Source organism: Streptomyces griseobrunneus (assembly GCF_046713465.1).
Lineage (GTDB): Bacteria > Actinomycetota > Actinomycetes > Streptomycetales > Streptomycetaceae > Streptomyces > Streptomyces microflavus.
Genome location: NZ_CP177080.1, coordinates 3,128,313 through 3,570,791 on the forward strand (window position 1 = coordinate 3,128,313; position 442,479 = coordinate 3,570,791).

Annotated in this window: 441 protein-coding genes, 6 tRNA genes, 12 pseudogenes and 1 riboswitch (2 of these 460 running past the window's edge); of the genes and pseudogenes, 195 read left to right on the forward strand and 264 right to left on the reverse strand. The window is 71.6% G+C overall.

Going from position 1 to position 442,479, the window contains the following annotated elements; translation table 11 throughout:
* The 19 genes from rpsE to rpsJ form a co-directional block, all read right to left on the reverse strand.
* Positions 1-332, reverse strand: the 5' portion of a protein-coding gene (rpsE, locus tag ACK8N7_RS13910; protein ID WP_003966944.1) for a 30S ribosomal protein S5. 274 nt of this gene lie to the left of the window's left edge; 332 of the gene's 606 nt are visible here — the first part of the coding sequence; its start codon is at positions 330-332; the stop codon falls past the left edge of the window.
* 47 nt (positions 333-379) lie between these two features.
* A complete protein-coding gene (rplR, locus tag ACK8N7_RS13915) occupies positions 380-763 on the reverse strand; it encodes a 50S ribosomal protein L18 (protein ID WP_015610732.1) in 384 nt (127 codons plus the stop codon).
* A gap of 2 nt (positions 764-765) precedes the next feature.
* Positions 766-1,305, reverse strand: coding sequence for a 50S ribosomal protein L6 (gene rplF / locus ACK8N7_RS13920; protein WP_015610731.1), 540 nt, complete (start codon positions 1,303-1,305; stop codon positions 766-768).
* Between the two features lie 21 nt (positions 1,306-1,326).
* Complete coding sequence (gene rpsH / locus ACK8N7_RS13925; RefSeq protein WP_007446728.1) at positions 1,327-1,725, reverse strand: 30S ribosomal protein S8; 399 nt, start codon at positions 1,723-1,725, stop codon at positions 1,327-1,329.
* A 223-nt stretch (positions 1,726-1,948) separates the two neighbouring features.
* The gene (locus ACK8N7_RS13930; protein ID WP_003948630.1) at positions 1,949-2,134 is read right to left on the reverse strand and encodes a type Z 30S ribosomal protein S14; all 186 of its coding nucleotides are present in this window, start codon (positions 2,132-2,134) and stop codon (positions 1,949-1,951) included.
* 2 nt (positions 2,135-2,136) lie between these two features.
* Positions 2,137-2,694 (reverse strand): 50S ribosomal protein L5, encoded by a 558-nt coding sequence (rplE, locus tag ACK8N7_RS13935; protein ID WP_003966948.1) that lies wholly within the window; start codon positions 2,692-2,694, stop codon positions 2,137-2,139.
* The gene (gene rplX, locus ACK8N7_RS13940; RefSeq protein ID WP_007446729.1) at positions 2,694-3,017 is read right to left on the reverse strand and encodes a 50S ribosomal protein L24; all 324 of its coding nucleotides are present in this window, start codon (positions 3,015-3,017) and stop codon (positions 2,694-2,696) included. Before rplX ends, rplE begins: the two co-directional genes overlap by 1 nt.
* A 2-nt stretch (positions 3,018-3,019) precedes the next feature.
* A complete protein-coding gene (gene rplN / locus ACK8N7_RS13945; protein ID WP_003966950.1) occupies positions 3,020-3,388 on the reverse strand; it encodes a 50S ribosomal protein L14 in 369 nt (122 codons plus the stop codon).
* A gap of 108 nt (positions 3,389-3,496) precedes the next feature.
* Positions 3,497-3,784 carry a 30S ribosomal protein S17 gene (rpsQ, locus tag ACK8N7_RS13950; protein WP_355081833.1) on the reverse strand — a complete coding sequence of 96 codons (288 nt, stop codon included), beginning with the start codon at positions 3,782-3,784 and terminating at the stop codon, positions 3,497-3,499.
* Positions 3,784-4,008, reverse strand: a complete 225-nt coding sequence (rpmC, locus tag ACK8N7_RS13955) for a 50S ribosomal protein L29 (protein ID WP_003966952.1) — start codon at positions 4,006-4,008, stop codon at positions 3,784-3,786. Before rpmC ends, rpsQ begins: the two co-directional genes overlap by 1 nt.
* Positions 4,008-4,427, reverse strand: a complete 420-nt coding sequence (rplP, locus tag ACK8N7_RS13960; protein ID WP_003966953.1) for a 50S ribosomal protein L16 — start codon at positions 4,425-4,427, stop codon at positions 4,008-4,010. The genes rpmC and rplP overlap by 1 nt, the downstream gene beginning before the upstream one ends.
* Positions 4,428-4,432: 5 nt before the next feature.
* Entirely contained in the window at positions 4,433-5,272 is an 840-nt protein-coding gene (gene rpsC / locus ACK8N7_RS13965) for a 30S ribosomal protein S3 (protein ID WP_015610728.1), read from the reverse strand.
* On the reverse strand, positions 5,272-5,619 hold the full coding sequence (rplV, locus tag ACK8N7_RS13970) for a 50S ribosomal protein L22 (protein WP_026290933.1): 348 nt from the start codon (positions 5,617-5,619) through the stop codon (positions 5,272-5,274). The genes rpsC and rplV overlap by 1 nt, the downstream gene beginning before the upstream one ends.
* Positions 5,620-5,661: 42 nt before the next feature.
* Positions 5,662-5,943, reverse strand: coding sequence for a 30S ribosomal protein S19 (gene rpsS / locus ACK8N7_RS13975; protein WP_015610726.1), 282 nt, complete (start codon positions 5,941-5,943; stop codon positions 5,662-5,664).
* Positions 5,944-5,955: 12 nt separating this feature from the next.
* Positions 5,956-6,792, reverse strand: coding sequence for a 50S ribosomal protein L2 (gene rplB / locus ACK8N7_RS13980; RefSeq protein WP_015610725.1), 837 nt, complete (start codon positions 6,790-6,792; stop codon positions 5,956-5,958).
* 39 nt (positions 6,793-6,831) lie between these two features.
* Positions 6,832-7,155: a 50S ribosomal protein L23 gene (gene rplW, locus ACK8N7_RS13985; protein WP_007446738.1), complete on the reverse strand. Its 324-nt coding sequence runs from the start codon at positions 7,153-7,155 to the stop codon at positions 6,832-6,834.
* Entirely contained in the window at positions 7,155-7,805 is a 651-nt protein-coding gene (gene rplD / locus ACK8N7_RS13990; RefSeq protein ID WP_500442560.1) for a 50S ribosomal protein L4, read from the reverse strand. The genes rplW and rplD overlap by 1 nt, the downstream gene beginning before the upstream one ends.
* 4 nt (positions 7,806-7,809) lie before the next feature.
* Positions 7,810-8,454 (reverse strand): 50S ribosomal protein L3, encoded by a 645-nt coding sequence (rplC, locus tag ACK8N7_RS13995; protein WP_015610723.1) that lies wholly within the window; start codon positions 8,452-8,454, stop codon positions 7,810-7,812.
* 14 nt (positions 8,455-8,468) lie between these two features.
* Positions 8,469-8,777, reverse strand: a complete 309-nt coding sequence (gene rpsJ, locus ACK8N7_RS14000; protein ID WP_003948644.1) for a 30S ribosomal protein S10 — start codon at positions 8,775-8,777, stop codon at positions 8,469-8,471.
* A 557-nt stretch (positions 8,778-9,334) separates the two neighbouring features.
* On the opposite strand from rpsJ, the gene ACK8N7_RS14005 reads away from it, so the two are divergent.
* The 3 genes from ACK8N7_RS14005 (at position 9,335) to ACK8N7_RS14015 (ending at position 11,616) form a co-directional block, all read left to right on the forward strand.
* Entirely contained in the window at positions 9,335-10,240 is a 906-nt protein-coding gene (locus ACK8N7_RS14005) for a hypothetical protein (protein ID WP_500442562.1), read from the forward strand.
* 26 nt (positions 10,241-10,266) lie between these two features.
* On the forward strand, positions 10,267-10,710 hold the full coding sequence (locus ACK8N7_RS14010) for a GNAT family N-acetyltransferase (RefSeq protein ID WP_500442563.1): 444 nt from the start codon (positions 10,267-10,269) through the stop codon (positions 10,708-10,710).
* A 180-nt stretch (positions 10,711-10,890) separates the two neighbouring features.
* The gene (locus ACK8N7_RS14015; RefSeq protein WP_403216538.1) at positions 10,891-11,616 is read left to right on the forward strand and encodes a S1 family peptidase; all 726 of its coding nucleotides are present in this window, start codon (positions 10,891-10,893) and stop codon (positions 11,614-11,616) included.
* Between the two features lie 122 nt (positions 11,617-11,738).
* On the opposite strand, the gene ACK8N7_RS14020 is transcribed toward ACK8N7_RS14015, so the two are convergent.
* From ACK8N7_RS14020 to ACK8N7_RS14050, 7 genes are all read right to left on the reverse strand, one after another.
* Positions 11,739-11,906, reverse strand: coding sequence for a hypothetical protein (locus ACK8N7_RS14020; RefSeq protein ID WP_403216537.1), 168 nt, complete (start codon positions 11,904-11,906; stop codon positions 11,739-11,741).
* A 224-nt stretch (positions 11,907-12,130) separates the two neighbouring features.
* Entirely contained in the window at positions 12,131-13,324 is a 1,194-nt protein-coding gene (gene tuf, locus ACK8N7_RS14025; RefSeq protein WP_355081836.1) for an elongation factor Tu, read from the reverse strand.
* Between the two features lie 157 nt (positions 13,325-13,481).
* Positions 13,482-15,611, reverse strand: a complete 2,130-nt coding sequence (gene fusA, locus ACK8N7_RS14030) for an elongation factor G (protein WP_032756451.1) — start codon at positions 15,609-15,611, stop codon at positions 13,482-13,484.
* A gap of 38 nt (positions 15,612-15,649) precedes the next feature.
* Positions 15,650-16,120: a 30S ribosomal protein S7 gene (rpsG, locus tag ACK8N7_RS14035; protein ID WP_007445917.1), complete on the reverse strand. Its 471-nt coding sequence runs from the start codon at positions 16,118-16,120 to the stop codon at positions 15,650-15,652.
* Positions 16,121-16,122: 2 nt separating this feature from the next.
* Positions 16,123-16,494: a 30S ribosomal protein S12 gene (gene rpsL, locus ACK8N7_RS14040; RefSeq protein WP_003948652.1), complete on the reverse strand. Its 372-nt coding sequence runs from the start codon at positions 16,492-16,494 to the stop codon at positions 16,123-16,125.
* Between the two features lie 322 nt (positions 16,495-16,816).
* Positions 16,817-17,551 carry a hypothetical protein gene (locus tag ACK8N7_RS14045; protein ID WP_500442567.1) on the reverse strand — a complete coding sequence of 245 codons (735 nt, stop codon included), beginning with the start codon at positions 17,549-17,551 and terminating at the stop codon, positions 16,817-16,819.
* Between the two features lie 260 nt (positions 17,552-17,811).
* The gene (locus ACK8N7_RS14050; RefSeq protein WP_403216533.1) at positions 17,812-18,258 is read right to left on the reverse strand and encodes a helix-turn-helix domain-containing protein; all 447 of its coding nucleotides are present in this window, start codon (positions 18,256-18,258) and stop codon (positions 17,812-17,814) included.
* 195 nt (positions 18,259-18,453) lie between these two features.
* Here ACK8N7_RS14050 and ACK8N7_RS14055 point away from each other — a divergent pair, with 195 nt between their 5' ends.
* Both ACK8N7_RS14055 and ACK8N7_RS14060 read left to right on the forward strand, forming a co-directional pair.
* On the forward strand, positions 18,454-19,317 hold the full coding sequence (locus tag ACK8N7_RS14055; protein ID WP_500442569.1) for a hypothetical protein: 864 nt from the start codon (positions 18,454-18,456) through the stop codon (positions 19,315-19,317).
* Positions 19,314-19,505: pseudogene (locus ACK8N7_RS14060) on the forward strand (MerR family transcriptional regulator); the annotation flags it as partial. The gene ACK8N7_RS14055 and the pseudogene ACK8N7_RS14060, both read left to right, overlap by 4 nt.
* 67 nt (positions 19,506-19,572) lie before the next feature.
* On the opposite strand, the gene ACK8N7_RS14065 reads toward ACK8N7_RS14060, so the two are convergent.
* Positions 19,573-19,833 (reverse strand): hypothetical protein, encoded by a 261-nt coding sequence (locus ACK8N7_RS14065; protein WP_403216531.1) that lies wholly within the window; start codon positions 19,831-19,833, stop codon positions 19,573-19,575.
* Between the two features lie 192 nt (positions 19,834-20,025).
* Between ACK8N7_RS14065 and ACK8N7_RS14070 the strand changes: the two genes are divergently transcribed.
* The 8 genes from ACK8N7_RS14070 (at position 20,026) to ACK8N7_RS14105 (ending at position 25,614) form a co-directional block, all read left to right on the forward strand.
* The gene (locus ACK8N7_RS14070; protein WP_326684637.1) at positions 20,026-20,436 is read left to right on the forward strand and encodes a phage tail termination protein; all 411 of its coding nucleotides are present in this window, start codon (positions 20,026-20,028) and stop codon (positions 20,434-20,436) included.
* Between the two features lie 206 nt (positions 20,437-20,642).
* Entirely contained in the window at positions 20,643-21,251 is a 609-nt protein-coding gene (locus ACK8N7_RS14075) for a phage tail tube protein (protein ID WP_500442571.1), read from the forward strand.
* Positions 21,252-21,341: 90 nt separating this feature from the next.
* The gene (locus tag ACK8N7_RS14080; protein ID WP_355081843.1) at positions 21,342-21,632 is read left to right on the forward strand and encodes a hypothetical protein; all 291 of its coding nucleotides are present in this window, start codon (positions 21,342-21,344) and stop codon (positions 21,630-21,632) included.
* A gap of 116 nt (positions 21,633-21,748) precedes the next feature.
* Positions 21,749-22,633: a hypothetical protein gene (locus tag ACK8N7_RS14085; protein WP_500442573.1), complete on the forward strand. Its 885-nt coding sequence runs from the start codon at positions 21,749-21,751 to the stop codon at positions 22,631-22,633.
* Between the two features lie 152 nt (positions 22,634-22,785).
* Positions 22,786-24,000 carry a hypothetical protein gene (locus tag ACK8N7_RS14090; protein ID WP_500442575.1) on the forward strand — a complete coding sequence of 405 codons (1,215 nt, stop codon included), beginning with the start codon at positions 22,786-22,788 and terminating at the stop codon, positions 23,998-24,000.
* A gap of 111 nt (positions 24,001-24,111) precedes the next feature.
* On the forward strand, positions 24,112-25,110 hold the full coding sequence (locus tag ACK8N7_RS14095; RefSeq protein ID WP_500442577.1) for a peptidoglycan-binding protein: 999 nt from the start codon (positions 24,112-24,114) through the stop codon (positions 25,108-25,110).
* 19 nt (positions 25,111-25,129) lie between these two features.
* Positions 25,130-25,357 carry a hypothetical protein gene (locus ACK8N7_RS14100; RefSeq protein ID WP_403216517.1) on the forward strand — a complete coding sequence of 76 codons (228 nt, stop codon included), beginning with the start codon at positions 25,130-25,132 and terminating at the stop codon, positions 25,355-25,357.
* The gene (locus ACK8N7_RS14105) at positions 25,354-25,614 is read left to right on the forward strand and encodes a hypothetical protein (RefSeq protein ID WP_003966993.1); all 261 of its coding nucleotides are present in this window, start codon (positions 25,354-25,356) and stop codon (positions 25,612-25,614) included. The genes ACK8N7_RS14100 and ACK8N7_RS14105 overlap by 4 nt, the downstream gene beginning before the upstream one ends.
* Positions 25,615-25,705: 91 nt before the next feature.
* Here the strand turns inward: ACK8N7_RS14105 and ACK8N7_RS14110 are convergent, their stop codons facing one another.
* The 10 genes from ACK8N7_RS14110 to ACK8N7_RS14155 all read right to left on the reverse strand — a co-directional run bounded on the left by ACK8N7_RS14110 (position 25,706) and on the right by ACK8N7_RS14155 (position 39,115).
* Positions 25,706-29,605, reverse strand: coding sequence for a DNA-directed RNA polymerase subunit beta' (locus ACK8N7_RS14110; RefSeq protein WP_403216515.1), 3,900 nt, complete (start codon positions 29,603-29,605; stop codon positions 25,706-25,708).
* Between the two features lie 130 nt (positions 29,606-29,735).
* Positions 29,736-33,221, reverse strand: a complete 3,486-nt coding sequence (gene rpoB / locus ACK8N7_RS14115) for a DNA-directed RNA polymerase subunit beta (RefSeq protein WP_319349386.1) — start codon at positions 33,219-33,221, stop codon at positions 29,736-29,738.
* A gap of 638 nt (positions 33,222-33,859) precedes the next feature.
* Positions 33,860-34,243: a 50S ribosomal protein L7/L12 gene (gene rplL / locus ACK8N7_RS14120; protein ID WP_032756468.1), complete on the reverse strand. Its 384-nt coding sequence runs from the start codon at positions 34,241-34,243 to the stop codon at positions 33,860-33,862.
* Positions 34,244-34,327: 84 nt separating this feature from the next.
* Positions 34,328-34,885, reverse strand: a complete 558-nt coding sequence (gene rplJ / locus ACK8N7_RS14125; protein WP_007445921.1) for a 50S ribosomal protein L10 — start codon at positions 34,883-34,885, stop codon at positions 34,328-34,330.
* Between the two features lie 286 nt (positions 34,886-35,171).
* Positions 35,172-36,074: an SCO4651 family lipoprotein gene (locus ACK8N7_RS14130; RefSeq protein ID WP_403216513.1), complete on the reverse strand. Its 903-nt coding sequence runs from the start codon at positions 36,072-36,074 to the stop codon at positions 35,172-35,174.
* A 182-nt stretch (positions 36,075-36,256) separates the two neighbouring features.
* Positions 36,257-36,979, reverse strand: coding sequence for a 50S ribosomal protein L1 (gene rplA, locus ACK8N7_RS14135; RefSeq protein WP_015610693.1), 723 nt, complete (start codon positions 36,977-36,979; stop codon positions 36,257-36,259).
* 80 nt (positions 36,980-37,059) lie between these two features.
* Entirely contained in the window at positions 37,060-37,494 is a 435-nt protein-coding gene (gene rplK, locus ACK8N7_RS14140; protein ID WP_015610692.1) for a 50S ribosomal protein L11, read from the reverse strand.
* Between the two features lie 175 nt (positions 37,495-37,669).
* A complete protein-coding gene (gene nusG / locus ACK8N7_RS14145; RefSeq protein ID WP_500442581.1) occupies positions 37,670-38,575 on the reverse strand; it encodes a transcription termination/antitermination protein NusG in 906 nt (301 codons plus the stop codon).
* A 73-nt stretch (positions 38,576-38,648) separates the two neighbouring features.
* Entirely contained in the window at positions 38,649-38,936 is a 288-nt protein-coding gene (gene secE, locus ACK8N7_RS14150) for a preprotein translocase subunit SecE (RefSeq protein ID WP_403216511.1), read from the reverse strand.
* A 106-nt stretch (positions 38,937-39,042) separates the two neighbouring features.
* Positions 39,043-39,115: transfer RNA gene (locus ACK8N7_RS14155), tRNA-Trp, on the reverse strand.
* A 214-nt stretch (positions 39,116-39,329) separates the two neighbouring features.
* Here ACK8N7_RS14155 and ACK8N7_RS14160 point away from each other — a divergent pair.
* Together ACK8N7_RS14160 and ACK8N7_RS14165 are read left to right on the forward strand one after the other, a co-directional pair.
* Positions 39,330-40,556, forward strand: coding sequence for a pyridoxal phosphate-dependent aminotransferase (locus tag ACK8N7_RS14160; RefSeq protein WP_015610689.1), 1,227 nt, complete (start codon positions 39,330-39,332; stop codon positions 40,554-40,556).
* Positions 40,557-40,671: 115 nt separating this feature from the next.
* On the forward strand, positions 40,672-41,685 hold the full coding sequence (locus ACK8N7_RS14165) for an adenosine deaminase (protein ID WP_403216509.1): 1,014 nt from the start codon (positions 40,672-40,674) through the stop codon (positions 41,683-41,685).
* On the opposite strand, the gene ACK8N7_RS14170 is transcribed toward ACK8N7_RS14165, so the two are convergent.
* Positions 41,678-42,268, reverse strand: a complete 591-nt coding sequence (locus ACK8N7_RS14170) for a TetR/AcrR family transcriptional regulator (protein WP_403216507.1) — start codon at positions 42,266-42,268, stop codon at positions 41,678-41,680. The two genes, ACK8N7_RS14165 and ACK8N7_RS14170, sit on opposite strands and share 8 nt — an antisense overlap.
* Before the next feature lie 98 nt (positions 42,269-42,366).
* On the opposite strand from ACK8N7_RS14170, the gene ACK8N7_RS14175 reads away from it, so the two are divergent.
* The gene (locus tag ACK8N7_RS14175) at positions 42,367-43,002 is read left to right on the forward strand and encodes an NAD(P)-dependent oxidoreductase (RefSeq protein ID WP_500442584.1); all 636 of its coding nucleotides are present in this window, start codon (positions 42,367-42,369) and stop codon (positions 43,000-43,002) included.
* 26 nt (positions 43,003-43,028) lie between these two features.
* Here the strand turns inward: ACK8N7_RS14175 and ACK8N7_RS14180 are convergent, their stop codons facing one another.
* The 6 genes from ACK8N7_RS14180 to ACK8N7_RS14205 form a co-directional block, all read right to left on the reverse strand.
* Positions 43,029-44,084 carry a UDP-N-acetylmuramate dehydrogenase gene (locus ACK8N7_RS14180; RefSeq protein WP_403216503.1) on the reverse strand — a complete coding sequence of 352 codons (1,056 nt, stop codon included), beginning with the start codon at positions 44,082-44,084 and terminating at the stop codon, positions 43,029-43,031.
* Positions 44,085-44,196: 112 nt separating this feature from the next.
* A complete protein-coding gene (locus tag ACK8N7_RS14185) occupies positions 44,197-44,625 on the reverse strand; it encodes a MaoC family dehydratase (protein WP_356747764.1) in 429 nt (142 codons plus the stop codon).
* Positions 44,625-45,077 (reverse strand): MaoC family dehydratase N-terminal domain-containing protein, encoded by a 453-nt coding sequence (locus ACK8N7_RS14190; protein WP_015610683.1) that lies wholly within the window; start codon positions 45,075-45,077, stop codon positions 44,625-44,627. Before ACK8N7_RS14190 ends, ACK8N7_RS14185 begins: the two co-directional genes overlap by 1 nt.
* Before the next feature lie 115 nt (positions 45,078-45,192).
* Positions 45,193-45,357, reverse strand: a complete 165-nt coding sequence (rpmG, locus tag ACK8N7_RS14195) for a 50S ribosomal protein L33 (RefSeq protein WP_003956487.1) — start codon at positions 45,355-45,357, stop codon at positions 45,193-45,195.
* 88 nt (positions 45,358-45,445) lie between these two features.
* Positions 45,446-45,518, reverse strand: a tRNA-Met gene (locus ACK8N7_RS14200).
* A gap of 45 nt (positions 45,519-45,563) precedes the next feature.
* Positions 45,564-45,636: transfer RNA gene (locus ACK8N7_RS14205), tRNA-Thr, on the reverse strand.
* 255 nt (positions 45,637-45,891) lie between these two features.
* Here ACK8N7_RS14205 and ACK8N7_RS14210 point away from each other — a divergent pair.
* Positions 45,892-47,178 carry an amidohydrolase family protein gene (locus tag ACK8N7_RS14210; RefSeq protein ID WP_500442587.1) on the forward strand — a complete coding sequence of 429 codons (1,287 nt, stop codon included), beginning with the start codon at positions 45,892-45,894 and terminating at the stop codon, positions 47,176-47,178.
* A 34-nt stretch (positions 47,179-47,212) separates the two neighbouring features.
* A complete protein-coding gene (locus ACK8N7_RS14215; protein WP_403216499.1) occupies positions 47,213-47,869 on the forward strand; it encodes an SDR family oxidoreductase in 657 nt (218 codons plus the stop codon).
* A gap of 61 nt (positions 47,870-47,930) precedes the next feature.
* Here the strand turns inward: ACK8N7_RS14215 and ACK8N7_RS14220 are convergent.
* A tRNA-Tyr gene (locus ACK8N7_RS14220) sits at positions 47,931-48,012 on the reverse strand.
* 167 nt (positions 48,013-48,179) lie between these two features.
* Here ACK8N7_RS14220 and ACK8N7_RS14225 point away from each other — a divergent pair.
* The 3 genes from ACK8N7_RS14225 (at position 48,180) to ACK8N7_RS14235 (ending at position 50,099) form a co-directional block, all read left to right on the forward strand.
* Positions 48,180-48,668 (forward strand): YajQ family cyclic di-GMP-binding protein, encoded by a 489-nt coding sequence (locus ACK8N7_RS14225; RefSeq protein WP_403216497.1) that lies wholly within the window; start codon positions 48,180-48,182, stop codon positions 48,666-48,668.
* 202 nt (positions 48,669-48,870) lie between these two features.
* On the forward strand, positions 48,871-49,401 hold the full coding sequence (locus ACK8N7_RS14230) for a methylated-DNA--[protein]-cysteine S-methyltransferase (protein WP_403216495.1): 531 nt from the start codon (positions 48,871-48,873) through the stop codon (positions 49,399-49,401).
* 14 nt (positions 49,402-49,415) lie between these two features.
* The gene (locus ACK8N7_RS14235; RefSeq protein WP_403216493.1) at positions 49,416-50,099 is read left to right on the forward strand and encodes an alpha-ketoglutarate-dependent dioxygenase AlkB family protein; all 684 of its coding nucleotides are present in this window, start codon (positions 49,416-49,418) and stop codon (positions 50,097-50,099) included.
* 13 nt (positions 50,100-50,112) lie between these two features.
* Here ACK8N7_RS14235 and ACK8N7_RS14240 read toward each other — a convergent pair whose 3' ends face one another.
* The 15 genes from ACK8N7_RS14240 to ACK8N7_RS14310 all read right to left on the reverse strand — a co-directional run bounded on the left by ACK8N7_RS14240 (position 50,113) and on the right by ACK8N7_RS14310 (position 63,192).
* Positions 50,113-50,385 (reverse strand): GlsB/YeaQ/YmgE family stress response membrane protein, encoded by a 273-nt coding sequence (locus ACK8N7_RS14240; protein WP_403216491.1) that lies wholly within the window; start codon positions 50,383-50,385, stop codon positions 50,113-50,115.
* Between the two features lie 154 nt (positions 50,386-50,539).
* A complete protein-coding gene (locus tag ACK8N7_RS14245) occupies positions 50,540-51,082 on the reverse strand; it encodes a nucleotidyltransferase domain-containing protein (protein ID WP_500442590.1) in 543 nt (180 codons plus the stop codon).
* A gap of 52 nt (positions 51,083-51,134) precedes the next feature.
* Positions 51,135-51,527 carry a YccF domain-containing protein gene (locus tag ACK8N7_RS14250; RefSeq protein ID WP_403216487.1) on the reverse strand — a complete coding sequence of 131 codons (393 nt, stop codon included), beginning with the start codon at positions 51,525-51,527 and terminating at the stop codon, positions 51,135-51,137.
* Positions 51,524-52,387: a zinc metalloprotease HtpX gene (htpX, locus tag ACK8N7_RS14255; protein ID WP_403216485.1), complete on the reverse strand. Its 864-nt coding sequence runs from the start codon at positions 52,385-52,387 to the stop codon at positions 51,524-51,526. The genes ACK8N7_RS14250 and htpX (ACK8N7_RS14255) overlap by 4 nt, the downstream gene beginning before the upstream one ends.
* Before the next feature lie 219 nt (positions 52,388-52,606).
* Positions 52,607-53,062 (reverse strand): large conductance mechanosensitive channel protein MscL, encoded by a 456-nt coding sequence (gene mscL / locus ACK8N7_RS14260; protein WP_403216617.1) that lies wholly within the window; start codon positions 53,060-53,062, stop codon positions 52,607-52,609.
* Positions 53,063-53,166: 104 nt separating this feature from the next.
* Positions 53,167-54,732, reverse strand: a complete 1,566-nt coding sequence (locus ACK8N7_RS14265) for an NADH-quinone oxidoreductase subunit N (protein ID WP_500442593.1) — start codon at positions 54,730-54,732, stop codon at positions 53,167-53,169.
* A complete protein-coding gene (locus tag ACK8N7_RS14270) occupies positions 54,729-56,369 on the reverse strand; it encodes a complex I subunit 4 family protein (protein WP_500442594.1) in 1,641 nt (546 codons plus the stop codon). The genes ACK8N7_RS14265 and ACK8N7_RS14270 overlap by 4 nt, the downstream gene beginning before the upstream one ends.
* On the reverse strand, positions 56,366-58,366 hold the full coding sequence (locus tag ACK8N7_RS14275; protein WP_500442596.1) for an NADH-quinone oxidoreductase subunit 5 family protein: 2,001 nt from the start codon (positions 58,364-58,366) through the stop codon (positions 56,366-56,368). Before ACK8N7_RS14275 ends, ACK8N7_RS14270 begins: the two co-directional genes overlap by 4 nt.
* Positions 58,363-58,719 carry an NADH-quinone oxidoreductase subunit NuoK gene (nuoK, locus tag ACK8N7_RS14280; protein WP_500442598.1) on the reverse strand — a complete coding sequence of 119 codons (357 nt, stop codon included), beginning with the start codon at positions 58,717-58,719 and terminating at the stop codon, positions 58,363-58,365. Before nuoK (ACK8N7_RS14280) ends, ACK8N7_RS14275 begins: the two co-directional genes overlap by 4 nt.
* A complete protein-coding gene (locus tag ACK8N7_RS14285; RefSeq protein ID WP_500442599.1) occupies positions 58,719-59,381 on the reverse strand; it encodes an NADH-quinone oxidoreductase subunit J family protein in 663 nt (220 codons plus the stop codon). Before ACK8N7_RS14285 ends, nuoK (ACK8N7_RS14280) begins: the two co-directional genes overlap by 1 nt.
* A complete protein-coding gene (locus tag ACK8N7_RS14290) occupies positions 59,378-59,935 on the reverse strand; it encodes a NuoI/complex I 23 kDa subunit family protein (protein ID WP_015610667.1) in 558 nt (185 codons plus the stop codon). Before ACK8N7_RS14290 ends, ACK8N7_RS14285 begins: the two co-directional genes overlap by 4 nt.
* On the reverse strand, positions 59,935-60,903 hold the full coding sequence (locus ACK8N7_RS14295) for a complex I subunit 1/NuoH family protein (RefSeq protein WP_403216473.1): 969 nt from the start codon (positions 60,901-60,903) through the stop codon (positions 59,935-59,937). The genes ACK8N7_RS14290 and ACK8N7_RS14295 overlap by 1 nt, the downstream gene beginning before the upstream one ends.
* The gene (locus ACK8N7_RS14300) at positions 60,900-62,096 is read right to left on the reverse strand and encodes an NADH-quinone oxidoreductase subunit C (protein ID WP_500442600.1); all 1,197 of its coding nucleotides are present in this window, start codon (positions 62,094-62,096) and stop codon (positions 60,900-60,902) included. The genes ACK8N7_RS14295 and ACK8N7_RS14300 overlap by 4 nt, the downstream gene beginning before the upstream one ends.
* Positions 62,093-62,785 (reverse strand): NADH-quinone oxidoreductase subunit B, encoded by a 693-nt coding sequence (locus ACK8N7_RS14305; protein ID WP_403216469.1) that lies wholly within the window; start codon positions 62,783-62,785, stop codon positions 62,093-62,095. Before ACK8N7_RS14305 ends, ACK8N7_RS14300 begins: the two co-directional genes overlap by 4 nt.
* Entirely contained in the window at positions 62,776-63,192 is a 417-nt protein-coding gene (locus tag ACK8N7_RS14310; protein ID WP_403216615.1) for an NADH-quinone oxidoreductase subunit A, read from the reverse strand. The genes ACK8N7_RS14305 and ACK8N7_RS14310 overlap by 10 nt, the downstream gene beginning before the upstream one ends.
* Positions 63,193-63,408: 216 nt before the next feature.
* Here ACK8N7_RS14310 and ACK8N7_RS14315 point away from each other — a divergent pair, with 216 nt between their 5' ends.
* From ACK8N7_RS14315 to ACK8N7_RS14335, 5 genes are all read left to right on the forward strand, one after another.
* Entirely contained in the window at positions 63,409-64,599 is a 1,191-nt protein-coding gene (locus ACK8N7_RS14315) for a sensor histidine kinase (protein WP_403216467.1), read from the forward strand.
* Between the two features lie 182 nt (positions 64,600-64,781).
* Complete coding sequence (locus ACK8N7_RS14320; RefSeq protein WP_500442602.1) at positions 64,782-66,161, forward strand: sensor histidine kinase; 1,380 nt, start codon at positions 64,782-64,784, stop codon at positions 66,159-66,161.
* A gap of 421 nt (positions 66,162-66,582) precedes the next feature.
* On the forward strand, positions 66,583-67,242 hold the full coding sequence (locus ACK8N7_RS14325; RefSeq protein WP_403216613.1) for a LuxR C-terminal-related transcriptional regulator: 660 nt from the start codon (positions 66,583-66,585) through the stop codon (positions 67,240-67,242).
* Between the two features lie 339 nt (positions 67,243-67,581).
* Complete coding sequence (locus ACK8N7_RS14330; protein WP_403216463.1) at positions 67,582-69,546, forward strand: 2-oxoacid:acceptor oxidoreductase subunit alpha; 1,965 nt, start codon at positions 67,582-67,584, stop codon at positions 69,544-69,546.
* Positions 69,539-70,612 (forward strand): 2-oxoacid:ferredoxin oxidoreductase subunit beta, encoded by a 1,074-nt coding sequence (locus tag ACK8N7_RS14335; protein ID WP_403216461.1) that lies wholly within the window; start codon positions 69,539-69,541, stop codon positions 70,610-70,612. Before ACK8N7_RS14330 ends, ACK8N7_RS14335 begins: the two co-directional genes overlap by 8 nt.
* 75 nt (positions 70,613-70,687) lie before the next feature.
* On the opposite strand, the gene ACK8N7_RS14340 is transcribed toward ACK8N7_RS14335, so the two are convergent.
* Entirely contained in the window at positions 70,688-71,131 is a 444-nt protein-coding gene (locus tag ACK8N7_RS14340) for a winged helix-turn-helix transcriptional regulator (RefSeq protein WP_500442604.1), read from the reverse strand.
* Positions 71,132-71,226: 95 nt separating this feature from the next.
* Here ACK8N7_RS14340 and ACK8N7_RS14345 point away from each other — a divergent pair, with 95 nt between their 5' ends.
* The 3 genes from ACK8N7_RS14345 to ACK8N7_RS14355 all read left to right on the forward strand — a co-directional run bounded on the left by ACK8N7_RS14345 (position 71,227) and on the right by ACK8N7_RS14355 (position 73,829).
* The gene (locus tag ACK8N7_RS14345) at positions 71,227-72,090 is read left to right on the forward strand and encodes an SDR family oxidoreductase (RefSeq protein ID WP_500442606.1); all 864 of its coding nucleotides are present in this window, start codon (positions 71,227-71,229) and stop codon (positions 72,088-72,090) included.
* Between the two features lie 127 nt (positions 72,091-72,217).
* The gene (rarD, locus tag ACK8N7_RS14350) at positions 72,218-73,249 is read left to right on the forward strand and encodes an EamA family transporter RarD (protein ID WP_500442608.1); all 1,032 of its coding nucleotides are present in this window, start codon (positions 72,218-72,220) and stop codon (positions 73,247-73,249) included.
* Between the two features lie 70 nt (positions 73,250-73,319).
* Complete coding sequence (locus ACK8N7_RS14355) at positions 73,320-73,829, forward strand: hypothetical protein (protein WP_403216453.1); 510 nt, start codon at positions 73,320-73,322, stop codon at positions 73,827-73,829.
* A 13-nt stretch (positions 73,830-73,842) separates the two neighbouring features.
* Here the strand turns inward: ACK8N7_RS14355 and ACK8N7_RS14360 are convergent, their stop codons facing one another.
* On the reverse strand, positions 73,843-74,232 hold the full coding sequence (locus ACK8N7_RS14360; RefSeq protein WP_500442610.1) for an SRPBCC family protein: 390 nt from the start codon (positions 74,230-74,232) through the stop codon (positions 73,843-73,845).
* A gap of 18 nt (positions 74,233-74,250) precedes the next feature.
* The gene (locus ACK8N7_RS14365) at positions 74,251-74,853 is read right to left on the reverse strand and encodes a CGNR zinc finger domain-containing protein (protein WP_403216612.1); all 603 of its coding nucleotides are present in this window, start codon (positions 74,851-74,853) and stop codon (positions 74,251-74,253) included.
* A gap of 136 nt (positions 74,854-74,989) precedes the next feature.
* Here ACK8N7_RS14365 and ACK8N7_RS14370 point away from each other — a divergent pair, with 136 nt between their 5' ends.
* Positions 74,990-75,445 carry a VOC family protein gene (locus ACK8N7_RS14370; RefSeq protein ID WP_500442612.1) on the forward strand — a complete coding sequence of 152 codons (456 nt, stop codon included), beginning with the start codon at positions 74,990-74,992 and terminating at the stop codon, positions 75,443-75,445.
* Positions 75,446-75,494: 49 nt separating this feature from the next.
* Positions 75,495-75,884, forward strand: a complete 390-nt coding sequence (locus tag ACK8N7_RS14375; RefSeq protein WP_403216626.1) for a VOC family protein — start codon at positions 75,495-75,497, stop codon at positions 75,882-75,884.
* A 22-nt stretch (positions 75,885-75,906) separates the two neighbouring features.
* Here ACK8N7_RS14375 and ACK8N7_RS14380 read toward each other — a convergent pair whose 3' ends face one another.
* The 4 genes and pseudogenes from ACK8N7_RS14380 to ACK8N7_RS14395 all read right to left on the reverse strand — a co-directional run bounded on the left by ACK8N7_RS14380 (position 75,907) and on the right by ACK8N7_RS14395 (position 77,703).
* Positions 75,907-76,464: a GNAT family N-acetyltransferase gene (locus ACK8N7_RS14380; protein WP_500442614.1), complete on the reverse strand. Its 558-nt coding sequence runs from the start codon at positions 76,462-76,464 to the stop codon at positions 75,907-75,909.
* 23 nt (positions 76,465-76,487) lie between these two features.
* Positions 76,488-76,949 carry a hypothetical protein gene (locus ACK8N7_RS14385; RefSeq protein WP_403216630.1) on the reverse strand — a complete coding sequence of 154 codons (462 nt, stop codon included), beginning with the start codon at positions 76,947-76,949 and terminating at the stop codon, positions 76,488-76,490.
* A 65-nt stretch (positions 76,950-77,014) separates the two neighbouring features.
* Positions 77,015-77,446, reverse strand: a pseudogene (locus ACK8N7_RS14390) (hypothetical protein); the annotation flags it as partial.
* Positions 77,443-77,703: a hypothetical protein gene (locus ACK8N7_RS14395; protein WP_403216632.1), complete on the reverse strand. Its 261-nt coding sequence runs from the start codon at positions 77,701-77,703 to the stop codon at positions 77,443-77,445. The pseudogene ACK8N7_RS14390 and the gene ACK8N7_RS14395, both read right to left, overlap by 4 nt.
* A 96-nt stretch (positions 77,704-77,799) precedes the next feature.
* On the opposite strand from ACK8N7_RS14395, the gene ACK8N7_RS14400 reads away from it, so the two are divergent.
* The 4 genes from ACK8N7_RS14400 (at position 77,800) to ACK8N7_RS14415 (ending at position 80,303) form a co-directional block, all read left to right on the forward strand.
* On the forward strand, positions 77,800-78,636 hold the full coding sequence (locus ACK8N7_RS14400) for a helix-turn-helix domain-containing protein (RefSeq protein ID WP_500445747.1): 837 nt from the start codon (positions 77,800-77,802) through the stop codon (positions 78,634-78,636).
* Entirely contained in the window at positions 78,633-78,845 is a 213-nt protein-coding gene (locus tag ACK8N7_RS14405; protein ID WP_500442616.1) for a DUF397 domain-containing protein, read from the forward strand. The genes ACK8N7_RS14400 and ACK8N7_RS14405 overlap by 4 nt, the downstream gene beginning before the upstream one ends.
* 107 nt (positions 78,846-78,952) lie before the next feature.
* Positions 78,953-79,414 carry an SRPBCC family protein gene (locus ACK8N7_RS14410; protein WP_403216636.1) on the forward strand — a complete coding sequence of 154 codons (462 nt, stop codon included), beginning with the start codon at positions 78,953-78,955 and terminating at the stop codon, positions 79,412-79,414.
* Positions 79,415-79,496: 82 nt separating this feature from the next.
* A complete protein-coding gene (locus ACK8N7_RS14415; protein WP_403216638.1) occupies positions 79,497-80,303 on the forward strand; it encodes an HAD family hydrolase in 807 nt (268 codons plus the stop codon).
* 28 nt (positions 80,304-80,331) lie between these two features.
* Here the strand turns inward: ACK8N7_RS14415 and ACK8N7_RS14420 are convergent, their stop codons facing one another.
* From ACK8N7_RS14420 to ACK8N7_RS14460, 9 genes and pseudogenes are all read right to left on the reverse strand, one after another.
* Positions 80,332-82,461 (reverse strand): ATP-binding SpoIIE family protein phosphatase, encoded by a 2,130-nt coding sequence (locus ACK8N7_RS14420; protein ID WP_403216640.1) that lies wholly within the window; start codon positions 82,459-82,461, stop codon positions 80,332-80,334.
* Positions 82,462-82,611: 150 nt separating this feature from the next.
* A pseudogene (locus ACK8N7_RS14425) lies at positions 82,612-83,033 on the reverse strand (hypothetical protein).
* Positions 83,030-83,776: a carbon-nitrogen hydrolase family protein gene (locus ACK8N7_RS14430; RefSeq protein WP_403216642.1), complete on the reverse strand. Its 747-nt coding sequence runs from the start codon at positions 83,774-83,776 to the stop codon at positions 83,030-83,032. Before ACK8N7_RS14430 ends, ACK8N7_RS14425 begins: the two are co-directional and overlap by 4 nt.
* Positions 83,773-84,132 (reverse strand): cupin domain-containing protein, encoded by a 360-nt coding sequence (locus ACK8N7_RS14435; RefSeq protein ID WP_403216644.1) that lies wholly within the window; start codon positions 84,130-84,132, stop codon positions 83,773-83,775. The genes ACK8N7_RS14430 and ACK8N7_RS14435 overlap by 4 nt, the downstream gene beginning before the upstream one ends.
* A gap of 485 nt (positions 84,133-84,617) precedes the next feature.
* On the reverse strand, positions 84,618-85,208 hold the full coding sequence (locus ACK8N7_RS14440) for a TetR/AcrR family transcriptional regulator (protein WP_391456310.1): 591 nt from the start codon (positions 85,206-85,208) through the stop codon (positions 84,618-84,620).
* 229 nt (positions 85,209-85,437) lie between these two features.
* A complete protein-coding gene (locus tag ACK8N7_RS14445; RefSeq protein ID WP_500442621.1) occupies positions 85,438-86,334 on the reverse strand; it encodes an ABC transporter permease in 897 nt (298 codons plus the stop codon).
* A 7-nt stretch (positions 86,335-86,341) separates the two neighbouring features.
* Positions 86,342-87,343, reverse strand: a complete 1,002-nt coding sequence (locus tag ACK8N7_RS14450; RefSeq protein WP_403216648.1) for an ABC transporter ATP-binding protein — start codon at positions 87,341-87,343, stop codon at positions 86,342-86,344.
* Positions 87,344-87,443: 100 nt separating this feature from the next.
* Positions 87,444-88,700: a LolA family protein gene (locus tag ACK8N7_RS14455; protein WP_403216650.1), complete on the reverse strand. Its 1,257-nt coding sequence runs from the start codon at positions 88,698-88,700 to the stop codon at positions 87,444-87,446.
* Positions 88,701-88,984: 284 nt separating this feature from the next.
* Positions 88,985-89,995 (reverse strand): polyprenyl synthetase family protein, encoded by a 1,011-nt coding sequence (locus ACK8N7_RS14460; RefSeq protein WP_015610633.1) that lies wholly within the window; start codon positions 89,993-89,995, stop codon positions 88,985-88,987.
* Between the two features lie 156 nt (positions 89,996-90,151).
* Between ACK8N7_RS14460 and ACK8N7_RS14465 the strand changes: the two genes are divergently transcribed.
* From ACK8N7_RS14465 to ACK8N7_RS14485, 5 genes are all read left to right on the forward strand, one after another.
* Positions 90,152-91,651, forward strand: a complete 1,500-nt coding sequence (locus tag ACK8N7_RS14465; protein ID WP_403216652.1) for a peptide MFS transporter — start codon at positions 90,152-90,154, stop codon at positions 91,649-91,651.
* Positions 91,652-91,718: 67 nt separating this feature from the next.
* A complete protein-coding gene (locus ACK8N7_RS14470; RefSeq protein ID WP_500442623.1) occupies positions 91,719-93,713 on the forward strand; it encodes a CocE/NonD family hydrolase in 1,995 nt (664 codons plus the stop codon).
* Positions 93,714-93,871: 158 nt separating this feature from the next.
* The gene (gene fahA / locus ACK8N7_RS14475) at positions 93,872-95,101 is read left to right on the forward strand and encodes a fumarylacetoacetase (RefSeq protein WP_403216656.1); all 1,230 of its coding nucleotides are present in this window, start codon (positions 93,872-93,874) and stop codon (positions 95,099-95,101) included.
* Positions 95,098-95,787, forward strand: a complete 690-nt coding sequence (locus tag ACK8N7_RS14480) for a GOLPH3/VPS74 family protein (RefSeq protein WP_403216658.1) — start codon at positions 95,098-95,100, stop codon at positions 95,785-95,787. Before fahA ends, ACK8N7_RS14480 begins: the two co-directional genes overlap by 4 nt.
* 122 nt (positions 95,788-95,909) lie before the next feature.
* Positions 95,910-96,518 carry a Uma2 family endonuclease gene (locus ACK8N7_RS14485; protein ID WP_500442626.1) on the forward strand — a complete coding sequence of 203 codons (609 nt, stop codon included), beginning with the start codon at positions 95,910-95,912 and terminating at the stop codon, positions 96,516-96,518.
* Positions 96,519-96,550: 32 nt separating this feature from the next.
* On the opposite strand, the gene recQ is transcribed toward ACK8N7_RS14485, so the two are convergent.
* The 15 genes from recQ to ACK8N7_RS14560 form a co-directional block, all read right to left on the reverse strand.
* The gene (recQ, locus tag ACK8N7_RS14490; RefSeq protein ID WP_500445749.1) at positions 96,551-98,602 is read right to left on the reverse strand and encodes a DNA helicase RecQ; all 2,052 of its coding nucleotides are present in this window, start codon (positions 98,600-98,602) and stop codon (positions 96,551-96,553) included.
* A gap of 194 nt (positions 98,603-98,796) precedes the next feature.
* Positions 98,797-100,461, reverse strand: coding sequence for an NADH-quinone oxidoreductase subunit NuoN (gene nuoN, locus ACK8N7_RS14495; RefSeq protein ID WP_411117247.1), 1,665 nt, complete (start codon positions 100,459-100,461; stop codon positions 98,797-98,799).
* Complete coding sequence (locus tag ACK8N7_RS14500; RefSeq protein WP_403216663.1) at positions 100,458-102,029, reverse strand: NADH-quinone oxidoreductase subunit M; 1,572 nt, start codon at positions 102,027-102,029, stop codon at positions 100,458-100,460. The genes nuoN and ACK8N7_RS14500 overlap by 4 nt, the downstream gene beginning before the upstream one ends.
* 4 nt (positions 102,030-102,033) lie before the next feature.
* A complete protein-coding gene (nuoL, locus tag ACK8N7_RS14505; RefSeq protein WP_403216664.1) occupies positions 102,034-103,929 on the reverse strand; it encodes an NADH-quinone oxidoreductase subunit L in 1,896 nt (631 codons plus the stop codon).
* 13 nt (positions 103,930-103,942) lie between these two features.
* On the reverse strand, positions 103,943-104,242 hold the full coding sequence (gene nuoK, locus ACK8N7_RS14510) for an NADH-quinone oxidoreductase subunit NuoK (RefSeq protein ID WP_015610624.1): 300 nt from the start codon (positions 104,240-104,242) through the stop codon (positions 103,943-103,945).
* The gene (locus tag ACK8N7_RS14515) at positions 104,239-105,105 is read right to left on the reverse strand and encodes an NADH-quinone oxidoreductase subunit J (RefSeq protein ID WP_015610623.1); all 867 of its coding nucleotides are present in this window, start codon (positions 105,103-105,105) and stop codon (positions 104,239-104,241) included. Before ACK8N7_RS14515 ends, nuoK (ACK8N7_RS14510) begins: the two co-directional genes overlap by 4 nt.
* On the reverse strand, positions 105,102-105,782 hold the full coding sequence (gene nuoI, locus ACK8N7_RS14520; RefSeq protein WP_078657633.1) for an NADH-quinone oxidoreductase subunit NuoI: 681 nt from the start codon (positions 105,780-105,782) through the stop codon (positions 105,102-105,104). Before nuoI ends, ACK8N7_RS14515 begins: the two co-directional genes overlap by 4 nt.
* Positions 105,775-107,175 (reverse strand): NADH-quinone oxidoreductase subunit NuoH, encoded by a 1,401-nt coding sequence (gene nuoH / locus ACK8N7_RS14525; protein ID WP_078657634.1) that lies wholly within the window; start codon positions 107,173-107,175, stop codon positions 105,775-105,777. Before nuoH ends, nuoI begins: the two co-directional genes overlap by 8 nt.
* Entirely contained in the window at positions 107,175-109,685 is a 2,511-nt protein-coding gene (locus tag ACK8N7_RS14530; protein ID WP_500442629.1) for an NADH-quinone oxidoreductase subunit G, read from the reverse strand. Before ACK8N7_RS14530 ends, nuoH begins: the two co-directional genes overlap by 1 nt.
* On the reverse strand, positions 109,682-111,061 hold the full coding sequence (gene nuoF, locus ACK8N7_RS14535) for an NADH-quinone oxidoreductase subunit NuoF (RefSeq protein WP_403216668.1): 1,380 nt from the start codon (positions 111,059-111,061) through the stop codon (positions 109,682-109,684). The genes ACK8N7_RS14530 and nuoF overlap by 4 nt, the downstream gene beginning before the upstream one ends.
* Positions 111,061-111,885 (reverse strand): NADH-quinone oxidoreductase subunit NuoE, encoded by an 825-nt coding sequence (gene nuoE / locus ACK8N7_RS14540; protein WP_500445751.1) that lies wholly within the window; start codon positions 111,883-111,885, stop codon positions 111,061-111,063. Before nuoE ends, nuoF begins: the two co-directional genes overlap by 1 nt.
* A gap of 26 nt (positions 111,886-111,911) precedes the next feature.
* The gene (locus tag ACK8N7_RS14545; protein WP_031127593.1) at positions 111,912-113,234 is read right to left on the reverse strand and encodes an NADH-quinone oxidoreductase subunit D; all 1,323 of its coding nucleotides are present in this window, start codon (positions 113,232-113,234) and stop codon (positions 111,912-111,914) included.
* Complete coding sequence (locus tag ACK8N7_RS14550; RefSeq protein WP_403216670.1) at positions 113,234-113,959, reverse strand: NADH-quinone oxidoreductase subunit C; 726 nt, start codon at positions 113,957-113,959, stop codon at positions 113,234-113,236. The genes ACK8N7_RS14545 and ACK8N7_RS14550 overlap by 1 nt, the downstream gene beginning before the upstream one ends.
* Entirely contained in the window at positions 113,956-114,510 is a 555-nt protein-coding gene (locus tag ACK8N7_RS14555; RefSeq protein ID WP_031127596.1) for a NuoB/complex I 20 kDa subunit family protein, read from the reverse strand. Before ACK8N7_RS14555 ends, ACK8N7_RS14550 begins: the two co-directional genes overlap by 4 nt.
* Before the next feature lie 17 nt (positions 114,511-114,527).
* On the reverse strand, positions 114,528-114,887 hold the full coding sequence (locus tag ACK8N7_RS14560; protein ID WP_003967084.1) for an NADH-quinone oxidoreductase subunit A: 360 nt from the start codon (positions 114,885-114,887) through the stop codon (positions 114,528-114,530).
* 787 nt (positions 114,888-115,674) lie between these two features.
* Between ACK8N7_RS14560 and ACK8N7_RS14565 the strand changes: the two genes are divergently transcribed.
* The gene (locus ACK8N7_RS14565) at positions 115,675-116,520 is read left to right on the forward strand and encodes a C40 family peptidase (RefSeq protein WP_403216672.1); all 846 of its coding nucleotides are present in this window, start codon (positions 115,675-115,677) and stop codon (positions 116,518-116,520) included.
* Positions 116,521-116,635: 115 nt separating this feature from the next.
* On the opposite strand, the gene ACK8N7_RS14570 is transcribed toward ACK8N7_RS14565, so the two are convergent.
* The 4 genes from ACK8N7_RS14570 to ACK8N7_RS14585 form a co-directional block, all read right to left on the reverse strand.
* Positions 116,636-117,859, reverse strand: coding sequence for an esterase/lipase family protein (locus tag ACK8N7_RS14570; RefSeq protein ID WP_403216674.1), 1,224 nt, complete (start codon positions 117,857-117,859; stop codon positions 116,636-116,638).
* A gap of 306 nt (positions 117,860-118,165) precedes the next feature.
* Positions 118,166-119,338: a Cmx/CmrA family chloramphenicol efflux MFS transporter gene (locus tag ACK8N7_RS14575; protein WP_500442633.1), complete on the reverse strand. Its 1,173-nt coding sequence runs from the start codon at positions 119,336-119,338 to the stop codon at positions 118,166-118,168.
* A 488-nt stretch (positions 119,339-119,826) separates the two neighbouring features.
* The gene (locus ACK8N7_RS14580) at positions 119,827-120,057 is read right to left on the reverse strand and encodes a hypothetical protein (protein WP_403216678.1); all 231 of its coding nucleotides are present in this window, start codon (positions 120,055-120,057) and stop codon (positions 119,827-119,829) included.
* 278 nt (positions 120,058-120,335) lie between these two features.
* Positions 120,336-121,073 (reverse strand): metallophosphoesterase, encoded by a 738-nt coding sequence (locus tag ACK8N7_RS14585; protein ID WP_403216680.1) that lies wholly within the window; start codon positions 121,071-121,073, stop codon positions 120,336-120,338.
* A gap of 137 nt (positions 121,074-121,210) precedes the next feature.
* Between ACK8N7_RS14585 and ACK8N7_RS14590 the strand changes: the two genes are divergently transcribed.
* Positions 121,211-121,816, forward strand: a complete 606-nt coding sequence (locus ACK8N7_RS14590) for a CGNR zinc finger domain-containing protein (protein WP_403216847.1) — start codon at positions 121,211-121,213, stop codon at positions 121,814-121,816.
* A 34-nt stretch (positions 121,817-121,850) separates the two neighbouring features.
* Here the strand turns inward: ACK8N7_RS14590 and ACK8N7_RS14595 are convergent, their stop codons facing one another.
* A complete protein-coding gene (locus ACK8N7_RS14595; protein ID WP_403216682.1) occupies positions 121,851-123,134 on the reverse strand; it encodes a geranylgeranyl reductase family protein in 1,284 nt (427 codons plus the stop codon).
* A 97-nt stretch (positions 123,135-123,231) separates the two neighbouring features.
* Between ACK8N7_RS14595 and ACK8N7_RS14600 the strand changes: the two genes are divergently transcribed.
* Positions 123,232-123,762, forward strand: a complete 531-nt coding sequence (locus tag ACK8N7_RS14600) for a GNAT family N-acetyltransferase (RefSeq protein WP_032760071.1) — start codon at positions 123,232-123,234, stop codon at positions 123,760-123,762.
* Between the two features lie 21 nt (positions 123,763-123,783).
* On the opposite strand, the gene ACK8N7_RS14605 is transcribed toward ACK8N7_RS14600, so the two are convergent.
* The 5 genes from ACK8N7_RS14605 to ACK8N7_RS14625 form a co-directional block, all read right to left on the reverse strand.
* The gene (locus ACK8N7_RS14605; protein ID WP_500442635.1) at positions 123,784-124,476 is read right to left on the reverse strand and encodes a demethylmenaquinone methyltransferase; all 693 of its coding nucleotides are present in this window, start codon (positions 124,474-124,476) and stop codon (positions 123,784-123,786) included.
* A gap of 30 nt (positions 124,477-124,506) precedes the next feature.
* A complete protein-coding gene (locus ACK8N7_RS14610; protein ID WP_500442637.1) occupies positions 124,507-125,430 on the reverse strand; it encodes a TauD/TfdA dioxygenase family protein in 924 nt (307 codons plus the stop codon).
* Between the two features lie 30 nt (positions 125,431-125,460).
* Entirely contained in the window at positions 125,461-126,303 is an 843-nt protein-coding gene (locus tag ACK8N7_RS14615) for an ABC transporter ATP-binding protein (RefSeq protein ID WP_500442639.1), read from the reverse strand.
* On the reverse strand, positions 126,287-127,339 hold the full coding sequence (locus ACK8N7_RS14620) for a taurine ABC transporter substrate-binding protein (protein ID WP_500442641.1): 1,053 nt from the start codon (positions 127,337-127,339) through the stop codon (positions 126,287-126,289). The genes ACK8N7_RS14615 and ACK8N7_RS14620 overlap by 17 nt, the downstream gene beginning before the upstream one ends.
* 71 nt (positions 127,340-127,410) lie before the next feature.
* Positions 127,411-128,262, reverse strand: a complete 852-nt coding sequence (locus ACK8N7_RS14625; RefSeq protein WP_500442643.1) for an ABC transporter permease — start codon at positions 128,260-128,262, stop codon at positions 127,411-127,413.
* Positions 128,263-128,803: 541 nt separating this feature from the next.
* Between ACK8N7_RS14625 and ACK8N7_RS14630 the strand changes: the two genes are divergently transcribed.
* From ACK8N7_RS14630 to ACK8N7_RS14640, 3 genes are read left to right on the forward strand one after another with little or no spacing between them, the layout of a single operon-like run.
* Positions 128,804-129,337 carry a SigE family RNA polymerase sigma factor gene (locus tag ACK8N7_RS14630; protein ID WP_403216694.1) on the forward strand — a complete coding sequence of 178 codons (534 nt, stop codon included), beginning with the start codon at positions 128,804-128,806 and terminating at the stop codon, positions 129,335-129,337.
* Between the two features lie 9 nt (positions 129,338-129,346).
* On the forward strand, positions 129,347-129,883 hold the full coding sequence (locus ACK8N7_RS14635) for a hypothetical protein (RefSeq protein WP_403216696.1): 537 nt from the start codon (positions 129,347-129,349) through the stop codon (positions 129,881-129,883).
* Positions 129,880-130,890 carry a DUF3152 domain-containing protein gene (locus ACK8N7_RS14640; RefSeq protein WP_500442645.1) on the forward strand — a complete coding sequence of 337 codons (1,011 nt, stop codon included), beginning with the start codon at positions 129,880-129,882 and terminating at the stop codon, positions 130,888-130,890. Before ACK8N7_RS14635 ends, ACK8N7_RS14640 begins: the two co-directional genes overlap by 4 nt.
* A gap of 22 nt (positions 130,891-130,912) precedes the next feature.
* Here ACK8N7_RS14640 and ACK8N7_RS14645 read toward each other — a convergent pair whose 3' ends face one another.
* The 4 genes from ACK8N7_RS14645 to ACK8N7_RS14660 form a co-directional block, all read right to left on the reverse strand.
* On the reverse strand, positions 130,913-131,566 hold the full coding sequence (locus ACK8N7_RS14645) for an imidazolonepropionase-like domain-containing protein (RefSeq protein WP_500442646.1): 654 nt from the start codon (positions 131,564-131,566) through the stop codon (positions 130,913-130,915).
* Positions 131,567-131,573: 7 nt separating this feature from the next.
* The gene (gene mqnC / locus ACK8N7_RS14650) at positions 131,574-132,773 is read right to left on the reverse strand and encodes a cyclic dehypoxanthinyl futalosine synthase (protein WP_015610597.1); all 1,200 of its coding nucleotides are present in this window, start codon (positions 132,771-132,773) and stop codon (positions 131,574-131,576) included.
* Positions 132,774-132,844: 71 nt separating this feature from the next.
* Positions 132,845-134,812, reverse strand: coding sequence for a serine/threonine-protein kinase (locus ACK8N7_RS14655; protein ID WP_500442648.1), 1,968 nt, complete (start codon positions 134,810-134,812; stop codon positions 132,845-132,847).
* A 269-nt stretch (positions 134,813-135,081) separates the two neighbouring features.
* A complete protein-coding gene (locus tag ACK8N7_RS14660) occupies positions 135,082-135,975 on the reverse strand; it encodes a menaquinone biosynthetic enzyme MqnA/MqnD family protein (protein ID WP_403216704.1) in 894 nt (297 codons plus the stop codon).
* Positions 135,976-136,238: 263 nt separating this feature from the next.
* On the opposite strand from ACK8N7_RS14660, the gene ACK8N7_RS14665 reads away from it, so the two are divergent.
* Both ACK8N7_RS14665 and ACK8N7_RS14670 read left to right on the forward strand, forming a co-directional pair.
* Positions 136,239-136,442 carry a cold-shock protein gene (locus ACK8N7_RS14665; RefSeq protein ID WP_015610594.1) on the forward strand — a complete coding sequence of 68 codons (204 nt, stop codon included), beginning with the start codon at positions 136,239-136,241 and terminating at the stop codon, positions 136,440-136,442.
* A gap of 160 nt (positions 136,443-136,602) precedes the next feature.
* Positions 136,603-137,430 (forward strand): MerR family transcriptional regulator, encoded by an 828-nt coding sequence (locus ACK8N7_RS14670; protein WP_403216706.1) that lies wholly within the window; start codon positions 136,603-136,605, stop codon positions 137,428-137,430.
* A gap of 51 nt (positions 137,431-137,481) precedes the next feature.
* Here ACK8N7_RS14670 and ACK8N7_RS14675 read toward each other — a convergent pair whose 3' ends face one another.
* Positions 137,482-138,711, reverse strand: a complete 1,230-nt coding sequence (locus ACK8N7_RS14675) for an amidohydrolase family protein (protein WP_403216708.1) — start codon at positions 138,709-138,711, stop codon at positions 137,482-137,484.
* Positions 138,712-139,025: 314 nt separating this feature from the next.
* Here ACK8N7_RS14675 and afsR point away from each other — a divergent pair, with 314 nt between their 5' ends.
* The 4 genes from afsR to ACK8N7_RS14695 all read left to right on the forward strand — a co-directional run bounded on the left by afsR (position 139,026) and on the right by ACK8N7_RS14695 (position 143,265).
* On the forward strand, positions 139,026-141,992 hold the full coding sequence (gene afsR / locus ACK8N7_RS14680) for an SARP-family global regulator AfsR (protein WP_403216710.1): 2,967 nt from the start codon (positions 139,026-139,028) through the stop codon (positions 141,990-141,992).
* A gap of 232 nt (positions 141,993-142,224) precedes the next feature.
* The gene (locus ACK8N7_RS14685) at positions 142,225-142,404 is read left to right on the forward strand and encodes a hypothetical protein (protein ID WP_403216712.1); all 180 of its coding nucleotides are present in this window, start codon (positions 142,225-142,227) and stop codon (positions 142,402-142,404) included.
* A 235-nt stretch (positions 142,405-142,639) separates the two neighbouring features.
* Positions 142,640-142,870, forward strand: a complete 231-nt coding sequence (locus ACK8N7_RS14690; RefSeq protein WP_403216851.1) for a hypothetical protein — start codon at positions 142,640-142,642, stop codon at positions 142,868-142,870.
* Positions 142,867-143,265, forward strand: a complete 399-nt coding sequence (locus tag ACK8N7_RS14695) for a DNA-binding protein (RefSeq protein ID WP_500442651.1) — start codon at positions 142,867-142,869, stop codon at positions 143,263-143,265. The genes ACK8N7_RS14690 and ACK8N7_RS14695 overlap by 4 nt, the downstream gene beginning before the upstream one ends.
* A gap of 24 nt (positions 143,266-143,289) precedes the next feature.
* On the opposite strand, the gene ACK8N7_RS14700 is transcribed toward ACK8N7_RS14695, so the two are convergent.
* A complete protein-coding gene (locus ACK8N7_RS14700; RefSeq protein WP_500442653.1) occupies positions 143,290-144,846 on the reverse strand; it encodes a FadD3 family acyl-CoA ligase in 1,557 nt (518 codons plus the stop codon).
* Positions 144,847-144,984: 138 nt separating this feature from the next.
* Between ACK8N7_RS14700 and ACK8N7_RS14705 the strand changes: the two genes are divergently transcribed.
* Genes ACK8N7_RS14705 through ACK8N7_RS14715 form a run of 3 tightly spaced genes read left to right on the forward strand, consistent with a single transcriptional unit; the run spans position 144,985 to position 147,378 of the window.
* On the forward strand, positions 144,985-146,133 hold the full coding sequence (locus ACK8N7_RS14705) for a lipid-transfer protein (RefSeq protein WP_403216718.1): 1,149 nt from the start codon (positions 144,985-144,987) through the stop codon (positions 146,131-146,133).
* 12 nt (positions 146,134-146,145) lie between these two features.
* The gene (locus ACK8N7_RS14710; RefSeq protein WP_500442656.1) at positions 146,146-146,598 is read left to right on the forward strand and encodes a Zn-ribbon domain-containing OB-fold protein; all 453 of its coding nucleotides are present in this window, start codon (positions 146,146-146,148) and stop codon (positions 146,596-146,598) included.
* A gap of 3 nt (positions 146,599-146,601) precedes the next feature.
* Positions 146,602-147,378, forward strand: a complete 777-nt coding sequence (locus tag ACK8N7_RS14715) for an enoyl-CoA hydratase/isomerase family protein (protein ID WP_500442658.1) — start codon at positions 146,602-146,604, stop codon at positions 147,376-147,378.
* A gap of 45 nt (positions 147,379-147,423) precedes the next feature.
* On the opposite strand, the gene ACK8N7_RS14720 is transcribed toward ACK8N7_RS14715, so the two are convergent.
* Positions 147,424-147,957 (reverse strand): FxLYD domain-containing protein, encoded by a 534-nt coding sequence (locus tag ACK8N7_RS14720; protein WP_500442660.1) that lies wholly within the window; start codon positions 147,955-147,957, stop codon positions 147,424-147,426.
* A 231-nt stretch (positions 147,958-148,188) separates the two neighbouring features.
* On the opposite strand from ACK8N7_RS14720, the gene ACK8N7_RS14725 reads away from it, so the two are divergent.
* The gene (locus tag ACK8N7_RS14725) at positions 148,189-148,875 is read left to right on the forward strand and encodes a hypothetical protein (RefSeq protein ID WP_403216726.1); all 687 of its coding nucleotides are present in this window, start codon (positions 148,189-148,191) and stop codon (positions 148,873-148,875) included.
* A 52-nt stretch (positions 148,876-148,927) separates the two neighbouring features.
* Here ACK8N7_RS14725 and afsK read toward each other — a convergent pair whose 3' ends face one another.
* Both afsK and ACK8N7_RS14735 read right to left on the reverse strand, forming a co-directional pair.
* Positions 148,928-151,324, reverse strand: coding sequence for a protein serine/threonine kinase AfsK (gene afsK / locus ACK8N7_RS14730; protein WP_403216728.1), 2,397 nt, complete (start codon positions 151,322-151,324; stop codon positions 148,928-148,930).
* A 228-nt stretch (positions 151,325-151,552) separates the two neighbouring features.
* The gene (locus ACK8N7_RS14735; RefSeq protein ID WP_500442662.1) at positions 151,553-152,362 is read right to left on the reverse strand and encodes a VOC family protein; all 810 of its coding nucleotides are present in this window, start codon (positions 152,360-152,362) and stop codon (positions 151,553-151,555) included.
* 430 nt (positions 152,363-152,792) lie between these two features.
* On the opposite strand from ACK8N7_RS14735, the gene ACK8N7_RS14740 reads away from it, so the two are divergent.
* A complete protein-coding gene (locus ACK8N7_RS14740; RefSeq protein ID WP_403216732.1) occupies positions 152,793-153,440 on the forward strand; it encodes a TetR family transcriptional regulator in 648 nt (215 codons plus the stop codon).
* A 115-nt stretch (positions 153,441-153,555) separates the two neighbouring features.
* On the opposite strand, the gene ACK8N7_RS14745 is transcribed toward ACK8N7_RS14740, so the two are convergent.
* On the reverse strand, positions 153,556-154,041 hold the full coding sequence (locus ACK8N7_RS14745; protein ID WP_403216734.1) for a nitroreductase family deazaflavin-dependent oxidoreductase: 486 nt from the start codon (positions 154,039-154,041) through the stop codon (positions 153,556-153,558).
* A complete protein-coding gene (locus tag ACK8N7_RS14750) occupies positions 154,041-155,267 on the reverse strand; it encodes an acyl-CoA dehydrogenase family protein (protein ID WP_500442664.1) in 1,227 nt (408 codons plus the stop codon). Before ACK8N7_RS14750 ends, ACK8N7_RS14745 begins: the two co-directional genes overlap by 1 nt.
* 163 nt (positions 155,268-155,430) lie before the next feature.
* On the opposite strand from ACK8N7_RS14750, the gene ACK8N7_RS14755 reads away from it, so the two are divergent.
* Positions 155,431-156,621, forward strand: coding sequence for a thiolase C-terminal domain-containing protein (locus tag ACK8N7_RS14755; RefSeq protein ID WP_403216738.1), 1,191 nt, complete (start codon positions 155,431-155,433; stop codon positions 156,619-156,621).
* Positions 156,622-156,709: 88 nt separating this feature from the next.
* On the opposite strand, the gene ACK8N7_RS14760 is transcribed toward ACK8N7_RS14755, so the two are convergent.
* Complete coding sequence (locus tag ACK8N7_RS14760) at positions 156,710-157,114, reverse strand: PIN domain-containing protein (protein WP_403216740.1); 405 nt, start codon at positions 157,112-157,114, stop codon at positions 156,710-156,712.
* Positions 157,107-157,385: a type II toxin-antitoxin system Phd/YefM family antitoxin gene (locus tag ACK8N7_RS14765; protein ID WP_094212323.1), complete on the reverse strand. Its 279-nt coding sequence runs from the start codon at positions 157,383-157,385 to the stop codon at positions 157,107-157,109. The genes ACK8N7_RS14760 and ACK8N7_RS14765 overlap by 8 nt, the downstream gene beginning before the upstream one ends.
* Before the next feature lie 73 nt (positions 157,386-157,458).
* On the opposite strand from ACK8N7_RS14765, the gene ACK8N7_RS14770 reads away from it, so the two are divergent.
* The 3 genes from ACK8N7_RS14770 to pspAB all read left to right on the forward strand — a co-directional run bounded on the left by ACK8N7_RS14770 (position 157,459) and on the right by pspAB (position 159,745).
* Positions 157,459-158,139 (forward strand): pyridoxine/pyridoxamine 5'-phosphate oxidase, encoded by a 681-nt coding sequence (locus ACK8N7_RS14770; RefSeq protein ID WP_403216742.1) that lies wholly within the window; start codon positions 157,459-157,461, stop codon positions 158,137-158,139.
* An 81-nt stretch (positions 158,140-158,220) separates the two neighbouring features.
* Positions 158,221-159,129: a zinc metalloprotease HtpX gene (htpX, locus tag ACK8N7_RS14775; RefSeq protein ID WP_403216744.1), complete on the forward strand. Its 909-nt coding sequence runs from the start codon at positions 158,221-158,223 to the stop codon at positions 159,127-159,129.
* 22 nt (positions 159,130-159,151) lie between these two features.
* A complete protein-coding gene (gene pspAB, locus ACK8N7_RS14780) occupies positions 159,152-159,745 on the forward strand; it encodes a PspA-associated protein PspAB (RefSeq protein WP_500442666.1) in 594 nt (197 codons plus the stop codon).
* On the opposite strand, the gene ACK8N7_RS14785 is transcribed toward pspAB, so the two are convergent.
* The 6 genes from ACK8N7_RS14785 to ACK8N7_RS14810 form a co-directional block, all read right to left on the reverse strand.
* Positions 159,746-160,180, reverse strand: a complete 435-nt coding sequence (locus tag ACK8N7_RS14785; protein ID WP_403216747.1) for a Zn-ribbon domain-containing OB-fold protein — start codon at positions 160,178-160,180, stop codon at positions 159,746-159,748.
* A 46-nt stretch (positions 160,181-160,226) separates the two neighbouring features.
* A complete protein-coding gene (locus ACK8N7_RS14790; RefSeq protein WP_403216749.1) occupies positions 160,227-160,679 on the reverse strand; it encodes a DoxX family protein in 453 nt (150 codons plus the stop codon).
* 107 nt (positions 160,680-160,786) lie between these two features.
* A complete protein-coding gene (locus tag ACK8N7_RS14795; RefSeq protein WP_500442669.1) occupies positions 160,787-161,821 on the reverse strand; it encodes a FecCD family ABC transporter permease in 1,035 nt (344 codons plus the stop codon).
* Between the two features lie 31 nt (positions 161,822-161,852).
* Entirely contained in the window at positions 161,853-162,905 is a 1,053-nt protein-coding gene (locus ACK8N7_RS14800; RefSeq protein WP_500442671.1) for a FecCD family ABC transporter permease, read from the reverse strand.
* A gap of 2 nt (positions 162,906-162,907) precedes the next feature.
* Complete coding sequence (fepB, locus tag ACK8N7_RS14805) at positions 162,908-163,594, reverse strand: Fe2+-enterobactin ABC transporter substrate-binding protein (RefSeq protein WP_500442673.1); 687 nt, start codon at positions 163,592-163,594, stop codon at positions 162,908-162,910.
* Entirely contained in the window at positions 163,513-164,001 is a 489-nt protein-coding gene (locus ACK8N7_RS14810; RefSeq protein WP_500442675.1) for a hypothetical protein, read from the reverse strand. The genes fepB and ACK8N7_RS14810 overlap by 82 nt, the downstream gene beginning before the upstream one ends.
* 182 nt (positions 164,002-164,183) lie before the next feature.
* Between ACK8N7_RS14810 and ACK8N7_RS14815 the strand changes: the two genes are divergently transcribed.
* Together ACK8N7_RS14815 and ACK8N7_RS14820 are read left to right on the forward strand one after the other, a co-directional pair.
* Positions 164,184-165,377 carry a flavin-containing monooxygenase gene (locus tag ACK8N7_RS14815; protein ID WP_500442677.1) on the forward strand — a complete coding sequence of 398 codons (1,194 nt, stop codon included), beginning with the start codon at positions 164,184-164,186 and terminating at the stop codon, positions 165,375-165,377.
* Between the two features lie 23 nt (positions 165,378-165,400).
* On the forward strand, positions 165,401-165,853 hold the full coding sequence (locus ACK8N7_RS14820; protein ID WP_403216761.1) for a hypothetical protein: 453 nt from the start codon (positions 165,401-165,403) through the stop codon (positions 165,851-165,853).
* 25 nt (positions 165,854-165,878) lie between these two features.
* Here ACK8N7_RS14820 and ACK8N7_RS14825 read toward each other — a convergent pair.
* A pseudogene (locus ACK8N7_RS14825) lies at positions 165,879-166,205 on the reverse strand (winged helix-turn-helix transcriptional regulator); the annotation flags it as partial.
* 178 nt (positions 166,206-166,383) lie between these two features.
* On the opposite strand from ACK8N7_RS14825, the gene ACK8N7_RS14830 reads away from it, so the two are divergent.
* Positions 166,384-167,274 carry an NAD(P)-dependent oxidoreductase gene (locus tag ACK8N7_RS14830; protein ID WP_500442678.1) on the forward strand — a complete coding sequence of 297 codons (891 nt, stop codon included), beginning with the start codon at positions 166,384-166,386 and terminating at the stop codon, positions 167,272-167,274.
* Positions 167,275-167,428: 154 nt separating this feature from the next.
* Entirely contained in the window at positions 167,429-168,988 is a 1,560-nt protein-coding gene (locus tag ACK8N7_RS14835; protein WP_500442679.1) for a M28 family peptidase, read from the forward strand.
* Between the two features lie 51 nt (positions 168,989-169,039).
* Here ACK8N7_RS14835 and ACK8N7_RS14840 read toward each other — a convergent pair whose 3' ends face one another.
* Positions 169,040-169,903: an NAD(P)H-binding protein gene (locus ACK8N7_RS14840; protein ID WP_500442681.1), complete on the reverse strand. Its 864-nt coding sequence runs from the start codon at positions 169,901-169,903 to the stop codon at positions 169,040-169,042.
* 102 nt (positions 169,904-170,005) lie between these two features.
* Here ACK8N7_RS14840 and ACK8N7_RS14845 point away from each other — a divergent pair, with 102 nt between their 5' ends.
* Entirely contained in the window at positions 170,006-170,941 is a 936-nt protein-coding gene (locus ACK8N7_RS14845) for an AraC family transcriptional regulator (protein WP_403216767.1), read from the forward strand.
* Positions 170,942-171,008: 67 nt separating this feature from the next.
* Positions 171,009-171,476: a MarR family winged helix-turn-helix transcriptional regulator gene (locus ACK8N7_RS14850; RefSeq protein ID WP_403216769.1), complete on the forward strand. Its 468-nt coding sequence runs from the start codon at positions 171,009-171,011 to the stop codon at positions 171,474-171,476.
* A 27-nt stretch (positions 171,477-171,503) separates the two neighbouring features.
* Here the strand turns inward: ACK8N7_RS14850 and ACK8N7_RS14855 are convergent, their stop codons facing one another.
* On the reverse strand, positions 171,504-172,376 hold the full coding sequence (locus ACK8N7_RS14855; protein WP_500442683.1) for an NAD(P)H-binding protein: 873 nt from the start codon (positions 172,374-172,376) through the stop codon (positions 171,504-171,506).
* A gap of 156 nt (positions 172,377-172,532) precedes the next feature.
* Positions 172,533-172,606, reverse strand: a tRNA-Met gene (locus ACK8N7_RS14860).
* 213 nt (positions 172,607-172,819) lie between these two features.
* Here ACK8N7_RS14860 and ACK8N7_RS14865 point away from each other — a divergent pair.
* Together ACK8N7_RS14865 and ACK8N7_RS14870 are read left to right on the forward strand one after the other, a co-directional pair.
* The gene (locus ACK8N7_RS14865; protein ID WP_500442685.1) at positions 172,820-175,048 is read left to right on the forward strand and encodes an acetate--CoA ligase family protein; all 2,229 of its coding nucleotides are present in this window, start codon (positions 172,820-172,822) and stop codon (positions 175,046-175,048) included.
* On the forward strand, positions 175,039-175,872 hold the full coding sequence (locus tag ACK8N7_RS14870) for an enoyl-CoA hydratase/isomerase family protein (protein ID WP_500442687.1): 834 nt from the start codon (positions 175,039-175,041) through the stop codon (positions 175,870-175,872). The genes ACK8N7_RS14865 and ACK8N7_RS14870 overlap by 10 nt, the downstream gene beginning before the upstream one ends.
* Here ACK8N7_RS14870 and ACK8N7_RS14875 read toward each other — a convergent pair.
* From ACK8N7_RS14875 to ACK8N7_RS14890, 4 genes are all read right to left on the reverse strand, one after another.
* Positions 175,869-177,077, reverse strand: coding sequence for an NAD(P)/FAD-dependent oxidoreductase (locus tag ACK8N7_RS14875; RefSeq protein WP_500442689.1), 1,209 nt, complete (start codon positions 177,075-177,077; stop codon positions 175,869-175,871). The two genes, ACK8N7_RS14870 and ACK8N7_RS14875, sit on opposite strands and share 4 nt — an antisense overlap.
* Positions 177,074-177,268 (reverse strand): ferredoxin, encoded by a 195-nt coding sequence (locus ACK8N7_RS14880; protein WP_015610556.1) that lies wholly within the window; start codon positions 177,266-177,268, stop codon positions 177,074-177,076. Before ACK8N7_RS14880 ends, ACK8N7_RS14875 begins: the two co-directional genes overlap by 4 nt.
* 61 nt (positions 177,269-177,329) lie before the next feature.
* Positions 177,330-178,283, reverse strand: a complete 954-nt coding sequence (locus ACK8N7_RS14885; protein ID WP_500442691.1) for a pyridoxamine 5'-phosphate oxidase family protein — start codon at positions 178,281-178,283, stop codon at positions 177,330-177,332.
* Positions 178,284-178,340: 57 nt separating this feature from the next.
* Positions 178,341-178,796, reverse strand: a complete 456-nt coding sequence (locus ACK8N7_RS14890; protein ID WP_403216781.1) for a VOC family protein — start codon at positions 178,794-178,796, stop codon at positions 178,341-178,343.
* A gap of 152 nt (positions 178,797-178,948) precedes the next feature.
* Between ACK8N7_RS14890 and ACK8N7_RS14895 the strand changes: the two genes are divergently transcribed.
* Positions 178,949-179,533 (forward strand): CGNR zinc finger domain-containing protein, encoded by a 585-nt coding sequence (locus ACK8N7_RS14895; protein WP_500442693.1) that lies wholly within the window; start codon positions 178,949-178,951, stop codon positions 179,531-179,533.
* A gap of 81 nt (positions 179,534-179,614) precedes the next feature.
* Complete coding sequence (locus ACK8N7_RS14900; protein ID WP_500442695.1) at positions 179,615-180,220, forward strand: flavin reductase family protein; 606 nt, start codon at positions 179,615-179,617, stop codon at positions 180,218-180,220.
* Between the two features lie 32 nt (positions 180,221-180,252).
* Here ACK8N7_RS14900 and ACK8N7_RS14905 read toward each other — a convergent pair whose 3' ends face one another.
* From ACK8N7_RS14905 to ACK8N7_RS14915, 3 genes are all read right to left on the reverse strand, one after another.
* Entirely contained in the window at positions 180,253-181,569 is a 1,317-nt protein-coding gene (locus ACK8N7_RS14905) for an MFS transporter (protein WP_403216785.1), read from the reverse strand.
* A gap of 96 nt (positions 181,570-181,665) precedes the next feature.
* Positions 181,666-182,085 carry a ribosomal maturation YjgA family protein gene (locus ACK8N7_RS14910; protein ID WP_403216787.1) on the reverse strand — a complete coding sequence of 140 codons (420 nt, stop codon included), beginning with the start codon at positions 182,083-182,085 and terminating at the stop codon, positions 181,666-181,668.
* On the reverse strand, positions 182,082-183,404 hold the full coding sequence (locus ACK8N7_RS14915; protein WP_500442698.1) for an MFS transporter: 1,323 nt from the start codon (positions 183,402-183,404) through the stop codon (positions 182,082-182,084). The genes ACK8N7_RS14910 and ACK8N7_RS14915 overlap by 4 nt, the downstream gene beginning before the upstream one ends.
* A 113-nt stretch (positions 183,405-183,517) precedes the next feature.
* On the opposite strand from ACK8N7_RS14915, the gene ACK8N7_RS14920 reads away from it, so the two are divergent.
* The gene (locus ACK8N7_RS14920; RefSeq protein ID WP_403216791.1) at positions 183,518-184,507 is read left to right on the forward strand and encodes a GlxA family transcriptional regulator; all 990 of its coding nucleotides are present in this window, start codon (positions 183,518-183,520) and stop codon (positions 184,505-184,507) included.
* Between the two features lie 19 nt (positions 184,508-184,526).
* Here ACK8N7_RS14920 and ACK8N7_RS14925 read toward each other — a convergent pair whose 3' ends face one another.
* Positions 184,527-185,186 (reverse strand): TetR/AcrR family transcriptional regulator, encoded by a 660-nt coding sequence (locus tag ACK8N7_RS14925; protein WP_500442699.1) that lies wholly within the window; start codon positions 185,184-185,186, stop codon positions 184,527-184,529.
* Positions 185,187-185,324: 138 nt separating this feature from the next.
* Between ACK8N7_RS14925 and ACK8N7_RS14930 the strand changes: the two genes are divergently transcribed.
* Positions 185,325-185,657, forward strand: coding sequence for a hypothetical protein (locus ACK8N7_RS14930; RefSeq protein WP_500442701.1), 333 nt, complete (start codon positions 185,325-185,327; stop codon positions 185,655-185,657).
* A 42-nt stretch (positions 185,658-185,699) separates the two neighbouring features.
* A complete protein-coding gene (locus tag ACK8N7_RS14935) occupies positions 185,700-186,332 on the forward strand; it encodes an SRPBCC family protein (protein WP_403216797.1) in 633 nt (210 codons plus the stop codon).
* A gap of 29 nt (positions 186,333-186,361) precedes the next feature.
* On the opposite strand, the gene ACK8N7_RS14940 is transcribed toward ACK8N7_RS14935, so the two are convergent.
* The 3 genes from ACK8N7_RS14940 to ACK8N7_RS14950 form a co-directional block, all read right to left on the reverse strand.
* Positions 186,362-187,411 (reverse strand): Zn-dependent alcohol dehydrogenase, encoded by a 1,050-nt coding sequence (locus ACK8N7_RS14940; protein ID WP_403216799.1) that lies wholly within the window; start codon positions 187,409-187,411, stop codon positions 186,362-186,364.
* Positions 187,408-188,559, reverse strand: coding sequence for an acyl-CoA dehydrogenase family protein (locus ACK8N7_RS14945; protein WP_403216801.1), 1,152 nt, complete (start codon positions 188,557-188,559; stop codon positions 187,408-187,410). The genes ACK8N7_RS14940 and ACK8N7_RS14945 overlap by 4 nt, the downstream gene beginning before the upstream one ends.
* A gap of 220 nt (positions 188,560-188,779) precedes the next feature.
* A complete protein-coding gene (locus tag ACK8N7_RS14950) occupies positions 188,780-189,718 on the reverse strand; it encodes an SDR family oxidoreductase (RefSeq protein ID WP_500442704.1) in 939 nt (312 codons plus the stop codon).
* Positions 189,719-189,802: 84 nt separating this feature from the next.
* Between ACK8N7_RS14950 and ACK8N7_RS14955 the strand changes: the two genes are divergently transcribed.
* Positions 189,803-190,729 carry a cyclase family protein gene (locus tag ACK8N7_RS14955; protein ID WP_500442705.1) on the forward strand — a complete coding sequence of 309 codons (927 nt, stop codon included), beginning with the start codon at positions 189,803-189,805 and terminating at the stop codon, positions 190,727-190,729.
* 39 nt (positions 190,730-190,768) lie between these two features.
* Here ACK8N7_RS14955 and ACK8N7_RS14960 read toward each other — a convergent pair whose 3' ends face one another.
* The 4 genes from ACK8N7_RS14960 to ACK8N7_RS14975 all read right to left on the reverse strand — a co-directional run bounded on the left by ACK8N7_RS14960 (position 190,769) and on the right by ACK8N7_RS14975 (position 195,088).
* A complete protein-coding gene (locus ACK8N7_RS14960) occupies positions 190,769-191,290 on the reverse strand; it encodes an ATP-binding protein (protein ID WP_403216807.1) in 522 nt (173 codons plus the stop codon).
* A 437-nt stretch (positions 191,291-191,727) separates the two neighbouring features.
* Positions 191,728-192,717: an acyl-CoA dehydrogenase family protein gene (locus ACK8N7_RS14965; protein WP_500442707.1), complete on the reverse strand. Its 990-nt coding sequence runs from the start codon at positions 192,715-192,717 to the stop codon at positions 191,728-191,730.
* 5 nt (positions 192,718-192,722) lie between these two features.
* Entirely contained in the window at positions 192,723-193,877 is a 1,155-nt protein-coding gene (locus ACK8N7_RS14970; RefSeq protein WP_500442709.1) for an acyl-CoA dehydrogenase, read from the reverse strand.
* Between the two features lie 11 nt (positions 193,878-193,888).
* Positions 193,889-195,088, reverse strand: coding sequence for an amidohydrolase family protein (locus ACK8N7_RS14975; protein WP_403216813.1), 1,200 nt, complete (start codon positions 195,086-195,088; stop codon positions 193,889-193,891).
* 170 nt (positions 195,089-195,258) lie between these two features.
* On the opposite strand from ACK8N7_RS14975, the gene ACK8N7_RS14980 reads away from it, so the two are divergent.
* Entirely contained in the window at positions 195,259-196,836 is a 1,578-nt protein-coding gene (locus ACK8N7_RS14980) for a class I adenylate-forming enzyme family protein (RefSeq protein WP_500442711.1), read from the forward strand.
* A 58-nt stretch (positions 196,837-196,894) separates the two neighbouring features.
* Here ACK8N7_RS14980 and ACK8N7_RS14985 read toward each other — a convergent pair whose 3' ends face one another.
* Both ACK8N7_RS14985 and ACK8N7_RS14990 read right to left on the reverse strand, forming a co-directional pair.
* On the reverse strand, positions 196,895-197,422 hold the full coding sequence (locus ACK8N7_RS14985) for an EF-hand domain-containing protein (protein ID WP_015610534.1): 528 nt from the start codon (positions 197,420-197,422) through the stop codon (positions 196,895-196,897).
* Positions 197,423-197,558: 136 nt separating this feature from the next.
* Positions 197,559-197,933, reverse strand: a complete 375-nt coding sequence (locus ACK8N7_RS14990; RefSeq protein ID WP_403216817.1) for an STAS domain-containing protein — start codon at positions 197,931-197,933, stop codon at positions 197,559-197,561.
* A 339-nt stretch (positions 197,934-198,272) separates the two neighbouring features.
* Here ACK8N7_RS14990 and ACK8N7_RS14995 point away from each other — a divergent pair, with 339 nt between their 5' ends.
* Positions 198,273-198,866 carry an RNA polymerase sigma factor gene (locus ACK8N7_RS14995; protein ID WP_500442714.1) on the forward strand — a complete coding sequence of 198 codons (594 nt, stop codon included), beginning with the start codon at positions 198,273-198,275 and terminating at the stop codon, positions 198,864-198,866.
* The gene (locus ACK8N7_RS15000) at positions 198,863-200,287 is read left to right on the forward strand and encodes a zf-HC2 domain-containing protein (protein WP_500442716.1); all 1,425 of its coding nucleotides are present in this window, start codon (positions 198,863-198,865) and stop codon (positions 200,285-200,287) included. Before ACK8N7_RS14995 ends, ACK8N7_RS15000 begins: the two co-directional genes overlap by 4 nt.
* 15 nt (positions 200,288-200,302) lie before the next feature.
* On the opposite strand, the gene purU is transcribed toward ACK8N7_RS15000, so the two are convergent.
* The gene (purU, locus tag ACK8N7_RS15005; RefSeq protein ID WP_403216823.1) at positions 200,303-201,202 is read right to left on the reverse strand and encodes a formyltetrahydrofolate deformylase; all 900 of its coding nucleotides are present in this window, start codon (positions 201,200-201,202) and stop codon (positions 200,303-200,305) included.
* A 28-nt stretch (positions 201,203-201,230) separates the two neighbouring features.
* On the reverse strand, positions 201,231-201,677 hold the full coding sequence (locus ACK8N7_RS15010; protein ID WP_500445752.1) for an SCO4402 family protein: 447 nt from the start codon (positions 201,675-201,677) through the stop codon (positions 201,231-201,233).
* A 174-nt stretch (positions 201,678-201,851) separates the two neighbouring features.
* On the opposite strand from ACK8N7_RS15010, the gene ACK8N7_RS15015 reads away from it, so the two are divergent.
* Entirely contained in the window at positions 201,852-203,132 is a 1,281-nt protein-coding gene (locus ACK8N7_RS15015) for an ABC transporter substrate-binding protein (protein WP_500442718.1), read from the forward strand.
* A gap of 57 nt (positions 203,133-203,189) precedes the next feature.
* Here the strand turns inward: ACK8N7_RS15015 and ACK8N7_RS15020 are convergent, their stop codons facing one another.
* Positions 203,190-204,755, reverse strand: a complete 1,566-nt coding sequence (locus tag ACK8N7_RS15020) for a hypothetical protein (protein WP_500442720.1) — start codon at positions 204,753-204,755, stop codon at positions 203,190-203,192.
* A 211-nt stretch (positions 204,756-204,966) separates the two neighbouring features.
* Entirely contained in the window at positions 204,967-206,349 is a 1,383-nt protein-coding gene (locus ACK8N7_RS15025) for an NsdA family TPR-like regulatory protein (RefSeq protein ID WP_500442722.1), read from the reverse strand.
* Between the two features lie 265 nt (positions 206,350-206,614).
* On the opposite strand from ACK8N7_RS15025, the gene ACK8N7_RS15030 reads away from it, so the two are divergent.
* From ACK8N7_RS15030 to ACK8N7_RS15045, 4 genes are all read left to right on the forward strand, one after another.
* Complete coding sequence (locus tag ACK8N7_RS15030; protein ID WP_403216831.1) at positions 206,615-207,301, forward strand: bifunctional DNA primase/polymerase; 687 nt, start codon at positions 206,615-206,617, stop codon at positions 207,299-207,301.
* 61 nt (positions 207,302-207,362) lie between these two features.
* The gene (locus ACK8N7_RS15035) at positions 207,363-208,193 is read left to right on the forward strand and encodes an ABC transporter ATP-binding protein (RefSeq protein ID WP_403216833.1); all 831 of its coding nucleotides are present in this window, start codon (positions 207,363-207,365) and stop codon (positions 208,191-208,193) included.
* Positions 208,190-209,830 carry a transporter gene (locus ACK8N7_RS15040; protein WP_403216835.1) on the forward strand — a complete coding sequence of 547 codons (1,641 nt, stop codon included), beginning with the start codon at positions 208,190-208,192 and terminating at the stop codon, positions 209,828-209,830. Before ACK8N7_RS15035 ends, ACK8N7_RS15040 begins: the two co-directional genes overlap by 4 nt.
* On the forward strand, positions 209,827-210,291 hold the full coding sequence (locus ACK8N7_RS15045; RefSeq protein WP_403216837.1) for a hypothetical protein: 465 nt from the start codon (positions 209,827-209,829) through the stop codon (positions 210,289-210,291). Before ACK8N7_RS15040 ends, ACK8N7_RS15045 begins: the two co-directional genes overlap by 4 nt.
* 71 nt (positions 210,292-210,362) lie before the next feature.
* Here the strand turns inward: ACK8N7_RS15045 and ACK8N7_RS15050 are convergent, their stop codons facing one another.
* Both ACK8N7_RS15050 and ACK8N7_RS15055 read right to left on the reverse strand, forming a co-directional pair.
* On the reverse strand, positions 210,363-211,271 hold the full coding sequence (locus tag ACK8N7_RS15050; RefSeq protein ID WP_403216839.1) for an alpha/beta fold hydrolase: 909 nt from the start codon (positions 211,269-211,271) through the stop codon (positions 210,363-210,365).
* A gap of 637 nt (positions 211,272-211,908) precedes the next feature.
* Positions 211,909-212,601, reverse strand: coding sequence for an iron-dependent transcriptional repressor DtxR (locus ACK8N7_RS15055; protein WP_015610520.1), 693 nt, complete (start codon positions 212,599-212,601; stop codon positions 211,909-211,911).
* Between the two features lie 230 nt (positions 212,602-212,831).
* Between ACK8N7_RS15055 and ACK8N7_RS15060 the strand changes: the two genes are divergently transcribed.
* Positions 212,832-213,587: an SIS domain-containing protein gene (locus tag ACK8N7_RS15060; protein ID WP_015610519.1), complete on the forward strand. Its 756-nt coding sequence runs from the start codon at positions 212,832-212,834 to the stop codon at positions 213,585-213,587.
* A gap of 20 nt (positions 213,588-213,607) precedes the next feature.
* Here the strand turns inward: ACK8N7_RS15060 and ACK8N7_RS15065 are convergent, their stop codons facing one another.
* A complete protein-coding gene (locus ACK8N7_RS15065) occupies positions 213,608-214,774 on the reverse strand; it encodes a sensor histidine kinase (RefSeq protein ID WP_403217082.1) in 1,167 nt (388 codons plus the stop codon).
* The gene (locus ACK8N7_RS15070; RefSeq protein WP_500442725.1) at positions 214,771-215,463 is read right to left on the reverse strand and encodes a response regulator transcription factor; all 693 of its coding nucleotides are present in this window, start codon (positions 215,461-215,463) and stop codon (positions 214,771-214,773) included. Before ACK8N7_RS15070 ends, ACK8N7_RS15065 begins: the two co-directional genes overlap by 4 nt.
* Before the next feature lie 133 nt (positions 215,464-215,596).
* Between ACK8N7_RS15070 and ACK8N7_RS15075 the strand changes: the two genes are divergently transcribed.
* Genes ACK8N7_RS15075 through ACK8N7_RS15090 form a run of 4 tightly spaced genes read left to right on the forward strand, consistent with a single transcriptional unit; the run spans position 215,597 to position 219,181 of the window.
* Entirely contained in the window at positions 215,597-216,097 is a 501-nt protein-coding gene (locus tag ACK8N7_RS15075) for a hypothetical protein (RefSeq protein ID WP_403217086.1), read from the forward strand.
* The gene (locus ACK8N7_RS15080) at positions 216,094-217,152 is read left to right on the forward strand and encodes an efflux RND transporter periplasmic adaptor subunit (protein WP_500442727.1); all 1,059 of its coding nucleotides are present in this window, start codon (positions 216,094-216,096) and stop codon (positions 217,150-217,152) included. Before ACK8N7_RS15075 ends, ACK8N7_RS15080 begins: the two co-directional genes overlap by 4 nt.
* Entirely contained in the window at positions 217,149-217,970 is an 822-nt protein-coding gene (locus tag ACK8N7_RS15085) for an ABC transporter ATP-binding protein (RefSeq protein WP_500442729.1), read from the forward strand. Before ACK8N7_RS15080 ends, ACK8N7_RS15085 begins: the two co-directional genes overlap by 4 nt.
* Positions 217,967-219,181, forward strand: coding sequence for an ABC transporter permease (locus tag ACK8N7_RS15090; RefSeq protein ID WP_015610513.1), 1,215 nt, complete (start codon positions 217,967-217,969; stop codon positions 219,179-219,181). Before ACK8N7_RS15085 ends, ACK8N7_RS15090 begins: the two co-directional genes overlap by 4 nt.
* A 26-nt stretch (positions 219,182-219,207) precedes the next feature.
* On the opposite strand, the gene ACK8N7_RS15095 is transcribed toward ACK8N7_RS15090, so the two are convergent.
* Together ACK8N7_RS15095 and pdxH are read right to left on the reverse strand one after the other, a co-directional pair.
* On the reverse strand, positions 219,208-220,722 hold the full coding sequence (locus ACK8N7_RS15095) for a PAS domain-containing protein (protein ID WP_500442731.1): 1,515 nt from the start codon (positions 220,720-220,722) through the stop codon (positions 219,208-219,210).
* A gap of 384 nt (positions 220,723-221,106) precedes the next feature.
* Positions 221,107-221,733 carry a pyridoxamine 5'-phosphate oxidase gene (gene pdxH / locus ACK8N7_RS15100; RefSeq protein ID WP_403217270.1) on the reverse strand — a complete coding sequence of 209 codons (627 nt, stop codon included), beginning with the start codon at positions 221,731-221,733 and terminating at the stop codon, positions 221,107-221,109.
* A 338-nt stretch (positions 221,734-222,071) separates the two neighbouring features.
* Between pdxH and ACK8N7_RS15105 the strand changes: the two genes are divergently transcribed.
* Both ACK8N7_RS15105 and ACK8N7_RS15110 read left to right on the forward strand, forming a co-directional pair.
* Complete coding sequence (locus ACK8N7_RS15105; RefSeq protein ID WP_403217094.1) at positions 222,072-223,172, forward strand: citrate synthase 2; 1,101 nt, start codon at positions 222,072-222,074, stop codon at positions 223,170-223,172.
* 83 nt (positions 223,173-223,255) lie between these two features.
* The gene (locus ACK8N7_RS15110) at positions 223,256-223,801 is read left to right on the forward strand and encodes a VOC family protein (protein ID WP_403217096.1); all 546 of its coding nucleotides are present in this window, start codon (positions 223,256-223,258) and stop codon (positions 223,799-223,801) included.
* A 23-nt stretch (positions 223,802-223,824) separates the two neighbouring features.
* Here the strand turns inward: ACK8N7_RS15110 and ACK8N7_RS15115 are convergent, their stop codons facing one another.
* Positions 223,825-224,514 (reverse strand): DUF4232 domain-containing protein, encoded by a 690-nt coding sequence (locus ACK8N7_RS15115; protein WP_500442733.1) that lies wholly within the window; start codon positions 224,512-224,514, stop codon positions 223,825-223,827.
* A 298-nt stretch (positions 224,515-224,812) separates the two neighbouring features.
* Positions 224,813-225,415, reverse strand: coding sequence for an SMI1/KNR4 family protein (locus ACK8N7_RS15120; protein ID WP_403217100.1), 603 nt, complete (start codon positions 225,413-225,415; stop codon positions 224,813-224,815).
* A 257-nt stretch (positions 225,416-225,672) separates the two neighbouring features.
* On the opposite strand from ACK8N7_RS15120, the gene ACK8N7_RS15125 reads away from it, so the two are divergent.
* Positions 225,673-227,061, forward strand: coding sequence for a cytochrome P450 (locus ACK8N7_RS15125; protein ID WP_500442735.1), 1,389 nt, complete (start codon positions 225,673-225,675; stop codon positions 227,059-227,061).
* 469 nt (positions 227,062-227,530) lie between these two features.
* Here ACK8N7_RS15125 and ACK8N7_RS15130 read toward each other — a convergent pair.
* Positions 227,531-228,030, reverse strand: a pseudogene (locus tag ACK8N7_RS15130) (methyltransferase domain-containing protein); the annotation flags it as partial.
* Here ACK8N7_RS15130 and ACK8N7_RS15135 point away from each other — a divergent pair.
* Positions 228,028-228,384: pseudogene (locus tag ACK8N7_RS15135) on the forward strand (transcriptional regulator); the annotation flags it as partial. The pseudogenes ACK8N7_RS15130 and ACK8N7_RS15135 sit on opposite strands and share 3 nt — an antisense overlap.
* Before the next feature lie 401 nt (positions 228,385-228,785).
* On the forward strand, positions 228,786-229,403 hold the full coding sequence (locus tag ACK8N7_RS15140) for a hypothetical protein (RefSeq protein ID WP_500442737.1): 618 nt from the start codon (positions 228,786-228,788) through the stop codon (positions 229,401-229,403).
* 49 nt (positions 229,404-229,452) lie between these two features.
* Here ACK8N7_RS15140 and ACK8N7_RS15145 read toward each other — a convergent pair whose 3' ends face one another.
* The 10 genes from ACK8N7_RS15145 to ACK8N7_RS15190 all read right to left on the reverse strand — a co-directional run bounded on the left by ACK8N7_RS15145 (position 229,453) and on the right by ACK8N7_RS15190 (position 246,009).
* Positions 229,453-234,600 carry a hypothetical protein gene (locus ACK8N7_RS15145; RefSeq protein WP_500442739.1) on the reverse strand — a complete coding sequence of 1,716 codons (5,148 nt, stop codon included), beginning with the start codon at positions 234,598-234,600 and terminating at the stop codon, positions 229,453-229,455.
* A gap of 269 nt (positions 234,601-234,869) precedes the next feature.
* Complete coding sequence (locus ACK8N7_RS15150) at positions 234,870-235,475, reverse strand: TetR/AcrR family transcriptional regulator (RefSeq protein WP_403217108.1); 606 nt, start codon at positions 235,473-235,475, stop codon at positions 234,870-234,872.
* Entirely contained in the window at positions 235,463-236,197 is a 735-nt protein-coding gene (locus ACK8N7_RS15155) for an enoyl-CoA hydratase family protein (RefSeq protein ID WP_403217110.1), read from the reverse strand. Before ACK8N7_RS15155 ends, ACK8N7_RS15150 begins: the two co-directional genes overlap by 13 nt.
* Positions 236,194-237,777: a 4-coumarate--CoA ligase family protein gene (locus ACK8N7_RS15160; protein ID WP_500442742.1), complete on the reverse strand. Its 1,584-nt coding sequence runs from the start codon at positions 237,775-237,777 to the stop codon at positions 236,194-236,196. Before ACK8N7_RS15160 ends, ACK8N7_RS15155 begins: the two co-directional genes overlap by 4 nt.
* A 142-nt stretch (positions 237,778-237,919) precedes the next feature.
* Entirely contained in the window at positions 237,920-239,080 is a 1,161-nt protein-coding gene (locus ACK8N7_RS15165) for an acyl-CoA dehydrogenase family protein (protein WP_500442744.1), read from the reverse strand.
* A complete protein-coding gene (locus ACK8N7_RS15170; protein ID WP_500442746.1) occupies positions 239,077-241,086 on the reverse strand; it encodes an acetyl/propionyl/methylcrotonyl-CoA carboxylase subunit alpha in 2,010 nt (669 codons plus the stop codon). Before ACK8N7_RS15170 ends, ACK8N7_RS15165 begins: the two co-directional genes overlap by 4 nt.
* A gap of 7 nt (positions 241,087-241,093) precedes the next feature.
* A complete protein-coding gene (locus ACK8N7_RS15175) occupies positions 241,094-242,692 on the reverse strand; it encodes an acyl-CoA carboxylase subunit beta (RefSeq protein ID WP_500442748.1) in 1,599 nt (532 codons plus the stop codon).
* Positions 242,689-244,431, reverse strand: a complete 1,743-nt coding sequence (locus ACK8N7_RS15180; protein WP_403217120.1) for an acyclic terpene utilization AtuA family protein — start codon at positions 244,429-244,431, stop codon at positions 242,689-242,691. Before ACK8N7_RS15180 ends, ACK8N7_RS15175 begins: the two co-directional genes overlap by 4 nt.
* The gene (locus ACK8N7_RS15185; protein WP_403217122.1) at positions 244,428-245,234 is read right to left on the reverse strand and encodes a TIGR03084 family metal-binding protein; all 807 of its coding nucleotides are present in this window, start codon (positions 245,232-245,234) and stop codon (positions 244,428-244,430) included. Before ACK8N7_RS15185 ends, ACK8N7_RS15180 begins: the two co-directional genes overlap by 4 nt.
* A gap of 118 nt (positions 245,235-245,352) precedes the next feature.
* Positions 245,353-246,009 carry a TetR/AcrR family transcriptional regulator gene (locus tag ACK8N7_RS15190; RefSeq protein WP_500442751.1) on the reverse strand — a complete coding sequence of 219 codons (657 nt, stop codon included), beginning with the start codon at positions 246,007-246,009 and terminating at the stop codon, positions 245,353-245,355.
* Between the two features lie 144 nt (positions 246,010-246,153).
* On the opposite strand from ACK8N7_RS15190, the gene ACK8N7_RS15195 reads away from it, so the two are divergent.
* Entirely contained in the window at positions 246,154-246,975 is an 822-nt protein-coding gene (locus ACK8N7_RS15195) for an alpha/beta fold hydrolase (RefSeq protein ID WP_500442753.1), read from the forward strand.
* Positions 246,976-246,990: 15 nt separating this feature from the next.
* On the opposite strand, the pseudogene ACK8N7_RS15200 reads toward ACK8N7_RS15195, so the two are convergent.
* A pseudogene (locus ACK8N7_RS15200) lies at positions 246,991-247,595 on the reverse strand (TetR family transcriptional regulator).
* A gap of 105 nt (positions 247,596-247,700) precedes the next feature.
* Here ACK8N7_RS15200 and ACK8N7_RS15205 point away from each other — a divergent pair.
* The 4 genes from ACK8N7_RS15205 to ACK8N7_RS15220 are packed head-to-tail and all read left to right on the forward strand — an operon-like array spanning position 247,701 to position 250,122.
* Positions 247,701-248,648, forward strand: a complete 948-nt coding sequence (locus ACK8N7_RS15205; RefSeq protein ID WP_500442755.1) for an oxidoreductase — start codon at positions 247,701-247,703, stop codon at positions 248,646-248,648.
* A gap of 28 nt (positions 248,649-248,676) precedes the next feature.
* The gene (locus ACK8N7_RS15210) at positions 248,677-249,390 is read left to right on the forward strand and encodes an NUDIX domain-containing protein (RefSeq protein ID WP_500442757.1); all 714 of its coding nucleotides are present in this window, start codon (positions 248,677-248,679) and stop codon (positions 249,388-249,390) included.
* 58 nt (positions 249,391-249,448) lie between these two features.
* A complete protein-coding gene (locus ACK8N7_RS15215) occupies positions 249,449-249,691 on the forward strand; it encodes a ribbon-helix-helix protein, CopG family (protein ID WP_500442759.1) in 243 nt (80 codons plus the stop codon).
* Positions 249,688-250,122: a PIN domain-containing protein gene (locus tag ACK8N7_RS15220; protein ID WP_403217134.1), complete on the forward strand. Its 435-nt coding sequence runs from the start codon at positions 249,688-249,690 to the stop codon at positions 250,120-250,122. Before ACK8N7_RS15215 ends, ACK8N7_RS15220 begins: the two co-directional genes overlap by 4 nt.
* Before the next feature lie 18 nt (positions 250,123-250,140).
* Here the strand turns inward: ACK8N7_RS15220 and ACK8N7_RS15225 are convergent, their stop codons facing one another.
* Positions 250,141-251,118: an EamA family transporter gene (locus ACK8N7_RS15225; protein ID WP_403217136.1), complete on the reverse strand. Its 978-nt coding sequence runs from the start codon at positions 251,116-251,118 to the stop codon at positions 250,141-250,143.
* A 152-nt stretch (positions 251,119-251,270) separates the two neighbouring features.
* Between ACK8N7_RS15225 and ACK8N7_RS15230 the strand changes: the two genes are divergently transcribed.
* Positions 251,271-252,188 (forward strand): LysR family transcriptional regulator, encoded by a 918-nt coding sequence (locus ACK8N7_RS15230; RefSeq protein WP_500442761.1) that lies wholly within the window; start codon positions 251,271-251,273, stop codon positions 252,186-252,188.
* Positions 252,189-252,255: 67 nt separating this feature from the next.
* On the opposite strand, the gene cpt is transcribed toward ACK8N7_RS15230, so the two are convergent.
* Both cpt and ACK8N7_RS15240 read right to left on the reverse strand, forming a co-directional pair.
* Complete coding sequence (gene cpt, locus ACK8N7_RS15235) at positions 252,256-252,777, reverse strand: chloramphenicol phosphotransferase CPT (protein WP_500445754.1); 522 nt, start codon at positions 252,775-252,777, stop codon at positions 252,256-252,258.
* Between the two features lie 54 nt (positions 252,778-252,831).
* Entirely contained in the window at positions 252,832-255,705 is a 2,874-nt protein-coding gene (locus ACK8N7_RS15240) for an FAD-binding and (Fe-S)-binding domain-containing protein (RefSeq protein WP_500442763.1), read from the reverse strand.
* A gap of 252 nt (positions 255,706-255,957) precedes the next feature.
* Here ACK8N7_RS15240 and ACK8N7_RS15245 point away from each other — a divergent pair, with 252 nt between their 5' ends.
* The 9 genes from ACK8N7_RS15245 to ACK8N7_RS15285 all read left to right on the forward strand — a co-directional run bounded on the left by ACK8N7_RS15245 (position 255,958) and on the right by ACK8N7_RS15285 (position 263,997).
* The gene (locus ACK8N7_RS15245) at positions 255,958-257,496 is read left to right on the forward strand and encodes a sensor histidine kinase (protein WP_500445755.1); all 1,539 of its coding nucleotides are present in this window, start codon (positions 255,958-255,960) and stop codon (positions 257,494-257,496) included.
* Positions 257,493-257,915 carry a roadblock/LC7 domain-containing protein gene (locus ACK8N7_RS15250; protein ID WP_403217142.1) on the forward strand — a complete coding sequence of 141 codons (423 nt, stop codon included), beginning with the start codon at positions 257,493-257,495 and terminating at the stop codon, positions 257,913-257,915. The genes ACK8N7_RS15245 and ACK8N7_RS15250 overlap by 4 nt, the downstream gene beginning before the upstream one ends.
* A complete protein-coding gene (locus tag ACK8N7_RS15255; RefSeq protein ID WP_403217143.1) occupies positions 257,912-258,283 on the forward strand; it encodes a DUF742 domain-containing protein in 372 nt (123 codons plus the stop codon). The genes ACK8N7_RS15250 and ACK8N7_RS15255 overlap by 4 nt, the downstream gene beginning before the upstream one ends.
* On the forward strand, positions 258,264-258,908 hold the full coding sequence (locus ACK8N7_RS15260; RefSeq protein WP_500442765.1) for a GTP-binding protein: 645 nt from the start codon (positions 258,264-258,266) through the stop codon (positions 258,906-258,908). Before ACK8N7_RS15255 ends, ACK8N7_RS15260 begins: the two co-directional genes overlap by 20 nt.
* On the forward strand, positions 258,905-260,167 hold the full coding sequence (locus ACK8N7_RS15265; RefSeq protein ID WP_403217147.1) for a cytochrome P450: 1,263 nt from the start codon (positions 258,905-258,907) through the stop codon (positions 260,165-260,167). The genes ACK8N7_RS15260 and ACK8N7_RS15265 overlap by 4 nt, the downstream gene beginning before the upstream one ends.
* The gene (locus ACK8N7_RS15270; protein WP_403217149.1) at positions 260,164-261,393 is read left to right on the forward strand and encodes a cytochrome P450 family protein; all 1,230 of its coding nucleotides are present in this window, start codon (positions 260,164-260,166) and stop codon (positions 261,391-261,393) included. The genes ACK8N7_RS15265 and ACK8N7_RS15270 overlap by 4 nt, the downstream gene beginning before the upstream one ends.
* Positions 261,394-261,524: 131 nt before the next feature.
* Positions 261,525-262,643 (forward strand): phosphoserine transaminase, encoded by a 1,119-nt coding sequence (gene serC / locus ACK8N7_RS15275; protein ID WP_500442767.1) that lies wholly within the window; start codon positions 261,525-261,527, stop codon positions 262,641-262,643.
* Positions 262,644-262,806: 163 nt separating this feature from the next.
* The gene (locus ACK8N7_RS15280; RefSeq protein WP_500442769.1) at positions 262,807-263,418 is read left to right on the forward strand and encodes a Uma2 family endonuclease; all 612 of its coding nucleotides are present in this window, start codon (positions 262,807-262,809) and stop codon (positions 263,416-263,418) included.
* A gap of 36 nt (positions 263,419-263,454) precedes the next feature.
* Positions 263,455-263,997 (forward strand): DinB family protein, encoded by a 543-nt coding sequence (locus ACK8N7_RS15285; protein WP_500442771.1) that lies wholly within the window; start codon positions 263,455-263,457, stop codon positions 263,995-263,997.
* Positions 263,998-264,011: 14 nt separating this feature from the next.
* Here the strand turns inward: ACK8N7_RS15285 and ACK8N7_RS15290 are convergent, their stop codons facing one another.
* The 4 genes from ACK8N7_RS15290 to ACK8N7_RS15305 form a co-directional block, all read right to left on the reverse strand.
* On the reverse strand, positions 264,012-264,425 hold the full coding sequence (locus ACK8N7_RS15290; protein WP_403217155.1) for a DUF4259 domain-containing protein: 414 nt from the start codon (positions 264,423-264,425) through the stop codon (positions 264,012-264,014).
* 42 nt (positions 264,426-264,467) lie between these two features.
* A complete protein-coding gene (locus ACK8N7_RS15295) occupies positions 264,468-265,178 on the reverse strand; it encodes a class I SAM-dependent methyltransferase (RefSeq protein WP_500442773.1) in 711 nt (236 codons plus the stop codon).
* Positions 265,179-265,301: 123 nt separating this feature from the next.
* A complete protein-coding gene (locus ACK8N7_RS15300) occupies positions 265,302-266,141 on the reverse strand; it encodes an ABC transporter permease (protein WP_403217159.1) in 840 nt (279 codons plus the stop codon).
* Entirely contained in the window at positions 266,138-267,190 is a 1,053-nt protein-coding gene (locus tag ACK8N7_RS15305; protein WP_500442775.1) for an ATP-binding cassette domain-containing protein, read from the reverse strand. Before ACK8N7_RS15305 ends, ACK8N7_RS15300 begins: the two co-directional genes overlap by 4 nt.
* Before the next feature lie 128 nt (positions 267,191-267,318).
* Between ACK8N7_RS15305 and ACK8N7_RS15310 the strand changes: the two genes are divergently transcribed.
* Both ACK8N7_RS15310 and ACK8N7_RS15315 read left to right on the forward strand, forming a co-directional pair.
* Positions 267,319-268,173, forward strand: a complete 855-nt coding sequence (locus tag ACK8N7_RS15310) for a TetR/AcrR family transcriptional regulator (RefSeq protein ID WP_500442777.1) — start codon at positions 267,319-267,321, stop codon at positions 268,171-268,173.
* Between the two features lie 31 nt (positions 268,174-268,204).
* Positions 268,205-268,606 (forward strand): PPOX class F420-dependent oxidoreductase, encoded by a 402-nt coding sequence (locus tag ACK8N7_RS15315; RefSeq protein ID WP_015610458.1) that lies wholly within the window; start codon positions 268,205-268,207, stop codon positions 268,604-268,606.
* A gap of 25 nt (positions 268,607-268,631) precedes the next feature.
* On the opposite strand, the gene ACK8N7_RS15320 is transcribed toward ACK8N7_RS15315, so the two are convergent.
* Positions 268,632-269,681, reverse strand: coding sequence for an SdiA-regulated/phytase-like domain-containing protein (locus ACK8N7_RS15320; RefSeq protein ID WP_500445756.1), 1,050 nt, complete (start codon positions 269,679-269,681; stop codon positions 268,632-268,634).
* 112 nt (positions 269,682-269,793) lie between these two features.
* On the opposite strand from ACK8N7_RS15320, the gene ACK8N7_RS15325 reads away from it, so the two are divergent.
* Both ACK8N7_RS15325 and ACK8N7_RS15330 read left to right on the forward strand, forming a co-directional pair.
* Complete coding sequence (locus tag ACK8N7_RS15325) at positions 269,794-270,498, forward strand: GDSL-type esterase/lipase family protein (protein ID WP_403217276.1); 705 nt, start codon at positions 269,794-269,796, stop codon at positions 270,496-270,498.
* A gap of 13 nt (positions 270,499-270,511) precedes the next feature.
* Entirely contained in the window at positions 270,512-270,640 is a 129-nt protein-coding gene (locus tag ACK8N7_RS15330) for a hypothetical protein (protein ID WP_403217167.1), read from the forward strand.
* A 270-nt stretch (positions 270,641-270,910) separates the two neighbouring features.
* Here ACK8N7_RS15330 and ACK8N7_RS15335 read toward each other — a convergent pair whose 3' ends face one another.
* Entirely contained in the window at positions 270,911-271,552 is a 642-nt protein-coding gene (locus tag ACK8N7_RS15335; protein WP_403217169.1) for a TetR/AcrR family transcriptional regulator, read from the reverse strand.
* Between the two features lie 276 nt (positions 271,553-271,828).
* On the opposite strand from ACK8N7_RS15335, the pseudogene ACK8N7_RS15340 reads away from it, so the two are divergent.
* Both ACK8N7_RS15340 and ACK8N7_RS15345 read left to right on the forward strand, forming a co-directional pair.
* Positions 271,829-272,859: pseudogene (locus tag ACK8N7_RS15340) on the forward strand (MDR family NADP-dependent oxidoreductase).
* Between the two features lie 37 nt (positions 272,860-272,896).
* On the forward strand, positions 272,897-273,295 hold the full coding sequence (locus ACK8N7_RS15345) for a MerR family transcriptional regulator (RefSeq protein WP_500445757.1): 399 nt from the start codon (positions 272,897-272,899) through the stop codon (positions 273,293-273,295).
* A 10-nt stretch (positions 273,296-273,305) separates the two neighbouring features.
* Here the strand turns inward: ACK8N7_RS15345 and ACK8N7_RS15350 are convergent, their stop codons facing one another.
* The gene (locus tag ACK8N7_RS15350; RefSeq protein WP_500445758.1) at positions 273,306-273,797 is read right to left on the reverse strand and encodes a MarR family winged helix-turn-helix transcriptional regulator; all 492 of its coding nucleotides are present in this window, start codon (positions 273,795-273,797) and stop codon (positions 273,306-273,308) included.
* A 133-nt stretch (positions 273,798-273,930) separates the two neighbouring features.
* Here ACK8N7_RS15350 and ACK8N7_RS15355 point away from each other — a divergent pair, with 133 nt between their 5' ends.
* Complete coding sequence (locus tag ACK8N7_RS15355) at positions 273,931-274,845, forward strand: DMT family transporter (protein ID WP_500442779.1); 915 nt, start codon at positions 273,931-273,933, stop codon at positions 274,843-274,845.
* Between the two features lie 61 nt (positions 274,846-274,906).
* Here ACK8N7_RS15355 and ACK8N7_RS15360 read toward each other — a convergent pair whose 3' ends face one another.
* The gene (locus ACK8N7_RS15360; protein ID WP_403217173.1) at positions 274,907-277,189 is read right to left on the reverse strand and encodes an exo-beta-d-1,3/1,6-glucosidase; all 2,283 of its coding nucleotides are present in this window, start codon (positions 277,187-277,189) and stop codon (positions 274,907-274,909) included.
* A 207-nt stretch (positions 277,190-277,396) separates the two neighbouring features.
* Between ACK8N7_RS15360 and ACK8N7_RS15365 the strand changes: the two genes are divergently transcribed.
* The gene (locus ACK8N7_RS15365) at positions 277,397-277,996 is read left to right on the forward strand and encodes a TetR/AcrR family transcriptional regulator (RefSeq protein WP_031124740.1); all 600 of its coding nucleotides are present in this window, start codon (positions 277,397-277,399) and stop codon (positions 277,994-277,996) included.
* Between the two features lie 122 nt (positions 277,997-278,118).
* Here ACK8N7_RS15365 and ACK8N7_RS15370 read toward each other — a convergent pair whose 3' ends face one another.
* Positions 278,119-279,021 (reverse strand): CPBP family intramembrane glutamic endopeptidase, encoded by a 903-nt coding sequence (locus ACK8N7_RS15370; protein ID WP_500445759.1) that lies wholly within the window; start codon positions 279,019-279,021, stop codon positions 278,119-278,121.
* A gap of 274 nt (positions 279,022-279,295) precedes the next feature.
* On the opposite strand from ACK8N7_RS15370, the pseudogene ACK8N7_RS15375 reads away from it, so the two are divergent.
* Positions 279,296-279,448: pseudogene (locus tag ACK8N7_RS15375) on the forward strand (SAM-dependent methyltransferase); the annotation flags it as partial.
* Positions 279,449-279,593: 145 nt separating this feature from the next.
* Here ACK8N7_RS15375 and ACK8N7_RS15380 read toward each other — a convergent pair.
* Positions 279,594-280,238, reverse strand: coding sequence for a dihydrofolate reductase family protein (locus tag ACK8N7_RS15380; protein WP_403217175.1), 645 nt, complete (start codon positions 280,236-280,238; stop codon positions 279,594-279,596).
* A 298-nt stretch (positions 280,239-280,536) separates the two neighbouring features.
* Between ACK8N7_RS15380 and ACK8N7_RS15385 the strand changes: the two genes are divergently transcribed.
* The 3 genes from ACK8N7_RS15385 to ACK8N7_RS15395 all read left to right on the forward strand — a co-directional run bounded on the left by ACK8N7_RS15385 (position 280,537) and on the right by ACK8N7_RS15395 (position 282,069).
* The gene (locus tag ACK8N7_RS15385) at positions 280,537-281,193 is read left to right on the forward strand and encodes a class I SAM-dependent DNA methyltransferase (RefSeq protein WP_500442782.1); all 657 of its coding nucleotides are present in this window, start codon (positions 280,537-280,539) and stop codon (positions 281,191-281,193) included.
* A gap of 19 nt (positions 281,194-281,212) precedes the next feature.
* A complete protein-coding gene (locus tag ACK8N7_RS15390; RefSeq protein WP_403217185.1) occupies positions 281,213-281,473 on the forward strand; it encodes an NUDIX hydrolase in 261 nt (86 codons plus the stop codon).
* A gap of 62 nt (positions 281,474-281,535) precedes the next feature.
* Positions 281,536-282,069, forward strand: a complete 534-nt coding sequence (locus ACK8N7_RS15395; RefSeq protein WP_500442784.1) for a GNAT family N-acetyltransferase — start codon at positions 281,536-281,538, stop codon at positions 282,067-282,069.
* On the opposite strand, the gene ACK8N7_RS15400 is transcribed toward ACK8N7_RS15395, so the two are convergent.
* Positions 282,048-282,446 carry a hypothetical protein gene (locus ACK8N7_RS15400; RefSeq protein ID WP_500442786.1) on the reverse strand — a complete coding sequence of 133 codons (399 nt, stop codon included), beginning with the start codon at positions 282,444-282,446 and terminating at the stop codon, positions 282,048-282,050. The two genes, ACK8N7_RS15395 and ACK8N7_RS15400, sit on opposite strands and share 22 nt — an antisense overlap.
* A 95-nt stretch (positions 282,447-282,541) precedes the next feature.
* Between ACK8N7_RS15400 and sigJ the strand changes: the two genes are divergently transcribed.
* On the forward strand, positions 282,542-283,453 hold the full coding sequence (gene sigJ, locus ACK8N7_RS15405) for an RNA polymerase sigma factor SigJ (protein WP_403217191.1): 912 nt from the start codon (positions 282,542-282,544) through the stop codon (positions 283,451-283,453).
* A gap of 39 nt (positions 283,454-283,492) precedes the next feature.
* Here the strand turns inward: sigJ and ACK8N7_RS15410 are convergent, their stop codons facing one another.
* Positions 283,493-283,819 carry a nuclear transport factor 2 family protein gene (locus ACK8N7_RS15410; protein WP_500442787.1) on the reverse strand — a complete coding sequence of 109 codons (327 nt, stop codon included), beginning with the start codon at positions 283,817-283,819 and terminating at the stop codon, positions 283,493-283,495.
* Positions 283,820-284,008: 189 nt separating this feature from the next.
* On the opposite strand from ACK8N7_RS15410, the gene ACK8N7_RS15415 reads away from it, so the two are divergent.
* Together ACK8N7_RS15415 and ACK8N7_RS15420 are read left to right on the forward strand one after the other, a co-directional pair.
* Positions 284,009-284,830: a GAF domain-containing protein gene (locus ACK8N7_RS15415; protein WP_403217195.1), complete on the forward strand. Its 822-nt coding sequence runs from the start codon at positions 284,009-284,011 to the stop codon at positions 284,828-284,830.
* A gap of 65 nt (positions 284,831-284,895) precedes the next feature.
* Positions 284,896-285,219, forward strand: coding sequence for a hypothetical protein (locus tag ACK8N7_RS15420; RefSeq protein ID WP_500442789.1), 324 nt, complete (start codon positions 284,896-284,898; stop codon positions 285,217-285,219).
* Positions 285,220-285,273: 54 nt separating this feature from the next.
* Here ACK8N7_RS15420 and ACK8N7_RS15425 read toward each other — a convergent pair.
* Positions 285,274-285,567 (reverse strand): annotated as a pseudogene (locus ACK8N7_RS15425) (LysR family transcriptional regulator); the annotation flags it as partial.
* A gap of 208 nt (positions 285,568-285,775) precedes the next feature.
* Between ACK8N7_RS15425 and ACK8N7_RS15430 the strand changes: the two are divergent.
* A complete protein-coding gene (locus tag ACK8N7_RS15430) occupies positions 285,776-286,618 on the forward strand; it encodes an SDR family oxidoreductase (protein ID WP_500442791.1) in 843 nt (280 codons plus the stop codon).
* Positions 286,619-286,709: 91 nt separating this feature from the next.
* Entirely contained in the window at positions 286,710-288,821 is a 2,112-nt protein-coding gene (locus tag ACK8N7_RS15435; RefSeq protein WP_500442793.1) for a serine/threonine-protein kinase, read from the forward strand.
* 77 nt (positions 288,822-288,898) lie between these two features.
* Here the strand turns inward: ACK8N7_RS15435 and ACK8N7_RS15440 are convergent, their stop codons facing one another.
* Complete coding sequence (locus tag ACK8N7_RS15440; protein ID WP_500442795.1) at positions 288,899-289,384, reverse strand: hypothetical protein; 486 nt, start codon at positions 289,382-289,384, stop codon at positions 288,899-288,901.
* A 38-nt stretch (positions 289,385-289,422) separates the two neighbouring features.
* Here ACK8N7_RS15440 and ACK8N7_RS15445 point away from each other — a divergent pair.
* Both ACK8N7_RS15445 and pip read left to right on the forward strand, forming a co-directional pair.
* Positions 289,423-289,584, forward strand: a pseudogene (locus ACK8N7_RS15445) (zinc-binding dehydrogenase); the annotation flags it as partial.
* Positions 289,585-289,640: 56 nt separating this feature from the next.
* Positions 289,641-290,615, forward strand: coding sequence for a prolyl aminopeptidase (pip, locus tag ACK8N7_RS15450; RefSeq protein ID WP_403217204.1), 975 nt, complete (start codon positions 289,641-289,643; stop codon positions 290,613-290,615).
* Positions 290,616-290,709: 94 nt separating this feature from the next.
* Here the strand turns inward: pip and ACK8N7_RS15455 are convergent, their stop codons facing one another.
* Together ACK8N7_RS15455 and ACK8N7_RS15460 are read right to left on the reverse strand one after the other, a co-directional pair.
* Positions 290,710-291,699 (reverse strand): aldo/keto reductase, encoded by a 990-nt coding sequence (locus ACK8N7_RS15455; RefSeq protein WP_500442796.1) that lies wholly within the window; start codon positions 291,697-291,699, stop codon positions 290,710-290,712.
* 76 nt (positions 291,700-291,775) lie between these two features.
* A complete protein-coding gene (locus tag ACK8N7_RS15460; protein WP_403217207.1) occupies positions 291,776-292,264 on the reverse strand; it encodes a MarR family winged helix-turn-helix transcriptional regulator in 489 nt (162 codons plus the stop codon).
* Between the two features lie 122 nt (positions 292,265-292,386).
* Here ACK8N7_RS15460 and ACK8N7_RS15465 point away from each other — a divergent pair, with 122 nt between their 5' ends.
* Together ACK8N7_RS15465 and ACK8N7_RS15470 are read left to right on the forward strand one after the other, a co-directional pair.
* Positions 292,387-293,439, forward strand: coding sequence for an EamA family transporter (locus ACK8N7_RS15465; RefSeq protein ID WP_500442798.1), 1,053 nt, complete (start codon positions 292,387-292,389; stop codon positions 293,437-293,439).
* Between the two features lie 90 nt (positions 293,440-293,529).
* A pseudogene (locus tag ACK8N7_RS15470) lies at positions 293,530-293,823 on the forward strand (Uma2 family endonuclease); the annotation flags it as partial.
* A 123-nt stretch (positions 293,824-293,946) separates the two neighbouring features.
* Here ACK8N7_RS15470 and ACK8N7_RS15475 read toward each other — a convergent pair.
* Both ACK8N7_RS15475 and ACK8N7_RS15480 read right to left on the reverse strand, forming a co-directional pair.
* The gene (locus ACK8N7_RS15475; RefSeq protein WP_403217211.1) at positions 293,947-295,281 is read right to left on the reverse strand and encodes an MFS transporter; all 1,335 of its coding nucleotides are present in this window, start codon (positions 295,279-295,281) and stop codon (positions 293,947-293,949) included.
* A gap of 175 nt (positions 295,282-295,456) precedes the next feature.
* Entirely contained in the window at positions 295,457-295,897 is a 441-nt protein-coding gene (locus ACK8N7_RS15480) for a MarR family winged helix-turn-helix transcriptional regulator (protein ID WP_015610417.1), read from the reverse strand.
* A gap of 135 nt (positions 295,898-296,032) precedes the next feature.
* On the opposite strand from ACK8N7_RS15480, the gene ACK8N7_RS15485 reads away from it, so the two are divergent.
* Positions 296,033-296,221, forward strand: coding sequence for a ribbon-helix-helix protein, CopG family (locus tag ACK8N7_RS15485; RefSeq protein ID WP_403217213.1), 189 nt, complete (start codon positions 296,033-296,035; stop codon positions 296,219-296,221).
* A gap of 28 nt (positions 296,222-296,249) precedes the next feature.
* Here the strand turns inward: ACK8N7_RS15485 and ACK8N7_RS15490 are convergent, their stop codons facing one another.
* A complete protein-coding gene (locus ACK8N7_RS15490; protein ID WP_403217215.1) occupies positions 296,250-297,704 on the reverse strand; it encodes an NCS2 family permease in 1,455 nt (484 codons plus the stop codon).
* 222 nt (positions 297,705-297,926) lie between these two features.
* On the opposite strand from ACK8N7_RS15490, the gene ACK8N7_RS15495 reads away from it, so the two are divergent.
* On the forward strand, positions 297,927-298,256 hold the full coding sequence (locus ACK8N7_RS15495) for a DUF2530 domain-containing protein (RefSeq protein ID WP_403217217.1): 330 nt from the start codon (positions 297,927-297,929) through the stop codon (positions 298,254-298,256).
* A 146-nt stretch (positions 298,257-298,402) separates the two neighbouring features.
* A complete protein-coding gene (locus ACK8N7_RS15500) occupies positions 298,403-300,874 on the forward strand; it encodes an HAD-IC family P-type ATPase (RefSeq protein WP_403217219.1) in 2,472 nt (823 codons plus the stop codon).
* 72 nt (positions 300,875-300,946) lie between these two features.
* Here the strand turns inward: ACK8N7_RS15500 and ACK8N7_RS15505 are convergent, their stop codons facing one another.
* From ACK8N7_RS15505 to ACK8N7_RS15525, 5 genes are all read right to left on the reverse strand, one after another.
* Positions 300,947-301,807, reverse strand: coding sequence for a DUF5707 domain-containing protein (locus ACK8N7_RS15505; protein ID WP_403217220.1), 861 nt, complete (start codon positions 301,805-301,807; stop codon positions 300,947-300,949).
* 229 nt (positions 301,808-302,036) lie between these two features.
* Positions 302,037-302,888, reverse strand: a complete 852-nt coding sequence (locus tag ACK8N7_RS15510) for a calcium-binding protein (RefSeq protein WP_500442801.1) — start codon at positions 302,886-302,888, stop codon at positions 302,037-302,039.
* A gap of 123 nt (positions 302,889-303,011) precedes the next feature.
* The gene (locus ACK8N7_RS15515) at positions 303,012-303,824 is read right to left on the reverse strand and encodes a calcium-binding protein (protein ID WP_403217224.1); all 813 of its coding nucleotides are present in this window, start codon (positions 303,822-303,824) and stop codon (positions 303,012-303,014) included.
* Positions 303,825-303,984: 160 nt separating this feature from the next.
* Complete coding sequence (locus tag ACK8N7_RS15520; protein ID WP_500445760.1) at positions 303,985-307,197, reverse strand: sacsin N-terminal ATP-binding-like domain-containing protein; 3,213 nt, start codon at positions 307,195-307,197, stop codon at positions 303,985-303,987.
* A gap of 296 nt (positions 307,198-307,493) precedes the next feature.
* Entirely contained in the window at positions 307,494-308,423 is a 930-nt protein-coding gene (locus ACK8N7_RS15525) for a DUF3027 domain-containing protein (RefSeq protein WP_403217226.1), read from the reverse strand.
* A 439-nt stretch (positions 308,424-308,862) separates the two neighbouring features.
* Here ACK8N7_RS15525 and ACK8N7_RS15530 point away from each other — a divergent pair, with 439 nt between their 5' ends.
* The 8 genes from ACK8N7_RS15530 to ACK8N7_RS15565 all read left to right on the forward strand — a co-directional run bounded on the left by ACK8N7_RS15530 (position 308,863) and on the right by ACK8N7_RS15565 (position 316,069).
* Positions 308,863-310,311: an MFS transporter gene (locus ACK8N7_RS15530; RefSeq protein WP_500442804.1), complete on the forward strand. Its 1,449-nt coding sequence runs from the start codon at positions 308,863-308,865 to the stop codon at positions 310,309-310,311.
* A 27-nt stretch (positions 310,312-310,338) separates the two neighbouring features.
* Positions 310,339-310,818: a DUF2771 domain-containing protein gene (locus ACK8N7_RS15535; protein WP_403217230.1), complete on the forward strand. Its 480-nt coding sequence runs from the start codon at positions 310,339-310,341 to the stop codon at positions 310,816-310,818.
* A 72-nt stretch (positions 310,819-310,890) separates the two neighbouring features.
* Positions 310,891-311,586 carry a futalosine hydrolase gene (locus ACK8N7_RS15540; RefSeq protein WP_500442805.1) on the forward strand — a complete coding sequence of 232 codons (696 nt, stop codon included), beginning with the start codon at positions 310,891-310,893 and terminating at the stop codon, positions 311,584-311,586.
* Positions 311,576-312,454 (forward strand): 1,4-dihydroxy-6-naphtoate synthase, encoded by an 879-nt coding sequence (locus ACK8N7_RS15545; RefSeq protein ID WP_403217234.1) that lies wholly within the window; start codon positions 311,576-311,578, stop codon positions 312,452-312,454. Before ACK8N7_RS15540 ends, ACK8N7_RS15545 begins: the two co-directional genes overlap by 11 nt.
* Positions 312,455-312,566: 112 nt before the next feature.
* Complete coding sequence (locus ACK8N7_RS15550) at positions 312,567-313,004, forward strand: hypothetical protein (RefSeq protein WP_500442807.1); 438 nt, start codon at positions 312,567-312,569, stop codon at positions 313,002-313,004.
* A gap of 89 nt (positions 313,005-313,093) precedes the next feature.
* Positions 313,094-314,545, forward strand: a complete 1,452-nt coding sequence (locus tag ACK8N7_RS15555; protein ID WP_403217238.1) for a hypothetical protein — start codon at positions 313,094-313,096, stop codon at positions 314,543-314,545.
* Between the two features lie 9 nt (positions 314,546-314,554).
* On the forward strand, positions 314,555-315,166 hold the full coding sequence (locus tag ACK8N7_RS15560; protein ID WP_403217240.1) for a hypothetical protein: 612 nt from the start codon (positions 314,555-314,557) through the stop codon (positions 315,164-315,166).
* Between the two features lie 51 nt (positions 315,167-315,217).
* Complete coding sequence (locus ACK8N7_RS15565; RefSeq protein WP_403217242.1) at positions 315,218-316,069, forward strand: histidine kinase; 852 nt, start codon at positions 315,218-315,220, stop codon at positions 316,067-316,069.
* Positions 316,070-316,188: 119 nt separating this feature from the next.
* Here the strand turns inward: ACK8N7_RS15565 and ACK8N7_RS15570 are convergent, their stop codons facing one another.
* On the reverse strand, positions 316,189-316,572 hold the full coding sequence (locus tag ACK8N7_RS15570) for a cold-shock protein (RefSeq protein ID WP_031124708.1): 384 nt from the start codon (positions 316,570-316,572) through the stop codon (positions 316,189-316,191).
* 190 nt (positions 316,573-316,762) lie between these two features.
* Here ACK8N7_RS15570 and ACK8N7_RS15575 point away from each other — a divergent pair, with 190 nt between their 5' ends.
* A complete protein-coding gene (locus ACK8N7_RS15575) occupies positions 316,763-317,002 on the forward strand; it encodes a hypothetical protein (protein ID WP_403217244.1) in 240 nt (79 codons plus the stop codon).
* Between the two features lie 16 nt (positions 317,003-317,018).
* Positions 317,019-317,360, forward strand: a complete 342-nt coding sequence (locus ACK8N7_RS15580) for a hypothetical protein (RefSeq protein ID WP_403217246.1) — start codon at positions 317,019-317,021, stop codon at positions 317,358-317,360.
* Positions 317,361-317,404: 44 nt separating this feature from the next.
* Here ACK8N7_RS15580 and ACK8N7_RS15585 read toward each other — a convergent pair whose 3' ends face one another.
* A complete protein-coding gene (locus ACK8N7_RS15585; RefSeq protein ID WP_403217248.1) occupies positions 317,405-318,067 on the reverse strand; it encodes an HAD family hydrolase in 663 nt (220 codons plus the stop codon).
* Positions 318,068-318,301: 234 nt separating this feature from the next.
* Between ACK8N7_RS15585 and ACK8N7_RS15590 the strand changes: the two genes are divergently transcribed.
* The 4 genes from ACK8N7_RS15590 to ACK8N7_RS15605 are packed head-to-tail and all read left to right on the forward strand — an operon-like array spanning position 318,302 to position 322,292.
* The gene (locus ACK8N7_RS15590; RefSeq protein ID WP_403217250.1) at positions 318,302-319,351 is read left to right on the forward strand and encodes a FecCD family ABC transporter permease; all 1,050 of its coding nucleotides are present in this window, start codon (positions 318,302-318,304) and stop codon (positions 319,349-319,351) included.
* Positions 319,348-320,424 carry a FecCD family ABC transporter permease gene (locus tag ACK8N7_RS15595; protein WP_403217252.1) on the forward strand — a complete coding sequence of 359 codons (1,077 nt, stop codon included), beginning with the start codon at positions 319,348-319,350 and terminating at the stop codon, positions 320,422-320,424. The genes ACK8N7_RS15590 and ACK8N7_RS15595 overlap by 4 nt, the downstream gene beginning before the upstream one ends.
* Positions 320,421-321,302 (forward strand): ABC transporter ATP-binding protein, encoded by an 882-nt coding sequence (locus ACK8N7_RS15600; RefSeq protein WP_500442811.1) that lies wholly within the window; start codon positions 320,421-320,423, stop codon positions 321,300-321,302. Before ACK8N7_RS15595 ends, ACK8N7_RS15600 begins: the two co-directional genes overlap by 4 nt.
* A gap of 3 nt (positions 321,303-321,305) precedes the next feature.
* A complete protein-coding gene (locus ACK8N7_RS15605; RefSeq protein ID WP_403217256.1) occupies positions 321,306-322,292 on the forward strand; it encodes an ABC transporter substrate-binding protein in 987 nt (328 codons plus the stop codon).
* A gap of 10 nt (positions 322,293-322,302) precedes the next feature.
* On the opposite strand, the gene ACK8N7_RS15610 is transcribed toward ACK8N7_RS15605, so the two are convergent.
* The gene (locus ACK8N7_RS15610; protein WP_500442813.1) at positions 322,303-323,541 is read right to left on the reverse strand and encodes a hypothetical protein; all 1,239 of its coding nucleotides are present in this window, start codon (positions 323,539-323,541) and stop codon (positions 322,303-322,305) included.
* Between the two features lie 54 nt (positions 323,542-323,595).
* Here ACK8N7_RS15610 and ACK8N7_RS15615 point away from each other — a divergent pair, with 54 nt between their 5' ends.
* The 4 genes from ACK8N7_RS15615 to ACK8N7_RS15630 all read left to right on the forward strand — a co-directional run bounded on the left by ACK8N7_RS15615 (position 323,596) and on the right by ACK8N7_RS15630 (position 328,946).
* The gene (locus tag ACK8N7_RS15615) at positions 323,596-326,070 is read left to right on the forward strand and encodes a helicase-associated domain-containing protein (RefSeq protein WP_500442815.1); all 2,475 of its coding nucleotides are present in this window, start codon (positions 323,596-323,598) and stop codon (positions 326,068-326,070) included.
* Positions 326,071-326,214: 144 nt separating this feature from the next.
* The gene (locus tag ACK8N7_RS15620; protein WP_403217262.1) at positions 326,215-326,340 is read left to right on the forward strand and encodes a hypothetical protein; all 126 of its coding nucleotides are present in this window, start codon (positions 326,215-326,217) and stop codon (positions 326,338-326,340) included.
* Between the two features lie 154 nt (positions 326,341-326,494).
* Positions 326,495-327,187, forward strand: a complete 693-nt coding sequence (locus tag ACK8N7_RS15625) for a YqjF family protein (RefSeq protein ID WP_403217288.1) — start codon at positions 326,495-326,497, stop codon at positions 327,185-327,187.
* 115 nt (positions 327,188-327,302) lie between these two features.
* Entirely contained in the window at positions 327,303-328,946 is a 1,644-nt protein-coding gene (locus ACK8N7_RS15630) for a DNA repair helicase XPB (protein ID WP_355123221.1), read from the forward strand.
* 33 nt (positions 328,947-328,979) lie between these two features.
* Here the strand turns inward: ACK8N7_RS15630 and ACK8N7_RS15635 are convergent, their stop codons facing one another.
* Positions 328,980-329,168: a hypothetical protein gene (locus ACK8N7_RS15635; RefSeq protein WP_500442817.1), complete on the reverse strand. Its 189-nt coding sequence runs from the start codon at positions 329,166-329,168 to the stop codon at positions 328,980-328,982.
* A gap of 385 nt (positions 329,169-329,553) precedes the next feature.
* Here ACK8N7_RS15635 and ACK8N7_RS15640 point away from each other — a divergent pair, with 385 nt between their 5' ends.
* Complete coding sequence (locus tag ACK8N7_RS15640) at positions 329,554-331,626, forward strand: HelD family protein (protein ID WP_500442819.1); 2,073 nt, start codon at positions 329,554-329,556, stop codon at positions 331,624-331,626.
* 58 nt (positions 331,627-331,684) lie between these two features.
* On the opposite strand, the gene ACK8N7_RS15645 is transcribed toward ACK8N7_RS15640, so the two are convergent.
* Complete coding sequence (locus ACK8N7_RS15645; protein ID WP_403217268.1) at positions 331,685-332,374, reverse strand: copper homeostasis protein CutC; 690 nt, start codon at positions 332,372-332,374, stop codon at positions 331,685-331,687.
* 272 nt (positions 332,375-332,646) lie between these two features.
* On the opposite strand from ACK8N7_RS15645, the gene ACK8N7_RS15650 reads away from it, so the two are divergent.
* A complete protein-coding gene (locus ACK8N7_RS15650; RefSeq protein ID WP_500442821.1) occupies positions 332,647-334,923 on the forward strand; it encodes a heavy metal translocating P-type ATPase in 2,277 nt (758 codons plus the stop codon).
* A 21-nt stretch (positions 334,924-334,944) separates the two neighbouring features.
* Here the strand turns inward: ACK8N7_RS15650 and ACK8N7_RS15655 are convergent, their stop codons facing one another.
* From ACK8N7_RS15655 to ACK8N7_RS15670, 4 genes are all read right to left on the reverse strand, one after another.
* Positions 334,945-335,823, reverse strand: coding sequence for a 5-oxoprolinase subunit C family protein (locus ACK8N7_RS15655; RefSeq protein WP_403216857.1), 879 nt, complete (start codon positions 335,821-335,823; stop codon positions 334,945-334,947).
* Complete coding sequence (locus ACK8N7_RS15660; RefSeq protein ID WP_403216859.1) at positions 335,820-336,530, reverse strand: 5-oxoprolinase subunit B family protein; 711 nt, start codon at positions 336,528-336,530, stop codon at positions 335,820-335,822. Before ACK8N7_RS15660 ends, ACK8N7_RS15655 begins: the two co-directional genes overlap by 4 nt.
* The gene (locus ACK8N7_RS15665) at positions 336,527-337,276 is read right to left on the reverse strand and encodes a LamB/YcsF family protein (RefSeq protein ID WP_403217068.1); all 750 of its coding nucleotides are present in this window, start codon (positions 337,274-337,276) and stop codon (positions 336,527-336,529) included. The genes ACK8N7_RS15660 and ACK8N7_RS15665 overlap by 4 nt, the downstream gene beginning before the upstream one ends.
* A 92-nt stretch (positions 337,277-337,368) precedes the next feature.
* Positions 337,369-338,103 (reverse strand): maleylpyruvate isomerase family mycothiol-dependent enzyme, encoded by a 735-nt coding sequence (locus ACK8N7_RS15670; protein ID WP_403216861.1) that lies wholly within the window; start codon positions 338,101-338,103, stop codon positions 337,369-337,371.
* 82 nt (positions 338,104-338,185) lie between these two features.
* Here ACK8N7_RS15670 and ACK8N7_RS15675 point away from each other — a divergent pair, with 82 nt between their 5' ends.
* From ACK8N7_RS15675 to ACK8N7_RS15690, 4 genes are all read left to right on the forward strand, one after another.
* Complete coding sequence (locus ACK8N7_RS15675; RefSeq protein WP_500442823.1) at positions 338,186-338,860, forward strand: HD domain-containing protein; 675 nt, start codon at positions 338,186-338,188, stop codon at positions 338,858-338,860.
* Between the two features lie 131 nt (positions 338,861-338,991).
* A complete protein-coding gene (locus tag ACK8N7_RS15680; RefSeq protein ID WP_403216865.1) occupies positions 338,992-340,242 on the forward strand; it encodes a PQQ-binding-like beta-propeller repeat protein in 1,251 nt (416 codons plus the stop codon).
* 93 nt (positions 340,243-340,335) lie between these two features.
* The gene (locus ACK8N7_RS15685) at positions 340,336-341,679 is read left to right on the forward strand and encodes a Cmx/CmrA family chloramphenicol efflux MFS transporter (protein ID WP_403217070.1); all 1,344 of its coding nucleotides are present in this window, start codon (positions 340,336-340,338) and stop codon (positions 341,677-341,679) included.
* Between the two features lie 221 nt (positions 341,680-341,900).
* Positions 341,901-342,572 carry an HAD family acid phosphatase gene (locus ACK8N7_RS15690; protein ID WP_403216867.1) on the forward strand — a complete coding sequence of 224 codons (672 nt, stop codon included), beginning with the start codon at positions 341,901-341,903 and terminating at the stop codon, positions 342,570-342,572.
* An 85-nt stretch (positions 342,573-342,657) separates the two neighbouring features.
* On the opposite strand, the gene ACK8N7_RS15695 is transcribed toward ACK8N7_RS15690, so the two are convergent.
* Positions 342,658-342,930 (reverse strand): DUF4031 domain-containing protein, encoded by a 273-nt coding sequence (locus tag ACK8N7_RS15695; protein ID WP_355084642.1) that lies wholly within the window; start codon positions 342,928-342,930, stop codon positions 342,658-342,660.
* Positions 342,927-343,295, reverse strand: a complete 369-nt coding sequence (locus ACK8N7_RS15700; RefSeq protein ID WP_403216869.1) for a DUF8819 family protein — start codon at positions 343,293-343,295, stop codon at positions 342,927-342,929. Before ACK8N7_RS15700 ends, ACK8N7_RS15695 begins: the two co-directional genes overlap by 4 nt.
* 105 nt (positions 343,296-343,400) lie before the next feature.
* Here ACK8N7_RS15700 and ACK8N7_RS15705 point away from each other — a divergent pair, with 105 nt between their 5' ends.
* The 4 genes from ACK8N7_RS15705 to ACK8N7_RS15720 all read left to right on the forward strand — a co-directional run bounded on the left by ACK8N7_RS15705 (position 343,401) and on the right by ACK8N7_RS15720 (position 347,659).
* Positions 343,401-344,318 carry a MurR/RpiR family transcriptional regulator gene (locus tag ACK8N7_RS15705; protein ID WP_099126770.1) on the forward strand — a complete coding sequence of 306 codons (918 nt, stop codon included), beginning with the start codon at positions 343,401-343,403 and terminating at the stop codon, positions 344,316-344,318.
* Positions 344,319-344,374: 56 nt separating this feature from the next.
* Entirely contained in the window at positions 344,375-345,334 is a 960-nt protein-coding gene (murQ, locus tag ACK8N7_RS15710; RefSeq protein WP_403216871.1) for an N-acetylmuramic acid 6-phosphate etherase, read from the forward strand.
* A gap of 51 nt (positions 345,335-345,385) precedes the next feature.
* The gene (locus tag ACK8N7_RS15715) at positions 345,386-346,903 is read left to right on the forward strand and encodes a PTS transporter subunit EIIC (RefSeq protein WP_403216873.1); all 1,518 of its coding nucleotides are present in this window, start codon (positions 345,386-345,388) and stop codon (positions 346,901-346,903) included.
* Between the two features lie 126 nt (positions 346,904-347,029).
* A complete protein-coding gene (locus tag ACK8N7_RS15720) occupies positions 347,030-347,659 on the forward strand; it encodes an NADPH-dependent F420 reductase (protein ID WP_403216875.1) in 630 nt (209 codons plus the stop codon).
* 6 nt (positions 347,660-347,665) lie between these two features.
* Here the strand turns inward: ACK8N7_RS15720 and ACK8N7_RS15725 are convergent, their stop codons facing one another.
* A complete protein-coding gene (locus ACK8N7_RS15725) occupies positions 347,666-347,950 on the reverse strand; it encodes a hypothetical protein (protein ID WP_500442828.1) in 285 nt (94 codons plus the stop codon).
* Entirely contained in the window at positions 347,947-348,099 is a 153-nt protein-coding gene (locus ACK8N7_RS15730) for a hypothetical protein (protein ID WP_500442830.1), read from the reverse strand. Before ACK8N7_RS15730 ends, ACK8N7_RS15725 begins: the two co-directional genes overlap by 4 nt.
* Between ACK8N7_RS15730 and ACK8N7_RS15735 the strand changes: the two genes are divergently transcribed.
* The 3 genes from ACK8N7_RS15735 to ACK8N7_RS15745 all read left to right on the forward strand — a co-directional run bounded on the left by ACK8N7_RS15735 (position 348,088) and on the right by ACK8N7_RS15745 (position 350,663).
* Positions 348,088-348,225, forward strand: coding sequence for a hypothetical protein (locus ACK8N7_RS15735; RefSeq protein WP_403216879.1), 138 nt, complete (start codon positions 348,088-348,090; stop codon positions 348,223-348,225). The two genes, ACK8N7_RS15730 and ACK8N7_RS15735, sit on opposite strands and share 12 nt — an antisense overlap.
* 159 nt (positions 348,226-348,384) lie before the next feature.
* Positions 348,385-350,235, forward strand: a complete 1,851-nt coding sequence (locus ACK8N7_RS15740; protein ID WP_403216881.1) for a PP2C family protein-serine/threonine phosphatase — start codon at positions 348,385-348,387, stop codon at positions 350,233-350,235.
* Positions 350,235-350,663 (forward strand): response regulator, encoded by a 429-nt coding sequence (locus tag ACK8N7_RS15745; protein ID WP_500442832.1) that lies wholly within the window; start codon positions 350,235-350,237, stop codon positions 350,661-350,663. Before ACK8N7_RS15740 ends, ACK8N7_RS15745 begins: the two co-directional genes overlap by 1 nt.
* Before the next feature lie 8 nt (positions 350,664-350,671).
* Here the strand turns inward: ACK8N7_RS15745 and ACK8N7_RS15750 are convergent, their stop codons facing one another.
* From ACK8N7_RS15750 to ACK8N7_RS15765, 4 genes are all read right to left on the reverse strand, one after another.
* Positions 350,672-353,134 carry an ATP-binding protein gene (locus ACK8N7_RS15750; protein ID WP_500442834.1) on the reverse strand — a complete coding sequence of 821 codons (2,463 nt, stop codon included), beginning with the start codon at positions 353,132-353,134 and terminating at the stop codon, positions 350,672-350,674.
* A gap of 63 nt (positions 353,135-353,197) precedes the next feature.
* Positions 353,198-353,659: an SRPBCC family protein gene (locus tag ACK8N7_RS15755; protein WP_403216887.1), complete on the reverse strand. Its 462-nt coding sequence runs from the start codon at positions 353,657-353,659 to the stop codon at positions 353,198-353,200.
* Positions 353,660-353,842: 183 nt separating this feature from the next.
* Positions 353,843-354,079, reverse strand: coding sequence for a hypothetical protein (locus tag ACK8N7_RS15760; RefSeq protein WP_403216889.1), 237 nt, complete (start codon positions 354,077-354,079; stop codon positions 353,843-353,845).
* Positions 354,069-354,311 carry a hypothetical protein gene (locus tag ACK8N7_RS15765; RefSeq protein ID WP_403216891.1) on the reverse strand — a complete coding sequence of 81 codons (243 nt, stop codon included), beginning with the start codon at positions 354,309-354,311 and terminating at the stop codon, positions 354,069-354,071. Before ACK8N7_RS15765 ends, ACK8N7_RS15760 begins: the two co-directional genes overlap by 11 nt.
* Positions 354,312-354,570: 259 nt before the next feature.
* Between ACK8N7_RS15765 and ACK8N7_RS15770 the strand changes: the two genes are divergently transcribed.
* Complete coding sequence (locus tag ACK8N7_RS15770; RefSeq protein WP_015610364.1) at positions 354,571-355,614, forward strand: LacI family DNA-binding transcriptional regulator; 1,044 nt, start codon at positions 354,571-354,573, stop codon at positions 355,612-355,614.
* A 150-nt stretch (positions 355,615-355,764) separates the two neighbouring features.
* On the opposite strand, the gene ACK8N7_RS15775 is transcribed toward ACK8N7_RS15770, so the two are convergent.
* Complete coding sequence (locus ACK8N7_RS15775) at positions 355,765-358,581, reverse strand: glycosyl hydrolase (RefSeq protein WP_403216893.1); 2,817 nt, start codon at positions 358,579-358,581, stop codon at positions 355,765-355,767.
* Between the two features lie 235 nt (positions 358,582-358,816).
* Between ACK8N7_RS15775 and ACK8N7_RS15780 the strand changes: the two genes are divergently transcribed.
* The 4 genes from ACK8N7_RS15780 (at position 358,817) to ACK8N7_RS15795 (ending at position 363,684) form a co-directional block, all read left to right on the forward strand.
* On the forward strand, positions 358,817-360,121 hold the full coding sequence (locus ACK8N7_RS15780; protein ID WP_403216895.1) for an ABC transporter substrate-binding protein: 1,305 nt from the start codon (positions 358,817-358,819) through the stop codon (positions 360,119-360,121).
* Between the two features lie 112 nt (positions 360,122-360,233).
* Positions 360,234-361,214 (forward strand): carbohydrate ABC transporter permease, encoded by a 981-nt coding sequence (locus ACK8N7_RS15785; RefSeq protein ID WP_403216897.1) that lies wholly within the window; start codon positions 360,234-360,236, stop codon positions 361,212-361,214.
* Entirely contained in the window at positions 361,211-362,122 is a 912-nt protein-coding gene (locus tag ACK8N7_RS15790; RefSeq protein ID WP_500442838.1) for a carbohydrate ABC transporter permease, read from the forward strand. Before ACK8N7_RS15785 ends, ACK8N7_RS15790 begins: the two co-directional genes overlap by 4 nt.
* Before the next feature lie 134 nt (positions 362,123-362,256).
* Entirely contained in the window at positions 362,257-363,684 is a 1,428-nt protein-coding gene (locus tag ACK8N7_RS15795; protein WP_403216900.1) for a GH1 family beta-glucosidase, read from the forward strand.
* Between the two features lie 61 nt (positions 363,685-363,745).
* Here the strand turns inward: ACK8N7_RS15795 and ACK8N7_RS15800 are convergent, their stop codons facing one another.
* From ACK8N7_RS15800 to ACK8N7_RS15830, 7 genes are all read right to left on the reverse strand, one after another.
* Positions 363,746-364,207: a hypothetical protein gene (locus ACK8N7_RS15800; RefSeq protein WP_403216902.1), complete on the reverse strand. Its 462-nt coding sequence runs from the start codon at positions 364,205-364,207 to the stop codon at positions 363,746-363,748.
* A 245-nt stretch (positions 364,208-364,452) separates the two neighbouring features.
* Positions 364,453-365,253 carry a hypothetical protein gene (locus tag ACK8N7_RS15805; protein ID WP_500442840.1) on the reverse strand — a complete coding sequence of 267 codons (801 nt, stop codon included), beginning with the start codon at positions 365,251-365,253 and terminating at the stop codon, positions 364,453-364,455.
* Positions 365,254-365,346: 93 nt separating this feature from the next.
* Positions 365,347-367,368 carry a glycosyl hydrolase family 28-related protein gene (locus ACK8N7_RS15810; RefSeq protein ID WP_403216906.1) on the reverse strand — a complete coding sequence of 674 codons (2,022 nt, stop codon included), beginning with the start codon at positions 367,366-367,368 and terminating at the stop codon, positions 365,347-365,349.
* 161 nt (positions 367,369-367,529) lie between these two features.
* Entirely contained in the window at positions 367,530-368,831 is a 1,302-nt protein-coding gene (locus ACK8N7_RS15815; RefSeq protein ID WP_500442842.1) for a mannosyltransferase family protein, read from the reverse strand.
* 98 nt (positions 368,832-368,929) lie between these two features.
* Positions 368,930-369,376, reverse strand: coding sequence for a hypothetical protein (locus ACK8N7_RS15820; RefSeq protein WP_500442844.1), 447 nt, complete (start codon positions 369,374-369,376; stop codon positions 368,930-368,932).
* The gene (locus tag ACK8N7_RS15825; protein WP_403216912.1) at positions 369,369-369,869 is read right to left on the reverse strand and encodes a SigE family RNA polymerase sigma factor; all 501 of its coding nucleotides are present in this window, start codon (positions 369,867-369,869) and stop codon (positions 369,369-369,371) included. The genes ACK8N7_RS15820 and ACK8N7_RS15825 overlap by 8 nt, the downstream gene beginning before the upstream one ends.
* A gap of 150 nt (positions 369,870-370,019) precedes the next feature.
* Positions 370,020-370,565, reverse strand: coding sequence for a GNAT family N-acetyltransferase (locus ACK8N7_RS15830; RefSeq protein ID WP_403216914.1), 546 nt, complete (start codon positions 370,563-370,565; stop codon positions 370,020-370,022).
* A gap of 372 nt (positions 370,566-370,937) precedes the next feature.
* On the opposite strand from ACK8N7_RS15830, the gene ACK8N7_RS15835 reads away from it, so the two are divergent.
* Positions 370,938-371,888, forward strand: a complete 951-nt coding sequence (locus ACK8N7_RS15835) for a Uma2 family endonuclease (RefSeq protein ID WP_500442846.1) — start codon at positions 370,938-370,940, stop codon at positions 371,886-371,888.
* A gap of 19 nt (positions 371,889-371,907) precedes the next feature.
* Here ACK8N7_RS15835 and ACK8N7_RS15840 read toward each other — a convergent pair whose 3' ends face one another.
* The 9 genes from ACK8N7_RS15840 to thrC all read right to left on the reverse strand — a co-directional run bounded on the left by ACK8N7_RS15840 (position 371,908) and on the right by thrC (position 381,826).
* Entirely contained in the window at positions 371,908-373,860 is a 1,953-nt protein-coding gene (locus ACK8N7_RS15840) for an ABC transporter ATP-binding protein (protein WP_500442848.1), read from the reverse strand.
* On the reverse strand, positions 373,805-374,284 hold the full coding sequence (locus ACK8N7_RS15845) for a lasso peptide biosynthesis B2 protein (protein WP_500442850.1): 480 nt from the start codon (positions 374,282-374,284) through the stop codon (positions 373,805-373,807). The genes ACK8N7_RS15840 and ACK8N7_RS15845 overlap by 56 nt, the downstream gene beginning before the upstream one ends.
* The gene (locus ACK8N7_RS15850) at positions 374,281-374,532 is read right to left on the reverse strand and encodes a lasso peptide biosynthesis PqqD family chaperone (RefSeq protein WP_403217072.1); all 252 of its coding nucleotides are present in this window, start codon (positions 374,530-374,532) and stop codon (positions 374,281-374,283) included. The genes ACK8N7_RS15845 and ACK8N7_RS15850 overlap by 4 nt, the downstream gene beginning before the upstream one ends.
* Entirely contained in the window at positions 374,529-376,421 is a 1,893-nt protein-coding gene (locus tag ACK8N7_RS15855; protein WP_500442853.1) for an asparagine synthase-related protein, read from the reverse strand. Before ACK8N7_RS15855 ends, ACK8N7_RS15850 begins: the two co-directional genes overlap by 4 nt.
* Before the next feature lie 47 nt (positions 376,422-376,468).
* Complete coding sequence (locus tag ACK8N7_RS15860) at positions 376,469-376,594, reverse strand: keywimysin-related RiPP (RefSeq protein WP_015610345.1); 126 nt, start codon at positions 376,592-376,594, stop codon at positions 376,469-376,471.
* Positions 376,595-377,603: 1,009 nt separating this feature from the next.
* The gene (gene groL, locus ACK8N7_RS15865; RefSeq protein ID WP_403216923.1) at positions 377,604-379,226 is read right to left on the reverse strand and encodes a chaperonin GroEL; all 1,623 of its coding nucleotides are present in this window, start codon (positions 379,224-379,226) and stop codon (positions 377,604-377,606) included.
* A 345-nt stretch (positions 379,227-379,571) separates the two neighbouring features.
* The gene (locus tag ACK8N7_RS15870; RefSeq protein ID WP_003967346.1) at positions 379,572-379,778 is read right to left on the reverse strand and encodes a cold-shock protein; all 207 of its coding nucleotides are present in this window, start codon (positions 379,776-379,778) and stop codon (positions 379,572-379,574) included.
* Between the two features lie 431 nt (positions 379,779-380,209).
* On the reverse strand, positions 380,210-380,488 hold the full coding sequence (locus tag ACK8N7_RS15875; protein ID WP_032758824.1) for a MoaD/ThiS family protein: 279 nt from the start codon (positions 380,486-380,488) through the stop codon (positions 380,210-380,212).
* Between the two features lie 45 nt (positions 380,489-380,533).
* Positions 380,534-381,826, reverse strand: a complete 1,293-nt coding sequence (thrC, locus tag ACK8N7_RS15880; RefSeq protein WP_403216924.1) for a threonine synthase — start codon at positions 381,824-381,826, stop codon at positions 380,534-380,536.
* Between the two features lie 18 nt (positions 381,827-381,844).
* Positions 381,845-381,972: riboswitch (SAM riboswitch) on the reverse strand.
* Between the two features lie 164 nt (positions 381,973-382,136).
* Here thrC and ACK8N7_RS15885 point away from each other — a divergent pair.
* On the forward strand, positions 382,137-383,087 hold the full coding sequence (locus ACK8N7_RS15885) for a glucosyl-3-phosphoglycerate synthase (protein WP_015610340.1): 951 nt from the start codon (positions 382,137-382,139) through the stop codon (positions 383,085-383,087).
* Between the two features lie 102 nt (positions 383,088-383,189).
* Complete coding sequence (locus ACK8N7_RS15890) at positions 383,190-384,581, forward strand: alpha,alpha-trehalose-phosphate synthase (UDP-forming) (protein WP_500442856.1); 1,392 nt, start codon at positions 383,190-383,192, stop codon at positions 384,579-384,581.
* 54 nt (positions 384,582-384,635) lie between these two features.
* Here the strand turns inward: ACK8N7_RS15890 and otsB are convergent, their stop codons facing one another.
* From otsB to ACK8N7_RS15905, 3 genes are all read right to left on the reverse strand, one after another.
* Complete coding sequence (gene otsB, locus ACK8N7_RS15895) at positions 384,636-385,493, reverse strand: trehalose-phosphatase (protein ID WP_403216930.1); 858 nt, start codon at positions 385,491-385,493, stop codon at positions 384,636-384,638.
* Between the two features lie 82 nt (positions 385,494-385,575).
* Positions 385,576-385,875, reverse strand: coding sequence for a DUF3263 domain-containing protein (locus ACK8N7_RS15900; protein ID WP_403216932.1), 300 nt, complete (start codon positions 385,873-385,875; stop codon positions 385,576-385,578).
* A gap of 23 nt (positions 385,876-385,898) precedes the next feature.
* The gene (locus ACK8N7_RS15905; RefSeq protein ID WP_403216934.1) at positions 385,899-387,176 is read right to left on the reverse strand and encodes an ABC transporter substrate-binding protein; all 1,278 of its coding nucleotides are present in this window, start codon (positions 387,174-387,176) and stop codon (positions 385,899-385,901) included.
* Positions 387,177-387,571: 395 nt separating this feature from the next.
* Here ACK8N7_RS15905 and ACK8N7_RS15910 point away from each other — a divergent pair, with 395 nt between their 5' ends.
* The 3 genes from ACK8N7_RS15910 to ACK8N7_RS15920 all read left to right on the forward strand — a co-directional run bounded on the left by ACK8N7_RS15910 (position 387,572) and on the right by ACK8N7_RS15920 (position 390,789).
* Positions 387,572-388,504, forward strand: coding sequence for an ROK family protein (locus ACK8N7_RS15910; protein WP_015610335.1), 933 nt, complete (start codon positions 387,572-387,574; stop codon positions 388,502-388,504).
* Complete coding sequence (gene nagA / locus ACK8N7_RS15915; protein WP_403216936.1) at positions 388,504-389,661, forward strand: N-acetylglucosamine-6-phosphate deacetylase; 1,158 nt, start codon at positions 388,504-388,506, stop codon at positions 389,659-389,661. The genes ACK8N7_RS15910 and nagA overlap by 1 nt, the downstream gene beginning before the upstream one ends.
* Positions 389,662-389,862: 201 nt before the next feature.
* Positions 389,863-390,789, forward strand: a complete 927-nt coding sequence (locus tag ACK8N7_RS15920) for a 1-phosphofructokinase family hexose kinase (RefSeq protein ID WP_500442860.1) — start codon at positions 389,863-389,865, stop codon at positions 390,787-390,789.
* A 42-nt stretch (positions 390,790-390,831) separates the two neighbouring features.
* Here ACK8N7_RS15920 and ACK8N7_RS15925 read toward each other — a convergent pair whose 3' ends face one another.
* Together ACK8N7_RS15925 and cdgB are read right to left on the reverse strand one after the other, a co-directional pair.
* Positions 390,832-391,836, reverse strand: coding sequence for a carbohydrate-binding protein (locus ACK8N7_RS15925; protein ID WP_403216940.1), 1,005 nt, complete (start codon positions 391,834-391,836; stop codon positions 390,832-390,834).
* A gap of 143 nt (positions 391,837-391,979) precedes the next feature.
* Positions 391,980-393,635, reverse strand: coding sequence for a diguanylate cyclase CdgB (gene cdgB, locus ACK8N7_RS15930; RefSeq protein ID WP_015610331.1), 1,656 nt, complete (start codon positions 393,633-393,635; stop codon positions 391,980-391,982).
* A gap of 387 nt (positions 393,636-394,022) precedes the next feature.
* On the opposite strand from cdgB, the gene ACK8N7_RS15935 reads away from it, so the two are divergent.
* The gene (locus tag ACK8N7_RS15935; protein ID WP_403217074.1) at positions 394,023-394,529 is read left to right on the forward strand and encodes a flavin reductase family protein; all 507 of its coding nucleotides are present in this window, start codon (positions 394,023-394,025) and stop codon (positions 394,527-394,529) included.
* Between the two features lie 60 nt (positions 394,530-394,589).
* Here ACK8N7_RS15935 and arfB read toward each other — a convergent pair whose 3' ends face one another.
* Positions 394,590-395,024 carry an alternative ribosome rescue aminoacyl-tRNA hydrolase ArfB gene (arfB, locus tag ACK8N7_RS15940; RefSeq protein WP_403216942.1) on the reverse strand — a complete coding sequence of 145 codons (435 nt, stop codon included), beginning with the start codon at positions 395,022-395,024 and terminating at the stop codon, positions 394,590-394,592.
* 193 nt (positions 395,025-395,217) lie between these two features.
* Between arfB and ACK8N7_RS15945 the strand changes: the two genes are divergently transcribed.
* Together ACK8N7_RS15945 and ACK8N7_RS15950 are read left to right on the forward strand one after the other, a co-directional pair.
* On the forward strand, positions 395,218-395,793 hold the full coding sequence (locus tag ACK8N7_RS15945; RefSeq protein ID WP_015610328.1) for a TerD family protein: 576 nt from the start codon (positions 395,218-395,220) through the stop codon (positions 395,791-395,793).
* 293 nt (positions 395,794-396,086) lie between these two features.
* Positions 396,087-397,706 (forward strand): M4 family metallopeptidase, encoded by a 1,620-nt coding sequence (locus ACK8N7_RS15950; protein WP_500442863.1) that lies wholly within the window; start codon positions 396,087-396,089, stop codon positions 397,704-397,706.
* 28 nt (positions 397,707-397,734) lie between these two features.
* Here the strand turns inward: ACK8N7_RS15950 and ACK8N7_RS15955 are convergent, their stop codons facing one another.
* The 4 genes from ACK8N7_RS15955 to ACK8N7_RS15970 all read right to left on the reverse strand — a co-directional run bounded on the left by ACK8N7_RS15955 (position 397,735) and on the right by ACK8N7_RS15970 (position 401,775).
* On the reverse strand, positions 397,735-399,132 hold the full coding sequence (locus ACK8N7_RS15955; RefSeq protein WP_500442865.1) for a M1 family metallopeptidase: 1,398 nt from the start codon (positions 399,130-399,132) through the stop codon (positions 397,735-397,737).
* 177 nt (positions 399,133-399,309) lie between these two features.
* The gene (locus ACK8N7_RS15960) at positions 399,310-400,578 is read right to left on the reverse strand and encodes a YncE family protein (RefSeq protein WP_500442867.1); all 1,269 of its coding nucleotides are present in this window, start codon (positions 400,576-400,578) and stop codon (positions 399,310-399,312) included.
* Positions 400,575-401,171, reverse strand: a complete 597-nt coding sequence (locus tag ACK8N7_RS15965; RefSeq protein WP_403216950.1) for an ankyrin repeat domain-containing protein — start codon at positions 401,169-401,171, stop codon at positions 400,575-400,577. The genes ACK8N7_RS15960 and ACK8N7_RS15965 overlap by 4 nt, the downstream gene beginning before the upstream one ends.
* Positions 401,172-401,217: 46 nt before the next feature.
* Positions 401,218-401,775, reverse strand: a complete 558-nt coding sequence (locus ACK8N7_RS15970) for a GlcG/HbpS family heme-binding protein (protein WP_500442869.1) — start codon at positions 401,773-401,775, stop codon at positions 401,218-401,220.
* Positions 401,776-402,035: 260 nt separating this feature from the next.
* Here ACK8N7_RS15970 and ACK8N7_RS15975 point away from each other — a divergent pair, with 260 nt between their 5' ends.
* Positions 402,036-403,394, forward strand: coding sequence for a sensor histidine kinase (locus tag ACK8N7_RS15975; RefSeq protein ID WP_500442871.1), 1,359 nt, complete (start codon positions 402,036-402,038; stop codon positions 403,392-403,394).
* The gene (locus ACK8N7_RS15980) at positions 403,391-404,035 is read left to right on the forward strand and encodes a response regulator (RefSeq protein WP_500442873.1); all 645 of its coding nucleotides are present in this window, start codon (positions 403,391-403,393) and stop codon (positions 404,033-404,035) included. Before ACK8N7_RS15975 ends, ACK8N7_RS15980 begins: the two co-directional genes overlap by 4 nt.
* Positions 404,036-404,069: 34 nt before the next feature.
* On the opposite strand, the gene ACK8N7_RS15985 is transcribed toward ACK8N7_RS15980, so the two are convergent.
* Entirely contained in the window at positions 404,070-404,369 is a 300-nt protein-coding gene (locus ACK8N7_RS15985) for a hypothetical protein (RefSeq protein WP_500442875.1), read from the reverse strand.
* A 102-nt stretch (positions 404,370-404,471) separates the two neighbouring features.
* On the opposite strand from ACK8N7_RS15985, the gene ACK8N7_RS15990 reads away from it, so the two are divergent.
* On the forward strand, positions 404,472-404,969 hold the full coding sequence (locus tag ACK8N7_RS15990; RefSeq protein WP_355084720.1) for a hypothetical protein: 498 nt from the start codon (positions 404,472-404,474) through the stop codon (positions 404,967-404,969).
* 85 nt (positions 404,970-405,054) lie between these two features.
* On the opposite strand, the gene ACK8N7_RS15995 is transcribed toward ACK8N7_RS15990, so the two are convergent.
* A complete protein-coding gene (locus ACK8N7_RS15995; protein WP_403216960.1) occupies positions 405,055-405,756 on the reverse strand; it encodes a pentapeptide repeat-containing protein in 702 nt (233 codons plus the stop codon).
* Between the two features lie 119 nt (positions 405,757-405,875).
* On the opposite strand from ACK8N7_RS15995, the gene ACK8N7_RS16000 reads away from it, so the two are divergent.
* Positions 405,876-407,069, forward strand: coding sequence for an NAD(P)-binding protein (locus ACK8N7_RS16000; protein ID WP_500442877.1), 1,194 nt, complete (start codon positions 405,876-405,878; stop codon positions 407,067-407,069).
* Positions 407,070-407,180: 111 nt separating this feature from the next.
* Positions 407,181-408,182: a zinc-binding dehydrogenase gene (locus tag ACK8N7_RS16005; protein ID WP_500442879.1), complete on the forward strand. Its 1,002-nt coding sequence runs from the start codon at positions 407,181-407,183 to the stop codon at positions 408,180-408,182.
* A gap of 104 nt (positions 408,183-408,286) precedes the next feature.
* Here ACK8N7_RS16005 and ACK8N7_RS16010 read toward each other — a convergent pair whose 3' ends face one another.
* The gene (locus tag ACK8N7_RS16010) at positions 408,287-409,297 is read right to left on the reverse strand and encodes an aminoglycoside phosphotransferase family protein (RefSeq protein WP_500442880.1); all 1,011 of its coding nucleotides are present in this window, start codon (positions 409,295-409,297) and stop codon (positions 408,287-408,289) included.
* A gap of 34 nt (positions 409,298-409,331) precedes the next feature.
* Here ACK8N7_RS16010 and ACK8N7_RS16015 point away from each other — a divergent pair, with 34 nt between their 5' ends.
* Both ACK8N7_RS16015 and ACK8N7_RS16020 read left to right on the forward strand, forming a co-directional pair.
* Positions 409,332-410,087, forward strand: coding sequence for a rhomboid-like protein (locus ACK8N7_RS16015; protein WP_500442882.1), 756 nt, complete (start codon positions 409,332-409,334; stop codon positions 410,085-410,087).
* Positions 410,088-410,196: 109 nt separating this feature from the next.
* Positions 410,197-411,597, forward strand: a complete 1,401-nt coding sequence (locus ACK8N7_RS16020) for an NAD(P)/FAD-dependent oxidoreductase (protein ID WP_500442884.1) — start codon at positions 410,197-410,199, stop codon at positions 411,595-411,597.
* Positions 411,598-411,604: 7 nt separating this feature from the next.
* On the opposite strand, the gene ACK8N7_RS16025 is transcribed toward ACK8N7_RS16020, so the two are convergent.
* Both ACK8N7_RS16025 and ACK8N7_RS16030 read right to left on the reverse strand, forming a co-directional pair.
* Entirely contained in the window at positions 411,605-412,339 is a 735-nt protein-coding gene (locus tag ACK8N7_RS16025) for a class E sortase (protein ID WP_500442886.1), read from the reverse strand.
* A 135-nt stretch (positions 412,340-412,474) separates the two neighbouring features.
* Positions 412,475-412,921 (reverse strand): MarR family winged helix-turn-helix transcriptional regulator, encoded by a 447-nt coding sequence (locus ACK8N7_RS16030; RefSeq protein WP_403216972.1) that lies wholly within the window; start codon positions 412,919-412,921, stop codon positions 412,475-412,477.
* Between the two features lie 221 nt (positions 412,922-413,142).
* On the opposite strand from ACK8N7_RS16030, the gene ACK8N7_RS16035 reads away from it, so the two are divergent.
* Positions 413,143-414,621, forward strand: coding sequence for an MFS transporter (locus tag ACK8N7_RS16035; protein WP_500442888.1), 1,479 nt, complete (start codon positions 413,143-413,145; stop codon positions 414,619-414,621).
* Here ACK8N7_RS16035 and ACK8N7_RS16040 read toward each other — a convergent pair.
* Positions 414,552-415,514, reverse strand: a complete 963-nt coding sequence (locus ACK8N7_RS16040) for an NmrA family NAD(P)-binding protein (RefSeq protein ID WP_500442890.1) — start codon at positions 415,512-415,514, stop codon at positions 414,552-414,554. The two genes, ACK8N7_RS16035 and ACK8N7_RS16040, sit on opposite strands and share 70 nt — an antisense overlap.
* A complete protein-coding gene (locus ACK8N7_RS16045; protein WP_500442892.1) occupies positions 415,511-415,936 on the reverse strand; it encodes a nuclear transport factor 2 family protein in 426 nt (141 codons plus the stop codon). The genes ACK8N7_RS16040 and ACK8N7_RS16045 overlap by 4 nt, the downstream gene beginning before the upstream one ends.
* 96 nt (positions 415,937-416,032) lie before the next feature.
* On the opposite strand from ACK8N7_RS16045, the gene ACK8N7_RS16050 reads away from it, so the two are divergent.
* Together ACK8N7_RS16050 and ACK8N7_RS16055 are read left to right on the forward strand one after the other, a co-directional pair.
* Positions 416,033-416,668, forward strand: a complete 636-nt coding sequence (locus tag ACK8N7_RS16050) for a TetR/AcrR family transcriptional regulator (RefSeq protein WP_500442894.1) — start codon at positions 416,033-416,035, stop codon at positions 416,666-416,668.
* A 104-nt stretch (positions 416,669-416,772) separates the two neighbouring features.
* The gene (locus tag ACK8N7_RS16055) at positions 416,773-417,114 is read left to right on the forward strand and encodes a hypothetical protein (protein ID WP_500442896.1); all 342 of its coding nucleotides are present in this window, start codon (positions 416,773-416,775) and stop codon (positions 417,112-417,114) included.
* Positions 417,115-417,182: 68 nt separating this feature from the next.
* Here the strand turns inward: ACK8N7_RS16055 and ACK8N7_RS16060 are convergent.
* Positions 417,183-417,256, reverse strand: a tRNA-Thr gene (locus ACK8N7_RS16060).
* Between the two features lie 177 nt (positions 417,257-417,433).
* Here ACK8N7_RS16060 and ACK8N7_RS16065 point away from each other — a divergent pair.
* From ACK8N7_RS16065 to ACK8N7_RS16075, 3 genes are all read left to right on the forward strand, one after another.
* Positions 417,434-418,570, forward strand: a complete 1,137-nt coding sequence (locus ACK8N7_RS16065; RefSeq protein ID WP_403216984.1) for an ABC transporter ATP-binding protein — start codon at positions 417,434-417,436, stop codon at positions 418,568-418,570.
* A 246-nt stretch (positions 418,571-418,816) separates the two neighbouring features.
* On the forward strand, positions 418,817-419,230 hold the full coding sequence (locus ACK8N7_RS16070; RefSeq protein ID WP_403216986.1) for a hypothetical protein: 414 nt from the start codon (positions 418,817-418,819) through the stop codon (positions 419,228-419,230).
* Positions 419,231-419,285: 55 nt separating this feature from the next.
* Complete coding sequence (locus ACK8N7_RS16075) at positions 419,286-420,005, forward strand: nucleotidyltransferase family protein (protein WP_403216988.1); 720 nt, start codon at positions 419,286-419,288, stop codon at positions 420,003-420,005.
* Positions 420,006-420,083: 78 nt separating this feature from the next.
* Here ACK8N7_RS16075 and ACK8N7_RS16080 read toward each other — a convergent pair whose 3' ends face one another.
* The 7 genes from ACK8N7_RS16080 to ACK8N7_RS16110 all read right to left on the reverse strand — a co-directional run bounded on the left by ACK8N7_RS16080 (position 420,084) and on the right by ACK8N7_RS16110 (position 427,336).
* Positions 420,084-421,661, reverse strand: coding sequence for a DoxX family membrane protein (locus ACK8N7_RS16080; protein WP_403216990.1), 1,578 nt, complete (start codon positions 421,659-421,661; stop codon positions 420,084-420,086).
* Between the two features lie 233 nt (positions 421,662-421,894).
* Entirely contained in the window at positions 421,895-422,851 is a 957-nt protein-coding gene (gene rlmB / locus ACK8N7_RS16085; protein ID WP_031124611.1) for a 23S rRNA (guanosine(2251)-2'-O)-methyltransferase RlmB, read from the reverse strand.
* A 99-nt stretch (positions 422,852-422,950) separates the two neighbouring features.
* The gene (gene cysS, locus ACK8N7_RS16090) at positions 422,951-424,351 is read right to left on the reverse strand and encodes a cysteine--tRNA ligase (RefSeq protein WP_500442899.1); all 1,401 of its coding nucleotides are present in this window, start codon (positions 424,349-424,351) and stop codon (positions 422,951-422,953) included.
* A gap of 134 nt (positions 424,352-424,485) precedes the next feature.
* Positions 424,486-424,890: a PPOX class F420-dependent oxidoreductase gene (locus ACK8N7_RS16095; RefSeq protein WP_403216993.1), complete on the reverse strand. Its 405-nt coding sequence runs from the start codon at positions 424,888-424,890 to the stop codon at positions 424,486-424,488.
* A 287-nt stretch (positions 424,891-425,177) separates the two neighbouring features.
* Positions 425,178-425,693 carry a 2-C-methyl-D-erythritol 2,4-cyclodiphosphate synthase gene (gene ispF, locus ACK8N7_RS16100; RefSeq protein ID WP_403216995.1) on the reverse strand — a complete coding sequence of 172 codons (516 nt, stop codon included), beginning with the start codon at positions 425,691-425,693 and terminating at the stop codon, positions 425,178-425,180.
* The gene (gene ispD / locus ACK8N7_RS16105; RefSeq protein WP_403216997.1) at positions 425,683-426,450 is read right to left on the reverse strand and encodes a 2-C-methyl-D-erythritol 4-phosphate cytidylyltransferase; all 768 of its coding nucleotides are present in this window, start codon (positions 426,448-426,450) and stop codon (positions 425,683-425,685) included. Before ispD ends, ispF begins: the two co-directional genes overlap by 11 nt.
* 403 nt (positions 426,451-426,853) lie before the next feature.
* On the reverse strand, positions 426,854-427,336 hold the full coding sequence (locus tag ACK8N7_RS16110) for a CarD family transcriptional regulator (RefSeq protein WP_006380568.1): 483 nt from the start codon (positions 427,334-427,336) through the stop codon (positions 426,854-426,856).
* A 712-nt stretch (positions 427,337-428,048) separates the two neighbouring features.
* Here ACK8N7_RS16110 and ACK8N7_RS16115 point away from each other — a divergent pair.
* Complete coding sequence (locus ACK8N7_RS16115) at positions 428,049-428,750, forward strand: DUF461 domain-containing protein (RefSeq protein WP_403216999.1); 702 nt, start codon at positions 428,049-428,051, stop codon at positions 428,748-428,750.
* 97 nt (positions 428,751-428,847) lie between these two features.
* Here ACK8N7_RS16115 and phoP read toward each other — a convergent pair whose 3' ends face one another.
* On the reverse strand, positions 428,848-429,519 hold the full coding sequence (phoP, locus tag ACK8N7_RS16120; RefSeq protein ID WP_007446453.1) for a two-component system response regulator PhoP: 672 nt from the start codon (positions 429,517-429,519) through the stop codon (positions 428,848-428,850).
* Positions 429,520-429,524: 5 nt separating this feature from the next.
* Complete coding sequence (gene phoR, locus ACK8N7_RS16125) at positions 429,525-430,787, reverse strand: two-component system sensor histidine kinase PhoR (RefSeq protein ID WP_403217003.1); 1,263 nt, start codon at positions 430,785-430,787, stop codon at positions 429,525-429,527.
* 199 nt (positions 430,788-430,986) lie between these two features.
* On the opposite strand from phoR, the gene phoU reads away from it, so the two are divergent.
* Together phoU and ACK8N7_RS16135 are read left to right on the forward strand one after the other, a co-directional pair.
* Positions 430,987-431,670: a phosphate signaling complex protein PhoU gene (gene phoU / locus ACK8N7_RS16130; protein WP_403217005.1), complete on the forward strand. Its 684-nt coding sequence runs from the start codon at positions 430,987-430,989 to the stop codon at positions 431,668-431,670.
* Between the two features lie 320 nt (positions 431,671-431,990).
* Complete coding sequence (locus ACK8N7_RS16135; RefSeq protein ID WP_015610292.1) at positions 431,991-432,140, forward strand: hypothetical protein; 150 nt, start codon at positions 431,991-431,993, stop codon at positions 432,138-432,140.
* 125 nt (positions 432,141-432,265) lie between these two features.
* On the opposite strand, the gene ACK8N7_RS16140 is transcribed toward ACK8N7_RS16135, so the two are convergent.
* On the reverse strand, positions 432,266-433,594 hold the full coding sequence (locus tag ACK8N7_RS16140; protein WP_500442903.1) for an MDR family MFS transporter: 1,329 nt from the start codon (positions 433,592-433,594) through the stop codon (positions 432,266-432,268).
* A gap of 241 nt (positions 433,595-433,835) precedes the next feature.
* Here ACK8N7_RS16140 and ACK8N7_RS16145 point away from each other — a divergent pair, with 241 nt between their 5' ends.
* Entirely contained in the window at positions 433,836-434,597 is a 762-nt protein-coding gene (locus ACK8N7_RS16145) for a phosphoglyceromutase (RefSeq protein WP_031124604.1), read from the forward strand.
* An 823-nt stretch (positions 434,598-435,420) separates the two neighbouring features.
* Here the strand turns inward: ACK8N7_RS16145 and ACK8N7_RS16150 are convergent.
* The 10 genes from ACK8N7_RS16150 to ACK8N7_RS16195 all read right to left on the reverse strand — a co-directional run bounded on the left by ACK8N7_RS16150 (position 435,421) and on the right by ACK8N7_RS16195 (position 442,448).
* On the reverse strand, positions 435,421-436,665 hold the full coding sequence (locus ACK8N7_RS16150; protein WP_500442905.1) for a tyrosine-type recombinase/integrase: 1,245 nt from the start codon (positions 436,663-436,665) through the stop codon (positions 435,421-435,423).
* Positions 436,665-436,865, reverse strand: a complete 201-nt coding sequence (locus ACK8N7_RS16155) for a helix-turn-helix transcriptional regulator (protein ID WP_030636111.1) — start codon at positions 436,863-436,865, stop codon at positions 436,665-436,667. The genes ACK8N7_RS16150 and ACK8N7_RS16155 overlap by 1 nt, the downstream gene beginning before the upstream one ends.
* Before the next feature lie 2 nt (positions 436,866-436,867).
* Positions 436,868-438,241, reverse strand: coding sequence for a replication initiator protein RepSA (repSA, locus tag ACK8N7_RS16160; protein WP_500442908.1), 1,374 nt, complete (start codon positions 438,239-438,241; stop codon positions 436,868-436,870).
* A gap of 128 nt (positions 438,242-438,369) precedes the next feature.
* Positions 438,370-438,672, reverse strand: coding sequence for a hypothetical protein (locus ACK8N7_RS16165; protein ID WP_030636115.1), 303 nt, complete (start codon positions 438,670-438,672; stop codon positions 438,370-438,372).
* A gap of 23 nt (positions 438,673-438,695) precedes the next feature.
* Positions 438,696-438,851 carry a hypothetical protein gene (locus ACK8N7_RS16170; protein ID WP_106972203.1) on the reverse strand — a complete coding sequence of 52 codons (156 nt, stop codon included), beginning with the start codon at positions 438,849-438,851 and terminating at the stop codon, positions 438,696-438,698.
* 12 nt (positions 438,852-438,863) lie between these two features.
* Positions 438,864-439,055, reverse strand: coding sequence for a mobile element transfer protein (locus tag ACK8N7_RS16175; protein WP_014047488.1), 192 nt, complete (start codon positions 439,053-439,055; stop codon positions 438,864-438,866).
* Positions 439,056-439,073: 18 nt separating this feature from the next.
* On the reverse strand, positions 439,074-439,739 hold the full coding sequence (locus ACK8N7_RS16180; protein WP_500442911.1) for a DUF2637 domain-containing protein: 666 nt from the start codon (positions 439,737-439,739) through the stop codon (positions 439,074-439,076).
* A 75-nt stretch (positions 439,740-439,814) separates the two neighbouring features.
* Positions 439,815-441,170: an FtsK/SpoIIIE domain-containing protein gene (locus ACK8N7_RS16185; protein ID WP_386254781.1), complete on the reverse strand. Its 1,356-nt coding sequence runs from the start codon at positions 441,168-441,170 to the stop codon at positions 439,815-439,817.
* Between the two features lie 2 nt (positions 441,171-441,172).
* The gene (locus ACK8N7_RS16190) at positions 441,173-441,529 is read right to left on the reverse strand and encodes an SCO3933 family regulatory protein (RefSeq protein ID WP_382285610.1); all 357 of its coding nucleotides are present in this window, start codon (positions 441,527-441,529) and stop codon (positions 441,173-441,175) included.
* 139 nt (positions 441,530-441,668) lie between these two features.
* Positions 441,669-442,448 (reverse strand): GntR family transcriptional regulator, encoded by a 780-nt coding sequence (locus ACK8N7_RS16195; protein WP_103511814.1) that lies wholly within the window; start codon positions 442,446-442,448, stop codon positions 441,669-441,671.
* Positions 442,449-442,466: 18 nt separating this feature from the next.
* On the opposite strand from ACK8N7_RS16195, the gene ACK8N7_RS16200 reads away from it, so the two are divergent.
* Positions 442,467-442,479 carry the 5' portion of an NUDIX hydrolase gene (locus tag ACK8N7_RS16200; RefSeq protein ID WP_500442914.1) on the forward strand. It continues 455 nt past the right edge of the window, so the window shows 13 of its 468 coding nt (coding positions 1-13); its start codon is at positions 442,467-442,469; its stop codon lies off the right edge, out of view.

Genomic DNA, 442,479 nt, shown 5'->3' on the forward strand with positions numbered 1-442,479 from the left:
TCGCCCGTGATCGGGTGAGGGATGGTGCCCTGGATGCGGGGGACCTTGAAGAAGTTCTTCTTGGCCTCTTCGACACCCTTGGCGATGGCCGCGGGAACTTCCTTGGCCTTGCCGTATCCGACACCGACGGTGCCGTCACCATCGCCCACCACGACCAGCGCGGTGAAGCTGAAGCGACGACCACCCTTCACAACCTTGGCGACGCGGTTGATCGCGACGACGCGCTCGACGTACGCGGTCTTCTCGGCGGCGCTGGCGCCACCGTCACGGCCCTTCCGGTCCCGCCGCTCGCCGCCACCGGCACCGCTTCCGCGGCGCTGGGGTCCAGCCATTGGATTTACCTCTCTCTGTTACGTCCGCTGTGCGTAGGAACCGGGGCTTAGAACTTCAGCCCGGCTTCACGGGCGGCGTCAGCCAGAGCGGCAATCCGCCCGGCGTACTGGTTACCACCGCGGTCAAACACGACGGCCTCGACGCCTGCGGCCTTGGCACGCTCGGCGACCAGGGCGCCGACCTGCTGGGCCTGAGCGCTCTTGTCACCCTCGCCACCACGGATCGAGGTGTCCAGGGTCGACGCCGACGCGAGCGTGTGGCCCGCGATGTCGTCGATGACCTGGGCCACGATGTGGCGGTTGGAACGCGTCACGACCAAGCGAGGACGCTCCGGCGAACCGGAGATGTGCTTGCGGACGCGGATGTGGCGGCGCTTGAGAGCGGCACGCTTGTACGCGTCGCCCTTGGCGATCTTCACACCGTATGCCATGGCTACTTACCAGCCTTTCCGACCTTGCGGCGGATGACCTCGCCCGCGTACTTGACGCCCTTGGCCTTGTACGGGTCGGGCTTCCGCAGCTTGCGGATGTTGGCGGCTACCTCGCCGACCTTCTGCTTGTCGATGCCCTCGACGCTGAGCTTCGTGGGCGACTCGACCTTGAAGGTGATGCCATCCGGAGCCTCGATGAGGATCGGGTGGCTGTAGCCCAGGGCGAACTCCAGGTTGGAGCCCTTCGCCTGGACGCGGTAACCGACACCGCTGATCTCGAGCGCCTTGCTGTAACCCGTGGTCACACCGGTGATCATGTTCGCCACCAGCGTGCGGGACAGGCCGTGGAGGGCCTTGTTCTGACGCTCGTCGTTCGGGCGGGAGACGTTGAGCACGCCGTCCTCACCCTTGGAGACCTCGATCGGCGCGGCAACGGTGTGCGTGAGGGAACCCTTGGGGCCCTTCACTGCGACCGTACGGCCATCGATGGTGACGTCCACACCGGCGGGAACCTGGATGGGGAGCTTGCCGATTCGCGACATGAGCTTTCCTTCCTTTCCCGACTACCAGACGTAGGCGAGGACTTCCCCACCTACGCCCTTCTTGCCTGCCTGCTGGCCGGTCAGGAGGCCGTGGGACGTGGAGATGATCGCCACGCCCAGACCGCCGAGGACCTTCGGCAGGTTGGTGGACTTTGCGTATACACGCAGACCCGGCTTCGAAATCCGCTTGATGCCGGCGATCGAGCGCTCGCGGTTCGGGCCGAACTTCAGCTCGAGGACGAGGTTCTTGCCGACCTCGGCGTCCTCGACCTTCCAGCCGGTGATGAAGCCCTCCTGCTGGAGGATCTCCGCGATGTGCGACTTGATCTTGCTGTGCGGCATCGAGACATCGTCGTGATATGCCGAGTTCGCGTTACGCAGACGCGTGAGCATGTCTGCGATGGGATCAGTCATGGTCATGAGTTGGCCTTCGGCCTCTCTCGCCGGGGTTTCCTGTATGCGCCATCCCTCTCCCCACTCAGTGGCGGGACGGGTGCGGTGCGGGGACCTACGGCGTAGTAAGTCGGTCTTGGGCGGCAGGCGCCCAACCCTTCAAGCCTACGGCATGAAAGGAGGGGCTCCTGCCGACCAGATACTTACCGAGAGTCTCCGGAACTTCCCTTTGCCCGAGGGCAGAGGGGAGTTACCAGGAGCTCTTGGTCACGCCCGGCAGCTCGCCACGGTGAGCCATCTCACGAAGGCACACGCGGCACAGGCCGAACTTGCGGTAGACGGAGTGGGGCCGGCCGCAGCGCTGGCAGCGGGTGTACCCGCGAACGCCGAACTTCGGCTTACGGGCGGCCTTAGCGATCAGAGCCTTCTTCGCCACGGTCAGTTCTCCTTGAACGGGAAGCCGAGGTGACGAAGGAGGGCACGACCCTCGTCGTCGTTGGTCGCCGTGGTGACCACGGTGATGTCCATGCCCCGGACCCGGTCGATCTTGTCCTGGTCGATCTCGTGGAACATGACCTGCTCCGTGAGACCGAAGGTGTAGTTGCCACGGCCGTCGAACTGCTTCGGCGACAGGCCACGGAAGTCACGGATACGCGGAAGCGCGAGCGACAGCGTACGGTCCAGGAACTCCCACATCCGGTCACCACGAAGGGTGACGTGGCAGCCGATCGGCTGGCCCTCACGCAGCTTGAACTGCGCGATGGACTTGCGGGCCTTGGTGACGGCCGGCTTCTGACCGGTGATCGTGGTGAGGTCCTTGACGGCCCCGTCGATCAGCTTGGAGTCGCGGGCGGCGTCGCCCACACCCATGTTGACCACGATCTTGACCAGACCGGGAACCTGCATGACGTTCTCGTACGAGAACTCCTCACGCAGCTTGCCGGCGATTTCCTCGCGGTAGCGCGTCTTGAGACGCGGCGCAGTGGTGGCAGTCATCAGATGTCCTCACCGGTCCGCTTGGCAACGCGGATCTTGTTGCCCTCGTCGTCAAAGCGGTAGCCGACGCGGGTGACAACCTTGTTGCCGTCCTTCTCCACGACCAGCTGAACGTTGCTGATGTGGATCGGGGCCTCGGTGGTGACAATGCCACCCGTCTGCGAACCGCGAGCCGTCTGACCGGCCTTGGTGTGCTTCTTGACCCGGTTGACACCCTCGACGAGGACGCGGTCCTGAGCGGGGTAGGCCACGATGACCTTGCCCTGCTTGCCCTTGTCCTTACCGGTGATGACCTGGACCAGGTCGCCCTTCTTGATCTTCATGCTTACAGCACCTCCGGCGCGAGCGAGATGATCTTCATGAACTTCTTCTCGCGCAGCTCCCGGCCCACCGGGCCGAAGATGCGGGTGCCGCGGGGGTCGCCGTCGTTCTTCAGAATGACGGCGGCGTTCTCGTCGAAGCGGATGTACGAGCCATCCTGACGACGACGCTCCTTGACGGTGCGAACGATGACGGCCTTGACGACGTCACCCTTCTTCACGTTGCCACCGGGGATCGCGTCCTTGACGGTGGCGACGATGACGTCACCGATACCCGCGTAGCGGCGACCCGAGCCACCGAGAACACGAATGGTGAGAATTTCCTTCGCACCCGTGTTGTCGGCGACGCGCAGTCGCGACTCCTGCTGGATCACGTCTATCTCCTGATCGTCTGCCGGTTCCCGGCGGGTGCCTCTCCGTTACCGGAGAGGCACCTCACCGAGCCTGGCGGAACTGACCTGATGGGGAATGCCCCTCAGGAATTACTTGGCCTTCTCGAGGATCTCGACGATGCGCCAGCGCTTCGAGGCCGACAGCGGACGCGTCTCCATGATGATGACGCGGTCGCCGACGCCCGCAGCGTTCTGCTCGTCGTGGGCCTTGAGCTTGTTCGTACGGCGGATGACCTTGCCGTACAGGGCGTGCTTCACGCGGTCCTCGACAGCGACGACGACGGTCTTGTCCATCTTGTCGCTGACGACGAGACCCTCACGGGTCTTGCGGAAGCCGCGCTCGATCTTGCTGGTCTCAGTCACAGTCTTCTCGCTCATCAGGCGCTCTCCACCGTCTCGATGCCCAGCTCGCGCTCGCGCATCAGGGTGTAGATCCGGGCGATGTCCTTACGGACGGACTTGAGCCGGCCGTGGTTCTCGAGCTGACCCGTCGCCGCCTGGAAGCGGAGATTGAACAGCTCTTCCTTGGCTTCGCGGAGCTTGTTGAGGAGCTCCTCGTCGCCCAGCTCGCGCAGCTCGGACGCCTTGGTACCGGCCGACATCACGACTCACCTGCCTCGCGCCGAACGATCCGGCACTTCATCGGAAGCTTGTGAGCAGCGCGGGTGAGCGCCTCACGAGCAATCTTCTCGTTCGGGTAGGACAGCTCGAACATCACCCGACCCGGCTTGACGTTCGCGATCCACCACTCGGGAGAACCCTTACCGGAACCCATGCGGGTCTCGGCAGGCTTCTTCGTCAGGGGACGGTCCGGGTAGATGTTGATCCAGACCTTGCCGCCACGCTTGATGTGACGGGTCATCGCGATACGAGCGGACTCGATCTGACGGTTCGTCACGTACGCCGGGGTCAGCGCCTGGATGCCGTACTCGCCGAACGCAACCTGCGTGCCACCCTTGGACATACCGCTGCGCTTCGGGTGGTGCTGCTTGCGGTGCTTGACCCTACGGGGGATCAGCATTTCGGTCAGGCCTCCGTTCCGGTGCTCTCGGCAGCCGGAGCAGCGGCGGCGGGAGCGTCGGCCTTGGGGGCCTCGGCTGCCGGCGACTGCTGCGGCTTACGGCCGCGGCCGCCACGCTCGCCACCACGGCCGCCACCACGGCCGGCCGGGCGGTCGGTGCCGCCACGAGCCGGACGGTTGCCGGCGCGGGCCGCTGCGTTCTCGGCGCGGACCTCGGCGATGTTCTTGACGTCGCCCTTGTAGATCCAGACCTTCACGCCGATGCGGCCGAAGGTCGTCTTGGCCTCGAAGAAGCCGTAGTCGACGTTCGCGCGGAGCGTGTGCAGGGGCACGCGGCCCTCGCGGTAGAACTCCGAGCGGGACATCTCGGCGCCGCCGAGGCGACCGCCGCACTGGATCTTGATGCCCTTGGCGCCGGCCTTCATCGAGCTCTGCATGCTCTTACGCATCGCACGACGGAAGGAGACGCGGGAGGAGAGCTGCTCGGCGACGGCCTGGGCCACCAGCTGAGCGTCCACCTCGGGGTTCTTGACCTCGAGGATGTTCAGCTGGACCTGCTTGCCGGTCAGCTTCTCCAGCTCGCCGCGGATGCGATCGGCCTCGGCGCCACGGCGACCGATGACGATGCCCGGACGGGCGGTGTGGATGTCGACCCGGACGCGGTCGCGGGTGCGCTCGATCTCAACCTTCGAGATGCCGGCGCGCTCCATGCCCTTCGTCATCATGCGACGAATGGCGACGTCTTCCTTGACGTAGTCCGAGTACAGCTTGTCGGCGTACCAACGGGACTTGAAGTCCGTGGTAATGCCGAGCCGGAACCCATGCGGGTTAACCTTCTGGCCCATTACCGGGTTCCTTCCTTGCTGCTGACGACCACGGTGATGTGGCTGGTCCGCTTACGGATCCGGTAGGCACGGCCCTGAGCACGCGGTCGGAACCGCTTCAGGGTCGGGCCCTCGTCCACGTACGCCTCGCTGATGACCAGCGAAGAGGCGTCAGGGTGGTCGTAGTTGTGTGCAGCGTTGGCAATGGCGCTGTCCAGCACCTTGCCAACCGGCACGCTCGCGGCCTGCGGGGCGAAACGCAGGACCGCCTGAGCCTCCGTGGCATCCATGCCACGGATGAGGTCCACCACTCGGCGGGCCTTCATGGGCGTGACGCGGATGTACCGCGCCTGGGCCCTGGCTTCCATGGTTGTCCCTTCGGTGTGAGTCATAGTCGTTTCCACCCCGCGCTAGCGGCGCTTCGACTTCCGGTCGTCCTTGACGTGGCCGCGGAAGGTGCGAGTCGGCGAGAACTCGCCGAGCTTGTGGCCGACCATCGACTCGGTGACGAACACCGGGACGTGGATCTTGCCGTTGTGCACCGCGATGGTGTGACCCAGCATGGCCGGGATGATCATCGAGCGACGGGACCAGGTCTTGATGACGTTCTTGGTGCCAGCTTCGTTCTGGACGTCCACCTTCTTGACGAGGTGGCCGTCGACGAAGGGCCCCTTCTTGAGACTGCGCGGCATCTAAACCCGCTCCTAGCGCTTCTTGTTCGTCTTGCGGCGGCGGACGATGTACTTGCTCGATGCCTTCTTCGGCGAGCGCGTACGACCTTCCTTCTGGCCCCACGGCGAGACCGGGTGACGTCCACCGGAGGTCTTGCCTTCACCACCACCGTGCGGGTGGTCAACCGGGTTCATCGCGACACCGCGGACGGAAGGACGAACGCCCTTCCAGCGCATACGGCCGGCCTTGCCCCAGTTGATGTTCGACTGCTCGGCGTTGCCGACCTCACCGATCGTGGCGCGGCAGCGGGCGTCGACCAGCCGGATCTCACCGGACGGCATACGAAGGTGGGCCATGGTGCCCTCCTTCGCCAGCAGCTGCACGGAGGCACCCGCGGAACGGGCGAACTTCGCGCCGCCGCCGGGCCGCAGCTCGATGGCGTGGATGGTCGTACCGACCGGGATGTTGCGCAGCGCCAGGTTGTTGCCCGGCTTGATGTCTGCGGCCGGACCGTTCTCGACGCGGTCACCCTGCGCCAGGCCACGCGGGGCGACGATGTAACGCTTCTCGCCGTCCGCGTAGTGGAGCAGCGCGATGCGCGCGGTGCGGTTCGGGTCGTACTCGATGTGCGCGACCTTGGCCGGCACGCCGTCCTTGTCGTGACGACGGAAGTCGATCACGCGGTAGGCGCGCTTGTGTCCGCCACCCTGGTGGCGAACGGTGATCCGGCCGGTGTTGTTACGGCCGCCCTTGCTGTGCAGGGGGCGGACCAGCGACTTCTCCGGCGTGGACCGCGTGATCTCGACAAAGTCGGCGACGCTGGAGCCACGACGGCCCGGGGTCGTCGGCTTGTACTTGCGGATACCCATTTCTCAGTCCTCGTCCGATTCCGGACGACTCGACCTCCGCTAGGAGGTCGGGCCGCCGAAGATGTCGATTCGGTCGCCCTCAGCGAGGGTCACGATGGCGCGCTTCGTGTCGGAGCGCTTGCCGAAACCGGTCTTGGTGCGCTTGCGCTTACCCTGCCGGTTGATCGTGTTGACCCCGGTGACCTTGACCGAGAAGACCGCTTCCACAGCCTGCTTGATCTGGGTCTTGTTGGAGCCGGGCGCGACGATGAACGTGTACTTGTTCTCGTCGAGCAACGCGTAGCTCTTCTCGGAGACCACGGGCTTGACGAGAACGTCACGCGGGTCCGAGTACGTCTTGCTGGTAACGGTCGCCTCGCTCATCAGGCGTCGCTCCCTTCGGTCTCAGCGGCCTGGGGGCCAGACACGAAGGACTCGAAAGCGGCCTGGGTGAAGACCACGTCGTCAGAGACGATCACGTCGTACGTGTTCAGCTGGCCCGGCTCCAGGATGTGCACCTGGGGCAGGTTGCGTGCGGACAGCCACGCGGCCTCGTCGGCGCGGTCGACGACCAGGAGCAGGTTCTGGCGCTCCGAGATCTTGCCGAGCAGCGTCTTGGCGGCCTTCGTGGAGATTCCACCCTCGACCACGCCGGTGACGACGTGGATACGGGAGTGACGCGCCCGGTCCGAGAGGGCACCGCGCAGAGCGGCGGCCTTCATCTTCTTCGGGGTCCGCTGCGAGTAGTCACGCGGCTGCGGGCCGTGGACGACGCCACCACCGGCGAACTGCGGGGCGCGGGTCGAACCCTGACGGGCGCGGCCGGTGCCCTTCTGGCGGTACGGCTTGCGGCCACCACCACGGACTTCACCGCGACGCTTGGTCTTGTGCGTGCCCTGACGGGCAGCTGCCAGCTGAGCGACAACGACCTGGTGGATCAGCGGAACGCTGGTCTTGGCGTCGAAGATCTCCGCAGGGAGGTCGACGGTACCGGCCTTGTCGCCTGCCGGCGAAAGGATGTCAATGGTGCTCATTACCTCAAGCCCCCTTGGCCGCGGTACGGACCAGGACGAGGCCGCCGTTCGGACCGGGGACCGCGCCCTTGATGAGGAGCAGACCCTTCTCCGCGTCAACCGCGTGGATGGTCAGGTTCTGGGTGGTGACGCGCTCGTTACCCATACGGCCCGCCATGCGCATGCCCTTGAAGACACGCCCAGGGGTGGCGCAGCCACCGATCGAACCGGGGGAACGGTGCTTGCGCTGGACGCCGTGGCCGGCGCCGAGGCCCTTGAAGTTGTGACGCTTCATGACACCGGCGAAGCCCTTGCCCTTGCTCTTGCCCGTGACGTCAACCTTGACGCCGGACTCGAACACCTCGGCAGTGACCTCCTGGCCCAGCGTGTACTCGCTGGCGTCAGGGGTGCGGAGCTCCACCAGGTGGCGGCGCGGGGTGACGTCGGCCTTGGCGAAGTGACCCTTGAGGGGCTTGTTCACCTTGCGCGGGTCGATCTCGCCGAAGGCGATCTGGACCGCTTCGTAGCCGTCGCTGTCGTTCGTACGAACCTGCGTCACGACGCACGGCCCGGCCTTGACGACGGTCACCGGGACAACCCGGTTGTTCTCGTCCCAGACCTGGGTCATGCCGAGCTTCTCGCCCAGGACGCCCTTGATGTTCTTGCTCATCTCGGCCCGTCCCCTCAGAGCTTGATCTCGATGTCGACGCCCGCCGGCAGGTCGAGACGCATGAGCGAGTCGACCGTCTTCGGCGTGGGGTCGAGAATGTCGATGAGGCGCTTGTGCGTGCGCATCTCGAAGTGCTCGCGAGAGTCCTTGTACTTGTGCGGCGACTTGATGACGCAGTACACGTTCTTCTCAGTGGGCAGCGGCACCGGGCCCGCGACCGACGCACCAGTGCGGGTCACCGTCTCGACGATCTTCTTCGCCGAGGAGTCGATGACCTCGTGGTCGTAGGCCTTGAGCCGGATGCGGATCTTCTGTCCCGCCATGGCTACTAGTAGTCCTGTCTCTCGTAACGCTCTGGAACCCGGAGGTTCTCTGGACTCCTCCTCCGACCCACGCGGTCGGGCGTGTCGCATCCCCTCTACGAAAATCTCCCGAAGGAAATCCCAACCAAGGGGGTGCGGACCCTGAGACCGCGGAACCGGGGGCGGAACACCCACCGGGTGCCTGGCCGGCATCCTGCATTGCTTCCCGGAAGATTCCCGTACGTCCGGCCCATACAGGGCCGACGAGTACTGTGGGACTCGCTTCCGGTCCTCCCGGCGGGAGGCGCGCAGCATTGACGCTCAACCGAGCAACCTGGTCAGTGTGCCATACGGGGCACGGGCCTGGCCAATCGGGCCAGGGATCCTACCCCGAGCGAGCGAGTGCTCAAACGCGGGCGCGCATCCGGCGGCACCGCACCGCACCGCCAGCCCCGGGATCGAGCCCTCCCCTTGATCATTCCGGCCGTCCGCGCCGATTACGCTCACCCCATCTTTCGTTCGAACGGGTGACTGACGGCACGTCATGACGCCCCCATGACGCCGAGGACACCTGCCGAATGCCCCGCACCCGAAGGCGCCGCATAGCGGTCAACACCGTCTGCGCCCTCCTCGCGGCGGCGGCCACCACGGTCGCGCTTCGGCCGGGCCTCCTCACCGACCACCTGCCGGACGGCCTCACCTTCTTCGGTACGGAGACCGTCGACACCCTCCCGCTCCCCGCCGAGCCGGAGCGAGGCCCGTCCCGGGCCGAGCCGTTCCGGGGCTCCCCGGCCCTGCGCTGGGCGGACGGCGCGGCGGGCATCGTGCTCCCCGAGGCCCGGGCGACGGGCGGGCTGAGAAAGGCCAGGGTGGAGGGGGCCCTGCGGGACACCCGGGACTTCCTGATCGTGGCCAACCTCGACCCGGCGACCCTGCGCGGGGAGCGCCCGCAGGCGGCCCTGGACCTGATCGACCCGGCCGACCGGACACTGCTCGACCGGCTGGACACCCCGCTGTCCAAGCCGTCGGAGAAGCACGACCCGCTGATGATGTTCAGCCGCTTCGACCCCGCCGAGGTGGTCCCGGCCGGGCCGGTGGTCAAGACGCGGGGCCGGACGACCTTCGAGGCGGGCGAGCGGCCCGGCTCGGTCGAGATCCACGCCGACTACAACTTCGTCCTCCCGGTGACCCGGGCCCGGGTCGACGCGGAGCAGGTGGTGCGGACCATCGCGCGGCGGGTCCTGACCGTCGAGGTGAGCGATCCGGCGACGTACGAGGTCACACCGGGGAAGATCTGGATCGCCGAGTACCGGGCGGGCATCTACAACTCCTCGTGCACGGTGTTCGACGGCTATCTGCACCCGTCGTTCCCCGGCGACGCCCCGGAGCCCGGCTCCTCCGGCCCGGGCCAGGACCCGTACGTCCGCTCCACGGCCGGGACCGAGCCCGAGCCGGGCGAGTGCGCTCCGGTCTCCCGTACCTGACGAGCGGTAAAGCCGAGGTGAGCACCGTGACCGACTGGGCCCTGCGCCCCGCTCTCCCAGAGGACGTCGGGGCCATCGCCGAGCTGCGGGCCGTCGTCATGCGCCCCGACCTGGAGCGGCTGGGCCGCTACGACGAGCGCCGGGTGCGGCAGCGGCTGCGGGAGGCCTACGCGCCCGAGCACACCTCGGTCGTGGAGGTCGGCGGCGCCTTCACGGGGTGCGTCACGCTGCGGCCGGCCGAGGACGGCTGGTGGCTGGAGAACTTCCTCCTCTCCCCCGCCCTCCAGGGGCGCGGCATCGGCTCGGCCGTCCTGCACGGGCTTCTGGCCCGTGCGGACGCCGAGCGGGTGCCCGTACGGCTGAACGTGCTACAGGGGAGCGCCGCCCGGCGGCTCTACGAGCGGCACGGGTTCGCGCTTGAGCGGGAGGACCCGATCGACGTGTTCCTGGTACGCAGCCCCGCTCCCTGACCGGTCACCCGGGGGGCTTGCCCCGTCGACCTATCGTATGGGTGGGGCTACCTAGCGTTAGCCGGGGCATAACGCGGCGTTATGGGAAAGCGTTAGTACCCGGCCGAATGGTTCTTCGACACTCTGGGGCCGTCAACCCCCACAACACGCCCCTCAGCGTGCTCCCCGAAATGAGGAACCATGCGAATAGCAAGGCTAGTTCCCGCTGCCCTCGCCGCGGCGGTCACCGTCCTCGCTCTTCTCACCCCCACCGCCACGGCCGCCCCGGCACCCCCGCTCCAGGACGCCCCGCCCCCGACCACGCAGATCATCGGCGGCGGCCAGGCGTCCAACGCCCCGTGGGCCGCGCGGCTCTTCTCCCAGGGCAGAGAGACCTGTTCGGCGACGATCATCGCGCCGACCTGGATCCTCACCGCCAAGCACTGCGTCACCGGCGGCGGCCTGTCGTTCCGCATCGGCAGCCTCGACCAGCACAGCGGCGGCGTGGTGGCCAACGGCGTCCAGACGTACAACCACAGCGCGGACATCTCCCTGGTCCGCCTGGACCGCTCCGTGCAGACGACCTACTCCCGCCTCGGATCGCCCGGTTCGGTGAGCGTCGGGCAGAGCGTCCAGGTCTGGGGCTGGGGCGCCACCTCGCAGTGCGGCTCGGAGGCCAACTGCCAGTCCCGCTACCTGAAGGTCGCCAACGTGACGGTGACCGGCGGCTGCGGTGACGCGTACGGCGGCTCGGCCATCTGCGCCCGCCGCGGCAACGGCATCACCGCCGGTGGCGACTCCGGCGGCCCCATGACGGCCAACGGCATCCAGGTCGGCGTCGCCTCCACCAGCGACCGGCAGACCACGACGGCGTACACGAACGTCACCGCGTACCGCTCCTGGATCCAGTCCATCGCGGGCGTCTGACCGAGCCGCCACCCCCCGGGGACGGCGGGCACCTGACCGACCCGCCGTCCCTCCAGAACGTAGGGCCCCCTTACCTCTCCGCCCTGAGGTACCGGGGCCCTACATCCATGTACGGGCGCACGTCATCTGCGCCGCTCCCGGATGCGGGTGCCGACGAAGGCACCGCCCCCGATACCGAAGAGGCCCAGCGCCGCCCGGCTCGGCCATCCGCCCCCGAGGAGCACGGCCAGCCCGCCGCCGACCGCCAGGAGCCCCACGAACAGCGTGATGCCGGACGGTTTGATCTTCACGCGCGGGCTCCGGCCTTCTCGGCGCCGGCTCTGATCGGTCGGTTCATGGGGTCACCTCGGGGTCGGAGGGGTACCTACGTTTCCTGCCGGTGCCATGGTCAACGGCGACAAGGCGCGTCGGCCGAGTGGCCCGGGCATGGCGAAGGGCCCCGCACCTCTTGCGAGGTGCGGGGCCCTTCGTATGGCTCAGTGAGCCACCAGGTCGAAGACGACCAAGCAGAGAACTACTTGATGATCTTGGTGACCTGGCCGGCGCCGACGGTCCGGCCACCCTCACGGATGGCGAACTTCAGGCCCTCTTCCATGGCGACCGGCTGGATCAGCGCGACGTCCATGAGGGTGTTGTCACCCGGCATGACCATCTCGGTGCCCTCGGGAAGGGTCACAACGCCCGTCACGTCCGTGGTACGGAAGTAGAACTGCGGGCGGTAGTTGTTGAAGAACGGGGTGTGACGGCCACCCTCGTCCTTCGACAGGATGTAGGACTGCGCCTGGAACTCGGTGTGCGGCGTGACCGAACCCGGCTTGATGATGACCTGGCCGCGCTCGACGTCCTCGCGCTTGATGCCACGGAGGAGCAGACCGACGTTCTCACCGGCCTGGCCCTCGTCGAGCAGCTTGCGGAACATCTCGATGCCGGTGACCGTGGTGGTGGTCTTCTCGGTCTTGATACCGACGATGTCGACGGTCTCGTTGACCTTCAGGACACCACGCTCGATGCGGCCGGTGACGACCGTACCGCGACCGGTGATCGTGAAGACGTCCTCGATCGGCATGAGGAACGGCTTCTCGACGTCACGCTCGGGCTGCGGGATGGACTCGTCGACGGCGGCCATCAGGTTCAGGACCGACTGGCCCCACTCCTTGTCGCCCTCAAGAGCCTTGAGCGCCGAGACGCGCACGACCGGGAGGTCGTCGCCCGGGAACTCGTACTCGGAGAGGAGCTCACGGACCTCGAGCTCGACGAGCTCCATGATCTCCTCGTCGTCCACCATGTCGGCCTTGTTCAGGGCGACGACGATGTACGGAACGCCGACCTGGCGGGCCAGGAGCACGTGCTCCTTGGTCTGCGGCATCGGGCCGTCGGTGGCGGCGACGACGAGGATGGCGCCGTCCATCTGCGCCGCACCCGTGATCATGTTCTTGATGTAGTCCGCGTGCCCCGGGCAGTCGACGTGCGCGTAGTGACGCGACTCCGTCTGGTACTCGACGTGCGCGATGGAGATGGTGATACCGCGCTGGCGCTCTTCGGGAGCCTTGTCGATCTGGTCGAAGGCCGAGGCCTCGTTCAGGTCGGGGAACGCGTCGTGCAGCACCTTGGTAATGGCGGCCGTGAGGGTCGTCTTACCGTGGTCGATGTGACCGATGGTGCCGATGTTGACGTGCGGCTTAGTCCGCTCGAACTTTGCCTTCGCCACTGGGGTCCTCCTGAGTGGTTCTGTACGCCTTGCTTCATCGGCGCCAGGTGATCTTTGCTGGGGTGCCGGCGCCGGGGGCATGCGGCACAGTGCTCGCGCGCTGTGCCGCATGCCCGCCCGGCTCCGGTGACAAGCCTAAAGCGTGAGCTCGGGAGAGTTACTCGCCCTTGGCCTTCGCGATGATCTCCTCGGCGACGTTCCGCGGAACCTCGGCGTAGGAGTCGAACTGCATCGAGTAGCTTGCGCGACCCGAGGTCTTGCTGCGGAGGTCTCCGACGTAGCCGAACATCTCCGAGAGGGGCACGAGGCCCTTCACGACGCGAGCGCCGCTGCGCTCCTCCATGGCCTGGATCTGGCCACGGCGGGAGTTGAGGTCGCCGATGACATCGCCCATGTAGTCCTCGGGCGTGGTGACCTCGACGGCCATCATCGGCTCGAGGAGCACGGGAGAGGCCTTGCGGGCACCCTCCTTGAACGCCTGCGAACCGGCGATCTTGAAGGCGAGCTCCGAGGAGTCGACCTCGTGGTAACCACCGTCGAGAAGGGTGACGCGGACGCCGACCATCTCGTAACCGGCCAGGATGCCGAACTGCATGGCTTCCTGGGCACCCGCGTCCACCGAGGGAATGTACTCACGGGGGATGCGGCCACCGGTGACCTTGTTGACGAACTCGTAGGAGGCGTCGCCACCCTCGATGGGCTCGAGGGCGATCTGCACCTTCGCGAACTGGCCGGTACCACCAGTCTGCTTCTTGTGCGTGTAGTCGATGCGCTCGACGGCCTTGCGGATCGTCTCGCGGTACGCGACCTGGGGCTTGCCGACGTTCGCCTCGACGCGGAACTCGCGCTTCATGCGGTCGACGAGCACCTCGAGGTGGAGCTCACCCATACCACCGATGATGGTCTGGCCGGTCTCCTCGTCGGAGTGCACCTGGAAGGAGGGGTCCTCCTCCGAGAGGCGCTGGATGGCGACACCCAGCTTCTCCTGGTCACCCTTGGACTTGGGCTCGATGGCGACCTGAATGACCGGCGCCGGGAAGTCCATGGACTCCAGGATGACCGGGTTCTTGTCGTCACACAGCGTCTCACCGGTGGTGGTCTGCTTCAGCCCCATGACGGCGATGATGTCACCGGCGCCCACCGACGCGATCTCCTCACGCTTGTTCGCGTGCATGCGGTAGATCTTGCCGATGCGCTCCTTCTTGCCCTTGACGGAGTTCAGCACCGCGGTGCCGGCCTCCAGGCGACCGGAGTAGATCCGGACGAAGGTGAGCTTGCCCAGGTGCGGGTCGCTCGCGATCTTGAACGCCAGGCCGGAGAACGGCTCGTCGTCCGAGGGGCGGCGCTTGATGACCTTCTCCGGGTCCTTCACGTCGTGGCCCTCGATGGCCTCGACGTCCAGGGGGGAAGGCAGGTAGCGGACGACCGCGTCGAGCAGGGGCTGGACGCCCTTGTTCTTGAACGCGGTGCCACAGAACACCGGGGTGACCGTGACGGAGTCCGCAGTGCCCTTCGACGCCAGGGTGATGCGGCGGATCGCCTCGTGCAGCTGGTCCTCGGTGGGCTCGACGCCCTCCAGGTACAGCTCCATCATCTGGTCGTCGTTCTCGGAGACGGCCTCAAGGAGCTTGCCGCGCCATTCCTCGGCGGCTTCCTTGTGGGTGTCCGGGATCTCGACGGTGTCGTACATCTCGCCCTTGGCGGCCTCTTCGGGCCACACGAAGGCCTTCATCGACACGAGGTCGACGACGCCCTTGAAGTCGGCCTCGGCGCCGATGGGGAGCTGCATGACGAGCGGTACCGCGCCCAGGCGTTCGACGATCATGTCGACACAGCGGTGGAACTCGGCACCCGTGCGGTCGAGCTTGTTGACGAAGCAGATACGCGGCACGCCGTACCGGTCCGCCTGACGCCAGACGGTCTCGGACTGCGGCTCGACGCCGGCCACACCGTCGAACACGGTGACAGCGCCGTCGAGGACGCGGAGCGAACGCTCCACCTCGACGGTGAAGTCGACGTGACCGGGGGTGTCGATGATGTTGATGGTGTGGTCAACATCATTGAGCGGCCAGTGACAGGTCGTCGCGGCGGACGTGATCGTGATGCCGCGCTCCTGCTCCTGCTCCATCCAGTCCATCGTGGCAGCGCCGTCGTGGACTTCACCGATCTTGTAGCTCACACCGGTGTAGAAGAGGATCCGCTCAGTGGTGGTCGTCTTCCCCGCGTCGATGTGGGCCATGATCCCAATGTTGCGGACCTTGGCCAGGTCAAGCGAAGTGGTGGCCATAAGGCTCAATCTTCTCTCGGTCTCGATGGGGGTAGCGACTACCAGCGGTAGTGCGCGAAGGCCTTGTTGGACTCGGCCATCTTGTGGGTGTCCTCACGCTTCTTGACCGCAGCGCCGAGGCCGTTGGAGGCGTCGAGCAGTTCGTTCATGAGGCGCTCGGTCATGGTCTTCTCGCGGCGGGCGCGGGAGTAACCGACGAGCCAGCGCAGAGCGAGGGTGGAGGCGCGACCGGGCTTGACCTCGATCGGCACCTGGTAGGTGGCGCCACCGACACGGCGGGACTTGACCTCGAGCGAGGGCTTGACGTTCTCAAGCGCGCGCTTCAGCGTGATGACCGGGTCGTTGCCGGTCTTCTCGCGGAGGCCTTCCATGGCGCCGTACACGATCCGCTCGGCGGTGGAACGCTTGCCGTCGAGGAGGATCTTGTTGATCAGCGAGGTGACAAGAGGAGAGCTGTAGACCGGGTCGATGATGACCGGGCGCTTCGGGGCGGGGCCCTTACGAGGCATTCTTACTTCTCCTTCTTGGCGCCGTAGCGGCTGCGGGCCTGCTTGCGGTTCTTGACACCCTGGGTGTCAAGGGAACCGCGGATGATCTTGTAACGAACACCCGGCAGGTCCTTCACACGGCCACCACGCACGAGCACGATGGAGTGCTCCTGCAGGTTGTGTCCCTCACCCGGGATGTAAGCCGTGACCTCGATGCCGGAGGTCAGACGCACACGCGCGACCTTACGGAGCGCCGAGTTCGGCTTCTTCGGGGTGGTCGTGAACACACGCGTGCAGACACCGCGACGCTGGGGCGAACCCTCGAGCGCGGGCGTCTTGTTCTTCTCGACCTTGTCCTGCCGGCCCTTCCGGACCAGCTGCTGGATCGTAGGCACTACTTCTCCGGTTTCTGTGTGCCGTTCGTGAAACTAACCTGGAACATCACCGACCCACGCGGTCGGGTGTGTCGAATACTGCAGGCTCCTGCCCTAGGGGCAGAAGGGGCGCAGATTGCGGTGGCTACTGACGGGCTCGCGATGCGGTTGAGGACACGCACCGGAGCCCAGGCACACCCCAGGCACAAGGCTTGAGCGTACCTACCTCACGGACCTGGGTCAAAACAAATGCCGTCCACCCCGACACGCCGGGGCCGGCGGCCATCGGCAGCGCGGTGGAAAGAGCGTGGATACCGGCTGCCGCCGCCCCCGCCCGCGCCCCTCAGCTGGTCCTGTCGTCCGGGGTGGCGGCCCTGCCGTCCTCCGCCGGCCGTCTGGGGGGCAGGCGCAGCCGGGGGGCCGGGAGGGTGGGGATGGTCGGGACCCGGGAGTTACGGCTCTTGGGTACGAGGGCGGGTTCGGGCCCGGTCCCGGTGCGCGCCGGACGGGGCGGCCCGGTGGGCGGCCCGGGGCGCCGGTCGGCGTGGGGGCGGTCGGCGTGGGGGCGGTCGCGGCGGGGCTCCCCCTTTTCGGGGCGGCTCTCGCCCCGGGACCCTTCGATGTGGCGGTCGGCGTCAGGCCGGCCGGCGCCATCGGGGAGGTCGTCCTCGTGGTCCGCGTCGCGGGGCTCGGCTCCCCGGTCCTCCTGCCGGAACGGGATCACCCCAGCCCGGCCCGGCGTACGCCCCACCAGCCGTAACGTGCGCAGGTTGGCGGTCCTCGCCGCCTCGACCGCGGGCTCGAAGTGGGCGGCGGCATCGCGCCAGCCGTGGGAGTACGCGCGCAGCTCCCGCCGGTCCAGCTCCGCGCGGAGGAGCACGACGACCTCATGGGGCTCGTGGGCATCAAGGAGGGCGCCCAGTTCGGCGAGGGGCGCCGCGTACGTCTCCGGCGCCGGAGCACCGGCCGGCGGGGTGCCGGAACCACCGGGTCCGGTGAGCGGGACGGCGTCGCCCGGCCCTGAGGGCGGGACGGGGTCGCCGGCCGTGGATCGGGGGCGTTCTTCCCGCTCGACCATGTGCCCCTCCCTGCCGCCCGCGCGAAACGCTCCGCACCGGGCGGACGCGCGTGCGTCCGCGACGACCGCGCGCTTCTCACTCCGCTCGGCACGCACCTGGCGGGGCGCGTCCGTGCACTGCTGCTCATGAACCTGCGCTGGGGCCGGGGGACAGGCCACGACAGCTTACGGGCCGGGTCCGGAAGCGGACTTCCCGGGCTGCCACAAGATCGACAACGTCTGCCACGCCCGACCGCCCCGAGCGGGACGGACGGCGGGCGTCAGTCGGAGGCGAGCGGCGCCCGGCGCTCCTCGGCGGCGACCGCCGGGCCGGGGAGGAACTGGCCCGCGACCCGGATGAACATCTCGCGCTGGTCCGCCGGTACGCCCAGCGCGACGGCGGCCTCTTCGAGGGTGAGCGGACGGCCGCCGGCCGAGGGCGCACCCGCCGGCGCGGACGGCAGCGGCAGGTCCTCCTCGGTGAGCCGGCCGGAACGGATGAGCATGTCGCGCACCGGGACCTGGAGCACCTGGGCGAGACGCCGGGTGGTCTCCAGGTCCGGCATGCTCTGGCGCTGGAGGAGGCGGGTGATGGCGGCCCGGTGAACCCCGGCCTCGTCGGCGAGGCGGGACTTGCCGCCGCCGCGTGGACTGTCGATGTCGAAGCCGCGCCGACGGATCAGTTCCTCGATCCAGGTCGCGAAGCTGTCGAGTTCGCCCGTGGTCATGGGGCACTCGCCTCCCTCCGAAGCGGTGACCAGACTATCGCGCTTGCGCGCAAGGAATTACCCCGCGCACGGATACCGTTTGGGCAAATTCTTTGGAGATAAAGGCCTCGGGGCGTCCGGAACTTCCTTGCGTGCGAGCGCGCAACATGCCAGTGTGCGGACTCGCAACACCTTGTGCGGGGAGAAGGGATCGCCATGACCACACCGAACGCATCCACACCGACCACGCGGGAGCCCGGCGCCGGGGCGCGCGCCACCGCCCCGAAGCCCGGCCGCGAGAGCGGCACACCGTCGGCCACAGCCCGCGCCGCAGCCACAGGCGCAGCCACAGGCGCAGCCGCCACGATCGCGGACGCCACGCTCTGGATCGAGCTCCTGCTGCGTCAGTTCCCTGAGCTGCTCGTCGAGCTCGCCCCCTCCTACCGCTCCCCCTCCGCCCCGCGGGCTACCCCGTCCGGCACCCCGTCGGCCCCGGCCGGCCCGACCCGCGCCGAGCGCGAGGAGGCCCTGCGCTCCGAGCAGGCGCACGGGCTCACCCCGTCCGGCTCCCGCACCTCCCCCGTACGGCTCCACATCTCCGACGCCGTACGCGACATCACCGATGGCGTGATCGAGCTGGACGAGGCCGTGCACGACCGGCTCCGGCTCCCCCGCCCCCGCCGCGAACAGGTCGCCGGGCGGCTGCTCCGCGTCGCGGGGCTGCTCGACCGGGCCGCCGCCGACGACGTACTCCTCGAACACGTCCGCGACAAGGCCCGCCGGATGACCCGCCGCTGCACCCGGGCCCTGGGCGGCGCCGAACCGGTGGTGCGGGTGAGCGGGCGCTGCCCCTGGTGCGGCTCGGTCTCGCTACGGGCCTTCCCCGCTCGCCGGGCGGTGCTCTGCGTCAACCCGGCCTGCCGCTGCACGGACCGCGCCTGCGACTGCCGTACGGATCCGGCGCGCCGGCACGCGTGGAGCGAGGGTGCGTGGGTGCGGCTCGCGGCGGAGTCCGGCGCAAATCTCGCCGAGCTGGCCGCCTCGACGGCGGACACCGCGCGGCAGGAGGGCGGCCGATGACGGGCGCGACCCTGGTGACGGGCGCGCTGGCCGCCCACGAGGCGGGCGTGACCCCGGCGACGATCCGCAAGTGGGTCCAGCTGGGCCACCTCAGCCCGGCCGGGAGGCAGGGCCGGGCGCACGTGTTCCGGCTGGAGGACGTGTTCGCGGCGGAACGGGCGGCCCGGCGGAAGGCTCCGGGGCCACGCCGAGGGACAGGAACGGAGAAGGAGGGGCGGCCCGTTGCGGGCCGCCCCTCCTTCTCCGTTCCCCGGGCTACTTCTCGGGCGCGGCCGCCATGCGGAACACCTGGGCCCCGCCCTCCGCACCCCCGGAAGCCAGCGCGATCGCCTCGCCCCAGCCGCTGCGGAACCCCCGCGTCTCCGCCTCGACGGCGATTCTCGCACCGACCTTGCCGACGACGGCGGTGAGTGTGCGGGCGACCTCCGCGGTGTACGTACCCGACTCCCCCGACTCCGCGGCCACCTCGACCGCGGCGGCCATGACATCGGCCAGCCGCTCCTGGGCACTGATCACCGGCTCACTCCCGCCCACCCGCTCCCCCGTTCCCTCGCTCCACACGCTCGTCAGGGCGCTTCCTTCCGCAGAACCGCCGCCTCTCGAATGCCTGTTCGATAACCGCAGACTAACGCACCGGGGGCGGGACTGCGGGAGGCGAGAACAGGCCCACCTGCGCGTCGGCGAGGCACGAACGGCCCGGGAAGCGCGATGACTTCACCTCCGAGCACCTTCCCCGACGTGGAGGCCATCGTCGTGGAGCTCCTCTCCGAGCGCGCCGATCTCGCGGACGCGGTCGTGGACGAGACTCCGCCGCCGGGCTTCGACGGCACGCAGAAGGCGGTGATCGTCTCCCGGCGCGGTGGTGCCTGGATCGACGACCTCCACCTCGACCAGCCGCTCATCGAGCTGGAGGCCTACGGGCCGGACAAGGCGACGGCGCACCGCCTGGCCAACTCCGCCCGGGCCGAACTGCTCGCCGCGGTCGGCCGGCGGTACGGGACGAACATCGTGATCAGCGATGTCGTCGAGGCGGACGGCCCGCGCTGGCTGCCCGAGTACCTCTACCCCGCGGCCAACCGCTACCTCTGCGTCCTGCGCGTCTCCCTGCGGATCGGCTGACGCCGGAACCCGACGCCGTACGCCTCCGGGGCCGTACGCCTCCGAAGCCCCGTGCATCCGAGGCCGTACGCATCCGAGGCCGTACGGGCCCGCCCCGTACGCCCCACAGACCAGGCCCTGCCGTCCGGCGGGGCCTTTGCCGTACCCGTGACGGCACGCACCACCCAGTCACCCACTCAGGGACCAACCACCCCAAGGAGCCATCCATGGCAGGCAACAACGCCTCCGAGATCCGCGTGGCCGGAACCGGCCGCATCCTCGTCGCCGAGATCGACGCCCCACTGCCGGACGCCTTCTCCGACAACCCGGCGGCCGACTGGGGGCCGGCCTGGACCGACCTCGGCTACACCTCCACCGAGGGCGTGACCTTCGCCAAGAAGGACAAGCTGGACCCGGTCGAGACGTGGCAGTCCATCAGCCCGGCCCGGTTCGTCTACGCGGACCGCGACCTGACGCTGAAGTTCGCGATGCTCCAGTTCAACGAGGACACGCTGCCGTTCTTCCTCGGCGGCAAGTCCACGGACATCCGCAAGGACGGGGACTCCTCGAACGTCTTCCAGTTCGACGTGCCGGACGGGCCGACCTTCGACGAGCGGGCCCTCGGCCTGGAGTTCACCGACGGCTCGGAGGTCACGTACCGCTTCGTCATCCCGCGTGGCCAGGTGACCGCCACCGACGACATCAAGCTCGCCCGGAAGGCGGCCGCGCAGCTCGGCGTCACCTTCACCGCCCTGTCGCCGGGCGACGGCCAGGCGCTGGCCACCTTCGTCATGAAGGACGCGGCCTACACGGTGCCGACGATCCCGGCCCCGTAACACCCGTAACACCCGCCGGGGCGGGGCCGGTTCAGCCCGGTCCCGCCCCGGCTCCTTCCCGCCCCCGAAACCTGAAACGGAGACACCCGCATGGCTTCCTTCGACGTGAACGCGGCGCGCGCCCAGCGCCTGGAGGCGCTCGGCCGCACCTGGTCCTTCGACCTGGACGACGACACCTTCGAACTGCCCACCGAGCTGACCCGCGCCACCGCCACCGCGCTGCGCTCGCTGGACGACAACGACGTGGACGGGCTGCTGCGACTCCTGCTCGGCGAGGAGCAGTTCGGCCGCTTCGCACAGCACGAGATCACCATGCAGGACATCGCCGCGCTCCTGGAGGCGTACGGCAAGGAGACCGGGCTCGGCCTGGGGGAAGGCTGAGCCTCGACGCGTTCGTCACCGAACACGCCGAGGCCCTCGAAGCCGACCTGCTGAGGCACTACGGCATCGACCTGCTGGACTGGCACCGCGGCCGGCTGACCTCACGCCGGCTCGCGGTGCTGGTCAAGCACATGCCGCGCGACAGCGCCGTCGCCCAGGAGCTCCACGGCGAGGCGTCGGAGTGGACCGTCTCCGACTATCTGCTCGCCGCGGCCGTGGACCATCTCGCCGCCGCCAACTGGATGTTCGCCTCGGTCAACACCGACGAGGACGCCGAGCCGCCGGAAGCGCCGGTTCCGGTGCCGCGGCCGGGGGGACGAGGCCGAGGAGTCGTCAGCAGTGGAGGCCGCGGCGGCGCCGAGCCGCGCCGACCTCCAGCGCTTCTTCACCTGATCCCGCCGAATCCGGTCGAACGGCCGGCTTCAGGACACGAAACCGATGAAGAGGACGGCGGCGGACAGCCCACCGGCCAGCGCCACCAGGGATTCCACCGTGAACAGGGCCCAGTGCACTTTCTCCTGACGCGTTTCGGGAACCAGCAGGCCGTTGCGCGAGCGGCGGCGCTCCGTTCCCCTGGTTCGCAGCAGCTTCCGACGTTCCCTCTTCGACTGCGGCAGGCGCTCCAGAATCTAGAAATGACCCTTGATCCATTTCTGCGGGCCGTCATCCAGGAATCCGGTGAAGAATCCCTTGACCAGTACCACGAAAACCCACAGGGGAAGAATCGCGATCAGACCGGAGAGAGCTGCCCAGATGACACTGTCCGAATCAAAGACATTCCACACGAAGGCGACACCGATGCCTCCGCTCGCGTAGATGTAGGAAAGGAAACTGAAAACCCCGACAGGCCCCGACCAGCCATCCCTCTGATCCAGGTGGCCAAGCACGAAAATGCCGGCCAGGAAGGCCGGAGCGCCGAGCCCAAGCAGCGCGGAACCTTCCGGGCAGGCAACGCCCGCCCGGGTTCCGCAAATCCCCAGGTCGCCCACCCTGCTGAATAGCTCTACGAGGAGCGTAACTCCCCAGAACTGGATAAATATCCCCAGAAAGGCCACCGCGTGACGGAACGCCAAGGGCCGAATCGGCGCGTCCCCCTGTCGCCCACGACTGATTCGCTCATTCGGCGGACTCTACCAGAAGGGCCGGGAAAGCAATGGCCAATCCCGAGGAACAGATAAAGCAACTGAAAGCGGATCTGGACGCAAGGGACACCCAACTCGCCGGTGAAATCCAGAAGAAGGTCGACAAGGAGCAGTTCTCCTTCCTGACTCAGCAGCAGAGTAAAAAGGATGCGGAATCCAAAGGAAATGACAAGGCTTTTGAGACTTCCCTCAAGAACCTGATCACCGCCGAGGTCGAGAAAGCGGGCGAGCCCCAGTGGAAGCCGGACCGCCGCTGGTACAAGACGCCTGAGTTCATGGGCCCCGGCGGCGTAGCCACCCTCGGCGCCGACGGCCTCGTCCCGGCCGCCCAACTCCCGGCCGGCGGCGGCGCCGTGGCCTCCGTCAACGGCAAGACCGGCAACGTGACCCTCGCCGCCACCGACGTCGGCGCCCTCTCCCCGGCCGCCGGAGACGCCCGCTACCTGGCCGTCGACGGCTCCCCCGTCACCTCGGTCAACGGCCGCACAGGCCCCGTCGTCCTGACCGCCGCCGATGTCTCGGCAGTGGCGAGCGGCGACGCTGTACTGCTCAGCGGCGACCAGACCGTCCAGGGCACGAAGCCCTTCGCCGCCCCGCCGCTCGCCACCGTCACCCCCACCACCCCCGACCAGCTGACCCGCCGCGGCTACGTGGACGCGGTCTCCTCGGCGGGCAGCTGGTCCCCGTCCGCCGTGGGGTTCTCCGGATGGGCCTTCGACCCGGCGTGCGGCTCCGCCACCACCCCGCAGTACTGCATCAACGGCTGGGTCTACCTGATCGGCGTCCCGCTGCACGCGCAGACGACCGTACGGAACATCGCCTTCTACGTCCCCGGCTACGTCGGCAACACCCTGGGCCCGGCCTCCTTCGCCGGCCTCTACACCAACGCCGGGGCCCGCGCCGGACTGACCGCCCCGCTGAACACCCTGCTCTCCGCCACCGAGGGCAAGACCCTGATCTGCCCGCTCACCACGGCCTACACCGCGGCCCCGGGCAACTACTGGGTGGCCCTGGTGGTCAACGGCCCCAACCCCAGCAACACCGGCCCCGCCTTCCTGCGCGGCTCCAGCGTCGGCCAGTCCCCGGGCGGCAGCGCCCGGATGCCGAACGCCTTCATCCGGCACGGCCGCCTCAACGCCACCGGCCAGACCTCCCTGCCCCTTTCCTTCAACACGGCCAACATCACCGCCGACTCCAACGCGATCTGGGCCGCTCTCGCCTCCTGACCCGCCGCACCCCGAGACCCCGAGCCCCGTACCGGACACGCCCCCTCCGGTACGGGGCTCCGCCGTGCCCGCCCCCGTACCCGTTCCCGTACACCGGAAGGACCGCCACCCGTGGCCACACCACTCACCGCCGACCGGCTGCTCGCCGCGCTGCACGCCGAAGGCGTCACCGTCGTCGAGCACCCGGGCTGGCGCACCCACCACCGCAACCACAAGGGCGCCTGGGGCCCCGTGAACGGGGTGATGATCCACCACACCGTCAGCAGCGGAAGCGCGGCCTCCGTCGCCCTCTGCCGCGACGGATACGCAGCCCTGCCCGGCCCGCTCTGCCACGGCGTGATCGACAAGGCCGGCACCGTCCACCTGATCTCGGCCGGGCGCGCCAACCACGCGGGCGGCGGCGACCCGGCCATCCTCCGCCGCGTCACCGCCAAGGACTACGGCGACCGGCCGCCCGCCCCGCGCGCCCACGACGGCAGCACCGGCGCCGTCGACGGCAACGCCCGCTTCTACGGCTTCGAGTGCGTCAACCTCGGCAACGGCCGCGATCCCTGGCCCACCGCCCAGCTCGACGCGATCGAACGCGCGTCGGCGGCGATCTGCCGGGCCCACGGCTGGAGCGCCCGCTCCGTCATCGGCCACTCCGAGTGGTCGGCCGCGAAGATCGACCCGCGCGGCTTCACCATGCCGTCGATGCGCACCCGCGTCACGACCCGCCTGGCCGCCCCGGCCAAGCCACCCACCAAGCCCACCAAGCCCACGAGGCCCACCCAGCCATCCAAACCGTCCAAGCCCGCCCAGCCCCCGAAGCCCAGCAACCCCACCGCCCCCACCAGCCCCACCACCTCCCGCTACCAGCCCTTCCCCGGCGCCTCCTTCTTCACCGCCCGCCCCAGCTCCCCCGTCATCACCGCGATGGGCCGCCGGCTGGCCGCCGAGGGCTGTGGGACGTACGCCGTCGGCCCCGGCCCCCGCTGGACCGAGGCCGACCGCCGCTCGTACGCCGCCTGGCAGCGCAAGCTCGGCTTCCGGGGCTCGGAGGCCGACGGCCGGCCGGGCCGCACGTCCTGGAACGCGCTGAAGGTCCCGTACACCGCGAAGGTGCCGTAAACCGAGTGAGGAGCCTGCCATGTCCGACGCCGCCCGGCGTACCGCCCGTACCGTCCTGCAGACGGCCCTCGCCCTTGTCGTGCTCCTGCCCGCACTCGTGGACGCGTCCGGCGTCCCCGCGACCCTGCCCCGGGTCGCCGGGGCCCTGGCCGTCGCGGGCGCGGTGACCCGGGTGATGGCCCTGCCGGGCGTCCAGGCCCTGCTGCCGCACTGGCTGCGCACCGAACCGCCGGAGGGCCGCCCATGACCGATACCGACCCGAACAACCCGGTGGCCGTCGCCCTGGAGCTGGAGCGGATGCGCGGCAGCCTGGAGGCCGGCTTCGCCCGCGCCGACGGGCAGCTGGCCCTACTGGTGCAGCGGAGCGACCAGACCGACAAACAGCTCGCCGACCACGAGGCCCGCCTGGACCTCCTGGAACGTTCCCGCTGGCCGCTGGCGAGCATCGCCGCGCTCACCGCGACGGCCGGGGTCGCCATCGCCGTATGGGAGACGCTCCGCTGAACCCGAACCGGCCCCGCACACGCCGAAGGGCGGCCACCCCCTGACGTAAATGGGGTGACCGCCCTCAGGCGTTCAAGCGACGAGCACTCGCTTACTGGTTGTACGGACCGTAGTCGTAGTCCTCCAGCGGGACGGCCTGGCCGGAGCCGGTGCCGAACGGCGAGTAGTCGATGTCGTCGTAGCCGACGGCCGAGTACATCGCGGCCTTGGCCTCCTCGGTCGGCTCGACCCGGATGTTGCGGTAGCGGGACAGACCCGTACCGGCCGGGATGAGCTTACCGATGATGACGTTCTCCTTGAGGCCGATCAGGGAGTCCGACTTGGCGTTGATCGCCGCGTCGGTCAGAACCCTGGTCGTCTCCTGGAAGGACGCCGCCGACAGCCACGACTCGGTGGCGAGCGAGGCCTTGGTGATACCCATCAGCTGCGGACGGCCGGAGGCGGGGTGACCGCCCTCGGTGACCACACGACGGTTCTCGGTCTCGAACTTCGACCGCTCGACCAGCTCGCCCGGAAGCAGCTCCGCGTCGCCGGACTCGATGATCGTCACACGGCGGAGCATCTGCCGGATGATGATCTCGATGTGCTTGTCGTGGATCGACACGCCCTGCGAGTTGTAGACCCTCTGGACTTCGCCGACCAGGTGGACCTGGACCGCACGCTGGCCGAGGATGCGCAGCACGTCGTGCGGGTTGGTGGCACCGACGGTGAGCTTCTGGCCCACCTCGACCGGGTCGCCCTCGCCCACGAGAAGACGGGCACGCTTCGAGATCGGGAACGCCGTCTCGTCGCTGCCGTCGTCCGGGGTGACGACGAGCTTCTTGGTCTTCTCGGTCTCCTCGATCCGCACGCGGCCCTTGGCCTCGGAGATCGGGGCGACACCCTTCGGCGTACGGGCTTCGAAGAGCTCGACGACTCGGGGCAGACCCTGGGTGATGTCGTCACCGGCCACACCACCGGTGTGGAAGGTACGCATCGTCAGCTGGGTACCGGGCTCACCGATGGACTGGGCGGCGATGATGCCGACCGCCTCACCGATGTCGACCAGCTTGCCGGTGGCGAGCGAGCGTCCGTAGCAGAAGGCACAGGTGCCGACCGCGGACTCACAGGTCAGGACCGAGCGGGTCTTGACCTCCTCGACGCCGGCGCCCACCAGGGCGTCGATCAGGACGTCACCGAGGTCGACGTTGGCAGGCGCGATGACCTTGCCGTCCACCACGACGTCCTCGGCGAGCATGCGGGCGTAGACCGAGGTCTCGACGTCCTCCGTCTTGCGGAGCACGCCGTCGGCGCCCTTGACCGCGATCTTCAGCTTGAGGCCGCGGTCGGTGCCGCAGTCCTCCTCGCGGATGATCACGTCCTGCGAGACGTCCACCAGACGACGGGTCAGGTAACCCGAGTCGGCGGTACGCAGGGCGGTGTCCGCCAGACCCTTACGGGCACCGTGCGTGGAGATGAAGTACTCCAGAACGGTGAGGCCCTCACGGAAGGACGCCTTGATCGGACGCGGGATGGTCTCGTTCTTCGCGTTCGACACCAGACCACGCATACCGGCGATCTGCCGCATCTGCATCATGTTTCCTCGGGCACCCGAGTCAACCATCATGAAGATGGGGTTGGTCTTGGGGAAGTTCGCGTTCATCGCCTCGGCAACCTCGTTGGTCGCCTTGGTCCAGATCGCGATGAGCTCCTGCGTGCGCTCGTCCTTGGTGATCAGACCGCGCTCGTACTGCTTCTGGACCTTCTCGTCCTGGTCCTCGTAGCCCTTGACGATGGCCTTCTTGGCCTCGGGCACGACGATGTCGGAGATGGCCACGGTGACGCCCGAACGGGTCGCCCAGTGGAAGCCCGCCGCCTTCAGGTTGTCGAGCGTCGCCGCCACGATGACCTTGGGGTAGCGCTCGGCCAGGTCGTTGACGATCTCGGAGAGCTGCTTCTTGCCCACCGAGTAGTCGACGAACGGGTAGTCCTCGGGCAGCAGCTCGTTGAAGAGCGCACGGCCCAGGCTGGTCCGCAGCCGGAAGGTGTCACCCGGCTGGTACTCGGGCTCGCCCTCCTCGGCGACCGGCGGCACCCAGCCACGCGGCGGGATGGTGCCCACCGGGAAGCGGATGTCGACGGTGGACTGGAGTGCCAGCTCGCCGGCGTCGAACGCCATGATCGCCTCGGCCGTGGAGCCGAACGCGCGGCCCTCGCCCTTGGTGTCACGGAGCTCGCCGTCGGTGGTGAGGAAGAACAGCCCCAGCACCATGTCCTGGGTCGGCATGGTGACGGGACGACCGTCGGCCGGCTTCAGGATGTTGTTCGAGGACAGCATCAGGATGCGGGCCTCGGCCTGCGCCTCCGCGGAGAGCGGCAGGTGCACGGCCATCTGGTCACCGTCGAAGTCCGCGTTGAACGCGGTGCAGACGAGCGGGTGGATCTGGATGGCCTTGCCCTCGACCAGCTGCGGCTCGAAGGCCTGGATGCCGAGGCGGTGCAGGGTGGGCGCACGGTTCAGCAGCACCGGGTGCTCGGCGATGACCTCTTCGAGGACGTCGTACACGACGGTGCGGCCACGCTCGACCATGCGCTTGGCCGACTTGATGTTCTGCGCGTGGTTCAGGTCCACCAGGCGCTTCATCACGAACGGCTTGAAGAGCTCCAGCGCCATGGCCTTCGGCAGACCGCACTGGTGCAGCTTGAGCTGCGGGCCGACGACGATGACGGAACGCGCGGAGTAGTCCACGCGCTTGCCGAGCAGGTTCTGACGGAAACGGCCCTGCTTGCCCTTGAGCATGTCGCTCAGGGACTTCAGCGGGCGGTTACCGGGACCGGTGACCGGGCGACCGCGGCGGCCGTTGTCGAACAGCGCGTCGACGGCCTCCTGCAGCATCCGCTTCTCGTTGTTCACGATGATCTCGGGGGCACCGAGGTCAAGGAGACGCTTGAGGCGGTTGTTGCGGTTGATCACACGGCGGTACAGGTCGTTCAGGTCGGAGGTCGCGAAGCGGCCACCGTCCAGCTGCACCATCGGACGCAGGTCCGGCGGGATGACCGGCACGCAGTCGAGCACCATGCCCTTGGGCTTGTTGCTGGTCTGCAGGAACGCGGAGACGACCTTGAGGCGCTTGAGCGCACGGGTCTTCTTCTGGCCCTTACCGGTACGGATGATCTCGCGGAGGCGCTCGGCCTCCTCGTTGAGGTCGAAGGACTCCAGCCGCTTCTGCAGCGCGGCGGCGCCCATGCAGCCGTCGAAGTACGTGCCGAAGCGGTCACGCAGCTCGCGGTAGAGCAGCTCGTCGCCCTCCAGGTCCTGGACCTTGAGGTTCTTGAAGCGGCTCCACACCTCGTCGAGACGGTCGATCTCGCGCTGCGCACGGTCACGCAGCTGCTTCATCTCACGCTCGGCACCTTCGCGCACCTTGCGGCGCACGTCGGCCTTGGCGCCCTCGGCCTCCAGCTCGGCCAGGTCGGTCTCGAGCTTCTTGGCGCGGGCCTCCAGGTCGGAGTCGCGGCGGTTCTCGGTCTGCTGACGCTCGACGGAGACGTGCGCCTCCAGGGACGGCAGGTCGCGGGTACGACGCTCCTCGTCCACGAACGTGATCATGTACGCGGCGAAGTAGATGACCTTTTCGAGGTCCTTCGGCGCGAGGTCCAGCAGGTATCCGAGGCGCGACGGGACGCCCTTGAAGTACCAGATGTGGGTGACGGGAGCGGCAAGCTCGATGTGGCCCATCCGCTCACGACGCACCTTGGCGCGAGTGACCTCGACGCCGCAGCGCTCACAGATGATGCCCTTGAAGCGGACACGCTTGTACTTGCCGCAGTAGCACTCCCAGTCCCGGGTCGGACCGAAGATCTTCTCGCAGAAGAGTCCGTCCTTCTCAGGCTTGAGCGTGCGGTAGTTGATGGTCTCCGGCTTCTTCACTTCGCCGTGGGACCAGGTCCGGATGTCGTCCGCGGTGGCAAGGCCGATCCGCAGCTCGTCGAAGAAGTTGACGTCGAGCACTTGTCGTCAATCCCTCTTTCGGGGGTTCGAGCCCCCTCGCTCGGAAGCGAGAAATCGGGGCACTTCAGCAATGGTCTGAACGGGTCCGGGGAGAGCCGGCCGGATCACAGGGATCCGGCCGGCGAACCCGTCAGACCTCTTCGACGCTGCTCGGCTCTCGCCGGGACAGGTCGATACCGAGCTCCTCCGCTGCGCGGAAGACGTCCTCGTCCGTGTCGCGCATCTCGATGGACATGCCGTCCGAGGAGAGCACCTCCACGTTGAGGCAGAGCGACTGCATTTCCTTGATGAGCACCTTGAAGGACTCAGGGATGCCCGGCTCGGGGATGTTCTCGCCCTTGACGATGGCCTCGTAGACCTTCACGCGGCCGGTCACGTCGTCGGACTTGATCGTCAGCAGCTCCTGAAGTGCGTACGCGGCGCCGTATGCCTCCAGCGCCCACACCTCCATCTCACCGAAGCGCTGTCCACCGAACTGAGCCTTACCACCCAGCGGCTGCTGGGTGATCATGGAGTACGGACCGGTCGAACGCGCGTGCAGCTTGTCGTCGACCAGGTGGTGGAGCTTGAGGATGTACATGAACCCGACCGAGACCGGCTCCGGGAACGGCTCGCCGGAGCGGCCGTCGTAGAGCTGGGCCTTGCCGGAGGGCTGCACCAGGCGGTCGCCGTCGCGGTTGGGGATCGTGGCCTGGAAGAGGCCGGAGATCTCGTCCTCGCGCGCACCGTCGAAGACGGGCGTGGCGACGTTGGTGCCCGGGGGGACCTGGTCGGCGCCGATGGACTGCAGGCGCTTGGCCCACTCGTCACCGAGGCCGGAGACGTCCCAGCCGCGGCTGGCGAGCCAGCCGAGGTGGATCTCCAGGACCTGTCCCGGGTTCATTCGGGACGGGACACCCAGCGGGTTGAGGATGATGTCGACCGGGGTGCCGTCCTCCAGGAACGGCATGTCCTCGATCGGCAGGATCTTCGAGATGACGCCCTTGTTGCCGTGACGGCCGGCGAGCTTGTCACCATCGGTGATCTTGCGCTTCTGCGCGACGTAGACGCGGACCAGCTGGTTCACGCCCGGCGGCAGCTCGTCGCCCTCTTCGCGGTCGAAGACGCGGACGCCGATGACCTTGCCGATCTCACCGTGCGGCACCTTCAGCGAGGTGTCGCGCACCTCGCGCGCCTTCTCACCGAAGATCGCGCGGAGCAGGCGCTCCTCGGGGGTCAGCTCGGTCTCACCCTTGGGAGTGACCTTGCCGACGAGGATGTCACCGGCGACGACCTCGGCACCGATGCGGATGATGCCGCGCTCGTCGAGGTCGGCGAGAACCTCTTCGGAGACGTTCGGGATGTCCCGGGTGATCTCCTCCGGGCCGAGCTTGGTGTCACGGGCGTCGACCTCGTGCTCCTCGATGTGGATCGAGGAGAGGACGTCGTCCTGCACGAGGCGCTGCGACAGGATGATCGCGTCCTCGTAGTTGTGACCCTCCCACGGCATGAACGCCACGAGGAGGTTCTTGCCGAGGGCCATCTCACCGTTCTCGGTGGCCGGACCGTCGGCGAGGACCTGCTCCGCGATGACCCGGTCGCCCTCGGAGACGACGACCTTCTGGTTCACCGAGGTGCCCTGGTTGGAGCGCATGAACTTGGCGATGCGGTACGTGGTGTACGTGCCGTCGTCGTTCGTGACGGTGATGTAGTCCGCGGAGACCTCCTGGACCACACCGTCCTTCTCGGCCTTGAGCACGTCACCGGCGTCGGTGGCGCAGCGGTACTCCATGCCGGTGCCCACGAGCGGGGCCTCGGACTTGATGAGCGGCACCGCCTGGCGCATCATGTTCGCGCCCATGAGGGCACGGTTGGCGTCGTCGTGCTCCAGGAACGGGATCATCGCGGTGGCGACGGACACCATCTGGCGCGGCGAGACGTCCATGTAGTCGACGTCCGTGCCGGGCACGTAGTCGACCTCTCCGCCACGACGGCGGACCAGGACGCGGGGCTCGGTGAAGCGCAGCTCGTCGGAGAGGATCGCGTTCGCCTGGGCGATGACGAAGCGGTCCTCCTCGTCGGCCGTGATGTAGTCGACGTCGTCGGTGACCTGGCCGTCGACGACCTTGCGGTACGGCGTCTCGATGAAGCCGAACGCGTTGACGCGGCCGTACGAGGCGAGCGAACCGATCAGGCCGATGTTCGGGCCTTCAGGGGTCTCGATCGGACACATGCGCCCGTAGTGGGACGGGTGCACGTCACGGACCTCGAAGCCGGCCCGCTCACGGGAGAGACCACCCGGGCCAAGCGCCGACAGACGGCGCTTGTGGGTGAGACCCGACAGCGGGTTGTTCTGGTCCATGAACTGCGACAGCTGGCTGGTGCCGAAGAACTCCTTGATGGAGGCGACGACCGGCCGGATGTTGATCAGGGTCTGCGGCGTGATCGCCTCGACGTCCTGGGTCGTCATGCGCTCACGCACGACGCGCTCCATCCGCGCCAGGCCCGTACGGACCTGGTTCTGGATGAGCTCGCCGACGTTACGCAGACGACGGTTGCCGAAGTGGTCGATGTCGTCGGTCTCGACGACGATCTCCCGGCCCGACTCACCGGTCGTCTCGGTCTCACCGGCGTGCAGCTTGACCAGGTACTTGATGGTCGCGATGACGTCGTCGCTGGTGAGGACTCCGGCGTCCAGCGGCTCATCGGCGCCGAGCTTCTTGTTCACCTTGTAGCGGCCGACCTTCGCGAGGTCGTAGCGCTTCGGGTTGAAGTAGAGGTTCTCGAGCAGCGTCTGAGCGGCTTCGCGGGTCGGCGGCTCGCCGGGGCGCAGCTTGCGGTAGATGTCGAGCAGCGCGTCGTCCTGGCCCTGGGTGTGGTCCTTCTCCAGGGTGGCGCGCATGGACTCGTACTCGCCGAACTCTTCGAGGATCTGCTCGGTCGTCCAGCCGAGAGCCTTGAGGAGGACGGTGACGGACTGCTTGCGCTTGCGGTCGATACGGACACCGACCATGTCGCGCTTGTCGATCTCCATCTCCAGCCAGGCACCCCGGGAAGGGATGATCTTGGCGGAGAAGATGTCCTTGTCGGACGTCTTGTCGATGGAGGAGTCGAAGTAGACACCCGGCGAGCGGACCAGCTGCGACACGACGACACGCTCGGTGCCGTTGATGACGAAGGTGCCCTTGTTGGTCATGAGCGGGAAATCGCCCATGAAGACCGTCTGGGACTTGATCTCGCCGGTCTCGTTGTTGGTGAACTCGGCCGTGACGAAGAGCGGCGCGGCGAACGTGAAGTCGCGCTCCTTGCACTCGTCGATCGAGTTCTTCGGGGGCTCGAAGCGGTGGTCGCGGAACGTAAGCGACATCGACCCGGAGAAGTCCTCGATCGGTGAGATCTCCTCGAAGATCTCCTCCAGGCCGGACTTGGTGGGGACGTCCTGTCCACTGTCCAGAGCAGCCTCGACGCGAGCCTTCCAGGCGGCGTTACCGAGGAGCCAGTCAAAGCTCTCGGTCTGCAGCGCGAGGAGGTTCGGAACCTCGAGGGGCTCCTTGATCTTTGCAAAGGAGATGCGCAGCGGGGCGGTGCTGGCACCGTTGTTCGTATTCGCGGTCGAGGCGTTGCGCGAGGCGGCCAAGAGGGGGTCCTTCCGAGGGCTCGGACTCACTACGCGCGTACCGGTCCCACATTGGACAAAGAGACACATCGTCCCGAGTCGACCCGAAAGGGTCGCCTCGGAGAGGATTCAGTCATCGATGCTCATAGCGTGGGTATGCCCCTGGTGACGGGCAGGAGGCAGCTAACAGGCAGCGCAAAGGGTCAGTGTAGCCAAGCGGCACACTGATGTCCAGTCGGGGTTCTCAGAGACCCACGTTGCTCTCAACAGCTGTTCTCAACTACCTATGTGTCTGGCCCTCGCGCGGGGTGCGCTCTTCTTTACTGCCCTCTTCACTCTCGATCCATGCCTCGGATACGGATCGAAGTGATGACGCGTCCTGAGAATTGCGCGCCGCGTGCCGTTCGTCAAGACCCACCGGGTCGGGACGGGCCCCAGGAGCTCTCCCCGGCCGCCCCCGCAAGGCCCGCAGGAGGCCCCTGGGCGCCCCGCGAGAGGCGCACGGCGAAGATCACCCTACTCGTCACCGGCGGAAGTTCAAGGCAGCCGCCACGGGTACGCCGAAGGGCGACCACCCGGATGGGTGATCGCCCTTCGGTGAGGTGACGTCACCGCCTTACGGCGGGGACAGCCTCGGGAGAGTCAGAGGACTCTCGAAGTCACTTGACCTCGACGGAAGCGCCGGCGGCCTTGAGGGACTCGGCAGCCTTGTCGGCGGCCTCCTTGGCGACCTTCTCGAGGACCGGCTTCGGGGTGCCGTCGACGAGGTCCTTGGCCTCCTTGAGACCCAGCGAGGTCAGCTCACGCACGACCTTGATGACCTGGATCTTCTTCTCGCCGGCACCGGTGAGGATGACGTCGAACTCGTCCTGCTCCTCCGGGGCGTCGGCAACGGCGCCCGGGCCGGCCGGACCGGCGACGGCGACGGCCGCGGCGGCGGTGACGTCGAACTTCTCCTCGAAGGCCTTGACGAACTCGGAGAGCTCGATGAGGGTCATGCCCTCGAACTGCGCGAGCAGGTCGTCCTGGGACAGCTTCGCCATGATAGGCGTCCTTCCACTATTCGGCAGGTGCCGGATGTATATGTCGGCGGGCGTACGTGGAGCCCGCTGGACCGCTGAGCGAAATTACTCGGCGGCCTCGGCGGGAGCCGGAGTACCGGCACCGCCCTGCTCTTCCTTCTTGGCGCGAAGCGCTTCCGCGGTGCGGACGAACTTCGACGGCAGTGCCTGGAAGAGCTGCGCAGCCTGAGTCTGCTTGCCCTTGAAAGCACCGGCCAGCTTGGAGAGCAGAACCTCGCGGGACTCGAGGTCCGCGAGCTTCTTGATCTCATCGGCGGACAGCGCCTTACCGTCAAGGACACCGCCCTTGATGATGAGGTTGGGGTTGTCCTTGGCGAAGTCACGAAGACCCTTCGCCGACTCCACCGGGTCACCGGTGACGAAGGCAACCGCCGTCGGACCCGAGAACAGGTCGTCCAGCGTGTCGATCCCGGCCTCGTTGGCCGCAATCTTGGTCAGCGTGTTCTTCACCACGGCGTACTGGGCGTTCTCACCGAGCGAACGGCGCAGCTCCTTGAGCTGTGCCACGGTGAGACCCCGGTACTCGGTCAGCACGGCGGCGTTCGAGCTGCGGAACTGGTCCGTCAGCTCGGCTACCGCGGCAGCCTTGTCGGGCCTTGCCATGAGCGTCGGCCTCCTTCCGGGTGATGAGGACCGCTCAGAAGGGGCCGGGAAAGACGAAACGCCCCAGCACAAGTGCCAGGGCGCGGCTCGACCGGACAGAGTCCGGGAGCAGTTCCACAGTCACCTGCGCAGGTCGTCCGATCTAGCGGAACCTTCGGTCACTGTCCCTCTTGCGAGAGCGCAGTGACGACCAGCGGTCTTTGGCTTCTTGTGGAGAGTACGCGACCGGGGGCGCGCCGGGCAAATCCGGCGCTGCCCGCCCCGGTGCGGGAGGTTTAGCCGGAGGTCAGGAGGGACCGGCGCCCTGCTGCTTCAGGATCTCCTTGAAGTCGACGGTGTCGGCGGCCGGCGGCTTCTCCACGGAGACCTCCGTGCCGTAGTCGCTGTAGAAGACCGTCGAGCTGAACGCGCCGCCCGCCGTCTCGCCGCGCTCGGTCTTCTTCACCAGCAGATCGTTCCTGTCGACCCAGATGTCGACGGTCTGGGTGGTGACACCGGCGGCGGAGAGCTGCTCCTTGAAGGCTGCGAGCTGCTCGGCGTCCAGAGCGCTGTTCCGCCCGGTCAGCTCCGCCACGTCGACCGTGCCGGAGTAGCGCGTCGCGGACACGCCCCGGACGTCCTCCCGGCCGGCCTTCTTGACGTCCCCTGCGGCCAGCAGAGCCTTCACGCCCTGCTCGGGGGTGCTGTTCTGCACCTGCTCCTCCAGGACGTCGCCCGCGGGCCCGCCGAGCTCCGCGAGGTCCTTGTAGGCGTACCGGACCCAGTGCTTGCCGCCGACGTTCGCCGCGAAGGCGTCGCCCATGTTGGCGTAGTACTCGTCCTTGAGATAGCGGGCCCGGACCGTTCCGTCGCCGCCGCCCTGCTTGAGGGCCTCGGCCATGGTGCCGCCGGTGTACGTGATGGTCAGCGAGCCCGAGAGACCGTCCGCCCAGCCGATGGTCCCCGTCTGCTTCATGGAGACGGTGTCGCCCATCTCGGTGGTGCCCTCGATCCGGGCCGAGCGCACGGTGCCGGTCTTCTCCCGGATCTGCTGCAGCGCCGCGACGGAACTCGCCTCGGCCGCTCCTCCGGTCCCGGCCGGCTTCCCCGCCGTACCGGAGCCACTGCCTCCGCCGCTGCAGGCCGCCACCGCCATCAGGGCCACCGCTGCGGCCCCCGTACCCACGCGCCGTAACGTGCTCGTCCTCATCCGACCGGTCCACCCCTCGTATCGTCCTGCCGTCCCGTCCCACACTGGCACAGGCCACCGGCAGTCACCGGTGCTCCCGGTTTCTTCCTCCGGATACGAGGACGGGCCCCGCACCTCGAAAGGTGCGGGGCCCGTTCACACAGTGCACGCGTACGACGCGGCTACCGGGTGAGCACGGTGGCTCAGACGGCGGCCGGGTCCTCCTCGACGAGGAGGTTGCGGGTGCGGTTGGCGTCCAGCGGGATGCCGGGGCCCATCGTGGTGGCCAGCGTGGCCTTCTTGATGTAGCGGCCCTTGGCGGCGGACGGCTTCAGACGGAGGATCTCGTCCAGCGCCGCTGCGTAGTTCTCCACCAGCTTGGTCTCGTCGAACGAGGTCTTGCCGATGATGAAGTGCAGGTTCGAGTGCTTGTCGACGCGGAACTCGATCTTGCCGCCCTTGATGTCGTTGACAGCCTTCACGACGTCGGGGGTGACGGTGCCGGTCTTCGGGTTCGGCATCAGACCACGCGGACCGAGCACGCGGCCCAGGCGGCCGACCTTGCCCATGAGGTCCGGGGTCGCGACGACGGCGTCGAAGTCCAGACGGCCCTTCGCCACCTCGTCGATGAGCTCGTCGGCGCCGACGATGTCGGCTCCAGCGGCTTCCGCGGCCGCAGCACGGTCACCGGTCGCGAAGACCAGGACCCGGGCGGTCTTACCGGTGCCGTGCGGGAGGTTCACGGTGCCACGGACCATCTGGTCGGCCTTGCGCGGGTCGACACCCAGGGCAAAGGCGACCTCGACGGTGCTGTCGAACTTCGTGGAGGCGGTGTCCTTGGCGATACGGACGGCCTCGAGCGGGGCGTAGTTACGCTCCCGGTCGATCTTGGCGTCCGCAGCGCGGAGGTTCTTGCTGCGCTTCACTTCTACTCCTGTGTTTTCAGAGTGTGGAGTCGTGGTACGGACCAGCGCTTGGTCCTACCACTGGGGGTTGCGGGGCTGAATCAGCCTTCGACCGTGATGCCCATGGAACGGGCGGTGCCGGCAATGATCTTCGACGCGGCGTCGAGGTCATTGGCGTTCAGGTCGGGGAGCTTCGTCGTGGCGATCTCGCGGACCTGGGCAGCCGTCAGCTTGGCGACCTTGGTCTTGTGCGGCTCGCCGGAGCCCTTGTCCACACCCGCGGCCTTGAGGATCAGCTTGGCGGCCGGCGGAGTCTTCGTGACGAAGGTGAAGGAGCGGTCGTCGTAGACCGTGATCTCCACCGGCACGACCATGCCACGCTGCGACTCGGTCGCGGCGTTGTAGGCCTTGCAGAACTCCATGATGTTGACGCCGTGCTGACCGAGCGCGGGGCCGACCGGCGGGGCCGGGTTCGCCGCACCGGCGTTGATCTGGAGCTTGATAAGCCCCGTGACCTTCTTCTTCTTGGGAGGCATTGCTCTCTCCGGGTCCTATGAGAGTGTTTCGCCGCCGATTCCGGTCATCCGGATGGAGGCATACCGCACAACGATAACGGGTATAGCTGTGCGACCAAAAACCAAGCAGGTCAGACGGGCTGCGAAGCCCCTCTGACCTGCTGGGTAGGCATGTGTCCAGAAACCGGCGGAAGCGCTAGTTCTTCTGGATCTGGTCGAAGCTGAGCTCGACCGGGGTCTCGCGGCCGAAGATCTCGACGAGGCCCTTGACCTTCTTCGAGTCGGCGTTGATCTCGTTGATCGTGGCCTGCAGCGTCGCGAACGGGCCGTCGGTGACGGTGACCGAGTCGCCCACCTCGAAGTCGAGCACCTGGACCTCGACCTTGCGGGACGGAGCCGGCTTGCCCTCGGCCTCGGCGGCCTCGCGGGCGGCCTTCTCCTCGGCCTCCGGGGCGAGCATCTTGACGATCTCGTCCAGGGTCAGCGGGTACGGGTCGTAAGCGTTGCCCACGAAGCCGGTGACGCCCGGAGTGTTCCGCACGACGCCCCAGGACTCGTTCGTCAGGTCCATGCGCACCAGCACGTAGCCGGGGAGCTTGTTCTGCCGGACGTTCTTGCGCTCGCCGTTCTTGATCTGGACGATTTCCTCTTCAGGCACCTCGGCCTGATAGACGAACTCCTCCACGTTGAGGGAGACGGCGCGCTGCTCCAGGTTGGCCTTCACGCGCTTCTCGTAACCGGCGTACGTGTGGATGACGTACCACTCGCCGGGCAGGGTGCGAAGCTCTTCGCGCAGGGCGGTGACGGGGTCGACGGGGGCGGCCGGCTCGGCCTCTTCCTCGTCCGCGCTCTCGTCGTCGTCCGTGCTCTCGTCGTCGGCCTCGGCCTCGGCCTCGTCGTCGGCCTCGACGGCTTCCGCGTCCTCGGCGACCGCGGCGTCCTCGTCCGCCTCGACCGTCTCGTCCGCGACGGCGTCAACAGCGGCCTCGGCCTGATCGGGCTTCTCGGAATCAGCAGCCTCAACGATGCCGAGCTCGTCCTTGGCGGACTCGAAGGCGCCAGCCTCGGGCTCGACGGCGTCGTTCAGGTTCGGGTCAGACACGATGGCTGCTTCTTCCTGGATACAAAGGGGTGGAACGTGCGGTGGGGGCGCCGGTCGGACGCCTTCCGCCGGCTCAGCCGAAGACGTACTTGATGACCCGCGCGAATCCCGTGTCAAGAACGGTAACAAGACCAATCATGACAACGACGAACACAATCACCACACTGGTGTATGTCGTCAGCTGGCTGCGAGTCGGCCAAACAACCTTACGGAGTTCGGCGACGATCTGGCGGTAGAACAGCGCGAGCCGGCCCAGAGGACCCTTCTTGCCGCGCTTGCCGCCCTTCCGAGTCTTCTTCTTCGACTCGGGGGATTCATCCTCAGCATCAGGCATGTCGATGGAGCCCACGGCGTCCGTCACGCTACTCACCTGATTCCGGGTCGTGGCCGTGCCGCGCCCGGTGGAGCCGCACGGCTGTGCAATGAAGTACGTACATGCGCACACATCCTGGCGAAGGAGTGTGTAGCAGGGCCGGAGGGACTTGAACCCCCAACCGCTGGTTTTGGAGACCAGTGCTCTACCAATTGAGCTACGACCCTTTGGTGGTTTCCACCAACCTACCGCATCTTTCCCGGTGCCCGGGTGCAGGAACGGTGCGGCTGGTGAAGGCCAACGACAGGTGAGTGTACGTGCTCGGCGGCTCTGCGTCGAACAGACAACTACCGACCGGTCCTGTCCGGTTCCCGTACGAGTCCTGTCCGGTCCCTGAAACCCGTGTGCCGACGGGTTTTCCGGTCTGGGAGCATGGGGCCCATGAGCGCTGCAACTTCTCCGTCCGAGCGCCGGGTTTCCGCCCGCATCGGTGCGATCTCCGAGTCCGCGACCCTCGCCGTCGACGCCAAGGCCAAGGCTCTCAAGGCCGCCGGGCGCCCGGTGATCGGCTTCGGTGCCGGCGAGCCCGACTTCCCCACCCCCGGCTACATCGTCGATGCCGCGGTCGAGGCCTGCCGCAACCCGAAGTACCACCGCTACACCCCGGCCGGCGGGCTCCCCGAGCTCAAGGCCGCCATCGCAGAGAAGACCCTGCGGGACTCCGGCTACGAGGTCGACGCAAGCCAGATCCTGGTGACCAACGGCGGCAAGCAGGCCATCTACGAGGCCTTCGCCGCGATCCTCGACCCGGGCGACGAGGTCATCGTCCCCGCCCCGTACTGGACCACCTACCCCGAGTCGATCCGTCTCGCCGGCGGTGTCCCCGTCGAGGTCGTCGCCGACGAGACCACCGGCTACCGGGTCTCCGTCGAGCAGCTGGAGGCCGCGCGCACCGAGCGGACCAAGGTCGTCCTCTTCGTCTCGCCGTCCAACCCGACCGGCGCGGTCTACAGCGAGGCCGACGCCGAGGCGATCGGCCGCTGGGCCGTCGAGCACGGCCTCTGGGTCATGACCGACGAGATCTACGAGCACCTCGTCTACGGCGACGCGAAGTTCACCTCGCTCCCGGCGATCGTGCCCGAGCTGCGCGACAAGTGCATCGTCGTCAACGGCGTCGCCAAGACGTACGCGATGACCGGCTGGCGGGTGGGGTGGATCATCGGCCCGAAGGACGTCGTCAAGGCCGCGACCAACCTCCAGTCGCACGCGACCTCCAACGTCTCCAACGTCGCCCAGGTCGCCGCGCTCGCCGCGGTCTCCGGCCCGCTGGACGCCGTCGCGGAGATGCGCACCGCCTTCGACCGCCGCCGCAACCTCATCGTGCGGATGCTCAACGAGATCGACGGCGTGCTCTGCCCGGAGCCCGAGGGCGCGTTCTACGCCTACCCGTCGGTGAAGGGCCTGCTCGGCAAGGAGATCCGCGGCAAGCGCCCGGCCGACTCGGTCGAGCTCGCCGCCCTGATCCTGGACGAGGCCGAGGTCGCCGTCGTACCGGGCGAGGCCTTCGGCACCCCCGGCTACCTCCGCCTCTCCTACGCACTGGGCGACGACGACCTCATCGAGGGCGTCTCCCGGCTCCAGAAGCTGCTGGGCGAGGCCAAGGCCTGACAGCCCGCGGAATTGTGCCCCCGGCCGAGGCGGCCGGGGGCTCTTTTCGTCCCAGCCCCACTCCAAAGAGGAAAGCGGCTTCCGCTGCGGCCCGCCCGTGCGGCAGGATCTTCCGATGGAGCGTGATGTACGTCTGTTGCCCAAGGCCCACCTGCACCTGCACTTCACCGGGTCGATGCGGCCCACCACCCTGCTCGAACTCGCCGACAAGTACGGGGTCCACCTCCCCGACGCGCTGACCGGCGGTGAGCCGCCGAAACTGCGGGCGACCGACGAGCGCGGCTGGTTCCGTTTCCAGCGGCTCTACGACATCGCCCGGTCCTGCCTGCGGTCCCCCGAGGACATCCACCGCCTGGTCCGCGAGAGCGCCCAGGAGGACGTCGCGGACGGCTCCGGGTGGCTGGAGATCCAGGTCGACCCCACCTCGTACGCCCCGCTGCTCGGCGGACTGATCCCGGCGATCGAGATCATCCTCGACGCGGTGGACAGCGCGGCCCGGGACACCGGCCTGGGGATGCGCGTGGTGATCGCCGCCAACCGGATGAAGCACCCGCTGGACGCCCGCACCCTGGCGCGGCTGGCCGTGCGGTACTCGGACCGGGGCGTCGTCGGCTTCGGGCTCTCCAACGACGAGCGGCGCGGCATGGCCCGCGACTTCGACCGGGCCTTCGCCATCGCCCGTGAGGGGGGTCTGCTGGCGGCCCCGCACGGTGGGGAGCTCGCGGGCCCCTCCAGCGTGCGCGACTGCCTCGACGACCTGGACGCCTCGCGCATCGGCCACGGGGTCCGGGCCGCCGAGGACCCCCGGCTGCTGGCACAACTGGCCGAGCGCCAGGTGACCTGTGAGGTCTGCCCGTCTTCCAATGTGGCGCTCGGCGTCTACGAGAAGGCCGCGGACGTACCCCTGCGCACCTTGTTCGACGCGGGCGTGCCGATGGCGCTGGGCGCGGACGATCCGCTGCTGTTCGGTTCACGTCTCGCCGCGCAGTACGAGCTCGTCCGCCGCCACCACGGCTTCACCGACGCGGAGCTGGCCGAGCTGGCCCGCCAGTCGGTGCGCGGATCGGCGGCGCCCGTCGACGTACGGGACAAGCTGCTGTCGGGGATCGACGACTGGCTGGCTAGCTGATCCCGCCCAGCAGGGTGCGGGCGATGGAGGCGGCGAAGTCGTCCAGGGGCTGCGGGGGCTCGCCACCCGGGAGCGCGGCGTAGGCGAAGGCCCGCTGGGCGCAGGCGCCCAGCAGCAGGGAGGCGGCGGCGTAGGTGTCCGCGCCGGCCCGGATCCGGCCCGCGCCCTGTTCGGCGCGCAGATAGGCGTCGAGTTGCCGGATCGGCAGGTGGGGCCCGGCTTCCAGTCCGCCCACGCCCTCCTCGTGGCGGCGCTTGAGCTGAGGTTCGGCGTACAGGGACGCGGCCATGGGGAAGGTCTGCTCGTAGAACAGGGCGGCCACTCGGGCGATGTCGGTGAGGTTGCCCTCGACGCTGCCCTCGCCTGCGCGCAGGTCTCCGAGGAGGTTCCCGAGCCGGGGCAGCCGCTCCGCGAGAACGGTGACGAACAGCTCCTCCTTGCCGGAGAAGTATTTGTAGAGCGCTGCCTCCGAGCAGCCGGCCGCCTTGGCGATCTCCTTGGTGGTGGTCCTGGCGAGGCCGATGGAGAGCATCAGCTCGTGCGCCGCGTCGACGATCCGGACGCGGGCGGGCTTCTGATCCATGTGTGCTCCAACAGGCCGTGACCCGGAAATCTTGACGCTCGGGTGGGAAGCCACCCATCCTAGAGGTTAGTGAACACTCACCCACCAGGGGGCGCGCTATGAGAATCACCGTGTTCGGAGCGACCGGCGGCATCGGTCAGGAGCTCGTGAGGCAGGCGCTGGCGGCGGGCCACGAGGTGTCGGCCGTGGTCCGCGACCCGGACCGGCTCCCGGAGTCGCTGGATCGCGCGGCGATGCACGCTGTCGTCCGGCTGGACGATCCGGCGGTGGCGCGGGCGGCGGTGGCGGGGCGGGACGCTGTTCTCTCGGGGCTGGGTTCGCGCGGCAGGAAGGCGAACGGCGTCGCCGAGCGGCTGACCGGGCGGATCATCGACGCGATGGAGGCCGAGGGGACGCGCCGGCTGCTGGTGGTGAGCGCGGTGCCGGTCGGTCCGGTACCGGCAGGTGAGCCCTTGGTGGACCGGTTGGCGCGCAAGGCGGTCGGGGCGGTTCTGGCGGAGCTGTACGCGGACCTGGCGCGGATGGAGGCCGCGCTGGAGCGCAGTGCCACGGACTGGACCTCCGTACGGCCTCCGAAGCTGACGGACGGGCCGCGCACGGGCACCTACCGCAAGGTGGTGGGCGGCGCGCCCGTCAGCAGCCGGGCCATCTCCCGGGCCGATGTGGCGCACGCGATGCTGGGGCTGATCGACGACCCGGCGGCCGTGAAGCAGGGCGTGGGCGTCGCCTACTGAGCCGCCTCATAGGGTCACGCGCACGCTTATAGGGAGACGCCGACCGTCACCGGCTCGTTGACCAGGGTGACGCCGAACGCCGTGTGGACCCCGGCGACGACCTCACGGGCCAGCGCGAGGAGGTCCTCCGTGGTGGCCTCGCCGCGGTTGGTGAGGGCGAGGGTGTGCTTGGTGGAGATCCTGGCCGGGCCGCTGCCGTACCCCTTGGTGAAGCCGGCCCGGTCGATCAGCCAGGCCGCCGAGGTCTTGGTGCGGCCGTCCTCGGCGGGGAACGCCGGGGGGGTCACGTCCGGGCCGAGGCGCTCGTGGACCCGGGCCACGAAGTCCTGGAACGCGGCCGCGTCGAGGATCGGGTTGGTGAAGAAGGACCCCGCGGACCAGGTGTCGTGGTCGTCCGGGTCCAGCACCATGCCCTTGCCTGCGCGCAGCCGCAGCACGGTTTCCCGGGCGGCAGAGGCGGGAACGCGCTCGCCCTGCTCGACGCCCATGGCCCTGGCGGTCTCCGGGTACCTGAGGGGCGCGGAGAGACCGGCTGCCTCTTCCAGCTCGAATCGGACACGGAGCACCACGAAGCGGTCGGGTTCGGCCTTGAAGCGACTGTGCCGGTACGAGAAGGAGCACTCCGCGTTCGGAAGGGTCACCGTCTCCCGGGTGTGCCGGTCGTAGGCGACGACCTCCGTGATGGTGGAGGACACCTCCTGGCCGTACGCCCCGACGTTCTGAATGGGTGTCGCGCCCGCGGAGCCCGGAATTCCGGCCAGGCACTCGATGCCCGCGAGACCCGCCTCCACGGTCCGGGCCACGGCGTCGGTCCAGGGCTCACCGGCCGCCAGCTCCAGCGACGTGCCGGAGAGCGTGAATCCCTTCGTGGCGATCCGCAGTGCAGTGCCGTCGAAGCCCTTGTCGCCGATGACCAGGTTGGACCCGCCGCCGATGACCAGCAGCGGGGTACCGCTCGCGTCGGCCTCGCGGACGGCTGCGACCACCTCGGCGTCGGTGGTGGCCGTCAGGAGGCGGGTGGCGGGGCCGCCGAGCCGGAAGGTGGTCAGGGGGGCGAGGGGGGCATCGTGGAGTTCCTGCACGGGGACAAGAGTACGGTCCGTGCCCCCGCCGCTCGGGCGGGGCCACGGACCGTACAGGTTGCGCGTGGGCTCCAGGCGGGGCCCGGAGGGCCGTACGGCTTCCTCGCGGGCCTCAGGCGAGCCGGACGACGGCGCGGGACATGCCCAGCACCTTCTTGCCGTCGCACACGGCCACCAGGTCCACCCGGACCAGGTTGTCGTCCAGCTTGGCCGCGACCTTGCCGCTGACCTCGATCAGCGCGCCCTTGTCGTCGTTGGGCACGACGACCGGCTTGGTGAACCGCACGCCGTAGTCGACGACCGCGCCCGGATCCCCGGCCCAGTCGGTGACCACGCGGATCGCCTCGGCCATCGTGAACATGCCGTGCGCGATCACGTCCGGCAGCCCGACCTCGAGCGCGAACTTCTCGTTCCAGTGGATCGGGTTGAAGTCGCCCGACGCGCCCGCGTACTGCACGAGCGTGGCCCGCGTCACCGGGAACGACTGTGCGGGCAGCTCCGTGCCGACCTCGACCGATCCGTAAGAGACCTTCGCCGTCATCACGCCTCCTCGGCGGCGCGTGCCACCAGCTTCGTGAGCGCCGTGACCACCAGTTCGCCGGCCTCGTCGTGCACATCCCCGCGGATGTCCACGATGTCGTTGCCCGCGAGGGACTTGATGGCCTCGATCGTGGATGTGACCGTCAGCCGGTCCCCCGCCCGCACGGGACGCACGTACGAGAACTTCTGGTCGCCGTGGACGACCCGGCTGTAGTCCAGGCCCAGCTGCGGGTCCTGCACCACCTCGCCGGCGGCCCGGTAGGTGATCGAGAAGACAAAAGTGGGCGGCGCGATCACATCGGGATGGCCGAGCGCGCGGGCCGCCTCCACATCGACGTACGCCGGATGGCTGTCACCCACCGCCTCGGCGAACTCGCGGATCTTCTCCCGGCCGACCTCGTACGCCGGGGTGGGCGGATACGTCCGCCCCACGAAGGACTGGTCGAGCGCCATGAGCTCGCTACCTCCTGATGGAAAGACGAATAAGAGGCACGCCCCTGCGGGGACGCGCCCCGTACAACGACACGAGGCCGCCCCCAGAGGGGACGGCCTCGTGTACGAGCCTGATTCAGCGCGTTTCGCGGTGCGCGGTGTGCGAGTTGCAGCGCGGGCAGTGCTTCTTCATCTCAAGACGGTCCGGGTTGTTACGCCGGTTCTTCTTGGTGATGTAGTTCCGCTCCTTGCACTCCACGCAGGCCAGCGTGATCTTCGGGCGGACGTCGGTGGCAGCCACGTGAGTGCTCCTTGGACGGACGATGGACGGATGAACGCATAAAAGAGTAGCCGATCGAAGGACCGACCCAACAATCGGCTACCGTTAGTAGCGGTGACCGGACTTGAACCGGTGACACAGCGATTATGAGCCGCTTGCTCTACCGACTGAGCTACACCGCTTTGATGATGAGTCCCCCCGCCGAAGCGGGGTTTCCCGATCACCAGAGCCCCAATGCGGAATCGAACCGCAGACCTTCTCCTTACCATGGAGACGCTCTACCGACTGAGCTATTGGGGCGAGCGAGGAAGACATTACACGGTCCCCGGCCGATCGCCCAAATCCGTTTCGGCACCCTGCTCGGGCCGTCGGTCCGGGTCCGTCCACACCCCCTGATCAGGCCTTGATCCACCCCGTGCCCTCTTCCGGACGGAGCCCCTCCCCGGGTCGGCACAGGCGCACCGGTACGACTATTGCGCTCCTCCCGGAAGCCGCCCGCGCACGCCCCTAGGCTCGACCCACTCCGTGTGATCTTGCACCCCTCCCAGGAGCGCGATGCCTGACAGCCAGCCGCGGCGGCCCGACGACAACGCGCCCGACAGCGCCGACGCGGCCACCACCGACCCCGCCCCCGCCCTCGTCCTGACAGGCGCCCGCCTCACCGACGGCCGTGCCGTCGACGTACGCCTCAGCGGCAGCCGTATCGAGGCCGTCGGCACCGCGGGCAGCCTCGCCACCCGGGGCCCCCGCATCGACCTGCGCGGCTACCTCCTGCTCCCCGCCCCGGCCGAACCCCACGCCCACAGCGACACCGCCCTGACGGCCGACAGCACCGGGCCGGACGGTCCGGGGCCCGCCTCCCACCGCGCCGAGGACATCCAGCGCCGCGCCACCGAGGCCGCCCTCCTCCAGCTCGGCCACGGGGCCACCTCCCTGCGCGCCCACGTCCGCATCGGCGACGTCCAGGGCCTCGCCGCGCTGGAGGCCGTCCTGCAGACCCGGCGGGCCCTGCGCGGCCTCGCCGACCTGACCGCCGTCGCCGTCCCCCGCCTCCTCACCGGCGTCGCCGGGGCCGACAACCTCGCCATGCTCCGCGACGCGGTGAAGATGGGCGCCGCGGTCGTCGGCGGCTGCCCCGACCTGGACCCCGACCCCACCGGCTACACCGCGGCCGTCCTGGAGGTCGCCGCCGAACACGGCTGCCCCGTCGACCTGCACACCGACGGCGACGACCCGACCCGCCTCGCCCGTCTCGCCGCCATGGCCGGCGGTCTGCGCCCCGGTGTCACCCTCGGCCCGTGCGCCGGCCTCGCCCACCTCCCCCTGGAGACCGCGACCCGCGCCGCCGACCAGCTGGCCGCCGCCGGCATCACCGTCGTCTGCCTCCCCCAGGGCGGCTGCGCCGGATCCGAGCGCCGCACGACCGCCCCCGTACGCCTCCTGCGCTCCGCGGGCGTACGCGTGGCGGCGGGAAGCGGCGCACTCCGCGACACGGCCAACCCCGTGGGCCGCGGCGACCCCCTCGAAGCCGCGTACCTCCTCGCCTCGCAGCACGGTCTGCGCGCCGAACACGCCTACGCCATGGTCTCCACCACCGCGCGCGCCGCCCTCGGCCTGCCCGACGTCCGCGTGGAGGCGGGCTTCCCCGCCGAACTCCTCGCCGTACGCGGTGATCGGCTCTCCGCCGTGCTCTCCCTCGCCTACAGCCGGATCGTCATCCACCGCGGCCGGGTCGTCGCGCGCACCAGCGCCGTACGCGAGTACTGCGACTCCGACACCGACGCCGGCCCCGATCTCCCCCGTCAGGGACGACCCGACTCCGGTGCCGGGCCCAAGAGCTGAGCACGGGGCGGCCTCCGGGCGTACGGTCGGAGGTATGCGCATTGTCATCGCAGGTGGACACGGACAGATCGCACTGCGGCTGGAGCGGCTGCTCGCCGCACGCGGGGATGAAGCCGTAGGGATCATCCGCAACCCCCAACAGAGCCAGGAACTCACCGATATCGGCGCCGAACCCGCCGTGCTGGACCTCGAATCGGCCTCCGTCGATGAGACCGCGGAGGTGCTGCGCGGTGCCGACGCGGCCGTCTTCGCGGCAGGCGCCGGACCGAACAGCGGCACCGCCCGCAAGGACTCCGTCGACCGGGGCGCCGCCGTCCTGTTCGCCGACGCGGCCCAAGCCGCGGGCGTACGCCGGTACATCGTCGTCTCCTCCATGGGCGCCGACCCCGACCACCCCGGCGACGAGGTGTTCGACGTCTACCTGAGGGCGAAGGGCGCGGCGGACGCCGACGTACGCTCCCGGTCCGCGCTCGACTGGACGATCCTGCGCCCCGGAATGCTCACCAACGACGCGGGCAACGGACAGGTCCTCCTCGCCGCCTCGACGGGCCGCGGGCCGATCCCGCGCGACGACGTGGCCGCCACGATCCTGGAGCTGCTGGACACTCCGGCGACGGCGGGCCTGACCCTCGAAGTCATCTCCGGCAATGTGCCGGTGACCGTGGCCGTGAAGGACGTCGCGGGCAACTGACGCAGTGGCTGACAACGACGAAGCCCCCGACCAGAAGGACTGGTCGGGGGCTTCGTTCGCGTGGCGGCGCCAGGGTTCGAACCTGGGTAGGCTGAGCCGGCAGATTTACAGTCTGCTCCCTTTGGCCACTCGGGCACACCGCCTCGAACGACGCGTCGGATCTCCACTGGTGAGCTCCTTGGCGACGACGTAAACAATACCTGATGGCCAGGGGTGCTCCGCCACCTCATTGATCAGCAGCCGGAGGGTGCGGCGGTGGCTAGGCTTTGCGCTGTATCCCACGCACATTCGACGCAAGGAGCCACACGTCATGGCCGACTCCAGTTTCGACATCGTCTCGAAGGTCGAGCGGCAGGAGGTCGACAACGCCCTCAACCAGGCCGCCAAGGAGATCTCCCAGCGTTACGACTTCAAGGGCACGGGTGCCTCGATCTCGTGGACCGGCGAGAAGATCCTGATGGAGGCGAACGGCGAGGAGCGGGTCAAGGCGATCCTCGACATCTTCCAGTCCAAGCTGGTCAAGCGGGGCATCTCGCTGAAGTCGCTGGACGCCGGTGAGCCGCAGCTCTCCGGCAAGGAGTACAAGATCTTCGCCACCATCGAGGAAGGCATCTCCCAGGAGAACGCCAAGAAGGTGGCGAAGATCATCCGCGATGAGGGCCCCAAGGGCGTCAAGGCGCAGGTCCAGGGTGACGAGCTGCGCGTCAGCTCGAAGAGCCGCGACGACCTGCAGACCGTGCAGGCGCTCCTGAAGGGCCAGGACTTCGACTTCGCCGTGCAGTTCGTGAACTACCGGTAGGACGATTCGTGAGCGAGAAGGGGCACGCCGTCGGGACCGATTTCGACGGGGTGCCTCTCCGCGTTCAGAGGGCGCGCCTGGCTCCATGTCCGAAATCCGCCGGTGATGGGGACGGGGTGCGGAGCAGACTGGCCGGTACCGGTCCGGATCCGCGGTGCGGTATCCGGGTCGATGTCCTCGGCGGTAAGGGAAGTGAGCGGTCGTGACGACGGTGTACACGCGGGTGGCGAGTCCGCTGGGCGAGTTGCTGCTGGTGGGCGAGTCGGACGGCACGGCCGGGGGGCTGCGGCTGGTGTCGTTGTCCGTGCCCGGGCAGAAGGGCGGCGCGGTCGTCCAGGACGGCTGGCTCCGGGCGCCCGAGCTGTTCGCGGGAGTCGTCGCGCAGGTGGAGGCGTACTTCGCGGGGCGGTCGACGCGGTTCGATGTGCCGTTCGCCGAGGGCGTGGGGACGGAGTTCCAGCGGCGCGTCTGGAAGGTGCTGGAGTCGATCCCGTACGGGCAGACGCTGTCGTACGGGGAGGTCGCCGCGCAGGTCGGGGCCTCGGGCGCGGGGGTACGGGCGGTGGGGACGGCGATCGGGCGCAACCCGTTGCTGGTCGTACGGCCGTGCCACCGGGTGATCGGCGCGGACGGGGCGTTGCGGGGGTACGCGGGTGGCCTGGAGCGCAAGCAGTTGCTGCTGGGGCTCGAAGGGGCCGCGTGTGTGGAGCGCGTTGCGAGGACCGGCGGCTGAGGGTGGTGTGACGGATGGCCTCGCGTGGGGTTCCGGCTGCTTCGGGTGGGCTGTTTCCGCGGCCCCGGCAGGTGGTCGCGCCAGGTGCCGTGCACGTCCCCGAGTGGCTCTCGGTGGAGCGGCGGCGGGAGTTGGTGACGGCGTGCCGGGAGTGGGCGCGGGGGCCGGTTCCGTTGCGGCACACAGTGCTGCCGGGCGGCGGTGTGATGTCCGTGCGGACGGTGTGCCTGGGGTGGCACTGGCAGCCGTACCGGTACACGCGTACCGCCGACGATGTGAACGGCGCCCCGGTGGCCGCCTTGCCGCAGTGGCTGGTCGCGCTGGGGCGTGCGGCGGTGGCGGAGGCGTACGAGGACGAGGGCGCGGCGGAGGCGTTCACTCCGGACACCGCGCTCATCAACTTCTATGACGACGCGGCGCGGATGGGGATGCACCAGGACAAGGAGGAGCGGTCGGGCGCTCCTGTGGTGTCTTTGAGCATCGGGGCGACGTGTGTGTTCCGCTTCGGGAACCCGGAAGGTCGCGGGCAGCCTTATAAGGACGTGGAGTTGGTGTCCGGGGATCTCTTCGTCTTCGGCGGCCCGTCGCGCTTCGCGTTCCACGGGGTGCCGAAGGTGTACGCGGGATCGGCCGACCCGGCCGCGGGTATGCGGGCGGGCCGGCTGAATGTGACGTTGCGGGAGACCGGGCTGAGTTGAGCCCCGGGAGCGGTCAGCGGCGTTCGCGGGAGTTACCGAAGAGCAGCCGGTAGAGGATCAGCAGGACCAGGGAGCCAGCGATGGCGGCGATCCAGGTCGCGGTGTCGTAGAAGTCGGTGCTGATGGGACGGTCGAGGAACTGACTGGAGAGCCAGCCTCCGACGAAGGCACCGGCGACGCCGATGATGGTGGTCCCGATGATGCCGCCCGGGTCGCGGCCCGGGAGCAGGATCTTGGCTATGACTCCGGCGAGCAGCCCAAGAATGATCCAACCGACAATGCTCATGTCGCTGCTCCTACCCTTTGCTCGGTCTTGGAACACAAGACGCAACGAGCGTGCGTTCGGTTGCGTGGGCTGCCGTCGGTGGACGAGGACGGAAAGGGCCGACGGGCAGGTCGGGGGGCAGGGCACGCACATGTCGCGGTGTGCCGCCAGGCTGCTACCGGTTCGGCCCACCACCGTCGCGTAGGGCCGTCTCCAGTACGCGGATGTCGTCGGCGTCCTTGGCCCGGCGCGGGCGGCCGGGGATCCAGACCGGCGTCATCCGCTTGATCTCGATCTGGGCGGCCGGGCTGATGACCGGACAGGTCGTCGGACCGATACGGCCGAGCGGGCCTTCGAGCATGCCGTCCGGCCACCGTTCGCCGGCCCAGGGGCCGCCCGCGACCACCGCATGGCCGCAGTCGTCCTCGCTCAGCAGGGCGAAGCTGCTCTCCTCGCCCTGTTTCCCGAAGTCGCGCTGCTGGTCGGCGGGTGGACCGGGGAGCGCCGCCCAACCCGACCGCAGCAGCTCATCGGTGAGCGGTTCGGCGTCCCGCATCCGGGCGAACCAGTCGATGTCCGTGTGGTCGCGGGTGGGTGAGCCGAGGAAGAAGTCCATGGCCCAGCCGCCGCGTAGCCAGAGGTCCACGCCGAGCGCGTCGGCGATCCGGGTCGTCTCGGCGATCACCCGGAGCTGTCGGTCCGTGCGTTGCCTGTCCACGGCGGGGAAGCGTACGCGGTCACTCCTGGCTCGTCAGCCGCGTTTCCCGGTCCTAGCGGGCGGTGAAGGGCTGGTCCGTGCGGACGATCTCCTTGCCGAAGGGCATGAGCGAGACGGGGATCAGCTTGAAGTTGGCGATGCCCAGGGGGATGCCGATGATCGTGATGCAGAGGGCGATGCCGGTGGTGATGTGGCCGAGGGCGAGCCACCATCCGGCGAGGATCAGCCAGAGGACGTTGCCGACGCAGGAGGGCGATCCGGCGTCCCTGCGGTCGACGACGGTGTAGCCGAAGGGCCAGAGCGCGTACACCCCGATCCTGAAGGCGGCCAGGCCGAAGGGGATACCGATGATGGTGATGCAGAGCAGGACACCTGCGAGGAGATAGCCGAGGAACATCCAGAAGCCGCACAGGACGAGCCAGATGATGTTCAGGATGGTTTTCATGGGCGGCGACCTGCCATCTGTTCCAGTCGGGCGATGCGCTCCGCCATCGGCGGATGGGTGGAGAACATCTTGGACATCCCCTGTCCCGGGCGGAAGGGATTCGCGATCATCATGTGGCTCGCGGTCTCGATCCGGGGCTCCGGGGGGAGCGGGAGCTGTTTCGTTCCTGCGTCGAGTTTGCGCAGGGCGCTGGCGAGGGCGAGCGGGTCCCCGGTGAGCTGCGCTCCGGAGGCGTCGGCCTCGTACTCGCGGGAGCGGCTGACGGCGAGCTGGATGACGGAGGCGGCGAGCGGGCCCAGAATCATGATCAGGAGCATGCCCAGGATGCCGGGGCCTTCGTCGTCGTTGGAGCGGCCGATGGGGATGAGCCAGGCGAAGTTGACCAGGAACATGACGACGGAGGCGAGGGCTCCGGCGACCGAGGAGATCAGGATGTCCCGGTTGTAGACGTGGCTGAGCTCATGGCCCAGGACCCCTCGCAGCTCCCGTTCGTCGAGGATCTTGAGGATGCCCTCGGTGCAGCAGACGGCCGCGTTGCGCGGATTGCGGCCGGTGGCGAAGGCGTTGGGCGCCTGGGTCGGCGAGATGTAGAGGCGGGGCATCGGCTGGCGGGCGGCGGTGGAGAGCTCGCGGACGATCCGGTAGAGCTGTGGCGCCTCGAATTCGCTGACGGGGCGGGCCCGCATGGCCCGCAGGGCCAGTTTGTCGCTGTTCCAGTAGGCGTAGGCGTTGGTGCCGACGGCCACGACGAGGGCGATGACGAGGCCTGTACGTCCGAAGAAGCTGCCGATGATGATGATGAGTGCGGACAGGCCCCCGAGGAGTACGGCGGTTTTCAGCCCGTTGTGCCGGCGGTGCACGGTACGCCCTCCAAATGGTGCAGCAGGGGAACCCTTTGCATGGTGGTGCTCCACTCCCCCAGTGGAGCCTCCCGTACTGGTCAACGCCAGGCGAGGGGAGCTAGTTCCCTTGTGCGTGTGCCCGGAGGGCGGGGCCGCTCCGGTGTGATCCGGCCGGATCGGGCCCCTGGCCCGTACGGCGCGGCACTGGGCCGTACGGGTGGCGTGGGCGTGCGTGCGTCAGCGCTGGACGGGGAGCTTGGCGAGGGAGAGCGCCTCGGGGTCGGGCTCGACCTCGCTGGTGCAGTGGCCGCAGCGGGAGGCGACGGCGGGAATCGCGCTGAAGCAGCGCGGGCAGTCGCGGAGGGCGGCCTTGATGTCGACTTCCTCCTCCTTGACGAAGCGGTTCTGCACCTTGGCCATGGGCACCACGACGCAGAAGTAGAGGACCGCGGCGGTGATGAGGAAGGCGATCGCGGCGCTGACGAAGAGGCCGTAGGGGAACTTCACTCCGTCGACCTCGTAGAAGGCCTTGCTGAAGTCTCCGGTGCCGCGGGTGGCGACGCCGATCAGCGGGGTGATGAAGGCGTTGCTGAAGCCGGTGACCACGGCGGTGAAGGCTGCTCCGACGGCGAGACCGATCGCCATCGAGATGACGTTTCCGCGCAGGATGAAGTCCTTGAACCCGTTCAGCACTGCTCTCTCCTCCATGGATTTCGTACGTCTTCGTCGTGTACGGGGACGTATGCAGCCATGACCTTGCCCTGTGGCGGCGACCACGGGCAAACCGATCTTTCGCGTCAGAAGAGGTTGACGGCGGCGAACCTCAGGACGAGCTGCGGGGCGCCGGAGAGGAGGATTCCGGCGAGGGCGGTGAGGGCGATTGCCGTGGTGAGCGGGGCGGGAGACCGGAATCGACGCGCCGATTCGGAGGCTGGTGTTCCGCTTGCCGTCTCCGGGTTTTCCGGGCTCCTGAAGAGGATCGCGGTCCACTGAAGGTAGTAGTAGAGGGCGATCACGACGTTGACGGCCATCACGACGGCGAGCCAGCCGAGACCCGCGTCGACGGCCGCCGAGAAGACGGTGACCTTCGCGAAGAGCCCGATGATGCCGGGCGGCAGTCCGGCCAGGCAGAGCAGGAAGAAGCCGAGCGTGAGGGCGGCGAGGGGCCGGGTGGCGTACAGCCCCTGGTAGTCGGCGATGCGGTTGCCGGGCTTCGTACGGGCCACCAGGGCCGCGACGGCGAAGGCGCCGAGGTTCACGACGGCGTACATGAGGGCGTACGCGACGGTGGAGCCGATCTGTTCGTCGCCGGCGTACGCGGCGGCGGCGACCGGGACGAGCAGATAGCCGGCCTGGGCCACCGAGGACCAGGCGAGGAGCCGCACGGCGCTTCGGGCGCGGCCGGTGTTCTGGCGGAGGGCCGCGACGTTGCCGACGGTCATGGTGAGGGCGGCCAGGACGGCGACGGCCGGCCCCCAGACGTCGGCATAAGAAGGGAACGCGACGACCGTGACGAGGATGAGGCCCGAGAATCCGACGGTCTTGCCGACCACGGAGAGGTAGGCGGCGATCGGGAGAGGTGCGCCCACGTAGGTGTCGGGGACCCAGAAGTGGAAGGGGGCCGCGGCGGTCTTGAAGGCGAAGCCGACGAGGGTGAGGACGACGCCGGTGGCGGCGAGGGTGTCGAGCACCGGAGGCACGTCGTCCAGGTGGGCGGCGATCTCGGTGAGGTGCAGGGTCCCCGTGGTCGCGTACACGAAGCTGACGCCGAGAAGCATGACGGCGGTGGCGACGACGGAGGAGAGGAAGAACTTGAGCGCGGCCTCGGAGGAGCGCCGGTCGCCGCGCTTGATGCCCACGAGGGCGAAGGCGGGCAGCGAGGCCACTTCCAGGGCGACGACGAGGGTGGCGAGGTCGCGGGCGGCGGGCAGGAGGGCAGCGCCCGCCGCGGAGGCGAGGAGCAGGAACCAGTACTCGCCCGCCGGGAGCTTGCGCGTGTCGTCGAGGGAGAGCAGTGCGGTGAGGAAGGCGCCGCCGAGGACGAGGGCCTGGATGACCAGGGCGAAGTGGTCGGCGGTGTAGCTGCATGCCTGGGCGCCGGTGGTGACGCAGAAGGTGGAGCGGTCTCCGGCGCGCAGCGGGATGAGGAGGGCGAGGGCCGCGGCGAGTGCGGTGAGGGTTCCGTAGCCGAGGAGCTTCTTCCGGTGCTCGGGGAGGAAGAGGTCGGCGACGAGGACGAGTAGGGCGGCCAGCGCGGTGAGGGTGGGGGGCGCTACGGCGAGCCAGTCGATGGTCTGGACGACGCTGGGGGCCGTGTCGGCCGCCGTGGTGGGGGCGCCCGGGGTGCTGAGGTCCGCGGTCACGACTTGCCTCCTGCGAGGAGCTTCTGCACGGCAGGGTCGGTGAGGCCGAGGAGGACCGCGGGCCAGAGTCCGGCGAGGACGGTGAGGGCGGCGAGCGGGGTCCAGGCGGCGGCTTCGTAGCTCTGGATGTCGGTGAGCTGCGGGGTGGTGGCCGTCGGGGACGCGTCGGCCGGCCGCTCGGGGCGGGCGCCGGGCGAGAGCTGGGAGTGGGGCGTGTGCTCGCCCATGCAGACGCGGCGGACCACGATGAGCATGTACGCGGCGGTGAGCAGGGTGCCGAACGCGCCGATGGCCATGAAGGTGCGGAACGCCGGGCGGCTGAGGCCTTCGGCGGGGCTGTAGGCGCCGAACAGGGTGAGCATCTCGCCCCAGAATCCGGCGAGTCCGGGCAGGCCGAGCGAGGCGACGGCGGCGAAGGCGAGCAGGGCGCCGAGGCGGGGGGCCCGGCCGTAGAGGGCCGCTCCGGTGGCGCCGGCGAGGGTGTCCAGGTCGGCGGTGCCGTAACGGTCCTTGATGGCGCCGACCAGGAAGAACAGCAGGCCGGTGATGAGTCCGTGGGCGATGTTGGCGAAGAGCGCGCCGTTGACTCCGGTGGGGGTCATGGTGGCGATGCCGAGGAGCACGAAGCCCATGTGGCCGACGGAGGAGTACGCGATGAGCCGCTTGAGGTCGCCCTTGGCGCCGTTACGGGCGAGAGCCAGGCAGGCGAGCGACCCGTAGACGATGCCGACGACGGCGAACGCGGCGAGGTAGGGCGCGAAGGTTCGCATGCCGTCCGGGGCGACGGGGAGCAGGATCCGGACGAATCCGTACGTTCCCATCTTCAGCAGGACTCCCGCCAGGAGCACGGAGCCGACGGTCGGGGCGGCGGTGTGGGCATCGGGGAGCCAGCTGTGCAGGGGCCACATCGGGGTCTTCACGGCGAGGCCGATGCCGATCGCGAGAACGGCGGTGACCTGCACGGATGTGGTGAGGCCGCGGCCGTTGTCAGTGGCGAGTGCCACCATGTCGAAGGTGCCGCTCGTCAGCCCGATGAGGAGCAGGCCCAGCAGCATGACGACCGAGCCGAGCAGCGTGTAGAGGATGAACTTCCAGGCGGCGGCGCGCCGTTGGTCACCGCCCCAGCGGGCGATGAGGAAGTACATCGGGATGAGGACCATCTCGAAGGCCAGGAAGAAGAGCAGCAGGTCGAGGACGGCGAAGGTGGCGAGAGTGCCGGATTCCAGGACGAGGACGAGGGCGACGAACGCCTTCGGTGAGGGGCCCGCGGGCAGCTTGAAGTAGCTGTACAGCGCGCAGAGGAAGGTCAGCAGCGCGGTCAGCAGGAGGAGGGGGAGCGAGATGCCGTCGATGCCGAGGTGGATGCGGACGTCGAGTGCCGGGATCCAGCTGATGTCGGTGATCGCCTGCATCGTGGCGGGGTGGTCGTGGTCGAAGCCGGCGGTCAGGACGATCGCGGCGATGAGGACGGCGCCGGTCACGGTCACGCCGTGGCGGAGCACGGCCTGGTCGGGGTTCTTCCCCTTGAGCCCGGGCGGGGCGGGGAGCAGGGCCGCGACGGCGCCGAGGAGCGGGACGACGACGACGAACGCGAGAAGGAACTGCATCACGGACGGGCTGATATCGATCACGGTCACGACCCCGCGTTGACGTTGGCGAAGACGACGGCGGCGATCGCCAGGACGAGGGAACCGGCGAGCAGGGCGCTGAGGTAGGTCTGCACGTTTCCGGTCTGGGCGCGGCGGACGGCGGTGCCGAGGAGGCGGGTGACGGCGCCCGATCCGTTGACGTAGGTGTCGACGACCGTGCGGTCCAGGAAGCGCACGAGGCGGGCGGCCCCTTGGACGGGCCGGACGAACAGCGCCGTGTACAGGGCGTCGAGGTGGAAGCCGGTGACCGCGTGGCGGTGGAGCGGCCCCAGCAGAAGGCGTCCGGGGTCGGCGGGGTCGGGGGCGTCCGCGATGGTGCCGTAGGCGGCGGTGTGGGACGTCATGGCCTCGGCTTCGACGAGGGCGGGTTCGGCGCCGGGGTGGGCGGCGACGGCACCGATGGGGGTGCGGGCGGCGAGCGCCGTGGTGTGGCGCCAGGCCCCGTAGGTGACGAGCCCGCCGACGAGACCGACGCCGGTGGAGAGGACGGCCGTGGTGAGGGACGGGGTGAGGGCGTGCCCGTCGAACCAGTCGCCGATCGCGCCGACGGTGAGCCCGAAGGCGATGGTGGGGACGGCCAGGATCCACAGGACGGAGGTCATGGCGAGGGGCTGCCTGCCGTGGTCGGGGAGTTCGGCGCCGCGGCCGCGGAAGGCGAGGAGCCAGAGGCGGGTGGCGTAGGCGGCGGTGAGGACGGCGGCGAGCAGCCCGGCGATCAGGATCGTCCAGCCCGCGGCGGCGGGGGCGACGGTCCGGTCCCCCAGCGCGGTGTGCTCGGCGGCGACGAGGACGGCTTCCTTGGAGAAGAAGCCGGCGAACGGCGGGATGGCGGCGAGCGCGAGGAGGGCGACGGTCATCGTCCAGTAGGCGTCGGGGATCCGGCGCGCGAGGCCGCCCATGCGGGACATGGCGGCGAGTGAGTTGGTCCCGGCTGCGTGGATGACGACGCCGGCCGCGAGGAAGAGGACGGCTTTGAACGCACCGTGCGAGATCAGGTGGAAGACGGCGGCGCCGCGGTCGGCGACGGCCAGGGCGCCGGACATGTAGCCGAGCTGGCCGATGGTCGAGTAGGCGAGGACGCGCTTGATGTCGTCCTGGGCGAGGGCGGCGAGTCCGGAGCCGATCATCGTGACGGCCGCCATCACGGCGAGGACGATGAGGGCCGCGCCGGAGGCGGCGAAGACGGGCAGCATCCGGGCCACGAAGTAGATCCCGGCGGCGACCATCGTCGCGGCGTGAATGAGCGCGGAGACGGGGGTGGGGCCGGCCATCGCGTCGGGCAGCCAGGTGTGCAGGGGGAACTGCGCGGACTTCCCGGCGACGCCCGCGAGGAGCAGCAGGGCGATGAGGGTGGGGTGGTCAAGGCCGCCGTTGGTGACGGCCGCCAGGATCTTGGTGATCCGGAAGCTGCCGGTGTCGGCGGCCAGGGCGAACAGGCCGATGAGGAAAGGGACATCGCCGAGCTTGGTGACGAGGAAGGCCTTGAGGGAGGCCGCGCGGGCCTCAGGGGTCTCCCAGTAGTGGCCGACGAGGAAGTACGAGCAGATGCCCATGATCTCCCAGCCGACCAGGAGCACCATGAGGTCGCCGGAGTAGACGACGAGCAGCATCGCGGAGGTGAAGAGGGAGACCAGGGCCGCGTAGGAGGGGTAGCGGGCGTCGCCGCGGAGGTAGGCCGTGGAGTAGAGCTGTACGCAGGTGGCGACGAGCCCGACGAGGACGGCGACCAGGACCGCGAAGCCGTCCAGGTGCAGGGCCAGGTCGATGGGGACGGACCCGGTGGGGGTGAGCTGGGTCGCGGCGTCGATGGCGCGGCCGCCGCCCTGGCGGACGGCGACGATCACGGCGAGGACGGCTGCGGTGAGCGTCGGCAGGATGGCCAGGGGGCGGACGAAGCCGGGGGCGGTGCGGCCGAGCGCGAGTCCGGCGACGGCACCGAGGAACGGGAGGAGCGGGACGAGGGCGGCGAGGGTCGTCGTGGTCACGAGGTGGCCTCTGCGTTCGTGGTGCTCCGTGCTGTTTCGGCGTCGTCGGTCTCGGCGGTGTCGCGGAGCCGGTCGATGTCGGAGGAGCCGTGGTTGCGGTAGACGGCGAGGACGATCGCGAGGCCGATGCCGATCTCGGCGGCGGCGATGGCGATGGTGAAGAGGGTGAGTGCCTGGCCGGAGTGGAGCGTGTCGCGGAGCCAGACGTCGAAGGCGACGAGGTTGAGGTTGACGGCGTTGAGCATCAGCTCGACGGACATCAGGACCAGGATCGCGTTGCGGCGGGCGAGGACGCCGTAGAGGCCGGTGCAGAAGAGGAGGGCGGCGAGTACGGCGGGATAGGCCAGGTGCATCAGCTCTGCTCCTCCTTGCCGCGTCGGACGGCCGGGTCCAGGGCGGGCCGGACCGCGGTGTCCGGCCGAGCTGCGGTGTCCCGTCGAACTGCGGTGTCCGTGTCGTGCTTGCGGGACAGGACGATGGCGCCGACGAGGGCGGCGAGCAGCAGGACGGAGAGCGCCTCGAAGGGGAGGACCCAGTTCCGGAACAGGAAGGCTCCGGTGACGGCGGTGGAGCCCTGGGCCGGTCCTTCGAGGTCGATCCAGGTGGTGCGGAAGGCGTCCATCACGACCCAGACCAGCGCGGCCGCCGAGGCGAGGGCCACCCCGAGGGCGATCCACCGGTTACCGGAGTCGGCGTCCGGGGAGCGGCCGATGGGGGCCCGGGTGAGCATCAGGCCGAAGAGGAGGAGGACGACGATGGAACCGACGTAGATCAGTACCTGCACCCAGGCGATGAACTCCGCGGTGAGCAGAAGGTATTCGACGGCCAGCCCACCGAGTGCCACGACGAGCCAGAGGGCGGCGTGCACCAGCTGCCGGGTCGTGACGGTGATGACGGCGGCGCCGAGGGTGGCGAGGCCGACGAGGACGAACGCGATCTCGACGCCGGTCGGGGAGAGGAAACCGGGGTGGTCGGCGACGGCTGCGGCCAAGGGCGATGCGATGGCGTGCGTCACGGGGTTCCTCCCTCCTCACTCTGCTGAGCTTGCTGGGCGGCGAGTTTGTCGGCCGTCTTGCGGGCGGCGGCGATCTCCTTCGGTTCCTCCGCTCCCGGGTCGAGCGCTGGCGGCTCCGGCACGGTCCACATCCACTCGCGGAGCTTGTCCCGCTCGTGGGTGAGCTCGTGGATGTCCGTCTCCGCGTACTCGAACTCGGGCGACCAGAAGAGGGCGTCGAAGGGGCAGACCTCGATGCAGATACCGCAGTACATGCAGAGGGAGAAGTCGATGGCGAAACGGTCGAGGACGTTGCGGCTGCGTTCGCGTCCGCCGGGGGCGGCGGGCGGCACCGTCTCCTTGTGGGAGTCGATGTAGATGCACCAGTCGGGGCACTCACGGGCGCAGAGCATGCAGACCGTGCAGTTCTCCTCGAACAGCCCGATGACACCGCGGGAGCGGGGCGGGAGTTCGGGCTGGGTGTCGGGGTACTGCGCGGTGACGGTCTTCTTCGTCATCGTGCGCAGGGTGACGGCCAGGCCTTTGGCCAGGCCGGATCCGGGGATCGGGGGCATCAGTTGATCGCCACCTTCACGATGCCGGTGAGCGCGATCTGCGCGAGGGCGAGGGGGACGAGGGTGGTCCAGGCGAGCTTCTGCAACTGGTCCTCACGCAGACGCGGGTAGCTGACGCGCAGCCAGATGACGACGAACGCGAGGAGGGCGGTCTTGAGGAGGGTCCAGAGCCAGCCGAGTCCGTCGGCGCCGAACGGGCCGTGCCAGCCACCGAGGAAGAGGACGGTGGTCAGGGCGCAGAGGATGACGATGCCCGCGTACTCGGCGAGGAGGAACAGGGCGAAGCGCAGCCCCGTGTACTCGGTGTACGCGCCGAAGATGATCTCGGAGTCGGCGACCGGCATGTCGAAGGGCGGGCGCTGGAGTTCGGCGAGACCGGCGACGAAGAAGACCAGGGCTCCGACGATCTGCCAGGGCAGCCACCACCATTCGAAGGCGTCGAGGATGCCCGTGAGCGAGACCGTGCCGGCCGCCATGGCCACAGAGGCGGCGGCGAGGAGCATGGGGAGTTCGTAGGAGAGGAGCTGGGCGGCGGTGCGGAGGCCGCCGAGGAGGGAGAACTTGTTGGCGGAGGCCCAGCCCGCCATGAGCGAGCCGAGGACGCCGATGCCCATCACGGCCAGTACGAAGAAGATGCCCGCGTCGATGACCTGGCCCACGGCGCCGTCGCCGGGGCCGACGGGGATGGCCACCAGGACGAGGAGGTACGGGAGGAGGGCGACGGCGGGGGCGAGCTGGAAGACGCGGCGGTCGGCGGCGGCCGGGACGACGTCCTCCTTCTGCGCGAACTTCACGCCGTCCGCGACGAGCTGGGCCCAGCCGTGGAAGCCACCTGCGTACATGGGGCCGAGGCGGCCCTGCATGTGGGCCATCACCTTGTGCTCGGTCTGGCCCACGAGCAGGGGGGCGACCAGGAACACGACGAAGACGATGGCCAGGCGGAGGGCGACGTCGAGAACGTCGTTCACTCGGTATCGCCTCCGGCGGGGTGGGGGTGGTCGGGGTCCGGCTCGGGCCGAGGCTCGCGCTTGGGCTCGGTGGGATCTGTCTTGTCCGTCGCCGCGTCGGGGTCGGGGGTGGGGCCGCTGCGCGGGGCTTCTCCCCTACCCGCCCCTTCCCGAACCGGGGGCTCTGCCCCCGGACCCCCGCTCCTCGAACGCCGGAGGGGCTGGGAGGAGGGGTCGTCGAACGCCGGTTGGGCGTCGTGCCAGGGGGCGTCCGTGGCGCGGGTGCGCCGGCTCGCCGAGCCGTCCGACGCGGAGCGGGAGCGGCGCGGGCGCGCGGCGGCCGGAGGTGCCTCGGGCGGTACGTCACCGGCCGACGCGTCCCCCGGAGGCGCGGTCGCGGGCGACGGCATCACGGCGTCGGGTGATGCCGCGTCCGGCGAGGCGGGCTCGGGAGCGCCAGGTACGGAAGCCTCAGGAGCAGCGGCCCCGGGCGGTCCCGTCTGTGGGCGTTGCGCTGCTGAGCCCTCGCTCGCCGAGCGGGTGCGGCGGGGCGGGCGGTCGGCGGTTGCCGCCGCCGGGCGGGCGGCGCGGCCCGGGCGGGCCACGGCTGCGGGGAGCTGGCCCTTGAGGGGACCCCATTCGTTCGGGTCCGGGACGCCGGGGGGAAGCATCGTGCGGCGCTTGGGGCCGCCGTGTTCGGACTCCCCGGGTTCCTTCGCCCCGGGCCAGGCCTTGGCGACCCGGGCGGCCAGGACGAAGTCCTTGCGGAGCGGGTGGCCCTCGAAGCCTTCCGGCAGCAGGAGCGGGGTGAGGTCGGGGTGGCCCTCGAAGGCGACGCCGAACATCTCGTGCGTCTCGCGCTCGTGCCAGGCCGCGCCCGCGTAGACGTCGATCGCGCTGGGCAGGACGGCCGCGTCGTGCGGGACGGTGGTGCGCAGCATGAGCCGACGGACCGTGCCGCCGCCGAGAGCCGCGACGTGGGCGCAGACTCGGAAGCCGGTGCCCGGCTCGTCCACGGCGCTGAGCCAGTCGAAATAGCTGCAGCCGAGTTCGTCGCGGGCGGCCCGCAGCGCGGTGATCCACTCCGTGGCGGGGACGTCGACGGTGAGCAGGTCGTAGGCCGACTCCGCCGTCGCCTCCTCGCCGAAGACCTCGGTGACGGCGTCCGGCAGCCGGTCGTACGTGTGGCGGGCCCGGTGTTGACGTTCGCTCACCGCTGCTCCTCCCCCGGTGCTGTGCCGGGTGTCGTCGGCGGTGCCGTCGGTGCGGTGACCAGGCCGCTGCGCAGCGCCGCCGTGGACGGGGCTCCGCCGGCGGGGCCGGTCGCGTACCGATCGGCCAGGGACTCGCGCGCGATCTTCTCCTGGAGCTTGAGAATGCCCTGGAGCAGCGCCTCGGGCCGGGGCGGGCAGCCGGGTACGTACACATCGACGGGGATGATCTGGTCGACGCCCTTGGTGACGGAGTACGAGTCCCAGTAGGGGCCGCCGCAGTTGGAGCAGGCGCCGAAGGAGATGACGTACTTCGGTTCGGGCATCTGCTCGTAGAGGCGCTTCACCGCCGGGGCCATCTTGTCCGTCACCGTGCCGGAGACGATCATCAGGTCCGCCTGGCGGGGGCCCGGGGCGAAGGGGATCACGCCGAGCCGGATGAAGTCGTGGCGCGCCATGGAGGCGGCGATGAACTCGATTGCGCAGCAGGCGAGTCCGAAGTTGAAGACCCAGAGGCTGTAGCGGCGGCCCCAGTTGAGGATCACCTTCATCGGCTCGGGTGCGAGCCGGGAGAGGATGCCGAGGCGCTGGGGGTCCGGGAGGAGCACCGGTTCAGCTGCGCCCACCGTCTGCGGATCGGCCGAGTGCTCGGGCTGCTGTCCTGCGGGGGTCGGCCGGCTCGTCAGGCCCATGCGAGGACGCCCTTCTTCCATGCGTAGAGCAGTCCGACGGCGAGGAAGCCGAGGAAGATGAACATTTCCACCAGCGTGGTCGCGCCGTATCCAGGTGCCGCGAAGACCGTGGCCCACGGGAACAGGAAGATGGAGTCGACGGCGAAGATGACGTAGAGGAAGGCGTAGACGTAATAACGGACCTGGGTGTGGGCCCAGCCCTCACCGACCGGGTCGACGCCGCACTCGTACGTCAGAAGCTTCTCCGGTGTCGGGACCACCGGCCGCAGGAGGCGTCCCGCCCCGAACGCGACGGCGACGAACAGGACGCCGACCAGCGCGAGCAGGCCGACCACCGAGTAGCTCTGGAAGTACTCCGATGCGAGGGTGGTCTGTTGGTGGACCGGCACGTACGTCACGTGCGGCACTTCCGGCACGTACGCCACGTCCCTCACGTCCACCCCTCGTTCCTCGTCATCCGGTTGTCGCCCCGTACGTATCCGAGGCCCCTCTGTACGCACGGGAGTCTAGGCCCTGATAAACGCACAGTAAGCAGCCGCGTCGCACACAGGTGGGGTTATCCCTACTTCACGCCACCCACGAGCCCCATGGCGTGCGGGGACACGGCCCGGCAGGCTGGTGCCATGACCATGAGCCCTTCCGTACCGGACCCCGACCGGCCGCCGCCCGCCCGCCTCGCCCTCGACCGGTGGACCTGGCGGGAGATCGCACACCTGCTCGTCAATCTGCCGATGGCGATCGCCGGGTTCGTCTACGCGCTTCTTGTGATCGCCGTCGGTGTCGGCCTCTCCGTCACGGTGATCGGCCTGCCGGTGCTCGTCGCCGGGCTGCGGGGCGCACGGGTGCTGGGCCGGGTGGAGCGGGGCCGGGCGCGGTCGCTGCTCGGGGTGCGGATCGAGGAGCCGAGTCCGTTGCCGCGCGGCCGCCAGGAGGGAGGGGTCTTCCCCTGGCTCTGGTCGGGGCTGAAGGATCCGGTGGGCTGGCGTTCTCTGCTGTACGCGTTCATACGGCTGCCGTGGGGGGTGCTGACCTTCGCGGTGACGCTGGTGAGCCTGATCGTCCTGTGGCCGGTGCTCCCGTTCATCGCCCGTGGGCTGACGGCGGCCGACCGGGCGATGGTGCGGGGGCTGTTGCCGCCATCGGACGAGCTGGAGCGGCGGATCGCGGAGCTGGAGTCGGACCGGGGCGTGGTCGTGGACACCGCCGCCGCCGACCTGCGCCGCATCGAGCGCGATCTCCACGACGGGGCGCAGGCCCGACTCGTCGCCCTCGCCATGGGGTTGGGGCTGGCGAAGGAGAAGCTGACGGACGATCCGGAAGCGGCCGCGCGGATGGTGGACGAGGCGCACGGCGAGATCAAGGTCGCCCTCCAGGAGTTGCGCGACCTCGCCCGGGGTATCCATCCCGCTGTCCTCACCGACCGCGGCCTCGACGCGGCTCTCTCCGCCATCGCCTCCCGCTGCACCGTGCCCGTCAGCGTGTCGGTGGATCTGCCGGGGCGTCCGGCGGAGGCGATCGAGGGGATTGCGTACTTCACCGTTTCGGAGCTCCTCCAGAACGTCAGCAAGCACAGCGGTGCCCGGTCGGCCTCCGTCGAGGTGTGGCGTGCGGCGGACCGGTTGCTGATCCAGGTCACGGACGACGGGTCGGGCGGGGCCCGGATGGACGGCGGTTCGGGGATGGCGGGGCTGGCCGAGCGGCTGGGTGCGGTGGACGGGCTGTTCGTCCTGGACTCTCCGGTGGGCGGGCCGACCGCCGTCACCGCCGAGCTGCCCTGGCGCGACCGCGCTCCGGCCGGCAGCCGGGCGTCATGAGCTTCCCGGGCGTACGGGGGTGGGGAAAACCCCCGTACGGATACGGAGACCGGCCGCATGGTGCCGGAGAGGGCGGCCCAGCACCCTTGAAGGAGCACGGTCCGCGGCGGACGAGCACGGGCGCGGAGCAGGGACGCGGAACACTTCGCAGATCGACAGAAGAGACGGAACGGACGGCACTCATGGCCACGGCATACGGAGCGGACGCCCGGGACCACAAGGGATCGGGCGCGCGGGGTCACACGGGCCAGGGCCTCGGGCCCCGGGAGCAGGCCCCGGTGAAGCACTTCCTCCCGGCGGTGCTGCGCGCGCCCCTGGAGGCGCGCAGTTGGCGCGAGCTCCTCCATGTCCTGCTGAGCCTGCCGCTGAGCACGGTGATGTTCGTCTTCGCGATCACCATGACATCGGTCAGCGCCGGCCTGCTCATCACCTTCATCGGGGTTCCGCTGCTGGCGGTCGGTCTGGCGGTCTGCCGGGGGTTCGGCGTGATGGAGCGGGCCCGGGCACGGGGGCTGCTGAAGCTGGACGTGGCGGAGCCCGTGCGGGTGCGGGGGAAGAGCGGCAGCCCGATGGCGTGGATAGGAGCTGTCCTCAAGAGCGGGGTCTCCTGGCGTCACCTTCTTTACGCGCTGCTGCACTTTCCCTGGGCCGTGTTCACGTTCTGCGTGTCGGTGACGTTCTGGACGTACGGGCTGATGGCGCTGACGTACCCGCTGTGGCAGTGGGTCTTCCCGGTGTTCGTGGGGGCCGACGGCATCCAGCTGTACGGGGACCGCACCCACGCGTACTACCTGGACTCCCCCGCCGAGCTGGCGGCGACCAGCGCGGTGGGCCTGGTGCTGGTGCTGGTGTCGCCGTGGATCGTGCGGGGGCTGGTCTCGGTGGACCGGCTGATGGTGTCCGGTCTGCTGGGCCCGTCCGCGCTGTCCGCCCGGGTGACCGAGCTGGAGTCGGACCGGGGCGTGGTCGTGGACACCGCAGCCGCCGACCTGCGCCGTATAGAAAGGGACCTCCACGACGGGGCGCAGGCCCGGCTCGTCGCCCTCGCCATGGACCTCGGTCTGGCGAAGGAGAAGCTGACGGACGACCCCGAGGCGGCCGCGCGGATGGTGGACGAGGCCCACGGCGAGGTGAAGGTCGCCCTTCAGGAGCTCCGTGACCTCGCCCGGGGCATCCATCCCGCCGTCCTCACCGACCGCGGCCTGGACGCCGCCCTCTCCGCCATCGCCTCCCGCTGCACCGTCCCCGTCACGGTCGAGGTGGACCTGGACGCGCGGCCCGCGCAGGCCATCGAGGGCATCGCCTACTTCACCGTGTCGGAGCTGCTGCAGAACGTCAGCAAGCACGCCCGGGCGACCCGTGCGTCGGTCGACGTGTGGCGGACGTCCGACCGGCTGATGCTCCAGGTCACGGACAACGGGCGGGGCGGGGCCGCCGTCTCGTCCGGCAGCGGTCTGGCCGGGCTGACGGAGCGGCTGGACGCGGTGGACGGGGTCCTGGTGGTGACGTCACCGGCCGGCGGCCCGACGACGGTCACCGCCGAGCTCCCCTGGCGCGGCTGACCGCCGCCGCCCGGCACCACCGGGCACTCCGGCGTTCCCCGCCTCTCGCGCCCCGCCCCCGCCCCCGCCCTCGCCCTCGCCCTCGCCGGACGCTCGCCTCTCGCCTCTCGCCTCTCGCCTCTCGCCTCTCGCCACACCCTCGCCCCTCGCCCCGCCCAGGAGCTCTCGCGGTCCCGTGGCCACGGCTCAGTACCGCCCCCGCGCAGCCCCGCCACCGGTCCCGTGCCGGTGACGGGGTTTCGGGCTGAGTGGCCGGATCGGGCACGTTATCCACAGGGCCCCCATCCGCGCCCCGGGCCTGGGATGCTGGGGGTGTCGGGCGCGGTGCGCAGTGGTCGGGATTGGTGCGCACCGCGAGCACAGCAATTCAGATACTCGGAACAGCGGGGGACGCAGCGTCGTGGAGCACGTGGAGAACAGAGTGCGGGTAGTCATCGCCGAGGATTCGGTCCTGCTGCGAGAAGGGCTCACCCGTCTGCTCACAGACCTCGGGCATGACGTGGTCGCGGGGGTGGGTGACGCCGAGGCCCTGCTGAAGACGGTGGCGGACCTCGGTGCTGAGCAGGCGTTGCCCGATGTGGTGGTGGCCGATGTGCGAATGCCGCCGACCCATACCGACGAGGGCGTACGGGCGGCGGTGCGGCTGCGGAAGGAGTACCCGGGGATAGGGGTGCTGGTCCTCTCGCAGTACGTGGAGGAGCAGTACGCCACCGAGCTGCTGGCGGGCAGCAGCCGGGGCGTGGGGTACCTGCTCAAGGACCGGGTCGCCGATGTCCGCGAGTTCGTCGATGCGGTTGTGCGGGTGGCGCAGGGAGGTACGGCGCTGGACCCGGAGGTGGTGGCGCAGTTGCTGGGCCGCAGCCGCAAGCAGGACGTGGTGGCGGGGCTGACACCGCGCGAGCGGGAGGTCCTGGGTCTGATGGCCGAGGGCCGGACGAACTCGGCGATCGCCCGGCAGCTCGTGGTGAGCGACGGGGCGGTCGAGAAGCACGTCAGCAACATCTTCCAGAAGCTGGGGCTCTCGCCCAGCGACGGGGACCACCGGCGCGTCCTCGCCGTACTCACCTACCTCAACTCCTAGCGATCTGACAACCTGTCAGATAGGTTCCCCGGCCATCCATGGGCGCCCGGCGAGCACCCGGCGTGCACTCGATGGATCACCGCCGGGGGTGTCCGGCGAGCTTCCGCCGGGCAGTCCTGGGCGGAAGGACCTAGCACCAAAGACCTACGAGCAGAGCACGTCCATCCGACGATCGGGGGGCTTGAGAAAGATGACAAAACGGGCTAAAAGGGTGTCTCAAAACAGCGTCCACCATATGATCGGCCCCTGGAGGGCGAACCGCACGGACGTAGGGTTGCCTCTGGGACCGCCGGCTGGCCGGACGGTTCCGAACCGCCGCCCCAAGGGAGGTCCAGTTCAGTGACGAGCCAGGTGAGTAGCGCGGCAGAGATGGCCGATGAGGCCAATGACGCCGTCCTCGGGGGTCAGCGTGCCCCCCTGTCAGGAACCACGGGAACCGACGGCGGCAACGGGAAAGAGGTCCGCCGCCTGGACCGGGTGATCATCCGTTTCGCGGGTGACTCGGGCGACGGGATGCAGCTCACGGGTGACCGGTTCACCTCGGAGACGGCATCGTTCGGGAACGATCTTTCGACCCTGCCGAACTTCCCTGCCGAGATCCGGGCCCCCGCAGGCACCCTGCCAGGGGTTTCTTCCTTCCAGCTCCACTTTGCCGATCATGACATTCTCACCCCCGGCGACGCACCCAACGTCCTGGTCGCGATGAACCCCGCCGCCCTGAAGGCGAACATCGACGACGTGCCGCGCGGCGCCGAGATCATTGTGAACACCGATGAGTTCACCAAGCGTCCGATGGCGAAGGTGGGATATGCGACCAATCCGCTGGAGGACGGGTCGCTGGAGGCGTACAACGTCCACCCGGTGCCGCTGACGACGCTGACGATCGAGGCGCTGAAGGAGTTCGGGCTCTCCCGCAAGGAGGCCGAGCGGTCCAAGAACATGTTCGCGCTCGGGCTGCTGTCCTGGATGTACCACCGGCCGACCGAGGGGACGGAGAAGTTCCTGCGGCAGAAGTTCGCGAAGAAGCCGCAGATCGCCGAGGCGAACGTGGCCGCCTTCCGGGCCGGGTGGAATTTCGGCGAGACGACCGAGGACTTCGCCGTCAGTTACGAGGTCGCCCCGGCCTCGCAGGCCTTCCCCACCGGCACCTACCGCAACATCTCCGGGAACCTCGCCCTCTCCTACGGTCTGATCGCCGCCGGCCGGCTGGCGGACCTGCCGCTCTACCTGGGCTCCTACCCGATCACCCCGGCCTCCGACATCCTGCACGAGCTGTCCCGCCACAAGAACTTCGGCGTGCGCACGTTCCAGGCCGAGGACGAGATCGCCGGAATCGGGGCGGCGCTGGGTGCGGCGTTCGGCGGGGCGCTGGGCGTGACCACGACGTCGGGTCCGGGGGTGGCGCTGAAGTCGGAGACGATCGGGCTCGCGGTCTCCCTGGAGCTGCCGCTGCTGATCATCGACATCCAGCGCGGCGGGCCCTCCACCGGCCTGCCGACCAAGACCGAGCAGGCCGACCTGCTCCAGGCGATGTACGGCAGGAACGGGGAGGCCCCGGTCCCGATCGTGGCCCCGCAGACCCCGGCCGACTGCTTCGACGCCGCGATCGACGCGGCCCGCATCGCCCTGACGTACCGCACCCCGGTGTTCCTGCTCTCCGACGGCTACCTCGCCAACGGCTCCGAGCCGTGGCGCATCCCGGAGACCGACAGCTTGCCCGACCTCACCACCCCCTTCGCCACCGGCCCGAACCACACCCTGGCCGACGGCACCGAGGTCTTCTGGCCCTACAAGCGCGACCCGCAGACCCTGGCCCGTCCCTGGGCCGTCCCCGGCACACCCGGCCTCGAACACCGCATCGGCGGCATCGAGAAGCAGGACGGCACCGGGAACATCTCCTACGACCCCGCCAACCACGACCTGATGGTCCGCACCCGCCAGGCGAAGATCGACAACATCGAGGTCCCCGACCTCGTCGTCGACGACCCCGCCGGGGCCCGCACGCTGGTGCTCGGCTGGGGTTCGACGTACGGGCCGATCACCGCCGCCGTACGCCGGCTCCGCGCCGCCGGGCAGCCCATCGCCCAGGCCCACCTCAGACACCTCAACCCCTTCCCGAGAAACCTCGGCGAGGTGCTGAAGAGTTACGACAAGGTCGTCGTCCCGGAGATGAACCTGGGCCAGCTCGCGATGCTGCTGCGGGCGAAGTATCTGGTGGACGCCCACAGCTTCAACCAGGTCAACGGAATGCCCTTCAAGGCCGAGCAGCTCGCCACAGCCCTCAAGGAGGCCATCGATGCCTGACACCGAGGAACTGCAGCACAACGAACTGCTGCAGCTGGTGCCCAAGGCCGAGGCGAAACAGTCCATGAAGGACTTCAAATCCGACCAGGAAGTGCGCTGGTGCCCCGGCTGCGGCGACTACGCCGTCCTCGCCGCAGTGCAGGGCTTCATGCCGGAGCTGGGTCTGGCGAAGGAGAACATCGCCTTCGTCTCCGGCATCGGCTGCTCCTCCCGCTTCCCGTACTACATGAACACGTACGGGATGCACTCCATCCACGGCCGCGCCCCCTCCATCGCCACCGGGCTCGCCACCTCCCGCCGTGACCTGTCGGTCTGGGTGGTCACGGGTGACGGCGACGCGCTCTCCATCGGCGGCAACCACCTCATCCACGCCCTGCGCCGCAACGTCAACCTGAAGATCCTGCTCTTCAACAACCGGATCTACGGGCTGACAAAGGGCCAGTACAGCCCCACCTCCGAGATCGGCAAGATCACCAAGTCGACGCCGATGGGTTCGCTCGACGCACCCTTCAACCCGGTGTCGCTGGCGATCGGCGCGGAGGCGTCGTTCGTGGCGCGGACGGTCGACTCCGACCGCAAGCACCTCACCAGCGTGCTGCGCGCGGCGGCCGAGCACCCGGGCACGGCACTGGTGGAGATCTACCAGAACTGCAACATCTTCAACGACGGCGCCTTCGAGGTCCTCAAGGACAAGGAGCAGGCCGCCGAGGCCGTCATCCGTCTCGAACACGGGCAGCCGATCCTCTTCGGCGCCGAGGGCACCAAGGGCGTCGTCCGCAACCAGGCCACCGGTGACCTGGAGGTTGTGGCCGTCACCGACGAGAACCGCTCGCAGGTCCTCGTCCACGACGCCCACGCCGACTCCCCCACCACAGCGTTCGCGCTGTCCCGGCTGGCCGACGCCGACACCCTGCACCACACCCCCATCGGGGTGCTGCGCAGCGTCGAGCGGCCCGTCTACGACACCCTGATGTCCGACCAGGTGGACGCAGCCGTGGAGCGCGACGGCAAGGGGGACCTCGGCGCGCTCCTCGCCGGGACCGACACCTGGACCGTCGTCGGCTGACAGGCCACGGAGTCACGGAGTCACGGAGTCACGGCAGCACCCCGGGGCCCGGGCCCGATCCCTCCACCAGGAGGATCAGGCCCGGGCCTCGTCGTACGCCTCGCGCGCCGACTGCACCGCGTCCACCTGGCGCTCGGTCCAGCGGGCGAGCGCCCACACCTGTTCGGCGGCCTCGGCGCCGAGCGGCGTCAACGAGTAGTCCACCCGCGGCGGGATCACCGGCTTGGCGTCCCGGTGGACGAAGCCGTCGCGCTCCAGTGTCTGGAGGGTCTGGGCCAGCATCTTCTCGCTGACCCCGCCGATCGTGCGGCGCAGTTCGCTGAAGCGGTAGGAGCGCTCCAGCAGGGCCGCCAGGACGAGGACACCCCAGCGGCTCGTCACATGCTCCAGCACCAGTCGTGACGGGCACATCGGCTGATTGACGTCCTGGACGGGCTTCGGCAGACCTTCCAGGCCGACCGGACCCACCACCGGACCCACGACCGGACCCGGTCCCGCACTCTTAGCACTAACTCCCATGCCAGTACCTTACTTCAAAGTGGGTACTTTCTTCTAGTTAGCGTTCGGCCTACGCTCGATGCGAAAGCACCCCATCGAAAACAGGAGCCCCCCCCATGAGCATCGTCGTCACCGGAGCCACCGGAGAACTCGGCCGCCTCGTCATCGACGAACTGCTGGCCACGGTCCCGGCCGGCGAGATCGCCGCGGTCGTCCGCAACATGGAGAAGGCCACCGCGCTCGCGGCACGGGGCGTCGAGCTCCGTATCGCCGACTACGACCGCCCCGAGACCCTCGCCGGGGCGTTCCGGGCCGGGGACCGGGTACTGCTGATCTCCGGCAGCGAGGTGGGCAAGCGGGTCGCGCAGCACACCGCGCTCATCGACGCGGCCAAGGCGGCGGGCGTGGCGCAGCTCGCGTACACGGGCGTTCTCGGCGGACCGGACGCGGACTTCCGGCTGGCCGACGAGCACAAGGTCACCGAGCAGCTGATCCTCGACTCCGGGCTGCCGTACACCTTCCTGCGCAACGGCTGGTACACGGAGAACTACACCGCCAACCTCGCCCCCGTCCTGGAGCACGGCGCGGTCGTCGCCAACGCGGGTGAGGGCAGGGTCGCCTCCGCGTCCCGGGCCGACTACGCGGCCGCGGCAGCCGTCGCGGTGACCGGCGAGGGCCACCTCGGCAAGGTCTACGAGCTGAGCGGCGACACCGCCTGGTCGTTCGCCGAGTACGCGGCCCTGCTGTCCGAGGTGACCGGCAAGGAGATCGCGTACAAGGACGTCCCGGCCGCCGTGCACCAGGAGATCCTGGTCGGCGCGGGTCTGCCCGAGGGATTCGCCGCGATCCTCACCGACGTGGACGAGGCCCTCAAGCGCGGGCTGCTCGCGGGGACGAGCGGTGACCTGGCCCGGCTGACCGGCCGCCCGACCACGCCGCTGGCCACGACGGTGCGCGCCACCCTCGAAGCGGCCGCCTGACCCCTGCCACGGTCCCTGCCACCCCTGTCATGAGTGTTTCCATGAGACGGCTATGACACGAGACCCTTCCGGCGTTACCGTCGTCCCGTCGGCAGACGCGCCGGCGCAGGTAGTCCGGGAGGGGCCCGTGAAGGGGAAGAACGAACAGCGGGCCGGCCTGCTGTACGGAGTAGGCGCGTACGGGATGTGGGGCATCGTCCCCCTCTTCTGGCCGCTGCTGAAGCCGTCCGGGGCGATCGAGATCCTCGCCCACCGGATGGTCTGGTCACTGGCCGTCGTCGGGGTCGCCCTGCTCGTGGTCCGGCGCTGGGCCTGGATCGGCGAGCTGGTCCGCGATCCGCGCAAGCTGGGCCTCATAGCGGTCGCGGCGGCGACCATCACCGTCAACTGGGGCCTCTACATCTGGTCCGTCAACAACGGCCAGGTCGTCGAGGCGTCGCTCGGCTACTTCATCAACCCGCTGGTCACCATCGCCATGGGCGTCCTCCTGCTGGGCGAGCGGCTGCGGCCGGTCCAGTGGGTCGCTGTCGCCACCGGCCTGGCCGCCGTACTCGTCCTGGCGATCGGGTACGGGCGGCCGCCGTGGATCTCGCTGATCCTGGCGTTCTCCTTCGCCACGTACGGGCTGGTGAAGAAGAAGGTCAACATGGGCGGCCTGGAGTCGCTGGCCGCCGAGACCGCCGTCCTGTTCCTGCCCGCGCTCGGCTTCCTGCTCTGGCTGGCGGCCACCGGCGCTTCGACGTTCACCGCCGGGGGCGGGGGCCACGGCGTGCTGCTCGCCGCGACGGGCATCGTCACGGCGGTGCCGCTGATCTGCTTCGGCGCGGCGGCGATCCGGGTACCGCTCTCCACGCTGGGGCTGCTCCAGTACCTGGCACCCGTCTTCCAGTTCGCGCTCGGCATCGTCTACTTCCACGAGGAGATGCCGCCCGAGCGGTGGGCCGGGTTCGCGCTTGTCTGGCTGGCCCTCTCCCTCCTGACCTGGGACGCACTGCGCAATGCGCGGCGCAACCGGACCCTGGCGGCGAAGCTGCTGGCGACAGCGGCGGCCGGAGCGGCGACGACCACCGCCAGCGCCGCCACCGCCGTGTCTTCCGCGCCCGCCGAGGCCGACGCCGACGCCGACGGGACCGAGATCAGTTCCGGCGCGACCCCGTAGCGCGGCCGGCGTTTCCTCCGGGACGACCTGCATGGTGGACGCCGTGCGGTAAGGCTGATTGAGTGCGCGGATGGGGACTGTCCTGGGCGAGATGAGAAACGTGCCGTGGCACGAGCTGCAGCATGCGTACGGCTCCGCCTCGCAGGTTCCCGGCATGCTGTCGCGGATCGCCTGGGGTGACGGCCCGACCGCCGAGGACGCCCTGAGCGACCTGGGCCAGTGGATCGCGGCCCCGGCCGTGTTCGACGCGACCGTGGCCGCGGTGCCGTTCCTGTGGGAGCTGGCGGCGACGGAGACGGTCAAGGACCGGGCGGGCGTGCTGGAGCTGCTCGCCACGATCCTCGCCTCCGGCCATGACCTGCACCCCGAGTGGACGCGCGCCGCGCACGACGCGGTGGTGGCAGGCCGCCCCACGGCAGCCCGGCTGGCCGCCGACGCCTCTTCGCCGCAGGCGCAGACACACGCCCACGTCCAGGCACAGGCACAGGCACAGAAGCAGGCCGTACGGGATGCCTCCGTGCGGTTGCTCGCCGCGATCGACGGGCACACCTGCCCGGCCTGCCCGCCGCGGACGGTTTAGGCGGCCGGTCGGCTCAGGTCAGCTCCGCCACCACCCGGTCCAGCACGCCCTTCCAGTGCGTACGCCGCTTCTCCCGCTCCTCCGCGCTCGCCAGCCGTTCCTCGTGGAAGCGGAGCACCGCCCGGTCCTCGGAGCTGCCGGACACCACGGCGACCTGGACCGTGGACGTGCCGTGGGTGAGGCGGACGCGGTCGCCGGGGCGGTAGCTGCGGATCTCGCCCTTGGTGCCGTCCGCCGTACGGTAAGGAGCGCCCTTCTCCGTCGGGAGCGGGCCCTCGGCGCCGAGCCAGAGCGCGACGCCCTCCGGTCCGGTGATGAACTCCCACACGGCCTGCGGAGGCCGGTGGATCGTCCGGGAGACACCGATCTCCCAGCCCGCGTCCTGGGTGAGTCCGGTAGGCATGGCGAAACCCCTTCGGTTTCAGCCGGCGTCGGCGTCGGCGTCGGCATGGGCAGTGGTCAGCCGGGCGCGGTGGGCCCGGACCTTGTGCCGGTTGCCGCACCGCCCCATCGAGCACCAGCGCCGCTTGCCGGGCCGTGAGGTGTCGACGAACAGCAGGCGGCAGTCGTCCGCGCCGCAGGTACGGATCCGGTGGGCGTACGCCCCGGTGAACAGCTCGACGGCGTCGCGGGCGACGGTGGAGAGCAGCCCTGTCCCGGACGCCCCGGCCCCCCACTCCCGCTCCCCCTCGGCGGTCAGCCGGGCGGTCAGGGACGGGTGCGCCGCCGCGTCGTTCACGGTGGTGAGGTCGTCCGGCCCGGGCGGCAGCGCGGCCACATGGGCCTCCGCCAGCCGCCAGAGCGCGTCCCGCAGCGCACGGGCGGCGTCCACCTCGGCCGGGCTGACGGCGAGTTCGAGCCCGCCGGGCAGCCTGCTCTCCCCGGCCCAGCGCACCAGGTCCTCGGGGCCGTGCAGCACCTCGAAGTACACGAGGGCCCCGGGCCCACCGGTCGGCAGGAGCTCCAGGCAGAGCGCGCCCGGGTCGAACCGGAACGAGCTGCCGTCCGGGTGGACCAGAAGCATCCCCGACGCCTCCGGCCGCACGGACGCCTCCCGCCGCACCGACGGCTCCGGCCGCAGCGGCCGTGCCCGCCGATCCCGCCCCGCTCCCGGCGTGTCCATTGCGCTCGCACTCATGTAACCACTATAAACGGTTTCCATGACACGCACCCTGTCCTGGAAGCTCGTCATCGACAGCGCCGACCCGCACGCCCAGGCCGGCTTCTGGGCCGAGACCCTCGGCTACCTGATCGAGGACAACAGCGCCCTGGTCGAGCAGTTGCTCGCCGCCGGAGCCGTCCCCGAGGCCATCACCACCCACGCCCACGGCCGCCGCGCCTGGCGCGACCTCGCGGCGGCACGGCACCCGGACGACCCGTACGACGGGACGAGCGGTACGGGGCTGGGGCGGCGGCTGCTGTTCCAGCGTGTGCCGGAGCCGAAGACGGTGAAGAACCGCCTCCACATCGACGTCCACACCGGTCCCGGGGAGCGCGACGCGGAGGCGGAACGGCTGGTGGCACTGGGCGCGCGCATTCTGCACGCGGTCGACGAACCGGGCGGGAGCTGGCTCGTACTCGCAGATCCTGAGGGCAACGAGTTCTGCGTCAACTAGTCAACGAGCCAACTAATAGGTTCCGCGTAAGCGTTAGAAGAGAGCCCCCATGAAGATCCATCTGACCAGCGTCTTCGTCGACGACCAGGAGAAGGCCCTGCGCTTCTACACAGACGTGCTGGGCTTCGTGATGAAGTACGACGTACCGATGGGCGGCCAGGACCGCTGGCTGACGGTGGTCTCGCCGGAGGACCCCGGCGGCACCGAACTCCTGCTGGAGCCCGACCGCCACCGCGCGGTCGGCCCGTACAAGACGGCCCTGGTCGAGGACGGCATCCCCGCCGCCGCCTTCGCCGTGGACGACGTACGGGCGGAGTTCGACCGGCTGCGCGGGCTCGGGGTGCGGTTCACGCAGGAGCCGGTGGAGATGGGCCCGGTGACGACGGCGGTCCTGGACGACACGTGCGGCAACCTGATCCAGATCGCGCAGAGCGGATAGCCGACAGTAGACGTCACCACCATCAGGGAGCGGACAGCGACTTCTGGAACCAGGCAACATCCCAGAAGCGGCCGAACTTCCGCCCCACCTCCCGGTACACCCCGACGGGCTGGAAGCCGAAGCGCAGGTGCAGACGCTCCGACGCCTCGTTGGGCAACGCCACCCCGGCCAGGGCCTGGTGCACGTCCTCCTGGGCCAGCGCCTCGAAAAGGGAGGCGTACAGGAGGCTGCCCACGCCTCGGCCGGCGTGCCTGGGCGACAGGTAGACACTGGTCTCGACGGAGGTCTCGTACGCCGGCTTGGGGCGGAAGGGGCTGCTGGTCGCGTACCCGAGGATCTCCCCGCCCGTCCCGCCCACGAGACCCGTCCCTGCCTCGGCCACAAGCAGCCGGTGCGGCCCGTGTCCGGGGTGGGCGGCCAGCCAGGGGCGGCGCTGCTCGACCGTCATGGGCTCGACGTCGAACGTGATCGGCGTCTCGGTGACGTAATGGTTGTAGATCCGCACCAGCTCCGCGAGGTCCTCCTCGCCGCCGGGCCGGACGCGTACCGCTGTGTTGCCCCCGGGGCCCTGAACGATCATCGGACGACGCTAACCCGAGCGCGTTACGCAGGTGTTTCTCCGTCCCGGTCCCGCTGCACCTCCTCCCTCATCCGTTCGGCCATCAGGTCCGCGAGGGGGTCGGTCACATCCCAGGAGTGCGCGGCGCAGTGCCGGTCGAAGAGGACGCACACCTCCCTCTCCCCGGTGGCCAGGGTGCGCATGACGGCGGGGCACGGGGGCAGTTCGGCGAACCGGAACTTGCGGCGCATACCGGTGTCGGTGGCGGCGTCGGCCCAGAACATCCACAGGTCCCGCGCGGCGTCCATCTCGCCCGCCCAGAGCTGTGCGGCGTGTTCGGTCCCGTCGTCGTGCTCGCCCAGTTCGCACAGCAGCATGTCGTCCAGTTCGGGCACCTCGGGAACGCCGGGCACGTCCGGCGTCCGGCCGGGTTCGGCGTTCATGGCGGTGAGCACGACGAGCGCGCCCATCTCGGGGACTGTCGCGAAGGCGGTGCACTGCAACACGTCGATCGATCCTCGGTGGTTGGGGGCAGCGGGCAGCCACCCTCGGGGTAAGGGTTCTCCGGCTGACGGCCCAGCGGGCGGACCACGAGCCCGTACCAGGCCAGGGCGTCACGGGCGACGAACTCGTACGGGAGACCGTCCGCGAGCCGCAGCAGCGCGTAGTCGTGCTCCCGGAAACTGTCTGCCCACGCCCGGAGTTCGGCCGGCGCGTCGGGCCGGGCGTCGACCAAGGGGTGCCGCGCGCCGGTCATGGGGTGCCGTGCACCGGCCATCAGGTCCGGACCGCCGGTGACCGAGTGCAGCGCGCGGGCCGGAACCCAAGGGGCGTACGGGTCGGGGTCGAGCGCGTCCGCGAACCGCCGGGCCTGCCGCCGCAGCCACCGGAGCGCGAGCCGCCGGGTCGGGGCGGTGATCCCACCGAGCCGGACGGACCTCGCCGCATCCCCCGCGCTGCTCTCGGCGACGTACCAACGGGCGGGCGCCTGGGCCGGGTTCACAGCACTTCTCCCCGGCTGCGGGCGTTGAGGCGGGCGGTACGGGCCCGGAGCTGCTCCATGAGGAGCGCCGGGCGTACGTAGCGGGGCTCCACCTCCCACTCGATGCCGCCGCCCACGGGGCGGAGCGACCAGTAGAAGCCGGCGATCCCTCGGAACTCCCCCACGCGGTCCCCACGGCTGGTGTCCACAAGGAGAGTTCCGGGATCAGGGACGCGCGGGCACCGCTCGTGATTCGGGCATACGTTCTCGCCGTACACCTATCGCTCCTCTCTGTAGCCATATGACTACCGGGGAGGCTCAGCGTGGCCTACCGTCGAATGGTCTTCAACATGGCCGTACGGGAGGGCACGTTCATGTATCGCAAGGAACTGAGTCCTGAGGCCAGCCCTCAGGCGGCGTACGGTGCGCGTCTGCGCAAGTTGCGGGACGCCCGGGGCTGGACCCAGGACGAGCTGGGCGATATGGCCGGCTGCAGCGGCAGACATATCTCGGCGATGGAAACCGGTCGTAAATCTGCAACCCTGCCCTTCTCGCGGAGAGCCGATCAGATCTTCGGCCTGGTCGGCGGCCCCGAGTCCTTCGAGCGCGAATGGCGGGAGATCAAGCACGGCAGCCTGCTGGCGGGCTTCCCGGAATTCCTCGGCCTGGAGCGCCGGGCGGCGGAGATCCGGCTGTATGAGGTCGGTGTCATGCCGGGCCTGCTCCAGACCCCGGAGTACGCGACGGTCCTCGCGGAAAGCGCGGTCCGGCGCGGGACCATCACCCCCGAACAGGCCCAGGAACGGGTCGCGGTCACCGCACAGCGGCAGGCGGAGGTCTTCGGCGGCCGGGAGACGATGGTCTTCGCCATGCTGGACGAGAGCTGCCTGCGCCGCCCCATCGGCGGGCCGGAGGTCATGAAGGCGCAGTTCGACCACCTCATCGACTTCGCCGAACTGCCCAACACGATCCTTCAGGTGGTCCCGTTCGAGCTGGGAGAGCGCCGTCCGTTCAGCCTGCCGGTCTACATCCTGACCATGGCTGACCGCTCGATCATGTCGTACGCCGAATCCGCCCAACAGGGCTACGTGGAACGGGAAACCACCGGTGTACTGCCCCTGCTCGCGGACTACCATCGGATGCAGGCGGTATCGCCCTCGCAGGCGGCCTCCGTTGACATCGTCAAGCAGTTGCGAAAGGGCACCCCGTGACAACCGAAACCCCCCGCTGGTTCACGTCCTCGTACAGCGAAAACGGCGGCGCGTGCGTCGAGGTCGCCACCAACCTGGCAGCCCCCCACGGAATCGTCCCCGTCCGCGACTCCAAGCACGACACCACCGGCCCGGTCCTCACCGTCCCCGCCACCGCGTTCACCACGTTCGTCGCGGGCGTCCGCGCCGGGGAGTTCGGCGCCGTCTGAACGACGGTGCGCGCGGAAGTCCCGCCGGGAAGCCTCACCGCACGTGTGCGGTGAGGCTTCCCCCAGGGCGACGACCACGTGCCGGACCGGAATCGACGGAGGCTCCGATGCAGGCCGACCCGCTGCCGTACCTGGACGAGCACAGCACGCTCATCGCCGCCTCGGCCGATGACGTCTGGCGTGGTCTCTGCGCCGAGCTGGAACGGTCCTTCTCGCGGGCCCCCGCGGCCGCCTACGCGCGGCTGGTCGGCGCGAGCGACGCCCGGGCGGCCGGGCCGCGTCCGCTCGCCGAGGGGTCGGCGTTCCCCGGCTTCCGGGTCCTCGTCGCCTCGCCGGGGGAGCAGCTGACCCTTCAGGGCAGCCATCGCTTCTCCTCGTACCTGCTGATCTTCCGGCTCGAACCCCAAGGTCCCGGCCGCACCCGCCTGCGCGCCGAGAGCCGCGCCGCCTTCCCCGGTACGGCCGGGGGCGCCTACCGGAGGTTCGTGTTCGGGTCGGGTGGTCACGCGGTCGGGATGCGGCGGCTGCTTGCGGCGATTCGCCGTACGAGCGAGTCGTCCTCTGGCTGAGTCACCAGGGGCCGCCCGCACCACCTACCGGATCCTCCCCTCGCGCGCAAGCGGCCGTCCGGGCCCTTCTAGGCTGTGGCCCATGCCCACGCCACCCGCATATGCCCTCGTCGCCACGGACCTGGACGGCACCCTGCTGCGCCCGGACGACACCGTGAGCGCCCGCTCGCGCGCCGCGCTCGCCCTCGCCGCCTCCGCAGGGGCCCGGCACCTCATCGTGACCGGGCGGCCGGTCCCCGGGATACGGGCGCTGCTCGCGGAGCTGGCGTACACCGGGCTCGTCGTGTGCGGCCAGGGCACGCAGCTGTACGACGCCGACAGCACGCGGCTGCTGCGCTCGGCCACCCTGGACCGGGAGGCCGCCGACACCGCGCTCGGGAAGATCGAGGCGGAGGTCGGGGCGGTGTTCGCGGCCGTGGACCAGGACGGGGTGGACGGCGTCACCCTGATCGAGAACGGCTACCGGATGCCGAACCCGACGCTCCCCGCGCTCCGCGTGGACTCCCGGGACGCCCTGTGGGAGCGGCCGGTCATCAAGGTGCTGGTCCGCCACCCGGAACTGGACGACGACGCGCTGGCCGCCGCCGCACGCGGGGCGGTGGGTGATCTGGCGAGCGTCACCATGGCGGGGCCCGGCACCGTCGAGCTGGCTCCGTACGGGGTCGACAAGGGCACCGGGATCGCTGCGGCCGCCGAGCTGCTGGGGATCGGACCCGAGCGGACGGTCGCCTTCGGGGACATGCCCAACGACCTGCCGATGTTCCGCCGCTCGGGCCACCGGGTGGCGATGGGCAACGCTCATCCGGAGCTGCGGGCGGCGGCGGACGAGGTGACGTCGACGAACGCGGAGGACGGGGTGGCGGCCGTCCTGGAGCGGCTGTTCGGCTGAGCCGACGGTCAGGGCGGCCGGGGCCCGGTCAGTGCGTGCCGCCCGCCGGAAGGTCCTGTTCCGTCCACAGCACCTTGCCGTCCGGGCCGTGGCGGGCTCCCCAGTGGGCGGCGAGGCGGGAGACGATGAACAGGCCTCGGCCGCCCTCGTCGACCGTGCGGGCGTGGCGCAGGTGCGGGGAGGCCGTGGAGCCGTCGTGGACCTCGCAGGTGAGGGTGGTGTCCAGGAGGAGGCGCAGCCGTAGCGGCGGAGTGCCGTAGCGGACGGCGTTGGTGACCAGTTCGCTGACGATCAGCTCGGTCGAGTCGACGGTGTCCTCGTCGAGCCCCCAGCCCTGGAGCCGGTCGCGTACGAGCAGGCGGGCGGTGGCGGGGGTCGTGCGGTCCTGGGCCAGGTCCCAGGTGGCGACCCGGTGCTCGGAGACCGTACCGGTACGGGCCAGGAGCAGGGCCGCCCCGGCGGAGCGGGTGTCGTCGGGAAGGGCGTAGACAATGTCGTCGCCCAGTTGCTGGAGGCTGCGGCCGGGGTGGGCCAGCGTCTGTGTGATGCGTTCCTCGGCGCGCTGGTCGCCGAGCAGCTCGGCCGAGCAGAACGCGAGGACGCTGCCCTCCTCCAGGGTGACGGTGGCGGGGGCGAAGAGGGCGCTGTCGGTGTCGAAGAGGCCCGGGCCCTCGGGGACGTCGAGGGGGACGGCCCGGCCGTCGGGGCCGACGATCAGGGGCGCGGGGTGCCCGGCCCGGGCGACCGTACAGGTCCGGGTGAACGGGTCGTAGACCCCGTACACGCATCCCGCCCGCAGCGGTTCGCCATGGAGGGAGTCGCTCGGGGGCAGGGCCGCGCGTTCGTGGGCGAGGCGGTCGGCGGTCTCCTTGAGGCGGGCCAGTACCTCCTCCGGCTCCAGGTCGAGACCGGCCAGCGCCTGGATGACCGTACGGAGCTGGCCCATCGCGATCGCCGACTGGAGCCCCTCCCCCGCGACGCCGCCGACGACGAGTGCCGTACGGGCCCCGGAGAGGGCGATCGTGTCGAACCAGCAGCCGCTGTCCCGGCCGGGCAGCAGCACGTGAGCGGTCTCCACGGCGGCCTGGTGGCGCTCGGCCTGCGGGAGGAGGCGGCGCTGGACGGTGGAGGCGATGACGTGCTCGCGCTCGTAGCGGCGGGCGTTGTCGATGGCCAGGGCCGCACGGGTGGCCGCCGTACCGGCGAGGGAGACGTCCTCCTCGTCGAAGGGCTCGGCCGCCCCGCAGCGGTAGAGGCTGACCAGCCCGAGGACGGCTCCTCGCAGGGTGAGGGGCACGACGATCAGGGAGTGCGCGCCGGCCTCCGCGATGGCGCGGACGCCGTCCGGGTCGGCGTCCAGCCACGGAGTTTCGGCGGTGAGCGGGACGAGCCGGGGCCGCAGATCGGCGGCGGCGAGCGCGTACGGCGTACGGGGCGGGAGGCGGCGGGTTCCGCCGACCGGGTGACCGCGGATCACCTCGTCCCTCTCGACGGCCTCGCTGCGGCCGCTCGCCGCACGGCACAGCGAGGTGTCGGGCGGCAGCGGCCCCACCGGCGGGTCTGCGCCGCGCAGGACCTCGTCCACCACCTCGATGACGGCGAGGTCGGCGAACCCCGGCACCAGCGCGTCGATGAAGGCCCGGCAGGTGGCGGCCACGTCCAGGGAACCGCCGACGGCGTCACGTACGGCGGCCAGCGCGGTCTCCCGGGCCCGCGCCCGCTCACGCTCGGTGACGTCGACCACCGCGCTCAGCAGCCCGAGGACGGTGTTCCCGGAGCCGCCTTCAGGGCTGCCTCCGGGGCCGTCCTCGGGGCCTTCGAGGCGGTAGGCGGAGACCAGGAAGATCCGGTCCCCGGGGATCCGGCGGAGCCGGCCGCGTACGAGATGGTCGCGTACGGGCCCCTCACCTGCGAGAACCCGCTTCAGGAGCTGCTCGGACCCGTCCGGGTCGTCGAGCCGGAAGGCCTCGGTGAAGCGGAGCCCGATGTACTCCTCGGTCCCGACGCCCTCGACCAGGGAGTTGGCGCGGACGAGCCTGAGCTGCGGGTCGAGCACGAGGAGGCCCACGGCGGACTGGGCGAACAGCGCCTTCAGCAGGGCCTCGTCCAGACCGCCCGGAGGGATTCCGGATCCGGCCGGGGTATCGGCGTACGACACGGCTCCACCCACCCTCAGGCTCCGGCGCACCGCTGGACCGGCACGTGCCGGTCCAGCATCACCCGCCGCGCCGGGGGCGGCCACCGGTGAGGAGCGGAGGTGTGGCGGGAACCGGCACCGGGCACGGGGTCACCCGGCGTCCGGTGGCGTTCACAGAGCCTCCGCGAAACGGGCGAGCGTACGGAAGTCGTCCTCGCGCAGACCGATCCGCGGGTTGACGCGGTGCAGCAGCCCGGGGCCGGGATGGTGGGCGGTCACGTGGGCCTGGTCCAGCCGGAACAAGGCGTCGCCGAAGTCCACGAAGGGCGGTTCGGGAAGCCCGATCACGGGGGCGATCCACCGGTTGGCGTCGCCCATCCAGGTGGAGGCCCCCCGAGCAGGGCCCGGCCGTGACCGGGGTTGAGCCAGACCCTCAGGGGGCGCCGCCGGTCGGTGAGTCCCCCGGATTCCTCCGGGGTCCCGTCGTTCCGGGGCACGCGGATCGTGGGGTAACCGGCGGGGCGCCGCTCCGGCTGGGCGGCGTACGGGTTGAGCGGGCCGTCCACGTCGAGGAGCAGCAGCGGTCGGTTCACGGCCTCCTTCCCTGTCCCTCCGGAGTCCGGCCGACCTCAGCGGTGACCACCATCGGCGTACGGTCGTCCGCCTCGGCGAGGAGTGCGCCGCCCGGGGCCCAGATCGCGGCCCGGCCGCAGCCGGTCCACGGGCCGGAGGGGCCCACGTGGTTGGCCAGGGCGACGAAGAGGTCCGTGTCGGCGGCGATGCGGGGATAGATGGCCGCCCGTTGGCCGATGCCGTCGCCCGTTCCGTACAGCGTGGAGGCGAGATAGACCTCGCAGCCGTCCGCCGCCGCCCTGGCGGGCAGGTCGGGGAAGTGACTGTCGTAGCAGGTGGCCAGGGCGAAGCGGAGACCGCCGAGTTCGAACCGCCCGTCCCGGTCGCCGGGTGCGAACACGGCGTTCTCCTGGTCGTGGAGGTGCTGCTTGAGGTAGGTGGCGAGCAGCGCGCCGTCGGGGCCGTGGACGAACGTGCCGATGGCGGGGCGTGTGCCCGGTCCGCCGGTGCTCACCGCACAGTTGAGCACCGTGGCGATGCCTGTTGACCGGAGGGCGTCGAGCCTGGGGTCGTCCGCGTCCCGTACCAGGAGGGTGGGGTCATGGGACAGCGGCTCCAGTTCGTAGCCGGTGAGGGCCAGTTCGGGGAGTACGAGCAGTTCGGCGCCCTGGTCACGGGCCTGTTCCGCGAGGGTGGCCAGTCTGCGGACGTTGGCGGGGATGTCCGCCGGGGCCGAGGTCAGCTGGGCTGCGGCTATCTTCATCGGGCGAGCTTGCCATGGGAGAGCCCGTACCCGTCTCCTGACCGGTCCGCCGCCTCCGTCTCCGCCTCCACTATGACCAGCGTGCCGCTGCTGCCCGGGCGTACCGCGTGGGCGGTGCCCGCCGCCACCACGTACATCTCGCCCGGGCCCACCGTCACCGCCCTGCCGTCCACGGCCAGTTCGAGCGTCCCGTCGAGCACCAGCAGCGCCTCGGGCTCCGCGTGCCGCTCCTCCTCGACCGGCAGTTCGTCCATGCGCAGGACCTTCACCGCAGCCGTCCCCACCCGGCCGAGCACCCGCGAACTCCACGACCGGGGCAGGGCCTTCGCCGCTTCCGACACCTTGACCACGCTCATCGCACACACCTCCCGGCGGACCTCCTCGCAGTCGGCGAAGGGGCCCGCTCATCAGGTTCAACGGATGTAGGGACGCTATCCGGGACGGGGCGGCGGGTGGTCGACCGTTCGGTAAAGGCTTGCGCCGGGCGTGGGCAGGCCGCTGCGCCATACTGAACCGCCGGAGCACAAGGGGGGCGTACAGCGCATGGAGATGGGGCGTGCCTGGCCAAGGAGCCGGACCAGCGGCCCACACCGGCGGAGCTGTTGGACCTGTTCGCACCGGACACCGTCCCGTACCCGCCCACCGTGGGGCGCGGAGGTGCAGTACACCTGGGCCGAGATCCGCACCGTCTGGTAGGCGGCCGAGGGCCCCAAGCACCTCAGGGTCGTCGTCCATCCGCACCACTGCGCGCCCTACCCCTGCCTGGAGGCGGGCCCGCCTCCAGGAGTGGCTGGAGGATCTGCCGCTGATCCTGGAGTGCTTCGCCTGGACCGAGCGCCACCTAGTACCCCGGCGCCCCCAGTGCGCGCAGCACATGGGCCACGAGGGCGGCGATCGTCTCCTCGTCCTGGACCGGTTTGCGCAGGACGTGGCGGTAGTAGACCGGGCCGTACAGCATCTCCACGGCCAGCGGGAGGTTCGCGCCCGGCGGGATCTGGCCCTGGTCCTGGGCGCTGCGCAGCCGGGCCACCGCCTCCTCCACACGCGGGTCCACCAGCTGGTCCTTCAGCGCCTGCGCGAGGACGTCGTCGTGGTGGAGCTCGGAGAGGATGCCCCCGTAAGCCGGGCCGAAGGGCGGCACGGAGAGCAGCCGCACCGCGCCGGCGACATGGGTGCGCAGGTCGGCGCCGATGTCACCGGTGTCCACGAACGGGGTGGCGTCCACCAGGGCGTCCGTGAACGCCTCCAGCAGGACCGCCCCTTTTGACGGCCACCAGCGGTAGATCGTCTTCTTGCTGACACCGGCGCGGGCCGCGATGGCCTCCACCGTGACGCGCCCGTACCCCTTCTCCGTACAGAGGTCGAGCGCGGCCTGCAGCGTCGCGCGGCGTGCTCTCTCGCTGCGGCGCAGGCCACTGGGCGGTGTGATCATCCGGTGAGCATAGGACGGTTTGAGCCATTCCTTATTGACAGGTAGTCGTCACAGGCCGAACAATACCCAAGCGGAAACGGAACGTACCGTGTCGTGTCGTTCCCACCCTCCGCACCGTTCGTGCCGTTCGTGCCGCGACGAGCCGATCGGGGGACGGCTCGCCCGGCCGACGGCATGGGCGACCGCTCGCCGATCCGATCCGGCCACGGGGCAACTCCACGGTATTGCGTCAGGCCGTGATGTCCTTCGTGGTGAACCGGGCCCAGGCCGCCGACCCGAACACCGCCACGTACAGGCCCTGGAGCTGGAAGTTCCTGACCAGCTCATCCCAGTGGACCGGCTCGCGCAGGACGTCCGCGAAGGACATCCAGTAGTGCGGGAACAGGTAGGGGTGCAGACCGCTCAACTGCGGAATGCTGTCCAGGATCTGCACCGTGATCAGCAGCCCGACCGTCGCCGCCATCGCCCCGATCCCGCTGTTGGTCAGCGTCGAGACGAAGAGCCCGAGCGCCGCGAACCCGGCCAGGGACACCGCGACGACCCCCGCCGTCAGCGCGGCCCGCACCAGGCCCTCGCCGAAGCTGATCCTGGTCCCGGAGATCGTCGTGACCTCGCCCACCGGGAAGAGCAGCGCCCCCACAGCCAGCGCCGAGGCCGCCACCACCACCGTCGCGACCAGGCAGAAGGTGAGGACCGAGGTGTATTTGGCCAGAAGCAGCCGGGTCCGGCCCGCCGGGGCGACCAGCAGATAGCGCAGGGTCCCGGCGCTCGCCTCGCCCGCGATCGTGTCGCCCGCGACCACACCGACGGCCATCGGCAGGAAGACCGGCATCGTGGCGGCGAGAGCGGCGAAGACGAGGAAGAGGCCGTTGTTGGTGACCTGCGTCAGGAACGCCGGTCCGGCTCCGCCGTCCGCCCCGCCCCCCGGTCCGCCGCCGCCCGTCTCGATGCGGACCGCGATCCCGATGAGCACGGGGACGGCGGCGAGCACCGCGAGGAGCGCGTAGGTCCGGTGGCGACGGAGGGTGGTGGTGATCTCGGAGCGGAGGATTCCGAGTGTCCAGAGCGGGTTTCGGGGGCCTCCCGGCACGGCCCCCGGGGACGGAACGGTCTCAGCCTGCGACATCGAATCCTCAGCCCGCGACATCGAATCCCTCTCCCGTCAGTGCCACGAACGCGTCCTCCAGCGACCCGCCCTCGATCCCGAACGACCGCACCCGCACCCCGCCGCCGACCAGCGCCGCGTTGAGGTCCGCGAGGTCCACGGCGGCGGGTGGGGCGTCGGCGGTCAGCCGGTCGCCGTCCACGCTCAAGCCTCCGAGGCCGTGCTCCTTGAGGACGCGGGCGGCGTCGCCGGCGTCGGGGGTGGTGACGGTGAGCCGGCCGCGGGCGCTCGCGGCGAGTTCGGCTACCGGGCCCTGGACCAGCAGCCGGCCCCGGGCCATCACCGCCGCGTGCGTACAGACCTGCTCGATCTCGTCCAGCAGGTGCGAGGAGAGGAACACCGTGGTGCCCTCGGCCGCCAGCTCCCGGACCAGGGAGCGGATCTCCCGCATGCCCTGCGGGTCGAGGCCGTTGGTCGGCTCGTCCAGGACGAGCAGGCGGCGCGGCCGGAGCAGAGCCGCGGCGAGCCCGAGGCGCTGCTTCATGCCGAGGGAGTACGCCTTCGTCCTCTTGGCCGAAGCGGCGGCGAGGCCGACCCGCTCCAGGGCTTGGGCGACGCGGGCCGCGCGGGTGCGCGGGTCGGCGGTGGGGTCGGCGCGGTCGAACCGTACGAGGTTGTCGCGGCCGCTCAGATAGCCGTACAGCGCGGGCCCCTCGATCAGCGCGCCGACCTCCGGGAGGACCGTACGGGAGGCCTGGGGCATGGGGCGGCCGAGGACCCTGGCCGTGCCGGAGGTGGGGGCGATGAGGCCCATGAGCATCCGGATGGTGGTGGTCTTGCCGGAGCCGTTGGGGCCGAGGAAGCCGAAGACGCTGCCGGCGGGGACGGTGAGGTCGAGGCCGTCGACGGCGAGCCGGCCGTCCCGGAAGCGCTTGGTGAGGCCGCGGGTCTCGATGACGGGGGCGGGGCGGCCCCCGGCCGCGTACGCCGGGGCTGTCGCCGTGTCCGCAGCCGCCGCTGTGTCCGTCATGCCGGTCGCACCTCTCAGCACGCGCTGGGGCCGGACCGCCCCGCCACGCCGCGCGGGTGCGTGGCGTGGCGGGGCGGTCCGGCCGGATGACCCGGGAGCCCTACTTGGCGCCGTCGGCCGCCCGTACCAGCGCGTCCTTCGTCACCGCTCCGACATATACCTTGCCGTCGTCCGTCAGCAGCGCGTTGACCAGGCGGGTCTTGAAGACCGTGCCCGAGCCGAACTTTCCGGTGACCTTGTCGCCGAGCGCGTCCAGGAAGCCCTGCGCCTCGGCCGGGACGTCGCCCGAGCCCGACGTGGGCAGGCCCTTGCCGCCGGGGATCTCGATGGCGGCGATCGACGTCCAGCCCTTACCGATGACGTTGACGCCCTCGGAGCCCTCCAGCCCCTCCAGGCCGGGGATCTGCCCGGAGAACTGCTCCGGAAGCGCCTTCTGCGCCTTGCCGTGCTCGTCCTTGCCGGTCGCCGGCTCGTCGGCCTCCGTCACCTTGGCGCCCTTGGGCGGGGTGAAGTCGAACGAGGAGGCGGCGGGCTTCGCGAAGTCCACCTTGGTGAAGCCGGCGTCGACCACGGCCTTGCCGCCGCTCGCCGCGGCCAGCGTGAACTTCAGCGGTACGCCGTTCTCCGCGTCCACCGCGATCCGCACCGAACCGATCGTCGAGCCGGACTGCTTGGGCTTGATGACCAGCTGGTACGCGTCCCGGCCCGCCACCTGCGCGGTGCCGTCCACGGTGACCGACGTGGTGTCGCCGACCGCCGCGAGCGCCTGCTCGGCGAAGTCCTTCGGGGTGGCCGGTACGCCCTTGGGCGTCTTCGGGGTCTCCTTCGCGCTGCCGTCCCGGCCCTCGGGCGCCTCGGCGTGGTAGACCTCGTCGGACTGGGAGTCGTACGCCCAGACCTCGCCCTTGTTGTGGACGACGCTGTACTCGGAGGCCTTGCCGAGGATGGAGAGCCGCTGCTTCTCCGGGCCGTCGACGGCCACCCGCAGCGTGTGCGTGCCGGACGTCAGCTCCATGAGCTTGTCCTGCGGTGCGGCGGCGCCCGCGCCCTTGCCCTCGTCGGAGCCCGGCAGGAACGATCCCGCGAGACCGTCGAGGGGCAGGCCCAGGTCGGTGCTGATCTTGAACGTGCCGGAGAGCTGCTCCTCGTCGGAAGCGGCGATCTTCTCGATGAGTTCCTGTGCGCTGATCTTCGGCAGGTCCGGGTCGCCGGAGTTCGCGAGTGCCGGGACGAGCCCGATGGTCGCGGCCGCCACCCCCGCGACCGCGACGGGGACGATGTAGCGCGCCGCCTTACGGCGGCCCACGACAGTGCCCGTGGCCTCGCCGGTGGTCTCTGCGCTGTCGTTCGGTGCCATGTGTGCCCTACCTCCGTGGTCGGCGGCTTCCGTGCGGTTGCTCGTCCACTCCCTGCCGCCATTCTCACCCGATGTGGTCAGGAGTGGTTGGTATCCATCTGACCAAATCGGGCGGCTCGAAGCGTCAGCCCCGGGGATCAACCTGCCTACTGCTCCGGTATGACAACCGGATGGGGTGGATCAGCCATCCCGTAGGGGTAGGGCCCCACGGAGTCCTATCGGGTGACGCGTCGTCAACCAGGGAACCCGCCGCGCGCTCTCAGCCCGCGCGGTGCACCACGGCTTCAGCCCGCGCGGTGCACCACGGCGTCGCACAGCTCTTCCAGCGCGGACTTCGCGTACCCCTCGGGCAGCGGCGCGAGCGTGGCGCGCGCCTCCTGGGCGTACCGGACGGTGTCCTGCCGGGCCTGCTCCAGGGCCGGGTGGGCGCGCAGCCGGCGCAGCGCCTCGGCGAGGGTGTCGTCGTCGCTGAGGTCGCCGTCGAGCAGCTCGACGAGCTCCAGGTCGTCGGGCTTGCCGTCCTCCGCGGCCTGGGCGCGCAGCCGCAGCACCGGGAGGGTGGGGATGCCTTCGCGCAGGTCGGTACCGGGGGTCTTGCCTGACTCGTGGGTGTCGGAGGCGATGTCGAGGACGTCGTCGGCGAGCTGGAAGGCGATGCCGAGCCGCTCCCCGTACTGCGTGAGGATGTCCACGGTCCGCTCGTCGGCCCCGGCCATCAGCGCGCCGAACCGGCCGGAGACGGCGACCAGAGAGCCGGTCTTGCCGCTGAGCACGTCCAGGTAGTGGTCGACCGGGTCGCGGCCGTCGCGCGGGCCCGCGGTCTCCAGGATCTGGCCGGTTACGAGCCGTTCGAACGCCTCGGCCTGGATGCGTACGGCGTCGGGGCCGAGGTCGGCCAGGATGTGGGAGGCGCGGGCGAACAGGAAGTCGCCGGTCAGCACGGCCACCGAGTTGCCCCAGCGGGTGTTGGCGCTCTCCACCCCGCGGCGGACGTCGGCCTCGTCCATCACGTCGTCGTGGTACAGCGTGGCCAGGTGGGTCAGCTCGACGACGACGGCCGAGGGGACGACACCCGGCGCGTCCGGATCACCGAACTGTGACGCGAGCATGACCAGCAACGGGCGGAACCGCTTGCCCCCCGCCCGCACCAGGTGCTGGGCGGCCTCCGTGATGAACGGCACGTCACTCTTGGTGGCTTCGAGCAGCCCCGCCTCGACAGCGGCCAGGCCCGTCTGGACATCGGCCTCAAGAGCCTGGTCCCGCACGTGCAGTCCGAACGGCCCGACGACGGTCACGAGGGCATCTCCTGTCTGCTGACGATCACACGCAATGTCGATGTGTCGTTGTCTCCATCCAACTCAGCGTATCCGGTCCTCTATGGATCACCGTGGGCGGCTTCCCATCACCGCCGGTATGTTCGGGATCAGCTCATACGATCAGGAGTCTCCGCTTTGTCCCACACCGCTGCCGACACCGAGCCGGACCGGCCACCGCCCGAGGACGACCGCGCCTTCTTCGGCCAGCCACGGGGTCTGATGACCCTGTCCGGCCTGGAGGTCTGGGAGCGGTTCTCGTTCCTCGGCATGCAGGCGATCCTGGTGCTGTTCTTCGCCGACAAGGTCGCCGACGGCGGCATGGGCATGGACCCGGGCACCGCCGCCTCCGTCTCGGCCGCGTACGGGACCCTCGTCTACCTGGTCTCCGTGGCCGGCGGCTGGCTGGCCGACCGGATCCTCGGCTCGTACCGGGCCGTGCTGTACGGCGGCATCCTCATCGCCTGCGGCCACTACTCCATGGCTGTGCCCACCGACGCGATGACCTGGGTGGGCCTCGGGCTGATCAGCGCCGGAACGGGCCTGCTCAAGCCCAACGTGGCCTCCATGGTCGGCAAGCTCTACCGCACCGACGACGAACGGCGCGACGCCGGCTTCGCCCTCTACTACATGGGCATCAACATCGGCGCCTTCGCCGGACCGCTGATCACCGGCTGGCTCGGGGACCACGCGAGCTGGCACTGGGGCTTCTCGGCCGCCGCGATCGGGATGACCTTCGGCCTGATCCAGTACGTGGCCGGCCGCCGTCACCTGGTCGGACGCAAGGAGGGCGCCGAGTTCGCGCTCGCCCCCGCCGCCATGCGCCGCGCGGTGCGGCTGATCATCGGCGGGGCCGTCGCGGTCGCCGTCCTCGCCACCGCCCTGGCGCTGGCGGGCTGGCTCACCATCGACCGGTTCGTGGACGTGCTGACGGTGATCTCGGTCATCGCCCCGATCACGTACTTCGTGGTGATGTTCCGGAGCCCGCGGGTCACCGCCGAGGAGCGCGGCAGGCTGCGGCCGTACGTCGTGCTCTTCCTGGGATCCGTCGTCTTCAACTTCATCCTCTTCCAGGCGTACTCCACGATGATCCTGCTGGCGTCGACCAACGCCCGCACCGAGATCCTCGGCTTCACCTTCCCGGCCAGCTGGTACGCCTCCGCGCTCGGCGCCTTCGAGGTCGCGCTCGCGCCCGTGGTGGCGGCCACCTGGGTCCGGATGGGCCGCCGCCAGCCGCACGCCTCCAACAAGATCGCCTTCGGTGTGATCCTGGGCGGCCTGTCGTTCCTGCTGATGGTCCTGCCCACCTCCGGGCACCCCGACGACACGTACCGGATGGCCGCCTGGTGGATCGTCGGCTCCTACCTGCTGCTCGGACTCGGTGACGTCCTGCTGGAGACCTCCGGCCTCTCCGCCAGCAGCAAGCTCGCCCCGAAGGCCTTCGCCAGCCAGACGATGGCCCTGTGGTTCCTGTCGCTGGCCGTCGCCAACGGCATCCAGGCGCAGGTCGTGAAGTTGTACGGCGAGGTCTCCACGCCCGCCTACTTCGGGGTCAACGGCACGATCGCCGTGGCGGCCGGCCTCGCGATGATCGCCGCCGCGCCCTGGCTGAAGCGCACGATGCACCCCGTCCACTAGCAGCCGCCGAAAGAAAGGCGTCGCGGCCCCATAAGAAGGCGTCCCCCGTCCCCCACCGAGGTGACCCATGAACATCACGACCGAGTTCCCGTACGAGACGACCCGCGAGGACGTGTACATCCCGCTGCCCGGCGGCACCCGGCTCTACGCCCGGATCTGGCGGCCCCTGACCGACGAACCGGTCCCCGCGCTGCTGGAGTACCTGCCCTACCGGCTCGGCGACTGGACCGCCCCCCGCGACTGGCAGCGCCACCCCTGGTACGCGGGCCACGGCTACGCCTCCGTACGGGTCGACGTCCGGGGCCACGGCAACAGCGAGGGGCTGCCGGGCGACGAGTACGACGCCCAGGAGCTCAGCGACGGGGTCGCCGTCATCCACTGGCTGGCCCAGCAGGAGTGGTGCTCGGGCCGGGTCGGAATGTTCGGCATCTCCTGGGGCGGCTTCAACTCGCTCCAGATCGCCGCGCTCGCCCCCGAGCCGCTGAAGGCGATCGTCACCGTCTGCTCGGCCGACGACCGCTACGACAACGACGTCCACTACATGGGCGGCTCCGTCCTCGCCGTCGACATGCACGCCTGGGCCGCCACCATGCTCGCCTTCGTCTCCCGCCCGCCGGACCCGTCGCAGGCCGGCGACGACTGGAAGGAGCTGTGGCTGAAGCGGCTGGAGGCGATCGAACCCTTCAGCCACACCTGGCTGGCCCACCAGAGCCGCGACGACTACTGGAAGCACGGCAGCGTCTGCGAGGACTACGGGGCGATCAAGGCGAACGTCCTCGCGGTGGGCGGCTGGCACGACCCGTACCGCGACACCGTCCTGCGCCTGGTCGAGCACCTCGATCCGGGGCAGGTGCGCGGGATCATCGGCCCGTGGTCGCACCAGTACCCGGACCGGGGGCTGCCGCCGGGGCCCGCGATCGGCTTCCTCCAGGAGACGCTGCGGTGGTGGGACCAGCACCTGAAGAACAAGGAGACGGGCGTGATGGGGGAGCCGCTGCTGCGGTCCTGGATCAGCGGCTCGCACCCGCCCGCCACGGTGTACGAGACGCTGCCCGGCCGCTGGGTCGGGGACGCCTCCTGGCCATCGGAGAACGTCTCCCCGGTGGCGTACGCCCTCCAGGGCGGTGAGCGGATCGTGGCCTCGCCGCAGCAGACCGGGCTGGACGCGGGCCGCTTCTTCCCGTTCGGCAACGACGCCGACCTGCCGCCGGACCAGCGGGACGAGGACGCCAAGTCGGTGTCGTTCGAGTTCCCCGTCGAGGAGGCGCCGATCGAGATCCTCGGCCGCCCCCGGGTCAAGCTCCGGATCCGGATGGACGTCCCGCGCGGCCAGGCCGTCGCCCGGCTCTGCGACGTGGCACCCGACGGCTCCTCCACCCTGGTCACCCGGGGCGTCCTCAACCTCGCCGCCCGGCACGGCCGCGACCGCACCGACGACTGGACGCCCGGCGACACCGAGGACGTCACCTTCGACCTGAACGGCATCGGGCACACCTTCCCGCCCGGCCACCGCATCCGGCTCGCGGTCTCCTCCGCGTACTGGCCCTGGATCTGGCCGCAGGCCGGATCGGCGGGCTTCACCCTCGACGCGGACGGCAGCTTCGTGGAGCTGCCGGTGCGCCGCCACACCGAGGACCCCTCGATCACCTTCGGCGAACCGGAACAGTCCGAACCGCTCGGCGTGGTCCACCCGGTCACCCTGGAGGAGCCGCGCCCCGAACGGCTCGTCGTCCGCGATGTCGCCAAGGGCGAATGGCGGCTGGAGGTCGACCCCCGCTACGGCGGTACCCGGGTCTACCCCGACGGCCTCGAATTCACCGAGGACGCCCTGGAGACGTACACGATCCAGCAGGACGACCCGCTCTCCGCGCGCACCCGCAGCGACTGGCGGATCCGGCTGCACCGGCCGGAGATGTCCTGGGACGTGGAGATCGAGACGCGCTCCGAGATCGCCGCCGACGACAACGACTTCATCACCTCCGACGAGGTGATCTGCAAGGACGGCGGCGAGGTCGTATTCCACCGCACCTGGGAGAAGCGCATCCCGCGGACGGCGGGCTGAGCGGACCGTGTTGCGTTCGCGGGTCCCCCGGATTTCCGGGGGACCCTTCGAACTTTCCGGGCAATACGTGCAGTTGGGGATAGGAGGGGCACTGCCGTGGGGTAGGACCTCCGACGTAACGTGTCCTCCACACGACCTGGAAAGCGAGGCAGCAACACATGCCCGAGCAGAGCAGCCCGCTCGACCTGGCCGAGGGCGATCCCTTCGGCCCGCACAACCTTCCCTACGGTGTGTTCTCCACCCCCGGCCACCCCGAGGACCGCCGGGTCGGCGTCCGCATCGGCAACCACGTCCTGGACGCCGGCGCCGCCGCCCACGCGCTCGGCTCCCCCTACGCCGGGCTGCTGGCACAGCCGAGCCTGACGCCGCTGCTCGCAGCGGGCCGCACCGCCTGGCGGGATGTGCGCCGCGCGCTCACCGCCTGGCTGACGGTCCCGGGCCACCGCGCGGACATCGAGCCGCTGCTGCACCCGGTGGACACGGTGACCCTGCACCTGCCGTACGAGGTCGCGGACTACGTCGACTTCTACGCCAGCGAGCACCACGCCACCAACGTCGGGCAGATCTTCCGGCCGGACGGCGACGCGCTCACCCCCAACTGGAAGCACCTCCCGATCGGCTACCACGGCCGCTCCGGCACCGTCGTGGTCTCCGGCACGGACGTGGTGCGCCCCAGCGGCCAGCGCAAGGCCCCCACCGACCCGGCGCCCGTCTTCGGGCCCTCGGTGAAGCTGGACATCGAGGCCGAGGTCGGCTTCGTCGTCGGCGTCCCCTCCGCCCACGGCACCCCGGTCCCGCTCGCCGACTTCCGCGAGCACGTCTTCGGGCTCTCGCTCCTCAACGACTGGTCGGCGCGCGACCTCCAGGCCTGGGAGTACGTGCCGCTGGGCCCGTTCCTCGGCAAGTCCTTCGCCACCTCCGTATCGGCGTGGGTCACCCCGCTGGAGGCCCTGGACGCGGCCCGCACCGCCCCGCCCACCCGGGACGTGCCGCTCCTCCCCTACCTCGACGACTCCCAGGAGGAGGAGCACGGCGGCTTCGACATCCGGATCACCGTCGAGATCAACGGCCAGGTCGTCGCCGAGCCGCCGTTCGCCTCGATGTACTGGACGGCCGCCCAGCAGCTCGCCCACATGACGGTCAACGGCGCGTCGCTGCGGACCGGGGACCTGTACGGCTCCGGCACGGTCAGCGGCCCCGGGACAACCCAGCGCGGCTCCCTCCTGGAGCTCACCTGGAACGGCCGCGACGCGCTGGAACTGCCCGAGGGCAAGCGGACGTTCCTGGAGGACGGCGACACGGTCACGCTGACCGCCTGGGCCCCCGGCCCGCACGGCACCCGCGTGGGCCTCGGCGATGTGACCGGCAGGATCGTCACGGCACCGTGAACACTCCCGCTCCCGCGCTGACACTGCCCGAGGAACTCATCCTGCTCGCCCTGGACCCGGACCGGGGCAAGCCGTTGTGCAGCGCCGCCTCCCTGGCGTTCGGGACGGCCGGGGCAGCCCTCGCGGAGCTGGAGATCCAGGGGCGGATACGGGAGGAGGGCGGCCGGATCCACGTGGTGAACCCGCTGGACCCGGCCGACCCGCGCCTCGCCGAACTGCTGCGGACCCTGCCCCAGGCCAAGGGCCGCCGCTCGGGTATGCGCGCCCGGCGCTGGGTGGACGACTTCGACCGGCACGTGCACGAGAAGTACCTGGACTCCCTGGTCGAGCGCTCCCTGCTCTCCAGGGAGACCCGCCGCTTCCTCGGCCTGTTCCCGTACCACCGCCACTTCCCGGTCGCACCGGACCTCGTACCGGGCGTCTTCGACCGGTTCTCGGCGGCCGAGGCGGCGGGCTACCCCGACCACCGGGACCGGGTGCTGGCCGCCCTGGTCTCCGCGATCGGCCTCGCCGGCGAACTGACCCGCCTCGGCCGCAACGGCCGCACGGCGATGAAGGTCATGCGCCGCTCCGAGTGGACGGCCTCAGCCGTCCACCACAACGTGAAGCAGAACGAGTCCGGCGGAGGCGGCGACGGCTGGAGCGGCGGCGACAGCGGGGGCGGGGGTGGGTGCGGCGGGGACTGAGGGGGCCGCAAGGGTGTTCCTGTCAGCGGTGCGTGATGCGGTCACACGTTCGGGGGAGCCCTATCCGGTTCCCGGCGGATACGCTGATCGGGCCCGCGAGACTCCTCCCCATGGGAGCAATGATGAGCATCGAACCCGAGGCCTCCGAGCCGCGGTGGGCGGTCCCGCCCGAGGGCGGCTGGACCGCCGATGACCTGGACACACTCCCGAATCTGCCTCCGCACACGGAGCTGATCGACGGGAGCCTCGTTTTCGTGAGTCCGCAGACCTTGTTCCACACACGGGCGGTCGACTTCTTCAACTGGCAGTTGCAGTCCCTCGCGCCGCCCGAGCTGGAGGTCGTGCGCGAGTTCACCATCGACATCGACCGCTACAACCGGCCCGAGCCCGATGTGATCGTCATCGACGGTGACATCATCCAGAACCCGAACCAGACCCGGTTCCCCGCCGAGTCCGTGCGCCTCGCCATCGAGGTCGTCTCCCCCGAGTCCCGGTCACGCGACCGGGAGACCAAGCCCGTGAAATACGCCCGCGCGACGATCCCCCACTACTGGCGGGTGGAGAACCACGACGGGCGGGCCGTGGTGTACGTCTTCGAGCGGGAGCCGGCCACCGGGGCGTACACCTCGACGGGGATCTTCCATGACCGGATGAAGGTGTCGGTGCCCTTCCCCGTGGACCTGGACCTCACCGCGATCACGCCCCGCCGCCGGGCGGCGGGCCTGGGCTAGGTCCCGCCACCCTGCTCCTCACCGCCCGGTACTCACTCGTACTCGGGCGGTTCCTCGTCCCAGGCGAACTCGGGGTCGCCGGCCGGCTGGGCGGCGGGGGCTACCGGGGCTGAGGGGGCCTTCGTACGGGCCGGGGTCGGTGCCGGGCGGGGTGCGGGAGCTTCGGCTGCCGGGGCCTCCGGAGCGGCAGCGCCCGGGGACGTCTCCGCCAGGACCTCCAGCACGCCCTCCCCGTACGTCGCCAGCTTCTTCTCGCCCAGGCCGCTGATGCCCCCCAGCTCCGCGAGCGAGGACGGGTGCAGGGCCGCGATCTCCCGCAGCGTCGCGTCGTGGAAGATCACGTACGCCGGGACGCCCTGCTCCTTGGCCGTCGCGCCGCGCCAGGCGCGCAGCGCCTCGAAGACCGGGACCGCGGAGGCGGGGAGGTCGGCCGCGGCCGCCTTGCCCTTGGCGCCCTTGCCACCGGCCGAGGACGACGAGCGGGACGTGGGCTTCTTCGGCTCCTTGCGGAGCAGGACCTCCCGCTCCCGGCCGAGGACCGTGGCGCTCTCCTCGGTGAGGACCAGCGTGCCGTACTCCCCCTCCACCGCGAGCAGGCCCTGTGCCAGCAGCTGGCGCACGACGCCGCGCCACTCCGCCTCGGCCAGCTCCTCGCCGATACCGAAGACGGAGAGCTGGTCGTGGTCGAACTGGATGACCTTGGCGGTCTTGCGGCCCAGCAGGATGTCGATGATCTGGCCCGCGCCGAACTTCTGGTTCCGCTCGCGCTTGAGGCGGACCACCGTGGAGAGCAGCTTCTGCGAGACGACCGTGCCGTCCCAGGTCTCCGGCGGGATCAGACAGGTGTCGCAGTTGCCGCAGTTCGCGGCGGTGGGCTCCTGGCCGAAGTAGGTGAGGAGCTGGGCCCGGCGGCACTGGACCGTCTCGCAGAGCGCCAGCATCGAGTCCAGGTGGGCGGCGGCCCGGCGGCGGTGGGCCTCGTCGCCCTCGCCGCCCTGGATGAGCTTGCGCTGCTGGACGACGTCCTGGAGCCCGTACGCCATCCAGGCCGTCGACGGCTCACCGTCACGGCCCGCGCGGCCGGTCTCCTGGTAGTACCCCTCGACGGACTTCGGGAGGTCCAGGTGGGCCACGAACCGGACGTCCGGCTTGTCGATGCCCATGCCGAAGGCGATGGTCGCGACGACGACGAGGCCCTCCTCACGGAGGAAGCGCGCCTGGTGGGTGGCGCGTGTGGAGGCGTCCAGGCCCGCGTGGTAAGGAACGGCGTTGATGCCGTTGCGGGTCAGATACTCCGCGATCTTCTCGGTGGAGGCGCGCGAGAGGCAGTAGACGATGCCCGCGTCCCCGGCGTGCTCCTCCTGGAGGAAGGTGAGGAGCTGCTTCTTCGGGTCGGACTTCGGGACGATCCGGTACTGGATGTTGGGCCGGTCGAAGCTGGCGACGAAGTGCTTCGCGTCCGGCATGCCGAGGCGGCGGGTGATCTCCTCGTGCGTGGCGCCCGTGGCGGTCGCCGTCAGGGCGATGCGCGGGACGTCGGGCCAGCGCTCGCCGAGCACGGACAGCGCCAGATAGTCGGGGCGGAAGTCGTGGCCCCACTGGGCGACGCAGTGCGCCTCGTCGATCGCGAAGACGGAGATCTCGCCCCGGGCCAGCAGCGAGAGCGTGGAGTCCAGCCGCAGCCGCTCCGGCGCCAGGTAGAGCAGGTCCAGCTCGCCCGCCAGGAACTGCGCCTCCATCGATCGGCGCTCGTCGAAGTCCTGCGTGGAGTTCATGAAGCCGGCCCGCACACCGAGCGCGCGCAGGGCGTCGACCTGGTCCTGCATCAGGGCGATCAGCGGCGAGACGACGACTCCGGTACCGCGCCTGACCAGGGACGGGATCTGGTAGCAGAGGGACTTTCCGCCGCCGGTCGGCATGAGCACGACGGCGTCGCCGCCGGAGACCACATGCTCGATGACCTCGCCCTGCTCGCCGCGGAACGCGTCGTATCCGAAGACCCGGCGCAGCGTCCGCTGCGCCTCGGTCTCGGAACCGTTGTCGGTGTCGGTCCCGTTGCCGGTCACCGTCCCGGTCACATCCATGGTCACGCTTCCCAATGCTCTGTCCCCCGAGGTCCGCGGTGTCCGGTCCGCAGTCGTTCCGACCGCACCGCCCGGCCCTGTCCGTCCTTGCTCTCGTCCCCGACCACGATAGGCGGCTCCTACGACAACGCCGGACGGTCCTGTGGATGAAGGACCGTCCGGCGCTCGTCCGGGGCTGTTCTACGGAGCCTCGCCTACCGCACGAAGACTCCCGCCTGGCCCGCGAGGTCCAGGAAGTACTGCGGGGCCAGACCCAGCACAAGCGTGACCGCCACGCCGACCGCGATCGTCGTCATGGTCAGCGGGGACGGGACGGCGACCGTGGGGCCGTCCGCCTTCGGCTCGCTGAAGAACATCAGGACGATCACTCGGATGTAGAAGAAGGCGGCGATGGCCGACGAGATCACACCGACGACGACCAGCGCGCCCGCCCCGCTCTCGGCAGCCGCCTTGAAGACGGCGAACTTGCCCGAGAAGCCCGAGGTGAGCGGGATCCCGGCGAAGGCCAGCAGGAACACCGCGAAGACCGCCGCGACCAGCGGCGAGCGGCGGCCGAGCCCGGCCCACTTCGACAGGTGCGTGGCCTCACCGCCCGCGTCCCGTACCAGCGTGACGACGGCGAACGCCCCGACCGTCACGAAGGAGTACGCGCCCAGGTAGAAGAGGACCGAGGAGACCCCCTCCGGGCTGGTCGCGATGACACCCGCGAGGATGAAGCCCGCGTGGGCGATCGAGGAGTAGGCCAGCAGCCGCTTGATGTCGGTCTGGGTGATCGCGACGACCGCGCCGCCCAGCATCGTGATGATGGCGACGGCCCACAGGACCGGCCGCAGGTCCCAGGTGAGCCCGGGGAGCACCACGTACAGCAGGCGCAGCAGCGCACCGAACGCGGCGACCTTGGTGGCGGCCGCCATGAAGCCGGTGACCGGGGTCGGGGCGCCCTGGTAGACGTCCGGGGTCCACATGTGGAACGGGACGGCACCGACCTTGAAGAGCAGGCCGGTCAGGATCATCGCGCCGCCGATGAGCAGCAGCGCGTCGTTGCCCATGGTGCCCGCGAGGGCGGGGTCGATCTCCAGGACCGAGCCGTCGACGACGTTGGCGATGGTGGCGTACGAGAGGGAGCCCGCGTAGCCGTAGAGGAGGGCGATCCCGAAGAGCAGGAACGCCGAGGAGAACGCGCCGAGCAGGAAGTACTTCACGGCCGCTTCCTGCGACATCAGCCGCTTGCGGCGGGCGACGGCACACAGGAGGTACAGCGGGAGCGAGAAGACTTCCAGCGCGATGAAGAGGGTCAGCAGGTCGTTGGCGGCGGGGAAGACGAGCATGCCCGCCACCGAGAAGAGGACCAGCGGGAAGACCTCGGTGGTGGTGAAGCCCGCGCGGACGGCGGCCTTCTCGCTGTCGCTGCCGGGGACCGTACCGGCCTGGGCGGCGAAGGAGTCGACCCGGTTGCCGTGGGCGGTGGGGTCGAGCCGCCGTTCGGCGAAGGTGAAGACGGACACCACCGAGACCAGGAGGATGGTCCCCTGGAGGAACAGGGTGGGGCCGTCGATCGCGATGGCGCCCATGGCCGCGATCTGGGCCTTCGTGGTGCCGTACCCGCCGGCCGCGAGGGCGACGACGGCGGCGAACGCGGCGGCCAGCGCCACCACGGTCAGCAGGAGCTGGGTGTGGTACCGGGCCTTGCGCGGTACGAAGGCCTCCGCCAGGACTCCCAGGACGGCGGCGCCCACGATGATCAGGACGGGTGCCAGCTGGGCGTACTCGATCGTGGGCGCCGTGAAGCGGTCCCCCGGAGCTGCCGATGTCACCCCGCTCGCCGTCGTCCACAGGCTGTGGACAGCTGTTGCGCTCACTTGGCGGCCTCCACCTCGGGCTGGGGGTCCTTCTTCTGTACGTCGGACATGGTGTGCTCCACCGCCGGGTTGACGACCTCGGTGAGCGGCTTCGGGAAGACGCCCAGGAAGAGCAGCAGCGCGATCAGCGGTACGGCGACCACCAGCTCACGTGCCTTGAGGTCGGGCATGGTCCGGACCGCCTCGTTGACGGGACCGGTCATCGTCCGCTGGTAGAGGACGAGGACGTAGATGGCGGCGAGCACGATGCCGGAGGTGGCGATGATCCCGGCCACCGGATAGGCGCTGAACGTGCCGACCAGCACCAGGAACTCACTGACGAACGGGGCGAGCCCCGGCAGCGACAGGGTCGCCAGACCGCCGATGAGGAAGGTGCCCGCCAGCACGGGGGCGACCTTCTGCACCCCGCCGTAGTCCGCGATGAGCCGCGAGCCGCGCCGGGTGATGAGGAACCCGGCGACCAGCAGCAGCGCGGCGGTCGAGATGCCGTGGTTGACCATGTAGAGCGTGGCGCCCGACTGGCCCTGGCTGGTCATCGCGAAGATGCCCAGGATGATGAAGCCGAAGTGCGAGATCGAGGCGTAGGCGATGAGCCGCTTGATGTCGCGCTGGCCGACCGCGAGCAGCGCTCCGTAGACGATGGAGACGAGCGCCAGGGCGATGACGACCGGGGTCGCCCACTTGCTGGCCTCCGGGAAGAGCCCGAGGCAGAAGCGGAGCATCGCGAAGGTGCCGACCTTGTCGACGATCGCGGTGATGAGCACGGCGACCGGTGCGGTCGCCTCGCCCATCGCGTTGGGCAGCCAGGTGTGGAGCGGCCAGAGCGGGGCCTTGATCGCGAAGGCGAAGAAGAACCCGAGGAAGAGCCACCGCTCGGTGGAGGTCGCCATCTCCAGGGTGCCGTTGGCCCGGGCCTCCACGATCTCCGAGAGCGAGAAGGTGCCCGCGACCACGTAGAGGCCGATGACGGCGGCCAGCATGATCAGACCGCCGGCCAGGTTGTAGAGGAGGAACTTGACCGCCGCGTACGAACGTTGCTTCGCGGCGTTCTCGTCGCTGCCCGCGTGGGCCCGGTCGCCGAAGCCGCCGATGAGGAAGTACATCGGGATGAGCATGGCTTCGAACAGGATGTAGAAGAGGAAGACGTCGGTCGCGAGGAACGACATGATCACCATGGCCTCGACCATGAGGATCAGGGCGAAGAAGCCCTGGGTGGGGCGCCAGCGCGAGGACTTCGTCTCCAGGGGGTCGGCGTCGTGCCAGCCGGCCGCGATGACGAAGGGGATCAGCAGCGCGGTGAGCCCGAGAAGGGCCACCCCGATGCCGTCCACGCCCAGTTCGTACCGGACGCCGAAGTCGGCGATCCAGGCCCGGGACTCGGTCAGTTGGTAGCGGTCGCCGCCCGGCTCGAAGCGGGCGAAGACGACGCCCGCCAGGACGAGTGTGGAGAGCGAGAAGAACAGCGCGACCCACTTGGCCACGGTGCGCTGTGCGGCCGGGACGGCGGCGGTGACGATGGCTCCGATGGCCGGGAGCGCCGCCGTCGCGGTCAGGAGGGGAAAGGACATGTGATCAGACCGCCCTCATCAGCAGGGTCGCGGCGATGACGATCGCCGCACCGCCGAACATCGAGACCGCGTAGGAGCGGGCGTAGCCGTTCTGCAGCTTGCGCAGTCGGCCGGAGAGCCCGCCGACCGATGCGGCCGTGCCGTTGACGACGCCGTCGACCAGGGAGTGGTCGACGTAGACGAGCGAGCGGGTGAGGTGCTCGCCGCCGCGGACCAGGACGACGTGGTTGAAGTCGTCCTGGAGCAGGTCGCGTCGGGCCGCCCGGGTGAGCAGCGAGCCGCGCGGGGCGAGGACGGGCACGGGCTTGCGCCCGTACATCACCCAGGCGATCGAGACCCCGATGACCAGGGCAACCACGGTGGCTCCGGTGACGGTGGCCACGCTCAGCGGGGAGTGCCCGTGCTCGTAACCGGTGACCGGCTCCAGCCAGTTGACGAAGCGGTCACCGATGGCGAAGAAGCCACCGGCGAAGACCGAACCGACGGCCAGCACGATCATCGGGATCGTCATGGACTTCGGGGACTCGTGCGGGTGCGGCTCGTGGCCCTCGGCGTCGGGCTGCCAGCGCTTCTCGCCGAAGAACGTCATCAGCATCACGCGCGTCATGTAGAACGCGGTGATCGCGGCGCCCAGCAGGGCGACGGAGCCGAGGATCCAGCCCTCGGTGCCGCCCTTGGCGAAGGCCGCCTCGATGATCTTGTCCTTGGAGAAGAAGCCGGACAGGCCGGGGAAGCCGATGATGGCGAGATAGCCGAGGCCGAAGGTGATGAAGGTGACCGGCATGTACTTCCGCAGGCCGCCGTACTTGCGCATGTCGACCTCGTCGTTCATGCCGTGCATCACCGAACCGGCCCCCAGGAAGAGCCCGGCCTTGAAGAAGCCGTGCGTCACCAGGTGCATGATCGCGAAGATGTAGCCGATCGGGCCGAGGCCCGCGGCGAGGATCATGTAGCCGATCTGCGACATCGTGGATCCGGCGAGCGCCTTCTTGATGTCGTCCTTGGCGCAACCGACGATCGCACCGAAGATCAGCGTGACCGCGCCGACGATGGCGACGACCAGCTGGGCGTCCGGGGCGCCGTTGAAGACGGCGCCGGAGCGGACGATCAGATAGACACCGGCGGTGACCATGGTCGCGGCGTGGATGAGGGCGGAGACCGGGGTCGGGCCCTCCATCGCGTCGCCGAGCCAGGACTGCAGCGGCACCTGGGCCGACTTGCCGCAGGCGGCCAGCAGCAGCATCAGGCCGATCGCCGTCAGCTTGCCCTCGCTGGTCTCGCCGGTCGCCTCCAGCACCGGCCCGAAGGCGAAGGTGCCGAAGGTGGTGAACATCAGCATGATGGCGATCGAGAGGCCCATGTCACCGACGCGATTGACCAGGAAGGCCTTCTTCGCGGCGGAGGCCGCACTCGGCTTGTGCTGCCAGAAGCCGATGAGCAGGTACGACGCCAGACCGACGCCCTCCCACCCGACGTACAGCAGCAGGTAGTTGTCGGCGATGACCAGGATCAGCATCGCCGCGAGGAACAGGTTGAGATAGCCGAAGAAGCGGCGCCTGCGCTCGTCGTGCTCCATATAGCCGATGGAGTAGATGTGGATCAGTGTGCCCACACCGGTGATGAGCAGGACGAAGGTCATCGACAGCTGGTCGAGCTGGAAGGCGATGTCGGCCTGGAAGCCCTCCACCGGAATCCAGCTGAACAGGTGCTGGTGCAGGGCCCGGTCCTCGGCGCCCTTCCCCAGCATGTCGGCGAAGAGGACGACGCCGACGACGAACGAGGCGGCGGCGAGCACGGTGCCGAGCCAGTGCCCGGCCCGGTCCAGCCGACGGCCGCCGCAGAGCAGGACCGCCGCTCCGAGCAGGGGCGCCGCGACGAGCAGCGCGATCAGGTTCTCCACGATTCCGGTCCCCTTACAGCTTCATCAGGCTGGCGTCGTCGACCGAGGCCGAGTGGCGGGAGCGGAACAACGACACGATGATCGCGAGCCCGACGACGACTTCCGCGGCGGCGACGACCATCGTGAAGAACGCGACGATCTGTCCGTCGAGGTTTCCGTGCATCCGGGAGAACGTGACGAGCGCCAGGTTGCACGCGTTGAGCATCAGCTCGATGCACATGAACAGCACGATCACGTTCCGCCGGATCAGCACCCCGGAGGCGCCGATCGCGAACAGCAGGGCCGCGAGGTAGAGATAGTTGACCGGGTTCACTTGGCGGCCTCCGAGTTCTCCGCCGCGGAAGCGGGGTTCGCCCCGCGTGCCACGGCGTCCGCGTCCTCGCGTCCGAGCCGCTCGCCGGAGCGCTGCTCCAGGGCCTTGAGATCGGCGAGGGCCTCCTGGGAGACATCGCGGATCTGGCCCCGGTCGCGCAGCGTCTTCATGACGGTGAGCTCGGACGGTGTGCCGTCGGGCAGCAGGCCGGCGATGTCCACCGCGTTGTGCCGGGCGTAGACACCGGGGGCGGGCAGCGGCGGGAGGTGCTTGCCGCGGACGCGCTCCTCGGACATCTCCCGCTGGGTCTTGGCCCGTTCGGTGCGCTCGCGGTGCGTGAGCACCATCGCCCCGACGGTCGCGGTGATCAGCAGGGCGCCGGTGATCTCGAAGGCGAAGACGTACTTGGTGAAGATGAGGTTGGCGATCCCCTCCACGTTTCCGCCGTGCAGGGCGTTGGCGGCGCCCAGCCCGTTGAAGGTGGAGAGCGACGCGTTGCCGATGCCCGCGATCAGCAGGACGCCGAAGCCGAGGCCGCAGCCGACGGCCAGCCAGCGCTGCCCCTTGAGGGTCTCCTTGAGGGAGTCCGCCGCGGTGACACCGACGAGCATGACGACGAAGAGGAAGAGCATCATGATCGCGCCGGTGTAGACGATGATCTGGACGATGCCGAGGAAATAGGCGCCGTTGGCGAGGTAGAAGACGGCCAGGACGACCATGGTCCCGGCGAGCGACAGGGCGCTGTGCACGGACTTCTTCAGCAGGACCGTGGAGAGCGCACCGATCACGGCGACGGTGCCCAGGATCCAGAACTGGACGGCCTCGCCGGTCGATGTGGTGGTGGCCGCGGCGATCGCGTTCATGCGCCGGACCCCCTGCCCTGCTGTGCGCCCGCGCTTCCCGCGGACTCGTCGGGCTTGGCCTCGCCCTTGGAGACCGCCGGCTGGGGCACCGTGCCGGGGGCGGCCTCGGTGACCAAGCCCCGGTAGTAGTCCTGGTCGTCCATGCCGGGGAAGATCGCGTGCGGGCTGTCGACCATGCCTTCCTCCAGGCCCGCGAGCAGCTCGTCCTTGGTGTAGATGAGGCTCTCGCGGGTGGTGTTGGCGAGCTCGAACTCGTTGGTCATGGTCAGCGCCCGGGTGGGGCAGGCCTCGATGCAGAGTCCGCAGAGGATGCAGCGCGCGTAGTTGATCTGGTAGACGCGGCCGTAGCGCTCGCCCGGGGAGTAGCGCTCCTCCTCCGTGTTGTCCGCGCCCTCCACGTAGATGGCGTCCGCCGGACACGCCCAGGCGCACAGCTCGCAGCCGATGCACTTCTCCAGGCCGTCCGGGTGACGGTTGAGCTGGTGGCGGCCGTGGAAGCGGGGCGCCGTCACCTTCGGCGTCTCGGGGTACTGCTCGGTCAGCCGCTTCTTGAACATGGCCTTGAAGGTCACGCCGAAGCCGGCCACGGGGTTCTGGAACTTCTCCCCCGCCGTTGCCGATTCCCCCGAGGAACCAGCGGATCCCGATGAGCCCGTGAGCTCTGGTTTCTCAGACACCGCCGGCCTCCTTTCCGTCACTCGCGTTTCCGTCACTCTGAGTATCCGGTGCGCCACTGACAACGAGCTCCCGCTCACGCCGCGGTACGCGCCTGGGCACCGGTGGCAGGCTCTGTCCGGGCAGTGGTGGCACCGGGAACCCGCCCGCCATCGGGTCGAAGGCGGGCTCCGGCCCGGCTTCCGCCTCCTGGGCCCTGACCCTGCGGTCGCGGTACATGTCGACGACCAGGGAGATCAGCAGGATGGCGAGCACGGCCCCACCGACGTACAGGACGATCCGGGAGAAGTCGTAGCCCTCGTTGCGCAGCGCGCGGACCGTGGCTACGAGCATCAGCCAGCCCACGGAGACCGGGATCAGGACCTTCCATCCCAGCTTCATCAGCTGGTCGTAGCGGACGCGTGGCAGGGTGCCGCGCAGCCAGATGAAGAAGAAGATCAGCGCCTGGAGCTTCAGGAAGAACCAGAGCATCGGCCACCAGCCGTGGTTCGCCCCCTCCCAGAACGCGGAGATCGGGTACGGGGCCCGCCAGCCGCCGAGGAACAGCGTCACCGCGATCATCGACACGGTCACCATGTGGATGTACTCGGCGAGCATGAACATCGCGAACTTGATGGAGCTGTACTCGGTGTTGAAGCCGCCGACCAGATCGCCCTCGGACTCCGGCATGTCGAACGGGGCCCGGCTGGCCTCCCCGACCATCGTCACCATGTAGATGAGGAAGGACATCGGCAGCAGGATGATGTACCACCGGTCCCCCTGCGCCTCCACGATGGTGGAGGTCGACATCGAGCCGGAGTAGAGGAAGACCGAGGCGAACGCGGCGCCCATGGCGATCTCGTAGCTGATCATCTGGGCACAGGAGCGGATTCCGCCCAGCAGCGGGTACGTCGAGCCCGACGACCAGCCGCCGAGGACGAATCCGTACACCCCGACCGCGCCGACGGCGAGGATGTAGAGCGCGGCGATCGGCAGGTCGGTGAGCTGCATCGTCGTACGGGTGCCGAAGATCGAGACCTCGTTGCCCGCCGGGCCGAAGGGGATGACCGCGACCGCCATGAAGGCGGGGATCGCCGCGAGGATCGGCGCGAGGACGTAGACCGCCTTGTCCGCGCGCTTGACGATGACGTCTTCCTTCAGCATCAGTTTGATGCCGTCGGCGAGCGACTGGAGCAACCCCCAGGGGCCGTGCCGGTTGGGGCCGATCCGCAGCTGCATCCAGGCGACGACCTTGCGCTCCCACACGATGGAGAAGAGCACGATGAGCATGAGGAACGCGAAGCAGAAGACCGCCTTGAGGAGCACCAGCCACCAGGGGTCGGTGCCGAACATCGAGAGATCCTCGGCGGCGATGACGGCACCCTGTGGTGCCGTGGTGAGTGCGGTGAGGCCCATCACGCTCGTACCTCCGATGGTTCGACGGGAGCACCCGGTGCGGCGGCGGGGCCGATCCGTACCAGGCCGCCGGGGTTCGCACCGGTGTCGGCGGGGATGCCGCGTCCCACCGAGTTCAGCGGCACCCAGACCACGCGGTCCGGCATGTCGGTGACCTGCAGGGGGAGTTCGACGGCGCCGGCGGGGCCGGTGACGGCGAGCAGGTCGCCGTCCTTGACACCGGTCTCGGCCGCGGTGGTGGCCGAGAGCCGGGCGACGGCCGCGTGCCGGGTTCCGGCGAGCGCGGTGTCGCCCTCCTGGAGCCGGCCGAGGTCGAGCAGCATCCGGTGGCCCGCGAGGACCGCCTCGCCGTCGCCGGGGCGGGGCAGCGGCTGCGCCGACGCGCGCGGGTCGTCCGCGTGGCCGCCCTCCCAGCCACCGAGCCGGTCCAGCTCGCGGCGGGCCGCGGTCAGGTCCGGCAGTGCGAAGTGCACGTCCATGGCGTCGGCCAGCATGTGCAGCACACGCGAGTCGACCGGCGAGAGCGTCCGGGGCATCTGCTCCGGCTTCAGCGCCGCCTGGAACATCCGGGCCCGGCCCTCCCAGTTGAGGAAGGTGCCGGACTTCTCCGCGACGGCGGCGACCGGGAAGACCACGTCGGCCCGGTCGGTGACCTCGCTCGGCCGCAGCTCCAGCGAGACCAGGAACCCGACCTCGTCCAGGGCCTCCAGCGCACGCGCCGGGTCTGGCAGGTCCTCCACCCCGACCCCGGCGACGAGCAGCGCGCCCAGTTCACCGGTGGCCGCGGCCTCGATGATCTGGCCGGTGTCGCGGCCGTGTCGGGAGGGCAGTTCGGCGACGCGCCACACGGCCGCCACCTCGTCCCGGGCCCGCGGGTCGGTGGCCGGGCGGCCGCCGGGCAGCAGGGTGGGGAGCGCGCCAGCCTCCACCGCGCCCCGGTCGCCCGCCCGGCGCGGAATCCACACCAGGCGTGCGCCGGTCGCGGCGGCGGTCCGGACTGCGGCGGAGAGTGCGCCGGGCACCCCGGCGAGCCGCTCACCGACGATGATCAGGGAGTTCTCACCGCGCAACGCCTCGGCGGCGGCTGCCCCTTCGGCCTCCAGGCCGACGCCGCCCGCGAGCGCGTCCAGCCACTCGGTCTCGGTGCCGGGGGCGGCGGGCAGCAGCGTGCCGCCCGCCTTCACCAGGCCGCGCGTGGCGTGCGAGGCGAGCGCGAAGGTCTTCTGGCCGCTCTTGCGGTGGGCCTTGCGGAGCCGCAGGAAGACGCCGGGGGCCTCCTCCTCGGACTCGAACCCGACGAGCAGGACCGCGGGAGCCTTCTCCAGCGCGGTGTACGTGACCCCCTCGCCGTCCAGGTCCCGGCCGTGTCCGGCGACCCGGGCGGCCAGGAAGTCGGCCTCCTCGGCGCTGTGGACCCGGGAGCGGAAGTCGATGTCGTTGGTGTCGAGGGCGACCCGCGCGAACTTGCTGTACGCGTAGGAGTCCTCGACGGTCAGCCGGCCACCTGTCAGCACACCGGCCCGGCCCCGGGCGGCGAGAAGACCGGCCGCTGCGGCTTCCAGCGCCTCGGGCCAGCTCGCCGGTTCCAGGACGCCGTCGGCGTTGCGGACCAGCGGGGTGGTGAGCCGGTCGCGCTGCTGGGCGTAACGGAAGCCGAACCTCCCCTTGTCGCAGATCCACTCCTCGTTGACCTCGGGCTCATTGGCCGCGAGGCGCCGCATGACCTTGCCGCGCCGGTGGTCGGTGCGCATCCCGCAGCCGCCGGAGCACTGCTCGCACACCGAGGGGGTGGAGACCAGGTCGAACGGGCGGGAGCGGAAGCGGTACGCCGCCGAGGTCAGCGCGCCGACCGGGCAGATCTGGATGGTGTTGCCGGAGAAGTACGACTCGAAGGGGTCGCCCTCGCCGGTGCCGACCTGCTGGAGGGCGCCGCGCTCGATCAGCTCGATCATCGGGTCACCCGCCACCTGGTTGGAGAACCGGGTGCAGCGCGCGCAGAGCACGCAGCGCTCACGGTCCAGCAGCACCTGGGTGGAGATCGGGACGGGCTTCTCGAAGGTCCGCTTCTTCCCGTCGAAGCGGGAGTCGGCGCCGCCGTGCGACATCGCCTGGTTCTGCAGCGGGCACTCGCCGCCCTTGTCGCAGACGGGGCAGTCCAGCGGGTGGTTGATCAGCAGCAGCTCCATCACGCCCTTCTGCGCCTTCTCGGCGACAGGAGAGGTGATCTGCGACTTGACGACCATGCCGTCGGTGCAGGTGATGGTGCAGGATGCCATCGGCTTGCGCTGGCCCTCCACCTCGACGATGCACTGACGGCAGGCGCCGGCGGGGTCGAGGAGCGGGTGGTCGCAGAAACGCGGGATCTCGATGCCGAGGAGCTCGGCGGCCCGGATGACCAGCGTCCCCTTGGGGACACTGATCTCGATGCCGTCGATGGTCAGCGTGACCAGGTCCTCGGGCGGGATGGCCGCCTCGCCGCCCCCGGAGGGCGCACTCGTGGTGACTGTCATGCGTTCACCCCCCGGTGAGCGTTCTTGCCGTCGGTGTTCTTGTCGTCGGCCCAGGCCGTGGATTTGGCGGGATCGAAGGGGCAGCCCTTGCCCGTGATGTGCTGTTCGTACTCCTCGCGGAAGTACTTGAGCGAGGAGAAGATCGGGGCGGCGGCGCCGTCGCCGAGCGCGCAGAACGACTTGCCGTTGATGTTGTCGGCGATGTCGTTGAGCTTGTCCAGGTCGGCCATCTCGCCCTTGCCGGCCTCGATGTCACGCATCAGTTGGACCAGCCAGTACGTCCCTTCGCGGCAGGGCGTGCACTTGCCGCAGGACTCGTGGGCGTAGAACTCGGTCCAGCGGGTGACGGCCCGCACGACACAGGTCGTCTCGTCGAAGCACTGGAGCGCCTTGGTGCCGAGCATCGACCCGGCGGCGCCGACGCCCTCGTAGTCGAGCGGGACGTCGAGGTGCTCCTCGGTGAGCATCGGGGTGGAGGAGCCGCCCGGGGTCCAGAACTTGAGGCGGTGGCCGGGCCGGATGCCGCCGCTCATGTCGAGGAGCTGGCGCAGCGTGATGCCGAGCGGGGCCTCGTACTGGCCGGGGCTGGCGACATGGCCGCTGAGCGAGTAGAGCGTGAAGCCCGGGGACTTCTCGCTGCCCATCGACTTGAACCAGTCCTTGCCCTTGTTCAGAATCGCGGGAACCGAGGCGATGGACTCGACGTTGTTCACCACAGTGGGGCAGGCGTACAGACCGGCGACCGCGGGGAAGGGGGGTCGCAGCCGGGGCTGTCCACGCCGTCCTTCGAGAGAGTCGAGCAGCGCGGTTTCCTCACCACAGATGTACGCGCCGGCACCTGCGTGCACCGTGAGTTCCAGATCGAGTCCTGAGCCCAGGACGTTCGTCCCCAGATAACCCGCCTCGTACGCCTCTCGTACGGCCTCGTGCAGTCGTCGCAGCACGGGGACGACCTCACCGCGCAAGTAGATGAACGCGTGCGACGAACGGATCGCGTAACAGGCGATCACGATGCCCTCGATGAGGCTGTGCGGGTTCGCGAAGAGGAGCGGGATGTCCTTGCAGGTCCCCGGCTCCGACTCGTCGGCGTTGACAACCAGATAGTGCGGCTTGCCGTCACCCTGCGGGATGAACTGCCACTTCATACCGGTGGGGAAGCCCGCGCCGCCGCGTCCGCGCAGACCGGAGTCCTTGACGTACGCGATGAGGTCGTCGGGGTCCATGGCCAGCGCCTTGCGCAGCCCTTCGTACCCCTCGTGGCGGCGGTAGGTCTCCAGGGTCCAGGAATCGGGCTGGTCCCAGAAGGTGGAGAGGACGGGGGCGAGCAGCTTCTCGGGGCTCGTCCCGTTGTGGTCGATCTCGGCGGCCAAGGTCATCACTCCCCCTCCTCGGCTGCGGGCCCGGCCGGGTGCTCCGGGTCGGAGGCCGAGGTCTGCTGCGGTGCGTCGTGCGAGCTGAGGTGCTCGGACGGCGAAGGGTCGTGCGGCTGCCCGTCCTTGGGCCGGCCGTCGCGCGGGGCGACGACCCGGGCCTTGGGCAGTGCCTCGCCCTTGGCGAGCCGGAGCCCGACGAGGGAGGCGGGGCCCGCTCCGCCGGACGCCTCGACGGCGCCGGGGCGCTCGTCGGGGAAGCCGGCCAGGATGCGGGCGGTCTCCTTGTAGGAGCAGATCGGGGCACCACGGGTGGGCTCGACGGTCCGCCCGGCGATCAGGTCGTCGACGAGCCGGGTCGCGCTCTCGGGCGTCTGGTTGTCGAAGAACTCCCAGTTCACCATCACGACGGGCGCGAAGTCGCAGGCCGCGTTGCACTCGATGTGTTCGAGGGTGACCTTGCCGTCGTCGGTCGTCTCGTCGTTGCCGACGCCGAGGTGTTCCTTGAGCGTGTCGAAGATGGCGTCGCCGCCCATGACCGCGCACAGGGTGTTGGTGCAGACCCCGACCTGGTAGTCCCCGCTCGGCCTGCGCCGGTACATGGAGTAGAAGGTCGCGACGGCCGTGACCTCGGCGGTGGTGAGGTCGAGGGTCTCGGCGCAGAAGGCCATCCCGGTACGGGAGACGTACCCCTCCTCGGACTGGACGAGGTGGAGCAGCGGCAGCAGCGCGGAGCGGCTGCCCGGGTAGCGGGCGATCACCTCCTTCGCGTCCGCGTCGAGCCGGGCGCGCACGTCGGCCGGGTAGGCGGGGGCGGGGAGCTGCGGCATCCCCAGACTGACCTCTTGATTTGCGGTCACCGGTCGACGCCTCCCATCACGGGGTCGATGGACGCTACGGCGACGATCACGTCGGCGACCTGGCCGCCCTCGCACATCGCCGCCATGGCTTGCAGATTGGTGAAGGACGGGTCGCGGAAGTGGACCCGGTAGGGGCGGGTGCCCCCGTCGGATACGACGTGGACGCCGAGTTCGCCCTTGGGGGACTCGACGGCGGTGTACGTCTGGCCGGGCGGGACCCGGAAGCCCTCGGTCACCAGCTTGAAGTGGTGGATCAGGGCCTCCATGGAGGTGCCCATGATGTTCCTGATGTGGTCGAGCGAGTTGCCGAGGCCGTCCGCGCCGAGGGCGAGCTGGGCGGGCCAGGCGATCTTCTTGTCCGCGACCATGACCGGGCCCGGCTCCAGGCGCTCCAGGCACTGCTCGATGATCCGGAGCGACTCGCGCATCTCGTCCATGCGGATCAGGAAGCGTCCGTAGGAGTCGCAGGTGTCGGTGTACGGCACCTCGAAGTCGTAGGTCTCGTAGCCGCAGTAGGGGTCGCTCTTGCGCAGGTCGTGCGGGAGCCCGGCGGAGCGCAGGACGGGACCGGTGGCGCCGAGCGCCATGCAGCCGGTGAGGTCGAGGTAGCCGACGTCCTTCATGCGGGCCTTGAAGATGGGGTTACCGGTGGCGAGCTTGTCGTACTCCGGCAGGTTCTTCTTCATGGTCTTGATGAACTCGCGCAGCTGGTCGACCGCGCCCGGGGGCAGGTCCTGGGCGAGGCCGCCGGGGCGGACGAACGCGTGGTTCATCCGGAGTCCGGTGATCAGCTCGAAGAGGTCGAGAACCAGTTCACGATCGCGGAAGCCGTAGATCATGATCGTGGTCGCGCCCAGCTCCATACCGCCGGTGGCGATACAGACCAGGTGCGAGGAGATCCGGTTCAGCTCCATCAGGAGCACGCGGATGACCGTGGCCCGGTCGGGGATCTGGTCCTCGATGCCGAGGAGCTTCTCGACGCCCAGGCAGTACGCCGTCTCGTTGAAGAACGGCGTCAGGTAGTCCATGCGCGTGACGAACGTGGTGCCCTGGGTCCAGTTGCGGAATTCGAGGTTCTTCTCGATGCCGGTGTGGAGGTAGCCGATGCCGCAGCGGGCCTCGGTGACGGTCTCGCCGTCGATCTCCAGGATCAGCCGCAGCACGCCGTGCGTGGACGGGTGCTGGGGGCCCATGTTGACGATGATGCGTTCGTCGTCGGACTTGGCCGCGGATTCGACGACCTCGTCCCAGTCGCCGCCGGTGACTGTATATACAGTCCCCTCGGTCGTGGCACGGGGTGTCGCGTGGGGAGTGGTCATCAGGAGTACGACCTCCGCTGGTCCGGAGCCGGGATCTGGGCGCCCTTGTACTCGACGGCGATGCCGCCGAGCGGGTAGTCCTTGCGCTGCGGGAAGCCCTGCCAGTCGTCCGGCATCATGATCCGGGTCAGGGCCGGGTGCCCGTCGAAGACGATGCCGAAGAAGTCGTACGCCTCGCGCTCGTGCCAGTCGTTGGTCGGATAGACCTCGACGAGGGACGGGATGTGCGGGTCACTGTCGGGGGCGGAGACCTCCAGCCGGATGATCCGGCCGTGGGTGAGGGACCGCAGGTGGTAGACGGCGTGCAGCTCGCGGCCCTTGTCCCCGAGGAAGTGGACCCCGCTGACGCCCGTGCAGAGCTCGAAGCGCAGGGCGGGGTCGTCGCGCAGGGTGCGGGCCACCTGGACCAGATGCTCGCGGGCGATGTGGAAGGTGAGCTCGTCGCGGTCGACGACCGTGCGCTCGATGGCGCTCTCGGGAAGCAGATCCTGCTCCTCCAGGGCCCCTTCGAGCTCGTCGGCCACCTCGTCGAACCATCCCCCGTACGGCCGGGAGGCGGCTCCCGGCAGGGTGATGGTGCGGATGAGGCCGCCGTAACCGGAGGTGTCGCCGCCGTTGTTGGCGCCGAACATGCCCTTGCGTACGCGGATGGCCTCGCCGCCGGTGTCGCGCGGGGCGGGTACGGCGTTGCCGTTCTGGTCCCCGGCGTTGTTGTTCCCGGTCACCGCAGGAGCCCCTTCATCTCGATCAGGGGCAGCGCGTTGAGGGCCGCTTCCTCCGCCTCGCGGGCGGCCTCCTCCGCGTTGACCCCGAGCTTGCCACCCTGGATCTTCTGGTGGAGCTTGAGGATGGCGTCCAGCAGCATCTCGGGACGCGGTGGGCATCCCGGCAAATAGATATCGACCGGGACAATGTGATCAACACCCTGCACAATGGCGTAATTGTTGAACATTCCGCCCGATGATGCGCAAACCCCCATGGAGATGACCCACTTGGGGTTCGGCATCTGGTCGTAGACCTGCCGCAGGACGGGCGCCATCTTCTGGCTGACCCGTCCGGCGACGATCATCAGATCCGCCTGGCGCGGCGATCCGCGGAAGACCTCCATCCCGAACCGGGCCAGGTCGTAGCGGCCCGCGCCGGTCGTCATCATTTCGATGGCGCAGCAGGCGAGGCCGAACGTGGCCGGGAAGACGGAGGACTTCCGCACCCAGCCGGCGGCCTGTTCGACCGTGGTCAGCACAAAGCCGCTAGGCAGCTTCTCTTCGAGTCCCATGTGTGCCCCTCAGCCCCTCAGTCCCATTCCAGGCCGCCGCGACGCCAGACATACGCATAGGCGACGAAGACGGTGAGCACGAAGAGCAGCATCTCCACGAGCCCGAAGATCCCCAGGGCGTCGAAGGAGACCGCCCAGGGATAGAGGAAGACGATCTCGATGTCGAAGACGATGAAAAGCATCGCCGTCAGGTAGTACTTGATGGGGAAGCGGCCGCCTCCGGCCGGTGTCGGCGTGGGTTCGATACCGCACTCGTACGCTTCGAGCTTTGCCCGGTTGTACCGCTTGGGGCCGATAAGCGTGGCCATGACCACGGAAAAGATCGCAAACCCTGCCCCGAGGGCGCCGAGCACGAGGATGGGCGCGTAGGCATTCACGCTCCTCGCTCCTTCCAGTCGTCCTTGACCGTTGGACCGCATCGGGCGACCGGCTCGCCACCTCACCAAGATCGTGCACATGTGAGGCAGTTCACAAGCCCGACTGCCCCGCATCCTATGCCCGTCGCCCTGTGATCTGCGACACGGGGTACGACAACGCCTTTGTGATCTCCACCACCTGACGAAGGATCATGAAGTCGTATGAGCGGTGACCTTCGCACGCGAAGCGGCCGAGTGATCACGAGACGTGACATTCACCGGTGTTACCGCTGGTCAAGGGCGTGCGGCGCTATCAATGGACAGCCACTACAAGCAAATTGGCGACGGACCGCGATGAGGTGATAAGGGCTCCGGCCATCCCCGTCACCATCCGGGCGAGGTGCGGCGAGGGCCGAACAGGACATGTGCGCGCATTCACGAACTTCCGGATCGCGCCTGCGCGGACTTCCGGACGGGGCGGCGGAACGTCCGACGCCGAAGCGGAGCGGACCTCGGTCGAGTGCGCGAGGGCCGCCTGTCACTCGACACCCACACTGTGACCTGCGTCACCCCACCCCCTCCGCAGGAAAACCGGGCTTGGCCATCGGTGTGAACGGATGGTAAGCGGCGGGCAATTCGGGCGTATTGCCGAAAGGCAGAGATCACGACCCTGATCGCGCATGCCCGTTTTGCCCGTTACGGCGTCAATAAAGGCGCACGGAAAGCGGATTCATAGATTCCGAACGTAACTGTGTCGCAACACACGTTTCTTGATGGGACCCCTACAGCCCTGATAGCGCTAGTACCCATGTCCCACACCGCTCACATACCCAGCCACCGGAAGCCCCGCCAGCGCGCCTCGAAGTCGGCGCTGCGAGCCGGAGTTGCCGGTGGCGTCCTCAGCACCATCGCGGTCGCGGGTGCCGCCGGTCCGGCCCAGGCCGAACCGGTGACCCAGACGATCGAGATGCCCACCATCACCACCGGGCTCTCCACCGCCGTCGCCGCCTCCGCACAGGCCACGCAGCAGGTCGCCCTCGACCTGGAGACGCGGGCCTACGAGGACGCCGCAGCCGAGAGCGCTGCGAAGAAGGCCAAGAAGGCCCAGGCCGAGGCCGTCCGCAAGGCCGAGGCCAAGAAGAAGGCCGAAGCCAAGGCCAAGGCCGAAGCAGAAGCCGCGGAGCGTGCCGAGCGCGCCTCCCGTACCGCCGAGCGCACGACGCTCAGCGCCCCCGCCGGCTCTTCCTCGGGCAACTCGTCCTCCGCGTCCGCCCCCTCGTCCTCCTCGTCGACCGCCACGGGCTCCGCCGGAGCCATCGTGGCGTTCGCGAAGGCCCAGGTCGGCGACGCGTACGTGTCCGGTGGCACCGGCCCCAACGCGTGGGACTGCTCGGGCCTGGTCCAGGCCGCGTACCGCACGGTGGGCATCGACCTCCCGCGCGTCTCGCAGTCCCAGTCGACCGCCGGCACCCCGGTCTCCCTGGACAACCTCCAGCCGGGCGACATCCTGTACTGGGGTGGCGCGGGCAGCGCGTACCACGTCGCGATCTACGTGGGCGGCGGCGAGTTCGTCGGCGCGCAGAACTCCAGCACCGGCACGGTGCAGCGCTCCATGGACTACGACCGGCCGACCGGCGCGGTCCGCGTTCTCTGATTCACAAGCGTCACCAGCGGTTCGGGGACACCCGTCGCCGCACGGCTGAGGGCCGCCGCTCCCCCGCTCGGGAGTGGCGGCCCTCGGCCGTGATCCGGTCATGGAGCCGCGGTGGTCAGTGCTGCGGCAGCCGGTCCAGCAGCCAGGTGCCCAGTTCCTCGGTGATGGCCGTGTGCGCGGTGGTCGTGGACGAGCAGAGGAACTCGTCCACCTCGCTGTCCTCCGGGGACAGGCCGTCGACGTTCGCGTACAGGTCCTCGGGCCGGTCGAGGTCGCGGATCGCGACCGCGCTCACCGTCGGGACGAAGCAGACGTCCGGGTGGCGCAGGTCCACCGTCGCGCCGAACTTCTCCAGCATGGTGGCGAGGATCCGGTACGAGCCGAGCGTGCCGCCCGGTGCGCCGTCAAGCGCCGGGAACCCGCTCGTCGTGATCGTCTTCTCGGCCTTCGGGAACAGCCGCTTCAGCTCGGCGACGACGACCTCGTGCCCCTCCGCCTGGGTCAGGAGCGTCGTGCCCGGGTAGACCCGGTCGCCGGTGGACGCCAGCGCCGTCTGACCGGGCGGCACCTCCAGGCCCACCCCGTCGCCCCGGCCGTTGGCCACGGCGATCCTGCGCGGCCGGGCGGGCCAGCCGCCGACCTCGTCCAGCGCCGCCAGGAACTTCTCGCGCTCCGGGTCGACCCCGACGGTGCCGTCCTCGCTGTTGTAGTGGCGCCACAGCATCTGCCGTGCGGCGGAACTGTTCATCTGCTTCGCGAAGTTGTTGGGAACCGGGATGAAGTGCGAGAAGGCCTGCAGCCCGATCGGGATCACGGCGCCCCGGTGCGGGCTGTCGTAGGAGAAGTAGAGCGCGGTCTGGTGGTCGATCCGATCGCTCTCCAGCTTCGCCAGCGCGTAGCGGGTGACGATCCCGCCCATGCTGAAGCCGCCGACCGTCAGGGGCGCGTTGCCCAGCCGGGAGGCGATGGTGCGCTGGATCGCGGCGATCGCGGTCTTCGCGTTGTCCAGGATCGAGGCGCCACGGTCGTCGTAACCGAGCAGGATCACATCGTGGCCCCGCTGCTTCAGGGAGCCGATGAGCGGGAAGTCCTCCTCCAGCCCCAGGTAGAGCGCGTCGAGATCGCTCCGGCCCAGGTTGAAGCCGTCCGCCATGATCACCGGCCGCTGGATGCCCTGGTGGCCGTCCGCGTAGTAGACCCGGGCGAAGCCGCCCGGCAGGTCCCACTCCTCGTCGGCGGCCGGGGCCGAGGCTCCGCCGGCCGCCGTGACCTGCGGTGAACCCGCAAGCGTGAAGGCGCCGATGCCGTGCTCCGCGCTCTCGTCCTGCTGTCCGGACACTGTGTCTCTCTTCCGTCCGCGCGCATGCCGCAGCGGCCCGACGGACACGGGCTCGGAGACTGCGGTGGGGTGCGAGGACCCGCACATCATGGCGGCGGTTCCGGCGGTCGCAGGCCCCCGCGACGCGTGGTGTCACCTCTTCGGGCAGAAAGCCGTGACGGCATGTTTGACCTGCGGAAAGGTGTTTTTGGCCGGTCTCTTGCGGTACGGGGACGGCGGCCCCGGGCCGGCAGGCCCGCCCCTCCTGGGGACGGGCCTGCCGGCCACCCTTCCAGCGCTTCGGGGACGGGGGAATCCCGCCATTCGTCACGTCACCCGTACGTCGGACACGGCGACGGCCGCCCGGCGGGCCCCCGCCACGGCCAGAGCCGACGCCATCAGCGCGGCGCTCACCCAGACCGGCGCCCGGTGGCCGAGCCCCGCGTCCAGGGCCAGACCGCCCGCCCACGGACCCACCGCAGCCCCCAGGTTGAACGCGCTCGTGGTGGCGGCCCCCGCGAGCGTCGGGGCGCCCGGGGCCAGCCCGAGGACCCGGGTGATCAGGGCCGTGCCCGTACCGAAGGCGAGCATGCCGAGCAGCGGGATCAGGGCGAGGACGACGAACGGGCGGGCCGCCGTCAGGGCCAGGGCGCTCCAGCCGAGCGCCAGGGCGGTCATGCCGTACGTGACGAAGGCCGTGGGCCACCGCTCCGCGTACCGGCCCGCCGCGGTGACGCCGAGGAACGCGCCCGCCCCGAAGAGCGCGAGGGCCGCGGGCACCCAGGCGGCGCCGAGGCCCGTCGCACGGGTGAGGAGCGGTTCCAGGTAGGAGAAGGCGCAGAAGGTGGCCCCCTGGACCAGGGCCATGGTGAGCAGGGTGGGGCGGAGGCGGGGGCCGGTGAGGACGCGCAGTTCGTCCCGTACGGATACGGGGGCGGGGGCCGCCTCCGGCCGGGGGCGGCCCGGGACGGACCGCAGGATCGCCAGGAACGCGGGCAGGGAGACCGCGGCGACCGCCCAGAACGCGGCCCGCCACCCCCACCGCTCCCCCAGCACCGCTCCGGCGGGTACTCCCACCACGCAGGCGATCGTCACCCCGCCGACCACCACGGCGGTGGCCCGCCCCTTCAGCCGGTCGGGGACCATCGAGACGGCCGCCGTCAGGGCCACCGCCCAGAAGCCCGCGTTGGCGACGGCCCCGACGAAGCGGGTGGCGAGGAGGACTCCGTAGCTCGGGGTCAGCGCACCCGCGATGTGGACGGCGACGAACACCGCGAGGAAGAACAGCAGGGCGCGGCGCCGGGGCCAGGTACGGCTGAACAGGGCCATCAGGGGTGCGCCGAGGACCATCCCGACGGCGAAGGCGGAGGTGAGGAGGCCGGCGGCGGAGAGGGGGACGCCGAGATCGGCGGCGATGGACGAGACGAGCCCGGACAGCATGAACTCGGAGGTGCCCTGGGCGAAGACCGCGAGCCCGAGGACGTAAACGGCGAATGGCATGGGTGCAGACCCCTTGGACGGAACCGTCGGTGGACAGACGAACCGAAGTGCGGGGATGCGGGCCGCGCGGGGCCGCCGGACTACCGGCGGGGCGACGCGGAGGAGTGCCCGGTCGTGTTCTTGCGTCGACCGGGGCACGAACCCGGCGTACGGCGGCGATTCAGCGCGTACGCGGGGTGGGAACGGCCCGTTCCCGCGGTGATCCGGCGGCGACGGAGCCGTGGTGAGGGAGGCCGGTGACCCGAGGGGGCCGACCGGCGACGCTCAGCGGCAGTCCGCCCACCGGCGCACCGGTGGGCGGAGTCTGTCGGACTCGGGGCTGCTCATGGGGTGAGGCCAGGGTCTTTCGTTTGGATCAGGGAGCGGGGTCCGGTGCGTGCAGCTGCAAGGCGGAGGAGGGAGTCACTGCGGAGCATTGGCGACCGACGACAACGCCGCAGATGGACATGCCGGGGCACGCGAGCCCGGCCTGATCCAAACGAGAGGCCCTAGCGGCCGGCGCGGCGGGGGCGGCGGGTCGTCCGCTCCGGCTCGCGTGCGGAGGTGGTGGGCGCGGGCGGCGCCTCGTACAGCGCGTCCAGGTCCTCGTCGTCGTCCGGGGAGGTCAGGCCCGCGGCGAAGCGGGGCTCCAGGAAGAGGCCGTGGTGCTGGGGCGGCGCGGTGTCCTCGGTGCCCGGTTCCGGGCGCGAGGACTTCCGGGGCAGGGATGCGGTGGTCATGGCTGTCTGTCCTTGGGGTCGAGCAGCGCTGTATCGGCTTGTTCCGTACCCCGCTGGCCTGCGTTCGATGTGAGCGTGCGTCATGAAGAGTCGTACGCGCCGCGGGTCGCCGCTGGGGCGAGGGCGGGCACCAGCCGGTCCGGGACTGCCGACGACCGGGGGTGGCGCGCAAATCATCGCACACGATCACGCGGGGGGTTGAGGATTATGCCCCGGCGCAGGCCGTGCCGGGCACCGGGGCGGTGCCCGGGCCGGGCTCCCGGGCCTGGGCGCCCGGCTCAGAGCACGACGCGGAAGTGTGTCGTCAGGCGCCGGTCCTCGCCCAGGACGTGGAACGCGAGGCCCGGGGGCTGGTCGCGGTCGGCAGGGTCGGCCCCCTCCCAGGGCATGCGCAGGGTCCAGGTGACGGCGGGCCCGACGACGAGGGGACGGCCGGCGAAGGTCGAGGCGGCCGCCGTGTGGGCGTGGCCGGTGAGGACGGCGACGACCCGCGGGTGGGCGTCGAGGAGGCCGGCGAGGCGTTCCGGCTCTTCGAGCCGCCCGGAGTCGGGCAGCGGGTGGTGGAGCTCGACGGGCGGCTGGTGGAAGGCGATCAGCGCGGGGACGCCGTCCGGGAGCGCGCCGAGCGTGGTGTCGATCCAGCTGAGCGTCTCCGCGTCGAGGCGCCCCTCGTCGCGGCCGGGGATGGTGGAGTCACACATCAGGACGGCGGTTCCGGCGATCCGGTGGACCCGGTTGACGGGGCCCTCCTCGGGCGCCTCGCCGAGGAAGGCCTTGCGGTAGGCGGGGCGCGCGTCGTGGTTGCCGGGGCAGGCCAGTACGGGGAACGGGGCGGCCAGGATGCGGGCCGCCTCCTCGTACTCGGCCTCCGCCGCGTGATCGGCGATGTCCCCGGTGACCAGCAGCGCGTCGACCGGGCGGGGCAGGGCCCGCAGATACTCCATGACGCGGGTCGCCCGGTGCGTCGCGCGTTCACTGCCGTCCAGGTGCAGATCGCTGATCTGGGCAAGCAACATGTCTGTCCGTCCCCCGCATAACGTTAATTTCTATTTTCCCGTTAGGACTCTAGAGTGGGGGGCGGACAGAGTTCAAGAGGCCGTCGACAACCGGCCGAGGGCGGCGAAGGGGGCGACCGGTGACACAGCGGCCCGTCATGGAACTGGCGAGCACCATCCGCCACGACGGAGAGGGCGGCGTCGTCGACGACCTCGCGACGGTCCGGGGGACGACCCGGTGGATCCAGCAGCAGGCCGGGAACCTCGCCCCCCAAGAGTTCCTCACCGGTGAACTCCTCGTGGACGAGGAGCTCAGGGACGGGATCGTCGGCGTACGGCGGGCCGTCCGGGCCCTGTTCGCGCGGGTGGTCAGCCCGGCCCCGCCCAGCCCGGCGGACGCGCACCTCCTGATGCCGCCCGCCGAGGCCTTGGCCCACCTCAACGCGGCGGCCGCCCGCGAGCTCGTCGCCCCGCAGCTGGACTGGCCCGCCGAAGGGGCCCCCGTGGCCCGGCTGTTGTCGGCCGAGGGCGACCCCCGTGTACGGCTGGTCGCTGCGCTGGCGCGCGATGCCGTCGACTTCCTGAGCGGACCGGAGCGCGAACAGCTGCGGGCCTGCCACGCGCCGCGCTGCGTGAGGTACTTCATCAAGAGCCACGGCCGCCAGGAGTGGTGCAGGCCGTCCTGCGGCAACCGGGCCCGGGTGGCCCGCCACTACGAGCGCACGCGGGGAGCGGCGGGAGGCGAGGGGACCGCCGGGCGGTGACTCCCGTACGCGGCGGCCCCCTGGCAGCCGGGCCTCAGGCCTTCGGAGCCACCTTCGACAGCCCGTTGATGATGCGGTCCATCGCGTCGCCGCCCGTCGGGTCGGTCAGGTTGGCCAGCATCTTGAGCGTGAACTTCATCAGGAGCGGGTGGGTCAGGCCGCGCTGGGTGGCGATCTTCATGACCTTCGGGTTGCCGATCAGCTTCACGAAGGCGCGGCCCATCGTGTAGTAGCCGCCGTAGGTCTCCTTGAGCACCTTCGGGTAGTTGTTCAGGGCCAGTTCGCGCTGGGCGGGGGTGGCGCGGGCGTGGGCCTGGACGATCACGTCGGCCGCGATCTGGCCCGACTCCATGGCGTACGCGATGCCTTCGCCGTTGAACGGGTTGACCATGCCGCCCGCGTCGCCGACGAGCAGGAGGCCCTTGGTGTAGTGCGGCTGGCGGTTGAAGGCCATCGGGAGAGCGGCGCCCCGGATGGGCATCGTCATGTTCTCCGGGGTGTAGCCCCACTCCTCGGGCATCGAGGCGCACCAGGCCTTGAGCACCTCGCGCCAGTCCAGTTCCTTGAAGGCGGAGGAGGAGTTGAGGATGCCGAGGCCCACGTTGGAGGTGCCGTCGCCCATGCCGAAGATCCAGCCGTAGCCGGGGAGCAGCCGGTCCTGGGCGCCGCGCTTGTCCCACAGCTCCAGCCAGGACTCCAGGTAGTCGTCGTCGTGGCGGGGCGAGGTGAAGTACGTACGGACGGCGACGCCCATCGGGCGGTCCTCGCGGCGGTGCAGGCCCATCGCGAGGGAGAGCCGGGTGGAGTTGCCGTCGGCGGCGACCACGAGCGGGGCGTGGAAGGTGACCGGGGTCTTCTCCTCGCCGATCTTCGCCTCGACGCCGGTGATGCGGCCGGTGCGCTCGTCCCGGATGGGGGCGCCGACGTTGCAGCGCTCGTACAGCCGGGCGCCGGCCTTCTGCGCCTGCCGGGCGAGCTGCTCGTCGAAGTCGTCGCGCTTGCGGACCAGTCCGTAGTCCGGGTAGGAGGCGAGATCCGGCCAGTCCAGCTGGAGCCGTACGCCGCCGCCGATGATGCGCAGGCCCTTGTTGCGCAGCCAGCCCGCCTCCTCGGAGATGTCGATCCCCATGGAGACGAGCTGTTTCGTGGCGCGCGGGGTGAGGCCGTCGCCGCAGACCTTCTCGCGGGGGAACGCCGTCTTTTCCAGGAGCAGGACGTCGAGTCCGGCCTTGGCGAGGTAGTACGCGGTCGTGGAGCCGGCTGGGCCCGCTCCGACGACGATCACGTCCGCGCTGTGCTCGGAGAGGGGCTCGGTCACGGTCGGATCTCCCGAAGACTCGAATTCGCGTGCCGCGCGGCACATGTCCCGTGCAGTCTATGGGGGCCTGCTGAACAACCCTCCGAAGGGCTCCCTCATGTCGATAGCACCTGTTCCGCCCACTGCTCCGGCCCCCGCGGTACGTCTGCGCGTCCCGACCGACGAGGACGCGCTGTTCTGGCACCGGGTCTTCGACGACCCCGAGGTGATGGAGTTCTTCGGCGGCCGGAGAGCGGACTTCTCCGTGTACGAGGAACTCACCGCCCGTCAGCGCCGCCATGACGCGGAGCTCGGCTACTGCCTGTGGACCGTCACCGACGAGGACGGCACCGTGCTCGGCTTCACCGGGGCGCAGCCGTGGCCGCACACCCACTACGGGCCGGTCGGCGCCATCGAGATCGGCTGGCGTCTGGGGCGCTCCGCCTGGGGGCACGGGTACGCCACCGCCGCCGCCCGCACCACGCTGGAGCGGCTGCGGGCGGCCGGGGTGCCGGACGTCGTCGCGATGATCGACTCCCGTAACGCCCGGTCCATCGCGGTGGCGGAACGGCTCGGGATGCGGCTCGCGGAGACCTTCACCACCCCGCGCCCCGGACAGGAGGCGCGCTGCTACCGGCTGGAGCTCTGAGGCGGCTCCTGTACGTGTGTGTCAGGCGCGGGTGGCCCGGTGCAGGGCCACCACTCCGCCGGTGAGGTTGCGCCACGCCACGTTCGACCAGCCCGCCTTCTGAAGGAGTGCGGCGAGGCCGGGCTGGTCGGGCCAGGCGCGGATGGACTCGGCGAGATAGACGTACGCGTCCGGGTTGGACGAGACGGCCCGGGCGGCCGGCGGGATCGCGCGCATCAGGTACTCCGTGTAGACCGTGCGGAACGGAGTCCACGTCGGCTGCGAGAACTCGCAGATCACGACCCGGCCGCCCGGCTTCGTCACCCGGTACAGCTCGCGCAGCGCGGTCTCGGTGTCCTGGATGTTGCGCAGCCCGAAGGAGATCGTGACGGTGTCGAACACCTCGTCCTTGAACGGCAGCTTCATGCCGTCGCCCGCCGTGAACGGCATCCACGGGTGGCGCCGCTTGCCCACCTTCAGCATGCCGAGCGAGAAGTCGCACGGCACCACATAGGCACCGGCCCGGGCGAAGGGCTGCGAGGAGGTCGCGGTGCCCGCCGCCAGGTCGAGGATCTTCTGCGCGGGGCGGGCGTCGACCGCCGCCGCGACCGCCTTGCGCCACAGCCGGGCCTGGCCCAGCGAGATCACGTCGTTGGTCAGGTCGTAGTTGGCCGCCACACCGTCGAACATCGAGGCGACTTCGTGCGGCTGCTTGTCCAGGGAGGCTCGGGTCACCCTTCCATTCAAGCAGCCTGCCCGTACGGATCAGTGGGGGCGGTCCCCCGCGACGGCGACGCGTTCGGCGACCCGGCGGTGCGGGGCGTAGTCGTTGACGGCGTAGTGCTGGGTGGCCCGGTTGTCCCAGAACGCGACATCGCCCGCCCGCCAGCTGTACCGCACCTGGAACTCCGGCGCGTGCGCCTGCTGGAACAGCAGCCGCAGCAGCCGGTCGCTCTCCTCCTGCGCGAACCCGACGATCCGGGTGGTGAACGAGGCGTTGACGAAGATCGTCCGGCGGCCGGTGGCCGGGTGGCGCCGCACCACCGGGTGCTCGACGGGCGGGAACCGCTCCTGGTGCGGGGCCAGCCGCTCCGGCGGGTAGAACCGGGAGAACCCGGGGATGAAGTCGTGCACCGCCCGCGCCCCCTCGATGCGCTCCTTCACCTCCTCGGAGAGGTTGTCGTACGCGGCCGCCATGTCGGCCCACAGCGTGTCCCCGCCCACCGGCGGGACCTCGCGCAGCTGGAGGACCGCGCCGAGGGCCGGGCGCTCGCGGAAGGTGACGTCCGCGTGCCAGACGTTCTCGAAGGTGGGGACGGCCGAGCGGTCGAGCCGGGCCACCTCCGGGTCGTCGCCGGTGGCGAGCAGCGGGTTGGTCTCCAGCTCGCCCCAGTGCCCGGCGAAGGCGCGCTGCTGGCGCGAGGTGAGGTGCTGTTCCCGGAAGAACAGCACCTTCCACTCCAGCAGCGCCCGGTCCAGCTCGGCACGGAGGGCCGGGGCGAGCGGCCGGGAGAGGTCGACGCCGTGGATCTCGGCGCCGATCACCCGGCTGCGCGGGACCAGCTCGAAGAGCTCGTAGGGCCGCTCGTCCCACCCCTGAGGGACCCGCTGCAGGACGCGCGGGCCCTCGTACAGCCCGTCGGCGGGGATGCGGTGGTCGCGCAGGGCGGGGGTGGTCGTGAGGGTCATGGTTCTCCTCGGTCGGTGGTCGTACGTATGTCAGCGGGCCGCGTCGCGTACCGCCGTACCGATCTCGGCGCGCAGCGCGGCGTACTCCGGCAGCCCGCGCAGCTCGTCGGGGCCGGTGCCGGTGCGCGGCAGGCCGATCGGGATGTCCAGGGCGACCCGGCCCGGCCGGGCGCTGAGCACGACCGTGCGGGTGCCGAGGAAGACCGCCTCGTCCACGCTGTGGGTGACGAAGACCGACGTGGTTCCGGTCTCGGCGGAGACCGTGCGCAGGTCCTCCTGGAGCCGCTCCCGGGTCAGCGCGTCGAGCGCGGCGAACGGTTCGTCGAGCAGCAGCAGCCGCTTGCCGCCCGCCAGGGCGCGGGCGATGGCCACCCGCTGCTGCTGGCCGCCCGAGATCTGCCAGATGCGGCGGCCCGAGGTGTCCGCGAGGCCCACCCGCTCCAGCAACTCGGCCTTGCGCTCAGCCCGTTCGGCCCGGGGCACGCCCGCGTACTTCAGCGCCAGGCCGACGTTGTCGCCGACCGTGCGCCACGGGAAGAGGCGGGGCTGCTGGAAGACGATGCCCGCCTGGCTGCCGGGCTCGGGCTGCCCGCCGAACACCTCCACCTCGCCCGAGGAGGCCCGCTCGAAGCCCGCGATGAGGCGGAGGAGGGTGCTCTTGCCGCAGCCGGACGGCCCGACGAGGACCAGGAACTCTCCGGCCGGGATCTCCAGGGAGACCGGGCCGAGAGCCGTCACGCTCTCGGTGCCCCGGCCGCCGCCGCAGGTGTGCTCGACGTCGCGTACGGAGACGACGGGATCGCCCTTGCGCTGTTCCGGGACGGGAGCCTTCTCGGCGTCCGGTGCCCTGTCCGTGTCAGGGAGAGACGGCATCGGTGAGCCCTTCCACGTAGATGGACTTCCGCAGCTTGTCCAGGTCGGGCGCGGAGTCGATCTGCTTCTGGTCGACCAGGAACTGCGCCGCGCTGTGCAGGTTGTCCGCGAGACCGCCGACCTTGCCGGGGGTCCCGAGCCACTTCGCGTCGGCCTGTTCGGCCGGCTTGAGGAAGATGCCCTGCTTGATCTGGGCCCCGGCCTCGGCCGGGCTGATCCCGAGCTGCTTGCCGACGGCGGCGGAGGCCGCGTCGGGGTCGTCGTGGATCAGGTCGAGCGCCTGGGCCTGCGCCTTGCGCCAGGCGGGCAGCACATCGGGGTGGGCCTCGATGAAGCTGGTGGAGGCGACCCCCAGGTCGAGGGTGGGCTTGCCCGATGCGGCGAGTTCCCGGCTGGAGACGAGGACCTTGCCGGTCTTCTTCAGCTCCTCCAGGGTCGGCAGCCAGACGTACGTGGCGTCGATGTCGCCGCGCGTCCAGGCGGCCAGGATGTCCTGCGGCTCCAGGTCGAGGAGCTGGACCTTCGAGGAGTCCACCCCGGCCCGGTCGAGGGCGGCGAGCAGGCTGTAGTGCGAGGTCGAGCTGAACGGGGTGGCGACCTTCTTGCCCTCCAGGTCCTTCACGGAGGAGACCTTGGAGCCGTTACGGGCGACCAGCGCCTCGTTCTCCCCGGCCACGTCGAGCACCCAGGTGACCTGGTACGGGATGTTCAGCGGCTCGGAGAGGCCCCGGGCTACCGGGCTGGAGCCGATGGCCGCGAGGTCCACGGAACCGGCCACGAAGGCGGTGTTGATGCTGGCGCCCGAGTCGAACTTGGTCCACTTGATCTCGTAGCCGGGGAGCGCCTTCTCCAGCCAGCCCTTGTCCTTGACGATCAGGTCGCCGCTGGGGAAGGCCTGGTAGGCGATGCGTATCGTCTTGCCGCCGTCATTGCCCCCGTCACCGGACCCGTCCTGCCCGCAGGCCGTCACCACCAGCAGGGCTCCGAGTGCGGCGGCGATCGAGGAGAGGCGGAGCCAACCGCGTGTTCCGGCCATGTGTGTTTCCTTCGTACGGAGGTGGATGAGAACAGGGGGTGGATGCGAACAGGGGACGGTGGAGGGGCGGTCTACGCGTGGCGTCGCCACGGGGCGAGCCGGTCCGACAGGACGCGCAGCCCGGCGTCGATGAGCAGCCCGGAGATGCCGATGGCGAAGAGGCCGAGGATGACGGTGTCCGACTGGTTGTAGCGCTGGGCGTCCCGGATCAGACCGCCGATGCCCGGCAGGCCGTTGACCGTCTCGGCGGCGACCACCGAGGAGTACGCGATGCCGAAGGCGAGACGGACGCCGACCAGGATCTCGGGCAGCGCGGACGGCAGCACGACCGACGCCACTACCTGCCCGCGCTTGGCCCCGATCGCCCGCGCCGCCTCGACCAGTGCGGTCGGCGCGGACGCCACGGCGGAGGCGGTGGCCGCGGCGACCGGCGGCATCGCGGCGATGGCGAGCAGCCACAGCTTGGGCGCCTCGTCGATGCCGAACCAGATGATCAGCAGGCTGAAGTAGGCGAGCGGCGGCAGGGTGCGCAGGAACGCCACGGCGGGCTCCAGCACCACTCGTACCCACGGCAGCGTCCCCATCAGGACACCGACGACCAGCCCCGCGACGACACCCGCACCGGCCCCGATGAAGATGCGTCGCAGGCTGATGCCGAGGTGCTCGATCAGGGTGTGGCCCTGGTAGCCGCGCACCCCGTCGTGCGTGCCGGAGGTCTCCAGCAGCGCCCGCCACACGGCGGCGGGCGAGGGGACCAGCACCGGTGACCAGAGCTGGAGCACGACCACCAGCTGCCAGAGCGCGAGGAGGACGGCGAGGGCGACGAGGCGGAGCCCGACGCGGCGCCGGCGGGCACCGCGCTCCGGCCGCCGTCCGGCGGGGGCGGGGACGGCCCGTTCCCGTACGGAAGTGGGCGTGGTCATGGAGGGCTCCGGGGACAGGGGCAGGACAGACCACCGGGCTTACGGACAAGCCGGGAGGGGACAACCGCCGGGAAGGGAGGAGAAGGAGGAGAAGGAGGAGAAGAAAGGGGGAAGCGGAGAACCGGGAGCCGGTGACGTACGGAACGTACGAAGGGATCAGATACCGGTCGCGCACACAGGCAGCACGCGAACTTCGACGCACCGAGGCGTCAGGTCCCGGGGGTCCAGGGCTTCAGGGCATCGCCGAGGATGCCGCGGCAGGGCTTCAACAACAGGAAGCGCTGGAAACGCGGCAGAGATCGATGTGGAGGCACTCCACCAGAAAACGATCGACTGTCACGGCAGTTGTTCTAGCACAGGCCTTCCGCGATCCACCAGATTCGTACCGCGGAGTGAGACATTCCGTCCCGCGGGCCGGTCTCTCGAACTGATCACCGTTCGCCTTCAACCTTTTCGGCACCCGCGAACTCTGTAACGGGTGGAGGCCGCCCCCGGGGCGGTCGACGGGGGGTGCACGGAGACGCGAGGAGAGGGAGGGCGGATGCCGGCAGGGGCGGATCCCGGCGGGGCGGACGGGGAGAGCACCGCGTTCGAGGCGTACGCGCGGGACGGGCAGCGGCGGCTGTACCGGACGGCCTACCTGCTCTGCGGGAACGTGGAAGGCGCCAAGGACCTGACGCAGACGACCCTCGCCAAGCTGTTCCAGCACTGGCGCCGGGCGAGCCGGGCGGACAACCTCGACGCCTACGCCAAGACCGTCCTCGTCCGCACCTATGTGGCCGAACGCCGACGTTCCGTACGGGACTTGGTCGCCCACCGGTCCAACGCTCCTCGCCCGCAGGCCGATCCGGCCACCCATGCCGACCTCCGCCTGACGCTGCTCGCCCTGCTCGGCGAACTCCCGCCCCGGGCACGGGCGATGGTCGTCCTGCGGTACTGGGACGATCTGAGCGTGGAGTCGGTCGCCTCGCTGCTGCGGTGCAGCGAGTCCACGGTGAAGAGCCAGTGCTCACGTTCACTCGTCCGGCTGCGCGCCCGCTTGGGCGATGTTCAGCTCTACTCCACCGGAAGTTGAGGGGCGGTCATGACTCCAGAACCCCGACCCGGTTCACCCGAGGAAGAGATCTTCCGGGACGCGCTCCAGCGGACCGCCGGCGCCCTGGCCCCGCCGCTCGACCTGGTCCCCGGGGCCGTACGGGAGGGACGGCTGCGACGGGCCCGGAGCCGGGGGCTCGCGGTGGCGGGCGCCTTCGTCGCGGTGACCGCCGTGACGCTGGGCCTCGCGCTGCTGGGACCCTTGCTGCGGCCGGCACCCGACACCGGCCCCGCCGCCCCCGCGCCCGGCCCCTCCCTCACCCGGCCAGTGCCGGACCCTTCCCTCACCCGGCCCTCGCCGGGACCCTCCCCCGATCCGACGGAGCCCGTAACCGGCATGCCGACCCCGACCCCCTCGCCCCCGCCCGCGACACCGCCCTCGACCACCTCCCCGACCGCACCCACGGACGGGCCCTCGGGTGCGCTCCCGGGCGGACCCTCGGGCGCCGTCCCGGCCACGCCCGACCCGGCCGGGTCCGGCGCCGCGCTGTTCGCCCCGTCGCCGGCCCCCGGGACGTCGAAATGACCGGCCGCCGCGGCCTGGGCACCCTGCCGCACGACGAACCGGCCCGCGACACCGAGACGTTCCGGCTGCGCGCCCTCCCCGGGCCCCGCACGGGGGACGGCGGCCAGGGGCGCGCGCCGGGGGGCCGGTCCGCGAGCCGGTCGCTCTCCCGCTCCGGCTCCCGGTCCCGCTCCCGCGAGCGGCGAAGACGCCGTAACCGGCGCCGGACGGCGGGGCTCGTCGTGCTCGCCCTGGCGGCCGTGGCCCTGGTGGCCGTCCTCTTCGACCGGCCCTGGCAGAACGGGGACCCGTCCGTCACGGCCGGCGCGGGACCCGGGACCGGGTCCGGCGACGACAACGCCGAGGCCCCGGTCGCCCCGGCCCCGCCACCCGCGGCCCCCTCCACCGCACCGGCCTCCCCCACCCCCTCGCCCCCGGCCGGAGACCGGCCGCCCAGCGCCTCCGACGTACCGGCCTCCGGCCCCGGCACGTTCACCGTCGCCCGCGCGGGCGTCACGAAGTCCGGGAAGGGCGAGCCCTACCGGGTCGAGGTGGAGGACGGCATCGGCGTCGACCCCGACCGGGCCGCCGAGGACATCGCCGCGATCCTCGCGGACCCGCGCGGCTGGAGCCACGGCGGGGAGCGCACGTTCCGCCAAGTCACGGACAAATCAGCCGGGTTGGTGGTCAAGATAGCCACCCCGGCGACCACGGACCGGCTCTGCGGTGCGTACGGGCTGAAGACCCGGAGCGAGGTCAACTGCCGGGGCGGGGAGCAGGTGATGGTCAACCTGAAGCGCTGGCAGCTGGGCTCACCGCAGTTCGACGGGCCGGTCGCCGAGTACCGGGCCCTGATCATCAACCACGAGGTCGGCCACTGGCTGGGGCGCGGCCATGAGACCTGCCCGGGGAAGGGACGCCCCGCGCCCGCGATGATGCAGCAGATAGACGGGCTGAAGGGGTGCGTCGCCAACGCCTGGCCGTACGACGCCAAGGGACGTTATCTGGGCGGGCCTTCGGTGCCGTAGCCCTCCCGCCGGAAGTCGGGCTTCAGCGGGCACGGTGCACGAGCCGCCCCGCGAGCACCGTCGCCACGCAGTGCCGGGCCCCGCCCGCGCGCAGCGCCGCCTCGTCGGGCACGTCGAAGGCGGCGAAGTCCGCGCGGCCGCCCACGGTCAGCGGGCCGTGGGCGGTGGCGGCCAGATCGCCGCCGGCCGCGAAGGGATCCAGGTCCGGCGGAGCGGCGGGGCCCCCGGTGGCGGCCGGGACCTGGACCAGCCCGGACCGGGAGAGGGCCGTCCGCAGCGCGGGCTCGTCCGCCCCGAACGGGCCCACCACATGCGTGGTCCCGTACCGCAGCATCCGCTGGAGCCCCCGGCGTACGCTGCCCGCCCGCCGGGCCGTGTCCATCGCCGCCGCCAGCCGTTCGAACTCGTCGCCCCACAGGGGCAGTTCGCCCAGCTCGTCGGCCTCGCGCGGGTCCGGGTGGTAGCAGCGGGTGAGGAGCTCCCGGGCCCGGTCCTGGCGGAGTCCGGGCGTGAGGAGGCCGGGCCAGCGGCGGACCCTGGCCGCCGGGTGGGCGGCGACGACCTCCTCGTACGGCCCGATGGCGGCGATCCGGTCGCCGTCCACGGCCACCGCACCCTCGGCCACAGGCGCCGCGCCGACCGGCAGGACCAGGGGCGCGGCGTGGACCGTCAGCACAGGCGCACTAGTTGGCGTTGAGGAGCTTGAGCTCCGGGTGGGCCGTGCCGCCCGCGATCGCGGTGGAGGAGATGTGCGAGACCACGCGCTCGTCGACCGGGTCGTTCGCCGGGTCGTCGTGCACGACGAGGTGCTCGTACGTCGTGGCGCGCTGGGCCGGGACCCGGTCCGCCTTGCGGATCAGGTCGATGATCTCCATCCGGTTGGAGCGGTGCTTGGCACCGGCCGAGGAGACGACGTTCTCCTCCAGCATGATCGATCCGAGGTCGTCGGCGCCGTAGTGCAGCGACAGCTGGCCGACCTCCTTGCCGGTGGTCAGCCAGGAACCCTGGATGTGGGCCACGTTGTCGAGGAAGAGCCGGGCGATGGAGATCATCCGCAGGTACTCGAAGAGCGTGGCCTGCGTCTGGCCCTTCAGCTTGTTGTTCTCCGGCTGGTAGGTGTACGGGATGAAGGCGCGGAAGCCGCCCGTACGGTCCTGGACGTCCCGGATCATCTTCAGGTGCTCGATGCGCTCGGCGTTGGTCTCGCCGGTTCCCATCAGCATGGTGGAGGTGGACTCGACACCGAGGCCATGGGCGATCTCCATGATCTCCAGCCACCGCTCGCCGGACTCCTTGAGCGGGGCGATGGCGGTGCGCGGCCGGGCGGGCAGCAGCTCGGCGCCCGCCCCCGCGAAGGAGTCGAGACCGGCGGCGTGGATGCGGCTGATGGCCTCCTCGGCGGAGACCTTCGAGATCCGGGCCATGTGCTCGATCTCGGAGGCGCCCAGCGAGTGGATGACCAGCTGCGGGTACGCCTTCTTGATCGCGGAGAAGTGCTCCTCGTAGTACTCGACGCCGAAGTCCGGGTGGTGGCCGCCCTGGAACATGATCTGGGTGCCGCCGAGCTCGACGGTCTCCGCGCAGCGGCGCAGGATGTCCTCGATGTCCCGGGTCCAGCCCTTGGCCTTGTCCTTGGGGGGCGCGTAGAAGGCGCAGAACTTGCAGGCCGTCACACACACGTTGGTGTAGTTGATGTTGCGCTCGATGATGTACGTCGCGATGTGCTCCGTACCGGCGTAGCGCCGGCGGCGTACGGCGTCGGCGGCTGCCCCCAGCGCGTGCAGCGGCGCCGAGCGGTAGAGGTCGAGCGCCTCCTCCGGGGTGATCCGACCGCCCTCGGCGGCTCGGTCGAGGACGGGCTGAAGGTCGGCCTTCTCGGTCACCGGGCTGTCACCTTTCGGCGGTTTTTTGAGGATCCTCGGACCGATCCAGCGTACGCCAGCCCCTTGCGCCGTCAGCCGCCGGACCGGGTGAGCTCCCCGTACGGGAGGCCCGCGGCGCGCTCCTGCGACCGGTAGCCGAGCGTTCCGTCGTCGGTGAGGCGGAAGACCAGGTCGGCCTCGGTGGTGGTGCAGAGGCCCGGGGTGCTGGGGCGGTCCGGGTCGGTGCGCTCGCGGATCCTCAGCTCCTGTCCGGTGCCGGCGGTGAGGGTGCCGACGCTGTTGCAGGTGACGGTGATCCCGAGCTGGGAGATGGTGTTGGACATCCGGACGACCTGCGCGCCCTTCCTCCCCTCGGTGAAGACCGCGGTGAGGGTGCCGTGCGGCTGTCCGTTCGTCTTCTCCGTGAGCGGGCCCTCCCAGGTTCCGACGAACGCCTTCGGCACCTCGCCGACCGGGGCCTCGCCCGCGTCGGAGGGATCGACTGAGGGGGTGCCGGAGGGGTCGTCGGATCCGGCGGGGGCGGGATCCTCGGGCGCGGTGGCCGTCGCGGACGGTGGGGTGGCCGCGGTGTCGTTCCCCTTGCGCTGGTCGGCGTCGCCGCCCGGCAGGAAGGCGTCGAGCAGACCCGAGCTGAAGGCGACGACCGCGAACGCGCCCGCCACGGCCAGCGCGACCGTGCAGCTCACCCGGCGGCTCCGGCGCGCCCCGGCGGCCGCGCCCGCGCCCCTGCTCGTGCTCGCCTGCGAGTCGGCGCTGACGGTGACGGAGAACCGGGGGTCGTGGGTCCGCTGCCCGGGGAGCCCGCCGCCGCGGCCGTCGCCCGTGGGCGCGGTGGGCGGGGGCGGGGTGCCGGGAGGGCCGTCCGGTACGTGGACGAGGGGCGGCCCGAAGACCCCGAGGAGGCCGGCCTCGGAACCCGTGGGGACGCCGGAGCCGGTACGGGAGCCGGGGCCGGTACGGGAGGAGCCGGTACGGGGATCGGGATCGGAGCCCGTACGCGCATCGGAGCCCGTACGGGAACCATCGCCGCTACGGGCATCGCGTCCGGGGCCGTCGTGCGGGTCCGCACCCGGCCCCGCCCCGAACCCCGCCCCCAGCGACGCGCTGCTGAACGGCACCGGGCCCGAGCCCACCGGCGCGTCCTGCGGTTCCAGGTCCAGCAGCGCCACCGCCGACCGGCTGACCTCGGCCACCAGCCGGCCCGGCAGCCACCCCGCCGCCACCATCGCCGCCGCCCCGTCCGGAGCGAGCGTGCGGGCCAGGTCGGCCGGGGCGGGCCGCGCGTCCGGGTCCTTGGCCAGGCACCCGGCGACCACCTCGCGCAGCTCGCCCTCCAGGTCGCCCAGTTCGGGCTCCTCGTGCACCACCTTGTAGAGGAGTACGGCGGAGGAGTCGCCGGAGAAGGGGGCGGCGCCGGTCGCCGCGTACGCGAGGACCGCGCCCAGCGAGAAGACGTCCGCCGCACCCGAGACGTCCCGGCCGCGGATCTGCTCGGGCGCCATGTAGCCGGGCGAGCCGACGGAGACGCCGGTGGAGGTGAGCGAGACGGTCGCGCCGAGGGCCCGGGCGATGCCGAAGTCGATGAGGCGGGGGCCGTCCAGGGCGAGCAGCACGTTGGAGGGCTTCACGTCGCGGTGCACGATGCCCTGGCCGTGGACGACGTGGAGGGCCTCGGCGAGCCCGGCGCCCAGGGTGCGTACCGCGTGCTCGGGCAGCGGGCCGTGCTCGGTGATCGCCTGGGAGAGCGGCGGCCCGGCGACGTAACCGGTGGCGACCCAGGGCACCGGGGCGTCCGGGTCGGCGTCCAGGACCGCGGCGGTCCACTGCGCGCCGATGCGCCGCGCGGACTCCACCTCGCGCCGGAACCGGGCGCGGAACTGCTCGTCGAGCGCGAAGTGCGGGTGGACGACCTTGACCGCGACCGTGCGGCCGCCGGCGCTGCGCCCCAGATAGACCCGGCCCATGCCGCCCGCACCGAGCCTGCCGAGCAGCCGGTAGGCACCGATGGTGTGCGGTTCGCCCGCTTCCAGCGGCTGCATATGGCCTCCCCCTGTGAACCTGCGGACGGTGCACCTTGTGAACCTGTGAACGATGCACCTTGTGGACGGTGAACCCTGTGGTCGGTCCGGACTCGGACCGAAGCCTAGGGGGCGCCACCGGCGCGGTCACCGGGAAACGGCCGGACCATTCCCCCTTCTCAGGGCAGGAGGGGATGATTTCGCCCCGGGGAAAGGCGCAAATGCGCTGTTCTGCCGACTCTCAATTCCCTGTCCGGGAACGGAAAAGCGAATTCTTCCCATTCCCCGGTTCAGCCGCCGAGCAGCTCCACGTGCACATCCGCCGGGTATCCGGTGTCCGGTCCGGTCCTGCGCGCGAACTCGCGGACGCCGGCCAGCTGGTCCGGGCCGAAGCGGAAGTCCAGGGTCGTGAAGTACTGCTCCAGCACCCCGGCGTCGAAGGCCTCCCAGCGGGCCGCCTGCTCCGCGACCTTGGTGACCTCCTCCAGGGAGAGGTCCCGGGAGGCGAGGAACGCCTCGTGCACCTTGGCCGCCGTCTCGGGGTGGGCGGCCAGGAAGTCCTTGCGGGCCGCCCAGACGGCGAAGACGAACGGCAGCCCCGTCCACTCCTTCCACATCTGGCCCAGGTCGTGGACCTGGAGCCCGAGGCGGGGGGCGTCGTGCAGGTTGGCGCGCAGGGCGGCGTCGCCGATCAGCACGGCCGCGTCCGCCTCCTGCATCATCAGCCCGAGGTCGGGCGGGCAGGTGTAGTAGTCGGGCCGGACCCCGTAGCGCTCGGCGAGCAGCAGCTGGGCCAGGCGTACGGAGGTGCGCGAGGTGGAGCCGAGCGCCACCCGGGCCCGGTCGAGCTGGTCCAGCGGAAGCTGGGAGACGATCACGCAGGACATCACGGGGCCGTCGCAGCCGACCGCGATGTCCGGGAAGGCCACCAGGTCGTCGGCGTTGCGGAGGTACTCCACGAGGGTGACCGGGCCGATGTCCAGGTCCCCCCTGATCAGCTGCTCGCTGAGCCTCTCCGGGGTGTCCTTCGAGAGCTCCAGGTCGAGCAGGGTCCCCGTACGCGCCAGGCCCCAGTAGAGCGGCAGGCAGTTCAGGAACTGGATGTGGCCGACGCGGGGCCGGCTGCGACGGTCGTCGCTGTCACCGGCGGAGGCTTCACTGGCTGAGACGGTTGAATTGTCCACATCGCGAGGCTAGACCCGCCTCCGGCGGCCGGCACCACCGGGGCGTCCCGGATGCTCTCCCGGAGGGGCAATCAAACGTTCGGGGGAAGTGATCTTGCCCTCTACCGCTCTCCGGAGACTGCGTGCTAGGCTCGCCCGCAAGTTGCAGTTTGGTTTCCCTTGCAGTACAGAGCCTGCGGAGCATGTAACCCGCAGGCTTTTGTAGTTTTCAGACTTGTTTGCAGGTTCTGGAGCAGGGCAACCCTTTGGCCCAAGGAGGGCTTATGGCTACCGGAACCGTCAAGTGGTTCAACGCTGAAAAGGGCTTCGGCTTCATCGCCCAGGACGGCGGCGGCCCGGATGTCTTCGTTCACTACTCCGCGATCAACGCCTCCGGGTTCCGCTCTCTTGAGGAGAACCAGCAGGTGACCTTCGACGTTACTCAGGGACCCAAGGGTCCGCAGGCTGAGAACGTCATCCCGGCCTAGTTGCCCGGGTCGGCCGATCGCGGCCGTACATAGCAGTACCCAAGGAGCCCCGCTCCCCCGCTTCGGCGGAGGAACGGGGCTCCTGCCTGTTCCCGGGCCGCCCTTACGACCGGTACCGCTTGACCTTCACACCGTGTGAAGCCGTGCAGTGGGAGCCATCATGTTCACCATCGGAGACTTCGCCAGGTACGGGCGGGTGTCGCCCCGGATGCTGCGTCACTACGACGCCATCGGGCTGCTGCGCCCGGACCGTACCGACCCCGCCACCGGCTACCGCTTCTACGGCGCCGCCCAGCTCGCCCGGCTCAACCGGATCATCGCGCTCAAGGACCTCGGCTTCACGCTTCAGCAGGTGCGGGCCGTCCTGGACGAGCAGGTGGGTCCGGAGGAGCTGCGCGGGATGCTGCGGCTGCGCCGGGCGGAGCTGGCGGAGGCGGTGGTGGCCGCTTCGGCGCGGCTGGCCCAGGTCGAGGCGAGGCTCCGGTCGATCGAGAGTGAGGGGCACATGCCTGCCGACGACGTCGTGATCAAGACCGTTCCCGCGGTCCGGGTGGCCGAGCTGACCGGGACGGCCGCAAGCTACGAGCCGCAGCACATCGGGCCGGTGATCGGTCCGCTGTACGAGGAGCTCTTCCCGCTCCTGGAGGGTGCCGGCCTCCGGCCCACCGGGCCGGGGATCGCCCGGTACGAGGACGCCCCCGGGGGCGGCGGCGCGATCGTCGTGCACGCGGGGGTGACGGTGGCGGCCCCGGTGGGCCCGGTCGGCGGGACCGGGGTGAGCGTGGTGGAGCTGCCCCCGTTCGAGGCGGCGACGGTCGTGCACCGGGGCGCGATGGACGACGTCATGCCGACCGTGCAGACCCTGGCCCGCTGGCTGGACGCCAACGGGTACCGGTCCACGGGGTACACCCGTGAGGTCAACCTGGAGTGCCCGCCGGACCGCGGTCAGTGGGTGACGGAGCTCCAGGAGCCGGTGACGAGGGTCTGACGGCCCCGCTGTACGGGGAGGGCCCGCGCCGCCCTCCCCGTACAGCCGCACCTAGCTCTGCCGGGCTCCCGCCCAGAGTCCGTCCTCCGTCAGCCCCAGCAGGTCGATCGCGTTGCCTCGGACGATGCGGTCCACGACGTCCGGGGCGAGGTGGCCCATCTGTGCCTCGCCGACCTCGCGGGACTTGGGCCAGGTGGAGTCGGAGTGCGGGTAGTCCGTCTCGTACAGGACGTTGCCGACGCCGATCGCGTCCAGGTTCTTCAGTCCGAAGGCGTCGTCGAAGAAGCAGCCGTGGACGTGGTCCGCGAAGAGCTCGGACGGCGGGCGATGGACCTTGTCGGCGACGCCGCCCCAGGCCCGGTTCTCCTCCCAGACGACGTCGGCGCGTTCCAGGATGTACGGGATCCAGCCGATCTGGCCCTCCGCGTACATGATCTTCAGGTTGGGGAAACGTTCGAACTTGCCGCTCATCAGCCAGTCGACCATCGAGAAGCAGCAGTTGGCGAAGGTGATGGTGGAGCCGACGGCGGGCGGGGCGTCGGCGGAGGTGGACGGCATCCTCGACGAGGAGCCGATGTGCATGGCGATGACGGTGCCGGTCTCGTCGCAGGCCGCGAGAAATGGATCCCATTCGTCCGTATGTATGGACGGCAGCCCGAGATGGGGAGGTATCTCGGAGAACGCGACCGCGCGCACGCCCCGGGCCGCGTTGCGCCGGACCTCTGCGGCGGCGAGCTCCGCGTCCCAGAGCGGGACGAGGGTGAGCGGGATGAGGCGGCCGTGCGCCTCGGGGCCGCACCACTCCTCCACCATCCAGTCGTTGTACGCGCGCACCCCGAGCAGCCCCAGTTCACGGTTCTTCGCCTCGGTGAACGTCTGGCCGCAGAAGCGCGGGAAGGTCGGGAAGCAGAGGGCGGACTGGACGTGGTTGACGTCCATGTCGGCGAGCCGGTCGGGGACCGAGAAGGAGCCCGGCCGCATCTGCTCGTAGGTGATGATCTCCAGCTTGATCTCGTCCCTGTCATAGCCGACGGCGGTGTCCAGGCGGGTCAGCGGCCGGTGCAGGTCCTCGTAGACCCACCAGTCACCCACCGGCCCGTCGTCCCCCTTGGCGCCCATCACGGGCGCGAACTTTCCGCCCATGAAGGTCATTTCCTTCAGCGGTGCGCGGACGATGCGCGGGCCGGAGTCGGCGTACTTGGACGGGAGCCGGTCCCGCCAGACATGAGCGGGCTCCACCGTGTGGTCGTCCACCGAGATGATCTTCGGGAAGGTCTCCATGCGTTCCACGGTAGCGCCGATCTGACGAACCGTCAGCTAGCGTGCGCACATCAGCACGGGGCACGCCTCCCCGCAGGGCTCCCCGCACGGTTCCCCAATCGTTGTCGAGGGCTTGTGCAGAGCGTCACCCACTGCTGACGAGCCCGCCCGCGACAAGGCAGACTGTTGAGCGCGATACCAGCGGTACCGAGCAATCCGGATGCACACCGCACTTCGACGCATCAGCGGACAACGGGCGGACATTCGGACACCGGCACCAACCGCAGAGCCCGCTGAAGAGCAGGGCCGGCAGGCGAGCAGGACAGGGGGCATCAATGGACCGTGACCACGGGCCACGCGTGCGCGTACCGGAGCAGCGCGCTCCGGAGGAACCGGGGGCCGCCGACTCCCTCAGGTTCACCGTCCTGGGTCCCGTACGTGCGTGGCGCGGCGCGGAGTCGCTGCCCTCCGGCTCCCCCCAGCAGCGCGCGCTGCTCGCCGCCCTGCTCCTGCGGGAGGGCCGGACGGCCACCGCGGGCGAACTCATCGACGCGTTCTGGGGCGAGGACCCGCCCTCGCAGGCGCTGGCCACGATCCGTACGTACGCCTCCCGGCTCCGCAAGATCCTGGGGCAGGACACCCTGGTGAGCGAGGCGGGCGGGTACGCGCTCCGGACCGGGCGCGGCGCGCTCGACCTCACCCTGGCGCAGGACCTGGCCGCCGCGGCGGAGAAGGCGCGGGCCGGGGGGAACCGCCTCCAGGCCCGCACCCTGATCAACAAGGTGCTGGGCCTGTGGGACGGCGAGGCGCTGGCCTCCGTCCCCGGGCCGTACGCGGAGAACCAGCGCACCCGGCTGGAGGAGTGGCGCCTCCAGCTCACCGAGGCCCGCCTCGACCTGGATCTGGAGGTCGGCAGCCACGCGGAGGCCGTCTCCGAACTCACCGCGCTCACCGCCGCCCACCCGCTGCGGGAGCGGCTGCGCGAGCTGCTGATGGTGGCGCTCTACCGCAGCGGCCGGCAGGCGGAGGCGCTGGCCGTGTACGCGGACACCCGGCGACTCCTCTCCGAGGAGCTGGGTGTCGACCCGCGCCCCGAACTGGCCCAGCTCCAGCAGCGCATCCTGCGGGCCGACGAGGAACTGGCCCGCCCGGCCGACGAACCGGCCCCGGCGGCCGCGCCTTTGAAGCCCGCGCAGCTTCCGGCGACCGTGCCCGACTTCACGGGACGCGACTCCTTCGTACGGGACCTGGGCGCCCAGCTCGCCAGCGCCGAGGGTTCGGTGATGGCGGTCTCCGCCCTGGCCGGGATCGGCGGCGTCGGCAAGACGACGCTGGCCGTCCACGTCGCCCACCAGGCCCGCCGGCACTTCCCCGACGGGCAGCTCTACGTCGACCTCCAGGGCGCGGGGGCGCGGGCGGCGGAGCCGGAGACGGTCCTCGGCTCGTTCCTGCGGGCGCTCGGCACGGCGGAGTCGGCGATCCCCGGCACCCTGGACGAGCGGGCCGCGCTGTACCGCTCGACGCTGGACGGCCGCCGCATCCTCGTCCTCCTCGACAACGCCCACGACGCGGCCCAGATCCGCCCGCTGCTGCCCGGGACGCCCGGCTGCGCGGCGCTGGTGACGAGCCGGGTGCGGATGGTCGACCTGGCCGGGGCGCATCTGGTGGACCTGGACGTGATGTCGCCGGACGAGGCGCTCCAGCTCTTCACCCGGATCGTGGGGGCGGAGCGGGTCGGCGCGGAGCGGGAGGCGGCCCTCGACGTGGTGGCCGCCTGCGGGTTCCTCCCCCTCGCCATCCGCATCGCCGCCTCCCGGCTGGCGGCCCGCCGCACCTGGACGGTCTCCGTCCTCGCCGCCAAGCTCGCCGACGAGCGCCGCCGCCTGGACGAGCTCCAGGCGGGCGACCTCGCGGTCAAGGCCACCTTCGAACTCGGCTACGGCCAGCTGGAACCGGCCCAGGCCCGCGCCTTCCGCCTGCTGGGCCTCGCGGACGGCCCGGACATCTCCCTCGCCGCCGCGGCGGCCCTGCTGAACCTGGAGCCGCACACTGCGGAGGACCTCCTGGAGGCCCTGGTCGACACGTCCCTCCTGGAGTCGGCCGCCCCGGGCCGCTACCGCTACCACGACCTCGTACGCCTCTACGCGCGTGCCTGCGCGGAACGGGACGAACAGCCGCCGGTGGAAAGGGAGCTGGCGCTGTCGCGGCTGCTCGACTTCTACCTGGCGACGGCGGCGGGGGTGTACGCGCTGGAGCGGCCGGCCGACCGGCTGGTGGACCACCTGGAGCCGACGGACCACCCCGGGCTCACGTTCGGCAGCCGGCAGGCGGCGCTGGACTGGCTGTACACGGAGGCGAGCCCCCTGCTCGCCTGCGTACGCCGGTCCTGCGAACCCTCCACCCTGCGCCGGGGCGTCGACCTGCTCTGGGCGGCCCTGGACCTGGGCGAGTCGGGGGCGAACGCGAAGCAGTACGAGACCGCCGCCATCGTCCTGCTGGAGGCGGCCAGGGCGAGTGGCGACCGGCGCTCCGAGGTCCGGGCCCTGGTGACCCTGGCCGATGTCCACCACACGTCGGGCCGGTTCGACCAGGCCGAGCAGGAGGCGGAGAGCGTGATGCGCCTGGTCGAGGCCGACCAGGACCCGCTGCCCGCCTGCTGGGCGTCGAACGCCCGGGGCATCATGGCGCTCTACCAGAGCCGCCACGACGACGGGGAGCGGTACTTCAACCAGGCCATAGACAACTTCCGCTCCATCCAGGACCGACCGGGCGAGGCCAGCGCGCTCTGCAACCTCTCGCGCATCCACCTGGCGACCGGCCGCACCGACAGCGCGGTGGCCCTGGCCGAGGAGGGCACGGCCGTCTACGACAGCATGGGCCACGCCCTGCGGAGCGCCAACGGCCGTTACGCGCTGGGGATGGCGCTCACCCAGAGCGGCAGGTTCGCCGAGGCGTCGGAGCGGCTGCTGGAGGCGCTGGACGTCTTCCGCGCCAGCCGGCAGCGGCTGTGGGAGGGGATGACCCTCTTCCGGCTCGCGGAGGTCGATCTGACGGCGGGGAACGCGACGGACGCGGCGGTCAAGGCGGAGCAGGCCCTCACCGCCCTGCGGGGCATCGGCGGCGAGTGGCGCCGGGGCAACGTCCTCACCGTGCTGGGCCGTTCCCTCGCCCAGATCGGCCAGTTCGGCCGGGCGGACGTCTGCTGGCGCGAGGCGCTGGGCATCTATGACGCGCTCGGCTCGCAGGAGGCGGCCGAGGTCCGCTCGCTGCTCTCGTCGGCCGCCACGACCTCGCCCTCGTAGCCCCTCCCGGGCCCTTCCGGCCCCTCCGGCGCGGGTGTTCATCATTCGTTTATCGCGACCGGCCAGTCTCATGCCTGTCGATCCGTCGCGTCGGGGGGCAGACGGGCTGACGGTGAGGCCGCGACGTAAGGTGAGCGGCCCTGAGGGGCCCGCCCGGCAGTCCACGGGGGAACAGCCGGGCGGGCCCTCTCATCAACCGGAAACGAAGTACTGCCAAGGGGAGAACAGCGATATGGCTGACGCGAAGAAGAACCCGGTCATCAAGCCGCAGGACATGCACGCCACCGGCGGCGAGACGACCAACGGCGACATGCACGCCACCGGCAGCCCGCTCGAGCCGAAGGACATGCACGCAACCGGCGGGGACACCACGAACGGCGACATGCACGCCACGAGCGAGCCCGCCAACTAGACCTTCACGACGGGGGACGGGGGATACGGGGGAGGTACGGGGGAGCAGCCGCGGCGGCGCGGAGGGGGAGCCGTCGCGGCTGCCGTACACCGAGGGGCCCGAGCCTGGGGATGGGCTCGGGCCCCTCGGGCGTGTGCGGGCGATGCGAAACCTCCGCCCTATGGCATTGAAAATGCCAAAGTGGGGCCATGGCTGAAGCTCTCGACTTCCCCCCGGAGACGGCCCCAGCAGCGGCATCTCCGTCTCCCTCACCGCTGGCACCCTGCACGCGATCCGCGAGCGGGTCGGCAAGCGGGGCGTCTCGGCGTATCTCGAAGCAGCCGCGCAGCGGCAGATCGAACGCGACAACCTGGACGAGCTCCTCGCCGACTTCGAGAAGGTAAACGGGCCGACCGACCCTGCCTCGGCGGCCGACAAGCGCGCCAAGCTGACGAGCAACCCGCCCGAGGCCGGAGCGGCCGCGTGAGCGGAGCCCTGGTACTCGACAGCGAAGGACTCGCTCAGGCCGTCCTGCGCAGCCGCGAGGTGCAGGAATGGCTGGAGGCGGACCGTGCCGCAGACCTCCCGGTCATCACCTCGGCAGTGATCCTGGCCGAGGTGATCCATCCGCGGACCAATACCGCCGCCCACTCCTGGACGCTGTCACATCTGCGCGTCGAACCGGTCAGCCAGGCCATCGCGCAGTCCGCCGCGGCCCTGCTCATGAACGCCGGGCTGCACGGCCACAAGTACGCCATCGATGCACTTCTCTGCGCCACCGCCCTGTCGCATCCGGGTCGGATCACGATCCTGACGTCCGACATCGAGGGCATCGAGCTCCTCACGGCCGACCACCCTCGCGTGACAGCGGAGAAAGCCTGACGGACCCCGTCCCTGCCTACGTACCTACCCCCGCCCCCGCAGCTCCCCCTTCACCACCTTGCCGCTCGCGTTGCGCGGGAGCTCCGGGACGAACTCCACCGTCCTCGGGACCTTGAAGTTCGCCATCTCGCGGCGGGACCAGGCGATCAGGTCGTCGGCCGTGAGCGTGGCGCCCCGGCGGCGGACCGCGTACGCCTTGCCGACCTCGCCGAGGCGCGGGTCGGGGACGCCGACGACCGCCACGTCGGCGATGTCCGGGTGGAGGCCGAGGAGCTGTTCGATCTCGGCCGGGTAGGCGTTGAAGCCGCCCACGATGAACATGTCCTTGATCCGGTCCGTGATCCGCAGGTTGCCCGCCTCGTCCAGGACGCCCACGTCGCCGGTGCGGAGCCAACCGTCCGGGGTGATCGTGGCGGCCGTGGTCTCCGGGTCCTCGAAGTAGCCGCTCATCACGTTGAAGCCCCGCACCTGGATCTCACCGGGCTCCCCGGGGCCGGCCAGGACGCGGAGCTCGGTGCCGGGGATCGCCCGGCCGGAGGTGGTGGCCACGGTCTGCGGCGCGTCGCCCCGGCGGCACATCGTGACGATGCCGCTCGCCTCGGAGAGGCCGTACGCCGTGAGGACCGTGGCGATGTGGAGTTCGCCGCGCAGGCGCTCCACCAGCCGCAGGGGGACCACCGCCGCGCCCGTGACCACCAGGCGCAGGGCGGACAGGTCGTGGGAGTCGCGGGCCGGGTGGTCCAGGAGCGACTGGTGGAGGGTGGGCGGGCCGGGCAGGACGGAGATGCGTTCCGCCGCGATGTTCGCCAGCACCGTGTCCACGCCGAACACCGGCTGCGGGACCATCGTGGCCCCCCGCATCAGGCAGGCGATGATCCCCGCCTTGTAGCCGAAGGTGTGGAAGAAGGGGTTGACGATCAGATAGCGGTCGCCCTCGCGCAGCCCCGCCATGTCGCTCCAGATCTCGTACGCGCGCAGCGTCTGCGCGTGCGTGATCACCGCACCCTTGGGGGCGCCCGTGGTGCCCGAGGTGTAGATGATGTCGGAGGGGTCCGAGGGGACGACGGCGGCCTCCCGTTCCCGTACGGCGGAGGACGGCACCCCCTCCCCCGCCGCCAGGAAGTCCGGCCAGCTCGTGTAGTCCTCCGGCGCGGTCTCCGCCAGCACCACCACCCGCTCCAGGTCGGGCAGCTTCACCTCCGCCCGGCGCAGGGACGCCACGTACGACGTGCCCAGGAACGTGCCGGTGACGAAGAGCAGCCTGGCCCGGCTGCGCCGCAGGATGTGCGCCGCCTCGGTCCCCTTGAAGCGCGTGTTGAGGGGGACCAGCACCGCACCGGCGGTCACCGCCCCGAGCGCGGAGACGATCCAGTCCAGCGTGTTCGGGGCCCAGATCGCGACCCGGTCCCCCCGCTCCACCCCGGCGGCCATGCACGCGGCGGCGGCGCGCTCCACCCGGTCGCCGAGTCCGGCGTACGTCAGGCGGGTGCGGCCCTCGACCACCGCCTCCGCCGGTCCGTACCGCCGCGCCGCCTCCCGCACCAGCCCCGGGATGCTGCCCCACTCCTCGTCGCCTCGCATCGTGTGCCCTTCCTGTCCCTGACGCCGACAGACACCGTGCTCCGAACGTCTCATACGGTCCATAGGAGCTGACTATCCGTCAGATTAGCGGTAGCCTCTGCCGCTGTCAGCAGGCGCGACGGTGCGGGAGGTTGGCGGATGGCGACGCTCAAGGACGCGACAGCGATAGCCGGGATCGGGCAGACGGCGTTCGCGAAACGGCTCCCGGAATCCGAGAAGACCCTCGCCTGCCGGGCGATCCTGGCCGCCCTCGACGACGCGGGCATCGCACCGTCGGAGGTCGACGGCTTCGCCTCGTACACCATGGAGGAGACCGACGAGGTGGAGGTCGCCAAGGCGATCGGCGCCGGGGACGTCACGTTCTTCTCCAAGGTGGGGTACGGGGGCGGCGGCTCCTGCGCCACCCTCGCCCACCTCGCCGCCGCCGTCGCCACCGGCCAGGCGAGCGTCGGGGTCGCCTGGCGGTCGCGCAAACGCGGGTCCGGGCCCCGCCCCTGGAAGAACACCGCCGTCCAGCTCCCCACCCCCGCCCAGTGGACCCGCCCCTACGGGCTGCTCCGGCCCGCCGACGAGATCGGGATGCTGGCCCGGCGGTACATGCACGAGTACGGGGCCACCCGCGACCACCTCTTCAACGTCGCCCTCGCCTGCCGCAACCGGGCCAACCAGAACCCGGCCGCGATCATGTACGACCGGCCGCTCACCCGCGAGATGTACATGACCTCCCGCTGGATCAGCGAACCCCTCTGCCTCTTCGACAACTGCCTGGAGACGGACGGGGCGTTGGCCTGTGTCATCGTCTCCGCCGAGCGCGCCCGCGACTGCCGGCGGAAGCCGGTCTACCTGCACTCCGTCGCCCAGGGCCTGCCCGCCCAGCACCACGGGATGGTCAACTACTGGAACGACGACCCGCTCACCGGGCCCGCCTGGACAGCCGCCCGACAGCTTTGGAAACAGGCCGACTTCGGGCCCGAGGACGTCGATGTGGCCCAGATCTACGACGCGTTCACCCCGCTCGTCCCGCTCTCCCTGGAGGGGTACGGCTTCTGCGCGCGCGGCGAGGGCGGGGCGTTCACCGAGGGCGGGGCGCTGGAGAGCGGCGGGCGGCTGCCCATCAACACCGGGGGCGGCGGGCTGAGCGAGGCGTACGTCCACGGGTTCAACCTCATCACCGAGGGCGTCAAGCAACTGCGCGGCACCTCCACCGCCCAGGTGCCGGACGCCGCCACCTGCCTGGTCACCGCCGGTGAGGGCGTACCGACATCGGCCGTTCTGCTGCGGAACTGAGGAGTTGAGGAGATGGGTGTGAACGATTCCCTGCTGCTTCCCGTCGTGGACGAGGACGGGGCGCCCTTCTGGGAGTACGCCGCCCGGGGCGAGCTCCGCGTCCAGGCGTGCGCCTCCCCCACCTGCGGCGAACTCCGCTTCCCGCCGCGGCCGTGCTGCCCGCACTGCGGCTCCTTCGACAGCGAGTGGCGGGCGATGAGCGGGCGCGGCCGGCTCTGGTCGTACGTGATCCCGCACCCGCCGCTGCTCCCCGCCTACGCCGAACAGGCCCCGTACAACGCGGCGTTGGTCGAGCTGGCGGAGGCCCCGCACATCCGGCTGGCCGGGAACGTGGTCGCCTCCGCCGACGCGGCGCTGAACTCGGTGGCCCCGGGGCGGCTGCGGATCGGGGCGCCGGTGCGGGCGGTGTTCTGCCCGGTGGGGCCCGACGGTTTCACGCTCGTACGCTGGCTGCTGGAGCGGTGAGCGATGGCCCTGCGGATCGAGCGGGACGGGGAGCGCGGGGTGGCGCTCGTCACCCTGGACCGGCCGGAGAAGCTGAACGCGATCGACCTGAGGACGGCCGAGGAACTCGCTTCGCTGTGGCGGGAGTTGCGGTACGACGAGTCGGTGCGGGCCGCCGTCCTCACCGGGGCCGGCACCCGCGCCTTCTGCACCGGGATCGACCGGGGCGTGAAGGTCCCGCAGCCCCCGTCCCCGTACGCGATCGACGACCCCCTCCTGCGGATCGGGCCCAAGGCGAACGACCTGTGGAAGCCGGTGGTCGCGGCCGTGGAGGGGATGGCGTGCGGCGGGGCGTTCTACCTGCTGGGCGAGGCGGAGTTCATCGTCGCCTCGCGGGAGGCCACCTTCTTCGACCCGCACACGACGTACGGGATGGTCTCGGCGTACGAGGCGATCGCGATGGCCCAGCGGATGCCGTTCGGGGAGGTGGCCCGGATGTCCCTGATGGGCACCGCCGAACGGGTGAGCGCGGCGCGGGCGTACGCGATCGGGATGGTCAGCGAGGTGACGGAGCCCGGGGGCGCGGTGGCGGCGGCGCTGCGGGCGGCGGCCGTGATCGCCGGGTACCCGACGGGGGCGGTGCAGGGCACGGTCCGGGCGGTCTGGTCGGCGAAGGAGGCCGCCCGTACGCAGGCGCTGGCCCAGGCGCCCGCGCTGATCGCGCTGGGCAACCTGACGCCGGAGCGACAGGCGGAGCTGTTCGAGGGGCGGGGCGGGGGCGGTGCGCCAGGGGTCCGGTGAGCCCGGCCCCTGGGCTCGGAGCAGCTGGGCTCAGAGCAGCTGGGCTCAGAGCAGCTGGGCCGTGACCTCGCACCGCTTGACCTCGGAGACCCTTCGGGGGCTCTCCATCCGCACGGTGAGGTTGCGTACGTCGCCGGCGTCGAGCGTCGTCGTGGTCTCGGCGGTGTCGACGGTGTTCCCGCGGGCGTCGTAGAACGTCACGTCGACCTCGTACGTGTGCGAGCCGGTGTCCTTCGACCGGAGCTCGACGACGGACGCGGTGACCGCCTTGCGCTTGCCCTTGCGGGGCTGGGCGCAGCGGATCACCCGGACGGCGGGGCCGTCGGAGGCGGTGGGCGTCGGGGTTCCGTAGGAGGAGCCGGACGAGCCGGACGAGGAGTTGTCGTCGTAGTCATCGTCGTCGTAGTCGGTGTGGCGGTAACCGCTGTTGCTCTTCTTGGAGTTGGAGCAGCCGCCGCCCGAACTGCTGCTGCCCTTGCTCTTGCCGCCCTTGCCGCCGCTGGTGGAGGTCGAGAATCCGGTGAGCGCGAGCACCACCACGACCAGGACCGCCGCGAGCTTCATCTGTCGCCGCATCATGGATGCAGCCCCCCTTGTGTCGTTCCTCGTGTGCTGTCGTTTCCCGTGCTGACGTCCCACAGCATGCCGGATGCCCTCGGCCTGTAGGTCATGGCCCTGTCACGGTCCGGTCATGGTCTGCGGGGCGGGGCATCCTTACGCGGGGCGGCGGCGTCCGCGTGGCGGGGGTGATCGTCCCGGCGTAGCGTCGGCGGTGCGGGGGTGTTCGCCGTACGCCGTTGGAGGCTGACGATGATCCGCAACATCCTCGGTTCACTCGTCGCCCTGGCCGGGGCGGCATCCGCGGTGCTGAGCCCGTTCCGCGACTGGTACGACGGGCGGGCGGGGCAGGACTACCGGGTGCGGGACCTCTTCGGGGGCATCACCGCCACGGAGTCGGGGGTACTGGTCTCGATCCTGCTGCCGTTCCTGTTCGCGGCGCTGCTGGTGATCGCCGGGGTGGTGCTCCGGTCGCGGCTCGCCGTCGCGATGGCGGGGCTGGTGGTGCTGGGCTTCACGATCCTGTGGATGGTCCGCCAGGGGCAGGCGGAGGGGGCGCTCACGGTGGGCGGGGACGGGGCGGGGCTGCAGGTGGGGGTGGCGAACGCGTTGGCGGGTGGGGTGCTGATGCTGATCGGGGCGTTGCTGATGAGTGGGCGGGGGGCTCGGTCCCGGTCCAAGGCCCGGGCTCGGCGGGAGCGGGAGCCTGTGGAGCCGTATGCCGCGCCGCCGGCCGACCAGGTGGACACGTGGCCGCCGACGCAGGAGCCGGGGATGTCGACGCATACGTCGCCGTGGCCGGAGCCGGAGGTGGACCCGTACACGGGGCCCGATCCGCATGACCCCCGTACGCGGTCGTATCCGCAGGCGGAGCGGGGGCCGGAGCCCGGGGATCCTCGGGACCCGGTGCATCCGCCGCACCGGCCTCCGGAAAGGTGACGGTCACCCCGTCAACGGTTCCGTCCTCAAACGCCGGACCGGCTTGGAGCGCTCAGGTGCGGGCCCTGTTCCCCGTGCCGGTGCCCTTCAGGGCGTCCAGGGCGTACACACAGCGGTCCTTGCTGCACGCGTACACCACCCCCGCCCGGGCCACGGGTGAGCCCGTGATCTCGCCGCCCGTCGCCAGCTTCCAGCGGAGCTGGCCGCCCGCCGCGTCCAGGGTGTAGAGCACGTGGTCCGCCGAGCCGAAGTGGACCCGGCCGTCCGCCACGACCGGGGAGCCGACCACGTCGCCCCCCGCCGCGAAGCGCCACTTCGGGGTGCCGGTCACCGCGTCCAGGGTGTAGAGCGCGCTACCGCTGCCCACGTGCACGTTGCCCACCGCGACGAGCACCGGTTCGACGGAGGCGCGGGCCTCCGTGGCGATGCGCCAGCGGTCCTTGCCGGTCGTCGCGTCGAGCGCGTACACCGTGCCGAGGTAGTCCGCGAGGTAGACCCCGCCCCCGGTCACCGCCGGGCCCGGCGCGAACGCGGGCGGGGACAGGAAGACCGCCGGGGACTCGAAGTGCCACCGCACCCGGCCGCTGACGTTCTCCACGGCGAGCACCCGGGTGCCCGCCGCCACGTAGACGTAGCCGTCGGGGGCCGGGGTCACCCGGACCGGGACGCCGCCGCAGGAGGCCGCGTCGCCGATCGGGTACGACCAGCGCTCCAGGCCCGTACGGGCGTCCAGCGCGCGCAGCCGGGCGTCCTGCCAGACGTAGACCGTGCCGTCGTGGATGACGGGCGCGGCCTCCACCGTCTCGAAGTCGCTCTGGACGCCGGTGATCTCCCACAGCTTGTCGCCGTTGGACGCCTCCCACCCCTGGACGCCGCCGCCCCGGGTCGCGGTCAGCACCGTGCCCCGGTCGGCCTTGAGCGCGTACACCCAGGCGTCGGTGCGGACCCGCCACTGCTCGGTCCCGGTCGCCGCGTCCAGGGCGTACAGGGACGGGCCGTCCGAGGCGTGGATGCGGCCGCCCTCGACGGCCATCGCCCAGGCCACGTCCCGGGTCTTGAACTGGCGCCGTCCGTTGCCGACGTCCAGCGCGTGGATCTCGAAGGACGTCACGTACAGCAGGTCACCGGAGACGACGGGCGTCCCCCACACGTCGTTGGACATGCGGAAGCGCCAGGGCCGCCAGCGGTCCGGGGCGGCGGGTGAGGCGTCCGGGGCGGGCCCGGGAGCCGGTACGGGCGCGGTGGACGCCGGGTCCGAGCCGTTCAGCCCGGCCGGCGGGCGGACCCAGCCCGTCGCGGCGGCCGGATGCGCGGCGGCGGCCCCCCGCCCCTCCCCCGCACGCGGCCCGGGCCCGATCGCCGCCTTCGCACCGGGCAGGTGGACGGGGCCGCCGTCCGGAGAGGGCGCCGGGGACGACACCGGCGCGGGCGAGGAGAGCGGGGAGGGCGAGCGCAGGTCGCCGCCGCTGCGCCAGTCGGGACCCCGGTCCGGCGCGCGCGGGGGCTGCGGAGGGCGCGGCGGGGGCGCGGAAGGGGCGGCGGGCGGGGCGGTCCGGCCGCCTCCCCTGCGCCGTTCGATCATGGCCGTGGCCGGGGACGGCAGCCAGGCCGACGCCGTACCGCTGTCGTCGCTGCCGGAGGCGAAGAGGTGCGGGGCGAGCTGGGCCTGGAGGTCGGCGGGGCTGGGCCGCTGGGTGGGGTCCATCTGCATGCAGGACTCGATCAGCGGCCGCAGGTCGTCCGGCAGCCCCTCGGTGTCGGGCCCCTCGCGCAGCAGCATGAACACCGTCTCGACCGGGTTGGCCCCGTGGAAGGGGGCGTGACCGGTGGCGGCGAAGACGAGGGTGGAGCCCAGCGAGAAGATGTCGCTGGCCCCGGTGACGCTGCGCGAGTCGCGGGCCTGCTCGGGCGACATGTAGGCGGGGGTGCCGACGGCGACGTTCGTCATGGTCAGGCGGGTGTTGGAGACGCCGGAGGCGATACCGAAGTCGATGACCCGGGGGCCGTCCTCCACCACGAGGACGTTGGAGGGCTTCATGTCGCGGTGGACGAGCCCGGCGCCGTGGATGGACTGGAGGGCCTCGGCGATGCCGGCGGCCAGCCAGCGCACGGCCTGGGTCGGCATGGGGCCGCACTCGTTCACTATTTCCTCGAGCGAGGGCGCGGGCACATAGGCGGTGGCCAGCCACGGCACGGCGGCGCGGGGGTCGGCGTCGACCACGGCGGCGGTGTAGAACCCGCTGACCGCGCGGGCGGCCTCCACCTCGCGCGTGAAGCGGACCCGGAAGAGCTGGTCCTCGGCGAGCTCGGTCCGTACCGTCTTGATCGCCACCCGCCGGCCCGACGCCGACCGGGCGAGATAGACCAGCCCCATGCCGCCGGCCCCGAGCCGTCCCAGCACCTCGAACGGGCCGATCCGTCTCGGGTCGTGCTGCGTCAGCTGCTCCATCACGTGCCTGCCACCTCCCCGTACGGACCTCAGGAACGAAGCCCGCGAATTACCACCCGTCACCGCCCGGTGCGATTCCCGGCCTGCGCAGCGTCTCACCACTGGGCACCACCTGGCGGTGCGCACCCTGATTCTTCCTGGCTCGGGCGCCGGTTGCGAACCCGGGGGCGGATGTGGGTGTCTCATGCCACTTCGGCTGATTCTCGCCCACACCGGTACGCGGTGGGGTCAGGGAAGCAGCTCGCTCGGCTGGAGCACGGCGAAGAGGGCGCCCTGGTCGTCGTGGAGGACCGCCATCCGCCCGTAGGGGATGTCGAAGGGCGGCGCGGAGACGCGGCCGCCGAGCTGCACGGCGAGTTCGGCCGCCGCGTCGCAGTCGGCGACGGCGAAGTAGGTGAGGAAGTAGCTGGGCATCTCGGCGGGGAAGGCGTCCGTGATGACGCTGCGCCCGCCGACGGCGCTGTCCGGGCCGGGCTCGGCGCCCTCGGGCGACCACATCCGGAAGTCGACCAGCGCCTCGGCGTCGTCGGAGACGTCGTTGCCCGCCTCGTCCAGGTCGGTGCCCCGGAAGCCGAAGACCTTCTCGTAGAAGGGGTCCACGCTCTCCGGCCGGCGGGTGTGGACCTCGGTCCAGCAGAAGGAGCCGGGCTCGTTCTGCTTCTCGAAGCCTTCCCGCTCCTCCGGCTGCCAGAGGCCGAAAACCGCGCCCCCGGGGTCGGCCGCCTGCGCCACGATCCCGGCCTGCCCCGCCCGTACGGGGTCGGTGATGATCTGGCCGCCGTGTTCGCGGATCGCGGCGACGGTGGCCCGGATGTCGTCGGTGGCGAAATAGACGCCCCAGGCGGTCGGCATCCGCCCGTCCTTCTTGGCCGCGAGCGCGGCGACGAGCCTGCCCCCGCTCAGGGCGTCCGCGAAGGGCATGCCGTCGCCCGCGCGGAAGGTCCAGCCGAAGAGGCCGCCGTAGAAGCGCTTGCCCGCTTCGAGGTCGGAGAGCTGCACGTCCGCCCAGCACGGCGCCGAGTGCGCGAATGCGGCCATGGGGCCCGATCCTTCCGTCGCGGTTCCGTTGCGGTTCGTCGCGTTCCGTCGCGTTCCGTCCCAGTGACGCCCGTCACAGTCAACGTAACGTCGCACCCGGTCCGGCGCGCCCCGGCGGGCGCCGAACGCACTCCGGACGGATGCCGAACACACCCATAGGGAACATTTGCTCGGACAGTGAAGACGTGGTCACCATGTGGACGAAAGTTGTCCACCGAAGTTGTCCACAGGCTGTTGATAACACTTTCACCCGTCGACCGTGAACCGGCCGAGCGGCCGGAAACAGGCCCCGGGCCCGGCCCCCGCACGCACCTCCACCACAGCGGCCGAAAACATTCGCCGCACACCCCTGCACCCCGCCGGTCCTGCGGCGTTCCCCATTTGCAGTCGGCCGAATCGCGCTCCCATCGCCCCTCGGTAAGCTGACGGCATGACAGGACAAGTACGTACCGTCGACGGCCGCGTGGCCGGTCGACGCGGTCAGGCGACGCGGCAGAAGCTGCTCGACTGCCTCAGCGAGATGCTCAGCTCCTCGCCGTACCGGGACGTCAAAGTCATCGACGTCGCCCGGAAGGCCGGGACTTCACCCGCGACTTTCTACCAGTACTTCCCCGACGTGGAGGGCGCCGTCCTCGAAATCGCCGAGGAAGTCGCCAAGGAGGGTGCCGGACTGACCGAACTGGTCGCCGGACGACCCTGGATCGGCAAGGCAGGCTGGCAGACGGCCGAGGAACTCGTCGAAGGGTTCCTCGACTTCTGGCGCCGCAACGACGCGATCCTCCGTGTGATCGACCTCGGCGCGGCCGAGGGGGACAAGCGGTTCTACAAGATCCGCATGAAGATCCTGAACTCGGTCACCAACTCCCTCACCGATTCGGTGAAGGAGCTCCAGGCAAAGGGCAAGGTCGACAAGGACATCAGCCCCGCGGCCATGGCGGGCTCCCTGGTCGCGATGCTGGCCGCGGTCGCCTCGCACCAGAAGGGGTTCACCACCTGGGGTGTGAAGCAGGCCGAACTGCGCCCGAACCTGGCGCTGTTGGTGCACCTCGGCATCACCGGCAAGAAGCCCACGAAGTAGCCCACCGGCACGCCCTACCGGCACGTCCTGTCTCACCGACGGCGGACCACCACGCACCCCTGCCAGTGGTCCGCCGTCGGTGTTCCCGGACCCGACGGAACCGGTGGGCGGCGAACTACCGCCGCTCCAGCCGGAAGAGCCGGATCTGCCGCTCCACCCGCGCCTGGTACGCGGCGTACGGCGGCCAGAACGTCAGCGCCACCCGCCACACCTCCTCGCGCTCCGCCCCCTCCAGCAGCCGCGCGCGCACCGGGATGTCCCGGCCCCGCCAGCTGATGACGGCCTCCTCCGGGCGGGCCAGCAGATTCGCGGTCCACGCCGGATGCGCCGTACGGCCGAAGTTGCTGCCGACGAGGATCCAGGTGCTCTCCGCCTCCCCCTCCGGCATGCAGGCCAGCGGGGTCACCCGGGGCTGCCCGCTGCGCGCCCCCGGCACCGTCAGGACGAGCCCCGGCAGCATCCGGGCGCTGGGCAGCACCTTGCCCCGGGTGAGCCGGTGGACGGTGCGGTCCATGACGGGGACGACGTGCGGGGCGATGCGGGCGAAGGCGCGGGTCGAGGAGACCTTCTGGATGAGCCGGGCGGCCCGGGCACCGGCCATCAGACGGCCACCCCGTGCACAGGACCGTCCGCCGTTACGGCCCCGAACAGCCCGGCCCGCCCCGCCGCGTGGTCGCGCAGCCGGTGTACGGGGCCGAAGAGCAGCTCGTCCGCCGCCGCCCGCTTCACGTACAGGTGCGCCTCGTGCTCCCAGGTGAAGCCGATACCGCCGTGCAGCTGTACGGCCTCACCGGCCACGATCCGGGCCGCCTCCAGCGCCTGGGCCAGGGCGAGCGGGCCCGCCGCGGGGTCCCAGGCGGCGTAGTACGCGGCGGAGCGGGCCGCCTCCACCCGTACGTACAGGTCGGCGAGGCGGTGTCTGACCGCCTGGAACGACCCGATGGCCCGGCCGAACTGCTCGCGCTCCTTCACGTACGCCACGGTCCGCTCCAGCGCGCCCGCCGCCGCCCCGACCGCCTCGGCCGCCAGGACGGCGGCGGCGCCGCACCCGGTGTCGGCGAGCGCGCCGCAGACGTCCGTGCCGTCGTCCGTCCCGAGGAGCCGGGCCGCGGCGTCGCGCAGCTCGATACGGGCGAGCGGCCGGGTCTCGTCCATCGAGGTCAGCCGGGTACGTGCCAGCCCTTCGGCCTCGGCGGACACGAGGAAGAGCAGCGTGCGGCTGCGCGGATAGCCCCCGGTGTGGGCGGCGACCAGGAGGAGCCCGGCGCTGTGTCCGTCGAGCACCCGGTCGGCCTCCCCGTAGAGCCGCCAGCCGCCGTCGCTGCCCCCGCCCCCACCGCCGTCCCCGTCCGGGCGGGCCTGGATGCCGCCCGCCCGCCCGCCGCCCGCCCAGGCGGCCGCGCGGTTGTCGGCGGTGAGACCGAGGGCGGCGGCCATCGACCCGCCGGGTACCGCGAGGGCGGCGGTCAGGGTCCCCCCGGCGATGCGGGGCAGCAGCTCGGCCCGCTGTTCCGGGGTCCCCAGGGCGGTGATGAGGGGCGCGGCGAGTACGGCGGTGGCGAGCAGCGGGGAGGGCAGCAGGGCGCGGCCGGTCTCCTCGCAGGCGAGGGCCAGCTCGGTGGCGGTGCAGCCGGCGCCGCCGTACTCCTCCGCGATGGCGAGCCCCGGCAGCCCGAGCTCCTGGGCGAGCCGGTGCCACAGGGCCGGGTCGTGGCCCTCGGCGGTCCGCACGGCGGCGCGGACCTCGCCGGGTCCGCCGTGCTTGGTGAGCAGGTCGCGCAGGGTACGGCGGATCTCGTCCTGTTCCGCGGTGAAGGCGGCGTCCATGGTCGGGCTCCTTCCCCTCAGGAACCGGCGGCCCCTGATCTGACGGACCGTCATATTAGGTGCGGGGGACGGCGATTCCCAGGGTCCCGCACAGAGACAGGGGTGCGGAAGTCACGCGCACGGCACGGTTGCGCCCTTTTCGATCTGATGTACCGTCAGATTCATGTCTGCCCAGCCTGCCCCGCCTGCCTCCCGCCCGCGCAAGGTCGCTGTCGTCGGCATCTCCCTCGCGGACTGCGGACGTGTCGACGACGCCACCCCGTACGCCCTGCACGCCCAGGCGGCCCGCCGCGCACTCGCCGACTCCGGCCTGGACCGCTCGGTGGTCGACGGCTTCGCCTCGGCCGGGCTCGGGACGCTGGCCCCGGTGGAGGTCGCGGAGTACCTGGGGCTGCGGCCCACCTGGGTCGACTCCACGGCGGTGGGCGGCGCCACCTGGGAGGTGATGGCCGCCCACGCGGCGGACGCGATCGCGGCGGGCCGGGCGCGGGCGGTGCTCCTGGTCTACGGGTCGACGGCACGGGCCGACATCAAGGCGGGCCGGCGCACGTCGAACCTGTCGTTCGGGGCGCGGGGGCCGTTGCAGTTCGAGGTTCCGTACGGGCACTCGCTGATCGCCAAGTACGCGATGGCCGCCCGCCGCCACATGCACGAGTACGGCACGACGCTGGAGCAGCTGGCCGAGGTGGCGGTGACGGCGCGGGCGAACGCGGCGGCGAACCCGGAGGCGATGTTCCGGGACCCGATCACGGTCGACGACGTCCTCTCCGGCCCGATGATCGCGGACCCGTTCACCAAGCTGCACTGCTGCATCCGCAGCGACGGGGGGTGCGCGGTGCTGCTGGCGGCAGAGGAGTACGTACCGGACACGGCGAAGGCGCCCGTCTGGATCCTGGGCACCGGGGAGCACGCCTCCCACTCCACGATGTCGGAGTGGGAGGACTTCACGGTCTCCCCCGCGGCCGTCTCGGGCCGCCTGGCCTTCGAACGGGCCGGGGTGCGCCCCGCCGACATCGACGTCGCCCAGATATATGACGCGTTCACCTATATGACGCTGGTGACGCTGGAGGACCTGGGCTTCTGCGCGAAGGGGGAGGGCGGTGCCTTCGTGGAGAAGGGCCGCACGGGCCTGCGCGGCGAGCTCCCGGTGAACACGGACGGCGGCGGCCTCTCCGCCTGCCACCCAGGGATGCGCGGACTGTTCCTGCTGGTGGAGGCGGTACGCCAACTACGCGGCGAGGCCGGCGCCCGCCAGGTCCACAAGCCCGGGGGCCGCCTCCCGGAGCTGGCGGTGGCCTCGGGGACGGGCGGCTGGTTCTGCTCGTCGGGGACGGTGGTGCTGGGGCGAGGGTGAGGGGGTGAGGGGGTGGGGGGACGGTGGTGCTGGGGCGGGGGGCCTCACGGGTCAGCGCCCGCTCGGCCCTCCGTCTCGCCTGTCTGCCTCACACTCCGACGACCCTGACCGCGCTCTCCAGCCCCTTGAAGTCGTCGGCGTTGCGCGTGTAGAGCGGCAGATCCCGGACCGATGCGATGGACGCGATCATCAGGTCCAGCCGTCGCGGCCGAGGGTCGCGCCGGGCCGCGAGGACGAGCGTGACGAGGGTCCCGTAGCGCGCGGCGGCGTCCGCGTCGAAGGGGAGCGGCTCGAAGTCGGCCACTGCCGCCCCCAGCTTCTCCATCCGCGCGGCCCGCACCAGCGGGTCCTTCGCCATGGCCACCCCTTGCTGGAGTTCGGCCAGCGAAACGGCCGTGAGGACGGGCAGCAGGGGCAGCCGCTCCGGCTCCAGCACATCGAGGTCGATGTACGTGCAGGTGTCGAGCACTCCCGCGCGGTGCCGTTCAGCCACCGTTGCGCTCCCATACGTCGTCGTCGCCCACCCGGTCCTCCGCACCGAAGAACTCGTCCGCCTCGCGGCGCAGCAGCGCACCGTCCACTCGGGGCAGCCGCCGGTGGCGCGCCACGAGCTCCTCGGCACCGAGCTGCCTCTTGCGACTGAGGGGACGCAGTTCGGCGACCTCTATGCCGTTCCGGGTGATGTGGAAGGTCTCACCGCCCTCCACCGCGTCCATGACCTCTGCGGACTTGTTACGGAACTCCCGCTGTGTGATGGTCCTCATGGACCCACCGTAGCGCGGCGTGTCTCATCGCGCTACAGGACGTGGAGGAGGCCGGTGCGGTCCAATGGCCACCATGAGCGAAGCCCCCGCCCCCACCCCGCGCCCCTTCCGCGACCTCCTGCACGCCCAGCGCGTCTGGGACACCGAGCTGCCGTCCTTCGACCCGGCGACCGCCCCGCCCTCCCCCCTCCCCCTCTTCCACGGCTGGTTCGCGGACGCCGTGGGCGCCGGGCAGCCCGAGCCGCACGCCATGACGCTGGCCACGGCCGACGCCGAGGGCCTCCCCGACGTACGCACCCTGCTCCTGCACGACGCGGACGAGCGGGGCTTCCACTTCGCCTCGCACGCCACCAGCGCCAAGGGCCACCAGCTCGCCGTCCGCCCGTACGCCGCGCTCGGCTTCTACTGGCCCGCGCTGGGACGGCAGGTACGGGTCCGGGGCCCCGTCGTCCGCTGCACCCCGGCCGAGAGCCACGCCGACCTGCACGCCCGGTCCACCGGGGCCCTCGCCGCCGCCCTGACCGGGACCCAGAGCGAGGTCGTGGAGTCGGTGGCCGACCTCCACCGGGCGGCGGACGCGGCCTGGGAGCGGGCCCGGTCGGAACCGGACGCCGAGGCTCCGACCTGGACCCGGTACGTGGTCGAGCCGGCCGAGGCCGAGTTCTTCCAGGGCGACGCCCGGCGCCGGCACATCCGGCTGCGCTACCGCCGCACGGACGACGGCACCTGGACCCGCGAGCTGCTCTGGCCCTGATCCACCCCCTACGGCCGCCTTAACCCGGTTTCAACAGGAAGAGGGCACTATGGGAGGCAGGAGAGCCGCTGGGAGGTACCGATGCCACGAGCCCGTTCCCGCTACGCCCCGGACCGGGGCCTGACCGGCCGCATGGTCACCACCATGTTCCTGATCGGTCTGCTCTACGTCGTCTTCGTGGGCGTGCTCCTCGCGGCCCTTCGCGGGTCCTGGCCGATCATCCTGATCATCACGGGCGGCCTGTTCATCGCCCAGTTCTGGTTCAGCGACCGCATCGCCGCGTACGGGATGGGCGCCCGTGAGGTCACCTCCGAACAGGCCCCCGAGCTGCACGGCACCATCGACCGCATCTGCGCGCTGGCCGACATGCCCAAGCCCAAGGTGGCCATCGCCGAGAGTGACGTGCCGAACGCGTTCGCCACCGGCCGCAGCGAGAAGACCGCCCTGGTCTGCGCGACGACGGGCCTGCTCCGCAGACTGGAGCCGGAGGAGCTGGAGGGGGTCCTCGCCCACGAGATGTCGCACGTCGCCCACCGGGACGTCGCCGTCATGACGATCGCCTCGTTCCTCGGCGTGCTGGCTGGCATCATCACCCGCATCGCCCTGTGGGGCGGCTTCGCCCGCAGCCGGCCGGGCAACGACCCGGCGGGCATCCTGCTCCTCCTCATCCCGCTGATCAGCGCCGTCGTGTACGCGATCAGCTTTCTGCTGACCCGGCTGCTCTCCCGCTACCGCGAGCTCTCCGCCGACCGCGCCGCCGCGCTCCTCACCGGGCGCCCCTCCGCCCTCGCCTCGGCCCTGACGAAGGTCAGCGGGCAGATGGCCCGCATCCCGACCGAGGACCTGCGCAAGGCGGAGCCGTACAACGCGTTCTACTTCATGCCCGCGTTCTCCGCGAAGGAGTCCCTCGGCCGGCTTTTCTCCTCGCACCCGACGCTGGAACAGCGCCTGGACCAGCTGTCGCGCATCTCCACCGACCTGTCCCGCTGAGCCATTCGAAGGAGTTACCTCCGTGGGCCTGCTCGACGCCATCCTCGGCCGCAGCAAACCCGTCCGCCCCGACCTCGACCAGCTCTTCGCCGTCCCCTCGGCCGCCCTCACCCTCCAGGCCGCCACCGGCTTCACCCCGACCGGCCTGGGCTCGGTCTGCTTCGCCGGGGTGGAGGGAGGCGGTTTCGCCCGCCTCCAGGAGGACGTACGGGAGCTGCTCGACGCGGACACGGAGCGCGGCGGCATCCCGGTGGAGTTCAGCCGCGACGCGTACGGCTACACCTGGCTGCTCGCCAGCCACCCGGCCGACGACACGGCGGGCCTGGTCAACGACCTGCACGCGGTGAACACCCTGCTCCAGGACGGCGGCTTCGGCCCGCACCTGCTGTGCTCGCTGATCGGCTTCCGGGACCTGGAGGGCGCCGACGGCCGGTCGCTGGCGCTGGTCTACCTCTACAGGCGCGGCACGTTCTACCCGTTCGCCCCGCTGCCCGGCGGCGCCGAGAAGCGGGACAACCAGCTCGAACTCCAGATCAGGGGCGCCCTCGGCGACGACCTCCGGGTGGAGAAGGACCTGTCCCGATGGTTCCCGGTGTGGGGGGCGCCCGGGCTGTGATCAGGGCGACGGCCGGAAGACCGCCACGGCCTCCCCGCCCTCACCCTCACCCCCGCCCCGGAACGTGACCGTCAGGCCCATCCCGATGCGGAGGTCGGTGTGCGCGCACTCCACGACCTCCGTCATCATCCGCGGCCCCTCCGCCAGGCCGACCACGGCGGCGACGTACGGGACGCGGCCCCCGAAGGGCGGCAGGTCGTTGCGGTGGACGACGGACCAGGTGTAGAGGGTGGCGTGCCCGCTCGCGTGCTCCCACTCCACGTCCTCGCTCCAGCAGTACGGGCAGAACTCGCGCGGGTAGTGATGCGCCCGGCCGCACCCGGCGCAGCGGCGGATCAGCAGCCGTCCCTCCCCCGCCGCGTCCCAGTACGGGCGGGTGAAGGCGTCCGGCTCGGGGAGGTCGAAGCGCGGGGGCGCCGCGCGTTCCGGGCTCACCGGAACAGCCCAGAAGGCGCCGCGCGCCCTTTCGGCGTTCCCGGGCTCACAGGAACAGCCCGAACGCCGCGTCCAGCGACCACGTCTGCCACGCCATCGCGGCCAGGGCCACCAGCGAGATCAGCGCCATCATCGCGTTCTGCCCCTGCTCGGCCCAGTCGTGGATCATCAGGACCAGGTAGAGGAGGTTGAGGAGGAGGCCGGCGACCAGGGCGACCGGGGTCAGGAATCCCGCCACCAGGCCCAGCCCCAGGGCCAGTTCGGCGTAGACGACGACGTACGCGATCAGCTTCGGGCGTGGTTCGACGACCCGCCGGAAGCCGGTGCGGACCACACCCCACCGGTGCTTGCCCGCCACGTCCGCCGCCCAGGCAATGCCCGTACCGCGCTCGAACCAGCCCTTCCTGTCCTTGTGCCGCCAGCTCTCCAGCCACCACAGGCCGAGGCCTATCCGCAGGACGGCGAGCCATTCCGTACCACTGAGCCAGATCGTCTGCATCGGGCGGCCTCCGGGTCCCTCAAGAACTGACGGTACGTCAGTTCAGCGGATGCGGGCCGCTCGCGCAAGGGGTGCGCACCGGTCACGCACCACTCGTACGTCCCGCCTCAGCGCCGCTGCCTGCGCCCCAGCAGCCATGCCAGGTAGACCCCGCCCAGCGCACCGGTCACCACACCGACCGGAAGCGGTCCCGCCGTCGGCAGCGTGACGGCCACCAGGTCGGAGGCCGAGAGCAGCAGGGCCCCCATCGCGGCGGCGGGCAGCAGCCCCGTTCCCGTACCGCGGCTGAGGCGGCGGGCCAGTTGGGGCGCGCAGAGGGCCACGAACACGATCGGTCCGGCGACCGAGACCGCCACCGCGCTCAGCCCGACCGCGACGAGGAGGACGAGCGCCCGGGTCCGGCCCGCGTCGACGCCCAGGCCGCCCGCCGCCTCGTCGCCCATCTCCAGCAGGTCCAGGCGGCGGACCGTGGGGAGCGCGAGCAGCAGGAGGGCCACCAGCGCCAAGGTGGCGGGGAGGATCTGGTGGCGTTCGGTGGAGCCGAGGCTGCCGATCAGCCAGAGCCGGGCCGACTGGGCGTGGTCCAGGGCGGCCCGGGTGAGCAGGTACGCGTTGACCGAGGCCAGCAGCGAGCCGACCGCGATCCCGGCGAGGATCAGCCGGTTGCCCCGGAACGAGCCCCGCCGGGCGAGGAGTTGGACGATGACAGCCGTGGCCAGGCCGCCGCCCGCCGCTCCGGCCGCCACGTACGCCGGGTCGCCGTGCAGCAGGACCAGCAACGCGCCCGTCGCCGCACCGGAGTTGAAGCCCACGATGTCCGGGCTGCCGAGCGGGTTGCGGGAGAGCTGCTGGAACAGCGCCCCGGCAGCGCCGAGCGCCGCGCCGACGACGAGCCCGAGGGCCACCCGGGGCCGCCGCAGCTCCAGGACCACGAACGCGGCCTGCTCCGAGCCCGCGCCGAACAGTGCGCCCAGCACCTCGGCGGGTGGTACGAGTCCGTCCCGGGTCAGCGCGAGCGCGCCGCTGGCCGCCGCTAGGAGGGTCAGGAGGAGGGTGATGGCGAGGGGGCGGGGGCGGATGCGGAGAGAGAGGCCGCCGAAGGCCAGGCCTCGTACCACCGCGGTCCGGGACAGCGCGCTCATGGCGTCACCACCGCGGTCCGGGAAAGCGCGCTCAAGGCATCACCACCTCCTTCCGGGAGGCGGGCCGCCTGCTGCGACCGCCCGGCTTCCGCGAGTCGGACCGCCGGTTGCGGCCGATCAGCCAGATCAGTACGGGCGCGCCCACGAACGCCGTCACGATGCCCACCTGGATCTCCGCCGGGCGCGCGATCACCCGGCCCACGATGTCCGCCACGAGCAGCAGGCCCGCGCCGATGAGGACCGCGTACGGCATCAGGCGGCGGTGGTCGGGGCCGGTGAGCAGGCGGGCCACGTGCGGGGCGACCAGGCCGATGAAGCCGACCGGGCCGATGGCGGCGGTGGCCGCGCCGCTGAGCAGCACCGTGGCGAGCGTCCCGAGCAGGCGTACGCGGCCGGGGGCGACGCCCAGCGCCCGGCCCGCCTCGTCGCCCAGGGCCAACGCGTCGAGGGCGGGCGCGACGGTGAGCGCGAGCACCGCGCCGAGGAGGAGGAAGGGCAGCACAGCCCACAGCACCGGGAGTTCGCGTCCGGCGAGGGTGCCCACCGACCAGATGCGCAGGGTTCCGTACGCGTCCGCGTCCAGCACCCCCAGCCCGCTGACCACCGCCCCCAGCACGGCGGTGACGGCCACCCCCGCGAGCACGAGCCCTTCGGGGGTGCCGCGACCCGCGCCCCGGCCGCCGAGCAGATACACCACCACCACCGCGACGGCCGCCCCGAGCAGCGCCCACCAGACGACGGCCTGGAGCGAGCGCGTACCGAGCAGGACGGTCGCGGCGACCACCGCGCAGGCGGCCCCCGTGTTGACGCCGAGGATGCCGGGGTCGGCCAGGGGGTTACGGGACATCCCCTGCATCACCGCCCCCGCCAGGCCCAGCGCCGCCCCGGCCGTGACGGCGAGGAGCGTGCGCGACACCCGGACCTCCCGGACGAGGGAGGCGTGCGGGGCGTCCGGGTCGAACAGCGCGGCCAGCACCTCGGCCGGGGGCACGGGCTGCGCGCCCACGGCGAGGGCCAGGAGGACCAGCCCCGCCGTGAGCCCGGCGGCGTATCGCGCGCGTGCGGCAGGCTTTTTGCGGACCACCGTCAGCCGAAGGCCTTCTCGATCTTGTCGATCAGGTTGCCCGCGCTGTAGTAGTCCAGCCGGAACGTGTCCAGGCCGAGGTCGTACACCCGCTTGTCCTTGACGGCGGCCAGGTCCTTCCAGACCGGGCGGGCGGTGGCCGCGGTGATCTCCTCGGGGGTGTGGCTGACGAAGAGGAGCGAGCTGTCCTTCGCGGTGTCGGCGACCTTCTCCTGGCTGAACTCCGCGAAGTCCGAACGGCCGCCCTGCGTCTGGCCCTTGCCGGCGGGCGGTTCGAGGACGGTGAAGCCGAGCGAGGTGAGCAGCCGGCCCTGGGCGGACTCGGGGGTGAGGACGGTCATCGCGGACTGGTTGTCCCGGACCAGGGCGGCGGACTGCTTCGGCACGGTGATGGCGGCCTTGACCTCGCCGACCCGCTTCTCGTGTGCGGCGACGACCTCGCTCGCGCGCTTCTCCAGGCCGAGGTCCTTGCCGAGGCGGGTGGTCAGGTCCTGCCAGGAGACGTCGTCGTGGCGGTAGAGGAGGGTGGGGGCGACGACGGAGAGCTTGTCGTAGAACTTCTCGGCGTTCTCCGCGCCGGAGGAGGCGCCGATGATGAGGTCCGGCTTCAGCGCGAGGACCTTCTCCACGTCGGGCTCGAAGCCCTGGTAGGCGACCTGACGCTGTTCTTGGCGGCGGCGTCGGACCACTGGGTGAAGAAGCCCTGCTTGTCGGTGATGACCGAGGGCGGGGTGGCCTGGGAGGCGATGACCGGGGCGTCGAGGGCCAGCAGGTGGCCGGTCATGGTGACGCTGACCGAGACGATGCGCTTCGGCTGTGCGGGCACCTTCTCGGCGGTTCCGGCGTCATGCTCGACGGAGCGGGTGGCGGCAGCCGCCTTGTCCCCGCCGGACTTGTCGCCCGTGGCGTTCGCGTCGCTCCCGCCGCCACCGCAGGCGGTGAGCGCGAGGAGCCGGCGGCGAGGACCGCCGCACTCCTGACTCCGGCCCGGAGCCCGGAGAATCCGCCGCGACCGGTCGCCGACCGGTCCGACTGTCTGCCGTTCATATCCGTCGTCCCACCCCTTCGACCGCCGGGCGGGCGCACAGCACTGCACCGCGCGAAGACCCCGCGATGGTCACCTCACATCAATTGAAGCAAGGTTAGCCTTACCTTAGATGGGGCGCGTGGGGTGCGAACGGTACGCAATCGCCCCATCACGCCCCCCGTGATCAATTCGCAATCGATTCCCACCTTGACCGAGACCCATCAACAGAGCGGGCGATTACGCTCCGAACCATGCCCAACAGCCCGTCCCCCACAGGCAGTACCGACGCCGTCGCCCTCACCGACCGCACGGACGACCGGCCCGTCTACGTCATCGGCGGCGGCCCCGGAGGCCTCGCCACCGCCGCCGCGCTCCGCGCCCGCGGCGTACGGGCGGTGGTCCTGGAGAGGTCGGACCGGGTCGGCTCCTCCTGGCGCGGCCACTACGACCGGCTGCACCTGCACACCACGCGCCGCTGGTCGGCGCTGCCGGGGCTGAAGATGCCGCGCAGGTTCGGGCGGTGGGTGGGCCGGGACGACGTGGTGCGGTACCTGGAGAAGTACACCGAGCACCACGAGCTGGAAGTGGTGACGGGCGTCGAGGTGAACCGGATCGACCCGGCCCCCGACGGCTCCGGCGACTGGCAGCTCACCGCCACCGGCGGCCGGGTCCTGCGGGGCCGCGCGGTCGTCGTCGCCACGGGCTTCAACCACACCCCCCGCATCCCGGACTGGCCGGGGCGCGACACGTTCTCCGGCGAGCTGCTGCACGCGGCGGAGTACCGCAACCCGGCCCCGTACGCCGGCAAGGACGTCCTGGTGGTCGGCATCGGCAACACGGGCGCGGAGATCGCGGCGGACCTGGCGGAGGGCGGGGCCTCCCGGGTACGGATCGCGGTGCGCACCGCCCCGCACATCGTGCGCCGCTCCACGGCGGGCTGGCCCGCCCAGGCGACCGGCATCCTGGTCCGCCGGCTGCCCGTGCGGCTCGTCGACCGGGCGGGGGCCGTCATGGCCCGGATCGCCGTACCGGACCTGGCCGCCCAGGGGCTGCCGCGCCCGGAGGCGGGCCTGTACTCCCGGGTCCGGGAGGGTGCGATCCCGGTCCAGGACGTCGGCCTGATCGACGCGGTCAAGGCCGGCCGGGTGACCCCCGTGGCGACCGTCGCCTCCTTCGACAAGGACGCGGTGGTCCTGGCCGACGGCACCCGCCTCACCCCGGACACCGTGATCGCGGCGACCGGCTACACCCGTGCCCTGGAGCCGCTGCTCGGCCACCTGGACGTGCTGGACGCGCGGGGCCGCCCGGTCACCCATGGCGGCCGCACCCCCGAGCAGACCCCGGGCCTCTACTTCACCGGCTTCACCAACCCGATCAGCGGAATGCTTCGCGAACTGGCCCTGGACGCCGGGAAGATCGCCAAGAGGGTGGCACGGGCCCACTGAGGCCGCGCCCGGAGGAGGCAGAGGTGCCGCAGACGCCACGGATGATCCGCCGGGACGACATCCGGCCGCGGGTGGACCACCGGACGGTCCAAGTGGGCACGATGTGGTTCGACGAGCCGCCGGCCGACGACGAGCGGATCCGGGTCCCCGGGGCCGGGCTGTACCTCTCCACCGTCTGGACCGACCACCACCCGCTCGTACGGCTGGAGTCGTGGTCCGGCGAGCCGCCGGAGCCGGAGGAGGGCCTCTGGACCTACCGGCGCGAGTTCCGTGCCGCGCTGGAGGAGCGCCTGGCCGTCCTGGACCTCTTCGGCTTCTTCAAGGAGTCCGCGCCCGTCACGCCCGGCCAGTACCGCTTCCGTCTCCTGCACCGGAGCCGGGAGCTCGCCCCCGAGGAGGACCAGAAGTTCCCCGAGCCGACTCCGCGTGAAGTCCCGCTGGAGGTCTGGCTGTTCCAGCTGTGGCCGGAGCGGTGAGCCCCGGCTGAACGGCCTGGCTTACGGGGAGGCCCTCCAGCCGCTCCATGTTCTCCTCGCCCCACTCACCGAGCGGGGTGAGAGCGGTGATCAGCGAGCGGCCGAACTCCGTCAGCGAGTACTCCACCTTCGGCGGCACCTGCTGGTGCACCTCGCGGTGGACCAGGCCGTTCGCCTCCAGCTCGCGCAGCTGCAGGATCAGCATGCGCTCACTGATCCCGGCCACGGTCCGGCGCAACTCCCCGAAGCGCAGGGGCCCTTCGTCGAGCCAGAACAGGATCAGGCCCTTCCATTTGCCTCCCATGACGTCGATGGCGGCGTCCAGTCCGCAGGTGTAACTCCGCTTCGGCATGAGCCCTCCACTGACAGAACTGTGGGTACCGAACAGAATTGTAGGTACTTGCAGAAGATTCAGTGCCCCCGCAGCATGGAACGGGCGGCGCGCAGGAACCACTCAACTCCTGCCCCGACGGCCGCACTTCGCGCCCCTTCATGCAACGAGTGAACGGGCTTCCCCTCAGGAGCGCCCCATGACCGAGCACCCCCGCACACCCGTGACCGTGATCGGCCTGGGCTCGATGGGCCGCGCGCTGGCCGAGGCGTACGTCAGGGCGGGGCACCCGACCACGGTCTGGAACAGGACCACGTCGAAGGGCGGACCGCTGGTCGCGCTCGGGGCCCGGCAGACGCGGACGGTCGAGAAGGCCGTCACGGCGAGCCCCCTGGTCATCGCCTGCCTGACCACGTTCGATGCCACCGTCGAGGCGCTGGGGCCGGCCGCCGCGGCGGTCGAGGGGCGCACACTGGTCACCCTGAACAGCGGGTCGCCGGCCGATGCCCGCGCGATGGCCGGCTGGGCGTCCGGGTACGGCGCCCGCTATCTCGGCGGGGCGGTCAAGAACGTTCCGTCCGCCGTGGGCGCCGAGGACACCCTGCTCTACTACGGCGGCGACCGGGGCGTCTTCGACGAGCACGCGGCCACCCTGCGGGTGCTGGGCGGCGACACCGTCCACCTCGGCGCCGACCCCGATCTCGCAGCGCTGTACGAGATGGCGGTGGGCGGCACGCTGCTCCCCGCACTCGTCGGCTTCTTCCAGGGCGCGGCGGCGCTCCGGGCCCGCGGGCTCGACGCCGCCTCGATGGTGCGGTTCGGCGTCAAGTGGTTCGAGATGATCAACGCGCTCCTCCCGGTCTTCGCCGGGGAGATCGACCGGGGCGACTACAGCGACGGCGCGTCCTCGGTTGACCTGTTCCTGGCCGGCGCCGCCCACGACAAGGCGTTCGCCGAGGAGGCGGGGCTCGACGTGCATTGGCACCGGCCGTTCCACGACCTGCTGCGGCGGGCCGTCGCCGCCGGTCATGGCGGCCACAGCATCTCGGCCCTGACCGAGGTGCTCGGCAGCCCGGTGCACCCCGCGTAGATCACACCTGCGTAGATCAAGGCCACGCAGGAGTGACTACGGCGACATGATGACAACTGTGTGATTAATGCACTGAGTTGTGGCACAGGTGTTCACAGGGAGGCACGTAGATCGCTAACTTCCCCTCATCTTGTCCGTACCGGGAAGGACTTCTGTGAGCGCCTCCGTTCGAAGATCCGTCGCCGCCCTGGCAGCCACCGCACTGGTGGCCCCTCTTCTGCTGGCCTCGGCATCGCCCGCCTCCGCCCACAAGGACAGGGCGGGCCAGGACGCCGCCGCCCTCTCGAAGGCGCTGGTGCGTGACGCGTCCGCCAAGGACGCCCGCAAGCACCTCGTGGCCTTACAGGCGATAGCCCGGGCGACGGGCGGTCACCGTGTCGCCGGATCACTGGGGCACGAGACCTCCGCCGCCTATGTGCAGACACTGCTGAAGGCGGCCGGGTACCGCGTCTCGTCCCAGAAGTTCGACTTCATCTACACCGAGACGCTGGCCGAGAAGCTCTCCGCCGTCTCCCCCACACCGTTCGACGCCGAGATCAAGGCGCTCACGTACACGAAGTCGACGCCGGTCGGCGGGATTACGGCCGAGCTGGCAGCGCCGCCGGTCGACGAGGACGGTACCACCGGCTGCGAACCGGGCGACTACGCGGCGGGCGCGTTCACCGGCAGGATCGCGCTGATCAAGCGCGGCGGCTGCACCTTCGGCGTCAAGCAGGAACAGGCCGCAGCGGCGGGCGCGGCCGGGGCCATCATCTACAACAACATCGACGCCGGGTACGGTCCGCTGTCCGGCACGCTCGGCGACCCGGCCACCGTGAAGATCCCCACCGCCGGGCTCTCCAAGCCGGACGGGGACAGGCTCGCCGCCGACCTCGCCAACGGCCCGGTGACCATCTCCTTCGAGGTCCGCCAGCTCCAGGAGACCCGCACCACGAGGAACGTCATCGCGGAGACGCGGGGCGGCGACGCCGCCAGCACCGTGGCGCTCGGGGCGCACCTGGACTCGGTGAAGGAGGGCCCGAGCATCAACGACAACGGTTCGGGCGCGGCCGGCCTGCTGGACGTCGCACTGAAACTGGCCAAGAAGGAGAAGCAGCCGCGCAACAAGGTGCGGTTCGCCTGGTGGTCGGCGGCGGAGAGCGGCCTGTTCGGCTCCGCGCACTACGTCGAGAGCCTGACGCCCGCCGAGCGGCAGAAGATCAAGCTCTATCTGAACTTCGAGAACATCGCCTCGCCCAACTACGGCCTGTTCGTCTTCGACGGCGACAACTCCGACGGCCTCAACTTCCCGGAAGGCCCTACGGGTTCGGCCCAGCTCGAACGTGACATCACCACGTTCCTGGGCAACCGGGGGCTCCCGACCGCCGGAACGCCCTTCATCGGCCGCTCGGACTACCACCCCTTCGTTCTGGCGGGGATCCCCTCCGGCGGCACGTTCTCCGGCATGGAGGCGCTGAAGACACCGGCCGAGGCGGCGAAGTGGGGCGGCGAGGCGGGGGTCGCGTTCGACGTGAACTACCACGCGGCCGGGGACACGCTCAGGAACATCAACACGAGGGCGTTCGGCATCAACATCGACGTCATCGCCAACGCGGTGGGCACGTACGCCCACGACCTGGGCTCCCTGAAGAACCCGCCGGCCGCCGCCGGGCGGCAGGCGCCGCAGTCGTACGTGACGGATGCGGACGCGACGACGGGTACGAGCACAAGGTGACCGAGTAGTACGGTCTCCGGGCCCCGACCGGGGGTCCGGAGACCGCCCCCCTTACGCCCACACTCCCCGCGCAGCAACGCCCCGCGCCCACGGTCCCAGGTCGGCCGGGGCCCGCCCCAGGATCTGGCGGACGTCGTCGGTGGCCTCGGTGGTGTGGCCCGCCCGGTGCAGGGCGAACATGGCGCCCAGCCCGTCGGCCGCCGCCTCCGGCCAGCCCTCGGAAAGGAGTTCGGCGCGGTACGCGGCCGGGGTGAGCTCCTCGTAGCGGATCGGGCGGCCCGCCGCCCCGGCGATGGTGCGGGTGGCCTCGGCGAAGGTGAGGGCGCGGGGGCCCGACAGCTCGTAGGTGCGGCCCGCGTGGCGGTCACCGTCCTCGGTGAGGACCGCCGCCGCGACCTCCGCCACATCACCGGCGTCGATGAACGGTTCCGGCATGTCCCCGATCGGCAGACCCAGCCGGCCGGCCCGGAGCGGGGCCAGCCACAGGTCCTCGTCGAAGTTCTGGAAGAAGTTGTTGGGGCGCAGGAGCGTCCACTCGGCCCCGGACTCCTGGACCGCGGCCTCACCGGCCGCCATGCCCTGGCCGAACCCCTCATCCCCCGCCTTCTCGATGCCGCGGCCGGAGAGCGCCACGAAGCGGCGTACGCCAAGCGCCGCGGCCCGCCGCACGAACTCCCGTACGGGGGAGGGGTCGTCGGGCGCCACGAGGTAGACCGCCCCGGCTCCCGCGAGGGCGGGCTCCCAGGTGTCGGGGAGCGTCCAGTCGAACCGGACCTCGCCGGAGCGGGAGGCCCCCCGGACCGTGGCCGTCCCGGAGGCGCGCAGGTGGTCCACGACCCGGCGGCCGGTCTTGCCGGTGGCGCCGAGGACGAGGACGGTGGACGGGGCGCGGTGCGTGCCGGTCTTCGCTGTCATGGGGCAAGTCCACCGCGCGGGGGCCACCCGAACCATGGGCGTCCGTCCGCAGTGCATAGGTGAGCGTCCGGGACGCCCGAAGTTTCTGCCTATCGTGGCGCCATGGACGTGTTCGACGAACTGTTGCGTGGCGTGCGGGGCAAGGGTGCGGTGTTCGGGCGGTCGGTGCTGTGGCCACCGTGGTCCCTGCGCTTCACGGACGGGGCCTACCTGACGCTGTGCCTGCCGATGCGGGGTGCCGGGTGGATCGTGCCGGAGGGCGGGGAGCCGCTGCGGCTGGCTTTCGGGGAGGCCGCGATCGTACGGGGGCCGGCGCCGTTCACCTTCACCGACGACCCGGCGAACAGCACGGGTGCGACGGTGCCGGTGACCGCCCCGGGCGTACGGGAGGTGCGCTGGGGCGACGACCTGGCACCCCCCGACGGCCACGGCTCCGAACTCGCCGGTCCCACCGTGCTGTTGGCCGCCGCCTACGACGTACAGGCGGAGGTACCCCTGCGGCTGCTCCGGGCCCTCCCGCCGGTCCTCGTCGTGCCCGACGAGGACGACTGCGGGCCGCTGCGCGACTACCTGGTCGCCCAGATCGGCGGCGCGCGGCCCGGGCACCAGATCGTGCTGGACCGGCTGCTGGACTGGATGCTCGTGTGCACCCTGCGGGACTGGTTCGACCGGCCGGAGGCCGAGCCGCCGGGGTGGTACGGCGCCCTCGGCGACGAGGTCGCGGGGGCCGCGCTGCGGGCGATGCACGAGGACCCGGCCCACCCCTGGACGACGGCGGAGCTGGCGGCCCGGGCGGGGGTGTCGCGGACCACCCTGGCGAAACGGTTCACGGAGCTGGTCGGGGACGGCCCGGTGGCGTACCTGACCGAGTGGCGCATGACCCTCGCCGCCGACCTCCTGACCCGCCCGGAGCTGACGGTGGCGGCGGTGGCCCGGCGGGTCGGCTACGCGGACGCGTTCGGCTTCAGCGCGGCGTTCAAACGGCTCCGGGGCGAGAGCCCGAGCGCGTACCGGCAGGGAGGCCTCCGCACCTCTTGACGTCAACTTAACTTGAGGTTCTACGTTGGGCTCATCAGCGGACAACCCCGAGGACGAGGCAGCACTCATGACGGATCATCAGTTCACCTACGCCGAACTCGCCGCCCAGCCCGCCGCCTACTGGACCGGCCTGGCCTACGAGGCGCTCATTGCGTTCACCCGGGACCAGCAGGCCGAACTCGGCTTCACCCAGCCCCAGTTCTGGCTGCTGCGCAATCTGTCGAGGAACGATCTCTCCCCCGACGGCGACGGCATGACCGTCCCCGCGCTTCAGCACGCCATGCGCAGCTACATCCGGCCCGAGGACGACCTGACCGCCGAGTCGAAGGCGCTGGTGGAGCGTGGATGGCTCACCCGGGACGGTGACGGGCGGCTGTGGATCACCGAGGCGGGCGAGGAGGCCCGGGTGGGACTCAAGCGGCACGCCCCGGCCATCCGTGAGCGCATCCACCGGGGGATCGACGACGCCGATTACGTCACCGCCCTCCGGGTGCTCCAGCAGATGATCCGCAACACCGGCGACGCCCCGGACTAGCCGCCCGCCCCCTCAGTCCCAGGCCCCTCAGCCCCAGGACCCCGCCGCCGTCGCGTCCCGGAAGACGTCGGCGATGTCGCGCGGGGAGCGGCCCAGGGCGCGGTGGACGCCGTCCTTCAGCGGGGCCTCCCGGCTTGTGCGGATCGGCTCCAGGGCGGCCATCCAGAGCGAGGCCTCCACCTCCGACATGCCGTGCGCGACGAGGCCCTCCCGGTACACGGCCTCCTCGACCGGGGCGTAGGAGGCGCGTACCCCGGTCACCTTCGCGATCTCGTCCAGGACGTCGGCGATGCCCAGCGCGCGGGGGCCCGACAGCTCGTACACCTCGCCGTCGTGGCCGTCCTGGGTGAGCGCCGCCACCGCCACCGCCGCGATGTCGTCCGTGTCGATGTACGCGGCTTCGCCGTCCCCGACGGGCAGGGTCAGCTCTCCGGCTCGTACGCCGTCGAGGAAGACGCCCTCGCTGAAGTTCTGGGCGAACCAGCCGGGCCGCAGGATCGTCCAGGCCAGGCCGGAGGAGCGCACGGCTTCCTCGCCGTGGAAGTGCGGGCCCCCGTCCTCGTAGACGCCGGGGCCGAAGTAGCCCGGTACGTCCACCCCCCGGGCCGAGAGCAGCACCAGCCGCCGCACCCCGGCCGCGACGGCCTGCTCGACGAAGGCGGGCGTCGGGGAGGGCACGGTGTCCAGCGGGACGATGTAGACGGCGGCGGCCCCCTCCAGGGCGGGCGCCCAGGTGGCCGGGTCCTCCCAGTCGAACCGGGTCCCCCCGGACCGGGAGGCCGCCCGGGTCTCCACCCCCAGCTCGCGGAGGCGGGCCACCACCCTGCGGCCGGTCTTGCCTGTGGAGCCGGTCACCAGGACGGGGGAAAGTACGGGCGTTGCGTCTGCTGTCTGTGTCATGGCTCAAGCGTCGCCCGGTCCCCCGCGCCCCGCCATGGCTCAGCGTCCGGGAGGGATGTCCGCCTGTCCGGCCCCCGGGAGGGCAGGGTCGGGGTCCCTGGAGGGGGGGCACACGGATGAGGCCCGGATCCAGGGGATCCGGGCCTCATCCTTCAGTAGCGGGGACAGGATTTGAACCTGCGACCTCTGGGTTATGAGCCCAGCGAGCTACCGAGCTGCTCCACCCCGCGTCGGTAGACCCGACTCTACGCCACTTCGCGCCGCCCCATGACCACCCCGGGCGGCCACCGCGCCCCCGCCGCCCCGCACCACCCGGAGCCTTTGCCTGCACGACCATTCCTGACGGGCCGTCAGTTCAGTAACCTGACAGGGCGTCAGCCAATTGCGCCTGCCCCCCACACGGACACCGGGCCGGCGGACCATCGAGCAGGAGTGGCGGAACGATGCTTGGATCGACTCACGGCACCCTCACCACCGACTTCCGCGCCCGGGTGGTGGCCTGCGGCGAGGAGCCGCACGCCTCCGTCGTCAGCCTGCCCACCGCCACGCGGCAGGGCGGGCTCGATGTCAGCGGGCGGCCGCTGCACCTGGCCGTGCCCGACCTGGACCGCTTCTTCCGGCCGCGCTCCGTGGCCGTCGTCGGCGCCTCCGACACCGAAGGACGCCCCAACACCGGCATCACCCGGCAGCTCATCGCCTGGGCCGAGCGCGTCGGGGCGCGGCTCCACCCCGTGCACCCGACCCGGAAGACCGTGTTCGGGCGGCCCTGCGTCCCCTCCGTGGCCGAGCTGCCCGAGCCCGTCGACCTCGCGGTCCTGCTGGTCGCCGACCCGCTCCCGGTGATCGAGGAGCTGGCGGAGGCCAAGGTCCCCTTCGCCGTGGCCTTCGCCTCCGGGTTCGCCGAGACAGGGGAGGCGGGGGCAGTGGCACAGGCCCGGCTGGCGGCCGCCGTGGAACGCTCCGGGCTGCGGCTGCTGGGGCCGAACACCAACCTGAACGCCTTCGAGGAGTTCCGCGACGACCTGGAGGGCCCCGCCATCGCCCTCATCACCCAGTCCGGGCACCAGGGGCGGCCGCTGCACTCCCTCCAGGAGCTGGGCATCCGGCTCTCGCACTGGGCGCCCACGGGCAACGAGGCCGATCTGGAGACCGCCGACTTCATCGCGTACTTCGCCCAGCGCCCCGAGGTGGGGGCGATCGCCTGTTACGTGGAAGGGCTCAAGGACGGCCGTTCCTTCCTGCTCGCCGCCGACCGGGCCGCCCGCGCCGGGGTGCCGGTGGTCGCGGTGAAGGTGGGGCGTACGGAGGCCGGGGCCGAGGCCGCCGCCTCGCACACCGGGAAGCTGACCGGGGCGGATCAGGTGGTGGACGCGGCGATGCGGCAGTTCGGGGTTGTCCGGGTGGACGGGCTCGACGAACTCCAGGACACCGCCGCCCTGTTGGCCCGCGCCCGGCCGCCCCGCGCGGAGGGCGTCGCCGTGTACTCCATCTCCGGCGGCACCGGCGCCCACTTCGCGGACCTGGCCACCGCCGCCGGGCTCACCCTGCCGCCGCTCCCCCAGGCCAAGCAGGACGAGCTGCACACCTGGATACCCGGCTACCTCAACGTCGCCAACCCCATCGACAACGGCGGCCACCCGGTCGGCGACCGGCGCGGCCGGAAGATCATCGACGCGATCCTCGCCGACCCGTCCGTCGGGGTCCTGATCTGTCCGATCACCGGCCCGTTCCCTCCCATGAGCGACCGGCTCGCCCAGGACCTGGTGGACGCGGCCGAGGCCACCGACAAGCTGGTCTGCGTGGTCTGGGGCTCCCCCGTGGGCACCGAGGACGCCTACCGCACCACGCTCCTCGGCTCGTCCCGCGTCGCCACCTTCCGTACGTTCTCCAACTGCATCACCGCCGTGAAGGCACACCTGGACCACCACCGCTTCGCCACCGGCTACCGCTCCCCCTTCGACGAGGCCCCGCGCACCCCCTCCCCCTCCTTCCGCAAGGCGCAGGGCCTGATGCGGCCGGGCCAGCAGCTCAGCGAGCACGCGGCGAAGCAGCTGCTGCGCGCGTACGGGATCCGGGTGCCGCGCGAGCAGCTGGTGACCAGCGCGGCGGGTGCCGTCCGGGCGGCCGGTCCGGTCGGCTACCCCGTCGTGATGAAGGCGTCCGGCCCCCGGCTCGCCCACAAGACGGAGCTGGGCCTGGTCAAGGCGGGCCTCACCTCCGCCAGCCAGGTCCGCGACGCCTACCGCGAGCTGACCGACATCGCCCGCTTCGAATCCGTCGACCTGGACGGCATCCTCGTCTGCCAGATGATCGACCGGGGCGTCGAGATGATGGTCGGCGTCACCCACGACGCCCTCTTCGGGCCGACCGTCACGGTCGGGCTGGGCGGGGTCCTGGTGGAGGTGCTGCACGACACGGCGGTACGGGTGCCGCCCTTCGGCGAGAAGGACGCCCGGGACATGCTCGGCGAGCTGCGCGGCCGGGCACTGCTCCAGGGCGTGCGCGGCGGGGCGCCCGTCGATGTGGACGCCCTCGTGGAGGTGGTGCTGCGGGTCCAGCGGATGGCCCTGGAGCTCGGCGACGACCTGACCGAGCTGGACATCAACCCGCTGGTGGTGCTGGGGCGCGGACAGGGCGCGGTGGCCCTGGACGCGCTGGCGGTGTGCCGGTGAGCCCGGAATCGGCACAGGCACAGGGAGCCCCCCAGTCCACCGTCCTCCACCGCACCACCACCGACGGCGTCTCCTGGATCACCCTCAACCGGCCCGAGGCCATGAACGCCGTCACCTGGGAGCAGCGCGAACGTGTCATCGCCCTGCTGGCCGACGCCTCCGCCGACCCCGCCGTACGGGCCGTCGTGCTCACCGCCACCGGCCGGGGCTTCTGCGCGGGTGCCGATCTGCGCGGCACCCCCGCGCAGACCCGCGAACGGATGCCCGGGGATGTCGCCCGGACCATCCGGCTCGGCGCGCAGCGGCTGGTCGCCGCCGTACTGGACTGCGAGAAACCGGTGATCGCCGCCGTCAACGGGACCGCCGCCGGGATCGGCGCGCATCTGGCGTTCGCCTGCGATCTGGTCCTGGCGGCCGACACGGCGAAGTTCATCGAGGTCTTCGTCCGCCGCGGGCTCGTCCCGGACGGCGGCGGCGCCTATCTGCTGCCCCGGCTCATCGGCCCGCAGCGCGCGAAGGAGCTGATGTTCTTCGGGGACGCCCTGACGGCGGCGGACGCGGAACGGATCGGGCTGGTCAACCGCACAGTTCCGGCAGATGAGTTGGGCGCCGCCGCCGCCGAGTGGGCCGGGCGGCTGGCCTGCGGGCCTACCCGGGCCATCGCCCTGACCAAGCAGCTCGTGAACGACGCGCTCACCAGCGACCGGGCGACGGCCTTCGCGGCGGAGGCGGCCGCCCAGGAGATCAACATGACCACCCGGGACGCCAACGAGGGGGTGGCGTCCTTCGTCGAGCGCCGCACGCCGGTGTACCGCGGGCATTAGGGCGTGGGTTCGGCCAACACCCTCCGGTAGGCGGCGAGTCGGGAGGTCCGGCCGATGGTCAGGGCGCCGACCAGCCGGCCGCCCAGGTGGTAGCTGACCTCCAGCCGCCGGGCGTCCCGGTCGCACTCGTGGACCTTCGCCGTGTCCGCCAGGCCCGGGAGGCCCACCGAGCGGAGCCGGACGCCGTGGAAGTCGGACCAGAAGGACGGCACCTCGTCGAAGACCGGGGCCGCCTCGCCCAGCAGCAGCGTACGGGCGGCCGCCGTGCCCTGCTCCACCGCGCCGGACCAGTGGCCCGGGGCAGGCGCGTCGCCGCCCGCCAGGGGCTGCGGGACCCGGGCCGCGTCGCCCGCCGCGACCACACCGGGCACGGCCGTACCGTCCGGGAACAGGGCCCGCAGCCGGTTGTCGCAGGGCACCCCGCCGGCCGCCTCGATCCCCGATCCGGCCAGCCATCCGGTGGCCGGGACCGCACCCAGGGCCAGTACGGCGACATCGGCCGCGACGGTCCGCCCGTCGGCCAGCCGGGCGCCCGTGAGCGCTCCGTCCTGGCCGGTGCGGAACGCGGTGACCGTGGTGCCGGTGCGCAGGTCGATGCCCGCCTCCCGGTGGAGCATCCCCACGAACGCGCCCGCCTCCGCGCCCACCGCCCGCTCCAGCGGTACGGCCCCGGCCTCCACGAGCGTGACATCGAGCCCGAGCGCCCGGCCCGCGGCGGCGACCTCGCCGCCGAGGAACCCGGCGCCGACCACGAGCAGCTTCCGCCCGGCGGCCAGCGCGGCCCGCAGAGCCACCGCGTCGTCGCGGTCGCGCAGGGTGAACACGCCCTGCTCCGGGCCGGGCTCGCCGGGCACCGCGCCGGACCGGGCGGCGGCTCCGGTGGCGATCAGCAGCCCGTCGTAGGGCAGCCGGGTGCCGTCGGCGAGGGTGACGATCCGGCTGTAGGGGTCGAGCCGGACCGCGGCCCGTCCCAGCAGCCAGCGGGCCCGGAGGTCGTCGGGGACCGGCAGCCTGGTCTCGGCCGGGTCGGCGGCCGTCAGGAACTTCTTCGAGAGCGGCGGACGGTCGTAAGGGGTGTACTGCTCCGCCCCGACGAGGGTCAGGTGTCCGCCGAACCCCTCGGCCCGCAGGGTCGCGGCGGCCCGGAGCCCCGCCAGCGAGGCCCCGACGATCACCACCTCGCGCGGATGGCCGGCGGCGCTCACGGGGCGGCGGCCACGGTGATGGCGCGGACCGGGCAGGAGGCGGCGGCCTTCTCGGCCGCACCGCGCAGTCCGTCGTCCGGCGCGGGTTCGTACAGGAGGTAGTCGTCGTCGTCGAACGAGAAGATCCCGGGGGCGGCGAAGACGCAACTTCCGTGGCTCTCGCAGAGATCCAGGTCCACGGTGATCTGCATGGTGACTCCGTATCGGGTGCGGGTGCGGGTGCGGGTGCGGTGTCAGTGGCACGGTGGGGCTTCAGCCGGCCGTCGGCGGGTTGAAGCGGGAGAAGGCGGGCGCGGACCAGCGCAGCGGGGAGGCCGCCGCGACCTCCCGTACGGCGGCGATCTCGAACTCCACCAGCCGCTGCGCCCCGGGGTGGCGGGCCACCTCCTCCCCGTCCCACACCGTGCGGGCCGAACCCGTCAGGTGCAGGGAGGTGCCGGTCTCCCAGCCGGGAACGAGGAGACCGGCGGCCGGGTTGAGTTCGAGGTTGCCCAGGGTCAGGAACATGGCGTTGCCCGCGTAGTCGGGCCAGCGCAGCAGCCGGGGCGAGACCACCTGGACGAAGCCGGGGTTGCCGCCCCGGTGCGAGGCGTCGGCGTCGCCCCGGTCGTCGGTGGTGGCGATGAAGAAGGTGTCGGCGGCCCGTAGCGTCCGCTGCTGCTCAGGGCTCAGCTCCGTGCTGTCGACGGCCTTGCGGGGCGTCGGCGCGTCCGGGTCCGCGGCCGGGTGGTGGTCGCGTTTCTGGATGTACTTGGGGCAGTTGGAGAGGACCTGGTCGAGCTCGACGCGCAGCCCGTGGCCGTCGCGGACCGCCCGGCCGTTCATCCGCATCCGGCGCCGGGTGGCCGGTTCGATGCCGATCATGCCGATCCGGGCGGGCTCCGTGCCGAAGCCGATTCCGGCCCCGGCTCCGGCTCCGGCTCCGGTCAGGACCGCCGCGAGCGGGTCCTCCGGCGGGGGCAGCGCCCCGATGTGCAGGGTCTGCGGCCGGGGAACGGTCAGGAAGCCCGGCCCCCCGGTGAGCTGGGTCGCCCAGACCCGGCCCCGCTCGTCCGTGCCGCCCACCACCACGTGGGGCTGTTCGGCGAGGAACGCCACCGCCACGTCGGGAACGGTGTTGCCGATGGCGCCCTGCGCGTGTCCGGCCTGACGGGCGAAGCCCGCCCGCTCCTGCACGGCGATCTCGCCGTGGTGGTAGCCGCCCATGGTTCCGCCTTTCTGGTTCTGCCCCCGCCGAGAAGTGACCCGTGCTGCGCCTGTCGCCTAGAAGAAGCCGCAGGTGGGGGCCCCGGAGGTCGGGGCTTCGGCGGGGTCCGCGCCGGTGGGCGCGTAGATCTCCAGGCGGATGCCGTCGGGGTCGGTGAAGAAGATGCCGCCCGAGGTGCCGGTCTCCCCGTGCGGTACGACCCCGTCGTAGGCGAAGTCGGCGCCCAGGGAGCGCAGGACCTCCTCGGTGGCCCGAATCTCCTCGACGGTGTCGACCTGGAAGGAGAGGTGGTGCAGGCCCGGCAGCGCGGGGGCGAAGGTGCCCTCGCTCTGCTGCCACAGGGTCACCACGAGCCGGGAGTCCCGCCCGAGGAAGGCCCAGCGGCGGTCGCCGTCCTTGCCCTCGCCCTGCACCTCGAAGTCGAAGACCTCGCGGTAGAAGGCGATCGAACGGTCCAGGTCGGTGACGTTGAGGCCGATGTGGCCGGTCCTCAGGTTCTTCGCCTTGCTCATGGTCGGTCCCCATGCTTTCGGTCAGGGCCGCGAGGCCGCCTCGCAACCAGTGAAACCGACTTTAAGGGTTAGATCACGTACGGTCAACCAGCGAAATCCTCCTGTCCGGTTAGAATCGAGGGATGCGCCTCGCGACGGAAGGACCCTCTGCCGTGCCACACCCCACCGGGACCGACCCCCGGCCGCTGACCGGCGAACCGCTCGCGCTGGACCTGCTGAACACCCGCTGGATCGACGCGGCAGGCCCTCGCGACCTGCTGGAATCCGAGAACGGCCTGGCGATCTGGCTGAGCGACGAGCCGGTGCGCGAGGCCATGGGGCCCGCCGCCCCGGCCCTCGGCCACGCCACCCTGGAGCGCCTGCTGACCGCCCGTACCGCGCTCGAAGCCCTGGCGGCCTCGGCCGCCCGCCACGAGCCCGCCACCCCCGGCGCCACGGCCGCGCTCAACGAGGTGCTGTCCCACGGGCGCATCCGCCGCACGCTCGGGCCCGACGGGCTGCCGGAGTCGGCGGTGGAGGTGGACGACCCGTCCTGGGCCCCCGCCTGGCACGCGGCCGACAACTGGCTCCACCTGGTGGCCGACCGGCCCGACCGCATCCGCCCCTGCGCCAACGACACCTGCGTCCTGCACTTCTACGACATCTCCAAGAACGGCACCCGCCGCTGGTGCTCGATGGCCGGCTGCGGCAACCGCGCGAAGGCCCAGCGCCACTACGCCCGCCGCACCGGGGCATGAACAGGGCGGGCGGGCCGCCCGCGCGGGTTCACATCTGACGATGCGTCAGTTCTAATGGGCGGTGTGATGGGACACGCAGGCATGGCCGCCACCGCCGTCCGGTACCTCAGGTCCGTCGGCGCCGCCACGACAGCAGACCAGCCGCCTCTGGAGGCGCTGCCCCGGCCCGATCTGAGGGCCGTCCGGGACGACGAGCGGCTCCCGGTCGACCCGGCCGAATTCCGGCGCGTACTGGGCAACTTCGCCAGCGGCGTCACCGTCGTCACCGCGCGTGACGCGGACGGGCCGACCGGCTTCGCCTGCCAGTCCTTCGCCTCGCTCTCGCTGGACCCGCCGCTGGTCGCCTTCATGGTCGCCCGTACGTCGACGACCTGGCCGCGCATCGCCCGTGCCGGGGCCTTCTGCGTGAACATCCTGGGTGCCGGACAGGGCACGCTGTGCCGGGGGTTCGCGGTGAGCGGGGCGGACAAGTTCGCGGGGGTGGCGTACGGGGACGCCCCGGCGACCGGGTCACCGCTGCTCGACTCCGTACCGGCCTGGGTCGACTGCCGCGTCCACGCCGTCCACACCGGCGGGGACCACCTCATCGTGGTCGGCCGGGTGGAGGCGCTGGGGGCGGTGGAGGAGGGGGCAGAGGGGGAGCCGCTGCTGTTCCACCGGGGGCTCTTCGGCCGGTTCAGCCGCTAGGAGCCACCGGTCCGGCTCCGAGGACCGCCGGTTCAGCCGCCAGGGACGACCGCCGGGGCGGCCCGGACCCGCCGGATCACCAGCGACATCAGCGCCGCCACCGCGCACAGCGCTCCCGACGCGTACCAGACCACGTCGTATCTGCCGAAGACGTCCCGCGCGACCCCGCCGAGGAACGCCACGACCGCCGCGCCCACCTGGTGCGAGGCGAGCACCCAGCCGAAGACGATGGCGCTGTCCTCGCCGTACTGCTCCCGGCACAGCGCCAGCGTCGGCGGGACCGTGGCCACCCAGTCCAGCCCGTAGAACACGATGAAGAAGATCATCGGCGGCTGCACCTCGGGTCCCATCAGCAGCGGCAGGAACAGCAGCGAGATCCCGCGCAGCGCGTAGTAGACGGCGAGCAGCCTGCGGGCGTCGAAGCGGTCCGTGAGCCAGCCGGAGAAGATCGTGCCGATGATGTCGAAGACCCCGATCACCGCGAGCAGCGAGGCCGCCACGGTGATGGGCATGTGGTTGTCATGGGCGAAGGGGATGAAGTGGGTGCGGATCAGGCCGTTGGTGGAGGCCCCGCAGATCGCGAAGGTGCCCGCCAGCAGCCAGAAGGGTCCGGTGCGCGCCGCGTCGAACAGCACCTTCACCGTCCGGCGCGCGGCGCCCCGGGCGGGGGCGGGCTTCGCCACGAACGTACCGCCGTACGGGGCGATCCCCACGTCGGCCGGGTGGTCGCGCATCAGGAGCCAGACGAACGGGACGACAACCAGGGCGGCCAGGGCGACGGTGATCGAGGCGGGTTCCCAGCCGTGCCGGTCGACGATCCAGGCGCAGAGCGGGAGGAAGACGAGCTGCCCGGAGGCGCCGGCCGCGGTGAGGATGCCGGTGACCAGGCCCCGGCGGGCGACGAACCACCGGTTGGTGACGGTCGCGGCGAACGCCATCGCCATGGACCCGGTGCCGAGGCCGACGAGCAGCCCCCAGTAGATCATCAGCTGCCAGGAGGCCGTCATCCAGACGCTGGCGAGCGCCCCGGCCGCCACCATGGTCAGCGCGGCCGCCACGACCCGCCGGATGCCGAAGCGGTCCATGAGCGCGGCGGCGAACGGCGCGGTCAGGCCGTACAGCGCCATGTCGATGGAGACCGCGAGCCCGATCTCCCCGCGCGACCAGCCGAACTCGGTGTGGAGCGGGTCGATGAGCAGCCCGGGCAGGGAGTTGAAGGCAGCGCCGCCGATGATCGTCACGAAGGTGACGGCGGCGACGATCCACGCCCGGTGCACACGGGGGCGGCGCGCCTCCAGGGGCGGCCGCCGGTCGTCGTCCTGGGCGGCGCTTTCGATGGTCTCGGTCACGTGGACCAGCTTCTTGGCCTGCGCCTTTCCCCACGAGTGGCCGGGAGGACACGGTTCGCAGGAATCAGGCCACCCGGGCCGCCCACGTCCTGGAGATCAGCGAGATGCAGCGGGCCGAGAAGCGCGCTCGGCAGAAGAGCGCTCAGCGCGTCTCCGGATCCCCGTGTGGACGCCCCAGGCCGCCGCCGCGCCCACCGCGTACCAGAAGAGGTCCGGGGCGTTGAACGTCGAACCGAGCACCAGCCGGGCCACCGTGCTGCGCGCCGCCAACTCCGCCGGTAAGCCGGTGAGCTGGAGGAGTTCGACCGCCCAGCTCAGGGCGAGCGCGGTCCCGGCCACGGCGACCGGCCGCGCGCGGGGCGCGCAGAAGGCGACGAGGGCGCAGAGCAGCACCGTGTAGAGCGCGCTCCCCGCGTACTTGGCGAAGGCGCCGTCCGCCCCGGCGCGCACGGCGAGACCCGCGGCGACGGTGACGACCGCGGCGGCCGCCGCCACCACGCGGGGAGAGACCCTCACGCCAGCCCCATCCTCTTCAGCTGACGGATCGGCCGGGCCACCAGCAGCACCGCCACCACCCCCATGTTGATCACGGCCGCCGCCACCAGAAGCTCCGGTGCGCCCACCGCCTCGGCCACCGGGCCGGCCAGGGCGCGGCCCGCCGCGACCATCAGGAGCGAACCGGCCACATCGTAGGCGTGCAGCCGGTTCAGGGCCTCCGGCGGTACGTGCGTCTGGACCGTGGTGGACCACATCACCAGCCAGAACGCGGCGGCGGCACCGGCCAGCAACTGCCCCGCCGCCAGCACCGGCAGCGGCATCCCGAGGGCCAGGACGACCAGGCTCACCGCCACCAGGGGGAGCGCCACCGCGCCTGCCGCGAGGGGGTGGGGCGGCCGCAGCCGCAGGGCCATGAGGCCGCCGACGACGCTGCCCGCCCCGTTGACCGCCATCAGCATCCCGTACGCCCCCGATCCGTGCTCCTGGGTGACGAGGACGGCGGTGAGCGGGAGCATCGGGCCGAGGACCGCGAAGCCGTAGACGGTCCAGACGGCGATCACGCCCCAGAGCCAGGAGCGGGCCCGGAACTCCCGCCACCCGTCCGCGAGTTCGGCGGTGAAGGTGCCGCGTACCGCGTCGTCGTGCGGGGCGGGGGCCAGGCGCATCAGGAAGAGGCAGGCGCCGGAGACCGCGAAGGTCGCCGCGTTCGCCGCGTAGACGGCCCCGGCGCTCGCGAGACCCACGAGGACGCCCGCGAAGGCGGGGCCGGCCATGGTCATCAGCGCCTCGGCGACCCGCAGGACGGCGTTGGCGCGCTGGACGTCGGTGGAGACCCGGGGAACGGTCGAGGCGACGCCCGGCTGGAAGAGCGCGGCGCCGACCCCGGCGACGGAGCTGAGGATGTACACCGACCAGAGCGGCGGGTTGCCCAGGGCGAGCGTGACGGCGAGCACCGAGGCGCCGACCAGCCTCAGGGCGTCGGCGATGATCATCATGCGGCGCGGGGTGAACCGGTCCGCGAGCACCCCGCCGAACAGCACGAACACCGCCAGCGGCCCCATCCAGGCGGCCAGCGCGAACCCGACCGAGGAGGCGGGGCGGCCCGCGCCCAGCAGCCCGGCGGTCAGGGCGACGGGGATCATGCCGTCGCCGAAGAGGGCGACCGTGCGGGCCACGAAGAAGTAGCGGAAGTTACGGTTCCAGAGCCCGCCGGAGCCGCCGGGACCACCCGGACCACCGGAAAGGGCGAGGTCGAGCGGGGGCAGGGGCGGCAGCGGCGGGGTTCGGGTGTCACGCGGGGCGTCGGGAATGGACGCGGTCTCTGTCGGCTTCTCCATCACGTCGCCAACCTGTATCAGCCCGTGGTCTATACCAGCCAGTGAGTTTCAGCCAGTGAGCGTTCCGGCGCACTCCCTCACGAGCCCGCCGACGCCTTTCGAGGAGGCCCGCCATGCCGCACCGCGTCGCCGTCCTGGCCCTGGACGGCCTGCTCCCCTTCGAACTGGGCATCCCGCACCGGATCTTCGGCCGCTCCCTGGACCCCGTACCGGGCAACAAGGGCGCGAAGCTGTACGAGGTCGTGACCTGCTCGGTCCGCCCGCCCGGGGCCGTCCGGACCGACTCCGACTACGCGATCCTCGTCGAGCACGGCCCCGAGGCGCTCGCCACGGCCGACACCGTGGTCATCCCCGCCTCCTACGAACTGGGCCCGGTCTTCGAGGAGGGCAGGCTCACCGAGGAGCTGGCGGCCGCCCTCGCCCTGATCCGGCCCGGCACCCGGATGGTCTCCATCTGCACCGGCAGCTACGTCCTGGCCGCCGCCGGATATCTGGACGGCCGCCCCGCCACCACGCACTGGTCCTCCGCCGACCACTTCCAGCGGCTCTTCCCGCAGGTCCGGGTCGACCCGGACGTCCTGTTCATCGACGACGGCGACGTCCTCACCTCCGCCGGGGTCGCCGCCGGGATCGACCTCTGCCTCCACCTCGTGCGCCGCGACCACGGAGCGGCCGTCGCCAACGAGATCGCCCGGCGCACGGTCGTCCCCCCGTACCGGGACGGCGGGCAGGCCCAGTACATCCACCGACCCGTCCCCGAACCGCAGTTCGCGACCACCACCGCCGCCCGGGCGTGGGCGCTGGGGCGGCTGGACCGGCCGATCCAGCTGCGGGACATGGCCCGGCAGGAGTCGATGAGCGTACGGACCTTCACCCGCCGCTTCCGCGAGGAGGTGGGTGCCAGCCCCGGCCAGTGGCTGACCCAGCAGCGGGTGGAGCGGGCCCGGCACCTGCTGGAGTCCTCCGACCTGTCCATCGACCAGGTGGCCCGGGACGCCGGCTTCGGCACGGCGACCTCCCTGCGCCAGCACCTCCAGGCGGCGCTGGGCGTGCCGCCGACGGTGTACCGGCGCACGTTCCGGGCCTCGGCGGACACCCCCTAGACCTGGACGGGGTACGGGGTTACGCCGTCGGGTCCGGCAGCAGGGCGTCCAGTTCGGCCGCGAAGAGCTGGGCGGGGTCGAAGCGCATCCCGGTGAAGTGCCCGGCGAGCTCCAGGGACAGGACGCCGTGCATCCGGGTCCAGAAGCTCATCGCCAGGTGCAGGGCGGCGGGCGGGGCGGGGTGGTCGCCGGCCCACGCCCGGTGCTTCTCCAGGTGGGCGGCGAACGGGGCCTCGGTGGCGGCGTCCGGGGTGAGCGCCGCGCAGGCGGCCAGGAGGGTCGCCATGATCTCGGAGGAGATGGCGGTGGTGTCGTCGGGCGCGTGGTAGCCGGGCACCGGGGTGCCGTAGAGCAGGAAGTACCGGTGCGGGTCCGCCAGCGCCCAGCCGCGCAGGACGTGTGCCAGCCCTGACAGGTCGGCACCTTCGGCGGCGGCCGCGCCCAGGGTGTCGGCGAGGCTGCGGTAGGCGTCCCGGATGAGCTCGGTGATCAGCTCGTCGCGGCCGGCGAAGTAGCGGTAGAGCGCGGGGCCGCTCACGCCCATCTGTTTGGCGATCGCGTTGAGGGAGAGCGCGGAGGCACCGGCCGTGGCGATCTGCTGCCAGGCGTGTTCCTTGATCTCCGTACGGACCTGGGCGCGGTAGCGCTCGCGCGGGGTCGCGGTGTCGGACTTCCCCATGGTGTGCCACCTTCCCCAGGGGTGATGCTACGTACTCAAAGTTTCGTTAGAAGGTATCACGAAACCTATTGACCCCTCAGCTCGCGATGGGTTACAACTTCTAACGAACACACGAGGCTCTAGCCGAGGGAGAGACCCATGACCCGCACCCCCCGACGTGTCCCGCCGTCGGTGACCGTCTCCGCCTGGGCGGTCCCCGTCATGGTCGTCGGCCGATTCGCCCTGGTCGCGGGGGTCCCGGTCCTGATCACGCTGGTCGGCGCCCTCCGCCGGGTCCCCGACCGGGCGGTGCGCCGGGCGGCCACGCTGGTCGCCGTCACGTTCGCGGTCCCGCTCACGGTGTGGCTGGCGCGGCCCGACGGGGCGCCGAGCCTCTCCAAGGACATGCACCCCGGGTTCCTGGCGCTGATCGTCGCCGCGTCCGCCGTACTCCTGGTGACCCTGCACCGGGCCCGCGGCACCGCCGTCTGACCAACCCATCCCCCGTACAAGGAACTTGAGAAGGAGACCACCATGTCCCGTGCCCGCACCGCCGCCCTGTTCACCGTCCCGCTCGCCCTCGCCGGGGTCCTCGCCACCACCGCCGCCGCGCCTGCCGGAGCCTCCACCCCTCGCCCCGGCCCGTCCCTCACCTGCCAGGGCAAGGGGGTCGACTCCAAGGCCGTGGTCCGGGCCCGCGCCGAGACCGTCATCGACGCGCCGCTCAGCACCGTCTGGAAGCTCCAGACCGACGTGGAGCGCTGGCCGGGCTGGCAGGCCCACGTCACGAGCGCCGACCGCCTCGACCACGGCCCCTTCCGCCCGGGTTCGGCGTTCCGGTGGACGACCCCGGTCCCGCCCAACCCGGTGACCCCCGCCACCAGCCTGGACATCACGTCCACCGTCAAGCAGCTGAAGGCCGACTCCTGCATCCGTTGGGCCGGGCCCGCGACCGGCGAGGGGCTGCACATCGACGGCGTACACGTCTGGAGCTTCACGAAGGTCCGGGGTGGCGTCCTCGTCCGTACCGAGGAGACCCACACCGGCGAACAGGTCGAGGCGAACGTCCCCTTCGCGACCGGGATCCTCCAACAGGGCCTCGACGCGTGGCTGGTGGAGCTGAAGACCGCCGCCGAGGCCCGGTCCGGCGGCCACCGCCCCTGCTGAACCGGCTGAACCGGTGGGTCACCCGTGGGTCAGAAGACCAGGACCCCCCGCGCCACCCGCCCGTGGTGGGCGTCGTCGGCGGCCTTGGCGAAGTCCTCCACCGGGTAGGTCTCGGTGACCAGTTCGTCCAGCAGCAGCCGGCCCTCCCGGTACAGGTCCGCGTACAGGGCGATGTCGCGCTGCGGCCGCGAGGAGCCGTAACGGCAGCCGAGGATCGACTTGTCCAGGTACATCGAGGAGACGACGAACGACGCCTCGGCGGTCGCCGCCGGGACGCCGAGCAGGATCGCCTGGCCGTGCCGGTCCAGCAGGTCGATCGCCTGCCGGATCAGCTCGGTGCGGCCGACGCACTCGAAGGCGTGGTCGGCCCCGTCCGGGAGGATGTCGCGCACTCCCTCCGCGCTCGTCAGGAAGTGCGTGGCGCCGAACTGCCGGGCCACCGCCTCCTTCGCCGGGTTGCTGTCGACGGCGACGACCGAGAGCGCACCGGCGAGCCGGGCCCCCTGGAGCACGTTGAGGCCGATGCCGCCGGTGCCGATGACCACGACGCTGTCGCCCCGGTCGACCTTCGCCCGGTTCAGTACGGCCCCGACGCCGGTGAGCACCCCGCAGCCGATCAGGGCGGCGGAGGTGAGGGGCAGGTCCGCCGGGATCTTCACGGCCTGCACGGCACGCACCAACGTACGTTCGGCGAAAGCGGAGTTGGAGGCGAACTGGAACAGCGGCTTCCCGCCCCGCGAGAACGGCCGCCCGGGCCGCCCGATCGCCCTCCGGCACATCGTGGGCCTGCCCCGGTCGCACTGGGCGCAGGCCCCGCAGCTGGCGAGGGTGGAGAGCGCGACGTGATCACCGGTCCGTACGTGGCTGACGCCGGGGCCGACGGCCTCCACCACGCCCGCGCCCTCGTGGCCGAGCACGACGGGGACGGGGAAGGGAATCGTGCCGTCTATCACCGACAGGTCGCTGTGGCAGAGACCGGCGGCGGCCACCGCGACGAGCACCTCGCCGGGGCCCGGGTCGCGTATCTCCAGGTCGTCGACGACCTCGGTCCGTGTGCCGTCGAAGACGACGCCTCTCATCTCGGCTCCCTCGGTAGGCCGAGCACCCGCTCGGCGATGATGTTCCGCTGGATCTCGTCGGAGCCGCCGTAGATGGTGTCGGCCCGGCTGAAGAGGAAAAGGTGCTGTGCGGCGTTGAGTTCGTACGGGTGCACCTGCGACCAGGGCTGTGGGCCGACGGCCCCCGGCGCGCCCCGCACCTGCACCGCCAGCTCGCCGAGCCGCTGGTGCCAGCCGCCCCACAGGAGCTTCGCCACGCTGGGGGCACCCGGGTCGCCGGTGGTGCCGAGGGTGCGCAGGGCGTGCCGGCGCATGGTGACCAGCTCGGCCCACTGGCGTACGAGCCGGGCCCTGACGACCGGGTCCTCGGCGGCCCCGCTCTCCTTGGCGGCGGCGACCACCTGGTCCAGCTCCTGAGCGAAGCCGATCTGCTGGGCGAGGGTGGAGACTCCGCGCTCCAGGGCGAGCAGCCCCATCGCCACGGCCCACCCGTTGCCCTCCCCGCCGACCACCTCGGCGGCCCGGGCCCCGTCGAAGAAGACCTCGTTGAACTCGCTGGTCCCCGTCATCTGGCGGATCGGCCGCACCTCGATCCGTCCCGGCTGGTCCATCTCCACCAGGAGGAAGGAGAGTCCGTGGTGGCGGGTGGAGCCGGGTTCGGTGCGGGCGAGCACGAAGCACCGGTCGGCGTCCTGGGCGAGCGAGGTCCAGACCTTCTGCCCGGTCACGGCGTACGCGCCGGTCCCGTCCGGGGTGGCGGTGGTCCGTATACCGGCGAGGTCGGACCCGGCGCCGGGTTCGCTGTACCCCTGGCACCAGAGCGTCTCGCCCCGGGCGATGGGGGGCAGATGGCGGCGCTTCTGCTCCTCGGTGCCGTAGGTGATGAGGGTCGGGGCGAGGAGGTTCTCGCCGATGTGGCCCATGCGGGTGGGGGCGGTGGAGCGTGCGTACTCCTCGGCCCAGACGACCTGCTGGGTGAGGGTGGCGGTGCGGTTGCCGTAACCCTCACCCTCGCCGCCGGGCCAGCCGAGCCCGATCCACCCGGCGCGTCCGAGCTCGCGTTCCCACGCGCGGGGGGCGGGGGTGGGGGTTTCGGCGAGGTGGGTGTCGAGCCAGGTGCGGGCGTGGGTGCGGAAGGTGTGGTCGTCCTCGGTGAACCGGAAGTCCATGCGTGCCTCCTCATCCAGCCCGTCCGGCGTTTGAGGAGCGGGGTCCGGGGCCGCGCGGGGCCCCCCGCCCCCCCCCCCCCCCCGCCCCCCCCCGCCGCCCCCCCCCCCCCCCCCCCCCCCCCCCCGGGCTCCGCCCCCAGACCCCCGCTCCTCAGTCGCCGGAGAGGCTTGGTTTGTTCGGGCCCCCGCTCCTCAATCGCCGGAGGGCTGAAATGGCGACTCAATCGCCGGAGGGGCTTGAGGGTTGGTTCGGGCGGGCGCCCTTCCGGGCCGCTGCCGCCATCTCCTCCACCCTTGCCAGCATCGGCATCGGATCCACCCCCACCGTCCCCGGCAGGAACTCCGCGATCCGTTCCGGGGTCCAGGCAGCCCCCTCCGCGTACCCCGCCCGCAGCTCCCTCGGCTGGGCCCAGACCGCGATCTTGGGGCCGGCGATCGTGTACACCTGCCCGGTGATCCTCTCCGCCCGCGCCCGCTCGCTCAGCAGGTAGACGACCAGCGCCGCCACGTCCTCCGGCTCCCCGATCTCCGCGAGCTCCATCGGCACCCCGGCCGACATCCGGGTCCGGGCGACGGGCGCGACCGCGTTGGCCGTCACCCCGTACCGGTGCAGGCCGAGCGCCGCGCTGCGGACCAGCGAGATGATCCCGCCCTTCGCCGCGCTGTAGTTGGCCTGGGACACGCTCCCCTGGTGGTTGCCGCTGGTGAAGCCGATCAGCGTGCCCCCGCCCTCCTGCTTCCGCATCACCGCCGACGCGGCGCGGAAGACCGTGAAGGTGCCTTTCAGGTGCGTGGCGAGGACCGGGTCCCACTCCTCCTCGGACATGTTGAACAGCATCCGCTCGCGCAGGATCCCGGCCACGCAGACGACCCCGTCGAGCCGGCCGTACTCCGCGAGCGCGGTGTCCACGATCCGCTGTCCGCCCGCCATCGTGGAGATGTCGTCGGCCACCGCGACCGCCGAGCCGCCCGCCGCCTCGATCTCCTTGACGACGGACCGGGCGATCTCACTGGTCGGCTCCGAGCCCTCGACGGAGACCCCGTAGTCGTTGACGACGACCCGCGCCCCCTCCCCCGCCGCGGCGAGCGCGACCGCCCGCCCGATGCCCCGGCCGGCCCCCGTGACGGCGACCACCTTGCCTGCCAAGAAGTTCCCCATGCCCGGCCCCTTCCCGCGGTTTCTGACGGACCGTTAGATTTTACGGGCAGTCGGATGCCCCGGCACAAGACCCAGGAGGTCCCCATGTCCCTGCCGGCCGAATTCCACGAGATCGCGAAGCGAGTGAACAACTGGGGGCGCTGGGGCGGGGCCGACGAGCGCGGGACGCTCAACCTGATCACCGACGCCGTCGTCCGGGAGGCCGCCGCCACCGTCCGCACCGGCCGCCGGATACCGCTCGCGCTCCCCCTCAAGCAGGGCGGGGTGCAGAGCGGGTTCATCCCGGGCCGGATCGACCCGCTGCACACGATGGTCCAGATCAACCAGGAGATGTTCGGCCCCGGCACGGTCGCCACCAGCGACGACACCGTCACCATGGGGCTCCAGGCCGCGACCCACTGGGATGCCCTCACCCATGTCTCGCACAGCGGGAGGATCTACAACGGCCGCCCGGCGGACACCATCACCGCGCACGCCGGCGCGGAGTTCTCGTCCATCGCCGCCGTGGGGCACCTCGTGTCGCGGGGCGTGCTGCTGGATGTCGCGCGCGCCCGGGGCGTGGACCGGCTGGCCGGTGATCACGCCGTCACGCCGGAGGACCTGTCCGCGGCGGAGGAGTTCGGGGGCGTACGCGTACGGGCCGGGGACATCGTCCTCGTACGGACGGGGCAGGTGCAGTTCGTCCTCGCCGGGGACCGGCACGCGTACGGCTATCCGTCACCCGGGCTGTCCGTGCGCACGCCCGAGTGGTTCCATGCCCGGGATGTGGCGGCGGTCGCCAACGACACCCTGACCTTCGAGATCTTCCCGCCCGAGATCGAAGACCTGTGGCTGCCCGTGCACGCGCTCCACCTCGTCGAGATGGGGATGCTCCAGGGCCAGAACTGGGACCTGGAGTCGCTGTCCACAGCCTGTGCGGAGGAGGGGAGCTACGCCTTCCTGCTCACCGCCGCACCCGAGCCGTTCACCGGGGCGACCGGCTCTCCGGTCGCCCCGGTCGCGGTGCTGTGATCCCAAGAGGCCCGGGAGGCACGGGAGCGAGGAAGGGGCTCAGGCCAGGTTCGTGAAGAGGCAGGGCGGCGGCTCGCACACCTCGCCGCCCTGGACCACGACCTTCGGCGCCTCCTGGACGGCCGTCGGCGCCCCCATCGGGCCGCCCACCGGAACGCTCCGGTCGACCTCGCACCAGATCTGCTTCCCGGCGCCCTCCGGCTGCCAGCCCCAGCGGTCCGCGAGGCCGTCCACCAGCTCCAGGCCCCGGCCGTTGGTGTCGTCGCCCTCCGCGTGGCGCGGGCGCGGCGGGCAGTCGCTGGCGTCGGCGACCTCGACCCGGACGGTCCCGCCCGCGCCGGACGCCCCGGCCCCGCCGAACAGCATCCGCAGCACGGCCGGGCAGCCCGTGTGGACGACCGCGTTGGTGACCAGCTCCGAGATCAGCAGGATGAGCGTCTCGGCGAGCGGCTCGTCATCCCCTATCCCGGATCCGACCAGCCGCGACCGCGCCCATCTACGGGCCCGCCCCACCTCTGCGGGATCCGGACCGACCTCCAGCTGAACCTGAAGCACCTGCACCGCTCACACCATCCGAACCGGCGGACACATCGCCTCGCGCCTCCTCAGGGTCACGGAACGTGATTCCCTTACGCGACAGCATGGTTGACGTACAGTCACCGCAACAAGCGCTTCGGGCATATTCCAGCGCGAAGGAGTACGCGTGGTGCATACTGTGCGACGCACGCTGCGGGGAGTCGAACAGGAGCGCGCAGAGACCGCGAGAATCGCTTCCCGGGCAGGCCCGGCACATCTCCGGCAAGAGCCCTCGGTCCGGACCGGAGCCGCCGCACAGGCCGCCCCCGGATCGTCCGGTTCCAGAACCACTCGCATCCCACGGAGCGTACCCGAGCCCGGCGCCGACTCCACCCGGTGACGAATTACGCAAAGGACACAACCCGGTCTCGACACCGACCGGCTGCACTGAGTCACCCTCCACCCCCTGCTTCACCCGCCCGTCACCCGAGGGATGCTGAACCGCCGTACAGCGGCCGTACGGGGCCGAGCCCGGCGGCCAGGATCTCCTCCGCCTCGGCCGCCGTGAGCCATCGGGCCGCCCGGAGCCAGGCCCGTTTCAGGTGGAGGTGAACATCTGCCTCCCAGGTGAAACCCATACCGCCGTGGATCTGGAGGCAGTCCCGCGCATTGCGGACGGCCGCATCGTCGGCGAGCAGCTTGGCCGCCGCGATCTCCACCGGGTCACCGGTCACCGCTGCCGCGTACACGGCGCTGCGGGCCGGTTCGGTGCGGGCGAGCATGTCGGCGCAGAGGTGTTTGACCGCCTGGAACGAACCGATGAGCGAACCGAACTGTTCGCGCGCACGGGCGTGTTGAACGGCCAGTTCGGTGGTGCGCGTGGCGCTTCCGAGCTGTTCGGCAGCAGTGAGAAGCGCCCCTTCGCCGCGTTGTGCGCCGGGGTACGCCTCAGCGGCGGCCACGAGCCCCTTCACGCCGGCCGCAAGCCCCTCCCCGCTGTGCAGCGGGGTCAGCGGGTCCATCGACCGTACGGGCCGGGCCCCGGCCACGAAGGCCGCCAGCTCCTCCCCCGTGAGCACCCCGCCCGCCACCAGCACCGCATCCGCGCCCCCCAGGTCCGCCACCGGCAGGCCGCCGCCCTCCACGACCGTCACCACGGCCTCCCCCTCGGCGGCCCCCTTCACCAGCCCCGCCGCCAGGTGTGTGGCGACCAGCGGCCCCGGCAGCAGCGCCCGGCCCGCCTCCTCGAAGAGCAGCACCGCCTCGGGCAGCCCGAGCCCCACCCCGCCCGCCTCCTCCGGCAGCCGCAGCGCGAAGAACCCGGCCGCGCCCAGCTCCCGCCAGAGCCCCCGGTCCACACCGCCGCCCCGCTCCACCGCCGCCCGCAGCCGGTCCCGGTCGAACACCGCCCCGAGCAGGTCGCGCATGCCGGACCGCAGGGCCCGCTGGTCGTCCGAGAGCTGGAAGTCCACGGTGGTCAGCGCCCCTTCGGCAGGCCGAGGATGCGCTCGGCGACGATGTTCCGCTGGATCTGCGAGGTGCCCGCGGCGATCGTGTACGAGAGGGAGGAGAGCCGGTCCAGGGCCCATTCCCGGTCCAGGTCGAAGGCGTCGGCGCCCAGCACCTCGGCCGCCGCCTCGTACAGCTCCTGGCGCGTCTGCGAGTACCGCAGCTTGAAGACCGAGCCGCCGATGCCCGGGACCCCGCCCGAACGCTCCGACTCCGCCACGTTCCACTGGGTCAGCCGCCACAGGGCCCGGAACTCGGCGTTGAGGCGGCCGAGACGCCGGCGCAGCACCGCGTCGTCCCACTTCCCGTTGCGCCGGGCCTCGGCGGCGAGCGCGTCCAGGGTGCGGCGGCAGGCGACGACCTCGCCGACGAAGGCCGTACCGCGTTCGAAGGAGAGGGTGACCATGGTGACCCGCCAGCCGTCGTTCTCGGCCCCGACCCGGTTCCGTACCGGCACCCGGACGTCATCGAGAAAGACCTCCGCGAACTCCGTGGACCCGGCGAGCGTCCGCAGCGGCCGGACCGTGATCCCGGGGGCGTCCATCGGCATCGCGAGCCAGCTGATCCCCCGGTGCTTCGGCGCGTCCGGGTCCGTCCGCACGAGCAGCTCGCACCAGTCGGCGACCTCCGCGTGCGAGGTCCAGATCTTGCTGCCGCTGACCACGTAGTCGTCGCCGTCGCGCACCGCCCGCGTCCGCAGCGCGGCCAGGTCGGAGCCCGCGTCCGGCTCGCTGAACCCCTGGCACCAGACCTCGTCGCCGCGCAGCACCGGCGGCAGCCAGCGGGCCCGCTGCTCGGCCGTGCCCTCGGCGGCGACGGTCGGCCCGGCGTGCAGCAGCCCGACGAAGTTCGCCCCGACGTAGGGGGCTCCGGCTTTCTCCGCCTCCTCCAGGAAGATCAGGTGCTGGGTCGGGGTGGCGCCCCGCCCGCCCGCGTCCTCCGGCCAGTGCAGGCCCGCGTACCCGGCGTCGTACAGCATCCGCTGCCAGGTGGTGTCGTACGCCCGGCGCGCGGGCCAGTCGTCGGGCGAGGGCTTCGGGGGGAGGCCGGGGAGCACGCCGGCCAGCCACTCCCGCAGCCGCCGCCGAAACTCCTCCTCGGCCTCCGTGTACGCGAGATCCACTGCTCCGCCGCCTACTTGTCCAGGTCCAGGCCGAGCATCCGGATCGCGTTTCCGCGCATCAGTTTGTAGACGGTGCTCTCGTCGAGTCCCTTGACGTGGTCGAGCGCGACCTCCTTGGTGTGCGGGAAGGTCGAGTCCACGTGCGGGTAGTCGGTCTCGAAGGTGGCGTTGTCGCGGCCGACGACGTCCAGCGAGGCGATGCCGTGCTTGTCGCGGAAGAAGCAGCAGAACATCTGCCGGTAGTAGTACGTGGACGGCGGCTCGGGGATCAGATCGCGCACCCCGCCCCAGGCCCGGTGCTCCTCCCACACGTCGTCGGCGCGCTCCAGGGCGTACGGGATCCACCCCATCTGGCCCTCGCTGTACGCCAGTTTCAGCGTCGGGAACTTGACCAGCACCCCGCTGAAGAGGAAGTCCATCATCGAGGCCATCGCGTTGTTGAAGGAGAGCGAGGCCTGCACGGCGGGCGGCGCGTCCGGGGAGGCGGCGGGCATCTGGGAGCTGGACCCGATGTGCATGTTGACGACCGTGCCGGTCTCCTGGCAGACGGCGAAGAACGGGTCCCAGTAGCCGGTGTGGATGGAGGGGAGTCCCAGGTAGGTGGGGATCTCGGAGAAGGTGACCGCTCGGACCCCGCGCGCCGCGTTCCGCTCGATCTCCGCGACGGCGAGGTCGATGTCCCAGAGCGGGATGATGCAGAGCGGGATGAGCCGGCCTCCGCTGTCGCCGCACCACTCCTCGACCATCCAGTCGTTGTAGGCGCGGACGCAGGCGAGGGCGACCTCCTTGTCGTGCGCCTCGGCGAAGGTCTGGCCGCAGAAGCGCGGGAAGGTCGGGAAGCAGAGGGATGCCTCGACATGGTTGAGGTCCATGTCCTTGAGCCGCTCGGCCGGGTCCCAGCAGCCGGGCCGCATCTCGGCCCGGGTGATCCCCTCCAGCGTCATGTCGTCGCGGTCGAAGCCGACGGCGGCGATGTTCCGCTTGTACGGGAACTTCAGGTCCTCGTAGATCCACCAGTCGGTGGGCGGCCCGTCCGGGTCCATCGTGATGACGTACTTCCCGCCCGTGTACGCCAGCTCCCCGATGCCCGCCGTCAGCGGCCGCGGTCCGCGCTCGCGGTACTTCGCGGGCAGCCAGGTGGAGAAGAGGTGCGCGGGCTCGATCACATGGTCGTCGACGCTGACGATCCGAGGCAGTTCCGTATCCGTCATGGTGTCGTCCCCTCCGGCGCACCCGGCGGTATCCGGGGCGGTGGCAGTTTCTGATGACCCGTCAGATTGCAGTGCGGCACTCAGGCTAGCTCCGCACCCCTGGACCGACAAGGCGCGGAGCCCTACGCTCTCCGCATTATCTGACTGGCCGTCAGTTCGGAGGGACCGCTGTGACCGCCGTGAACGACGTGATCGCGACCGCCCACGCCCTGGGCGACTCCCGCACCTTCTGGGAACTCATCGAACGCCGCGCCGCCCTCACCCCCGGCCGCCCGGTCCTGCTCCAGGGAGACCGGACCCTGACCTTCGGCGAGCTGCGGGACCGCGCCGAACGGGTCGCCGCCGGGATGTACGGGATGGGCGTGCGGGCGGGCAGCGTGGTGGCCTGGCAGCTGCCGACCCGGCCGGAGACGGCCCTGCTCTCCTTCGCCCTGTCCCGGCTCGGGGCCGTACAGACACCGGTCATCCCCTTCTACCGGGACCGCGAGGTGCGCTTCGCGCTGCGGGAGTCGGGGGCCGCGTTCTTCGCCGTGCCCGGCGTGTGGCGCGGCTTCGACCACACCGCCATGGCCGAGCGGATCGCCGGTGAACTCACCGACCCGCCGCAGGTCTTCGAAGCGTACGACGCCCTCCCCGACGGCGACCCCGCGATCCTGCCTCCCCCGCCGGACCCGGCCTCGGGCGAGGAGGTCCGCTGGATCTACTGGACCTCGGGCACCACCTCCGACCCCAAGGGCGTCCTGCACACCGACCGCTCCCTGATCGCGGGCGGCTCGTGCCTCGCCCACGCGCTGAAGCTCTCGGGCGACGACGTGGGCTCGATGGCCTTCCCGTACGCCCATGTCGCCGGGCCCGACTACACGGTGATGCTGCTGCTGTACGGGTTCCCGGCGGTGATGTTCGAGCAGTTCGCGCTGCCGGACGCGCTGGCGGAGTACCGGCGTCACGGGGTGACCGTGGCGGGCGGCTCGACGGCGTTCTACGCGATGTTCCTGGCCGAGCAGCGCAAGGAGCCGGATCGCCCGCTGATCCCGTCCCTCCGCCTCCTCGCGGGCGGCGGGGCGCCGAAGCCGCCGGAGGTGTACCACGCGGTGGTGCGGGAGATGGGGGTCCAGCTCACCCACGGGTACGGGATGACCGAGGTCCCGATGATCACGATGGGGGCGCCCGACGACACGACGGAGAACCTGGCCATGACGGAGGGCCGGCCGCCTGCGGGCATGGAGATCCGGATCGCCGACGAGCAGGGCAAGCCGCTCCCGTACGGCGTGGAGGGCGAGGTGCGGCTGCGCGGGGAGGCGGTCTGCCGGGGCTATCTGGACCCCGGGGCCTCCGCCGGCGCCTTCGACGCCGAGGGGTTCCTGATCACCGGGGACCTGGGGCGGCTCCAGGAGAGCGGTCACCTCACGCTCACCGGCCGGCTGAAGGACATCATCATCCGCAAGGGCGAGAACATCTCCGCCAAGGAGATCGAGGACCTGCTGCACACGCACCCGGCCGTCGCCGACGCGGCGGTCATCGGACTCCCCGACGCCGAGCGCGGCGAACGCGTCTGCGCGGTGATCGAACAGCCGCCCGGCGCCCCGCCGCTGACCCTGGCCGGGGTGTCCGCCCATCTGCGGGGCGCGGGGCTCTCGGTCCACAAGGTGCCGGAACAGCTGGAGGTGCTGGACTCCCTGCCCCGCAACGAGACGCTGCGCAAGGTGCTCAAGTACAAGCTGCGGGAGCGTTTCGGCCGAGGCGGCTGAGCAGGGGGCTCATGGGTCTTACGGGGGTGGCGCGCCACCCCCGTACGGCTGGGAACGGTTACGTGGCGTCGGGCTCGATCACCGTGAAGTACACCGCGAGCGCGGCCACCACATCACTCTCGGCGATCAGCCCGTCCCGGTCGGTGTCCAGGCTCTGGGCCGCGATGCCCGCGATCTCGGAGCTGGCCCCGAGAACCTTCAACGCCCGCTCCACGGAGGCCACCGAAGCCCGGCCGCCGCCGTTCTCGCTGTCCGCCACCGCGATCGCCGCTCGCAGGAAGGGGCGGGCGATCTCCGCGAACCGCTCGGGATTGTCCCGGAGCCGCTTCACCGCCCCGCCGACGAACTCCTCACGGGTGACCCGCTGGTCCCCGTCCACATCGGCGATCCCCGCCATGCCCTGCCAGAAGGCCTCGGCCCCGGTGTAGAGAGCCTGGCCCTTGTCGCAGCGGGCCGTCGTACCGAACTCCGTGAGCAGACGGGCGGCTGCGGCGTTGAAATCGGCGCGATCGATTGTGCCGTTGCCGTCCTGGTCGAAGGCGGCGAAGCGGTGCGCGATCTTACGCTCGTACTCTGCGCTGTCCATGCGGGGAGCGTACGTCGCCCGGGGCCGTCACGTGTCACCGAGCGCCCCCTCCTGTGTGACAACCTCGCTTCAGCACCGAACGCTTTCGGCCGGTCACGCTCGCGTCACCCCCGGGCCGCTCCCGGGCCGCTCCCGCTCAGGCGGTCAGCGGCTCGCACGTCCCGTCGACGGCCGACCCGGTGTCCGGGTAGACGTCGAAGAGCCGGCGCACACCCAGCGCCCCCAGCACCTTGTTGACGTGGGAGCCGTCCTCGGCGCCCCGGGCCGGGAGGATCAGCCGCAGCCGGCCGCCGCAGGACTTCATCAGACGGCGCGAGGCGATCAGCACACCGACCCCGCTGGAGTCGCAGAAGAACACCTCGGACAGGTCGAGCACCACATCGTGCTGCCCCTCGGCCACCGCGTCGTGGACGGACTGACGCACGACGGGTGAGCTCACGAGATCGAGTTCACCGCGTATCCGCAGCACGGTCCAGTCGCCCTGCTCGGTCTCGTCCACCTTCAGCGTCACGCGACTGGACCTCTCGTTCCGGGGCTCCCGGCAATCCGGAAGTTTCCGTTCCTCCTCGCGGCTGCCCAACCGCTCATCCATGAAACACCGCCCCGGCCGCCGAGGCCCAGGGAGTTTCCGGTGGAAATGATCGCTTCGGCCGGTTTCCCCTGCTCAAGCGAGCCGGGGCGCTGAGAACGGCCGAAATCAATTGGTGGGATCCGAGGCGTCCTCCCAGCGGACAGTTGCGTCAAAGGCAGGTGCGGGGGCCGTTCGGCGGACTACATTCGGACAACAAGGGCAGAGGCCGGATCACGGAGCATCACGGAGCTGGGCACAGGGCCGGGGGCTGGGGGTTTCATGGCGAAGGACACACCGCCCCGCTGGGACCGCAGGATGCAGCAGAGGCTGGCCCGCGGTGAGGCGGCGGCGCTCGGCGAGCTCTACGACCGGTTCGCCTCCCTCGTCCACAGCCAGGCGCACCGGATGCTCGACGACGAGGACGCCGCCGACCTGGTGACCCGCGAGGTATTCGCCCAGGTCTGGGAGGACCCCGAGGCCTACGACCCGAAGCAGGGGTCGATGCGCTCCTGGGTGGCCCGGCTCACCCACCGCCAGTCCGTGCGGCGGCTGCGGCGGGAGGCCGCCCTGTCGTACGCGCGGGAGCACGGCGAGGGTGCCGTGCCGGACCCGGAGGAGCTGGAGCGCCGGGTGCGCAGCGCCACCGCGGCGGCCCGCGCCGACTACATCGTCTCCTCGATGCCCGCCTCCCTGCGGCAGGCGCTGGAGCTGGCGTACATCCAGCGCCGGGACTACCGGCAGACCGCCGCCGACCTCGGGGTCACCGAGGACGAGGCCCGCCGCCGGCTCCGGCTGGGACTCCAGCTGCTGTCCACCGCCAACACCCGGCCGCGCGAAGGGTGCTCACCACACGGTTACGGACGCGCCAAGTGAACGGCGACGGACGCGAGGGCGGCAGGCGCGACGACGAGGTGCGGGGCGCGCGCCGCATACCGGGCCCGCGCGGCGCGGTGGACGACCTCGACCTGGAGGCGGTGCCGCGTCCGGTGCTGCCGCCGGGCGGGAACGCGCCGGACGAGGCGGTGCCGGAGCAGGGGGCGCCGGACGAGGACCGGGACGTCGTGCCGGAAGCGGGGGCGGCGGATGAGCCGGACGCGGTGGATCCGGTGGATGAGCCGTGCGTGGTGGATATGACGGAGACGGCGGATGCGGTGGACGGACCCGAGCCCGCCATGACCGCCGCCGCCACGCCCGTCCTCTCCCACCAGGTCCTCAAGGCCCTCCTCGGCGCCTGGGCTCTCTCCGCCTGCTCCGCCGAGGAGACCGCTGCCGTCGAGGACCACCTCACCGTGTGCGCGCCCTGTGCGGACGAGGCGCTGCGGCTGCGGGACGCGGTGGGGCTGCTGCACACCGACGGCTCACTGGACCTCGACCCGACCCTGCGGACCCGGGTGATGGACGGCTGCCTCGGGCGCCGCCCGGCCCGGATCCCGGTGCCGGAGTGGGCCACGCCGTACGACGCCGAGACCGCCCGGCTGGACGCGCTGCTGCGGGACATCGGCGACTCCGAGTGGCACGCGCCGGTGCGGCTGCAGTGGTTCGAGGACGAGCGCGCCGTCACCCGCAGGACCACGGTCGCCGGGGTGATCGGCCACCTGATGGCCGTCGACGGGCTGGTCTCGGCCGCGCTCGGCCTGGACGACCCGCTCGGCAGGGTCGAGGTGCCGCTCTCACCGACCCGGCGCACCGAGACGTACTGGGCGGCCACGCACCCGCCCGCCACCCGGGCCGTCCGCGAGCCCTGGCGGGACCTCACCCACGAGCTGATCCGCACGGCCTCGCTGGCCGGGCGGAACGTGGCCGAGCGCTCCGTCTCGTACGGGGACTTCGCCCTGCCGCTCCAGGACGCGCTGCTGGACCGGGCCTTCGAGTGCTGGGTGCACGGCACGGACATCGCAGAGGCGGTGGACTACCCGTACAAGCCGCCGTCCGCCGCCCATCTGCACCGGATGATCGACCTGGCAGCGCGGCTGCTCCCGGCCGCCCTCGCGGGGCGTCGCAGCGCCGGACTCGCCGGACCGGCCAAGGAGCTGGTGGCGCCCGGGGAGCCGGGCCGCTCGGTCCATCTGGAGGTCGAGGGGCACGGCGGCGGTGACTGGTACATCCCGCTCGACTCACCGGCCGCCGTCGGCTCACCAGGCCGCGCGGTGGCGCAGGTGGCCCTGGACGGGGTGGAGTTCTGCCAGCTCGTCGCGGGCCACATCTCGCCGGTGGAAGCGGCGGCGGGCCAGGAGGGCGACCGCGAGGCCATCCGCGACGTGCTGTTCGCGTCGGCCTCGCTCAGCCGGCTCTGACCACTCGTACGGGAGCTAGTTGAAGATCACCGTCCGGCGGCCGTTGAGCAGGATGCGCCGCTCCGCGTGCCACTTCACCGCGCGCGCCAGCGCCTGGCACTCCACGTCCCGGCCGATCGCGACGAGCTGGTCCGGGGTCACGTCGTGGCCGACGCGCTCCACCTCCTGCTCGATGATCGGGCCCTCGTCGAGGTCGGCGGTGACGTAGTGCGCGGTGGCGCCGATCAGCTTCACCCCGCGCGCGTGCGCCTGGTGGTAGGGCTTGGCGCCCTTGAAGCTCGGCAGGAACGAGTGGTGGATGTTGATGATCCGGCCGCTCAGCTGCTTGCACAGGTCGTCCGAGAGGACCTGCATGTAGCGGGCGAGGACGACCAGTTCCACGTCCTCCTCACGGACCAGCTCCAGCAGCTGCGCCTCGGCCTCCGCCTTGTTGTCCTTCGTCACCGGCAGGTGCCGGAAGGGGACGCCGTACGAGGCGACGAGCTCGGCGAAGTCCGTGTGGTTGGAGACGACGGCCGCGATCTCGACGGGCAGCGCCCCCGTACGGGAGCGGAACAGCAGGTCGTTGAGGCAATGGCCGAACTTGCTGACCATCAGCACGATCCGCATCCGCTCCGCGGGCCGGTGGATCTGCCACTCCATCCGGAAGGCCTCCCCGATGGCGGCGAAGCTGGCGCGCAGCTTGTCGACCGTGACGGTGGCCTCCGCCGAGAAGTGGACGCGCATGAAGAACAGACCCGTGTCGTGGTCCCCGAACTGCTGGCTGTCCTCGATGTTGCAGCCCGTCATGAAGAGATAGCTGGAGACGGCGTGCACGATGCCCTGTTTGTCGGGGCAGGAGAGCGTGAGGACGTACTGCTCGGGCAGCGCGGTGTCCGAGGCGGCCTGGGGGGCGGTGGGCTGCGGTGCGGTCATCCTCGTAGGGTGCCACAGCCGCCCGGTGTCAGGCGGCCCTGGTCATGATGCGGATGACGTCCAGCGAGCGCGGCGGAATGTCCGGGTCCTCCGCGTCGTTGGTGGCGAGCATCACATGGGCCTCGCGCGCCGCGCGGACCGCCTCCGGCCAGCCGTGGTGCTCCAGATAGGCGGAGACGGGGGCGTCCGCGCCGACCTGGTGCATGATCCGCAGCACCCGCAGCGCGGCGGTGTCCACGGCGATGGCCTCGGCGGAGTCCCTGAATATGGTGCCGACGTACTTCTCGGCGGACCAGTTGTCGAGCCAGGTGTCCTCGACCAGGCGGTACACGGCGTCGGTGACGTCCCCGTACCCCTCCCGGCCGGCGAGCCAGCACTCGTGGTGGAAGACGGGGTCGGAGAGCATGTGCAGCGCCGAGCGCACGTTGGTGCGCCAGCGCCACCACGGCATGTCAGTGAGCGGCATGACGCCCATGGTGGAGGAGCGACGGCCGCGACGGGAAGAGTTCTCCGAACCTTGCTGCACGGTCGTCGATCGTACGTTCCTTCCCGGCGGGCCCGCGCGGGCCCCCGTAATTCACCTGGATGTCACCGAGCGTTGAACACGCCACACCGTGGCGTTACCCCTTGGGCGGAAGCGTTGCTGCCCATGACCGGTCGGAGACGCACCGCCTTCCCCCGCCCCTTCCAGTTCGTCATCGTCACGGCGGCGGCCGGGGCGCTGCTGCTGTCCGGCTGCGGCGTGCTCCCCGGGGGCCCGGGGGGCTCCGGGGAGCCCGTCACCGTGATGACCTGGGCACCCGACCAGGTGGACGACGCCGACGCGCTGAGCATGCCGGGCGTCCCCGCGATGGCCCGGACGTACGCCCGCTGGATCAACGAGCAGGGCGGCATCGACGGCCGCGAGCTCCGGGTGATCACCTGCGACGAGCGCGACACCGCGGCGGGCGCCGAGCGGTGCGCCCGGCAGGCCGTCGACCGGAAGGTCGCCGCGGTCGTCGGCTCGTACAGCCGGCACGGGCAGAGCTCCATCCCGGTGCTGGAGTCCGGCGGCATCCCGTACATCGGCGGCTACGGCGCCTCCGACGAGGAGTTCCGCAGCTACCTCTCGTACCCGGTCAACGGCGGCCAGTCGGCGCTCCTGGCGGGCCACGGGCGGCAGCTGGCGGGCGGCTGCGAGCGGGTCGCGCTGGTGCGGCCCGACTCGCTCGGCGGAGCCCGGATGCCGCAGCTCCTCAACACCGGGCTGCTCGCCGCCCAGCGGCCCGAGTCCACCGACATCACGGCCCCGGAGAACGCCACCTCCTACGACGAGCAGGCCACGAAGGCGCTGAAGCGGCGCGCGGGCGGCAGTTGTGTGACGGCCGTGCTCGGCGCCGGCACGGAGACCTTCTTCGACTCCTTCCGCCGACTTGAGCCGGAGGGCGAGCGGGTCAGGATCTCCTCCGTCCTCGGCAGCGTCAGCCAGCAGCTCATCGACCGCACCGGCGGCCGCGAGAGCCCCTTCGAGGGTGCCTACATCACCGGCTGGTACCCGGACGCGGGCGACGCGCGCTGGAACGGGATGCGCGAGGTGATCCGGAAGTACGCCTTCGGGGACAACCGCATCGACCCGGACGACACGGGCGTGCAGACGACGTGGATCGCGTACACCGCGCTGCGGGCGGTCGTCGAGGCGATCGGCGACGACACGGTCACCGCGAACAAGGTCACGTCCTCGCTCAACCGGGGCACCGAGGTCGACACCGGTGGTCTGACGCCGGTGCTCCGCTGGCGCTTCAAGGACCTGCTGGGCACCTCGCCCTATCCGCGGATCGTCAACGCGGACGTGACGTTCCAGGTGGTCCGTGAGGGGCGTCTCATCGCCCAGAAGAAGGGCTTCGTGGATGTCACGGAAGCCCTGTCGGACGCCCGGCGCACGGCCGGCTGATCCCCGCCCCGCCCGCCCCGGTGTTCGCGGGTGGGGCGGGCGGGCGTGGGACGCGTCTCAGAGCTCCACGGGGCTGTGCTTGGTCAGGCCGTACTTCTCGGCGATCGTGTTCCACAGCCCGGAGGCTTCCTGCTTTGCCTTGGTCGCCACGCCGCTCTGCTGGTTGGCGCGGGCCGTCTCGTCGGTCGACCGGGCCTGTCCGCCCTTGCAGACGCTCTTGCCCTTCTTCGCCTGCCGGGCCCAGCTGGCGTAGTGCTCGTCGGCCGCGGCGGAGGCCTTCCACGCCCGCGCCAGTGAGGAGTTCAGCGCCGCGTGCTGCGGCAGCTCGTCGAGGGTGAGGCCCTCCAGGCGGGTCACCAGGTCACGGCGCTGCTGGGCGGCGCCCTTGAGGTCGGTGTTCGCCTGGTCCAGGTCCTTGCAGGACTTGATCTTCTCGACCGCGCTGATCACCGCCGCGCGGCTGTTGTTGCTGTCGGCGAGCAGCTTGTCCAACGCCTCCGCCTGCGGCTTCGCGGGGTCGGCCGCCGCCTCCGTGGTGGGGTCGGTGGCCGGTGAACTCTGCGACGCGACCGGCTGCTTGTCGTCCTTGCCCGGGTCGTCGCCGCCGCTCAGCAGGGCGCCCGCGCCGAGCCCGACGACCGCGCAGCCGACGACGACCGCGGCGATGAGCGGGATGTGGGCCGAGCGTCTGCGCGGGGCGTCGCCGCCACCGTCGTGCAGGGGCGGCTCGGCAGCCCCGTCGCCGCCGCGCAGGCCCTGGAGCCCCGACTGGTAGCCCTGCGGCGCCTGGGGCGGCAACTGGCCGCCCGGGTAGGGCTGCTGGGTCTGGCCCGGGTAGCCCTGCTGGGGCGGCGGCTGCTGGTTGTACTGCTGCTGCGGCATCTGGGTCGTGGCGTCCGCGGGCCCCTCCGCGCGGAACAGGTTGTCGAACTCCGCGGGCGGCTGCCGGTCCTCCGGCGCACCCGGCCTGATCCCGTACGGGGCTCCGCCGGGCACCGGGGGTATGTACTGCGTGGCGTCCGCGTCCCCGCCCGGCTGCGGCGGCAGACCGCCGGGCCCGGCCCCGCCCGGGACCGGCGCGATGTACTGCGTGGCGTCGGCGTCCCCGCCCGGAGCGCCGGTGCCCGACCCGGGTCCGGCTTCGGGCGGCAGGGGCTGCGCGTAGGGCTGCTGCGGCTGCTGAGGCTGGTACTGCTGGGCCTGCTGCTGCGGGGGGTACTGCTGGTGCTGCTGATTCTGCTGGTACGGATCGGAGTACTGCGGCTGCTGGTACCCGCCCGCGCCCCCCTGCCCGTAAGCCTGCTGCCCCTGGCCGTAATGCTGATCCTGCCCCTGCCCCTGCGCGGGCGGCAACGGCTGAGCGTGCGGCGGCTGAGCCTGCTGCGGGTATCCGTACGCCCCCGGCGCCTGGGCGCCCGGCTGCGGCGGGGCGTCGGACTGCGGCCCCCAGGGCTCGCCCCACGCCTGCCCGCCCGCGGGCACGGCCTGGCCCTGGTCGGCCTGGCCTCCGGTGGGCGCCCCCGGGATCCAGGGGCCACCGCCGTCGGAGGGCAGCACGACACCTTCGTGCGCGGGTCGTCCAGCGGGGAGCTGCTGCTCGCCGCCCTGTCCGCTCTGCGTCACCGGGACTCCTACGTGTGAACCAACGGAATCGTCGGCTCACGCTATCGGGTGGCCGCCCGCCTCCGCCAAGCGCGTGGTCCCCCTCACCACCCCTTCACAGGCCGGGTAACACCCAGCACTCGCAGGACGCTGTTATATGGGCCGCCCCGCTACGGAGCCCCTCCGGACGGCCCCCGGGACGGCTCCCGGGGCAGTCCCTCCGCACGGGCCCTCACGCCGCCTGGAGCTCCAGCCGCTCGCCGAACTCCCGGACCGCCGGCTCCTGCCCGTACGGCGCGAGGCGCTGGTGCAGGTCGTCGAGATACTCGGCGCCCCGGCTGGAGCGCACCGTCCCGAGCAGCTCCATCGCCCGCGTCCCCGTGTGGCAGGCGCGCTCCACCTCGCGCTGCTGCACCTGCGCCGAGGCGAGCAGCACGAGCCCGATGCCCCGGCGCCTGGCCCGGGTCTCCGGGAGCGCGGCCAGCGCCTCCTTGGCCCGCCGCGCGGCGTCCGCCGCCTGGTTGAGGTCGCGGTGGCAGTGGGCCAGCTCGTCCGCGAGGTAGCCGTGGTCGAAGTGGGCGATCCAGTCCGGGTCGTCGCCGGTCTCCGGATCGGCCTGCTCCAGCGCGACGACCGCCCGCCCCATCACCACCTGGCAGGTCCGGGCGTCCCCGAGCAGCGCGTGGCCCCGGGCCTCCGCCGCGTAGAACATCGCCTGGGCGCGGGGGGTGACCTGGCCGCGGGCCCCTTCCTGGGCGGCGCGGGCGAGTTGGGCGATCTCGCGCGGGTTGCCGAGCTGGGCGGCGAGGTGGCTCATGGAGGCGGCCAGCACATAGCCGCCGTACGCCCGGTCCCCGGCGGCCTGGGCGAGCCGCAGGGCCTGGATGTAGTAGCGCTGGGCGAGGCCGGGCTGACCGGTGTCGACGGCCATGTACCCGCCGAGTTCGGTGAGGCTGGCGACCGCGGCGAACAGCTCGCGGCCGACCTGTTCGCGGTACGCCCCCGAAAGCAGGCCGGAGACCACGCTGTTGAGGTAGTGCACGAGCACCGGGCGGACATGGCCGCTGCCGAAACGGTGATCGAGGTCGGTGAGGGCGGTGGTCATCGCCTTCACCGCCGCCACGTCCGCCATCCCGACCCGGGCCCCGGCCACCCGCTCGACCTGGGGGTCCCGGCCGGAGATCAGCCAGTCGCGGCTGGGTTCGACCAGCGCGGAGGCGGCGACGGCGGACCCGGTGAGCAGATCGCGGCGGCCGACGTCGCTGCGCCACAGCTCGCAGACCTGCTCGACGGCCCCGGCGACGGTCGGCGCGTACTGGAGGCCCACGCCGGAGGCCAGGTTCTTGCCGTTGGCCATGCCGATCTCGTCGATCGTGACCGTACGGCCCAGCTTGCGGCCGAGCGCCTCGGCGATGATGCCCGGGGCGCGGCCCCGGGGCTGTTGTCCGCGCAGCCAGCGGGCCACGGACGTCTTGTCGTAACGCAGATCGAGGCCGCGCTCGGCCCCGACCATGTTGACGCGGCGCGCGAGGCCCGCGTTGGAACAGGCGGCTTCCTGGATGAGCGTCTGGAGCCGTTCGTTGGGCTGGCGGGCTACGAGAGGCCTTGCTGCCATATTTCCCCCTGGAACAGTCTGAATACGCGGATACGTGGTGATCGGTGGAAGGGATCACTGCCCGTCACATACACAAGAAATGCGCATATTCCATCGGCATTCGGTACGGGCACGGCGAGTTGCCCGGCCCCGCAAGGTGCTACCCGCCCGTCGGTGCACCGCCTCACGCGCGCCCCCGCCCGTGCTCCGATGCGCCCCGCGTGCAGGATCGATGCACCGTGACCGGAGTCGCGCGCGCCCGTAACCCCCGGTGGTGCCGGGAGTTGTGCTGGACGTGGAAGAGCCCATCGGAGTCACGGAAGCCGCACAGGTCCCTCAGCAGCGGGGCGAGCATCTGCTCGACGCCGCGGTGCGGTACGCGGAAGAGCGCCACTGGGACGTGTTCCCCGGCACCTGGCTGGAGGCGGTGGAGGGCAGGGAACTCTGTTCCTGCGGCGAGGCGGCCTGCCCGCTGCCCGGCGCCCACGCGGACCGGCCAGACTGGGCGGGCCAGGCGACCGGCAGCGGGGCGGCGGCCCGGCGCATGTGGTCCAAGCAGCCGCGCGCCTCGGTGCTCCTGCCGACGGGCCGCACCTTCGACGCGCTGGACGTCCCGGAGTCCGCCGGTTTCCTGGCGCTGGCCCGGATGGAGCGGATGGACCTCACACTCGGCCCGGTCACCTGCACCCCCGACCGCCGGATGCTCTTCTTCGTACTGCCGGGCGCCGCCGCCAAGACCTCCGAGCTGGTGCGCACGCTCGGCTGGAACGCCGAGGCGATCGACCTCGTCGGCCGCGGCGAGGGCCACTACATCGCCGCCCCGCCCACCCGGGTCGGCGGCCGAGGGGCCGTGCAGTGGGCCCGCAAGCCCACCCACGCCAACCGGTGGCTGCCCGATGTGGACGAGCTGATCAGCCCGCTGGCGTACGCCTGCGCACGCGAGGCGGCGGACGCCCGCGCACGCGTCTCGTAGCGCCGGGAAGGGCCTTTCGTAGGGTGGTCCCCACCTAGTGGGGATATCGAAAGGCTGTGCCATGCCGGACCGGGCAGATGCACGTGACGAAACAGACGCGACAGCGGGCGGTGCGCGGACCACGCCCCCCGCTGTGCGCGTACAGGGGCTGTGGAAGCGGTTCGGGGAACAGGTCGCCGTCTCGGGGATCGATCTGGAGCTACCCGCCGGCAAGTTCATCGGTCTTGTGGGGCCCAACGGGGCGGGCAAGACGACGACGCTCTCCATGGTCACCGGGCTGCTGCGGCCCGACATGGGGAAGATCGAGGTCGCGGGCCACGACGTGTGGACGGACCCGGTCGCGGTGAAGTCCCGGATCGGGGTGCTGCCCGAGGGGCTGCGGCTCTTCGAGCGGCTGTCGGGGCGTGAACTGCTGGCGTACAACGGGCGGTTGCGCGGGCTGCCGGGCGACGAGGTCGACAAGCGGGCCGCCCAGCTCCTGGACGTCCTGGATCTCGCGGGCTCGCAGCACAAGCTGGTGGTCGACTACTCGACCGGTATGCGGAAGAAGATCGGGCTCGCCGCCGCCCTTCTCCACAACCCCGAAGTGCTCTTCCTGGACGAGCCGTTCGAGGGCGTGGACCCGGTCTCTGCCCAGACCATCCGGGGTGTGCTGGAGCGCTACACCCGGTCCGGGGCGACCGTGGTCTTCTCCAGCCATGTGATGGAGCTCGTCGAGTCGCTCTGCGACTGGGTGGCCGTGATGGCGGCGGGCCGGATCAAGGCGCAGGGCACCCTGGCCGAGGTGCGCGGCGACGCCCCCTCACTGCAGAACGCCTTCCTCGAACTGGTCGGCGCGGGCGGCCGGGACACCACCGGCGACTCCCTCGACTGGCTGGGCGGCGCCCGATGAGCGTGCTGGACGCCCCCGTCACCGCCGCCGCCCCGGCCGTGCCGACGACGGACCTGACCCCGATCTTCGTACGGCTCAAGCTGACGCTCCTGCGCAACGGGCTGCGGCAGTCCACCGGGCGCAGGGCCGCGTTCATCGTCTCCCTCGTCTTCACGCTGCTGCTCGCGGCGGGCCAGGTCCTCGGGCTGGTCCTGCTGCGCGGCAACGCGCAGGCGGGCACGGTCGTCGTGCTGCTGACGGCCGTCGTGGCGCTCGGCTGGGCGGTGCTGCCGCTCTTCTTCCCCAGCGGCGACGACACCCTCGACCCGACCCGTCTGGTGATGCTGCCGCTGCGGCCCGAGCCGCTGGTCCGGGCGCTGCTGGTCTCCTCGATGATCGGCATCGGGCCGCTGTTCACCCTCTGCCTGGTGGTCGGCTCGGTCCTCGCGCTGGCGCACGGGCCGGCGGGGGTCGTGTTCGCGGTGCTCGCGGTCCCCCTGACGATGCTGCTCTGCGTGGCGCTGTCGCGGGCCGTCGCCACCGCCAACGTACGGCTGCTCAACTCCCGCAAGGGCCGTGACCTCGCGGTGCTCAGCGGGCTGGTGATCGCGGTGGGCATCCAGTTCGTCAACTTCGGCGCGCAGCGGCTCGGCGAGGCCGGCGGGCTCTCCTCGCTGGAACCGGCCGGGAACGTGGCCCGCTGGCTGCCCGGCGCCTCCGCCATAGCGGCGGTGGACGCCGCTTCGGACGGTTCGTACGGGGTGGCGGTCGCCCAGCTGCTGATCACGGGGGCGGCCCTGGCGGCCCTGGTGTGGCTGTGGCAGCGGGGGCTGGTGAAGCTGATGACCACCCCGGACGGCTCCACGCTGGCCGCCGCGGCGCCGGACCGCAAGGAGTCCGGCCGCACGGGCGGTCTCTCCGGCCTGCTGCCGGAGGGCCGTACGGGGACGGTCGTGCAGCGCAGCCTGCGGTACGTGGCACGGGACCCGAAGACCAAGGCGGCCTGGGTGACGTCGCTGGCGCTCGGGGCGATCGTGCCCCTGATCAACGCGGTCCAGGGCACCGGCTCGGTCTACCTGGCGTGCTTCGCCGCCGGGATGCTCGGCATGCTGATGTACAACCAGTTCGGCCAGGACACCTCCGCCTTCTGGATGGTGGCCCTGACGATCTCCTCGACCCGCGACGCGTACGTCGAACTGCGGGCGCGGGCGTATGCGCTGCTGCTGATCACGCTGCCGTACACGCTGCTGGTCTGCGCCGTGACGGCGGCGGTACTGGGCCGGTGGCAGTCCCTGCCGGGCGCGCTGGGCCTCTCCTTCGCGCTGCTGGGCGCGATGATGGCGACGGGGGCCGTCGCCTCGGCGCTGTTCCCGTACTCGATCCCGCAGGACGGGGCGTTCAAGAACGCGGCGCCGGGACAGGGCGGGCTGGCGTGGATCTCCATCCTCCTCGGCATGCTGGCCGCGCTGCTCCTGGCCGCCCCCGTGATCGTGCTGACCGTCTGGCTGCACCTGACGGACCGGCAGGACGCGCTGTGGGTCGTGATCCCGGTAGGGGTGGCGTACGGGACGTTCATCGGGTGGGCGGGCCTGCGCGTCGCCGCCCCGCGCACGGCCAACCGGCTGCCGGAGATCCTGACGGCGGTCAGCAAGGGATGAAGCCTCTCCTCCACCGCCGGATCGCCCCGGCCCTGGTCGTCGCCCAGCTGCTCTACCTGGCGCTGATGGAGCTCGCCTTCACCTTCCTGTCCCCCGGGAACCCGGAGCCGGACCGCACGGAGTCCGCGCGCACCGCGCTGCTGGGCCACGGGGCCGTCGTGGTGGCGGTGGCGGCCGTCATGGCGGGCGGCGCGCTGGTGCTGGCGTCGTCCCGGGCGGCCGCGCCGGTGCCGCGCCCGGCGCGATCGGCCCTGCTGGTCCTGCTGGGGCTGCTGGAACTGGGGATCGCCGCGGCCTTCCCGCACTCGGCCGCCAGCGGCTCCTTCGGGCCGGGCACCGTGATCGCGGGTGTGGCCGTGGTGGTCAGCGGCTGTGTCGCGGCCGGGTGCGTGCTGGGGCCGGCCGCCGCGCCCGCGCAGCGCGCGTCGCACGACCGGCCGACGGCCCGCACGACGGGCTAGCGGCATCCGCCCCGGCGGTCTCGCGTCCGTGCGAGGAGGTCTCAGCTCCTGGAGCTGTGGCCCCGGCCCAGCTACGGGGCGACCGGCTCCCGGTCGCCCCGGGTGTCCTCGGCGAGCTGTTCCAGGAACGGCTCCACCGCCGCCCGCCAGCCCTCCGGCTGGTCGTAGTGGACGAGGTGGCCCGCGTCCGCCACCTCCGCGTACTGGCCTCGGGGCAGGACCCGGACCATCTCCTGCGCCTCGGCCCGGCCCAGCTCCCCGTCGAGCCCGCGCAGCACCAGGGTGGGGCAGCGCACCTGGGTCAGCTCCTCCCAGTGGGCGTCGAAGACCCAGGTGGCGCGGGAGCGGAGCATCTGGCTGCGGGAGAAGACCGGGCGCCAGCCGTCCTCGCACTCCGCCATCACCTCGGCGTAGAACTCCCCGCGCGAGGGGTTCGGCCGCTCCACCCACGGGTCGTCCTCGCCGAACCACTTCCGTACGTCGGCGAGGGTGGCGAAAGGCAGCGGCCAGGAGTCGAACCAGTCGCTCCACTCGCGCTGCGAGGCCGCCCCGAGGGCGGAGGCCCGCATGTCGCAGATGACGACGGCCCGGACCAGGTCGGGGCGCTTGGCGGCGAGCTGCCAGCCGGTGAGCGCCCCCATCGCGTGGCCGACGACGGTGACGGGGCCGAGCCCGAGCTGTTCGATCGCGGCCTCGGCGTCGGCGACGTAGGCGTCACGGGTGTACGGGCCTTCGGCCGGCTTGTCGCTGCGGCCGTGGCCCCGCTGGTCGAGGCCGACCGCGCGGTACCGCTCGGCGAGCCAGCGGGCGGTGGGGGCCCAGTGGGAGGCCCGGCCCATGAGCCCGTGCAGCAGTAAGACACCGGGGGCGCGGTCCGCTCCCGCACTGTCCGTCCCCGCACGCTCCTTGGGCGGATCCGCGAACTCCCACGCCGCGAGGCGTACGCCGTCGGCTCCGGTCACATCGATGCGCCGCACCATAGTCCTGGCACCCCCTTCTGGTCCTCGATCACCATGGGCCGTCGATCGCCGCACGGCCGCGCATCACCGCGTGGTCGCGCCACGCCAGACTATCGAACTCCTATTCGAAAACAGGGATCCGCCGTTCAACACCCCACGTTCGAGTGACACCCGGCGAGGATTGCCGTCGGCCGCCCTGGGGAGATCTTCAACGGGAGGCGGACCGCTCGGGGACAGGGGTCCGTGGGGAGTGACCTTGAGAGCTCGGGGCTCCAGGTCAGCACAGGGGAGGACCGGCCCCGGCGCCTCAGGGCGCCGGGGCCGACCCTTGTCCACGACAACGATGGCAGAGGACGGCTGAGCCGCCACCGGACCGCCCCTGACCAGGGCATCCGTGACCGTGGCAGCCACCGGGCGGCAGGCGTGCCGGTACGACGGGCGCATCCCCTGCTCCCTCCCCGACCGTGCCGACCGCATCCGGTCCGGCACCCTCAGGTCATATGCCTGGCCTCAGCCTGGCACGCGATCCGCCCGCCCGCTGCGATTCGGCCCTATCCAGCCCGTCCGGCGTTTGAGGACGGAACCCTCGCCCCGGGGAGCGGCGCCCCGACCCTCCGAGCCGGCCCGGGGAGCACCCAGGACCCCGACGCCAAAGGCGTCAGCGCTTGGCGACGAACACGTGCGAGGCCACCTCGGCGTCCAGCTCGGCCGCCTCCCCGCTGGAACCGACCAGCACCCCGCCGGGCGACTCCGTCACGCTGACCACCGAACCGGGCTGGACCCCCGCCCGCCGCAGCGTGTACATCAGCTGGGCGTCCGTCTGGATCGGCTCCCCGATCCGGCGCACGACTACGGTCTTGCCCTCCGAGCCCGGGTCGAGCTCGGCCAGGCTCACCATGGAGTCGTCCAGGAACGGGTCGGCCTCGGCCTTCTCGCCCAGCTCCTCCAGGCCCGGGATGGGATTCCCGTACGGAGACTCCGTCGGGTGGCGCAGCAGCTCCAGCACCCGCCGCTCCACGGCCTCGCTCATCACGTGCTCCCAGCGGCAGGCCTCGGCGTGGACCTGCTCCCACTCCAGGCCGATCACGTCGACCAGCAGGCACTCGGCGAGCCGGTGCTTGCGCATCACACGCGTCGCGAGGCGGCGCCCCTCCTCGGTCAGCTCCAGATGGCGGTCGCCCGCCACCTGGACCAGCCCGTCGCGCTCCATGCGGGCCACCGTCTGGCTGACCGTCGGACCGCTCTGGTCCAGCCGTTCGGCGATCCGGGCGCGCATGGGGACCACGCCTTCCTCTTCGAGTTCGAGGATGGTGCGGAGATACATCTCCGTGGTGTCGATCAGTCCGGACATACGTGCCCCTCGATGCTGTGACAGAAAATCGTCGTGCGATGGCCCTGCACCAATTCTGACGCATAGCGCCGACAACCGTGCCGCCCCGGCCGAAGGCCGTGCGACGGAGGCCGCCGGGCGCTATTGACAGGCCACTGGTCCAGACCGCAACGTGATCCGCGGCACCGCCATTCCCACCCCGCAGAAACCCCGCGAAAACCCGCAGAATCCCCGCCGAAAGGGCTCTCCCGATGAGCGACAGCAAGCTGGCCGGTCAGTTCTTCGATGCGGCGATCGGCCTGCTCCAGCGGGTACGGGACGAGGAGGCGGGCTCCATCGCGGCCGCCGGGGCGGCCATCGCCGACACGGTCGAAGCGGGGGGCCGGCTCTTCGCGTACGGCGCCGGGCACTCCTCCCTCGCAGCCCAGGACGTCGTCTACCGGGCGGGCGGACTGGCCCTGATGAACCTGCTCACGGTGCCCGGCACCACGGGCGTGGACGTCATGCCCGCCACGCTCGGCTCCGCGCTGGAGCGGGTGGACGGGCTGGCCTCGGCGGTCCTGGACTCCAGCCCCGCGGCCGCCGGCGACGTGCTCGTGATCATCTCGCTCTCCGGCCGCAACGCGCTCCCGGTCGAGATGGCCCAGAACGCCCGGGCCCTCGGGCTGAAGGTCATCGGCGTCACCTCGGTGGCGTACGCGGAGAACACCCGCTCCCGGCACACCTCGGGCGGCTTCCTGCGCGACCACTGCGACATCGTCCTGGACAGCAAGATCGCGATCGGGGACGCGGAGCTGACCGCCCCCGGCATCGAGGCCCCCTTCGCCCCGGCCTCCACGGTGGTGACCAGCGCGATCATGCAGTCGATGATGGCGGCGGCGGCCGAACAGCTGGTGGCCCGCGGCATCGAGCCGCCGCTCCTGAGGTCGGGGAACGTCGACGGCGGCCACGACTGGAACGGCCGGGTCATGACGGAGTACCGGGAGCGGATCTTCTACCGCCACTGAGCCGCCGCGCCGGACAGCGGTCAGGGGCACGTCGGGAGCGTCACCCGGGCCGTCAGCCCGCCGCCCGGGTTCGCCGTGGCGCCGACGTCCCCGCCGTGCGCCCGGGTCACCGACGCCACGATCGAGAGCCCCAGCCCCGCGCCCTCGCCCGGCGCGTGGCGGCGGGCCTGCGCGCGGCGGAACGGCTCGAACAGCAGTGGTACGGCCGCCGGGTCCACCACGGGCCCGGTGTTGGCGACCTCCAGACCGCCCGGGCCGACCCGGACCCGTACCGTCCCGCCCGGGTGGTTGTGGCGCAGCGCGTTGGCGACCAGGTTGTGCACGAGGTGGTCCAGCAGGACCGGGTCCCCCTGGACGCTCACCGGCCGGGCCTCCACGTCGACGGTGACGGCCCGCTCCTTCGCCTCGGCCGCCAGCGCCTCGGTGACCGTGGCGGCGGTCACGTCCAGGTCGACCCGTTCGCGCCGCCGCAGCCCCTCGTCGGAGACGGCGAGGAGCAGCAGTCCCTCGATGAGCTGCTCGCTGTTGTCGGCGGTGTCGATGAGCTTGTCCCGGATCCAGGCGACCTTCTCGGGCGTCGGGTCGTCGGCCAGCCCGATCTCGGCGGCGGCCCGCTGCACGGCGAGCGGGGTGCGCAGTTCGTGGGCGGCGTTGGCGGCGAACCGCTGACGGGCGGCGACCAGCTGCTCGATCCGGTCGAGCATCCCGTCGAAGGTGTCGGCCAGCTCCTTGAGCTCGCCGGGCGGGGCCTGGAGCGCGATCCGCTCGTGGAGGTTGGAGCCGGAGAGCCGGCGCGCCCGGGCGGTGATCACGCCGACCGGCCGCAGCACCCGGCCCGCCATCCACCAGGCGAGGGCGACGGAGAGCGCCGAGTAGACGGCGAGGGAGATCCCGGAGACGGTGAGGAGCTGGTTGAGAGCGGCGTCCCCGGCGGCGGTGGAGACCTTCCGCGCGACGGCGTACTGGCCGGGCTGGACGACGGTGGTCTGCGCCCAGTCGGAGGAGGGCAGCGCGGGCGAGGAGGACGCGCCCAGCTCGGAAGCGGGGACCGTGGGGACCACCGCGGTCATGACGCTGCTGTAGAGGCCCTCGCTGACCAGCACGTAGACGAGCCCCATGAGCAGGACCCCGGCCAGCACCAGGAGTCCGCCGTACAGCGCGGTGAGGCGGGTGCGCTCGCTGTTCACAGGACGCCGCTCCCCGTACTCGTCACGGGGCCGTCCCCGATGCGGTACCCGGCCCCCTGCACGGTCTCGATCACGGTCGGCGCCCCCAGTTTCGTACGGAGCTTGGAGAGGGTCACCCGGACCGCGTTGGTGCGGTAGCTGGTGTCCTCCTCCCACACCTCCTCGATCAGGTCGTCGCCGCTGACGACCGCGCCCTCGGCCCGCAGGAGGGTCTCCAGCACGGCGAACTCCTTGCGGGAGAGAGACAGGAAGCGCCCGTCGCGGCAGACCTGGCGGCGGGCGGTGTCGAGCGTCAGCCCGGCCCGCTCCAGCACCGGCGGGAGCGCGGGGCGGGAGCGGCGGCCGAGCGCGAGGACCCGGGCGAGGAGTTCGTCGTACGCGAACGGCTTGGTCAGGTAGTCGTCGGCGCCGAGCCCGAGGCCGGCCACCCGGTCCCGTACGGTCCCCGAGGCGGTGAGCATCAGGATCCGGGTCAGCAGGCGGGCGCCGACGACCCGCCGGCACACCTCGTCGCCGTGCAGCCCGGGCAGGTCGCGGTCGAGGATCATCACGTCGTACGCGCCGAACCGGAGCTTTTCGAGCGCGGTCGGCCCGTCCGGGGCGATGTCCACCGCGACGGCGTCACGGCGCAGCCCCTCGGCGATCATCCCCGCCAGGAATTCCTCGTCCTCCACCACCAGCACGCGCATGGGCCCTGTGTACCCGAAAGCGATGTTTCGTCGGTGTAAGCATCGGCGCTGAGAGAAACGAAACCGCCTCCTCGCGCACGCTCGGGCCGTCCGTTCCGGACCCGCCCTGTCAGCAACGTACGAGGAGCCCTTCATGATCTTTCTCCCTGCACGGCGGCGCACCATCGCCGCCTGTCTGCTCGCCGCGACCGTCGTCCTGTCCGCCACGGCCTGTTCGGGCGACGGCGGCGGGACGAAGAGCGGCGGATCGGCCTCGGACACGAAGAAGACGAAGGAGGACCAGGCGCTGGAGCACCGCAAGTGCCTGCGTGAGCAGGGCCTGAAGATCCCCGAGCCGAAGCCGGGTGAGGCGGGCGTGGGCATCACCCTGGACGGCGGCGGCATGAGCCAGAAGGAGATGGAGAAGGCGTTCAAGGCCTGTCAGGACAAGGCGGTCGGCGGCGGGCCCAAGGAGCTGACGCAGGCCGAGAAGGACAAGATGGTCGCCTTCGCCCGGTGCATGCGCAAGAACGGCTTCGACATGCCCGACCCGAAGTTCGAGGGCGGGGCGATGCAGGCGGCACCCGCGCTGAAGGCCGAGGACATGAAGAAGTTCGAGAAGGCCAGCAAGGCGTGCGAGAGCGTGGGCCGATGAGGCGCGGACGGGTCGTCGCCGCGGTGGCGGCCGTGCTCGCCGTGACGGCCGGGACCATCGCGGTCACCCAGCTCGGCGGGGCCGAGGAGCCGGCCGGCTCCAGGAACACCGGGCTGCCGCCGGCCACCGCCCCGGTCGAGCGCGGCGACCTGCGCGACAGCGCCCAGGCCGACGGGACCCTCGGCTACGACAAGCAGCGCAAGATCAACTCCGGCGCGGCGGGCACCCTGACCTGGACCCCGCGCACCGGCTCGACCGTCAAGCGGAACGAGCGGCTGTACGAGGTCGACGGCCGGGCGGTCCGGCTGCTGTACGGCTCGGGCCCGATGTACCGGACGCTGAAGGCGGGCGACAAGGGGCGGGACGTCGAGCAGCTGGAACGCAACCTCGCCGCCCTCGGCTACACCGGTTTCACCCCGGACACCGAGTACACCGAGCTGACCGAGGCGGCCGTGAAGCGCTGGCAGAAGGCGCAGGGCAGCAAGCGGACGGGCAGGGTGGGCCCGCAGGACATCGCGTTCGCCCCGGGGAAGGTCCGGATCAAGAGCGTCGAGGCGGCCGTCGGTGACCTGGCCCAGCCGGGCGCCCCGGTCCTCACCACGACCGGCAGCGAGCGCATCGTCACCTTCGAACTGGATGTGGCGGAGAGCCAGTTGGCCAAGGCGGGCACAGAGGTCAGCGTCGATCTGCCGGACGGCACGAGTGCGCCCGGCACGGTCTCCTCGGTCGGCCGGACGGCGAAGCCCGGCGACGACCCGCAGGACAACAGCCCCAAGGTCACGCTGACCATCTCCTTCGACAAGCCGGACGAGGTCGGCGGCTTCGACCAGTCACCGGTCACGGTGAACCTCACCGGCGAGACCCGCAGGGACGTCCTGACCGTCCCCGTGAACGCGCTCCTGGCCCTGCCCGGCGGCGGTTTCGGCGTGGAGGTCGTACGCGGCGGCGCGGTCCGCGAGGTGAAGGTGGAGCTCGGCATGTTCGCCGAGGGCCGGGTCGAGGTGTCCGGCGGCGGGCTGAGCGAGGGCATGAAGGTCGGGGTGCCGAAGATATGAGCGGCGCCGAAGATACGGCTGCGGTCGTCGGCCTCCCGGGCGTCACGAACGAGGACGGCACACGTACGGTCGTCGGGCTCCCGGGCGTCACGAACGAGGACGGCACACGTACGGTCGTCGGCCTCCGGGGCGTCACCAAGGAGTACGCGGGCGGGGTCACCGCCCTGCGCGGGGTGGACCTCACCGTGGCGGAGGGCGAACTCCTCGCCATCGTCGGCCCGTCCGGCTCCGGCAAGTCCACGCTGCTGCACATCGTCGGCACCCTGGACCGCCCCACCGCCGGTTCCGTCCACATCGCGGGCCACGACGTGGCGGCCCTCTCCGACCGCCGCCTCTCCGCCCTGCGCGCCCAGCACGTGGGCTTCGTCTTCCAGGCGTTCCACCTGGTCCCGGGCGTCAGCGCCCGCGACAACGTGGCGGAGGGCCTGCTCTACTCCGGCCTCCCCCGCTCCGTACGCCGCCGCAAGGCCGCCGAGGCGCTGGACCGGGTCGGGCTCGCGGACCGCCTGCACCACAAGCCGCACCAGCTCTCGGGCGGCCAGAAGCAGCGGGTCGCCATCGCGCGGGCCGTCGTCGGTGAACCGGCCCTGCTGCTGGCCGACGAACCGACCGGGGCGCTCGACTCGGCGTCGGGGGCGGCGGTGATGGAGCTGCTGCGGGACCTGAACCGGGAGGGGGCGACGATCGCGGTGATCACGCACGACACGGAGATCGCGGGGAGCCTGCCGCGCGAGGTGCGGATCAGGGACGGCGAGGTGGTGGCGGACGTACGGAACCCGCCTTCCGTCCCGTCCATGGCGGCGGGGGCGGAGCTGTGAGCCGCACAGGCCGGGGCCGGGGCCGGCTCAAGGCGGCCCGGCTGGGCCCCCGGGACGTCCTCCACGTCGGCTCCTCCGGCCTGCGCAGCCGCCCGATGCGGGTCGTGCTCTCCGCCCTGGGCATCGCCATCGGTATCGCGACGATGATCTCGGTGGTCGGCATCTCCGCCTCCAGCCAGGCACAACTCCTCCGCGAACTGGACAAGTTGGGCACCAACCTCCTCGTGGCCTCCCCCGGCGACTCGATGTTCGCCGGGCAGGACGTGACGCTGCCCGAGGGCTCGGTCGGGATGGTGGGCCGGATCAAGGGGGTCCAGGAGGTGGGGGCCACCGCCGACCTGGACGCGACCGTACGCCGCAACGAGAAGATCGACGAGGGCGATACGGGCGGGATCGCGGTCAGGGCGACGACGGCCGACCTGCTCCGCGTGCTGCGCGGCGAGGTCAGCAGCGGCAGCTGGCTCAACGCGGCGACCGGCCGCTACCCCTCCGTCGTGCTCGGCCATGTCTCCGCCGAACGCCTGGGCATCACGAAGCCGGGGCAGCAGGTATGGATAGGTGACCGGTACTTCACGGTCACCGGCATCCTCGCCCCGCTCCCGCTCGCCCCGGAGATCGAACGCTCCGCCCTGGTCGGCTGGGAGGGCGCGAAGCGCCTGCTGGGCTTCGAGGGCCACCCGACCTCGGTGTACGAGCGGTCGGACGACGCGGCGGTGCAGGACGTACGCAAGGTGATGGCGGCGACGGTCGACCCGCAGAACCCCCAGAACGTCAAGGTCACCGACCCGTCGTCGGCGCTCCGCGCGAAAGCGGCGACCGAGGGGGCGTTCAGCAGTCTGCTGCTGGGCCTGGGCGGCATCGCGCTGCTGGTCGGCGGGGTCGGGGTGGCCAACACCATGATCATCTCGGTCCTGGAGCGCCGGTACGAGATCGGCCTGCGCCGCTCGCTGGGCGCGACCCGTGGCCAGATCCGCATCCAGTTCGTCACGGAGTCCCTGATGCTGTCGGGCCTCGGCGGCCTTGCGGGGGTGGCGCTGGGCGCGGCGGCCACGGGGGTGTACGCGCACTCCGGCGGGCTGCCATGGGTGGTCCCGCTGTGGGCGGTCGGCGGAGGCTTCGGCGCGACGCTGGTGATCGGCACGGTGGCGGGCCTCTACCCGGCGGTCCGGGCGTCCCGCCTCTCCCCGACGCTGGCGCTGCACGCGGCGTGAGGCGGGCGGCAAGGGGTGTCGGGGGGCTACTCCCCCGCCCCCACCGCCCGCGCCAGGTCGGCGGCCGCCGCGACCCGGGCCGCCACCGTCTCCGCGTACGCCGTGTCCGGGCGTTCGAAGGCGGACCGGTTCGCCGCGCGCAGGAACGTCAGCACGCCCAGCGTCCGCCCCCGGCTCCGGAGCACCGTGCACAGGGCGTGGGCCGCGTCCCGGGGCCAGCGGCGCTCCGCCGCCCAGGCCGCCCCTCCGGTCTCGCCGGTGCCCGCGCTCGTACGGACCGAGCCGATGCGCTCGACCGCCTGGAGGGCCGGGTGCCCGGGGCCGTAACGGACCGGGATGGAGCCGCCCGCGACCAGCAGGCACGGACCGGGTGCGTCCGAGGGCGTGGCGGCGGTACGCACCAGGCGCTCGCCCGCGGTCAGCTCCCCCGCCGTCAGGCCGCCCGGAGTCAGGTCGAGCAGGACGTGGTCGGCGAACCCGGCCAGCGCGAAGTCGAGCAGGGAGGTCGCCGCCTCCATCGGGTCCTCGCACTCGGCGGCCGCCCGGGCCGCCCGGTGCAGCTGGCTCGTCCGGAACCGCAGCCGGTCCGCCTCCTGCTGCGCGAGCTTGGCGGCGGTGACATCGCGGAAGAGCCACCCCACCCCGAGCGGAACCGGCTCCTCCGCCAGCGGGGAGGCCAGTCGCAGGAACCCGCTGCGCCAGCACCGCCGCCGCTCGCCCTCCGCCGTACGCAGCGTCACCCAGAACTCGGCCGGGGCGCCCGGCGCGCCTTCGGCGAGCACATGCTGCAGGGCCGCCTCCAGCTCCTCGACCCCCTGGACCACCAGCTCGCCGAGCGGCCGGCCGAGGAGGGTGGTGCGGCCGCCGCCGAGCGCCCGGGAGGCGTACGCGTTGACCACCGTCGGGCGGAGGTCGACGTCGACGAGCACCACGCCCCAGGACGCGTCCTCAAGGAGTGCCTCGCTCAGCGCGATGGCCCGCTCCAGGTCGATCTGGGCGTGCACCTCGCTGAACGCGCAGTACACCCCGGCCGGCTTGCCGTCGGCGCCCAGCACCCGGGCGGACTGGGTCCGCACCAGCACCCGGCTGCCGTCCTTGCGCAGCAGCGCGAACTCGTGGACCTGGCGACCCGGCGAGTCCATGGCGGACATGAGCCGCCCCTGCACCTCGTGCGCGTCGGCCCGGCGCACCGCCCACCCCGCGAACCCCGTACGCCCCACGGCCTCCTGCGCGGACCAGCCGAGGATGCGCTCGGCCTCGCGGTTCCAGTGGGTGACGGCGCCGCCCGCGTCGAAGGCGCAGAGGGCCGCGTCCATGCCGTCGAGCAGGGCGGCGAGCAGCTCGGCCCCGGAGTCGGCGGCGGGAGCACCGGCACCGGAGGCGGGCGGTTCGGGGCACATGGGCTCCCCCGTGTCACCGGCATCCACGGGCCCGCCCGAACCGCCACCGGAGCCGCCACCGGAGCCTCCCGGGGGCCCGCTGCCGGGGCCCTCGTCCGGTCCGAGCGCGTCGGTGGTCCCGCTGCTCCTGGAAGCACCCACTCCGTACCCCCCGCAGAACGTGTCGGCCGTTTCCCCGCGCGTCACCGCGCGTATTGCTGCACGTCAGACCATTCAACTCGAACGTGACCCAGCGCACATCCCACTTCGCCAAATAAATGGGTTGAACCGGCTCGGGGGTCGCTCCTAGGCTGATGCCAGCGAAGAAAGGAGGTGTTCCGGAAGTGATTTCTTCTCGGACTCGTGAGGTGACTGCGGGCTGACGCCCGTCGTCGCGCTCTTTGCAGTGCATGGCCGTACGTCGGCCAATCCCAAGCAGTCACCGACCCGCAGGCTCGCCGGTAAGTCCGGCCGGCTCCTCTGTGCACGGAGGAACCAGAGCCTGCGGGTTTCTGCGTTTCCCAGGTGAGGACCGATCTGGCAGCCCTACGGACAGAGCCGCTCCACCTTCCAGGAACCGTCCTCCCTCACGTACCGCAGCCGGTCGTGCAGCCGGTTCCCGTGCCCCTGCCAGAACTCGATGGTCTCCGGGACCACCCGGAAGCCGCCCCAGTTCGGCGGGGCGGGCACCTTCTCGCCCTCCGGGTAGCGCGCGGCCAGCTCCTCGTACCGGCTGATGAGCTCCTCGCGGGAGCCGATCGCGGTGGACTGGTCACTGGCCCAGGCGCCGAGCTGGGAGCCGTGCGGGCGGGTTCGGAAGTAGCCGACGGTCTCCTCGCGGGAGACGCGGGAGGCGGTGCCGGTGACGATCACCTGGCGGGCCATCGGGTGCCAGGGGAAGAGCAGGGAGACGTGGTGGTTGGCGGCCAGCTCGCGGCCCTTGCGGGAGCCGTAGTTCGTGAAGAAGACGAAGCCCCGGTGGTCGTACTGCTTCAGCAGGACCGTACGCGAGGAGGGGCGGCCGTCCGGGGTGGCGGTGGAGACGACCATCGCGTTGGGCTCGTGGAGGACGCCGCCCGCGGCGACCTGGCGGAACCAGCGGGCGAACTGGTCCATCGGGTCGGGGCTGAGGTCGGACTCGGTGAAGTCCTCGGAGCGGTACTGCTCGCGCATGGCAGCGGGATCGATGGTGAAATCGTCGGGGAGGGGTCCCGAAGAACCTTCTGGTGTGGGCACGGGGCCATCCTGCCGCAGCGACCGAGTGTGCCCGGCGAGGAGGTCCCGTAACCACGCACCGCCGAAATGGGGCCCTGTGCCGGATGTCACGCTTCCCCGCTCCGTGGGAACCCGCCAATATCTTGGGGCGGGCCCCTGTGGCTTTCGCACAGCCGCGGCCTTCGTACACACACGGGCATCGGTCCGGTGTCCGTACGGAAGTGGCCGCAGAGGCCCGTAGGAGCCGGCCCGCAGGAGCCGTCGCCCATCCGCCGCCGAACTGAGGGAGCCGCCTGATGTCCGACTTCGTACCCGGTCTTGAGGGAGTCGTCGCGTTCGAAACGGAGATCGCCGAACCGGACAAGGAAGGTGGTTCGCTCCGCTACCGCGGGGTCGACATCGAGGATCTGGTCGGTCACGTCTCCTTCGGCAATGTCTGGGGCCTGCTGGTGGACGGGGCGTTCAACCCCGGGCTGCCGCCGGCCGAGCCGTTCCCGATCCCGGTGCACTCGGGTGACATCCGGGTCGACGTACAGTCCGCGCTCGCGATGCTGGCTCCCGTCTGGGGCCTGAAGCCGCTGCTGGACATCGACGAGGCGACGGCACGGGACGACCTGGCGCGGGCCGCGGTGATGGCACTGTCGTACGTCGCCCAGTCGGCACGTGGCCAGGGACGGCCGATGGTGCCCCAGAGCGAGATCGACAAGGCGCAGTCCGTGGTGGAACGGTTCATGATCCGCTGGCGCGGCGAGCCGGACCCCAAGCACGTGCAGGCGGTCGACGCGTACTGGACGTCGGCGGCCGAGCACGGCATGAACGCCTCGACGTTCACGGCCCGGGTCATCGCCTCGACGGGCGCGGACGTCGCGGCCGCGCTCTCCGGCGCGGTGGGCGCGATGTCGGGCCCACTGCACGGCGGCGCCCCGTCCCGGGTCCTCGGCATGATCGAGGAGATCGAGCGTACGGGGGACGCGACGGCGTATGTGAAGGGTGCCCTGGACCGGGGCGAGCGCCTGATGGGCTTCGGCCACCGCGTCTACCGCGCGGAGGACCCGCGCGCCCGCGTCCTGCGCCGCACGGCCCGTGAGCTGGCGGCGCCGCGCTTCGAGGTGGCGGAGGCGCTGGAGAAGGCCGCGCTGGAGGAGCTGCACGCGCGGCGCCCCGACCGCGTACTGGCGACGAACGTCGAGTTCTGGGCGGCGATCGTGCTGGACTTCGCGGAGGTCCCGGCGCACATGTTCACGTCGATGTTCACGTGTGCCCGGACGGCGGGCTGGTCGGCGCACATCCTGGAGCAGAAGCGCACGGGCCGCCTGGTGCGCCCGTCGGCGACGTACGTCGGTCCCGGCACGCGGAACCCGCGCGAGATCGAGGGGTTCGCGGACATCGCGGGGTGAGGGGCCCCGTAGGTGTACGGGATGTTGGATGTGCCGGTACGGGGTACTCGTACCGGCACATCTGCGACCCGAGGAGGCCCACGGTGACCGCTCCCCGACCGTCCCTGACCCTGTCCAGCACGGTGCTCGAAGCCCCGGACGCGGCGGAGCTGGCGGACTTCTACCGCCGCCTGCTGGGGTGGGAGCCGGTGCAGGAGGAGCCGGACTGGGTGAAGCTCCTCCCACCGGGCGGTGGCTCGGGCCTGAGTTTCCAGACGTCGAAGCCGTACGTCCCCCCGGTCTGGCCCGCCTCCTCCGGGGACCAGCTGATGATGCTGCACCTGGACTTCGAGGTGACGGACCTGGAGGCGGGCGTGGCCCACGCGGTTGTGGAGGGCGCGACACCGGCGGAGTTCCAGCCGCAGCACGACGTACGGGTGCTCTTCGACCCGGTGGGCCACCCGTTCTGCCTGTTCGTGAGCGACCGGGTGCCGGGCGCGACTCCGGCGATCAGCCCCGAGTGGGTGGCGGAGCAGACCCGGGACATCGAGGCGCAGGACCGGGTGACGGCGGCGGACGCGGTGGAGCCGGGCCGGCGGGAGGCGGCGGGTACGGCGGAGCCGGAGGCCGGGGACGGGGTTCCGGCCTAGTTGACCTAGTTGACCTAGTTGACCTAGTTGAAGGGAACGGCGTCCTTCGGCGCGGTGTGCCAGTTGGTGACGACCGGCTTGTCGACGGTGATGGTGCCGACCTTCAGGGAGACCGGGTTGGCGTCGTCGTTGCCGATGGCGACGATGATGCTGTCGAGCTCCTTGCCCCAGTCGGTGTTGGTGGTCTTGGGGTTGACCCCCGCGTAGGCGGTGGTGCCCCCGCTCAGCGTGATCGCCTTGCCGACGGACTGCTCGGCGGGCCCGGCCTCGGTGCCGTCGGACCCGAAGGCGACGGTGGGCAGCGCGGCCGGCAGGACGCAGGTGATCCCGGACTTGGCCTTCGCCATGACGAGGATGTAGCCACCGGCCTGGCTCTCGGACCGGGTGCTCCAGGAGAGGTCGTTGGCGCCACAGACCTGCCCGACCTGCTCCCGCTCCCCGGACCCGGTGTCGGCGCCGGAGCCTTCCCTGCCGCCGGAGGCCGAGGCGGACGGATCGGCGTCCGGGGCGCCCGCACTGGCGGACGGGGTGACCGCGGGGCCATCGGCACCGGCGGACGGCTCCGAACCGGCGGAGGGCGAACTGCTCTGCGCGGCCCCGGCGTCCCCTCCACCGCTCCCGTCGGTGTCCTGGCACGCCGTCATCAGCAGGGCGCCGCCGACGAGGGCTGCGGAGACGAGGAGGGCCTTGCGACGGTTGCGGTTGCCGGACATGAGATCCCCTTGTGTGGTCCGAGGCGTCGGGGCCGAAGTGGTTCCGGCTTCCCGTTCCCGGTGCTGCCTCGATCACCGACTAGGAGCTGCGCGGGAGCCGAGGGGATCCCGGCGTCTTCGTTCCCGGACAACGCTGTCACCGGCCGGTGACCTGACCACAAGGCGCCCGACCCCGGCGTGCCGGGGTTGCTGGGCACGTAACTCCTCACGTACACGGTGACGTTCGCCGACCGCCCCCCGACGACACCACGGCGAACGCTCACCTTCGCTCCACCGCTCCCCCTCACCCTCCGCCTCCTCAGGCCATGTCCGCGTACCCGTCGTGGAACAGCGCGGAGAAGCTGGAAAACTCCTGCAGATCGCCGTACTTCGGTGCGAACAGATAGGCGGTCCACTCACCATCGGGCCCGACGGCGGTCGGATCGAGCAGCCAGAGATCCTCCCCCGCGGCAACTTCGATGCACTGGCGGAACAGCTGCACGTAGTCGTCGTTGGCGGGATTCTCCCCGTAGATCCGTATCAAGTCGGAACCGGCATCGCTGTCCCGCATCCAGGCGACCTCGCCGCACGGATGAACAAGGTCCGCCCACCCCTTCACCCGCTTCCACCCATTGCTGGCCAGGAAGAACCCCCTGAGGCTCGGAGGGAGCCTCACCCCGAGCCGCTCCTCGACCGCCGCCAGCTCCTCCTCCGAAGAGGGCGCTTCACCCAACCATTGCTCAAGCCGTCCCTCCTCCAGCAGGTCCCACTGGTCGTCGTCCAGCAGGTCGGCCAACTCCTGGTCGGAAGCCTCGTTCTTCATGTACCGCTCGTCCCACCGCTCCAGAAAGCCACGCCATTCCTCCGGCGTGGTCGGGACGTCGTTAACTCCACTGCCTTCAGCCTTGGCTGTCTCCTCCATGCGGCTCGTGCTCGCAGGCCCCTATGACATCGCCACCGGGCTCAGGACCGGCCGGCGAGACGTGGTACGGCCCCAGGCCGGTGGCCCCCGCGCGTGCGGGGACGGTCCGCCAGGCGTCGGCGGACCGCTCGTCATGCCCCACGGCCAGGCCCCCGGACACCGGGCACACGTAACGCCGCCCTCGTCCGACTCGTTGTCGCGAGAGGCGAGAGACATGGGTGGTCGACGCCCGTGAAAGCCCAGGAGGCTTGGGAAACATGATCGAAGAGGACGGCGGCGCCGGGGGATGCCCGGCATCGCGGGAGGAGCCGCGCGTCGCGCACTCCCGCACGCTGCGATTCTGGCTCGATCCGGCGAATATCGCGGTGTGCCTCGGTCAGGCAGGTGCCGTCGCCAGGACGAAGGCCGGACCAGCGGTCGCCTTCCAGGTCAACGACCCGTCGCTGATCCGTAAAGTCGGCTGTGGGGAGGACATCTTCCAGGCCTGGAGCGCGGACCCCTGCCTTCGGGACTTCACCGGAGACGGCTTCTCCGGGTCCGAGGGCCAGGCCCACCGGGACCGGCGCGCTCTGATGAAACCGGCGCTCGCGGCACCCCGTCTGACGGCTCTGGGACCGTCCGTACGGGACAGCACCGAGGACCTGCTCGCCGGGCTTCCCGCCGACCGCCCCGTCGACATCCCCGTCGAGATGAGCCGCCTCGTGGCGGGACTCGTCATCGAGACCGTGCTGAACAGCGGCATCTCCCCGGACACGCTGGCCGAGCTCGCACGAGCACGTTCCGTGCTGTCCGCGGGGGTGTTCTGGAAGTACGCGCTGTCGCCGTGGCCCTGGGTGCCCACGCCGCGGGGCCGCGCCTTCCGCCGTGCCTTGGGGACGCTGAACGAGGCCACCCGGGAGGTGTACGAACGCCACCAGCCGGACGCGGACGGAAACGACGTCGTCTCCCTGCTCAAGCGCTCGTCCGACAACCGGCCGGACGCGGCGCTGCACGACCTGCGGGCGCTGCTGTTCGCCGGCATCGAGGCCACGGCCTCGACACTCGCCTGGGCCTGCTACGAGTTGGGCCGCCACCCCGACCACCAGGCGGCCATCCGGGCCGAGGCCGACGCCGTCCTGGGCGCCGACGCCCCGGCCGATGCGGTCCGACCCGACCTGATGCCCCGTACCGCCGGCTTCGTCAGGGAGGTCACGCGACTCCACGGCATCCCGTTCCTGGTACGCCGGCCCCGCCACGCGACGTACGTGGGCGAGCAGCCGGTACCCGCCGGAGCCCTGGTGACCCTGCCCCTGGGCGCACTGCGTCGCGACCCTGCCCGGTACGCGCGGCCTGAGGAGTTCGACCCGCTGCGCTGGTCGCCCGAGGCCCACCCCCAGCTCTCCCCCGCCGCCCTGCTCCCCTACGGGCTCGGCCCCCGGTATTGCCCCGGCGCCGCAGCCTCCGAGATCCTGACGCCCGTCGCGCTGGCGAGCCTGGTCCGCTCGCGAACCCTCCGTACGACGACGCCCGGCGGAACCGTCCGCGTCAGCCTGGAACTCACCCCCATGCCCAAGGGGCTGACCATGCTGGCCGCACCCCGTGAGCCGCACCCGCCTGTTCCTGGGCCGACACCCGGTGAGCAAGCTGCCCCCGTCCGACGGCCCTGAGCGAAGGGGCCCGCGTGGACGACGGCGGCTTAGGTCCCGCAGGTTGGCTCACGGATACGAACGTGAGTACGGCAACTCATGTGGCGGGGGTCAGCAGACGGCAGAGTTCCGGTCGTTGACAGATCGGTGCCATGGTGCAGGCCTTCGCACTCGGCGCCATGTACCGCTCCGTCACCGAGCGGCGGGCCCACGGCACCGCGAACGGCGTCAGCAGGGCCTGAACTCGATGACCGAGGACCCGCTGTCGAACGAGGAAATCGCCGCGAAACCCGTACGCGGGCCAGGCCTCGACCTTCATCCGGGTGTCCCCGCGCGTGCGGGGACGACCCCCCGGAATGCGCCGCGTGCACGGCGGCTTGTCCGTGGTCCAGCTCCGACCACGCATCGCGACCGCGGCCGCGCCTTCTCCCGCCGAGCCGGCACGCGAACAGGGCCCCGGCCGTACGCACGGCCAGGACCCATGTACCGCCTACGCCCGGACAGGCCGGATGACCGCCGACGGGTCGCGCAGCCACACCTGCTGGCCCCGGCTGGTCACGGTCAGCCCGAACTGGTCGGCGTCGGGCCGTCCCACAGTCTCGTACTCCACCAAGCCTGTTCGATCTCCTCCCACAGCGACCCGGGTCCGTACTGCCACACCTCATCCCCCGTGGCAGCCGTCGCGGCGGCACCATCCTCGCGGGTGACCCAGACCTGGACACCAACGGCGGTGTTCTGGTGGATGAGGCGTACACCGGGGAGCCGGGCCCCGGCGTACAGGGCGAACCCGAGATCGAGGAGCCGGGCGGGGTCCAGGCCGGCGGCGCGGGCCCGCCCCTTGCCCCGTACGTCGTGGAGGTCGGGGGTGCGGTGGGAGCGCATCGGCATGTACGTGGCCCCGCCGCAGAACGGGCCGGTCGCCGTGCCGTCGTCCTGGACGTGGAGCTGGACCAGGGCACCGGACCAGAACTCCCGGGACAGCGGGGCGCAGGGAGGATCCAGTTCTTCGACCTGCGGGAGCCTGATCAAGCCGACGAGACGTGGCTGCGGGGCCTCCAGGCGGCGCGCGAAGCTGAGGACCACCTTCTCGGCGCGGCGGCGCTGGCGCACATGGCCTTCGTTCCGGGGTGGGAGGGGCTCCGCGAGGCGGCAGCCCAGCGGATCGTCGCGGCGCGGACGTACGCCCGCCGGGGAGACGCACCTGGGCTACTGGTGGCCTGGATCGACGCTGTCGAGGCCGAGTGCGAGACGCGGTCCGGCCACACCCGTATGGCTCTCCACCTGATCGGCCACGGCGAGGACGTACTCGCTGCCGGCTGTGATCACGACGTGCCGGAGTGGTTCTCATTGGGACCCAAGCCGTTTGCCCAGACCTGGGCCCCGTCAACGGTGTCCTGATCGGTGCGATGTGGGTACCTGGAAAGACGTCGATAGCCGCGCCGGGCGAAGTTCGCCCACACGGCGGTCAGATTGCTCTCGACGATCTCCGCTCGGTGAGGGTCTCCCTCCGGAGCCGGATGAACCTGCCCCATGAAGTCACCGTCGATGATCGCGTGAGCGACGGCCTCGGCGCGCAGTAGCACCGAAATCTCCTATCCCACCGTCGTCTTGCCGACGCCGGCTCGTCCCCCGATGAGCAGTACTTCTGCGTGATCCATGGGGGTAGCGTGTCAGCGGGGACCGCCTCATGCGAGTCAATTCCGTGGAAGGCGAAACCAGTTGACGGGATTGGCAGAATGTCCGGCATGGGGACGGACATGAGCGGCTTTCTCGAGTACCGGGCGTCGCAGGACGGTAGGGATGCGGTCTGGTACGGCGCGCACGACCTCGACTCCCTCAATGACGTCCGTAACTACGATGCGTTCGGGTGCCTCTTCGGGGTCCGCAACTACGCCAACTTCCGCCCCCTGGCTGCGGGCCGGGGCCTTCCCCCCGACGTCTCAGCTGCGCTGAGTGCGCAATTCACGCAGCTGACCGAGTGGTACTCCGAGGATGGCGTTCACGGCGCCACGTGGATCACGTGGGCCGAGGTGAAGGCGGTCGACTGGGACGAGGCCGCGGAGAAGCCCGACAGCAGGCTGCACGAGTACCGCCGGACTCACGCCGGGCTCAGGATGACGGGCAAGGCGGCCTGGAGCGCCGCATTCGCCGAGGCTGTCGGTCTCGAAAGAGGTGAAGAGCGGGAATGGGCCGAAGGAAGTGAGTGGCTCATCCGGGACACGGTCTACAGATCGGTCATCCTTCGCCGCAGAGACGCCGTCACCGACACCGGGGAGTGGCAACCCGTATGGAGAGCCATGGAGGCTCTCGCTGCACAGCACGGTGACGACAACGTGCGCCTGGTCGTGTGGTTCGACGACTGAGCAAGTCGCTGCGACCGCGCCCGGTCGGTGAAAGCAGGCCGCGAGCCCCTTAGGGCCCCGTAGGCAGCGGCACCGCCGCAGTCCGCAGGCCCAGCCTGTCGTGCCGGTCCGTGATCTCCGTCGGGTGGGCGGCCAGCAGGCGGCCCGCCACCGGGAGGGGCATGCGGATCACGACCGGGCGCGGGAGCGTCAGGTCGCGTTCCGCCACCTCCGTACGGGAGGTGCGTACCCGGTTCGTCACCCGGGCCACCACCCGTACGTCCAGCGTGAACTGCACCAGCACCGACGTGAACTTCGGCTTGTGCAGGGGCATCGAGCCCGCTCCGTGCGCCGCCGCGCCACTCGCCGAGCCCGCTCCGTCCACGTTGCCCATCAGCTGGTTGAGGCGGAACTGGTCGGCGTTCAGCACTCCGGCGCCGAACAGACCGCGTGCCTGTCTGCTCTGCTCGGCCTGGCTCTGACCCTCCGTCTGGGTGGGGCGGGGCGCTCCCAGGCTGCTCTGGGCCGCGGTTTCGAACGTCATCTTGTCCCCGGCCCCCAGGATCCGGCCCGCCCGCAGCCGCGCGTGCACCGATGCTTGCAGGTCCTGGCCCGCCGCCCCGCTCGCGTGGACCGGCGGCAGCTCGGCCCCGGCGTTCGTGAGCAGGGGCAGGGCCGCGATCAGCCACTCGGTGGAGACCGCCTCGCCCAGCGTGTAGGCCGCGGCCTGGCCCTTCTGGCGGAAGCGGTCGCCGCCGCCTGCCGCACGCACCGCCGTGTTCACCAACTCCCGTACCTGCGCCGCCCCCTGGAAGCCGTTCACCTGCGCCTCCATCGGCAGCGGGATGCCGTCGGCCCGCCAGGCGCCGAGGCCGGCAGCTCCGCTCGTCGGGGCGCCGGGGGCGGGGCGCGGGGCCCGGCGCGGGGCGCTCACCCGGCGCAGTGCCGTGAGGTCGCTCTCCAGGATCCGGTGGACCAGTGACGTACGGCCCGAGCCGGCCATCGCCAACCGGCGGTCGCCCTTGTGGAGTTCGAGGCCGGCCACGATCGGCACCCGCATCTTCGCCGACTTCGCCGTCTTCGCCTCCGCCACCGTCTTCATGCCCAGCTGGCCGCGTGCCGCTTCGCCCCCGCGGCGTCCGGAGCCCGACGCGACACCCAGGCCGGCCGCCGCGCCCGCGCTCTTGACCTGCCCCGCTCCGGCGTCCGGCTTCCCCGATCCCGCGAGGATGCCCTCCACCCCGGTGGTCTCGCCCTCGCCGTGGGAGGTGGCCTGCTGGGCGGCGGCCGAGGTGATGTACTCCATGTCCCGGCCGTCGTCCGCCTCGCCCTCCCGGACCCCGTCGCCGCTGCGGACGATCTTGAACACCGCCCAGTACGGCGTGTTACGGCCGTCGAGCAGCTCCACCGTGACCCCGCCGTCCATCGCGCTCGCCAGCAGGCCGGTGGAGCCGTCTCGGTCCAGGACCCGCAGCAGGCGCTGCACGTTGTCGTTGCGGTCCCGCAGCTGCTGGCGGGGCAGCAGGTCGTCCGCCAGGTCCTGCTGCCCGGTGATGGCGAGATTGCCGCGCAGCCGGTCCAGCAGGGGGACGAAGTCCGGCAGGTCCTCGATCATTCCGAAGCCCAGCGGCAGATCGCGGGCGAGCGCCGGCCCCGGGCGGGCCGGGCGGGCTGCCGGGCTGCCGGTCGACGTCGATGCCGAAGTCGAGGCCTCCGCCGTCGATGCCTCCGCGCGCTCCCCGCCGCCGGAGCCCTCGGCCGTCCGCTCGGCATCCGGTCGCCGTTCCTCCATCTTCAGCGCCTTCCGCGCCGACTCCGGCAGGTCCACCCCCGCCGCCCGCAGTTGCTCCGCCGTCAGCCACACCGCCGCCGCGCCCGGCAGCGTCCGCGCCGCGCTCGCCACGTACGGGCCGCCGCCCGTCACCTTGACCTCCGCCACCATCGTGACGAGCAGATCGCACCGGACCAGATACAGCGGGGCCTTCTTCGGTGTGTGGGCGTTGCGCTCCACGGTCCCCGACACGGTCGAGGTCTCCGCGTCGCTCCTGCTCGTCGACCGGTACCCCGACAGGCCCTCGCCGACCCGCCACTCGGTGCCGTTCTGTACGCCGGTGACCCCGACCTGCACCGTGCTGGACGTGCCCTCCCCCTGCTGGCCGCCTGCCTGGTGGCCGCCCATCACGAACGTCTCAGTCCCGGGACCTGCGGCCTCGTGCACCAACTGCGGTGCCGCCAGCGCCAGCCGGGTGCCCACCGCGCCGTTCAGCGCGGCGAGCCGGCGCGGGTACCGCAGGTTCTTCACCACCCACCCCGAGGACGCGGCCTGCCGCAGCGCGGCCGTGATCGCCCGCGGGCTGAAGCGTTCCTCGACCGCCAGCCGGGGCGCCAGCCCCTCCGTGGCGAGGGCCGTGTCCTGGCGGCCCGCCTCGCCGCGCGCAGCGGCCCGGGACAGCAGGGCCAGGGCGAGGTCGCGCACCGGCTGCCCGTCGCCGAGCGTCTCCACCAGCTGCCAGTCCCGTACGCCCTGCCCGGCCGTCGGCGTCGGGGCCAGGCCCGCCAGGTCGCCGATGCCCGCCGCCCCGCCCACGGGCCGCTCCGGGCCGAGGGCCTGGTCGGCGCCCGCGTCCAGCCGCGCCTTCTCGTCCGTGCCGACGGTGAACTCGGACGGCGTCAGCAGGCGTACGTCCTGCTCCTCCATGTGCAGCCCGGACAGCAGCTTGGCCTCCGGCACGTCCCGGCCGGGGCCGCCCGGGGTCATGGCGCGGGCCAGCTTGCGCTGCCGCGAGGTCATGGTGACGTCCACGTTCAGCCGCAGCGCCGCCCCGAACGCGCTCGCTCTCTCCGAACCGTTGGTGAGGACGTCGGTACGGGTGGTGGGGCCGCCCTGGTTACGGCGGGTGCCCGAGCTCTGCCGCTCGTAGCGGGCGGAGCCGGTGAGCACGCCCGGTATCAGCCGCGCCTGTGCCAGCACCATGCCGCCGATGGACCGCGAACTGCTGCGGCCGCTCTGTGCGCTGGCGGCGACTCCGGAGTGGGCGCGGACCAACCAGTCGTCGATCTCGCCCAGATGGCGCGTCGCGCCCATGGTCCCGTGCACCCGCAGCTGTACGTCATGGGAGTACATCGTGGTCTTGCGGCGCAGCCGGACCCGGATGCCGGTGGACAGCAACTGTTCTTTGTTCACACGCAGGTTGGCCTCGGAGAGGGCGGCCATCAGCTCGCGGTAGTTGGTGCGTTGCGCCTCGTCCTCCTCCCGGCTGAGGTCGGCCGGGGGTGGCGTGGCGCCGAAGGCGGGCAGGTATCCGGCCAGCCGGGGATCGGTGGCGAACAGCTCCCGTACGGCCTTCACCATGGGGGCGGTGTCGAGCCGGCCGATCGTGACGCTCGATCCCATCGCGCCGAAAGGAAGCCGGCGTTCGTCCCCTCCGCCCTCGGACTCGGAGTCGGTGTCCGTATCCGAGTCCGTGTCCGCCGCCGGCTGCTGCGGGTCCGGCTTCTTGATGAACTCGCCCGCTGTCACCCCGGGCGGCAGCGGCAGCCCCAACTCCTGTGCCTCGTCGGCCCGCAGGCCGATCCAGACCCGCATCGAGTGCGTGGCCACCCGCGCCTCCGGGTTCAGGATCGCCCGGACCGACCGGGGGCCGGTTCCCTCCACGGTGAACTGGGCGGTCCCGAGGTAGAGGACCTTCTCGCCCCGCACCTCCGCACCCTGCCTGCTGGAGACGGTCTGCTCGTTCACGCTGAAGCGGGCCTTGCGGGCGGCGGCGACGGGCATCGCGGTGGCCCGTACGACCGCCGCGTTGGCCGCGGCCCCGACCCCGATCGCCGGGCCGATCCCGCCCGCCACGGAGCGGCCCTTGCCCGCCGACTCGGTCGCGGTGTGCTGAGCCTGCTGATGCGTACGCAGCTGGGTCTTCCCGGTGCCCCAGGCGGGGGTCAGTCCGGTGACGACCGCGCGCATACGGTAACTGCCCGCGCTGCTGCCGTCCTTGGAGTACAGGTCGTCCCCGGTGACGCCGTCGCCGCCCAGCAGCCGGGGCAGGTCCTCCAGCACGGTCGGGGTGGCCGTCGCCTCGTACAGCCGGGAGCGGCCGGGGGCTCCGGGCGCGGTCAGCGAGGGGTGCAGTACGGAGGCGACCGCGTCGAAGAGGCCGCCGCCGCCCTGGTGCGGCCCTGCGGTGTCGGAGACGCCGACCGGGGCCAGCGAGTCGGCCAGCGCGACCCGCCGCGCGAGGTCCGGGTCCACCTGCTGCGACCGCCCCGACGCCCCGGTGGCGGAGGCGGCGAGGGTCGGAGGCTCGGTGCCGGCCGGGATCAGGTGCTCGGTGGGCACCCGCTGGGTGAGCCCTCCCGAGCCCCGGAAGACCTGCTCGTCCCCGCCCGCCTGCGGCCGGACCCGTACGACGTACAACACCCGGCGCGGTACCTCCACCGAGCCCTTGTCGCTGCGCAGCACCCGCGGTTCGGCCACGCCACGCTGCGAGCGGGAGTCCCGCGAGGACTGCCAGGGCTGCACGTTCCCCGTCGCCGCGGCGCCCAGCCACAGCCCCGGCAGCACCGGGGCGAGCCCGAACGCCGTACCGCCCGCGCCCTTGCCGGCGGAGTTGCCGACCGTGCTGCTCGCGGTGGCCCCGCTGTTGTGCTGGACGTCGACCTTGGTCTCCTTGCCCTCGGCGTCGTCCACGGCCGCGAGCGGCGCCCCGCCCGGGTCCGGCGGGGCGCTCGCCAGGTCGGCGGCCGGGTGGAACGTGGGCGGCAGGTCGTCGGGGGCGGGCGCGATGCTCACGGTGACGTCGAACCCGTCACCGCCCTCCGCGCCCTCCACCGCGAACGCCCGGCCCCGGCCGAAGAACGACTCGGGCCGCCCGGCCAGCTCGGCGGAGATCCCGGCCACCGTTCCGCCGCCGTGCCCCACGACGGCCGCGACCGCGGTGCTCACGAACTCCTGCCCGGTCAGCCCGTACGCCGTGGAGAGCCCGCCCGCCTCCAGTTCCATCAGGTACGGCGGCAGCACGAGCCCCTGTTCGGCGCGCTCGTCGATGGCGGGGGGCCGCGGGGCCATGGGCCGCTTCCCGCGCCGCAGCGCACGCGTGGTGGCCTCGTTGCCCAGTGTCTGCTGCATGCCCTGGAGGGAGCCGGGGCCGCCGCTGAGGACCCCTGGCCCGGCCGGGCGCATGAGGCGGGGCGCCCGCCCGGTGTCCTCGGACACGCCCCTCATGCTCGCGGTGGGATTCGTCCTCGCGGCCGGATTCGTCCGCGCGGCCGGATCTATCCTCGCGCTCGCGCTCGAACTTCCGCTCGCGCCGTCGCCACCTGACCCCTGCGACCACTGCTGCTGCTTGCGCACGGCGTCAACGTAGCCAGCGGTACGGCGGCCTACGGCCGATCCTGTGGCCGTGCGGACGTTCGACGGCGACTCCTCATCCGCGCGTCAGCTCCCGTACACCGAAGGGTCCGCACCGGAGCCGACCCGGCACCGCGGAGGGCCTACCCCAGCCCCTCCTCCACCAGCGCCGCCCACTGCGCCACGACCCGCGCGCGGCGGGCGGTGTCGTCGGTGAGGAGGTTGGCGAGGCCCAGGCCGCGGGCCATGTCCAGGAGGCCCTGGACCGTCTCGCGGACGCCGGGGCGGGACTCGTCGGCGCCCAGTAGTTCGACGGCGATGCGGTGGGTCTCCCGGCCCACCCGCGCCTCCAGCTCCGTGACGCGCGGGCGCAGCTGGTCCTCGTTGGAGGCGGCGACCCAGAGCTGGAGGGCGGCTCTGAAGAGGGGGCCCGTGTAGAGGTCGACCAGGGCCGCGACCACCGCCGCGCGGCCCTGCACGGGGAGCGCGCGCAGGGCGGCCGAACGTTCCTCGGCCACGTACTCCACCGCCCCCGTGAACAGGTCCTCGCGGGTCGGGAAGTGGTGCTGGGCCGCGCCGCGCGAGACCCCGGCCCGCTCGGCGACCACCGAGACGGTGGAGCCCGCCCAGCCGTGTTCGGCCAGGCAGGCCACCGCCGCCTCCAGGAGCCGCTGCCGGGTCGCCCGGCTGCGGTCCTGCTTCGGCGTGTGAGCCGATCTCGCAACACTGGAGGATGTCACCGCACCCATGCCGGGTCCCGTCGTTCAAGGAAGGCCGTCATCCCCTCCCTGGCCTCCTCGGAGGCGAACAGCGTGGCAGCTCGGGCGATGAGGTCTTCGGCGTACTGGTCGAAACTCTCCAGCACCGTAGCCGTGACCAGCCCCTTCGATGCGGCCAGCCCCTGCGGTGACGCCCTGCGCAGGCCGTCCAGGACCGGGACGAGCGCCTTGTCCACGTCCTCGGCGGCCAGCGTGACCAGGTTGATCCTGGCGGCCTCCGCCGCGTCGAACCGCTCCCCGGTGAGGAAGTAGCGGTTCGCCGCCGTACGGTCCATGCGCGGCAGCAGGGTCAGGGAGATGACCGCGGGCGCCAGGCCCAGGCGCGATTCCGTGAGCGCGAAGGTCGAGGACGGCCCCGCCACCGCGATGTCGCAGGCCGCCAGCAGGCCCAGGCCGCCCGCCCGGACGTGGCCCTCGACCCGGGCCACGACCGGCTTCGGCAGCGCCACGATCTCCCGCATCAGGCCCACGAACACCTCCGGGTCCGGCGGCGCCTTGAGGTCCGCCCCGGCGCAGAACGTCGTACCGGTGTGGGTCAGCACCACCGCCCGTACGGTGTCGTCCGAGGCGCACCGCGCCAGCGACTCCCGCAGCTCGCCCACCAGAGCGGCAGACAGCGCGTTGCGGTTGGCCGGCGAGTCCAGGGCCAGCGTCGCCACTCCCCGGTCGCGGAGCTCGGCAATAAGGGTCACTTCTCCTCCGTCTTCTCCCGGTCGCGCAGCTCGCGCCGGAGTATCTTGCCGGACGCCGCCCGGGGCACCGCCGCGATGAACTCGGCCTGCCGCACCTTCTTGTACGGGGAGACCCGCTCGGCGACGTACGCCATCACGTCCTCGGTGGTGAGGCCCTCCGCGGCCGGGCCCCGGACCAGGAAGGCCTTCGGGACCTCGTTGCCCTCGGCGTCGTACACGCCGATCACCGCCGCGTCCGCCAGGTGCTCGTGGGTCAGCAGCAACGCCTCCAGCTCGGCGGGCGCGACCTGGTACCCCTTGTACTTGATCAGTTCCTTGACCCGGTCGACCACGAACAGCCAGCCGTCCTCGTCGGCCCGGCCGACGTCCCCCGTGTGCACCCAGCCCTCCGCGTCGATCATGTCGGCGGTGGCGTCGGGGCGGCCCAGGTAGCCCTTCATCACCTGGGGGCCGCGGATGAGGATCTCGCCGTCCGCTCCCGGCTCCGCGTCCTGCGTCGGGTCCTCCAGGGACACGATCCGCATCTCGGTGTTCGGCAGCAGCTTGCCCACCGTGCCCGGCGGCGGCTCCTCCACAGAGAGCGGCACCACGTGCGTACCGGGCGACAGCTCCGTCATCCCGTACGCCTGCCGTACCGGCGGGAGCCCCAGCCGGGCCGAACACGCGGCCGCGAGCTCGGCGTCGAGCGGGGCCGCCGCGCTGACGATGTACTGGAGCGAGGACAGGTCGTACTCCCCCACCAGTGGGTGCTTCGCCAGCGCCAGCACGATCGGCGGAGCCACGTACAGACCGGTGATGCGGTGCGTCTGGATGGCCTCCAGGAACTGCGCCAGGTCGAAGCGGGGGAGGACGACGACCGTGGAGCCGCAGCGCAGGGGGGCGTTCATGAGGGCGGTGAGCCCGTATATGTGGAAAAAGGGGAGTACCGCCAGAATACGGTCGCCCTCCCCCATCGGGATGAACGGTCTCAGCTGCTCCAGGTTGGTCGCGATCGACCGGTGCGTCAGCATCACACCCTTGGGCGTGCCCGTCGTGCCGGAGCTGTACGGGAGCGCCGCCACGTCCTCGCCGGGGTCGATGGCGATGGCCGGTTCCGGGGCGGGTGAGGCCAGCATGTCCAGGATGGAGGTGTGGCCCTCCGCCTGGTCGCAGACGTAGATCTCCTGTACGCCGCCGGTCAGTTCGGCCGCGCGGCGGGCCGTCTCCAGGAGCGGGGAGACCGTGACGATCCAGCGGGCGCGGCTGTCGGCGAGCTGTTTGGCGAACTCCTCGGCCGTCGCCAGCGGGTGGACCGTCGTGACGGAGGCTCCGGCGCGGGTGGCCCCGTAGAAGACCGCCGGGTACGCGATGGTGTTCGGGCTGTGCAGGGCCAGGACATCGCCCTTCCTGAGCCCCGCGTCGGCGAGTGCGGCGGCGATGCGGCGGTGGAAGCCGTCGAGCTGGGCGTACGTGAGGGAGGTGCCGTTCGTCCCGTCGATCAGGGCGACCGTGTCACCGAACCCCGCGGCCCCTCCGAGGACCGCTTCGTGGATGGGCGTGTCGAGGGCCGGTACGTCTGCGTACTCACTGCGGAACACCATGGCAGTACCCCTGTCGTCGCGGAGCCCGCGCCGCCGGGGAGGAGGCGCGGGGCGCCGTGCGGGTGTGGAGAGTCAGAATCGCCCCTGGGGGTGGGGAAGGGGGAGGGGTCGGACGGCTTGGGTTCTCCGCGGGTCGCGGGTTCTAGTACGACTTCGGCAGGCCCAGCGACTGGTGCGAGACGTAGTTCAGGATCATCTCCCGGCTGACCGGCGCGATCCGGGCCACCCGGGACGCGGTGATCAGGGACGCGAGCCCGTATTCGCGGGTCAGGCCGTTGCCGCCGAGGGTGTGGACCGCCTGGTCGACCGCCTTCACACAGGCCTCGCCGGCCGCGTACTTGGCCATGTTCGCCGCCTCGCCCGCCCCGATGTCGTCGCCGTCGTCGTAGAGCCGGGCGGCCTTCTGCATCATCAGGCGCGACAGCTCCAGGTCGATGTGCGCGGTGGCGAGCGGGTGCGCGATGGCCTGGTGGGAGCCGATCGGGGCCTTCCAGACCTGTCGTGTACGGGCGTACTCGACGGCCCTGCCGAGCGCGAAGCGACCCATCCCGATGCCGAACGCGGCCGTCATGATCCGCTCCGGGTTCAGCCCGGCGAAGAGCTGGAGCAGCCCCGCGTCCTCGTCGCCCACCAGGGCGTCGGCCGGCAGCCGTACGTCGTCCAGGACCAGCTCGAACTGTTTCTCGGGGGCGTGGAGTTCCATGTCGATCTGGTTCCGCCCGAACCCTTCGGCGTCGCGCGGCACGATGAAGAGGCAGGGCTTCAGCTTCCCGGAGCGGGCGTCCTCGGTGCGGCCCACGATCAGGGTCGCGTCGGCGATGTCGACGCCGGAGACGAAGACCTTGCGGCCGGTGAGCAGCCAGTCCGTGCCGTCGCGGCGGGCGGTGGTGGTTATCCGGTGGGAGTTGGAACCGGCGTCGGGCTCGGTGATCCCGAAGGCCATGGTGAGGGTGCCGTCGGCGAGACCCGGCAGCCACTTCTGTTTCTGTTCGTCCGTGCCGAAGCGGGCGATGACCGTGCCACAGATCGCGGGGGACACGATCATCATGAGGAGGGGCGAGCCGGCCGCCCCCAACTCCTCCAGCACTATGGAGAGTTCGGCCATGCCGCCGCCTCCGCCGCCGTACTCCTCGGGGAGGTTCACCCCGAGGTAGCCGAGCTTGGCGGCCTCCGCCCACAGCTCGTGGGTGTGGGAGCCCTCGCGGATGACGGTGGTCATGTAGTCGCGCCCGTAACGCTTTCCGAGGGCGGCGACGGCGGCGCGGAGCGCCTGGTGCTCTGCGGTTTCGAGGACGGTGCTCATGCGTTCTCCTCCGGTACGGATGCGGGTGCGGATGCGGCTACGGGGGTGGCGTCCGGGTCCTCCTGGACCACGGCGAGCAGCGCGCCGACCTCGACCTGGTGGCCGGGGGTGGCGTGCAGGGCGGTGAGGGTGCCGGAGGCGGGGGCGAGGATGCGGTGCTCCATCTTCATCGCCTCCAGCCAGATCAGCGGCTGCCCGGCCTCGACCAGGGCTCCCGGCGCCAGGCCCTCCGCGAGGCGGACGACGGTGCCGGGCATCGGGGCGAGGAGGGAGCCGGGGTCGGTCTGCGTGGCGGGGTCGGTGAAGCGGGGCAGAGCGGTGAAGGTGTACGAGGCTCCGGCGGTGTCCACGTGGAGCCGGTCGCGGTCCCGGGCGAGGTCGAAGTGGCGCGTCACGCCGCCCAGTTCGAGGGTGACCCGGTCGGGGGCCGCGGCGAGGACCCGGACGCCGGGGGCGTCGTACGGCTCCGGGGTGCCGGTGCGCGGGGTGCGGTAGGCGATCTCGTGCTCGGTGCCGTCCGGTTCGCTGCGGTAGCGCTTGACCTGGGGCTGGGAGGGGAGGTTGCGCCAGGCGCCGAAGCGGGTGGGGGTGGGGGCGGGGCCCGGGGAGGCCGTGGCGTGTACGGCTTCCGCCAGGGCGGCGGCGAGGGCGGCGGTGGCGGGGTCACCGGCACCCGGGGCGGTCAGGTCCGCCAGGTGCCGGTCGTAGAACCCGGTGTCCAGGCGTGCCGCCGTGAAGTCCGGGTGGCGCAGGGACCGGACGAGCAGCGCGCGGTTGGTGACCGGGCCGTGGATACGGGCCCGCTCCAGGGCTCCGGCCAGCAGCCGGATCGCCTCGGTGCGGGTCGGGGCGTGGGCGATGACCTTGGCCAGCATCGGGTCGTAGTGCACGCCGATGGTGTCGCCGCCGGTGTACCCGGTGTCCAGGCGCAGGCCGGGTGCGTCCGGCACCTCCAGTGTGAGCAGCGCTCCGGTCTGTGGCTGCCAGTCACGCGCGGGGTCCTCGGCGTAGAGCCGCGCCTCCAGCGCGTGGCCCGAAGGCGAAGGAACCACCGGGTCCAGTGGCCCCCCCTCCGCGACCCGCAGTTGCAGCGCGACCAGGTCCACCCCGAACACGGCCTCCGTCACCGGGTGTTCGACCTGGAGGCGGGTGTTCATCTCCAGGAAGTACGGCCGCCCCTCGGCGGAGACGAGGAACTCCACGGTCCCTGCCCCCCGGTAGCCGACCGCCCGCGCCGCCGCCACCGCCGCATCGTGCAGCCGGGCGCGCAGGCCCTCGTCCAGACCGGGCGCCGGGGCCTCCTCGATGACCTTCTGGTGGCGGCGCTGGAGCGAGCAGTCCCGGGTACCGAGCGCCCACACGGTGTCGTACGCGTCGGCCATGATCTGCACCTCGACGTGCCGACCCCGCTCCACGTACGGCTCCGCGAACACCTCCCCGTCCCCGAAGGCCGACGCGGCCTCGGCAGCGGCCGCCAGCAACTCCCGAGGCAGTGCGCCGAGTTCGCGGACGATCCGCATACCGCGCCCGCCCCCGCCCGACGCCGCCTTCAGCAGCAACGGCAGATCGTCCTCGCTCGCCGTGGCCGGGTCCACGGGGGCCAGCAGCGGCACCCCCGCCCCGCCCATGAGCTCCTTGGCCCGGGTCTTGGAGGCCATCAGCTCGATCGCCTTGACCGGCGGTCCGACCCACGTCAGCCCCGCGTCCTGGACGGCGGCGGCGAAGGCGGCGTTCTCGGAGAGGAAGCCGTAGCCGGGGTGGACGGCGTCCGCCCCGGCGGCCAGGGCGGCGGCCACGACTAGGTCGCCGCGCAGGTAGGTGTCGGAGGGGGCCGCGCCCGGCAGCCGCACGGCGAGGTCCGCCTCCCGTACGTGCAGGGCTCCGGCGTCCGCGTCGGAGTACACGGCGACCGTGGTGATGCCCAGGTCACGGCAGGTACGGAAGATCCGGCAGGCGATCTCGCCCCGGTTGGCGACGAGCAGGGAGTGGATCACGTCTCTCCTCATGAGCGGGTCACATCCGGAAGACGCCGAAGCCGCCGCGGGCGCCCTCGACCGGTGCGGTGTGGATCGCGGACAGGCACATCCCGAGGACGGTCCGGGTGTCGCGCGGGTCGATGACCCCGTCGTCGTACAGCCGCCCGGACAGGAACATCGGCAGCGACTCCGCCTCGATCTGCTGCTCCACCATGGCGCGCAGCCCGGCGTCCGCCTCGTCGTCGTACGGCAGCCCCTTCGCGGCGGCGGAGGCGCGGGCGACGATGGAGAGGACCCCGGCGAGCTGCTGCGGCCCCATGACGGCGGACTTGCTGCTCGGCCAGGCGAAGAGGAAGCGCGGGTCGTAGGCCCGGCCGCACATCCCGTAGTGCCCGGCCCCGTACGAGGCGCCCATGAGGACCGACAGATGCGGGACCTTCGAGTTGGCGACCGCGTTGATCATCATCGCGCCGTGCTTGATGATGCCGCCCTGCTCGTACTCCTTGCCGACCATGTAGCCGGTGGTGTTGTGGAGGAAGAGAAGCGGAATGTCCCGCTGGTTCGCCAGCTGGATGAACTGGGCGGCCTTCTGCGACTCCTCGCTGAACAGCACCCCCTGCGCGTTGGCGAGGATCCCGACGGGATACCCGTGCAGCCGCGCCCACCCCGTGACCAGGCTCGTCCCGTACAGCGGCTTGAACGCGTCGAAGTCCGAGCCGTCGACCAGCCGGGCGATGACCTCGCGCGGGTCGAAGGGCACCTTGAGGTCGCCCGGCACGATCCCGAGCAGCTCGTCCTCGTCGTACTTCGGGGGCTCGGCGGGGCTCGGATCGGCGTGCGCCTTACGCCAGTTGAAGCGGGCGACGATACGCCGGGCCTGCCGGACCGCGTCCTGCTCGTCGACGGCGAAGTGGTCGGCGAGACCCGACGTACGGGCGTGCATCTCGGCCCCGCCGAGGGACTCGTCGTCGCTCTCCTCGCCGGTCGCCATCTTCACCAGCGGCGGTCCTCCCAGGAAGACCTTCGACCGCTCCCGGATCATCACGGCGTGGTCGGACATACCGGGGACGTACGCGCCTCCGGCGGTCGAGTTGCCGAACACCACGGCCACGGTGGGGATTCCGGCCGCCGAGAGCCGTGTGATGTCGCGGAAGAGCGCCCCGCCCGGGATGAATATCTCCTTCTGCGACGGCAGATCGGCACCGCCCGACTCCACCAGGCTGATGCAGGGCAGCCGGTTGGCGAAGGCGACCTCGTTGGCGCGCAGGGCCTTCTTCAGCGTCCACGGGTTCGATGCCCCGCCGCGTACGGTCGGGTCGTTGGCGGTGATCAGACACTCGACGCCCTCCACCACCCCGATGCCGGTGATGAGCGAGGCGCCGACCGCGTAGTCGCTGCCCCAGGCGGCCAGCGGCGACAGCTCCAGGAACGGGGTGTCGGGGTCGACCAGCAGCTCGATCCGCTCCCGCGCCGGAAGCTTGCCGCGCCCCCGGTGCCGGGCCACGTACTTCTCGCCGCCGCCCGCGAGCGCCTTGGCGTGCTCGGCCTCCAGCTCTGTGAGCCTCTCCAGCAGGGCGGTCCGATTCGCCGCGTACTCCGGGCTGTTGGTATCGAGCCCGGTGGGCAGGACGGTCATGCGGATACCTCCGGTGACGGGCCGTGGCCGTGGTCGCGCTCCAGCAGGGGTACGGGGACGGGCAGCCACCGCGACCGCAGCCACTCCCCCACCGCCTTGGCCTGGGGGTCGAACCGGGCCTGTGCGGCCACGCCCTCCCCCAGAAGCCCGTGCACGGTGAAGTTCAGGGCGCGCAGGTTGGGCAGGACATGGCGTACGACGGTGAGTCCGGCGGTCTCCGGGAGGAGCTCCCGGAACCGCGCCACGGTCAGCTCGTGCGCCAGCCACCGCCACGCGTCGTCGTCCCGCACCCAGACACCCACGTTGGCGTCGCCGCCCTTGTCGCCGCTGCGGGCGCCCGCGACGAGTCCGAGGGGGGCGCGGCGGACGGGGCCCGAGGGATATGGATCAGGGAGCGGCGGCTCCTCGACTTCCACCAACAGCCTTGTGCCGGAAGGCGGTTCAAGAACCTCGCGGCCCCCGTCCGGTAGCACGGCGGTGTGCTCGACCTCCCCCGCCGGTACGTGGACGGCCTCGAACACCCCGTAGGGGGCGCCCTTTCCGGGCGGGGCGGTGACATGGAAGCCCGGGTAGCTGCCGAGGGCCAGTTCGACGGCGGCGCCGGAGACGGCCCGGCCCACCGCCTCGGCGTCCCGGTCGCGGACGACGAGCCGGAGCAGGGCGCTGGCCCGCTCCTCGGTGTCGGCGTCGTCCCGGTCGGTGCGGACCAGTTCCCAGCGCACTTCCTCGGGCCGCCGCACACCGCCCCGCTCCAGGGCATCGCCGAACTGCGCTTCCACCAGACGGGCCTTGGCCTCCACATCGAGCCCGGTGAGGACGAAGACGACCTCGTTGCGCCAGCCGCCGAGCCGGGTGAGCCCGGCCTTGAGGGTCGGGGGCGGGGCCTCGCCGCGCACCCCGTCGATGCGGACCCGGTCGGGGCCGTCGGCCGTGAGCCGTACGGTGTCGAGGCGGGCGGTGACGTCGGGTCCGGCGTAGCGGGCTCCCCCGGTCTCGTACAGGAGTTGGGCGGTGACGGTGGAGAGGTCGACGACGCCCCCCGTACCGTCGTGCTTGGTGATCACGGACGAGCCGTCGGCGTGGATCTCGGCGAGCGGGAAGCCGGGGCGGCGCAGGCGGCCGGGGTCGTGCTCCCCGAAGAAGGCGTAGTTGCCGCCGGTCGCCTGCGTACCGCACTCCAGTACGTGTCCGGCGACCACGGCTCCCGCGAGGGCGTCCAGGTCGTCGGGCCCCCAGCCGAAGTGGGCGGCGGCCGGGCCGGTGACGAGGGCCGCGTCGGTGACCCGGCCGGTGACGACGATGTCGGCCCCGGCCCGCAGACAGGCGGCGATCCCGGAGCCGCCGAGGTAGGCGTTGGCGGTGAGGAACCCGTCCGGCACGGGCAGGCTGTCGCCCTCGACATGGGCGACGGCGACCGGCACCCCGACCCTGGCGGCCAACTTCCTTACGGCGTCGGCCAGTCCGGCCGGGTTGAGCCCGCCCGCATTGGTGACGATCTTCACCCCGCGCTCGTGGGCGAGGCCGAGCCCCTCTTCGAGCTGGCGCAGGAAGGTGGTGGCGTACCCCTTCTCCGGGTCCTTGAGGCGGCTGCGGCCGAGGATCAGCATGGTCAGCTCGGCGAGGTAGTCGCCGGTGAGGACGTCGAGGGGGCCGCCGGTGAGCATCTCGTGCACGGCGTCGAAGCGGTCGCCGTAGAAGCCGGAGGCGTTGCCGATCCGGAGGGGCGCGGGGCCGGTCACCGGTGGCCGTCCCGCTCCGCGCGGGGCAGGCGGCCCGGCCCGGGGGGTCCGGCGAAGGCCTGGGCGATGGAGAGCCACTGGTCCGCCTCGTGCCCCTCGGCGGTGACGGCGAGGTCGGCGCGGTGGGCGCGCTGGGTGACCAGGAGGCAGAAGTCGAGGAGCGGTCCGGTGACGCGCTGGGCGGCACCCTCCGGGCCGTACGCAATCAACTCGCCTGCCGGTGCGTGGAGTTCGACGCGGAACTCGGTCTCGGGCGCGGTGATGCCCCGCACCGCGTAGGCGTAGTTCCGGGCCCGCACCCCGATCCGCGCGACGTGCCGCAGCCGGGCGGTGGGGGCCCGGGTGGCTCCGAGGGCGTCGGCGATGTCCTGGCCGTGGGCCCAGGTCTCCATCAGCCGGGCGGTCGCCATGGACGCGACGCTCATCGGCGGCCCGTACCAGGGGATCCTGGTCCCCGCCGGGGCGTCCCGCAGCACCTTCCCGAGCCGCTGCCGCCCGTCCCGCCACCGGGCGAGCAGGGCGTCCGGGGCATGGGCGTCGACCAGGGCCCGGGCCGCCTCGTCGACGAAGGACTCGGGGGCGGCGAGGGCCTTGGCCACCTCGTCGCCGAACCGGTCCGGCTCGGTGGCCGCCAGCAGCGCGACCTCGTCGGTCCAGGCGAGATGGGCGATCTGATGGGCGACGGTCCACCCCTCGGCGGGGGTCAGGTCGGCCCACCGGCCGGGCTCCAGCACCCCCACCAGGACGTCGAGTTCGTCGCTCTCCTCGCGCAGATCGTCGACCACCGCTGCGACATCGGACACGTGCGCTCCCCTCGGGACCGGGTGTGGTGCCCAGGAGCATGGCAGTGGTCCGAGAAACAATCAAGCACGCTTGCATGATTTTCTGCCCGGCCCCCGCCGGCACGGACGGTAAAACCCGTCAGCGCCCCTCCGGCTCAGGGAAGGCCGCCATCGCCACGTCGGCCACCCGCTCCAGCGCCTCCCGCCCCACCCCGTCGCATGCCTGCTGGTTCATGCCCTGGACGACGGCCGCGTAGAAGGTGGCGAGGCCCTCGGCGTCGGTGCCGCCGGGCAGCAGCCCCGCGTCGATGTCGGCCTGGATGCGGGCGGCGAACAGCGCCTTGGTGGCTTCCCGCATCGCCCGCAACTCGCTCTTCACCCCTTCGGAGCCGGGCCCCCCGTTGGCCGCGGCGGTGATGACGAAGCAGCCCGGCGGGTGGCTCGGGTCGGTGTAGTCGGCGGCGAGGTGCTTGAGCGCCCGGGCGAGGGCGGTCCTGGCATCCGGGCCCTCCAGCGACGAGGACCCGTAGGTCCGGGAGTACAACTGAACGGCTTCGGAGAACAGTTGGCGCTTGTCCCCGAACGCGGCATAGAGGCTGGGCGGGTTGATCCCCATCGCCTTGGTCAGCGAGGCGACCGACGTGGGCTCGTACCCGTACGTCCAGAACTCGCGGAGCGCGACGGCAAGGGCGGCGTCCCGGTCGAAGGCACGGCGGGGGCGCCGGGCCCGGGGCGCGGGCTCGGCGCCGGGCGCGGGCTCGGGCTGGGGCCCGGCGGGGGTCGATTCGCTGCTCACGACAGCATTCTACGCCAGTTGTAGCGATCGCTAAAGAATCAGTGCTACGGTCCGGGGCATGGCTTGCTTTAGCGATCGCTAAAGTTGGGAGGCGTCGCCATCCAAGCCACCCACTCGCTCACTCACTCACCAGGGGATTCCGCCATGACGAGCACCCACGAAGCCACCCCGGCCACCCCAGCCGCCCCCCTCGCCCGCACAGTGCGCGGCTCCGGCCCCGGGCTCCTGCTCGCGCACGGCGCCGGAGGAGGCGTCGAGGCCAACTACGGCCCGATTTTGGGCGGGCTCGCCGCCCGGCACACCGTCGTCGGGGTGGACTATCCGGGGTCCGGCGCCTCACCCCGCTCCTTCACGCCGCTGGACCTCGACACCCTGGCGGACGAGCTGGTGGCGGCGGCCGACGCGGAGGGGATCGACAGGTTCGCGGTCAGCGGGTACTCCCTGGGCGGCCCGGTCGCGATCCGGGTCGCCGCCCGCCACCCCGAGCGGGTCGACGCGCTGGTGCTGAGCGCGACGTTCGCGTACGCCGACACGCGGACGGACCTGGCCGCCTCGGTCTGGCGGCAGCTCCTCGCGGTGGACGACCCCCACCTGCTCGGCGAGTTCGTCCAGCTGATGGCCCTGGGCGAACCGGCCCTGGCCACGTTCACGCCCGATCAGGTGCGGGCCGCCGCCGAGCAGATCACGGCGACCGTGCCGCCCGGGACCGGTGATCAGGTGGAGCTGGTCCGGCGGGTCGACGTACGGGAGGATCTCGCCGGAATCGCCACCCCCACCCTGGTGATCGTAACGGCGGCCGACCCACTCGTCTCCCCCACCCTGCAACGCGCACTCGCCGCCGCGCTGCCCGGTTCCGAGACGGCCGAACTGCCCACCGGACACCTGCCGTTCGCCGAGCGGCCACAGGAGTGGCTGGCGCTCATCACCGGGTTTCTGGCCCGGCACGGGGCGAGCGGGAGGCCTTGAGCGGCCGATACCGCCTTACGAACCTGACGGCCCGACCGCGTCCAGCACCGGGGCGAGGACCGCGAACGCCCGGTCGGTCAGCGCGGCGGGGTCCTCGGCGCCGTCGCTGTCGCTCCAGCGCCGGAGCACGGTGTCGAAGGCGGCGAGGGCGGCCCCGGCGGCGAGGCGGGGATAGAGGTCGGCCGCCGGATCGAGCGTCAGGCGGCGGGCGGCCTCGACCGCGAGGTCGTCGCGCCACTGCCCCTGGTGTTCCAGGAAGCGGCGCGCAGGGCGGGGGTGCGCAGGATCAGCTGGACGACCCGCAGGGCCCGGCCGGAGTGGTCGTCGCCGTCGGCGCAGGCCTCCATGGCGACCCAGACAGCGTGCCTCAAGGCCACGGCGGGGGGCTCGTCGGCGGGGCGGGCGGCGAGCTCGGCACACATGCCGGTGCCCATGTCGGCCAGGAACTGGACGACCACGTCCTCCTTGGACGCGAAGTAACGGAAGAAGGTCCGCTCGGAGACACCGGCGGTGGCCGCGATCTCGTCGACCGTGACCGCGTCGAAGCCCTCCAGCGCCATCAACTGGATTGCGGCTTCGGTCAGTTCGTCCGAGACGAGCTGGCGTTTGCGCTGGGCCATGGTCACTTCGGGGCGGGCGCTCACATCCGCCGTCGTAGCGCGATGCCGTATTTGGCACCCGGTAACTTCTTGGCACTTGGTGTCACGGACGACACCGCATGCCGCATGACACAGAACGCGACACCGAAGCAGCGCCGGACCGTCGAGCAGATCCCCGACCGGTCCGGCCTCGTCTCCGTCGTCACCGGAGCCAGCAGCGGCCTCGGCCTGGCGACCGCACGCGCTCTCGCCCGCCGTGGCGGCCGCGTGATCCTCGCCGTGCGCGACGAGGAGAGGGGGCGCAGGGCCGTCGCGGAGATCACGGCCGCCGAGCCGGGGGCGGACCTGGAGGTGCGCCGGCTGGACCTGGCCGACCTCGACTCCGTACGGGCCTTCTCTGACGCGCTGCACGCCGACCGCTCCCGGCTGGACCTGCTGGTCGACAACGCCGGGGTGATGGCACCGCCGCGTTCGGCCGGCGCGCAGGGCCATGAGCTGCAGTTCGCCTCCAACCACCTCGGCCACTTCGCGCTTACCGGGTTACTGCTCGACCTGCCGGCCGAGGGGCGGGACCCGCGAGTCGTGACGGTGACCTCGGTCAACCACCGCAAGGCGCACCTCGACTTCGACGGGCTGAACGGCGAACGCGCCTACAAGCCGATGGTCTTCCACGACCGGTCCAAGCTCGCCAACACCGTCTTCGGGCACGAGCTGCACCGGCGGCTGGCCGCGTCCGGCAGCCCGGTCCACAGCGTGCTCGCGCACCCCGGCCACACCGCCACCAATCTGCAGACGATTGCGCCGACCGGCCTGGTGAAGCTGCTGTTCGGCCGAGTCCTGCTCCCCCTGGCCCAGCGCCCCGACGCCGGTGCGCTCCCGCAGCTCTACGCGGCGACCGGGCCGGATGTCCGGGGCGGCGAGCTCATCGGCCCGGACGGCCGCGGAAAACTGCGCGGAGGACCCGCGCGGGTGGCGCTCGCCCCGGCGGCGACCGACGCGGAGACCGGGCGGCGGCTGTGGGAGGTGTCGGAGCGGCTGACCGGTGTCCGGTTCTCGTTCCCGGCGCCGGTGTGACGTTCCGCCCCGCTGCTAACCTCCGCCGATGACTGCCGAACCCCACCTGGTTGAACCGCGCTTCGACGGCGACCGGCTCGTCCTGGAGGAGCACCGCGACGCGGGGCCCGTCCGCTACGCGTTCCCCGGTACGGCCACACCCTCGGGCCCGCCGCACGCGCTCTCCCTGGACGAGGCCCTGCACGCCCGCATCTGGCCGGTCGGCACGGCGGAGACCGTCCTGCGGGCCTGGGCGGAGGGTGCCGGGCCCACCGGGGCGGTGGAGGTGGACGATCCGTCCGCCGTTCCTCCCGTACGGGTCCGGGCCGGGGCGATCCTGATCCGGGACGGGCATCTGCTGCTGATCCGCTTCAAGGACCCGGACGAGGACGGCCCGTACTACGAGATCCCCGGCGGCGGGGTCGAGACGGGCGAGACGGCCGGGGAAGCCGCCGTACGGGAACTCCGCGAGGAGACCGGGCTCCTCGGGAGCGTCGGGCGGGAGGTGGCGCGGGTCTGGAAGGGCGGCCGGTACGAGCACTACTTCCTCATGACGGCCGAGGGGCGCATCGGCCCTCACGAGACGCTGGACACCCACGGCGGCACCCCCGTCTGGATCCCCGTGGCGGAGCTGCCCGCCACCCCGCTGTGGCCGCGCCGGCTCTCCTGGCGGATCGAGCACTGGCACCGGACGGGGTGGCCCGCCCACCCGGCCGAACTCGCCGACTCCATCACCGACCTCCGGGCGCCGTGCACGTGGTGACCGGCGCGACCGAAGTTCTCACCCTGCCCTACGTAGGGCAGGGTGGTAAGGTGGCACAATGATAAAGACGACCGTGTACCTTCCGGAAGAACTGGAAGTGCGACTGGACGCCGAATCGGCCGCGACCGGCGTCAGCAAGGCGGAGCTCATCCGGCGCGGCATCGCCCTGCTGCTGGACCACGCGGAACGGCCGAAGCGCAGTCGGGAGCTGCCGGTCTTCGACAGCGGGCGCCCCCTCACACCTGACGAGATGGACGAGTCGGTCTACGAACACATCAAGGAACGGGCCGCACGCCGTTGATCATCGTCGCCGACACCTCCGCCCTCTACGCCGCTTTCGACGCCGCGCAGGCGGAGCATTCCGACGCAGCCCGGATCCTGGAGAACGAGAGACTGGCCATCTCGCCCTTGGTTGTCACCGAGCTGGATCAGCTGGTCCATCGCGACCTGGGGTTCCCGGCGGCGATGCAGGTGATGGAGGCGCTGAACTCCCGCATGGACGACGGCCAGTACCGCCTCGCCGAGCTCAAGCTCACGGACCTGCGTACCGCCCAGGAAGTCCGGCGGAAGTACGAGGGCCTGCGGCTGGACCTGGCCGACGCGGTCGGGGTGGTCCTCGCCGACCGCTATCGGACCGACCGCATCTTCACCCTGGACCAGCGCGACTTCCGGGCCATGGCCCCCCTCACCCGGGGACTGGACGCCTTCCGGATTCTGCCCGCCGACGGCTGAGGCCCCGGCGCCCCTCCCTCAGCCCTTCCGCCGCGCCCCCGTCCGGCTGCGTACCGCGCCCATGCTCGCCCCGATGACCAGGGCTATGGCGAGGGCGTCCGTCGTGGACAGGGCCTGGTTCAGGATGAGGAAGCCCGCCGTGGCCGCGATCGCCGGTTCCAGGCTCATCATGACCGCGAACGTGGAGGCGGGCAGGCGGCGCAGGGCCATGAGTTCCAGGGTGTACGGGAGGGCCGAGCTCAGGACCGCCACCGCCGCGCCGAGCGCGAGGGTCGAGGGGACCGTGAGCTTCGCCCCGGACTCCCAGATGCCCAGGGGCAGCGAGAGGACCGCGGCCACCACCATCGCCAGGGCCAGGCCGTCCGCCTGCGGGAAGCGGCGGCCGGTGCGGGCGCTGAACACGATGTACGCGGCCCACATCCCGCCGGCCGCCAGCGCGTACGCCGCACCCACCGGGTCCAGACGGTCGAAGCCCCCGCCGCCCAGCAGGACGACGCCGACCAGGGCGAGCCCGGCCCACAGGACGTTGATCAGGCGGCGCGAGGCGAACACGGAGAGCGCGAGCGGGCCGAGCACCTCCAGGGTGACGGCGATACCGAGCGGGATGCGGTCCAGCGCCTGGTAGAACAGCGTGTTCATACCGCCCATCGCGACGCCGAAGGCGACCACCGTGCCCCAGTCGGCGCGCGAGTGGCCGCGCAGCTTCGGCCGGCACACCACCAGCAGGATCAGCGCGGCCGCCACCAGCCGGAGCGTGACGACACCCAGCGCCCCCGCCTTCGGCATCAGGAGCGCCGCGACGGCCGAGCCGAACTGGACGGAGAGGCCGCCCCCGACCACCAGCACGATGGGCACCAGCGCAGCCCGGCGCCCGCTCCCCTGCCCGGAACCCGTCCCGTGCCCGGCCTCCTGCCCGGCACCGTCCAGGGCGGACACCGCCTCGGGTACGGCGACGGCTGCGGCCGCCGGCTCTGCGGCACTGCGCTGGACGTTCACGGGCGGCCTTCCGGAGGTACGAAGGAGGTACGAAACGGTGTGCCGCGCCGGCGGCGGTCCAGGCTCCACGTTAGGGACCCGCGCGCGTCCCGTGAAATGAGTTCTGGGCTCCCGTTATGCTCCGGACGCATGAGCCCAGCGGAACGCCCTGCATGAGCCGCCCCGAAGACCCGGCGGGCCCGGCCCGCCCAGGACGCCCGGCGACCCCCTCCAAGGCCGTCGAACTCCGCCATCTGCGAGCCTTCCTCGCCGTCGCCGAGGAGGGCAACGTCACCCGGGCCGCCGCACACCTCGGCCTCACCCAGCCCGCCGTCTCCCGCACCCTCGCCGCCCTGGAACGCCACCTGGGCCTCCGGCTCGTCGACCGCTCCACCCACCACCTCGCCCTCACCCCCGAGGGCGTCGCCTTCCGCGACAAGGCCGCCGCCGCGGTCGCCGCCTTCGACGAGGCGCTCGACACCGGGCGGCTGCGCCACTGGCCCCTGCGGCTCGGGCACGCCTGGTCGGCCTTCGGCCCGTACACCACACCGCTCCTGCGGACCTGGCAGGAACGCCACCCGGCCACCCCGCTGGAGCTGCTCCGGATCGACGACCGCACTGCCGGGCTCACCCGGGGCGAGGTCGACGCGGCGCTGCTGCGCGGACCGGTCCAGGCGCCGGGGCTCGTCACCGAGGTGCTGTTCACCGAGGCCCGGGTGGCGGCGGTGACCGCGGACGGCCCGCTCGCCTCCCGTACGTCGCTGCGCCTCGCCGACCTCGCGGACGGGCCCGTCGTCGTGAACACCGTCTCCGGCACCACGACCCCCGAGCTGTGGCCGCCGCACACCCGGCCCGCCGCCACCCTCACCGTCGCCAACACCGACGACTGGCTGACCGCCATCGCCGCCGGGCGGGGCAGCGGGGTCTCGGGCGCCTCCACCGCCGCCATGCACCCGCACCCGGGGGTCGCCTATGTGCCGCTCGACGACGCCCCGGGCGTCCCGGTCCTCCTGGCCCGCCGCGACGGACCGGGCCACCCAGCCCTGCCGAAGCTGGCGGCGCTGGCCCGGGAGATCGTCGCGCGGGGGTGAGCCCCGGGCCCCCGGCCCCGTACGGCTGCCCCACGGCCTCCGGCGGCTCCGGCCGGACCGGGCCGCCTCACCTCACGTGCCCGGCGATCGTCCGCGCGCAGGCCATCGCCTCGGTACGGGTGGTGTCGACCTCCAGGTCGTAGACCAGGCCCCGGTGGACGAGCTCCGCCTGCGACACGGCCATTCCCGCGGTCCGGTCGCCCCGGGCGGTCTCCCGTCCCGCCGCGACCTCCGGCTCGCACCGGACGCCGACCCACAACACTCCCAGTCCGACCAGCCGTTCACGCCAGCGCCGCTGGCCCGCCGCCCCGCTGAGGAACACCTCGTCGACGATGATCCGGGCGCCCGCGCGGGCCATCGCGGCGACCCCTTCGGTCCAGGCGTCCTCCAGCTCCCGGAACCGAGGCCCGACGCTCACCCCGCCGTCCGGCCCGAACGCGATCCCCGACTCCGAGGCCTGGAGGGAGGCGGGCATCGCGTCGACCATCGTGTCGGTGCCCAGGGCGAGCCACGGGTCCGGCAGAACGGCCTGGAGACACCGGGCGATGCCGGACTTGCCGGAGCTGGAACCGCCGTTGAGAACGATCACTCGAGTCTTCACGCGCGTCACCGTACAAGCACCCCGAAGCGCGCGAAACGCATTTCAGCGGCCGTCGTGCTCCTCCCTGACCAGCTCCTCCGCGATCACCTCCGCCAGGTGCCGTGCCCGGCGCCCGGCCAGCTGGTCCAGCTGCGTACGGCAGGAGAATCCGTCCGCGAGCAGCTCCGCCCCCGGCTCCGATGCCCGTACCGCAGGCAGAAGTTGCTCCTCCGCACACGCGACGGACACCTCCCAGTGCCCCTTCTCGAAGCCGAAGTTCCCGGCGAGGCCGCAGCACCCGCCGCTCAGTTCACCGGTCAGCCCCATCCGCTCGCGCAGCCGCCGCTCCGCCGCGTCCCCGATGACCGCGTGCTGGTGGCAGTGGGTCTGTCCGACGACCGGGCGGTCCAGCCGAGGCGGGGTCCAGTCGGGGGCGTACTCCTCCAGGTACTGCGCCAATGTGCTTACGGAAAAAGCGAGTTGAGCCGCGCGGGGGTCGTCGGGGAGGAGTTCGGGCAGGTCGGTACGGAGGGTGGCGGCGCAGCTCGGTTCGAGGACGACGACCGGGTGGCCGGGGAGCGGGTCGAGCCGGTCCAGGGTGCGGCGCATCACCCGGCGGGCCGCGTCCAGTTGGCCGGTGGAGACATAGGTGAGGCCGCAGCACACCCCGGACGGCGGCGGCAGCACCGTACGCCCGGTCGCCTCCTCCAGCACCCGGACCGCCGCCCGGCCCACCTGCGGGGACAGGTACTCGGAGAAGGTGTCCGCCCAGAGGTGGACCACCCGGTCGGAGGAGAGGATGTGCGTCCCCCTGCTCTGTTGCCTGCGCAGCCACCGGCTGTACGTCTCCGGCGCCAGCACCGGGATCGTCCGCTCGGGCGCGATGCCCGCCAGCCGTTTCGCGAGCGCGGCGAGGGGGCGCAGCCGGGCCAGGGCGTTGAGGGGCCGGGCGAAGGGGGCGGCCAGGCGCAGCCACCGCGGGAGGCGGCCCATCGCGTAGTGGGCGGCGGGGCGGAGCCGGCCCCGGTAGTGGTGGTGCAGGAACTCCGCCTTGTACGTGGCCATGTCGACGCCGACCGGGCAGTCGCTGCGGCACCCCTTGCAGGAGAGGCAGAGGTCGAGCGCGTCCCGTACCTCCGTGCTCCGCCAGCCGTCCGTGATCACCTCGCCCGCGAGCATCTCGTGCAGCAGCCGGGCCCTCCCCCGCGTCGAGTGGGCCTCCTCGCCGGTCGCGCGGAAGGAGGGGCACATCACGCCCGCGTCCGGCGCCGCCTCCGTACGGCACTTGGCGACGCCGACGCACCGCCGCACCGCGCCCGCGAAGTCCCCGCCGTCCTGCGGGTAGCCGAAGGCCACGTCGACCGGGCGCTTCGGCAGCACCTCGAAGCGGAGGTTCTCGTCGAGGCGGGCCGGGCGGGCGAGGATGCCGGGGTTGAGGCCGCCGTCCGGGTCCCACAGGTACTTGAACCGGCCGAAGAGGCCGACGAGTTCGCGCCCGTACATCCGGGGCAGCAGCTCGGCGCGCGCCTGTCCGTCGCCGTGTTCGCCGCTGAGGGAGCCGCCGTGCGCGACGACGAGATCGGCCAGCTCCTCGGAGAAGCGGCGGAAGCGGGCGATGCCCGGCGGGGTGAGCAGGTCGAAGTCGATGCGTACGTGGATGCAGCCGTCGCCGAAGTGGCCGTACGGGGTTCCGCGCAGGCCGTGCCGGCCGAGCAGGGCCCGGAAGTCGCGGAGGTAGGCGCCGAGCCGGGCGGGCGGCACCGCGCAGTCCTCCCAGCCGGGCCAGGCCTCGGTGCCGTCGGGCATCCGGGTCGCGGTCCCGGAGGCGTCCTCGCGGATGCGCCACAGGGCCCGCTGCCCGGCCGGGTCGGTGACGACGGTCCCGTCCACCGCGTCGGCTCCCCGCAGGATGCGCTCGGCGTGGGCCTTCGCCTCGGCCGGGGTGTCGCCGCCCGTCTCCACGAAGAGCCAGGCCGCCCCGCGCGGCAGCCCGGCAGGCTCTCGTACGAGGTCGGCGGCCATGCCCTCGACGGTGAGCGGGCGGTACGGGAGGAGGCCCGGGGCTGCTTCGGCGGCGGCCGACTCGTCGGCGTACCCGAGGACGGCCAGGGCGCGGGTGCGCGGGGCCTCGACCAGGCGGACGGTCGCCTCGGTGACCACGGCGAGGGTGCCTTCGCTGCCGCAGAACGCCCGTACGGGGTCGGGGCCGCCGGGGTGTTCGGGGAGCAGGGCGTCCAGCGCGTAGCCGGAGATGCGGCGCGGGAGGTCGGGGTAGCCGGTACGGAGGAGGGCGAGGTGGGCGCCGACCAGTTCGCGTACGCCTTCGGGGCCGTGGGCCGCCTTTCCGCGTACGCCGGGAAGTTCGAAGCCTCTGCCCTGCTCCAGCCGCAGCGCCTCGCCCCCGTACCGCACCACCGACAGTCCCCGCACGTTGTCCGCCGTCGTGCCCCAGGCCACGGAGTGCGCGCCGCAGGAGTTGTTGCCGATCATGCCGCCGATGGTGCAGCGGCTGTGCGTGGACGGGTCGGGGCCGAAGGTCAGGCCGTGCGGGGCGGCGGCGGCCCGCAGGTCGTCCAGGATGACGCCGGGCTGGACGACGGCGGTGCGGGCGGCCGGGTCCAGGTCGAGGATGGCGCGCAGATGACGGGTCATGTCGAGGACGAGGCCGGTGCCGGTGGCCTGCCCGGCGATGGACGTGCCGCCGCCGCGCGGAACGACGGGGACTCCGTACTCCCGGCAGACCGTCAGCGCGGCCACGATGTCGTCGGCGTCGCGCGGGGCGAGTACCCCGAGGGGCACGCGGCGGTAGTTGGAGGCGTCCATGGTCATCAGGGACCGGGCGGCGGCCCCGAAGTCGCTCTCACCGCGCACGGCGGAGCGGAGCGCGGCGGCGAACCCTTCAGGAGCCTCGACGGTCGGGCGATGCTGTTCGGCCATGGCTTCAGGATGCCGCCGGTACAGGTGAACTCTTGGGATGCGGACGGACAAAATCTATCAAGCCGCACAAAGAAGCCCACAAGAACTTCCCAAACAGACCGTCAAGTCTCCTATAGTGACCAAGACTTGAGCAGGAACTATCAGCTCCAGTTGTGCATGATCGCCCGCACCCGTGACGAACTGTCCTGTTTCGGCCGGTACAGCTTCGCCACGAACGTACCCGTCCCGCACGTCCGCCACCGAGGACTCCGATTGCGCCCCTCACTCCGGTCCACCGCACTCGCCCTGCTGATCTCGGCAGCCGTCACCGGCACGCTGACACTGTGGGCCGTGGCCGCGGCCCCCGATGCGGTACGGACCCCGCTGGCCTGGGGCGCGGGCGCAGCCGCCGTGCTGCTGAGCGTCTGCGTGGCCGTCACCGTCCACACCCTGGGGACCGCGCGGACACTGCGCACCCTGCGTGCCGCCGACTCCCAGCGGTTCACCTCCGAGACCTCGCGCCTGGTCTCCGCCTCCGCCGTCGAGGCCCAGCGCTTCACCGCGGAGACGGCCAGGATCAAGGCCGCCGCCTCCGCCGAGACCGCCCGGGTCACCGCCGGGGCCCGCGCCGAGACCGAGCGGATCGCCGCGGCCTCCGCCACCGAGCAGTCCCGTCTGACCATCTCCGTCGAGCGGCTCACCGCCCGCGCGTCCCGCGCCGAGACCGAGCGGTCCGCCGCCGTCGCGGCCTGCGCCAACGCGGCCGGGCGGATGCAGGCCCTCGCCACCAGCATGCTGGCCGACCTGCGGGAGATGGAGCACCGGCACACGGACGAGTCCGTGCTCGGGGACCTGCTGTACCTCGACCACCGCACCGCCCAGGCGGGCCGGCTCGCGGACTCCATCGCCGTACTGACCGGGGCCCGTTCCGGGCGGCGCTGGGCCAAGCCGATCGTCATGGAGTCGATCCTGCGCGGCGCGATGGGCCGCATCGGCAGCTACCAGCGCGTCCGCCTCCACTCCACCAGCGATGTCGCGATCGCCGGGCACGCGGCCGAGGGCGTCATGCACGCGCTCGCCGAACTCCTCGACAACGCGGCCAACTTCTCGCCGCCCACCGCCGAGGTCCACGTCTACGTGGAGGAGGTCCCGGCGGGCATCGTCATCACCGTCGAGGACAGCGGCCTGGTCATGAGCGAGGTGCAGCTGCGCCGCGCGGAGCGGGCCGTCTCCGCGGAGAACCAGGACCTCACCAACCTGTCCGGCACCCGGCTGGGGCTCGCCGTCGTCGGCCGGCTGGCCCGTAAGCACGGCCTGACCGTCTCCTTCCGGCCCTCGGCCCGCGGCGGCACCGGCGCGCTGATGATGCTGCCGCAGGACCTCATATCCCGGGCGACCACGCCTGCGCCGGGCCCGGCCGCCGCGCTCCCGGCCGCGGTCGCCGCTCCCGCCGAGCCGGAGCCCTCGCACTCCTCGGCCGCCGGCCCGGACACCGCCGACGCCGTGCCCACGGCCCGGACCACGTCCGGTGCCGAAGCCTCCGAGGACACCTCCGCGCCCCTGACCCCGGCGACGGAGTCGGAGTCCGAATCCACCGGCGCCGTGCCCGCGTTCGGCGAGAGCGGGCTGCCCAAGCGCCGCCGCGGCCGCACGCTGGCCGCCGCCGAGTCCCGTACCGGCAACGCCACCCCCGGCGGAGCCGAAAGCCCCCCGGCCCGTACCACCGACCCGAAGGTCCAGGCAGCGCGCTTCAGCACCTTCAGCCGGGCGGTACGTGCCAACTCCCCGCACCCGGAAGGCAACACCCGATGACCGCGACCACCGACGAGAAGCTCAACTGGCTGCTGGAGGGGCTGCTCGACCGCACCCCGGGTACCCGCCACGCCCTCGTCCTGTCCCGCGACGGCCTCAAGCTGTGCCGCACCCCCGAGCTCTCGATCGACCAGGCCGACCAGCTGGCAGCGATCTCCGCCGGGATCCAGAGCCTCTCGCACGGCGCGTCCATCGAGTTCGGTGACGGCACCGGCGGCGTACGCTCCGCGATGGCCGAGTTCTACGGCGGCGTGCTGTTCATCGTCGAGGCGGGCGCGGGCGCGCACCTGGCCGTCGTCGCCGACGAGGACTCCGACGTGGGCCTGGTGGGCCACAACATGAGCGAGCTCGTCGAGCAGCTCGGCGAGCACCTCGTGGCGCCGCCGCGCACCTCCGCCGTCGAGAACACCGCCGTATGACGACGGCACCCCGCCCCCGCCCGGGCCGCGACGAGGATCCGGACCGGCTGTACACCCTCACCGGGGGACGCAGCCGCTCCGACTCGGCCGCGTTCGACCTGGTGACCCTCGTCGTCGCCGAGTGCGACCCGGCCCCCGGCATGCAGTCGGAGCACGTCGCGATCCTGCGGATGTGCCAGGGCCCCACCGCCGTCGTCGAGATCTCCGCGACCCTGAACCTGCCGGTCAGCATCGTCCGCATCATGCTGTGCGACCTGCTGGACACCGGCCGGATCAGCGCCCGCCACCCCCGTACCGCCCGTGTCGCGGACCGGCTCCCCGACCCCGACATCCTGGAACAGGTGCTCGTTGGACTCCGCAACCTCTGACCGCGCCACCCTGAGCGCGACGACCGACAACGGACTGAAGATCGTTGTCGTCGGCGGCTTCGGGGTCGGCAAGACCACCATGGTCCGATCCGTGAGCGAGATCCGTCCGCTCAACACGGAGGAGACGATGACCCGCGCGGGCGAGGCCGTCGACCACCTCGACGGCGTACAGGCCAAGACGTCCACCACCGTGGCGTTCGACTTCGGCCGCATCACGCTCGACGAACGCTCGGTGCTGTACCTCTTCGGCGCGCCCGGACAGGAGCGGTTCTGGTTCCTGTGGGACCGGCTCTTCTCCGGCACGCTCGGCGCGGTCGTCCTGGTCGACACCCGCCGGCTCGCCGACTCCTGGTACGCCATCGACCGCCTGGAGCACCACGGCACGCCGTTCATCGTGGCGTGCAACGACTTCGGCGGGCCGCTCCACAGCGAGCAGCAGATCCGCGAGGCCCTGGACCTCGCGGACGACGTGCCGCTGGTGGAGTGCGACGCCCGCGACCGGTCCTCCAGCAAGTACGTGCTCATCACGCTCGTCGAGCACCTCGCCGCGCTCTCCGCCGCCCGCCTGCTCGCCCCCGGGGCGGCGCTGGCGGCGGCTGCCCCGACCCCGGAGCCCGCCCCGTGACCACCACCTCCGGCTGCCCCGTCACCCACGGGTCCGTACCCCTGTCCGGGCCCCGCTTCCAGAGCGACCCCGTCCAGCTCTACCGGGACATACGGCGCGACCACGGCGCCGTCGCCCCGGTCGTGCTGGACGGCGACGTGCCCGCCTGGCTCGTCCTCGGCTACCGCGAGCTGCACCAGGTCACCGGCGACCCGGTCCTCTTCAGCCGGGACTCCGACCTGTGGAACCAGTGGGACCGCATCCCGGACGACTGGCCGCTGCTGCCGATGATCGGGCGCAAGCAGCCCTCGATCCTCTACACGGTCGGCGAGCGCCACAGCGTCCGCGCGATGATGATCAGCAACGCGCTGGAGGGCGTCGACCCGTTCTCCCTGAAGCGGTACGCGGAGGAGTTCGCGGACGAGCTGATCGACCGGTTCTGCACCAAGGGCTCGGTCGACATCATCGCGGAGTACGCCAAGCTGCTGCCCGCCCTGGTCCTGGCCAGGATCTACGGCTTCTCCGACGAGGAGGCGTACCCCCTGGTCGGTGCGATCAACGACATGATCGACGGCCGGGAGCGGGCGCTCGCCGGACAGCAGCACCTGGGCTCCTCGATGTTCCAGCTGCTGGCCGACAAGCACGCCGAGCCCGGCGACGACGTGGCCACCCGGATGCTCGCCGACCCCGGCGGCTTCACCGACGAGGAGGTCGCCCAGGACCTCATGGTGATGATGGCGGCCGGGCACCAGCCGACCGCCGACTGGATGGGCAACTCGCTGCGCCTGATGCTCACCGACGACCGGTTCGCCGCCTCGCTCTCCGGCGGCCGGCACAGTGTCGCGGAAGCCATGAACGAGGTCCTCTGGGAGGACACCCCGACGCAGAACGTGGCGGGCCGCTGGGCCGCCCGCGACACCCACCTCGGCGGCCGCCACGTCCGCGCCGGGGACCTGTTGCTCCTGGGGATCGCCGCCGCCAACGGGGACCCGCAGGTGAGGACCCACGCCTCGGCGCTGACCGGCGGCAACAACGCCTTCCTCTCCTTCGGCCACGGCGAGCACCGCTGCCCCTTCCCGGCCCAGGAGACCGCCGAGGTCATCTCCCGTACCGGCATCGAGGTCCTGCTGGACCGGCTGCCGGACGTGGACCTCGCCGTCCCCGCCGAGCAGCTCACCCGACGCCCGTCGCCGTGGCTGCGCGGTCTGACGGACCTGCCGGTGCTCTTCACGCCCACTCCCGCCCTCGGCAGACCCGGAAGCTTCGGAGGCCCCGCATGACCCGCATCGCGCTCGACCCGTTCGTCACCGACCTCGACGGCGAGAGCGCCGCGCTGCGGGCCGCCGGGCCGCTGGCCGAGGTGGAGCTGCCGGGCGGGGTGCACGTCTACGCGGTCACCCGCCACGCGGAGGCCCGCGCGCTGCTCACCGACAGCCGGGTGGTCAAGGACATCAACGTGTGGGGTGCCTGGCAGCGCGGCGAGATACCGATGGACTGGCCGCTGATCGGCCTGGCCAACCCGGGCCGCTCGATGCTGACGGTCGACGGGGCCGACCACCGCCGTCTCCGTACGCTGGTGGCGCAGGCGCTCACGGTGAAGCGGGTGGAGCGGCTGCGGGCGGGCATCGAGGCCCTCACCGGCGCGAGCCTGGCGAGGCTGGCGGCCCTCCCGGCCGGGCAGCCGGTGGATCTGAAGGCGGAGTTCGCCTACCCCCTCCCCATGAACGTCATCAGTGAGCTGATGGGTGTGGACGCGGCGGACCACCCGCGGCTGAAGGAGCTGTTCGAGAAGTTCTTCTCGACGCAGACGCCGCCGGAGGAGGTCCCGCAGATGATGGCGGACCTCGGGGCCCTCTTCACGAAGATCGTCGACGCCAAGCGGGCGAACCCGGGCGACGACCTCACCAGCGCCCTGATCGCGGCCTCCGATAACGGTGACCACCTCACCGACGAGGAGATCGTCAACACGCTGCAGCTGATCATCGCCGCCGGACATGAGACCACGATCAGCCTGATCGTCAACGTCGTGGAGGCGCTCCAGACCCACCCCGAACAGCGCAAGCAGGTGCTGAACGGGGAGATCGGGTGGGACGGCGTGATCGAGGAGACGCTGCGCTGGAACACCCCGACCTCGCACGTCCTGATCCGCTTCGCGACGGAGGACATCGAGGTCGGCGACCGGATCCTGCCGAAGGGCGAGGGCCTGATCATCTCGTTCGGCGCGCTGGGCCGGGACGAGGAGCAGTACGGCCCGACGGCGGGCGAGTTCGACGCCACCCGCACCCCGAACCGCCACATCGCCTTCGGCCACGGCCCGCACGTCTGCCCGGGTGCGGCCCTGTCCCGCCTGGAGGCGGGCATCGCACTGCCTGCCCTCTACGAGCGTTTCCCGGAGCTGGAACTGGCGGTACCGGCCTCCGAGCTGCGCAACAAGCCGATCGTGACCCAGAACGACCTGTACGAGCTGCCGGTGGAGCTGGGCTGCCCGTTCGGCCACGACGCGTAGATCCACGCCGCGCGGGGTCGGGCCACGAGGCCCGACCGCCCCTCGTGGACGGCGTCCACGGGTCGGAGCACACGTCTCATCGAACGGACACGGTTACGAAGCCGCGCCACCGAGGGACTACGCTCCGGCTCGTGGCCGACATCCAGATTCCCGCTGACATCAAGCCCGCCGACGGACGCTTCGGCGCCGGTCCTTCCAAGGTGCGGACGGAGGCGCTCGACGCGCTGGCCGCCACCGGCACCTCTCTCCTCGGTACGTCCCACCGCCAGGCCCCGGTCAAGAACCTGGTCGGCGAGGTACGCGACGGTGTGCGCAGCCTCTTCTCCCTCCCCGAGGGATACGAGGTCGTCCTCGGCAACGGCGGCTCCACCGCCTTCTGGGACATCGCGACGCACGGTCTGATCGAGTCGAAGTCCCAGCACCTGAACTTCGGTGAGTTCTCCTCCAAGTTCGCCAAGGCCGCGAAGCTCGCGCCCTGGCTGTCCGACCCCACCGTCATCGCCTCCGACCCGGGCACCCACCCGGACCCGCAGGCCGAGGCGGGCGTCGACGTCTACGCCTTCACCCACAACGAGACCTCCACGGGTGTCGCGGCGCCCGTCAAGCGCGTCGCGGGCGCCGACGAGGGTTCCCTCGTCCTGGTGGACGCGACCTCCGGTGCGGGCGGCCTGCCGGTCGACATCACCGAGTCCGACGTCTACTACTTCGCCCCGCAGAAGTCCTTCGCCTCCGACGGCGGCCTGTGGATCGGCGTGTTCTCCCCGGCCGCCCTGGAGCGCGCCGCCAGGATCCACGCCTCGGGCCGGCACATCCCGGAGTTCTTCTCGCTCCCGACGGCGATCGACAACTCCCTCAAGAACCAGACGTACAACACCCCGGCGCTGTCCACCCTCTTCCTGCTGAACGAGCAGCTGAAGTGGATGAACACCCAGGGCGGCCTGGACTTCACGACGGGCCGCACGGCCGCCTCGTCCGGCCACCTCTACGGCTGGGCCGACGAGTCCAAGTACGCGACCCCGTTCGTCACGGACCCGGCGAAGCGCTCGCAGGTCATCGGCACGATCGACTTCGCGGACGAGATCGACGCGGCGGCGGTGGCCAAGGTGCTGCGCGCCAACGGCATCGTGGACACCGAGCCGTACCGCAAGCTGGGCCGCAACCAGCTGCGCGTGGCGATGTTCCCGGCGATCGACCCGGCGGACGTGCAGGCGCTGACGGCATGCGTCGACTACGTGATCGAGAAGCTGTAGCCCCTACCGGCTTCACCGCTGTACGGAGACGGCCCGGCACCCACGCGGTGTGCCGGGCCGTTTCGGCTTCACCCGACCGGGTGGCATATGCCAGAAGCGCGATCTTGGGCAGTCCCGCCCTACGATGACGGTCTCGACACCAGCCCATTCCAGGAGGCCAGCAATGCCTGCAGCAGCAGTCGAGCACCCCTGTGACGATGAGCCGGAAACGCTGCTGGAAACGGCCAACCGTCTCGTGGAACAGCTTCCGGGGCATCGCGTCGAGATCATCGGAGGCGTCATCACCGTGGCACCACCCCCGGACGGCCCGCACGCCCGCGCGCTCACCAAGCTCATGCGGCCCTTCATCGCCGCCGGACTCGACGACGGGGAGACGGAGGTCCTCCAGGGCATCGGCCTCTGGCTCCCCAGTGGCCCCGAGGACTACGTGATCCCCGACCTGGCGATCGTGGATGCCGGCCTCGACGAGCACCTGATCGAGAACAACTGCTACGACCCCGTCTGCTTCCGCCTGGTCCTGGAAGTCACCTCCGGGAACTACCAGAACGACCTCCGCAACAAGGTCATCGCCTACGCCCAGGCCAAGATCCCGGTCTACGTGATCGTCGACCGCAAGCACGGCCGGGTCCATGTCCTGACCGAGCCGCTGCCCGGCGGCTACGACCGCCACGAGGTCTACGCCCCCGGCCAGGAGGCCCCGCTGCCCGCCTCCATCGGCGCCGAGGTCACCCTCGATGTCGCCGAGCTGGTGCGGGCGGGCCGCCCGAAACGCTGAGGACGAGGCCCGGGGCACCCCACTAGGGTGCGGCCCATGAGTTCACCCGAGCCTCCCGTGCCTCCCGTGTCTTCTGCCGCCCCCGCCCCCCATGTCCCGTACACCGGAGGCGAGAAGGAAAGCCTCCACGTCAGTCTGGACCGGCACCGTGATGTGGTGCTGTGGAAGCTGGAGGGGCTGGACGACGAGCAACTGCGCCGTCCGCTGACCCCGACCGGGACGAATCTGCTCGGCCTGGTCAAGCATCTCGCGGCCGTCGAATACGGCTGGTTCTGCTCGCCGTTCGGCCGGGAGACCGAGCCGTTCCGGTTCGACCCGGCCACCGAGGACATGGCGGCCGGCCCGCACGAGACGACCGCCGACATCCTGGCCTTCTACGCACGCGCCCGCGCGGCCGCCGACGCCTCGATCCGGGAGACGGACCTGGAGACGACGGGCACCTCCTGGGACGGCCGGGTGGTGTCGATGCGGTGGGTGCTCATCCACATGCTGGAGGACACGGTGCGGCACGCCGGGCACATGGACATCGTGCGGGAGCTGATCGACGGCGCCGTGGGCAGCTATCCGGGCGCCAACTGACCGGCCCCCGGTCCTCACTCCCCCGGGGCCGCCGCCAGCACCGCGCGCAGAGCGGCTATCCCCGCGAGCCACTCCGCCCCGGCCCCGGCCTCTTCCCACAGGTCGAGCGGCTCCGCGTTCGCGCCGGTGAGGCGGTCCAGGGCGCGGACCGCCAGCGGGCGCAGGTCGGCCGGGAGCGGGGGCAGCGGGTCCTTGGGGCCGTACGCGGTGGTGACGGGCTCCCCGCCGGGGCACTGGGCGGCGACCAGCGCGGCGGCCGCCACCGCCTCCTCCCCGCTGTCCAGATAGTCCTGCTCGGCGGTGCCGGCGGCGGCCGTCAGGACGGCCCGGAGCACGTCCGCCTTCTTCTCCGGCTCCGCGTCGTCGACCCGCCCGCCGAAGTCGGCGGCGGTGTCGTTGTCGAAGTGGCCGATGTCCCAGGCGCCCATGGCGTCCCCCTCAGTCCGTGTGCCGGTCAACCCGCGTGCCGGTCAGTCCGTTGCGCTGATGTCCCCATCCTCACAGCCACCACTGACAACCGGCCTCCGCGCCAGCACGAACCCCTGCGGCGCCCGCTCCGGGAACGACCCTTCCGCCTCCCGCTCCTTCCACAGCACGGCCCGCACCTCCAGGCCCGCCGCCCGCAGCAGCCCGGCCATCCGCTCCGGCTGCCGCCGGTGGAAGACGAGCGAGACCTCATGGCCCAGCCCCTCGGTCAGCCGCAACGGCTCCTGCCCGACCTGGAAACCGAGCTGTACGGGAGCGCCCGGGGCCAGGACGCGGCGGAACTCGGCGAAGGCGCACGGCAGTTCCTCGTCCGGGACGTGGATGGTCGAGTACCAGGCGAGCAGCCCGCCCAGGGACCCGTCCGGCAGGTCCAGGTCGAGCATGGAGCCCTCCTCGAAGCGCAGTCCGGGGTGTTCCTCCCGCGCCACGGCCAGCATGCCCGGGGAGAGGTCGATCCCGAACACCTCCAGCCCCAGGCCGAGTCCGTGCAGATGCCCCGTCACCCGGCCGGTCCCGCACCCCACATCGGCGACGGGCAGCCCGTGCCCGTCCGCGGCGGCCAGCTCGGCGAAGGCGGCGAGCACGGACCGCTCCACCGGCTTCGCCGCCAACTCCTCGCGGGAGAAGGCGGCGTAGTCGGGGGCCATGGCGTCGTAGGAGGTGCGGGTGGCACGGAGGAAGGCGGGTTCGGTCATGAGGAGGAACCTTAGGGCCTCCCGGCCCGCCGCGCCGGCCCAGCGGCTCACCGGCCCGCCGGCTCACGCCCTCACCGCCCCAGCAGCTCACCCGCCCACCACCACCTCACCGCCCCCAGCAGCTCACCTCCCCAGCAGCCGGAACCGCCGGACCGCCAGCGGCAGGAAGACCAGCGTGATCACCACCGGCCACACCACGGCCATCAGCAGGGCGTGCTCCTCCACCCAGGTCCCGCCGCCGGCCACCGGGTTGCCGAACAGTTCGCGGGTGGCGGTCGCGGTCGAGGAGATCGGGTTCCAGGCGGCGACCGTGCCCAGCCAGCCCGGCATCAGGGACGGGGCGACGAAGGTGCTGGAGATCATCGTGAGCGGGAAGGCGACCGCGTACAGCCCGCCCGCCGCCTCCGGGGTGGGGACCAGCAGACCCAGCCAGACACCCACCCAGATCAGGCTGAACCGCAGCAGCAGGAGCAGTCCGAACGCCCCGAGGGCGGCCATCACCCCACCGCCCGCGCGCCAGCCGATCAGCAGCGCGGTGACGGCCAGGATGGTCAGTTCGGCGGCGGCGACCACCAGGTCGGCGGCCCCGCGTCCGGAGGCGAAGGCGGAGGGGGCCATCGGCATGGACCGGAAGCGGTCGACGACCCCCTTGCCGGCGTCGGTGACGACGGCCACGGCGGTGTTCATGAAGCCCATGGCCATGGTCATGGCGAACATGCCGGGCATCAGGAACTCCCGGTAGTCGCCGCCTCCGGGCACCTTCATGGCGCTGCCGAAGACGTACCCGTACAGCAGGACGGAGAGGATCGGGAAGCCGAGCTGCCAGACGATGGCGGAGGGGTGGCGCTGGTAGTGGGTGAGGACGCGGCGGGTGATGTTCCAGCAGTCGGAGACCGCCCAGTAGGCGAGGCCGTGGTCGCGGCCCGCGCCGGTCGTCGCGGGGTTCTGTTCGAGCGTGGTCACGCTGCCGCCACCTCTCGTGCGTCGTGGTGCTGCTCGGGGTCGTAGGCGTCCGCGCCATGTCCGGTCAGGCGCAGGAACACGTCGTCCAGGCTCGGCCTGCGCAGCCCGATGTCCTCCACGGCGATCCCGTCGTCCTGGAGGCTCCGGGCCACCTCGGTCAGCGCGGCGACCCGGTCGGCGACCTGGGCGTGCACCCGGCGGGTGGTGTCGTCGGTGAGGACGAGCCCGCCCCCGGCCACCCGGCCGACGACCTTCGCCACCGCCGCGAGGTCGCCCCCGTCCGCGGCGACGACCTCGATCCGGTCGCCGCCGACGCGGTTCTTCAGGGCGTCCGGGGTGTCGTCGGCGATGGCCCGCCCCCGGTCGATGACGGTGATGTGCGAGGCGAGCCGGTCCGCCTCGTCGAGGTACTGCGTGGTAAGCAGCACCGTCGTGCCGCCCGCCACCAGCGCCCGGACCGCGTCCCAGACCTCTCCCCGGCCGCGCGGGTCGAGCCCGGTCGTCGGCTCGTCCAGGAAGAGCACTTCGGGCGAGAGGATCATCGAGGAGGCGAGGTCGAGCCGGCGCCGCATCCCGCCGCTGTACTCCTTGGCGCTCCGGTCGGCCGCCTCCACCAGGTCGAACCGGTCGAGCAGCTCCCCCGCGCGGAGCCGGGCCCCGCGGTTGCCCAGGTGGAAGAGGCGCCCGAACATCTCCAGGTTCTGCCGTCCGGTGAGGCCCTCGTCGACGGCGGCGTACTGACCGGTGAGCCCGATCCTGCTCCGTACGCGGCGGGGTTCGTGCCCCACGTCGAGCCCGGCCACCTCGGCCCGGCCGCCGTCGAACCGCAGGAGGGTCGCGAGGACCCGTACGGCGGTGGTCTTCCCGGCCCCGTTCGGGCCGAGCAGACCGTGGACGGTGCCGGGGCGGACGGCGAGGTCGAATCCGTCGAGCGCCCGCTTCTCCACCCCGCCCTTCACCCGGTACCGCTTCACCACTCCCTCGGCGAGCACCGCGTACCCGGACGCGGACCTGGACCTGATTTCAGGCATGGACTTGGACATGGACATGGAGCAACCCCCTGCTTTCTCCGACCGACCGGAAGCCAACTGAGTACACCGTCCCCCAAACTGGGTACGCCGTACTTCGATACGGGTACGGCGTACCCAAATCCTCTTCGGCGCATTACGCTGACCCCATGGCGAAAGACGGATCGACAGCGGCGGCGGACGGCACGGCGACCGGAAGCGGCGACATCGCGCGCAGCCTGGAGCTCCTCTGGGGCGCCGGGGAGCGCCCCAGCCGCGGCCCCAAACCGGGCCTCACACTGGACCGGATCGTCACCGCAGCCGTCGCCGTCGCGGACGCGGAAGGGCTGCCCGCCGTCTCCATGCGCCGGCTCTCCACCGAGCTCGGCACGGGCACGATGTCGCTCTACCGGTACGTCCCCGGCAAGGCCGAACTCCTGGACCTGATGCTCGACCGGGTGCTGGGCGAACCGCTGTCCGCCGAACCCGACCGTCCCACCGGCGCCCAGGAGGCCCCCGGCGACTGGCGGGTGGCGATCGACGCCATGGCACACACCTACCTGGACAACCTGCGCCGCCACCCCTGGCTGCTGAAGATCAACCAGGCCCGTACGGTGCTCGGTCCCAGCGCCCTGCGCGGCCTGGAACTCGCCCTGTCCGCCCTGCGGTCCATGGGGCTGCGCGACCCCGAGCTGATCGGCGTGATCATCACGGTCAACAGCTTCGTGGAGGGCCTCGCCCGCACCCAGGGCGACGCGGCGGAGGCGGTGGCGCAGACGGGGCTGAGCGACGAGCAGTTCTGGGACAGCCAGCGCCCCTACCTGGAGCGGGCCATGCTCAGCGGCGCGTACCCGATGATGGCGGGAATGTCCGAGGACACCTTCAGCGCCGACTTCGACCACTTCGAGTTCGGGCTCCAGCGGCTGATCGCCGGCTTCGAGGCCCTGGTCCAGGAACGGACGGCGGAGCGAACGGCGGACCGGACGACGGAGCCGGCAGCAGATCGGACAGCGGACCGGACATGACAGCGAGCCCGGCCCGTGCCCCAATGGATATATGGACGCCAGCCGGGAGCTAGCCCCCTTCGTGAAGCAGTACGCCGTCCTGCTGAGCACCCACCGGCAGGACGGCACCCCCGTCGGCACTCCCGTCAACATCGCCGTCGAGGGCGATCACGCGTTCATCCGCACGTTCTCCTCAGCCTGGAAGGTCGAGCGGATGCGCAACCACCCGAAGGTGGAGCTCGCCCCGTGCACGGTCCGGGGCAGACCCACGGGGCCGCAGATCACCGCGCACGCACGGCTGCTGCGACCGGGCACGAAGGAGAACACGCACGCGGCGCGGACGCTGTCGCGGAAGTACCCGGTCGTGCAGGGCGTGCTGGTCCCGCTGATGCACCGGCTCAAGCGGGACAGGACGCTGCACTACGAGGTGTGGCCGGTGACGAACGGCGACTGACGGCAGGCCGCGCGTCTCCTTGTAACTACGCCTGCCCGCGCTTCCGCTTCAACGCGAACCAGAGGGCAGCCACGCCGACGATGATCACCGCACCGAGCCCCATGCTGCCCTTGCCGTTCTCCTCCCCCTGATCACGGCTCGCCCCCGCCCCCTCCTCGGCCGCGCTCCCGCTCCCACTCCCACTCCCACTCCCGGAAGGCTTCCCCTGCTCCCGGCCGCTTCCCTGCTTGCCGCCCCCCTCCACCTCCACACGCACCACACCACTACGCGCCCCCTCCGAGCCGAACATCAGGGCCGAGCCGTCCGCCGTGTACGTCACCGACTCGGACTGCCGCTGGAACGGCGCGGCGACCGCCCGGCTGTCCCCGGGCCGGCCGTCCTCGAAGCCGTACACGCGGGCGCTGAAGTACGAGCGCAGCACCAGCGAACCCCCGTCGGGCGAGAAGGCCCCGTCCGTCACCCACGGCACTTCACCGACCCGCCGGAAGGTGTTGGTGGACCCGGCGGTGAGCTTGGCGGGGCCTTCGTAGAGCCCGCCGCCGTCCTCGTTCTTGGAGGCGATGTAGACGCGCCCGGTCTTGGGGTGGACCATCAGTGCTTCGGCGTTGCGGGCCCCGTCGGCGTACTTCACGTCGTACTGGGTGGCGGTGACGGTGGCGTCGCGAAGGTTCTTGGGCTCGGGAAAACGATAGATCCAGACATGACTCCAGGAACCGTCCAAATTGTCCCCGACGTCACCGACGTAGATGTCCCCGTCCGGCCCGATGGAGATGCCCTCCACATCACGCGGCTCCCCCACCCCCCGCATCGTGATGGTCGCGACCGTCTTCCCGGTGCGGGAGTCGACGGCGAAGACGTAGGGGCCGTCGTCGCTGTCGTTGTGCGTCCAGTAGATGCCGGGGTGCAGGCGGCTGGCGGCGAGGCCGCTGGACTCGGTGATACGGGGGTCCTCGATCGTGAAGTCACGGTCGGGCTTCCCGTCGGCGGCGACGGCGGGGCAGGCGGCGCCGAGGAGCAGCAGGAGGGCTGCGGCGGGAACGGCGAGACCTGCCGGACGGCTCGGATACGAACGCATGGCCCAAGTGTCCACGGTCGCGACCGCGTCCACCGCAGGGTCCACTCCCAGCCACCCCACCGTGTCCATCGTCACGTCGCAGGCCACAGCCGTGATCGGCCATGATGACGCCATGCGTTTTCTCCCGGTCGGCGACTCCATGACCATCGGCGCCACCGGCGACTTCACCTGGCGCTACCGGCTGTGGCAGCACCTGGGGGCGGTCTGCCCGGCCCCGTACGAGATCGTCGGCCCACGCACGACGCTGTACGACCCCGAGGCGAACGCACCGCTCTCGCACGCGTACGCCGACCCGTCCTTCCCGCCCGAGGCCCGCAGGCACCTGGCGGGCTGGGGCGAGGGGTGGCTGCACATGGCCCCGGCGATCGCGGACGCGGTGCGCGAGGCGGAGGCGGATGTGCTGCTGGTCTCGCTGGGCCTGATAGACCTGGGGTTCTACACGGACGCCGAACAGACGGCGGCCAACGCCCGCACGTTCATCACGGCGGCCCGAACGGCGAACCCGCACATACGGATGGTGCTGCTCCCGGTGATACCCAACGTCCGGGCCGAGTCGGACGCACCCTTCGCCGCCTCCTGCACCCGCTTCAACGAACTCCTCGCCAAGGCCGTCGCCGACCTCGACACCCCGTCCTCCCCGCTCCTGCTGGCCTCGCGCCCACCGGGCTACGACATCCACACGGACACGTACGACGGCACCCACCCCGGCCCGACCGGCGAACACCTCCTCGCCGCCGCCTTCGCCGACGCGATGCACCAGGCGTGGGGGCTGGGCGGGCCGTACGCCCGGCAGCAGGCGCTGGCGCAGTCGGCCTGAGAAGGGGCGGGCGATGGACGGGCACCGCACAGGACCAGAACCGGCCCGGATGCAGATCTACGGGACCGAGCGCGCCGGTGACCTGGGCGCCCCGTCGGCCGCCGCGCTGGTCCGCGGATCGGTCATCGTGGAGGCGGGCTGACCTGCCCCGACGGCGGCTCCCACACCGAGCAGTCGCGGGAGCGCGGCCCCCGTCCACAAAGCTCATCGAGTTCTCCTGGGTAGGAGACTCCGGGCAAACGCTCACCCTGAAATCGAACGGGATCCCTTTTCGCCTCGCCAACGCGTTTCCGTCGACGGCGACAGCTCATGGGCACTCGAAGAGCGTTTACCTCGACGGTTCCCCGCGAAACCCATGCCGTTACGGCACAGTTCCGAGAAAGGGACTCGATGTATCGAGCGGAAAACCCCCTCACCCCACCCGCTGCGACCCCAGCATCGTCAGCGCCAGCTGCGTCAGCTCGCCGGAGACCTCCTCCGGGCGGGCCCGGCGGCAGCGGCGGGTGTGGTGGGCCATCAGTTCGTGGACCGTGCCCACCATCACCATGACGTCGACGCGGTGGTCGCGGTCCTCCGCCTCCCCCCGCTCCACCGCCCGCTCGGCCTCCCCCGTGAGGAACTCCGTCCACAGCGCCCGCCAGAGCTTGCAGTGCTCGTCCACCACCGCGCTGACGCCCAGCACCTCGACGAAGGTCACCCGTGCCTCGCGCGGGTCCCGGGTGACGGAACCCACGTACGCGTCGAAGAGGCGCCGGACCCGATCCGCGATCGAGCACTCCTCGATCCCCTCGGAGAGCAGGGCGGCCTCCATGGCCCGCAGGCCGATGGTGGTGACCCGGTTGTGCAGGGCGATGAGCAGCCCCTCCCGTGTCCCGTACTCCTGGCGGAGCACCTCGGGGGTGACCCCGGCCGCCTCGCACAGGTCCGTCTCGGAGGTCTCCCGGTAGCCGACGACGCCGTACAGCTCCCTTGCGGCGTCGAGCAGTTGTTCCCTCGCCTGTGTACGGGCCTGGTCACCGGGCCCCGTCCGCTGAACCGCCCAGCCGTCCGCCACCGGTCCTCCTTCAGCGCAAGGTGCGGGAGAGGGCCTCGGCACCTCTGCACGAACCGCCGCCCCATTGTGCTCGCCCCGGAGGCCGCCGGAGTGCCGCGCCACACCCGTTCGGCGGAACACCGTCAAGCCGAAACGCTTCTTCTTCCCCGCACGATTCACCTTCGGCTTGCCCCTGACGCACGGGTCAGGGGCTAGCGTCACCGCACCCGCCGCCCGGACGCCTCCCGCGAGCCGCCGCGCCGTGCCGCCCCGTCGATCCTGAGCCGAGGAGCCCCCATGTCCGTCACCCCGCCGCTGCCCCGTACCGCGCGCGAGATCCGTCTGGTCTCCGTCCCCGACGGGCTGCCCACCACGGAGAACTTCGCCGTCGTCGAAGCGCCCCTGCCGACGCCCGCGGCGGGCCAGGTCCTCGTCCGGAACCACTTCTTCCTGGTCTTCCCCGGTCTGCGCACCCTGATCGGGGGCGAGGTCGACGGGGTGCCGCGCCCCGCCCTGAGCCCTGGCGACGCCCTGTTCGGGCCGGCGGTCGGCGAGGTCGTCGCGGTGGCGGACGGCAGCCCGTTGCGGCCCGGCGACACCGTCACCCACCTCCAGGGCTGGCGGGACCACGCCGTGGTTGACGCCGCCGCCTGCACGCCCGTGGGGGGACGTGCTGCCCGACCCGGTCGCGCACCTCGCCCAGGGGTCGTCCTACGGGGCCCTGACCCGCCTGGCCGGGGTCCGGGCCGGTGACACCGTCCTGGTCACCGGAGCGGCCGGAGCGGTCGGCACCCTCGCCGGCCGGATCGCCGGGCTGCTGGGCGCCGGGCGGGTGATCGGCACCACCCGGTCCCCCGGCAAGGCGGAGCGCCTGGCCTCCGAACTCGGTTACGACGCCGTCCTCCTGAGCGGCTCCGAGACCCCCTTCGCCACCCAGCTCGCCGCAGCCGCACCCGAGGGCATCGACGTCCTGCTGGACACGGTCGGCGGCGAACAGCTGGCGGCGGCCGTCGACGCGGCCCGGCCGGGTGCCCGCTTCGCCCTGGTCGGGCGTTGTCCGGCCAGCTGTCTGCGCGGCGGGCGGGCGGCAGTGCGCCCGCCGAGATCGACACGTTCCGCGTCGTCGTCAAAGGGCTCTCGCTGCGCGGCTACAGCGGCAGCGACCACCCCGACGTCGAGCAGGAGTGGACCGGGCGGTTCGGGGAGTGGCTGCGCTCCGGCGAGATCACCTTCCCCCACACCCGTGTCCCGGGCATCGATCGCGCCCCGCAGGCGTTGCAGAGTTGATCGAAGGACGGCACTTCGGGGCCGTCGTCGTGGAGTTGTAGCGGCAGCACGGTGCCAGGAGCGGACGGGGTGGGCGTCATGCGGATCGGTGAGGCGGCAGCGGCGGCGGGGTGCCCCCCCAGGGCGCTGCGGCTGTACGAACAGCGCGGGCTGCTCCCTCCGCCCGGCCGCACCGCGTCGGGCCGGCGCGACTACCGGCCCGCCGAGGTCGCCCGGCTCCGCGTCATCCGGGAGCTGCTGGGCTCCGGCTTCACCATCGAGGACCTGCGCTCCTGCGCCGACCGCCTCCACCTCCTCACCCAGGACCCGCCGCCCCGCTGCGGGGCCGCCGATGCCCCGGAAGGCTCCGGCTCGGGTGTCGTCGGCCGTCGGCTCGCCGTCCTCGACGCCGAGATCGACCGCCTCACCCGGCTCCGTGAGGACCTCGCCCGCCGGGCCTTCGGGGACAGGACGGGTGCCGACCCGCCGCCCCGCTAGCCCCTTTCGGTCACGCACCGCCCCCCGGCGGCTCCACCCGCGCCAGCCACCCCGTAAGCAGCCTCTCCAGCTCCGCCGCCTCCCGTGGCTCCAGTACGTCCAGCAGGTTCCGCTCGTTGCGCATGTGCTCGGCGAACGCCCGGTCGATCAGGGACCGGCCCGCCGGGGTCAGCGCCACCACCCGGCCCCGGCCGTCGGCCGCCGAGCGGCGCCGGGTCACCAGGCCGGCGCGCTGAAGGCGGTCGATCCGCTTGGTCATCGCCCCCGTGGTGACCATCGTGTGCGCGGCCAGCTCACCCGGCGCCCGCTCGAAGGGCTCGCCGGCCCGGCGCAGCGCGGCCAGGACGTCGAACTCACCCTCGGACAGGCCGTGGGCGCTGTAGACGACGCCGAGGCGGGCGGTCAGGAGGTGGCCCAGACGGTGCAGACGCCCGATGACGGCCTGCGGGGAGACGTCCACGTCCGGGCGCTCCCGCGCCCACTCGGCCTGGATGCGCGCCACATGGTCCGGAGCGGGGCCCTCAGCGGCTTCGGCCGGGGCGTCCGGGACCTCTGCCGGGGCTTTCGCAGCTTCGGCCGGGCCGTCCGGAGCCTCGGCCGGAAAATTACCTTCCATGGAAGGCATAATAGCTTCCATGGAAGGTAACCTGAAATGGTCGCTGGTCACTGCCGTGGCCCCAGTGGCCTGGGGCACGACCTACTTCGTCACGCGGGAGTATCTGCCCGAGAGCCACCCCCTGTACGGCGCCGCCTTCAGGGCCGCCCCCGCCGGGCTCCTCCTGCTGGCACTCTGCCGGAAGCTGCCGCGCGGGAGCTGGTGGTGGAAGTCCCTGGTGCTCGGCGCCCTGAACATGAGCGGCTTCTTCGCGCTCGTCTACGTGGCGGCGCAGCGCCTCCCCACCAGCCTGGCGTCGATCATCATGGCCCTCGCGCCCCTCTTCATGATGATGCTCGCCTGGCCGCTGGTCGGTGAGAGGCCCGGCTGGAAGCACCTCGCCGGGGCCATGACCGGAGTCGGCGGCGTCTGCCTGATGGTGTTCACGGCGAGCGGGTCGGTGGACGCGATCGGCATCCTCGCCTCCGTCGGCGCCATGGCGATGTCCTCGTGCGGGTACGTACTGGCCAAGCGGTGGAGCGGCGAGGTGGACGTACTCGCCGCCACCAGCTGGCAGTTGCTCGGCGGCGGGCTGCTGCTCCTGCCGTGCGCGGCCCTCGTGGAGGGTGGGCCGCCCGCGCTCGACGGTCCCGCGCTCCTCGGATTCGGCTACCTCGCCGTGGTGGCGACGGCCATCGCCTTCGCCGCCTGGTTCCTGGGGCTGAAGCACCTGCCGGCGGGTACGGTCGGCCTGCTGGGGCTGCTCAACCCCGTGACGGGCGTGCTGCTGGGGCTCCTGCTCGCCGGCGAGAGCCTTTCCGGGCGGCAGGTCTGCGGCCTCGTGCTCACCCTCTGCGGAGTGGTGCTCGGCCAGCGCGCCGCACGCCCGGCCCGCCCGCCGCGTGGCACTCCAGGGGTGGTCGAGGAGCCTGCCCGCACCACCCGGTCACCGTGACCGAAGGCCGGGCAGCCGACCGGTGCCGCCGGCCACCGCGACCGGCCCTCCCCCACCCCCTTCACCCCTTCACTGTGAACTCCGCCCGCAGCAGCGCCTCATCCCGCGACGAAGGCCCGACCAGCAGCTCGAAGCGGCCCGGCTCCACCACCCGGTGCCCCTGCGCGTCCACCAACGTGCAGGCGGCGACCGGGAGTTCGATCGCCACCTGGCGCGACTCCCCCGGAGCCAGCGCCACCTGCTCGTACGCCTTCAGCTCCTTCTCCGCCCAGGTCACCGAGGTCACCGTGTCGCTCACGTACACCTGGACCGTCTCCAGCGCGGGCCGGGCGCCGGTGTTGCTGAGCGTCACCCGCGCCCGTACGGTCTCCGCCGGTTCGACGACCGCCGTCAGCAGCTCCAGGTCGGTGTACTCCACCGTGGTGTAGCTCAGGCCCTCCCCGAACGCGAACGCCGGGCTCTGCGTGAGGTCCGCGTACCGCGTGCCGTGCTGGCCGCGCACCTGGTTGTAGTACGTCGGCTGCTGCCCCGCGTGCCGGGCGAAGGAGAGCGGGAGCCTGCCGGTCGGCTCGATCAGGCCGAGGAGCAGCTCCGCCACCGCCGTACCGCCGAGCATCCCCGGGTTGGCCGCGTACACGATCGCCGCCGCACCGAGCGCGGACGGCGGCAGCACCAGCGGCTTGGAGCTGATGACCACGACGACCAGCGGCTTGCCCGTCGCCGCCAGCGCGTCGAGCAACGCGACCTGGTCGCCGACGAGTTCGAGGGTGGCCGTCGACTTGCCCTCGCCGATCAGCTCGATCCGGTCACCGACGACGGCGACCACGTAGTCGGCGGACTCGGCGGCGGCGACCGCCTCGCCGATCAGCGCCGGGTCGGGCGCGGCCGGGACGACGACCTCGGGGCGGGGCTGTCCGTCGGGGAAGAACTCCCCCTCGGGGTCGGGCCCGACGTCCAGGATGCGGGCGCCGGGCGCGTACGCCACGGTCCAGTCGGCGGGCACGCGGTCGCGGAAGCCGTCGAGGACGGTACGGATCATGGCGCGCGGCTGCCCGTCGGGGAGCCAGTCCGCCTGGCCGGATGAGCCCGCCCAGTCGCCCAACTGGGTCTGCGCGTCGTCGGCGTTGGGGCCGACGAGCGCGATCGTACGGGGGCCGGAGGCCGTGGCCCGGCCGTCTCCGCCCTCTGCCGGCCCGCCCGCCAGCGGCAGCGTGCCGTCGTTGGTCAGCAGCACCAGGGAGCGCCGGGCCGCCTCCAGGTTGAGCTCGGCGTGCGCGGCGCTCCCGATGAACTCGGCCTGAAGGGCGGCGTCGGGGTGGCGGGGGTTCTCGAAGAGCCCCAGCTCGAACTTGAGCGTCAGGATGCGGCGTACGGCGGCGTCGATCTCCGCCTCCGTGAGCGTGCCCTCCGACACCGCCTCCTGAGCCCCGTCGAAGAACTTCGACGTCGTCATCACCATGTCGTTGCCCGCGCGGACCGCCGCCGCCGACGCCTGCGCGTAGTCGGCGTAGATCTTCTGCTCCCACACCATGCGGCCGACGTTGTCCCAGTCGGTGACCAGCGTGCCGGTGTAGCCCCACTCGCCGCGCAGTACCTCGCCCAGCAGCCAGTCGTTGACGGTGATCGGCACGCCGTCCATGGACTGGTAGCCGAGCATGAACGTCCGGCAGCCCTCCTTGGCGACCCGCTCGAAGGGGGGCAGGAACCACGAGCGCAGTTTGCGCCGGGAGATGTCCGCCTCGCTGGCGTCCCGGCCGCCCTGGGTCTCGGAGTACCCCGCGAAGTGCTTGGCGCAGGCCAGGATCGCGGTCGGGTCGGCGAGCCCCTCGCCCTGGTAGCCGCGCACCATCGCGGAGGCCAACTCCCCGATGAGGTGCGGGTCTTCGCCGAAGGTCTCGCTCACCCGGCCCCAGCGCAGGTCCCGGGTGATGCAGAGGACCGGCGAGAAGGTCCAGTGCACCCCGGTCGCCGCGACCTCCACCGCCGTGGCCCGCGCGATCCGCTCCACCAGGCCGGTGTCCCAGGTGGCCGCCATGCCGAGTTGCGTCGGGTAGATCGTGGCGCCCTCCCAGAAGGAGTGGCCGTGGATGCAGTCCTCCGCGACGAGCAGCGGGATGCGCAGCCGGGTCTTCGCGGTGAGGGCGGCGGCCTCCAGCACCCGCTCGGGCGAGGCGTGCAGGATCGACCCCGCGTGCAGCTCCTCCACAAGGTGCCGCACGCCCTCCTTGGCGTTGAGCTGGAGCATCTGGCCGACCTTCTCGGGCAGCGTCATGCGGCCCAGGAGATCGGCGACCCGGTCCGCGACGGGGAGCGCGGGGTCGAGGTACGGCGGCAGGAGGCCCACAGGAGTTCCTTTCACGACGGCACTCCGCAGTACCGTACGCTCAATACCGACCGCTTGGTAAGTATTGGAATGGTAAGTATTCGACCCTGTGAGAATCTGGGCCGGAGCGCCGGGGCCCGCGAGCAGCGGACCCGGCCGGCTCGGCAACGGCAGCAGCAGCGCGGGGGCGGAACGAGAAGGGCGTCCGATGACAGCGGGTGAATGCGCGTGACCCCGGGAACCCGGCGCGGCTACGCCAAGGGCCGGGCCAAGCGGATCGAGATCCTCGACCAGGCGATGGCCCTGTTCGGAGAGGCGGGCTACCGGGGTGCCTCACTCCGGGTCATCGCCACCCGCTGCGGCATCTCCCACCCGGGCCTCCTGCACCACTTCCCGACGAAGGAGGCGCTGCTCCTCGCGGTGCTCCAGCGCCGCGACGACGTGGACGACGAGTGGCTGGCCCTCGGCGTCACCCGGGGCGTCGACCATCTGCGCCGACTGGTCGACCTCGCGGAGCTGAACGCCAAGCGGCGCGGGATCGTCGAGCTGTTCTCGGTGGTCGCGGCGGAGGCCACCTCCCCCGACCACCCGGCCCACGCCTACTTCGAGACCCGCTACCGCACGTCCGTCGCCAACACCGAACGCGCCTACCTCCAGGCCCGCGACGACGGCTCACTACGGACCGGCACCGACCCGGCGACCGCCGCCCAGCAGCTCATCGCCCTGATGGACGGCCTCCAGATCCAGTGGCTGATCAGCGACTGCACGACGGACATGGCGGGCGTCCTGCGCGCCCACATCCGGGCGCAGCTGACCGTGGAGTTCTGAGACCGGCTTCCTCGGCGCCTCGGCCTGGAGGCGGGCGGCGGGCGGCGGGCACGACGTACGGCTTCGCCCGGGTGCAGGGGTGGACGGCGGTGGCGCTCAACGCAACGCGACCGGACGGGACTTCAGGGGCTGACCCGCTCAACCCCCCGCCGCTTCGCCATCCACGCCACCACCAGGCAGTACAGCGGCGCGAAGACGAACTCGACGACCATCGCCTGCCACGGCGCGTCCGCCGCCGTCTCGGTGGAGGCCAGTTCACCGAAGCCCGCCGCGAGGCCGAAGGCGAGCAGGTTGTTGGCGGCGTGCAGGGTGATGACCGCCTCCAGGCCCCCGGTGCGGATCACCAGCCAGCCCCACCACAGCGCCGAGTAGAGCAGCAGGACGAACCCGGAGAGTTCGCCGAACCCGTGGGCCAGGGCGAACAGGAGGGACGCGAGTACGACGGCGGGCCACGGCGACCGGACGGCCCGCCCGATCACCTGGACCAGCCACCCCCGGAACACGTACTCCTCGGCCGCCGCCTGGAACGGCACCAGCGCCCCGAGCACGGCCAGGCTGACGAGAAAGGAGGTCCAGCCGGGCCAGCCGTCCCCTGCCGGGCCGGCGGACTCCTCCCCCCAGGTCCAGGCGAACATCACGCCGAACTGGACGATGATCAGCGGAAAGGCGACGGCCGCGCACAGCCCGAGCCACTTCCACCGCAGCCGGCCGACGACCGAGGAGACCGTGCCCGCCGGGCGCCTGCCCAGGTAGCGGGCGCCCCACAGGACGATCGGTATCCCGATCGCGATGCCGACGAGCTGGAGGGCCATGTCGGCGACCGGGTCCTCGAAGAACACCTCGCTGTCCGCAGACGCGGGCCCCGCGTCCAGCACCTCCGCGAGGACGGCCCCGATTCCGGAGACGACCAGGATGCCCACGACGACCAGGAGCAGAACGAGCGACAGCTCCCCGAGCCACCCGAACCTGCCGCCCTGCCCGTTGCGCCCCTGCTGGTCGTAACGGGCCCCGGCCTCGGCCCGCACGGGGCCGGGCGGCGGAACGGGCCCGTACGGCGGCGGCATGGGCCCGTGCGGGGGCACCGGCCAGCCCTGCTGCTGCCAACCGGGTCCGGGCCCCTGCTGCTGCCAGCCAGGTCCGGGCCCCTGCTGCCAGGCGGGTCCGGTGGCCTCCTGCCAGGCGGATCCGGTGGAAGCGGGCGGGGGCGACGGCGGGTCCCAGGGCGACGGGGGTATGTCAGGTTTCACACCAGGATCTTGCTGGCGCCCGGCGCCGGAGGTCAATGCGGTTCCGTGCGCCGTGGACCAGGCGGTGGCCGAAAACCTGCCGATAGAGGCGAAGAACGGCGCCCGCCAGAACCGGGCCTTCATGAACCGGGCGACGGCCTGGCTGGCCGGTGAGGGCCTGACACAGTTCCTGGACGTCGTGGAGCCCGGTCTGGTGACGGCCCCCGAGTGGTTCCACGGCCCGAAGGCACCCGCGCCGGAGGAGAGCGGGCTGTACGTCGCGGTCGCGCCCGTCCCGTAACGGACAGGACAGGGCGGGAGGGGGCAGGGCAGGGCAGGGCGGCCGAGGACAGCGCGCCCCCGCCTCCGCCTCACTTCCTCCAGAACAAGTGGTGCGTCACCCCGCTCGGGCTGGGCACGGCCTCCAGGTGGAACCGGTCGAGCAGCTCGTCGGGCGACTCCCAGAGCCGTAGCCCGGTCCCGAGCTTCACCGGCGAGACGACCACATGCATCGCGTCGACGAGGTCGGCGTCGAGGAACTCCCGGATGGTGGTGACCCCGCCGCCGAGCCGCACGTCCTTGCCCTGAGCCGCCTCCCGCGCCTGCGCGAGCACCTCGGCCGGTTCACCGCCGACGAAGTGGAACGTGGTGTCGGAGAGCGTGAACGAGGGGCGCTCGTGGTGGGTCATGACGAACACCGGCGTACGGAACGGAGGCTCATCGCCCCACCAGCCGCGCCAAGCGTCGTCGGGCCAGGGCCCGCGCTGGGGGCCGAACTTGTTCCGGCCCATGATCTCGGCGCCGATGTTGCGGTCGAAGTCCCGCGTGAAGTAGTCGTCCAGCCCCCGGCTCCCCCCTGAGTCCGTACGCATCGGCCAGCTCGCCGTGGCACCGGCCCAGGAGAAGAGGCGCTCCGGCTCGACGTGGCCGAAGGGCCTCTCCAGGGTCTGATCCTCACCGGCCGCGATGCCGTCACTGGAGACGGTGAAATTCTGGACTCGCAGTAGCTGAGCCATGTGTTCCTCCTGCGTTGTCGACGACGACACCCGAAGTGAACGCGGCATCGCGGAGCAGGCCGGCGGTGACACGCACACGAGTGAGTTCTCCTGGTGCGGTCAGCCGCAGGAACACTCACCACATCGATGCTGCCACGGCTTGAACGCCCCGAGCGCCGACCTCCACGGCAAGCTCACCGGTGAACTCACCAGCCACTGACTCCCGCCCGCAGCCTCACGGCCGAGGCTCTGTGCCGTTCTTCGGCCGCATGGGGCTTCGGCCGCGTCGGGATCGTGCCGTTCACGAAGAGGAACCATCGTGCCCGCGCACCACGACATCGCCGCCGAGACCGACCTGTGGGACACCTACGCCGCCTCCGCCTTCAAAGAGGACGCCGAACCGGCCTTCTGCTGGACCCAGTACGCCGGTCACGGGCCCGGCCCGGAGGTGCTCGGCGGTCCGCGCTCCGTGCTGGAGATCGGCTGCGGCACCGGCCGAGCGCTCGCGCACCTGGCTCAGCGGGGCGTCGTGGCCCGGGGTGTCGACCTGTCGCCCGTCATGGTCAAGAAGACCACCGCGAAGTGGGCAGCGACCGGCTCGGAGTTCGTCTGCGCCGAGGTCCTTGAGCACCTGCGTGAGCACGACGTGACGTACGACGCGGTCTACTCGATCTTCGGGGCCGCCTGGTTCACCGACCCCGGCCGACTCTTCCCCCTCGTACGTCAACGGCTGCCCCCCGGCGGGGTGTTCGCCTTCTCCCAGCCTCCGGCCATCCCAGGCGCGTACGGTCCGCAAGGCATGTACAAGGGCGGCTTCGCGGGCAAGGCGATGTTCACCTACCGCTACAGCTACCGGCCGGCCGTCTGGGAGCGCCTGCTGACCCGGGCCGGGTTCGCCACCGCCGAAGCGCAGGTGCTCGACGCACCGTTCCCCGGGCACATCAGTACGCTCTTGGTCCGCGCGGTCGCTCCGTAACGAGGAAGCCTGACCATCCTTGTTACCCGGTCATGAGCAGGGGAAGAGCCTGGGCAGCACAAAGGAAGAGACCGGCCTCACCGTCACCGGCGTCACCGGGCACGCCGGAAGCTTCGACTACGTCTCCCGAAGCGGCCTCAGGACACGGCAGTTCACCTTCGCGGTCACCGTCGGGGCCACCGGGCCGGTCACCCTCACCGAGCACGACGAATCCGCCTGGGCCGACCGGGGCGAGCTGCCGGCCGTCAGCGACGAGACGCGCGCCCTCCTGGCCGGGTAGCTAGGCTCGATGGCGGTGGGGCTCTCCGCTCCCGCCGCCGCGTCCCGCAGGAGGGTTCCCCGATGATCACCTGGCGTCGGCTCACCGAGGACGACTTCCCGTTGCTGATCTCCTGGCTGGAGCAGCCGCACGTGGCCCGGTGGTGGAACCATGAGACCTCAATCGAGGCCGTACGCCGGGACTTCGGGCCCGCCCTCCGGGGCGAGGAGCCTTCGGAGGAGCTGATCGCCCACCTCGACGGCACTCCGTTCGGGCTGTTGCAGCGGTGCCGCCCGGCCGACTACCCCGAGTATCTGGCGGAGGTCGCCGCCCTCGTCGAGGTCCCTTCCGGGGCCATGACCATCGACTACCTGATCGGTGAGCCGCAGCTCGTCGGCCGTGGGCTCGGGCCGCGGATGATCCGGTCGGCCGTCCAGGCGATCTGGGACGAGCACCCCGACGCCCCTTGTGTTCTGGTGCCCGTGTCCGCGGCCAACCGGGCGTCCTGGCGGGCTCTGGAGAAGGCCGGGCTGCTGCGGGTCGCCGAAGGCGAAATGGAGCCGGACAACCCCGTCGACGACCGGGCCCACTACCTCTACCGGGTCGACCGGCCCTGATGTGCCGGACGGGCCTGCCGCGCCAGCGCCAGCACGCTCAGTCCGAACATCAGTACGCCCAGGGGGAGATGGACCGACGGTATGTGCGCGATGCCGACCGCGACCTGGGCGGAGGCCAGGGCCAGGAAGCCGGTCGCGTACCCGATCGGCCGGGGCGAACCCCCTCCCGGCTTCCAGGCCAGCACCGCCGCGAGGACGTACAGCATCGACGCCCCGTACATCACGCGCGCCCCGACATCGTGCAGCACTTCCCCGTACGTCGTGGTGAACAGCAGTCCGGCGGAGACCGCCTGGATGAAGATGGTCAGGGTCTGCAGTGCGATCGCGATCTGCAGGAACGAGAAGCGGTGCTGTGCCGTCGTCGCCTGGGTGGCCATGCCTCGGTCCCCTTTTCCGCCCCCGCCCGGGGAGCAGTAGCTCGATAAGGTCTCACCCGTCCGACGACGCGGGCCGGCGAAAGGTAAGGCGGGGCATGGGGGCAGCGGGGGCGGGCGCCGCGGCGATAGCCGGTGAGCGGCGGCAACTGATCAATGTCGCCTATCGGTTGCTCGGTTCACTCGCCGAGGCCGAGGACGCCGTGCAGGAGGCCTACGCGCGCTGGTACGCGCTTCCGCGCAGGCGGCGGGACGAGATCCTCTCCCCCGGTGGCTGGCTGACGACGGTGACCGGCCGCATCTGTCTGGACGTACTCGGCTCGGCGCGGGCCCGGCGTGAGCGCTATGTCGGCGCGTGGCTGCCCGATCCGCTGCCCGACCGCGCCGAGTGGAGCCGCGTCGGTCAGGGCGACGACCCCGCCGACCAGATGGTCCTGGACGAATCGGTGGCCATGGCCCTTCTCGTCGTACTGGAGTCGATGACGCCCGCCGAGCGCGTGGCGTTCGTCCTGCACGACGTCTTCCGCTACCCCTTCGCCGAGATCGCCGGCATCCTCGGCCGGACCCCCGCGGCCTGCAAGCAGCTCGCGGCCTCCGCCCGGCGGCGGGTGCGCGGCGCACCGGGGCCGGCCTCGGCGGCGGGCGGCGGGCGCGCCGAAGCCGTGCGTCGGGTCAAGGAGGCCTGGGAGAGCAAAGACATCGCGGCCCTCGTCGACCTCCTCGACCCCGCCGCCGTGATGACCGCCGACGGCGGCGGCCTGGTCGGTACGGTCCTGCGTCCGATCGAGGGCGGTGCGCGCATCGCTCAGTACATGGTCGCCATCGCCGTCCGGGCTCCGGGCCTTGAGCTCCTGGAGCGGTCGGTCAACGGTGCGCCGGGCCTGGTGGCCCGGCGGGGCGGGACCGTCATGACCGTGGCGTCGTTCGATGTCGACGGTGACGGCCTGATCACCCGGATCTGGGCGGTCCGCAATCCGGAGAAGCTGCGGCCGTGGCTGCGGGACGGCTGAGGCGGGCCGTGCGAGTCGCGCAAGAAGGGCTCTGCGCGCTCAGGCCGGTGCCTGGCCCGTCTCGAAGCGGCTGATGCGGTCGCCGGTGACCGTGAAGACCCAGCGCGTCCGCATCGTGCCCCAGGTGTCGTTGGTGTAGTCGACGACGAGGGTGCGGCCGTCGTCCGAGGCGTCCACGATCTTCATGCGGCCGTTCGCCTTCGGGGAGAAGATCTCCTTCTCCGTCCAGGCGGCCAGATCCCGTTCGCTGCCGTCGTCGGACATCGTGGCGTCCTCGGTGAGGACGGCGGTGAAGGCGGTCTCGTCAACCGAGTTGACGGCGGCGACGAACCTCTCCACCACCGGGTCGCTGATCGATGTGGTCACGGTGTTCCTCCTCAGGTGCGTCCGGGAACGGGGATTCCCGGGGATCCTCACCGAGTCTCTGACGGCGGGTGCTCCGCCGCACGTCGGACGACGGCCACCTCGCGTATCGCCCTCCGCCGGCTACTCCGTTCGGGGAGGATGGGACCGGCGGGCGGGAGCCTTCGGCGCGACACGGGGTGGCAGGCACGAATGAAGCAATGGCTGGTCGAACGCGGCATCCACTACCTGTTCCTTCTCTTCTCCGCCGTACTCGGTGTGTCGGTCGCCGTGGTCTCGGTATGGGCGGACGGCTCCACGGGGCGCACCAAGCAGGGGTGGGCCCTCATCGCCGGGCTCTCCGCGTTCGGGGTCGTCCTGATCACACACGTCGAACGACGGCTGGTCGAGAAGGGCAAGAAGCGCGCGGAGGAACGGGCGATCCGCGCCGAGGCGGACATGGCACAGCTCTACTCGATGTCACTGCTGCCACTGAGCAGCGCGGTGAAGGAGCTCACCGGCCGGTACGTCACAGCGGCGCCGCTGCCGGCTGCCACCGCGCCGCAGACGGTGACCGCCCTCGACCAGCAACGCGCGGACGTCCTCGATCGCGTGCTGCGCGGGGCTGTCGATCTCACCGCTCCACCGATCGGCCCGACCTACACCCCCCGCGCCCGGTGCAGCTTCTATCGGTACGACGCGGCCACGGGGAACTTCACGCTGGAGAGCAGCCATCCCTACCCCAACGGCCCCCGGACGGTCATCGATCCGGTCGGTGCGGCCCATATGAAGACCGAGATCCTCGGCGGTGGCGGAAAGACCTTCAGGATCGACGGCACGTCCGTCACCCACTCCTATCTGATCCCTCCGGGGACGGGGTACAAGGCGGTCATCGCCGTACCCGTCATCCACGGGACCGAGAAGATCGGTGTCCTCGCGGTGGACGCCCCCGCCTTCTCGGACTTCATCGACGCACATGAATCCCTCATGGAGTCCTTGGCCAACGTCCTCGCCGCGTCCTACGCGCTCAGGTAAGGAGGTCTCCCGTGGCGTGGTGGAACAGGCGGCGCAGGCGGACCGGTGATCCGGAGGACCCGCCGATGCCGAGCCGCATGGAGGGCGTCCCCGACGACGTCTGGGGAATGATGATGGAGGAACAGGGCGTGCGGCGCCACGAACGCGACCTTGCCCGCATCCGCATCCTCACGGAGCTGGCCCGCCCGCACGAACGGGCCCTGTCGCATCTGAGCATCGCCGTCATGTCGTCGGCCGTCTTCGGTGGCATCGCTCTCGCCCTTCTTCTCATGGGGCTCGGCTGGTGGAGCCTGGCTCCGGTGGCCCTGCTGCTCCCGGCCCTGTTCTCAGGGGTGTACTTCGCGCTCGAAGCGCGCCGGCAGTCCCCGGAGAGGGCTCCGAACGGTTGAGGAAGGCGGGCGCCACAGGCGCGGGCGCGCCCCCCTGCGGACCGGGGGCCCGTGTCACCCGGCAGTCCCCCCGGGGAAATCCCCCGCCCGGCTGAGGAAGACGTCCCGGTCCCGGCAGGTCGTGTGTGCGGGCCACAGCGCGTGGACCGGTACGTGGACCGGCGGGTCCAGGTCGATGACCTGGGCCGCACCGCCCGCCGCCGGGCCCGGGGGCGCGGTGACGAAGGCGATGCGGCCGGTCGCACTGACGGCGGTGATGGGCGGCGTGCCCTGCACCGGGTTGCGCTGGGTGTCGGGTTCCACGCCCGCCTGGCGGCACAGGCCGATCAGGAGGTCCGTATATCCGGCTACATCTGTCGATATGCGGCGTTGGTCTGCTTTCGCTGCAGTTTCCGCCTTCCACGCTAGGAGCACCCCCGGGGCCGGAGGAAACACAAAGATCGCGTCGGTCCACCAGGAAGATGGATCGTCGCAGCTCAGCGAGGGCGTGAAGGCGTCGGAGCCATGGCCGGGAAAGTCGTTGACGTAGGCGTACGGGTCACGAAGGATCGGCCCCGTGACGATCAACGAACAGCCTTCGGCCGCCCCGGAGCCGATTTCGGAACCGGTACCGGCACCGGAGCAGGCAGCCCCGGAGCCGGCCCGCCCCGTCGCCCTGATCACCGGTGTCGGACGCAGCATCGGGATCGGCGCGGGCATCGCCCGCCGGCTCGCGGACTCCGGCTGGGACATCGCGTTCACCTACTGGACACCGTACGACCGGCGTATGGAGTGGGGCGCCGAGGACGGGGCCGCCGCCTCCATCGCGAAGGAGCTGGAGGACGCCGGAGCCCGTACGGCGGCGATCGAGGCGGACCTGACCGACCCCGACGCCCCCACCCGCCTCTTCGACGAGGCGGAACAGCGCCTCGGCCCGGTCACCGCGCTCGTCCTCTCGCACGCGGAGTCGGTGGACTCGGGGATCCTGGACACCACCGTGGAGGCGTTCGACCGGCACTTCGCCGTGAACACGCGGGCCAGTTGGCTGCTGATCCGCGAGTACGGGCTGCGCTTCCGCGGCGAGCCCAGCGCGGGCACGGGCCGCATCGTCGCGCTCACCAGCGACCACACCGTGGGCAACCTGCCCTACGGCGCGAGCAAGGGCGCCCTGGACCGCATCACCCTGGCCGCCGCGCACGAGCTGGCCCACCTCGGGGTGACCGCCAACGTCGTCAACCCCGGCCCGGTGGACACGGGCTGGATGAACGACGAACTGCGGGAGGCGCTGGCCCGGGGCACCCCGCTCGGCCGCCTCGGCACCCCGCGCGACACCGCACACCTGGTGGACTTCCTGTGCTCCCCACAAGGACAGTGGGTCAACGGGCAGTTGCTGAAGAGCAACGGCGGCGCGGCTTCCTGAGCCCGCCCGACAACGCCATGCCTCGCAACCCTGTGGAGTCCTGAGAGAACGTCTACTGTTTGCCTGGTCCATGTAGTGCACAGGGGGTCGCATGCAAGGCGAAGACAGGGCCGGGGCCGGCCGGGCGGACGACGGGGCCACCGGTGGCCCCGAGGACCGCTGGGCGGGCGACGGCCTCCGGCGTGCGGACTCCGGGGCGGCGCAGGAATGGCCCCGGACACCGCCGCACGAGGCGTCCCCGGGCCGCCGTCACCCGCAGGTGGTGATCGAGGGGCGCTACGAGCTGCTGGAACCGATCGGCAGCGGCGGCATGGGCGAGGTGTGGAAGGCCCATGACCTGCGGCTGCGCAGGTTCGTCGCCATAAAGGGGCTGCTCGACCGGAACGCGATGACCGCCGGCACCCAGGCGGCGGCGATGCAGCGGGCGCGCCGCGAGGCGGAGGCGATCGCCAAGATCGAGCACCCGAACGTGGTGACCGTCCACGACCAGGTCGAGACCGACAACCAGGTCTGGATCGTGATGAAGCTGCTCGAAGCCAGGTCCCTCGCGGATCTGCTGCGCGGCGAGAAGGTGCTCGCCGTGCCGAGGGCGGCGGACATCGGCCTCCAGATCCTCCAGGGCCTGCGGGCGGTGCACGCGGCCTCGGTCGTCCACCGCGATGTGAAGCCGGGCAACGTGCTGGTCCGGGACGACGGGCTGGCGATCCTGGTGGACTTCGGGATCGCGACGTTCGAGGGCGCCGCCCAGGTGACCCGGTCCGGCAGCGTGATCGGCACACCCCCGTACCTGGCGCCCGAACTCTTCGCGCCCGGCTCCCCCGGCCCCACCCCCGCCTCCGACCTGTGGGCGCTGGGGATCACGCTGTACGAGATGGTCGAGGGCCGGGTCCCCTTCGCGGGCGGCGAGGTGTGGGAGGTCCAGGAGAACATCCGGCACTCCCCCGACCCCGTGCTGCGGTACGCCGGTCCGCTCGCCCCGGTGATCCAGGGCCTCCTCTTCCAGGACCCGCACGAGCGCCTGGACGCGGCCACGGCGGAGGCGATGCTGCGGGAGGTGCTGGGCGCCCCCCTCGCGCGGAGCGCGACCGCGGGCGGGGCGGCGGGCGGGGCGGCGGGCGGGGCGGCGGGCGGGGCGGCGACGCACCCGCCGACGGCCGTGTCCGAGCCCCCGCCCGGTCACGTTCCGGAGCCCCTCGGGCCTCCCGTCCCGCCCCCTCGGGTGCCGGACGGGCAGCGGGCGCAGCGCGGCCGCCGGAAGGGACCGTGGCTGAAGGCGGCGACGGTGACGCTGTGCGTGGCCCTGCTGGGCACGGCGGGCTGGCTGGTGGCGCAGGGCGTCGGCGGCGACAAGGGCGGTACGGGCGGCAGCACCACCACGGGGACGAGCGGCCGCGGTGGCAGCGCCGTACCGGAGAAGTGGAGGAAGAAGAACCCCACCCTGAAGATCGGCGTCAAGGACGATCAGCCGGGCCTGAGCAAGTACGACAGGAAGACGAAGACGTACACGGGTTACGACATCGACCTGGCCTACGCGATCGCCGAGGACATGGGGTACAGCCGGGACGAGGTCGCCTTCACCACGGTCCCGACCGACTACCGGAGCACCGCCCTCAAGACGAAGGGGGTGGACCTCGTCATCGCCTCGTACAGCATCACGCCCGAACGGAAGAGCGCGTCGCCCGGCGGGTACAGCGTCGACTTCGCGGGCCCGTACTACGAGGCGAGCCGGGGGTTCCTGGTCCGCGAGAAGTCGAGCAAGTACACGATCAACGACTCCAGCGACCTGCGCCGCCTGCGCGTCGAGGTGTGCACGGCACGGGATTCGACGTACGAGACGGAGCTGCCCAAGCGGGGCTTCACCATGACGGAGTCCCAGCCCAACACGTACCAGGACTGCCTGGACCAGCTGCTCGACGTGAAGTCGGACGTCTACGCGGTGGCCTCGGACGACATCATCCTCGCGGGATACGTGAAGGCGAACCCGGGCAAGGTGCGGCGGCTGGAGAACATCCAGGGCGCGGAGGGTTACGGGGTGGCGATGCGCCCCAACTCCCCGGGCCTGAAGGCCGAGGTGTGCTCGGCGCTGCGGAAGATCCTGACCGGGAAGGTCTGGGAGGACATGTACGCGAAGAACCTGTCCGCCCTGATGGACAGCAAGTCCCCCCCGGGCCGCCCGGATCTGACGGAGTGCGAGGAGCACTGAGGGGGGGTCCGGGGCCCGGGGGTACGTGGCCGGGGGTACGTGGCCTGCGCAACGGCACTGGCGTTACGGGCCCGGCCTCACCGCTCCGGAAACCGCTCCCCGCACCGGCTGCAGAAGACCGGCGCGGGGTCCTCGGAGAGCCGCCCGCACTCCGGGCAGACCCGGTCCAGCATGCAGGGCCCTTCGCCGCCCTCGTACGCCCCGCTGGGCGGCTTGACCGCGAGGCCGGGGCGGCGGCGGTGGACGGTGAGGTACGTGAGCCCGTCCGGGCCGGCCGAGAGGGCGCGGCGGGAGGTGCGGGGCAGCCAGACGACGGTGCTCGGGCTCAGCACGATGCCTCCGCCCCCCGCACGGACACGTCCCGCGCCCTCCAGCACGACCAGGAGCACATCGAGCACGTCCTCCTGATGCTCCCCTACCTCCGCACCGGCCGGCAGCCGCACAAGGTTGGCGTCCAACTCCCGCCCCGCCTCGGCCAGATGCCACAGCGCCCCGCGCTCGTCGGGGGAGGCGGAGGCGAGGATGTCATCCAGTACGGCGAGGACCCGGGGAGTCGCGTTCACGGCGCCCAGGTTACGCCTGGCAATTCGGCCTGCGAGGGGTGAAGGCCGACGGGGCACACCTGGCCGAACTGGCGGCCCTGGTGGACCGGGGCGTGCTGACGACCCGGGTGGCCGAGACGTACCCGCTGGAGCGGGCGGCACAGGCGCACGCCCGGCTCGCGAAGGGCGGCGTACGGGGGCGGCTCGTGCTCACCCCGTGAGGCGACGACTCCCGTAGGGTGTCCGGTCCACGGAGTCCCGAGGGGGAGGCACCACGGTGGACCGGACCCGGCCCGACGACCTGTACCCGCCGATCGACCCGTACGACAGCGGCATGCTGGACGTCGGCGACGGCAACCTCGTGTACTGGGAGGTGTGCGGCAACCCCGACGGCAAGCCGGCCCTCGTGGTCCACGGCGGCCCCGGCTCGGGCTGCACCCCGCGCGCCCGCCAGTACTTCGACCCGGACCGCTACCGCGTGGTCCTCTTCGACCAACGGGGCTGCGGCCGCTCGACGCCCCACGCGAGCGACCCGGCGACGGACATGCGGCACAACACCACGCACCACCTGATCGCCGACATGGAACGCCTGCGGGAACACCTGAACATCACCGACTGGCTGCTGTACGGGGGTTCCTGGGGCTCCACGCTGATCCTGGCGTACGCGCAGACCCACCCGGAACGGGTCACGGAAGCCGTCATCTCCTCCGTCACCACGACCCGCCGCAGCGAGACCGACTGGCTCTACCGCGGCGCCGGCCAGATCTTCCCCGAGGCCTGGCACACCTTCCGCGAGTCCGTCCCCGAGGCAACCGGCCCCACCGGCCTGGTCACGGCCTACGCCCACCGCATGGAGAGCCCCGACCCCGCCGTACGGGAACGGGCGACGGCCGCCTGGTGCGCCTGGGAGGACGCGGTCCTGTCCATGGAGGCCAACCCGGGCCCGCCCCCGTACAGCAGCCGCCCGGGCCCGGCCCAGCAGGCGCTCGTCCGGATCTGCGCCCACTACTTCTCCCACGGCGCCTGGCTGCGGGAGAACCAGCTCATCGACGACGCCCACCGCCTGACCGGCATCCCCGCCGCCCTGATCCACGGCCGCTTCGACCTGGGCAGCCCCCTGATCACGGCCTGGGAACTCGACCGGGCCTGGCCGGAGGCCGAGTTGACGGTCATCGCCGACGCGGGGCACCTGGGCGGCCCGGCGACGAAGCGGGCGGTGCTCGCGGCGCTGGACGGGTTCGCGGGGGCGTGAGGTCAGCCGCCTCGGCAACTCCACCGGGGCGGGAGCACGCATACGGCCGCCGCCCCCACCTGGGAGCAGCGGCCGCGGAGCGCGCGGGCTCAGGTCACCAGGCGAAGGCCTCGGGCGAAGGGCCCGGGCCCGGGAAGATCTCGTCCAGGCCGGTGAGTACGGCCTCGGGGAGTTCCAGTTCCAGGGCGCGCAGGGCGCTGTCCAGCTGCTCGGCGGTGCGCGGGCCGACGATCGGGCCCGTGATGCCGGGGCGGGTCAGCAGCCAGGCCAGGGCCGCTTCGCCGGGCTCCAGGCCGTGCTTCTCCAGCAGGTCCTCGTACGCCTGGAGCTGGGCGCGGGTCGCAGCGTCCGCGAGGGCGTCGGCCGCGCGGCCCGAGGCACGGCGGCCGCCCTCGGCCGTCTTCCTGATGACGCCGCCCAGCAGACCGCCGTGCAGCGGCGACCAGGGGATGACCCCGAGGCCGTACTCCTGCGCGGCCGGGATGACCTCCATCTCGGCGCGGCGCTCGGCGAGGTTGTAGATGCACTGCTCGCTGACCAGACCGAGCGAACCGCGGCGGGCCGCCTGCTCGTTGGCCTGGGCGATCTTGTAGCCGGGGAAGTTCGAGGAGCCCGCGTACAGGATCTTGCCCTGCTGGACCAGGACGTCGATCGCCTGCCAGATCTCCTCGAACGGGGTGTCCCGGTCGACGTGGTGGAACTGGTACAGGTCGATGTGGTCCGTCTGGAGCCGCTTGAGCGAGGCGTCGACCGCCCGTCGGATGTTCACGGCGGAGAGCTTGTCGTGGTTGGGCCAGGCATCGCCCTCGGCGGCCATGTTCCCGTACATCTTGGTGGCCAGGACCACCTTGTCGCGCCGGCCGCCGCCCTGGGCGAACCAGGTGCCGAGGATCTCCTCCGTGCGTCCCTTGTTCTCGCCCCAGCCGTAGACGTTGGCGGTGTCGAAGAAGTTCAGGCCCGCGCCGAGCGCGGAGTCCATGATCGCGTGACTGTCCGACTCGTTGGTCTGCGGGCCGAAATTCATCGTCCCGAGAACGAGTCGGCTGACCTTGAGTCCGGTGCGTCCGAGCTGTGTGTACTTCATGACGCCCCAGCCAACTCCTTCGAGTCCACTCCAGGCAAGCGCGCGTCCCGGACACGCCGAGAAGTGCGCCGGACGGTCAGCGGCCGCCCTCCAACGTGACCAGCAGCGTCCGCAGCAGCCGGTTCAGCTCCTCGCAGTCCTCCGCGTCCAGTCCGGCGAGCATTCTGCGCTCGTTGCGCAGGTGCCCCTCCAGCGTGGAGTCGACGGCCTCGCGCCCGGCCTCGGTGAGGGTGATGTGCAGGCTGCGGCGGTCGCCGGGCACCGCTTCCCTGGCGACCAGGCCGCGGGCGTCGAGGCGGTCGATCCGGTTCGTCAGCGCGGCGGCGCTGATCATGACGCTGGTGGCGAGCTCCTTGGGCGTGAGCGGGCGGCCGTTGCGGCGGAGGGTGGCCAGTACGTCGAACTCCCAGGTCTCCAAGGAGTGTTCGGAGAAGTACTCACCGACCTCCTTCCCCACCAGCCGGGTCAGCCGCAGCAGCCTGCCCACCGCCCCCATCGCCTCCAGGTCCAGATCGGACCGCAGGGCGGCCCACTGGTCCACGAAGTCGTCGACCGAATCCCGCATGAGTGCCTCGCCTCGTTCCGCTGTCATCCCGCACCGCTCTCGATCTTCGACCGTCTCGCGATGCTTTTACTTCGACGTCGAACTGTTTGACGTCAGCCTAGATCCTGCCGTACGTTCCCGGCATGACCGACCAGCGCCTGGTGAGAATCTCCCTCCTCACCGCCCTCGCCCCCGCCGTCTGGGGCTCCACCTATCTGGTCACCACCGAGTTCCTGCCGCCCGACCGGCCCCTGCTCGCCTCCACCGTGCGCGCCCTGCCCGCCGGGCTCATCCTGCTCCTGATGACCCGCGTACTGCCCCGGGGCATCTGGTGGGTGCGCGCGACCGTGCTCGGCGTCCTGAACATCGGCGCCTTCTTCTACTTCCTCTTCCTCGCCGCCTATCACCTGCCGGGCGGTGTGGCGGCCATCGTCATGACCGTCCAGCCGATGATCGTGCTGCTCCTCGGCCCGCTCCTGCTCGGCACCCGCATACGCGCCCTGCACATCGGCGCCTGCGTCCTCGCCGCCGCGGGGGTCTCGCTGCTGGTCCTCAAGCCGCAGGCCGAACTGGACGGCATCGGCGTCCTCGCCGGGCTCCTGGGGGCCGTGTGCATGGCGTCGGGCATCGTGCTGACGAAGCGCTGGGGGCGTCCCGAAGGGGTCTCGCTGCTGGCGTTCACCGGGTGGCAGCTCACCGTCGGCGGCCTGGCCCTGCTCCCCGTCACCCTGCTCGGCGAACCACTGCCATCTAGCCTGACCTGGGAAAACGTCGGCGGCTTCGCCTACCTGAGCATCATCGGCGCCCTGATCGCGTACGTCGTGTGGTTCAACGGCCTGGCGCGGCTGCCGGCCCTCGCGGCCTCGTTCCTGTCGTTCTGCTCGCCCCTGTGCGCCACGGTCCTCGGCTACCTCTTCATGGGGCAGACACTGGGGCCGCTCCAGCTCCTGGGCGCGGCTGGGGTCGTCGGCGCGGTGGTACTGGCTCAGCGCGGCGCGGGAGCCCCGCCCGGCACGCCCCCGCCGGCCGCGTCACCCGCCGAAGGCGGCCGCCACGGCGACGACGAGGAACATGAGTACGAGCACGGCCGCCATGATGCGGTTTCTGGTCTTCGGGTCCACCCTTCGAGCCTAACCGCACCACCCACCGGCCCCGCGCCCAGCCCCGTATCACCTTCCGGGCCCGGGGAGTCGTAAGGCAGGTCCGGGCGTGTCCGGGGGGCCGGGCCTATCGGTGTACTACGCGGCTTCCCGCACGCCCGTGCGGCAGCGGGGAGGAGCGGCACGATGACCGTCGTAGACACCGACGGGATCGACATGGCCGACACCAGCGACGAGCGCACCCTGGACATGACGTTCGAGTGGCTTGAGCCCACCCCCGAGGGATTCAAGGTCGAGATCGTCGAGGGGAACGTCTACATGTCGCCGCAGCGGGACACGCACTGGCGGATCATTCTGGCCATCGTCAGGCAGCTGCTGGCCCACTACCAGGAAGACCGGTTGCTGTCCGACGTACGCATCGACTTCCCCGGCCTCCTCAACGGCTTCGCCTCCGATGTCGTCGCCCTCGCCTCCGACGCCTTCCCCCGCGACTGACCTCCGGCACACTCGGACGGCCAGGCACTCGGACGACCAGACGACGGACAACGAAAAGGCGCCCTCCCCCGGTCTCTCCGGGCGGAGGGCGCCTCTCTCTGGCGTGCCTCACGCCGCCGTGGCCAGCTGTTCGCGCTGGACGAAGCGGACGTGCGGGCGGCCCGGGCGGAGGTCGACCTTCAGGCGGAGGCCACCGACGCGGGCGAGGGCGAAGCCGACGGCCAGGGCGGCGATCACCGAGATCGCGCCGCCGGCCGCGAAGCCGATGCGGGCGCCGTACGTGTCGCTGATCCAGCCGACGATCGGGGCACCCACCGGCGTACCCCCGGCGAAGACCATCATGTACAGGCTCATCACCCGGCCCCGCATCTCGGGGTCGGCGGCCATCTGGACGCTCGTGTTCGCGGTGATGTTCGTCGTCAGGCCGAGCATGCCGATCGGGACCAGCAGGATCGAGAAGAGCCAGACGTTCGGGGAGAGAGAGGCGGCGATCTCCAGCAGTCCGAACGCCGTGCCCGCCGCCACCAGCATCCGCAGCCGCGTGGAGCGGCGGCGGGCCGAGAGCAGCGCACCGGCCAGCGAACCCGCGGCCATCAGGATGTTGAAGAACGAGTACATCCCGGCGCCGCCGTCGAAGACCCCGTCGGCGAAGGCGGTGAGCCAGATCGGGAAGTTGAAGCCGAACGTGCCGACGAAGCCGACCAGGACGATCGGCCAGACCAGCTCGGGGCGGCCACGGACGTACGTCAGTCCTTCCCGCAACTGTCCCTTGGCGCGCGGCACCCGGACGGAGGCGTGGAGCTCGCTCGTCCGCATCATCAGCAGGCCGATGAGCGGGGCCAGGAAGGAGAGGCCGTTGAGCAGGAACGCCCAGCCGCTGCCGACCGTGGTGATCAGGACACCCGCGACGGCGGGGCCGATGAGCCGGGCGGACTGGAAGTTCGCCGAGTTCAGGCTGACCGCGTTGCGGAGCTGCGCGGGGCCGACCATCTCGGAGACGAACGACTGGCGGGCCGGGTTGTCGACGACGGTCACCATGCCGAGGAGGAAGGCGACCAGATAGACGTGCCAGACCTCGACGACGCCGGAGAGGGTCAGGACGGCCAGCGCGATACCGCACAGGCCGAGCAGGGCCTGGCTGACGAGCAGGATCTGCCGCTTCGGGAGGCGGTCGGCGATGACACCGCCGTACAGGCCGAAAAGCAGCATGGGAAGGAACTGGAGGGCCGTGGTGATGCCTACGGCCGTCGCGGACCCCGTCAGGCTCAGGACGAGCCAGTCCTGCGTGATGCGGGACATCCAGGTTCCGGTGTTGGAGATCACGGCGCCCGTCGCGAACAGGCGGTAGTTACGGATCTTCAGCGACGAGAAGGTCCCGCCGGTCTTGCTCTCGTGGGTGGAAGTCGGTGCGGGGGCGGAGTCTGCTCCGGATCCCGTACTCAAAAGGGTTCATCTCCTCAGGCGTCTGCGGCGTGCGGTCCGACGAGGACGTGACGACGGGCGCTCCGGCGGTGATCGTCCGGGGCCGGCGGTGTGCCGGTCCCGGCTGCGATCGTCTTCCCCGTACCGGTGGTCCCATCCGGTACGGGGAAGGCGTGACGCCGGTGCGCCCGCGGGGTCACAGGTGGGCGAGCTTCTCCAGCACGGGCGCGGCGGCCCGCAGCGTCTCCCACTCGTCCTCGTCCAGGCCCTCGGCGAGGTGGGACAGCCAGGCGTTCCGCTTGGTGCGGCTCTCCGCGAGCATGGCCTCGGCCTGCTCGGTCTGGCTGACCATCTTCTGCCGACGGTCGTCGGGGTGCGGTTCCAGCCTGACGAGTCCCTTCGCTTCCAGCAGCGCGACGATGCGGGTCATCGACGGGGGCTGCACGTGCTCCTTGCGGGCCAGCTCGCCGGGGGTGGCCGAGCCGCAGCGGGCAAGGGTGCCGAGCACCGACATCTCGGTCGGGCTCAGCGATTCGTCGACGCGCTGGTGCTTCAGGCGCCGGCCCAGCAGCATCACGGCTGAGCGGAGGGAGCTCACGGCGGCGGCACTGGCACCGTCGTGGATCAGGTCAGGCATGTTTGTTAGCGTAACTCATTACCCAAACTAAATACCACCCGAATGGTACGCGCGCGAGAGACCGATCACCCGAACGAGTGAGACGGGAGCGGAAAGTGACGCGAAAATCGCCCCCGGGCGGCGACCCTGCTTGGCATGGGATCGACAGTGCTCAGCCTGCGGATGGACGGTGAGCTGCTCGACCGGCTCCGGCAGCACGCCGCGAAACGCGGAATGAGCGTCCAGGACTATGTGGTCCGGACGCTCATTCGCGACGACTTCGACGAACGCTTCAAGGCGGCCGTCGACGAGACGGAGAAGTTCTATGGCCCTCCCGTCACCTGAGACACGCCGATGACGGGAGACCCGCCGGTCAGGTGAGGCCGAGCGCCGGCATCGCGTAGTAGAAGACGAAGACCGCCGACACCACGTACATCGCGATCGGGACCTCGCGTCCCCGGCCCGCCGCCAGGCGCAGCACGGAGAAGGCGATGAAACCGATGCCGATGCCGTTGGTGATCGAGTACGTGAACGGCATCATCACCATCGCCAGGAACGCCGGGACCGCGAGCGTGTAGTCGCTCCAGTCGATGTCCCGTACCGAGCCCGCGATGATCAGGAAGCCGACCGCCAGCAGGGCGGGGGTGGCCGCCTGCGACGGGACCATGGTCGCCAGCGGTGTGAGGAACAGCGCCACCGAGAAGAGCAGACCGGTCACCACGCTCGCCAGTCCGGTGCGGGCGCCTTCTCCGACGCCCGCCGTGGACTCCACGAAGCAGGTGGTGGCGGAGGAGGAGCTCGCACCGCCCGCGGCGACCGCGACACCGTCCACGAACAGCACCTTGTTGATGCCGGGGAAGTTGCCGTCCCGGTCCATCAGCTTCGCCTCGTCGCCGACGCCCAGGATCGTGCCCATCGCGTCGAAGAAGCAGGACAGCAGCACGGTGAAGACGAAGAGGATACCGGTCAGCACCCCGACCTTGCCGAAGCCGCCGAAGAGGCTGACCTGGCCGAGCAGCCCGAAGTCCGGCGCGGAGACCGGGTTCCCCGGCCACGCGGGCGTCGTCAGGCCCCAGGCGCCCTCGGGCAGACCGGCCACCGCGTCGATGACCACGGCGACGACCGTCATGGCGATGATCGAGATCAGGATCGCGCCGGGCACCTTGCGCACGATCAGCGCGAGCGTGAGCAGAGCGCCCAGGACGAAGACGAGAACCGGCCATCCGGTGAGGTGACCGTCACCGCCGAGCTGGAGCGGCACGGTGGTCATGGCGGCGTCCGGGATGCGCGAGACGAAGCCGGAGTCGACCAGGCCGATCAGCAGGATGAAGAGGCCGATACCGATCGCGATGCCCTTGCGGAGCGACCTCGGTACGGCGTTCATCACGCGTTCCCGCAGCCCGGTCGCGACCAGCAGCATGACCACGATGCCCGCGAGGACGACCATGCCCATCGCGTCCGGCCAGCTCATCCGGGGGGCGAGCTGCAGGGCGACGACGGTGTTGACGCCGAGCCCGGCGGCGAGCGCGATCGGCACGTTGCCGATGACGCCCATCAGCAGCGTGGAGAAGGCGGCGGAGAGCACGGTGGCCGTGACCAGCTGGCCGTTGTCGAGCTGGTTGCCGTACATGTCCTTCGCGCTGCCCAGGATGATCGGGTTGAGCACGATGATGTAGGCCATCGCGAAGAACGTGGCGAACCCGCCGCGGAGTTCGCGCGCGACGGTCGACCCCCGCTCGGAGATCTTGAAGTACCGGTCCACGCTGCCCTGGGGCTGCGGAGCCGGGGGCTGCGGGGAGTCGACCGGAGCGGTGGCCGAGGGGGGCATGGGTGACCTCAGTCGTACGTAGGGGGCAAGGCGAGGGCGCTCCCCAGGGTGGGAGCAAAGGGGCGAAAGGTGATCGAAATTGGATGTTCAGACGAACAATTCGAGCCAGCCCAAAGCAGATTCAGTATGAATACATCAGGCGAAGATCGCTATCTCCGCGCGTAGACCCTTGGGCCGACCGGCGCCGCACCCCGCCACGCAGGGGCCCCATACACTGAACTCATGGAGAAGTGGACACCGAAGCACGAGGCGCCCGAGCCCCTGGAGGGTCCCGTCGTCTCCACCGTCGTCGGCGGCACGCTCCTCTGGTTCGTCCTCTTCCTCGCCCAGCTCCCGTTCTACGGCTGGTTCGCCGACCGCGGGCACACCTGGTGGGTGTGGACGCCGCTGGCCGGAGCCGGACTCGGACTGATCGGTATCTGGTACGTCCGCGGGCGTGACGCCGCCCTCAAGCGGCACGCGGACCGGGCGGAGGCCAAGGACGCCGTCGGGGCCGAGGCGGCGGACGGCGCGCTCGGCAGCACGAGCACCGAGGCGGACCCGCCCGCCTGAGGGCCCTCCATAACGGAGGCCTCGCCGGCCCCGTACGGGAGCCGCCCCGACCCCCGTACAACCACGGGACCGACTTGCTCCTCCCCTGGTCGGATCTTCGGCCCCCCGGCGGGTGATTCGCATCGCACGCCCGTACCGTCTAGTCCATGACGCAGCGGGCACTCGATTCCTCCGGGGAGCAGACCCCCGGATCCCCCCGGCCGGCCATGATCGACGCAGGGGCGGAGCTCGATCCCGTGCACCCGGTGGAGCTGCCACCATCCGGTCACCCCGACGCCACCGGTCTCACCACCGCCGAGGTCGCCGAGCGGGTGGCGCGGGGCGAGGTCAACGACGTACCCGTGCGGTCCTCGCGCTCGGTCACCGAGATCGTCCGCGCCAACGTCTTCACCCGGTTCAACCTGATCATCGGTGTGCTCTGGGTGATCATGCTGTTCGTCGCGCCGATCCAGGACAGCCTCTTCGGCTTCGTGATCGTCGCCAACACCGGCATCGGCATCATCCAGGAGTGGCGGGCCAAGAAGACCCTGGACAGCCTCGCGGTGATCGGAGAGGCGAAGCCGACCGTGCGGCGCGACGGGGTCGCCGCCGAGATCTCCACCCACGAGATCGTCCTGGGTGACGTGGTCGAGCTGGGCCCCGGCGACAAGGTGGTCGTGGACGGCACGGTCGCCGAGGCCGACAGCCTGGAGATCGACGAGTCGCTGCTGACCGGTGAGGCCGACCCGGTGCTCAAGCGGCCCGGCGACCCCGTGATGTCCGGCAGCTTCGTCGTCGCGGGCGGCGGGGCGTTCACCGCGACCAAGGTGGGGCGTGAGGCGTACGCCGCCCAGCTCGCCGAGGAGGCGTCCCGCTTCACGCTCGTCCACTCGGAGCTGCGCAGCGGCATCAGCACGATCCTCAAGTACGTCACCTGGATGATGGTGCCGACGGCGATCGGGCTGATCATCAGCCAGCTCGTCGTGAAGGACAACAACTTCAAGGACTCCGTCGCCCGGACCGTCGGCGGCATCGTCCCGATGATCCCCGAGGGGTTGGTCCTGCTGACCTCGGTGGCCTTCGCCATCGGCGTCGTACGCCTGGGCCGCAAGCAGTGCCTGGTGCAGGAGCTGCCCGCCATCGAGGGGCTCGCCCGGGTCGACGTGGTCTGCCTGGACAAGACCGGCACCCTCACCGAGGGCGGCATGGACATCACGGAGGTCCGGCCGCTCAACGGGAGCGACGAGGCGTACGTGCACCAGGTGCTGCGCTCCCTCGGCTCCTCCGACCCCCGCCCCAACGCCAGCCTCCAAGCCATCATCGACGCGTACCCGGCGAGCGGCGAGGGCGGCTGGGCGGTCACCGGCGCGATGCCGTTCTCCTCCGCCCGCAAGTACAGCGGCGCGGCCTTCACCGAGACCGACGGGACCCCCTCCGCCTGGCTGCTCGGCGCCCCCGACGTCCTGCTCCCCGACGGCGACCCCGCCCTCACCGAGATCGAGCACCTCAACGAGCAGGGCCTGCGGGTGCTGCTGCTCGCCCGGGTACGGGGCGAGCTCGACGCCCCGGACGCGGCCGAGGGGGCCGTACCCACCGCCCTGGTCGTCCTGGAGCAGCGGCTGCGCCCGGACGCCGGTGAGACGCTCGCCTACTTCGCCCAGCAGAACGTGGCGACGAAGGTCATCTCCGGCGACAACGCGGTCTCGGTCGGCGCGGTCGCCGGAAAGCTGGGCCTCGCGGGCGCCGAGAACACCCTGGACGCCCGCAAGATGCCCACCGACCCGGACGCCATGGCCACGGCCATGGAGGAGAACGCGGTCTTCGGCCGGGTCACCCCGCAGCAGAAGCGGGACATGGTGGCCGCCCTCCAGTCGCGCGGCCACACGGTCGCGATGACGGGCGACGGCGTCAACGACGTCCTGGCGCTCAAGGACGCCGACATCGGGGTCTCGATGGGCTCGGGCTCGGAGGCGACGCGGGCCGTGGCCCAGATCGTGCTGCTGAACAACAGCTTCGCGACGCTGCCGTCGGTCGTCGCCGAGGGCCGCCGGGTGATCGGCAACATCACCCGCGTCGCGACCCTCTTCCTCACCAAGACGGTCTACTCCGTGCTGCTGGCGATCCTGGTGGTCTGCTTCCAGGTGGAGTACCCGTTCCTGCCGAGGCACCTGACGCTGCTGTCCACGCTGACCATCGGCGTCCCCGCGTTCTTCCTGGCCCTCGCCCCGAACAAGGAGCGCGCCCAGCCCCATTTCGTACGCCGCGTCATGCGGTACGCGATCCCCTCGGGCGTCATCGCGGCGGCGGCCACCTTCACCACCTACCTGGTCGCGCGGCACCACTACTCCGGGCCGGGCGCCCTGGAGGCCGAGACGAGCGCGGCGACGCTGACGCTGTTCCTGGTCTCCATGTGGGTCCTGGCGATCATCGCCCGCCCGTACACCTGGTGGCGCATCGGCCTGGTGGCGGCGATGGGGCTCGGCTTCCTCATCGTGCTCGTGGTGCCGTGGCTCCAGGACTTCTTCGCCCTGAAGCTGGTCGGGACGACGATGCCGTGGGCGGCGGTCGGCATCGCGGTGGCGGCGGCCGCCCTGCTGGAGTTCAGCTGGCGGCTGGTGGGCCGGCGCTTCGGAGCGTAGGCGCGGCGCAGGCATACGGAAGCCCCCGGGAGGCCGGCCCCCGGGGGCTTCCGCGTTGTGCTTGGCCTGCTGCTACTTCACGTCGACGAAGTCGCCGGCGGCCGAGACGGCCGGGGTGGTCGACGTACCGGCGAAGCTGTAACGCCAGTAACCGTCGGCGGCGGCCTTCACGGTGGTCTTCAGGGTGCCGGTGGAGCTCGTCTTGACGGTCTTGACCGTCGTGTAGCTCTTGGCGCCCTTCTTCTTGAACTGGAGCTTCACGGGCTGCGCGGTGTAGCCCGCGTACTTCTTGGTCTCCCAGTTGGCGCGCGTCAGCTTTCCGGTGACGGTGAGGGTCTTGCCCTTCTTCACCGGCTCCGGGGAGGCGTTGACGGTCAGCTTGGAGAAGCGCTGGACGCGGGCCCTGGCGGCGGAGTCGTTCACGGTGTAGTCGCCGTCGTTGGCGAAGACGGCCGCGCCGATGCGCCAGTTGGCGGCGTCGGTGTTGATCATCTCGGTGGGGTCGAAGGTGACCGTGAGCGTGCAGGTCGACGTGTTCGTCTTCACGACCTTGCAGGAAGCCCTGCTCTCGTTCTGCTCGAAGTAGAAGGCGTCCTTGTCCTCAAGGCTCTTGCCGATCCAGATGATCGTGGACGCGTCCGCGATGCCCGAGTCGTCGGTCGCGGTGATCGCGATCGAGTACTTCTGCTTCGACTTGGTGCCCACGGACAGCGGCTTCCCGCCGTTCGCGACCACGGAGAGAACCTTGGTGTCGCCCTGCTGCTCGACCGCGGCGGCCGACCGGGCCTTCGCGCCCTTCGACGCCTCGGTGGGCGCGGAGAAGGCGTAGCCGCCGTCGGAGGTACGGCGGTCATCGGCCTGCGCGGCCGGTACAGCGAGAGCGGAGAGGGCCAGGGCGCCGGTGACGGCGGCCACGGTGGCACGAATACGCATGTGTCCCCAAGTGGAGAAGGGGCCCCGGGGCGCGTCGTCAGCCCGGCAGGACCCGTCTGGTCCAGAGCCTGTTGGCTCGCAGGATCAGACAGCCGACACATGTGAATGGTTGTGCGACTTTATGACTTTTCCGTGAACGGCGGGCCATGAACAGCGTGGCCGGAGCCGCCCCACCGCCGTGCGGCCGACCCACCCGGGGCAGGCCGGCCGCACAGCGTCAACGCATGGGCTACTTCACATCGAGGAAGTCGGCACCGGACGTCACTGCGGGGGTGCTCGCCGTACCGGCGAAGCTGTAACGCCAGTGGCCGTCCACGGACGCCTTAACCGTGGTCTTCAGGGCGCCGGTGGAGCTCGTCTTGACGGTCTTGACCGTCGTGTAGCTCTTGGCGCCCTTCTTCTTGAACTGGAGCTTCACGGGCTGCGCGGTGTAGCCCGCGTACTTCTTGGTCTCCCAGTTGGCGCGCGTCAGCTTTCCGGTGACCGTGATGGTCTTGCCCTTCTTGACGGGCTCCGGGGAGGCGTTGGCGGTCAGCTTGGAGAGGCGCTGGACCTTGACCCGGGAGACGGAGTCCTTCTGGATCTCCTCGCCGCTCTCGGGCACCGCCACCACGCCGACGTGCCAGTTGGCCGCCTGCGCGTTCTTCAGCTTGGCCGGGTTGAGCGTGATGGTCCCCTTGCAGGTCGTGGTGGCCGCGTTGACCTCCTTGCAGGTGAACCCCTTCTCGTTGGGCCCGAAGCCGAAGCCGCTGTTGACACTCTTGCCGACCCAGATGAACGGCGCGGAGCCGACGAGGCCGGAGCCGGTGGCCGTGGTGGAGAAGGAGACCGTCTTCTTCGTGTTGGCGGCGAGCACGATGGACTTACCGCCGTTGACGACCGCCGAGGTGATCTTGACCTTCGCGGCCTTCGCGCTCACACCCGCGGTGCGCTTCGCCTGGCTGCCCTGCGCGGGCTGCGGTGCGGTGAAGGAGGGGCCGCCCGACGTCGGACGGCTGTCATCGGCCTGCGCGGCCGGTACTGCAAGGGCGGACAGGGCCAGGGCGCCGGAAACGGCAGCCACAGTGGCACGGATACGCATGTGATTTCCCCAAGTGGAGAAGGGGGCCCCGGGGCACATCGTCAGCCCGGCGGGGCCCATCTGGTCCAGAGCCTGTTGGCTCGCAGGATCAGACAGCCGACACATGTGAATGGTTGTGCGACTTTATGACTTTCCTGTGAGCTTCACATCGACGAAGTCACCGGCGGCCGAGACGGCCGGGGTGGTCGACGTACCGGCGAAGCTGTAACGCCAGTAGCCGTCCGCCGCCGCCTTCACCGTCGCCTTCAAGGTCCCGGTCGAACTCGACGTCACCGTCCTGACCGTCGTGTAGTTCTTGGCACCCTTCTTGCGGAACTGAAGCCTCACGGGCTGCTTGCTGTAGCCCCGGTAGGTGGACGTCTCCCAATTGGCCCGGGTCAGCTTGCCGGTGACCGTGAGGGACTTGCCCTTCCTCACCGGCTCAGGGGAGGCGTTCACCGTCAGCTCGGAGAAGCGCTGGAGCCGGACCGAGGCGGCCGTCTCGTCCACGCTCTCGTCGTTCTCGTCGCCGGTGGCGGCGACCGCGCCCCCGGCCGCCTGCCAGGTCCCGGCCAGGCTGTTGCGGCCGAGGTCGGAGCGCGGGTCGATCGTGATCGTGGCCCTGCAGGTCGATGTGGTCGGGTCGCCGGGCGCCACGATGCATGCGCCGCGCGCCCGGTCCTGCCCCAGCACGGCGTCGACCTCGTCGATGTGGCCGTGCCACAGGAACACGTACGCGTCCGCTATCCCGGACGGGGAGGAGGCCGTGACCGAGACGGCGATCTTCTGCCGGGACTTGGTGCCGACCACGATGGGCTTGCCGCCGTTGACGACGACCTTCTTGATGACGGGCCGCTCAGCCGGGCCGGCGGTCTGGGCGGCTTGTGACGCCGGTACGGCGAGGGCGGACAGGGCCAGCGCGCCGGTGACGGCGGCCGCGGTGACGGAAACACGCATGTGCTCTCCCAGCGCCTCTGCCCTCCGGCCCGGTGGCCCGAAGTGTGTCGGCTCGGCAGAACAGACGGGCGAGGCCCGGGAATGGTTGTAGCCGCTGCCCCTGCCCCGCCCGGGGCTCCCCCGGGCGAACCCGGCTCCCCCTCGGCCGAACCGGACGCCCTCAGTCGAACCAGCGGTCCCGCGCCAGCTCCTCCGTGCGCGACGGGTCCTCCAGCAGGGCCGCGACCTCGAAGCGGCGGGGCCACTGGCCTGCCGCCCACGCCAGGCCGGCCGCCACGCCCTCCAGGGTGGACGCGTGGACGACCCCGTCCTGGGTGCGGCGCCAGTCCAGTTCCACGCCGCCCGCGCGGAGTTCGGGGTGCTCGATGTACGTGTCCGGGGTGGCGGGGCCGAGCAGTACGCGGACGGAGTCCGGCACGCGGTGCTCCTCGCCCTCACTCGTCACCCCGGCCTCGATCGTCTCGCCGAGCCGCCGCACCTGGAGCAGGTCGGCCAACTCGGCGGCCCGGGAGGGCGCTACGGGCAGCAGGGGCAGGCCCTCCGTCAGCGGCAGCACGTCCGGGGCATCCGCGATCACGGCGTCCGCCGCGTCGACCACCGCCACCTCCCCGTCCACCACCGCCCGCAGCTCGTCCGGCAACGTCACCTGGTCCGGGTCCAGTTCGGCGAGGGCCGTGTAGAGCGCGTGCAGCTGTTCGGGGGTGACGGGCCGGTCCTCGTCGGCGAGCCGGCCCAGCAGCTCGGCCGCACCGCCCGGCTCGTCCAGGAGGGCGGCGACCGAGGTGCGCACCCCGAGGGCCCGCAGCACCTGGGCGTCGTCGAAGCCGGTGGCGTCCACCGCTTCGTACAGCCCGGCCAGGAGCGGGTCACCGGCGGCCGAGCGCAGTCCGGCGGGGCGGCGGCCGTCCAGTACGGGGTGGTCGCGCAGCCACCACGCGGTGTACGGGCGCACGGACTGCGTCGTCCCGTCCGGCAGCAGCACCCGCACCGGCTGCGTCAGCGCGTCGCGCAGCGGGGGCCGGGCCAGCATGGCGAGCGCCTGCGGCCAGGCGTCGTCGTCCACCAGGTCAAGATCCCGTACGGCGACGATCTCGGTGGCGACCGGCGGCACCGGGGTCTCGGGCAGCTGGTCGAGGAGGTCCTCGCACCACACGTCGACGGCGTCCAGCAGCCCGGCGTCGTCGAGTTCGGCGAAGTCGCTGTCGCGGGGCTCCAGTTCGTCCGGGTCGAGGACGACATCGGTGGCCCGGACGAGAGCGAAGGTGGCGAGCACTCCGCAGGCGGTGAGGGGCCCCTCGCCCCAGCGCTCGGCCAACTCCTCGTCGGCTAGCGCCAGTTCACCCTCGCGCATGATCTGAGCGAACGGGCTTCCGGGCAGGACGAGTTCGCCTGCCGGGGCCGGTTCGCCGTCCTCGTCGGGGAGGGCGAGCGCACCGAGCCAGGGTTCGTCGCCGGGGGCAAGTTCGGCGTCGCGTACGAGGGTGAGTACGGTCTCCGCCAGCTCGTCGCCGTCGAGCGCGTCCTCGTCCCAGACCTCCCCCGCGTCCAGCGATCCGGCGACCGCCGCCCGCACTTGAGGGGTCGTCAGCACGGCGCGCGGGGTGGCGGGCAGGGCGCCGAGCTTCTCCAGCAGCGGGTGGGCGGCGTCCGGGTGGGCGACCTTGAGGCCGAGCCGCGAGAGGCGGGCGAGCACGGGCCCGGTGAGGGCGTCCGGGAGAGGCAGCAGCACCTGGCGGGGGCCGATGGTGGTGCGCGGCGGGCGGCCCGCCTGCTCGTCCTCCGGGTCACCGGCGAGCGGGACCGGGAGGCCGGAGAGCCGGTCGGGGTCGATGCCCGCGAGGCTGTCGTAGAGCCGGTGCCACCAGGCGGGGTCGCGCTCCAGACCGGCGAGGCGGTCGATGGCCTCGGTGAGAGGGACGCGGGCGACGCCGAGGGTGCGCAGCTCGGGGCGGCGCTCCAGGCCTGCGGGCAGCAGACAGGGCAGCACCTCGGCGAGGACCCGTACGGTCTCGGCCCCGACGCCCTCGACCACCTCGGCCTCGACGGGCCGCAGGGCGGTGGTGCCGGAGGCGGGGGCGTTCTCCGTACCGTCCCGGTCCCAGTCGTCCGCCCAGCTCTGCTCGGCGTCGGGGTCCCGGGGCGCGGCGGGCTCCAGGAACGCGACCCGGGGCAGTCGGGCCAGGATCGCGCCGCGCAGGGCCCCGTCCAGGCCGCCCTTGCCGAGCGGCCCGGGCACCAGGTCGATGGTGCCGGTCGACACCGGCTGCCAGGCGCCCAGCAGCTCCGCGTACGCGTCGGCCGCCCGCTCCACCAGGAAGTCGGTGAGCGGCCCGGGTGCGGGGTGCCTGCGGGCGGTGTCCAGGGGGAGGGAGGCGATGAGCAGGGCGGGGATGCCGAGGGGTTCGTCGGTGGGGGTCGGGGCGTGGACGACCGGGGCGGTACGGGGGCGGAGCGGCGCCCCGGACTCGTCCACCGGGACCGCCCAGGTCACCGACCAGTGGGGGCGCAGCCGCTCCTCGACCGGTCGGTCGGCGAGCAGGGCCGGCTCGACCGGGCCGTGGTGGAAGACGGTGCGCCAGCGGCGTGGGCCGTGCGCGGAGTCGTCGATGTGCGTGTACGGGCCATGGGCCGAGCGGCTCAGGGTCCGTACCCCGTCCGGGGTCTCGATGACGACCTCGGCCAGGCCCGGCAGGGTCAGCAGCAGCGCGTCGTCCACGGCGGCCAGCAGGCGGGCGGCCAGGTCCTCGGCGGTGCCGTCGCGCAGGGGCAGCACGACGACGGTGTCGTATCCGTCGGGTGCGGTGCCCTCGGCGGGCAGCGGGAGGCGCAGCAGGGGTACGTGGCCGTCGCGGCGGCGCAGCTCGTCGCCGAGGCCGGGTGAGCCGACGGCCGCGTTCCGGGCCATCTCGCGTGCCTCGGCCAGGGACCAGCGGACGCCTCCGTGGCGGCCGAGCACGGCGGGCTCGTCGCTGACCGCGAGGACGGCGGCGAACCCGACGCCGAACCGGCCCACGGCGGACTCGTGGCCCTCGCGCTTGGCGGAGGCCCGCAGGGTGGAGAGGGACTCGACGCCGGTGGCGTCCAGGGGGGCGCCGGTGTTGGCGGCGGCCAGGACGCAGCGGGCCTCGGCGTCGCCGGGGGCGGCGGGGTGCAGGGTGAGGCGGAGCTTGCCGGGGACGCCGGCGCGGGCGGCGGCGTCGGCGGCGTTCTGGGCCAGCTCGACGACGAGGCGGTCGCGGTAGCCGCCGAGGGCGAGGTCCTCCTCGGCGTTGGCGTCCTCCCGGAAGCGGGCGGGGCCCGCGCCCCAGGCGTCGAGCACGCCGCGCCGCAGCCGTGCCGTCCCGAACGGATCGGCCCCCTCGGTCGCATTCATGCTCACGCTGTCGACTCCGTCCGCCGTGTTGTGGGTGGCGTGCCTGTGCCGCCCAGTGTGCGCCCGAAGGTACCGTGCGCGCGGACCCGGCCCCAGCCAACCCAAGCCCGTCCGGCGTTTGAGGACGGAACCCTTGCCGGGGTGGGCGTGCAGGAAATCAAGGGCCCTCAGGCACAGCACCCCCGCAGAGGCACCCGACACCACATCGACGGTTCCGTCCTCGAACGCCGGACGGGCTGGGGTGGGCCGCCCCACGGACTGGGTGCGGCGCCCCACGGGGCTGGGTGGTCGTCGCCCTACGAGTGGCCCAGGTCCTCCGAGTCGCCGTCCGGTTCCGACGGGACGGAGCCGCCGTCGCGCTCGGGGCGGAGCGCGTACTCGTCCACCCGCATCGTGTCCAGCGCATGCGCCGCCGGCTTGACCGGCTTCGGCATCACCGCCGCCTCCGAGTGCCCCCCGCACCCGTACGCCAGCGACACCACATGCCCGTCGGCCGGGCCGAACTCGTTGGCGCACACCCCGAAGGCCTGCTTCAGCGAGCCCGCCATCGGGATCAGGAACGCGCAGCTCACACAGGTGGCCGGCGCCGCCTGCGCCATCGGGGTCTTCGGGCCGAACGCCTCGTCCCAGCGGTCGGCCGCCTCGTACAGCCCGTACCGCGACAGCACCCGCGCCCGCCGCGTACCCAGTTCCTCGGCCACGGAGGCGATGGAGCCACGGGTGGTCACGGCCACCGGCCGGTCCGTCAGCTCCGCGTCCTCCGAGTCGACCAGCTCGGCCAGCTCCTCGGAGACGACCGAGTTCGGCGGCGGCTCGTCCTCCCCGGTCCAGCCGGGTTCCAGGCGCAGGTCCTCCGACTCGGTCGGCAGCAGGTCGCCGGGGCCCATGTCACCCGGGCGGAGCCGCTCGCTCCACGGCACCCACTCCGGCGCCAGGATCGCGTCGGCCCCGGGCAGCAGCACCGTTTCGTCCAGGGTGACGTTCTTCGCGCGGGAGGCCCGCGCGACGGTCACGGCCCAGCGCCAGCCCCGGTAGCCGGGATCCTTGGACTCGAAGTAGTGCGTGACGACGCGGTCCCCTTCGGAGACCACACCGACATGCTCACCGACCACGCCGGGCGCGGCGGCTTCCTCCGCCGCCGCGCGTGCGAGGTCTACCGCCTCGGCACACAGGCGGTCGGGAACGGGGGTACGGGCCGTACGGCTTCGCGTCGTCGCAGCACTCACAGGTCTCGCTTCTCTCCATACGCCAGTCTCACGAGCGCGCCAGCTGCTGCACGATTGCCGTTTTCGGCCAGACAGTTGCGGGCGGAGCGGACCTGGGGGCCGCGTCGACGTCCACACCCGTTGTGCCTGCCTCGGGCGCGCCTTCTGCCACCCATTCTGCGGGATCGCGGAGAGGCGCGCGGCCAAGAACAACCGCCGGTGGCGCGTTACGCACGCTACCCTCTCCGCCGCTCCGCGCCCACCTGCCCGTCCCAAACGTGCCGTATCCGTCCCTCCGGCGTCCGTCCCGAGGCGTGTCCCGGGCCCTCCGATATCCGGCCGCACCCGCCCCGGGGGGCTTGCGCCGCTCCGTCCGGGCCCGCTGGTCCGACAGGGCGTCACTCGCGAGTCCCCGGCCGATCACCGTTCATACCGGCCAGGGTTGGGGCACTATGACGGGGTGACTGCCGCCAGGTCGCACGACGGTCCCGGCCCGCTCCGCAGGGCGGGACGGGCGACGGGTCGTGCCCTGCGCTCCCCGTTCACCGGTACGGCGCGGGGGATCCGCAAGGCGACGCACGCCCACGGAGCCGGGGAATCCGGCCTCGGAAAACTCATCGAGCTGCACGCGGTGAACGGCGCCGGTGACGTCATGATCACCGTCGCCCTCGCCTCCACGGTCTTCTTCTCCGTGCCGACGGACGAGGCGCGCGGGCGGGTCGCCCTCTACCTGGCCATCACCATGGCCCCCTTCACCCTGCTCGCCCCGGTGATCGGCCCGCTGCTGGACCGGCTGCCGCACGGCCGCCGGGCCGCGATGGCGGGCGCGATGCTGGCCCGCGCCCTGCTGGCGATCACCATGTCGGGGGCGGTCGCCACCGGCGGCCTGGAGCTGTACCCGGCCGCGCTGGGCGTCCTGGTCTCGTCGAAGGCGTACGGCGTGGTGCGCAGCGCGGTCGTGCCACGGCTGCTGCCACCCAAGTTCTCCCTGGTCAAAGCCAACTCGCGGGTCACCCTTGCGGGGCTGCTCGCCACCGGGGTGGCGGCCCCGATCGGGGCGGGGCTCCAGGCCATCGGCTCCGCCTGGCCGCTCTACGGCGCCTGCGCGATCTTCATCGCGGGCACCTTCCTCGCCTTCACGCTGCCGCACAAGGTCGACTCCGCCAAGGGCGAGCGCCGGGCCCGCCTGATCGACCCGCACGGCGAGGAACCCGTACCGCCCCCCGCCCCGAAGCCGAGGGGCCTTCGGAAGGACGGCCTCCGGAAGGACGGCCTCCGCAGGAACGGGGAGAAACCGGCCAAGGAGCGCCCGCCCGGTCTCCGGTCCGTCGGCGGGTCGGTGTTCCACGGCCTCCAGGCCAACGCGGCGCACCGGGCCCTCTCCGGCTTCCTGATCTTCTTTCTGGCGTTCCTGCTGCGCGAGCACCCGATCGCCGGCCAGAGCGCGGCCGTCTCGCTCGCCATCGTCGGCGTGTCGGCGGGGGTCGGCAACGCCTGCGGTACGGCGGTGGGCGCCTGGCTCCGGGCGCGCGGCCCCGAGGTGATCATCGCGACGGTGCTGGGGCTCGCCCTGGGCACGGCGGTCCTCGCCGCCGTCTTCTTCTCCACCGCGGCGGTCGCCGCGCTCGGGGCGGTCGCCGGGTTCACCCAGGCCCTCTCCAAACTGTCGCTGGACGCGATGATCCAGCGGGACGTCCCCGAGGAGGTCCGCACCTCCGCGTTCGCCAGGTCCGAGACATTGCTCCAGATGGCGTGGGTGGTCGGCGGCGGGATCGGGATCGCGCTGCCGCTCAACGCGGTGCTCGGAATGTCGGTCGCCGCGGGCATTCTCGCCCTCGGCGCGGCCACGTCCGTACGGGGTCTCCTGGGGGCCGCACGGCGCGGCACGCCGCACCCCCGCGTGGCGTGAGCGGAGGCGACCGATAGCCTTCGGCCCATGACCGTTGCGTTCTTCTCCGGTAAGGGCCGTCGAATCGGCGTCGCTCTTGGTGCCGTGTCCGCGGGACTCCTTGTCCTCTCCGCCTGCGACAAGCCGACGCCGCTCGCCACCGTGACGGTCGGCAGCGACTCGGTGAACTCCGAGGCGGCCTGCTACAACGACGGTGAGGCGATCAAGGAATCGCTGATCCAGGGCTGCCTCAACCAGAAGCCCGAGAAGACCCTCGAGGTCGCGATGGACGACAAGGTCCGCTTCGGCGTCGACCCGGAGATCGCCGAGAACGGCTGGACGCTCTTCATCAACGGCCAGCAGGCCGAGCAGGAGCCGTTCAAGAAGACGTACCGGACGATCCCGGGCAGCGCGTTCTTCGCCAGCCAGACGGGCGAGCCCGCCAGCAAGACGAACGTCTCCATCGTGGAGACCAAGGGCAAGAAGCTCACCGGCATCTGGCAGTTCGAGCTCAAGAAGACGTCCTGACCTTCTCCGCCCCTGCCCCTGCCCCTGCCCCCGCCCCCGCCCCTTCTCCTCCGAGGCCCTGAGGCTCTCCCTGTGCGTGTGCTCGTCGTGACCGCTGTCCCGGTGGAACGGGACGCGGTCACGCGTGCGTTCGGGGGTACCCCGCAGATCCTTGCCCTGCCGGGGGCCGAGCTGCACCGCAGCGGTGTGTTCGACGTCCTGGCGGGCGGTGCGGGCCCGGCGGCGGCAGCCGCGGCGACCGCCTTCGCCCTCGCGTCGGCCCCGGAGCCGTACGGGCTCGTCGTCTCCGCCGGTATCGGCGGCGGATTCGCCCCCGCCGCCCCGCTCGGCTCGCTGGTGGTGGCGAGCGACATCGTCGCCGCGGACCTGGGCGCCGAGACACCGGACGGCTTCCTGCCCGTCACCGCGCTCGGCTTCGGCCGGGACCGCTTCGCGCCGCCGCCCGCGCTCGTACGGGAGGTGGCGGCGGCCACCGGCGCCGCGCCCGGCCCCGTCCTCACCGTCTCCACCGTGACCGGCACCGCAGCCCGTACCGCCGCCCTGCTCACCGCGTACCCGGGTGCGCTCGCCGAGGCGATGGAGGGCTTCGGGGTCGCGGAGGCCGCCGAGCGGGCCGGGGTGCCCGTACTGGAACTGCGGGCCGTCTCGAACACCGTCGGCCCCCGCGACCGGGCCGCCTGGCGCATCGGGGACGCGCTGGCCGCGCTCACGGAGGCGTTCGGGAAGACGGGACCCGTACTGGAAGGTTGGAACCGGCATGACCACTGACGCACACCCGGGCCCGGGCACGGCCGACGAAGCGATCGAGATCGCCTTCTCGCCCTGCCCCAACGACACGTTCGTCTTCGACGCCTGGGTCCACGACAGGGTCCCCGGCGCGCCCGCGCTGAAGGTGACCTTCGCGGACATCGACATCACCAACGGCATGGCCGAGCGCGGCGAGCTGGACGTCCTGAAGGTGTCGTACGCGGTCCTGCCCTGGGTCCTGGACGAGTACGCGCTCCTGCCGTGCGGCGGGGCGCTGGGCCGGGGCTGCGGCCCGCTGGTCCTCGCCAAGGAGATGGGCCTCGACCTGACCGGCCGGACGGTCGCGGTGCCGAGCGAGCGCTCGACGGCGTACCTGCTGTTCCGGCTCTGGGCGGCGGAGATGGTCCCGGACGGGGTCGGCGAGGTCGTCGTCATGCCGTTCGACGAGATCATGCCGGCCGTGCGGGACGGCAAGGTGGACGCCGGTCTCGTCATCCACGAGGCCCGTTTCACGTACCGGAACTTCGGGCTCCACAACCTGGCCGACATGGGACGCCACTGGGAGGACACCACCGGCCTGCCGATCCCCCTGGGCGCGATCATCGCCAGGCGCTCCCTCGGCGAGGAGACCCTGGGTCGCCTGGCCGAATCGATCCGCAGCTCGGTCCGGCTGGCCTGGGACCACCCGGAGGTCTCGCGGCCGTACGTCCAGGAGCACGCCCAGGAGATGGACCCGGCCGTCGCGGACCAGCACATCGGGCTGTACGTGAACGAGTTCACCGCCGACCTCGGCGAGGACGGCTACGCGGCGGTCCGGGGCCTGCTCACCCGCGCCGCGGCCGAGGGGCTCGTACCGCCCATCGGCCCCGACGCGCTGGCGTTCCCCTGAGCGGCCGGCATCCTGGCTCCGCCCCACCGGACCTCTCTGGCCCGTCACCCCGACCGAACATAGACTCGGACGTCCGACGCATGATGCGCAGCGACGAACCAGGGGCACGGGCATGGGGTTGAAGCAAGCCGGGGCGGAGCCGGCCGACCGGTACGGCGATGGAGCATCGGCGGCCATGCGGCTCAACGGGATCCCTGAAGAGGACCGGGCCCCACGGGCTCAGGGCGGCCGCCCTGACCTGGCATCGGCACCGGCCCAGAAGCGCGCGGCGGCGAACACCATCGCGACGGAACTCCAGCCGAACACCAAGAAGGCCGGCAACCGGCCCGACGAATCGATGACCGCCGCGATGAGCGTCTTCTCCGGCTGGGCGACGGGCACGGGCCTCAAGACGGTACACACGACCTGGGAAAGCCAGGTCAAGACGCTCCTGGGCAGGCTCGACACGGAGAAGGGCGCGCTGAGTTCGGCAGCGAACATCTTCGTCACCACGGACATCGAGCGGGGCAACAGCTTGCGCAGCATCCCGTCGAGCCTCAACTCGTACTGACGCCCGGGACGCCGAAGCGCCCCAGGGCCATTCGGCTCACCGAGCTCCTCACCACGTGACGCGCCCATGCTTTCCGGGGGACATTCATAATGCTGACGTACTACGACATCATGACCGTCGACCTCGGCGGGCTGAACACCGCCGCCGGTAAATGGGATGAGGCGGCCGAGGAGTTCGGCAAGGTCGAGAAGCGCTACCGCGACAGCGTCGAGAAGATCACGCTGAACGACACCTGGCTCGGAGACAGCTCCGTCCGGGCGCAGATCAAGTTCGCCGCGACACGCTTTGAGTACCAGGCCGCGCAGAAACAGGCGAAGGCCACCGCCACTCTCCTGCGCAACGCCCACGAGCAGTTCGCCGAACTCGTCAAGCAACTGAAGACCGCCCGCGCCGACGCCGTCCGGGCCGGCATGAAGGTCTCGGAACAGGGCAACGTGGCCTTCGACTACACCACGCTCACCGAAAGTGAGCGGGCCGCGACCCGCAACGATCCGGACTACGCTCGGAGCGTCCGGGAGAGCGAGCAGTCCTGGGCCGACCACATCAAGGCGTGCGTCAAGGCCGTCGACGACGCCGACACCGACCTCAAGAAGGACCTGGAGGCGGTGGTCAAGGACGGCAAGGGCGGCGGGAACGACGCCACGCCGGGCACCGGCTTCAACGCCAACGCCGATCTGGTGACGAAGGCCGACGAACAGCAGAAGCAGGACCGCCTCGACCTCGCCTGGCTCCAGAAGCGGGACAACGAGACGCTCGACGACTATCTCAAGCGCCTGCAACGCGATGGCATGACGCGGCTGACCGGCAACCCCGAGCTGGCGAAGCTGGTGTCGCAGGTGTCCAACGGTGCCATCACCGTTGGCGCGTTCACCGGTGCCCTCACCGCGTCCGGGCTGTACTCCTACAAGCTCGTCACAGCGCTGAAGGGCGCGGAGACCCACGCACCCGGCACGCTGATCAGCCGGACCATCAACACCCGTCTCGCGGGCGCGGTTCCCGGAAGCATGCTCAGCCGTGTCCCGCCCGGCATGGTCACGGCGCTGACGGGATCGGACGAGGCCGCGATGATGGGCGGCTTCATGCGCAACGGCTCCTTCTTCATGCCGACGGCCTCCGAGGCCAACCTGGCCCGGGTCGCGTCGCAGGGAGGTATCGCGAACGCCGCGAAGGCGGCCGGCTGGATACGCGGCGCCGGGGTGGTCGGAGGTGTCGCGTCCACCGCGTACGGCATCGCCAACCTCGCGACGTACGACACCGACATGATCAAGGAAGATCCCGCGAAGTTCGCGACCGACCTGACCGGCACGGCGTTCAGCGCGTCGATGACCGCCCTGACCGTGGCTCCCAACCCGGTGACGCTCGGTCTGGCCGTCGGCACCGGGCTGGCGTACGGGGGTGCGCTGATCTGGGACAACCACGAAGCCATCGGCAAGGGCCTCTCCGAGGCCGGGGACTGGGTCGGTGACAAGGCGTCGGACGTCAAGGACAGCGTCACCGACGGCGCGAAGAAGCTGGGCAGCGCCCTCAATCCGTTCGACTGAAGGAGACCGATGCACACCACCACGGCCCCGTTCACCCTGGAATTCTGGAAGGAGGGACGCACCCACGAGCGGCGGGCGGGCTACCGCGGCACGGCGCCGGAGTTCGGTGACATCGTCCTCACCGCCCCGCTGCCCAGGAAGAGCACCCCGGGCAGTGTGGTCTCCGAAGTACGCGGCCCCTCGATCCCCACCGCGACGTTCGAGACCCGCGGCATCCATACCGAGGCCGCGGATCTGCCGACGCTGAACCGTTCGACGCTCCGGGTCGGCGACGCCATGGTGCACCTGGAGCGCAACCGCTTCGGCCTGACGCACCGAGCCCGTGCGCTGCACTTCAGGTACGGCGGCGACCACTACCGGCTGTGGGCGGTGAACCGGAAGCAGTTCGTGCTGGTCCGGCGGGCGGATGACGAGGACCCGGGAGTCTCGATCACGGCGAAGCAGTCCGGTCTCGGCGGCAGCAAGAAGCTGTTCGTTCGGACGACCGGACGGGCCGTCGCCGCCGATATCTCGCTCGTCACGCTCTTCGCCGGCGTCGACCGGGCGCCTCTGACCCGCTCGGGCGCTGTGCGGGCGGCCCTGGGGAGGTCCACCCGGCTCTTCGCGGAGAGCCAGTACTGACCGTGCTCCGGGCGGTACACCGAACCCGACGACCATCCGACAGTTAAGCGAGTGTCCAGTCCCATGCCTTCGTACGACATCACCCGGCCCCGCTTTCGGCTCTCCGACGAGCACGTCATCGTTCTCACCGAACTGGCGACCGGGCAGCTTGCCCCCGAGGGGTACATTTCTGCCCGCGATGAACTCCGTCGCTGCGGCCTGCTCAGCGGCGCCGACACCTTGTCCGTGCTGCTGCTGCCCGTGATGCAGACACTCATCAACCCGGTGGTGGTCCTCTCCCTGGAGGCCACGGGGCGCCAGGGCACCCTGAACCACGGGCTGATCATCGGGCAGGACCACGTCGTGGTTCACCAGTCCTGGCCAGGGGAGCGGGAGGCTGAGTACGCGCTGGCCGAGCCGAGGATGATGGTCTGGGCCCTCGCGAACATGGTCGGCCTCCAGCAGTCGGCGACCGTGGTCGAAGGTGGTCCGGCCCTCGTCGAGACGACGATGGGAACGCTGGAGAAGGGGATGGAGAGCGTGGCGGACGTCCCCGCCGCAGCCTCCAGGGAACAGGAGCGGGAGCACATCCGCGCCGCCCTGGCGTCCACCCGCAGCCTGGACGAACCGGCCCTCGCGCGCTGTGCGGAGCTGATCGGGGAACTGCGGTCGAGCTGGCGGTTGACGGCGGCCTGGCGGGGCCGCGACGGCGACGAGAACGGCGTCACGGCCCGCGGCTTCGGCATCTGGGACTGCGGCCCACTGGGCTACTGGCAGCGTGAACTGCCCGCCGAGCCGATAGCGCCGGGGCAGGTCGGCCCCGAGAGCCAGGTGCGCCTCGCGCGGACCGACGCGAAGCGGATCTGGGCGATGATCACGGATCTGCTGCCGGCCGAGAACGAGATCCGGCACGTCGGACGGTAGGGCGTACCGGGGGTATCCGCCCGGACGCAACCGCGCCGAAGTGCCGTCACTCCTGGAACAGGTCTGCGAGGTGCTGACGACCGCGTCCCGGCACGCGAGGAACTCCCCAGGGGACCCCGCTACACGTCCAGCTGGTCCGCCACCGCCCGCAGCAGGCCCGCGATCTGGGCGCCCGCGGCCTTGTCCGGGTAGCGGCCGCGCTCCAGCTGGGGCGTGATGTTCTCCAGGACCGTCGTCAGGTCCTGGACGATCGACGCCAGCTCGTCCGGCTTGCGCCGCTGCGCGGCGGCGACGGACGGGGTGGGGTCGAGTACCACCACGGACAGGGCCTGGTCACCGCGCTGGCCCGCGACCACGCCGAACTCCACGCGCTGGCCGGGCTTGAGTGCGTCGACCCCGGCAGGGAGTACCGACGAGTGCACGAAGACGTCGCCGCCGTCGTCGCGGGAGAGAAAGCCGAAGCCCTTCTCGCTGTTGAACCACTTCACCTTGCCGGTGGGCACGTCTGTCCCCGTCCTCGTACTCGTCAATGTGCGGAAGAGCCGGTCCTCGAAAGGGAACGGACGAGAACAACGGCTCCGGATAGCAGTACAGCGGGTCACCGTGACCCGCCTGGTCCAAGGCTAATCGCCCTGCGGCCGGTGACAAGACGTCGCCGGAGTGTTCCTCCGGGCTGGGAACTACCCTGGTGGGGTGAGTACTACTCCTTCAGGCGCCGGGGACCGGCTGGTTCAGGTCGGCGCGATCGTCTTCTTCGTCGGCGCACTGGCCACTCTCGTCACGGTGGCCCCGCTCTTCCTCGGTACGGAGCCCTTCCCTCCGGTCGCGTACGGCGTCTGCATGTTCATGGGGGCCGGCTTCCTGATCGCCGGGGCGGGCGTCGTGCGCTCCGCCTGGCTCAACTCGCCGAAGCGGGCTGCGGAACGCGGCTAGGGCCTAGGGTCGTCGTGTGAACCACGGACTCCGCATGCAGCGGTCCCGGCCCGTCGGCGACGCCGGCTCCCCGGCGGCCTGCACCGTTCCGGGCCGGGCGACGGCGCACGTCGACGACCTCCTCGTACAGATCGCGCACGGCAGCCGGGACGCGCTCGGTGAGCTCTACGACCTGCTCGCCCCGCTCCTGCTGGAGCTGCTGCGGTCCCGGCTCCCCGTCGGCGCGGACGCCCGCTCGGCGCTCGTCGACGGCTTCAGCAGGGTCTGGCGGCAGGCACCCTCGTACGAGCCGGGACCGCACGGCCTGGACTGGGTGATCGACCGGGTGACCGATGAGGTGACCGAGCCGGAGCGCTAGCGGGCCGCCCCGCCTCGCGCTCCCTCGGGCCGCCGCGCACTGCCTCAGGCAGCCGCGCGGTCCGCCTCGAACGCCCGGAGCCAGGCCGGGAACTCCGTCAGGTCGTCCAGCACCACGTCCGCGCCCGCCGCCCTCAGCTCCTGCGCGTCGCACGGGCCCGTCGTCACGGCGACCGACAGCGCTCCGGCGGCACGTGCCCCGCGTACGTCCCCGGTGTGGTCGCCGACGTACACCTGCGCTCCGTGTTCGCGCAGCGCCTCGCCCTTGGCCTCCGCCCACAGCCAGCCGACGACCGCGTCCGGTTCGATGCCGAGGTGGGCCAGGTGCAGCTTCGCGTTCGGCTCGTACTTCGCCGTCACGACGATGGCCCGGCCGCCGAGCGCCCGCACCGCGGCCACCGAGTCCCGCGCCCCGGCGAGGGCCGTGGTCGGGGCTATCGCGTGGTCGGGGTAGAGCTCCCGGTAGCGGTCGCCGGCCGCGGCCACCTCGGCGGCCGGGAACCAGTGGGCCAGCTCCTCCTCCAGCGGCGGGCCGATCCGGCTCACCACCAGGGCGTCGTCGATGTGCACCCCCGTCTCGGCGGACAGGGCCCGGTAGGCGGCGGCGATACCCGGCCGGGAGTCGATGAGGGTCATGTCGAGGTCGAAGCCGACCGTGAGGGGGGCGGTGCGGGGGGCCGGGTGGGGGCGTGGAGCCGTGGAAGCCATGCGGACCATTGTGCCGACGGACCCGGCGGGCCGAATCACCGCCGCCGCCCCCACGGGCCGTACCGGCCGCCGCCGTCTCCTGGCCTGTGCCGCCTCAGCCGTCTCCTGGCTGTGGCCACCCGCCGCCGTCCCCGGCGAAATCCCGCCGCCTAGACTGAGCCCGCACTTAGCCAAGCCTTAGTTACCCGCGTCGACCGTCGACGCGCGCCCCCGTGTCCCACCCGATTGGTTCAGATGTCAGCGTCAGCGCCAGCGCCCGTGCCGGCACCGGCCGTCGCGCCCCGCGCCCCCCGTCTCTCCCGGCGTGCGACCGCGACGGCCGCGGCCGTCGTCGCGCTGCTGCTGGCCGTCCTGCTGAGCCTCGCGGTGGGCGCGCGTTCCATCCCGCCGGGCGAGGTGCTCGACGCCCTGCTGCACGGCGGGAACTCCGACGCCGCCGAGGTGATCCGCACGCTGCGGGTGCCGCGCACGCTCATCGGCCTGATGGTCGGCGCGGCGCTCGCACTCGCGGGGACGGTGCTCCAGGGGATCACCCGTAACCCCATCGCCGACCCCGGCATCCTCGGCATCAGCCAGGGCGCGTCGGTGGCGGTGGTGATGGCCATCGCGTTCGCGGGGGTCCACACGCTGACCGGCTACGTCTGGTTCGCCTTCGCGGGCGCCGCCGTCGCCTCGGTCGCCGTGTACGCCATCGCCTCAAGCGGGCGGGGCGGCGCGACCCCGGTGAAGCTCGCGCTCGGCGGGGCGGCGATCAACGCGCTGCTGGTGTCCGTGACGATGGGCGTGCTCACGACGAAGGCGTCCGCGCTGGACGAGTTCCGGTTCTGGCAGGTCGGTTCGATCGCCGGGCGGGAGGCCGACGTCGTCCACCAGATCTGGCCCTTCCTCCTCGTCGGGGCCGTCCTCGTGCTCTCCGTCGCCCGCGGGCTGGACGCGCTCGCGCTCGGCGAGGACGTGGCGAAGGGGCTCGGGCAGAACGTCGCGGCGGTCCGGATCACCGGTGGGATCGGGGCGACCGTGCTGACCGGGGTCGGGGTCGCCGCCGCCGGGCCGATCGCGTTCATCGGGCTCGCCGTGCCGCACATCGCCCGCGCGGTCGTCGGCAACGACCACCGCTGGGTGCTGCCCATGGCCGCGCTGATCGGGCCGGTGATGCTGCTCGTCTCGGACGTCATCGGCCGGATCGTGTTCCCGCCGAGCGAGGTCCCGGCGGGTGTGATGACGGCGCTGATCGGGGTGCCGTTCCTGGTCACCCTCGTACGCCGGAAGGCGGTGCCGGCATGAGCGAGACGTCCACGGCCGTACGGGTGCGGCCCGCCGGGTACTCCGTCGTGAAGGCCGGGCCGCGCGGCCGGTTCCTGCTGCACCGGCGGGCGTCCGTCGTCGCGGCCGCCCTCGTCGTGCTGCTGGCCGTGGTCTGCGTCGCCTACCTCTGTGTCGGCGAGAGCTTCGTCGCGCCCGGCGAGGTCGTGAAGGTGATCCTCGGGCAGCCGTCCTCCGCCGAGCTGGTCGTGGGCACGCTGCGGCTGCCGCGCATGGTCGTCGGGCTGCTCGTGGGCGTGGCCTTCGGGATCGCCGGGGCGCTGATCCAGACGGTGGCCCGCAACCCGCTCGCCAGCCCCGACATCATCGGCATCAGCCAGGGCGCGAGCGCGCTCACGGTCGGCGCGATGACCTTCGGGATCACCTCGTACACGTTCCTGCCCTACCTCTCCGTCATCGGAGGCGTCGCGGCCGCCGCGCTCGTGTACGTCTTCGCGTGGCGCGGCGGGCTGCACGCCACCCGCTTCGTCCTCATCGGCATCGGCTTCGCCATCGCGCTGCGGTCGGTCACCACGCTGTTCCTGACCAAGGGCGACTACCTGGTCGCGCAGCAGGCGCAGATCTGGATGACCGGTTCGCTCAACGGGCGCGGCTGGTCGGAGGCCGCCCCGCTCGGCTGGACGCTGCTGGTCCTGCTGCCCGCCGTCGCCTGGGCGGCCCGCGCGCAGCGGACCGTCACCATGGACGACGACACCGCCACCGCACTGGGCGTGCGTCTGGGGCGCGTACGGCTCGGACTCGTCGCGCTCGGCGTGGTCCTGGCCTCCGTGGCGACCGGCACGGCGGGCCCGGTGGACTTCGTGGCGCTGCTCGCCCCGCAGATCGCCCGCCGGATGACCCGTACCGCGCAGATCCCGCTGCTGTCCTCGGCCCTGCTGGGCGCGGTGATCGTCGTTTTCGGCGACCTGCTCGCCCGCAGGCTGTTCTCGCCCACCGAACTGCCGGTGGGCGTCCTCACGGCGGCGGTCGGCGCCCCGTACCTGATCTGGCTGATCATCCGCGGTCACCGCGGCCGCAGTGGAGGCACCGCATGAGCCCGAGCCCGACGACCGACGCGGCACAGGGGAGCAGCCGTCTGGCCGCCCGCGCCCTGACCCTCGCGTACGAGGACCGCACCGTCGTCCACGAGCTGGACCTGGCCGTGCCCGACGGGCAGGTCACCGTCATCGTCGGCCCGAACGCCTGCGGCAAGTCCACCACCCTGCGGGCGCTCGGCCGACTGCTGAGGCCGCGCGGCGGGGCGGTCCTGCTGGACGGTACGGAACTGGCCCGGATACCGACCAAGCGCATCGCGCAGTCCATCGGGCTGCTCCCGCAGACCCCGGCGGCCCCCGAGGCGATCACCGTCTCCGACCTGGTCGCCCGGGGCCGCCAGCCGCACCAGAGCTGGTGGCAGCAGTGGTCGGACGCGGACGAGCGGGCGGTGACCGACGCCATGGCCCGTACGGATGTGACGGCGCTGGCCGAGCGGTCGGTGGACGAGTTGTCGGGCGGGCAGCGCCAGCGGGTGTGGATCGCGATGGCGCTCGCGCAGGAGACGGACCTGCTGCTGCTCGACGAGCCGACGACGTACCTGGACATCGCACACCAGGTGGAGGTCCTCGACCTGGTACGCCAGTTGGCGTCCCCCGCCGCGGACGGCACCCGCGGCCGTACCGTCGTCACCGTGCTGCACGACCTCAACCAGGCGGCCCGGTACGCGGATCACCTGGTCGCCATGAAGGAGGGCCGGATCGTCTCCGAGGGCCGGCCGGGGGACGTCGTCACCGCCGAGCTCGTCCGTGAGGTCTTCGGCCTGGAGGCGGTGATCGTCCCGGACCCGGTGACGGGTTCGCCGCTCGTCGTCCCGGGCGCCCCCTGGACTCCTGCCCCCGTTCCCGCCTCCGCCCCGACTCCCGGAAAGGCCCTCTGAACCATGACCCTCCAGCACCGCTCCCGCCTGCTCGCAGCCGCGTCCCTCACCGTGGCCGCCGCCCTGTCCCTGTCCGCCTGCGGCTTCTCGTCCGAGTCCTCCAGCGCGTCCGGCTCCAGCTCGGACGGGTCCTCCGAAGGCCCCCGTACGGTGAAGACGGCGATGGGCGACGTGAAGGTCCCGGCCGCCCCGCAGCGGGTCGTCGTCCTGGACACCGCCGAACTCGACTCGGTCCTCACCCTCGGTGTGAAGCCGGTCGGCGCGACCCACGCGGACGTGGCGTCGGGGTTCCTGAACTACCTGCCGAAGGACCAGGTCGCGGGCATCACGGACGTCGGCCGGATGATGACCCCGAACCTGGAGGCCATCGCCGGTCTGAAGCCCGACCTCATCCTCAGCAGCAAGATCCGGCACGGCGACAAGTACGCCGAGCTCTCCAAGATCGCGCCGACCGTGATGACGGAGAACACCGGCTACCCCTGGAAGGAGAACTTCCAGGTCCACGCGGAGGCCCTGAACAAGAAGGCCGAGGCGAAGATGGTCACCGACGACTACGCCGAGCACGTGGCCGACGTGACGAAGGCTCTCGGCGGCAAGGACAAGGCGGCCGCGACCGAGGTCAACATGGTCCGGTTCGTCGAGGGCGCCGACATCCGCATCTACGGCAAGAAGAACTACATCGCCACGATCCTCGCCGACGTGGGCCTCGGCCGCCCGGCCGTCACGGACCAGGCGAAGGACGGCTTCAGCTACGACGTCAGCCCCGAGAAGATCGACCTCGCGGACGCGGACGCGGTCTTCCACTCGACGTACGGCGACCCGAAGAAGTCCAAGGAGACGCAGACCACCGGCAGCGGTCTGTGGAAGAACATGGACGCGGTGAAGAACGGCAAGGTATTCGCGGTCGACGACCAGCTGTGGATCCAGGGCATCGGCTACACGGCGGCCGACAAGATCCTCGAAGAGCTCAAGGCCGACCTGACGAAGTAGCCGCGGTTTCTCACCCCGTACGCCTCCGCGCCCGCCACACCAGATAGAGCGCGGAGGCGACGGCGGCGACGCGGACGACCACCGGCCAGGCTCCGGCCAGCACGTCGCGGAGCGCCCCCTCAGCGATCGGCTCGCCCCAGCGCCCGTCCATCCGCCCCCACACCCAGACGAGCGCCCCGGCGACGACGACGCCCGGCAGCCCCAGGGCCGCCCACTTCGCCTCCGTACGGGAGAGGGTCCGGGAGCCGTACGCGATGAGCCAGCCGCCCGCCAGCGGGATCCAGGACCCGGTGACCGCCCCGGCGAGCAGCAGCAGGGCGGCCAGGAGCAGCAGGGGGTGGGCGAAGCCGCCGCGGGGGGCCGGGGCGGCGGCCACCACGGGTTCGGCCACGACGACGGGCTTGCGGCGGCGCGGCCTCGGGATGCGGAGGGCGCGGCGGCGGGGGGCCGGTGCGGTGTCGCCGTCCTCGTCGGTGGCGGACTCGTCGCCCTCTTCCGCTCCCTTGTCGGCTTCCTCGTCCGCCTCCGGGGCGTCGGGCCTCGGCCGCCTGCCGAGGAGCTCCGGGGCCTCGATGCCGCCGAAGAACCCGGGGATGGCGGTCCCGGCGTCGAAGGGCCCCGGCTCCAGGCGCCACCACTCGCCGTCGCCGGTGCTCTGCTGGTCGGGGCCGAGGACGTGGGGGGCGGAGGGGTGGGGCCAGTTGGGGACGGGGGTGTCCTCGGGGGCCGGGGTGTCGTCGGGGCGGGTGGTCTTGGTGAGTTTCGTACGGGGGCGGTCGGCGGCGGGCTCGGCGGGCCGCGACGCGCCCCGCCAGGAACGGGTTTTCGGGACGGAACCGGAGCCGGGACCGGAGTCCGCCCGCCCCGGCTTCTCCGGCCCCTCCGGCTCCTCCGGGGCTTTCGGGCTCTTGCGGAGGAGTCCGTTCCGGGGCCGGGGCAGCGGCCGCCGCTGCTCGCCCGTCAGTGCCGTAGGCCCGCTCCGCGCCAACGGCAGCGACACCGTCCCGTCGCCCGACTCCGAGGCCGCGCCGACCAGTTCGTCGGGGGTGCCGAGCCTGCCGATGACGCGCCGCACCGCCGCCGGGGAGTCCGCTCCCTCGGTGGCGCGCTGCCGGTCGATCTCGCTCCGCAGCGTCGAGACGAGCCTCATCCGGGCGCCCGACGACAGCTGTTGCCGCTGGGCCAGGTCCCCGACCCGGCTCAGGTAGTCGTAGACGAGCTGGTCGCTCTCGATCCCCACGCGGTGCATCCCCTCTACCGGCCCTGCCCCGACGGTAGCGTTTCAGCGGCTAACGTGGGACGGATGGGGACGACCACACCACCGCGCACGCTCGCCGAAGCCCTGCGCGCCCGGGGCGACGAATCGCTGGCCGGGCTGCTGCGTGCCCGCCCCGACCTCCTCAACCCGGTGCCGAACGACATCACCCAGCTCGCCACCAGGGCCGGCACCCGGGCCTCGGTGGTCCGCGCGCTGGAACACCTGGACCGGTTCGCGCTGCAGACCGCCGAGGCGCTGGCGGTGGCCCCGGACCCGGCCCCGTACGGCATCCTGCTCTCCCTGCTCACCGGCGACGGGCTGGACGACGGCGAGCAGCGCGACGACGTGGGGGCGGCGGTCACGGCCGCGTTGCCGGGCGCGCTGGCGACGCTGCGCGAACAGGCCCTGGTCTGGGGCGAGGACGAACGGCTGCGGCTGGTGCGCACGGCCCGCGAGCTGCTCGCCCCGTCCCCGCAGCACCCCTCCCCCACCGGTCTCGGCCCCACGGTCGCGGAGGCGACGGCCGGGATGTCACCGGGCCGGCTCCAGGAGATCCTGACCACGGCGGGGCTGCACGCCACGCACGACCCGGTCTCGGCGGTGGCCGCGCTGTCCGCCCTGTTCACGGACCGGACGCGGATGGCGGAGCTGCTGGACACGGCCCCGGTGGAGGCGCTGTCGGTCCTGGACCGGCTGGTGTGGGGCCCGCCGTACGGCGAGGTCACGCCGAACCCCACCCCGCCCGTGAAGTGGCTGCGCGACCGGGGCCTGCTGCTGCCGGTCTCGACGCGCACGGTGGTCCTGCCGCGCGAGGCGGCCCTCCATCTGCGCGCCGGGCGCGCACACCGCGTACCGGAACCGGTGCCTCCGGTCGTCACGGCGGCGGCAGAACGTGATCCACAGGCTGTGGACAGAGCGGCGGCCGGTCAGGCGTTCACCGCGCTGTCGACCGTCGAGGAGCTGCTGAAACTCTGGAACGGCGGCGGCCCGGCCATCCTGCGCGCGGGCGGCCTGAGCGTACGAGAGCTGAAACGCACGGCGACAGCGCTGGACGTGACGGAGCCGGTCGCCGCCTTCTGGGTCGAACTCGCCTACGCGGCCGGGCTGCTGGCCACCGACGGCGAGAGCGACGAGCGGTACGCGCCGACACCCGCGTCCGACGAGTGGCTCGACCTCTCCGCCCAGCACCGCTGGACCCACCTCGCCACCGCCTGGCTCCCGGCCACCCGGGTCCCCGGCCTGGTCGGCGGCCAGGACGCGAAGGGCCGGGCCCTCTCCGCGCTCGGCCCCGAGCTGGACCGCTCGGCCGCCCCCGACGTACGCCGCCGGGTCCTCGCCCTCTTCGCCGAACTGCCCCCGGGCACCGCGCCCGACCCGGAGACGCTGCTGCGACGGCTGCGCTGGGAGCGCCCGTTGCGGGGCGGGGCGGCCCCTTCCGCCGGCCCGGGCGACGGCTCCGACCTCCGCTCCCGGCTCGCCCTGTGGACGCTCAACGAGGCGGAGCTGCTGGGGATCACGGGCCGGGGCGCGCTCTCCTCCCAGTCCCGGGCACTGCTGGACGAGGGCGAGGACGCGGCGGCCGCCCGCCTCGCCCCCCTCCTCCCCGAGCCCCTGGACCACGTCCTGCTCCAGGCGGACCTGACGGCGGTGGCGCCGGGCCCCCTGGAACGCCCGCTGGCGGAAACCCTCTCCGTCCTGGCCGACGTCGAGTCGAAGGGCGGGGCGACGGTCTACCGCTTCACGCCCGGCTCGGTGCGCCGCGCCCTGGACGCCGGGCAGGCGGCGGCCGACCTGCACGCGTTCCTGGCCACGCACAGCCGTACGCCGGTGCCGCAGCCGCTGAGCTACCTGATCGACGACGTGGCCCGCCGCCACGGCCACCTGCGGATCGGGGCGGCCTCCGCGTACGTGCGCTGCGACGACGAGGCGGTCCTCAACGAGATCCTGGCCGACCGCCGCTCGACGGGCCTGCGCCTCCGCCGCCTGGCCCCCACGGTCCTGGCCTCCCAGGCCGACCCCGGCTCCCTCCTCGAAGCGCTGCGCGAGATGGGCTACGCCCCCGCCGCCGAATCCGCCGAGGGCGACGTCCTGATCACCCGCGCCGGCGCCCGCCGCACCCCGCCCCGCACCCCTCCGACCCCGGTCCCCGAAGGCCCCCCGACCCCGGACGACACCCTCCTGGGCGCGGCGGTACGAGCCATCCGTGCGGGCGACACAGCCGCCACGGTGGTCCGCAAGGAGCCCTCCGAGGGCGCATCGTCCACCACAACCTCCGGCTCCCTGCCCCGCACCACCTCGGCGGAGACCCTGGCCACGGTCCAGGCGGCCGCGATGACGGGCACCGCGGTCTGGATCGGCTACGTCAACGCGGAGGGCGCGGCCAGCCAGCGCGTGATCGCCCCGGTCCGCGTGGAGGGCGGCTTCGTCACGGCGTACGACCACACGGCCGACGAGGTCCGCACGTTCGCCCTGCACCGGATCACGGGGGTGGCGGAGCTGGCGGAGGACGGGAAGGGGTAGGGCGAGGCGCGCGGCGCTCGGACCCCCCGGCCCCCCCCGGACGCTCAAGGGAAGCTCTGAAGATCACGTCGAGGCTTGTCGCGGGTCACCCCGCATGACATGTTCACCGTGCACCCCCACAGCCGATCTGCCGAGGAGATGAAGATGATCGGAACCCTGACCGCCGGCGAGCAGATCATGATGGCGATCGTGACGGTGGCCGTCCTCGGTCTCGCCGTACTCGGCGTCAAGCGGGCCAAGCGCACCGGGCAGCCGGGCGAGACCGAGTAGCAGCCGCCGCCGTACTGCTCTCGCCGGTTCTACCGACAGGCGGTGCGTGAAGCCCGTGGTCTGCGATGCTGCGGAGATGCCCTTCGCCGACCACGCCCCCGAGCCGAAGCATGTGCCGCCCGAGCCGGTTTCGCCCCGCCCGCCCGCCGCGCCGATGCGGCCGCTGCTCACGCAGTCCTGGCTGGACCTGGCGTTCCTGCACTGGGCGGTCGATCCGGCGGACGTGGCACCGCTGTTGCCGCCGGGGACGGTGCCGGACACCTTCGACGGGGCGACCTACGTGGGGCTGGTCGCGTTCCGGATGTACCGGGTGGGGTGGCTCGGGCTGCCGGGCATCCCCTACCTGGGGACATTTCCCGAGACCAACGTCCGGCTGTACTCCGTGGATGCCCAGGGGCGGCGCGGCGTCGTCTTCCGGTCCCTCGACGCCTCGCGGCTGATTCCGGTCGCCGTGGCCCGGGCCGCGGTCCGGCTGCCGTACGTGTGGTCCCGGATGGACATCGACCGCACCGGCGACACCCTCACGTACACGAGCATCCGGCGCTGGCCCGGCCCCCGGGGTGCGCGGAGCCGGATCGTGCTGCGGGCGGGGGGCGTGATCGAGGAGCCGACGCCCCTGGAGCACTTCCTGACCGCCCGCTGGGCGCTGCACAGTTCGTTCTTCGGGCGGACCGCGTATCTGCCGAACGCCCATCCGCAGTGGCCGCTGCACCGGGCGGAGCTGCTGGAGTGCGACGAGGACCTGGTGGCGGCCGGGGGGCTGCCCGCGCCGGTCGGTGATCCGGTGAGCGTGCTGTACTCCCCCGGCGTCCCCGTGCGCTTCGGGCCGCAGCGGCGCGGGGCCTGAGGGCGGGGCCGCTGCCCCGGGCTCCGCACGCACTCACCCCGCCCCGCCCCGCGATGCGGCACACTGGACGTTTGGCCGCATCCGTGGCCGCACCCCGCAGAAAGGGCCGAAGCGCGTGACCGGACCCCTCATCGTCCAGAGCGACAAGACGCTGCTCCTCGAAGTCGACCACGAGCTGGCGGACGCCTGCCGCCGGGTCATCGCACCCTTCGCGGAGCTGGAGCGTGCGCCCGAGCACATTCATACGTACCGGGTCACCCCGCTCGGACTGTGGAACGCCCGGGCCGCCGGGCACGACGCCGAGCAGGTCGTCGATGCCCTGGTGGAGTACTCCCGCTACCCCGTGCCGCACGCGCTCCTGGTCGACATCGCCGAGACGATGGCGCGGTACGGGCGGCTCACCCTCTCCAAGCACCCGGTGCACGGGCTGGTGCTCACCAGTACCGACCGGCCCGTGCTGGAGGAGATCCTGCGGTCGAAGAAGGTGCAGCCGCTGGTCGGCGCCCGGCTCGACCCGGACACCGTGGCCGTGCACCCCTCCGAGCGCGGGCAGATCAAACAGACCCTGCTGAAGCTGGGCTGGCCGGCCGAGGACCTCGCCGGGTACGTGGACGGCGAGGCCCATCCCATCGAGCTGGCCGAGGACGGCTGGGCGCTGCGGCCGTACCAGAGGCAGGCCGTGGAGGGCTTCTGGCACGGTGGGTCGGGCGTTGTGGTGCTGCCTTGTGGGGCCGGAAAGACCCTTGTGGGCGCCGGTGCCATGGCCGAGGCCAAGGCCACCACCCTGATCCTCGTCACCAACACCGTCTCCGCCCGGCAGTGGAAGCACGAGCTGGTGAAGCGGACCTCGCTGACCGAGGACGAGATCGGCGAGTACAGCGGTACGAAGAAGGAGATCCGGCCGGTCACCATCGCCACCTACCAGGTGCTGACCACCCGGCGGAAGGGCATCTACCCGCACCTGGAGCTCTTCGACTCCCGTGACTGGGGTCTCGTCGTCTACGACGAGGTGCACCTGCTGCCCGCCCCGGTCTTCAAGTTCACCGCCGACCTGCAGGCCCGGCGGCGGCTGGGGCTGACCGCGACGCTCGTGCGGGAGGACGGGCGGGAGTCCGACGTCTTCTCGCTCATCGGGCCCAAGCGGTTCGACGCCCCGTGGAAGGAGATCGAGGCGCAGGGCTACATCGCGCCCGCCGACTGCGTCGAGGTACGGGTCAACCTCACCGACTCCGAGCGGCTCGCGTACGCGACGGCCGAGCCGGAGGAGAAGTACCGGTTCTGCGCCACCACCGCGACGAAGCGGAAGGTGACCGAGGCGCTCGTACGCAAGCACCAGGGTGAGCAGACCCTCGTCATCGGGCAGTACATCGATCAGCTCGACGAGCTGGGGGAACACCTGGACGCGCCCGTCATCAAGGGCGAGACCAGCAACGCCCAGCGCGAGAAGCTCTTCGGGGCGTTCCGGAACGGGGAGATCAGCGTCCTCGTCGTCTCCAAGGTCGCCAACTTCTCCATCGACCTGCCGGAGGCCACCGTCGCCATCCAGGTCTCCGGGACCTTCGGGTCGCGGCAGGAGGAGGCCCAGCGGCTGGGGCGCGTCCTGCGGCCGAAGGCCGACGGGCACGAGGCGCGGTTCTACTCGGTCGTCGCCCGCGACACCATCGACCAGGACTTCGCGGCGCACCGCCAGCGGTTCCTGGCCGAGCAGGGGTACGCCTACCGCATCGTCGACGCGGACGAGCTGCTCGCCGGGAACTGAGAGGGAGGGGCGGGGGGGGTACGGACGGGTGCGTCAGCGGGACCGCCGTACCCCCGCCTCCTCCGCGTACTCCCCCAGGACCACGACCCCGAAGGCCGTCGTCACAAAGACCTTGATCGCGCGTACGGTGTCTGCGACGCGGTGGGTGCGGTGGTGACCGGTGACCGCGGTCGCGCCGTGCGCGGAGCCGGTCCTGCGTGGGTTCAGGGTCGCTGTGCTCATGTATCCATGGTGCTCCCGTCACCCGAACGGCCGCATCGGCCCGCAGAGGGAACCCGTACGCCGGGCCCGTAGCTCTCCAGTACCGATCGGGCCGCACGCATCCCCTACGGGTACCCCGGTGCCGTAAACCGTTCCCTACGCGTACCCCCGGTGCCCGTAAACCGTTTCGACCGGGCCCCTGCCCGCGGCTACAATCGCCGGTCTGCCCGCCTCCCGCACCGTGGTACCGGCCTTTCGCCGCCGGCAGCCGGGGGAGCGCCGCCGACCGGACGGAAACCGGCCGACACCTACAGAGACGAACCTTCCCAGCGGACCCGACGGCTCCGGATGTCACCGGAGCGCGGCGCGGTCCGCCGTCCTGCGTTGAAGAGCCGGAGGCATCACCGTGCCCGCGCACGTAGCAGAAAGCGATTCCACCACCGACCCCCTGGCGCACGAGCGCGCCCATCTCGCCGCGTCCCGTGCCGCCCTGCGCGCGATGCGCGAGGACGTCCAGGCCCTCGACATCCGCGATGTCACCGCGAACTGGGTCAACGCCGCCGTGCTCCAGTCCCAGATCGACGACCGCATCAAGGCGCTCGCCGATCTCGCCCACACGCCCCTGTTCTTCGGCCGCCTCGACTACCTCCACGCCGTCGGCGGCGACCTGGCCGAAGGTGCGGAGGGCGAGCGGTTCTACATCGGGCGCCGGCACGTCCACGACCCCGCCGGGGACCCGATGGTCATCGACTGGCGGGCCCCGGTCTCCCAGCCGTACTACCAGGCATCCCCGAAGAACCCCCAGGACGTCGGGCTCCGCCGCCGCTTCGGGTACACCGCCGGCGAGCTCACCGCGTACGAGGACGAGCACCTCACCGACCCCGCCGAGGTCGCCCACACCAGCCGCCTCCTCCAGGCCGAGATCGAGCGGCCCCGCGTCGGTCCGATGCGCGACATCGTCGCCACCATCCAGCCCGAGCAGGACGAGATCGTACGGAGTGGCCTCGGCGGGACCGTCTGCGTGCAGGGGGGTCCCGGCACCGGGAAGACCGCCGTCGGCCTCCACCGCGTCGCGTTCCTGCTGTACGCGCACCGGGACCGGCTCGCCCGGACCGGGACCCTCGTCATCGGGCCGAACCGGTCCTTCCTCCACTACATCGAGCAGGTCCTGCCCGCCCTCGGTGAGCTGGAGGTCAAGCAGGCCACCGTCGACGACCTGGTGACGGCGGACGTGGAGGTCCTGGGCACGGACGACGCGGCCGCCGCCGTCATCAAGGGCGACGCCCGCATGGCCGAGGTGCTGCGCCGGGCCATCCGCTCGCATGTCACCACCCCCACCGAGCCCGTCGTCGTGGTGCGCGGCTCCCGGCGCTGGCGTGTGCCCGCGTACGAGATCGAGGAGATGGTCGACGAGCTGCTCGCCCGGGACATGCGGTACGGCTCCGCCCACGAGGCCCTGCCGCAGCGGATCGCGCACGCCGTCCTCGTACGGATGGAGGAGGCGGGCGAGGCCCCGGACGACCGGGTGCAGAACACCGTGGCCCGCAACCCCGCGGTGAAGGCGGCCGTGAAGGCCATCTGGCCCGCCGTCGACCCGGCGAAGCTCGTGCTGCGGCTGCTCGCCGAGCCGGAGTTCCTCGCCGCCCACGCGGAGGGGCTCCTCGGCGCGGACGAGCAGAAGCTGATCCTGTGGGCGAAGCCCGCCCGGAGCGTGAAGACGGCCAAGTGGTCGGCGGCCGACGCGGTGCTCATCGACGAGGCCCGTGACCTGGTGGCCCGTACGCACTCCCTCGGCCATGTCGTGCTCGACGAGGCGCAGGACCTCTCGCCCATGCAGTACCGGGCGGTGGGGCGGCGGTGTTCGACGGGTTCGGCGACGGTGCTCGGAGACCTCGCTCAGGGGACGACGCCGTGGTCCACGGAGAGCTGGAGCGAGGCCCTGTTCCATCTGGGCAAGGCGGACGCGGTCGTGGAGGAGCTGACCGCCGGGTTCCGCGTGCCGCGCGAGGTCATCGCCTACGCCTCCCGGCTGCTGCCCGCGATCTCGCCGGGGCTTGCGGCGGTGGAGTCGGTGCGTGAGTCGCCCGGTTCGCTGGTCGTACGGGAGGTTCCCGGAGCGGAGGCGCTGGACGCGGCCGTCGTCTCGGCCTGCGAGGAGTCCCTGCGTCACGAGGGGTCCATCGGGCTGATCGCCGCCGACGCCCGGATTCCGGCGCTGGCCGCGGCGCTGGCCGCCGCGGGTCATGCCTATCTGTCCCCCGGTGAGGAGACCACCGCCGCGTCCCGGCTGACGCTGGTGCCCGCGTCGCTCGCCAAGGGCCTGGAGTACGACTACGTGGTGCTGGACGAGCCGGCGGCCGTGGTGGACGGCGAGCCGGACGAGCGGACCGGGCTGCGGCGGCTGTACGTCGCGCTGACCCGTGCGGTGTCGGGGCTGACGGTGGTGCACTCGGCGGAACTGCCGGTGGCGTTGACGTAGGCCCGGGGGCGGGGAGGGGCCGGCCTCTGCGGCGCCCCTCCCCACGCCTCCCGGCGCCTCAGGCGTCGAGCGCCTCGCGCCACTCCCGTACCGCCGTCGCGTTCACCGGCGCCGACCAGCCGGCCGGGCGGGCCGCGCCGCCGATGTGGAAGGCGTCGATGCCCGCCGCCCGCAGCCGCGGCAGGTGGTGGAGCTGGAGCCCGCCGCCCACCAGGATCTGCGCCTCGTACCCCGGCTCCCCGGTGCGGGCGGCCTCGGCGAGGAGCGTCGGGATGCCGTCGTCGACCCCGGCCGGCGAACCCGCCGTGAGGTAGGTGTCCAGGCCGGGCAGGTCCGCGAGCTGCTTGCGCAGGGCGTCGCGGTCGGTGGCCCGGTCGATCGCGCGGTGGAACGTCCACGCGCTGCCGTCCAGCTGGGCGACGACCCGCTCGACGGCCACCAGGTCGGCGTGGCCGTCCTGGTCGAGGAAGCCGAGGACGAACTCGTCGGCCCCCTCCGCCCGCAGTTCACGGGCCGTGCGGGCCAGCACCTCGATGTCACCGGCGGCGAACCCGTCCGCCAGCCTGAGCATGACGCGCAGCGGGATGTCCACGGCGGACCGGATCGCCGCGAAGGTCTCCCGTGACGGCGTCAGGCCGTCCGCGGCCATGTCGGTGACCAGTTCGAGGCGGTCTGCACCACCTGCCTGGGCGGCGACCGCGTCCTCCGCGTCGAGAGCGATCACCTCCAGGACTGCACGGTTGCTCATGGGTCCCCATTCCTCCGATACGCGCCTATAGGTCTAGTCCAATGACCAGCCTACGGGGCGGCCGAGCGGCCGCGCAGCCCTCCATCTGAACGCATGATCGCGGAGATGCGCGACCCCGCACCGCAGACGAGTGACGAGACTCGCGCCCATAGCGGGGCGAAGGCGGACGCCGACGCCCCGGACGCCCCTTGCGTTTCATAGGGGTGGGGGGTATACATGGGGAGAGGAAGTGATACCCCCTAGGGGTATCTGAACCGCCCGAGGAGGACCCCGTGCCCGCGACCACCAGCGACATCACCACCGCCACCGGTACCGGCATCGTCGAGCTCGCCATCGGTGGCATGACCTGCGCCTCCTGCGCGGCCCGTATCGAGAAGAAGCTCAACCGGATGGACGGCGTGGAGGCCACCGTCAACTACGCCACCGAGAAGGCGAAGGTGACGTACCGGGGCGAGGACGTCTCCGTACAGGATCTGATCTCCACCGTCGAAGCCACCGGATACACCGCCGAGGAACCACCGCCGCCGGATACGGAGAGGAGCGGGACTGCGGAGTCCGAACCCGACGACGGGCTCAGCGCCCTCCGCCAGCGCCTGATCACCTCGCTCGTCCTCGCCGTCCCGGTCATCGCGATGGCGATGATCCCCGCCCTCCAGTTCGACAACTGGCAGTGGCTGTCCCTGACCCTCGCCGCCCCCGTCGTCACCTACGCCGGCTGGCCCTTCCACCGGGCCGCCTGGACAAACCTCCGGCACGGCGCGGCGACGATGGACACGCTGATCTCGGTCGGTACGTCGGCCGCGTTCCTGTGGTCGGTTTGGGCGCTGTTCTTCGGCACGGCGGGCATGACCGGGATGACGCACCCGTTCGAGCTGACCATCGCGCGCAGCGACGGCGCCGGGAACATCTACCTCGAAGCCGCCGCCGGGGTGACCGCCTTCATCCTCGCCGGGCGCTACTTCGAGGCCCGCTCCAAGCGGAAGGCCGGAGCCGCGCTCCGGGCCCTGATGGAGCTGGGCGCGAAGGAGGTCACCGTCCTGCGCGACGGCCGCGAGGTGACCGTGCCGACCGCCGAACTCCAGGTCGGGGACCACTTCCTGGTCCGGCCCGGGGAGAAGATCGCCACCGACGGCACGGTCGTCGAGGGCAGCTCGGCCGTGGACGCGTCCATGCTGACCGGTGAGTCCGTGCCCGTGGAGGTCACCACCGGCGACTCCGTCACGGGCGCCACGATCAACGCCGGCGGGCGCCTCGTCGTCCGGGCCACCCGCATCGGCTCCGACACCCAGCTCGCCCGCATGGCCCGCCTGGTCGAGGACGCCCAGAACGGCAAGGCAGCAGCCCAGCGCCTCGCCGACCGCATCTCCGCCGTCTTCGTCCCCATCGTCATCGCCCTCGCACTCGGCACCCTGGGCTTCTGGCTCGGCAGCGGCGCCGGACTCACCGCCGCCTTCACCGCCGCCGTCGCCGTCCTGATCATCGCCTGCCCCTGCGCCCTCGGCCTCGCCACCCCCACCGCCCTCATGGTCGGCACCGGCCGCGGCGCCCAGCTCGGCATCCTCATCAAGGGCCCCGAAGTCCTCGAAACCACCCGCCGCGTCGACACCATCGTCCTCGACAAGACCGGCACCGTCACCACCGGCAAGATGACCCTCCTCACCGTCCACACAGCCCAGGGCTCGGAGGAGAACGACGTCCTGCGCCTGGCCGGAGCCCTGGAGCACTCCTCCGAACACCCCATCGCCCAGGCCGTCGCCGCAGGGGCGGCCGACCGCCTCGGAGCCGCCCTCCCCACCCCGGAGGACTTCGCCAACATCCCCGGACTCGGCGTCCAGGGCGTGATCGAAGGACACGCCGTCCTCGTCGGCCGGGAGCAGTTGCTGGCCGAGTGGGAGATCCACCTGCCGGACGGGCTGGCACGTGCCAAGGCCGAGGCGGAGAACGCCGGGCGCACCGCGATCGCGGTCGCGTGGGACGGGGAGGCGCGGGCGGTCCTGGAGGTCGCGGACGCGGTGAAGGACACCAGCGCCGAGGCCATCGAGCGGCTGCGCGCCCTCGGGCTCACCCCGATCCTCCTCACCGGTGACAACCGGGCCGTCGCGGAGGCGGTGGCGGCCGAGGTCGGCATCGCCCCCGACCAGGTGTATGCGGAGGTCATGCCCGAGGACAAGGTCGACGTCGTCAAGCGCCTCCAGGCGGAGGGCCGGAGCGTGGCCATGGTCGGCGACGGGGTCAACGACGCCGCCGCCCTAGCCCAGGCGGACCTGGGCCTGGCCATGGGCACGGGGACGGATGCGGCGATCGAGGCCGGTGACCTCACCCTCGTACGGGGAGACCTGCGGGCCGCCGCCGACGCCATCCGGCTCTCGCGCCGCACGCTCTCCACGATCCGGACGAACCTGTTCTGGGCCTTCGCCTACAACGTCGGCGCGCTTCCGCTGGCCGCCGCCGGGCTGCTCAACCCGATGATCGCGGGGGCCGCGATGGCGTTCTCGTCGGTGTTCGTGGTCGGCAACTCGCTGCGGCTGCGCGGCTTCAAGGGTGCGTGAGGGGCCGCCGGGAGTCGCTTCTCACGCCCGTACGAACCTGATCCGCGTTCCCGGAACCGCCTGCGCCGCCACGGCGAGGGCGGTTTCCGGTACGACGCCGACGACCGGGTAGCCCCCGGTCGTCGGGTGGTCGTTGAGGAAGACGACGGGGAGCCCGTCCGGGGGCACCTGGATCGCCCCCAGCACCATGCCCTCGCTGGGCAGTTCGCCGTCCCGGGCCCGCTCCAGGGCGGGTCCCTCGGTACGGAGGCCGATGCGGTTGCTGTGCGGGGAGACCCGGTAGGCGGCGGTGGTGAGCGTACGCAGCGCGGCGGCCGTGAACCACGCGTGGCGCGGGCCGAGGTGGAGGGGCAGCACCAGCTCGGTGGGGGCGCCTGGCCAGGGGGTGGGGCCTTCGCTCTGCGGTGACTCCCCGGCCGGTTCGCCCAGCGGCAGCGTGTCGCCCTCCCGCAGGGGGGCCGGGCCCAGGCCCGAGAGGAGGTCGGCCGAGCGGCTGCCCAGCACCGGTTCCGGCTCCAGGCCGCCCGCGAACGCCAGGTAGCCGCGCACCCCGCTCACCGCGGGGCCCACGTCCAGCACCGCGCCCGCCGGAACCCGCACGGGCGCGCCCCACGCCACGGGCCGCCCGTCGACGCTCACCCGGCACCCCGCACCGCCGACGACGGCCACCACGGTCCGGTCCGGGCGGACCGCGCATCCGGTGACGGTGGTCTCCAGGACGGCGGCGCCCGGGCGGTTGCCCGCCAGCCGGTTGGCCAGCCGGGCGGCGGGGGCGTCCAGCACCCCCGCCCGCCCGACGCCGAGGTGCGCCCAGCCGGGGCGACCGGCGTCCTGGACGGTGGTCAGGGCGCCGGGGCGGACGATATGGAGGAGACCCTTCCCCTCCCGTACGGAGGTCATCCGCGCGCCTCCGTACGGGGTACGGGTACGGCTGCCGGGACGAACCTCACCCGGGTTCCCGGCCCCAGCAGCGCCGCCGGGTCCCTGGCCGGGTCCCACAGGGCCGCCGGGTCCACCATCCGCCCGATGAGCTGCCAGCCGCCGGGCGAAGGGCGCGGGTAGACCCCGGTGTACGGCCCGGCGAGGGCCAGCGCCCCGGCCGGAACCTTCGTACGCGGGGTCGTGCGCCGGGGCACGTGCAGCCGCTCGGGCAGTCCGGTCAGATAGCCGAACCCTGGGGCGAACCCGCAGAAGGCCACCCGGAACGCGGTACGGGAGTGCAGGCCGGACACCTCGTCGGCGCCGACGCCCCAGAGCGCGGCGACCTCGTCCAGGTCGGGGCCGTCGTACACGACGGGGATATCGACCGCGTCGCGCATCTCGCGGTGCAGAGGCGGGAGTTGCCAGGAGAGGAGGTCCCGGGCCAGCCGGTCCCGGGGCGTGGGCACCCGGCCACCACCGCGCTGATGGTCCTCGATGCCGTCGAGCAGGACGGTCCGGGCTCCGGGGACGATCTCGCGTACGCCGGGGAGTGCGCCCCGCTCGCGGCGGCGGAGGAGCTCCGCGTGGAAGGCCTCGGCGTGTTGACCGTCGGCCAGTTCGACGAGGAGGGCGTGCGGCCCGGCGGGCAGCACGCGCACCTTCGTACCGTCGTCCCCCTGGCTCACGCGAACGCCTCCACCCGCACGCCCGCTTCCTCCAGTCCCGCCCGCACCCGGCGCGCGAGGGCCGCGGCCCCCGGGGTGTCGCCGTGGACGCAGAGCGAGCGCGCCTCGACGGGTATCCGGCTGCCGTCCGCCGCGGTGACCTCCCGGTCGAGCGCCATGCCGACACTGCGGCGTACGACGTCGTCGGCGTCGTGCACCACCGCCCCCGGTTCACCGCGCGGGACCAGCGTGCCCCGCGCGGTGTACGCGCGGTCGGCGAAGGCCTCCTCCACGGCGGGCAGCCCGGCGGCGGAGGCGTGGGCGAGCAGCCGGGAGCCGGGCAGTCCGAGGACGGCGAGGCCACCGCCCGCGAGCCGGACGCCCGCGACGACGGCGGCGGCCTGCTCCTCGTCGTGGACGGTCCGGTTGTAGAGGGCGCCGTGCGGCTTGACGTACGAGACGGTGGAGCCGGCTGCTTCGGCGAACACCCGCAGGGCGCCTATCTGGTAGGCGATCTCGGCGGTCAGCTCGCCGGCCGGCACATCCATCGACCGGCGCCCGAACCCGGCCAGGTCCCGGTAGGAGACCTGGGCCCCGATCCGCACGCCGTTCACCGCGGCCGCATCGCAGACCCGCCGCATCACGGAGGCGTCGCCCGCGTGGAAGCCGCACGCCACGTTGGCGCTGGTGACGCAGGCGAGAAGCGCTTCGTCGTCGGTCAGGGTCCAGCGGCCGAAGCCCTCGCCGAGATCCGCGTTCAGGTCCATCTTCACGGGCGCACGCTAATGACTGCGCCCCCGGGCGACAAGGGCCGGTCCGAGGGGCGGAAGGCCTGCCCCCTCGGCTTCACCCCCGTCCCTCAGCCGTCCAGCTTCGGCGGCCGGTCGAAGAGGTGCAGGTCCCCCTCCCGTACGCCGTGGAGCTCGTACCGCGTGCCGACCAGCGGCCGGTTCGCGTACAGCCGGATCAGGGTGGGCCCGTCGCCGTGGTACCGGCCCGCCGGGCGGCCGTTCTCCGGCGGGACGCCGAGGGAGCGCGGCACGCTCCAGCCATCCAGCTTCTCCCCGTCCACTCCCTCGGCTCCCTTCACTTCGGCGATGATCTGCGGCATCTCCTTCCGGTACGCCACGCCCTCCAGCAGGCCCAGGGCATACCCCAGCCCGCGCCCCGCGTACGCCCCGTCGAGGCCCCACGCCTCGCGCACATCACCGGCGTGCACCCACTCGCCGAGCGCGACCCCGTCCAGCTTCCCGCCCGCGGCGGCGATCACGGGACCGGCTCCGGTCATCCCGCGCTCCAGCTCGTCGAGGAGTGCGGCCAGGGGCAGACCGGCCCGCTCCGCGATGTCCCGCTCGTTGGACTCGGGCGAGAACACCCCTTCCTCCAGCCGGTCCTCGACCACCCTGGTCAGTGCGGCGGCGCAGTGCGCGAGGACATCGCGGACGGTCCAGCCGGGGCACGCGGTGCGGAAGCCGAAGGCGGACTCGGGGGTGGCGCGCAGCAGCGGGAGGAGGACGTCACGCTCGGTCCGCAGGAGCAGGCCGGGCAGTTCGGGATCGCGTACGGGAGCGGTGGCGGCGGATGTGGTGGTCATGCGGCTCAGCCAACCGCAGGGAGACCTGTGGCCGGGGCCGGATGCCGGAATCCGTGCGGGGCTCAGCCTCTAAGGTCGTCCCATGACGGACAGCCCGCGCCCCCGCGACACCCGTGCCCTGCCCGACCGCTGGCGGGACACGCTCCTCGCCGCCCGTTCCGGAGCGCCCGGCCCCGACCCCCTGCCGTACGCCGAGAACCTCCTGGCCCGCTGGGCGGAGCCGCAGCGGCGCTACCACACCACCGCCCACCTGACGGCGGTCCTGGACCGTATCGACACCCTCGCCGGGTACGCCGCCGATGTGCACGCGGTGCGCCTGGCCGCCTGGTTCCACGACGCGGTGTACCGGCCCGACCGCACGGAGAACGAGGAGCGCAGCGCCGCCCTCGCCGAACGCGCGCTGCCCGAGGCGGGGGTGGCGGAGGCGGTGACGGCGGAGGTCGCGCGGCTGGTCCGGCTCACCGTGACGCACGACCCGGCGGAGGGGGACGGCAACGGCGAGGTGCTGTGCGACGCGGACCTGGCGGTCCTGGCGGGCGGCCCGGACACGTACGCGGCCTATGCGGCGCAGGTACGTGAGGAGTACGGGTTCGTCCCCGACGAGGCGTTCCGGGCGGGGCGGGCAGCGGTGCTGCGGCAGCTCCTCGCGCTGCCGAGGCTGTTCCGTACGCCGTACGGGGCGGCCGAGTGGGAGGCGCGGGCCCGGCACAACCTGGCGACGGAGCTTGAGCTGCTGGGGTCGTCCGGTCCGCAGTGATCGGCAAATGTTCCGGTTCCTTCACGGAGTTGTTCCGGTCACGCCCTGGCCCGGCCTGGGGAACCTACCGACGGCTAACGTCTGGCATCGCAGGTGCACACACTCTGACGACTCCACGGGGGTACGGAAAAATGTCCAAGGGATTCCCGGGACACAGCACCACGGCCGGCAGAACTTCACGGCGGCGAATACTGCGACTGGCCGGCGGCACGCTCACGATGGCGGCGCTCGGCGCCGGACTGACCGGCTGCGAGGACGAGCTCGCGACCGGCGGCGCAGGCAGCACGCCACCGCCGCGCACCGCTTCCCCCGAGGACGGGAGGGCTCCCGAGGACGGCCAGGCCCCCGCACCTCTGTGGACGAAGTCGACCTCGGCACAGACCTACGGGGACAACGACGAACTCGTGGCCGTGGACGGCGTGGTGATCGCGAGCGGTGACCCGCTGGCCGCCCTCGACGGGGCGACCGGCGCCGAGCGGTGGTCCCTGCCGGGCGGCGCGGTCCCCGGGGCCCCGCTGCTGCTCGGCGCCGGCGGCAGCACCCTGTACCTGGCGAGCGGCAAGTACGACGGCAATGTCATCGGGTACGCCCCGGCCTCCGGCAAGGAGACCTGGCGCAGCCACCTGGGCAAGGAGTACCGGCAGCCGAGGCCGGTCGCGGTGGACGGGACGCAGGTGTACGTCATCGCCGAGATCCTGGAGGCCGACGGCTCGTCCCGTACGAACGTGATCGCCGCGCTGAACAGCAGCACGGGCAAGCTCGCCTGGAAGGAACAGCGCGACCTCGGCACCGAGCAGAACGGCGTCCACGCCGCCGTGCGGGGCCGCTACCTCGTCTACACCGACTTCAAGAAGAACCTCACGGTGCGCGACACCGCCACCGGCAAGCAGGTGTGGACGCAGAGGACGACGAAGACGAGCTACGGCCCCTTCGTCGTCCACCAGGATCTGGTGATCGTCCCGCAGGGGCAGCGGCTCCAGGCCTTCGCCCTGTCGGACGGGTCCGAGAAGTGGTCCGTGGAGGCCGAACAGTTCACCACCTTCCGGGAGCCGACCGTCCTGGACGACGTGCTCTACATCGCCGACAGCGGCCGGACGCTCCGGGCCGTCGAGCCGGGGACCGGCAAGAAGGTCTGGCAGTCCACGGCCCTCAAGGACGCGAGCGCGCAGGTGCCCGGGCAGTTCGTCCGGGTCGGCTCCACCCTCTACGGGGCCACCGACCTCGACGAGCAGGGCGGCATCCACGCCATCGACGCGAAGACCGGCGCCCTGCGCTGGACCTTCAACGACAAGTCCGGCGACTTCCACTCCTGGCTGGTGGCCACCGACGGCAAGCACGTCTTCGCTCTGCACGGGAAGAAGCTGCACGCCCTGCCCGGGTGACGGCTGTCCACCCACCGGGAGCCGGGAATGCGGACACGTTCTGCGGTGTTGGGACGAGTCATGCCCGACTCCACCTCACGCCGCCGCACGCCCATGCCCCCGGCCGTATACATCCTCGGCCTCTCGGTCTTCGCTCTCGGCACCAGTGAGTTCATGCTGTCGGGCCTGCTGCCGCCCATCGCGGACGATATGAACGTCTCGATCCCGCAGGCCGGACTCCTCATATCCGCCTTCGCGATCGGCATGGTGATCGGCGCCCCGCTGCTCGCCGTGGCCACACTGCGGCTGCCGCGCCGCACCACCCTGATCGCGCTGATCTCGGCCTTCGGCCTCGGGCAGGTCGCGGGCGCGCTCGCCCCGACGTACGAGGTGCTCTTCGCCTCCCGTGTGGTGAGCGCGCTCGCCTGCGCGGGTTTCTGGGCGGTCGGGGCGGCGGTGGCCATCGCGATGGTCCCGGTGAACCAGCGGGCGCGGGCGATGGCCGTGATGATCGGCGGGCTGTCGATCGCCAACGTGCTGGGCGTGCCGTTGGGCGCCTTCCTGGGCGAGCACTTCGGCTGGCGGTCGGCGTTCTGGGCGGTGGGCGCGGCGTCGGCGGTGGCGCTGATCGGGGTCGTCACCCGTATCCCGCACATCCCGCTGCCGGAGAAGAAGCCGGAGCTTCGGCGGGAGCTGGCGATCTACCGGGACCGGCAGGTCTGGCTGGCGATCGTGATCACCGCACTCGCGGCGGGCGGGGTGTTCTGCGCGTTCAGCTATCTGGCGCCGCTGCTGACGGACGTGGCGGGGCTGGACTCCGGCTGGGTGCCGTGGATCCTGGGCCTCTTCGGCGTCGGCGCGCTGATCGGTACGACGATCGGCGGCCGGGTCGCGGACGCGCACCTCTTCGGGGTGCTGCTCAGCGGCATCACGGCGTCCACGGTGTTCCTGGCGGCGCTGGCCCTGCTCGCCTCCAGCCAGGTCGCGGTCGTCGCGCTGGCGTTCCTGCTGGGCCTGTCGGCGTTCTTCACGGCCCCCGCGCTCAACGCCCGGATGTTCAACGTGGCCGGGGCGGCCCCGACGCTGGCCGGTGCCACGACGACGGCCGCGTTCAACCTGGGCAACACGAGCGGCCCGTGGCTGGGCGGCACGGTGATCGACGCGGACTTCGGCTTCGCGGCGACGGCGTGGGCGGGCGCGGCGATGACGGTCCTGGCCCTGGCGGCGGTGGCGGTGTCGCTGCGGCTCCAGCGCGGCGGGGGCGGCCGGAGCCGGTCGCGGCTGATCGCGAAGAGCGCTTCCGTCGGTACGGGGAGTACGGGCGCTGCCGCCGGCACGGGAAGTGCGGGCGCTGCGGTCGGTACGGGGAGTGCGGCGGGCGCGGAGCGTGCGGTGCCGGCACCGAGGGCGACCGGGCCGGTGACGCCGGCGGACTGCGTGCCGTCGCCGGGCGCGTAACTCCGTGACCGCCCCCACGGGCCGAGGCCTCCGAGGGCGGCCCAGGGCTCTTCCGGCCACGTGCCGGCCGATTCCCGTCGGCAGGCGAACGGCAGCCGGAAAAGACGCTACCGACCAGTAGTCAGACGGCCACCCGCACTTCACTATTGAGCGCGAGCATGACAACCCGTCGTCCGATCACGGCGTACGGGCCATTGGCAGGTTCCCACCCAGGAGTCCCCATGCATGCAGGCGCCACCATCCAGCGCACGGCTGCGGCGCTGGCCGCGGCCTTCGCCCTCGTCGCGGTCCCCGTCACCTCGGCCGACGCGACGGAGACGGCCACCGCCCGCACCAGCGCCCAGGCCGCCGCCCCGGTCACCGCCGCAGCCGCCACCCCGGCCGCCCTCGCCGCGAGCGTCGACTACAACGTCTGGCGGCAGGAGGTCGCGGCCGTCGTAGCCGAGGCGCGCCCCTGGATCGAGTCCCGCACGGGCAGCGCGGGCGGCGAGAAGCAGGCGATCGTCCTCGACATCGACAACACCGCGCTGGAGACGCACTTCCACCCGTTCTGGGAGCTGCCCACCCCCGCCGTCCGTGACGTCCGCGATCTGGCCCGCTACGCCGATACCCGCGGTGTGGCCGTCTTCTTCGTCACCGCCCGGCCGGGCATCATCCACTCCCTCACGGACTGGAACCTGAAGAAGGCCGGCTACCCGGTCGACGGGCTGTACGTGCGCAGCCTGCCGGACCTCTTCGAGGAGGTCAGCGCCTACAAGACCGAGCAGCGGGCAGCGATCGAGGCGAAGGGGTACAAGATCATCGCCAACATCGGGAACAACACCACCGACATCGTGGGCGGCCACGCCGAGCGCACCTTCAAGCTCCCGGACTACGACGGCGAGCTCTCCTAGTCCGCGCGGGGCGGGCGGCCCGCGCCACCCCGGCACCCACCGGGGGGCCGCCCACCCCGACACCCACCGGGTCGGGCGGCCCGCGCTACCCCGGCGCCGCCCGCCCCTTGGGACGCCGGAGCCCGGCGGCGGTGAGGCGGCGCACCAGCTCCTTCGAGCCGATCTCCCGCGCCCCCGCCCGTACGGCGTCCGCGTAATACGCCTCCGGTACGTCGTAGTGGTCGCGCTCGAAGGCGCGCGGCGGGCAGCCGATCGCGGCGGCGAACGTGTGCAGCTCCTCGAACGACACGTCGCTTACCAGGTGCGACCAGAGGCGGCCGTGTCCGGGCCAGGTGGGCGGGTCGATGTAGAGGGTCACCGCCGCAGTACCTCGCCCAGCGCTCCCACCGGCGCGACGGCCACGGCCGCCTTCGTGCACACCCAGTGCGGGTCGGGCCCCAGCTCCGGCTCGACGTCCAGCGCGTGCGGCCCGTCCTCGGCGCAGGCGGGGCAGAGCGGCCACCGCCCGTACTTCTCCAGCAGGGCGTCCTGCACGTCCTGGGCGATCAGCCCGGCGACGAACTCCGCACCCTCGGGCCACTGCTCGACCCACCACCGGCGGTGCGTCACGGCGTCCTCGACGAACGAGACGACGTCGGCCTCGGCGACATCGCCCGCGACGAGATCGGCCATGACCAGCGCGCGGGCGGTGTGCAGTGCCTGCTCCAGGGGGTTCAGCTCCATGCCCCCCATTGTGCGCCCGCGCGCGGAAGCCTCACCGCCAGAGGCAGAGACCACAGGACCACCCGGGGGGTTGACGGACCCCCGGGTTGAAAATATCTTTCAGATGTGACCCAAGACGTGAAGGAAATTTTCAGCGGCGACTCCCCGCCCGCCCCCGCGGCCCTCGCCGCGAAGGTCCGGACGCTCGCGCCCTCCATGACCCGCTCCATGCAGCTGGTCGCCGAAGCCGTCGCGGGCGATCCGGCCGGATGCGCCGCCCTCACCGTCACCGGTCTCGCCGAGCTCACCGGCACCAGTGAGGCGACCGTCGTCCGGACCGCCCGCCTCCTCGGCTACCCCGGCTACCGGGACCTGCGCCTCGCCCTGGCCGGGCTCGCCGCGCACCAGGAGTCCGGCCGGTCGCCGGCCGTCACGGCGGACATCGCCGTGGACGACCCGATCGCCGAGGTCGTCGCCAAGCTCGCCTTCGACGAGCAGCAGACCCTGGCGGACACCGCCGCCGGGCTGGACACCGTACAGCTGGGCGCCGCCGTGGCCGCCGCGTCGACCGCCCGCCGCATCGACATCTACGGCGTGGGGGCCTCCTCCCTCGTCGGCCAGGACCTGGCGCAGAAGCTGCTCCGCATCGGCCTGATAGCCCACGCCCACGCCGACCCTCACCTCGCGGTGACCAACGCCGTGCAGCTGCGCGCCGGCGATGTGGCCATCGCGATCACGCACTCGGGCTCGACGGGTGACGTCATCGAGCCGCTGCGGGTCGCGTTCGACCGGGGGGCGACCACGGTCGCGATCACCGGGCGGCCCGACGGACCCGTCTCGCAGTACGCCGACCACGTCCTCACCACGTCCACCGCCCGCGAGAGCGAGCTGCGCCCCGCCGCCATGTCGAGCCGGACGAGCCAGCTCCTGGTCGTGGACTGCCTGTTCATAGGCGTGGCCCAGCGCACGTACGAAACGGCCGCGCCCGCCCTCGCCGCCTCCTACGAGGCGCTCGCCCACCGCCACAACCCGCGCACCCGCTGACCCCGCACGACCCGTACGAGAACCAGCACGAGCACGAGAAAGCAGAGCCGCCCTCCATGACCTCCACCACCGACGCCTCCGGCACCACCGACAGCTACGGCGAGCTCCGCGCCCAGCTGGCCACGCTCACCACCGAGGCGTTCCGCCCCGAGTTCGCCGAGATCGACCGGCTGCCCACGGCGGAGATCGCCCGGATCATGAACGGCGAGGACGCCACCGTCCCCACCGCCGTCGCCGAGCGGCTGCCGCAGATCGCCGCCGCGATCGACGCCGCCGCCGAGCGCATGGCCCGCGGCGGCCGGCTGATCTACGCGGGCGCGGGCACCGCGGGCCGGCTCGGGGTGCTGGACGCCAGCGAGTGCCCGCCCACCTTCAACACCGACCCCTCCGAGGTCGTCGGGCTGATCGCGGGCGGCCCGTCCGCCATGGTGAAGGCCGTCGAGGGGGCCGAGGACAGCAAGGAGCTGGCCGCCGCCGACCTGGACGAGCTGAAGCTGAGCGCGGACGACACGGTGGTCGGCATCTCCGCCTCCGGCCGTACGCCGTACGCGATCGGCGCGGTCGAGCACGCCCGCGCGCAGGGCGCCCTGACCATCGGCCTCTCCTGCAACGCGGACTCCGCGCTCGCCGCCGCCGCCGAGCACGGCCTGGAGATCGTCACCGGCCCCGAGCTGCTCACCGGCTCGACCCGGCTGAAGGCGGGCACGGCGCAGAAGCTCGTCCTCAACATGATCTCGACGATCACGATGATCCGGCTCGGCAAGACGTACGGGAATCTCATGGTCGACGTCCGCGCTTCCAACGAGAAGCTCCGGGCCCGCTCCCGGCACATCGTCTCCCTCGCCACCGGCGCGTCCGACGCCGAGATCGAGGCCGCGCTCGCCGCCACCGACGGCGAGGTCAAGCACGCGATCCTCGCCATCCTCGGCGGGGTCGACGGCCCCACCGCCGCCCGGCTCCTGACCGAGTCGGACGGCCACCTCCGCGCCGCCCTCGCGGCCGTACGCACCACCTGACCCACCCGGGTACCCCAACCCCACCCCCCGCACAGCAAGGCACCGAGCACCATGGCCACAGAAGACAAGAACCGCGCCACCGCCGCCGCGATCCTTCCGCTCGTCGGCGGGGCCGCGAACGTCGCCTCCATCGCCCACTGCATGACCCGGCTCCGCCTCGGTCTGCACGACCGTTCCCTCGTCGACGACGAGGCGCTGAAGGCCCTGCCCGCCGTGATGGGCGTGGTCGAGGACGACACGTACCAGATCGTGCTGGGTCCGGGCACGGTCGCCCGGGTCACCCCGGAGTTCGAGCAACTGGTGGAGGAGGGCCGCGAGGCCGCCCCCGCTCCCGAACCGGGAACGGCCTCCGTCTCGGCCGATGAACTGGCAGCGCAGGGCGCGGCGATCAAGGCGCAGCAGAAGGCGAAGAACGCCACCCCGTTCAAGCTGTTCCTGCGCAGGATCGCCAACATCTTCGTGCCGCTGATCCCGGCGCTCATCGGCTGCGGCATCATCGCGGGCCTCAACGGGCTGCTGGTGAACCTGGAGTGGCTGCCCGCCGTCACGCCCGCGCTGGCGGCGATGGCGTCCGGTTTCATGGCGCTGATCGCGGTGTTCGTGGGCTACAACACGGCGAAGGAGTTCGGCGGTACGCCGATCCTGGGCGGTGCGGTCGCGGCGATCATCGTTTTCCCGGGCGTCGCCGACATCGACGCCTTCGGCCAGACGCTCTCCCCCGGCCAGGGCGGTGTGCTCGGCGCGCTGGGCGCGGCGGTGCTGGCGGTGTACGTGGAGAAGTGGTGCCGCCGGTGGGTGCCGGAGGCGCTGGACGTCCTGGTCACCCCGACCCTGACGGTGCTGATCTCCGGCCTGGTGACGATCTTCGGCCTGATGTACGTGGCGGGCGAGGTGTCCTCGGCCATCGGTACGTTCGCGGACTGGCTGCTCGCCAACGGCGGCGCGGGCGCGGGCTTCGTGCTCGGCGGCCTGTTCCTCCCCCTGGTGATGCTGGGCCTGCACCAGGCGCTGATCCCGATCCACACCACCCTCATCGAGCAGCAGGGCTACACGGTCCTGCTCCCGATCCTCGCGATGGCCGGAGCGGGCCAGGTGGGCGCGGCGATGGCCGTCTACTTCCGCCTCCCCCGCAACGAGTCGATCCGCCGCACGATCAAGTCCGCGCTCCCGGCGGGCCTGCTGGGTGTCGGCGAGCCCCTGATCTACGGCGTCTCGCTCCCGCTGGGCCGCCCGTTCATCACGGCGTGCGTGGGCGGCGCGTTCGGCGGCGGCTTCGTGGGCCTGTTCAACCAGCTCGGCGACAAGGTCGGCTCGACGGCCATCGGCCCGTCCGGCTGGGCCCTGTTCCCGCTCGTGGACGGCAACCACGGCCTGGGCACGACGATCGCGATCTACGCGGGCGGCCTGCTCGTCGGGTACGTCGCCGGGTTCGCCGCGACGTACTTCTTCGGGTTCGGCAAGGACCTGCTGACCGAGTTCAACGTCTCCCAGGAACCGACCCCGTCGACGGTCGCCGCCACGGGCAACACGCACCCCGGCTCCCCGGCGAAGGCCCCCGCAGGGGTCTGAGCGGCCGGGGCTGGGTGGGGCGGGGCAGGGCAGGGCCTGAGGACTGGAGGACTACGCCTCAGGCCCCACCCCGCCCCCTCCTGCCGCCCGATGCGTCCCGCAGCCCCCGCTGGCTAGCGTCGCCCCATGCGTATAGGACTGCTCGGCACCGGAAATGTCGCCCGCGCCCTGGCCCACGGCTGGCGCGCCGCAGGACACGACGTCCTTCTCGGATCACGCCGGCCGAAGGAACGGACCGGCCTCGATCTCCCCGTCGCGGGCCTGGACGAGACGGCCGCACACGCGGAGGTGCTCGTCAACGCCACGCCGGGAGGCGTCTCCGTGGCATTGCTGCACTCCATCGGGGCCCCCGCGCTGGCCGGGACCTTACTGATCGACGTCGGGGTCGGCCTCTCGGACGACTTCACCGAGCTGACCCACCCCAACAGCAGCCTGGGCGAACTGATCCAGGAGGCCTTCCCCCTGACCCCCGTCGTCAAGACGCTCTGCACGATGGACTCCACCGCCATGACCGCCCCCGGCGAACTCACCGAACCGGGCACGGTCTTCCTCTCCGGCGACGACATCGAGGCCAAGCGGACCACCGGCCACCTCCTCACGGACCTCGGCTGGCCGCCCTCCTCCCAGCTGGACATCGGGGGCATCACCACCGCACGCGGCCAGGAGCACTTCGCGTTCCTCTTCATGGGCATCGCGGGCGGGGTGGGGTCGCACACCTTCAACATCAAGGTGGTGACCCGCCCGCAGACGGACTAGGGCCTGTCATCGGCGCAGTGCCGCTTCCGCTTCCCCTTCCGCTTCCGCTTCGGCTTCCGGTTCCGGCGACGGGCCGGAACCGCCCGCCTCCCCTGCCGGAGCGGAAGGGATGAGGAACGACGCGATCAGCCCCAGCAGGACGAACCCGGCGGCCACGCAACCCCCGAGGACGACCCCGTCCGTCATCGCCGCGCGGGCCGCGTCCGCGACGGAGGCCGGCACCCCCCTGTCCCCGGCCCGCCTCAGCGAGCGGATCCCGCTCTCCCCGAGCGCGACGACCGCCCTGCTCAACCCTCGAACAGGCCGGGCACATCATCCGCAGCCGGGAACACACCGACAGGCGCGTCATCACCCTGCGCAGCAGCGCGTACGACCAGGAGCGCGCGGACGAGTTCTTCCGCCCCCTGGGCGTCCGCCTGGACGCCGTCATGGCGGGGCATCCACCTCAGCTCCTGGCCGCCTTCGAGGGGCTGCTGGCCGAGCTGGGCACGAGCATGGACGCCTACATCACGGAGCGGAGCGAGGGACGCCGGGAGGGTGACCAGGGGAGCCCGTCGGCGAGCTGACCTGCGCGTGCGCTTCTCCCGGCGCCCCACGGACGAGTGGCAGCACGCCCGCCCCCGTGATCCCTGCCACGGCATGAAATCCGGCCCGCCGGTCATACTGGCCGAGTACCGGAGACATGGCCGCGTACGGGAAACGAGACGGAACCGGAAGGCGGGGACATGGTCGACGACACCTGGTCCAGTGCGCTGCACCGGCTCTGGCAGGCCGCCTCGCGGGCCGAGGAGGTCGCGGCGCTGGCGGACGACGTCTACGCACCGCTCCTCACCACGCCGGGGGTCCACCTCGTCGTGGGCACTCGGTGGGAGGACCCGCAGATCCTGCGGTACATGCGCGCCCTGAGGGCCGGGAGCGACAGCCCGGTGATCACCGCGACGGCCCGGTCCGTTCCGGAGGCGGCGGTACGGGAGCCGGGGGACGAACCCGTGGTGACCCGGATCCCCGTGGCCGGGCTCGACGACGCTGGGTGGCCGGAGGCGGAGCTCCTGCGGCGGACGCCGGGAGCCACCTTCGTGGTCTGCACGTTCCGGCTGGACCACCGGGGCTGGGCCTCGCTCGGTGTCAGCGTCGACGCCTCGGCGGACGTGGCGGCCGTCGAGGGCCGGCTGGCCCAGGCCGTCGACGTCATCGTCGCCTGCCACACCGGCATCATCCAGCGCGGCCGCGAGGCCCGGCGGGGCGCGGACGACGCGCTGCTGGCCGAGGCCTCGCTCCAGATGGACTCGTCCCTGGACGTGGAGGAGACCCTGCGGCGGGTGGCCCGGATCGCCGTTCCGGCCGTCGCCGACGGGGCGCTCGTCCACCTGCTGCGCAGCGAGGGTCCGGAGTTCGTCTCCGCCACGCACGTCGCCGTCCAGCAGCAGCGTGCGCTGGAGGAGATCGGCCGCGAGAACCTGTGGCTGGCGACGCTGCTAGCCCGCCGGAGCGAGGACGAGGACACGGTGTTCCTGAGCGGCCCCGCACTCGACGGCTCGCCCTTCGCCGACACGGGCGACGCAGTTCAAGCCTCCGACGCAGCCGAAGCCGCCGACGGCGCGAGACCGGTGGCGGCCGGGGCCGGCCGCCACTCCACCGTCATCAGCATCAGCACGCTCCGCGCCCGGGGCCGCGTGGTCGGCAGCATCACCTTCGTCTACCAGCGGCCCGAGGCCCGGCTGCCGGGCAGCGCCTTCCTCCGCAGCCTGGCCACCCGGGCCGCCCTCTCCATCGACAACGCCCTGCTCTACGAGCTCCGCCGGCACGCCGTCCTCTCGCTCCAGGAGCACCTGCTCCCCTCCCAGCTCCCCGTCACCGACCAGTGGGACCTGTCCGCCAGCTACGAGGTCGGCGACCCCATGCTCGACGTGGGCGGCGACTTCTACGACGCCGTGCCCCGGCCCGACGGGTCCATCGCCCTGCTGATCGGCGATGTCTGCGGGCGCGGCGCGGAGGCGGCGGCCCTCACCGGCCTGGCCCGCCACACCCTGCGCACCCTGCTGGAGCAGGGCACCGACCCGGGCACCGCCCTCAGCCGGCTCAACCGGGCCCTGCGCCAGGAGCGGGCGAGCCGCTTCCTCACCGCGGTCGTCGCGACCCTGGCCCCCCAGGCCGACGGCACGGCGCTGCTCACCACGTGCAGCGCGGGGCACCCCTCGCCCCTGGTGCTCCGCAGCGACGGCACGGTCTCCGAAGTGCTCACCGGCGGGCTCCTCCTCGGCGTCCTGGACGACGTCTCGTACGAGAGCCACGAGGAACGCATCGGCCCCGACGACACCGTGGTGCTCTTCACCGACGGGCTCACCGAATCACGGGAGGCGGGCGGCGCCTTCTTCGAGAGCATCCTGCCGGTGCGGCTCGCCGCCCTGCGCGGCTTCGACGCCGCCCACATCGCGGAGAGCCTGACCCAGCAGGCCAAGGCGTACCGCGCCTCCGGGCAGGACGACATCGCCCTGCTCGTCGCCCGCTGGACCGGCGTTCCGCCCGGCGCGGACCTGCTCCCCCACCCCCTGCAGCTGGTAAGGACGGCCCGGTGATGAACAGCGACGGACTGATCCTCGTCGTGGAGGACTCGGAGGAGGACACCGAGGCGATCCAGCGCGCCCTGTCCCGGTCCCACCCCTCCCTGCACGTGGAGTTCGCCCCGCGCAGCGACACCGTGCTGGACCGCCTCCTCGACCCCGCCGCCCCCACACCGGACCTGGTGCTGCTCGACCTCAACATGCCGGGCGTGAACGGCCTGACCCTGCTGACGAACCTGCGCGCGAACTCCGCGTGTGCGTCCCTGACCGTGGTGGTCTTCACCTCGTCCACCTCCTCGGCCGAGGAGCAGGCGTGCTACGCGGCGGGCGCGGACAGCTACATCTACAAGCCCGTCAACTTCGAGCTGTTCCAGACGGTGCTGCGGGGCGCGGTCGACTTCTGGATGACGCACCGGGCGGACGGGCGGCGGGCCGCCGGGTAGCCCGCGCCCTACCGTTCCGCCACCGCCCCGCCCAGCGTGAACCACACCGCCGTCCCCGGTCCCCCGCCCTGCGGCCGGCTGCCGTCCGGTCCGGTGGCGGGGCTCTCCAGCCACAGCCGGCCCCCGTGGCGTTCCACGATCCGCTTGACCACGGCCAGGCCGACGCCCGAGCCGCCGCCCCGTTCCTCGCGGCGGTGCAGCCGGCGGAAGAGCTGGAGGACGTCCTCGTGCTGGTCGGGCGGGATGCCGATGCCGTTGTCCCGTACGACGACGGCCGTCACCTCCCGCCCGGCCGCGCCGCCCGGCTCCACCACCGAGGCCGCCTCCACCCACACCCGCCGCTCCCCGTCACCCTCGTCCGCCGCGTACTTGGCCGCGTTGACGAACAGGTTCTCCAGCACCTCGCGCAGCCGCGCCCGGTCGGCGCGCAGGCGGGGCAGAGGGGCGGGGCGCACCAGCGTCACGCCCTGCTCCGCCAGCCGGTCACCGGCGACGAGCAGCGCGTCGTCCACCACCTCGTCCAGCGACAACAGCTCCTGCTCCAGGCCCACCTGGCCGAGGAGTGAGAAGTGCAGCAGGGAGTCGAGCAGCCCGTCCATGCGCTCCGCGAGCCGCCGCACCGTGGTCAGACGGCGCAGCGAGGTGGCGTCGAGCACGGCACCGGCGTCCTCGACGATGAAGGCGGCCGCGTTGGAGATGCCCCGCAGCGGCTCCTTCAGGTCGTGGGCCGCCGCGTGCGCGAAGGAGTCCAGGTCCTCGTTGGTCCGGGCGAGCTCCGCGTTCCGCGCCGCCAGCCGGCCGCTCAGCAGGCCCGACATCTCCCGCCACAGCTCCCCGGCCACCACCCGCTGCGCGGGGGTCCACGGCGCGCTCCGCCCTCGTACGGTCGCCCGGTGGACGGCGGACGAACCGCGCGGGGTCAGCCGCTCGCCGCCCGGGCCCGTCCGCACCGGGCGGGCCGGATCGGCCGCCCACTCCCGGGGCGCGGGCAGCTCATGGCGCCACCAGGCCAGCAGGTCGCCGTCCCGGTTGAAGGGGAGGAAGAGGAGGCCCGCGGGCACCCCCTGGGCCTGGGCGTCCGCCGGTTCGAGGCCCAGCAGCTCCGGGACCCGGTCGCTGCTCCACACCTCGCCCACCGGACCGGAGTCCGCCAGCCGTTCCAGCAGGCCGCGCAGACCGGCGGGGAGCGGGCCCCCTGCCGTCGGCGTCTCCGCGCCCCGCAGCAGCACCGCCCCGTCGGCGTGGAGGAGTTCGGCCAGCCCCTGGACGGGCCTCATCAGGGCGTCCGGCGCCTGGGAGGAGAGCCGGGCCAGCAGCGTGGCGAGCGCACTCCGGTACCCGGAGAGCTCGTCGGCCTGCTCGCGCTCGGCGACGGCCGCCAGTTGCAGGGACAGCGCGATCCCGAAGAACTCGCAGGCCGACCGCACTTCGGGGGTCAGCCGCTTCGGCTCGTCGCCGTGGCAGGCGATCAGCCCCCACAGTTCACCGTCGTGCAGGAGCGAGACCGACATGGACGAGGCCACACCGATGTTGCGCAGATACTCCAGGTGGTAGCCGGAGACGGTACGGAGTATCGAGCCCGACAGGTCGAGCGGTTCGCCCGTCCCCTCCCGGAGCTCCGGCTGCAGCCCCACCGTCGCGTCGTCCACGTCACCGATGACCCGGATCCAGTTGCGGGCGTAGAGGCGGCGGGCCTGCGGCGGGATGTCGCTGGCGGGGAACCACAGCCCGAGCCACGGCTCCCGCCCTTCGTTACGCGCCTCCGCGATGACCTGGCCGGGTCCGTCGGCGCCGTCGAACCGGTAGGCGACCACCCGGTCGTAACCGGTGAGTGCCTGGACCTCACGGACGGCGGCCGCGCAGCACTCGGTGACGTCGGCCGCCCCTTGGAGCCGGTGCAGGGCGCGGCGGACCCGGGGGTAGAAGTTCTGGAAGACGAACGGCCCGTCCGCGGCCCGCGGTTCGAACTCCAGCACCAGCAGCTCCGCGACCCGGTGGACGGTCACGTCGAAGGGGCGCACCCGCCCGTCGTCCGACTCCAGCGAGAGGGCCAGCACCCCGGAGACGGCGGGCCCGCCCGGGGAGGCGACGGCGGAGTCTCCCGAGGCCGGGGAGGCAGCGGCGGCGGAGTCTCCCGAGGCCGGGGCGGAGACCACGGCCGGGCCCTCCGGGCCCCCCGCCGCCTCCATGGCCTCCCGCGCCAGCGCCCACTGCTCCTCCCCTATCAGCTCCGTGACCGGCCGCCCCACCAGCTCCGCGGCCGCCCGGCCGAGCAGTTCGTCCGTGTTGCGGCTCACCGTGTCCACCACGGCATCGTGCAGCCGGGCGGCGAGCAGGGCCCCGTACGACTGGACACCGCCGAGCAGGTGGATCGGCTCCCGGACGCACTGGGAGAGGTCGAACTCCTGGCTCACTCCGGCCTCGGCCGCCACCGCTTTCGGGGAGAGCCATCCCCGTACCTCGTCGGACACTGCCGTTTCTCCGTTCCGCCGCCCGTCGCCCCGCTCGCGTCTTCCTACCACCGGGCCGTGCTCTCAGGGCGCGGCGTCCCCGCAGTGGGCGAGCACCGCGCGCGGCATGGTCCGGGTGATCTCGTCGCCGAGCCGCTCGAACTCCCGGCGCAGGAAGGGGTCGGCGAGCCGGGCGATGCCCTTGAAGCGGATGTGCGCGTGGTACGTGATCCTGGTCGCGCCCTCGCCCTCGGCCCGGAAGGTGAGGTCGTCGGTGGAGACGGCCGTCTTGTTGGTGCCGACGAAGACCAGCCGGTCGGGCTCCTTCACATCCAGCCGGTACGTGAGCTCCGTGCGCCGCCCCCGGAACTCGGAGACGTTGTGCCACCTGGCACCCCGGGTGACGGTGGCGCCGGCCGGTCCGTCGGCCGGGGTGCACTCCCGCGTCCCAGGGTCCCACTCCTCCGCCCGGGAGAAATCGGCGAGATACTCCACGACCCGGTCCAGCGGGCACGGGACGGTGAACGAGCGCCTGACGTCGACCACGATGACTCCTCAATTCCTCGTACGGAAGAAGACATGACCTCAAGGGTCCATACCAGGACGAAAACCACCTGCCCGCCCCGGCCTCCCGTACACCCGCCCCGTGGACGCACTTACGCCCCCGAACGGCGGCGGGCCCGGCCCCGAGGAGGGGCCGGGCCCGCCGCCTCACGCGTACACCCCGGTTCAGCGCGGCAGCTGACCCTCCCGGTTGATCTCCGTCACCCGGGCCCGCAGGACCACGCCCGGCGGGGCCGGCTGCAGGGCATCCGGCGGGCAGGACCACTCCGGTCCGCCGCCCGGCGGCCGCAACTGCACGTCCTCCCCGGTCCGGCCCATCACCCGGCCCACGCGCCCGTCCCGGCCGTCCACCGCGAACGTCCCCGGCTCGGGCGTACACCGGTCGAGTCCCTCAGCCGCCATGACCGTTCTCCTTCTCCGCCAGCACCTCGCACAGCCGCAACGCGGTGTCGATGTTGCAGCGGCCCAGGTCGACCAGTGGCGTCGGCTCGTTGCCCGCGCACGAGACGGGGTCGACCCGCAGCGAAGGCAGCGTCACGCCCAGCCCGGCGAGCCCTTCCTTCAGCTGTGCCACCGCGTCCTCCGCCGTCCGCACTCTGTCCGCCGCCACCCTGCGCCGCTCCGTCGCTTCCATGCTGCACACCTTCCACTCTGAGTAATGGCAATGCCTACCCAGCGTGTCCAACGCGCAACGGGCCAGGAAGAGGCGCTGTTCCGGCAACCGGCTGCTGCGGAACGGCCGGGCGCGCCCCGCCGGCCCGCGCAGCCCGGACTCCGACGGGAAGCGCTCTCAGTCATGCGCCGCCCCGGCGCTAGGCTGTAGCCGATCCGGCGACGGCACAGGCAAGCACCACCCCGCGTGCCGTCGCCCCCGTCGACGAGGAGCGACCGCCTTGCCCGAGCAGTCCCCCGGGTCCCGGCCCACCCTGGAAGCCGTCGCGGCGCGTGCGGGGGTCTCCCGGGCCACCGCCTCGCGGGTCGTCAACGGGGGCGACGGAGTCCGCAAACCGCTGGTCGACAAGGTGCTCAAGGCGGTCGACGAGCTCGGCTACATCCCCAACCACGCGGCCCGGACCCTGGTCACCCGGCGGACGGGCGCGGTGGCCGTCGTCATCGCCGAGCCGGAGATACGGATCTTCTCCGACCCTTTCTTCTCGCAGCAGATCCGGGGCATCAGCAAGGAGCTGACCGCCCACGACACCCAGCTCGTCCTGCTGCTGGTGGAGGGCCCCGGCGACTTCGACCGGATCGCGCGCTATCTCTCCGGCGGGCACGTGGACGGGGCGCTCGCCTTCTCCCTCCACACCGACGACCCGCTGCCCGCGATCACCCGGCGGGCGGGGATTCCGACGGTGTACGGGGGCCGGCCCAGCTGGACCGCCGACCCCGGTGACCAGGCCGTTCCGTATGTCGACGCCGACAACCGGGGCGGGGCGCGGGTCGCCGTGCAGTATCTGCGGGACCTCGGGCGGGAGCGGATCGCGCACATCGGCGGGCCGCCCGACCAGACCTCGGCGATGGACCGCCTCGACGGCTACCGGGACGTGCTCATCGACGTGGACCCGACGCTCGTCGCCGAGGGCGGGTTCACCGTGGAGAGCGGGGCGCGGGCGATGGCCGAGCTGCTGGAGCGGCGGCCCGACCTGGACGCGGTGTTCGTCGCCAACGACCTGATGGCCTCGGGTGCGCTGCGGGTCCTGCGGGAGCGCGGGGTGGCCGTGCCGGAGCAGGTGGCGATCGTCGGGTTCGACGACATGGACTCGGTGGCCGCGACGACCGACCCGCCGCTGACCACCGTCAACCAGGACATCGAGGGCCAGGGGCGGCTGATGGCCCGGCTGCTGCTGCGCGGCCTGGACCGGGACCGTACGGGGAACGGCCCGGCGCCGGACTCGGTGATCACCCCGACGACGCTGGTACGGCGGGCCTCGGCCTGAACCCTGACATGTACGAGTACGGCGGGCCTCGGCCCGACCCTCACGGTGAACGCGTACGGCGGGCCTCCGCCCTGAGGAGCCGGAGACCCGCCGCACCGATCGTGCCCGTACATCAACCTGCTTACACGTACGGGGTGTTCACCAGCACGTCTACACGTACGGGATCCTGAGCACCGCCGCGTCCGTGCCCGTCTGCACCTGGGACGTGCCGTTGCCGAGCGCGTTCCAGATCTCCAGGCGGACCGTGCCGTTCTTGAGCTCGCCCAGGCTGCCGGTGGCCGCCTGTGCGCCGACGGCCTGCGTGTACTCCTCCCAGCCCGCGACCGGGTCGGTCGCGAAGTAGCGGAAGGTCTCGGTGCGGTCGAACGTGCCGTCGCCGGTCAGGTCGTAGCTGACCCTGACCTGCGGGGCGAGCCCGACCTTGGTGCCCGCGTCCACCCGGAGGCGGAACGCGGTGGCGGCCCCCGCGGAGACCTTGCCGTTGACCTGCTTCACCTCGTAGACGGTCGGGCGGTACGGGGTGCCGTCCCGGTTCAGGCCGTCGGCCGAGGCGATGGTGTCGGCGCCCGCCGGGTCGGTGGTGGCGGTGGTGAGGACACCACCGGTCTTGAGCCGGAAGGTGTTGCCGGTGGAGGGGTTGCCCGGCTCCTCCGGGTCGGGGTCCGGGTTTCCGCCGGGGCCCGTGCTGGTGGCCGTCGAACGGGCCGGTACGGACAGGGTCTTGCCGTCCGAGAAGGTCACCGTGCGCGTGGTGGAGCTGTGGTTGTGGGCGGTGTAGGTGCGGGTGCCGTTCTTGGAGAAGACGGCGGAGGTGGGCAGGTCGCCGCTGACCGTCATGTCCGGGGCGCCGAGGGTGTTGAGGGTGTTGATCCAGTGGTAGGTGTGGGCCTTGGACTCACCCTGCTCGGGTTCGTAATTCCCGTTCACACTGTCGTACTTGGCCTTCGCCGACGTCGGGTCGGAGAGTGCCTCGAACTCCCAGAGGAGGTCGCGCCACTCCTGGGCCGGGCCGCCGTTCTCGCGCTCCATCTCAGCGATGTTCCGCTTGATGGCGGCCTTCTCGCGGGCCAGGTGGAGTGAACCGCCCGTCACCGGGAGGACGTTGATGCCGTGGATCTCCTCCGGGTTCGCCGTCCACCAGGTGGAGTACGAGGCGCCGCTGCCCCAGACCATGCCGACCGTGCCGTACTTGTACGAGGCGGGGAAGACCTGCTCGCTCGCGTCGAACCAGTACTGGGTGATGGCCTCGGACTCGGTCGTCAGCAGGTAACTGCCGAGGTCCCGGAGGTTGTTGTCACCGGTCGCCGCACCCCACAGGACCAGTCCGGCGCTGAGGTTGATGGACTCCGACGAGGACTCCTGGTTGTTGCCCGCCGCGAAGCCCTGGTGGCCGGAGGCCCAGCTGTGGCCCGCGTACACGTCGAAGCCGCGCAGGAAGGGGTACGCCGAGTCGGTGCGGCTCGGGTTGGCGGTGTCGCGGATGAGGTGCTTGATCATCGTGCCCCAGGCCGAGTCGGCCACCCAGGCCTGGTCGTACTGGGCGATGATCGCCGCCGCGTAGACGTAGTAGCTGTAGTGGAAGTGGTGGTCGTTGAGCTCGGTGTCGCTGCCGTACGAGGCCGGGTAGCCGGTGAGGGTCTTCCAGTCCTTGTCGTAGCTGAACTCACTGGCCCCGCCCGCGGTGAACCACTCCTGGAGCCTCCCCTTCATCAGGCCGAGGAGCTTGTCGCGGGTGGCGGTCTGGCCGATCTGGTCGGCCACGGGCACCAGTTGGGCGAGCTTGCCGAGCGCCTTGCCGGTCCAGTAGGTGTCCGAGGCCCCGGAGAAGGGGTCGGAGGCGTTGGCGACCTCGTTGAGGTAGCCGGTCAGCCGGGCCCGGTCGACGCCGCCGGCGACGGGCAGCGCGGGCACCACGCCCTGGTTCTTCTGGCTGGTGGTGAAGGAGGCGGCCTCGCGCACCTTCATCGTGCCGCGCGGTGAGACGTACGTGTACGGGGTCAGCGCGTCGGTCGTATGCAGCCACTGGTGGCGGTAGAGGGCCTGGAGCGTCCCGCGCTCCGTGCCCTCCCTGGCCTCCGTGGTCAGGGTGTAGGTCGCCCGCACGTTGCCGCCGGTGGTCTGCCAGGCCACCTGGGAGCCGGTGACGAAGCTGAAGGCGTACTTGCGGTAGGTCGCGAGCGCGTCCGTGGAGGGCAGCACGGCGAGCGAGAAGTAGTCCTTGGAACCGAGCCCAGCGGTGATCGTGGTGCCGGAGATGTTCCAGTCGGAGCCGGTCGGGGCGAAGAGGGCGTAGTGGTGGCCGGCGACCGTGATGCCGACGACGTTCCCGTTGTCGGCGAAGACGGTGGGCGTGGAGGCGGTCGTGATGCGGGCGTCACCGCCGGACCCCTTGGCGTACACGAACGGCATGCCGTGGCCGATGGTGGCCCGGAAGGTGCGGGAGCCGTCCGCCCAGTACGGGGTGACCGTCCAGTCGGACCAGGCGTCGGCCTTGGTGTCCGGGGAGTTCAGGCCGGTCAGGCCGACGGTGAGGTCGGCCTTGTGGGCGTACTCGTACTGCCGGCCGTCACCGACGATCGCGGGCGTGGTCGGGTAGCCGACCTCCAGGCCGGAGGCCTTGGCCTGGTAGGTGAGGGGGTGGCCGTACATGGGGGTGGAGTGCGGGTTGTCGCCGTAGCGCTGGAAGGCGAGCGAGGACCACCAGTCGTTGGTCGGGACCGGCTTGTCCCGGGCGGCGGTGGTGAGCTTGGGGGTGACGGGCGCGCCGGTGTTCGTGGTGGGTCCGGACGTACCGGCGGGACGGGCGTCGGTGTAGCTGCCGGCACCGGCGGGGATGGTGGCGGCGGCCGCGGGGGAGGCGGCGGGGCCCAGGGTGACGGCGGCCAGGGCGATGGCCAGGAGCGTCGCCGCCGCTGGTCTGGAGGCGAGTCTGGAGAGGGAGGCTTGCACGGGCAGCACCTCGATCATGGGGGGCGAAGAGCGCATTCGAGAGCGCTCTCAAGTGCCAAGGAACGTAAAACTCCTGAAACCTAAGTGTCAAGAGAACGCACAGAGAAGGCAGTTGGGCGGTCGCCGGGTGTAACGCCAAGCTGTTATGCGTTCGAGTCTTGACGGGGAGGGGGTGGTGGGGGACGCTCCAGACGCAGGTTTTGAGAGCGCTCTCAAGGCGCTCGGTTCATCCCGAAGCCAAGGGAGGCTTCCCATGCCCATCGCCCGAGCCGCCAAGAGAGCCACCGCCCGCCTCGGCGCGGTCGTCCTCGCCGGGGCCCTCCTCGCCGCCTGTGGATCCAGCGACTCGTCGGACACCTCCGACAGCGCGGGCGGAAAGGTCACGCTCTCGGTCGACCTCTTCGGGTCCTTCGGCTTCAAGGAAGCCGGGCTGTACGAGGAGTACCAGAAGCTCAACCCGAACGTGACGATCAAGCAGAGCGACACCCAGGACGAGGCGGACTACTGGAAGTCGCTCCAGACCCGCCTGGCCGGCGGCGGCGGTCTCGCGGACGTGCAAGGCGTCGAGGTGGGCCGGATCGCCTCGGTCACCCAGCAGCAGTCCGACAAGTTCCAGGACCTGAAGGAGTTCGGGGCCGACAAGCTCAAGGGCGAGTTCGCCGAGGCCAAGTGGTCGGCGGCGACCACCAAGGACGGGAAGGTCCTCGGCCTCGGCACGGACGTCGGCCCCGAGGCGATGTGCTACCGCACCGACCTCTTCAAGCAGGCCGGGCTCCCCACCGACCGCGAGGAGCTCGCCCAGAAGTGGTCCACGTGGGACGGCTACCTGGAGCTGGGCAAGGAGTACAAGAAGAAGGCCCCCGCCAAGAGCGCCTGGCTCGACAGCGTCGGCTCGCTCTACGGGATCATGATCGGCCAGGAGAAGGAGCGGTACTACGACGCCTCCGGCGAGCTGATCTACGAGAAGAACCCGGCGGTGAAGACGGCCTGGGACACCTCCGTGAAGGCGGCCGAGGCGGACCTGAGCGCCAAGCTCGACCAGTGGTCCCCGCAGTGGAACCAGGCGTTCGCCGCCGGTTCGTTCGCCACGATCCCGTGCCCGGCCTGGATGCTCGGCTACATCAAGGGCCAGGCCGGTGACGGCGGCCAGGGCAAGTGGGACATCGCCAAGCTGCCCGGCGGGGCCGGCAACTGGGGCGGCTCGTACCTCTCCATCCCGCGTGCGGCCAAGAACAAGGCGGAGGCGTACAAGCTGATCGAGTGGCTGACCGCCCCCGAGCAGCAGGCGAAGGTCTTCCAGAAGCAGGGCAACTTCCCCTCCTCGACGGGCGCCATCGCGAAGATCGCGGACGCCAAGGACGACTACTTCTCGGGCGCCCCGATCGGCCAGATCTTCGGTGACGCGGCCAAGGAGTCCCCGGTGCAGGTGCTGGGTGTGCACGACCAGAACGTGATGCAGCAGCTGACGAACGCGCTGAGCGAGGTCGAGCGCAAGGGCGTCTCGTCGGACAAGGCGTGGGAGACGGCGAAGAAGGGCGTGGCGAACGTGATCGGCTGACGCCGGCCCGCCGCTCCTCCCCTCCTTCCCGGGGCCGGTCCACCCGCGCACCACGGTGGCCCGGCCCCACCCCCGTAACGCTCTCCCGCCCCCGATCCCGAAGGGCCGCATCGTGTCCCTCACCACCACCGCGAAGGCCGGGCCCCGCAGCCCCGCCAAAAGCGGACCCGGGCCCGACGACGGTCGGGCAGCCACCCTCCGGCGTACCTGGCGCAAGGCGTCCCCGTACGCCTACATCGCCCCTTTCTTCACGCTCTTCCTCGCCTTCGGCCTCTTCCCGCTCCTCTATACGGCGTTCGTCTCCCTCTACCGGGTCGAACTCCAGACGAGCGGCGAGATGGAGTGGCGGGGCATCGCCAACTACACGGCGCTCTTCACCGACGAGTACTTCTGGATCTCGCTGCGCAACACGTTCACGATCGGCGTGCTGTCCACGGTCCCGCAGCTCGCGATGGCACTGGGCCTCGCCCACCTGCTCAACTACAAACTCCGCGGCCGCACCTTCATCCGGACCGCGATCCTGCTCCCGTACGCGACGTCCGTCGCCGCCGCCACCCTCGTCTTCGCGCAGCTCTTCGGCCGCGACTTCGGGCTGATCAACTATGTGATCGGGCTGGTCGGCTTCGACCCGGTGGACTGGCAGACGGGGACGGTCGCCTCGCAGATCGCCGTATCGACCATCGTGATCTGGCGCTGGACGGGGTACAACGCGCTGATCTACCTGGCGGGCATGCAGTCGATCCCGCACGAGCTGTACGAGGCGGCGGAGATGGACGGGGCCTCGCGCTGGAGCCAGTTCATCCACGTGACGCTTCCCGGCCTGCGCCCCACGATCATCTTCACCGTCATCATCTCGACGATCGGGGCGACCCAGCTCTTCGGTGAACCGCTGTTGTTCGAGGGGTCGATCTCCGGCGGTATCTCGCACCAGTACCAGACCCTCGGCCTGTACATGTACGAGCAGGGCTGGGGCTTCTTCCACCTGGGCCGGGCCGCGGCCATCGCCTGGGTGATGTTCGTCCTGATCGTGGTGCTCGTCGGGGTCAACGCCCTGATCGCGCGCCGCCGCGCACGCAAGGAGGCCGGCCGATGACCGCGCTCGCCGCACCGCCGACTGCCCCCGAGACGGGCCGCCCGCCGCAGGACCCGCCGGGCAGTCGGGTACGTAAGGGGGGCGCGGGCCGGACGATGAAGGGCGGCTGGCTCTCGTACGTCATCCTCGGCTTCGCCCTGCTCATCTCGGCGTTCCCCTTCTACTGGACGATCGTCGCGGCCAGCCGGTCCAACGCGGACCTGGCGCAGGTGCCGCCGAGCCTGCTGCCGGGCCCGAACCTGATCAAGAACTTCGAGGCGGTCCTCGAAGAGGCGGACATCGGCAAGGCGCTGCTGAACTCGCTGATCGTGTCGGGATCGATCACGGTCGGCACGGTCCTGTGCTGCACGCTCGCCGGATTCGCCTTCGCCAAGCTGAAGTTCCGGGGCCGGGGCGCGCTGCTGACGCTGACGATCGGGACGATGATGATCCCGCCGCAGCTCGGCGTGATCCCGCTCTTCATGCTGATCGCCGAACTCCAGTGGGTGAACCAGCTCCAGGCGGTCATCCTGCCCGGCCTGGTGTCGGCATTCGGTGTCTTCTTCATGCGCCAGTACCTGGTGCAGTCGCTGCCGGACGAGCTGATCGAGGCGGCCCGCGTCGACGGCGCCTCCACGGCCCGCATCTTCTGGTCGATCGTGATCCCGATCGCGCGGCCGGGGATGGCGGTGCTCGGGATGCTGACGTTCATGACGGCGTGGAACGACTTCTTCTGGCCGATCATCGCGCTCTCCTCGCAGGAGCCGACCGTGCAGGTCGCGCTGCGGCAGCTCGGCGGCGGCTATGTCAACGACCAGTCGGTGATCATGGCCGGCACGCTGCTCGGCACGCTGCCGGTGCTGCTGGTCTTCGGCCTGCTGGGCCGGCAGATCGTCGGCGGCATCATGCAGGGCGCGGTGAAGGGCTGACCCACGCGCCCTCACGCGGGACGCGCGAAGGGCCCATCCACACCCTCACCCAGGCCGCGCGAAGGGGGCGGCCCACGCGCCCTCCCCTCCCCTCTGCTCACCCCTCCTCCCCTCACCCCTGGAGTGTCCGTCTCATGACAGCTGTCGATGCCCGCCCGGCGACCTCCACAGGCGCCCGCCCCGAGACCGGGACGGGACTCCGCTTCCCCGCCGGATTCCGGTGGGGCACGGCCACCGCCGCCTACCAGATCGAGGGAGCGGCCACCGAGGACGGCCGTACGCCCTCCATCTGGGACACCTTCAGCCGCACCCCCGGCAAGGTCCGCAACGGCGACACCGGTGACATCGCCGCCGACCACCTGCACCGGATGCCGGACGACGTGAAGCTGATGCGGGAACTCGGCGTCACGGACTACCGGTTCTCCGTCTCCTGGCCCCGGGTCCAGCCGACGGGCCGGGGCCCGGCGGTGGAACGCGGCCTGGACTTCTACCGCCGTCTGGTGGACGAGCTGCTGGGCGCCGGCATCAGACCGGTCGCGACGCTGTACCACTGGGACCTGCCGCAGGAGCTGGAGGACGCGGGCGGCTGGCCGGAGCGGGACACGGCACACCGGTTCGCGGAGTACGCGGGCCTGGTGGCCGGGGCGCTGGGCGACCGGGTGCCGACGTGGACGACGCTCAACGAGCCCTGGTGCGGGGCGTTCCTCGGGTACGGGAACGGGGTCCACGCCCCCGGCCGCACCAGCGACCTCGCCGCACTGCGCGCCGCCCACCACTTCAACCTGGCGCACGGAGCCGCGACCCGGGTCCTGCGCGACCGCCTCCCCTCCACGGCCGAGGTCTCCCTCACCCTGAACCTCCACGCCCTGCGCCCCCTGACGGACACCGACGCGGACCGGGACGCGGTGCGCCGGATCGACGCGGTGGCGAACCGGATCTTCCTGGACCCGGTCTTCCACGGGCGGCTGCCGCAGGACCTGGTGGAGGACACGGCGGCGGTGACGGACTGGTCGTTCGTGAAGGACGGCGACCTGGAGGTCACCTCCACCCCCATCGACTCGCTGGGCATCAACTACTACTCCCCCAGCGTGGTGTCGGCGGGCCGGTCCGAGTCCCCCTCCCCCTGGGCGGGCGCCGAGCAGCACACGGCGTTCACCCCGGCGGAGGGCCCCCGCACGGCGATGGACTGGCCGGTGGACGCGAACGGCCTGTACGAACTCCTGACCCGCCTGCGCGACGAACTCCCCGGCCTGCCCCTTCTGGTGACGGAGAACGGGGCGGCGTACGACGACTACGCGGACCCGGAGGGCCAGGTCCACGACCCGGAGAGGGTGGCGTACCTGGACGCGCACCTCGGCGCCGTACACCGGGCGATCGAGGAGGGCGTGGACGTCCGCGGGTACTTCCTGTGGTCGCTGCTGGACAACTTCGAGTGGGCGTACGGCTACAGCAAGCGCTTCGGCATCGTCCACGTGGACTTCGCGTCCCAGCGCCGGACGGTGAAGGACAGTGCACGGTGGTACGCGGGCGTGATCGCGCGGGGCGGGCTGGAGAGGGACTGAGGGGGCTGGACTTGCTCGCGCCTGCGGCCCCGGGGCTTACCCCGGGGCCGCAGGCGACAGGTCAGATGCCCCGGGACGTCACGCACAGCGGCTGGGTGCCCTTGATGTAGCCGCTGCCGCCGCCCATGTCCTTCCAGAAGACTGCGCACCAGCGGTCACCGTGCGCACCGTCCTGCCATCCGGACCAATAGTGCGTGCGGTTCCTCCACTCGCCGTCGGTGCTGTTCGCGATGGTGCCGCGTGGACCGAACAGCTCCCAGTGGCCCATGCCCGTGCTGGTGGAGGCACGCACCTCCATCTTCACGACGTCGGCGTTGTACAGGTCACCCTGGAAGTCCACACACAACGTGTGGGAGACGAAGAGGGTGGCCGACCGGCAGACCTGCCGGTCACGCGGCGCGGCCTCGGCGGCAGAGGCGGAGACAGGGGCGGAGGCGATTCCCGCCAGGGCGAGACCGCGCCTGGTGAGCCGGACGCTCCGGTTCCGCCGCGCCTTCCGACTTTCGCTTCTCTGCACGAACATGCTGTGCCTTTCGGTGTTCCGGTCAGGACAAGGCCTGTCGGGAATCTCGCGGTCAGGGCTCGGTTGCGACCACGCCCTGGTTCCCCGCCGGCCCGACCCGTCGCGGGGACACAGAGAAGGCTCACAGCAGTCCATGACCGTTCCGTCCGACGCGCGTGACCGGACTATGACGGTTCCTCACCAACGGCTGCCACACGGAACGCACAGCGACTGACCTGGGGATCTCGGGCTCCGTTGTTACCGCTTCAAACGTGGCAGTGCACGTTGACGAGCAGAGTCTCGGCGGGCAACGCGTTCAGATAGGACTGAACCCCCACGTGCTCCCTGCCGAAGTCAGGCTCGTGGGCGCATTCGAGGGGGCCGTGGCATGCGCCGTGCAGGGGTGGGTCGCCGACTTCGTACCACCATCCGCTGAGCGTCAGCACGTTGCGCAGGGGCAGAATGCTGAACTCGTGGATTGCGACGTACTCCTCGCGGCTGCGCTGCCCAATGCCGACCGGATTCCAACCGAAGGAGAAGTGGTCCGCGATATCGGGCCGGGCCAGTGCCGGCGCAATGTCCACCCAGGCGCGGACCGCCGACTGCGCCCGGTAGTCAGTGGCCTCCCGTGATGTCTCGTACGAGTCCCTGGTCCCCCCGGCGGCCAGGTGACGGTGGAAGAACACCGACTCGTCGTCCGGGACCAGGTGGTGGGAGACCACCTCCTGCCAGCGGTCCCACACCCGGCCCGCGTGGTCGGCGGCCTCCGCCCGGAGGGCGTCGCGGAAGTCGATGAGCCCCCGCGGCCCGCCCGCGCACTCCCCGGGCACCGCGGGGTCCAACGAACCGTCCCAGCGAGGGCGATCCGCGATCAACCGCGGATCGCCCTCATGGCCCGCCAGCACCGGCAGGGCCACGGAACCCCGGATCCGGTAGCTGTCCCACACCTCCCACCCCATGCCGCCCGCGCCGTCCATCTCGAAGGGCGCCATCGCTTCCGCGACCGCCTCGTCCACCCTCTTCGCAGCCGAACCGGGCAGGCATACGGTGATCGACATTCCAGCCATCCCGGGATCGTAAGCACCCGGTTCACCACACGCCACCTCATTCTCCGACGACGGGCTCAGCGCCACGGGGCACGCTCAAGGGCGTGCTTCCGGTCACCAGGCCCCGGGGGCCGGGGGCGGGACCACCGGCGGGCGGTCGTCGCAGGTGATGGTGTTGGGCAGCAGCCACGGGGCGAGCCAGTCTCCGGTGGTGCCTCCGCCGTCGTTGCCGCCCAGGTCGGTGAGGCTGAACTCCGAACCGGTGGCGGGGAAGTTGAACGCCCCGCAGTTGTTGACGCCCACCGCCCCGACGTTCCGGGCGTCGACGTTCTCGAAGGTCGCCGAGCCCTTCGCCCGGGCACTGACCACCGACGTCCCCGTGCCGTCGACCCGGATGTCCTTGAAGTGCACGCCCTTGATGACGTGCTTGTCCTTCACCGGCCAGTCGGTGACGAGCATGATCGCGTTGTAGGTGTTGTCGAGGAAGTCGTTGCGGGTCACCCGGATGTCGGCGTCGATGTCCTGGTCCAGCGCGAAGAACCAGATGGCCCCGAGGCCGATGTTCCAGTTCAGTTCGTACGTCCCCGAGCGCACGGTCGTGTTGTCGGTGATGTCGAGCCGGCCGCGGAACGCCTCGGCGCCGAACCGCGCTCCGACATGCAGGGCGCTGCCCTCGCGGACCGGGTCGGCGATCAGGTTGCCGGAGACGGTGTTGTCGGTGCCGCCGTAGATCGCGATGCCGTTGGCGAGGACCGGGGACTGCACGGTGTTGCGGGCGAAGGTGTTGCCGGTGTTGGCGTTCCTCTCCGCCCACATGGCGAGCCCGTCGTCCCCGGTGTTGCGTACGAAGGTGTCGGTGACCGAGGAATCCCGCACGCCACCGTGGAAGTTGATGGCGTCGGCGATCTGGTCGACGATGATCGTGTCGCTGATCCGCAGGTTCTTCATCGGGCCGTCGAACCACATGCCGACCTTGGTGTGCTGGATGTGCAGGCCCGTGATGGTGGAGTCGCTCAGCGCCCCGCCGATGCCGTTGACCTGGTCGGTGTCGATGCGCTCGCGTACGTCGCCCTCGATGGCGAAGCCGGAGAGGTGGACGTTGCGGCTGCCGCCGTCCGCCGCGTCCTTCCCGTAGAAGCCGACACCCGTGTGGACCGAACCGTCGGGGGCGGGGGCGGGTAGGCCGACCTGGCGGCCCTTGATCTTCGTGTACCAGTGGCCCGCGCCCTTGATGGTGACGTCGTCGACGAGGATGTGCCGGTCCACGCGGAAGGTGCCCGGCGGGATGTAGACCTTCAGGCGGGTGCGTTCGGCGAAGGCGATGGCCTTGTCGATCGCGTCGGCGGAGTCGCGGCGGCCGGTCGGATCGGCCCCGAACGCCAGGACGTTGGCCGCCAGGAGGTCGACCTTCGGCAGGGGTACGAGTTCGGAGTCGAGTACGTCGATGACGGTCCACGCGGCCCGGCTGCCGGCCGGTGCGGTGAGCCGGACCGTGTCGCCCGCGCGGTACGTCCTGCCGAGCAGGAGCCGCTCCTCGTCGTAGAAGTGGTTCGGCCGGAACGGCTTGGCGATGACCGGCGCCGGGGTCGTCTCGGCGGGCACGCAGGCGCACTCGGTGATCCACCAACCGGGCTGCAGCAGACCGGCGTCGGGGTCGTTGGTGAACGGGTACTGGTTGTAGAGCCAGGAGTACTGCGAGGTCAGCGTCATCGTGGAGCGCTTCGCGCCGTTCACGGCGACGTCCAGCGGGGCGGTGATCCCGCCGCCGCCCGGCGCGTCCGGGATGCTGTAGCGCACGGTGATCGCGTTGGCGGAGCGCGGCAGCGTGAACTCGACGTGCTCGCCGGGTCTCAGCTTCACCGCCTTCCGCCCGGACGCCTCGGCGGGCAGCGTGTACGGGGTGCGGTCCGGCCCGATGACCGTGCCGTTCGTCGCCGCGCTCTCCGCCTCCTGCTCGACGAAGGGGACGTCGGCGCCCCGCCCCTCGACCAGTGCGGGATCGAGCGCCGCGCGCGTCACCGGCGTTGCGGGCGGGGTCCGTTGACCCTCGGCGCCGGAGGCCGTGGGGGCGCCGGTGAGGACGCCCAGCCCCAGGGCGGCGGCCGTCAGCGCGGCGATCGTGATGTTCCGTGGCATCGCAGGCCCGTTTCTCTCGGAAGGTGAGGCGACAGTAGGGCGGGCCGCGAAGCCACCACAAGACCTTTGCGAGAAGGTTTCGGATTGATGACGCATCTGTGCGTGGTGAAGTTGAGTTCTTGCGTAAACGACGAACACCGTCGTTGAGCAGTTGGCTGCCCTCAGCCCGCCCACCGCCCGGTGAGGAAGGCGAGGGCCACCAGCGCGGTCACCGGTACCGCCACGCAGAGGTACGCCGTCCTGAACCACGGGTGGCGCAGGCTCAGCGCCGCCAGGCCGATCCACAGCGGCCACCACAGCAGCGTGGCGCGGGGGATGGACGTGTACCAGTACGAGGTTCCCAGCGCCCACAGGCTCAGTGCGACGTACACCGCTTCGGGCCGGCGCCGGTGGCGTACCAGCAGCACGACCAGCGCCACACCCACCACCATCGCCGCCAACTCCGCCTGGAACATGGCGGCATAGCCGGTCGTGTGTACACCGTCGAACGCCGCGTTCCACGTGTTGGCCCACGCCTCCCACGGGGCGTGGAACTCCCGGTACCAGCCGCGTTCCTGCGCGTGCTTCCAGGCCATCCAGTCGCCCGTGCGGTCGTGCAGGTACCAGCTGTACGCGGCGGGCGGCAGCGCGGGCAGCGCCAGCCAGCCCACCGAGCGCCAAGCCCGTTGGCTCCCGGCCCTCCCGCCCCGGCCCCTCCCGCTCCGGGCCGAGAGCGCGAACAGCACCGCGATGGCGGCCGCCAGGAACAGACCGCTGACCCGTACCGTCGTCGCCAGGGCGGTCAGCGTGCACGCCAAGGCCCAGTGGTGGCGCTGGGCCGCCAGCCACGCGGGGAGCGCGAACGCCAGGAACAGCGCCTCCGTGTAGCCGGCCGTCAGGAAGACCACGCACGGGGAGAGCAGGAAGAACAGGACCGTGCGCCGCCCGTCGGTGTCCTCGGGGACGTAGGTGCGGGCTATGCGGGCCAGTGCGAGTACGGCTACGGCGCCCGCGACGAACGAGATCAGCAGGCCCGCGCCCGTCCAGCTCGGGACGATGGTGTGCACGGCCCTCAGGAGGAGCGGGAAGCCGGGGAAGAAGGCCTCCCGGTTGTCCCAACCGCTCACCCACGGGCCCGCGTCGGCCGGGAAGTAGCCGTCGCGCGCTATGTGGAGGTAATGGTTCGCGTCCCACTGCTGGAACGGCGCGAGGACCGGCCCCACATCCCGCGTGTCGGAGCCCCGGGGAAAGAGCCACCGGGCGCCGTGGGCGGTGATCCAGAGGGATATGCGGGTCAGGAGATAGAGCCCGAGCACCTGCCGGTCGGCGGGGCTCAGCCAGGAGAGCGACCGGCCGAACCGGACCGCCCACCGCTCACGCGATCCGGACGGGACGACCGCCCGGCGCTCGCTCGGTACGGACCGGGGCTCGGGGCTCTCAAGCCGTGGCGGGGCAGGCCGCAGTCCCGGGGGCAGGATGGACACTCAGGCACCTTTCGGGCGCGTCAGGGCATGGGGGACCGCCCGGTGAAGACGCCGGGGCACGGGGGTGGTGGGCAAGGGTCAGACGTAAAGGCCTGCCATCAGGGCATCGATGTCGCCCCTGCTGTCGATGTGGACGATGCCGGAGCCGTCGGCGCCTCCGTCGTGGGCGGGCCCCCCGGAGCGCTGGTCCTGGTGAACGAACCCGGCGCCCCCGGAGACGTATTGCCCGGCGTGGGCGGCTCCGTAGGCGTCCCGGCGGGCGGCGGTGGCGCGGGGGACGGGTAGCTGGGCGAAGGGCTCGTGGCCGGAGGGGCGGGCGACGGCGTGACCGGCAGCAAACCGACCGCGGCCGCACCGCCACCACCGACGACCAGGCACACCCCGACCGCGAGCGCGGCCATCCGGCGCCGCTGGGCCCGCATGCCGCGTTCGGTGATGTTCACGGCGGGGTCCGCCACGGAGCGGCCCTGCCCGAACTCCCCGGCCTGCCGGAACAGGGACCGCAACGGATCCTCCGACGCCGACCGGTCACGTGGTTCAGACATCAGGAGCCTCCTCCATGCGGGGGTCCTGCAGACGGTGGGCGAGCGCCGCCCGTCCGCGAACCAGATGCGTCTTGATCGTGCTCGCGGAAAGCGCGGTCTCACCGGCGATCTGCTCGACCGTGAGGTCGCACAGGTAGTGCAGGGTCAGGGTCCGCCGCTGCTGGGCGGGCAGTTCCCGGAGCGCGTCGACCAGCACCACGTGGTCCGGATCCGGCGGCGCGACATGCTCCGCCGCATCGCTCCCCCGGTGCCAGGCGTCCGCCGACCGCCGCCGGAAGCGCCACCGGCTCACCGCCAGACGCCACGCGACCGTACGGATCCACGCCTCGGGCTGCCCGTCCCGCTCCAGCCGCCCCCGCCGGACCCACGCCTTGACGAACGCTTCCTGCACGACGTCCTGCGCCTCCTGGAGGTCCCCCGTCATCACGTACAACTGTCCTGTGAGACGCGCGACCGCCTGGGCGTAGAACTCTTCGAACTCCTCGACGGTCAAAAGTGGCTCCCGGATCTTTCGCTTCACCGGGTATACGCCCACCGCCGGCCATCCGGTCTACAGCTCCGGCGAAGCATCGGAGTGATCGTCGTCACGGAACTCAGGAGGCCGAGACCCCGTCCAGCCGCCCCCGGGACCGGTCACCCCCCGTCACACCCCCAACCGCTTCTCCAGCAGCGTGACCCCGTAAGTCCGCCCGCCGTCCCCGGCCTTCCCCGACTGCTCGCCGACCACCGTGTATCCCGCGTCCTCGTAGTAGCGGCGGAGCCGGGTGTTCGACGTCAGGCAGTCGAGCCGGCACAGCTCCCGGCCGTACGCGGCGATCCGGCGCTCGGCCTCCGCCAGCAGTGCGCGCCCGGCACCCGGCGGGGCGGTCCGCCGGTCGGTCATCAGGCGGTGGACGTAGCCCGCGACCGGCGGCTGGGCGCCCCACGCGGGCCCGTCGTCCCACCACAGCTCCCACGCCCCGGCGCTCGGCCCGCCGGGATCGAGCGTGGCGAGCCACACCTCACCCTCGCGCAGCCTCCCCCGGAAGTGCTCCGGACCCAGCTCGCCGGGCTGCCACTGATCGATGCCGCGCTCGATCTGCCAGCGCGCGGCAGCGTCACGGAGGCGTACGAGCTCGTCCAGATCGGCCTCGCCCGCCTGGCGGAACGACAACTGGGCGGCGGCGCCGATAGGGCTGGTGTTCGTCATGCGGCGATCCTGCCGCACTGCTGTTCCACCAGCCTCTGCCCACTCACCCTCCCGGAGCTCAAGGGACGAGATCCGAGCGCTCTTAACAGTGATTGGGTGGATGGGTCAGCTTTCCCACCCACCCTCCCCGTCTGCGGAGTTGTGCGCAAAGTTGACTTTTCGTGACCGACTTGCCACGTACGGTCGCCAGGCTCTGGCGTTCGGGACGACAAGAGAAGAGAAAAGGCAACCCCGCCGGTGGTGGAACACCGACAGGGGTCTGACCAACGGAGATCGGACACAACGATCCCCATGGCTGAGAGCCACCTTAGTGCTGCCCCCTGCTCCCCGCACGAGGCCCCGCCCGCGAGCCCGCTCGCAACCCCGCACCCCATGTCCAAGCCCGGGTACGGCAAGCGCTCCGCACCTGACGAACGACCGCGCGGTGAGCGCGACTTCGCCCATCTCCTCCCCCGTGACGCCGCCGTCGCCGCGTACATCGACCGGCTGCCCGACGGCTCCGACATCTCCGTGAAGACCCTGGCCAAGCACCTCCCGTACGGCCAGTGCGCGCTGAGCACCACCCTCAACCGGCTCCAGGCCGCCGGGCATCTGCGGCCCGGCAGCGAGTGCGTGATCACCGACGAGGTGATGCTCTGGGTGACCCGGACCTTCTTCTCCCGCACGGCACGCGAGGACGAGTGGCGGAACGCCTACATCCGGGGTGACGCCCCACCGGACCGGCCCCAACGGCCCACCCGCTCGCGGGCGTTCATCCTGCTCGCCGCCCTGGGGCGCAAGAACCCGGCGCTGTCCCTGTCCCACACCGCCTGCGTGAACCTGGAACCGCAGGTCGGCGAGTGGTTCGCGCGGGGCGCGACGGAGGCGGAGCTGCTGCACGCGCTCACCGCCGGCCTGCCGCCCGTCGTCCACAGCGCCGCGAGCTTCGTCGAACGGCGCCTGCTCGACAAACTGCCGCCGGAGCGGGTCCTGCCCGCGCCCCGGACCGCCCTGCGCACCCTGGAGTGCGGCGAGTGCGGAGTCTTCGCCGGACAAGGGGAATGGGCGCCCGCCGACGGCGTCCTGATGACCGTGGAAGTGGCCTCCTACGACCGTGGTACCGACCTTCGTGACCGTAACGAGAAGCTTCACGGGTACGCGGCGGCGGGCATCCCCGTATACCTCCTGATCGACCGCGAGTCCGGAACACTTGTGGTCCACAGCGAGCCCGACAAGGGGCGCTACCGGCAGCAGCACTCGTACGACTACGGCGACACGGTGGCTCTCCCCCACCCCGTCAACATCACCCTGGACACCGAGGAGCTCAAGGACTACGCCCGCTGACCCGACGCCGTCCGTCCCCTCACCGCACCTCCGCCGCCAGCTGCGTCGTCGCAAGCTCGCGGTACAGGTCGTCCGACGCGATCAGCTCCTCGTGCGTGCCCGCCGTGCGGACCCGGCCCTCCTCCAGGACCACGATGCGGTCGGCGTGGCGGACCGTGGACAGGCGGTGGGCGATGACCAGCACCGTTGTCTGCTCAGCCAGTTCGAGGATGACATCGCGCAGCGCCTGCTCGTTGACCGCGTCCAGTTGCGAGGTCACCTCGTCGAGGAGGAGCAGGCGGGGGCGGCGCAGCAGGGCGCGGGCGATGGCGATGCGCTGGCGTTCGCCGCCGGAGAGGGTGACGCCCCGGTGGCCGACCGCCGTGTCGAGGCCGTCGGGCAGCCGGGCGACCAGGGTGTCCAGGCGGGTACGGGCGACCGCCTCCGTCAGCCTCTCCTCCGGCGCGTCGGGGGCGGCGAAGAGAAGGTTCTCCCTCAGCGTGCCGGCCAGGACCGGTGCGTCCTGTTCCACGTACGCGATCGAGCCGCGCAGCTCCGTCAGCGGCCAGTCCCGGATGTCCCGGCCGTCGACGGTGATCGTGCCGCCGTCGTGGTCGTAGAACCGTTCCAGCAGGCTGAACACCGTCGACTTCCCCGCCCCGGACGGGCCCACCAGCGCCACCAGCCCGCCCGTCGCCACATCGAACGTGACGCCCTTGTGGGCCGGGGCGCGCTCGTCCCCGTACCCGAAGGTCACGTCCTGGAAGGCGACCCCGAGCGGGGTGCCGTCCCCCGGCACGCCCCCACCCCCGCGCCCGGGTCCGCCGGAAGGTTCACCCGGCAGCGACTCCACCTCGTCGATCCTGCGTACGGCGGCGAGCCCGCTCTGCAGGCCCGTCCAGCCCTCGACCAGGCCGCCGATCGGGCCCATCAGGTAGAAGAGGTAGAGCAGGAACGCGATCAGTGAGGAGACCTCCAGGGAGCCCGACGCGACCCTCGCTCCGCCTACGCCCAGCACGGCCAGGAAGGCCAGTTGGATCGACATCATCATCGTCACGTCGGAGACCGAGGACCACTTCGCCACCGACACCCCCCGGTCGTGCGCATGCCGTGCCGCCTCGGCCACGGCCGCCGCCTCCCGCTCCTCGGCGCCGCTCGCCTTGACCGTACGGAACGCCTGCAGCACCCGGTCCAGGGCCGCGCCCATCGCACCGACGGACTCCTGCGCACGGAGCTGCGCGCGCTGGATCCGGGGCATGAGCAGAGCGGTTACGGCTCCGATACCGACGATCACCACCAGCGTCACGCCCAGCAGCGTCAGGTCCATGTACGCCATGAACGCGACCGTTCCCAGCAGCATCAGCACGCTGTTGAACGACTCGACCAGGCCGCTGGAGAGGACGGTTCGCAGGAGGGTCGTGTCGCTGGTCACGCGGGCCTGGAGGTCGCCGGGGGTGAGCCGGTCCACCGCCGGGACCTTCAACCGCATGATGCGGCCAACGAGTTGGTCGCGGGCGCGGAGTACGACGCCTTCTCCCGTACGGGCCATGAGGTAGCGGCCGTACGCGGAGAGGCAGGCGCCTGCGAGTACGAGCGCGGTGAGTGCGACGAGGGGCGCCACGGGCGAGCGGTCCGCGGCGAACGCGTCGACCGCGTACTTCGCCATCAGCGGCATCGCCAGCCCGGCCGCGGATCCGGCGAGCGAGAGCAGGCCCGCGCGGATGAGTACGCCCCGGTGGGGGCGGACCCGGGCGAGGAGGAGGCGGAGGGGAGTGGGGCCGGACTTCTCGGGGGCCTTTGCGTGAGGCGCGTGGGGTACGTCTGCCTCAGGCGACCGCCCGCCCGCACCCGCGCTCTCCGGCCCCCCAGGCGACCCGCCCACGCCCGGCTCCCCCGGCCTCCCCAGTGCCTCCAGTGCCTCCAGCGCCTCCAGCCCTTCAGGCGACCCGTCCTGCCCCGCCCCCGTCGTCCCCGTCCCTGCCACCGTGCTCACCCGGAACCCCCTCGCGTACCGTCACCACCATCAAAGGACGCAGATCGGCCGCTTCCGCCTGCTCGCCGACCGTACGGCCCCCCGCCTGTACCCAAGCATGCGGCGAGAACGGCGGTGCCGTCCGGACCCCCGCGCACCAGTCCGGCCAGGTCCCCGACATCCGGCACGTCAGGGCGATGGCGACCGAACGGGGCAGGCAGCCGTAACGGCCCGCGCAGCGGCGGCTGGTGGCGATGACGGCCTCGTACACCTCCAGCGTCGCGTCGTACGAGGCCGGGCGCGCGCCCCTGCTGCAGCGGGCCAGCACCCGGCGCAGGCGGCCCGGCTTGAAGCGGGCCAGGACGAACGCCGCGGCGATCGCGGCGCGCAGCCGCAGTCCGCCCGGGCCCGCGCCCCGGCGGGGCATCGTCATCTCGGTGGTCATGGGCGCAGGATCTTCGCCTCGACGAGTTGCTGCGTCAGCTGGGCGACGTCCGCCTCCGCCTCCGCGCGCTCGACATCGAACTCGGCGACGATCCGCTCGACGGCGGCCTCGGGGGCCCGGCCCGCCGCGAGGGTCTCGACCACGATGACGCTGGTGTCGTTCAACTGCCAGTAGCTGCCGTCCTTCTCGTCGAGGAGCACGCCTCCGTACTCGGTCGTCGTGACGGCGATGCCTTTTCTGAGCTTCACAGTCGTGCCTCGCTGGTCGTGGGGGTCAACTGGGAGATGGACCAGGCGTTCTCGGCCGTGCGGAGCCAGGTCTCCCCGGCCACGGTGGAGCTGATGGAGTGCTCGACCAGGACCGGCGAGAAGGGTTCGGCGGCGAGCCGGAGCAGGTGGCGGGCGTCGACCAGGCCGTGTTCGGCGAGCCGGGAGCCGGTCCACAACTCCGCCAGTTCCGGAGCGTGTTCGCGCAGGCCCTGGTGTTCGTCGGAGGACATGTGGTCCTTCGTCGTCCGGGCCAGCAGCGCGTCCGGCACCACCCCGCGCATCGCCTCGGCCAGCAGCGGCTTGTAGCGCCAGGGGCTGATCCGCTCCTCCAGGCGTACGGCGAGGGTCGCCTCCAGGACCCGGTCGTCGTAGAAGGGTGCGGCGACCGGAAGCCCGACCGTCATGCCGATGTCCTCCATCGCCTGGAAGTGCCGGGCCCCCATGCGTACGGCGTCGATGTCCACATGCCGGCCCCGCCACGGGTGGATCGGCTCGGCGTGCTCGGCTGCGGCCCGGAACTCCTCGGTGATCAGGGCGTTCGCGTGGCCGGTGAACCACGGGCGCAGGGACTGCCGTACGCCCCAGGAGAGCAGCGGGGTGCGGCTGAGGGGCTGGAGTTCGGCGGTGACCGCCCCGGCGATCCAGCGGGGGAAGGTGGAGCGGTCCAGCAGGGCCTTCACCGTCGGCAGGAGCGGCCAGCCGAGCTGGTGGCGCAGGCCGCTGAGGTGGTTCCAGGCGGTGAAGGGGTTGCCGTGGAAGAGGTCCTGGTAGGCGTGGGGCAGGCCGAGGAAGAGTTCGTCGCCGCCGTATCCGGTGAGGTGGTAGCGGGAGCCGGTGGCGTGGGCGGCGCTCAGGAGGAGGTGCGCGCGGGCCCGGCCGGGGGCGACGGGGAGCGGTTCGTCGTTGAGCTCGGCGGCGGTGGAGGCCAGGTCGGCGTAGAAGTAGGGGGCTCGGTCGGCGGGGATGACGTGGTGGTCCAGGGCTGGGTCGGCGCCCGGGGCGCTCCGGTGCGCCGCCTCCACCGCCCTGCGGGCCCACGTCTCGTCCTCGCTGTAGCGGTCCCGGGCGGCCACGGTCAGCAGGGACAGGGTCTCCGGGCCGGTCGCGCGGGCGGCGAAGGTGAGGGACGTGGAGTCCATGCCGCCGGAGAGCTCGCAGCTGATCCGGTCCAGGCCGCCGACATGGGCCCGTACGGAGGCGGCGACGGCGTCCCCGACTCTTCGGGCGCCCTCCGCCAGGGAGAGTTCCGCCGACGGGGGCTCCCACCAGCGGTACTCACGAGGGCCGGGAGCGGTGGCCGTGCCCGGTGCTGCGGCGGGCAGGGCCAGTCCGTACCCGGCCCCGGTCTCGTGCACGCCGCGCCACAGGGCGCGCCGGCTCAGGGGGTGCGGCAGGAAGTCGAGCATGCGCAGGGCGAGCGCGCCGTCGTCCAGGGGTGCGCCGGTCAGGCGGGCGAGGACGGCGGGGCGGTCGGAGGCGATGGTGCCGGCCTCCGCGTGCCGGGCGTGGTGGATCCGGCGGAGGCCGGAGGCGGTGCCACGGATCCAGGTCTCGCCGGAGAGGCGGGCGACCACGTGGTACAGGCCGGGCAGCCGGGTCAGGCGGCGCTCCAGGGCGGACCGGTCGCGGGCGCCCTCCAGGAGGCCGGAGAGCATGTCCTCGGGGACGCGGTCCGGGCCGATGAGCACGAGGGCGTCGTCGCCCCGGCGGAGGTGGCTGACCTTGCGGAACAGCGGGCGGGCGACGACCCAGGGGCGGCCCGAGGGATGGGTGACGGTCGCGGCCGGTGCGGGAAGGTGCCCGGCCACCGCGTGGCCCGCCACGCTGTCCGGCAGGACGACGAAGTAGTCACGCAGGAGGCCGGGCATCTTCACCTTTCGGAAGTTCTCAAGCGGCTGGCGAGGAACGGGACGGCCTAGTAGACGATGCGCCGAACCCAGTACTCCTTGTACGAGCCGACGAAGTAACCGGCGGTCTTCTTCGAGAAGTCGCCCTGCTTGAACAGCGACGGCTTCACGTAGGCCTTCTTCTGCAGCTTCATGACACCTTCCCTTCTGTGCGGTTGACGACCGTTATGACCAACTGGTGCGTGCATAACAGGAGTTATTCCTGCGACTGGTGTTCACCAGGTGAACACCAGGGGCATCATGTCCCGCTGCTGAACCGGTACGCATGATTCCGACTTACCGCGCAAAGTTGGCTGGATAGCGCGAGCGGGGAGGACGGGCACCGGGCCGCCCGGCCGTACGGCGGTCCGCCGACCCTGTCGGCATGTGCAGTCGCACACCGGCGAGGCCAGGCAGGGCAGTGGAATGGACCAATGGCTGTACGTGGCGGCCGGACCCGGCGGTGAGCTGCCCGTAGATCGAACGTCCTTCTGCGGAACGGGAGAACCGGTCGGCCGCACTCCCCGGGCCGCCGCCGCTGTCCACGAATGGCCACAGCGCCACCGGCATCGGCATCGGCATACGCGCGAGAGTTCGCCCTGCCGAAGAGCCCGCAGAGGGAAGAGCGGAAGAGTGCTGCAAGTAAACATTCGGCCAAGCCGACCACCGTCGACGAGTGCGCGAACCACCGTCCGCCGTCGAAGACCTGGGTCGCGGTGATCGTCCCGGCGTCGTTCCTGCCGTCGTGGTCCGCGAAGAGGATCCGCGTACGCCCGATCTCCGCCGGCGCGGGCACACCGTCCACATGGGCGCGGAGCGCTTCCCGCGCGATCAGCTCGCGCTCCTTCTCGTTGGCGCGCTGCTGGGCGGGGCTCTCGCCGAAGCAGTGCCAGACGGTCTGCCCCTTCTCGGCGCGCGTGTCACGGCAGTCCATCCGCGCAGCCGTCATGGCCGTCCGCCCCCGTTCGCATGCCGCCCGCGTCCCCCGCGCGCGTGACAACCGTGCCCGCATTGTCCCGGGGGCGCCGGGCCCTGGGATGCCACGCACGTCACAGAGGTGTCGCACGCACGCCACAGGGGCGGCACCCCCCGTGAAGGAGGTACCGCCCCTGTGGGACGTACGCAGAACTTCGATCAGCCGGAGACCGGGGTCCCCGCGGCGGATCAGAAGTCCATGTCACCGCCCGGCATGCCGCCCTGAGCGGCCGCGCCGGCCTTCTCGGGCTTGTCGGCGATGACGGCCTCGGTGGTGAGGAAGAGCGCGGCGATGGACGCGGCGTTCTGCAGAGCGGAGCGCGTGACCTTCGCCGGGTCGATGATGCCCTCGGCGATCATGTCGACGTACTCGCCGGTCGCGGCGTTGAGACCGTGACCGATCGGCAGGTTGCGGACCTTCTCCACGACGACGCCACCCTCGAGACCACCGTTGACGGCGATCTGCTTGAGCGGGGCCTCCAGCGCAAGCTTCACGGCGTTGGCGCCGGTCGCCTCGTCACCCGTGAGGTCGAGCTTGTCGAAGACTGCCGAGGCCTGGAGCAGAGCCACGCCACCACCGGCGACGATGCCCTCCTCGACGGCGGCCTTGGCGTTGCGCACCGCGTCCTCGATGCGGTGCTTGCGCTCCTTGAGCTCCACCTCGGTGGCGGCGCCGGCCTTGATGACGGCCACGCCGCCGGCCAGCTTCGCGAGGCGCTCCTGGAGCTTCTCGCGGTCGTAGTCCGAGTCGGAGTTCTCGATCTCGACACGGATCTGGTTGACGCGACCCTGAACCTGGTCGCTGTCACCCGCGCCGTCGACGATCGTGGTCTCGTCCTTGGTGATGACGACCTTGCGGGCCCGGCCGAGCAGGTCCAGGCCGGCGTTCTCCAGCTTGAGACCGACCTCCTCGGAGATCACGGTGCCACCGGTGAGGATGGCGATGTCCGCGAGCATGGCCTTGCGGCGGTCGCCGAAGCCCGGAGCCTTGACGGCGACGGACTTGAACGTGCCCTTGATCTTGTTGACGACCAGGGTGGAGAGCGCCTCGCCCTCGACGTCCTCGGCGATGATCAGCAGGGGCTTGCCCGACTGCATGACCTTCTCCAGCAGCGGGATCAGGTCCTTGACGCTGGCGATCTTCGAGTTGACGATCAGGAGGTACGGGTCGTCGAGCGACGCCTCCATACGCTCCATGTCGGTGGCGAAGTAGGCCGAGATGTAGCCCTTGTCGAAGCGCATACCCTCGGTGAGCTCGAGCTCCAGACCGAAGGTCTGGGACTCCTCGACGGTGATGACGCCTTCCTTGCCGACCTTGTCCATCGCCTCGGCGATCTTGGCGCCGATCTCGGTGTCGGCGGCGGAGATGGAGGCCGTCGAAGCGATCTGCTCCTTGGTCTCCACGTCCTTGGCCTGCTCCAGCAGAGCGGCGGAGACGGCCTCGACGGCCTTCTCGATGCCCCGCTTGAGGGCCATCGGGTTGGCGCCTGCGGCGACGTTGCGCAGACCCTCGCGAACGAGAGCCTGAGCCAGAACGGTGGCGGTGGTCGTACCGTCGCCGGCGACGTCGTCCGTCTTCTTGGCGACCTCCTTGACCAGCTCCGCACCGATCTTCTCGTACGGGTCCTCGAGCTCGATCTCCTTGGCGATGGAAACACCATCGTTGGTGATCGTGGGCGCGCCCCACTTCTTCTCGAGGACGACGTTACGGCCCTTGGGGCCGAGGGTGACCTTGACGGCGTCGGCGAGCTGGTTCATCCCGCGCTCGAGACCGCGCCGTGCCTCCTCGTCGAACGCGATGATCTTGGCCATGTGAAGTGGTCCTCCCGGACAGGGGTGGATTCTCCGGACCGAGAGGCGCCCGCGACGGACGGCCTGCCTGCGTGGTGGTTCCTTGCCCCACCGCGCCTGCGGGCCTCACCGGCCCGGTCCAAGTTTCTGTCACTCTCACCTGGAGAGTGCTAACGCCAATGATTAGCACTCGACCCCTGCGAGTGCAAGCGTCCCCCTCGGATGCGGCCCGGATGGGGCCCGGATGGGGACAGCGCGGTCACACCGCGCCGGGCCACGCGCCGGGGCGCACGTAGGGCCCGACCCCCTGATCCGGGGGTCGGGCCCTACGTGCGTGAGTAGTGACGTCGGACGGCCGCGCCGAGCTCAGCCGACGGCGAGCTTGACCATGTCGGCCTGGGGCCCCTTCTGGCCCTGCGAGATCTCGAATTCAACTCGCTGACCCTCTTCGAGGGTGCGGTACCCGTCCATCTGGATCGCGCTGTAGTGGACGAAAACATCCGCACCACCGTCGACCGCGATGAAGCCGTACCCCTTCTCCGCGTTGAACCACTTGACGGTGCCCTGAGCCATGCCTAACTCCCCTATAACTGGCCCTTGCACGGGACCGCACTTCGCGGGCCCGGGTCGGAACTCACCCTCCGACAGGAGAGGGTGTGCGGCGCCGCAGCGCGTCGACCGCGGCCGAATGTATCCGCCCAACTGCCCTCTGCAACAGGTCAATCGGACGAGAATTCTGGGCACAGGCGAACGCCCGAATATGTGGGATTGCTGAGATTTACGGGCAAGTCGGGCCAGGCAAAGGCCACTTATGCCACAAGGGGTTCACGTACTTTGGCTGCTTCTTATCGGGGCCGGGCGCATTCTCATATGCGGGCGGCACACGCAGCGAAGGGGGCTTCCCCAACTCTACCGTGCTCAACCATGCAGAATTGCCCCCTCCGCTCTGTGTGGCGGAGGGGGCAACTGCGTTCAGGAGAGGGCGCGGCGGCCCCCGGAGAAGTTCAGCAACCGCCGGCCACGGCCGGGATGATCGAGATACCGGCGCCGTCGGGCGTGACCGTCTCCAGGCCGCCCTCGAAGCGCACGTCGTCGTCGTTGACGTACACGTTGACGAAGCGGCGCAGCTTGCCCTGGTCGTCCAGGACGCGGGCCGCGATGCCCGGGTGGTCCTTCTCCAGGGACTCGATGACCTCGGAGAGCTTCGTGCCCTCCGCCGGGACCTCGGCCTGGCCGCCCGTGTACGTGCGGAGGATGGTGGGGATACGGACCTTGACGCTCATGGTGGGTGCCCTTCTTGCTTCGGAAGCGGACTCGGACCCGGTGGGTCAGGCGGAGGCGAGGCCCGCGGCGCGGAACGCGTCCAGGCTCGGCTTGATGGTGGCCGTCGCCTGCGAGGTCGCGGAGACCGCGTCGAGCGTCTTGAGCCCGTCACCGGTGTTCAGGACGACGGTGGTGAGCGTCGGGTCGATCACACCGGCCTCGATCAGCTTCTTCGTCACGCCGAGCGTCACCCCGCCCGCGGTCTCGCCGAAGATGCCCTCGGTGCGCGCCAGCAGCTTGATCGCGTCGACGACCTGCTCGTCGTTCACGTCGTCCACCGCGCCGCCGGTGCGGCGGGCGATGTCGAGGACGTACGGGCCGTCCGCCGGGTTGCCGATGGCCAGGGACTTGGCGATGGTGTTCGGCTTCTGGGGGCGGACCACGTCGTGGCCGGCCTTGAAGGCGGCGGAGACCGGGGAGCAGCCCTCGGCCTGGGCGCCGAAGATCTTGTACGGCCGGTCCTCGACGAGGCCCAGCTTGATGAGCTCCTGGAATCCCTTGTCGATCTTCGTCAGCTGGGAGCCGGACGCGATCGGGATGACGATCTGGTCGGGCAGCCGCCAGCCGAGCTGCTCGCAGATCTCGTACGCCAGGGTCTTGGAGCCCTCGCCGTAGTACGGGCGCAGGTTGACGTTGACGAAGCCCCAGCCCTCGCCGAGCGGGTCGCCGATGAGCTCGGAGCAGAAGCGGTTGACGTCGTCGTAGTTGCCCTCGATGCCGACCAGCTCACCGCCGTACACCGCGGCCATGACGACCTTGCCCTGCTCCAGGTCGTGCGGGATGAAGACGCAGGAGCGCAGTCCGGCGCGGGCGGCGGCGGCGCCGACGGCACCGGCCAGGTTGCCCGTGGAGGAGCAGGAGAGGGTGGTGAAACCGAAGGCGCGGGCGGCCTCGACGGCGATCGCGACGACACGGTCCTTGAAGGAGTGCGTCGGGTTGCCGGAGTCGTCCTTGACGTACAGACCGCCGGTGACGCCCAGCTCACGGGCGAGGTTGTCGGCCTTGACCAGCTTGGTGAAGCCGGGGTTGATATTGGGCTTCTCGGCGACATCGGCGGGGACCGGAAGCAGCGGGGCGTAGCGCCAGATGTTGTTCGGGCCGGCCTCGATGCGCTTGCGCAGCTCTTCCGGGTCGCCGGCGGGCAGGTCGTACGCCACTTCCAGTGGCCCGAAACAGGACGCACAGGCGAAAAGGGGGCCGAGCTCGAAACGCTCGCCGCACTCGCGGCAGGAAAGCGCCGCGGCGGGACCGAGGTCGACAGAAGAAGTCGTGTTCTCTGCAATGGTCTGAACAGCCATGATGGCGGAGGCCCTTTCTCCTCATCTTCCTTGCGACGCATTTCGCCACAAGACGGAATTGGCACCTTCCCCACCGTGACCTCGCGGTCGGTAGGAGGGTTGCCGGGACTTCAACGGGCCGTTCCCTCAGTCCCTCTGGATGAGCTCTGTGGCACTGAATCTTCGATCCAGGCGTTTGTGTACCGACGGACCCCGACATGCGACGGTCATCCGCGTTGTTCAAGACTGTAACCGAAGGACCGGACGGTTGAGATAGTCGTCCGACCGGCGAGATGGATCACACACAGCTCACACGCAGGGAGTTCAGACCGTGCTCGAAGAGGTGGAACGCTGGCTGACCAGGCGTTCCTGGTCGTCCGCCGACCGCCCGCTGGACCGGCTCACCGACGCCCGGGACGCCGAACCGCACCGCACCTCGGTGAGCGTGGTGCTGCCCGCGCTGAACGAGGAGGCCACGGTCGGCGCGATCGTGGCGACGATCCGGCGGGAGCTGATGGAGAAGGTCCGGCTGGTCGACGAGCTGGTCGTGATCGACTCCGGTTCCACCGACGCCACCGCCGCCGTCGCGCGGGCCGCGGGCGCCCGGGTGGTCCACCGGGACGCGATCCTCCCCCGGATCCCGGCCCTGCCCGGCAAGGGCGAGGTGCTCTGGCGGTCGCTCCTGGTGACCAGCGGCGAGATCGTCTGCTTCATCGACGCCGACCTCAAGGACTTCTCCGCGGACTTCGTCTCGGGGACGGTCGGCCCGCTCCTCACCGACCCGACCGTGCAGTTCGTCAAGGCGATGTACGACCGTCCCTTCGGTGACAGCGCCGGTCAGGGCGGTCGCGTCACCGAACTGGTGGCACGCCCCCTGCTCAATCTGCACTGGCCGCAGCTGGCCGGCTTCGTGCAGCCGCTGGGCGGCGAGTACGCGGTGCGGCGCTCGCTGCTGGAGCGGCTGCCGTTCCCGGTCGGTTACGGAGTGGAGCTGGGGCTCCTGGTGGACGCCCTGCACACCGTGGGTCTGGACGCGCTGGGCCAGGTGGACGTCGGGGTGCGGCGCCACCGCCACCAGGACGGGCAGGCGCTGGGCCGGATGGCGGCGGCGATCTACCGCACGGCGCAGCTGCGGCTCTCCCGGGGCCATCTGGTGCGGCCCGCGCTGACGCAGTTCGAGCGGGGCGAGGAGGGGTTCGTGCCGCGCACCCACGCGGTGGACACGGAGGAGCGGCCGCCGATGCGGGAGATCGCGGAGTACGCGGAGCGGTGGGCGGCGTGAGGCGCGCGGTGCTCCGGCGGCCCTGAGGCTTACGCGGGTGCGGTGGGCCGCATGAGGCTCTGAGGCGTTTGGCGGCTTCCCTTACGGGCTAGGTTCCGCTACATGGTCTCCGAGCACGCACCCTCCTCCACTGCCCAGGTTCTCGTCGCGTCCAACCGCGGCCCGATCACGTACACGCTCGGTGAGGACGGGACGCTCGACGCCAAGCGCGGCGGGGGCGGTCTGGTCTCCGGGCTGAGCGCCGTCGACGACAAGCTGTGGGTCTGCGCGGCCCTCGGCGACGGCGACCGCGAGGCGGTGCGGCGCGGGGTCGGTGAACCGGGCGTACGAATGCTCGACATCGACGCCGAGGTGCACGCCGACGCGTACAACGGCATCGCGAACTCGGTGCTGTGGTTCGTCCACCACCTGCTGTACCAGACGCCCGTCGAGCCGGTCTTCGACGCGGAGTTCCGGCGCCAGTGGGCCTCCTACGAGACGTACAACCGGGCCTTCGCCCGGGCGCTCGCCGATGAGGCGGGCCCCGGTGCGGCGGTCCTCGTGCAGGACTACCACCTGGCGCTGGTCCCCGGGATGCTCCGCGAGCTGCGCCCGGACCTGCGGATCGGCCACTTCTCGCACACCCCCTGGGCACCGGTGGACTACTTCCGGCTGCTCCCCGACGACATCGGTGAGCAGCTGCTGCGCGGCATTCTCGGCGCGGACCGGGCCGCGTTCCTGACCCGGCGGTGGGCCGACGCGTTCATCAGCTGCTGTACGGAGATCCTCGGCGGGACGGGGAGGACCAGGATCGGGGTGCACGGGCTCGGGGCGGACGCGGACTTCCTGCGGCGGCGCTCGCACGAGGCGGACGTCGACGAGCGCATGGAGGCGCTGCGGGAGCAGGTGGGCGAGGGCCGGAAGACCATCGTCCGGGTGGACCGCACCGAGCTGTCCAAGAACATCGTGCGCGGCCTGCACGCGTACCGGGCGCTGCTGGAGAGCCACCCGGAGTGGCGCGAGCGCGTGGTCCATGTGGCCTTCGCCTATCCCTCGCGCCAGGACCTCGCGGTCTACCGGGACTACACGGCGGCGGTGCAGACCCTGGCCACGGAGATCAACGGGGCGTACGGCACGGAGAGCTGGACGCCGGTCGTCCTCCACGTCAAGGACGACTTCGCCCGCTCGCTCGCCGCGTACCGGCTGGCGGATGTGGCCCTGGTCAACCCGATCCGGGACGGCATGAACCTGGTCGCCAAGGAGGTCCCCGTCGTCTCCGACCACGGCTGCGCGCTGGTGCTGTCGCGGGAGGCGGGGGCGTACGAGGAGCTGGGCGAGGACGCGATCGTGGTGAACCCGTACGACGTGGTGGGCACGGCCCAGGCGCTGCACGAGGCCCTGTCGATGAGCGCCGAGGAGCGGACGGGCCGCACGAAGCGGCTGGCCGAGGCGGCGACGGCGCTGCCGCCGCAGCAGTGGTTCCTGGACCAGCTGGAGGCGCTGCGGCAGGAGTGAGGGGCTTCTCTTCCGGTACGGCTCGGAGCTGATCGGCCAGGGCCGCCAGGAAGCTCAGAGCTGCTCGGCCAGGGCCGCCAGGAAATCGACCACGGCGGCCGGGCCCGGCACCAACAGGTCAGCGCGCTCGGCCAGTTCGGGCACCTCGGCGCTGCCGCTGCACACCAGCAGCCCCGGGATGCCGTCCGCGCCCTCGCCGCGCAGCTTCTCCACCGCGGCGAAGGCGGCGAGGTCCCCGAGGTCGTCGCCCGCGTACAGCACGGACTCGGCGTCGACCTCGGCGACGTACGTGGCCAGGGCGACGCCCTTGTCCATGCCCGGCGGGCGCAACTCCAGCACCTGCCGGCCCGGTTCGAGGATCAGCCCGTGCAGCGCGGCCAGCTCGCCGAGAGGGCCGCGCAGGGTCTCGAAGGCGGCCTGCGGGTCCTCGGCGCGGCGGGTGTGGACGGCGACGGCCTGCCCCTTCTCCTCGACCCAGGTGCCGTGCCAGGAGTCGAACTCGTGCAGTACGCCGGGGAGTTCGGCGCGTGCGGCGGCGACGCCGGGGTGCGGGGCGGGGGCGTTCACGGTGCCGGTGGCGGCGTCCCAGCGCTCGGCGCCGTAGTGGCCGAGGACCACGAGGCGGTCGAGGCCGGGGACGCCCGCGAAGCCGCCGTAGCGCACGGCGACGCCTGCGGGGCGGCCGGTGATCACGGCGACGGAGGCGACCTTCGGGGCGAGCGCGGCGAGCGCCTCCACGGCGCCGGGGTGGGCGCGGGCCCGCTCGGGGTCGGGGACGATGTCGGCGAGCGTGCCGTCGAAGTCGAGGGCGATGACCGCGCGGTCGGGCCGGGCGAGAATGGCCTCCAGGCCCTCGCGGCCGGCCGGGGTGGTCGGGGTCGGGATCGGCGGCTGTGCGGAGTGGCTGCCCATGGGGTGAGCCTAGCGGGGTACGGCCGAACCCGGGGCGCGAGCCCACCCGGGGGTTCGGTGGCAGGGCCCCCGACGTGGGCGGTCAGCGGCGGTCGCGCCTGGCCTCGCGCAGCCGGCGCAGACGGTTCACCGTGACCGGATCCTCCCGCAGCGCCCGCTCGTCCTCGATCAGCGCGTTGAGGAGCTGGAAGTAGCGGACCGGGGAGATCCCGAGCTCCTCCCGGATCGCCCGCTCCTTCGCCCCGGGCCCCGCCCAGGACCTCCGCTCCAGCGCGAGCACGGCCCGCTCCCGCGCGGACAGCTCACGGGCGGCAGGCGCGGGCCCGGCAGGCTCGGACGGCTCAGGCCCGGCGGGCGCGGGCTCGGCGTCAGGGGCGGTCATAGAACCAACCTAACCGCGCCCGCCTACTCCGCGCTCTCCGCCTTCGTCGCCTCGGCCGCTATCGCCCCGAGCACCCGCTCCGGGCTCCCGCCGGGCGCGACCGCGTCGCCGATGTTCGTCTTGATCGCCTCGCTCACCGTCGCCCAGGACGTCTTGCCGAACGGGGGCAGCTGGGAGTTGGGCAGCGCCGCCAGGAACTCGCGGAGCTCCGCGTGCTTGGCGTCGGTCTCCATCTCGGCGGACGCGCTGCCGGTCACCGGGAGCAGGTCGTACTCGTCGGCGAAGGCGAGCACGTTCTCGTCCGAGTAGGCGTAGTCGAAGAACTCTCCGATCGCCTTGCGGTTGCCGTTCTGCTTGAAGCCCATCATCCAGTCGGCGACGCCCATCGACCCGTTGGTCGGCCCCTCGGCGCCGGGCAGCGGCACCATGCCGACCTTGACGCCCTTGGCCTCGGCCTCCTCCATCAGCGTGGGGTGGCCGTTGAGCATGCCGACATCGCCGTTGGTGAACGCCTCGAACGCCTTGGCGCGGTCCAGCTTGCCCGGCTCGACGGGACCGGTGAGGCCCTTGCCGACGAGGTTGTCCCGCAGCCAGCTGAACGTGGCGATGTTCTGGGCCGAGTCGATGTCGTACAGGCCGACGTCGTCGACGTAACCACCGCTGTTGCTGAGCAGCCACATCAGGGTCTCGGCCTGGGACTCCTCCTGGCCGAGCGGCAGGGCGAAGGGGTACTCGACGCCCTTCGCCTTGAGCGCGGTGGCGTCCTTCTGGATGTCGTCCCAGGTCTCGGGGGCGTCGAGACCCGCCTGGCCGAAGAGCTTCTCGTTGTAGAAGAGCAGCCGGGTGCTGGCGACGAACGGGAGCCCGTACAGCGTGCCGTCGACCTTGCCCGCGTCCGTGAGGGTGGGCAGGAAGTTCGCCTGGGTGCGGATGGAGAGCATCTGGTCGGCGCTGTAGAGCTTGCCGTCCTTGGCGTAGTCGGCGTAGGCGCCGATCTGGGCGATGTCGGGGGCCTTGCCCGCCTTAACCATCTCGGCGACCTTGCGGTCGACGTCCTTCCAGGAGTAGACGCTGACATCGATCTTGATGCCGGGGTGCTCCTTCTCGAAGCCCGCCGCGACACCGCTCCAGTACTTCTCGGAGCTGTTGGCCGCACTGTTGCCGTAGTCGGCGGCTACCAGTTTCAGGGTGACGTCGCCCGTGCCGCTGTCACCACCGCAGCCCGACAACGTTGCCGTCATACCCAGCGCGGCCACCACCGCGGTCAGAACCGTAAAGCGCCGCTGCACAGCCTCGCCCATCCTCGTCTATCACCTGGCTCACGGACGATGGCGTCGCGTCGCCGTGCGGACCTCTCGCCGGTCGGCCACGGTGCCGCCACCCGTCCTGCCACCATCCGGATGAACTGCGATTTTCCCCCACCGCCGAGGGGAGGTCTACACCACCGGCGTATCGCTTCGGCAACATATACGGACCTCGGGGGCCACAACTGGCTTACGTGCTCTGGCAGTCGGGACCCCGAACCCGTATCTTGGTCCAGACCATTGACCCGGCAGACCCTTGGCCCAGGTGCCCATTTCGTGGCTTTACGACAGGAAACAGTCACCCTTCACTCGTTCATCGTTTTGTATGGGTGCGCAACAAACCGCGCTAGTGGACTAGACCTTTTAGGGGTCGGCGGGCGAAACTGTCTCTCGTGAGACATGTCATCGCCCTCGATGTGGGCGGCACCGGAATGAAGGCCGCGCTGGTCGGGACCGACGGCACGCTGCTCCATGAGGCGCGGCGGGCCACCGGCCGGAAGCGCGGCGCCGACGCGGTCGTCGAGACCATCCTCGCGTTCGCCGCGGATCTGCGCGCCTACGGCGAGGAGCACTTCGGCGAGGGCGCGGTCGCCGCCGGCGTCGCCGTGCCCGGCATCGTCGACGCCGAGAAGGGGATCGCGGTCTACGCCGCCAACCTGGGCTGGCGCGACGTACCGCTGCGCGCCCTGCTGGGCGAACGGCTCGGCGGGATCCCGGTCGCCCTCGGCCACGACGTCCGCACCGGTGGGCTCGCCGAGGGCCGGATCGGGGCGGGCCGGGGCGCCGACCGCTTCCTGTTCGTGCCGCTGGGCACCGGGATCGCCGGGGCCATCGGCATCGGCGGCACCATCGAGGCGGGCGCCCACGGGTACGCGGGCGAGATCGGCCACATCGTGGTCCGCCCCGACGGCCCGGACTGCGGCTGCGGCCAGCGCGGCTGCCTGGAGACCCTGGCCTCCGCCGCCGCGGTGACCCGGGCCTGGGCCGCCGCCTCCGGCGACCCCGAGGCGGACGCCGCGGACTGCGCCAAGGCCGTCGAATCGGGCGACCCGGCGGCGATCGCCGTCTGGCGGGACGCGGTCGACGCGCTCGCCGCGGGACTCGTCACCGCGCTCACCCTGCTGGATCCCCGCACGCTCATCATCGGTGGCGGTCTCGCCGAGGCCGGGGAAACCTTGTTCACACCACTGCGTGCGGCCGTCGAGGAACGCGTCACGTTCCAGAAGCTGCCCCACATCGTCCCGGCGGCCCTCGGGGACACCGCCGGATGCCTGGGCGCGGGGCTGCTCGCCTGGGATCTACTCTCCACGGAGGTTTCCGCCTGATGGCCGGACGCGCAGCAGACAGCACGGTCCTCGCGGGCGCCCGGGTGGTCCTTCCCACCGGCACCGTGGATAGCGGCCGGGTGACCGTCGAGTCCACCCGGATCTCCGGTTCCGCACCGGAGGACGCCCGGATCGTCGACCTCACCGGCCACTGGGTGGTCCCCGGCTTCGTGGACATGCACAACCACGGCGGCGGCGGGGCCTCCTTCACCTCCGGCACCGTGGACGAGGTCCTCCACGGCATCCGTACGCACCGTGAGCACGGCACCACCACCCTGGTCGCCTCCACGGTCACCGGCGAGATGGACTTCCTCGCCCGGCGCGCCGGCATCCTCTCCGAGCTGGTCGAACAGGGCGACCTGGCCGGGATCCACTTCGAGGGCCCCTTCATCTCGCCGTGCCGCAAGGGCGCCCACAGCGAGGCGCTGCTGCGCGACCCGGACCCGGCGGAGGTCCGCAAGCTGATGGACGCCGCCCGAGGCACGGCCCGGATGTTCACCCTCGCCACCGAGCTGCCCGGCGGCATCGACTCCGTACGGCTGCTCGCCGAGCACGGGGTCATCGCCGCGATCGGCCACACGGACGCGACGTACGAGCAGACCGTCGAGGCGATCGACGCGGGCGCCACCGTCGCCACGCACCTGTTCAACGCGATGCCCCCGCTCGCCCACCGCGAGCCCGGTCCGATCGCCGCCCTCCTGGAGGACGACCGGATCACCGTCGAGCTGATCAACGACGGTACGCATCTGCATCCGGCGATCCTGGAGCTGGCCTACCACCACAAGGGTGCCGGCCGGGTCGCGCTGATCACCGACGCGATGGACGCGGCCGGCTTCGGCGACGGGCAGTACCAGCTCGGCCCGCTCGCCGTCTCGGTCACCGACGGGGTGGCCCGGCTGGTGGAGGGCGGCTCCATCGCGGGTTCCACCCTCACCCTGGACACCGCGTTCCGCCGGGCCGTCACCATCGACAGGATCCCCGTCGAGGACGTCGTCCGCTCCATCTCGGCCAACCCCGCACGCCTCCTGGGCGTGGACGACCGGGTCGGTTCGCTGGAGCCGGGCAAGGACGCGGACCTGGTGGTGCTGGACGAGGACTTCGTCCTGGCGGGCGTCATGCGCAAGGGCGAGTGGATCATCGAGCCCAAGACGGCCTGAGGCCGCGGCGTTCCTGAGGCCCCCGCATTCCTGGGCCCCGGCATTGTTGAGCACGTAACGAAGAGATGGCGGTCGGGACCCGGGACTGGGCCCGACCCCCCTCCCTTTGACATGATCACCAGCATTACGCGTCACCACAGGAAGGTCGCGCGGGCCGCTGGGTCCCAGAGGTCCGAGGGAATCGAGGAAGGGACGGACCAGGTGATCCTGACCGTCACCCTGAACACCGCGCTCGACGTGACGTACACCGTCGACGCGCTCGTCCCGCACAGCAGCCACCGGGTCGGCGAGGTCTCCGAACGCCCCGGCGGCAAGGGGCTCAACGTCGCCCGGGTGCTGGGGGCGCTCGGCCACGAGAGCGTGGTCACCGGCTTCGTCGGCGGCGCCACCGGAGACGTCCTGCGCGACCTCCTCGCCCCGCTCCCGCCGCGCGACGCCCTCGTCCCCGTCGCCGGGAACACCCGCCGCACGCTCGCGGTCACCGACCGCTCGACCGGCGACACCACCCAGCTCAACGAGCCCGGACCGCAGGTGAGCAGCGCCGAATGGGCCGCCTTCCTGCGGACGTACGAGGAGCTCGTCGGCGCGGCCGACGCGGTCGCGCTCTGCGGCTCCCTGCCGCCCGGCATCCACGTCGGCGCCTACGCGGAGCTGGTCCGGATCGCCCGCGCCGTCTCCGTACCCGTGCTCCTGGACACCAGCGGCGAACCCCTGCGCCGGGGCATCGCCGCCCGCCCCGACCTGGTCAAGCCGAACGCGGACGAGCTGGCCCAGCTGACCGGCTTCCGCGAACCGCTGCGCGCCGCCGGGGACGCCCGCCGCCGCGGCGCCCACGCGGTGATCGCCTCGCTCGGGCCGGAGGGACTGCTCGCGGTCACCCCGCAGGGCACCTGGCGCGCCGCACCGCCCGCCGCCGTCCGCGGCAACCCGACCGGAGCGGGCGACTCCGCGGTGGCCGGGCTGCTCTCCGCCCTGGCCGAGGGGCTCGACTGGCCCGGCCGGCTGGCCCGCGCGGTGGCCCTGTCGACGGCGACGGTCCTGGCCCCGGCGGCCGGCGAGTTCGACGCGGAGGCCTATGCGGAGCTGCTGCCGCGCGTGGGCGTGGAGCCGGACACGCCGACGCCCTGACCACCTCGCGGGCGGTCAGGGCGTACGTGCGGCGGCTCGCGGTCAGCCGTTCGACTTGATGTGACCCGACTTCAGCTCCAGCTGGTCGAGATTGGCGTCGCACTCGTCGCCCGTCTCGCAGGACAGCTTGAGGGTGTTGGAGCCCTTGTCCAGCTGGACGTACGCGTACGTGTTCGTCCAACCCTTCTCCAGGTCGCCCTCGGCGGCCTTCGCGAAGTTCTTCATGTTGATGGAGCGAGGCTCCTGCGCGTTGACCGTCAGGGTCGTCTTCGCGTCCTTGCCGGGCACGCCGTAGGTCACATACAGCGTGTACGGGCCGGCCTCCGGCACATCGACCGTCCAGGTGGCCGACCGGCCGACCTCGTTCAGGTTGATGTAGTTGCCGTTGGCCCCCTTGGCACCCTTGACCGTGCTGTCCAGGGAGGCGGAGCCGCCCAGCGTCAGCGTCGCCGCGTCCTGCTTCGGGAGCTCGACCGGCTTCGGCGTCTCCTCGGGCTCCTTGTCCGGCTTGCCGGACTCCTCGGCCTTGTCGGCGGGGCCCTCCGAGGACACGGCCTCGTTGTTCTTCTTGTCCTTGTCGCCGTTGTCGCCCGAGAGCAGCGCGGCGCCGATGCCGATGAGGACGACCGCGACCACGGCGACCGCCGCGATCAGCAGCGCCTTGGTGTTCGGGCCGCCCCGGCCGCCGGAACCGCCGCCCGGCACGGAGCCGTGCTGCGCGGCGGGCGCGCCACCGGGGTAGGTCTCGGGGGCCGCGTACTGCGGGTTCGGCGCGTTGTACTGCTGCGGGGGCTGGCCGTAGTTCTGCTGGGGCGGGTAGCCGTACCCCTGCTGCGGCGGTACCTGCTGCTGCCCGTACTGGCGCTCGCCGACCGTCCGCACCTGGTTGTACGACGTTCTGGGCACGCCCGGCTGCGCGGCCGGACCCGGGTAGCCGTAACCGCCCTGACCGGGCGGCTGGGCGCCTGCCGCTTGTCCGTCCGCGTACAGATAGCCGAACGGATCGTCGTCCTCGGGCTTGCTCGCGCCGTTGTTTCCGGCCGTCATCCCTGGGTCACTCCTCACCATGTCGCCAGCCGTCGCCGACCGGCCGAGCCTACCTCGAACGGAGCACAGTCCGAATTGCGATCACCGGCCGGGGCGACCGGCGGGAACGGGTACGGGGTAGGGGAGGAAAGTGTTCATGAACGTCAGCCGGCCCTGCGGTGAACCTTCGACCGGGACCGCTTCTCGACGTACATCCGCTGGTCGGCGGAGCGCAGAACCTCTTCCACGCTCATCCCGCACTCGGCCCAGCCGATGCCGAAACTCGCCCCGACCCGGACGGCCCGCCCGTCGACCCTTATGGGCGGAATGATGGCATTTCGCAGACGTACGGCCAGGTCAGCGGCGTCCGCCGCCCCGAGGCCGTCCGCGAGAACGACGAATTCGTCACCTCCGAGCCGGGCGACCGTGTCGCCGTCCCGGACGCAGGTGGACAGCCGCCGCGCCACCTCGATGAGAACGGCGTCACCCGTGTGGTGGCCGAACCGGTCGTTGATGGACTTGAAGCCGTCGAGGTCGCAGAAGAGGACCGCGAGCCCCTTCGTCCCGTCGTCGTTCTCCGCGTCGGGGGCGACCGCGTGCACATGGTGGTCGTAGAGCCCGCCGGCCGCCGCCGCCTCCCCCTCGTACCCGTCGGCCTGGTAGCCGTGGGTGAGGGAGGACTCGACGTCCCCGTACGCCGCGTCCAGCGCCTCGATCGCGGTCGCGGCCGGTGAGTTCGGCCGCTCGCAGATCCGGGCGCTGAGCCGGGACTTCAGCTCGGCGCTGTTGGGCAGCCCGGTGAGCGCGTCGTGCGAGGCGCGGTGGGCCAGGTTCAGCTCGTGGCGCTTGCGCTCCTCTATGTCCTCGACGTGGGTGAGCAGGAAGCGCGGCCCGTCGGCGGTGTCGGCGACCACCGAGTTGCGCAGGGAGACCCAGAGGTACGTCCCGTCCCGCCGCCCGAGCCGCAGCTCCGCCCGGCCGCCCTCGGCGGAGGTGCGCAGCAGGGTGCCGATGTCCTCGGGGTGGACCAGGTCGGCGAAGGAGTACCGGCGCAGTACGGAGGCGGGGCGGCCGAGCAGCCGGCACAGGGCGTCGTTGGTGCGCAGCAGCCGGCCGTGCTGGTCACCGCCCATCTCGGCGATGGCCATGCCGCTGGGCGCGTACTCGAAGGCCTGGCGGAAGGACTCCTCGCTGGCCCGCAGCGCCTGCTGTTCCCGTTCGAGTCTGACCAGGGCGCGCTGCATGTTTGCTCGCAAGCGAGCGTTACTGATCGCAATGGCGGCCTGGGAGGCGTACATCTGGAGCGCCTCGCGCCCCCACGCGCCGGGGCGGCGCCCGTTGCGCGGCCGGTCGACGGATATGACCCCGAGGAGGTCCCGCCCGCCCCCGGAGGCGTACATCGGGGCGTAGAGCCGGTCCAGCGGGTGCCACTCGTCCTCGAACCGGGGCTCGGGGCCCTCGGTGTGCCACTGCGGCACGTCGTCGTCGAGCAGGACCCAGCCCTCGGTGTGGGGTATGAACCGCAGCTGGTCCCAGGCCTCGCCCATGGAGAGCCGGCGCTCCCAGGAGTCGCGGGAGCCGACGCGGCCGGTGATCAGGGCCTCGGCGGCGGCGTTGCCCGCGAAGGCGGCGATGACGAGGTCGCCGTCGGGCCGGACCAGATTGACGCAGCCCAGCTCGTAGCCGAGACCGGTGACGATGCCGTCGGCCACGGTCTGCAGCGTGTCCGCCAGACTCCGCGCCGTGTTGAGATCAGCGACGGCCTGGTGCAGCTGCCGCATGGTCGCAAGGCGGACGTAGGGTTCCGACTCGGCCTCCATCGCTCGCACTCCCCGAGACCTCGACAGCAACTCCAGGTTTCATATCGACGTACTTGTTGCAGTGTCACGGCCACTGAATCACAGTGAGCTGTGCACCCGGTACACAGGGTCAGCAGAAAATGGACTCTGTGACTCAAGTCACAACAGATGGTCCAGTGGTGAGGGTGACTCTTCGGACGCTCCGTCGTTTCCCTGGCGCAAATTCGGCCGTGCGTATCCGGCCATGGTCCGGGGTCCGGACGCCCCCGGACCCGTGGGGCCGAAGTCCTAGGACCGGCCTGGTCCCCGGGCCCGATGCGGCGGCCAGGCCCGCGCGGCTAGCGTTCCGGTGTGCTGCAGACGACTCCCGCCACCCCGCGCCCCGAACCCGTCCCCCATGCTGAGGGGGTGAGCAACGACGAGTTCCGCGCAGCACTCGCGCGGCTGGCCGCAGGAGTGGTGCTGGTCACCGCCCAGGAGCCGCCGCTCGACGAGGAGGGCCGCGGTGAGGACGTCGGGATGACGGCCACCGCCTTCATGTCCGTGTCCCTGGATCCGCCCCTGGTGATGGTGAGCCTGCGCAACGACTCCCGGATGGACGACCTGCTCGACGAGCAGCCCCTGTGGGCCGTCTCCGTCCTGGCGGCGAGCCAGCGCCAAATCGCGGGGCGGTTCGCCATGAAGGGCCGGATCAGCGACCGGCTGCTCTTCGAGGACCTGGCGTACGTACGGGGCGAGGTGACGCACGCGCCCCTGATCGGCGGGGCACTGGCGACGCTGGAGTGCCGTACGGAACAGCGCGTGGTGGCCGGTGACCACACCCTGGTGATCGGCCGGGTGCTGACGGCCGAACTGCCGAGCCCGGACGGGGAGCCGCTGACGTACTTCAAGGGGCGCTACCGGCAGCTGGGGTGACGCCGACGTACTTGAAGCGGCACTGTCGGCAGCTGGGGTGACGGGGCGTGGGCCCCGCCGTCACCAGTCCCGGCCCGAGCGGCCGCGCTTGGTGTCGCCGCGCTGCTTCTTCTCGCGCAGCCGGCGCTCGTTGATCCCGCGCGGGATCTTGCGCTTGACCCGCGGCTTGGGCGGCGGCGCCGTGGCCTCGGCCAGGAGCGCGGCGAGCCGGACGGCGGCCGTCTCACGGTTGCGCCACTGGGAACGGTGCTCGGAGGCGCGTACGGCGATCACCCCGCCCACCAGCCTGCCCGCCAGCCGCTCCAGCGCCCGCGCCTTCCAGACACCGGGGAGCGCGTCGGTCGCCGCCAGGTCGAAGCGCAGCTCCACCTGGGAGTCGCTGGTGTTGACGTGCTGGCCGCCGGGCCCGGAGGAGCGGGAGAAACGCCACATGAGCTCGGCCTCCGGAAGGGAGACCGAGCCGCGGATGACATAGGGCCCGGACATGACACCCATGTTCCCCGCCCCACACCCCCTTCGTCACCTTCTTTTGCACCCGGACGCCTCTTCCCGGAGTCTCATCAGGAGGAAGTTCGGCAAAGAAAGTAAAGCGAACAGGAACCTCATGGTCTGCTGACTGCGTTAGGACGGGTGACGGTAGCTTTCGTGATGGCACGAAGCCCGCACACGACGAGGAAAGGGACATCCCATGGCTGTAAGCCTGTCCAAGGGCGGCAACGTCTCGCTCACCAAGGAGGCCCCGGGCCTGACCGCCGTCACGGTCGGCCTCGGCTGGGACGTCCGCACCACCACCGGCACCGACTTCGACCTCGACGCCTCGGCGATCGCGGTCACCCCGGCGGGGAAGGTCGTCTCCGACGGCCACTTCGTCTTCTTCAACAACAAGTCGACGCCGGACCAGACCATCGTCCACACCGGTGACAACGTCACGGGTGAGGGCGAGGGCGACGACGAGCAGATCAACGTCAACCTGGCGGGTCTCCCGGCCGACGTGGACAAGATCGTCTTCCCGGTCTCCATCTACGACGCCGAGAACCGCAGCCAGAACTTCGGCCAGGTCCGGAACGCGTTCATCCGCATCCTCAACCAGGCCGGCGGCGCCGAGATCGCCCGCTACGACCTGAGCGAGGACGCCGCCACCGAGACCGCCATGGTCTTCGGCGAGCTCTACCGCAACGGTGCCGAGTGGAAGTTCCGCGCGGTCGGCCAGGGTTACGCCTCCGGCCTGAGCGGCATCGCCCGCGACTTCGGCGTCAACCTCTGACCCGAACGCACCACATCTCCACATCTCCACATCTCCACATCTGCACATCACGCACGGGAGCCCCCGGCCACGCAGACGGCCGGGGGCTCCCGTGCGTGATGTGCCGTCAACTCGCGTGTACGGCACACCAAAATCACGCCACTCCGCCGAATACCGGACGCCACAGCACCCCAGTCGGACAAGAAGTGGTCAAAAACCTGTGAGGCAATTGTCGGCACACCGTCAATTTCACTCATTCGGTGGCACGCTCTCCGCTCGTAGTCCCCCCACAGGACGACCAACGGAGAACACACGTGAACCTCCACACCACCCCCCACAACTCCCGCGCCAACCGCACCACCCGCACCACCCGTCGGCTCGCAGCACTCGCGGCGGTCGCCGCGATGGTGGTCGCCGGAGTGCAGACCGGTTCCGCGGTCGCCACCCCCGGTGAGAGCGACGGCCCCTCGGCCGCACCCTCCACGGCGGCCGCGCTCGGCGTGAACCCCTCGGCCCAGCGCGCCACCGCCATCAGGTCGGCGCAGGCGGAGACCGCTCCGGTGGCGAAGGCCCTGAAGCTCGGCGCCCAGGAGAAGCTGATCGTCCGTGACGTCATCACGGACGCCCGGGGCACGGTGCACACCCGCTACGAACGCACCTACGCCGGCCTGCCGGTCCTCGGCGGCGACCTGGTCACGCACACCGCCGCCGACTCCACGCTGAAGAGCGTGGACAGGGCGACGACGGCGAAGATAGCCGTGGCCTCGACCACGCCGAAGCTGAAGAGCACGGCGGCCGGGGCCCGCAAGGTGATCTGGGCAGGCAGCGGAAAGCCCGCGCTCGCCTTCGAGACCGTGAAGACCGGCGTGCAGAAGGACGGCACGCCGAGCCGGGTCCACACCATCACCGACGCCACGACCGGCAAGAAGCTGCACAGCTACGAGGCGGTCGAGACCGGTACCGGCAACAGCCAGTACAGCGGCGAGGTCGAGATCACCACCACGAAGACCGACGCGGGCTTCGAGCTGACCGACGGCGACCGCGGCGGCCACAAGACGTACGACCTGAACCAGGGCTCGTCCGGCACCGGCGCACTCGTCACGGACGACGACGACACCTGGGGCGACGGCACCGGCGACGACCGGCAGACCGCCGCCGTCGACGCCCACTACGGCGCCGCGAAGACCTGGGACTTCTACAGGAGCGCGCTCGGCCGCGACGGCATCGCTGGCGACGGCAAGGCCGCCTACTCCCGGGTCCACTACGGCAACGCGTACGTCAACGCCTTCTGGGACGACAGCTGCTTCTGCATGACCTACGGCGACGGCGAGGGCGACAAGAGCGCGCTCACCGCCATCGACGTCGCGGGCCACGAGATGACCCACGGCCTCACCTCCGCCACCGCGAACCTGGACTACGCGGGCGAGTCCGGCGGCCTCAACGAGGCGACCAGCGACATCCTCGGCACCTCGGTGGAGTTCTTCGCCGACAACGCGTCCGACGCCGGGGACTACCTCATCGGCGAGAAGATCGACATCAACGGCGACGGCACCCCGCTGCGCTACATGGACCAGCCCAGCAAGGACGGCAGCTCGGCCGACTACTGGGACGAGAACCTCGGCAACCTGGACGTCCACCACTCCTCCGGCGTCGCCAACCACTTCTTCTACCTCCTGTCCGAGGGCAGCGGAAAGAAGACGGTCAACGGCGTCGACTACGACTCCCCGACCTCCGACGGCTCGACGCTGACGGGCATCGGCCGGGAGAAGGCGTACCAGATCTGGTACAAGGCCCTCTCCGTGTACATGACCTCCACCACCGACTACGCGGGCGCGCGCGTCGCGACCGAGAAGGCGGCGACCGACCTGTTCGGCGCGGACAGCGAGGAGCTGAAGGCGGTCTCGGCCACCTGGACCGGGGTCGACGTCAAGTAACACCTGCGGTTGTGTACGGGGAAGCCGGTCAGCCCTCCTCGGGTGGCCGGCTTTCGCCGTACAGCCAGGCGCCCCACAGCCCCGTCAGGTCCTGGCCCGTCTCCTCCTCCACGTACGCGGTGAAGTCGTCGGTCGAGGCGTTCCCGTGCCGGTGCGCCTTGGTCCACCCCCTGACCAGGGCGAAGAACGCCTTGTCGTCGTCGATCGCGAGCCGGAGCCGGTGGACGGCCATGGCCCCGCGCCCGTACACCGGCGCGTCGGACAGATCGACGGCGGCGGGCGGTTCGGCGGGCGGGAAGGCCCAGTTGGCGTCGTCCTCGTACGCCTCGTCAAAGCTGTCCCCGACCGGTACGCCCTCGTGGTCGGCGGCCCAGAGCCACTCCGCGTACGTGGCGAAGCCCTCGTTGAGCCACATGTCCCGCCAGGTCGCGGGGGTGACGGAGTTGCCGAACCACTGGTGGGCCAGCTCGTGGACGAGGAGCGCGGTATCGGGCGGGCCGGGGAAGACGGGCCGGTTCTGGGTCTCCAGGGCGTACGTCGAGTCGCCCGTGCGCTCCACGATCGCCCCGGCGGAGGTGAAGGGGTACGGGCCGAACTTCTCGGCCGACCATGCGAGTACGTCCGGGATCCGCGCCAGCACTTCCTTGCTCGCGGCCGCCGACTCCGGGTCCACGGCGGTGAACAGCCGGATGCCGTCGGGCGTGCGCGACTGCTGCGTGGTGAACCGCCCCACGGCGACGGTCGCCAGATAGCTCGCCATCGGTTCGACGGTCCGCCAGCGGAAGGCGGTACGGCCGTCGGCTGTGCTCCGGGACACCAGCTCCCCGTTGGAGACGGCCGTCAGCGGGTCGGGGACGGTGACCTCGATGTCGTACGCGGCCTTGTCGCTCGGGTGGTGGTTGCCGGGGAACCAGGCCATCGAACCGGTCGGCTCACCGAGGGCGACCGCGCCGTCCGCCGTCCGCAGCCAGCCCTCCTTCCCGCCGTCCGCGTCCGTGATGGCCTGCGGGGCGCCGGAATAGCGCACGACGGTGGTGAACGTGCGCCCCTTGCGCAGCCGGTCCTCCACCACCCCGCCCGGACGGATCGTCAGCTCCTTGCCCGCCCGGTTCACGGCCGCCGACTTCCCCTCCACGGTGGCGCTCTCCACGTCGAGCCCGGCCAGGTCGAGGTGGAAGGCGCTCAGGTCCTGGGTGGCGCGGGCGGTGATCGTGGCCGTGCCGCGAAGCCGGTCGGCGGCCGGGTCGACGTCGAGCTCCAGGCCGTAGTGCGTGACGTCGTAGCCGCCGTTGCCGAGCCCCGGGAAGTACGGGTCGCGCACCCCGACCGCGCCCGGGGTCCCTTCGACCCCGCCGGAGCAGCCCGCGCCGAGGAGGACGAGGGCGAGCAGGAGGGGAGCGACGGCGGCCGGGGGTCGGTGGTTCACCGGTCGATCCTAGGCGCCGGGGGCCCGGGGCCCGTGGACGGGAGGAAGCCGCCCGCCCCGGGGGCGGGCGGCTGGGACGGGCTGGCGGCTGGGGCGGGCGGGCGGCTCCGGCTCGGGGACGGCTCGGGCTCAGTGCCCGGCGCGGTGCCCGGCTCAGTGCCCGGCGCGGAGGACGGCTCAGAGGACGGCGATACCGAGGGGCCGGTTGCCTGCCTCCAGCCGCACCGGCTCGCTCTTCCCTCCGTGTGCCACGTCGTCGAGGTCGACGACGGTGATCCCGTTCCAGTACCCGTCACGGGTGAACCCGCCGGTGACGTACGCCGTACGGCCGTCATCGGACACCGCCACGTCCTCGTGCGGCCCGTCCAGCGGGACGACCCGCTCCTTGCCGTCCGGGGTGCGGACGGTGAGCGAGGGGTCCTCGTCGTCCGAGCCGATCGGGCCGGTGCCGACGACGAGGAGGGTGCCGTCGGGGGCGAGGGCCGCGCCGTGCTGGTGCGTGTTCGCGGTCATGCGCTCGATCGCCACCTCGCCGGTGCGCGGGTCGAGGACCGCGAGCCGCTCCCCCTCGAACGGCAGCAGCAGCTTCCCGTCCTGGGGGCGTACGACGGCGTAGTGCGGCTTCAGCCAGGAGCCGAGCCCGCCCTCCGTTCCGTACGGGGCGACTTCCATACGCCGGGTCTTCAGTGTCCGCGCGTCCACGGCCGTCACGTCGAAGGAGTCGTGGCCGGTGGCGTACACCTCGCGGCCGTCCGGCGAGACGTCCACGTCGAAGGGGCGGCGGCCGACCGGAGCGGTCCCGGTGACCTCGCGGGTCGCGGTGTCGATGACTTCCACCGTGCCGTTGCCGTCGGGCAGGTTGACGCCGACGTAGACGTGCCGGCCGTCGGGGGCGAGGGCGATGCCCATGCCGCCGCCCCGGTACTCGCCGGTGGTGACCGGCCCGGTCTCCGTCTCGTACGGGACGAGCGCGAGCCGGGTCCGCCGCTGCGTGTCCACGACGGCGACGCCTTCGGCGGTGGCGACCCAGGCGCGGCCGTCCTCACCGACGACGAGGCCGTAGGGGGCGGTACCGACCTCGACCGAGCCGATGGCCTTGCCGCCCCGGCCCGAGCCGTCGCGCCCGGGGTCGACAAAGGTCACGGTGTCGCTGCCGAAGTCGGCTACGAGGAGGGTGCCGCGGGGGGTGCGGGCGGTGCCCTGGGAGGGGGCCGGCGAGGTCTTCGGGGCGGCGGAGGCAGTCGTTCCCGGCGCGTCCGGGGCGGCTTCCGTCGTGCCGGACGCGCCGGTGGTGCCGGTGGTGCCGGTGGTGCCGGTGGTGCCGGTCGCGCAGCCGGCGAGTACGGCGGCCGCGGCGAGCACCACCGTGAGCCGGCGCGCGCGGGAGGTGCGAGGTGTACGCGGAGGAACGGCGAGGGCGGCGCGGGGGCCGCGCACGCCGGTCACGCGGCGGCCCGCAGCAGCGCGGCGAGCTCCGCGAACCCGCGCCGCTCGGCGTGGGCCAGGGCCGTGACCCCGTCCCCGTCGGGCAGCCCCGGCGTGGCACCGGCCGCCAGCAGCGCCTCCACCACCTCCAGGTGCGCCCGGCCGCCGTCGCCGAGGATCACCGCCTCCAGCAGGGCGGTCCAGCCGAGCCGGTTGACGTGGTCCACGTCGATGTCGGTGAGGCGCAGCACCTCCCGTACGTACGCGACATGGCCGCGCTCGCTCGCGGGGATGAGCGCGATGCCGCCGAACCGGTTGCGCAGGGTCAGGTCGGGCCCGGCGGGCAGCAGGACGTGCAGCATCGCGACGCTGCCGGTGACACCGGTGGCCAGCCACGGGCTCTCCTCACGCCGGTCCTGGGCGTCCGGATCGGCCCCGGCCGCCACGAGCAGCCGGGCCGCCTCCACCCGGTCGCCGTGGACGGCGAGGAGCAGCGGGGTACGGAGCTCCTCGTCACGGGCGTCGACCCGGGCACCACCCTCGATCGCGGTGCGCACACCGTCGGTGTCGCCGGTGCGGGCGGCGGTGAGCAGGTCGTGATCGAGGGCGTTCATGGGTACTCCGTTCCGTGCGTACGAGCGGGCGTGCGTGCGTGCGTGACTACCGGGCGAGGGCCGCGACGCCCGCCTGGGCGAACTTCTCGTCGAGGTCGCCGCTGGGCGCGCCGGCCACCCCGATGCCCGCCACCGGGGCGCCCTTGACCTGCACCGGAGCGCCACCCGCGAGGAACAGGGTGCCAGGGATGTCCTTCAGGTTCGGGGTCTGCTCCAGGCGCTTGGCCAGCTCGGAGGTGGGGGCGTTCCAGGAGACGGCGGTGTACGCCTTCTTCACGGCCGACTCGGGGGACTGCGGGCCCGCTCCGTCGCCGCGCAGCGTCACGATGGTGTTGCCGTTGCGGTCGACGACGGCGACCGAGACGCGCTGGTTCTCCTTCTTCGCGGCGTCCAGCGTGGCCTGCGCGGCCTTGGTGGCGGCGGCCACGGTGAGGTGGGTGCTCTGCTGGAGGTTGCGGTTGTTCGTGTCGGCCTTGACAGCGGCGGCGGGGGCGGCGGCCGGGGCGGAAGCGCTCGCGGAGACGGCGCCGAAGGTCCCGGCCCCGAGGGCGGCGACGGCGACGGTACCGGTCAGGACACGGGCACGCAGCGACAGCTTCTTCATGGTGGCTCCTTGGTGGTTTCCGGGGCGGCCCGGTGGTTCGTCCGGGCGGTCCCGGCGTTTCGCTCTGGTATCGATCCTCCCGGCGGATCCGGGTCCGTACGGTCGACGTACCGGCTGGAAGGAACGGGCGGTACGGCCGACGCCCCCGTCAGCCGATCGGTTGATGCGGGGGTGACCGGATCGGGCCACCATGGAGGGATCAACGCAGGTCAAAACAGGTCTACGGGGCCCGGCGACAGGGAAGGTGAGGTACGTAAGAGGTGGACCACGGAAGTGATCCCCGGGACAGCGCCCCGCAGGACAGCGCTCCCCAAACCGGCGCTCCCCAGGACGCGGACGGAGACGGGCCCACCGGTCCCGACCCCGGCCCCGACCCTGGCTCGGCCCCCGGCTCGGACCCCGACGCCCGCTGGCTCGCGCTCCTCATGCACGCCGCGTTCTTCCTGCTGCTCGGCGCCTCGCTGACCCGGTTCCTGATGCGGCACCCGGGCGAGGCCCGTACGCCGTGGGTCATCGCCCTGTCGATCACCCTGGCCGTGCTCTACCTCCTGGGGCCCGTCCTCGGCTCGCGCCCCACCCCGCGCCGGCTCACCTGGCTCGGGGCCCTCGTCCTCGTCTGGATGGTGCTGGTCGTCCTCGCGCCGAGCTTCGCGTGGTGCGCGGTGCCGCTCTTCTACACCGGGCTGCGCATCCTGCCGCCGCGCGCGGCACTCGCCCTGGTGGCGCTGCTGACCGCGTTCGTGGTGGCCGCGCAACTGCGCCTGGCCACCGGGTTCGACCCGAACCTGGTGCTCGCCCCGCCCGCCGTGGCGGCCGTCGCGACCGCCGTGTTCGTCCATATGCAGCGCCAGGCCGTACGCCAACGGGAACTGGCGGCACGTCAGCGCGAGCTGATCGACGACCTGCTGCGGACCCGCCGCGAACTGGCCGCCACCGAGCGGCGTGAGGGGACCCTCGCCGAGCGCCAGCGGCTCTCCATGGAGATCCACGACACCCTCGCGCAGGGCCTGTCCAGCCAGCAGATGCTGCTCCAGGCAGCCGACCGCACCTGGAGCGCCGACCCGGACGCGGCCCGCCGCCACGTCCGTACGGCCACCGGCATCGCGGAACGCAACCTCGCCGAGGCCCGCCGCTTCGTCCACGACCTGGCCCCGGCCGATCTGGCGGAGGGCGGCGGCCTGGAGGCGGCCCTGCACGCGCTGGCGGCCCGCGAAACGGCCCAGGCGCAGGGGGCACTCACCGTCCGCTGCCATGTGGAGGGCACCCCGCACGCCCCGCTGCCTGACCGGGTGCAGTCCGCCCTGCTGCGCATCGGGCAAGGGGCCCTCGCCAACGTACGGGAGCACTCCGGCGCCACCGCCGCCGGGCTGACCCTGACCCACCTGGACGACCGGGTGGTCCTGGACATCGGCGACAACGGCCGCGGTTTCACCGCGGAGTCCGGAGCCGTCCGCAGCCCCCACACCGTCCGCGGCCACGGGCTCCCCGCGATCCGCGCCCGGGTGCACCAGCTCGGCGGAACACTGACGATCGAGTCGGCGCCGGGCGAGGGCACGGTGCTCTCGGCCGAGATTCCGCTCGCACACCCCGCCCTCACCGCCCCGGAGGCCCCCGCATGACCGGCCAAAGCCAGCAGACGCGCCCCGTACGCATCCTCCTCTGCGACGACCACGTGGTCGTCCGCGCCGGCCTGCTGGCCCTCCTCGGCAGCGAAGCGGACATCGAGGTCGTCGGCGAGGCGGGCAGCGGCGAGGAGGCGGTGGTGCTCGCCGCCCGCCTCACCCCGGACGTCGTCCTCATGGACCTCCAGCTCGGCGAGGGCATCGACGGCGTCGAGGCGACCCGCCGCATCGCGGCCGACGGCACGGTCCACGTCCTGGTGCTGACCACGTACGACACCGACGCCGACATCACCCGCGCCATCGAGGCCGGCGCCACCGGCTACCTGCTGAAGGCGGAACGCCCGGAGGAGCTCTTCGCCGCCATCCGCTCGGCCGCCCAGGGCCGCACCACGCTCTCGGCCCCCGTCGCCAGCCGGGTCATGGCCCGGATGCGCAGCCCCCGCCCCACCCTCACCGACCGCGAACGCGACATCCTGGCCCAGCTCTCCCAGGGCCTCGGCAACCGCGACATCGCCCGCGCCCTCTTCATCAGCGAGGCCACGGTCAAGACCCACCTGGGCCGGATCTACGACAAGCTCGGCGTCGACACCCGCGCGGGCGCGGTCTCGGTGGCGAAGGAGCAGCGGCTGCTGCCGTGAACCGGGCGGGGCCGGGCCCCGCCCGGACCTGCCGTCAGCTCTCGTCGAACACCGCATCGGCGGTAGGCGCGGTGATGGCACGCTCGAACCACACGCCGAGTACGGCGAGGTCGGTGCAGGTGGTGATGCGCTGCCGCGCTGCGTCCGGGACGGCGACACCGCGCACCGCGAGAATCCGCAGGATGTCCTCGCCGCGGACTTCCACGCGCCCCGCGTCACGGAAGGATTCGGCGACGAAGCCACGGAAGTGACTGAGACCAGTGCCCACCCGGCGAAATGATCCCGGATTCTTCTGGAAGATCCGATGATGAGCCGCATGAGGCGAACTGACCATATGCCGGAGACCAGGGAAGTGGTGGCATATGCTTGAGGCATACCCGATCTCGTTCACCCGATCGTGTGGGCCCACCCCGACCGGGCATGACACCATCGATCCGTGCTCGACATCGGCTACTCCCTCTCCCGCCGCTTCCCCGACCCCCCGCAGACCGACTACCGCCGCGCGGACGTCCGCGCGCTGCGGCACGATCTGTTCTCCGGTGACGTCTACCTCGCGGACACCAAGGCGGACCGTGAGGTGTCCACAGCCTGGGGATGGGTTCCGGTGCTCGACTTCGCGTGGGCGCTGTGCGACATCATCGAGCAGATCGACCAGGACCCGCGCGGCAACCGCTCGCACCGGCGGCAGTACGCGGAGCTGGACTTCACCGAGTCCTCGGACGTCATGATCTTCGAACGGCGCTTCGGCTGGGTCGACGTCGAGGCGGACTGGATGCCCGGCGACGAGCCCCCGCTCACCTTCGGCCACTCCCTGCTGCGCCGCGAGGCCCGCGACTTCCTGCACGACCTGATCGCCGACCTGGCCGACATGCACGACGGCCTCGCCGACAACCCCGTGATCTGGGACCTCCAGGCCCGCTTCCCCCGCATCTGACCGCCCGCCCCCACGGACGCGTCACCCTCTCCGCCAGTGCCCTCGCGGACGCGTCACCCCATGCATCCGCGCCTCCACCGACGTATCACCCCTCCACCCGCACCCCGATCTGCGCCGCGAACGCCGGGGCCAGCTCCATCAGCTGTGCCGGGCTGATCACCGCGCCCGCCAGCCGCTCCACGCCGCGCGCGATGTCCAGCTCGGCCACCGTCCGCAGGTCCACGGACTCCATCCGCACCGCGCTGAAGTCGGCCCGCTTCAGCACGCAGTCCCGGAACTCCACCCGCACCAGGTGCGCGTCACCGAAATCGGGCTCGGAGAGCACGCAGCCCTCGAAGACCACGTCCTTCAGCCGGGCCTTGCGCAGGTTCAGGTAGTCGATCTTCCCGCCGCGCACCACCACCCGCTCCAGCACCGCCCCGTGCAGCTGCACCCCGCCCAGGCGCGCGTCCACCACCTCCACGTCCCGCAGCGACGCCCCCGCGAGGTCGGTGCCCACGCCCCGTACGCCCGTCAGCACCGAGTCGATGAAGCGGGCCCGCACCAGCTCCGTACGGTCGAGGGCGCAGTTCTCCAGCGCGCAGTCCATGAACCGCGCGCCCGGCCCCACCGCGTCCGCCAGGTCCACCCCGTCGAACCGCACCCCGTCGTAGTCGCCGTCCGGCTCCAGGCCCTCGCCCCCGTACGGAACGAGCGGCGGCAGCCGCACCTCCGGGCGCCGCGCCGGCGCGATGGTGTCCTTCTTGGCCCTGGTCCTGCCCGTTCCCCTGCTCGCACTCGCTGCCATGCCCCCATCGTGACGCACCCCACTGACAACGCCCCGACGCCCGCACACCCCCACGCCCCATGTCACATACCGCCGCCCCCGATCCGTCGCATCATCAAAGAAGCGAAGGAGTCCCAGCCATGGAGCACATCCACGTCGTCGGCGGCGGCCTCGCCGGGCTCACCGCCGCGATCACCGCGGCCGAATCCGGCGCCCGGGTCACCCTGCACGAGAGCCACCGGACGCTCGGCGGCCGGGCCAGGACCGCGGAGGGCCCGTACCGCACCAACGAGGGCCCCCACGCCCTCTACCGAGGCGGGCCCCACCACACCTGGCTGGCCCGCCGCGAGCTCCTCGGCCCCGTCGTCCCCGTACCGCCCCTCGAAGGCCTCCGCTTCCGCTTCCGGCGCTCGGGGGCCGCCCGCCGGACCCCGCCCGTGGCCCTGCTGCGGCTCGCCCGCCGCAGTGCCCGCACGGCTTCGGTGGACGCCGGCTTCCTGGACTGGGCCACCGGCCAGGTCGGCGAGGAGGGCGCCCGGGCCGCCGCGAACTTCGCCGCCGCCGCGCTCTTCCACCACGACCCCGGTGCGCTCTCCGCCCGGTTCGTCCAGGAGCGCCTGGTCCGGCTCGCCTCGCTCCCGCCAGAGGCCCGCTACCCGGCCGGCGGCTGGGGCCGGCTCGTCGAGCGGCTGGCCGGCCACGCCCGCGCCCTCGGGATCGCCGTCGAGACGGCCGCCCGCGTCGACACCCGTACGCTCGGCGAACTGTCCCGCACCGGACCGGTCGTCGTCGCCACCTCCCTCGACGCCGCCCGCACCCTCCTCGACGACGCGTCCCTCACCTGGGAGAGCGGCCGCACCGTCCTCGTGGACCTGGCCGTGCGCACCCGGCGCGGCGACGCGTTCGTCGTGTCCGACCTGGACGCGCCCGGCTGGCTGGAGCGGTTCACCGCCCAGGACCCCGGCCTCGCCCCGCCCGGGGAGCAGCTGCTCCAGGGCCAGTTCCCGATCGGCCCCGACGCACGCAGGGCGGAGGGGACCGCCCGCGCCGAGGAACTCCTCGACCTCGGCTTCCCCGGCTGGCGGGAGCGCACCACCTGGCGCAGCGAAGCCCTCGCCGACGGCCGCACCGGGGCCGTCGACCGCCCCGGCACCACCTGGCGGGACCGGCCCTCCGTCGTCCGGGGCGACGGCATCTTCCTGGCGGGCGACCAGGTCGCCGCCCCCGGGCTCCTCAGCGAGGTCTCCTTCACCAGCGGCATCGAAGCCGCGCTGCTCGCGGTGAAGGCCGCCGGCCGGCGCCCCGGATCCGGGGTTGACCTCAACCGAACCTGAGGTACGAGGGTGAGGCACAGCCCGCCCCCAGGGTGGGAGCACCGTCCGCCCCCGAGACAGGGGGCACAGCCCGCCCCCGAGAGAGGGGGCGCCGCCCGAGGGAGCCCCTTCATGCACGCCATCCGCCTCCACACCTTCGGCCCCGCCGAGAACCTCACGTACGAACGGGCCGAGGACCCCGTCCCCGGCCCCGGCCAGGTCCGCATCGCCGTCGAGGCGGCCGGCGTGCACCTCCTGGACACCGCCCTGCGGGAAGGGGAGAGCGGCCCCTACCCGGCGCCCGTCGCACTTCCCACCGTTCCCGGCCGCGAGGTCGCCGGAACCGTCGAGTCGCTCGGCGAGGGCACGGACACCGGCTGGCTCGGCAAGCGCGTCGTCGCCCACATCGGCACGGCACCGGGCGGCTACGCCGAACTCACCGTCACCGAGGCCGACCGGCTCCACGAGATCCCCGGGGAACTCGGTGCCGCCGAGGCCGTCGCCATGATCGGAACCGGCCGCACCACCCTCGGCATTCTCGGCTTCACCGACCTCGGCCCCGGCTCCGTGGCCGTCGTCACCGCGGCGGCGGGCGGGATCGGGACCCTCCTCGTCCAGTACGCGAAGAACGCCGGGGCCACCGTGATCGCCCTGGCCGGGGGCCCGGCCAAGGTGGGCAGGGCGGAGGCGAACGGCGCCGACCTCGCCCTCGACTACACCCTCCCGAACTGGCCAGACCACGCCCGCGCCTTCCTCGACGCGACCGGCCGGTGGGCCACCGTCGTCTACGACTCCGTCGGCGGGACCACCGCCCGCAGCGCCGTCGGCCTGCTCGGCAAGGGCGGGCAGCACATCGTCTACGGCTGGTCCGGCGAGGGCCTCCACGACGGGCAGCCGCTCACCTTCACCCCTCAGGAGCTGGCGGAGCGCGCCATCACCTCCGGCTCCGTCCTCGGGCCCCAGCTGGTCGAGCGGGGCGGCGGCCTGCGCGCCCTGGAGACCCGCGCCCTCGCCGAGGCCGCCGCCGGCCGGCTGCGCCCCGCCGTCCAGCGCTACCCGCTCGCCGAAGCGGGCGCCGCCCACCGCGCGCTGGAGACGCGCGGCACGATCGGCAAGGTGGTGCTGGAGCCGTGACCGGCTCGCCCCGGTGACCGGGGCCGGTACCGGCTCCAGAACCCGAACCGGAACAGGGAGCACGACCGAGAGCGGCCGCCCCAGCCGTCACCGCCCTCCAACCGTCACCGCCCCGCCAGCAACCGCCGCACGATCTCCGCATGGTCCGGGGCCAGTTCCCGCTCCCCGTCCCCGATGGCCCACACCGCGTTCTGGAGCACCCGCCCCAGCGTCCAGGCCCGCGCCCGCCCCCGGTCCCGCTCCATGCCCAGTGCCTCGGTCAACGCGTCGAACCGCCACACCACCTCCCCGGCGTCGAACAGGTTGTCCAGCGCCGGGAACACCTCGAACCCCGGGTCCCCCGCCAGGGGCTTGGGGTCGAGCGCCACCCACTCCCCCGCACGCCCCGCGTCGGCCCGCCCCGCCAGGATGCTGTCGTAGTGCAGGTCCCAGTGGAGCAACCGGTCCCCCGGCTCACCCGCCACCTCCCGCACCGCCGCCGCGCAGTCCGCGAGCAGCCGCCGCTCCGAGGCGTCCGCCAGCCGCCCCACCGCCTCCGGAGCCGCCGCCAGCATCCGCTCCACCGCATCGTCCAGCGTGCGCAGCCCCTCCGGCGCGGGCACAGCCGCCAGCCGGGCCAGCACCGCACCGAGCACGCCGACCGCCTCTCGCGCCCCAGCCACATCAACCGCACCATTGGCCCCACCGACACCACCACCACCAACCCCGGCAGCCCCACCAACACCACCCCCAGCGCCCCGGCCTCCCCCGGCCACCCCCGACAACGGCCGCCCCTCATCGAGCCGTTCCAGCAGCAGCGCCCCGGTCCCCGGGTCATGGCCGAGCACCCCCACCGCCCCGGCCCCCGCCGCACCCCACGCCCGCAGGGCGACCGGCTCGCCCACCGTCTCCTCGTCCACCAACTGGAGCTTCAGCGCGGCCGGCACCCCGTCCGCCTCCCGCACCACTGGCAGGACCAGCGCGCACATGCCGTACATCGCGGCCCCGTCCCGCCGCAGCCCCCACTCCTCCAGGAACCGCCCGGCGAGGCCCGGCAGCGCGGCGACGAAGGCCCGCCCGGCCGCCCCGTTGTATGCGTACTGAGTGGCGATCAGTTCGTCCGGGATGTCAATCACGCCTCGGATCCTAGGGGCGTGCGTCAATCGGACCATGCCCCGAGAACAGCCGGGCCCCACCGCCGACGGCAACGGGAACTCCGCCGACTGCCGCACCCCCACCGGCCGCCACCGCGAGAAGACCCGCACCCCCACCGGCCGCCCCCGCGAGAACGCCCGGGTCACCGCCGTACGCCACTGGATCGCCACCGCCCCCGGCACGTACATCTGGCTGGCGTTCCTCTTCGTCACCACCGTCGTCCTGCACCGGATGTCCCCCGCCTTCGAGGAGGAGTTCCTGCGGGACCGCTCCACCAACCTCCACGAGCTGTCGCAGAACCCCGTCCGCGTCCTGATCACCAGCGCCCTGTGGATCGACGGCGGCCGCTGGCTCCCGTACGCCGTCCTGTTCACCCTCTTCCACGCCACCGCCGAACACTGGCTCGGCACGCTGCGCTGGCTCGCGGTCGCCGCCGCCGCGCACGTCGTGGCCACCCTGGTCAGCGAGGGGGTCCTCGCCTGGGCCATCCGGCAGGACCACGCCCCGCAGTCGGCCGCCGACACGCTGGACGTCGGGGTGAGTTACGCGCTCGCCGGGGTGATCGCCGTCCTCACCTACCGCGTCCCGCACCCCTGGCGGTACGTCTACGTCTTCGCCGTCCTCGTCTTCTACGGCATCCCCCTGGTCGCCGACGGCCGCACCTTCACCGACGTGGGCCACTTCACCGCCGTACTGACCGGCCTGGCCTGCCACCCGCTCGCCCGCGGCCGACGGAAGGCACAGGAGACGGAACACCCCGCCGCGCAGTAACGTCCCGCCACACATACGCTCGGCATCACACCAGGCACCGAAACACCGGCGGACTGCCACAGCGGCGGACTGCCACACCGGCACACCGGACAGGGACACCAGGGGCATCATGGGCACCGTCAGTACCGTCAACGGCGGCATATCGTTCTGGTACGCGCAGGAGGGCACCCCCGCCCCACGCGAACCCCTGCCCGGCGACGCGAGCGCCGACGTCTGCATCGTCGGCGGCGGCTACACCGGACTCTGGACGGCGTACTACCTGAAGAAGGCCGTCCCCTTCCTCAACATCACCGTGCTGGAAGCCAAGTTCTGCGGTTACGGGGCCTCCGGCCGTAACGGCGGCTGGCTGTACAACGGCATCGCGGGCCGCGAGCGGTACGCCAAGCTGCACGGCCACGACGCCGCCGTACGGCTCCAGAAGGCGATGAACGAGACGGTCGGCGAGGTCGTCCGGGCCGCCGCCGAGGAGAAGATCGAGGCCGACATCCACCAGGGCGGCGTCCTGGAGGTCGCCCACACCCCGGCGCAACTGGCCAGACTCCGGGACTTCCACAGCGTCGAGATCGCGTTCGGCGAGACCGACCGGGTCCTGCGCGGCGCCCGCGAGACCGCCGAGCGCGTCCATGTCACGGGCGCCGTCGGCTCCACCTGGACCCCGCACGGCGCCCGGCTGCACCCGGCCAAGCTGGTCAAGGGCCTCGCGGACGCCGTGGAGGCGCTCGGCGTCACCATCCACGAGTCGACCCCGGTCACCGAGATCAAGCCCAAGCACGCCGTCACCCCGTACGGCACGGTCCGCGCCCCCTACATCCTGCGCTGCACCGAGGGCTTCACGGCCGGCCTCAAGGGGCTCAAGCGGACCTGGCTCCCGATGAACTCCTCCATGATCGCCACCGAACCGCTGCCCGCCCGTATCTGGGACACCATCGGCTGGGAGGGCCGCGAGACCCTCGGCGACATGGCCCACGCCTACCTCTACGCCCAGCGCACCGCCGACGACCGCATCGCGCTCGGCGGCCGCGGCTACCCCTACCGCTACGGTTCCGCCACCGACAACGACGGCCGCACCCAGCCCGCCACCATCGAGGCCCTGCGCGACCTGCTGGTCCGCCTCTTCCCCACCACGGCGGGCGTCCGCATCGACCACGCCTGGTCCGGCGTCCTCGGCGTCCCCCGCGACTGGTGCGCCACCGTCACCCTGGACCGCTCCACGGGGCTCGGCTGGGCGGGCGGGTACGTCGGCTCCGGCGTAGCCACCGCCAACCTCGCCGCCCGCACCCTGCGCGACCTGATCCAGCAGGACTCCGGCCAGGCGGGCCCGACGGACCTGACCACCCTGCCCTGGGTCAACCACAAGGTCCGCCGCTGGGAACCGGAACCCTTCCGCTGGCTCGGCGTCCACGGCCTGTACGCCGCCTACCGCGCCGCCGACCGCCGCGAGACGACCTCACCCCGCCCCGGCACCGACCCCATCGCGAAGGCGGCGGACCGCATAGCGGGCCGCCACTGACCCGGGGCTAGGGCGCGTCCGTCTCCGTCACCAGCACGCCCACCTTGTCGATCCGGTGCTCGGGATTGCCGAGGGAGTCCCGCCAGAAGTTCCCGGCCGCGTCGTCCTCGGGCGTCGCGCAGGTGGAGATCGTGATCACCGCCCGGGCCGGCTCCGCCCCGGGCCGCCCCGGCACCTCGGCCCGCTGCTCGGCGAGGGAGCGCTCGCTGCGGAAGGAGGTCTGCCGGGTTTCGGTGATCTCGTACGTGTAGCGGGTGCCGCCCTCCGTCACGTGCACGGAATCGCCCTTGCCGAGATCCGGCAGATCACGCAGTACGCCTCCGGCGCTCAACCGGTGTGCGGTGACGAGGTAGTTGCCGACTTCTCCCGGCCCGACCCCGCCCTCCTCACCGTACGGACTGGAGGCGACGCCCCGGTCCTGGATCCGGCTGCCGGGCGGGTCGTCCGTCGTCCCCTCGTACGGCACGACGTCCAGGTCCGCGACCCCGATGGCGGGGATGGCAATGACAGCGGTCTCGGTACGGGGATCGGTGCGGTCGGCGGGAACGAGGGCCGCGGGGGTGTCGGTGCGGGGAGCAGCGGCGGTGGCCGTAGCCGGGGCCGTACGCGGGAGGGAAGAGGCCGGGGCCTTGTCATCGACCGCCCCCGGGGAGGCGCACCCGACGGCCGCCATCAGGACGACGGCACCGGCACAGGCCAGAGCCTTCGGAGCGGTACGAAGGCGGAGGCGGCGGAGGCGCATGGGCATCCCCATCGGTAACCGGCCCGGCCGGAAGGGGACGGGCCGCACGTTCGATCGGCCATCCCTCCCAGTACACCACCGCCCTCGCGATCCGCATGCGGGAGAGCGTGCGGGCGGGCGCGAACGCGGGGGGCCTCAGTCGCGGGGCCAGGGCCGCCCGTCGAGACGCTCGATGGAGAGGTTGAGACGGCTGAGCGAGGTCGCGAGCTGCTCCGCCTCCTCGGGCGTCCAGTCGGCCATGACCTTCGCCAGGCCCGCCAGGTTCCGGCTCCGGTCGCTGTCGAGCCTCCGCGCGCCCTCGTCGGTGATGGCGAACTTGCGGGCGATGCCCCCGTCGGGGTCCGGGATGCGCTCGACGACCCCGGCGCGGAGCATCGCGGCGGTCTGCCGGTTGAGGGTGGAGGCGTCCAGACCGAAGGCCTCGCCGAGCTGGCCGATGGACATGGGGCCCTCGACCTCGATCCGGCTGAGCAGGATGTAGGCGCTGCGGTCGAGCCGCCACTCCACGCGCGGGGTGAGCAGGTGCATGTACCGGCCGAGCAGCATGGTCTCGCGTTCGATCCGGTCGAGGGGCATGTCCACGCGTCCGCTTCCTTCGGCTCCGGCTCGCACCGCCACGGGGAGGGCGAGCTCACGACCAGGTATATCACGATAGATATGCACGATGCACATGATATGCATCATGCATATCCCATGTATCTTGCATAAGAGAACACGAACAAGAACCACGTACAAGAGCACACCCGCAGCCCCACAGCCCCAGACACACCAACAGGCCCGGAAGGGCGAGAGGGATTACCACCGTGGAGAGTTCACCACCCGCAGCCCGCCCGGGAGGCGTGGTCGGCATCCTCGCCTTCGCCGGCATCGTGGCGGCACTCACGCAGACGCTGGTGGTGCCGCTGATCGCCCAGCTGCCGACGCTGTTCGACACCTCCGCCTCCAACGCCTCCTGGGTCATCACGGCCACCCTGCTGGCGGCGGCGGTGTCCACGCCCGTGGCCGGACGGCTCGGCGACATGTACGGCAAGCGGCGCATGCTGCTCGTCTCGCTCGTACCGCTGGTCCTCGGCTCGGTGGTCTGCGCCCTGTCGTCCTCGGTCGTCCCGATGATCGCCGGACGCGGCCTCCAGGGCCTGGGCATGGGCGTGGTGCCCCTCGGCATCAGCCTGCTGCGCGACGTCGTCCCGGCCGAGAAGCTCGGCCCCTCCATCGCGATCATGAGCGCGTCGATGGGCGTGGGCGGCGCACTGGGCCTGCCCTTCGCCGCTGCCATCGCGGAGAACACCAGCTGGCGGGTGCTGTTCTGGGTCGTCGCCGCACTGGCCCTCGCGGTCGGCGCACTGATCCGCACCCTGGTCCCCGCGGACCGCCCCGCCGGGGAGAGCGGCGGCTTCGACCTGCCCGGCGCCATCGGCCTCGGCAGCGCCCTGATCGCCCTGCTGCTCGCCGTCTCCAAGGGCGCCGACTGGGGCTGGGGCAGCCCCACGACGCTCGCCCTGTTCGCCGCCGCGCTCGTTCTCCTGCCCGCCTGGGGCTGGTGGGAACTGCGCCTGCGCGACCCCCTGGTCGACCTGCGCGTGACGGCCCGTCCGCAGGTGCTGATGACGAACACGGCCTCGGTCCTGGTCGGCTTCGCGATGTACGCCCAGTCCCTCGTCGTCCCCCAGCTGCTGCAGATCCCCGAGGCCACCGGTTACGGCCTGGGCCAGTCGATGCTCGCGATGGGCCTGTGGATGGCCCCGGCCGGGCTGATGATGATGGCGATGTCCCCGGTCGGCGCCAAGCTCTCCGCCGCCAAGGGCCCCAAGGTCACCCTGGCCGTCGGCAGCCTCCTCATCGCCGCCGGCTACGGCCTCTCCGTACCCCTGATCGGCTCCGGCTCCCCGTGGAGCCTGCTGATCGTCACCCTCGTCTGCAACTCGGGCGTCGGCTTCGCCTACGGCGCCATGCCGGCCCTCATCATGAGCGCGGTGCCCCAGTCGGAGACCGCGTCGGCGAACAGCTTCAACGCCCTGATGCGCTCGATCGGCACGTCGTTCGCGGCGGCCGTGATCGGCGTGGTCCTGGCCCGGATGACGACCGACTTCGGCGGCTTCCCCCTCGCATCCGAGAACGGCTTCCGCGTCGCGATGCTGATCGGCTGCGGGGTGGGCCTGGCAGCGGCGGTGGTTGCCGCGCTCATCCCCGTACGGACGACGAAGGCACCTCTTCAGCCGCCCGCGGCTTCCTCGTCGACACCGGAAGCAGCACCGGAGGCAGCACCGGCGGCCAAGGCCTGACCCTCACCCGCGTACCCACACCCACCCCCACCGCCCGCCTCACGCACCGCCACCGCGCGGAAGTCGCGAGGCGGGCGGCCGGTGATCCGCTCGACGGTATCGGTGGCCCGGTCCTCCACACCCCCCGCGATGGCCAGGTCCATATCGGCCAGCATCGCGGCGAACGCGGCGGGCATCTCGGCGGCCAGCCGCTGGACCATCTCCTCGCGGGTGAGCCGCTGATGGACGACCGTACGCCCGGTGACCTCGGTCAGTACGGCGGCGATGTCCCCGTAACTCAGCGCCTGCGGACCGGTGATGACCAGATCGGTGTTCGGGGCGCGGTCGTCGAGGAGGGCGCGTACGGCGACGGCGGCGATGTCCTCCGCGTCGATGAACCCGACCCGACCCTCACCGGCGGCCGTGCGGATGACCCCCTCGGCGCGGACGGTCCGGGCGTGGAGGTGGTCACCGGTGAAGTTCTGCATGAACCAGGAGGGCCGCAGGACCGCCCACTCGTCGAAGATCCCCGGCAGCGCGGCATGCACCTGCCCCACGGCGGGCCCCCCGGCCGGAATCGCGGACGAGCTGAGCAGCACCGCACGCCGCACCCCCGAGGCGTGGGCGCGCCGCAGGAACGGCAGCATGACGGCCGCCGGGTCGGAAGTGCCGGGCGGCGGAACGAGATAGACCCGGTCCACCCCACCCCCCAGGACAGCGTCGTACGAGGCGGGGTCGCCCCAGTCGAACCGCACCGCTTCGGCCCCTGCGACCGCTGTCGCCCGCCGACTCGCGGCCCGAACCCGCACCCCGGCGCGGACAAGCCCGGCGACAACACGACTGCCGGTGGTACCGGTACCCCCGATGACAAGGACGGCAACCGGCAGACCACTCATCGACCGCTCGCGGCTCATCGGTCACTCCCGGCGAAACCCTCGGAGAGTCCCCGCACGGCAAGGGGATTCCAGTAGTCGCGATACCGGACGATGAGCCCGCCCTCGAAGGTGACGACGGCAATATAGGACATATCGAATGGAGCACCGGTCTCCACGATCCGGCCCACGCCACGCATCTCGACGACGATGGTCCCCGACTCGTCGGTGCGGTGGATCTCGACGTAGGGGAAGTCGTGCAGGTCGATGTGGTCGGGGTAGCCCCGCATGTACGCGGCCACGGCGCCCTTGCCCTCCAGCCGCTGCGGCCGGCCGTCCGGCGCGAAGGGGAACTCGAAGACCCCGTTCTCGTCCCAGAGGTCGACCCAGCCGGGGATGTCCTTGTCCAGCAGCAGCCGCAGGCCCTGGCGGTACAGGTCCTCCGGTGCGGTGCGTGCGGTCATGGGGGCGCTCCGTCCCGTACGATACGGACCAGCGGTCCGCTTAACTCGACCGACGATACGGACCAGCGGTCCGCTTTGCAACCGGAGGCCCCGCCGATGCCCGACCCCACACCTCCAACTCCCCCCGCGCCCGCCACTCCCCCCGCCCCGAAGCCCCGCGCGGACGCGGCCCGCAACCGGGAGGCGGTACTCGCGGCAGCCGACCGGCTCTTCGCCGAGTGCGAGAGCCCCGGGGCCATCACGATGGCGGACATCGCAGCGGCCGCAGGCGTCGGCAAGGCCACCCTCTTCCGCGGCTTCGGCGACCGCACCGGCCTGATCCGCGCCCTGCACGAGACCCGACTGGCCCCGATCCGCCAGGCGGCCGAGGAAGGCCCACCACCACTGGGCCCCACCACACCTCCGCACGAACGCGTACCCGCCCTCCTGGACGCCCTCCTGTGCTTCAAGCTCGACAACCGCCACCTCTCCCTGGCCCTGGAAGGCACCGGCAACGGCAGCCCGTACGCCGCAGGCCACTACGCGCACTGGCACACCACCCTGCGCACCGCCCTGGCCCGGATCCCGAACCTCCCCACCCCCGACTTCACCGCCCACGCCCTCCTGGCCGCGACCCGCGCGGACCTGGTGGAACACCTGGCCGGCACAGAAGGCGTGCCCCGCGATCAACTACGTTCGCAACTGGCGGAGTTCACAGCCCGAGTACTGGGCCCGGCAGTACGGCGGGACTGAACACCACGACTGCCCCACCTCCACCTCCTAACCGCCGACGCTCCAGGCGGCCAGAGTGGCCAGGACCAAGCCCCACCACGTCCCCCACCCCCCAGGAGCCCCTCGTGCCCCAGCCCCCCACGGAACCGGACAACGCCCCCACGTTCCTCGCGCTCTGCAGCCACACCCACCTGTTCCCCGGCGCCCGCTGCCGCCTCCAGGGCCTGCCCGAACCCACCGCCTTCGCAGGCTCCCCGCAGCCGATCGACATCTACCTGCGCTTCTCCGACGGGGCAGCCACAGACGCCGAACTCCGCACGGACGACCCGACGGGCCCGGCACTCACGGTCCCGGCGTACACGACCGGCGCGGGCACGGCCATCGACGCCCGCACCTGGACCGTCCGCGCATGCACCGCCACAGGCGAAGAGGTCGAGCTGACGATCGGCACCCTCGGCACGCCCTGAGCCCCCCCTCAGGCCGAACACAACAAGAAAGCCCAGGCCAGAAGAGCTCTGACCTGGGCTTCCCGCTGAGCCCCCTGTCGGATTCGAACCGACGACCTACGCATTACAAGTGCGTTGCTCTGGCCAGCTGAGCTAAGGAGGCGTGCCGGAGCAGTGTAACCAACCGCGCACCCGGACCGTTCCCGATTTCCCTGTGCCCCGGACTACTGACAGATCGGAAAACGCCAGGTAGCGTCACGGCAGGTTCACGTCTGTGGACCAGACCACTCCCTACTCGGATCGTCCGGCACGTTCCTGCCGGTGGAGGAGAAGATTCATCATGGCCAGTGTCACGTTCGACAAGGCGTCCCGCGTCTACCCCGGCTCCACGAAGCCGGCTGTGGACCAGCTCGAGATCGACATCGCGGACGGTGAGTTCCTCGTCCTCGTCGGTCCTTCCGGTTGTGGCAAGTCGACCTCCCTGCGCATGCTCGCGGGTCTTGAGGACGTCAACGGCGGCGCGATCCGCATCGGTGACCGCGATGTCACGCACCTGCCGCCGAAGGACCGGGACATCGCCATGGTGTTCCAGAACTACGCGCTGTACCCGCACATGTCCGTCGCGGACAACATGGGCTTCGCGCTGAAGATCGCCGGTATCAACAAGACCGAGATCCGGGCGAAGGTCGAAGAGGCCGCCAAGATGCTGGACCTCACCGACTACCTGGACCGGAAGCCGAAGGCGCTCTCCGGTGGTCAGCGTCAGCGTGTGGCGATGGGCCGGGCCATCGTGCGGGAGCCGCAGGTCTTCCTCATGGACGAGCCGCTGTCGAACCTCGACGCCAAGCTCCGTGTCTCCACCCGTACGCAGATCGCCTCGCTGCAGCGCCGCCTCGGCATCACCACCGTCTACGTCACCCACGACCAGGTCGAGGCCCTCACCATGGGCGACCGGGTCGCGGTGCTGAAGGACGGGCTGCTCCAGCAGGTCGACTCGCCGCGCAACATGTACGACCGCCCGGCGAACCTCTTCGTCGCCGGCTTCATCGGCTCCCCCGCGATGAACCTCGTCGAGGTCCCGATCACCGACGGTGGCGTGAAGTTCGGCAACAGCGTCGTCCCGGTCTCCCGCGAGGCGCTCGCCGCCGCCGCGGACCGCGGTGACACCACCGTCACGGTCGGCATCCGCCCCGAGCACTTCGACATCCTCGAGCACGGCGGTGCCGCCGCGAAGTCCCTGTCCAAGGACTCCTCGGACGAGCCGGCCGGTCTCGCCGTCTCCGTGAACGTCGTGGAGGAGCTCGGCGCCGACGGCTTCGTCTACGGCGCCGCGCAGGTCGCCGGCAAGCACCAGGACCTCGTCGTCCGCGTCGGCGGCCGTGCCGTGCCGGAGAAGGGCACGGAGCTGCACGTCGTCCCGCGCCCGGACGAGCTGCACGTCTTCGCGACCTCGACCGGCGAGCGTCTCACCAACTGACGCCGTCACGAACTGACGCCGTCACATAGGCACGCACGGCCCCGTGTCCCCTTTCGAGGGGGGCACGGGGCCGTTTGCGTGGTCGGTGGCGGGTTTGGGTTTCGGTGCGGGGCGGCGTCAAATACCCCGGCACACAGGGCATTTCCCCCTGGCGCGTCAACCCGGCATTCGAAAGGACGCGTCGAACCATCCCTCGCGAGAGTGACGAAATGTCGTCAAGTCATCACCGACCGCTACGCTCGCTGCGTGACCCACACCGCTCGGCGCATCGGCCGATCCTTCGCCCTCGTCCTGCCCGTCGTCATGGTGCTCTCCGGGACCCTCGCGGTCACCAGCGTTCCGTGGGCGGCAACGGACAAAGACTCCACGCTGCTGGCCGCCTCCTCGGAGACCGTGTCCAAGCCCGCGAAGCCCCGCGCCGCGCAGGACGTCCTGCGCGACAAGCTGCTCGTCGAACTGCAGGAGAAGGACCCGGGCACCGCGCTCACGGGCCTCCAGCGTGCCGTCGAGCAGCGCCCCTCGCTGGCCCGGCACTGCATGTCGATCGCCAAGGCGCTCGGCAAGGCCGCCGTCGAGCAGTACGGCCCGACGCGCGCGCAGCGCTTCTCCCGTCCCGTCTGCGACACGTCGTTCGCCTCGGGGGTCGCTCAGTTCAGCTGAGCCCAACCGTACGGATTCCGCTGGGCGGCCGCAGGCACCGCATATCGTGCCTGCCATGCATACGTATCCGACGCAGGCCGTGATCCTCGCCGGTGGCCAGGGGTCACGGCTGCGGCCGTACACCGATGACCGCCCGAAGCCGATGGTCGAGATCCCGGGTACCGGGACCCCGATCATCGGCCATCAGCTTTCCTGGCTGGCCGCCGAGGGCGTCACCGACGCCGTGGTCTCCTGCGGGCATCTCGCCGAGGTGCTCCAGGAGTGGCTGGAGTCCGCCGTGCTGCCGCTGCGGGTCACGACCGTGGTGGAGACGGAGCCGCTGGGCCGCGGTGGCGGGCTGAAGTACGCGGCGCAGCGGCTGCCCGATCCGGAGCAGCCCTGGTACGCCACCAACGGCGACATCTGGACGCGTTTCTCGTTGCGCGAGATGGCCGCGTTCCACGCCGAGCGCGATGCCACCGCCACTCTGGCCCTCGCCCGGCCCCGGATTCCGTGGGGCGCGGTGGAGACGGACGCGTTCGGGCACATCACGGACTTCATCGAGTCGCCGCCCTCGCCGTATCTGATCAATGCGGGGGTGTACGTGTTCTCCCCCGCCTTCACGGGGATGCTGCCGGATCAGGGCGACCATGAGCGGACCACGTTCCCGCGGCTGGCCCGGGAGCGCCGGCTGGCCGGGTATCCGCTGCCTCACGGGGCGTACTGGCGGGCGATCGACACCGCGAAGGACCTGACCGAGGCGGCGCGTGAGCTGGGCGCCCAGGCGGGCAGCTGACCCGTACGGCAAGCCGCGAGAGGGCGGCCCCCACCCGAAGCCGGGTGGGGGCCGCCCCTTCGTGTGTCCGTCCGCGGGTCAGCCGAGGAGGCCGCCGATCGGGTTGCGGCCGCCGCCGGCGGAGCCGCCCGATGTGGAGCCTTCGCCGCCGCCCGAGGCGGGCGGGGCTTCCGGCTCCGAGCCGCCGCCGGTGGAGCCGTCCCCGCCGGTGGAGCCGGAGGAGGTGGGGCCGGCGCTGGTGGCGGCGGGGGGCTGCTGGGGGGTGGTCTGCTGCGGGGGTTCCTGGCCGGTGCCCTGGGTCTGGCTGGGCTGGGCACCGGTGCCGGTGCTCTGGCCGCCGCCGGAGTCGCGGGTCGCGCCGGGGGTGGCCTGGCCGCCGTCTGCGGGGGTGGTGGCGGCGCCGGAGCGGGTGGGCTCGGGGCGGCGCTCCTGCTCCTGGGGGGTGCGGGAGGCCTGGCGTTCGCCGGTGGACTCCTGGGGGAGCGGCTGGCCGGGGAGGCGGTTGGTCGGGTAGTCGTTGCGGCCGGGGACGGTGACGACCTCGGCCGAACGGACCGCGCCGCCGAGGATGGAGCCGATGAGCAGGGTGAGGCCGATGACGACGCTGGCGACGACGGAGCCGCGGCGCAGGACGCGGCGGCGCAGGTCCCAGATCTCGGAGCGGGGTCCGAGCCTGCGCCAGGCCTCTCCGGCGAGCCGTCCGTCGACGGAGTAGACGGGGGCGCCCGCGATGATCAGGGGGCTCCAGGCGGCCAGCAGGATGATGTCGGGGGCGTCGTACACGGCGACCGTGCGCCAGCTGACGGTGACCAGGAGGGCGGCGGAGAGCAGGGCGCCGACGGAGGCGGCGACGCGCTGCCAGAGGCCGAGGACGGTGAGGACGCCGACGACGACCTGGAGGAAGGCGACGGAGAGTCCGGCGCCGACCGGGTGGGAGAGGGCGAAGTCGCGGAGGGGTTCGGCGAGCGCCCAGGGGTGCAGCGAGGTCAGCCACTTGACCATGGAGCCGCGTTCGCCGCCGTCGAAGTAGACGGGGTCGCAGAGCTTGCCCATGCCGGCGTAGATGGAGATGAAGCCGAGGAGGACCCGCATGGGGAGCAGGACGACGCCCAGGTTCATCCGGTGGCCGGGGTAATAGGCGTGCCGTACGGGGTCGTTGCCGTGGCGCCTGGCGCGGGCCTCGGAACTCTCCTCGTCGCCGTCGCCGTCGCCGGGGGTGTCCGGTTCGTCGTCGACGGAGTCGTACGCGCCGACGGCCTGGCGCATGGGCGGCAGGAGGGGTCCGGTGCGTCCGGTCTGCTGCGGGGCGGTCAGTACGGGGTTGGGCTGCGTCTCCTCCAGGAGCGGGATGACCTGCGTCGCGCCCGCCGCGTGGCCGTCCGCGGCCCCGGCGGTGAGCGCGGTGTCGAGGTGGCCGGCGGTGGAGTTGCGTACGGCCTGGAGGAGGCCGGTGGCGCCGGGGTCGCCCGGGGCCGATCTGCCGCTCCAGACGACCGGTGCCCGCCTGCGACCGCCGCCGGCACCGCTCATGGCGGGGATGCGGGCCGTGTCCGCGGGGGCACCGCGCAGCCGTGCGCGCTGGCCCGGGGCGAGCTGCACCCGGAAGCTGGCGTGGTTGACGATGACCTGCGCGGGGTCGCTGTCCACCTTGGTCATGCTCAGGGCGGGTTGCTCGTCGAACCGAGGCGTTCTGGTGTCCACACTCATCTAACCGAGTGATGGGTGCTTAGGACACTGCCTTGACAGGCCCGATGTGTCCGAGACCCGTCAAGATCCGGCCAAACTCGGGCATCCTGGAACCCTGTTCGGCGTTCGCGCGTCAACTCGGTGGGCGGGCGAGCCCGTTGCCGAGGCCGTCACCGCGCGAACGCCGTAGCGGTCCGGTGCGGCTATCCGCGGCGGCGCGCCACCTCGTAGAGCACGATGCCTGCCGCGACACCTGCGTTGAGCGACTCGGCGCCGCCCGGCATGGAGATCCGGACCCGGTAGTCGCAGGTCTCGCCGACGAGGCGGCCGAGGCCCTTGCCCTCGCTGCCGATGACGATGACGACGGGACCGGCCAGCTCCTGGAGGTCCTCCACCGTGTGCTCGCCGTCGGCGGCGAGGCCGACGACCGTGAGGCCCGCCTTCTGGTAGCCCTCCAGCGCGCGGGTGAGGTTGGTGACCCGGGAGACCGGCGTACGGGCCGCCGTGCCGGCCGAGGACTTCCACGCACCGGCGGTCATGCCGGCCGCGCGGCGCTCGGGCACGACCACGCCGTGGCCGCCGAACGCGGAGACCGAGCGGACGATCGCACCGAGGTTGCGCGGGTCCGTCACCCCGTCGAGCGCGACGATCAGCGGGTCCTCGTTGTTGTCGTACGCGGCGGCGGTGAGGTCCTCCGGGTGCGCGTACTCGTACGGCGGGACCTGGAGGACGAGGCCCTGGTGGTTCAGGCCGTTCGTCATCCGGTCCAGCTCGGGGCGCGGGGCCTCCATCAGGTTGATGTTGCCGCGCTCGCCCGCGAGCTTGAGCGCGTCACGGACGCGCTCGTCGTTGTCGATGTACTGCTGGACGTACAGGGTGACGGCGGGCACACCGTCCCTCAGGGCCTCGTAGACCGGGTTGCGGCCCACGACCATCTCGGAGGTGCCCTTCACACCGCCGCGCCGGGGCGCGGGACGGCGGGCGGCGGCCTGCTTGGCCTGGGCGCCGGCGATCCGGTTCTTCTTGTGTCCCTTGCGGGCGGAGGCGGGCGGCGTGGGTCCCTTGCCTTCGAGACCACGGCGTCGCTGACCACCGCTGCCGACCTGCATGCCCTTCTTGTTGGACGTGCGGCGGTTCCTGCGCTGGCTGTTCCCGGCCATGACCTACCTGTTTCGTTGCTTTCAGACGTGCGTACGTATAAGGCAAGTGTGCCGCCCGGAGCGCCGGGCGGCACAACTGCGCCGTTCAGAGGGTGCGGCTCAGCGCGGGCCGAGCGTCCACCGGGGACCGCTGGCGCTGTCCTCGATGACGAGTCCGGACTGGTTGAGCTGGTCGCGGATGGCGTCGGCGGCGGCCCAGTCCTTGCGGGCGCGGGCCGACTGCCGCTGGTCGAGGACGAGGCGTACGAGGGTGTCGACGACACCGTGGAGGTCCTCGCCGCGGTCCCCCTCGCCCGCCCAGTGCTCGTCGAGCGGGTCGAGTCCGAGGACGCCGAGCATGGCCCGGACCTCGGCGAGGCGGGCGACGGCGGCTTCCTTGTCGTCGGCGGCGAGCGCGCTGTTGCCCTGGCGGACGGTGGTGTGGACGATCGCGAGGGCCTGCGGCACGCCGAGGTCCTCGTCCATCGCCTCGGCGAAGGCGGGCGGCACCTCGGCGGCGGGGGCGACGGTCTCCCCGGCCTTCTCGGTGACGCGCTGGACGAAGCCCTCGATCCGCGCGAACGCGGACTCGGCCTCGCGCAGGGACTCCTCGCTGTACTCGATCATCGACCGGTAGTGCGGGGTGCCCAGGTAGTAGCGCAGGACGATGGGGCGCCACTGCTTGACCATCTCGCTGACGAGGACGGAGTTGCCGAGCGACTTGGACATCTTCTCGCCGGCCATGGTGACCCAGCCGTTGTGCACCCAGTAGTTCGCGAACGAGTCGCCGAACGCCTTGGCCTGGGCGATCTCGTTCTCGTGGTGCGGGAAGATCAGGTCGATGCCGCCGCCGTGGATGTCGAAGGCGGAGCCCAGGTACTTGTGGGCCATGGCGGAGCACTCCAGGTGCCAGCCGGGCCGACCGCGGCCCCACGGGGTCTCCCAGCTGGGCTCACCGGGCTTGGCCGTCTTCCACATGGCGAAGTCCCGCTGGTCGCGCTTGCCGGTCTCGCCGTCGCCGGAGGGCTGGCGCAGGTCGTCCAGCTCCTGGTTGGAGAGCTCCAGGTAGCTGGGGAGGGACCGGACGTCGAAGTAGACGTTGCCGTCGGCCTCATAGGCGTGGCCGCGCTCGATGAGGCCGCGCATCATCTCGATCATCTCGGTGATGTGGCCGGTGGCACGGGGCTCGTAGGTGGGGGGCAGGCAGCCCAGCGCGTCGTAGCCGTCGTTGAACGCACGCTCGTTCTCGTAACCGATCGACCACCAGGGGCGGCCCTGCTCGGCGGACTTCTTGATGATCTTGTCGTCGATGTCGGTGACGTTCCGGATGAACGTCACGTCGTAGCCGCGGTAGGTGAACCAGCGGCGCATGATGTCGAAGTTCAGTCCGGAACGGATGTGCCCAATGTGCGGTGCGGCCTGGACGGTAGCGCCACAGAGATAGATCGAGACACAGCCCGCTGTGAGCGGGACGAAGTCACGGATCTGCCGGACGCTGGTGTCGTGCAGGCGAATAGTCACGCCTCAAGGGTAGTAGGCCGACACCAGTGCCCCGCGACCCTTGGGCGATCGCGGGGGCAACTTTCTGATACCGGCCTGGTCCGGGCGGCCCCGGCGGGGGCCAGGTCCGGGGTTTTCGGGGCTCCCTGGGGCTCTCAGATGCGTCCGACGACCTTGCGCGGGGTGATCCGGACCACGACCCGGGGGTCGTCCTGGCCGGAGTTCGGGTTGAACTCCGCGTACGGCTTGCCGGTGTACTTCAGCGACAGCTCGTCGATGAGCTCCTGGCCGCCCTCGGTGGTCAGCTCCGCCTGGCCGCGGATCTCGGCGTAGGCGTACGGGTTGTCGGCGGGCTGCACGACGACCGTCACGCGCGGGTCGCGGCGGAGGTTCGTCTCCTTGCGGCGGCCGACGGTGGTGGAGATCAGCACGTCGTCGCCGTCGCGCTTCACCCACACCGGGGAAACCTGCGGGCTGCCGTCCGGCTGGATGGTGGCGATGTTGACGAAGACCGGGGTGTCGAGCAGGTTCTTGAGCTCGGTGGAGAGTGCGGCGGTCATGACGTACGTCCTCCTGGTGGCCGGGGTGGTCCAGTTGTCCTACCCCCAACCCCGCGCTCCCTCAGTTGCTTCCCGCGTCACCCGTACTTCTCGCCGCGTCCCGCCGGAAGGGTGAACGTGGAGGCGGCACCGGCCGGCGGTACGGGGCCGGTGCCGTCGGTCGCTCGGTCGGTGGAGACCGTCCGCCGGAGGATGTCGGGGCGCGTTGAGCCGTACGGGTGACGGGGCCGTCCCCGTCCGGCGGCGGAGAGCAGGAGAGCGCCCAGGCACGCGGGGTGACCGCGTCGTCAGCGGGCGCGGTAGACCAGCGCCGTCGCGATCCCCGCGATCCCCTCGCCGCGCCCGGTGAAGCCGAGCCCGTCGGAGGTGGCCGCGGAGAGCGAGACCGGGGCGCCCACGGCGGCGGAGAGCACCTTCTGCGCCTCGTCGCGCCGCTTGCCGATCTTCGGGCGTACGCCGACGACCTGGACGGCGACGTTCCCGATCTCGTACCCCTCGGCGCGGACGATCCGGGCGGCCTCGGTGAGCAGGGTCACGCCGGCGGCGCCGGACCACTCGGGGCGGCCGGTGCCGAAGTGCTGGCCGAGGTCGCCGAGGCCGGCGGCGGAGAAGAGGGCGTTGCAGGCGGCGTGCGCGACGACGTCGGCGTCGGAGTGGCCGGCCAGGCCGGGGCCCTCGCCCTCCCACTTCAGGCCCGCGCACCACAGCTCGCGGCCCTCCTCGAAGGCGTGGATGTCGGTGCCGATCCCGACGAGCGGGATGACGGGGGCGCCGGGCGCTCCCGTGGGGTTCTCAGAAGCCATCGTTGGCCCTCCTGCGGGCGAGTACCGCTTCGGCCAGCACCAGGTCGAGCGGCCGGGTGACCTTGAACGCCTCTTCGTGTCCGGGGACGACGACGACCGGCTTCCCGAGGCGTTCGACCATGCCCGCGTCGTCCGTGGCGCCCTCGCCGTCGAGCGCGACCTCGGCGTGGGCCCGCACCAGCGTGTCCCGGTCGAAGCCCTGCGGGGTCTGCACCGCGCGCAGCCTGGCCCGTACGGGGGTGGAGAGCACCGGCTCCGGCTCCCCGGCCACCACGGCGGGCTCGACCTCCTTGACGGTGTCGGCGAGCGGCAGGGCGGGGACGACGGCGGGCGCCCCGTTCCGTACGGCCTCGACGACCGCGTCCACCGTGTCGACCGGCACCAGGGGCCTGGCCGCGTCGTGGACCAGGACGACGGAGATGTCCTCGGGCAGCGCGTCGAGGCCGAGGCCCACGGACTCCTGCCGGGTCTCTCCGCCGGGCACGACCAGGTAGTCGGTGCGCTCGGGCAGGGCGTGCTCGTCGAGAAGGTGCTTCACCTCGGGCGCGCCGTCCGGCGGGGCGACGACCACGACGAGGGAGACGGCGCGGGAAGCCGCCATGGCGCGGACCGCGTGGATGAGCATGGGCGTGCCGCCGAGCACCCGGAGGGCCTTGGGCGCGCCCGGTCCGAGTCGTATGCCCCGCCCGGCCGCGGGGATCACCGCGGCGGTACGGAGGGGGCGTGGCCGATCGGGCGGGGGTGGCGTCGATGACATCGATTGCACTCCGAAGGTCCGAGGGGTCCGAGGATCCGAGAGGGAAGGTCCGAAGGTTCGGCAGGTCGATCCGGCAGGTTTGTTTCCACGGGCGACATGGGTAGGGGCCCAGCAAGCCGGGCGTGACGCCCTGACTTGAACCGGGCCCCTTCCGTGACACCCGGTTCGAGCGGATGTCACGGCGGCGATCAACGGTACGGCGGACGCACCACCGTCACCGGGTACGGGGATCACCGGAAGTCGGGCACTCGATCGACGAGCCGGGATCGATCGACGGAAGACCGACCGACGGAAGTCGGGCGATCGTTCCGAGTCCGGACATGCCGCAGCGCCCGACGACACACCGTGAAAACGGATGGTCAGCGGGCACCGCGGCACATTCTTGCAACCGGTGCGATCCGGTTCAGGACGCGAGGACCTCGTCAAGCAGGGCCTCGGCCTTGTCTTCGTTCGTGTTCTCCGCGAGAGCGAGCTCACTCACCAGGATCTGGCGGGCCTTGGCGAGCATGCGCTTCTCTCCGGCGGAGAGACCGCGCTCGCGCTCACGACGCCACAGGTCACGCACCACTTCAGCGACCTTGATGACATCGCCCGAGGCGAGCTTCTCCAGATTTGCCTTGTACCGCCGGGACCAGTTCGTCGGCTCTTCGGCATACGGTGCACGAAGCACCTCGAAGACCCGGTCCAGTCCCTCCTGCCCGACCACGTCGCGCACGCCCACGAACTCCGCATTGTCCGCCGGCACACGAACAGTCAAGTCGCCCTGGGCGACCTTGAGCACCAAGTAGGTCTTGTCCACGCCTTTGATCTGGCGAGTTTCGATAGCCTCGATCAGCGCGGCCCCGTGATGGGGATAGACCACGGTGTCGCCAACCTTGAACGTCATGTGACAGGTACCCCTTCCGTGGCTATCCAGAGTAACACGAGAATCGCCTCTCCTGAATGGCGTTTTCGCAGGTCAGGGCATATCTCAGGGCTTGACAACAGCAACACGAACGTGCTGCGGAAGGCTTCCGGAAGGCGGTATTCGCAGGTCGGAGCGGCTGTGCGACCGGAGGGAAACACTCACGACGCACAGCCCGGAAGCCCCACAGAAGAGGGCGAAAGTCCCGTTTTGTCGGGTTCCAGATGGTGAACTTCACGTACTCCGTTCGACCATCGATCACCCGTACGGATGTAAGCGCGGGCGCCCAATGAAATTGATCAAGGCCCGCCCCTCACGACACCCTCCGCCGCTCTCGCGACGCCTTTCGCGGGGAATGCGCCGCGGGCCGGAGGAATTGATCACCGCGTTTATGTGAACGGCACGTGACGCGCCGCCCGGACCGGCGGAAGCGCGGCTACCGGTTCGGCCCCGCTTCCGCCGACCGTGGCCGGTTCGCGCTCGCCGGGGGCCCTCCCGCCCGGACCCCGGGAAGAGCCGGAGCGCCTAGGGGCGGGTCGGGTGCGGGGCAGGAGGGGCGGCTCGGTAGCCTAAGGCCGCTGACACACCCTTAGGACGGCTTTACGTCACCCCTTCCCGGCCGTCCGCGGGGCGCTCAGCCCAACGCCCGACGTCCGAAAGTCCGCAGTCCGATCGTTTAGGAGTTGCCGCCGCCGTGAGCCGCAGCCTTCGACACGGCGCTCTCGCCGCCACTGCCATCGCGTTCTCGATCGTCTCCCTGTCCGCCTGCGCGGCGGGCAACAACGCCGAGACGCTCAAGGTCAGGCCGGACAACGCGGCTACCTCGGTGGGCAGCATCAAGGTCCAGAACGCGAACGTGATCACGCAGGCCGAGGCCGAGGCCGAGGGCCCCGCCGCTGTCACGGCGACGCTGTTCAACGACGGCACCGAGGCCGAGGTCCTGGAGAGCATCACGCTGCCCGGCACCGACGTCCGGGTGACGCTCCGGTCGGCGAAGGGCAAGGGCCCCGTCGAGATCCCGGCCGGCGGCCGGGTCATTCTCGGCGGCAAGGGCAACGCCTCCGCCGTGATCGACGAGGGCCGCGAGGCCACGCAGGACGGCAACGTCCAGCAGGTCGTCTTCAAGCTGAGCCGCACGGGCGATGTCGCCCTCGGCGCGAACGTCGTCCCGGCGATCGGCTACTACGAGGACTTCGGCCCCAGCGCGCGGCCCGAGGCCCCGGAACCGAAGCCGAGCGGGGCCCCCTCCGCGAGCGGCTCCGAGACCCCGTCCACCGGCGGCTCCGAGACGCCGGGCACGCCGTCCGGCGAGACCCCGGGCGCCCCGGAGTCCCCGGCGGCCGGTACGGAGCAGCAGGGCGGCACCGCGGGCTCCCAGGAGACCCCGGTCGGCTGACGCCACCCGCGTACGTACGGCGGAACAGAACACGCAGACATGCGAGGGGGCGCTTCCCGGCCGGGAAGCGCCCCCTCGCGTGTCGGTGCCCCGCGGTTTACGGCTCGAACTTGTACCCGAGGCCCCGCACCGTGACGAGGTAGCGCGGCGCGCCGGGGTCGGGCTCGATCTTGGCGCGCAGCCGCTTGACGTGGACGTCGAGGGTCTTGGTGTCGCCGACGTAGTCCGCGCCCCAGACCCGGTCGATGAGCTGCATACGGGTCAGCACCCGGCCCGCGTTGCGCAGGAGCATCTCCAGGAGGTCGAACTCCTTGAGCGGGAGGTCGACCTTTCCGCCGGAGACCGTGACGACGTGCCGGTCCACGTCCATGCGGACCGGGCCCGCCTCCAGGGCGGCCGGGGTGACCTCCTCCGGCTCGCCGCGGCGGCGCAGGACGGCGCGGATGCGGGCGACGAGCTCGCGCGAGGAGAAGGGCTTGGTGACGTAGTCGTCGGCTCCTATTTCGAGCCCGACGACCTTGTCGATCTCGCTGTCCTTGGCGGTGACCATGATCACCGGAACGTTGGAGCGGCTGCGGAGCTGGCGGCACACCTCGGTGCCGGGCAGGCCGGGCAGCATCAGGTCGAGCAGGACCAGGTCGGCGCCGTTGCGCTCGAACTCGTCCAGGCCGTCGGGGCCGGTCGCCGCGATCGCGACCTCGAAACCTTCCTTGCGCAGCATGTAGGACAGGGCGTCGCTGAAGGATTCCTCATCCTCGACGACAAGCACTCGGGTCACGGAAGAGCCTCCGGGGCAGGGAAGGGGTCATAGGAGTCGGTCTCGAACGGTCCCTTGTCGTCGCCATTGACGATAAGGGGTCCGCCGGTGGTGCGTCCCCTCGCGACGCCCGATTCGGGCAGCCGGAGGGTGAAGGTGGAGCCCTGTCCCTCGGAGCTCCAGACGGTGACCTCCCCGCCGTGCGAGGCGGCCACGTGTTTGACGATGGCGAGGCCGAGACCGGTGCCACCGGTGGCCCGTGAGCGGGCCGGGTCGACGCGGTAGAACCGCTCGAAGACCCGCTCGCGGTCCTTCTCCGAGATGCCGATGCCCTGGTCGGTCACGGCGATCTCGATCAGATCCCCGCCCGGTCCGGCGGTGCGGCGCGCCGCGATACCGACCCGGGTGCGGGCGGGACTGTAGTTGACGGCGTTCTCGACGAGGTTGCCGAGCGCTCCAACGAGCTGGCCCCGGTTGCCCCAGACCGTGAGGCCCTCGGTGCCGCCGGAGGCCATCGTGATCTGCTTGGAGCCGGCCTGCTGGCGGCAGCGGTCGATCGCCTCGGCGACGAGCACCTCCACCTTGACCGGCTCGGCGTCCTCCAGGGGGTCGTCGTTCTGCACCCGGGAGAGGTCGATGAGCTCCTGGACCAGGTTGGTCAGCCGGGTCGCCTCGATCTGCATCCGCCCGGCGAACCGCTCGACCGCCTCCGGGTCGTCGGAGGCGTCCATGACCGCCTCGGAGAGCAGCGAGAGCGCTCCCGTGGGGGTCTTGAGCTCATGGCTCACGTTGGCGACGAAGTCGCGCCGTACCGCCTCTATCCGGCGGGCCTCGGTGAGGTCCTCGACCAGCAGCAGCACCAGCCGCGAGCCCAGCGGGGCGACCCGGGCGGAGACGGCGAGGGCGTCCCCCCGGCCGGTGCCGCGCCGGGGGAGGTCCAGCTCCCCCTGCCGTATCTCACCGTCGCGCCGGGTGTCGCGGGCCATGTTGAGCATCGGCTCGACGGCCAGGCGACCGCCCCTGACCAGGCCCAGCGCATACGCGGCGGAGCTGGCCTTGACCACGCTGTCGCTCTCGTCGAGCACGACGGCGGAGGAGCTGAGCACGGAGAGGACCGTGTCCACCCCCGGCGGCAGTGCCGCGTTGCTGTCCGGCCGCAGGGACGTACGCGTGGGCCGTTTCAGGTCGCGCTCGCTCCAGCGGAACGCCAGCATGGCGATCACACCGGTACAGAGCCCGGCGATCGCTGCAGCTGCGGCGACCGCCGCGTTCACGTCCATGCTTCAAGGTTATGCGGGTGCGACGACACTCTCCCAGCCGTCCGAGTGCCATCTCGAACACTCGTCGCCCAGAGTTCACCGAGGGGATGGGGCCGGTTCACTTAGGGGGCCGGATACGGACGCGTTGCGGCCCCACCGTGTAACCGTGGGGGTCGGTCCGAGACCCCGGCCTCAGTTCTGGAACTGGAGAGGGACTTCCATGCGCGACGCTTACCACGAGGAACTCGACTCGATCGGAGAAGGCCTGGTCGAGATGGCCCGGCTGGTCGGGTCGGCGATCGGACGGGCGACCACGTCCATGCTCGACGCCGACCTGAAGCTCGCGGAGAGCGTGATCGCCGGCGACCAGAAGGTCGACGACCTCCAGCACGACCTGGAGGCGCGTGCGATCGCCCTCCTCGCCCGTCAGCAGCCGGTGGCGACCGATCTGCGGATCGTGGTGACCTCGCTGCGGATGAGCGCCGACCTGGAGCGCTCGGGCGACCTCGCCCAGCACGTGGCGAAGCTGGCCCGGCTGCGCTTCCCGCAGTCGGCGGTCCCGCACGACCTGCACGCCACGATCCTGGAGATGGGGCAGCTCGCCCAGCGGCTGATGGCCAAGGCGGCCGAGGTCATCATCACCAAGGACGTCGATCTGGCGCTCCAGCTGGAGCAGGACGACGACGAGATGGACCTGCTGCACCGCACGCTCTTCCAGCACCTGATGGACGACCGCTGGAAGCACGGCATCGAGACGGCCGTCGACGTGACGCTGCTGGGCCGCTACTACGAGCGTTTCGCCGACCACGCGGTCTCGGTGGCCAAGCGCGTCGTCTACCTGGTGACGGGTGAGCACGCGGACGAGATCCAGGCAGCGACGGCGACGCAGGCGGAGGGCTCGTAGCGGTCTGTACGGATCACGCGACGCCCTATAGGGGATCGCGTGATCCTCAGGGGCCCCGGCGCCGCGTGATGGCCTCACGCGCTCCCGGCGCACGCGAGTCGCACATGTGTTCCTGCCCATGTGCGCCGTTGATGCGCCCGCCGGGATGGGCATGCAATGGGGCGGGGACGGCGCCATGGCCGTACGCCGTACGTGCGCGGCCTGCGAGACGTGCAGCAGGTGCCGCACGTGCAGTACGTGCGGTACGTGCCATGTCCGTACGTCCCCGGCGGCGGCGCACCGGCGCCGGCCGCCCAGCCGTACGCCCCTGAGGAGGGACCATGGCCGATTCCCCCATGACCGAACCCCAGCTGGAGACCCCGACCGAAGTGGTGCACCTGCCCGTGCTCGGCGCCTGCGGCTGCGGCTCGGGCTGCGGGTGCGGCTGCCAGTCCGGTGCTCCGTGCCAGTGCGGCGGCTGCTCTGGCTGACCCGCGCGGCTCATCCCGTACGCATGCGGACGGCGCCCGCCCGGTCGGTTCTCCGGGCGGGCGCCGTCGCCGCGTTCCTGCGTGTACGGGTCTTCCCTGTACGGGTGTACGGGTGGTGTGCGGGGTCAGACCGCGCGTTCCACCGCCACTGCCGCCGCCGGGTCGGGCTCGGCCTGGTCCGGGCGGGCCTGGGCGGGTACGGGGGCGGGCTCGGGGACGTTCTCCTCGCCGGGCATCTCCTCGCGGGGCAGGTTGCGCATCAGCAGCCAGTAGCCGAGGGCGGCGACCGTACCGATCACCGCGCAGGCGCCCCAGAGCCAGGCGGCGCCGTAGTGGTCGATCACGAAGCCGGACATCAGGGGCGCGACGAGCGCGGCCACCGACCAGGACATCGTGTACACGCCCTGGTAGCGGCCCCGGCCCTGAGCCGGCGACAGCTGTACGACCAGGCCCGTCTGGGTGGGCGCGTTGACGATCTCGGCGAGGGTCCAGACGCACACCGTCAGGGCGTACACCGCGATGGAACCGGCGAAGGCCGTGAGACCGAAGCCGTACCCGGCGAGCAGCGAGGAGATGATCAGCAGCCGCCGTGGATCGCGGTGCTGGATGAAGCGGGTGACGGGGATCTGGAGGGCCACGATCAGCACCCCGTTGACGGCGATGGCGGTGCCGAAGTCGGAGCTGGAGAGCCCGTCCGCCCCCATCGCCACCGGCAGCCCCACGTACCCCTGCTGGAAGATCAGCGACACCAGGAACGACAGCCCCACGACCCCCATGAAACGCCCGTCGCGCAGGACCGTGATGAGCCGCACCTCGTCCTTGGCCCGCTTCCCGTCGACGGTCTTCACGGGCGCCTGCGCGGGCCGCGACTCGGGCACCTTCACGAAGACGAGGACGGCGCAGACCAGGGTCATCAGGGCCTCGCCGATGAAGCCGGCGAGGTAGCTGTACTCAGCGATGAACCCGGCCGCGGCGGACGAGACGGCGAACCCGAGGTTGATGGCCCAGTAGTTGAGCGAGAAGGCCCGCACGCGGTCCTTGGGGGGCACGATGTCCGCCATCATCGCCTGGACGGCGGGGCGTGAGGCGTTGCTCGCCATGCCGACGAGGAAGGCCACACCCGCGATGGCGAAGGGGTGCACCATGAACCCGAGCACCGCCACGGACACGGCCGTCGAGAGCTGCGCGATCAGCATGGTGGGCCGCCGCCCCAGCCGGTCGGTCATCACCCCGGCGCCGAGCGAGGAGATGACCCCGCCGAGCCCGTGGAGGGCGGCGACGAGACCGGCGTACGAGGCCGAGTAGCCCCGGTCCAGGGTCAGGTAGAGCGCCATGAAGGTGGCGACGAAGGCCCCGAGGCGGTTGACCAGGGTGCTGAGCCAGAGCCACCAGAACTCCCGGGGCAGCCCGGAGACGGTCTCGCGGGCGGCTGTTCTGAGACCGGCGACGGACATGCGGTTCCCCCCACGGGACGTACGGACCAAGGCGCACCGGGTAAGAGCCCCGATGGCAGTCCGAACATTACGAAGCCTCGCTTCCCACCCGCCACCCGATTGACGCCGACCGTCAATCGTCAGCGCGACCGGCGCCCCGGCGGACCGTCAGCCGTCAGCGCGCCCGGCACCTCTGCGGGTGCCCTGTCCGCTACGCGGGCGGGCGCGCGAAGGCCGCAGAGGTTCGATTACGCTCGGACTCATGGCCGACGCACCGTACAAGCTGATCCTCCTCCGCCACGGCGAGAGCGAATGGAACGCGAAGAACCTGTTCACCGGTTGGGTGGACGTCAACCTCACCGAAAAGGGCGAGAAGGAAGCAGTCCGCGGCGGTGAGCTGCTCAAGGACGCCGGTCTGCTCCCCGACGTCCTGCACACCTCCCTCCAGCGCCGCGCGATCCGCACCGCGCAGCTGGCCCTGGAGTCCGCCGACCGCCTCTGGATCCCGGTCCGCCGCTCCTGGCGCCTGAACGAGCGCCACTACGGCGCCCTCCAGGGCAAGGACAAGGCGCAGACGCTGGCCGAGTTCGGCGAGGAGCAGTTCATGCTCTGGCGCCGCTCGTACGACACCCCGCCGCCGCCGCTGGCCCGCGACGACGAGTACAGCCAGTTCGACGACCCGCGCTACGCGACCCTCCCGCCGGAGGTGCGCCCGGACACGGAGTGCCTGAAGGACGTCGTCGTCCGGATGCTCCCGTACTGGTTCGACAGCATCGTCCCCGACCTCCTCACCGGCCGCACGGTCCTGGTCGCCGCCCACGGCAACAGCCTCCGCGGTCTGGTGAAGCACCTGGACGGCATCTCGGACGAGGACATCTCGGGCCTCAACATCCCGACCGGCATCCCGCTCTCCTACGAGCTCGACGCCGACTTCAAGCCGCTGAAGCCGGGCGGCACGTACCTCGACCCGGACGCGGCGAAGGCGGCCATCGAGGCCGTGAAGAACCAGGGCAAGAAGAAGTAACCGCCCACGAAGAAGCCCCCTACCTGCGGTTTAGCAACCAGGAGGGGGCTCTTCTGTGCGCTTGGGCCGTGTGGGGGCCGCCGCGCTAGATGCGGTGGATCCTCACACGAACCGCCACGAGGAAGGCGAACGGGAGGACGGCGAGGGGCTCAACGCCAACCCACACGGCCAATGCCGCGCCTCCGATGCCGACGATGGCGAGGGGCAGCTCACGAGGGGTGAGGTCGATACGCAGGCCGCGGCGTGCCAGGATGGGTTCCTCCGCAGGGCGCATTGCTTCTCCTATAGCTCAGGGAATAGGTGCACCGACGGGGTAAGGGGCCGCTCATGTCCGTGAGTGGCCCCTTGTGTTCCCTTGACGGCAAGGGAGAATTTAGCGGCTTATCCGTGAGTCACGCAAACCCGCAGCTAGAACCCGCAATATGTGCTCTTCGGTTCGCAGGGTGACGCTTTCGAAGAGGTGGCGGGGTGCACGTCACCTGCAGCATCTCTCGAAACTGCAAGAAGGCAGAAGTGAGAATTCGCAGAAACGAGGATTCGCAGAGCGGGGGGGTCGGCTGGGCGGCCGGGCAACCGGCCGGCAGGGTGGGAGGCCGGGCGGGTGGGAGGCCGGGCGGGTGGGAGGCCGGGCGGGTGGGCACTCTCGATGATTCACGACCCGTGAATCCCCTCACCAAATTCCCCGACCAACATTCGCCACACGCACCCCGAATCACGATCCGTGAATTCCCTCACCAAATTCCCCGACCAACATTCGCCACACGCACCCCGAATCACGATCCGTGAATTCCCCGCTCAACTTTCCTGTTGAACATTCAGGAACTCAATAAGCTCTACCCCTCGCGTTCGACATGAAGACCGCAGCAACGGCCTTCCTCGTGCGTGCTTGGCTGGAGGGCATCAGATGTGCGTACACCCTCAGTGTCAGGCCCGGGTCCGAGTGGCCGAGGTACTCAGCCAGCGCCTTGACGTTCTCCCCGGCGTCCAGCAGCACCGACGCGTAGAAGTGCCGCATCGCGTGCATACCGTTCTCGCGTGACTCGGCGTGCGGAGCGCCGACCGCCGGGGTCGGGATGACTCCAGCCGAGGCCAGGGCCGGTTTCCACGCTTCCTCGTTCAGCGAGGTGCGCCAGACATGACCACCGCGCGGTCCCATAAAGATGAGCCGCTTGGTCACCAGCGGTCCGCCCGCCACCTTCCACGGCAACGTGATCTCGACCGGCGGGAATTGCTCCATGTGTGCCCGCAGCGCGTCGGCGACAGGGCCGGGGAGCGGCACGTCCCGCAACTTGCCGCCCTTGGGTGGCGCGAAGACGGGCTTGCTGCGGCTCAGTTTGAGCTGCTGGACGACGTGCAGCGTGTCCGAGCGGAAGTCGATCGCGTCCACCGCGATGCCCAGGATCTCGCCCTGCCGTAGGCCGCAGCCGCCGCCCAGGTCGACCATCGCCTGATACCGCTCCGGCATGCCCGCGCGCACAGCGAAGAGCCGTTCCGTCGTCCAAGGCGTGACGCGCTTCGTGTCCACGGTCGGCGGCCGTACCGAACGCGCGGCGCAAGGGTTCCGTGGAAGGTGCCCGTCATCCACGGCCGCGCTGAGAGCCGCGCGCACGTTGGAGTAGATCGTCCGGGCGTACGAGCCGCGGACACCGTTCGCCTGAAGCTGCTGAACCCAGTCGCGGATGTGCGCCGGCTGGAACGAACCAAGCGGACGCGTGCCGAGGTACGGGAACGCGTGCAGCCGGAGCTGCGACTCCATCGAGGCTTGCGTGTTGGGGTCCGCCCCTTGGGTGGACACCCAGCCCTCCGCGTACTGCTGGAAGGTGGTCCGGGCCGCGCGGGGATCGATGTACTGCCCCCGCGCCATGTCCGCTTCGGTATGGGCCAGCCACTGATCGGCGAGCCGCTTCTGTCGGTCCGGGAAGCTCTTCGACTTCTCTGTGCCGTCCGGCCCGACGTAGCGAGCGCGGTATCGGGACCCCACCCCGTAGCGATCCGACTTCACCTTGCGTGGCTTACCGTCAGAGCCGCTCACGGTCACGAACCAGCGGTCCTGAATGTGTCCGGCCATCAGGCAGCCGCCTCACTCCGGCGGGAGTCGACCCAGGCCCGTACGTCGTCGGGGTCGAAGCGGAGGTGCCGGCCGACACGGAAGCCGCGGGGTCCGGTCCGCTTCCGACGCCACTGGTAGACCGTCTCGACGCTGGGCAGCTCGAACATCTCGACCAGGTCGTCAGGCGTTAGATAGCGACTCGGCAGAGGGAGCGCCATGGTCACCACTCCCCCTCGTCGACCAGATCCGCCATGGCTTCACGGGCGGTTTCGCGGTTGAGCTGGAGACCACGGGCGATGGTCGCGGCAAGGACGGACTCGCCGGGCGAGTGACCGTGGCCGGCGTACTGCCAGTCGGCCAGGACGAGCACAGTGTCCGGGACGCGGTCCTCCAGGCCGAGGGACTGCCGTTCCTGCGCGGCACGGAAGTCGGCGCGGGCTTGGCGGAGCTCGCCGAGGGTGGTCGAGTAGCGGCGGGACTTCGAGGAGAAGTGCCCGCGGAACCCGAGCATGTGTGCCCAGGCACGTAGCCGACGTTCGGGGTAGAGCGGATCGAGGAGGTGGCATGCGGCGATGAGACGGCGGGCGTGGTCGGGAACGCCGTGGCGATCGAGCTCGGAGAGCTCACCGATGCGGCGGTCCAGAGTGCCGGTGTTCTCCGCCGCTTTGGTGGCGTACTTCGCGACGTAGGACGCCACAGCCTGCTCGGTGACATCGGAGCCGTCGCCAAAGGCAACAACCGGGCGGACGTCGAGTTGTGTGCCCCAGCGGAAGGTACGAGCGGGCTGATCGTCGGCAGCGGCAGCGGACACCGAGGTGTAGTTGTGTCGAGCGGCTGCACGGATTGCGTCCGTGAGCAGGTCGACGGTGGCCCAGGACGGAGGAGGGGTGCCGGGCCCGTCCGGCCCGTCGATCCGCATCACGGAGTGGAAGTGAATCGCGCCGCGCTTCTGGAACTCGGCGACCTTGCCGTACGAGAGCCGAGCCGATTCCTTCAGTTCCACCTGCGTGAGTCCGGCGCGGGCCGCGATCTCCCGCCGAAGGCGAGTGGTGAAACGCATCCACAGGTCGCCGGCGTGGTTGTTGAACAGGACCGATCCGGCGTAGTCGTACGTCTCGGGGTCCAGGGCGGTACCGAGCTCGGATGCATCTGCCGAGTGCCGACTACCGCAACGACAAGTGCCACGTTCGGGACGGTTGTGAACCGGGCCGAAGGAAGGGGCGGTAAGGGTGGCGAAGACCCGGGGGTGATACCGCACGGTGGCGGGGACATCGCGGCGGTCGTCACCGGCCAAGCCCGCGCGGATCAGGTGGTAGGTATCTCCGGCGTACGTCCAGGCGCAAGAGGGGCAGCGGGAAGCGCGGCGATTTCCGCAGGCGAGGCGGAGACGTCCGCCGGGCTCGGTCTCGGTCGAGTAGTGGTGAAGGGTCTCGCCGGTGGTCTTGTCCTTGGTGAGGGTCCACCCGGTCAGGTGGATCGGGTTGGAGCAGCCACCGGTGCGGCGGATCTGGTCCTCCCAGCGATGGAACTCGGGGGCCGAGGCCACCCTCAGCAGGTCGCCGAGGGTGAGCCGATCGAGCTGCGATTCAGGCATGTGCACTCCCCCGGCGGCAGGCGGTGCGGTCGGTCATGATGGTGCTTCCTTCCGGATCTGTGGTTCGGGCAGGAGCACGGCTTCCGGACGGCGGATGCTTGGCGGTATCGAGGCCGCCCGGAAGCCGGTCAGCGGTGGTTCTGCGACGCCACGAGCGACCGAACGACCAGGGCGCTGATGGCGAGCGACGCGGCGGTGACGGCGACCGCGAGGAGCATGGAGACCAGGACCGCGCCGACGACCAGCACCACGGCCGTGCCGCCACCGATGACGGCAACGACGGCACCAGGCGTGAGCTGAACCGTGGGACGTGCGGGAGCCGTAGGGGCTGGGGCCGGGGTCTGGTGGGGCACGGCGGGGACGTCGCTCCGGGCGGTTCCAGTGACGATTCCGGTCGGCAACGGGTTGGTGGGGATCTTCGGGCGGAGCATGGCGGTTCTCCCTTCGGTGGGGGTTACTTGACGGCGGTGTCGATCACGGGGGTCAGAAGGCTGTCGGCGAGGAGATAGCCGCCGAGCAGCAGCACGAGCACGAGCCACCAGGGCGGGCGGATCAGCTTCACGCCGAGCCAGCCGACGACGATCAGGGCGAGCCAGAGCGGTACGTCCATGGCGGGTCTCCCTCAGCGGACCTTGCAGCGGTGGGTGCGGGCGGCGAGCTGGGCGGCGGACCGGCTGCTGAAGTCGGACGACCAACCGCAGCGATCGGCGGTGCACACGGCGGCGTGCTGGGTGCGGCCGTGCCGGTCGCGGTGGGTACCGATCTGCACCGGTCCGATCCGCATCACGGAGTGGAAGTGGTCGCGGGCGGGCATGGTGGGTCTCCTCTTGAGTCAGGCGAGCTGAGCGGCAATCGCGGCGGCGAGTTGGGGCGGAACTCCGAGGCGCGCGCGGAGCGTGTCGGTGTCGATCGGTGAACCGGTACGGGCGCGGTGGTCGTCGGCGACCTTCCGGGCGTGATCGACAAGCGCGGCCGGCACGGGCGGAGACGCGTCGGCGGGAGGCAGGACCGGAGACTCCTCAGCGGCAGGAATCGGCGCTGGTTCCAGCTCCGGGGCTTGTTCCTCGGTGACGAGCTCCGGCGCCGAGGGATCAGCCGTAGGCACCGCCGGAACGGGCGTGCGCTCCTCGACCGGGGTCTCCGTGTGGGCGAGGAGCGTCCCGCCGAGGAAGGCAAGCGCGGGCCATCCAGCGATGCCGAAGCGCAACCAGGCCGGAGGGTGCGCGAGATCGAGAAATCCGGCGGTGGCGACGTTGGCACCGAGCGAAGCGACGAGCGCGATCAGGAACCAGCTCCAGGCGAGCCGGGACGGGCCGTCCTTTCGTAGCCGCCGCCAGGCAGCGACCAGGAGCAGATCAACGCTGATCGGGTAGGCCCATGCCTTCCAGCCGTCCTGGCCCGCGGCGGCGGCGAGGTCGTGGAGGTGGGCGAAGGAGAGCGCGCCAGCGATCACGGCTTGGATCAGTACGGCGTCCACGCGCATGGAGGGACGGGCCATCGGACTTCTCCTTTTCGGCATGGGACGGGTAGGGACTTGGCGCGGGAATGGTCACGCCGACCGGTGAGCGGAAGGTCAGGCGGTGGTGGGCGCGGCTTTGGTGAGCGGCGCGGTGGCCGAGGCCAGGGGTGCGACGGCGGGCCGGAAGGCCGCGAGGGCGGGCACATCCGGAGTGCGGTCGGCGTGCCGGTTGCAGATGTTCACGGCTTGGCGCAGTGAGGTGTGTGGTGCCCGGATGCGGGTCCATCCACCAGTCGAGTCACCCGAGACCGCGATGCCGGGGACGTCGGTGGGAATCTGGATCGCGGCAAGGACGGCGTCCGGAGCAATGTCTCCGAAGGCCATGTTGGCGCTGGACTCGTCGTTGACGCGGTGGGCGGTCCGACCGGTGAGTTGGGCGCGGAGCATCGTGATGCCCTTGCCGAGTTCGGATCCGAAGCGCTGGCCACAGATCTCCAGGTAGATCCCCGCGGCACGGCCGAGCTGGGCGAGGCGGACCAGAGCAGTGACGATCCTGTCGCGGCGCTTCTCCTCGTCCTTGGTGGCGAACAGCGCCAGCTCGGCAACCTCGTCGACCAGGACCACGACCGGAGTCGGGCGTATGTCGGCTGGCAGGTCCCAGATGTCGGCAGCTATGTCGGCGTCCGGAACGTCGACTGTGATGCGCTGAGCGGAACGGATGAGCTGGTAGACGTCCTCCATGTGCTGCACGAGTGCTTCGAGGAGTTCGAGGGCGGTGTCCGGGTTGTCGGCGAGGGCGGAGAAGCGCCGGGCGAGCGGGAAGAGCTCGACGCCCTGTTTGCAGTCGATCCCGACGAGCGCGACGTCGTGCGCCGCGAGGCCGGCGACCAGGTTGCGCTGGTAGACGGACTTCCCCGACTCGGTCGCGCCGAGCGTCAGCCCGTGGGGCACAGCCCGGTAGTCGCGGTAGTGGACGGATCCGTCCTCGCGCAGTGCGACGGGGATACGCATAGGCGCGGGGCCGGTTTCGGCGGGCATCTGCACCCGCCGAAGGACGTCGTATCCCGTCATTCGTAACTCCACGATTCCCGAGCGAAGTTCGCGGGAGGTGACTCCGTACATCCCGAAGGAGTGCCGGAGGCGGTCGGTGGCCGAGGCAACGTCGAAGGCATCCTGACCGGGACGGAGCTTGATCCGCAGGACCAGCCCGGTACGAGTAGGCCGAAGCCGGAGAATGCGCGGGGCCCTCGACTCGGGAACAGGGCCGTTCGTCATCCGGGCGAGGGAGAGTCGCCAACGCGCGGGCGGAACGGTCAGCCCGCAGGCCTCCATGACCGATGCGTATCGGACCGCTACCCGCAGCGCGGCAAGGGTGACCCCGAAAGTCATCCAGTACCAGGCGGGACGCCGCCACCGCAGGATCAGTGCGGTGACGACGACCAGCAGCAGCGTGACCAGGCACCCGGTCATGATCAGGCCGCCTTGGGCTTCTCGGCAGCGGCGACGAGCGAGGTGACCGCCACCGCACGGAAGGCGATGCCGTGGCGCTTCTGCCCGTTGAACTCGTTCTCCCACGGCCGAGCAATCAGTCCGGTGACGGCGACAGGCGTGCCCATCATCAGCTCACCGGAGATGCCCGGCTCAGGGACGGTGACCGAAAGGATCTCCACCTCCTCGTTCGCCGCGAACATCACGTCTACGGTCATGAGCTTCGCGCCGCTCTCGATGTCCACGGCGATCTCGCCGGTCCGGCGGTCCTTGACCTTGATCTGCGGGGGCTTGGCGACCAACACGGACGCGGCGGAGGTGTCGACGGGGATCGTACGCACAGAAGATCACTCCTATAGAGGTGCTCGACTCAGCCACTCATGTACATGAGTGACATAAAGAAGAGTGCATCACTCCTGTACATGAGTCAACCCGCCGAGACGAGGAAGTCACGGCGGGCTGCGGTGAGTTGAGCGTGCGTCAGTCGGAGGCGGGGATCCGGTAGCTGAAAACGAACTGGTCAGCGGCCATGAGCGTGTCGCACACCTCTACGACACGATCCTCCGTCGTCCTTGCCTCACGGATCAGATGAACCACTGAAGCACCGGGGCTTAGGGCCAGTTCGGAGGCTTCAGCCTTGGTGGCCAGCCGGGCTTGCAGCGTCTCGACGAACTCCGCGAACTCGTGCCCGTGGTCTTCGAGGCGGGCATAGATGCCACCACCGCCGGGGTTCTTCGCGAACAGCTCGGGGATGTCCTTCGCGACGTCCCACGGGAGGTACGACGTGGCCGTCTCGACGGGGGTCTCGTTGCGGAAGTAGAGGCGACGCCGGGCGAGCACCTGAGTGCCGGCGGGGACACCGAGCCGCTCCGCGATGTCGTTCGGAGCGTCCGTCGGACCGATGTACAGAACGCTGACGCCAGCCTTGGCGCCGGACTGCTCCGACTCAGCGAGGTACGCGGCCTTGCCGCCCTGTCGGTGGGAGCGCTTGAAGCGGTCCGAGGAACGGTGCCGTACCGGGGGCCGGGCCTTCACCATGGAGCCCTTGCCCTGGCGGGTCTCCACGAGGTCACTGGCGCGGACCTCCACCATGGCCTTGCGGATGGTGCCGCCGGAGACGCCGTAGCGCTCCACGAGCTCCGATTCGCTGGGCACCATGTCGCCAGGCTTGAGGATTCCGGCGCGGATCTGCTGAACGATCTCCTCGGCGATCTGCACGTACCGAGGTACGGACTTCCCACCTCCTACTGCTGTTTCCATAGTCCTTCGCTTCCTCCTATGCTCCTGTACA

What these genes read in the sequence shown, in the direction of transcription:
- ACK8N7_RS14170 (WP_403216507.1), bottom strand. Translation starts at nt 42,268, where the DNA reads ATGGATCAGAAGCCCGCCCGCGTCCGGATCGTCGACGCGGCGCACGAG.
- rlmB (WP_031124611.1), bottom strand. Translation starts at nt 422,851, where the DNA reads ATGGCCGGGAACAGCCAGCGCAGGAACCGCCGCACGTCCAACAAGAAG.
- ACK8N7_RS14765 (WP_094212323.1), bottom strand. Translation starts at nt 157,385, where the DNA reads ATGAGGACCATCACACAGCGGGAGTTCCGTAACAAGTCCGCAGAGGTC.
- ACK8N7_RS15670 (WP_403216861.1), bottom strand. Translation starts at nt 338,103, where the DNA reads ATGACCACCACATCCGCCGCCACCGCTCCCGTACGCGATCCCGAACTG.
- ACK8N7_RS16075 (WP_403216988.1), top strand. Translation starts at nt 419,286, where the DNA reads ATGCATACGTATCCGACGCAGGCCGTGATCCTCGCCGGTGGCCAGGGG.
- ACK8N7_RS15250 (WP_403217142.1), top strand. Translation starts at nt 257,493, where the DNA reads ATGACCGCGACCACCGACGAGAAGCTCAACTGGCTGCTGGAGGGGCTG.
- ACK8N7_RS15145 (WP_500442739.1), bottom strand. Translation starts at nt 234,600, where the DNA reads ATGAGGGGCGTGTCCGAGGACACCGGGCGGGCGCCCCGCCTCATGCGC.
- afsK (WP_403216728.1), bottom strand. Translation starts at nt 151,324, where the DNA reads ATGGAGCAGCTGACGCAGCACGACCCGAGACGGATCGGCCCGTTCGAG.
- ACK8N7_RS14045 (WP_500442567.1), bottom strand. Translation starts at nt 17,551, where the DNA reads ATGGTCGAGCGGGAAGAACGCCCCCGATCCACGGCCGGCGACCCCGTC.
- ACK8N7_RS14840 (WP_500442681.1), bottom strand. Translation starts at nt 169,903, where the DNA reads ATGACAGCGAAGACCGGCACGCACCGCGCCCCGTCCACCGTCCTCGTC.
- ACK8N7_RS15295 (WP_500442773.1), bottom strand. Translation starts at nt 265,178, where the DNA reads ATGACCGAACCCGCCTTCCTCCGTGCCACCCGCACCTCCTACGACGCC.
- phoU (WP_403217005.1), top strand. Translation starts at nt 430,987, where the DNA reads ATGCGCGACGCTTACCACGAGGAACTCGACTCGATCGGAGAAGGCCTG.
- ACK8N7_RS16000 (WP_500442877.1), top strand. Translation starts at nt 405,876, where the DNA reads ATGGAGCACATCCACGTCGTCGGCGGCGGCCTCGCCGGGCTCACCGCC.
- ACK8N7_RS16185 (WP_386254781.1), bottom strand. Translation starts at nt 441,170, where the DNA reads ATGACCGGGTGCCTGGTCACGCTGCTGCTGGTCGTCGTCACCGCACTG.
- ACK8N7_RS14090 (WP_500442575.1), top strand. Translation starts at nt 22,786, where the DNA reads ATGGCCAATCCCGAGGAACAGATAAAGCAACTGAAAGCGGATCTGGAC.
- ACK8N7_RS14340 (WP_500442604.1), bottom strand. Translation starts at nt 71,131, where the DNA reads ATGGGAGTTAGTGCTAAGAGTGCGGGACCGGGTCCGGTCGTGGGTCCG.
- ACK8N7_RS14575 (WP_500442633.1), bottom strand. Translation starts at nt 119,338, where the DNA reads ATGCCATTCGCCGTTTACGTCCTCGGGCTCGCGGTCTTCGCCCAGGGC.
- ACK8N7_RS15550 (WP_500442807.1), top strand. Translation starts at nt 312,567, where the DNA reads ATGGGGTTGAAGCAAGCCGGGGCGGAGCCGGCCGACCGGTACGGCGAT.
- ACK8N7_RS15125 (WP_500442735.1), top strand. Translation starts at nt 225,673, where the DNA reads ATGATCGAAGAGGACGGCGGCGCCGGGGGATGCCCGGCATCGCGGGAG.
- ACK8N7_RS14925 (WP_500442699.1), bottom strand. Translation starts at nt 185,186, where the DNA reads ATGGGGAAGTCCGACACCGCGACCCCGCGCGAGCGCTACCGCGCCCAG.
- ACK8N7_RS15905 (WP_403216934.1), bottom strand. Translation starts at nt 387,176, where the DNA reads ATGGGCGAGGCTGTGCAGCGGCGCTTTACGGTTCTGACCGCGGTGGTG.
- ACK8N7_RS14455 (WP_403216650.1), bottom strand. Translation starts at nt 88,700, where the DNA reads ATGGCACCGAACGACAGCGCAGAGACCACCGGCGAGGCCACGGGCACT.
- ACK8N7_RS15680 (WP_403216865.1), top strand. Translation starts at nt 338,992, where the DNA reads ATGTCCAAGGGATTCCCGGGACACAGCACCACGGCCGGCAGAACTTCA.
- ACK8N7_RS14590 (WP_403216847.1), top strand. Translation starts at nt 121,211, where the DNA reads ATGGAACTGGCGAGCACCATCCGCCACGACGGAGAGGGCGGCGTCGTC.
- ACK8N7_RS15775 (WP_403216893.1), bottom strand. Translation starts at nt 358,581, where the DNA reads ATGATCGAGGTGCTGCCCGTGCAAGCCTCCCTCTCCAGACTCGCCTCC.
- ACK8N7_RS16045 (WP_500442892.1), bottom strand. Translation starts at nt 415,936, where the DNA reads ATGACCGCACGCACCGCACCGGAGGACCTGTACCGCCAGGGCCTGCGG.
- ACK8N7_RS14445 (WP_500442621.1), bottom strand. Translation starts at nt 86,334, where the DNA reads ATGTCGCAGGCTGAGACCGTTCCGTCCCCGGGGGCCGTGCCGGGAGGC.
- ACK8N7_RS14055 (WP_500442569.1), top strand. Translation starts at nt 18,454, where the DNA reads ATGACCACACCGAACGCATCCACACCGACCACGCGGGAGCCCGGCGCC.
- ACK8N7_RS14745 (WP_403216734.1), bottom strand. Translation starts at nt 154,041, where the DNA reads ATGGCCGGTGCCCGGGCCGCCCGGCTCATCCAGAAGGTCTCCTCGACC.
- ACK8N7_RS14920 (WP_403216791.1), top strand. Translation starts at nt 183,518, where the DNA reads ATGCCGCACCGCGTCGCCGTCCTGGCCCTGGACGGCCTGCTCCCCTTC.
- ACK8N7_RS14250 (WP_403216487.1), bottom strand. Translation starts at nt 51,527, where the DNA reads ATGAAAACCATCCTGAACATCATCTGGCTCGTCCTGTGCGGCTTCTGG.
- ACK8N7_RS14105 (WP_003966993.1), top strand. Translation starts at nt 25,354, where the DNA reads ATGACCGATACCGACCCGAACAACCCGGTGGCCGTCGCCCTGGAGCTG.
- ACK8N7_RS14750 (WP_500442664.1), bottom strand. Translation starts at nt 155,267, where the DNA reads ATGGACGCCGCCTTCACCGCGGAACAGGACGAGATCCGCCGTACCCTG.
- ACK8N7_RS16005 (WP_500442879.1), top strand. Translation starts at nt 407,181, where the DNA reads ATGCACGCCATCCGCCTCCACACCTTCGGCCCCGCCGAGAACCTCACG.
- ACK8N7_RS14290 (WP_015610667.1), bottom strand. Translation starts at nt 59,935, where the DNA reads ATGCCCCCGATCCCCGGATCCGGCCTGGCCAAAGGCCTGGCCGTCACC.
- ACK8N7_RS14815 (WP_500442677.1), top strand. Translation starts at nt 164,184, where the DNA reads ATGCCCAACAGCCCGTCCCCCACAGGCAGTACCGACGCCGTCGCCCTC.
- ACK8N7_RS14635 (WP_403216696.1), top strand. Translation starts at nt 129,347, where the DNA reads ATGACTCCAGAACCCCGACCCGGTTCACCCGAGGAAGAGATCTTCCGG.
- ACK8N7_RS14415 (WP_403216638.1), top strand. Translation starts at nt 79,497, where the DNA reads ATGCCCACGCCACCCGCATATGCCCTCGTCGCCACGGACCTGGACGGC.
- ACK8N7_RS15120 (WP_403217100.1), bottom strand. Translation starts at nt 225,415, where the DNA reads ATGGAGGAGACAGCCAAGGCTGAAGGCAGTGGAGTTAACGACGTCCCG.
- ACK8N7_RS14100 (WP_403216517.1), top strand. Translation starts at nt 25,130, where the DNA reads ATGTCCGACGCCGCCCGGCGTACCGCCCGTACCGTCCTGCAGACGGCC.
- ACK8N7_RS14675 (WP_403216708.1), bottom strand. Translation starts at nt 138,711, where the DNA reads ATGGAGACCTTCCCGAAGATCATCTCGGTGGACGACCACACGGTGGAG.
- ACK8N7_RS14315 (WP_403216467.1), top strand. Translation starts at nt 63,409, where the DNA reads ATGACCATGAGCCCTTCCGTACCGGACCCCGACCGGCCGCCGCCCGCC.
- ACK8N7_RS14890 (WP_403216781.1), bottom strand. Translation starts at nt 178,796, where the DNA reads ATGAGCAAGGCGAAGAACCTGAGGACCGGCCACATCGGCCTCAACGTC.
- ACK8N7_RS14320 (WP_500442602.1), top strand. Translation starts at nt 64,782, where the DNA reads ATGGCCACGGCATACGGAGCGGACGCCCGGGACCACAAGGGATCGGGC.
- rplB (WP_015610725.1), bottom strand. Translation starts at nt 6,792, where the DNA reads ATGGGTATCCGCAAGTACAAGCCGACGACCCCGGGCCGTCGTGGCTCC.
- ACK8N7_RS14755 (WP_403216738.1), top strand. Translation starts at nt 155,431, where the DNA reads ATGTCTGCCCAGCCTGCCCCGCCTGCCTCCCGCCCGCGCAAGGTCGCT.
- ACK8N7_RS15230 (WP_500442761.1), top strand. Translation starts at nt 251,271, where the DNA reads ATGAGCCGCCCCGAAGACCCGGCGGGCCCGGCCCGCCCAGGACGCCCG.
- ACK8N7_RS14610 (WP_500442637.1), bottom strand. Translation starts at nt 125,430, where the DNA reads ATGACCCTCACGACCACCCCCGCCCTGCGCGACCACCGCATCCCCGCC.
- ACK8N7_RS14915 (WP_500442698.1), bottom strand. Translation starts at nt 183,404, where the DNA reads ATGGAGAAGCCGACAGAGACCGCGTCCATTCCCGACGCCCCGCGTGAC.
- ACK8N7_RS15655 (WP_403216857.1), bottom strand. Translation starts at nt 335,823, where the DNA reads ATGACCTCCGTACGGGAGGGGAAGGGTCTCCTCCATATCGTCCGCCCC.
- ACK8N7_RS15455 (WP_500442796.1), bottom strand. Translation starts at nt 291,699, where the DNA reads ATGAAGTACACACAGCTCGGACGCACCGGACTCAAGGTCAGCCGACTC.
- ACK8N7_RS15780 (WP_403216895.1), top strand. Translation starts at nt 358,817, where the DNA reads ATGCCCATCGCCCGAGCCGCCAAGAGAGCCACCGCCCGCCTCGGCGCG.
- ACK8N7_RS15170 (WP_500442746.1), bottom strand. Translation starts at nt 241,086, where the DNA reads ATGAGGAGAGACGTGATCCACTCCCTGCTCGTCGCCAACCGGGGCGAG.
- ACK8N7_RS16165 (WP_030636115.1), bottom strand. Translation starts at nt 438,672, where the DNA reads ATGCTCCGCCCGAAGATCCCCACCAACCCGTTGCCGACCGGAATCGTC.
- ACK8N7_RS16110 (WP_006380568.1), bottom strand. Translation starts at nt 427,336, where the DNA reads ATGACGTTCAAGGTTGGCGACACCGTGGTCTATCCCCATCACGGGGCC.
- ACK8N7_RS14685 (WP_403216712.1), top strand. Translation starts at nt 142,225, where the DNA reads ATGGCTGACGCGAAGAAGAACCCGGTCATCAAGCCGCAGGACATGCAC.
- ACK8N7_RS14795 (WP_500442669.1), bottom strand. Translation starts at nt 161,821, where the DNA reads ATGAGCGCGCTGTCCCGGACCGCGGTGGTACGAGGCCTGGCCTTCGGC.
- ACK8N7_RS14305 (WP_403216469.1), bottom strand. Translation starts at nt 62,785, where the DNA reads ATGGGCCTGACGAGCCGGCCGACCCCCGCAGGACAGCAGCCCGAGCAC.
- ACK8N7_RS14600 (WP_032760071.1), top strand. Translation starts at nt 123,232, where the DNA reads ATGTCGATAGCACCTGTTCCGCCCACTGCTCCGGCCCCCGCGGTACGT.
- recQ (WP_500445749.1), bottom strand. Translation starts at nt 98,602, where the DNA reads ATGGATGTGACCGGGACGGTGACCGGCAACGGGACCGACACCGACAAC.
- rpsH (WP_007446728.1), bottom strand. Translation starts at nt 1,725, where the DNA reads ATGACCATGACTGATCCCATCGCAGACATGCTCACGCGTCTGCGTAAC.
- rpsG (WP_007445917.1), bottom strand. Translation starts at nt 16,120, where the DNA reads ATGCCTCGTAAGGGCCCCGCCCCGAAGCGCCCGGTCATCATCGACCCG.
- ACK8N7_RS14050 (WP_403216533.1), bottom strand. Translation starts at nt 18,258, where the DNA reads ATGACCACGGGCGAACTCGACAGCTTCGCGACCTGGATCGAGGAACTG.
- ACK8N7_RS15380 (WP_403217175.1), bottom strand. Translation starts at nt 280,238, where the DNA reads ATGGCTCAGCTACTGCGAGTCCAGAATTTCACCGTCTCCAGTGACGGC.
- rplW (WP_007446738.1), bottom strand. Translation starts at nt 7,155, where the DNA reads ATGAGCGAGGCGACCGTTACCAGCAAGACGTACTCGGACCCGCGTGAC.
- ACK8N7_RS16180 (WP_500442911.1), bottom strand. Translation starts at nt 439,739, where the DNA reads ATGGCCCGTCCCTCCATGCGCGTGGACGCCGTACTGATCCAAGCCGTG.
- ACK8N7_RS15830 (WP_403216914.1), bottom strand. Translation starts at nt 370,565, where the DNA reads ATGACGAACACCAGCCCTATCGGCGCCGCCGCCCAGTTGTCGTTCCGC.
- ACK8N7_RS15675 (WP_500442823.1), top strand. Translation starts at nt 338,186, where the DNA reads ATGACGGACAGCCCGCGCCCCCGCGACACCCGTGCCCTGCCCGACCGC.
- ACK8N7_RS14225 (WP_403216497.1), top strand. Translation starts at nt 48,180, where the DNA reads ATGGCCGACTCCAGTTTCGACATCGTCTCGAAGGTCGAGCGGCAGGAG.
- htpX (WP_403216744.1), top strand. Translation starts at nt 158,221, where the DNA reads ATGCCACGAGCCCGTTCCCGCTACGCCCCGGACCGGGGCCTGACCGGC.
- ACK8N7_RS15345 (WP_500445757.1), top strand. Translation starts at nt 272,897, where the DNA reads ATGCGGATCGGTGAGGCGGCAGCGGCGGCGGGGTGCCCCCCCAGGGCG.
- ACK8N7_RS14070 (WP_326684637.1), top strand. Translation starts at nt 20,026, where the DNA reads ATGACTTCACCTCCGAGCACCTTCCCCGACGTGGAGGCCATCGTCGTG.
- rpsS (WP_015610726.1), bottom strand. Translation starts at nt 5,943, where the DNA reads ATGCCGCGCAGTCTCAAGAAGGGGCCCTTCGTCGACGGCCACCTCGTC.
- ACK8N7_RS14380 (WP_500442614.1), bottom strand. Translation starts at nt 76,464, where the DNA reads ATGATCGTTCAGGGCCCCGGGGGCAACACAGCGGTACGCGTCCGGCCC.
- ACK8N7_RS16150 (WP_500442905.1), bottom strand. Translation starts at nt 436,665, where the DNA reads ATGGCCGGACACATTCAGGACCGCTGGTTCGTGACCGTGAGCGGCTCT.
- ACK8N7_RS15995 (WP_403216960.1), bottom strand. Translation starts at nt 405,756, where the DNA reads ATGGCAGCGAGTGCGAGCAGGGGAACGGGCAGGACCAGGGCCAAGAAG.
- ACK8N7_RS15900 (WP_403216932.1), bottom strand. Translation starts at nt 385,875, where the DNA reads ATGACCGCCCCTGACGCCGAGCCCGCGCCCGCCGGGCCTGAGCCGTCC.
- ACK8N7_RS14075 (WP_500442571.1), top strand. Translation starts at nt 20,643, where the DNA reads ATGGCAGGCAACAACGCCTCCGAGATCCGCGTGGCCGGAACCGGCCGC.
- ACK8N7_RS15490 (WP_403217215.1), bottom strand. Translation starts at nt 297,704, where the DNA reads ATGCCCCCCTCGGCCACCGCTCCGGTCGACTCCCCGCAGCCCCCGGCT.
- ACK8N7_RS14670 (WP_403216706.1), top strand. Translation starts at nt 136,603, where the DNA reads ATGTTCACCATCGGAGACTTCGCCAGGTACGGGCGGGTGTCGCCCCGG.
- ACK8N7_RS15860 (WP_015610345.1), bottom strand. Translation starts at nt 376,594, where the DNA reads ATGAAGCTGCAGAAGAAGGCCTACGTGAAGCCGTCGCTGTTCAAGCAG.
- ACK8N7_RS14710 (WP_500442656.1), top strand. Translation starts at nt 146,146, where the DNA reads ATGGGTGTGAACGATTCCCTGCTGCTTCCCGTCGTGGACGAGGACGGG.
- ACK8N7_RS14585 (WP_403216680.1), bottom strand. Translation starts at nt 121,073, where the DNA reads ATGTTGCTTGCCCAGATCAGCGATCTGCACCTGGACGGCAGTGAACGC.
- ACK8N7_RS14440 (WP_391456310.1), bottom strand. Translation starts at nt 85,208, where the DNA reads ATGATCACACCGCCCAGTGGCCTGCGCCGCAGCGAGAGAGCACGCCGC.
- rpmC (WP_003966952.1), bottom strand. Translation starts at nt 4,008, where the DNA reads ATGTCGGCCGGTACCAAGGCGTCCGAGCTGCGCGAGCTGGGCGACGAG.
- ACK8N7_RS15205 (WP_500442755.1), top strand. Translation starts at nt 247,701, where the DNA reads ATGACACAGAACGCGACACCGAAGCAGCGCCGGACCGTCGAGCAGATC.
- ACK8N7_RS15810 (WP_403216906.1), bottom strand. Translation starts at nt 367,368, where the DNA reads ATGCCACGGAACATCACGATCGCCGCGCTGACGGCCGCCGCCCTGGGG.
- ACK8N7_RS15560 (WP_403217240.1), top strand. Translation starts at nt 314,555, where the DNA reads ATGCACACCACCACGGCCCCGTTCACCCTGGAATTCTGGAAGGAGGGA.
- ACK8N7_RS15765 (WP_403216891.1), bottom strand. Translation starts at nt 354,311, where the DNA reads ATGGAAGCGACGGAGCGGCGCAGGGTGGCGGCGGACAGAGTGCGGACG.
- ACK8N7_RS15620 (WP_403217262.1), top strand. Translation starts at nt 326,215, where the DNA reads ATGATCGGAACCCTGACCGCCGGCGAGCAGATCATGATGGCGATCGTG.
- ACK8N7_RS15855 (WP_500442853.1), bottom strand. Translation starts at nt 376,421, where the DNA reads ATGCCCGGCCTCCTGCGTGACTACTTCGTCGTCCTGCCGGACAGCGTG.
- ACK8N7_RS15720 (WP_403216875.1), top strand. Translation starts at nt 347,030, where the DNA reads ATGCGTATAGGACTGCTCGGCACCGGAAATGTCGCCCGCGCCCTGGCC.
- ispD (WP_403216997.1), bottom strand. Translation starts at nt 426,450, where the DNA reads ATGTCATCGACGCCACCCCCGCCCGATCGGCCACGCCCCCTCCGTACC.
- ACK8N7_RS14545 (WP_031127593.1), bottom strand. Translation starts at nt 113,234, where the DNA reads ATGACCACTCCCCACGCGACACCCCGTGCCACGACCGAGGGGACTGTA.
- ACK8N7_RS14700 (WP_500442653.1), bottom strand. Translation starts at nt 144,846, where the DNA reads ATGCGAGGCGACGAGGAGTGGGGCAGCATCCCGGGGCTGGTGCGGGAG.
- ACK8N7_RS15520 (WP_500445760.1), bottom strand. Translation starts at nt 307,197, where the DNA reads ATGAATGCGACCGAGGGGGCCGATCCGTTCGGGACGGCACGGCTGCGG.
- rplR (WP_015610732.1), bottom strand. Translation starts at nt 763, where the DNA reads ATGGCATACGGTGTGAAGATCGCCAAGGGCGACGCGTACAAGCGTGCC.
- rplC (WP_015610723.1), bottom strand. Translation starts at nt 8,454, where the DNA reads ATGAGCAAGAACATCAAGGGCGTCCTGGGCGAGAAGCTCGGCATGACC.
- ACK8N7_RS15970 (WP_500442869.1), bottom strand. Translation starts at nt 401,775, where the DNA reads ATGAAGAAGCTGTCGCTGCGTGCCCGTGTCCTGACCGGTACCGTCGCC.
- rplE (WP_003966948.1), bottom strand. Translation starts at nt 2,694, where the DNA reads ATGACTGCCACCACTGCGCCGCGTCTCAAGACGCGCTACCGCGAGGAA.
- ACK8N7_RS15635 (WP_500442817.1), bottom strand. Translation starts at nt 329,168, where the DNA reads ATGAGCACAGCGACCCTGAACCCACGCAGGACCGGCTCCGCGCACGGC.
- rplF (WP_015610731.1), bottom strand. Translation starts at nt 1,305, where the DNA reads ATGTCGCGAATCGGCAAGCTCCCCATCCAGGTTCCCGCCGGTGTGGAC.
- rpsC (WP_015610728.1), bottom strand. Translation starts at nt 5,272, where the DNA reads ATGGGCCAGAAGGTTAACCCGCATGGGTTCCGGCTCGGCATTACCACG.
- ACK8N7_RS14725 (WP_403216726.1), top strand. Translation starts at nt 148,189, where the DNA reads ATGATCCGCAACATCCTCGGTTCACTCGTCGCCCTGGCCGGGGCGGCA.
- rplJ (WP_007445921.1), bottom strand. Translation starts at nt 34,885, where the DNA reads ATGGCAAGGCCCGACAAGGCTGCCGCGGTAGCCGAGCTGACGGACCAG.
- ACK8N7_RS16140 (WP_500442903.1), bottom strand. Translation starts at nt 433,594, where the DNA reads ATGTCCGTCGCCGGTCTCAGAACAGCCGCCCGCGAGACCGTCTCCGGG.
- ACK8N7_RS15310 (WP_500442777.1), top strand. Translation starts at nt 267,319, where the DNA reads ATGGCGAAAGACGGATCGACAGCGGCGGCGGACGGCACGGCGACCGGA.
- ACK8N7_RS14740 (WP_403216732.1), top strand. Translation starts at nt 152,793, where the DNA reads ATGACAGGACAAGTACGTACCGTCGACGGCCGCGTGGCCGGTCGACGC.
- ACK8N7_RS15820 (WP_500442844.1), bottom strand. Translation starts at nt 369,376, where the DNA reads ATGTCTGAACCACGTGACCGGTCGGCGTCGGAGGATCCGTTGCGGTCC.
- ACK8N7_RS15665 (WP_403217068.1), bottom strand. Translation starts at nt 337,276, where the DNA reads ATGGACCTGAACGCGGATCTCGGCGAGGGCTTCGGCCGCTGGACCCTG.
- ACK8N7_RS15690 (WP_403216867.1), top strand. Translation starts at nt 341,901, where the DNA reads ATGCATGCAGGCGCCACCATCCAGCGCACGGCTGCGGCGCTGGCCGCG.
- fusA (WP_032756451.1), bottom strand. Translation starts at nt 15,611, where the DNA reads ATGGCCACCACTTCGCTTGACCTGGCCAAGGTCCGCAACATTGGGATC.
- ACK8N7_RS15325 (WP_403217276.1), top strand. Translation starts at nt 269,794, where the DNA reads ATGCGTTTTCTCCCGGTCGGCGACTCCATGACCATCGGCGCCACCGGC.
- ACK8N7_RS14175 (WP_500442584.1), top strand. Translation starts at nt 42,367, where the DNA reads ATGAGAATCACCGTGTTCGGAGCGACCGGCGGCATCGGTCAGGAGCTC.
- pdxH (WP_403217270.1), bottom strand. Translation starts at nt 221,733, where the DNA reads ATGCGCGAGCAGTACCGCTCCGAGGACTTCACCGAGTCCGACCTCAGC.
- murQ (WP_403216871.1), top strand. Translation starts at nt 344,375, where the DNA reads ATGACCTCCACCACCGACGCCTCCGGCACCACCGACAGCTACGGCGAG.
- ACK8N7_RS15925 (WP_403216940.1), bottom strand. Translation starts at nt 391,836, where the DNA reads ATGACGGCCGGAAACAACGGCGCGAGCAAGCCCGAGGACGACGATCCG.
- ACK8N7_RS14375 (WP_403216626.1), top strand. Translation starts at nt 75,495, where the DNA reads ATGAAGATCCATCTGACCAGCGTCTTCGTCGACGACCAGGAGAAGGCC.
- ACK8N7_RS15495 (WP_403217217.1), top strand. Translation starts at nt 297,927, where the DNA reads ATGGAGAAGTGGACACCGAAGCACGAGGCGCCCGAGCCCCTGGAGGGT.
- ACK8N7_RS15055 (WP_015610520.1), bottom strand. Translation starts at nt 212,601, where the DNA reads ATGTCCGGACTGATCGACACCACGGAGATGTATCTCCGCACCATCCTC.
- ACK8N7_RS14790 (WP_403216749.1), bottom strand. Translation starts at nt 160,679, where the DNA reads ATGCAGACGATCTGGCTCAGTGGTACGGAATGGCTCGCCGTCCTGCGG.
- ACK8N7_RS15165 (WP_500442744.1), bottom strand. Translation starts at nt 239,080, where the DNA reads ATGAGCACCGTCCTCGAAACCGCAGAGCACCAGGCGCTCCGCGCCGCC.
- ACK8N7_RS14080 (WP_355081843.1), top strand. Translation starts at nt 21,342, where the DNA reads ATGGCTTCCTTCGACGTGAACGCGGCGCGCGCCCAGCGCCTGGAGGCG.
- ACK8N7_RS15060 (WP_015610519.1), top strand. Translation starts at nt 212,832, where the DNA reads ATGAGCGACAGCAAGCTGGCCGGTCAGTTCTTCGATGCGGCGATCGGC.
- ACK8N7_RS16170 (WP_106972203.1), bottom strand. Translation starts at nt 438,851, where the DNA reads ATGGACGTACCGCTCTGGCTCGCCCTGATCGTCGTCGGCTGGCTCGGC.
- repSA (WP_500442908.1), bottom strand. Translation starts at nt 438,241, where the DNA reads ATGCCTGAATCGCAGCTCGATCGGCTCACCCTCGGCGACCTGCTGAGG.
- ACK8N7_RS15415 (WP_403217195.1), top strand. Translation starts at nt 284,009, where the DNA reads ATGAAGCAATGGCTGGTCGAACGCGGCATCCACTACCTGTTCCTTCTC.
- ACK8N7_RS15150 (WP_403217108.1), bottom strand. Translation starts at nt 235,475, where the DNA reads ATGGGTGCGGTGACATCCTCCAGTGTTGCGAGATCGGCTCACACGCCG.
- ispF (WP_403216995.1), bottom strand. Translation starts at nt 425,693, where the DNA reads ATGGCTTCTGAGAACCCCACGGGAGCGCCCGGCGCCCCCGTCATCCCG.
- ACK8N7_RS14430 (WP_403216642.1), bottom strand. Translation starts at nt 83,776, where the DNA reads ATGAAGATAGCCGCAGCCCAGCTGACCTCGGCCCCGGCGGACATCCCC.
- ACK8N7_RS15460 (WP_403217207.1), bottom strand. Translation starts at nt 292,264, where the DNA reads ATGCGGGATTCGGTCGACGACTTCGTGGACCAGTGGGCCGCCCTGCGG.
- ACK8N7_RS15845 (WP_500442850.1), bottom strand. Translation starts at nt 374,284, where the DNA reads ATGACCACCGAGATGACGATGCCCCGCCGGGGCGCGGGCCCGGGCGGA.
- rplP (WP_003966953.1), bottom strand. Translation starts at nt 4,427, where the DNA reads ATGCTGATCCCCCGTAGGGTCAAGCACCGCAAGCAGCACCACCCGAAG.
- ACK8N7_RS14160 (WP_015610689.1), top strand. Translation starts at nt 39,330, where the DNA reads ATGAGCGCTGCAACTTCTCCGTCCGAGCGCCGGGTTTCCGCCCGCATC.
- thrC (WP_403216924.1), bottom strand. Translation starts at nt 381,826, where the DNA reads ATGGCTGTTCAGACCATTGCAGAGAACACGACTTCTTCTGTCGACCTC.
- ACK8N7_RS15210 (WP_500442757.1), top strand. Translation starts at nt 248,677, where the DNA reads ATGACTGCCGAACCCCACCTGGTTGAACCGCGCTTCGACGGCGACCGG.
- ACK8N7_RS16175 (WP_014047488.1), bottom strand. Translation starts at nt 439,055, where the DNA reads ATGCCCGCCCGCGACCACTTCCACTCCGTGATGCGGATCGGACCGGTG.
- rplV (WP_026290933.1), bottom strand. Translation starts at nt 5,619, where the DNA reads ATGGAAGCCAGGGCCCAGGCGCGGTACATCCGCGTCACGCCCATGAAG.
- ACK8N7_RS14450 (WP_403216648.1), bottom strand. Translation starts at nt 87,343, where the DNA reads ATGACGGACACAGCGGCGGCTGCGGACACGGCGACAGCCCCGGCGTAC.
- ACK8N7_RS16195 (WP_103511814.1), bottom strand. Translation starts at nt 442,448, where the DNA reads ATGGAAACAGCAGTAGGAGGTGGGAAGTCCGTACCTCGGTACGTGCAG.
- ACK8N7_RS15800 (WP_403216902.1), bottom strand. Translation starts at nt 364,207, where the DNA reads ATGTTCGTGCAGAGAAGCGAAAGTCGGAAGGCGCGGCGGAACCGGAGC.
- rplK (WP_015610692.1), bottom strand. Translation starts at nt 37,494, where the DNA reads ATGCCTCCCAAGAAGAAGAAGGTCACGGGGCTTATCAAGCTCCAGATC.
- ACK8N7_RS15070 (WP_500442725.1), bottom strand. Translation starts at nt 215,463, where the DNA reads ATGCGCGTGCTGGTGGTGGAGGACGAGGAATTCCTGGCGGGGATGATC.
- ACK8N7_RS14995 (WP_500442714.1), top strand. Translation starts at nt 198,273, where the DNA reads ATGGCGAAGGACACACCGCCCCGCTGGGACCGCAGGATGCAGCAGAGG.
- ACK8N7_RS15435 (WP_500442793.1), top strand. Translation starts at nt 286,710, where the DNA reads ATGCAAGGCGAAGACAGGGCCGGGGCCGGCCGGGCGGACGACGGGGCC.
- ACK8N7_RS15760 (WP_403216889.1), bottom strand. Translation starts at nt 354,079, where the DNA reads ATGGCGGCTGAGGGACTCGACCGGTGTACGCCCGAGCCGGGGACGTTC.
- ACK8N7_RS15510 (WP_500442801.1), bottom strand. Translation starts at nt 302,888, where the DNA reads ATGCGTATCCGTGCCACTGTGGCTGCCGTTTCCGGCGCCCTGGCCCTG.
- ACK8N7_RS14015 (WP_403216538.1), top strand. Translation starts at nt 10,891, where the DNA reads ATGCGAATAGCAAGGCTAGTTCCCGCTGCCCTCGCCGCGGCGGTCACC.
- ACK8N7_RS14615 (WP_500442639.1), bottom strand. Translation starts at nt 126,303, where the DNA reads ATGCCGTCTCTCCCTGACACGGACAGGGCACCGGACGCCGAGAAGGCT.
- arfB (WP_403216942.1), bottom strand. Translation starts at nt 395,024, where the DNA reads ATGGGTGTCATGTCCGGGCCCTATGTCATCCGCGGCTCGGTCTCCCTT.
- cdgB (WP_015610331.1), bottom strand. Translation starts at nt 393,635, where the DNA reads ATGGAGGCCGAGTCGGAACCCTACGTCCGCCTTGCGACCATGCGGCAG.
- ACK8N7_RS15685 (WP_403217070.1), top strand. Translation starts at nt 340,336, where the DNA reads ATGCCCCCGGCCGTATACATCCTCGGCCTCTCGGTCTTCGCTCTCGGC.
- ACK8N7_RS16020 (WP_500442884.1), top strand. Translation starts at nt 410,197, where the DNA reads ATGGGCACCGTCAGTACCGTCAACGGCGGCATATCGTTCTGGTACGCG.
- ACK8N7_RS14530 (WP_500442629.1), bottom strand. Translation starts at nt 109,685, where the DNA reads ATGACAGTCACCACGAGTGCGCCCTCCGGGGGCGGCGAGGCGGCCATC.
- ACK8N7_RS15485 (WP_403217213.1), top strand. Translation starts at nt 296,033, where the DNA reads ATGGGATCGACAGTGCTCAGCCTGCGGATGGACGGTGAGCTGCTCGAC.
- ACK8N7_RS14555 (WP_031127596.1), bottom strand. Translation starts at nt 114,510, where the DNA reads ATGGGACTCGAAGAGAAGCTGCCTAGCGGCTTTGTGCTGACCACGGTC.
- ACK8N7_RS14190 (WP_015610683.1), bottom strand. Translation starts at nt 45,077, where the DNA reads ATGGCGCTCGACCAGTCCTTCGTGGGGCGGACGTATCCGCCCACCCCG.
- rpsJ (WP_003948644.1), bottom strand. Translation starts at nt 8,777, where the DNA reads ATGGCGGGACAGAAGATCCGCATCCGGCTCAAGGCCTACGACCACGAG.
- ACK8N7_RS15835 (WP_500442846.1), top strand. Translation starts at nt 370,938, where the DNA reads ATGTCCAAGCCCGGGTACGGCAAGCGCTCCGCACCTGACGAACGACCG.
- ACK8N7_RS15195 (WP_500442753.1), top strand. Translation starts at nt 246,154, where the DNA reads ATGACGAGCACCCACGAAGCCACCCCGGCCACCCCAGCCGCCCCCCTC.
- ACK8N7_RS14880 (WP_015610556.1), bottom strand. Translation starts at nt 177,268, where the DNA reads ATGCAGATCACCGTGGACCTGGATCTCTGCGAGAGCCACGGAAGTTGC.
- ACK8N7_RS15645 (WP_403217268.1), bottom strand. Translation starts at nt 332,374, where the DNA reads ATGAGCAACCGTGCAGTCCTGGAGGTGATCGCTCTCGACGCGGAGGAC.
- ACK8N7_RS15610 (WP_500442813.1), bottom strand. Translation starts at nt 323,541, where the DNA reads ATGCACCGCGTGGGGATCGAGAGCGACCAGCTCGTCTACGACTACCTG.
- ACK8N7_RS15605 (WP_403217256.1), top strand. Translation starts at nt 321,306, where the DNA reads ATGACCCTCCAGCACCGCTCCCGCCTGCTCGCAGCCGCGTCCCTCACC.
- ACK8N7_RS14630 (WP_403216694.1), top strand. Translation starts at nt 128,804, where the DNA reads ATGCCGGCAGGGGCGGATCCCGGCGGGGCGGACGGGGAGAGCACCGCG.
- ACK8N7_RS14625 (WP_500442643.1), bottom strand. Translation starts at nt 128,262, where the DNA reads ATGACCACGCCCACTTCCGTACGGGAACGGGCCGTCCCCGCCCCCGCC.
- ACK8N7_RS14005 (WP_500442562.1), top strand. Translation starts at nt 9,335, where the DNA reads ATGCCCCGCACCCGAAGGCGCCGCATAGCGGTCAACACCGTCTGCGCC.
- rpsQ (WP_355081833.1), bottom strand. Translation starts at nt 3,784, where the DNA reads ATGAGCGAGAAGACTGTGACTGAGACCAGCAAGATCGAGCGCGGCTTC.
- ACK8N7_RS15320 (WP_500445756.1), bottom strand. Translation starts at nt 269,681, where the DNA reads ATGCGTTCGTATCCGAGCCGTCCGGCAGGTCTCGCCGTTCCCGCCGCA.
- ACK8N7_RS15555 (WP_403217238.1), top strand. Translation starts at nt 313,094, where the DNA reads ATGCTGACGTACTACGACATCATGACCGTCGACCTCGGCGGGCTGAAC.
- ACK8N7_RS16025 (WP_500442886.1), bottom strand. Translation starts at nt 412,339, where the DNA reads ATGCGCCTCCGCCGCCTCCGCCTTCGTACCGCTCCGAAGGCTCTGGCC.
- ACK8N7_RS15050 (WP_403216839.1), bottom strand. Translation starts at nt 211,271, where the DNA reads ATGGTGCGGCGCATCGATGTGACCGGAGCCGACGGCGTACGCCTCGCG.
- ACK8N7_RS15280 (WP_500442769.1), top strand. Translation starts at nt 262,807, where the DNA reads ATGCCTGCAGCAGCAGTCGAGCACCCCTGTGACGATGAGCCGGAAACG.
- ACK8N7_RS14580 (WP_403216678.1), bottom strand. Translation starts at nt 120,057, where the DNA reads ATGACCACCGCATCCCTGCCCCGGAAGTCCTCGCGCCCGGAACCGGGC.
- ACK8N7_RS15600 (WP_500442811.1), top strand. Translation starts at nt 320,421, where the DNA reads ATGAGCCCGAGCCCGACGACCGACGCGGCACAGGGGAGCAGCCGTCTG.
- ACK8N7_RS15270 (WP_403217149.1), top strand. Translation starts at nt 260,164, where the DNA reads ATGACCCGCATCGCGCTCGACCCGTTCGTCACCGACCTCGACGGCGAG.
- nuoE (WP_500445751.1), bottom strand. Translation starts at nt 111,885, where the DNA reads ATGCCGCAGCTCCCCGCCCCCGCCTACCCGGCCGACGTGCGCGCCCGG.
- ACK8N7_RS14485 (WP_500442626.1), top strand. Translation starts at nt 95,910, where the DNA reads ATGAGCATCGAACCCGAGGCCTCCGAGCCGCGGTGGGCGGTCCCGCCC.
- ACK8N7_RS15025 (WP_500442722.1), bottom strand. Translation starts at nt 206,349, where the DNA reads ATGGCAGCAAGGCCTCTCGTAGCCCGCCAGCCCAACGAACGGCTCCAG.
- ACK8N7_RS15500 (WP_403217219.1), top strand. Translation starts at nt 298,403, where the DNA reads ATGACGCAGCGGGCACTCGATTCCTCCGGGGAGCAGACCCCCGGATCC.
- ACK8N7_RS15535 (WP_403217230.1), top strand. Translation starts at nt 310,339, where the DNA reads ATGACCGTTGCGTTCTTCTCCGGTAAGGGCCGTCGAATCGGCGTCGCT.
- ACK8N7_RS14565 (WP_403216672.1), top strand. Translation starts at nt 115,675, where the DNA reads ATGTCCCACACCGCTCACATACCCAGCCACCGGAAGCCCCGCCAGCGC.
- ACK8N7_RS15465 (WP_500442798.1), top strand. Translation starts at nt 292,387, where the DNA reads ATGACCGACCAGCGCCTGGTGAGAATCTCCCTCCTCACCGCCCTCGCC.
- ACK8N7_RS15305 (WP_500442775.1), bottom strand. Translation starts at nt 267,190, where the DNA reads ATGTCCATGTCCAAGTCCATGCCTGAAATCAGGTCCAGGTCCGCGTCC.
- ACK8N7_RS15795 (WP_403216900.1), top strand. Translation starts at nt 362,257, where the DNA reads ATGACAGCTGTCGATGCCCGCCCGGCGACCTCCACAGGCGCCCGCCCC.
- ACK8N7_RS16080 (WP_403216990.1), bottom strand. Translation starts at nt 421,661, where the DNA reads ATGACCAAGGTGGACAGCGACCCCGCGCAGGTCATCGTCAACCACGCC.
- fahA (WP_403216656.1), top strand. Translation starts at nt 93,872, where the DNA reads ATGCCCGAGCAGAGCAGCCCGCTCGACCTGGCCGAGGGCGATCCCTTC.
- ACK8N7_RS15875 (WP_032758824.1), bottom strand. Translation starts at nt 380,488, where the DNA reads ATGAGCGTCAAGGTCCGTATCCCCACCATCCTCCGCACGTACACGGGC.
- ACK8N7_RS15515 (WP_403217224.1), bottom strand. Translation starts at nt 303,824, where the DNA reads ATGCGTGTTTCCGTCACCGCGGCCGCCGTCACCGGCGCGCTGGCCCTG.
- ACK8N7_RS15105 (WP_403217094.1), top strand. Translation starts at nt 222,072, where the DNA reads ATGTCCGACTTCGTACCCGGTCTTGAGGGAGTCGTCGCGTTCGAAACG.
- ACK8N7_RS14240 (WP_403216491.1), bottom strand. Translation starts at nt 50,385, where the DNA reads ATGAGCATTGTCGGTTGGATCATTCTTGGGCTGCTCGCCGGAGTCATA.
- ACK8N7_RS15595 (WP_403217252.1), top strand. Translation starts at nt 319,348, where the DNA reads ATGAGCGAGACGTCCACGGCCGTACGGGTGCGGCCCGCCGGGTACTCC.
- ACK8N7_RS15980 (WP_500442873.1), top strand. Translation starts at nt 403,391, where the DNA reads ATGACCGGCCAAAGCCAGCAGACGCGCCCCGTACGCATCCTCCTCTGC.
- ACK8N7_RS15730 (WP_500442830.1), bottom strand. Translation starts at nt 348,099, where the DNA reads ATGCCCCGCCATGACGGCGTCCAGGCGGACGCCCAGGGGGCGGAAGAA.
- ACK8N7_RS14365 (WP_403216612.1), bottom strand. Translation starts at nt 74,853, where the DNA reads ATGCTTCTGGTCCACCCGGACGGCAGCTCGTTCCGGTTCGACCCGGGC.
- ACK8N7_RS14855 (WP_500442683.1), bottom strand. Translation starts at nt 172,376, where the DNA reads ATGACACAGACAGCAGACGCAACGCCCGTACTTTCCCCCGTCCTGGTG.
- ACK8N7_RS15715 (WP_403216873.1), top strand. Translation starts at nt 345,386, where the DNA reads ATGGCCACAGAAGACAAGAACCGCGCCACCGCCGCCGCGATCCTTCCG.
- ACK8N7_RS15400 (WP_500442786.1), bottom strand. Translation starts at nt 282,446, where the DNA reads ATGGCCACCCAGGCGACGACGGCACAGCACCGCTTCTCGTTCCTGCAG.
- ACK8N7_RS16050 (WP_500442894.1), top strand. Translation starts at nt 416,033, where the DNA reads ATGCCCGACCCCACACCTCCAACTCCCCCCGCGCCCGCCACTCCCCCC.
- ACK8N7_RS15160 (WP_500442742.1), bottom strand. Translation starts at nt 237,777, where the DNA reads ATGGTGTTCCGCAGTGAGTACGCAGACGTACCGGCCCTCGACACGCCC.
- nuoF (WP_403216668.1), bottom strand. Translation starts at nt 111,061, where the DNA reads ATGACCTTGGCCGCCGAGATCGACCACAACGGGACGAGCCCCGAGAAG.
- ACK8N7_RS15745 (WP_500442832.1), top strand. Translation starts at nt 350,235, where the DNA reads ATGAACAGCGACGGACTGATCCTCGTCGTGGAGGACTCGGAGGAGGAC.
- ACK8N7_RS14210 (WP_500442587.1), top strand. Translation starts at nt 45,892, where the DNA reads ATGCCTGACAGCCAGCCGCGGCGGCCCGACGACAACGCGCCCGACAGC.
- ACK8N7_RS14130 (WP_403216513.1), bottom strand. Translation starts at nt 36,074, where the DNA reads ATGAGGACGAGCACGTTACGGCGCGTGGGTACGGGGGCCGCAGCGGTG.
- ACK8N7_RS14370 (WP_500442612.1), top strand. Translation starts at nt 74,990, where the DNA reads ATGACACGCACCCTGTCCTGGAAGCTCGTCATCGACAGCGCCGACCCG.
- ACK8N7_RS14770 (WP_403216742.1), top strand. Translation starts at nt 157,459, where the DNA reads ATGAGCGAAGCCCCCGCCCCCACCCCGCGCCCCTTCCGCGACCTCCTG.
- ACK8N7_RS14735 (WP_500442662.1), bottom strand. Translation starts at nt 152,362, where the DNA reads ATGGCCGCATTCGCGCACTCGGCGCCGTGCTGGGCGGACGTGCAGCTC.
- sigJ (WP_403217191.1), top strand. Translation starts at nt 282,542, where the DNA reads ATGGGGGCAGCGGGGGCGGGCGCCGCGGCGATAGCCGGTGAGCGGCGG.
- ACK8N7_RS15080 (WP_500442727.1), top strand. Translation starts at nt 216,094, where the DNA reads ATGAGGCGCGGACGGGTCGTCGCCGCGGTGGCGGCCGTGCTCGCCGTG.
- ACK8N7_RS15735 (WP_403216879.1), top strand. Translation starts at nt 348,088, where the DNA reads ATGGCGGGGCATCCACCTCAGCTCCTGGCCGCCTTCGAGGGGCTGCTG.
- ACK8N7_RS15615 (WP_500442815.1), top strand. Translation starts at nt 323,596, where the DNA reads ATGGGGACGACCACACCACCGCGCACGCTCGCCGAAGCCCTGCGCGCC.
- ACK8N7_RS14655 (WP_500442648.1), bottom strand. Translation starts at nt 134,812, where the DNA reads ATGCAGCCGCTGGAAGCGGGCGAACCGCACACCATCGGTGCCTACCGG.
- ACK8N7_RS15045 (WP_403216837.1), top strand. Translation starts at nt 209,827, where the DNA reads ATGAAGCCTCTCCTCCACCGCCGGATCGCCCCGGCCCTGGTCGTCGCC.
- rplX (WP_007446729.1), bottom strand. Translation starts at nt 3,017, where the DNA reads ATGAAGATCAAGAAGGGCGACCTGGTCCAGGTCATCACCGGTAAGGAC.
- ACK8N7_RS15545 (WP_403217234.1), top strand. Translation starts at nt 311,576, where the DNA reads ATGACCACTGACGCACACCCGGGCCCGGGCACGGCCGACGAAGCGATC.
- ACK8N7_RS14955 (WP_500442705.1), top strand. Translation starts at nt 189,803, where the DNA reads ATGTCCCTGCCGGCCGAATTCCACGAGATCGCGAAGCGAGTGAACAAC.
- ACK8N7_RS15625 (WP_403217288.1), top strand. Translation starts at nt 326,495, where the DNA reads ATGCGGCCGCTGCTCACGCAGTCCTGGCTGGACCTGGCGTTCCTGCAC.
- nuoH (WP_078657634.1), bottom strand. Translation starts at nt 107,175, where the DNA reads ATGGGCCTCACCGCACTCACCACGGCACCACAGGGTGCCGTCATCGCC.
- purU (WP_403216823.1), bottom strand. Translation starts at nt 201,202, where the DNA reads ATGACCGCACCGCAGCCCACCGCCCCCCAGGCCGCCTCGGACACCGCG.
- ACK8N7_RS14945 (WP_403216801.1), bottom strand. Translation starts at nt 188,559, where the DNA reads ATGGACTTCCGGTTCACCGAGGACGACCACACCTTCCGCACCCACGCC.
- ACK8N7_RS14830 (WP_500442678.1), top strand. Translation starts at nt 166,384, where the DNA reads ATGACCGAGCACCCCCGCACACCCGTGACCGTGATCGGCCTGGGCTCG.
- ACK8N7_RS16065 (WP_403216984.1), top strand. Translation starts at nt 417,434, where the DNA reads ATGGCCAGTGTCACGTTCGACAAGGCGTCCCGCGTCTACCCCGGCTCC.
- ACK8N7_RS14355 (WP_403216453.1), top strand. Translation starts at nt 73,320, where the DNA reads ATGGGGACTGTCCTGGGCGAGATGAGAAACGTGCCGTGGCACGAGCTG.
- ACK8N7_RS14215 (WP_403216499.1), top strand. Translation starts at nt 47,213, where the DNA reads ATGCGCATTGTCATCGCAGGTGGACACGGACAGATCGCACTGCGGCTG.
- ACK8N7_RS16015 (WP_500442882.1), top strand. Translation starts at nt 409,332, where the DNA reads ATGCCCCGAGAACAGCCGGGCCCCACCGCCGACGGCAACGGGAACTCC.
- ACK8N7_RS15285 (WP_500442771.1), top strand. Translation starts at nt 263,455, where the DNA reads ATGAGTTCACCCGAGCCTCCCGTGCCTCCCGTGTCTTCTGCCGCCCCC.
- ACK8N7_RS14950 (WP_500442704.1), bottom strand. Translation starts at nt 189,718, where the DNA reads ATGGGGAACTTCTTGGCAGGCAAGGTGGTCGCCGTCACGGGGGCCGGC.
- ACK8N7_RS15395 (WP_500442784.1), top strand. Translation starts at nt 281,536, where the DNA reads ATGATCACCTGGCGTCGGCTCACCGAGGACGACTTCCCGTTGCTGATC.
- ACK8N7_RS15740 (WP_403216881.1), top strand. Translation starts at nt 348,385, where the DNA reads ATGGTCGACGACACCTGGTCCAGTGCGCTGCACCGGCTCTGGCAGGCC.
- ACK8N7_RS16040 (WP_500442890.1), bottom strand. Translation starts at nt 415,514, where the DNA reads ATGAGCCGCGAGCGGTCGATGAGTGGTCTGCCGGTTGCCGTCCTTGTC.
- ACK8N7_RS14620 (WP_500442641.1), bottom strand. Translation starts at nt 127,339, where the DNA reads ATGGCCGGAACACGCGGTTGGCTCCGCCTCTCCTCGATCGCCGCCGCA.
- ACK8N7_RS15870 (WP_003967346.1), bottom strand. Translation starts at nt 379,778, where the DNA reads ATGGCTCAGGGCACCGTCAAGTGGTTCAACGCGGAGAAGGGGTACGGC.
- ACK8N7_RS15890 (WP_500442856.1), top strand. Translation starts at nt 383,190, where the DNA reads ATGGTCTCCGAGCACGCACCCTCCTCCACTGCCCAGGTTCTCGTCGCG.
- ACK8N7_RS15140 (WP_500442737.1), top strand. Translation starts at nt 228,786, where the DNA reads ATGGGGACGGACATGAGCGGCTTTCTCGAGTACCGGGCGTCGCAGGAC.
- ACK8N7_RS16145 (WP_031124604.1), top strand. Translation starts at nt 433,836, where the DNA reads ATGGCCGACGCACCGTACAAGCTGATCCTCCTCCGCCACGGCGAGAGC.
- ACK8N7_RS14470 (WP_500442623.1), top strand. Translation starts at nt 91,719, where the DNA reads ATGAACATCACGACCGAGTTCCCGTACGAGACGACCCGCGAGGACGTG.
- ACK8N7_RS14715 (WP_500442658.1), top strand. Translation starts at nt 146,602, where the DNA reads ATGGCCCTGCGGATCGAGCGGGACGGGGAGCGCGGGGTGGCGCTCGTC.
- rplD (WP_500442560.1), bottom strand. Translation starts at nt 7,805, where the DNA reads ATGAGCACCATTGACATCCTTTCGCCGGCAGGCGACAAGGCCGGTACC.
- ACK8N7_RS14935 (WP_403216797.1), top strand. Translation starts at nt 185,700, where the DNA reads ATGTCCCGTGCCCGCACCGCCGCCCTGTTCACCGTCCCGCTCGCCCTC.
- otsB (WP_403216930.1), bottom strand. Translation starts at nt 385,493, where the DNA reads ATGGGCAGCCACTCCGCACAGCCGCCGATCCCGACCCCGACCACCCCG.
- ACK8N7_RS14435 (WP_403216644.1), bottom strand. Translation starts at nt 84,132, where the DNA reads ATGAGCGTGGTCAAGGTGTCGGAAGCGGCGAAGGCCCTGCCCCGGTCG.
- ACK8N7_RS15315 (WP_015610458.1), top strand. Translation starts at nt 268,205, where the DNA reads ATGGACGCCAGCCGGGAGCTAGCCCCCTTCGTGAAGCAGTACGCCGTC.
- ACK8N7_RS15010 (WP_500445752.1), bottom strand. Translation starts at nt 201,677, where the DNA reads ATGGGCGTCATGCCGCTCACTGACATGCCGTGGTGGCGCTGGCGCACC.
- ACK8N7_RS14940 (WP_403216799.1), bottom strand. Translation starts at nt 187,411, where the DNA reads ATGAGAGGCGTCGTCTTCGACGGCACACGGACCGAGGTCGTCGACGAC.
- ACK8N7_RS14400 (WP_500445747.1), top strand. Translation starts at nt 77,800, where the DNA reads ATGTATCGCAAGGAACTGAGTCCTGAGGCCAGCCCTCAGGCGGCGTAC.
- ACK8N7_RS15700 (WP_403216869.1), bottom strand. Translation starts at nt 343,295, where the DNA reads ATGGAGCTGAACCCCCTGGAGCAGGCACTGCACACCGCCCGCGCGCTG.
- ACK8N7_RS15255 (WP_403217143.1), top strand. Translation starts at nt 257,912, where the DNA reads ATGACGACGGCACCCCGCCCCCGCCCGGGCCGCGACGAGGATCCGGAC.
- ACK8N7_RS14165 (WP_403216509.1), top strand. Translation starts at nt 40,672, where the DNA reads ATGGAGCGTGATGTACGTCTGTTGCCCAAGGCCCACCTGCACCTGCAC.
- ACK8N7_RS15585 (WP_403217248.1), bottom strand. Translation starts at nt 318,067, where the DNA reads ATGGCTTCCACGGCTCCACGCCCCCACCCGGCCCCCCGCACCGCCCCC.
- ACK8N7_RS14975 (WP_403216813.1), bottom strand. Translation starts at nt 195,088, where the DNA reads ATGACGGATACGGAACTGCCTCGGATCGTCAGCGTCGACGACCATGTG.
- ACK8N7_RS14640 (WP_500442645.1), top strand. Translation starts at nt 129,880, where the DNA reads ATGACCGGCCGCCGCGGCCTGGGCACCCTGCCGCACGACGAACCGGCC.
- ACK8N7_RS15355 (WP_500442779.1), top strand. Translation starts at nt 273,931, where the DNA reads ATGGAAGGTAACCTGAAATGGTCGCTGGTCACTGCCGTGGCCCCAGTG.
- ACK8N7_RS15175 (WP_500442748.1), bottom strand. Translation starts at nt 242,692, where the DNA reads ATGACCGTCCTGCCCACCGGGCTCGATACCAACAGCCCGGAGTACGCG.
- nuoK (WP_500442598.1), bottom strand. Translation starts at nt 58,719, where the DNA reads ATGCACCTGGCCTATCCCGCCGTACTCGCCGCCCTCCTCTTCTGCACC.
- ACK8N7_RS16095 (WP_403216993.1), bottom strand. Translation starts at nt 424,890, where the DNA reads ATGACCGCCGCACTCTCCACCGAGCTCAAGAACCTGCTCGACACCCCG.
- ACK8N7_RS14705 (WP_403216718.1), top strand. Translation starts at nt 144,985, where the DNA reads ATGGCGACGCTCAAGGACGCGACAGCGATAGCCGGGATCGGGCAGACG.
- ACK8N7_RS15015 (WP_500442718.1), top strand. Translation starts at nt 201,852, where the DNA reads ATGACCGGTCGGAGACGCACCGCCTTCCCCCGCCCCTTCCAGTTCGTC.
- ACK8N7_RS14360 (WP_500442610.1), bottom strand. Translation starts at nt 74,232, where the DNA reads ATGCCTACCGGACTCACCCAGGACGCGGGCTGGGAGATCGGTGTCTCC.
- rplL (WP_032756468.1), bottom strand. Translation starts at nt 34,243, where the DNA reads ATGGCGAAGCTGTCCCAGGACGACCTGCTCGCGCAGTTCGAGGGCATG.
- ACK8N7_RS16155 (WP_030636111.1), bottom strand. Translation starts at nt 436,865, where the DNA reads ATGGCGCTCCCTCTGCCGAGTCGCTATCTAACGCCTGACGACCTGGTC.
- ACK8N7_RS15290 (WP_403217155.1), bottom strand. Translation starts at nt 264,425, where the DNA reads ATGGGCGCCTGGGACATCGGCCACTTCGACAACGACACCGCCGCCGAC.
- ACK8N7_RS15480 (WP_015610417.1), bottom strand. Translation starts at nt 295,897, where the DNA reads ATGCCTGACCTGATCCACGACGGTGCCAGTGCCGCCGCCGTGAGCTCC.
- ACK8N7_RS14235 (WP_403216493.1), top strand. Translation starts at nt 49,416, where the DNA reads ATGGCCTCGCGTGGGGTTCCGGCTGCTTCGGGTGGGCTGTTTCCGCGG.
- ACK8N7_RS15040 (WP_403216835.1), top strand. Translation starts at nt 208,190, where the DNA reads ATGAGCGTGCTGGACGCCCCCGTCACCGCCGCCGCCCCGGCCGTGCCG.
- ACK8N7_RS15215 (WP_500442759.1), top strand. Translation starts at nt 249,449, where the DNA reads ATGATAAAGACGACCGTGTACCTTCCGGAAGAACTGGAAGTGCGACTG.
- ACK8N7_RS14665 (WP_015610594.1), top strand. Translation starts at nt 136,239, where the DNA reads ATGGCTACCGGAACCGTCAAGTGGTTCAACGCTGAAAAGGGCTTCGGC.
- ACK8N7_RS14185 (WP_356747764.1), bottom strand. Translation starts at nt 44,625, where the DNA reads ATGACGGCGAAGGTCTCTTACGGATCGGTCGAGGTCGGCACGGAGCTG.
- ACK8N7_RS15420 (WP_500442789.1), top strand. Translation starts at nt 284,896, where the DNA reads ATGCCGAGCCGCATGGAGGGCGTCCCCGACGACGTCTGGGGAATGATG.
- ACK8N7_RS14865 (WP_500442685.1), top strand. Translation starts at nt 172,820, where the DNA reads ATGCTTGGATCGACTCACGGCACCCTCACCACCGACTTCCGCGCCCGG.
- afsR (WP_403216710.1), top strand. Translation starts at nt 139,026, where the DNA reads ATGGACCGTGACCACGGGCCACGCGTGCGCGTACCGGAGCAGCGCGCT.
- ACK8N7_RS15945 (WP_015610328.1), top strand. Translation starts at nt 395,218, where the DNA reads ATGGCTGTAAGCCTGTCCAAGGGCGGCAACGTCTCGCTCACCAAGGAG.
- ACK8N7_RS14850 (WP_403216769.1), top strand. Translation starts at nt 171,009, where the DNA reads ATGACGGATCATCAGTTCACCTACGCCGAACTCGCCGCCCAGCCCGCC.
- ACK8N7_RS14500 (WP_403216663.1), bottom strand. Translation starts at nt 102,029, where the DNA reads ATGTCCTTTCCCCTCCTGACCGCGACGGCGGCGCTCCCGGCCATCGGA.
- phoR (WP_403217003.1), bottom strand. Translation starts at nt 430,787, where the DNA reads ATGGACGTGAACGCGGCGGTCGCCGCAGCTGCAGCGATCGCCGGGCTC.
- ACK8N7_RS15035 (WP_403216833.1), top strand. Translation starts at nt 207,363, where the DNA reads ATGCCGGACCGGGCAGATGCACGTGACGAAACAGACGCGACAGCGGGC.
- ACK8N7_RS15805 (WP_500442840.1), bottom strand. Translation starts at nt 365,253, where the DNA reads ATGGCTGGAATGTCGATCACCGTATGCCTGCCCGGTTCGGCTGCGAAG.
- ACK8N7_RS14720 (WP_500442660.1), bottom strand. Translation starts at nt 147,957, where the DNA reads ATGATGCGGCGACAGATGAAGCTCGCGGCGGTCCTGGTCGTGGTGGTG.
- ACK8N7_RS15075 (WP_403217086.1), top strand. Translation starts at nt 215,597, where the DNA reads ATGATCTTTCTCCCTGCACGGCGGCGCACCATCGCCGCCTGTCTGCTC.
- ACK8N7_RS14410 (WP_403216636.1), top strand. Translation starts at nt 78,953, where the DNA reads ATGCAGGCCGACCCGCTGCCGTACCTGGACGAGCACAGCACGCTCATC.
- ACK8N7_RS14845 (WP_403216767.1), top strand. Translation starts at nt 170,006, where the DNA reads ATGGACGTGTTCGACGAACTGTTGCGTGGCGTGCGGGGCAAGGGTGCG.
- ACK8N7_RS15330 (WP_403217167.1), top strand. Translation starts at nt 270,512, where the DNA reads ATGGACGGGCACCGCACAGGACCAGAACCGGCCCGGATGCAGATCTAC.
- ACK8N7_RS15115 (WP_500442733.1), bottom strand. Translation starts at nt 224,514, where the DNA reads ATGTCCGGCAACCGCAACCGTCGCAAGGCCCTCCTCGTCTCCGCAGCC.
- ACK8N7_RS15085 (WP_500442729.1), top strand. Translation starts at nt 217,149, where the DNA reads ATGAGCGGCGCCGAAGATACGGCTGCGGTCGTCGGCCTCCCGGGCGTC.
- ACK8N7_RS15790 (WP_500442838.1), top strand. Translation starts at nt 361,211, where the DNA reads ATGACCGCGCTCGCCGCACCGCCGACTGCCCCCGAGACGGGCCGCCCG.
- ACK8N7_RS15590 (WP_403217250.1), top strand. Translation starts at nt 318,302, where the DNA reads ATGTCAGCGTCAGCGCCAGCGCCCGTGCCGGCACCGGCCGTCGCGCCC.
- nagA (WP_403216936.1), top strand. Translation starts at nt 388,504, where the DNA reads ATGGCCGGACGCGCAGCAGACAGCACGGTCCTCGCGGGCGCCCGGGTG.
- ACK8N7_RS15985 (WP_500442875.1), bottom strand. Translation starts at nt 404,369, where the DNA reads ATGGTCAGTTCGCCTCATGCGGCTCATCATCGGATCTTCCAGAAGAAT.
- ACK8N7_RS14515 (WP_015610623.1), bottom strand. Translation starts at nt 105,105, where the DNA reads ATGAACGCGATCGCCGCGGCCACCACCACATCGACCGGCGAGGCCGTC.
- groL (WP_403216923.1), bottom strand. Translation starts at nt 379,226, where the DNA reads ATGGCCAAGATCATCGCGTTCGACGAGGAGGCACGGCGCGGTCTCGAG.
- ACK8N7_RS14930 (WP_500442701.1), top strand. Translation starts at nt 185,325, where the DNA reads ATGACCCGCACCCCCCGACGTGTCCCGCCGTCGGTGACCGTCTCCGCC.
- ACK8N7_RS14885 (WP_500442691.1), bottom strand. Translation starts at nt 178,283, where the DNA reads ATGGGCGGCTACCACCACGGCGAGATCGCCGTGCAGGAGCGGGCGGGC.
- ACK8N7_RS15240 (WP_500442763.1), bottom strand. Translation starts at nt 255,705, where the DNA reads ATGGCCGAACAGCATCGCCCGACCGTCGAGGCTCCTGAAGGGTTCGCC.
- ACK8N7_RS15505 (WP_403217220.1), bottom strand. Translation starts at nt 301,807, where the DNA reads ATGCGTATTCGTGCCACCGTGGCCGCCGTCACCGGCGCCCTGGCCCTC.
- ACK8N7_RS16135 (WP_015610292.1), top strand. Translation starts at nt 431,991, where the DNA reads ATGGCCGATTCCCCCATGACCGAACCCCAGCTGGAGACCCCGACCGAA.
- ACK8N7_RS14335 (WP_403216461.1), top strand. Translation starts at nt 69,539, where the DNA reads ATGCCTGACACCGAGGAACTGCAGCACAACGAACTGCTGCAGCTGGTG.
- ACK8N7_RS14345 (WP_500442606.1), top strand. Translation starts at nt 71,227, where the DNA reads ATGAGCATCGTCGTCACCGGAGCCACCGGAGAACTCGGCCGCCTCGTC.
- ACK8N7_RS14985 (WP_015610534.1), bottom strand. Translation starts at nt 197,422, where the DNA reads ATGGACAGCGCAGAGTACGAGCGTAAGATCGCGCACCGCTTCGCCGCC.
- ACK8N7_RS15965 (WP_403216950.1), bottom strand. Translation starts at nt 401,171, where the DNA reads ATGAACGCCCTCGATCACGACCTGCTCACCGCCGCCCGCACCGGCGAC.
- ACK8N7_RS14900 (WP_500442695.1), top strand. Translation starts at nt 179,615, where the DNA reads ATGGCCGCCACCGCCGTCCGGTACCTCAGGTCCGTCGGCGCCGCCACG.